Source organism: Variovorax sp. 54 (genome assembly GCF_002754375.1).
Classification (GTDB): Bacteria; Pseudomonadota; Gammaproteobacteria; order Burkholderiales; family Burkholderiaceae_C; genus Variovorax.
In genome coordinates, this window is record NZ_PEFF01000001.1 from 3,061,870 (window position 1) to 3,422,500 (window position 360,631).

Genomic DNA, 360,631 nt, shown 5'->3' on the forward strand with positions numbered 1-360,631 from the left:
GCGCTGCCCATGCCGTAGCCCTTCTTGGTGTGGGCGAGGATCACGGTAGGCTGGCCCTTGTGCGCAGCCGCGGCGGCGTACGCGGCGTGAATCTTCACGAGGTCGTGGCCGCCGCGCTTCAGGCGGTCGATCTGCTCGTCGGTCATGCCTTCGGCCAGGCGCGCGAGCTCGGGGTTCTGGCCGAAGAAGTTGTCGCGGTTGAAGCGGCCGTCCTTGGCGGCGAAGGTCTGCATCTGGCCGTCGACGGTGTTCGCGAACACACGGGCCAGGGCGCCGCTCACGTCCTGCGCGAAGAGGCCGTCCCAGTCGCTGCCCCACACGAGCTTGACGACGTTCCATCCGGCGCCGGCGAAGAGCTTTTCGAGCTCGTCGATGATGCGGCCGTTGCCGCGCACCGGGCCATCGAGGCGCTGCAGGTTGCAGTTGACGACCCACACGAGGTTGTCGAGTTTTTCGCGCGCGGCGAGCGTCAACGCGCTCATCGATTCGGGCTCGTCCATCTCGCCGTCGCCGAACACGCCCCAGACCTTGCGGCCTTCGCAATTCAGCAGGTTGCGGTGCGTGAGGTAGCGCATGAAGCGCGCGTGATAGATCGAGCTGATCGGGCCGATGCCCATCGAGCCGGTGGGGAACTGCCAGAAGTCCGGCATCAGGTACGGGTGCGGGTAGCTGCACAGCCCGCGCGCGCCGCTGCCGTTCACGAACGCCGGCGCAGTGAGTTCCTGGCGGTAGTGGTTCAGGTCTTCTGCGCTCAGGCGCCCTTCGAGATACGCCCGCGCATACACGCCGGGCGCGCTGTGCGGCTGGAAGAACACCAAATCGCCGCGGTGCGCCGGGCTGCGCGCGTGAAAGAAGTGGTTGAAGCCGGTTTCGAACAGGTCGGCCGCGCTCGCATAGCTGGCGATGTGGCCGCCGAGTTCGCCGTACGCCTGGTTGGCCTTGGCCACCATCGCGAGCGCGTTCCAGCGCATGAGCGAGGCGAGCTTTTCCTCGACCGCAAGGTCACCCGGGAACGGCGGCTGGTCGGCCGCGGCGATGGTGTTGACGTACGGCGTGGCCAGCTCGGGCTGCCAGCCGATGCGCTGCTGCCGCGCCAGGCGTGCCAGCTCGGCCAGCATCTGGCGCGCGCGCTGCGGACCTTGCGTCTGCGCCAGCGCCAGGAAGGCGTCGCGCCACTCGGCGGTCTCTTCGGGGTCGGGGTCGTGCGACGGCGGCGTGTCGAGCAACAGGGCGCGCATCTGGTCGGCGGAGATCGGGGCGTTCATGCCAGCACTTTAAGCCGCCTTGCGGAAAATTAGCTACCGGCACCTTCGATTTCATGGCTATTCGCAAGCATAAAATGCCGCGATTCAAGAGCTTCACGGAATTTCATGGAACTCGATGCCATCGACCTGCGCATTCTCGACGAGCTGCAACGCGACGGCGCCCTGTCGAACGTCGAACTCGCGCGCCGCGTGCACCTGTCGCCGTCGCCCTGCCTGGCGCGCGTGAAGGTGCTGGAGACCAGCGGCGTGATCGATCGCTATGTGGCGCTGGCGAACGCCAAGGCGCTGGGCCTGGGGCTCAACGTGTTCATCTCGATCAGCCTGACGACGCAGAGCAAGCAGTCGCTGGCCGACTTCGAGCAGCGCATCGCCGAGCACGACGAGGTGATGGAGTGCTACCTGATGACCGGCGACAGCGACTACCTGATCCGCATCGCCGTGGCCGACATGGCGGCGCTGGAGCGCTTCATCATGGAACAGCTGACGCCGATTCCGGGGATCGAGAAGATCCGCTCGAGCTTTGCGCTCAAGCAGGTCAGATACAAAACGGCGCTGCCGTTGCCGACAGCGCCGTCTTGAGGGCCAAGCCTCGAAGGCTTACTTCGCCAGCTTGATCTGGATCGGGTCGGCCGTGAGGTAGCCGACGGCGGCGGCGTAGCGGTCCTTGTAGTTGGCACGCACCAGCGGGTCGAGCGTGGTGTAGACCTTGCCATGCAGGCCATCGGCAGGCGTCTTCGAAGGGCCCGTGCCCCAGTCACCCGCGTGCTGGAAGTTGCTCATGATGTAGGTCCAGCCGTTGATCTCGTCCACGGCATGCAGGCCGGTCGATTCGCCACCCGCGGGAATCGACATGAGGCGCGAGAGCTTCTTGGTGTCGATGTTGTAGGCCCACAGGAAGTTGTTGACGTGGCTGCTGCTGTCCTCGCCGATGAACAGCGTGCGCAGCTTTTCCGAGAACTTGAGGTTGTCGGGATTGCCGATCTTGTCGGGGCTGGAGGTGTTGCCCAGTGCGTCGGGCGTGGTGAGGTCTTCGCCGACGATCAGTGCGCGGGTCTGCGTGGGCACCCAGTCGCTGTTGATGGACTTGCCGTCGGCGTCCTTCTGGCCGCCCACAAGGTTGTGCGCCATCACGCCACCGGCGCTGAGCTTCTTGGGCAGCGCGATGTTGTTGGCCGCCGACCAGCCCTTGCCTTTTTCGACCATCGAGTCCTGGATGTTCTGCAGCGCGGAGTAGGCCACCTTGTCCTTGATGTTGACGGTGGTGCCTTCCATCTTGGTGAAGGCCATGCTGGCGCCCTTCACGTTGGCGTAGCGGTGGGTTTCCAGGAAAGCCGCGGCCTTTTCCATGCCGGGCTTCACGCGGCCCCAGCTGGCCTTGCCGTCCAGGTACATGGCGGTGTACGTGGGGTCGACCGGATCGGTGGTGGTCACATCCATGATGTCCGTGGCCTTGAGCGTATTGGCCAGTGCCTCGATCTCGGCGCTGGTGGCATGGCCCAGGTTGATCCACGTCATCTTGGTGGCGGCTGCTGCGGGGTCAATCGAGTAGCCGGCTTCGTAGCGGGCCACGTAGAGCGTGCCGGCCGACAGGTCTTTTTCCTTGTCGGCAACGAACATGAAGAAGCCGCCGTTGGTGTAGTCGTCGCCCATGATGGCGGTGCGGTTGTCGGGCATGACCTGGATCAGCTCGTGCGAGATGCGGCCCATGCAGTAGTGCTTCTTCACGCTGCCGGTGCCGTCGGGGTTCACGGTGACCTCGGGCAGGTGGCCGTAGTGGTACGGGTTGGCCTTGGTCTCGTCGCCGAACACGTTCTTGCTGTAGGCCTTGAACATGTCAGTGCCGGCGGCGGTGGTCGCGTCAGGCTCGTACTCTTCGCTGGACAGGTGGGTGTTCCACGGCGACAGGCTGGCGCCGCAGGTGATCCACAGGCCGTGGGCGCTCGACATGTCGACGTTGTGGTACTTGACCAGGCTCAGCTTGCCGGTGGTCTGGTCCTGGTCGAGCGTGAGCACCGCGATGGGCGACGGCAGCGTGCCGTAGGTGCCTTCGCCCTTCAGGTTGCGCGTGGTGTATTCGAACTGGACCACGGCGAACACGGCCTTGCCCTTGATGCCGGGCACGTTGGCGTTGGGCAGCGCGATCAGCGAGGTGCCGTCCGGGCTGTCCGAGAAGAACTGGCGTTCCTTGCCCACCACCGACGCATCGATGATCGGCTGGTTCTTGATGTCGACATAGCCGCCCGCGAGGATCTTGCCGCCCTTGCCGTCCGGCACCATGTCGCCGGTCAGGAAGAAGGGCTGGTAGGCCAGGCGGTACTCGGTGGAGCTGCCGTTGTCGAACGACACCTTGAGCGTGGAGTTCACGGTGTTCGTGGCCATGGCGGCGGGAACGTCCAGCGTGGGCGCGGCCATGCCGTTGAATTCGGCCGACACGAACTGGGCTGCCGGTGCGGGCGCAGGCGCAGGCGCCGGCGGCGGCACCACGAAGGGCGGGAAGGCCTGGCCACCGCCGCCACCACCACCGCAGGCGGTGAGGAAGGCGACACCGCCCAGCGGGAGCATCGGGGCGGCGCCCAGCAGTTTCAGGGCGTGACGGCGGGAGGCGGCGGGCGCCTTGACGTGATCAGTCATTTTGTTTTCCAGGGATCGTGGGGTGGGTCGGCATGAGGCCTAAAGTCGGCCTCTGTCAGGCCGCAGACCTTAAAAGGCGCCCATGACGAAGGCGTGCATCGCGCATGACAGAACGATGACGGTCGCCCCGACAACACCCCGACAACGCCCCGGTCGGCGGCATGCAAAACGGCGCGGGATCACCGCGCCGTTGTGTCGTTCAAGCCGCCGAGGGCTTCAAGGCGCCGGCAACTGCCTCGGCCACAGCGCCCACAGCCGCAGCGGCTGGTTCACGCTCGCGGCGAGCCGGCCGGCCTCGGCACCGGTGCCGGCGAAGTAGTCGGCGCGCACGGCGCCCAGGATGGCGCTGCCCGTGTCCTGCGCCACCACCAGCTTCTGCAACTGCGCGGTCGGGCCGCTCGATGCGAGCCAGACCGGCGTGCCGTAGGGAATGCTCTCGCGGTCGACCGCGATGGAGCGCCCGGCCGTGAGCGGCACGCCCTGCGCACCGCGCGGGCCGAAGGCGGCGTCGAGCTCGCTCAGGGTCTCTTCGCGGAAGAACACGTAGCGCGGGTTGCTCCACAGCAGCTGCGACACGCGCTGCGGGTTCTGCGCAACCCAGGCCTTGGTGTCGTCGGGCCACTTGCCGACCTTGGCGACGCCCTGGCTCATGAGCCATTGCTGCACGCTGCGGTACGGCTGCTCGTTGGTGGCCGCGTAGGCCACGCGCACGGTGTGCTGGTAGCCGTTGGCCTCGGTGATGCGCAACCGGCCCGAGCCCTGGATGTGCAGCATGAGCGCATCGATGGGGTCGGCCATCCAGGCGATCTCGCGACCGCGCAGCGCGGCCTGGGCCTCGGGCAGGGTCTCGATTTCCTGGCGCGTGAACCAGGGGCGCTTGGGCACGAGGCCGTCGGGCGCCTGGTACAGCGGCACGCTGAAGCCGGCCGAGGGCACGCGCGAGGCTTCGTACACGGGCTCGTAGTAGCTCGTGAGCTTGCCTTCGCTCTGGCCCGCGAGCGACTCGACGCGGTAGGGCTGCAGCCGGTCGGTCATCCAGCGGCGCTGCTCTTCGGGCGTGGCGATGGCGAGCTGGCGCACCTCGCGGCACAGCGGCGCGAAGGCGGCGTTGGGGCGTGCGCAGTTGGCCAGCAGCGCGATCCACGCTTCATGCAAAGGGTCTTCGCTGAAGCCCGGCAGTTCGGACCAGCCCACGGGCACCCAGCGGCTTTTCGGATGCGCGAGCGATCCGGTCAGCGGACCGAGGTCGCGCGGCGGGGTGACGGTGGGTCGGGTGGGGGTGTCGGGGGCGCGGGGGCCGAGGGAACAGCCGGCGAGCGTTGCTACGATCGCAAGCCCCACCAGCCACTGGAGTCCATTTCTCATGGGTTTGATTCTGCTTGAAGCCCTCGCCGCGGGACTCGTCCTGATCTTGATCATCTGGTGGACCATGTTTTCCGGGCGCAACAAGGGTGAACTGCATGACGAGCCCGACGCTGATGCCGAGAGCTCGGATCGCGATCCCCCGCCCAAAGTGTGAATTGCTCGTGTAGCCGCACGGCGCGCCCCGCTGTCGGACAAGCACCCTATTGCTACAACTTTAGTAGCAATCATCGCAGCATTCACGGGCGATGGCGAAAGTTTTCTTATTTTCCGTAGGGCTTTGAGCACGTACCATCGCATACCCGTCGAGGGCTAAGCTGTGGCCCGTTTGATTCAACCTGGAAAGGCATCGCCATGAAAAAGTTCGTTCTTGCAACCACCGCAGCTGCCCTCGTCCTGTCCGGCTGCGCCGGCGGAATGACCGACACCCAGCGCAACACCGGCATCGGTGCCGGCATCGGTGCCCTCGGCGGCGCCGCCATCGGCTCGGCCACCGGCGGCAACCGCGGTGCCATCGGCACGGGCGCCGTGGTCGGCGCGGCAGCCGGCGCGCTCGGCGGCTACCTGTGGTCGCAGCGCATGGAAAACCAGAAGCGCCAGATGGAAGCCGCCACGCAGGGCACCGGCGTGGCCGTGACGCAGACGGCCAACAACGAGCTGAAGCTCGCCATTCCGAGCGACGTGTCGTTCGACGTGGGCCGCTCCAACATCAAGTCGAACTTCGCGCCCGTGCTCGACCAGTTCGCCAACGGCCTGCGCAACAACCCGAACGCCGAGGTGCGCATCATTGGCCACACCGACAGCACCGGCTCCGACGCCATCAACAACCCGCTGTCGGTGGACCGCGCCGCCAGCACGCGCGACTACCTGGTGGCACGCGGCGTGAGCGCTGCGGCCTTCCGTATCGAAGGCCGCGGCTCGCATGAGCCGGTGGCCGACAACAACAGCGACGCCGGCCGGGCACAGAACCGCCGCGTCGAGATCTACGTGGGCGAGCGCGCACAGCGCGGCTGATCGCAGCCCCAACGGGAAACCGGCCGCGTCATCGAACGGCCGGTTCCCGCTTCAGTTTTCATTGGTTCAATCAGAGGGAAAATTCATGAGGAAGTTTGTTGTGTCGAGCGCGGCCATGGCCGCTGTGTTGTTCATCGCGGGTTGCGCATCGTCGACCCCGCCGGCCGAAGCACCGGCCGCACAGCAGGCCGCACCGGCCAACAGCTGGACCGCCCGCCTGGACGCGCTGAAGGCCGAGCTCGAAAGCTCCACCAAGGGCACGGGCACGGTGATCGAGCAGACCGCCGACAACCAGCTTCACGTCGTGATTCCGAATGAACTCTCGTTCGACACGGGCCGCGCCAACGTCAAGCGCAATCTGGCGCAGGTGCTCGACAAGGTCGCCGAAGGCCTGAAGAGCGCCACCACCGCCAGCCTGCGCGTGGTCGGCCACACCGACAGCACGGGCAGCGAAGAAGGCAACGAGCGCCTCTCGGTGAGCCGCGCCGACAGCGTGCGCAACCACCTCGTGGGCCGCGGCGTGTCGACCACCGTGATCACCACCGACGGCCGCGGCTCGCGCGAGCCGCTGGCGGACAACGGCACGGCCGCCGGCCGCGCGCAGAACCGCCGCGTCGAAATCTTCGTCGCCGAGAAAATCTGACCTTCTAAAGGTCCCGGAGGCGGTTCGCCAGCTCGACCGCCGACTTCACTTCCATCTTCTCGAACACGCGCGCCCGGTGGACCTCCACCGTGCGCACGCTGATCGCGAGCTGGTCGGCGATGAGCTTGTTCGGCAGGCCCTCGACCACGAGCCGCATCACGTCGCGCTCGCGGTCGGTCAGCTCGGCGATGCGGCCGGCCAGGCCGCGGCGCACGCGCTGCACTTCGAGGGCGCGCTGCGACATGCCCAGCGCCTGTTCGATGCGGTCGACCAGTGCGTTGTCCGAGAACGGCTTCTCGCAGAAATCGAAAGCCCCGCGCTTGACCGCCTCGACGGCGGTCGGCACGTCGGCATGGCCGGTCAGGAAGATCACCGGCATCTCGGCCAGCAGGCCACGTTCGGCCAGCCGGTCGAACAGCACCAACCCACTCATCCCAGGCATGCGCACGTCCAGCAGCAGGCAGCGCGGCTGGTCGGGCAGCGGCGCCTCGGTGAGGTATTGCTCGAAGGCCTCGGCGCTGCCGAAGTGTTCGCTGGCCAGGCGGCGCGAACGCAGCAGCCAGGCCAGCGCCTCGCGCACGCTGGCGTCGTCGTCCACGATAAAGATCAAGCCATCGATCAGCGGTTGCATGCCATGAGGTCCAGCGGAACAGAAAACGAAGAAGAAGAAGAAAAAAGCGGCTATCCCGCAGCCGGTAGCGTAAACCTGAAGACGGTGCCGCGCGGGCGGTTGGGTTCGAACATCAGCGCGCCGCCATGTTGCTCCACCACGGTGCGGCACAGGCTCAGGCCCAGGCCCATGCCGTCGGCGCGGGTGGTGAAGAAGGGCGTGAACAGGCGCGCCGCCACCTCGTCGCTGATGCCGCAGCCCAGGTCGGCCACGGAGAACTCGAGCCAGCGGCGGCCGTCGGCCGGCACGGTGGCGCCCACGGGCAGGGCGCGCGCCACGCGCAGCCTCAACAGGCGGTTGCCGGTGTTGTCGGGACTGTCCATCGCCTGCATGGCATTGCGCGCAAGGTTCAGCAGCACCTGCTCGACCAGCGTGCGGTCGCACACCACGGCGGGCAGGCGCTCTTCGCACACGATCTCGATCGCCACGTCGAGCTTGCGGGCCTGCAGCCGCACCAGCGGCAGCACGGCGTCGATGAGTGCCTGCGGCGCCACGGCCTCGCGCATGCGGTCGCGCCGGCGCACGAAGTCGTGCACGCTGCGGATCACCTGGCCCGCGCGGTCGGCCTGCTCGGCGATGCGCTTCACGGCCATGGCCACCTCGGCCTGCTCGCCCTTCACTTCAGGCCCCAGCAGGTTGAGCGAGCCGGTGGCGTAGCTGGCAATCGCGGCCAGCGGCTGGGTGAGTTCGTGGCTCAGCAGCGAGGCCATCTCGCCCACGGTGGCCAGGCGCGCGCTGGCCTGCAGGCGCTCCTGGCTGGCGCGCGAGAGTTCTTCGACGCGGCGCTGCTCGCTCACGTCGATGAAGGCGCTCATCCAGCCGGTCTGCACCTTGTGCGCGTTGATGAGAGGCGCCTCGAAGATCAGCACCGGAAAGCGCGTGCCGTCCTTGCGCATGAAGACCGACTCGAAGCCCTCGCGCGGCGGCAGGCCGCCCGCGAAACGGCGCGTCTGGCGCAGGTGGTATTCGTGCGCCAGCTCGGTGGGCCAGTAGGGCGCCTCGACGCTGTCGGCCATGAGCTCTTCGGGCGTGAAGCCGACCATCTCGCAGAAGGCCGGGTTGACGTAGGTGATGCGGCCCTGCAGGTCGCGCGCGCGCAGGCCGGTGACGACCGAGTCTTCCATCGCCTTGCGAAAGGCCAGTGCGTCGGCCAGGTCGCGCTCGGCGCGCAGGCGGCGGCGGGTGTCGCGCGCCAGCAGGATGAGCACCGACACGAGTGCGATCGAGATCGCCGTGACCAGCGCCGTGAGCATGTTCGGGAACAGGTCGGGCGCGGCGCGCCAGCCGTCCACGCGCAGCATGAGCGAGGCGCCCGGCAGGTCGATGCGCTGCTGCGAGGTGAACACGCGCGTGCCGATGCGCCGCGAGGTGCCCAGCGCCACCAGCCGCGTGCCGTCGGCCTCGGTGAAGGCGACCTCCTGACCGCGCGTGAGCGTGGGGCCGACCAGTTCGACCAGCGTGTCGCGCAGCGAGTAGCTCGCCACCAGGTAGTCGCCGCTGTCCATCGGCAGGCACAGCTCCATCACCTCGACACCGCCGCCGCCGGCCACGGGCACGTAGTGGCTGGGCGAGTAGGCGGGTGCGCCGGCCTTGCGCGCGGTGGTGCAGGCCAGCGTGACGTCGGACTGCGCGGGGCCGCGGTTGCTCTCCTCGAGGATGCGCATGCGGTAGGGCGTGTTCACGGCCTCGATGGGGCGCAGCTCGGCGTCGCGCCATTCGAGCCGCAGCCATTCGCGGTGCTCGCGCAGCTGCGCCGCCGCGCGGTCGGCCCAGTGCGTGCGCTCCATGCCGGGCGCGAGCGTGGCGCGCAGACTCTGGGCGTTGCGCTGCAGGCCGCTGCGCAGGTCGACGACGGCATCGGCGGTGTCGCGCTCGAGCGCCGCCTGCACCTGCTCGACCTCGTGCCGACCGGCCAGCCACACCACAGTGACCAGCAGCGCCAGCACCAGCACCGCCAGCAGCAGCCAGAGGAACCAGCGCTGCCACAGCGAGCGCAGGCGCGCGAAGGCGATCCACACCCGGCGCTGCCGCGATGGCTCGGGCGGCGGCGGCGGCGGTGCGGGAAGGTCCAGCGCCTCGTCGGCCATCGTCAGGCGAGCACGCGGTGCGACAGCGCGGGCAGCTGGGCGCGCGTGCGCTCGACCTGGCGGGCGTCGAGGTCGAACAGCACCACGCCCTCTTCGGCGGCCTGCTGCGCCACCACGGTGCCCCAGGGGTCGATGACCAGCGACTGGCCCCAGGTCTGGCGGCCGTTCTCATGCGTGCCGCCCTGCGCGGGCGCGACCACCCAGGCCAGGTTCTCGATGGCGCGGGCGCGCAGCAGCACCTCCCAGTGGGCGGCGCCTGTGGTGCGCGTGAAGGCGCTGGGCACCAGCAGCAGATCAGCGCCCTGCCCCGCCAGTGCGCGGTACAGCTCGGGAAAGCGCAGGTCGTAGCACACGCTCATGCCCACGCGCCAGGCGTGGCCGTCGCGCGACGGCAGGTCGAACACCACGGGCTGCGCGCCGGGTGCGATGACGCGGCGCTCGTCGTAGTGCTCGGTGCCGTTGTCGAAGAAGAACAGATGGATCTTGTCGTAGCGCGCCACGCACTTTCCTTCGGGCGAGAAGGCCAGCGAGCTGTTGAACACGTGGTCGGCGTCGTCGCTCTCGATGGGCAGCGTGCCGCCCACGATCCACAGGCCGAACTCGCGCGCGGCATCGGCCAGGAAGCCCTGCACGGTGCCGGCACCGGCGGTTTCGCGCAGGCCGAGCTTGTCGGTGTCGCGCGCGCCCATCATGCAGAAATACTCGGGCAGCACCGCGAGCTCGGCGCCGTCGCGCGCCGCCTGCCCGAGCAGGGCGTGGGCCCGCACGAGGTTGGCTTCGCGGGTGATGGCGGACACCATCTGGATGGCTGCGACTTTCATTGCGTGGTCTCCGATTTCTTGCCTTCACCCGCAGTCGATGCACCCGGCAGGCCGGGCAGCTGCAGCGAGCGCGGCACCTTGGTGATCTTGGGGTCGGCCCAGGTGCCTTCGACGTGGAACTCCTGCGTGGCGGCTGCCGCGAGCGGCTTGCTCAGCACCCACTGCGCGAGGAAGGTGCCCAGGCCGATGGCCGGGTTGATGGCCGTGGCCACCAGCGCGGCGGTGCCGGCGTTGATTTCGGGCACCACCACCACGCGCAGGTTCTGCGTCTCGCGCACGATGTCGGCCGAACCGTCCATGAGTGCGGCGGCGTTGACGCCCTTCATCTGCAGGTTGTTGGTGCTGGCGATGCCCTTGTTGATCTTGGCGTCGCCGCGGATGAAGTCGAAGGCGAAGCCCTGGCTGAACACGTCGCGGAAATCGAGCGTGAGCCGGCGCGGCAGCGCCTGCAGGCTCAGCACGCCCAGCAGCTTGGCCAGGCCGGGGTCGGCCTTGAGGAACTGCCCCTGCTCCACGTCGACCTGCAGCTGGCCGCCCAGGCTCGGGTAGTCGAGCGAGAACGGCGAGCCGCGCCAGTTCACCTCGCCTTCGAGCCGGCCCTTGCCGCGCCGCAGCACGCCCGGCATGCCGAAGCGCGTGAGCAGGTCGCCGGCGTCGGCGATGTCGAGCTTGAAGTTCATGGCCGTGCGCCGCTGGCCGGCACTGGCGCCCGCCGGTGCGGCCCAGGTGCCCTTGGCAGTGAAGGTGGCTTCAGGCACGCTGAACGCGAGCTTGTTGAGCAGCCATTCGCGCCCGCCGCGGTTGACGGCGTCGATCTCGGCGCGGCCCAGGTGCTTGCCGAGCAGCTCGAAGTCGTCGACCACGATGTCCAGCGCCGGCAGGGTGCCCGGTTGCTCGTCGAGCAGGGCTTCGACCTGGGTGGCCTCGGCCGGCGCGATCTTCAGCCGCGCGAGCCGCGCATAGAGCCGGCCGGCCTGGCTGTGGCTGTACTCGGCGTAGCCGCTCAATTCGGTGGCGTCGACGTTGGCACGCCACAGCGTGCCGTCGCGCGTGCCGCCGAGCACCACGTTGTGCAGGGTGCGGCCCGCAATGCCCAGTTGCTGCGCGCGCACCGCGATGCGCGTGGGCAGGTAGGCCAGGTCGGGATCGTCGACCCGCTCGCTGCCGGCGACCACCGCCGCGGTGCCCACCAGCGTCTGCCAGGCGCCCATGTCGAGCTTGGCGATGTTGACGTTGGCGAACACGCCGCGGTCGGACGGCAGCGCCGTCTCGCCCGGCGCCAGCCCGACGCCGATGCCGCCGCGCAGCACGCGCGCCTCGCCCGTGGCCGACAGCTCGCGCACGTACTGCATCGAGCCGATGCGGCCGAGTTCGAGCGTCAGCTGGTCCTGCGTGGCGGTGCCGTGGCGGGCGTCGCGCGCCAGCACCTTCTTTTCGATGCGCAGCGGCATCTGTTCTTCGGCGGTCTTCACGAGCGGCGTCGGCAGTTGCAGCGCCAGCCCCTGCAGGCTGCTGGTGAGGGAGAACTCGGGCGTGTTGTCGCGCATCGAGAAGGTGGCGGCGTACGGCGTGCTGCCGGTGGCCTGCTTGGCCAGGCGCGCCAACCAGTCGACCTCGCGCGCGCCGCGCAGGCCTTCGGCGCTGGCCGTTCCCTGCGCCTTCAGTGCCAGTTCGCGCTGGGGTCCGCTGAAGCGGCCCTTGCCTTCGACGCGCACGTCACCGCCCAGCAGGCGGGCCTGCACGCCGGCCAGCGAGAAGCCGGTGTCGGTGAAGCTGAGCGTGCCGCGCGCCTGCGTGAACGGCGGGGCCTCGGGCACCACCTGCAGCTCGTTGTCGGCCAGCGTCACGGTGGCCTGCACCTTGGTGTTGTTGACGTTCTCCAGCGGCAGGTCGAGGCGCAGCTTGTAGTCGGCCGAGCCGGTGGCGCGCGCGCGCTGCAGGAAGGGCCCGGCCTCGCCGGCCAGCGGTGCGCCGGCGCGCAGCACCTCGCCCAGCGGCCCCCTGGCCTGCGCATCGACGCGCAGCAGCGCGGCATGGTGCGACATGTCGGCGATCTGCGCCTCGGCCTTCGTGATCTCGACGCCGGGCGCGCCCACGATGCGCCCGCGCGCATTGCGCACCAGCATGCCCGCGCGCTCGAACACCAGCTCACCCGACACGCCGGTGAGTGCCGGCCACACGGGCGGCGGCGCGGCGGGCGGGCCGGTGCGCGACGCCGGGGCAGTGGTGGCGGCTGCAAGCGACGGCGGCACGTAGGCGTAGTGCACGTCCGACACCTTGGCCGCGATGCGGAACTCGCCCTGCTTCGGGTCCATGAAGGGCATGTCGTGCAGGTCGCCGCGCACGCGGAAATCGACCGTGCTGGCCGTGCCCTTGACGACCGACTCGCGCACGTAGTCGCGCGTGTGCTGCGGAATGTCGAGCGGCAGGTAGCGGAAGACGCGGGTGCCGTCGGCGCGCGTGAGCTTGCCCTGCAGGTCGAGCACGCCGGGGTGCTGCGCACGGCTGCTCGAGGTGGCCGGATCGCTGGTGCGCCAGTGGGCCTCGGCCTCGCCCTCGGCGTCGGCGTTGGCAAAGCGCAGCTTCGACATCTGCACCTGCATGGCGCCGTTGTCGAGCTTCCATTGCAGCTGGGTCGAGAGCCGGTCGATGGGGATCACCGGGTCTTCGAACACGCCGGGGAATTCGAGCGTGCCCTTGGCCATGGCCAGCGTGGCGGTGCCGCCGGTGTGGCTGGCGTCGAAGTCGAGCGTGGCGCCGCTGAGGCCGGGGGTGCCCGGATGAATGCGGGGCGGTGCGGCGGGAGCGCCCGCGAGCGTCGGCGTGCTCGGTGCGGCCGGCGCCGGCTGCGACGCCACGCGCAACCCGCTGACCCGGCCCTTGGCCTGGTAGCGCGCGATCGCGTCGGGTGCGCCCTGCCAGTTCATGTCGATGCGCTCGACCAGCCCGCGCGGCGCATAGGCGCCCAGCACGCGGTGCGTGGCCTCGCCCAGCGGCAGCCGGTCGGCGATGAGGGCCAGCGCCGCGAGGTCGAGCCGGTCGGCCTTCAGCGCGCCGTGCTCGGGCGTGCGGCCCTTGGCCGGCGTGTGCTGCAGCCACAGGTTGCCGCCGGGCCAGCGCAGGCCGTCGACGGTGTCGAACTGCAGCGCGGTGGTCGAGAACTCGAAGGTGTCTTCGTTCATCTGCCCCGCCAGCCGGCCGGTGACGGCGCGCAGCACCAGCGGCTGCAGCCCCTTGCCGAGCGAGGCGTCGACGCGGTTCAGCCCCAGGTCGGCAGCGCCGCCGACGATGCGCCCGTCGTCCACGTCGGCCCACACGCGCAGCGCGCCGTTGCCTTCGCGGATGCGCGCGTCGAGCGAGACGTACTGGCCCAGCCGGGTGACGTCGATGTAGGGCAGGTCGGCATAAAGCTGGCCGTCCCAGGTCTGCCAGTGGCCGCTGCGCAGCGACAGCAGCGGCTGGCGGAACTGGCCGCGCAGCGTGAAGCGCTCGCCCCAGCCGGCCGGCGGCGTGGCGTCCAGCCGCAGGCCGTGGCGGCGCGCGCCGTTGCGGGACACGAAGCGCACGTCGGTCAGCAGCAGCGGTTCGGCGCCGCGCTGCTCGTCGGTCCAGCGCACGGTGCCGCCTTCGATGACGAACTCGCGCTGCGCGAAAAACCAGTCGGCGGCGCGGGTTTCTCCGGTCGTGTCGGTCTCCATGTGCAATCCAGCCACATGGAGTTTTCCCTGAGTGTCGCGGCGCACGTCGAGCTGCGGACCCTCGATGTAGAGCTGCTCGAAATTGAGGCGCCACAGCGAGCGCGGCGACACGCTCGCCACCACCCGCACGAGGCGCAGGGCCTCGCGTTTGTCTGCGTCCTGCAGCACCACGTCGCGCAATTCGAAGGCCGGAAATAGCCCTTCGGAGCGGGCGGTGATGGCGCCGATGCGCACCGGGACACCGATGGCCTTGCTAGCCTGCGCCTCGAGTGCACCGCGAAAATCGCCGATTCGCGGCACAATCCACGCGTGCAGGACCACGACTGACAGCGCCAGCAGAAGCCACGCAGCGAAGAGCAGACCCAATAGCCAGCGCGCTGTCACAGCGGTGATTTGGAGCAGACGTGAAGGGGAAGACGCCGTGTCGTTCATTGAGGGTCGCGCTGTGTCGGGAATTATGACCGCCAGCCTAGAGCCGGGTTCCGCGCCAACCCACATCAGTGTGAATCAGTTGCCATCCAATCCGACGCCTTTCGCGTTTTCTTCCAGTTCCCGATTCGTCCAGCGGCTGCGTCGCCGCTATGCGGCCGAGCTCGACCTGCTGCCGCCCGGCGAGCCCCGGCGCGAATCGATGACCGTCGCCTACGACGCGCTGCGCGCACGCGGCGTGGCCGTGGGCGATGCGTTGCGCATCGTGCGCCAGCTCACGATGGAACGTCTGGTCACACTCGATTGCGACCAGCAGGCCCCGCTCGCGGTGGTGACCACGGCCGTGACCGAGCTGGCCGAACTGGCGCTGGACATCGCCTGCCAGGACGCCTGCCACGAACTCGACGCCCAGCACGGCGCGCCGCTTGGCCCCGAAGGCCAGCGCTCGCAGCTGTGGGTGATCGGCATGGGCAAGCTCGGCGCGCGCGAGCTCAACGTGTCGAGCGACATCGATCTCATCTACCTGTACGACGTCGACGGCGACACGGCCGGCGATGCCGACGGGCGCGGCAAGCTGTCGAACCAGGAATACTTTGCGCGCGCCGTGAAGCGCATCTATGCGCTGGTGGGCGACGTGACCGAGCACGGCTTCGTGTTCCGCGTCGACCTGGCGCTGCGGCCCAACGGCAACTCGGGGCCGAGCGTGGTCTCGCTCGATGCGCTCGAAGAATATTTTCAGGTGCAGGGCCGCGAATGGGAGCGCTTTGCCTGGATGAAGAGCCGCGTGGTCGCGCCGCGCGAGGTGGTGCTCGGCGGCCAGGCCCAGGCGCTGCGCACCGTGGTGCTGCCCTTCGTGTTCCGCCGTTATCTCGACTACAGCGTGTTCGACTCGCTGCGCATCCTGCACCGCCAGATCCGCGAGCAGTCGGCGCGCCGCAGCGCCGGACGCCCCGAGCGCGCCAACGACGTGAAGCTCTCGCGCGGCGGCATCCGCGAAATCGAATTCACCGTGCAGCTGCTGCAGGTGGTGCGCGGCGGCCAGTTTCCCGAGCTGCGCACGCGCCCCACGCTCGACGCGCTGCAACGGCTGGCGCGCGCCAACCTCATGCCGCAGGACACGGCCGACACGCTGGCCGCGGCCTACGAGTTCCTGCGCCGCGTGGAGCACCGCATCCAGTACCTGGACGACCAGCAGACCCACGTGCTGCCGGTCAATGACGACGACCTGCGCTGGATCGCGCAGTCGATGGGCTATGCCGACTGCTGCCCCTTCCTCGAACAGCTCGACACGCACCGCGAGTTCGTGGCCCAGGAATTCGACAAGCTGCTGGGCGGCGAGAAGCCCTGCAACGGCAAGTGCAACGGCAAGAAATCGGCCGCGCCCGCCGACCTGGCCGATCTGCTCGACGACCTGCCGCCCGTGTTTGCCGAGCGCATCCGCGACTGGTGCGAAACGCCGCGCGTGCTCGCCCTGCGCGAAGAAACCCGGGGCCGCCTGCGCCAGCTGGTGCAACGCACCGGCCAGTGGCTGAAAGAACCCGACGGCGACGGCGCGGGACAGACGCCGCGCCACGTCGAGGCCGCCATGCGCTGGGCCGACTGGATCGAGCCGCTGATGCGCCGCGAGAGCTACCTGGCGCTGCTGGTCGAACGCCCCGCCGTGCAGGAACGCCTGCTGCGCCTGCTGGGCGCCGCGAAATGGCCGGCGCGCTATTTGATGCAGCACCCGGGCGTGATCGACGAGCTCGCGAGCGACGAGATGCTCTCGGGCCGCTTCATCACCGACGAATTCGAGCGCGAACTCGAAGCGCGCCACACCTCGCTCACCCGCACCGGCGAAGCCGACGAAGAGCGCCTGCTGAACCTGCTGCGCCACGCCCACCACGCCGAGGTGTTCCGCACGCTGGCGCGCGACGTGGACGGCCGCATCACCGTCGAACAGGTGGCCGACGACCTGAGCGCGCTGGCCGACACCACGCTGCGCGTGACCGCGCGCTGGTGCTGGCCGCATGTGCGCAACCGGCACCGCGAGGTGCCGCAGTTCGCGATCATCGGCTACGGAAAATTGGGCGGCAAAGAGCTGGGCTACGGCAGCGACCTGGACATCGTGTTCGTCTACGACGACGACGACGAGCGCGCCGGCGAGGTCTATGCGGCCTACGTGCGCAAGCTCATCAACTGGCTCACGGTGAAGACGCGCGAGGGCGATCTGTTCGAGATCGACACCGCGCTGCGCCCCAACGGCAACTCGGGCCTGCTCACCACCAGCTTCGAGGCCTACGAAAAGTACCAGCTCGGGCGCGGCAGCAACACCGCATGGACCTGGGAGCACCAGGCCATGACGCGCGCGCGCTTCGTGCTCGGCAGCGCCGACCACGGCGCCGAACTGGGCGCGCGCTTCGACCAGGTGCGCGAGGCCGTGCTGGTGGCGCCGCGCGACCGCGAATCGCTGAAGGCCGAGATCATCGGCATGCGCAACAAGCTGCGCGGCGCCCGCCCCGTGAAGGCCGACCGCTTCGACGTGAAGCACAGCCCCGGCGGCATGGTCGATGCCGAGTTCGCGGTGCAATTCCTGGTGCTGTCGGCCTCGGGCGCGCACCCGGAGCTGATTCCCAACCTGGGCAACATCGCGCTGCTGCTGCGCGCCGAACAGGCCGGACTGCTGCCCGAAGGCGTGGGCCGCGACGCCGCCACCGCCTACCGCGAGCTGCGCCGCGTGCAGCACACCGCGCGCCTGAACGAAGAGCCGACGCAGGTCACGCCGCCCGCCCTGAGCGCCGAGCGCGACGCCATGCTGGCACTGTGGAAGGCGGTCTTTGGCTGACGGCGCCCTCGCTTCCCGTGGGCTGACGGCCTGCGCCCTGGCCGCCGCGCTCGTGCTGGCCGGCTGCGCCAGCGGGCCCCGCAGCGGCAGTGGTGGTGGTGTGGCCAGTGGCCGCGACGGCCCCGGCACCAACATTCCGTCGGACCTCGACCGCGTGCCCGACGCCGAGCCCCGCATCGAGCCCATCCGCAGCAGCGGCGGCACCAGCAAGCCCTACACGGTGCTGGGCCGCGGCTACCAACCGATCACCGACGACCGGCCGTTCCGCGAATCGGGCGTTGCCTCGTGGTACGGCCGCAAGTTCCATGCGGCCTCGACTGCGAGCGGCGAGCCCTACGACATGTACGCCATGACGGCCGCGCACAAGACGCTGCCGCTGCCCAGCTATGTGCGTGTGCGCAACCCGGCCAATGGGCGCGAAGTGATCGTGCGCGTGAACGACCGTGGCCCCTTCGTGGACGGCCGCGTGATCGACCTGAGCTACACGGCGGCGCTGAAGCTCGATTTGCTGCGCGGCGTGGCGCCGGTGGAGATCGAGCGCATCACCAATGAAGACATCCGCACCGGCGCCTGGCGCCGCGATGCGGGCACGGCCTATGCCGCGGCGCCTGCGCCGGCACCCGTTCGGGTGGCAGCGGCGCCGGTGGCCGTGCCGTCGGCCTGGGTCGCACCGGTTGCGATGACGGCCGCTGCCGCACCTGCAGCGACGATGCCCGTGGCACCGCAGACGCCGGTGATGGCCGCTGCGCCGTCGGAGCCCGAGGCACCGGCCGGCCCGCGTGAAGCGATGGTGGTGACGGACCTCGCGCCGCTGGCCCCGCTCGCTGCGCCCGCCGCACCTTCGGCGCCGTCGTCCGCAGCGTCCGGCTTCTGGGTTCAACTCGGCGCGTTCCGCGAACGCGACGGCGCCGAGAGCTTGAGAAACCAGGCCGCGCGCGGCCTGCCCACGCTGGCGCCGCAGCTGCGCGTGTTCAGCGAAGCCGGCACGCACCGTCTGCAGGCCGGCCCGTTCCCGTCGCGCAACGCGGCGGGCGACGCCGTCACGCAGCTGCGCGACAGCCTGCGCATCGCGCCGATGGTGGTCGAAAGACGCTGAAGCTCAGGGCATCGCCTTGGCCACGACCTGCGAACGCAGGCCCACGCCGAGGCGGTTCCAGGCGTTGATCTGCGCCACGGCGAGCGAGAGCTCGACGATTTCCTGGTCGCTGAACACGGCCTTCAGGGCTTCGAACTCGGCATCGCGATCGGCGTGGTGATCGGCCAGGCGCGTGAGGGTTTCGGCCCAGTCGAGCGCCGCACGCTCGCGTTCGTTGAAGAGGCTCACCTCGCGCCAGGTGGCGAGGCTGTTGATGCGCTGCCACTCTTCGCCCTGCACGCGCAGGTCGCGCACGTGCATGTCGAGGCAGTAGGCGCAGCCGTTGATCTGCGAGACGCGGGCAAAGACGAGATCGATCAGCACCTTGCCGAGCGTGCTCGACTCGAAGCTGCCGTTGACGGCGATCATGGCCTGGAAGGACTTGGGGGCGAACTTGGTCCAGGCGAGACGGAGGGCGGGGGCTTGGCTCATGGTGTGTACTCCAGGGTGGTGGGTGAGAGAAAGCGAAACGAAATCTGCTTGCTACACACTGAAGACGCGCCAGCCATCGGCCCTGTGACAGGCCGGGCGCATTATTTTTTCAGTCGCCCCGCTTCCCGGCGAACAACTGGGCGATGCGCGCCAGCTTGTCGGGGTTGCGCTGGGCGCGGATGCGCACGATGCGCTCGCCCTCGATCTCGAAGGTCTGGGCCGATTCGAGTTCGCCGTCCAGAAAGCGCAGCATCCCGGGCTCGCCGTTGAGCTCGACCAGCGCCATGTGCACGCCGGCGCCCATGCGGCGCCACAGCGAGAAGTACAGCTGCGCCAGCCGCTGGCTGCCGCGCAGGATCTTGCTGAAGGTCTGCACCTTGCCGCCGCCGTCGCCGATGAGCTCCACGTCCTCGGCCATCAGCGCCTTCAGGTCCTGCATGCTGCCGCGCGCGGCGGCGTCGGCAAAGGCGCGCAGCAGGCGCTGGTGGGTGTCGCGCGACACCTGGAAGCGCGGGCGCGCCTCCTGCACCTGGACCTTGGCGCGGTGCACGAGCTGGCGACACGCGGCCTCGCTCTTGCCGAGGGTCTGGGCGATCTCGTCGTAGTCGGCGTCGAACACCTCGCGCATGAGAAAAGCGGCGCGCGCCTCGGGCGCCAGGCGCTCGAGCACGGCCAGGAAGGCGACGGAGATGTTGTCGGCACGCTCGAGCACTTCTTCGGGCGTGTCGGGCGACCCGGTGAGCGTGGGCTCGGGCATCCACGGGCCGATGTAGTGCTCGCGCTGGACCTTGGCACTGCGCAGCCGGTCGATCGACAGGCGCGTGACGACGGTCACGAGCCAGGCTTCGGCGCTGTCGAAACTGGCCTTGTCGGCCTCGTGCCAGCGCAGCCAGGCGTCCTGCACCACCTCTTCGGCCTCGGCCACGGAGCCGAGCATGCGGTAGGCGATGCCTTGAAGGCGGCGGCGGTGGCTGTCGAAGGAGAGGGTCGGGTCGTCCATGCCCGATTAGACGTTTGACGTCGCCGCGTTGTGACAGCCCGCGGGAAAAAAAATCGCCCCGGGATGCGGGGCGATTTTTCGGATCGTGTGGTGCGGCTCAGGCGCCCTGGTATTCGGGCTTGGGGCCCAGCGTGGCCGAGACTTCCTTGCGGTAGCGGTTCAGCTCCTGCACGGTCTTGAAGCTGCGGTTCATCAAGAGGCTCAGGTTGTGCAGGATGCGCTCGCCGACCTTGGTTTCCCAGACGGCGTCGAACTTGATCTGCTTGTCCAGCCAGTGCTCGAGCCAGTCGGGATCGGGCATGCGGCTCTGGATGGTGTCGTTCGGGAACAGCGCCTTGTTCACGTGCAGGTTGGTCGGGTGCAGCGCCTGGGCGGTGCGGCGCGCGCTGGCCATGAGCACGCCGACCTTGGTGAAAGCGGCACGGGCCTCGTCACCGAACTTTTCCATGGCGCGCTTCATGTAACGCAGGTAGGCGCCGCCGTGGCGGGCTTCGTCCTGGCTCAGCGTGGTGTAGATGTGCTTGATGACCGGCTCGGTGTGCCACTGGGCGGCGCGGCGGTACCAGTGGTTGAGGCGGATCTCGCCGCAGAAGTGCAGCATGAGGGTTTCGAGCGGGGGCGCGGGGTCGAAGTCGAAGCGCACCTCGTGCAGCTCCTGCTCGGTGGGCGCGTGCTGCGGGCTGAAGCGCTTCAGGTACTCCATGAGCACCAGCGAGTGCTTCTGCTCTTCGAAGAACCAGATCGACATGAACGCCGAAAAATCGCTATCGTGCCGGTTGTCGCGCAGGAACATCTCGGTGGCCGGCAACGCCGACCACTCGGTGATGGCATTCATCTTGATGGTCTGCGCCTGCTCTTCAGTCAGCAAGGAAGCGTCGAACGACTGCCAGGGAATGTCCTTGTCCATGTCCCAGCGGACGGATTCGAGTTGTCTGAAGAGTTCCGGGTAGAGCATCAAAGTCTTTCAATGGCCGCCGATTTTAATCGGCCCGTTTGGCGCGCCCATGACAGACGCGCGATGATGTGTCCACGCGCGCCCTCGCGCCACGGATGCACACCCCCCTTTTCGATCCAGGAGCCCGTCATGCGAACCCCCGCCCGATTGTCGACGCTGCGACATTGCGCCACGGCCTTTTCCCTCGTGGCGGGCCTCGCGGCAGCCCTCCCGGCGGGTGCCCAGACCGCCCCCGCCGCGCCCGCGGCAGCAGGCGCCGCCGGGTGCCCGGCCATCCTGCAACACAGCTTCCCCCGGCTGCAAGATGAAAAGCCCCAGGACCTTTGCCAGTACTCCGGCAAGGTGGTCCTGGTGGTCAACACGGCCAGCTTCTGCGGCTTCACGCCGCAGTACAAGGGGCTGGAGGCGCTGGACATGAAGTACCGCGCGCGCGGCCTCGTGGTGCTGGGCTTCCCGTCGAACGATTTCTCCCAGGAATCGGGCTCGAACAAGGAAATCGCCGACTTCTGCGAAAGCACCTTCGGCGTGAAATTCCCGATGTTCGCCAAGTCGGCCGTGCGCGGCACCGACGCCAACCCGCTGTTCAAGCAGCTCGCGCAGGCCTCGGGCACGACGCCGAAGTGGAACTTCTACAAGTACCTGATCGGGCGCGACGGCAAGGTGGTGCAGGCCTGGTCGAGCATGACGGCACCGGACGAAACCGGCTTCGTGACCGTCATCGAGAAACAGCTCGGGCCAAATTAAGACTGATCAGTTCACAAAAAACGTATCGGTAATATTATTTGCCGATGCGCACACTGCACCGTGAACTGCACGTCACAAACGTTTACCACTCGACGGGGAACCGTGCGTCAAAACCCGCGCTCATACTTGGCGTGGGCGGCCAAGGCCCACAGGTTTTCATGTTGCGAGGTCTTCCGGGCGCCTGCCGTCCGGTTGAAATCCCGAGGCGATTCTTCTCCTCCTCCCTCCCTCCCTCCTTCGTGTCGGGGCGCCTCGCAGCATTTTTGTCTTCCCGCCGGAACCGGGGCTTGCGATGACGCAGCGCCCCCCAGGCTCCTCCGGCCCTCCCCGCATCGCCGTGATCGGTGCCGGCATCTCCGGCCTCGCAGCCGCCCACGCGCTGCGCGATACGGCCCACGTCTCCCTCTTCGAAGCCAGTGACTACTTCGGCGGCCATGCGCACACGGCCACGATCGAGCTGCCGCGCTCGGCGCACGACGCCACCCGCGTCGCGCACGGCGTGGACACCGGCTTCCTGGTCTACAACGAGCGCACCTACCCGCAGCTGATCCGCCTCTTCGCCGAGCTGGGTGTGGAAACGGCCGCCTCGGACATGTCGTTCTCGGTACAGGCGGTGCGCGACAACGGCCGGCCGCTCGAATGGAGCGGCAGCCACCTGGGCACCGTGTTCGCCCAGCGGCGCAACCTGCTCGACGCCCGCTTCCTCGGCATGCTGCGCGACCTGCTGCGCTTCAACCGCCTGACCACGCGCATCGCCGAGGCGGGCACCGAGAGCGAACTGACCCAGCCGTTGGGCGCCTTCCTCGACACCCACCGCTTCGGCACCGCGTTTCGCGACTGGTACTTCCTGCCGATGATGGGCTGCATCTGGAGCTGCTCGACCACGCAGATGCTGGCGTTCCCGGTCGCGACCATGATCCGCTTCTGCCACAACCACGGGCTGATCCAGATCGCGAACCGCCCGGCCTGGCGCACGGTGCGCGGCGGCTCGCGGCATTACGTGGAGAAGATCGTCGCCGGCCTGCCCGATGCGCGCCTGCGCACGCCGGTGCGGCGTATCGTGCGCGACGACGACGGCGTGCGGGTGTCGACCGACGCAGGCACCGAGGTGTTCGACCAGGCGATCCTGGCCACGCACACCGACCAGTCGCTGGCCCTGCTCGGCGACCCCGATCCGGCCGAGCTGGCGGTGCTCGACACGATTCGCTACCAGCGCAACCACGCCGTGCTGCACACCGACGCGTCGGTGCTGCCGCACCGACCCTCGGCCTGGGCCGCCTGGAACTACCAGCGCGCCGCCACGGGCGACGACGAGGCGGGCCGCGTCTGCCTGCACTACCTGCTGAACAAGCTGCAGCCGCTGCCCTGGGAACAGCCGGTGATCGTGTCACTGAATCCGGTCGGCGAGATCGCGCGTAGTCGCGTCATGGCCGAATACGACTACGACCACCCCGTGCTGGACCTGGGCGCGATCCGCGCGCAGTCCGAGGTGCCCGCGCTGCAGGGCCGGCGCCGCACCTGGTTCGCGGGCGCCTGGATGGGCTACGGCTTCCACGAAGACGGCCTGAAGGCCGGGCTGGCTGCCGCCGAGGGCGTGCGGGCACGGTTGGCCGGCGGCGAGGCGGCCCCGGCAAGGCGCGCGGCATGACCTCTCCGGCGCTGGCCGTGCCGCACCTGGGCTTCGGCGAAGTCCGGCACACGCGCCTGCGCCCCGCGCACCACGCCTTCGTCTACCCGACCTTCTTCCTGATGCTGCCGATGCGCACCCTGCGCGCGCACGGCAGCGCGCAGTTGGCGCTGAACCGCCCGGCCGCACTGTCGTTCCACGACACCGACCACGGCGACGGCCGCAGCCCCGCACAGGGCGGCGCGCTGGCCTGGCTGGACGCGCTGCTGGCCGAGCACGGCATCGACGACGCCGACGGCGAAGCCTGGTTGCACTGCTACCCGCGCGTGTTCGGCTACACCTTCAAGCCCGTGAGCTTCTGGTACTGCCACGCGGCGCAGGGCGCGCTGCGCGCCATCGTGGTCGAGGTGAACAACACCTTCGGCGAACGCCACTGCTACCTGCTCGACCAGCCCGACTACGGCGTGGAACTGCGCGCCGCGAAGGCCTTCCACGTGTCGCCGTTCTGCCGGGTCACGGGCGACTACCGCTTCCGTTTCTTCATCGATACCGCGCGCACGCGCACGGTGGTGCGCATCGACCACGACGATGCCGACGGCCCCTTGCTGCAGACCAGCGTGAGCGGCGAGCTCGCGCCGCTGAGCCCGGCCCTCGTGCGGCGCGCGCTGTGGCGCTACCCCGCCATGACCGTCGGGCTGATCGCGCGCATCCACTGGCAGGCCGCGAAGCTGTGGCTCAAGCGCGTGCCCTTCATCGCCAAGCCGGCACCGCCGCTTTCCCTCGTGTCGCGCGACACCCCTTCCTCCCCGCAGCAGCACCCATGACACCGACCACCACCACCGCCCCGGGCTTCCCCCTCGCGCTGCCGCAGGACGCACCGCGCGCCGCGCGCACCGTGCTCGGCCTGCTGCAGCGCCTCACGCACGGCTCGCTCACCGTGCGGCTGCCCGACGACTCCGTGCGCCACTTCGGCGCCGCGCCCGGCAGCAGCACGCTCACGACCTCGCTCACGCTGCGCAACTGGGAGCCCTGCCGGGCCGCGCTGCGCTCGGGCGACATCGGCTTCGCCGAAAGCTACATCGCGGGCGACTGGGGCACGCCGAACCTGGTCGAACTGATGCAGGTGGTCATCGCCAACCGGCGCGCGCTCGAGGACGTGGTCTACGGCCACTGGCTCGGCCGCCTCGCGTACCGGCTGCGGCACCGGCTGAACCGCAACAGCCGCACGGGCAGTGCGCGCAACATCCACGCGCACTACGACCTGGGCAACGCCTTCTACGCGGCCTGGCTCGACGAGACGATGAACTATTCGGCCGCCTGGTTCGAGGGCGACCTGGCGCGCCCGCTGCCCGAGGCGCAGCGCGCCAAGGTGGCGCGGGCGCTCGACCGGGCCGGCGTGAAGGCGGGCGACCGCGTGCTCGAGATCGGCTGCGGCTGGGGCGCGCTGGCCGAGATGGCGGCGCGCGAATTCGGCGCCTCGGTGACCGGCGTGACGCTGTCCACCGAGCAGCTGGCCTATGCGCGCGAGCGCACCGCGGGCCTGCCGGTCGACCTGCGCCTGCAGGACTACCGCGACATCAGTGACGCGCCCTTCGACGCCATCTGCTCCATCGAGATGGTCGAGGCCGTGGGCCGCGACTACTGGCCGGCCTACTTCCAGGCCGTGCACCGCCTGCTCAAGCCGGGCGGGCGCGCCTGCGTGCAGACCATCGTGATCGACGACCGGCTGTTCGAGCGCTACATCGGCGCGACCGACTTCATCCAGCAGTACATCTTCCCGGGCGGCTGCCTGCCCTGCCCGCGCGAGTTCCGGCGCGCCGCCGAGGCCGCCGGGCTGGAGGTGGTGAACGAATTCGCCTTCGGCGCCGACTACGCCGAAACGCTGCGGCGCTGGCGCGAGCGCTTCCTTGCGCAGCGGGCCACGGTCCTGCAGCAGGGCTTCGACGAACGCTTTTCGCGCATCTGGGAGTTCTACCTGGCCTACTGCGAGGCCGCGTTCCTGCAGCAGAGCACCGACGTGGTGCAGTACACGCTGCGCAAGCGGCCCACACCGCCGGCCGGCTGACAACGCCCATGAAAAAAGCGCCCTCGGGCGCTTTGTCGTTTCAGGGCTGGGTGTCGATGAAGCTCGGCCGCAGCATGAGCTTGTCATACAGCTTGGCCAGATTGGCGTGCTCGCCGCGCCAGTCGATTTCGGGAAAACGCAGCCCCAGCCAGCCCAGCGCGCAGCCGACCGCGATGTCCGACAGGCTCAGGTGGATGCCGCTGCAGAAGGGCTTGTCGCCCAGGCCCTTGGCCATGGCGGCCACGCCGGCCTCGACCTTGACGCGCTGGCGCTCGATCCAGGCGGCGCTGCGCTCGCCGTCGGCGCGGCCGGTCCAGGTGGCTTCGAGGCGCCAGAGCACGCCGGCGTCCATGACGCCGTCGGCCAGCGCTTCCCAGGTCTTGACCTCGGCGCGTTCGCGGCTTTGCTGCGGAATGAGCTTGCCCACGGGCGACAGGGTGTCGATGTACTCGACGATGACGCGCGAGTCGAACATCGCCTCGCCGCCTTCCATGATCAGGCACGGCACCTTGCCCAGCGGATTCGAGTGGGCGATCGTGGTGTCGGCGGACCAGACGTCTTCGATCACGAACTGGTAGTCGAGCCGCTTTTCGGCCAGCACCACGCGCACCTTGCGCACATAAGGACTGGCGGCGGATCCGATCAGTTTCATGAAGGCTCTCTCCCCATCGTCTGTTAACGTTTGTTCGCAGGCATTTTAGGTGAACGGAAAAAGACGCCGCCCGAATCTCCCCGCGGCACGACCCGCCGGCGGCCGCCTAAAATTCGGGCATGAGCTTTTCCACCGTTTCCGCCCTCTCCCCCCTTGACGGCCGCTATGCGGCCAAACTCGCGGCCTTGCGCCCGCTGATGAGCGAACAGGGCTACATGCACCGTCGCGTGCAGGTGGAGGTGGCCTGGTTCATTGCGCTGTCCGACTGCGGCTTTGCCGAGTTCAAGCCCCTCACGGGCGGCGCCCGCAAGTACCTGATGGGGCTGGTGTCGCATTTCTCCGAGGCCGACGCGCTGGCCATCAAGGACATCGAGAAGACCACCAACCACGACGTGAAAGCCGTCGAATACTGGATCAAGTCGAAGTTCGAAGCCCGGCCGGAGCTGCTGGCCGCCGCCGAGTTCGTGCACTTCGCCTGCACCAGCGAAGACATCAACAACACCAGCCACGCCCTGCAGATCCAGGCCGCGCGCGACACCGTGGTGCTGCCGGCCATCGACGGCCTGATCGCCAAGCTGCGCGAAATGGCGCACCAGTTCGCCGACGTGTCGATGCTCTCGCGCACGCACGGCCAGACCGCCAGCCCGACCACCGTCGGCAAGGAAATCGCCAACGTGGCGGTGCGCCTGACCAAGGCCCGCGCGCAAATCGCCGCCGTGCAGCTGCTCGGCAAGATGAACGGCGCCGTGGGCAACTACAACGCCCACCTGGCCGCCTGGCCCGAGTTCGACTGGGAAGCCTTCAGCCGCAAGGTCGTCGAGACGCCCGCGCCGCTGGGCCTGGGCCTGAACTTCCAGCCGTACAGCATCCAGATCGAGCCGCACGACTACATGGCCGAGCTGTTCGACGCCGTGGCGCGCGTCAACACGATCCTGGTCGACTTCTCGCGCGACATCTGGGGCTATGTGAGCCTGGGCTACTTCAAGCAACGCCTGAAGAAGGGCGAGATCGGCTCGTCGACCATGCCGCACAAGGTCAACCCGATCGACTTCGAGAACGCCGAAGGCAACCTGGGCCTGGCCAACGCGGTGCTGCGCCACCTGAGCGAGAAGCTGCCCATCAGCCGCTGGCAACGCGACCTGACCGACAGCACGGTGCTGCGCAACATCGGCGTGGCCTTCGGCTACGCCACGCTGGCCTATGCGAGCCTGGCCACGGGCCTGGGCAAGCTGGAGCTCAACGAAGAAGCGCTGGCCGACGACCTCGATGCGTCGTGGGAAGTGCTGGCCGAACCGATCCAGACCGTGATGCGCCGCTACGGCGTGCAGGGCGCCTACGAACAGCTCAAGGAAGTGACGCGCGGCAAGACCGTGACGGCCGAGGCGCTGCACGGGCTGATCCGCTCGCTGGAGATTCCCGAAGAGGAAAAGGCCCGCCTTCTGGCCATGACGCCGGCCAGCTACACCGGCAAGGCCGCCGAACTCGCTCGTAGAATTTAGGCTTCCCCCGCGACGATCCGCCGGCCCGTGCTGCCCACGGCCGGTGCGCTTCGTTCGCTGCTCGATCCCCCCAGCCAACGTGCCCCGTGTAGGGCATGCCAGCCGACAACCCTGACGGGACGCTTCCACGTCCCCGTTGTTCATGCTGCGCGCCCCGCTGAGACGCCACTGGCTCACGCTCCACCGCTGGATCGGCCTCACGCTCGGTCCGCTGCTCGCCCTCACGGCGCTCCTGGGCGCCGTGCTGGTCGTGGCGCTGCCGCTCGACCGCGCCGGCCATCCTGAGTTCTTCTCCGCGCGCAGCCACGGCACGGCCGTGGCGCCGCTGGAACCGCTGCGCCAACGCCTGCTGGCCGAATTCGGCCCCGACGCCAACCTCACGCTGCGCCCGCCGCGCCAGCCCGGCGACACGCTCTGGGTGATGGTGCGCGGCCCGTGGGAAGGCACGCTTTACCTCGACCCGGCCACGGGCGCCGAACAGGGCCGCCGCGGCACACACGAAGGCGCCTACAACCTGCTGTTCGAACTGCACAGCAGCCTGCTGCTGGAAGACACGGGCAAGGGCATCCTCGCCATCGCCGCGCTGACGTACCTGTGCCTGCTGGTCACCGGCGTGGTGCTCTGGTGGCCGACGCGCTGGCCGCCCTCGCTGCGCATCGTGCTGAACCGCGGCCTGCTGCGCGGGCTGTTCGACCTGCACCGCACCGGCGGCGCCGTGCTCGGGCTGCTGATTGCGGTGTCGGTCTTCACCGGCGCCTACATGGCCTGGCGGCCGCTGGGCGGTTTCATCTCGAGCGCGCTCGGGCAGGCGCCTGCCAAGGCGCCGGTGGTGCCCAAGGGCACGTCCACGGGCCCGCGCCTGCCGCTCGACGAACTCGTCGCCCGTGCGCAGGCGGTGTTTCCGGGCCAGCCGATCGGCTACCTGCAAGTGCCCGGCCGCACGGACCGGCCGCTGCGCGTGCGCTTCCGCCTTGCCGACGACCCGCACCCGAACGGCATCGGCTCGGTGTGGCTGCATCCGGTCACGGGCGAGGTGCTCGGCGTGCGCCGCTGGCAGGACATGGATGTCGGCAACGGCGCGGTGGTGCTCATCTATCCGCTGCACACCGGCGTGCTGGGCGGCGTGGTGCACGAAGCGATCACCGCGCTGCTGGGCCTGGCGCTGGCCGGCCTCGGCCTGAGCGGCGTGTGGCTCTGGTGGCGCCGGCGCGCCGTGGCTGCGGCCGCGCGCAGCCACGCGCTGTCCCGCGGTACGGCGCCCTGAGCACCCCTGGCACACACATTCAGGCAAACAAACAGACAACAACGCTTTCGACAACCAGAGGAGGAAAAAACCATGTTCAAGAAAACAAAAACCGCCGCCATCGTGATGGCGCTCTTTCCCATCAGCTTCCAGAGCTTCGCAGCCGACGCCGAGCCCGGGGCCGATCCTTCGAAGTCGCTCGAGGCCATCACGGTCACCGGCGACTGGCTCGGCTCGCCCAGCGAGACCAAGGTGCTCGAGCACGCCGGTGCGCGCAGCATCGTCGAGCGCAAGCAGATCCAGGAGAGCGGCGCCGCCAGCGTGCGCGACGTGCTGCGCCAGGTGCCCGGTGTGCAGGTGCAGGAAAGCAGCGGCACGGGCGGCAGCGACATCTCGCTCAACGTCGGCGTGCGCGGCCTGACCTCGCGGCTGTCGTTCCGCTCCACCGTGCTGATCGACGGCGTGCCCGTGGCCTACGCGCCCTACGGCCAACCGCAGCTGTCGCTGGCACCGGTGTCGCTGGGCAGCCTCGAGGCGGTCGACGTGGTGCGCGGCGCGGGCTCGGTGCGCTACGGCCCCCAGAACGTGGGCGGCATCATCAACTTCGTGACGCGCTCGATCCCGAAGCAGTTCGCGGGCGAAGTGGGCGTGGGCGTCGAGAGCGCCAGCCACGGCGGCGGCACCAAGACCACGCCCACCCTGTTCATCGGCGGCACCAACGAGAACGGCCTGGGCCTGGCGCTGCTGTATTCGGGCACGCACGGCAACGGCTTGCGCCAGAGCAACGACAAGACCCGCATCGACGACCTGATGCTCAAGGGCGCCTACCGAATCTCGAAGACCGACGACATCGCCGTGACGCTGCATCGCTTCGAAGGCAGCGCCAGCATGCCGGGCGGGCTGACCACCGCGCAGTTCGCGGCCAACCCGTTCCAGTCGGACCGCCCTTTCGACGAATTCAGCGGCAACCGCACCGACGGCTCGGTCAAGTACACGCACAACGACGGCGTGAACAAGTTCGAGATGCTGACCTACTACACGGACTCGTTCCGCGGCAGCCACCTCGAGCAGGAAGGCTCGGGCAACAGCGCCGGCCAGCGCCGCCTCACGGCCGCCCCGCGCCACTACAAGACCTACGCCTTCGAGCCGCGCTACTCGCGCCTGATCGACTCCGGCAGCGTGGTGCAAGAGATCAGCGTCGGCGCGCGCTACCTCAAGGAAGAAGCCTCCGAGGTGGCCACGCGCAGCAGCTACTACCGGCCGCGCCCGGGCTTCGATGCCTACTCGCTGGCCCAGCCCACGTACCAGTTCAGCAAGGGCGGCACGACGGCGCATGCGTTCTACATCGACGACCGCATCGACTTCGGCAACTGGACGGTCACGCCCGGCGTGCGCTACGAATCGATCCGCTCGCACAACGACGTCTTCAACATGGCGAGCGGCCGGATCACCAGCGCGATCTATCCGAAGATCGACTCCAACGAGGTGCTGCCCACGCTGTCGGTGCTCTACCGCATGAGCGAGCGCTGGTCGGTGTTCGCCAATGCCGGCGTGTCGTTCGGGCCGCAGCAGTACGCGCAGCTCGCGCAGTCGACCAGCGGCCTGCATCCCGAGAAGGCCAAGACCTACGAGGTCGGCACGCACTACAAGGGCGAGGCCTGGAGCGGCGAACTCACGCTGTTCAACATCAACTTCGACAAGGAGCTGCAGCTGGCGCGCTCGATCACCGGCGAGGTCAGCCAGTGGACCGACCTGGGCGCCACGCGCCACCGCGGGCTGGAGTCGGCGCTGCGCTACGACCTGGGCAGCCTGAGCGACGCGCTCAAGGGGCTGTCGGTGTCGGGCACCTACACGTACACGCAGGCGACCTCGAAGGCCGGCGCCTTCGCCGGCCGCGACCTGCCGTTCTACTCGCGCCAGGTGGCCACGCTGGGCGCGCGCTACGAGCGCGGGCCGTGGACGGTCAACGCCGACGTGTACGCGCAGTCGAAGCAGCGCTCGCCGGGCGCGCCCGACGACGGTGCGAGGTACATCACGCTGGAAGATTCGACCGGCCGGCTCGGCGACATCCCCGGCTACGCCACCATGAACCTGCGCGCCGCCTACGACTTCGGCCCGTCGCTGAGCCACCTGAAGCTGGCCGTGGGCGTGAAGAACCTGTTCGACCGCCGCTACTACAACCGCTCGGTCGACAACAACGGCGGCAAGTACGTGGGCCAGCCGCGCACGCTGTACATGCAGGCGTCGCTGGCGTTCTGAGGCGCGGGGGTGCGCGGGAGGGCGTCGGGCCTACACTCGCGCACCCATGGCTCTCAAATCCACCATCTTCAAGGCCACCCTCGCGGTGGCCGACATCGACCACGGCTACTACGCCGACCATGCGCTGACCCTGGCGCGCCACCCCAGCGAGACCGACGAGCGGATGATGATCCGGCTGGTCGCGCTCGCGCTCAACGCGCACCAGCTGCAGGACATCTGCAACGGCGACGGCACGCTGGCCTTCGGCGCCGGCCTGTCGAATGTCGAGGAACCCGACGTGTGGCTGCGCGACTTCACGGGCCAGACCAAGATCTGGATCGAGGTCGGCCAGCCCGAAGACAAGCCCATCATCAAGGCCTGCGGCAAGGCGGACGAGGTGATCGTCTATTGCTTCAACCACGCCGCCGAAATCTGGTGGCGCGGCATCGAGAACAAGCTCACGCGGCCGCAGAACCTGAAGGTCTACCGCGTGCCGACCGAGGCTTCGCAGGCGCTCGCCAAGCTGGCGCAGCGCAGCATGCAGCTGCAGGCGACGATCCAGGAAAGCACGCTGACGCTGGGCGACGGCGTCAACAGCATCGACGTCGAACTGCTCAAGTGGAAGTGAAGGGTCCGCGCGGCTAGGCCACCGGCATCATCTCGCCGCACTCCCAGCACTGCTCGAAGCCGCCTTCGACCTGCTCGCCGCACACGCACAGCCAGCTGCGCTGCGGGCGGTTCTGCAGTTCGTGCAGCAGGCGCTGCGCGAGCTCGTACTGCGATGCGTCGTCGACCCAGATCTCGGGCAGGCACTGGTCGGGCGGCAACTGGCCCATGACCGCGCCGAGGAATTCGCGCTGCACTGTCGCGGCCACGCCCTCCTCGCGCAAGGCATGCGCCCACACGGTCGCGATCGCGAGGTTGGGGGCTTGCGCGAGGCGGCGCATGGTCAGGGCGCCCAGTGCTTGTCGTCGTCCGGGTCGAACTCGGGCTCCGCGGCGGTGGGTTCGGCTTCGCGCGCACGCTCGGCGTAGCGGTTGAAGCGCCAGGCCGAGTCTTCCATGGTGATGCGGCGCCAGGTGACGCGCTTCTCGACCGGCGTCATGGCCGGCCAGTACTGCACCTCGTCGAAGCTGCGGCCGCAGCCCTTGCATTCGTCGTCGCCCTGGCTGGTCGAGCAGATCGCGATGCAGGGCGTGTCGGGCGTGCTGTGGTACCAGTCGAGCCAGGCAGCCCAGGCCTTGGCGGGAAAGCCGACCTCGTCGACCTCGTCTTCGTGGTGGAAGACCATGAGCGCGTAGACCTCGGCCAGCGCGCGCAGTTCGGGTGCCAGCGTGATGCCGTCGGGCGAGGGAGACTTCTCGCGCCAGTGGTTGATGGCGGCCTCGATGTCGGTGATGTGGATGGCGGCCATGGAGAGTGAAAAAACAGCGAGCGGCGATCATAGTCCCGCAATGTCCCACCCCTTCTTAGGGCCATAGGCGCTACGAAAAATAGAGCGTGCATCGCCCAGTGCATGCGGCCTGCAGAAGGATCGACCTTGAATGCAAAGAAAACTTTTGGTTGCCTCGGCGCGGTCTTCAATGCTCTAATCCCGCCCACGAAGGGGAGTAGCTCCCGATCGCTGCCCCCGGGCAGCGTGAATCGTCAGGTCGTCAATACGAAGCACAACACTTCCGGCCTGGCGGGCGACACACGCGCCGACACTTGTCGGCGCGCCTGCTGTTGTCGAGCGAGACCTTCGATTTGAACCTGCGCAGGTTTGGTCGAAGCGTTCGCAAGTCCCCGGTGTCACCCGGCCTTCGCACCCCCGCTTTCGACCGCGCCCGCGCAGGGTGAATCGAAACGCATCGGCATGCCGCTGCCCGTCGTGGTCCCCATCAGGGAGCTGCGGGCATGGCGCCAAGACAAAGAGGAATCTATGGAACAGTTCATGGCCCCGGAATTCTGGGTCGCAGTCGGTCAGATCATCATGATCGACATTCTTTTGGGCGGCGACAACGCCGTCGTCATCGCGCTGGCATGCCGCAAGCTGCCGCCCGCGCAGCGCACCCAGGGCATCCTGTGGGGCACCGCCGGCGCCATCATCCTGCGCGTGATCCTGATCTTCTTCGCGCTCACACTGCTCGCGATTCCGTTCCTGAAGCTGGTGGGCGCGATCCTGCTGCTGTGGATCGGCGTGAAACTGCTGGCCCCCGACCATGACGACGCGCACGGCAACATCACCGGCAGCGACAAGCTCTGGGGTGCCGTCAAGACCGTGATCATTGCCGACCTGGTGATGAGCGTGGACAACGTGATCGCCATCGCCGGTGCCGCACAAGGCGCGGGCGAAGGCCACCAGATGCCGCTCGTGATCTTCGGTCTGCTCGTGAGCATCCCGATCATCGTCTGGGGCAGCCAGCTGGTCATCAAGCTGATGGACCGCTTCCCGATGATCATCACGCTGGGCGGCATGCTGCTGGGCTGGATCGCCGGCACGATGGCTGTGTCCGACCCGGCACTGGCGAACCCCGCCAACTGGACCTGGGTGCCGAAGGTGCCGCAGACCGACACCATCAAGTACGCCGCCGGCATCTTCGGTGCGCTGCTGGTGCTGGCGATCGGCAAGTGGGCCGCTTCGCGCAAGCCGGCTCCCGCCACCCCGGCTCACTGAGCGTTCATCGGTCGATAAACGCCCCGCACTGAAACTTCTTGCATCAATCCGGTCTCTGTCACTCTAACTATCAAAGGAGAGCACTCATGGAAAAGATCATTCTTTACGTCGACGACGCCGTCTATGCCAGCGAGCAGTTCGCCGAACTGGCGCCGGACGCAAACAACGTCGTCGCGCGCCATTGGGTGCTCGTGGCCTGCGCGCCGCGCATGACACACCGGATCAGCAAGTGGGTGAGCCACAGCGCGCGCGAGAACTGGCGCGCCAAGTGGTTCAGCAAGGTGCAGGCGCAGATGCTGCCGCTGCTCGAACGCAACGGCGGCCAGGTGACGGCGGTGCTGGCCAAGGGCCCGCTGACCGACCTGACGCAGCAACTCAAGCGCGAGCACGCGGCCTCCCATGTGGTCGATGCGCGCCGCCCGAAGATCGGCGTCGACCTGGAACCGGTCACGCCCGAGCAGACCCCGCCCAAGCAATCGGGCTGGGCCTTTCCCGGCGCCGTGATGGGCATGGGCGCACTGCTGGTGCTGGCGAACGAGCTGGCCGAGTAGGCCTCGTCAGGGTCACACGCCCCACCGAACCGACACAAGCCCCGCTGCGGCAACGCAGCGGGGCTTGTTCTTTTGTGGGGGCCCGTGTGGGGTATCCTGCGACGCATGCGCATCCTCCTCAAATGGCTGCTCAGCGCCGTCGCGCTGCTCGCGGTCGCCTACCTCTACAGCGGCGTCCAGGTTCAGAGTTTCGGTTCGGCGCTGCTCGCGGCGGCCGTGATCGGCCTGCTCAACATGATCGTGCGGCCGGTGCTGGTGATCCTCACATTGCCGGTCACCATCGTCACGCTCGGGCTGTTCCTGTTCGTGATCAACGCGCTGCTGTTCTGGGCCGCCTCGGGCATGCTCGGCGGCTTCCACGTCAGCGGCTTCTTCGCCGCGCTGCTGGGCTCGCTGATCTACTCGCTGCTCGGGCTGCTCATCGAGAGCGCGCTGGGCGGGCTGCTGTCGCCACGGCGCTGAGCGCCGGCGGCAACGCCCCTTCCCCTTCTTCATCACTTCAGCGGCGGCTCCTCGGCCTGCTGCTTGACCAGCACGTCGACGGCGCGCGCGCGCGTGTCGACGATCGATGCCTCGTAATGGTCGATGGGCGCGCCCGACTTGCGGATCAGCTCCTGCGCCGCCTTGAAGCGGTCGCGCGCCGCCGGGTAGTCGAGGATCGCCACGTTGGCCTCGGCATCGGCGCGGATCGCGCGCAGCGTGTCGTTCTGCGCACCGTACAGATTGGCCAGCGTGCGCCAGGCCGTGGCATCGCGCGGATGAACAGCCACCCAGTCGCGCAGCGCGGGCACCATCGGCGCGGGCTGACGCTGGGCGATGGCGGCTTCGGCCGCGAGGATCATCTCGGGCCGCTCCTTCGATTTGGCATCGAGCAGCGCCGCCGCACGCGGGGCCGCGCCGCCCGCGAGTTCGATCTCGGCCTGCAGCCAGCGCGCCTGCTTGGACGCGGCCGCGTCGTCGGCCGTGCGCACCACGAGCCGCTCGGCCAGCGCACGCGCCGCCTTGAAGTCGCGCAGCTCCTTGGCCGCCATCGCCGCCGCGTAGAGCGTGCCCGCCTGCTGGGCCGGTGAACTGCCCGCGAACTCGCCGCTCGACGCCGCGTTGACCCACAACCGCAGCACGTCGACGCCCGGGCGCGTCAGCACGCGGGCGCGCGCGGCGACCATGGCGTGGTCCATCACCAGCGGCACCACCGGCGGTGCGGCGTCGGCGCGGAACTGGAAACGGCCCTGCATGTCCGAGATGCGCTCGGTCGTCAGCGGATGGCTGCGCAGGTAGGGGTACGAGCCGTTGTCGTTCAGGCGCGAGGCGTACTGCAGCTTCTCGAACATCGCCGCAGCGCCCTGCGGCGCAAAGCCCGCCTGCGTCATCACGCCGAAGCCGATGCGGTCGGCCTCGCGCTCCATGTCGCGCGAGAAGCTCAGCTGGTTCTGCATGAACAGCGCCTGGCTGCCCATGATCACCGCCTGGCCGGCGTCGGCATTGCGGCTCTTGCTCGCCGCGATCATCCCGAGGATCAGGCCGGCGATCATCAAGGGCATCTGCTTGCCCTGCTTGTTCATGATGCGCGAGATGTGGCGCTGCGTGACGTGCGACAGCTCGTGCCCGAGCACCGTCGCCAGTTCGTCACGGCTGCCGACCGCGGCCACCAGGCCCAGGTTCAGCCCGAGGTAGCCGCCCGGCAGCGCAAAGGCGTTGATGTTGCGGTCACGCCCCAGCAGGATGGTCCAGGCAAAGCGCTCGTCGAGCTCGGGCGTGAGCTCGCCGCGCGCGCGTGCGGCGGCCAGCAGGCGCTGCCAGATGTCCTGCACGTAGGCGGCGATCACCGGGTCGTCGATGTAGTCCGTGTCGCGGTACAGCTCGCGCACGATCTGGTCGCCCAACTGGCGCTCGGCACTCGCCGTCATCTCGCCGCCGTCACCGAGGCCCGGCAGGATCTGCTGCACCTGTGCCAGCGCGGGGACCGGCAGCAGCACCTGGGAAGCTATCAAAAAGGTAGCACACACCGCATGCCGGAGGGGCGTCGGGCGTGTTTTCTTGGGGAAAGAGGGAGTCAAGCGCGGCATTCCTCGTCTGTGGCTCGGGCTCGTATGATGCATCTTCAAAACGAACGTTCACCGATGAGCACCCTCACCCACTTCGACGCCCAAGGCCAGGCCCACATGGTCGACGTGGCGGCCAAGCCCGCCACCCATCGCGTGGCCGTGGCCACCGGCCGCATCGAGATGCAGCCCGCGACGCTGGCGCTGATCGAATCGGGCACCGCCAAGAAGGGCGACGTGCTGGGCATCGCGCGCATCGCCGGCATCCAGGCGGCCAAGAAGACCAGCGACCTCATCCCGCTGTGCCACCCGCTCGCGCTGACCCGCGTGGCCGTGGCCTTCGCACTCGCCGAGGGCGGCCAGGCGCCACAGGTGGCCTGCACCGCGACCGTCGAGACCGTCGGCCCGACCGGCGTCGAGATGGAAGCCCTGACCGCCGTGCAGGTCGCGCTGCTCACGATTTACGACATGTGCAAGGCCGTGGACCGCGGCATGCGCATCACCGACGTGCATGTGCTGGAGAAGCACGGCGGGAAGTCGGGCAGCTACGTCGCGACGGCGGACTGAATCCAGCGGCTACAGCTCGGGCGCGTCGTCCGGGCGGTTGTCCAGCCAGCGGGCGAAGTCGGACGGAAACGCCACCCGGAAGCGTTCGGCCAGCGCATGCGCTTCGGCATCGCGCCCAAGCAGCTCGGCGCTTTCGATCAACTTCACGATGACCCGCGGCTCGGGCGAAAAGTGCAGCACGCGCCCGGCCAGTTCGTACATGTGCGCCGCATTCGCCGGCGTGACGGCGGTGAGCGTCACTTCGGCGAAATCCACCTGGCGTGAGAACAGCCACGAGCCCTGGAGCTTGGCGAGCGTGTCGTCGCGGTAGGCCGGCAGGCGCGCGTCGCGCGGCAGATAGATCTGGCTGATGCGGGTGTAGTCCCAGGCGGCGTAGCCGATGAGGGCGAGCCAGGCTGCGGCGGCGAAGGCGGCGAGTTTTCTGCCGTTCGTCTTCGGGCGCTTGGGCGATGCTGGCCACAGGATGCCGAGGCACAGGCCGAACACCAGCTGGAACGGGCCGTACCAGAGCGGGTACTCGAGCAGGCTGTGTAGCAGGATGACGCCGAGCAGGCCCCACGCCATCAGCCGCAACGGATCGCGCTCGCGCCACGGCTTGGCCGCCCCCACCATCCAGAGAAATCCGCCACAGATCAACAACGCCGCCGGAATGCCCAGCTCGACCGCGAGGTGCAGCGGCAGGTTGTGGGCGTTGTCGAGGATCACCGGGAAACGCGGGCCGTTGTACAGCGTGGCGAAGTGCGCAAAGCTGAGTTCGCCCCAGCCCCAGCCGGTGAGGGGGCGCTGGGTGATGAGGGTCAGGACGTTCTGCCAGAGGACGACGCGGCTGTCAGTGGTGACGACGGCGGGTTGGAGGCGTGACGTCAAAGCCGCGGCGGCGACCCAACCATCACTACCCGCAGCCAGATAAGGCAACACCGCAGCGAAGGCGAAGTAAAGCGGAATCCCTGCCAGCAGAACAAATGGCGGCGGGAGGCGAAAGGATCTCGAAATCGCCTTTCCGCGGCGCTCTCGCCAAGCCGCGACGCTCGCAACCGCCATGACCAAGACGAACTGAAGCAATCCGGTGCGCGACAAGGAGGCCGCTGCGGCGGCGATCAACACAACGGCCGCAGCCATCAGTCCCCATCGCGCTTGGCGCGAATCCCGTGTGCCATAGAGCCACAACATGGCAACGAGGGCCAGACTGAGCAGCGTGGCGAACTGGTTGCGCTGGCGCAGCGTGCCCCACGCGCGCCCTGTGGGTGGCGAAGTGAACCAGGATGCGAGGTCGCCCGCAAGGCCGTAGTACTGAAACAAACCCAGGACGGCATTGAGCAGTCCTGCACCGAAGAGTCCCCAAGCCATTGCCGTGGGTACCGAGGTATCGCTGTTTGATGAGCTGGCACCCAAGCCTGCTGCCAGCGCAGTGGCGGCAAGAACAGCCAGAGGGAGTGCGATGGGCCACCCGGCGGCATCCCAGACGCCCGCGAGCGCCAACACCACTGCGCTTGCACCCAGCCAACGAGTCAGCACAGAAGCAGGCCAAGCCAAAGCTTGGGCACAGAGAAGCCAGCCTGCGAGACAGCTCCAAGACACCAACTGCTGCCACACAGTGACCGACGGCCCCGCCACCAGCGGGGAGAGAAATGCGGATGCCAGCAGCGCTGCACGCACGCCGCAGAGGGCTCGCCCCGATGAAAGGAACGGGTCAGGACGGGCGAAGAAAAGCTGCACAAGCCCATTGTGCCGCCCGCTCGATCCGACGAGTGGTCACGGCTGCCGGGCGAGTGGCTTTGGAAAGATCGGCAAATCGACACATTATTTAACAACATTTCGCAATTGTTTCCAGGCCCGATCCGCGGGCTTGAATCCGGCTTGAAAGGCAGTCTTGATGAACCACCGAGTTGCATTGCCCCCCCGATCAAGGATGGGCACACCAGAACCACGACGGGCGCTGAAGGGGTTCACCTTGATCGAACTCATGGTCACCATCGCCATCGTGGCGATCCTTGCGGCCATTGGTTACCCGAACTACTCGGACTACGTGCGACGCGGCAACGTCCAGGAGGCGCCTGGCAACCTGTCGAACTATCGCGCCCAATTGGAGCAGCGCTACCAGGACCACCGCACTTACGACAAGGGCGACAGCACCTGCGGCATTGATCCTCCAGTCACAACAAAGAATTTCCAGTACTCCTGCACCCTTGCCGACTCAGGCCAAAGCTACTCGCTCGCCGCAACCGGCCGAACCGGCACCACGGTTGCGGGCCTCGCCTACAAGCTGAATCAACGCAACGCGCAAAGCACCACGTGCACCAGTTGTGCCTGGAGCTTCAGCGGGGAGCCAACCTATTGGGTCATGCGCAAACCATGAAGCCGAAGGCTCATCACTCGACAGAGGGCTTCACCCTGATTGAATTGATGGTCGGGATCGCTCTTCTCGGGATCCTGCTCATGCTTGCGTACCCGAGCTATACGAGCTTCATCCGCAACGCACAGGTCCGCGGCGCCGCAGAGTCGGTGCTCAACGGCTTGCAGTTGGCTCGGGCTGAAGCGATCCGGCGCAATGGCAATGTCCAGTTCACGCTGACGAACACGTCGAAGGGCGCGGCGCTGGCAGGAAGCACGGACTGGAACATCTACGCCGCGCTCCCCGCAACTCCCACGGTTTTCGACGACCTGGTGCAGGAGCGCCTGGGGGGTGATGCCTCGTCCAACGCCCGCGCCCAGGTTTCCACCACAGTGGGCACAAAGACCGCCGATCCCGGTGCCGGCATGCCGGCGACCATCACCTTCACCGGCCTCGGTCGCCTCGCTGCGGCGACGACCGCGCGCCAGATCGACTTCACCGGCGCAACCACCGACGTGCGCCGGCTGGCGATCGTCCTGGCTCCGGGCGGTGACGTGCGTCTGTGTGATCCCGGCCACTCCCTCGCAACCAATCCGCAAGGTTGTTCATGAGCACGCAGAAAAGAACATCCCGTACCGTCCGCCGGCAACCGGGCGCCCAGCGCGGCGTCATGCTGGTCGAAGCGCTCGTGGCGATCGCCATTTTTTCGTTCGCAGTCCTCGGGATCGTCGGCTTGCAGGCCACCGCCATACGCACCGTTCGCGATGCCGACTACCGCGCCAAGGCCAGCTTCTTCGCAAACCAGATCGTCGGGCGCATGTGGGTGGACCGCTTCAACGTCCCGACCTACGCCTTGAATGCCGCGGCCACCGCCTGCGACGACGGCGACAACACCGCAGCCAACCCGCTCGTGACCAGCTGGATTTCAGGATTGAGCGATGCAACCAACCAAGGCGCGCTGCCCGGTGCGGCCGGGTTGCAGCAACAGATCATCGTCGGGCCGAACAACGTCGTCACCGTGACGCTCTGCTGGAAGAGCCCGCAAGACGACGCGGCGCACAACTTCACGCTCACGACGCAGATTCAAGGCTGAGACTCCATGCCCCTACTTCATCAGCGCAAGCGCCAACAAGGCTTCGGCCTCGTCGAAACACTGGTCGGCATGGTGGTCGGACTTGTCGCGACGATCATCATCTACCAGGTCATCTCGACCTACGAAGGCATCAAGCGCTCGACCACCTCCGGCGCCGATACACAGCAAAACGGCATCTTCAGCCTCGCGACGATGGAGCGCGACCTGCGCGCCGCCGGCTGGGGCATACCGACCGCAGCGATCATGCCGTGCACCGCGTACTTCACGTACTACAGCAACGGCACGGCCAGTGGCCCCGTGCCCAACTTTCCGGGCACGCCCGTGCGCATCGCCGACGGCGGCGTTGCGGCCGGCGCCTCCGACAGCATCACGATGCTCTGGGGAACGTCCATCCGCAGCAATGTGCGCAACATGCTGCTGCAAAACGCGACCATCAACCCGCCCGGCACGTCGGCCGCCAACCTGCAGCCCACCAGCAAGGTTGCGCTCTCGGGCGTCGGCGGCTTCGTGTGGCTGACCGATGACGACGGCCGATGCACGCTCACCCGCATTACCGCAAGCGATGTCAATCCCGCCAATGCGGACAGCGTCATCCTTTCACACGCCGCAGCGACGGGCACCGCCACGCAACCGACCTACAACCCATCGGGGAACGTGATGACCGACCTGGGTTGGCCCACGAGCTTTACCAAGAACCCGCGGATCTACGACCTTGGCACCTTCACCCAACGAACCTATTCGGTGGCAGGCGGCTCGCTTGTGTCGCAAGACTTCTTCAGTTCGATGACGCAGGTGCAACTCGCCAACAACGTGGTGAGCCTCAAGGCGATGTACGGCATCAGCGATGCCAACAGCCAGGTCGTCACCAACTGGGTCCGGGCCACCGGGGCGTGGGCGACCCCGACCCTCGCAGATGCCCGGCGCATCAAGGCCGTACGCATCGCCGTGGTGGTGCGCAGCCCGCTGAAAGAGAGGCTGGAGGGCGGTGCACAAGCCTGCGCGATTACCACCACGGCGCCGGAAAGCTGGCCCGGTGGGCCCGCAATCGACCTGAGCAACGACGCCGATTGGCGCTGCTATCGCTATCGCGCCTTCGAAACCATCGTGCCGCTTCGCAACGTTCTCTGGGCCAATCTGTCATGAGCCACCCCTGCGCCTTCTTGTCCTCTGCGCCTCCTGCCTTCTCCCGTCGACCGCCTCGCGGTGGCACGCGGCAAAGAGGCGTGGTGGTTTTCATCGCACTGATCGCGGTGCTGGTTCTCTCGTTGGCGGCGGCGGCGCTGCTGCGCTCCACCGACACGGCAGGCGTAATTTCGGGCAACGTGGCATTCAAGCAGGCGGCCACCAGCATCGCCGATACCGGCGCGGAACGCGCCTTCAATGCACTGCCGGCACTCGCCAACGCCGATGCCGACGTGGCGAACAAGTACTACCGTCTGATGCAGGCCGTGGATGCCACCGGGGTCCCCAGCACGATCAATTGGGGTTCGGTCCCCTGCTATGACCATAAAGACGGCGTGGCGGCTATTTCGTGCACGGACGAATCTCTTTACCGGGTGCAGTACGTGATCGACCGGCTCTGCACCACCGCCCCGGCGAAAACCGATCCCCTGACCCTGCTGACAAGCAAATGCGTGGCGGGCCAGCCTTTTTCGGCGGGAGGCGCCGACGAAGAAGACAACAACAGCCATGCACAGACCACCAACATCTTCGGGAGCCTGACGCCGCCCCCCCCGACACGACCGACGATTCACTACCGGGTGACGGTGCGTGTTCTGGGACCGCGCAATACCAGCAGCATTGTTCAGACGACCATCGAATTGCCATTTGGTTGAGCCACCGCAACACCCGCAACCCCATCATGCAAAAGTCACATTTTTCGCGCGCCGTTGCCAATTCGGTGATCGCCTCTCTGCTCCTTCAATCGGTTGCTTCCCTGGCGGCAACGGACCTGACGGATGTGCCGCTTATTGTTCAGAGTCGAGTCAAGCCAAACATTTTGTTTACGCTAGACAACTCGGGAAGTATGTTGTGGGAAACAATTACTGGAAGCGATGCCACTGCCGCCTACAACAGTGGAAAAACAAATCGCGCCTTTTATTCACCCACCTACAACAAAATCTATTACAACCCGGCAATTACCTATTTGCCAACCGTTAAATACGACAGTGTCGCAGCAACTTATACATCGTCCATGGGCAACAGTCCTGCTGCGGCGGCCAGGGTCAATCCCTTTTTTGCAAACAACACTACCACCGTCGATCTCAGACAAGAATGCTGGGGAAAAACCGAGGTCACGCTCCCTCTGTACGGCGCGACCTCGTTTGCAACAAATGACAATTGCCGCGACAGCAGCACGAATACTTACAATAAAAAATACGCCCGCTACGCATTTTACTACGCTTGGAAGTCGACCAATACATCGACCGAAAATCCTGATGCGGACTCCGGCCAAAACAGCGACAGTAGCTATACACGGGTTGACATCGTTCCCGGCACTACCACCTATCCACGCGCCGCATCACGGACAGACTGCGGTATAGGTGCCACCTGCACGTATGCCCAGGAAATACAAAATTTCGCCAATTGGTTCACGTACTACCGGTCACGAATCGCTACAGCAAAATCTTCTCTCGGGCTTGCGTTTTCTGTACTCGACGGGAAATCAAGAGTCGGCTTCTCGACCATCAACGACAACGACGACGACGACAATACAACCGGTGCGAATTTCGTTCCGCTCGCCGAATTCAATTCAGCGCAAAAGCTCACTTGGTATTCCCGAGTCTATGGAATTGCCCCCGGCGGGGGGACGCCCCTGGTCACAGCACTGGATCGCGCAGGCCAGTATTACAAGTCCGGCAAGATGCCCGGCGGGCCATCAGCGACACGCGCCACCACCGTTCCTCTGGCCTGCACACCGAACTACACGATCCTTTCCACCGACGGCTATTGGAATGGCGGGGCCCCCACTGGAGTTGGCGATCTGGACAAGACGGTTCCCACCCTGCCAGCCAACGTCTACTACGACAGCGAGGCCAAGGTGGCGATCAAGGACCCCATTGCAGGCGTTCCGTTGGTCGCAGGGGAGAGTTTCCCCGCACCCTTCTACGATGGCAACAGCAGGTCCAACACCCTGGCCGACGTCGCCATGAAATACTGGATCTCCGACCTCACTGCGCCTACATCGTCAGCCGGCAAGGTGGCGGCCAACCCGTCCGATCCGGCAACGTGGCAGCACATGGTGACGTTCACCATCGGCCTGGGCGCAAGCGGCACCCTTTCCGCGCCGCCGACCGGTTCGAACTCATGGCCCACGCCGGTGGCCAATTCAGCAACCGCCATCGACGACCTCTGGCACGCCGCCCTTAACGGCCATGGTCAGTACTTCAGCGCCAATGACCCGTCGAAGCTGCAGACAGCGCTCTCGTCAATCCTGAGCAACATCGTGAACCGCACCGGCGCGGCAGCCTCCGTGGCCGTGAGTAATCCGAACGTCCGCTCTGGCGACAACACCGCCTTCACCTCCAATTTCAATTCAGGAACCTGGTATGGCGACCTCGAAGCGTTCGAGATCAACGTCGACACGGGCCTGCTGGGCAGCACCGCCCTGTGGTCCGCGCAGTCGCTGCTGGACAAGAAAGCATTTGGCACCCGCAAGATCGCCAGCTTCAACGGTTCTGCAGGCGTGGCCTTCACCACTGACGGCCTGAGCGCCACACAGGTATCGCGCCTGAACTCGCCTGCGACACCGCCGGGCCCAAGCGACAGTGCCGCCGTGATCTCGTACCTGCGGGGCGATCGCACCAAGGAAGGTACCGACAGCGCCAGCGCACGTCCCTACCGCACGCGCACCCACGTGCTTGGAGATATCGTGAACGCGGAGCCCACCTATGTTTCGGCGCCCCGCTCCAGCTACACCGATGCGGGCTACGCCGCCTACAAAGCCGGCGCCGCAGCCAACCGGGCCAAAGTCGTCTACCAAGGTGCCAACGACGGAATGCTTCACGCGTTCGATGCCGCCAACGGCAACGAACTCTGGGCCTATGTGCCTGGCAGCTTGCTGGGCATGAATCTTTCCACCACGGTCACGTCGACCAGTGCCCTGGCCGGCCTCACCCAACAGTCCCCTTCATTCCAGCACCGCTTCTATGTCGATGGCACCGCCGTGGCCACGGACGTGGACCTCGGCAACACCTACGCCAACCAACCGACGCCATCGACGCGCAACTGGGCCACCGTGCTCGTCGGCAGTCTCGGCAAGGGAGGGCGAGGCTATTACGCACTGAACGTGACCGACCCGTCGGCCGCCTCGGATGCCGATGTCGCGAGCAAGGTGATGTGGGAGTTTCCCAATGCCGGCACCACCAGCGAGGTCAAGAACAGCATCGGCTATTCCTACGGCAGCCCGCTGAACGTCAAGACCAAAGCCGCCGGATGGGTCACGCTGGTGACCTCGGGCTACAACAACGGCGACGACACGGGCGGCGATGGAACGGGGCACCTCTATGTCCTGAACACGGCGACGGGCGAAGTGATCAAGGACATCAGCACCGGAGTGGGCACCAGCGCCGACCCCAGCGGGCTGGCTAAAGTCAGTGCGTTCCTGGTCAAGCCCGGCACGGATGACACGGTCGACTACGCGTACGGCGGTGATCTTTACGGCAACGTCTGGCGATTCGATCTGTCGTCCAACTCTACGGCAGACTGGAACGTCAGGCGGCTCGCCACCTTGGTCGACGGTACTGGCAAGGTGCAACCTATCACCAACTCGGTCGAATTGGGCGTCGTCAAACGCAAGCGCATGGTGTTTGTCGGCACCGGCAAGTACCTCGGCGCATCCGACATTCCCGGTGGAACTGGCGCCAATACCAACGCCAGCCAGCCGCAGTCCTTTTACGGGCTGATGGATGACAAGTCCGACTCGCCGACCATCACGCCATTGCGTCTCAACCTCGTCAGGCAGACGGCGACCAAATCAGGCGACAACATCAATGTGACCAGCAACCCCCTGGACCTGACGACCAAGAAGGGCTGGGTGCTCGACTTCGCAACCACGCCAGCGGGCGAGCGCTCGTACACGAGCCCGGTGCTGTTCCAGGGCGTGATGGCCTTCACGACCAACATTCCGTCCAGCGACGAGTGCACCCCGGGGGGAAGCTCCAACCTTTACTTCCTCAACTACGCGAACGGTGGCGCGATCCCGAACCTGAGCAGCCGGTTCGTCGGCAGCGTGCTCGCAAGTCGCGTACAGCCGGAAGGACTCCCGAACGGATCGATCAAGATCCTCGTGCGCACGTCCGACGGCAAGAACAAGGTCTATGACGTGAGCGTGCCTTCGGCCACGACGCCTACGCGGATCATGTGGCGGGAAGTCGTCGCGAACTGAAGAAACCCAACGCTGATCGGCGCTTTCAAAAGAACGGGTCGAACCCGTAAGCAGGTTCGCGCAGCAACTGCCGCTGCTGCTTGGACTAACGTCTGGTCGCTGCCGCGTCGACCAGCATGCGCAGCTCGCGCTGCTGCTGGCTCAGTTCCGCGCGCAGCTGCCGACTGTGCTGCTCGAGCCGTGGGCCCAGCTTGCGCGGGTCGATGGCGGCGCGCCCGGGCTCGACCCCGTGGGGTCGTAGCAGAACCGCATCTCGACGCCCTCGATCTCCGCTTTCAGTTCCGCCGGTTGCTCGCCCAGCACCTTGTTGTAGTGCTTCAAGCGCTCGGCGCTCGCGCTCGCGATGTGCGCTGGCATCGATCTGCAGTTGCAGTTGCAGTTCCAGCAACGCGAGCAGATCGTTGGCCGCATAGGCCTGGTTCGCCTTCTGCATCAGCGCCGTCTTGACTTTGCGCTGCTGCGCATCGGTTTCGCGGTCGGGGTGCGGGGCGCTGGCGAGCTTGCGGAAGATGTCGCGCACAGACTGCGTGGCTTTCTGCGCGGCGCTGCTGGCCTTCTAGCGGCGGGGCGCGTATCGGCCTGGGTGTCGGCGTGTCCGGCCTCCCGGGCCTCCTAGACTGCTGCCTTCTCCTGCAGCCCCTGCTGCATGCGCGCGAGCAGGTCGTCCTGCGTGTCGATGCCCTCGTCGTCGCCCAGATCGAGGCCGGTCATGGCTTCGGCCACGTCCTTCATGGCCCGCACTATCTACTGCTGCTCGGTGTCGAGGTCGATCTCGGCGTGCCGGGCGAACAGCGCGCAGCCAGCAGCTCGTCTTCCATCGGCAGCAGCACCTGCGCGTGGGCCTGGCGGTAAGTGCCGATGCCCTCGTGCCACGCCGCCAGCGTCTGATGGGCCTTCTCGATCTGGCGGATCAGGATGTTGAAGCGCTTCTGCGGCGGCGCCAGTGCGGGGCCGGCTTCGCGGGAGCGAGATTTGCAGGGCTTGGGGGCGCATCGAGCGGATTCGGAATCGACGACGGAAGATCGGATTGTCGATGAGCGTCTGTGCGTCAACGTGACGAAACGCGCCGCACCTTTGCATCGGCAAATGACGCTTCTAGGAATTAGATTCTGACCCCAATTTCCTGGGTGCAGAAATCCGACCCCGATTTTTCACAAATCGGTAGTGCCAGCATTTTCAAATCGCCTATGGACAATCTCCTTGGCCTGACTTAAGTCCGCGCACTGCATCGCAGATTGACCCTGTATTGACCCATCTCATCTGGGCGGCATTGGCGACTTGGGTGCCTGTCAGCACGATGGTCAAAGGAGTGCCATCAGCAGCGGTCGCCCCACTTATGGCCGAGATTTCACCTCCAGTAATGCTGGTTAGTTCGGTTACGTTGCGCGTCACTTGGAACAAGGCTGCTGTCGGTATTTCGCCGGTGCCACCATTACACGCAGAGATTGCTCCAAACGAGGCGCACATGGCAACACCCCTTTTCAGTGAAGTCAGTTCCAGCATAGCTCCAGCCGCCCGCGTTCTCGAAACATAGCTGCTGTATTGCGGAATTGCAATAGCAGCGAGGATACCAATGACCGCAACAACGATCATGAGTTCGACCAACGTAAAACCAGCTTCGATTGGTTTTTTGAAGCCTTTTGTCATGAAGCTTCTCCGCTAGATTAAAAAAAACCGCCCGAAGGCGGCTTGTAGCGAGCGTCGTTGTTTACTGGCAGTCGCCCTGGCCAACCTTCAGGCCACGAACTGGATCGCAAATCGTGCCAGCACCAGCAGTCATGGTCCAGGTCATATTAGCCGCACCAGCCGCAATCGTGGGTGTGTTGACAATCGACAGAGCCACTGGCGGGGTCGCATTGGTGGTTGCACCAGAGGTGGCGGTGATGACGCCGTCAGTGACGCTAACAGCCAGAATGTTCTTTGTCGGGCCCGTAGCAGCACCAGCAACAACTGCATTCGGGATGCCATTTGTACCCGAATTGCAACCAGCGAGCGCCAAAGTGTCGTTGTAGCAGACGGAAATGGCCGACTTGATCGAATTCAGCTCTGCGACTGCGCCAGCAGCACGAGTGCGCGACGTGTAGTTCGAATACTGGGGAATTGCAATAGCAGCCAAGATACCAATGATCGCCACAACGATCATCAATTCGATGAGGGTGAAGCCGGCTTGTGCGCGGCGAGCGAGAGTGCGACGGTTCATTCGATTAACTCCAGGTTGGTTTGTAAAGCCCGGGAACCAGCCCGGAGCGGGGTAACTTCCGCAGCATCCGTGCCACCCGGCTCCACCACCCTGCAGCCCCCGTTCGGGCCGTCTTTGGTCACAAGATGGTTACATGATGTGACACAACTCGCACTCAGATGCCAATTGTGTCGACAAATTTGTCATGCCCGAGCGGGCCCGGTCAGAAGGTCAGCACCCCGTTCGCCTTGAGCCAGCGGATGTCCCGCTGCGCCAAGCCCGCCACCTCGCGCCCCGCCAGCATCTCGATCTGGCTCATGATTTCTTCGGTCTCTGCCGGCTTGGTGTGGGTGATGTAGATCGGGTATTGCTTGCCCGGGTCGATCTGCGCCAGCTCGTGCGCCAGCGCCACCGGCGACAGGTGCAGGCTGCGTTCGGCCAGGGCCTCCTCACGGGAGCTGAAGGCGGTCTCGATGACCAGCATCGCCACGTCGATCGCGTTGATGCGCTCCCAGAAGGGCGGGTTGCGCTCGGTGTCGCCGCTGAAGACCCAGTGGGCACCACCTTCGGCCCGGCGGATGGCGAAGCCGCAGGCCGGCACGGTGTGGACCGCCGGCAGCACCTCGATGAGCTTGGGGGCGTCCCGGCCCAGTTCGAGGCGCTGCCCGACCGTGATCTCGTGGAAGCTCACGAAGGGCGATTCGGGGCTGGGAATGCGCTCGAAATTCGGCCAGATGACGTTGTTGAACACATGCGCGCGCAGCGCATCGATGGTGGCGGCCAGGGCATGCACGCGCAGCGGCCGGGGGCGGCGGCTGCCGACGGCGTCGAGCATCAGGGGCAGGGCGGCGATGTGGTCGAGGTGCGAATGGGTGAGCACCACGTCGTCGATGGCGGCCATTTCGTCGAGGGTGAGATCACCGACGCCCGTGCCGGCGTCCACGAGCAGGTCCGCATCGACCAGGAACGAGGTGGTGCGGCAGTCCTTGGCGATGGCGCCCGAGCAACCCAGCACGCGTACCTGCATTGTGGAAGACCCCTTGGTTGCGTCTGTCGTCATTTGGTGTCGAACCGGGTGGCGCCGTCCCAGTCCGGGTCTTGCGGGCGTAGCGCCATCGAGGCTAAACGCTGGGCATAGAGCTGGTAAAGGACTTTTTTGGCATCCGCGGCGAGCAGGGGAGCCAGCAAGTTTCGGCCCAGCGCCCAATCCTGGCGGCGGTAGGCGGCGAGCACCTGGCTCCAGCGGTCGAGTTGCAGCCGTGTGGTGTCCTGCGCTTCGGCGCCGACCTGCGCCGAAAGCGGGGTGTAGATGGCGACGGCCTGGGCCTTGCCCTTGACGCGCACGCTGTCGAGTTCCTGCCAGACGAAGCCGGGGGCCGCTTCGCGGGTCGCGCCGCTGGCCACGACCTCGACGCCGTAGTGTCCGCTCAAGCCCTCCAGCCGGGAGGCGAGATTGACCGCATCGCCGACCACGGTATAGCTGCGGCGCGCGGTCGAGCCCATGTCGCCGACGCTCATGAGGCCGCTGTTGAGGCCGATGCCGGCGCTGATCTCGGGGCGGCCGCTCGCGCGGTGCTGGCGGTTGATGTCGTGCACGGCGGCGGCCATGTCGAGCGCGGCCTGCACGGCAAGCGCGGCGTGGTCGGGCGTGTCGATCGGCGCGCCCCAGAAGGCCATGACGCAGTCGCCCATGTACTTGTCGACGGTGCCGCGGTGCGCGCTGATCACCTCGGTGAGTCGGCTGAAAACGGTGTTCAGAAAGGCCTGCAGTTCGGCCGGCGCCATCTGCTCGGACAACCGGGTGAAGTCGCGCATGTCGCAGAACATCACGGTCATTTCCTTGCTCTCTGCGCGCATGCTGTAGCGGCCGGGGCGCACGAGCATTTCGTCGACCAGCTGCGGCGGCACGTAGGTGCCGAAGAGCCGCACCAGCCCGCGCCGCGCGCGCGATTCGACGAAGTAGCCCCAGCTCATGTTGAGGGCGAAGGCCAGCGCCACCATGAAGAGCGCCGACGCCAACGGGAGCACGAGGCTGTGGCCGATGTAGAGCCAGGTGTTGAGGCCAATCAGCGCGGCGACCACGCCCGCGCCGAGCAGCACGGCGCGCGATGCAGACAGCAGCGACAGCCCGAACGCGAGCAGCAGTCCCGCGGCCAGCACGGTCAGCACTTCGTAGCCCGGCGCGTAGTCGGGCACGGCCAGCAGGCGCCGGTCGAGCAAGCCCGAGACGATGTTGGCGTGCACCTCAACGCCCGGGAACGCGGCGCCGACGGGGGTGGCGCGCAGGTCCTGCAGGCCGGGCGCGGTGGCGCCGAGCAGGACAATCTTGTCCTTCAATTCGCCCGGTGCCAGCCGGCCCTCGAGCACGTCGGCAGCGGCCACGTAGCGGAACGATCCTGCGCGCGGGCCACCAGGCCCACGGAACGGCACCTGCAGGCTGGCGCTCTGGTCGACCGGGATGCGCAACGACCCGAGCACCAGCGCCTGCAGGCGCGGAAAGTTGCCATCGCCCGCCACGAGCGCCGGCCGCACCGGCGGCGAGCCGTTTGCGATGCGATACACCGCCAGCGCCAGCGATTCGTAATGCCCGGGCGCCGCGTGCTCGCCTTCGTAGCGGGCGATGAGCGGCACGCTGCGGATCACACCATCGTCGTCGCCGTCACCAACCAGGGTGTTCAGGAACCCCGCGACCGGCGCCGCGCGCGCCAGCACCGGCAGGCTGGCGCCGAACCCGTTCCAGAGCGTGACAAAGGAAGCATTCGGCGGAAAAGCCTCGGGCGGCAGCACCGGCGTCGCCGGCAGCAGCCCCTTGGCGCTGGGCTGTTCGGTGCGCGTGAAGTAGTAGCCGAGCGCCACGGGCTGACCGCGCAGGGCCTGGGCCAGGGTCGCGTCGTGGTCGAGGGTCGGCGCGAGCTGGTCGATTTCGGCGGAAAGGCCCGGCACATCACGCAACGGGCCGGCAGCGATTTCCTTCAGCCGCCCAAGGCCGGAGCTGCGGTCGGGCTCGAGAAACATCACGTCGAAGCCCAGCACGGCCGCGTGCTGGCGGGCCAGCAGTTCCGTCGTGAGGCTGGCGATCTTGTCGCGCGGCCAGGGCCATTGGCCCTCGCGCGCCAGGCTGGCGTCGTCGACATCGACGATCACGACCCGCGTATCGGGCGTGCCCGGCATGGTGGCGCGCAGGCGGGCGTCGTAGATCAGGTGGTCCAGGTGCTCGATCACGCCCAGCCGCCAGACACCGGTGGCATGGAGCAGCGCCAGCAGCACCGGCAGCAGCGTGATGGCGATGCGCGGCCAGTGCCGCCGCAATGCGCTCATGACCGATCAGCCTTGGACAACGGGTGCCTGGCGGCAAGAAAACGGAGGCCGGAGAAGGGCGCCCGCGCCGACTCAGATCCGGACGAACTGCATGCGCGTGGCGCCGCCGAGTTCGAGAACGTCGCCTTCCTGCAGCGCGACGGCTTCGGCGCCCAGTTGCACGCCGTTGAGGGTGACGCTGCCCACGACGGTGGCAGCCACGTAGCCCTGACGGCGGCGGGTGACGACGGCCACGGCGACGCCAGGCTTGCCGATGGTGGTGACCACCTTCTGCAGCGGGACGTCCTGGCCTTCGTTGGCGCCCGAGAGCACGCGCAGCATGGGCACGCCCAGTTCGACCAGCGCGCCCGACTCGGTGGGCGCCGACGAGAGCGGCATCGGGGCGGAATACTCGGAGAGCGAGGCCCGCACGGAGCCGGGGCCGACCATGAGGTTGCTGTGCGAGCGGAAATGAATGCGGCAGCCGCCGACCTCGATGACGTCGTTGTCCTGAAGCGCCTGCTTCTGGATGGCCAGCGCATTGACGTAGGTGCCGTTGGTGCTGTTGAGATCTTCAATTTCGACTTCGCCGCCGCTCATGTGCAGCACGGCATGCTCGCCGCTGACGGCGAGATTGTCGATCACGATGTCGTTGTAGGCGCGCCGGCCCAACGTCGTGCGATTCTTGGCGAGCGCCACTTGGCCGATGACGACGCCATCGACCGAAATGATCATCTTCGGCATGGCCGATTACTCCCCGTTTGCAAAGATCCAGCACCCTCAGGCGGCGCAAACGGTCCACCGCCCGGGTTGGCTGCTACATGGCCCCGCGGGTCGCTTCGCTGACGCCCGCCTTGGCCAGAACAACTGAAATGTTATCCCGTCCGCCATTGTCGTTTGAAATTGCAACCAAAAGTGAAGCCATCTCTTTGAGGCCGAGATCGCGAGTCAAAAGCGTGAAAAGCTGCGCATCCGGCACCATCTCGCTGAGCCCGTCGGAGCACAGCATGTAGAGATCGCCCGGCCTGGCGCTGTGCTCATGCATCTCCAGCAAGACCTGGGCTTCCACGCCCATGGCCCGCGTCACGAGGTTGCGGGTGGGGGAGTTCAGGGCCTCTTCCGGGGTGATGGCCCCGGCATCGAGCTGCTGCTGGCGCAGCGAATGGTCGCGCGTGAGCTGCTCCAGCTTGTTGTTGCGCAGGCGGTAGCAGCGCGAATCGCCGATGTGGCCGACCACCACGCGCTGCGGCCGGAACGCCGCCAGCACCAGGGTCGTGCCCATGCCGCGCAGTTCTTCGTGGGTGACGCCGGCCTGGAGGATGGCGCCGTTGGCCTCGTCGGTGGCCGCCTGCAGCGCACGCCGGACCACGCGGGCGGGTGCCTGCATGCCAGCCTGGGCAAACCAGCGGCCGAAGCTCGCGTGCATGAGCGAAATGGCCATGGCACTGGCCACCTCGCCACCCTTGTAGCCGCCCATGCCGTCGGCCAGCAGCGCCAGGCCGAGGGCCGGGTCGACATGCACCGCGTCTTCGTTGTGGGCGCGCAGGCGCCCGACATCGGTCAGCGCCGCAAACTCCCAGCTCAGGGCCGGTCGACTGGAGAAAAGGGAAACGCCAACACCTGCCATCGTTTGTCAGCGCTCGCTTTTTTAAAGGATCAGTGCGCAGCAGCGCGTGCGCGCCGTTGCAGGAGGCGGCCCAGACCCACGACGATCACCACGCCGGCGATGGCGCCCGCGTAGTGCATCCAGGGGTTGGCTGCCAGCATGTCGTGCAGCGACACATCGCTCACGATGGTTTCGCCGCCGACCCAGCCGATCAGCGCGGCGCCCAGCATGACGATGATCGGGAAACGTTCCATGAGCTTGATCATGAGCGTGCTGCCGAAAATCACCAAGGGGATGCTGATGGCCAGACCCAACACCAGCAGCACCATGCTGCCTTGCGCGGCGGCCGCCACGGCGATCACGTTGTCCAGGCTCATCACCAGGTCGGCCAAGAGGATGGTCCGCACGGCCACGAACATGCTGCCGTATTCCTTGGACTCGCCTTCGCCGTCGTCGTCCTCGCTCAGGAGCTGCAGGCCGATCCACAGCAGCAGGGCGCCGCCGATGATCTGCAGGTAAGGCAGCGCGAGCAGCTTGGCCGCCACCACCGTCAGCACGATGCGCAGCACCACGGCCGCGCCCGAGCCGAACAGCACGGCTTTTTTCTGTTGCGCGGGCGGCAGCGATCGCGCCGCCATGGCGATCACGACGGCGTTGTCGCCCGACAGGATGATGTTGATCCAGACGATCTTGATCAGACCGATCCAGAAGTCTGTGCTTTGAAGAAGTTCCATGTCTCTGATCCCACTGTGTTGTATTGAAAAAAGCGCCCGCAACTCAATGCGGGCGCTTTCTTATTTCTGCGTGGTATTGCGAGCGGCGGAAACGCCGCCAGCGGTACTGGTGCTTTTTACAGCTTGCCCTTGAGCAGCTTGGCGAGCTCCGAGAAGTTGCGCGTCACGGTGAAGCCGCACTCTTCCATGATGGCGAGCTTGGCTTCGGCCGTGTCGGCACCGCCCGAGATCAGCGCGCCGGCGTGGCCCATGCGCTTGCCGGGAGGGGCGGTGACACCCGCGATGAAACCGACGACCGGCTTCTTCATGTGGTCCTTGCACCAGCGGGCTGCGTCGGCTTCGTCCGGGCCGCCGATTTCACCGATCATGATGACGGCGTCGGTTTCGGGATCGTCGTTGAAGGCTTGCATCACGTCGATGTGCTTCAGGCCGTTGATCGGGTCGCCGCCGATGCCGACTGCCGACGATTGGCCCAGGCCGATTTCCGTCAGTTGAGCCACGGCTTCGTACGTCAGCGTGCCCGAGCGCGAGACCACGCCGATGCGGCCCTTGCGGTGGATGTGGCCGGGCATGATGCCGATCTTGATTTCGTCGGGCGTGATCAGGCCGGGGCAGTTCGGGCCCAGCAGCAAGGTCTTCTTGCCGCCGGCCGCTTCCTTGGCCTTCATGCGGTTGCGCACTTCGAGCATGTCCCGAACCGGGATGCCTTCGGTGATGCAGATCGCCATGTCCAGGTCGGCCTCAACGGCTTCCCAGATGGCGGCCGCGGCGCCTGCCGGCGGCACGTAGATCACCGACACGGTGGCGCCGGTCTGCGTGGCGGCTTCCTTCACCGAACCGAAGATCGGGATGTTGAAGATCGACTCGCCGGCCTTCTTCGGGTTCACGCCGGCCACGAAGGCGTTCTTGCCGTTCGCGTATTCCTGGCACTTCTCGGTGTGGAACTGACCGGTCTTGCCGGTGATGCCTTGCGTGATGACTTTGGTGTCTTTGTTGATGTAGATCGACATGACTTGTTCCTTAGGCCTTCTTGACTGCTGCCACGACCTTCTGGGCCGCGTCCGCCATGGTGTCGGCGCTGATGATCGGCAGGCCCGACTCGGCCAGCAGCTTCTTGCCTTCGACTTCGTTGGTGCCCTTCATGCGCACGACCAGCGGCACTTGCAGGTTCACGGCCTTGCAGGCTGCGATCACGCCGGTGGCGATGGTGTCGCACTTCATGATGCCGCCGAAGATGTTCACGAGGATGGCTTCCACGTTCTTGTTCTTCAGCATGATCTTGAAGGCTTCCGTGACCTTCTCGGGGGTGGCACCGCCGCCCACGTCCAGGAAGTTGGCCGGCTCGCCGCCGAACAGCTTGATGGTGTCCATGGTGGCCATGGCCAGGCCGGCGCCGTTCACCAGGCAGCCGATGTTGCCGTCCAGCGAGATGTAGGCGAGGTCGAACTTCGAGGCTTCGACTTCGGCCGCGTCTTCTTCGTCGAGGTCGCGCAGGGCCACGATTTCGGGGTGGCGGAACAGCGCGTTGCTGTCGAAGTTGAACTTGGCGTCCAGCGCCATGACGTTGCCCTTGCTGTCACGGTTGAGCGGGTTGATCTCGACCAGCGAGGCGTCCGTCTCCATGTAGCAGGCGTAGAGCTTCTTCAGGATGTCGACCGTCTGGGCGGTCGAATCGGCCGGCATGCCGATGCCGTCGGCGATTTCCTTGGCTTGCGCGTCGGTCAGGCCGTCCTTCGGGTCGGCGTAGACCGTGATGATCTTCTCGGGGGTGGAATGGGCCACTTCCTCGATGTCCATGCCGCCTTCGCTCGAAGCGATGAACGCGATCTTCTGCGTCGCGCGGTCGGTCACGGCCGAAATGTAGTATTCCTTGTTGATGTCGGCGCCGTCTTCGATGTAGAGGCGACGCACCTTCTGGCCTTCAGGGCCGGTCTGGTGGGTCTTGAGCTGCATGCCGAGGATCTCGCCAGCCAGCTTCTTGACGTCTTCGATCGACTTGGCGACCTTGACGCCGCCGCCCTTGCCGCGGCCACCCGCGTGAATCTGGGCCTTGACGACCCAAACCGGGCCTCCAAGCTTCTGGGCGGCCTCGACCGCCTCCTGAACCGTGTAGGCCGGAATGCCGCGCGGCACCGGCACGCCGAACTTGGCAAGGATTTCCTTGCCTTGGTACTCGTGAATCTTCATGAGGGATGTCTCTCGGAAGGAGGAGGTTGAGAACGGGAGATCGGGAGTGAGACTGTTGTTTCTGCTCTGTTGTTCGCGGGCGACGGCAGCCTGACGGCTGGGGGCGGCGAACAACCGCGGACTGTATCATGGTGCGCCGCACCAATACTTGATGTGCGGTTGCGGTCAATACGTACTTTCTTCTAGCCACCCTACGCATACTCCGATATGGCCAAGGTTTTCATCGACGGCGAAGCCGGCACCACCGGCCTGCAAATTCGCGAGCGGCTGCAAACGATGCCGCAAATCGAGCTCGTGAGCATCGCGCCCGAGCTGCGCAAGGACGTGGCCGCCAAGCGCGAGCTGATGGCCGGCGTCGACCTCGTGGTGCTGTGCCTGCACGACGACGCGGCGCGCGAGTCGGTCGCGCTGATCGATCAGCTCCCGGGCAAAAAGCCCAAGATCATCGACGCCTCGACCGCCCACCGCATCGCGCCGGGCTGGGTCTTCGGCTTCCCCGAACTGGTCGAAGGCCACTGGCAGGCCGTGGCCCAGGCCGACCGCGTCGGCAACCCCGGCTGCTACGCCACCGGCGCGATCGCCATGGTGCGTCCGCTGGTCGATGCGGGCCTGCTGCCGGCCGATTTCCCGGTGTCGCTGCCTTCGGTGAGCGGCTATTCGGGCGGCGGTCGCACGATGATCGAGGACTACGAGGCCGGCAAGGCGCCGCTGTTCGAGACCTACGCGCTGGGCCTGAGGCACAAGCACATCCCCGAAATCATGACCTACACCGGCCTCACGCGCCGGCCGGTCTTCATTCCGTCGGTGGGCAATTTCAAGCAAGGCATGCTGGTGCAACTGCCGCTGCACCTCGACCTGCTGCCCGGCAAGCCGAAGGCCGGCGACCTGCAAGAAGCCCTGGCCGCGCACTATGCCAAGAGCAACACGCCTGAGCAGTTCGTGAAGGTGCTGCCGCCGACCGACGACGGCAAGCTCGACGCGCTGGCGCTCAACGACACCAACCAGCTCGAGATCCGCGTGTTCCCGAACGAGGACCACCGCCACGCCGTGGTGATCGCGCGCCTGGACAACCTGGGCAAGGGCGCCAGCGGCGCCGCGGTGCAGAACCTCAAGCTGATGCTGGCGCTCTGAGCCACTTCAAGCGCTGATAAAGGAAAGGCCGGCCCGCAAGGACCGGCCTTTTTGCTTTCAGTCGGGCCGCATCGTGCCCGTGTCGCGGTAGCGCACGTGCCACGAAAAAGCCTCTTCGAGCCGGTGCGGCGTGTGGCCGCCGCAGGTCGCCACGGCGCGCGCGTAGTAGTCCTGCAGCATCGCGCGGTACGGCTCGGCCGCGCAGTTCGCGATGATCGACGCCGCCCGTTCGCGCGGCGCCAGCCCGCGCAGGTCGGCCAGCCCCACCTCGGTGACCAGAATGTCGACGTCCTGCGGCGCATGGTCCACGTGCGACACCATCGGCACGATGCTCGACACCGCCCCCTGCTTGGCGACCGACTTGGTCGCGAAGATCGACAGGTAGGCGTTGCGCGCAAAGTCGCCCGAGCCGCCGATGCCGTTCATCATGTGCGTGCCCAGCACGTGGGTCGAGTTGACGTTGCCGTAGATGTCGGCCTCCAGCGCCGTGTTCAGCGCGATGATGCCCAGGCGCCGGATGATCTCCGGGTGGTTGCTGACCTCCTGCGGCCGCAGCACCAGCCGGTCCTTGTAGCGGTCGAGGTCGCCAAACACCTGCCGCGCCTTCGCGGGCGACAGCGTGATCGACGAGCCCGAGGCGAAGTCGAGCTTGCCGGCGTCGAACAGGTCGAAGGTCGAGTCCTGCAGCACCTCCGAGTACATCGTGAGGTGCTCGAACGGCCCGGCGCCCAGCCCCGACATCACCGCGTTGGCGACCGTGCCGATGCCCGCCTGCAGCGGCAGCAGCCGCTCGGTGAGCCGGCCCTGCGCCACCTCGCGCTCGAAGAAGGCCACCAAGTGCGCCGCGATGGCCGCGGTTTCGGCGTCGGCCGGCAGCACGGTGGACGTGCTGTCGGCCTTGTCGGTGATGACGATGCCCAGGATCTTCTCGGGCGGGATCTCGATCGCGCTGACGCCGATGCGGTCGTGCGGCGCCACCAGCGGCATCGGCTCGCGCTGCGGGCGGTGCTTGGGAATGAAGATGTCGTGCAGCCCTTCGAGCGCGGTCGACTGCGAGGTGTTGATCTCGACGATCACCTTGTCGGCCAGAATCGCGAAGCTCGCGCTGTTGCCGATCGAGGTGCTCGGCACGAGCGCGCCGGTCTCGGTGATGGCAACGGCCTCGATGATCGCGATGTCGATCGGTGGAATCTGCCGCGTGCGCAGCATCTCGACCGTTTCCGACAGATGGTGGTCGATGAACATCACCTCGCCGCGGTTGATCGCCTGGCGCAGCACGGTGTCGACCTGGAACGGCATGCGCCGGCTGATGGCGCCGGCCTCGGTGAGCTGGCGGTCCACGTCGCCGCCGAGCGAGGCGCCGGTCATGAGCGTGATCTTCATCGGCTCGCGGCGCGCGCGGGCCGCGAGCGCCAGCGGCACGGCCTTGGCGTCGCCGGCGCGCGTGAACCCGCTCATGCCGACCACCATGCCGTCGCGAATCCATTCGGCGGCGGCCTCGGCGGTGGTGATCCTGCTGCGCAGGGCGGGCAGGCGGATGCGGTCTTCGTGCGACATGGAGGGAAAGCGTCTTTCTTTCGGGAAGGGGGAGGTCAGGCCGTCATCACCGCACGCGCGGCGGGTGTCAGCGCAGGAAGTAGTCGACCGGCACCATCGGCGCCGGCGCCGGGGCGCCCACCGACTGGCACAGGTCGATCTCGAGCGTGCGGCACAGCGCCTCGAGCGGCAGGTCGTTCGACTCGGTGCCGAAGGGCTCCTCGATCTCGTCGCCGAGCGCGTCGAGGCCGAAGAAGGTGTAGGCCACGATCAGCACCACCACCGGCGTCATGAACCCGACCGAGTCCACCAGCCCGAAGGGCAGCAGGTAGCAGTACAGGTACGCCGTGCGGTGCAGCAGCAGCGTGTACGAAAAGGGAATGGGCGTGCTGAGGATGCGCTCGCACGACGCGGCCGCCGCGCTCAGCGCCGACAGCGTGCCGTCGACACCCGCCGCCAGCGCCGGATCGATGCGCCGCGCGCGCAGCGCTTCACGCAGGTCGGCGCCCATGTGCATCAGCAGCGCGTGCGGCCGGTTCGCGACCTGCGTCAGGCCCTGCCACTCCGCCTCGCGCAGGAAGGGCTGGGTGTCGGCGGCGGCATCGGTGCCGCGCAGCTGGTGGCGCAGCGCATGGGCAAAAGCCGCGGCGCGCAAGGTCATGCGCACGCGCAGGTCGTCCAGGCGGCGGACGGCGTCGGCGCCGGCGTTCACCGGCGCATCGCCGTCGATGAGGCTCTGGCACTGGCGCGCCAGGTTGCGCGAACGCAGGATCACCTCGCCCCAGAGCTTGCGCGCTTCCCAGAAACGGTCGTAGGCCGCGGTGTTGCGAAAGCCCAGGAAGATCGCCAGCGGCAGGCCGAGCAGCGCGAAGGGCACGGTGCCCAGCGGAATCTTGATCGAGCCGAAGCGCCCATGCAGCACCGTGACGACGATGGCCACGATCACATTGAGCGTGAGCGCCGCGGCGATGCGCGGCAGCACGGAGCCCCGCCAGGACAGAAACAGCTTGAGCCCGGACGGGCGTTTCCGGACGATCATGAAAGCGGGAAGTGGGGCAGACAGGGAGGCATGGATGCCGCGCACACCGCAAGGCCCGCGCGGGCGCTGATTGTCGCCGGGGCGTCAGCGCGAGGGCGGCTGGGCGCCGCAAGACCAACGAAGACGGTCGGGCTCAGAAGGTGTGAATGAATCCGCCGTGGCCGAGCAGCCCGCCCAGGCGCGCCCCCTCAAGGCGCAAAGCGCAGCCATAGCTCGGGCTATGGCGAGCATTTGCAACGCCGAGGGGGCGTGTCTGGGCGGGATGAGCGGGCATGGCGGGTTCGTTCGCACCTTCTCAACGTACGAGCCACAGCCCGATGGCCAAGAGGACCGCCTGCACAGCCAGCGCGATGAAGAAGGGCTTGCGCGAGGGCGTCGACATGTCCTGCAGCACTTCATGAATGCGGCGCGTGAGCAGGGCGCGCAGCGCCGGATCTTGCGCGGCGCCTTCGCCCATCGCCGGTGCGGCGGCTCCCTGCGCCGCACGCTCCTGCTGCCACTCGGCCAGCATGTCGCTCAGCGGCAGGCGGGCCAGCACGAAGCCGACCACGGTGCGCACGGCGCGGCCTTCGCCGAGCACCGGCGCGAGCTGCTGGCACAGCGCATCGGGCGACAGCCAGTCGGCCACGCGCTGCAGCCCGCCGTGCGTGCGCGGCATGGCTTCGATGCGACCCGCGATGGCGTCGCCGAGCCGCTGCGACACGGCCTCGCCGCGCGCCGCGACCAGGTGCTGCATCGCGCGGGCGCGGCCCTGCTGCACGCCGAGCAAAAAGTACACGCCGACGAACAGCGCCAGCAGCACAGCCACCAGCAACGGCGGCGACGTGATCAAGGCCACGATGGCGCCGAAACCACCGGCCCGCGCGGCCGGATTGCCCGGCCCTTGCAGCTGGCTCAGGTAATAGAAGAACACGCCGCCGCCAAGGAACAGGCCAATCAGCGCGCCCTTGATGGCCGAGCCGGCGAAGGCGAAGCCGGCCTTGGCGCCGGTGCGAACGAGAGACTGAGGGCGAGCGGGTGGTGACGACATGAACGGTTCCTCCGGTTTTTTTGGAAAGCCGCCTCCTGGGAGGCCGGTCGCTGGCGATCATGCCACCGCCTTCCCGCACCATAATCGCGCCACACAACAACGAGGAGGATCGCCATGGGAACCGTCAGATTTCAGAAACCGACCGCTGCATTCGTCGCCGCCTCCTGGGCCGCGCTGATCATCGGTGCCATCGTCTACCTGCTCGGGCTGTGGAATGCCGCCATGCAGCTCAACGAGAAGGGCTACTACTTCACCATCCTCATGTACGGCCTGTTCTCCGCCGTGTCGCTGCAAAAGACAGTGCGCGACCGGCTCGAGGGCATCTCGGTCACGGGCATCTACTTCGGCCTGTGCTGGGTCTCGCTGCTGCTGTCGGTCGGCCTGCTGGCCGTGGGCCTGTTCAACGCCTCGCTGGCCGCGAGCGAAAAGGGCTTCTACGCCATGGCCTTCCTGCTGAGCCTGTTCGGCGCGGTGGCAGTGCAGAAGAACGTGCGCGATATCGCGGCATACAAGGCCGAGAACCCGCTGGCCGACGACGTCGCTGCCGCGGAGTAAGCCAGACCCGGCTCAGCCCGCCTCGAGCAGGCGGCGCAGGGCCTGCAGGTCGCGCGCGATCCATTCGGCATCGCGCGCAAAGGCCACATCGTCCATGTGCGGCTGGCGCAGCAGCGTGAACTGCAGCTCGCACACGCCCGGCGCCACGCCGATCACACGAAACGGCAAATAGACCTCGGGCACGCCTTCGGGCGCCACCCAGTGGTCGAGCACGCCGAACTCATTGGGCGGCGCAAAGCGCATGCGGGCCTCGCCGCTTTCGGGCGTGCGCACGATCCAGTGGTCGCCGTGCGGCACCAGCGCGCTTTTCGCAAGGCCGCTGGCCCAGTCGGGCAGCCGCTTCGGGTCGGACGCGAGCGCATAGGCGTCGCGCCATTCGCAGTGCACGCGCTGCGTGACGACGCGGGAGAGCGCGCCGCCTTCATTCGTCGGGGTTGTCGTCGCTTGTGTCATCGAAGTCACTTCTGAGCACCTTGGACACGACAGCGCCCGAGAAACCGCGCGCCATCAGGAATCGCATCTGCTTTGCACGCTCCTTGGCATCGGCCGGCGGCGCATCGAAGCGGCGGCGCCACAGGGCCGTGGCGCGCGCGACTTCCGTCTCCTGCAAACCGGCTACCGCCTCGGCGATGGCTTCGGGCGCGATGCCCTTGGCCTGCAGTTCCTGCTTCACGCGCAAGGCGCCCGAACGGGCGGCGCGCTGGTTCAGCACCGAGGCCACGACGCGCGGCTCGCTGATGAAATCCTTGGCGGCCAGTTCATCGAGCGCCTTCGCCAGCGTGCCGGGCTCTTCCTCGTGCTTCGCCAGCTTGCGCTCCAGCTCCGCGCGCGAATGCTCGCGCTGGCTCAGGAGGCGCAGGGCACGGCCTTTGAGGGAGGGGGCGCTGAAAGCCATGCGGGGGTGGGTCGCTCACGCGGCCCACGCACTGCGCGAAGGCCGCCTTGTCGAACTTACTCCGCTGCTGCCTTGTCGGCCTTCGATGCCTTGGCGGGCTTCTCGGCCTTCTCGGGTTCGCTGCCGGCATCGGCTGCGAGCAGCGGAATGCCCAGCGACTCGCGCACCTTGTTCTCGATCTCGCGCGACAGGTCGGGGTTCTCGCGCAGGAACTCGCGGGCGTTGTCGCGGCCCTGGCCGATCTTCTCGCCGTTGTAGGCGTACCAGGCGCCCGACTTGTCGATGATCTTGGCCGTGACGCCCATGTCGATGATCTCTCCTTCGCGGCTGATGCCTTCACCGAACAGGATGTCGAACTCGGCCGTCTTGAACGGCGGGCTCACCTTGTTCTTCACCACCTTCACCTTGGTTTCGTTGCCGATGGCTTCGTCGCCCTTCTTGATGGTGCCGATGCGGCGGATGTCCAGGCGCACCGAGGCGTAGAACTTCAGCGCATTGCCGCCGGTGGTGGTTTCGGGCGAGCCGAACATCACGCCGATCTTCATGCGGATCTGGTTGATGAAGATGACCATGCAGTTGGTCTTCTTGATCGTGGCCGTGAGCTTGCGCAGCGCCTGGCTCATCAGGCGGGCCTGCAGGCCGGGCAGCGAGTCGCCCATTTCGCCTTCGATTTCGGCCTTGGGCGTGAGCGCAGCCACCGAGTCGATGACGATCAGGTCGACAGCGCCCGAGCGCACCAGCGAATCGACGATTTCGAGCGCCTGCTCGCCGGTGTCGGGCTGGCTGATCAGCAGGTCGGACAGGTTCACGCCGAGCTTCTGGGCGTATTGCACGTCGAGCGCGTGCTCGGCATCGACGAAGGCGCAGGTGCCGGCCTGCTTCTGCATGGAGGCGATCACCTGCAGCGTGAGCGTGGTCTTGCCCGAGGATTCCGGGCCGTAGATTTCGATGACGCGGCCGCGCGGCAGGCCGCCGACGCCCAGGGCGATGTCCAGGCCCAGCGAGCCGGTGGAAACCACCTGGATGTCTTCGAGCGCCTCGCCTTCGCCGAGCCGCATGATCGTGCCCTTGCCGAACTGCTTTTCGATCTGGGCCAGTGCGGCCTGCAGGGCCTTGGCCTTTTCACTGTTGGCGACCGAGATGCTTGTGCCCTTGACGACTGCGTCCATGTGGAAATCTCCTTGAATATCAACGGTTTGTGTCGGGTGTCATCCATCTGCTTTTAACCACAGGCTGGATGCTTGAACAGTAGTGTAGGGGCTCATTGCGTTTCGCAAACCCACTTTAAAGTCAGTTTGCCTTACCATTTGTCGCCATGTCCGATCCCGCCTTTCCCACCGATCCCGATGCCTGGCGACAGACCCACCTGGGCCGCCTGCTGGGCCATGCGATGCGCCGCTTCGACGAACGCGTGCTGGCGCTGATGGCGCACGACATCGAGGTGCCGCTGGCGCTGTCGAACCTCGCGGCGCGCGCCCAGGTGAGCGCCGCGCACATCCACATCACGCGCCATCTGGCGCGCGAGGGTTCGCGCCTGACCGAGCTGGCCGAGCGCGCCGGCATGACCAAGCAGGCCATGGGCGCGCTGGTCGACCAGTGCGAGGCCTGGGGGCTGGTCACGCGCGGACCCGACCCGCTCGATGCGCGCGCGCGGCGCGTGCTGTTCACGCCCGACGGGCTGGCTTGGCTCGACGCCTTCCGCCGCGCCGTCACGCAGGCCGAACGCGAGTTCCGCGCCAGCGTGGGCGACGAGATTGCCACCGTGGTAACCATCGGACTCGAAGCCTATACGGCGGGCTAGACTTCGCTTCATGGGACAACGAGCGCCGAGGGGCGCCGACACTGACTGAGCCGGAGGTGGCGCACATGCGGATACTGATTGCCGAAGACGACCAGGTGCTGGCCGATGCCTTGCTGCGCAGCCTGCGCACCTCGGGCGCGGCGGTCGATCATGTGGCCAACGGCTCGCAGGCCGACACCGCGCTCATGACCCACAGCGAGTTCGACCTGCTGATCCTCGACCTCGGGCTGCCCAGCCTGCACGGCATCGAGATCCTCAAGCGCCTGCGCGCGCGCGGCTCGCAACTGCCCGTGCTGGTGCTCACGGCGGCCGACAGCGTCGAAGAACGCGTGAAGGGCCTGGACCACGGCGCCGACGACTACATGGCCAAGCCCTTCAGCCTGCAGGAGCTCGAAGCGCGCGTGCGCGCCCTCACGCGGCGCGGCATGGGCGCCACCAGCAACGCGATTCGCCACGGCCCGCTGGTCTACGACCAGGCCGGCCGCGTGGCGACCATCGACGGCAAGATGATCGAGCTGTCGGCGCGCGAACTGGGCCTACTCGAAGTGCTGCTGCAGCGCGCCGGCCGCCTGGTCAGCAAGGACCAGCTGGTGGACCGGCTGTGCGAATGGGGCGAAGAGGTGAGCATCAACGCCATCGAGGTCTACATCCACCGCCTGCGCAAGAAGATCGAAAAAGGACCGGTGCGTATCGCGACGGTGCGCGGGCTGGGCTACTGCCTCGAGAAGATTCCTTCCTGATGCGCCAGACCCTGCGGGCCGCCGGCACGCTGCGCCGCGCCGTGCACCCAAAGGCCTGGAGGCCGGCTTGAAGCTCTTCCAGCGCGCGCAGCGCTCCCTGTTCGGCGAAATCCTCGACTGGATGCTCACGCCGCTGCTGCTGCTCGTGCCGGTGAGCATCGGCGTGACGTGGCTGGTGGCGCAGGGCATCGCCAACGCGCCCTACGACCGCGCGCTGGAGCACAACGTGAAGGTGCTGGCCGAGCTGGTCACGGTGAAGCAGGGGCAGACGCACTTCGTGCTGTCGCAATCGGCGCGCGAGATCCTGCGCGCCGACGACGCGGGCCATATCTACTACCAGCTGCTCGACGGCCACGGCACGCTGCTGCACGGCGAGCGCGACCTGCCGCAGCCCAACGTGGACGACCCGCCCGGCACCAACGTGGTCCTGCTGCACAACAGCACGGTGCACGGCCAGCCGGTGCGCGTGGCCTCGCTGTGGATTCCCAGCGGCAGCGAGGACGTGCCGCCGTCGCTGCTGCAGCTGGCCGAGACGCGCGAGAAGCAGGCGGTGCTCGCCACCGAGATCATCAAGGGCGTGCTGCTGCCGCAGTTCGCGATCCTGCCGCTGGCGGTGCTGCTGATCTGGCTGGCGCTGGTGCGCGGCATCAAGCCGCTGTCGGTGGTCGAGGCGCGCATCCGCGAGCGCCGTCCCGGCGACCTGAGCCCGCTCGACGAGTCCTCGGTGCCGCTCGAGGTGGTGCCGCTGGTGTCGTCGGTGAACGAACTGCTCGACAAGCTCAACGACTCCATCTTCACGCAGAAGCGCTTCCTGGCCGACGCCGCCCACCAGCTGAAGACGCCGCTCGCGGGCCTGCGCATGCAGGCCGACCTGGCGCAGCGCGAAGGCGCCAATGCCGACGAGCTCAAGCAGTCGCTCAAGCAGATCGGCCGCGCCAGCGTGCGCGCCACGCACACCGTGAACCAGCTGCTGTCGCTGGCGCGCGCCGAAGGCACCAGCGCCATGACGCACTGCCAGCCCTGCGACCTCGCGCGGCTGACCATCGAGGTGGTGCGCGAGGCCGTGCCGCGCGCCATCGAAAAGCGCATCGACCTCGGCTACGACGGCGCCCAGGCCGGCGCGCCCGGCGTGATGGTCGACGGCAACCCGACGCTGCTGAAAGAGCTGGTGCGCAACCTGGTCGACAACGCCCTCAACTACACGCCCTCGACACCCGAACGCCCCGGCGTGATCACCGCGCGCGTGCTGGCCGACCCCTTCGGCCACGTGCAGCTGGTGCAGGTGGAAGACAACGGGCCCGGCATCGCCGAGGCCGACCGCGAGCTGGTGTTCGAGCCCTTCTACCGCGTGCTCGGCAACGAAGCCGACGGCTCCGGGCTGGGCCTGCCGATCGTGCGCGAGATTGCCAACCAACACCGCGCGCAGGTGAAACTGGAGGACGCGCACCCCGGCAAGCATCCGCCGGGCGCGCTCTTCACCGTGCGCTTCGAGGAGGCCCCTTCCGAATGAGTTCGCCCCCCACGCTCGACGCGCTGCGCCAGCGCTTCGCAGCCATCCGTACCGACACCGACGTGTCGGACATGTTCGACTTCGGCGCCGACCTGCTCGAGCTGCAATCGCCCGAGGCGCTCGCCTTCCACTACGCGCTGCTGCACGACACCGGCATGGACAGCGAGCTCTACGACTGGCTCTGCCGCAAGTTCGGCGAGCGCGGCGACGAAGCCGAAGACCACCTGCTCGCGCAGTTCGAGCAAGAGCCCGACCCGGCCATGCAAGCCACGGTGCTGCAGATGCTCGGCGCGTTCAAGTACCGCAAGGGCCGCCGGCTGAAAGAGACCGCGGCCCTGGCGCGCGCCGCGCTCGCATCGCCGCACGACGACCTGCGCTGCAAGGGCCTGTGGGTGATCGGCTGGCTCGGCGGCACGACCGACATCGCCAAGGTCGTGCCGCTGCTCACGCACGATGCCGTCGCCACGAACCGGCAATGGGCCGCGAGCGCGTTGATGCAGATCGTGTTGAGCCGCCGCAGCGCCGCGCCCAAGGCGCTTGAGCCCTTGCGCCTGGCGCTCGACACCGAGACCGATCCGGTCGTGCTCGGCAGCATCCTGGTCGCGGTGCAGGAAATCGCGGGCAAGAAGTTCGGCCTGAGTGCCAGCTCGCACGAGCCGCCCTCCGAAGAAAAACTGCAGACCGCGCTGGCCAAGGCGCGGCGCATGTTCGCGCGCGCTGCGGCCGCCTGATCCGCTCAGGGCGCGGGCGTGCCCGACGACGGCTTGGCTTCCTTGCGGATCTGCAACCACTCGGGGTGGATCTGCCGCGCCATGCGCTGCGGCTCGCGCTCGTCGAGCGCCGCCGGGGCGAGCCCGAAGCCGGCCAGGTCGCCGCGCGTCCACAGCCAGTAGCCCGCGTTGGCGGCGAGCAGGGCGATGAGGACCAGGCGCAGCTTCATGCCCTCGCTCAGAAAGACATGCCGCGCGGGCGCACGCTCACTTCGTCGCTCGAGATCAGTTGCAGGCCGGCGTCGGTGCGCACCTGCAGCTCGCCGCCCCAGGCCACGCCTTCGCACAGGCCGGCGGTGCCGTCGCTGAGCGTCACCTCGCGCCCGCGCAGCACGTCGCGCGCCGCGAAGCGTTCGGCAAAAGGCGCGAAGCCGTTCGCCTCGAAGGCGAGCACGCTGCGCACCAGCGGCTCGGCCAGCGACAGCAGCACCTCGGGCGCAGACGCGTCGGGCTGCCACTGGCGCAGCCAGGCCGGCGGCGTGCGCATGCCGTCGCCCTCGCGCGGGCCGATGTTGATGCCGATGCCGACCACGAGGTAGCGCGCCGCGTCGGGGCGCGCCGTCTGCGGCATGGCGGTTTCGATGAGGATGCCGACCAGCTTGCGGTCGTTCACCCAGATGTCGTTGGGCCACTTCAGGCCGACCTGGTGCGCGCCCGTGGGGTCGAGGCTTTCGGCCACGCTCACGCCCACGGCCAGCGACAGGCCCGACCAGTCGGCCGGTGCCAGCGGCATGCCGAGCGAAAAGGTGAGGGAGGCGGGCGCCTCGGGTTGCTGCGCGCTCTGCCAGGGCCGGCCGAGACGACCGCGCCCGGCCGTCTGGCGCTCGGCCACGAGCAGCACGGGGTCGGTGCGGCCGGCGCGCGCGCGGCGCATCAGCTCGGTGTTGGTGGAATCGATTTCGGCGACGGCCTCGACCGCGAAGCCGGGCAGCAGCGGCGCGACCGCCGCGGCGATCCGGTCTTCGAACCAGGCGGAGGCCGGCGTGCCCATCGTCAGTCTCCGGCGGGGGCCGGGGTGTCGTCCTTGCTGGACTTCTCGGGTTTCTTCTTGCCGTCGGCCTTTTTCTTGTCGGCCTTCTTGTCCGCTTTTTTCTTCTCGGCTTTCTTTTCAGCCTTCTTCGCTTCCTTGGCCTCGGCCTTCTTTTTCTCGTCCTTTTTTTCGGCCTTCTTTTTGGCCTTCTTCTTTTTCTTCTTGTCTTTTTCTTCGTCCTCGTCCTTCGGCGTCAGCAGCGTGCCGCGGCACTGCTCGGAACCGCACCAGCACGGGAACTCGGACAGCAGCTTCTCGGTGTACGGCTCGTCGATGATCAGGCCGTAGTCGTAATTGAGTTCCTCGCCGGCGGCGATGTTTCTCAGGGCCTTGATATAAACGCGCCCATCGACTTCGTCGGCCTCGCAGTTCGGCTCGCACGAGTGATTGATCCAGCGCGCGGCGTTGCCTTCGACATTGCCGTCGATCACACGACCGTCATCGATGTGGAAGTAGAAGGTGTGATTCGGCTGGGCCGGATCGTGGGGGTGGCGACGCAGCGCCTCCTTCCAGCTGATGACCTGGCCCTTGTATTCGATCAGCGTTTCGCCTTCCGCCAGGTCCTGCACGGCGAACACGCCGTTGCCGTGGACATCGGAGCGGCGCGTCTGAATGCGGCGGCCGCTGGGCCGCCCCGAGGCAAGCCGCGCCTCCCCCTCGGGGGGTCGGGGGGCTTCGCTATCGCGGCCGCCGGAAAGTGGGGATTTGGAAGGCATCGCCGAAGTCTGTTAGGTTGAATATGCACACATGCGTGTGCGCGCGTGTGCACGCGGGAAGCCGCAGAGTATAGAGAGCCCTCAGATGACAAAAACTTTGGTAATCGCAGAAAAGCCGTCGGTGGCCCAGGACATCGTCCGGGCCCTCACGCCGGTGGCCGGCAAGTTCGACAAACATGACGAGCATTTCGAGAACGACACCTACGTCGTGACCAGTGCCGTGGGTCACCTGGTCGAAATCCAGGCGCCGGAAGAATTCGACGTGAAGCGCGGCAAGTGGAGCTTCGCCAACCTGCCGGTGATTCCGCCGCACTTCGACCTCAAGCCGGTCGACAAGACGAAGACGCGCCTGAACGCCGTGGTCAAGCAGGCCAAGCGCAAGGACGTGACGCAGCTCATCAACGCCTGCGACGCGGGCCGCGAGGGCGAATTGATCTTCCGCCTCATCGAGCAGTACGCCGGCGGCAAGAGCCCGCTGGGCAAGCCGGTGAAGCGGCTGTGGCTGCAGTCGATGACGCCGCAAGCCATTCGCGACGGCTTCGACCAGCTGCGCACCGAGAAGCAGATGCAGGGCCTGGCCGACGCCGCGCGCTCGCGCTCCGAAGCCGACTGGCTGGTGGGCATCAACGGCACGCGCGCCATGACGGCGTTCAATTCGCGCGATGGCGGCTTCTTCCTCACGACCGTGGGCCGCGTGCAGACGCCGACGCTGTCGGTGGTGGTGGAGCGCGAAGAACAGATCCGCAAGTTCGTCTCGCGCAACTACTGGGAAGTGCACGGCAGCTTCGCGGCCGAGGCCGGCCAGTACCCGGGCAAGTGGTTCAACCCCGACTGGAAGAAGGCCAATGCGCCGCTGCTGGCCAACGGCGAGCCCGATGCCGAGCAGCGCGCCGACCGTGTGTGGAGTGAGCAGGAAGCCCGTGCCATCGCCGACGCCTCGCGCGGCAAGCCCGCCACGGTCACCGAAGAGAGCAAGCCCACCACGCAGGCCTCGCCCGCGCTGTTCGACCTGACCTCGCTGCAGCGCGAGGCCAACGGCCGCTTCGGCTTCAGCGCCAAGACCACGCTCGCACTGGCCCAGAGCCTGTACGAACGCCACAAGGCGCTGACCTACCCGCGTACCGATTCGCGCGCGCTGCCGGAAGACTACCTGCCGGTCGTCAAGCAGACCATGGAGATGCTCGCCGACAGCGGCATGAAGCACCTGGCGCCGTTCGCCAAGCAGGCGGTCGACGGCAACTACGTCAAGCCGAACAAGCGCATCTTCGACAACGCCAAGGTGTCGGATCACTTCGCCATCATCCCGACGCTGCAGGCCCCGAGCGGCCTGAGCGAAGCCGAGCAGAAGCTGTATGACTTCGTGGTGCGCCGCTTCCTGTCGGTGTTCTTCCCGAGCGCCGAGCACCAGGTGACCACGCGCATCAGCACGGTCGAGCAGGGCGGCAGGAAGTACCCCTTCCGCACCGACGGCAAGGTGCTGGTGAAGCCGGGCTGGCTCGCCATCTACGGCAAGGAAGCGCAAGACGACGAGAAGGAAGACGACAAGGACGGCAAGCGCCTCGTGCCGGTGAAGCCGGGCGAGATCGTGAACACCGAGTCGGCCGACCTCAAGGGCCTGAAGACGCGCCCGCCCGCACGCTATTCGGAAGCCACGCTGCTGGGCGCCATGGAAGGCGCCGGCAAGACCATCGACGACGACGAGCTGCGCGAGGCCATGCAGGAGAAGGGCCTGGGCACGCCAGCCACGCGCGCGGCCACCATCGAAGGGCTGATCGCCGAGAAGTACATGCTGCGCGAAGGCCGCGAACTCATTCCGACCGCCAAGGCCTTCCAGCTCATGACGCTGCTGCGCGGCCTGGGCGTGGAAGAACTCTCCAAGGCCGAGCTCACGGGCGAGTGGGAGTACAAGCTCGCGCAGATGGAGAAGGGCGCGCTCAGCCGCGACGCCTTCATGCGCGAGATCGCCGAGATGACGGAGCACATCGTCAAGAAGGCCAAGGAGTACGACCGCGACACCGTGCCCGGCGACTACGCCACGCTCGCCACGCCCTGCCCGAACTGCGGCGGCGTGGTGAAGGAAAACTACCGCCGCTACGGCTGCACCGGCAAGAGCGGCACGGGCGAAGACGCCTGCGGCTTCTCGTTCGGCAAGTCGCCGGCCGGGCGCACCTTCGAGGTGGTCGAGGCCGAGGCGTTGGTGCGCGACAAGCACATCGGCCCGCTCGACGGCTTCCGCTCCAAGGCGGGCTGGCCCTTCACGGCCGAGATCATCCTCAAGTACGACGAGGAAGAAGCGAAGAACTGGAAGCTCGAATTCGACTTCGGCGACGACAAGAACGCCGAGAGCGGCGAGATCGTCGACTTCAGCGCTCAGGACACCGTGGGCCCCTGCCCGGTGTGCGGCGCGCCGGTGTTCGATCACGGCAGCAACTACGTCTGCGAGAAGTCGGTGCCCACGAACGAGCAGCCGACGCCGAGCTGCACCTTCAAGACCGGCAAGATCATCCTGCAGCAGCCGGTGGAGCGCGACCAGATGGAAAAGCTGCTCGCCACCGGCAAGACCGACCTGCTCGACAAGTTCGTGTCGATGCGCACGCGCCGCGCCTTCAAGGCCTTCCTGACCTGGAACAAGGACGAGGGCAAGGTGACCTTCGAATTCGCACCGCGCGAAGGCGGCAGCAAGTTCCCGCCGCGCAAGACCTTCGGCAAGCCGGCCGCGAAAACCGCGGCGGCCAAGAAGGTTGCGGCGAAGAAGACGCCCGCCGCCAAGAAGGCACCGGCCGAGAAGAAGGCGGCCAAGCCGCGCAAGCCGGGTGCGGGCCTCAAGCCCAGCGACTCGCTGGCCGCGGTGATCGGCGCCGAACCGGTGGCGCGCACCGAGGTCATCAAGAAGCTGTGGGACTACATCAAGGCCAACGGCCTGCAGGACGCGACCAACAAGCGCGCGATCAACGCCGACGCCAAGCTGAAGCCGGTGTTCGGCAAGGACCAGGTGACGATGTTCGAACTCGCGGGCATCGTGGGCAAGCACCTCTCGGCGCCCGACGCGGCCTGACGACGCATGCAGCGCAGACACCTCGCCACCGCGCTGGCCGCAGCAGCCATGCTGCTGGGCGGCGCGGGCCTGGCCCAGGCCGCCGCGTGGCCTGACAAGCCCGTCAAGCTGGTCGTGCCTTTCCCACCGGGACAGGCCACCGACATCTTTGCCCGCGCGCTCGCCGAACAGCTCGGCAAGCGGCTGGGCCAGCCCGTGATCGTCGACAACAAGGCGGGCGCGGGCAGCAACATTGGCACCGAGTTCGTGGTGCGCGCGCCGCCCGACGGCTACACGCTCGTGGTGGCCGGCAGCGCGATGGCGGTGAACCAGACGCTCTACGCCAAGCCGGGCTTCGACCCGCGCAAGGACCTCGTCGGCATCTCCCTGATCGCGAAGGTGCCGCTGGTGTTCCTGGCGACGCCCGAGAGCGGCATCCGCACGCTGGCCGACCTCACGGCGCGCGCCAAGGCCGAGCCCGGCAAGCTGAGCTACGCGAGCGCCGGCATCGGCGGCACGCAGCACCTGTCGGGCGAGATGGTCAAGTCGGCGGCGCATGTGTTCATCACGCACATTCCGTACCGCGGCAGCGGGCCGGCGCAGGCGGATTTCCTGGGCAACCAGGTGCCGCTGATGGTCGACTCGGTGACGGCCGCGCTGCCGCACATCAAGTCGGGCAAGGCGGTTCCGCTGGCGGTGACGTCGGCCACGCGCTCGTCGCAACTGCCCGAGGTGCCCGCCGTGCGCGAGACCGGCGTGGCCGGCACGAAGAACTTCGAGGCCGTGGGCTGGCTCGGCCTGATGGCCCCGCGCGGCACGCCGCCCGAGATCGTGGCGCGGCTGAACCACGAAGTGACCGACATCCTGAAGAGCGAGCAGATGGCGCGCTTCATCCGCGACCGGGGCTCCGAGCCGGCGCCGACGACCGGCGCCGAGTTCGACCGCTTCGTGGCGAGCGAGATCGGGCTCTGGGGTGCGGCGGTGAAGGCTTCGGGCGCCAAGCCCGAGTAACCGTCAACGAGCCCGCGGCCCGGTGCGCGCCGCTCAGGCCAACGCGGCCGGCGGCAGCGCCGTCGCTTCCCCGCTGCGGTCGACTTCGGCCAGCAGCCAGTTGCGGAAATGATCGAGCGTGGCCAGCTGGCCGCGCCCCTCGGGGTAGCAGAACCAGTAGCCCTCGCTGCCCCGGTAGCCGCCGTGGGGCAGCGGCTCTTCCACCAACCCCGACGTGATCTCGTCCTGCACCAGGCAGCGCGGCACCAGCGCCACGCCCATGCCGGCCATGACGGCGCGGATCATGGTCTGGAACTGGTCGAACTGCAGGCCGGCCAGCGGGTCGAGCCCGCGCACGCCGTGCGCCTCGCTCCAGTGCAGCCACGACTGGGGCACGCTCACGTGGCGCAGCAGGGTGCAGCGCGCCACGTCCTGCGGCGTGCGGATGGCGGCCTCGGCCTGCGCGGCGCGCGGAGCGATGAGCGCCACGTCCTGCCCCGCGAGGTAGTGCGAGCGCGCGCCGGGCCAGTGGCCGTCGCCGAACAGGATGGCGCAGTCGAGCTCGGGCCGCTCGAAGTCGTAGCCGTGCACGAAGGGCACGAAATGCAGCGTGATCTGCGGGTGCCGTTGCTGGAAATCGGGCAGGCGTGGAATCAGCCACTTGGCGCCGAAGGTGGGCAGCGTCGACAGGTGCAGCGCACCGCCACCGTCGCCGCTGGTGATGAGCTCCAGCGTGGCCGCCTCCAGCTGCGCCAGCAGGGCGCGCACCGCCTTCTCGTAGCGCTCGCCGGCCGGTGTGAGCGCCAGGCGCTTGCGGCTGCGCTCGAACAGCGGCGCGCCGATCCAGCGCTCGAGCTCCTGCACCTGCTTGCTCACCGCGCCCTGCGTGAGGTGCAGCGCCTCGGCCGCGCGCGACACACCCCCGAAGCGCACCACGGTGGAGAAGGCGCGCAGCAGGTTCAGGGGCGGGTTGAGGCGTCGCAGCGGCATGGGGGAGCCCATCAAGTCATTCCAGATTGGAATGATATCGGGTATATCCTTTGCTTCAGGTGAGCTGCATATCTGCACATTCACTCATCGTTCCATTGGAAGAACCCTCATGCAACGTCGTCATCTCCTCTCCCTCCTGGCCGCCGCTTCTTTCGCCCCAGGAATATCCTTTGCCCAAGGCAAGCCGATCCGCCTGGTCGTGCCTTTCCCGCCCGGTGGCGCCACCGACATCACGGCCCGCGTGCTGTCCGAGCCCCTGGCCAAGATCCTCCAGCAGCCCGTGGTGATCGACAACCGCGCCGGCGCGGGCGGCTCGATCGGCATGGCCGAGCTGGCACGCGCCGCACCCGACGGCCTGACCTTCGGCGTGGCCACGCTGTCCACGCACGGCGTGAACCCGGCCGTGTACCAGAAGCTGCCCTACGACCCGATCAAGGGCTTCACGGCCGTGACCGAGCTGGTGAAGGCACCGGGCGTGATCGTCATCAACCCGGCCGTGCTGCCGGTCGGCAGCTTCGCGGAACTCGTGAAGTACCTGAAGGCCAACCCCGGCAAGGTGTCGTACGCCTCGCCGGGCAACGGCACCATCGGCCACATGTGGGGCGAGCTGTTCAAGAGCAGCACCGGAACCTCGATGGTGCACATCCCCTACCGCGGTGCGGGCCCGGCCATCAACGACGTGCTCGCGGGCCAGGTGCCGGTGTACTTCGACCAGGTGGCCTCGTCGCTGCCGCACGTGAAGGCCGGCAAGCTGAAGGCGCTGGCCGTGTCCTGGAGCGGCCGCCTCGACGTGCTGCCCGAGGTGCCGACCTACGGCGAACTGGGCTACGCGGCCAGCAACGACCCGTCGTGGTTCGGCATGATCGCGCCCGCCGGCACGCCGCCCGAGCTGGTGCTGCGCATGCAGCAGGCCGTGGCCACCGCGCTGAAGGACCCCGCGGTGCGCGAGCGCCTGGCGCTGCAGGGGCTGTACGCCTCGGGCACCACGCCGGCCGAGTTCACGAAGCAGATCGCGAGCGAGATCGAGAAGATGAAGAAGGTGGCCGCCTTCGCGCGCATCCGACTGGACTGACCGACCCTGCCTATGCATCCAGTTCTGAAACTGATTCAAACCCGCGCCCAGGTGACCAGCGTCGCCGGGCACACCCCGCTGGTGCTGGACTCGCCGCACAGCGGCACCGTCTACCCGGAAGACTTCCGGCCCGTGTGCGACCTCGCCACGCTGCGCCGGGCCGAGGACACTCACGTCGAGAAGCTCTACGCCTTCGCGAGCGACACGGGCGCCGCCTGGGTCGAGGCGCACTTTCCGCGCAGCTATCTCGACGCCAACCGCGACATGACCGAGGTCGACACCACCATGCTCGACGGCCCGTGGACCGAGCCGGTGTCGACCGACCCGCGCGTGCTGTCCAAAGTGCGCCTGGGCAAGGGCCTGATCTGGAAGCTCACCGACGAAGGCCTGCCGATCTACGACCGGCCGCTCACGGTGGCCGAGGTGCGCCAGCGCATCGACCAGTGCTGGCGCCCGTACCACGCGGCGGTGGCGCAGGCCATCGACGACGCGCATGCGCGGCACGGCTACAGCATCCACATCAACTGCCACTCGATGCCGGCCATTGCGGGCAGCCACGCCACCGACTTCCCGGGGCTGGCGCACGCCGACTTCGTGATCGGCGACCGCGACGGCAGCACGGCCGACCCGGCGCTGTCGCAGCAGCTGTGCGCGCACCTGCGCGCACGCGGCTACAGCGTGGACTACAACCACCCGTACAAAGGCGTAGAGCTGGTACGCCGGCACGGCAACCCGGCGGCGAACCGGCACAGCATCCAGGTCGAGATCAACCGCAAGCTCTACATGGACGAGGCCACGCTGGCGCTCGACGAAGGCGGTGCGGCGCGGCTGCAGGTCGACCTGCGATCGATGGTCGAGATGCTGCTGGCGACCGACCCGCGCATCGCAAGCTGAACGACGCCGCCCCTGCGGCGGCTGGTGTCTTTGTTACAGGGCGGCCGGGGGCCGCGGCCTATAGTGGGACGTTCTTTGTTCTCTGGAGTCCTGCCGTGAAGTCGATCCTTGCCGCCCTCGCCGTCCTTGCGACCGGTCTGCTGGTCTCGGGCTGTGCCGGCACCGCGCCGTCGCCGTCTTCTTCCTCCACGTCTTCATCGGGCAGCGGCGTGACGGTGTTCGGCACCATCGACGCCGGCGTCAGCGGCACGACGAACAAGTCGTCGCGCTGAGCGACCCCGCCTCAGGCGACCGTCGCCAGGTAGCCCCGCAGCGCATCACGCAGCTGGCGTGACAGCGCCTGCAGGTCGGGCCGCCCGCCCGTGCCGAGGTGGGTGTGCGCGACCAGCCCGTAGATGATGGTCTGGCACACGCGCGCCGCTTCCTTCTTCTTCGGGCCATCGGCCCGCACGTCGCCCGCCGCGTCCAGCACGCCCACCCATTCGGCCACGAAGCGGTCGTACATCTTGCGGTAGGCCTCGGGGCTGGAGAGGTGGCGCTCCAGCAGATAGTGCGCACCCCAGGCCACGGGCTGCGCGCGGTGCGCGTCGAGCTGCGCATCGATCACCCCATCGACGATCTCGCGCCACGGCCGGCCTTCGTTCGCGGCCACGACGGCGCGCATGTCCAGCAGCAAGGCCTTGGAGCGCAGGTGCAGGCACACGCGCGCCAGGTCTTCCTTGTTCTCGAAGTATTCGTAGAAGCTGCCCAGGCCCGTGCCCGCCACGGCCGCGATCTCGCGGATCGTGATGGCGGCGTAGCCCTTCTCGACCAAAAGCCGAACAAAGGCTTCCTGCAAGGCCTGCGAGGTGTGGCGCGCGCGGGACTGGCGCGGCTTCCTCCTCGGGGCGGCGGCGGGCGAGCGGGCGCCGGTCATGGCCGCCGAACCCGAACACCTCGCGGGCGGGTTGTTCCTAGAATTTTTGATCCCATCGAAAGGCATTCTGCAATGACCTCGCACGACCGTGCCCCCGAGACAACGCCCCCCGCCGTCTACACCGGCGAGGGCGACGCGTGGCAGCCCGACGCTCTCTCGCGCGGCCCGTGGGACCCACGCGCGCAACACGGCGGCGCACCCGCCGCACTGCTCGCGCACATCGCCGAACGCGCCGCGCCCGGCCCCGGCTGGCAGCTGGCGCGGCTCACGCTCGAGCTGGTGAGGCCGGTGCCGGTGGCGCCGCTGGTCACGCGCACGCAGTCGCAAGCCTCGCGCGCCACGGTGCGCGTGGGCATCGACCTGCTCGCGGGCGACACGGTGGTGGCCCGCGCGCATGCGCTGCTGCTGAAGACGTCGCCGCTGACACTGCCGGCGAACCTGCCCACGGGCGATGCCCCACGCGAACTGCTGCCGCGGCCCGAAGACTGCACCGAGCGGCTGCGCATTCCCGGCCTGCCCGACGGGATCTCGTTCCACCAGACCGCCGTCGAATCGCGCCTGGCCCAGGGCGACATCGCGCAGCCCGGCGCGGGCGCCGCGTGGTTCCGGCTCGCGGTGCCGCTGGTGCGCGGCGTGGCCACCTCGCCCGCGATGCGCGCGGCGGCGGCGGCCGACTTCGGCAACGGCCTGAGCTGGGTGCTGCCGCCCACCGACTTCCTGTTCTCGAACGCCGACCTCAGCCTGAACCTGTTCCGCGTGCCCGAGGGCGAGTGGATCGGCCTGCGCGCCAGCACCGAGATGCACGCTGGCGGCGCAGGCCTCACCGTGTCCCACCTGTACGACACGCGTGGCCTGATCGGCCTCGCGACCCAGACGCTGGTGGTGCGCGAACGCGCCGCCACCGCCTGAACACGCCCTCTCTTTCACCGCTTCACGGAGACCACGCCATGACCACCACCGGCATCCACCCCGACAACCAGGTCCCCGAACTCAAGGACTACAACGTCTACACCAGCGACCCCGCGCTGCGCGGCGCGGTGGCGCGCGGCGGCGCGGCCTGGCGCGACGACGAGCTGGTGCGCCAGGGCGCCGAGTACGGCGCCGAAGCCACGCTGCGTGCCGCTGAGGACGCCAACCGCCACGAGCCCGAGCTGCACACGCACTCGCGCACCGGCACGCGCATCGACAGCGTGCAGTTCCACCCCGCATGGCACACCATGATGTCGATCGCGCGGCGCAACGGCATCGCCAACCTGCCGTTCTTCGACGAGCGGCCCTCGGCCTGGGTGGGCTACGGCGCCTCGCTGTACATGCACAGCCAGATCGAGTCGGGCTCGACCTGCCCGACCACCATGACCAAGGCCTGCATCCCCGTGATGCGCCGCAACGCCGCGCTGTACGCCGACCTGAGCACCAAGCTCGCGTCAAATGAACACGATGCGCGCGACATCCCGCTCGAGGGCAAGACCTCGATGACCGTCGGCATGGGCATGACCGAGAAGCAGGGCGGCAGCGACGTGCGCAGCAACACCACGCGCGCCGTGCCGGCCGGCCAGGGCCCGTGGGGCAGCGAGTTCCTCATCACCGGTCACAAGTGGTTCTTCTCGGCGCCGATGTGCGACGGCCACCTGGTGCTGGCCAAGACCGACGAGCACGGCTCGTCGTGCTTCTTCGTGCCGCGTTGGCGGCCCGACGGCAGCAAGAACGCGATCCACATCCAGCGCCTGAAGGACAAGGTCGGCAACCGCTCCAACTCCAGCAGCGAGGTCGAGTTCAAGGAGGCCTGGGGCGTCCTCGTGGGCGACGAGGGCCGCGGCATCCCGACCATCATCGAGATGGCGACCGTGACGCGCCTGGACTGCGCGCTCGCCAGCGCCGGCTTCATGCGCCAGGGCTTCGCGCAGGCGCTGCACTACACGCGCAACCGCTTCGCGTTCGGCAAGGCGCTGGTCGACCAGCCGGTGATGACCGAGCTGCTGGCCGACATGGCGCTCGAAACCGAGAGCGCCACGCTGCTGGCGATGGAACTGGCCTCGCGCTTCGGCTCGCCCGCACCGCTGGACACCGCCTGGCGCCGGCTGCTCACGCCCGCCGCCAAGTTCTGGAACTGCAAGCGCGCGGTGGCGCTCACGGGCGAGGCGATGGAAGTGTTCGGCGGCAACGGTTATGTGGAAGACGGCCCGATGGGCCGCCTGTTCCGCGAGGCGCCCGTCAACTCGATCTGGGAAGGCTCGGGCAACGTGATGTGCCTGGACGTGCTGCGTGCCGTGTCGCGCAACCCGGACGACGCGCACCTCGTGCTCGACCACCTGCAGGAAGTGACCGCCGGCGAAACGCGCCTGCAGACCGAGGTGCAGGCCCTGCGCCAGATGGTGCAGCTCGCGCCGCAAGACCTGGAACGCCAGGCGCGCCGCTTCACGCAGCGGCTGGTGCGCGCGGCGCAGGCCGGCCTGATGCTGCAGCACGCGAGCCCGCTCGCCTCGGCCGCGTTCGTGTCGAGCCGCTTCGATCCCGACTGGGGCCCGGTGACCGGCATCAGCGCCGGCACCAGCGACCCCGGTGCGCTGGTGCGCGCGGCCTGGCATTGAGCGCGGAGACGACACGGATGGATTTCGTTTCCCTGCTCGACCAGCACGCCCGCACCCAGCCCACCCACGCATGCCTGCGCGCCGCAGGCCGCGCCTGGACCTACGCCGAGTTCGCCGACCTCTCGCGCCGCGCCGCCACCGTGCTGCGCGACCAGGGCGTGGGCCCTGGCGACAAGGTCGCGCTGCTGTGCTTCAACACGGTCGGTTTCGTCGCCGCGATGTTCGGCGCCTGGCGCCTCGGCGCGGCCGTGGTGCCGGTCAACCACAAGCTACAGGCGCCGGAGATCGACCACGTGCTGGCCCACGCGGGCGTGCGCCTGTGCGTGGCCGACGGCACGCTCGCCACGCAGGTCGCCGCGCGCATCACGCACCGCTGCGACTGGCTCGCGACCGACAGCGCCGCCGACGGCCTGCCGATGTTCGACGACCTGATGGCGCAGGCCGCGCCGCTCGGCGATGAGGCCCCGGCGCCCGGCACCGACACGCTGGCCCAGGTGCTCTACACCTCGGGCACCACGGGCAAGCCCAAGGGCTGCCTGCACAGCCACCGCAACGTGTTCATGGCGGCGGTGTGCACGGCGGCGGGCATGTCGCTCACGCGCAATGAGCGCACGCTGGTCGCGATGCCCGTGTGGCATTCGTCGCCGCTCAACAACTGGCTGCTGGGCACGCTGCTCATGGGCGGCACCGTCGTGCTGCTGCGCGAGTACGCGCCCAAGGCCTTTCTCGACACACTGGCCGAAGAACGCATCACCTTCACCTTCGGCGCGCCCATCGCCTTCCTGGCGCCGCTGTCGGTGGTGCCCGATGTGGCGCGCTACGACTTCAGCGCGATGCGCCTGTGGGCCTACGGCGGCGGCCCGCTCGGTGCCGACATGGCGCGCAAGCTGGCCGACAGCTACCGCAGCGACCGCTTCGTGCAGGTCTACGGCATGACGGAGTCGGGCCCGCTGGGCACCGTGCTCTACCCGGAAGACGCGATCGCGAAGGCCGGCTCGATCGGCCGTGCGGGCGTGCCCGGCGTGGCGATCGAGGTGCGCCACGCCGACGGCCGGCGCTGCGGCGCGGGCGAGGTCGGCGAAATCCACCTGCGCTCGCCGGCCGCAATGCAGGGCTACCTCGACAACCCGCAGGCGAGCGCCGAGGCCTTCGATGCGCAGGGCTGGTACCGCACGGGCGACCTCGCGCGGGTGGACGAAGACGGCTTCCTGTTCATCGTCGACCGGCTGCGCGACATGATCATCACCGGCGGCGAGAACGTCTACTCGAAGGAAGTGGAAGACGCGCTGGGCGCCCACCCTGACGTGCAGGATGTGGCCATCATCGGCCGCCCGCACCCCGCGTGGGGCGAGACCGTGACGGCGGTGCTGGTGGCGCGTGGCGGCCGAGCACTCGAAGCGCGCGAGCTGGTGCGTTTTCTCGAGGCCCGGCTGGCGCGCTACAAGATTCCGCGCATCTTCGAAGTGCGCGAGAGCCTGCCGCGCACGGCGACGGGCAAGCTGCTGAAGCACCTGCTGCGCGACGCGGCCTGAGCACGGGCCCCGAAACAATCAGCGCCGCAGCAACGCCTGCCGCAGCAACCGCGACGCCCGGTTCCGAATCCGCCCCTGCATCTCGCGCATGCTCGTGCGCGGCGCCACACGGGCGGTGGCGCAGGCCCACAGGAAGTCGTGCAGGATGGGCGTGTCGTCCACCGTCTCGGTGCTGCCGTACTTGTGGAACTCCGGGTGCCACTGGGTCGCCGCAATATAGCCGCGGCCTTTCTCGGGCCGGCGGCGGATGGCTTCGGGCACGCGGTCGGGCAGGCTCCAGGCCTCCACCTCGAAACCCGGCGCGAGCCCCTTGATGCCCTGGTGGTGGATGCTGTTGACGCGCGCCGTGCGCACCTCGGGAAACAGCTTCGACAGGCGCGTGCCCTGCACGATCTCGATCTGGTGGAAGTTCTGGTCGTAGGTCACCGGGTCGCGGTGGCGCACCGTCTCGGGGTGGCCGTGCTGCGCCTCGATGTCCTGGTACAGCGAGCCGCCGAAGGCCACGTTGATCAGCTGCAGCCCGCGGCACACGCCGAAGATCGGCTTGCCGGCCTGCTCGAAGGCTTCGACCAGCGCCAGGTCGTACAGGTCGCGGATCTGGTCGCCGATCCATGCGTCTTTGAGGGGCTCTTCGCCGTAGCTGCCGGGCCAGACATCGGCGCCGCCATGCATCACCACGCCGTCGAGCCATTCGGCGTAGTGCGACAGCTTGGTGTCGCCGCGCGCCGTTTCGCCCGTGGGGCAGGGCACCATCACCACCATCGCACCGGCCGACATGAGCCAGTGCGCAATCGACTGTTCGACGTACTGCAGCGTCTTGTTCGTGAAGAGCGAGCGGGCCGGGTCGGCGTGCGAGAAGCAGGCGGACAAGCCGATCTTGAGTCGGGCGGCGACAGGCTGAGACATCTCGATGGGTTCCCTGTGGACAAAGTTCATTGTGCGCCCATCGAACTTCGGTCGTGTGTCAGCCGAACCCCCGAAGTATGCTGTGCGGCGCATCAGGAGACACGCATGAAGACGATCAAGGGGCCGGGCATTTTCCTGGCCCAGTTCGCGGGCGACACGGCCCCGTTCCACTCGCTCGACGCCATCGCCGGATGGGCCGCGGGCCTCGGCTACAAGGGCGTGCAGATTCCCAGCTGGGACACGCGCCTCATCGACCTGAAGCGCGCCGCCGAGAGCAAGACCTACTGCGACGAGATCAAGGGCACGCTTGCGGGCCACGGCCTGGAGATCACCGAGCTCTCGACCCACCTGCAGGGCCAGCTGGTCGCGGTGCACCCGGCCTACGACGCGGGCTTCGACGGCTTTGCGGCGCCCGAGGTGCGCGGCAACCCCGTGGCGCGCCAGCAGTGGGCGGTGCAGCAGCTGCACCATGCGGCCACCGCCTCGGCCAACCTCGGGCTCACGGCGCACGCGACCTTCTCGGGCGCGCTGGCCTGGCCGTATCTTTATTCGTGGCCGCCGCGCCCGCCGGGCCTCATCGAGGAAGCCTTCGACGAACTGGCGCGCCGCTGGCGCCCGATCCTCGATGCCTTCGATGCGGTGGGCGTCGACGTGGGCTACGAAATCCATCCGGGCGAAGACCTGCACGACGGCGTGAGCTACGAGATGTTCCTGGAGCGCGTAGGCAACCATCCGCGTGCCTGCCTGCTCTACGACCCGAGCCACTTCGTGCTGCAGCAGCTCGACTACCTGGCCTACATCGACCACTACCACGAGCGCATCAAGCTCTTCCACGTGAAGGACGCCGAGTTCAACCCGACCGGCAAGCAGGGCGTGTACGGCGGCTTCCAGAGCTGGATCAACCGCGCCGGGCGCTTCCGCTCGCTGGGCGACGGGCAGGTCGACTTCAAGGCCATCTTCTCGAAGATGGCGCAGTACGACTTTCCGGGATGGGCGGTGCTCGAATGGGAGTGCTGCATCAAGCACCCGGAAGACGGCGCGCGCGAAGGCGCGAGCTTCATTCGCGATCACATCATCCGCGTGGCCGACCGTGCCTTCGACGACTTCGCGGCGGGCGGCGCGGACGTGGCGGCGAACCGGCGGATGCTGGGGATCTAGCTCGTCGCGCGGATCGCGTCGTCCAGGATCTCGAGGCCGCGGTCGATCTCCGCGTCCGTCACATTCAGCGGCGGCGCGATGCGCCACACGGCCGCCATGCCACCGACGGCCACGATGTTCATGCTCAGGCCGCGCGCCATGCAGGCGTCGGTGATGGCCCGGCCGCGCTCGGCGTCGGGCGCGCGGGTCTCGCGGTCTTTCACCAGTTCCACGCCCTGCAGCAGGCCGTGGCCGCGCACGTCGCCGATCACCTCGTGCCGCGCCTTCAGCGTGGCCAGGCCCCGGCTCAGGCGCTCGCCCATGGCGGCGGCGCGCTGGTTGAGCCCTTCTTCTTCAAGCACGTCGAGCACCGCCAGCCCGACCTCGGCCGGCAGTGGGTCGGACACGTGCGAGGTGACGTGCACGAAGCCCTTCTCGTGGCAATCCTGTTCGATGGCGTCGCTCGTGACCACGGCGCCGATCGCCAGGCCGCCGCCCAGCGTCTTCGAGACGGTGAGAAAGTCGGGCACCACGCCAACTTGCTCGAACGCGAAGTTGCTGCCCAGGCGCCCGAAAGCGGTCTGCGCTTCGTCGAGGATCAGCAGCATGCCGCGCTCGCGGCACTTGGCCTGCAGCTTCGGAAAGTAGCCGGCGGGCGGCACGATCACGCCGGCCGAACTCATCACCGGCTCGGCGATGAAGGCCGCGAGCGAGCCGCTGGACTGCGCATCGACCATGTCGAAGCCGACGTCGAGGCAGGTGGTGTCGCAGGCATCGCGGCAATGGCGGATGGGGCAGCGGTAGCAGTGCGGCGCGGGAATCGACATGGTGCCGGGCTTGCGCGGCCCGTAGTCCACGTGGTGCCGGCCCGCGAAGGTGAGCGCGGCCATGCCGCCGTTCACGCCGTGCCAGCCGCCGTTCAGGCCCACGATCTCGTAGCGGCCGGTGGTCACGCGGGCCATGCGCGCGGCGGCCTCGTTGGCCTCGCCGCCGGTCGACAAAAACAGCGATTTCGACAGCGACGGCGGCAGCATCGCCGCCAGCCGCCCGGCCAGCGCCGGCACGGCCGGCCCGACGAAGCCGCTGTACAGGTGCAGCGCGCCCTCGCAGGCCTTCTCGATCGCCGCGACGATGCGTGGGTGGTTGTGGCCGATGGTGGCGCACATCTGGCCCGAGGTGAAGTCGAGGATCTCGCGCCCGTGCTGGTCCCACAGCGTGGCGCCGCGCGCCTTGACGATGACATGCGGGCTCAGCCCCATGCCGTAGCGCACGAGGTGCTTGCTGACCACGGGGTCGTAGGTTGCGCCTTCGGCCATCGGATGCTCCTTGTTCGTCGGGGGAGCCCCAGCGTAGCCATCGGCCGCGAAATCGGCTGTCGTTGTGAGGGCCTCAAACCGAAGCCGATTGCCGCCGCGTTGCGCCACACTGGCGGCACCATGAAAACCGGCACCCTCGATCGCATCGACCAGTGCATCCTGGCCGAACTGCAAGCCGATGCGGGCCTGCAGAACCAGACGCTGGCCGAGCGCGTGAACCTCTCGCCCTCGGCCTGCCTGAAGCGCGTGCAGCGGCTGCGGCGCGCGGGCGTGATCCGCGAAGAGGTCGCCATCCTCGACGCTGCGCGCGTGGGCTTTCCGGTGCTGGTGATCTCGCGCGTGTCGCTGCGCAGCACCACGCGCGAGGCGATCCAGGCCTTCGAGCGCAAGGTGCATGCGCTGCCGCAGGTGCTGCAGTGCCACTGCGTGGCCGGCGAGACCGACTTCGTGCTCGTGATCTGCGCGCGTTCGCTGCCCGCCTACCAGGCCTTCGCGCAGGAACAGCTGGGCGACGCGCTGGAGCTGGAGAACTACTCGAGCGACATCGTGCTGTCGACCACCAAGTTCACGACCCGGCTGCCGCTGGACAGCGCCTGAGCCTGCGCCCTACAGCAGGCGCACCAGCCGCCGGATGGCGCCGTCGATCTGCGACTCGGCGATCAGGCCGTAGCCGAAGGCCAGGCCGTTGGGCGCGTCGGGCGCCTGCGGATCGAGCGCGAAGCGCGACAGCGGCGGCAAGGTGATGCCGGCCGCCGCGGCACGTTCGACCACCACATGGTCGCGCGCGCCGCCGTGCAGCCAGGCCGACAGGTGCAGGCCGGCATCGGACGGGATCGCCTCGAGCCGGCCCACGCCGTGGCGCGCCAGCGCGTCGAGCAGGGCGCTGCGTCGCGCACCGTACAGCTTGCGCATCCGGCGGATGTGGCGCGCCAGGTGCCCTTCGGCGATGAAGGCCGCGAGCGCTTCCTGCCCGAGCACCGGGCCGTGCCAGTCGGCCAGCTCGCGCGCCCGCACCAGCGCCGCGCGGGCCCAGGGCGGCGCCACCACGAAGCCCAGGCGCAGCGCGGGAAACAGGCTCTTGGAAAAGGTGCCGACGTAGAACACCGAGCCGGCGCGGTCGAGCGTCTGCAGCGCGTCGAGCGGGCGGCCGGCAAAACGGAACTCGCTGTCGTAGTCGTCCTCGATGAGCACGGCGTTGCGCGCCCGCGCAAAGGCGAGCAGGGCGGCACGCCGCGGCGGCGACATCGCCACGCCGGTGGGGAACTGGTGCGAGGGCGTGACGCAGACCACGCGCGCCTCGGGCGGGATGCGGTCCACGCACAGGCCTTCGTCGTCGGTCGGCACCGTGACCACCTTCGCGCCGGCCGCCAGCATGGCCTCGCGCAGCGAGGGATAGAACAACTGCTCGACCGCCACCACCGTGCGCCCCGGCACGACGAGGATGCGCGCGAGCAGCCCGAAGGCCTGCTGCGCGCCGGCCGTGACCACGATGTCGTCGGCGGTGCAGCCGACCGCGCGCGTGAACGACACGTGCGCCGCAATCGCCTCGCGCAAGGCGCCCTGGCCCTGCGGGTCGGCGTAGTCGGCGGTCTGGCGCGCCACGCGGCGCAGCGCGCGGTCGGACAGGCGGCGCCAGATGTCGAACGGAAAGGCGCCGACGTCGGGCAGGCCGACGCGGAAGTCGTCGCGCGCGGCCCGCGGCTGCAGCGTGGGGGCGAGGTCGGCGCCGGGCACGTTCAGCGGCACCAGCCGCGGATCGCGCCGGGGCGCGGTGCCTGCCTCTTTCGGCGCGGCCCGGCCGCGTCGCAATGCGGGCAGCGTGTCGGCCACGTAGGTGCCGGACCCCGGACGCGCCAGCAGGTAGCCCTCGCTCAGCAGCAGGTCGTAGGCCGCCAGCATGGTGTTGCGCGACACGCCCAGCCGCTGCGCCAGTGCGCGCGTGGCGGGCAGGCGCGCGCCGGGCTGCAGCCGGCCGTCCAGGATGGCGTCGCGCAACTGGCGGTGCAGCGCGCGCAGCAGGTCGCGCGAACCGGCGGCCGGCAGGCGCAGGGCAAGCTCGAAAAGTGGCTCCATGATCTTTGCCGATTGTGGTTCTTTTGAAGAGCCGCCTGCAAACCTATTCTGAAGGCCTTGGAACACCTACCCCTGGAGTCCTTCACCATGCACACCGCTCCTGAAACCTCACAGCAGCAGCAACCGCCGGCCGAACGCCTGCCGCTGGGCCTGGCCTGGCTCGCGCTGGGCGCCTTCGCCATCGGCACCGAAAGCTTCATGGTCGCCGGCCTGCTGCCGGTGCTGGCGGCCGACCTGCAGGTCAGCGCCGCGCGGGCCGGCCAGCTGGTGCTGCTGTTCGCGCTGAGCTATGCGATCGGCTCGCCGCTGATGGCCGCGCTGCTCGCGCGCTTCGGGCGCCGCCCGCTGCTGATCGCCAGCCTCGCGACGTTCGCGGGCCTGACGGCGGCGGCCTCGATGGCGCACGGCTTCGCGCAGCTGGCCCTGGCGCGCGTCGCGCTCGGGCTGGTGGCGGGCGTGTTCCTGCCGACGGCCAGCGCGGTGGCAGCGGCGATGGTGTCGCCCGCGCTGCGCGGCCGGGCGCTGGCCATCGTGACCGGCGGCGGCACCGTGGCGGTGGCACTCGGCGTGCCGCTGGGCGCGTGGATCGCGGGCTGGGGCGGCTGGCGCACGGCCTACCTGCTGATCGCCGCGGTGGCGGCGTTGGCCGCCTGGGGTCTGTTCGTGGGGCTGCCGCGCACGCTGGTGCAGGCACCCGCTGACGCGGCCCCGCGCACCTCGGCCTTCGCCGTGGCGCGCGAACCCGGCGTGCTTGCGGCGCTGCTGGCCACGCTGCTGTGGGCCACGGGCGGCTTCAGCTTCTACACCTACATCGCGCTGTTCCTCGGGCACACGCTGGGCTTCGGGGCCGACGGCGCGAGCGCGGTGTTCTTCGCGATCGGCGTGGCCGCAGCGCTGGGCACAGCGACCGGCGGCTGGGCCACCGACCGCTTCGGCGCCGACCGCATGGCGCGGGGCTTCGCGCTGGCCCTGGTGGTGATCATGGGCGGGCTCTCGTTCACCGCGCAGATGCTGCCGCGCGGGCTGGCGCTGCCGCTGATCGTGGGCCTCTCGGCGCTGTGGGGCTTCGCCGGCTGGGGCTTCGGGCCGGCGCAGGCGGTGCGGCTGATCCGGCTGGCGCCCGATCGTGCGCCGATGACGCTGTCGCTCAACGCCTCGGCGGTCTACCTGGGCATCGCGGCAGGCTCGGGGCTGGGCGGCGCGACGATCGCGTGGGTCGGCGTGAGCGCGGTGGGTTGGGTGGGTGCCGCCGCCCAGCTGGCGGGGCTGGTGCTGCTGTGGCGCGCCGCGCGGCGGGCCCGGTCGGCGGCGCTGCCGGCCTCGGCGGCATCGGCCTGTGCCTGACCTTGCGATGCGTTGCTATATTTTTAATAGCTACCATCCCAAGATGGACGGCCCTTCGGGGCCTTTTTCATGCAGACGTTGTTTTTAAGACAAGCAACTGTCATGCCCTGCAAGCTATAATGTCGGGTTCGTTTCGATACCACGACGAAGAATTTCGTCACTCCCGCCGGCTGACCTGCACTGTCCTTGGATTCTTCAGGCCTCTCATTTTCAAGCCGGCTTCACAGTGTGTTGGAGCGCCAGACCGGGCGCCCATGATTGCCACCACTGCCTTCGTTCCTGTTGAAGCGAATTGCGCATCCCCCGCGCCGTTGCGGCCGGTCCGCGTCCGTTTTCAATTATTTTTCAGGCTCTTCGCGCGCTGTCTCTGCGCGTGGCGCCAAGGCTTCATGGACATCATTCAACACAGTATCGCGGTGGGCAAGTACCTTGTTTCCCCGCTCATTCGACACCAGGACGACGGCGGCTATGCCGCCTCCGTCTCGATCCGCTCCGGCCACGGCAGCGGCATGCACGACCGCGTGATGCGCTTCACGCCGCGCTTTGCCAGCCACGCCGCGGCGCTCGGCTACGCCATCGAACAAGGCCTGGGCTGGGTGCGCGAACGCGCACCGGTGGCCCCTCTCGCACTTCCGTGCGCGGCCTGAAACAATCACGCCCCATTCCATCTCCAACACACATCGAACGATTCAGAGGTAATCACTTATGCCCAAGGAAGAACTGATCGAAATGAACGGCGCAGTGACCGAAGTCCTGCCCGACTCGCGCTACCGCGTCACGCTCGACAACGGTCACCAGCTGATCGCCTACAGCGGCGGCAAGATGCGCAAGCACCACATCCGCATCCTGGCCGGCGACAAGGTGTCGCTCGAGCTCTCGCCCTACGACCTGACGAAGGGCCGCATCACGTTCCGTCACCTGGAACGCCGCGGCCCCCCGCCGACCAACTCGGGCAACAACTCGCCCCGCCGCTGAGCGACGCCCGGCCGGCCTTGCAGAGCGCCCTCCCGGAGGGGGCCCTGCAAGGCCTTTGTCTTTTCCGGGCCGTCACTTTTTTGCTCCTCCGTCTTCCTGTCTGTATGTCTCCGGCTGCCGAACGATGAACACCACCACCTCCCCAGCCGGCGGCCTCCCCGCCGAACCCCACGGCTTTGCCACGCTGGCGCTTTCGCCCCAGATGCTGGCCAACCTCACCCAGCTCGGCTACACGCAGATGACGGCCATCCAGGCCGCCGCACTGCCGCTGGCCTTGCTCGGCAAGGACCTGATCGCACAGGCCAAGACCGGCAGCGGCAAGACCGCCGCCTTTGCGCTGGCGCTGCTGTCCAACCTGAACCCGCGCCGCTTCGCCATCCAGGCGATGGTGCTGTGCCCGACGCGCGAGCTGGCCGACCAGGTCACGACCGAAATCCGCCGCCTGGCGCGCGCCGAAGAAAACATCAAGGTGGTCACGCTCTGCGGCGGCGTCGCGCTGCGCGGGCAGATCGCCAGCCTGGAGCACGGCGCGCACATCGTCGTGGGCACGCCGGGCCGCATCATGGACCACCTGGAGCGCGGCAACCTCGACCTGTCGGCGATGAACACGCTGGTGCTCGACGAGGCCGACCGCATGCTCGACATGGGTTTCTTCGACGACATCGTGACGGTGGCGCGCCAGTGCCCCAAGGAACGCCAGACGCTGCTGTTCTCGGCCACCTACCCCGAAGGCATCGCCAAGCTCGCGCAGCAGTTCATGAAGAACCCCGAGCAGATCACGGTGCAGGCCCAGCATGAAGGCAGCAAGATCCGCCAGCGCTGGTACCAGGTGAAGGACAGCGAGCGGCTGCACACCGTGAGCCTGCTGCTCGACCATTTCCGCCCCGTGAGCACGCTGGCCTTCTGCAACACCAAGCAGCAGTGCCGCGACCTCGTCGAGGTGCTGCAGGCGCAGGGCTTCAGCGCGATGGCGCTGTTCGGCGAGCTGGAGCAGCGCGAGCGCGACCAGGTGCTGGTGCAGTTCGCCAACCGCAGCTGCTCGGTGCTCGTGGCCACCGACGTGGCGGCGCGCGGGCTGGACATTTCGCACCTCGAAGCCGTGATCAACGTCGACGTGACGCCCGACTCCGAAATCCACATCCACCGCGTGGGCCGCACCGGCCGCGTGGGCCAGCAGGGCGGCTCGGAAGGCCTGGCGCTGAACCTGGCCAGCATGAACGAGATGGGCTTCGTCGGAAAGATCGAGCAGCTGCAGGGCCGCGAATCCGAATGGCACAACCTGGCCGAGCTCACGCCCGCCCCCGGCGCGCCGCTCACGCCGCCGATGGCCACGCTGCAGATCGTCGGCGGGCGCAAGGAAAAGATCCGCGCCGGCGACGTGCTGGGCGCACTGACGGGCGACTGCGGCTATGCCAAGGAGCAGGTCGGCAAGATCAACGTCAACGAGTACTCGACCTATGTTGCGGTGGACCGCAGCATTGCCGAAGAAGCCGCACGCAAGCTCGACAACGGGCGTGTGAAAGGCAAGAGCGTCAGGGTCCGCCTGCTGACACCGCAGTCGACCTGACATCCGTCCCCTGGCCCGCCGTTTCGCCTCTTGGCATGTGAAATCTGCCGATGTGGCCTAATTGAGGGTCGAACATCTTTTTTATCCGAGCTTTCCATGCCCAAGAAAATCCGTACCGAAGCCGACCGTCTTGCCAGCCCGAAGCCGACCCCCATGCCCGGCTACACCGCGCCTCGCACCGGTGGCGGCCAGAAGGTCAGCCTGGAACGCGGCACCGCCACGCGCAGCAAGAAGAACCCGGGCAAGCGCCCCACCAAGGGCGGCTGATCCAGCCCCCACGGCTCTTTCTTCGGAGCCACGACGAACGCGCCCCCGGGCGCGTTTTGTCATTGGGCCCGCTCAAAACAAGGCCGCCATGTCGGACGACAACCAGATCTACATTCCGCCCTCGTTCTTCGCGGTCTACAGCGACGCGCGCCAGCGCCTGCGCGAGCCGATCGACGTGGTGCGTGCGCGCTACGAGATCTGCGAAGACCTCGCCGGCCACCTCGTGGGCCACGCGCAGATCCAGCACCACACCGAGGTGCCGGTCGAAAGCGAGATCCTGCGGCGCATCCACGCCGGGCTCGCCACGCCGGAATCCGGCGTGTCGCCCGCCGAGGCCGAATGGATCGTGCAGCGGCTGGCCGAGTTGCTGGGCTGGCCCGGGCCCGAGCCCGTCGCAGCCGACGAGTAAGCAAACAGGGGCGCACGGTGCTGCTCAAGGTCGGCGAACTCGCGAAACACACCGGCCTCACGGTGCGCACGCTGCACCACTACGACGCCATCGGCCTGCTCACCCCCTCGGCGCGCTCGGACGCCGGCTACCGGCTCTACAACGCCGCCGACATCGGCCGGCTGCACGCCATCCAGGCGCTGCGGCTGCTGGGGCTGCCGCTGGCGGACATCGGCGGCCTGCTCGGCGCTGAAAGCGGCGCGCTGCCCACGGTCATCCGGCGCCAGATCGCCTCGCTCGACCAGCAGATCGCCCAGGCCACGGCGCTGCGCGAACGGCTGGGCCTGCTCGAGCAGCGGCTCGCCGAAGGCGCCCAGCCCGACATGAAGGACTGGCTCGCCACGCTGGAGCAGATGACCGCCTACGGCCGCTACTTCAGCCCCGCCGAGATCCAGTCGCTGATGGCCAACTGGCGCGCCGTGGCCGACCAGTGGCCGCCGCTCATCGCCGAGGTGGCCGCGCGGATGGCGCGCGGCGTGCCCGCCGATGCGCTCGAGCTGCAGCCGCTCGCCGCCCGCTGGATGACCTTGATGGGCCAGTGGATGGACGGCAACTTCGACCTCATCGTGCGCTGGGGCGAGATGTACCGGCGCGAGCCCGTGGCGCGGCGCGACGACGGACCGCCGGCCGAACTGATCGACTACATCGGCCAGGCCATCGCGGTGCGCATGGCCGCGCTGCTGCGCCACCTGGACACCGAAGACCTCGCACGCCTGGGCAAGCCGCCCGAAGACGAATGGCGCCGCCTGGGCGCGGAACTGGCCGCGCTGCAGGCCGGCGGCGTGCGCCCCGAAGACCCGGCCGTGCAGGCCGTCGCGCAGACATGGCTGCGGCTCTTCGAGGCGTTCACCGACCATGACCCGGTGCTCGCCGCCCGCCTGTCGGCGGCGATCGCTGCGGAGCCGGTGCTGCAAGCCGCCGCCGTGGTCGGCCCCGCGGTGCGCAGCTACCTGCTGCAGGCCATCGCCGTGCGGCAGCAAAAAAGGCCGGCACCCGGCTCGAAACCCGCTTGACCCTGACGTTGCGTGAGGCTCAACAGTCGGCCTCATGAACAACGCACACATCCCCCAACGGCTCCACGCGCTCGACAACCTCCGCGCCCTCATGATGTGGCTCGGCATCGTGCTGCACGTGGCGATCAACCACCTCACCGTCGCCTCGCCGCTGCCCTGGCGCGACCCGAAGACCTCGCCGGTCGCCGACCTGCTGCTGCTCTTCATCCACAGCTTTCGCATGCCGGTGTTCTTCGTGCTGGCGGGCTTCTTCGTCGCGCTGCTGGTCGAGCGGCGCGGGGCCGACGGCATGCTGAAGAACCGCAGCCTGCGGCTCGCGCTGCCCTTCGCGATCTTCTGGCCGCTGCTGTTCGTGGGGACCACGGTGCTGGCGATGGTCTACATCCACCTGAGCGTGCGCGGCGAGCCGGGCATCGACACCACGCTGACACCGGCGCGCCAACCCGGCGGTTCGCCCTTCAACACCATGCACCTGTGGTTCCTCTACCAGCTGTTTGGGTTCAGCGTGCTGGCCTGGGCCGGCGTACGGCTGCAGCGCTTCGTGCCAGTGCGACTGCGCGATGCCGTCGCGCGTGGCTTCGCGGTGCTCGCGGAACGCCGCTGGGGCTTCGTGGTGCTGGCGCTGCCGCCGGCGGTGACGGGCGCCTTCCATCCGTCCGGCTTCGTGATGGAGAGCGGCGCGTTCCTGCCTTCTTTCTCCGAGTGGGTGCAGAGCGGCCTGTTCTTCGTGTTCGGCTGGTATGTGCACCGCGACCAGGAGCGCCTGCTCGCGTGCTTCGCTGCGCGCTGCACCGGCCATGCGCTGGCCGGGTTGGTCTTCTTCGTTGCGACGCTCGCGCTGCTGGGCGCCATGCGCGGGCCCGGTGCGCACCGCCTGCCGCACCCCGAGTTCTGGATCGCCTTCGCCTACAACGCGACCTCGTGGCTCTGGAGCCTGGCACTGATCGGCGGCTTCGTGCGCTACCTGCCGCGTCAGAACGCGGTGCTGGCGTACCTCTCGGAAAGCTCGTACTGGGTGTATCTCGTGCACATGCTCGGCACCATCGGCTTCGGCATCCTGCTGTTCCACGCGCCCCTGGGTGCGCTCGCGAAGATGGGGCTCAACATCGCGGCCACCTCGCTCGTGGCGCTGGCGAGCTACCAGCTGCTGGTGCGCCACACCGTCATCGGCCGGCTGCTGAACGGTCAGCGCGCCGCAAACCGCTCCAGCAAAAAGTCGACAAAGGCGCGCGTCTTCGCCGCCAGGTGACGCGACGGGTACACGGCGTACACCGGCGTGCGGTCGGCCTCCCAGTCGTCGAGCGCGGCTTCGAGCCGGCCCGCGGCCAGCTCGTGCTCGACATAGATGCGCGGGATCAGGCTCAGGCCGAAGCCCGCGAGCACCGCGTCGCGCACCGCGATGCTGGAGCTGACCTTGTAGCGTCCGTCGATCGGCACGGCCACGCTGCGCCCGGCGCGGTTGAAGGTCCATTTGTTCGCGTGGCCCGACAGGGTGAACTGCACGCAGTTGTGGGCCTTCAGGTCTTCGGGCGCGGCGGGCCGGCCGGCGGTGGCGAAGTAGCCGGGCGCGCCGCACAGCACGTGCGTCATGGTCATGAGCTCGCGCGCAACGAGGCTCGAATCTTCCAGCCGGTCGCTGCCGCGGATCGCGAGGTCGTAGCCCTCGCCGATCAGGTCGGTGCGCGTGTCCTGCAGGTTCAGCTCGAGCCGCAGGTTCGGGTGGCGGTCCATGAAGGCGGGGATGTGCGGCGAGATGCAGGTCAGCGCAAAGGTCAGCGGTGCGCTCACGCGCAGCACGCCGCCCGGGCTCGCGCCCACGGGCGCCAGCGCAGCGTCGGCCTCGTCCAGGTCGTCGAGGATGCGCGCGAGCCGCTCCACGTAGGCCGCGCCGGCCTCGGTGAGGCTCATGCTGCGCGTGGTGCGGTTGATGAGCCGCACCTTCAGATGCGCCTCCAGCTCGGCGATGTTCTTGCTGACGGCCGCGGCCGACAGCCCCAGCTGCCGCGCGGCGCCGGCAAAGCTGCCCGCCGCGGCGGTGGTGCGGAAGACCTTGAGGGCGGTGAGATGGTCCATGGGTCGGCGCCCGATTGACGACTGGCAGTAAAGAATCAATTCATTATTCGGACATTCACAACCGTGGGTCAATTGAATAGATTCAGGCCATGACCTCCCGCACCACCGACGTCCTGCTCACCGCCATTGCGCCCGCGATCTGGGGCAGCACCTACATCGTGACCACCGAGCTGCTGCCGGCGAACTACCCGCTGACGGTGGCGCTGCTGCGCGCACTGCCGGCGGGCCTGCTGCTGATGCTCTTCGTGCGCCAGCTGCCGCCCCGGGCGTGGTGGGGGCGCATCTTCCTGCTGGGCGCGCTGAACTTCTCGGTGCTGTGGGCGATGCTGTTCCTGGCGGCCTACCGGCTGCCGGGCGGCGTGGCGGCCACCATCACCTCGGTGCAGCCGCTGTTCGTGGTGTTCCTGGCCGGCCTGCTGCTGGGCGCGCCGGTGCGTGCGCTGTCGGTGGCGGCGGCCGTCATCGGCATGGGCGGGGTGGCGCTGCTGGTGCTCACGCCGAACGCCGCGCTCGACGCGCTGGGCATCGCTGCGGCGCTCACGGCCGCCGTGTCGATGGCCTTCGGCACGGTGCTGAGCCGGCGCTGGCAGCCGCCGGTGTCGGCGCTGACCTTCACGGCCTGGCAGCTGACGGCGGGCGGCCTGCTGTTGCTGCCGGTGGCGCTGTGGCTGGAACCGCCGCTGCCCGCGCTCACGGCGATGAACTGGGTCGGCTTCGCCTGGCTCGGCCTGATCGGCGCCGCGCTCACCTACATCGTGTGGTTCCGCGGCGTGGCCCGGCTGGAGCCCTCGGCGATCGCACCGCTGGCCTTCCTGAGCCCGGTGACGGCGGTGATCCTGGGCTGGGCCTTGCTGGGCCAGAGCCTGTCGGGCTGGCAGATGGCGGGCATCGGCATCGTGATCGCGAGCATCTGGCTGAGCCAGCAGGCGCAGCGCGGTGCGCAGCCGGTGCCGGCGGTGCAGCCCGCACCCAGCCGCTGAAGGCTTACGCCACTGGCGCTGCCTGGCGCAGCAGCTGCAGGTAGCCGGGCTGCACTTCCATGCGCGCGGTCGCGCCCTGGCGCTGCAGCAGGCGGTGCGCCTTCGGCAGCGCCCAGCAGGGCAGGTTGGTGAACATGTGGTGCTCGCAGTGGTAGTTGACCCAGTAGGGCGCCACGAAGATGCGTTCGAGCCAGCCGGCGTGCGTGGTGCGCGCCTGACGCAGCGGATCGGCCTCGTTCTGCGCCACCAGCGCATGCTCGGCGATGTTGCGCACGCGGCTCACGAGCGGCAGCCAGGTCGCCATCGGCAGCAGCCACATCAGCACCCAGGCCCACCAGACCCCGGCCAGCGTGAAGGCCAGCAGGCCCAGGCCGTTGCCGATGAGGAAGCGCTTGTCTTTTGCCAGCGCACGCCCGAACACGCGCAGCGCCGATTCGCCCGGCGCGCGCTGGCGCAGGGCATCGGCGATGTGGCCGAAGCGCTGCTTGTAGAAGGTCTGCCCGCTCAGGTCGCGCACGACCTTGCGCCACATGGAGTCGCGCGAGATCGGAAAGGGCGCCGACAGCACGAGGTCCGGGTCTTCGGTCTGCTGCACGAAGCGGTGGTGCTGCAGGTGATACGGCCGGTAGTCGCGCAGCGTGGGCGAGCACAGCCAGTAGCCCACCCAGTCGTTGACCTTGCGGTTGCGGTGCAGCCCCGCGTGCGCGGCGTCGTGCATGAGGATGAACAGGCCCAGCTGGCGCGTGCCGACGATCGGCACCATGAGCGGAATCGTCCACGGCCACACGATGCCCACCGCCATCGCGGCGCCGATCACGCCCCAGCAGTGCGCCACGAGCCACAGGCCCCGCCACGACGAACGCGTGGTGAGCGATTGCCACTCGTCGGGGGTGAAGAAGTCGTCGGGTTGAGCGCGGGGTGCAGCGGCCATCGGGCCAGTATGCGGCGAAGGCGCCGGCAGATCACGCGTAGTTCCCCGATGGGAACGCTCGGGAGCGAGGCCCTTCGGCCTACTTGTCGATGATTTTTCGCGCGAAGACTTCGAGGTAGTCCATGAGCCGCTCGGCGCCCGCGATGGCCGCGGCCTCGTCGCCGGTGGCGATGCCTTGGGCCAGTTCGAGGTGCGCGTTGGCGCCCTCGACGATCTCGCCCTCGTGCTGGTAGGCGTACCAGAAGCGTCGGCACTGCACGATGAGCGGCACCACCGCCTTCACGGCCGAGTCGTTGTGGCTCGCGTGATGCGTGACGAGGTCGAGCGCGCGGTCGGCGTGCATGTAGTCGGTCAGGTCGCCGCGGCCCGCCGCCTCGACCATGGCCTCGGCGCAGCGCACGATGGCCTGGCGCTGCGGCGCGGTGGCGCGGCGCGCGGCGCAGGCGGCAATCAGCTGCTCGAGCACGCGGCGGGTCTGGATCACGTCCAGGTGGTCGGCCAGGTCGATGGTCGACACCAGCAGGCCGCGGCGCGGCTGCTGCACGATGAGGCCGATCGACACCATGCGCATCAGCGCCTCGCGCACCGGCGTGCGGCCCAGGCCCGTGCGCTCGGCCAGCTCGGCCTCGACGATCTGGCTGCCGGGCTCCAGCTGCATGGTGGACAGCAGCGCCTCGATGGCGTCGTAGGCCAGGTCGGCCGCGCGGCGCTTGGGCGGGGGTCGGGGAGCGGTCTTCGGGGCGGCCATGGTGGGGATGTGGATGTGCTCGTGCGTGTACAGATGCGGGGCCGTCATTGTCGGGCGTCGCCGGGCGCTGCGAGCCCGGCCAGTGTCTCGATGCGGACCGGCACCAGCGGCGGGCGCGGCGCGGGCGGCGTCCAGCCGAACAGGAACTGCGCCGCATCGCCGCAGACGCGCCCCTGGCAGGCGCCCATGCCGCAGCGGCGGTGCAGCTTGGCGTCGGTCCAGCCGGCGCAGGCCGAGAGCGCGGCAAAGGGCACGTCCTCGCAGCGGCACACGAGCGTGTCGGGGCGGGGCAGGGCCTTGAGGTCGTCGGCCAGTGCGAAGCGGTGATGCAGTTGCGCGGCGAAGGCGTTCCAGCGCGCGCGCTCGCGGTCGTGGCTGCGGGCCTTGGCGGCCTCGCCGACGGCGGCATGGCCAGCGATGGTGCCCTGCACCAGCGCGCGCTCGCTGCCGCCGAAGCCGGTGCATTCGCCGGCCGCGTAGATGCCCGCGACGCTCGTGGCCTGCAGCGCATCGACGGTGAGGGCTTGGCCCGCGAGCGTGCAGCCGAGCAACTGGCCCAGCTGCGTGTTCGGCGTGAGCCCGAAGCCGCAAGCGATGCGATCGCAGGCCATCTCGACCTCGCGATCACCTTGCCGCAGCCGCACCGATTCGACCTGCGTCGTGCCCTGCGCCGAGAGCACGCGCGTCGCGGTGCGGTAGCGCCCATCGGCCAGCGTGAGCGCCTGCACGGCCTTGCCGGGCCAGCGCACGAGGCTGGCGCCGAAGGCCGCGACCGAAGCGAACGACGCCTGCTCGGCGATGCGCAGCACCTGCGCGCCCGCCGCTTTGGCCGTGGCTGCAGCGGCCAGCAGCAAGGGCCCGCTGCCTGCGATGACGATGCGTTCGCCCGCGACCGGCAGGCCGGCTTTGATCAGCGCCTGCAGGCCGCCCGCGCCCGTCACGCCGGGCAGCGTCCAGCCGGGGAAGGGCAGCAGCAGTTCGCGCGCGCCGGTGCACAGGATGAGCTTTTTCCACTGCATGCGCGTCGCGCCCTCGGCATCTTCAAGCAGCAACTCATGCGAAGCAGGCGCAGCAACGACGCGCGCGCCGCTGCGCACGCGGATGTTCGCGTGGCGTGCGAGCGCTTCGCGCCACTGGCGTGCCGCCAGCGGCAGCGACGCGCCGGGGCCGTCGCGCCAGATCTGTCCGCCGGGCGCGGGGTTGTCGTCGATCACCACGACCGACGCGCCGCTGGGCGCCGCCGCCACGGCCGCAGCCATGCCCGCGGGGCCCGCGCCGATGACCAGCACATCGCAGGTTTCGAGCGTGACGCCGTTCATGCCGTCGTCTCCACGCGCATGCCCTCGGCGCACACGGTCTGGCATGCGAGGCGTCGTCGCCCGTCGATCTGCACGCGGCATTCCTGGCACACGCCCATGCCGCAGAACGGCGCACGCGGCTGGCCCGTGACCGAGGTGCGCGCCGCGCCCATGCCGCCGGCGATGCGCAAGGCGGCAGCGACCGAGCTGCCCGCTTTCACGCGCACCAGCTGGCCATCGATGTGCAGTTGCGTCTGATCGCTCATGCCACCTCCCGCAAGCCGCGCGGCGCATACGGCGCGGCGTCGAAATCGGGCGTCGCGCCGGTCATCAGCGCCGCGAGCACATGCGCGCTGCCCGGCGCCGTGGTCACGCCCAGCCCTTCGTGCCCGACCGCAAGCCAGAGCTTCTCGCGCCACGGGTGCTTGCCCAGCAGCGGCAGGCCGTCGGGCGAGGCGGCGCGCAGGCCGGTCCACGCGCGCACGGCGTTCAGGTCGGCGAGCCCCGGCAGGTAGTCGAGCGTGCGCTGCAGCATGCGCGCGAGCATCGGCGCCTCGACGGCCAGGTCGGTCGTGTCGAACTGGCGCGACGAGCCGACGAGCAGCTGCCCCGTGGGCCGCGGCTGCACATTGAAGGCGACCGAGTCGCCGTCGCTGTGGTGCGCGCTGGTCACGTAACCCAGTTCGACGAGCTGGTGGTGCACCGTGCCCGGGTAGCGGTCGGTGATGAGCAGGTGGCCCTTCTTCGGGCGGATCGGCAGTTCGGGGCACAGCGTCGTCGCCTCGATGCCGTTGGCGAGCACGACCTGCGGCGCGCGGCGACGGCTGCCGTCGGCCAGGCGCAGCGTACCGTCGTCCTCGAGGGCCTCGACCTTCGCGTGTTCGACGTGCACCGACGCCGCATGCTGCGCGAGCAGCCAGCGCGCCGCGTTCGGCGCATAGAGGATGCCGTCGCCCGGCACTTCGAGCGCGCCCGACAGGCCTGCGCGCAGGGCGGGCTCGGCGCGCGCGAGTTCGGCCGCACCCAACAGCCGGCTTTCGATGCCGAGCGCGCCCAGCCGCTGCTGCTTGCGTTCGGCCTCGGCCATTTCTTCGTCGTTCGCCGCGATCCAGAGCGTGCCGCAGGGGCTGTAGGCGCAGTCGGCACCGAGGCGCGGCGCAAGGGCGCGCCATTGCGCGACCGAATGGCGGCTGAGTTCGAGTTCGGCCGCGTTGTCGTCCATCACCACGAGGTGGCCCATACCCGCGCCGGTGGCGCCGCCCAGGCGCGCATCGAGCACGCACACGCGGCGCCCGGCCTGCGCCAGCGCATGGGCACACGCCGCGCCGACGATGCCGGCGCCGATGACGATGACGTCCGCGTCCATGCGCGCCGGCGTCAGAGCCGGATGCCCCAGCCGAAGGGATCGTTGTCTTCGATGAGCAGCGTGGCCTCGGCGCTGATGTGCGCACGGCCGCGCAGCGTGGGAATGACCTGTTCGCCGTCCATCGCGTAGCTCGCCTCGAAGACGCTGCCGATCACGCTGGCCTGCGTCCATACCGCGCCGGGCGCGAGCTTGCCGTCCGCCGCGAGGCAGGCGATCTTGGCGCTGGTGCCGGTGCCACAGGGCGAGCGGTCGTAGGCGTTGCCGGGGCACAGCACGAAGTTGCGGCTGTCGGCGCCGGCATCGTCGTCAGCAAAGAGTTCGATGTGGTCGATCTCCGCGCCGTTCGCGCCCGTGATGCCCTGCGCCGCCAGCGCCTTGCGCAAGGCGGCCGCGTAGTCGGTCAGCGCCGCGAGGTTGTCGCTCGCCACGCGCTGGCCGTGCTCGCTCACGAGGAAGAACCAGTTGCCGCCCCACGCCACGTCGCCATGCACGGTGCCGTGGCCGGGCAGATCGACCGCCACCTGGTGCAGGTGCCGGTACGCCGGCACGTTGCGCACGCTCACCGAGCCGTCTTCATGCAGCGTGGTCGTCACCGTGCCGACAGGCGTCTCGATGCGGTGCTCGCCCACGCCGATGCGCCCCATGTGCGCCAGGCTCGCGACCAGCCCGATGGTGCCGTGGCCGCACATGCCCAGATACCCGGCGTTGTTGAAGAAGACCACGCCGGCCGCCGCATCGGGCGATACCGGCTCGCACAGCAGCGCGCCGACCACGACATCGCTGCCGCGCGGCTCGAGCACGGCGGCTGCGCGCCACTTGTCATGTTGATCGGCCAGCAGCGTGCGGCGCTCGGCCATGGAGCCTTTCCCCAGATCGGGGAAGCCGCCGATCACAAGGCGCGTGGGCTCGCCGCCCGTGTGGGAGTCGATGACCTGGATGCGTTGCATACGTGGGGGGGCTCAGTAGCTTGCAATCGGCACCGGGGCCGCGTTCTTGAACGTGAAGACCGTGATGGGCGCCTGCTTCATGTTGCCCTTGTCGTCGTAGGCGTAGGTGGCGGCCACGCCCTTGTAGGTGGTCTTGTAGAGCTCGGCGCCGACCTTGTCGGGGTCGATGGTGTTGGCCTTCTTCATCGACTCGCCGATGAACAGCACCTGGTCGTAGTACGAAGCGGCGTACGCGTCGGGATCGATGTTGAAGCGCTTCTTGAACTTCTCCTTGAAGGCCGGGCCGCTCTGCGCCTTCTCGAGCATGGAGCCGCCTTGCGCGCAGAACACCAGGTCGTTCACCGCGTCGCCGCCGATCTTGCCGGTGGCCGGGCTGCACACGGTGTCGCCGCCCAGCAGCTTGCCTGGCACGGCCAGCTGCTTCATCTGGCGCGCCATGGGTGCGGCCTGCGGTGCATAGCCGCCGAAGAAGATCGCCTCGGGCGCCTTGCCCTTCATGTTGGTCAGGATGGCGGTGAAATCGACGGCCTTGTCGGTGGTGAACTCCTGGCCCACGATCGTGAGGCCCTGCTTCTTCGCCTCTTTGGTGAACTCTTCGGCGAGGCCCTGGCCGAAGGCCGTGCGGTCGTCGATCACGCCGACCTTCTTCACCTTCAGCTCCTTGGCCGCGTACACGGCCATGGCGCCGCCGATCTGGTTGTCGCTGGCAATGATGCGGTACAGGTTCTTGTAGCCGCCCTGCGTGACCTTCGGGTTGGTGCCCACGGTGGAGACCAGCGTGCCGCCGTCGCTGTAGATGCGCGAGGCCGGAATGGCCACGCCCGAACAGTACGGGCCCATGACGAACTTGACGCCGTCGTCCACGAACTTCTGCGCCACGCTCACGCCGGTCTTGGCGTCGCACTGGTCGTCTTCGGAGATCAGCTCGAACTTCAGCGTCTTGCCGCCGACGCTGAGCTTCTTCGCATTGAGCTCCTCGATGGCTAGGCGGATGCCGTTTTCATTGTCCTTGCCCGCGAAGGCGTTCGGACCCGACAGCGGACCGCTGTGGCCGATCTTGACCACCTGCTCCTGCGCTTGCGCGGGGCTTGCCACGGCCAGGGCAACCAGGCCCGCGAGACTGAGTGAGGAAACCATGCCTGCTTGTGACTTCATGCTTCGTCCTAGGGTTAAGAACAATGAAAAACGACAGGGGCCAACTACATGGGGTGCCTGTCGCAGTTTAAATATATTACGTACATATCTTGTAGATATCTGTGGGGCAAGCGCTCTTTCGGGCTGAGGGCTTCTGTGATATCTGTGAACAAACGGGTCGTTCGGGGCGCGATCACGCCGACGGGGCACCTTGCTCCGCGAATGTCCTCCGGCCTGCGGCCTCCCCCTTGATTTCGCTGCGCAAGGCACCCCGCCAGCGTGATCGTTGTCAGCAGCGGTAGTTGATCGGCCGCAAACGCAGAGCGTGCCCAGGTGCACAGGGCACTGGGTGCTCCCCGCAGCGAAATCAAGGAGGAGCGAAGCGGGGGACATTCGCGGAGGGGAGTACCCGGTGTCCTGTGCACGCGCCCCGAACAAGAGCGCCAAAAAAAGGTCAGTCGACCTTCGCCCCCGAAGCCTTCACCACCACCCCCATCGCATCCCAGTCCGCACGCAGCAGCTTCTGGAAAGCCTCGACGTTCTGGCTGCGCGGCTCCACGCCCAGGCGCTTGAAGCGTTCCTGGATCGCCGGATCGGCCAGCACCTTGTTGGCCGCCGCGTTGATGCGCTCGACCTCGGCCTTCGGCGTAGCGGCCGGCGCCAGCAGACCGATCCACGAATCGAAGGCGTAGCCCGGCAGGCCGCTCTCGCCCACCGTCGGCAGCTTCGGCAGGAAGGGGCTGCGCGATTGGCCCGTGGAGGCCAGTAGCTTCATGCGCGCGTCGTCCTGGAAGCCCATCACGCCGATGCTCGACGAGATCACCGCCTGCACGCGGCCCGCGAGCACCTCGTTCACGGCCTCGCCGGTCGACTTGGTCGGGATGTGCGTCATCTGCAGCCCCGCCTTCGCGAGGAACGACGCCATCGCCAGGTGCGTGGCGCTGCCGTTGCCGGCCGAGGCGTAGTTGTACTTGCCGGGGTTGGCCTTGACCTCCTTGATGAAGTCGGCCGTGGTCGCCACGTTCATGCCGCTGGCCACCGCCAGCACATAGCCCGCGTTGCCCACGTTGGCCACGCCGACAAAATCCTTCAGCGGGTCGTAGGGCAGCTTGCTGTACAGGAAGCCCGCGATGTTGTGGCTGGCCGCCGCCAGCACCAGCGTGTTGCCGTCGGCCGGCGCCTTGGCCGCCATCGCCGCACCCACCGTGCCGCCCGCGCCCGCGCGGTTCTCGACGATGGCGCTGCCGCCGAGCGCAGCGCCCAGCTCGTTGTTGAAGGCACGCGCCACCGTGTCCTGCACGGCGCCCGTGCCGAAGGGCACGATGATGTGGATCACGCGTTGCTGGGCGTGGGCCAGGCCGAAGCTACCGAGGGCCAGGGCGGCTGCCGCGGCAGCCAGCGAACGTCGGGTCAGCAGAGAAAAAGTCATGGGCGGGGCCGCTTTCATCATCGTCAACAAAAAAATGGGTCAGGCGCCCGACGGCAGCCAGCGCTGCACCAGCTTCACGAAGTAGCTGGCACCGATCGGGATGATCTCGTCGTTGAAGTCGAACGAGGTGTTGTGGATGATGCAAGGGCCGGGCCCGTGGCCGTCCAGCCGGTGGTCGCCGTCGCCGTTGCCCAGGAAGGCGTAGCAGCCGGGCCGCGCCAGCAGCATGTGCGCGAAGTCTTCGGCGCCCATCACGGCGGGGAAGTCGTCGGTGACCATGTCGTCGCCCACCACCTCGCGCATCACGCCGGCCGCAAAGCGCGCTTCGGCCGCGTGGTTCACCACCGGCGGCGACGAGCGCTTGAAGAAGATGTCGGCCGTGCAGCCATGCGCCATGGCCACGCCCTCGGCCACCTCGCGCAGGCGCGCCTCGATCTTGTCGATGGCGTCGACGGAAAAGGTGCGGACCGTGCCGCCCACCGAGGCCTCGTCGGGAATCACGTTGGGCGCGTCGGAGCCCTGCAGCTGCGTGACCGCGAGCAGGGCGCGCTCGGTGCTCGGAATGGTGCGCGGCACGATGGTCTGCAGCTGCTGCGCCAGCGTGACCACGGCGGCCACCGGGTCGATGCCGGTGTGCGGCATCGAGGCGTGCGTGCCGCGCCCGCGCAGCGTGACCTTGTAGGTGTTGCTCGACGCCATCAGCGCGCCTTCGTTGAGCGCAAAGCGGCCCACGTCGCCGACCGGGAAGTTGTGCAGCGCAAACACCGCATCGCACGGGAAGCGCTCGAACAGGCCCTCGTCGATCATCTTCTTGGCGCCGGCCTTGCCCATCTCTTCGGCGGGCTGGAAGATGAAATGCACCGTGCCGTCGAAGTCGGTGGGGCCTTGCTGCGACAGGTGCCAGGCGGCGGCCAGCAACATCGTCGTGTGGCCGTCGTGCCCGCAGGCGTGCATGCGGCCCGCGTGCGTGGACTTGTGGGCGAAGTCGTTGGCCTCGTTCAGCGGCAGCGCGTCCATGTCGGCGCGCAGGCCGATGGTGCGGCTGCCCGTGCCCTTGCGCAGCACGCCGACCAGGCCCGTGCCCGCGATGCTGCGGTGCACCTCGATGCCCCATTCGGTGAGCAGGTTCGCCACCTTCTCGGCGGTGCGGTGCTCTTCGAAACCGAGTTCGGGGTGCGCGTGGATGTCGCGCCGGATGTCGATGAAATGGGTGGCGTGGGCGGCGAAGGCGTCGACGAGATTCATGGCGTGGGGCAGCTGCGGGATCGTTCGAGAGAGAAAACAGAAGCGAACGATTCTGGCGCAGCCGCCCGCGCGGCGCATGCTGGCTTACGCGTGGTTCATTCAGGCCAGCCGGCCTTCCTCGCGCAGCTTCGCGCCGATGCGGCGGATCTCGGCCTCGCCCCGGTCGAGCGTCGCGCGGCTCGTGTGGACCGAGTAGTGGCCCATCACCAGGTCGTGCGGATGCGGCACGGCCGAGCCGAGCACGAAAGCCGTGTCGCCCTGCGCCACGACCTCGAGCGCCGCGTCGGATTCCTCGAACACCGCGAGCTCGCCCGTGCCGATGGGACCGCCGGTGCCGTCGCCCGCGTCGAGCCGGCCCGCATTCACCGCCACCCAGCCCACCGTGTGGCCAGCAGGCGGCGTGTAGCGCCAGCGCTCGCCGTCCTTCAGTTGCACGGCCAGGTAGTTCATCGGCGAGGGCGCCGGAATGGGGCTTTGCGCCGCACCGTAGCGCCCGAGCAGCACGCGCGCCGGGCCTTCCTGCGGCACCTGCGAGGGCGCGAGGTAGATGCTCTGCGCGGGCGCGTTTTCCTCGGCGGCCGGCAACGCCACCCAGAGCTGGAAGCCCTGCACGCGCGTCACACCCGGCGCCGGTGCGCCCGTGTGCCACACGCCGTTGCCCGCGCGCATCCACTCGACACCACCGCCGCGCAGCACGCCCTGTTCGCCGGTCGTGTCTTCGTACAAGGTGTCGCCTTCGATGAGCCAGGTCAGCGTGGCGATGCCCGAGTGCGGGTGCATGCCGAAGCCCTTGTGGCCGCCCGTGGTGTCGAAGCCGAAGAGGTCGAGGAACACGAAGGGCTTGAGGTATTCGCCCAGGTCGCCCGGGCTCATGAGCCGCGTGATCGGTCCGTGCTGGGCGCCACGCGTGCGGTAGACGATGGCGCGGGTGTCGGTTGCAACAGCGGTGGTCATACAGCCTCCCTGGCGGTCTTCAGTGCGCGGGTCCACCACGCCATGTCGTCGAGCAGGCCCGTGGCCGACTGCGCCAGGTGCGGGAAGTCGTCGAAGGATTTGCCCTGCTGCCAGATGCCGAGGAACTCGACCATGCCGATGTGCACCGCGTGGCGCACCGGCGCCATCTGCATCTCGACCGCGACCAGCCGCAGCTGCTCCACGGCCCGCGCCGCGCCCACGCCGCCGTAGCCCACGAAGCCGATCGGCTTGCGGATGAACTCCTTGTAGGCCCAGTCGATCGCGTTCTTCAGCACCGCGCTCGGGCCGTGGTTGTACTCGGGCGTGACGATGATGAGCCCGTCGAAGGTGGCCAGCTTGGCCTGCCAGCGCTGCGCGGCCTCGTTCTTCACCGGGCCCCAGGCGGGCGCGCCGGCTTCGTTGAAAAAGGGCAGCGGGTGGTCGCGCAGGTCGACCAGCTCGAAGGCCAGGTCGGTGCGCTGCTTCGCGATCTCGTGGATCCAGTGCGCGGGCTTCTCGCCGAACCGGCCTTCGCGGGTCGAGCCGAGGATGATGCCGACGAGAGGTTTTTGCGGGGTCATGGGGTGCTCCTGAATGGGGGTGGGCTGGAGGCTGGAAAAGCCATGACCTGAAGATTAGGGTCGCGCCCATTGATCGACTAGACGGTAGAGTCGGATTGCACTCGTCCATCCATCGAAGGAATCAACCCCATGCTCGACCTCAACGACATCGCCATGTTCGTGCAGGTGGTGCGCCACGGCAGCTTTGCCGAAGCCGCCCGGCGCCTGGGCCTGCCGCCCAACACCGTGAGCCGGCGCATCCAGCAGCTCGAGGCGCAGTTGGGCACCCGGCTGATGCAGCGCTCGACCCGCAAGCTCACGCTCACGAGCGCGGGGCAGGCGTTCCACGAGCGCTGCGCAGGAGCGGTTGATGGGCTGGTCGAGGCTGGGCAGGCACTGATCACCGGCAGCCAGGAACCCAGCGGGCTGGTGCGCGTGGCGGCGACGGCGGATTTCTTCGACTTCTTCCCGATGGAGTGGGTGGCGGACTTTCTGGCGACGAATCCGCTGGTGCGCGTCGACTTCGTGCTGAGCGACGCGAAGGCCGACCTGATCGCCGACCAGATCGACGTGGCGTTTCGCGGCGGGGCGCTGCCCGATTCAGGCTTTGTCGGCCGCAAGCTCCTGGGGCCGCGCACGGACGGGATGGTCGCGAGCCCCGCGTACATCGCCGCGCGCGGTGCGCCTGCGACGCTGCAGGAATTGGCCGATCACGACTGCGTGACGGCGGCGCATCCCAGCGGGCGGGCGACGTGGCGGGTGACCGGGCCGGATGGGGTGAATGAAGAAGTGCAGGTGACCGGGCGCTTCAGCGGGAATACCGCGCAGGCGTTGCGCAAGGCTGCGTTGGCGGGTCTCGGGATCGCGCTGCTGCCGCCGTCGATGGGGCGGCTCGATGTGGAAGCGGGGCGGCTGGTGCCGGTGCTGCCGCAGTACCAGCGCACGGGGCATGGGCTGAGCGTGCTGTATCCGAGCCGCAAGCAGTTGCCACAGGCGGTGTCAGCGTTCATCGGGATGGTGATGGAGAAGCTGAGCACGGTGGAGGCGTTGCCAGAAGTGCTTCGGTCGGGGAAGGCCTGAGGCGGAATGTCCCATCTTGTCGAGCTGAAAGCCTCAGCCTTGCGAGGAGGCCGTTGACTTGACGATGACCCGCTGTCGAAACCATGCATTTGACGTTGGCAGGAACCAGAGCACCAACGCTGCGAACTGAACGGCAGTTTGAGCCAGCAGAATGACCAGAGATGGCACGCCCTCTTGCAACAGCGACTCGCGAACGAAGTAGAGGCTTGGCAAGCCCAGCAAGAACAGAACAAGGAATGCGATCCTCGCCCAATTGAACCCCTTGGCGACGGCGAAAACGAGGGCGGCCAAAATGGCCAGGACTGTCATGGCAATCCACAACGGTCCGGGGACTGGCAAGAGCACGCCTTTTATCGCCCCGAGAACAAGCGAGAACACGGCCAACCCTATCCCGAGTCTTGCTTCCTTCGGTGTGCCTGCATTGCTTTCCGACATGTCAGGTTCCTTCGCTTCTGTGTGGATCGGTATGGAAGGGGTTTTAGCTCACCTGCATCGAGCCACCACCGCTACCGCTTGTCGCTTTCTTTCAGCCGCTGCACCCCAAGCGACTCGTCTCATGCGGTCAGTGATTTCCAAGGAAAATGCCCGCCATGAAAATCGAAAAAGACACCGTCGTCACCCTCAAGTACAAAGTCGCCGATGCCCAGGGCAAGCTCATCGAAGCCAGCCCCGAGCCGATGGCCTACCTGCATGGCGGTTACGAGAACACCCTGCCCAAGATCGAGCAGGCGCTCGACGGCCAGGAAAAGGGCTACCAGACCACGCTGAACCTCGCCGCCGAAGACGCCTTCGGCCTGCGCGACGAGGCGCTGGTGCGCAGCATTCCCAAGACCGAGTTCCCGCCCGGCGTGAAGGTCGGCGGCCAGCTGCAGGGCCGGCTCGACGATGGCACCGAGCACGTCTTCACCGTGACCAAGATCAAGGGCCCGGTCGTGCTGCTCGACGGCAACCACCCCTGGGCCGGCAAGGCGCTGAAGTTCAGCCTACAGGTGACGGACGTGCGCGCGGCGCTGCCGGTGGAGATCGAGCACCGGCATGTGCATGGGGCGCACGGGCACCATCACTGAGCCTTGTTGAGCGATGGATTTCGCCACGGCCTCTGAGATCTCCGGCTTCTTCAGCGTCGCTGCTCCGATCCTGATCGGCGCAGCGTTCGTCTGGGTCATTTGGCGCACGGAGTCCCGCCATGTACTGATTCGCCGGCTTTGGCAGTTGGTGCACGGCAAACAGGAAATCACAGATCCAGAAGTCCGTGCGTTCGTCGATGAGCAGACAAGCCTGGTTTCTTTCCGCCTCTTCGCTGGCATTCCCGTGGCCAGCCTGACGGAAGCCCATCAGCTCATTCAGTGGGCGAAGCACAACGACGTGCAGATGAGGACACTTCGGCATTGCGGCGAACTCTTTGACGCTGAACTTCGGCAGGTCAAGGAACACAAGCTGCCAGGACGCGCAAGCCAAGCCGCCCGGCTGGCAGGCTTCGTTGCTGCGGTTGCGGTGTTTGCCTTGAGCGTAGCGAGCCTGCCCACGGATCGCGCGCTTCTTTCTCTCAAGGCAACTGGGCGGCTGTTTCTGGCGACTGCGACGGAGATCACGGCGGCATGGCCACTGCAAACAGCCTCGCTAAGCGCTTCGGACTGCACCAACATTGCAAGTGACATCGAGGCCCGCACCTCGTTTTCCGAGGACGAGGTGAAAGCGCTGTGTAGCGTCTTCAAGGACGCGGGCTTTCCAGCGTTCGTAAAGAGTACGGTGAAGGAGCAGCGGTGGTCGGCAGTGCTTTTGTGCCTGTTTGCAACTTGGCTCGCATGGCTCGCCCTCTTTGCCTGGGGAGCCGGTGTAGCCGCCAAGAAGCTGGCAGATCGGCGAATCGATCCGGCCTTGCCAGGCTCGCAACAGCTGACGCTTGCCCTTGACGACTGAGCACAACCGCTAGGATTTCTTCCAGAACCTCGGCGCCTCGCCGATCGTCTCCAGCGCCTTGCGGCACGCCTTCGCCCCCGCCGCGCGGCGCGCGCTGAACCAGCCGACCGCAAACCACGCGCGCGGATCGCGCGATGCGACCTCGCGGTACAGCGCGAGCGCCACGGCCTCGTCGTTGAACTCGCCCAGCGCGTCCTGCGCGGGACGCAGGGCTTTCAGGTAGCGCTCGGCCGCGTCCTTTTTCTTCTTGCCGCCTTCCGCCTCGGCAAACAACGGCGCCGCGAACTCCGCCAGGTAGCGCAGGCGCTTGAGCCGTTTGCGCGCGCGGTGCTGGTGCTCGGTGGCGAGCGATTCGAAACGCTCGCCGTCGCGCACGGCCTGCTTGTGCAAGCGCTGGAGCTGTTCGCGCAGCTGCTGGCGGGCCTCGTCTGCTGCGAGCGGCGCGGACCCCGTCGACGGCGGCGCAGCGGCAGTGAAGCCGATCAGCGACACCAGCACGTCCTGGAACGCCGCGGCGCGCACGATGTCGCCGGGTGTCGAAGCCGGCGTTGCAACGTCGCCCGCCAGCGGATCAACCTCCGGCGCCCCCGCCTCGCGCAGTTGCGGCTGCGCAAGCTTCACGACCTGTTCGCGGTCGCGCAGCTCGCCGAGCGCGCGGAAGGCGTCGACCAGGGGCGGCTCCCAGGTGGCGGCGTCGAAGCGACTCGTGTCGGCATCAAGCCCCGCGAGTTCGCGCAGCGCGGTGCGCAGGCGGCGGATGCCGATGCGCAGTTGGTGGATCTGTTCTTCGTCGGTGCTGCCCGCGGCGATCTCGCTGGCGTTGGGCAGCATCTGATTGAGGCACGACGCGACCACGGCCTGCTGGAGGGCGCGGCCGTCGAGGTCGTAGGCCGGGAAGCGCGGCGCCTCGGCCTTGACGGCGGGCACGGTCTCTTGCTCGGCCAGCAGGCGCATGCCGCGCTCGGCCTTCGAGACGGTGCTGAACCACAGGCCATGCTGCTGCGACCAGCGCCGCGCGAGCGCCACGAGCCCCTGCACGTCGCCGCTCTTGAGTTCGAGCTCCAGCTCGCACACGGGCGAGGTGCGCTGCGCGGGCGTGCCCGCGTGCACGACGACCTTGCCGACGTCGAGCGCCATCTCGACGACGGCGCCGCCCGGGCCGCTCACGCGCAGGTCGCGCGTGAGCCGCACGATGTCGGTCGACTGGCGCTCGACCAGCGGCACGGGGCCGCCATCGGCCGGTTGCAGCAGGCGGGCCAGCCGCTCACCGACGGGTGTGCCGGCGTGGCGCGCGGGATCGATGGCGGGCGCGGCGGCGCCGGTGCCCAGGTCGACGTTGTGCTCGAGCCGGTGCAGCGCGTTGTCGCCGGCGGCCTTGACGGTCTGCACCCAGCGCCGGCCCTCCTTGCGCAGGCGCAGCACCATGCCGTCGGCGACGAGGCGCTGGTCGGCGGTGTCGAAATAGCGGGCCTGGAGGCGCGTGCGCACGACGGCGCCGCGCCGCAACGCGGCTTCGACGGCCTTCAGGCGGTCGGGGGGAATGCAGAACTTGAACTCGATTTCCATGGTGTTCATGATGCCCGCTCTTTTTCTCCCAAAGCGACGTGGTGCCGGCCGATTCCGGTGGCTCGAAAAATCATGTGGACACCGTCCATTTTCTTTGATATCTTTTGTGGACGGCGTACACAAGACGTCGGCAAACACCCGATCCATCCTTCATCGACACAGGAAAGACACCATGGCCACCAAGCAGATCTTCGTGAACCTCCCCGTCAAGAACCTCGACAAGAGCAAGGCCTTCTTCGGCGCGCTGGGCTACACCTTCAACGCACAGTTCACCGACGCCAACGCCGCCTGCATGGTCATCCACGAGGGCAGCATCCACGCGATGCTGCTGATGGAGGACTACTTCAAGACCTTCACGAACCAGGGCATCCCCGACACCCGCAAGGAGAACGAGGTGCTGGTGTGCCTGTCGTGCGAGAGCCGCGCCGAAGTCGACGAACTGGTCGCCAAGGCGGTGGCCGCCGGCGGCACGACGCCGCGCGAACCGAAGGACTACGGCTTCATGTACGGCCACGGCTTCCTGGACCTGGACGGCCACATCTGGGAACTGGTCTACATGGACCCGAACGCCGCCATGCCCGGGCAGTAAAACCGAGCCGGACGATGCCCGTCGTTCCATATGCGCTCTTGATCGTTGCGCGGAAGGCACCTACCGAAAGGCGCCGGCGCCCCGATATTCCTGGTTCAGGCACGGCCCGCATGGCGGCCGTGCCCACCCCACCCAGGAGTACCGACATGTCCGACAGCAACGACAACAGCCAGAGCAGCAACAGCCCGTCTCCCATCGTCCAGGTCCAGCCACTCGGCTTCCCGTGGCAGACGCTCGACCCGTTCCTGTTCTGCGTCTACCACGACGACGCGTACCCGAAGGCCAACGGCCGCATGGGCCCCGAGGCCTCGCTGGCCGGCCGCCAGATCGGCCAGGACTTCAGCCGCAAGGACGGCTGGAGCATGTACCACGGCGAGACGGTGCCGGGCTTTCCCTCGCACCCGCACCGCGGCTTCGAGACGGTGACCATCGTGCGCAAGGGCCTGATCGACCATTCCGACTCGCTGGGCGCCACCGCGCGCTTCGGCGGCGGCGACGTGCAGTGGCTCACGGCCGGCAAGGGCATCGTGCATTCGGAGATGTTCCCGCTGCTCGACGCCAGCGCGCCGAACCCGCTGGAGCTGTTCCAGATCTGGCTCAACCTGCCGGCGAAGAACAAGATGGCCGAGCCGCACTTCACGATGTTCTGGTCGGAGGCGATTCCGCGCTTCGCCTCGGACGACGCGCAGGGTGGCCGCACCGAAGTGGCGGTGATCGCCGGGCGATTCGGCGCCGATGACGCACAAGCCCAGGCCGCCATCGACCCGCTCGCGCCGCCGCCCGATTCATGGGCCGCACAGGCCGGTGCCGACCTGGCGATCTGGACGCTGCGCATGACGCCCGGCGCGCGCTGGACGCTGCCTCCCGCCACGGGCGAGGGCACGCGACGCATGCTGTACTTCTTCAAGGGTGCGACCGCGCAGGTGGCGGGCCGGCGCGTGGACGGACCGGCGGCCATCGAGCTGCGCGCCGACGCGGCCGTGGAGCTGTGCAACGGCCCCGAGGGCGACGGCGAGTTTTTGCTGCTGCAGGGCCGCCCGATCGCCGAGCCGGTGGCGCAGTACGGCCCCTTCGTGATGAACACGCAGGCCGAGATCGCCCAGACGATGGCCGACTACCGCCGCACCCAGTTCGGCGGCTGGCCCTGGACCGACCCGGCGCCGGTGCACGGCGCCGAGGCCGCGCGCTTTGCGCGGCACCCGGACGGGCGCGAGGAAGTGCCGGGGGCCTGATCGATCAGGCTTCCGAGGCTACGCAGTTCTCTTCAGTAGCCGCGCAGCACCTCGACGCTCAGCGCGGTCATGCTGGGAATGAATTCGATGACGTCGGTGCGCGCGACGCCGCCTTGCACGAAGGGGTCGCGCGCCAGCACCGCCTCGAGCCCCTCGCGGTCGCCCGAGCGCGCGAGGATCACGCCGCCCTTGCGCGGCACCTGACGCCCCGAGGCCACGAACAGGCCGCTGGCGTAGTGCTTCTTGAGCCAGGTGACATGCGCATCCATCAGAGCGTCGAGTTCCTCGAGCGGGCGGATGTAGGTCAGGGTGACGATGAACATGGGCAAAGGCAGGTCGATGCGGAAGAAGACTTGATCCTATGACCTCGGCGCGACAGTGGCGGGGCGAGTGTGTGTCTCGCCGGTAACTCTCGCATGCGGCGTGTGCATGCGCCGGCCGACCGGCGGCCTTGTCGCCCACCGGACCTGCGCGGCGGCGCGCGATCTCGTAGATTCGGTCGTTCCCTTCACCGCATCACCCCACTTCAACGGAGACCCTGTTCCATGATCCAAGTCGTTGCCGTCATCACCGCCAAGCCCGGCCAGCGCGCCCGTTTGCTCGAAGCCTTCATCGCCAACCGCGCCGCCGTGCTCGCCGAAGAGGGCTGCATCGAGTACGGCGCCACGATCGACGCACAGGGCATTCCGCCGTCGAAGGCCAGCTTCGGGCCTGACACTTTCGTGGTCATCGAGAAGTGGGCCTCGCTGCCTGCGCTGCAGGCCCACGGGGTCGCGCCGCACATGGCGGCCTTCAGCGCTCAGACCCGGGAGTTCACCGAGAGCAAGCTTATCCACGTGCTCGAGCCGATCTGAGTCGGCCGCGTCGCGCCGCCGCTGTCTTCGCGCGCGGCGCGATGCCTGCTACCCTCGCGCCGGGGAGAAGAAGACATCTCGGACGAGGGAGTTCAAGACATGGCGATCGTCTCCAGACCGCAGGGTCTGCGCATGCGCACAGGCGCGCTCCTGCTGGCCGCACTGGCCACGGGCTGCGCGCAACTCGGCGCACCGCCCTATGCCGCCGACTACGAGGCGCTCGACCGGCTCGAGGCCCACAACCCCGGCAAGGTCGCGGTGGGGAAGGTGCAGCCGACCGACCCCAATGACGCCCTCAACATCCTGCGCCTGCGCCGCGCCAGATTGGTGTCGCCCAGCGGCACCTTCGCCCAGTACCTTGAAGACGCGCTGATGCGCGACCTGGGCGAGATTTCGGTCTACGACCCCAAGGCCCCGACCCGCATCGCGGCGCGCATCCTCGTCAACGAACTCGATCTGGGCGTGGTCAACGGCTCCGGCCGCATGGACGTCGAAGTCACCGTCACGCGCAACGCCGCGCAGACGCTGCGCAAGACCTACCGCGGCGAGATCGCCTTCGACTCGAGCTACGCCAACATCGTGGCCGTGCCCGCCGGACAGGCGGCGTACCCGCGGCTGGTGCGGGCGCTGCTGCGGCAGGTGTATGCCGATCCGCAATTCGTTGCGGCCATCGCGCCGTCTGCTGCGCAGTAAGGCCGGAGAAGCACCATGTCGTTTCTTACTTCTTCTTCGACACCTCGCCTGGCTGCGCTGGCGGTGGCGGCCTTGCTGGCAGCCTGCTCCCACCCGATCACGATGATCACCGAGACCGCACCACCCCGGTCGACCGCGCATCTCATCCCCAAGAAGGTGGCCTACGTGATGACCGACGCGCAGCGCGACCTGCAGGTGATCACCGCCGGCGGCAGCGGCGACCGCGTGAGCTACTACCCGTACCGCGACCTGGAAAAGTCGATCCGCGATGCGCTGCGCGGGGTCTACCGCAACGTGGTCGTCCTGCGCACCGCCGGCGATGCGAAGGCCAACGAGGCGGCGGGCGTGTCGCTGGTGTTCACGCCGCAGATCAAGACCGATTCGAGTTCGTCCTCATGGATCACCTGGCCGCCCACCGCGTTCACGGCCGAGGTGGCCTGCGTGGTGACGGACACCGCGGGCGCCGAAGTCACGCGCGTGCGCGCGGTCGGCAACGGCACGGCGGAGTTCGGCGAGTTCAACGGCGACTACGGGCTGGCCGCACGGCGCGCCGCCACGCGGATGACGGCGCAGCTCAGCAGCGAGATACGGCGCAACGAGAAGCTGCGCTGAGCCGCCCGCACACGAGGTCAGTCCAGACGCTGGTTGATCACGCGCGCCACGAAGTTTTCCATGGAGACCCGGATCGCCTTTTCCGTGGATTTCCCAAGGGCTTCTGCGCCTACAGGGCATTGGCCATCGACCGACTCCTGACCAAAACCGCGCACCGTGGTCGTTGCGAGCTCCCGGCCTTCGGCGGAGACTGCTGTGGTCTTGATGGAGATTTCGACGCTCGCATCCGCGGTGGGCACGAAGAAGCCCGGCTGGAACCGCAAGCGCGGGTTGAAGTCATCGAGGGCAAAGGTGTAGAGCACGCCGTCGTTGCCCGCTTCCGAGGCTGTGGAAACGGCCACCACTGACGAATGCGCCGCCGAGACGGTGCGCACGATGGACGTCTTGATGGCCGCACCCAATGCCACCGGGAAGTTGTGCGCGCCACAGATGTGGCCCGGCTTGACGGTTTTCTCGAGCGTCGCCAGGTCATTCGACACGGCGACATACGCCTTGCTCGACTGGACCCGATCACGGCGGACCTCGTAGGCTGCCGACGTACTCCCGACTTCCGCCCGGTGAGCGCAGCCCACGATCAACAGGGCACCCGCGCAGATACCAGCCAGTCTTGCAATCACGTGCTTCTCCTCGTAATGAATTGTTATTTGATTCTAGGAGGCGCAGGAGCGCACCTCGCGCAGCCAATAAAAAACGCGCCCTCGGGCGCGTTTCTTTTGGCGTCTGTCGTCTTACTTCGACACGACCTTCACCATCTCAAGGCACTTGTTCGAGTAGCCCCATTCGTTGTCGTACCAGCTCACGAGCTTCACGAAGGTGCTGTCCAGGGCAATGCCGGCTTCGGCGTCGAAGATCGAGGTGCGCGGGTCGCCGCGGAAGTCGGTGGCGACCACCTTGTCTTCGGTGTAGCCCAGCACGCCCTTCAGCGCGCCTTCGCTCTGTGCCTTCATTTCGGCGCAGATCTCGGCGTAGGTGGCTTCCTTCTCGAGCTCGACCACGAGGTCGACCACCGACACGTCGGAGGTCGGCACACGGAAGCTCATGCCCGTGAGCTTCTTGTTGAGCTCGGGAATCACCACGCCCACGGCCTTGGCAGCGCCAGTGCTCGAAGGAATGATGTTTTCCAGGATGCCGCGGCCGCCGCGCCAGTCCTTGTTGCTCGGGCCGTCGACGGTCTTCTGCGTGGCGGTGGCCGCGTGCACGGTGGTCATCAGGCCGCGCTTGATGCCCCACTTGTCGTTCAGCACCTTGGCCAGCGGGGCCAGGCAGTTGGTGGTGCAGCTGGCGTTGCTGATGATGGCTTCACCGGCGTACTTCTTGTCGTTCACGCCGTAGACGAACATGGGGGTGTCGTCCTTCGAGGGGGCCGACAGAATGACCTTCTTGGCGCCTGCGTCGATGTGCTTCTGCGCGGTTTCCTTCGTGAGGAAGAGGCCGGTCGACTCGAGCACGATGTCGGCGCCGACTTCGTTCCACTTGAGTTGCGACGGGTCGCGCTCTTGCGTCAGGCGGATCTTCTTGCCGTTCACGATCAGCGTGTTGCCTTCGACCGTCACTTCACCCTTGAAGCGGCCATGCACCGAGTCGTACTGGAGCATGTAGGCCAGATATTCCGGCTCGAGCAAGTCGTTGATGGCAACGATTTCGATGTCGTTCTTGAAGTTCTGCACGGCTGCGCGCAGCACGTTGCGACCGATGCGGCCGAAGCCGTTGATACCGAGTTTGATAGCCATCTGACTTGCTCCTAAGGTTGAAAAACTTTTTGATCGGACGGGAAGCGGACGAACCGCGCGACGCTCAGTCGCGCAGGGCCGCTTCCACGGTGGCGGCCACGTTCTCCGCCGTGAAACCGAAGTGCTTGAACAGCAGGGGCGCGGGGGCCGACTCGCCGTAGCTGTCGATGCCGACCACGGCCGCGCAGCCGTACTTCCACCAGCCGTCGGTGCAACCCATTTCGACCGCGACGCGCGGGATCTTCTTGGGCAGCACGGCCTTCTTGTAGGCCAGGTCCTGGCGGTCGAAGGTGGTGGTCGAGGGCATCGACACCACGCGCACGGCGATCTTCTTGTCGGCCAGCAGCTTCTGGGCGGCCAGCGCGAGCTGCACTTCGGAGCCGGTGGCGATGATGACGGCTGCCGTCTTCTTGTTCTTGAGGCCGACGGCTTCAGGCTCGGACAGCACGTAGGCGCCGCGGCTGATGTCACCCAGGTCGCTCTTGGCGGCGTAGGCGATGTTCTGGCGGCTCAGCAGCATCGCGGTCGGGCGCGTGGCGTTCTGCAGTGCGACAGCCCAGGCCACGGCGGTTTCGGCCGTGTCGCCCGGACGCCAGACGTCCAGGTTGGGAATGAGGCGCAGCGAGGCGGCGTGCTCGATCGACTGGTGCGTCGGGCCGTCTTCACCCAGGCCGATGGAGTCGTGCGTGAACACGTGGATCACGCGGCGCTTCATGAGCGCGGCCATGCGGATGGCGTTGCGGCTGTAGTCGCTGAAGGTGAGGAAGGTGCCGCCGTAGGGGATGTAGCCGCCGTGCAGCGCCACGCCGTTCATGATGGCGGCCATGCCGAATTCGCGCACGCCGTAGTTGATGTGGCGGCCGATGTCGCCGTGCGGCGGCTCGACGGCATCGCCTTGTGCGGCTTCGTCTTCACCGCCCTGGGGCACCACCGGTGCGGGGGGCGCGTTCAGCACGACGGCGCCGGTCTTGGCGTCGAAGCGCAGCGCGGCGGTGCTCTTGGTGTTGGTGAGGTTGGAGCCCGTGAGGTCGGCGCTGCCGCCGAGCATTTCGGGCAGCGCGGCCGTGAAGGCTTCCAGCGCGAGCTGGCTGGCCTTGCGGCTGGCGACGGTCTCGCCCTTGGTGTGGGCGGCGACCACGGTGTCGAACGCGACCTGGTGGAAGTTCTTGGGCAGCTCGCCCTTCATGCGGCGCGTGAACTCGGCGGCGAGTTCGGGATGCGCGGCCGTGTAGGCGGCGAAGGTGTCGTTCCAGACGGCTTCGGTCTTGGCGCCTTCGGCCTTGTGGTCCCAGTCGGCGTACACGTCGGCGGGGATTTCGAAGGCGGGGTAGGGCCAGCCGATGGCTTCGCGCGTGAGCTTGATTTCTTCGGCGCCCAGCGCCTCACCGTGCGCCTTGGCGGTGCCGGCGCGGTTCGGGCTGCCCTTGCCGATGGTGGTCTTGCAGACGATCAGCGTGGGTTGGGTGGCTTCCTTCTTGGCCTTGGCGATGGCCTTGGCCACTTCTTTCGCGTCGTTGCCGTCGATCGGGCCGATGACGTTCCAGCCGTAGGCCTTGAAGCGCTCTTCGGTGTTGTCGATGAACCAGGGCTTGACCTGGCCGTCGATGCTGATGCCGTTGTCGTCGTACAGGGCGATCAGCTTGTTCAGGTGCCAGGCGCCGGCCAGTGCGCAGGCTTCGTGGCTGATGCCTTCCATCATGCAACCGTCGCCCAGGAAGGCGTAGGTGTGGTGGTCGACGATGGCCAGGTCCTTGCGGTTGAACTCGGCGGCGAGCAGCTTCTCGGCCAGCGCGAAGCCCACGGCGTTGGTGATGCCCTGGCCCAGCGGGCCGGTGGTGGTTTCGACGCCGGGGGTGACGTCGACCTCCGGGTGGCCGGCGGTCTTGCTGTGCAGCTGGCGGAAGTTCTTGATCTCGGCCAGGGGCAGGTCGTAGCCCGTGAGGTGCAGCACCGCGTAGACCAGCATCGAGGCGTGGCCGTTGGACAGCACGAAGCGGTCGCGGTCGAACCAATGCGGGTTGGCGGGGTTGTAGCGCAGGTGCTCGCCCCACAGGGCGACGGCCATGTCGGCCATGCCCATCGGTGCGCCCGGATGTCCGGAATTTGCTTGTTGAACGGCATCCATTGCCAGCGCGCGGATCGCGTTGGCCATCAGGGCTTGGTTTGCCATGGGCAGTGGGCTTTCGGGGGAAAAGGGTGGGTGGGGGGTACGGGAGAACCCGAGATTTTACCGGGCGAGCCGCGCCCGGCCTCGATACAGGGCCAACACCCCACTGATGCTCTCTTGTGTCGCAGGCACGCTGCTAGAGTTGCCCCCCATGCAAGGGCTGCACCTCACCGCCGATCTCCACGACTGCCAATGCGGCCTCCAATGGCTCACCGACGGGCGCGCGCTCGGCGAGGTCTGCACCAAGGCCGTGACGGCGGCCGGGCTGCAGGCCGTGGGCAAGCTGGTCCACGGTTTTCCGGCCACGCCGCAAGGCCCGGGCGGCGTGACCGCCACGCTGCTGCTGGCCGAATCGCACCTGTGCATCCACACCTGGCCCGAGCAGCGCGGCGTGACGCTCGACGTGTATGTGTGCAACTTCGGCGCCGACCATTCGGCCAAGGCGCATGCGCTGATGGCCTGCCTGGTGGCGTTGTTCGAGCCCCGCCACAGCGAGCGCAACGAGCTGCAACGTGGGCGTGTAGGCGGGTCGGTGCGGTGATGACGGTGCGCGCGATGATCCTGGCCGCCGGCCGCGGCGAACGCATGCGGCCGCTGACCGACACCTGCCCCAAGCCCCTGCTCGAGGTGCGCGGCAAGCCGCTGATGCAGTGGCCGATGGAAGCGCTGGCCGAAGGCGGCTTCACCGAGCTGGTGGTCAACACCGACTGGCTCGGCGCGCAGGTCGCCGCCCGGTTCGGCGCGAACCCTGTGCTGGACGGGCACGGCGCGCTGTCCATTTCGTATTCCGACGAGGGCCGCGACTTCGGCGGTGCGCTCGAAACCGCCGGCGGCATCGTGCGCGCGCTGCCGCTGCTGGGCGAGGTCTTCTGGGTCGCGGCCGGCGACGTGTTCGCGCCCGACTTCCGCTTCACCCAGGCTGCGGTCGACCGCTTCCTGGCCAGCGGCAAGCTCGCCCACCTGTGGCTGGTGCCGAACCCGGCGCACAACCTCAAGGGCGACTTCGGCCTCTCGGCCGACGGGCTCGCGCTGAACCAGGCGGCCGAGAAATACACCTTCTCGACCATCGGCCTGTACCGCGCCGCGCTGTTCGCACCGCCGTACAGCAGCATTCCGGCCGGCAACCCGGACGGCGTCAAGGTGCCGCTGGCGCCGATCCTGCGCGCCGCGATGAACAACCAGCAGGTGAGCGCCGAGCTCTACACCGGCGACTGGACCGACGTGGGCACGCCGCAGCGCCTGCAGCAACTCAACGCCGGGGTCGCGCCGGCACCGGGCGCATGACGACGCTCGCGCCGCTGCCCGACGCCCTGCGCCTGCTGCCGCAGCGCCTGCACGAGCTGGCCCTGGCCACCGCCGCCGAACGCAACGACGGCGCGCCCGAAGACCCGCTGACCGTGCCGCTCTACGAGAGCGACTTCACGCGCCTGAGCCTCTCGCCCATGCGCCAGGGCTGGCATGTCGAGTATTTCGGCGAGACCTGGGGCGACGCCTTCGACGAAACGCTCGCCTGCCTGAGCCGGCAAGAGGTGGCCGACTGCCTCACCTCGCTGTCGTTCAGCGGCCCCGACAGCGGGGCCAACGGCTCGCGCGAATGGATGTTCACGCCGCTGCTCGACAGCCCGGTGACCTTTCCCCGCCTGCGCTCGCTGTTCATCAAGCCGACGCAGCCCGAGGACCACAACCAGTCGCTCGTCTGCACCAGCGACGGCATCCTCGAAGAAGGCGGCGACATCACGCGCTGGGTGCGCAAGACGCCGCGCCTGAGCGAGCTGACGGTGCCGAACCCACCGAACGCCGACTTCTTCGCCGTGCCGCTGCCGCAACTGACCAGCCTGTGCGTCGGCGCCCATTTCGACACGCAGAACTTCATTCGCCACCTCGCCGCGGCGACAACGCAGCTGCCGGGCCTCAGGCTGCTGGATTTTTCCGAATCCACCGAGCAGCAGATGGTGTGGCCGGCCGACCGGGCACCCGGCGGCATCACGGCCTTCGAAGACTACGAAGCCTTGCTGCACAGCCCCGTGGGCGCGCAGCTGCGCGTGCTGAGGCTGCGCAATACCTGCCTCGACCTGGCCCAGCTGCAGCAGCTGCAGGGCGTGCGGCAGGGGCTGCAATTCATGGTCATCCAGTCAACGATCGGCGGCTACGTCAGCCACTTTGCGCAGGATGTGTTCCCATGGCGGCACCTGGTACCCGCGGACCCCGGACTTGCACCGTATCGAAAGTGAAATCCCATGCTCAATGACACCACGATCTACGCCGAGCGCCGCGCGCGCCTCGCTTCGCAACTGGGCAAGGACGGCATCGCCATCGTCCCGACCGCACTCGAGCGCCAGCGCAACCGCGACAGCGACTTCCTGTTCCGCCACGACAGCTACTTCTACTACCTGACCGGTTTCACCGAGCCGAACGCGTGGCTGGTGCTGGCGGGCGACGGCCGCGCCACGCTGTTCTGCGCGCCGAAAGACCTCGAACGCGAGATCTGGGACGGCTACCGCCTCGGCCCCGACGCCGCCCCCGCCGCGCTGGGCGTGGACGAGGCCTTCTCGGTGAACGACCTCGACGCCAAGCTGCCGAAGCTGCTCGAAAACCGCTCCACCGTGTGGTTCCCCTTCGCCACCCACAAGGGCCTCGAAACCCGCATCGACGGCTGGCTGCAGTCGGTGCGCGCGCGCGTGCGCTACGGCGCGCTGTGCCCCGAGGAGCAGCGCGACCTGTGCGGCCCGCTCGACGAGATGCGCCTGGTCAAGGACGCGCATGAACAAGACATCATGCGTCGCGCCGCGCAGATCAGCGCCCGCGCCCACATCCGCGCGATGCAGCTGTCGGCGCGCATGTTGCGCGAGGGCAAGGACGTGCGCGAGTACCACCTCGACGCCGAGCTGCTGCACGAGTTCCGCCTGGGCGGCTCGCAGTACCCGGCCTACGGCTCCATCGTCGCGGCCGGCGCCAACGCCTGCGTGCTGCACTACCGCGCCGACGCCGCGCCCGTGCGCCAGGGCGAACTGGTGCTGATCGACGCCGGCTGCGAGCTCGACGGCTACGCCAGCGACATCACCCGCACCTTCCCCGCCGACGGCAAGTTCAGCGGCCCGCAGCGCGCGCTGTACGACCTGGTGCTCGCCAGCCAGGACGCCTCGGCCGCCGCCACCAAGGCCGGCAACCGCTTCAACGACCCGCACGACGCGGCCGTGAAAGTGCTCGCGCAGGGCATGCTCGACCTGGGCCTGCTCGACGGCAACAAGGTCGGCAGCGTCGACGACGTGATCGATTCGCGCGCCTACTTCCAGTTCTACATGCACCGCACCGGCCACTGGCTGGGCATGGACGTGCACGACTGCGGCAGCTATGTCGAACCCACGCAGGTCGGCGAAGTGAGCGAACGAAAAGATCCGCTGTCGAACGAACTCATCAAGAACCGCCCGAGCCGCATCCTGCACCCGGGCATGGTGCTGACGCTGGAACCCGGCATCTACGTGCGGCCCGGCGAGGGCGTGCCCGAGAAATTCCACAACATCGGCATCCGCATCGAGGACGACGCGATCGTCACGGCCACGGGCTGCGAACTGATTTCGCGGGGGGTGCCGGTGAAGGCGGATGAGATCGAGGCGTTGATGCGAGGGTGAGTCAGGCGGGCAGCGCGCAGAACAGCGCCTGCCCGATCGCCAGCACCGCCGCGCCCGCGGCGATGCGCGGAAAACGGCGCGGCAAGCCGCTCAGCAGCCCGACCGTCGCCAGCGCCGCCGCAGTCAGCGCCCCGAGCCACAGCACCCATCCCACCGACCCGCCAGCCGCCTCCAGGCTGGCCCACAGCGACAGGCACAGCAATGCAGTGCCCCCGAGCTGCAGCCATCGGCGCCAGGCGCCCGGCGTGCTGCCGCGGCCGAAGACGTCTTCGCTGTGGCGGTCCATGGCGAGGCTCAGCGCGCAGAAGCCGGCCAGCGAGGCCGCGAACACCAATCCGAGCAGCGGCATCACGATCCCTGACCCGATGCAGCAAGTTCCGTCGGCGGTGGCGGCTTGACGGCCTTCTTGGGCGTCGCCAGAGCCTTGCGGCGCTTGCGCTCCACCAGCCAGGTGGTCCCCGCGAGCCCCAGGCCGAGTGCAATCACCACGAGATCGAAGCCCGCCACCGAACTCGGCCCCGTGCGCAGGCTGACCGTGAGCGGCGCAGGGCCGGTGAAGGCATTGAGTACCGGCAGCAGCGCGAACAGCAGCGCGCCGAGCGCGAGCTGCGCCTGCCACATGCGCAGGGTCGGGCGCAGCAGGCCCAGCACGACGGTAGCGCCCCAGACGATGAAGAACCAGCGGATCTCGGCCTCGTTGCGGCCGGCCACGTCGACCGGCAGCAGGCGGTTGGCCCAGAAGAACGCCGCCATGGCCACGGGCAGGCCCGCGATCGCGCCGAGGTTCAGCCCGTCGACGAGCCGCAGGCCGAAGCCGATGCGTCCGCCCTGCTTGAGGGTCTTGGCGTATTTCTGGCGCTCCTTCACGGCCCACAGCAGCAGACCGGTCGCCACCATCAGGCAGCCCGCCAGGCCCGACACGAAGAACAGCGCGCGCAGCAGCGGATCGGCAAAGCGGCCGATGTGCAGGCCGTAGAGCACGCCGCGCGTCTCGGCCGCGGCCTTGGGCACGTCGCCGAAGGTGCCGATGAGCGCGCCGGTCGTGCCGTTGAACTGCATCGTCGGTTGCTCGTACGACAGGTGCCAGCCCTCGGCCCGCGCGAGCGATACCACGGCGTTGGCGTCGTTCGGCTGGTGCACCACGATGCGGCCGACGGGCGCGCCGTCCCAGTGGGCCGTGGCCTGCGCGACCATGGGCGCGAGGGGCGCCAGCGCAGCCTTCGCGCCCGAGGGCTTGATCTGCGTGCGCACGCCGCCCGGGAAGGCCTCGGCGAAGAAGGTGTCGTTGCCACCGTGCGCCTTGTAGGCCACCTGCGGCCCCCACGGCATGTACATGAACATCAGCGTGACCAGCCCGGTGTAGGTGATCATGGCGTGGTACGGCAGCGCGAGCACGGCGGTGACGTTGTGCGCGTCGAGCCACGAGCGCTGGCCCTTCTTCGGACGGAAGGTGAAGAAGTCCTTGAAGATGCGCTTGTGCGTGACGATGCCGCTGACGATGGCCACCAGCATGAACATCGCGCAGAAGCCGACGATCCAGCGTGCCCAGATCGCGGGCATGTAGTGCAGGTCGAAATGCAGGCGGTAGAAGAACTCGCCGCCGCGCGTCTCGCGTGGCGCGGTGATCGCCTGGCCCGTGGCCGGATCGAGCGCAGCACGGTCGAAGCTGCGGCGCCGCTCCACCGGCGGCGAACCGGGCGGCGGCGGGGGCTTGAGCCACAGCAGGCTGACCGAGGGCTCGCGCGCGGTCGGCAGCGTGATGAACCAGCGCGCCGCATTGCCCGCGTTGCGCTCCAGGTAGGCCACCGCGTTCTCGGCGGCGACCGGCTGGGCCACGCTGCCGGGCGTCACCGCGTGCAGCTCCGGCTTCATCCAGAAGGTGATCTCGTCCTTGAAGTACGACGCCGTGCCGGCCGCGAACACCATGAAGAGCACCCAGCCGACCAAGAGGCCCGACCAGGTGTGCAGCCAGGCCATCGACTGGCGGAAACCGTCCTTCATGCGGCACCTCCGCCGCCCTGGGTCCACAGCAGCAACAGCAGGCCCTGCAGCGCCGCCGCGAGGGCGAGGCCGGTCCAGGCGCGCCACGCCGAGCGGGCCGCAAAGACCCACATCACGGCCACGGCGTAGACGAGGAAAGAGGCCAGCGTGCCGGTCAGCGCGGCTTCGCTGCGCGCCATGTCGAAGAGGGCGGGCAGGCCCAGCGCGAGCACGGCGGCCGACAGCGCGGCGACGCCGTAGCCGCCCGCGATGGCAGCGACGGCCCGCGACGCCACGCTCATCCGGTAACGGACGCCGGCGCTCACGACGAGCGCCGGACGACGTGCAAGGTCGTTCGGAAATTCATGGGACAGAGGGAGAGGGAAAACCTGGAGAATGAGAATCATACTCATCTTCTGGGTTTTTCTCGCCCCCCGCCCATCCCGCGAGCGGGGCCTTGAACGGCGGGCGCCGCCGTGCGCCTTACTTCGCCTGCAGCAGCGCGCCGGCTTCGAGCAGCACCAGCTCGTTGTCGTCGGCCTTGTTCGGCTCGCGGCTGCTCGAGAAGGGCAGGTTGTTGTCGTTGCCGACCACGATGTGCGTGGCGTCGACCACGTCGACGTTCTCGATGGTGAAGAACGGGAACTTGAGCACGCCGTCGTTCAGCGGCTTGCGCGCGAGCTTGTTCGGGTCGGCGATGTTCAGCAGGTCGATATAGCCGATCTTGCGCACCGCGCCGCCCACGTTCGCATCGTTCAGCTCGACCTTGTAGACGCGCTTGAACTTGGCGATGTCGTGGAAGCAGTCGGCGCGCTTCTGGCCTTCGGGGCAGGCCTTGTCAGACGTGCCTTCGCCGTTGTCGCGCTCGATGATGAGGCCCGTGGTGCCGTCGATCATGTTGAAGTCGCCGATGGCATGGCCGTTGGCTTCGAGCACGTATTTCCAATGACGCCCCGTCCATTTTTCGGTGGCCACGTCGAACTCCAGCACGCGCAGCGCTTCCTTGCCGTCGAGCTTTTCGTAGTCCTTCGTCTCGGCGTTCCACACCGGGCCTTCGAGCAGCGCGTAGAGCTTGCTGCCGTCCTTCGACGAGGCCATGCCTTCGAAGCCCTTCGAGCGCTTGATCTGGAAATCGACCGCGCCACCCGGTGCGCCCGGCGTGGTCACGGCCGGATGGTCGGGCGAGCGCACGGCCTTGCCGTCCACCTGCGTGTCGAACACGGCGAGCACCTTGCCCTTGAGGTCGGCCTTGATGAGGAAGGGACCGAACTCCTCGCCGATCCACAGCGCGCCGCCGGCGAACTGGAAGCTCTCGGGGTCGAAGTCGGAGCCCGTCAGGTAGCGCTGCTTCGTGCCTTCATGGACGATGCGAAACGGCACCTTCTTGTCGGGGTCGTGCAGGAAGATCGTGTTCAGGCGGTTGAACTTGCCGCTCTTGAAGTCCACCTTGTAGTGGTTCAGGTAGAGCATGAAGTCGGGCGAGTTGGCCTTCGCGCCGGCGCCGTTGTCGGTGAGCACCCAGAACGAGCCGTCGTCCATCTTCTTGATGCCCGAGTGGCCCTGCAGCGGCTGGCCCTTGAACGGAACCGACACGCCGGTGCCGCGGCCGGCCGAGAGGCCTTCGACCGTGCCCAGCGCCTCGACGCGCTTGCCCGAGGTGAACTTGCCGCTGACCTGCAGGTCGGCCGGCGCGTCCTTCGGTGCGGCGACGAAGCTTTGCGCGGGCAGCACGGCATGGCCGGCGAGCGTGGCGGGGAAGGCGGTCTGGGCGGCGGCGCCCCCGCAGGCGAAGGCAGCGGCCAGGGCGATCAAAGAGAGGGAAGCGAAGCGCGTCATGAGCGAAAAAGCTTTCAGTCGAAAACGCGAGACCTTGCCGGGCAGGCGTGACGCCGCCGTGACATCCGCTCAGAAGAGCGACAGCTGCGGCTTGTTCACCATCAACCAGAACACGATGGCCATCGCCACGAAGGCCGGATAGCCCAGCAGCTCCCAGTAGCGCTGATAGCGCAGATACAGCGACGGCAGCGGCATCGCGTCACGGTGTGCCTGCGCCGCGAGGGCCGCCATGCGAATCTGCAGCCACACCACCGGCAACCAGCACAGCCCCGCGAACACGAAGAGCCCCAGCGACAGCGCAAGCCACGGCGTCGCCAGCGGCCAGCCCGCCATGTGCGCCAGCGCGAAGCCGGTGACCGGCTGCAGGATGACGGTCGGCGTGGTGAACCACCAGTCGGCCCGCACCACCAGCCGGCTCACCACCGCCTGCGCCGGCACGCTGCCGCTGCGGTTGGCAAAGAACATGTAGAAGGCCGACCCCAGCCCCGTGCCGACCATCAGCACGCTGGAGACGATGTGCAGCCACTTGAGGACGAGGTAGGTGTTCATGGCGTGGCGCGTCGGTACAGGTGCCAGAGCAGCGCGGCAATGGGCAGGTTCTTGAGCAACGGGCCGAGCGGATGCAGCCACAGGCTTGGCTGCAGCACCGTTGCCACGAGCGTCATGGCGAGCATCAGCGCGAAGGCGGCGAGGTAGACGGTGCGACCGGGTCGCAGCCACAGCGCCAGGCCGATCGCGAGATCGGCAGCCGCGCCGCCGACGATCAACGACTGCACCAGCCACGGCGGCGAGGCGATGCCTGCGTCGGTGAGTACGCGGCGGCTCTGGCCGTCGAGCTCGAGGATGCTGGCGACGGCGGTGAAGAGCCAGACGGCGACGAGGCTCAGGCGCAGCAGGCGATCGTCGTTGGCAGCAGGGCGTGTCATGGCGTGGACGCCGCTTCGTCGATCACATCCGTCACCATGCCCCAGCGCGCGAACTCGGGGTCGAACTCGGGCAGCGTGAGCAGCCCGGCACAGGCATGCGCGCCCGCCGGCAACGCCTCGCCGCGCGCGAGCCGGCGCGCCAGCAGGATGGCGGCCATGCAGGGAATCTCGGGGCCGTGGTTGTCGTCGGCGGCGATGTGCCACGCACGCCGTGCGACGGCACCCTGCGCATCGATGCCTTCGATGCGCACCACCATGCCGCCCAGCGCGGTGCCGAACGCGTCGAACACGCCGCCCGTCGCGTGCAGCAACGGCGCCAGCTTCTGCGGTGCACGCAGCAATCCCACGCGGCGCAAGAAGGCCAGGAAGGCGAAGGCGTGCTGGGTCAGGCCGACTTCGAGCGCTGCGCGGAACATGACCGACTGCACGCCGGCGTAGCACGCGGGGAAGAGTTCGAGATCGGGGATGTCGCACAGGGCGCCGCGGCGCGGCTTCATGCGGGCGAACTGCACCTTCGCGGGATGGGCCCAGCCGGGCTGCTCGGTCCATCGGCCGCCCTGCCAGACGCGGATCGGCGCGCCGCAGTAGGCGAGCACGCCCGCGAGCGTGGCTTCGCCGCGCGGTGCGCCTTGTGCCGGCGCGATGCAGATGTCGATGCTGCGCAGGCTTTGCCAGCCGGCAGCGAGGTGATCGACCACCGCCGACGACAGCGCGGGCACGGTGCTGGCGCCGGCCACGGCGGTGCGGCCTGCGCTGCGGAAAGCGGCGTCCATCGCGGCGGGAAAGTCGCAGACGAAGCGCCGGCCGTCGGCCAGGTCGATGTAGTGCGCGCCGGCGGCCGCCACGGCCTGCGGCACGCGGTAGTCCTGGCCCTGGAACGGGCCGGCGGTGTGAATGACCAAGTCCACGCCCAGGAAGCCCAGCCCCTGCGCGAGATCGGGCGACTGCGCATCGACGCGGACACCGCGCGCATTGCCGCGCAGCGTTTGCGCAAACGCCGTGGCCCGTTCGAGGTCGCGCCCGCCGACGTACAGCGCGATGTCCGCGTCCTGCGCCAGCGCGCGGCTGATGCGCGCGCCGAAGTTGCCGTAGCCGCCGAGCACCAGCGTCTTCATGCGAGATTCGCTCCGGCGATGTGGCCGCGTGTGAACGCTTCCTCGAAGATCGAATAGCCCGACCAGTCCGCGTGCGCAAACGACAGCCGGCCCGCGGCCACGCGGTCGCCGTGCGCGCCGATCTGCGCGAGCAGCCCGGGGCGCGGGATCGACATGGCGTGGCCGTAGCGCGTGACCTCGACGCGCGTGGCGAGCGCGGGCAGGTCAGGGTGCGGCACGGACAGCTCGGCCAGCAGCTCGTCACGCCATGCGGTCCACGGGCGCTCGAGCAGCAGCTGCCGGCCGTCGCCGGTGTCGTAGCTGCTCGGGCCCAGCGGGCGGTACCAGCTGAGCACCGTGCCGCGCGGCGCGGGGTCGAGCGTCTGGTGGCGCGCATCGACATACCCGAGGCCGCGCGTGCCGTAGATCACGTTGTCCCAGCTCGGCGCGGCGCCGACGCGGTCGGCCAGCGGCCCGCGCAGGTGCACGTTGGCGACCAGCCACGGCGCGTAGCGCACATGCGCGGCGGCGCTGGTCAACAGCGCCGGCGGGTTCTCGACCACGCGCGCGGCGATGAAGACGGGCAGCGCGACGATGCAGCGCTCGGCCTGCCAGCGCACCATCGATTTCGAGGCGGCATCCCACGCATCGACCTCGACGCCGCCGCGCCCTTCGGCGATGCGCGTGACGACCTGGCCGGTGTGCAGGCGCTCGCCCAGCGGTGCGGCCAGCTGCTTCGTGAGCCAGCCGTTGCCTTCGGGCCAGGTGAGCACGCCATCGCGATCGGGGTTGCTGTCGTTGACGCTGCCGCTCGCGTCGCCGGGCGCATGAAAGCCGTGCCGGCTTGCAAAGTAGTGGATGCCGGCCCAAGCCGACACCTGTGCGATGCCGGCGCCGTAGTCGTCGCGGCAGCAGTAGTCGAGGTACCAGCGCAGGTGGGCGTCGTCGAAGCCTTCACGGTCGAGCCAGCCCGCGAAGGGCACGGCGTCGAGCGCGAGCAGTTCGGGCGTGACGGCGAAGCGCAGCGTGGGAATGGCGAAGTGCGCGGCGTGCTGCAGCGCGTCGATGCGCTGTGCGAAGCGGCGGTATTGCGCGTGCGTGGCATCGCCGACGTCGTGCACGGGCAGCAGCCCGTCCTGCCACTCGCCGCGAAAGAACAGGCGCTCCTGCGGGCTGTGGCAGAGGTGGCGTTCGTCGTAGGTCCAGCGGCCCGCCACGCGGCGGCGCAGGCCGAGTTCTTCGAGCAGGTCCTGCACCTCGTGCGCATCGTCGCCGGGCGTGGGCAAATAGTGCGCGCCGAGCGGGCAGGCAATGCCGCCGACCGAGCCGCCGCGCGCGTTGCCGCCGGCGGTGTCTTCGAGTTCGAGCAGTGCGAAGTCGTCGATGCCCGCGAGGCGCAGCGCGCGTGCGGCCGCGAGGCCGGCGACGCCACCGCCTGCGATGACGACGCGGGTGCGCTTGACGATGGCCGGGGCCTGCGACCTGAGTGCACCGTCGCGCATCGCATGGCCGCGTGCGACATCGACACCGGTGAAGCCGCCTTCGATGGGTGGCGGCGGAGCTTCGCAGCCAGCCAGCGCCAGGGCGCCCGCCGCACCCGCCACGCCGAGGAAGTCGCGCCGTTGCATGGCGCGGCTAGTGCGCCATGACCTTGCCCCACTCCTGTTCGTAAGTGGTGACGAGGGTCTGGTTCGACAGGCGGTTCACTTCGGTCGGCACGCGCGCCATGTCGAGCGGAAAGTCGAACATCAGGGGCAGCGTCGCCGGCGTGAGGAAGCGCATGCCGCCCGGCAGCGCATCGGGCAGCCGGTAGGGCCGGTGGCTCGCGATGATGTAGCCCCATTCGCCGAAGCTCGGCACGTGCGCGTGGTACGGCGTGGCCTTCAGGCCGACCGACTCGATGGTGGTCGCCACGGTCCAGTAGCTCTTGCGCGCCACCAGCGGCGAGGTGGTCTGGATCACCGCGTAGCCGCTGGCCGACAGACGTCGGTCGAGCAGCGCATAGAAGCTGTTGGTGTAGAGCTTGCCGATGGCGAAGTTGGTCGGGTCCGGAAAGTCGACCACGATGACGTCGAAGGTGTCGCCCTCCTGCTGCAGCCACTGGAACGCGTCGGTGTTGACGATCTTCACCTTCGGCGACGAGAGCGCGTGCCCGTTGAGCGCGGCCAGCGTCTCGTGCGTGGTGAAGAGCTGCGTCATGTTCGGGTCGAGCTCGACCAGCGTGACCGACTCGACCGAGGGGTACTTGAGAACTTCACGCACCGCCATGCCGTCGCCGCCGCCGAGCACGGCGACTTTCTTCGGCGCGCCGTGCGCGGCCATCGCGGGGTGCACCAGCGCCTCGTGGTAGCGGTACTCGTCGCGCTCGGCGAACTGCAGGTTGCCGTTGAGGAACAGCCGGTGGCCCAGCGCGCCGCGCGTGACCACGATGCGCTGGTAGGGCGAGCTGGCGCTGAAGACGATGTGGTCCTGGTAGAACTTGTCTTCCGCCAGCGTGGTGATGTGGTCGGCGCCCCAGAAGGCGCCGATGAGCGCGGCCAGCGTCAAAAAGCAGGCCACCGCATGCGCGCCGGCGCGGCGCAGTTCATGGCGGAACAGCCACAGCGCCCACACGGCCACCGCGGCGTTCATCACGCCGAACAGCAGGCCGGTGCGGATCATGCCGAGCTGCGGCACAAGGATCAGCGGGAACGCGACCGACACGGCGAGCGCACCCAGGTAGTCGAAGGTCAGCACCTGCGACACGAGGTCCTTGAGCACGATGTTGCGCTTGAGGATGCGCATCACCAGCGGAATCTCCAGCCCCACCAGCGTGCCCACCACCACCACGAGACCGTACAGCAGCAGCCGGAACGCGCCCGGCACATAGGCATTGGCCAGGAACAGGATCGCCGGCAGCGCGCCACCGATCAGCGCCACGAGCAGTTCGATGCGAAGGAAGTGCGCCGGCAGCTGCCGGTCGAAGTAGCGCGAGAGCCATGAGCCCACGCCCATGGCGAACAGGTAGGTGCCGATGATGGTGCTGAACTGCAGCACCGAGTCGCCGAGCAGGTAAGAGCTCAGCGCGGCTGCGCTCAGTTCATAGACCAGGCCGCACGCGGCGACCACGAACACGCTGGCGAGCAGCGCGATCTCGACGGGTTGCGGCCCCCGCGCCTCCGGGGGGCGCGCGGGCAGGGCCGCGTCGCTCAATGGATTGCTGCAGCGACGATGACGCTGATGCCGAGGCTCATGGCGGCCACGACCAGGGCCAGCGCCATGTTCTGCTTCTCGACGATCTCGCCCCACAGGTCATAGGGAGTGATCTTGTCGATGATCAAGAAGCAGATCCAGAAGACCACCACGCCGATCAGCGCATACACGAGCGATCCGAGGACCACGCCCGGTTTCAGCCATTCAATTCCCATGGGGACCTCCAGTCGTAGCAATAAAGAGAGAAACAAGAGCGCAACGCCTGCGCGCGATCTTCGTCATTTGTGGCCGCCGCCGCTCGAATAGCCGCCATACGAACCGCCCGAGCTGCGGTAGCCGCTCGAGGAGCCGCCGCTGCAGGTGCTCATCAGGATCAGCACGAAGATGATGACCACGATGACGAGGATGATCGTGCCGCAGCCCATGCCGGACGCGGCGCTCACGGGCAGCGCGTCGCCGCGCGAGAACAGGTCTTTCTTGGCGTCGAGCTTGAAGGCCGTGGCCACGGCGCCGCTGTCGATCTTGCTGCCCGAGGACCAGGTCAGCTCGTTGGCCGAGCGCTCCATCGAGAGCAGCGCACCGCCACTGGCGAAATCGCGGTTGAAGGTTTTCTGCCCGCGCTCGACCTGCCAGTAGAACTCGCCGGCCACGTAGGTGGTCTCGGCGTTGTAGGCGTACTGCTGCTGGTAGCGCTTGTTGAGGTAGGTGGCGGTGGTGCCGTTCTCGGCCATCACGGGCGCGCCGGTGGTCGGCTTGACCATGCTCCAGCCGTCTTCAGCATCGACCAGGAAGCTGAAGCCGCGCTTCTTGTTGTAGAGCAGGTACTCGTCCCAGCCGAACTGCTCGTCGTCGCCGGGCTCCTGGCCCATGCGGTGCTGGAAGCCCACCACCTGCCACTGCGCGCCCTGCAGCTGGCCCACGCTGCCCAACGCGATGAGCGGGCGCACCGGCTCGTTCTGCGCGGCGTGCTTCAGCTCGCCGCCGATGCCTTGCGACAGGTCGATGATGCTGTGGCAGTTGCCGCAGGTGATGCTCTTGCTGTCGGCCAGGTTGACCGAGACGGGCGAGCCGCAGTTGGGGCAGTTGAAGCTGCGGCCTTTTTCGTCCTTCGCGGATTCGTCGCGCAGGCCGGTGAGCTGCAGATCGTCGAGTTGTACCGAGCGGCCGAGAGAGGCCTGCGGCGGCTGCGTGCCGTAGTCGATGCTGAGCACCAGCCCCTTGTCGTTGCGCAGCTCGACCATCGCGAACGGCTTGCCGAGCTCGGGCAGGTGCGGCAACTCGCCCTGCGCGGAGGTCAGCGCCACCTGCTCGTTGGAAGCGACGGTGTAGCTCTGGCCGGCGAAGGCGGTGGTGGCGCCCACGCGCAGGTCGCCCGGCGGCGGCGCGGCGCGCTGCAGGTCGAAGGGCAGCGCAAAAACGTAGGCGCCGTTGTCCTCGCTGAGCACACCGGTGCGGTCGCCGTCGAGTGCAGCGATCCACTCGGTCCAGCGGCCACCGGGATAGGTGTACTGCAGGCGGCCGATCAGCGTGAAGGGCTTGTCCTGGATGCGGCCGGCGGCGAACAACTGCAGCGGGCTGAAGTCGTCGAACAGCTCGGCCATCTTGCCGGTGCGCGCGAGCGTGTCGCCCTGGCGCACGACGGTGCTCTGGCAGTACGGGCAGACCGCGTGCGTCGATTGCGCCGAGCGGAATTCGACCGGCGCGCCGCAGCCGGGGCAGGGCGCGCGGTAGTAGCGTTGGGAGCCGGTTTCCTCAGCCATGGCACACAGCAGAAGACACGACAGCAACAACGAACGAGGCGGGAGACACCACCGCGGCACCGGCTACGCCGGCCCGCAGGCATCGCCCCCTGCAAGGAGCGGGGAAGAGCGACACGAAGCGCGCGAAGCCTGGGGTCAGACCAGCTTCTTGAGCAGTTCGGCCTTCTTGGCGTCGAACTCTTCCTGCGTGAGGATGCCCTTGGTCTTGAGTTCGCCGAGCTTCTCGAGCGTGGTCATCACGTCGGCGGCGCTCACCACGGCCACGGCCGGCTGCTGCGTCGTGGCCGCAGCCTGTGCCGCTGCGTTCGGGCTCAGGCCCTGTGCGAGGTTCTGCGCCAGCACCTGGCCGAGCGCCACGCCGGCACCCAGGCCCATTGCGTCGCCCGCGATGCCGCCGCCACCGGCTGCGCCTTCGGCGAACTTGGGAATGGCCTGCGCCGTCTGGTACTGCATGAACTTGCCCATGTCGTTGCCGACCATGCCCATGCCGATCTTCTGGTCGAGAATTTTCTGCAGCTCTTCGGGCAGCGAGACGTTCTGGACCGTGATGTTCTCGAGCTTGATGCCGATCTTCTCGAACTCGGGCACCAGCTGCGCAGCGAGCGCGGTCGCGAACTGGATCTGGTTGGCCGCAAGGTCGAGGAAGGGCAGGCCGCTGGAGGCGATGGCGTTGCTGATGTTCTGCAGCACCAGCCCGCGCAGCTGGCCGTCGAGGTCGGCCACGGAGTAGATGTCGCGCGTGCCGGAGATTTCGGTGTGAAACAGCTTCGGATCGCCGATGCGGAAGCTGTAGTTGCCGAAGGCGCGCAGGCGCACGGCGCCGAAGTCCTTGTCGCGGATCGTGATCGGTTGGGGCGTGCCCCACTTCTGGTCAACCTGCTGGCGCGTGCTGAAGAAATAGACGTCGCTCTTGAAGGGGGATTCGAAGAGCTTGTCCCAGTTCTTCAGGTACGTGAGCACGGGCAGCGTCTGCGTCGTGAGCTTGTACATGCCGGGGCCGAACACGTCGGCCACCTGGCCTTCGTTGACGAACACCGCCATCTGCGACTCGCGCACGGTGAGCGAGGCGCCGTTCTGGATTTCCATCTCGGCCATCGGGAAACGCCAGGCCAGCGTGCCATCGCCGGACTCGGTCCACTGGATGATGTCGATGAACTGTTTCTTGATGAAATCCATCAGGGCCATGGTCGTTCCTCTCGAGATGTTGTCGGGTTTTGTCCCAGCCGCACATATTGCCACAGGGCTTTGACGGCGCCCCGTGCTTTTGGTCATGCCTGCCACCGGCCATGTGGCGTAGGGCGGTATGGACCGAGGTCTACAATCGGCGCCCCCAGAAGAAGCGCCACAGGAGCAACGGCACATGTCCGATTCGACCGCATCGTCCCCTTCGACCCCTACCCCGGAAGACAAGCGCGCCCTGTTGCGCCGTGCCGCCCTCGAGTACCACGAGTTTCCCGTTCCCGGCAAGATCGCCATTGCGGCGACCAAGCAGATGGTCAACCAGCGCGACCTGTCGCTGGCCTACTCGCCCGGCGTGGCCGCGCCCTGCGAGGAAATCGTCAAGGACCCGGCCAACGCCTTCAAGTACACCTCGCGCGGCAACCTCGTCGGCGTCATCAGCAACGGCACCGCCGTGCTGGGCCTGGGCGACATCGGCCCGCTGGCCTCCAAGCCGGTGATGGAAGGCAAGGGCGTTCTCTTCAAGAAATTCGCCGGCGTCGACGTGTTCGACATCGAAATCGACGAGAAGGACCCGGTCAAGCTGGTCGAGATCATCGCCTCGCTGGAGCCCACCTTCGGCGCCATCAACCTCGAAGACATCAAGGCCCCGGACTGCTTCTACGTCGAGCGCGAGCTGCGCAAGCGCATGAAGATTCCGGTGTTCCACGACGACCAGCACGGCACGGCCATCACCGTGGCAGCCGCCATGCTGAACGGCCTGAAGGTGGCCGGCAAGGACATCGGCGAAGTGAAGCTGGTCACCTCGGGCGCGGGCGCTGCGGCGCTGGCCTGCCTGAACCTGCTGCTCAAGGTGGGCCTGAAGCGCGAGAACGTGTTCGTCACCGACCTGGCCGGCGTGGTCTACGAAGGCCGCGAAGAGCTGATGGACGACGACAAGCGCCAATACATGCAAAAGACCGACATGCGCAAGCTGTCGGAAGTGATCGCCGGTGCCGACGTGTTCCTCGGCCTGTCGGCCGGCGGCGTGCTGAAGCCTGAAATGGTCGCGAAGATGGCGCCCAAGCCGGTGATCTTCGCGCTGGCCAACCCGAACCCCGAGATCGCCCCCGAAGACGCCCATGCGGTGCGCAACGACGTGATCATGGCCACGGGCCGCACCGATTACCCGAACCAGGTCAACAACGTCCTGTGCTTCCCGTACATCTTCCGCGGCGCGCTCGACTCGGGCGCCACCACCATCACCGACGAAATGGAAATCGCTGCGGTGCGTGCCATTGCCGAACTGGCTCAGGCCGAGCAGAGCGAGCGCGTGGCGGCTGCCTACGTCGGTGAAAAGCTGAGCTTCGGCCCCGAGTACCTGATTCCGAAGCCCTTCGATCCGCGCCTGATGATGAAGATCGCGCCGGCCGTGGCCAAGGCGGCGGAAGAGAGCGGCGTGGCGATGCGCCCGATCAAGGACATGGACGCCTACCGCGACAAGCTGCAGAGCTTTGTCTACGCCTCGGGCACCACCATGAAGCCGATCTTCGACGCCGCCAAGCGCGCACCGAAGAAGCGCGTGGCGTACTGCGAAGGCGAAGAAGAACGCGTGCTGCGCGCCGCGCAGATCGTGGTGGACGAAGGCCTGGCGCGCCCGACGCTCATCGGCCGCCCGGCCATCATTGCCCAGCGCATCGAAAAGTTCGGCCTGCGCCTGAAGGAAGAGCTCGACTACGACGTGGTCAACGTCGAGCAGGACCACCGCTACCGCGACTTCTGGCAGACCTACCACCGCATGACCGAGCGCAAGGGCCAGACGGTGCAGACCGCCAAGATCGAAATGCGCCGCCGCCTCACGCTGATCGGCGCCATGCTGCTGCACAAGGGCGAGGTCGACGGCATGATCTGCGGCACCTGGGGCACCACGCTGATCCACCTGCACTACATCGACCAGGTGATCGGCAAGCGCCCCGGCGGTTGCGCCAGCACCCCGCAGGACGTGCCCGTGTACGCCTGCATGAACGGCCTGCTGCTGCCCGACCGCCAGGTGTTCCTGGTCGACACGCACGTCAACTACGACCCGACGCCCGAAGAACTGGCCGAGATCACGACCATGGCGGCCGAGGAAATGATGCGCTTCGGCCTCAAGCCGAAGGCCGCGCTGCTGTCGCACTCCAACTTCGGCACCAGCAACGAGCCCAGCGCCATCAAGATGCGCCGCACGCTCGACCTGCTGCGCGTGCAGGCGCCCTGGCTCGAAGTGGACGGTGAAATGCACGGCGACGTGGCGCTGGACAGCAAGCAGCGCGCGGTCGTCATGCCGCACAGCGCGCTCGCGGGCGACGCCAACCTGCTGGTGTTCCCCAACATCGACGCCGCCAACATTTCTTACAACCTGCTCAAGACCGCGGCCGGCGGCAACATCGCCATCGGCCCGGTTCTGCTCGGCGCGGCCAAACCTGTGCACATTCTCACGGCGAGCGCGACTGTTCGCCGCATTGTGAACATGACAGCCTTGACAGTGGCCGACGCAAACGCCGAGAGATAGGCCATTTGGCGAGAGTGGACGCCAACTTAAGGCGTCGCTTTCCGTCCCCGCGACTGCTCAAACTTTGGGCAGTCGCTTGCTATTTTCGCCAGCGTGGTGCACACTCGCGGGCTTGAATTTGCGGGTTAACCCCGAGGTTGAGCGCAGTTCAAACCCCCCGCTCTTTTCTTGTGGTGCCCCATGGCGGCTTACGCCTCGATCACGTCTTCTGTCACTAAGTTTGCGCTCACCAGCTTGATGCTGGTGGCTCTGACGACGGGGGCCGAGGCCCGCGGATGGTTCGGCGCCGAAAAAACGTCCTCCGAGGCATCGATTGCCCTGACCGATCTACCGGTCCAGGGCCAGCGAACCTACCAGGCCATTCTTGACGGTGGCCCCTTCCGGTACGACAAAGACGGCACGGTATTCGGCAATCGCGAACGCATTTTGCCCGCGGCACGCCGCGGGCATTACCGCGAATACACGGTGCCAACGCCCGGCGCGCGCAACCGCGGTGCCCGGCGGATCGTTTGCGGTGGCGAGCAGCGCACGGCACCCGAGGCCTGCTGGTACACGGCGGACCACTATGCGAGTTTCAGACGGATTGCGCCATGAGCGATGACAACGACCTGAGCGGCGCCCCGAAGCGCCCCGACGAGATGATGATGACTATGGAAAGACCAGCGGATATGACCTTATCCCTTCGAGCCGTACGCCCGAACATCGTGCAATCGATCCGCGCGTTCCGCGTGAACGACCTGCAGGATGCCGCCAACGCGGCCGGCCAGCACTTCCTGTACGCCAACCTGGGCAACGCCCAGACCAAGCAGGACGTGCTCGACCTGATTGCCCAGCAGTTCACCTTCCCGGCGCACTTCGGCAAGAACTTCGACGCGCTGTACGACTGCATGACCGACCCGTTGCATAAATCGGGCCCGCAGCCTGGTTTCGTCATCGTGCTCGAACAGATCCCGGCCAACGCCAAGTTCGACAAGGAAGCACGCGAGCAACTGCTCGACATCTTCCGCGACGCTTCGGACTACTGGGGCGATCGCAAGGTCCCGTTCCGCTGCTTCTATTCTTTTCTGTAGCCCGTTCTGCATCTACCAGCCAAGCAGAACGGGCGAACGAGGCTCAGCCCACCGCTGAAACCCTCGATGGCATCGAAGTCAACACCACCGCCACGGCAGCCGCCGCGGCCACTCCCGCCGCCAGCACCGAGCCGGCCGGCGAGAAAATGCCGACCGACAAGCTCGTCGACGTGTCGCCCCTGGCGCTGCGCATGAGCAGCCCCTTCAACGCGGGCTACTGGCTGGCCGCGGCGTAAGCAGGCTCGCCCCCAGGCTGCGCGCACTTCGTGTCGCTGCGCCACCCCCTTCCGGGGGCGGCGCCTATCGACCGGCAAAGCCGGATCGGTGGCACCCTGGAAAAGAAAAATGCCCGTCATCGACGGGCATTTTTCATGGGGGAACGGCCTGGGCCAGTGCGACGTATTCGGCCACCGGAACCTCCTCGGCGCGGCGCTGCGGATCGAACGCCCCTTCGAAGCCGTGCGTCTCCAGCCACTTGCCCAGCGTGTGCCGCAGGATCTTGCGGCGCTGGCTGAAGGCCACCTGCACGATCTCGCCGAGCCGCGCCGCGTCGACCGCCGGCGGCTGCGCGAGCGGCACCATGCGCACCACGGCGCTGTCGACACGCGGCGGCGGATCGAAGCTCTCGGGCGGCACAAACAGCACGTTTTCCATGGCGTAGCGCCACTGCAGCATCACGCTCAGGCGGCTGTAGTCCGACGTGGCAGGCTTGGCCACCATGCGGTCGATCACTTCCTTTTGCAGCATGAAGTGCTGGTCGGCGATCAGGTGGGCGTAGCCCAGCAGGTGGAACAGGATCGGCGTGGAGATGTTGTAGGGCAGGTTGCCGACCACGCGCAGCGGCTTCGGCGCGGCCTTGGCCGCGAGTTCGGCGAAGTCCACCTTGAGCACGTCGGACTCGATGACCTCGAGCTGCGGATGCTCGCGCAGCCGCTTGGCCAGGTCGCGGTCGAGCTCGATGACCGTGAGGCGGCCGAGCCGCTCGACCAGCGGCTGCGTGAGCGCCGCCAGCCCCGGCCCGATCTCGACCATCGCATCGCCGGGCTGCGGCGCGATCGCCTGCACGATCTCGTCGATGATCCCGCCGTCGGACAGAAAGTGCTGTCCGAACCGCTTTCTTGCAATGTGTTGTGCCATCGCGGCCTAGAACGCTGCCGCTGCCATCAGGACTGCGGCGGCTCGCGGAATTCGACATAGGCGCGCGCGCGCACTTCCTGCACCCAGGTGGTGAAAGCTTCTTCGACGCGCTGTTCGCGCAGCGCGGCACGCGCGGCTTCGCGCTGCTCCGATTGGCTCAGCTTGGCTTCGCGGCGGCCGACCACCTGGATCAGGTGGACGCCGAAGCGCGACACCACGGGGTCGCTGATCTGGCCCGGCGTGAGCCGGTCCATGGCTTCCTCGAACTCGGGCACGAACTGGCCAGGGCGCGACCAGCCGAGATCGCCGCCTTCCTTGGCGCTCGCGTCCTGCGAGTTGTCGCGCGCCAGGCCGGCGAAGTCGGCGGTGCCGGCCTGCACGCGGCGCTTGAATTCCTGCAGCTGCGCCACCGCCTGCGCGGTCGTGCGCTTGGGGTCGTTCATCAGCAGGATGTGACGCACCTGGGTCTGGGTGATGGACGCATCCGACGAGCCCACCTGGGCCTTGGTCAGCACCTTGAGCACGTGGAAGCCGGCGCCCGAACGAACGGGCCCGGCGATGCCGTTCACCGCGGTCGATTGCGTGGCGTCGACGAACGCCGGCGGGTAGCGGTCGGCGCTGCGCAGGCCGAGCGCGCCGCCGTTGGCGCGGTCGGGCGAGTCGGAGTTCTCGCGCACCAGCTTGGCGAAGTCTTCGCCGCTGCGCGCGCGCTGTGCGAGGTCGGTGGCCTTTTTCTGTGCGGTCGCGACCTGCGCGTCGGTGGCGCTCTCGGGCACGGCCACCAGCAACTGGGCGATGTTGAGGTTGAGCAGCGCGTTGTTCTTGACGGCGTTTTCGCGCTGGTCGCGCAGGTACTCGTCGGCCTCGGTGTCGCTGATCTTGACCTTCGACTCGACCTCGCGGTCGCGCAGGCGCGTGAGCAGCAACTGGTCGCGCAGGTCGTTGCGGAACTCGCGCGGCGAGATGCCTTCGGCCGCGACGCGGCTGCGCAGCTCGGTGAGGCTGATCTCGTTCTGGCGCGCCACGGTCTGCTCGGCCTGGTCGATCGCCACGTCATCGACCTTGATGCCGTTTTCCTTCGCGAGCTGCAGCTGCGCGCGCTCGGTGATCAGGCGCTCCAGCACGAGGCGCGTGAGTTCGGCGCGCGGCACGCGCTCGGCGTCCGGGTTCTCGCGGATCAGGCGCGTGACACGCGACTGCACCTCGGTGTTGGTGATGGGCTCGGAGTTGACCAGCGCCACGATGTACTCGGCCGAGCGCTGCACCGGCGCCGCCGCGGGGCCGGCGGCAGGGCGGGCTGCCGGCGGAATGATCCGGGGACCGGAACGCATGATGTCCGTGATGCCGCTGCCGGAACGAAAGCCCTGTGCGCCGGCCGTTGCGGCGATGGCCGCAAGGCAACCCAGGGTGATGAGGGAACGGATGTGTTTCATGGCGTGAACGGTCGTCGTTTCAGTCGTAATTGGTGAAGCGGCTCGGGGCTTCGGTCGGTTGACGCAGCGGCTGGTAGCGTTGGATGTTCTGCCGCAAGGCCTGCATCGGGCTCGATCCGATGCTGGAGAAACCGACGAATTCGAGCTGGAACATGATGCGGGTGTTGGCCGTCACCTGGCCGGTGGTGATGCGCTGCAACACCACGCGGCTGATCCAGCAGCAACCGTCGTACTCGACCCCGAGCACGCCGTCCGTGAGCTTCTTGTCCTGCAGGCTGTAGTTCAGGCGACCCACGGCGTACCAGCGTCCACCGCCTTCGCCCTTGCCCGGACCGAGGTCCTTGTTGCCCTTGTCGCCCCACAGGTCGTTGAGCGGCCATTGCCAGCCGAAGTCGATCGACTTGTTGCCGTCGGTGGCCGTGGGCGTGCTCGGTGCCTGGTAGCGGAAGGCGGCGCTGAGGTTGCGGTACGGCCCCGGGTTGTAGCGCGCGCTGATCGCACTGCGCGTGGACCGGCGCGAATCGGGGTTGTACTGCAGCAGCGTGTCCAGGCTCCACTTGGGCGTCCAGTTGATCTGGGCGCCCAGCAGCAGGTCGCTGGTGCGGTCGGTGACCGGCGCGACGCCCGGCAGCGTGACCTTCTGGTCGGCAAAACGGAAGCGCTGCGCGATGCCGAAGCGCACGGCTTCCACGCCGGTGCCCGGGTCGATCAGGCGGGACGTGACGCCCAGCGTGAGCGCGTTGGTGTCCGAGATGCGGTCAGCACCCGAGAACGCGTTCTCGGTGTAGATGGTCGCAAAGCTGAAGTCGTTGGCCGCCGAATCGTAGTTCGGCAGCATGCTCTGGTTGCGGTACGGCGTGTACACGTAGTACGCGCGCGGCTCCAGCGTCTGGCGGAAGGCACGGCCGAAGTAGTTGGCGTCGCGCTCGAAGACCAGGCCGCTGTCGAGGCTGAAGGTCGGCACGACGCGGTTCGACGAGGTCTGGAAGAAGTACAACTGGCTCGGGTTGTACGGCATCCCGTTCACGTAGTCGACGCCATTGACCGACACCTTCGGAATGGACGACTGCGGCAGGTAGTAGTTGTACGAGGTCGCGTGCAACTGCAGCTTGGGAATGACGAACGAACTCGGCGTGAGGAACGGCCGGCTGATCGCCGCCTGCGCGAACACACGGTCGCCATCGGGCTGCGACTGCTGATTGAGGTCGAAGCCGGGCTGGCCGGCCAGGATGCTGTTGACGCGAAAGCGCGAGTAGTCGGTGTTCAGCGAGACGTCGAAACCGTGCCAGTCGTACTTGGCGTAGTTGGCCGTGATCTGCGGCACGCGGTCATACGACGGCACGACCGGCGACAGGTTGTACTGCAGCGTCTGATAGCGCAGGGCGCGCACGGCGCCGCTCCAGTCGCCCTTGGTCCAGTTCAGCGAACCCTCGCTCGGCAGCTGACGCTGCGCCAGCGTCGGCGTGCGCGTGAAGTCGCGCCAGTAGTCGTTGTCGCTGACGCGGTTGATGTTGACGTTGGCGGACATCGAATCCAGCCCCAGCGCCTTGGCGTCGAAGTCGTGGTGATGGTTGAGCCACAGGCCCCAGCGCTTGCTGCTGTCGGGCGGCTTGCCGAAGTTCAGGTCCTTGAGCGCGATCTCGCCGTTGTTCAGCTTCTGCAGCTGCTCGGCGCGCGCCTCGTTGTAACGCTGGCCCACGAGACGGTCGCTGCCCATCAGGTCCAGGCGGATGCTGCCGCTGTAGTCCTTCTCGAGGTAGCGGAATTCATTGGCCAGGTTGAGCCCGCGCTTGCTCATCAGCGTGGGCGTGAAGGTGGCATCGCGGTTGGGCGCGATGTTCCAGTAGTAGGGCTGCGCGACCTCGAAACCGTTGGTGTTGTCCAGCCCGATGGTGGGCGGCAGCAGGCCGCTCTTGCGCTCGTTCGACAGCGGGAAGGTCACGCGCGGAATCGGCGGCGTCGTGATGCCCATGAAGCTCATGCGCGCATCGATGGCGACACCTTCGTTTTCCTCGGTGTCGGTGGTCAGCGTGGCGGCGGTCAGCAGCCAGGCCGGCATCCAGCCGGGGAAGTCTTCGCGGCGGCAGGTGGTGTAGCTGGCGCGCCGCGCGATGGACACGTTGGAGTCGACGAAGTCGATGCGCTCGGCCTCGCCGTGGCCGCCGGTCGCGAGGAAGCGGTAGCGCACGTTGTTGAAGAAGCCCTCGAAGGTCTCGAGCTTGAGTTCGAGCTCGGGGCCTTCGTACACGTTGCCGGCCTGGTTGACCCGCACATTGCCGGTGGCCTTGGCGCGGTCGTCGGGCTGGTAGTACTCGAGCCGGTCGGCCGTGATGGCGAGCGGGCCGCGGCGCAGCGTGGCGTTGCCCTCGATGACGGTCTCCAGGTCGGGGCGGCCGGAAATGCGGTCGCCGGTGACCAGGCTGGGCAGCTGGCTGCGTTGAACGGGCGAGAGCGTCTCGGTGAGCAGCGGCGTGCGCTTGAGCGTGAGCGGTCCGTCGAGGACGCCGGCCTGCTGGGCGAAGGCGCCATGCGCGTGCAGCAACGCCAGCGACAGCACGGCCAGTGGCAGCGGCGGGCTCGAACGTCGCAAGGCAGCGCGTGGGGTCGTAGGCATCGATTCGGAACGAAAGATCGTCGGGACGGCGCGGCAAGCCGGCGGGTTGCGGGGTCCGGCAGCCACCCCGCCCGGCCGGATCGGCCTTGGGAAGGGATGCCGCGCCAGGCGGATTTGTAGAATTGATTATCCATGACAGCACCTTCGACCCCAGCGTCCACGACCCCACACCCCGACCAGGCCATTCTCTGGACAGATCCGCAGCGGGCCGAAGCGTTCCAGGGCTGGCTGGCCGGCATCGCCGACACCCGGCAGCTGCGCCCGGACACCGTGCGGCTGGCCTCGGCCGACGCCAGCTTCCGCCGCTACTTCCGCCTGGACACCACCGACGGCGGCACGCGCATCGTGATGGACGCCCCGCCCGACAAGGAAAACAGCGCCCCCTTCGTGCAGGTGGCACAGCTGATGACCGAGGCCGGCGTGACCGCGCCGCAGGTGCTCGAATGGGACCGCGACCACGGTTTTTTGCTCCTCGACGACCTGGGCCGCCAGACCATGCTCGACGTGATCGACCCGGCCCATCCCGACGCCAACCGGCCGCTCTACGACCAGGCCATCGATGCGCTGATCCGCTGGCAGCTGGCCTCCAAACCCGGCGTGCTGCCGCCTTACGACCGGGCGCTGCTCGAGCGCGAACTGGCGCTCTTTCCCGAGTGGTACATCGGCAAACACCGCGGCGTGGCCGTCGAAGGCCAGCTGAAGGAGCGGCTGGACCGCGCCTTCGCGCTGATCGTCGAGAACAACCTCGCGTCGCCGAGCGTGTACGTGCACCGCGATTTCATGCCGCGCAACCTCATGGTGGGCAGCGATGCCGGCCAGCCGCTGGGCGTGCTCGACTTCCAGGACGCGGTCTACGGCCCGATCACCTACGACATCGCCAGCCTCATGCGCGACGCCTTCCTCAGCTGGGACGAGGAGTTCGTGCTCGACATCACCATCCGCTACTGGAACGCCGCGCGCAAGGCCGGTCTGCCGGTCGACGAAGACTTCGGCGCCTTCTACCGCGCGGTCGAATGGATGGGCCTGCAGCGCCACCTCAAGGTCGCCGGCATCTTCGCGCGCCTCACGCTGCGCGACGGCAAGCCGCGCTACCTGGCCGATACGCCGCGCTTCATTGCCTACATCCGCGCCACGGCCAGCCGCTACATCGAGCTGAAGCCGTTGCTGCGCGTGATCGACGAAGTCGAGGGCACCACGGCCGTCACCGGCTTCGCCTACGGCCGAGTCTGAAGAGAAACTGAAAAAGTCGTAAAAAGAAAATCGCTGTAGCGCCCGCACCACGGGCGCCGTCGGCTCCTGATTTCATAGCATGCCCCGTTTTCACTGCTCCGTGCCGCTGACCGCCGGCGCCAGCCTGGCGCTGCCGCCGGGCGCCGCGCGCCATGTGCAGGTGCTGCGCATGCAGCCCGGCGACACCCTCACCCTGTTCGACGGCGCGGGCGGCGAGTACGCCGCGACGGTCGAGCGCATGGGCCGCAGCGAGGTCGCCGTGGCGGTCGGCGCCCACACGGCGGTGGAGCGCGAAGCGGCCCGCGCCGTGCACCTCGCGGTCGGCATGCCGGCCAACGAGCGCATGGACTGGCTGGTCGAAAAGGCCACCGAACTTGGTGTGACCAGCATCCAGCCGCTGGCCACGGCGCACGGCGTGCTGCGCCTGGCGGGCGAACGCGCCGAGAAAAAACGGGCGCACTGGGAAGCCATTGCCGTCGCGGCCTGTGAGCAATGCGGACGCAACCGCGTGCCGGTGATTCATCCGGTGCAGTCTTTTGCGGGCTGGCTCGGCGGCGCTGCCGCCTCCGGCGCCGCGACGACGCGCCTCGTCCTGAGCCTGGCCGACGGCACGCGCGCTGTTGCCGCCGTGGCCGCAGAGACACCCACCACGCAACCGGCGCTCGTACTCAGCGGCCCCGAAGGCGGCCTCAGCGCCACCGAGGAACAAGACGCCATCGCGCGCGGCTTCGCACCGGCCACGCTCGGCGCGCGGGTGCTGCGCGCCGAAACCGCAGCGCTCGCCGCGCTGGTGTCGCTCATCGGCGCCTGAGCCGTCCCGGGGGGTTTTCCGCGAGGCGCGAACCAGGCGCCTGCGGAACAATGGCCGCTTCCATTTCCTTGTTCAATCCGCCTCCCGGAAGGACCGCTCCCTCATGCCTCGTTCATCCCGCGCGTTTCGTCTCGCCCCTCTCGTTCTGGCCGCGCTGTGCGCAATGCCCGTCGTCCACGCCCAGAGCCAGGCCGTTGCGCCCACGCCGGCGCAGGTCAGCCCCGCGGTCGACCAGGCCTACACCCAGCTCATGGCTTCGCCCGCGATCCGCAAGCTGCTCGAATCGGTCAAGGCCGACCACGAGCGCACGGTCGAAGAACTGAAGACGCTGACCGAGATCGAGGCGCCGCCCTTCAAGGAACAGAAGCGCGCCGAAGCCTTCCTGGCGCGCATGAGGGCGCTCGGCCTGTCCGACGCAAAGATCGACGCCGAAGGCAACGTGGTCGGCCTGCGCAAGGGCACGGGCAACGGCCCCAAGCTGCTGATCTCGGCGCACCTCGATACGGTCTTTCCGGCCGGCACCGACGTGAAGGTGAAGGAGCGCGACGGCAAGCTCTTCGCACCCGGCATCGGCGACGACACGCGCGGCCTGTCGGTGCTGCTGTCGTGGCTCAAGGTGCTCAACGACAACAAGATCCAGACCGTGGGCGACCTGATGATCGTCGCCAACGTCGGCGAGGAAGAGCTGGGCAACCTGCGCGGCATGAAGGCCATCTTCCGCGACCACCTCGACATCGACGGCATGGTCGGCCTCGAGCCCTCGCCCGACGGCCACGTGCTCGTGCTCGGCACCGCAAGCCACCGCTACGAGGTCACCTTCAAGGGCCCGGGCGGCCACAGCTTCGGCGCCTTCGGCCAGGTGCCCAGCGCGATCCACGGCATGGGCCGCGCCATCGCCAAGATCGCCGAGGTGCGCACGCCCAGCTTCCCCAAGACCACGTTCACCGTCGGCACCGTGGGCGGCGGCACGTCGGTGAACACCATCGCGCCCGATGCGCGCATGGCCATCGACATCCGCTCGGACGACATGGCCTCGCTGCTCGAGACCGAGAAAAAAATCCTCGCCACGCTCGACGAGGCCGTGGCGGAAGAGAACAAGCGCTGGAACGTGAGCAGCCTGAGCGTGAGCACCAAGCTCATCGGCGACCGCCCGGGTGGCCGCACGGCGCCCGACTCGGTGATCGTCGAGGCCGCCACGCGCGCCAACAGTGCTTTTGGCCACAAGACGCTGTTGCGTGGCGGCAGCACGGATGCGAACGTTCCCATTTCGCTGGGCATCCCGGCCATCATCATCGGCGGCGGCGGCAAGTCGGGCGGATTCCACTCGCTGGCCGAGTCGATCGACGTGACAGATGCATGGAAAGGCGCGCAGAATTCGCTCGTCACCGTGCTCGGTCTGGTCGGTGTGCAGGGTGTGAGCCCCGCGCTCCTGCCGAAACGCGCAGCACGCAGCAAGTAATTTGTCACGTTGCCCGTTCGAAAGTGGCCGCGCCACTTTCGGCGAGCGGGTCGCCACATTGGAAAATGTGAGCGTTTCTGTCACACACCAAGGAATGGTCATGGGTTTGCTCGATTCGGTACTCGGTCAGGTGCTTGGAGGCGCTGGACAACAGCAGCAACCGCAAGGCGGTGGCCTCGGGGGATTGGGAGATCTCGGAGGCCTCGCCGGCGCACTGGGCGGCCTGCTTGCCAACAACGGCGGGCAGGGCGGCCTCGGCGGCATGGTCTCGAAATTCGAGCAGGCGGGCATGGGCGACGTGATCGGCTCGTGGATCGGCAACGGCGAAAACAAGCAGGTCTCGGGCGATCAGCTGCAGAACGCGTTGGGCGGCGACACGATCGCCGCCATCGCTTCCAAACTCGGCATCAACGCACAAATGTTGCTGCCGATGCTGGCGACCATGCTGCCGGCCCTCATCAACCAGCTCACGCCGCAGGGCAAGGTGCCCGAGCAAGGCCTCGGCAACCATGACGACCTGCTGGGCTCGCTCAGCGGTCTGCTGCAAGGCAACAAGCCGACCTGACCTGCCACCCGGCAAATTTCCATTCTCAGAATTCCGGCGCCCGCGAGGGCGCTTTTTTTTGGCCGGTGCCTTGCCTTCGTCGCCCAATCGCGTAGAACCGCGCCCCATGAATCGCAATCTGTGGCTCCTGGCCATCTGCCAGGGCCTGCTCCTGACCAACAACGTCACCTTCATCGCCATCAACGGTCTCGTGGGCCTGGGCATCGCGCCGCAGGGCTGGATGGCCACGCTGCCCGTGATGGGCTACGTGGTGGGCGGCGCGCTGAGCACGGGGCTGGTGGCGCGCACGCAGCAGCGCTTCGGGCGCCGCGGTTCGTTCCAGATCGGGCTGGCGGTGGCGGTCGGCTCGGCGCTGCTGTGCGCCTACGCGGCATCCTCCAAGAACTTCTGGCTGCTGTGCTTCGCGACCCTGGTCGCGGGCTACTACAACGCCAACGCCGGCCTCTACCGTTTTGCGGCGGCCGAACTGGCACTGCCGGCCTGGCGCGAGAAGGCCGTGTCGATGGTGATGGCCGGCGGCCTGATCGGCGCGGTGGCGGGGCCGAACCTGGCGACCTTCACGCGCGGCATCCTCGCCGTGCCGTTCGCCGGCGCCTACATCGCGCTGGCGGCGGTGGCGCTGCTCTCGATGGCGGTGATGCGCTTCATCGAATTCCCGCCGTCGCCGACCCGCAAGGAAGCCGCCGGCGGCCGGTCGCTGGGCGAGATCATGCGGCAGCCCGTGTTCATCGTGTCGGCCGCCGCGGGCGCACTGAGCTACGGCGTGATGAACCTGCTGATGGCCGCCACGCCCATCGCGATGCAGATCTGCAGCCTGCCGTTTTCCGACGCGGCGCTGGTGCTCGAATGGCACGTGATCGGCATGTTCGCGCCGGGCTTTTTCACCGGCCACCTGATCCGCCGCTTCGGCGTGCTGCCGGTGATGGGGGTGGGGCTGGCGCTCAACCTCGGCTGCATCGTGGTGGCGCTGTCGGGCGTGGAGCTGCACCACTTCCTGGTGGCGCTGTTCCTGCTGGGCGTGGGCTGGAATTTCCTGTTCACCGGCAGCACGACGCTCTCGCTCACGGCCTACACCGCCGAAGAGCGCGACCGCGCCCAGGGCGCGCTCAACTTCTGCGTGTTCGCGACGCTGGCGCTGACCTCGTTCGCTTCGGGCGTGCTGGTGACCACGCAGGGCTGGCAGCTGCTGAACTACGGTTCGCTGGTGCCGGTGGTGCTGACCGGCGCAGCGCTGCTCTGGCTCGCGCAGACTCAGCGCAAGCAGGCGCTGGCGGCCAAGGCCTGAGCGACCTCAGGCGGCGAGCGTGGACTCGGCCGCGACCGGGAACCGCCGGTCGAGCCAACGCTGCAGCGTGTCGAACACGGGCTCCGCGTCCAGCTCGTTGAAGAGCTCGTGGTACAGCGTGTCGAAGCACTTCGCCTCGACCTTGCCGCTGGGCGCCGCGGCCGCCGCGAAGGCGCGGCTCGCAGCCGGCCGCACGAGCCGGTCGTCGCCCGCGTAGATCAACAGCGTGGGCACCGGCCAGTGCGCCGCATGCTGCTGCACCGTGGCGCCTTCGTACGCAAGAAAGCGCGCCAGCCGGCTGCCGATGCGGTCGTGCGTGAGCGGATCGTCGCGGTAGGCCTGCACCACCACCGGGTCGTGCGAAAGGTAGTTGTCGTCGAGCCCGTTGCCCACGCGCAGGTTGGGCGCGATGCGCGGCAGCACGGCCAGCAGCATCTTCTGGACGCCGTTCAGCCCCGGGTCGAGCCCTGGCGACGACAGCACCAGCGCATCGACCGGCCGCACCCCGCGCGCCACCAGGCTCGCGGCGACCAAACCGCCCAGGCTGTGGCCCAGCAACACCAGCGGCACGCCGGGGTTCTCGCGGCGCGCATCGTCGATCACCAGGGCCAGGTCGTCGACCAGCCGCAGTTCGCTGGGCAGGCCGCCGCGCGCACCGGTGGACTCGCCGTGCCCGTGGTGGTCGTGCGCCCAGACCGCGAAGCCCCAGGCATGCAGTTGCTTGGCCAAGCCGTGATAACGCCCCGCGTGCTCGCCCAGCCCGTGCACCACGACCACGACGGCGCGGGGTGTGCCGGCCACGGGCAGCCGCCGCAGCGCCAGCGTCTCGCCGTCCGGCGTGGACAGAGACACACGGTGCGGCAGGGGCAGCGCGTCGCTCATGGGTGCACCCTTGGCGCTGCGCGCCTTCCCGCCGAGCGGGAGCGCGCTTGCTTGGGGCGGCCCGGCGCGGCGCTCAAGCCGCCACCGGCTCCGCAGCCGCAGCGCGATGCGCGACCGGCAGGGCGGCGATGACCTCGGCCACGGCGGCCGTCAGCTTCTTGGCGTAGGGCACGTGCAGGAACTCGTTGGGGCCGTGCGCGTTGCTCTTCGGGCCGAGCACGCCGCAGACCATCATCTGCGCCGTCGGGAAGCCGGCGCTCAGCATGTTCATCAGCGGGATCGTGCCGCCCTGACCGATGTAGCCGCACGAGGCGCCGAAGTGCGCGCGCGAGGCCTTGTTGAGCGCGTCCTCGAACCACGGCGTGATGGTCGGTGCGTTCCAGCCGGTGGCGCCGCTGCCTTCGAAGGTGACGCGGGCCTGGTAGGGCGCGTTGTCTTCGAGCAGGGCCTTGAGCTTCTGCACCGTCTCGGCCGCATCGACCAGCGGCGGCAGGCGCAGCGACAGCTTGAAGGCGGTGTAGGGGCGCAGCACGTTGCCCGCGTCCTTCAGGGCCGGGAAGCCTTCGGCGCCGGTCACCGACAGCGTGGGTTTCCAGGTGCGGTTGAGCAGCGCTTCGAGCGGGTCGGTGGTGGTCGGCAGCGCGAACATGGTCGAGCCGCCACAGTCGTAGTGCGCCCACGGGAAGCGCTTGTAGACCTCGTCGCCGAGGATGGCGGCCGTGGCCTTGGCCTGCGCCAGCCGGTCGGCCGGTACTTCGCAGTGGAAGCTGGCGGGCAGCAGTCGGCCGGTGGCGCTGTCTTCGAGGCGGTCGAGCACCTGCCGCATGATGCGGAAGCTCGAGGGCACGAGGCCCGAGGCGTCGCCCGAGTGGATGCCTTCGGTCAGCACCTCGACCTTGAGCGTGCCGCTGGCCATGCCGCGCAGCGAGGTGGTGAGCCACAGCTGGTCGTAGTTGCCGGCGCCCGAGTCGAGGCAGATCACCAGTTCGACCTGGCCCAGGCGCGGACGCAGCGCGTCGACGTACGGCAGCAGGTCGTAGGAGCCGCTTTCCTCGCAGGTCTCGATGAGGCCGACGATGCGCGGGTGCGCCACGCCCTGCGCCTTGAGGGCCTGCAGCGCGGCCACGCTGGCGTACACGGCGTAGCCGTCGTCGGCGCCGCCGCGGCCGTAGAGCAGGCCGTTCTCGTACTTGGGCGTCCACGGGCCGAGGTCGTTGCGCCAGCCGGTGAATTCGGGTTGCTTGTCGAGGTGGCCGTACATGAGCACGGTCTCGGTCATGTTGGTGCCGGTGGCCGGCACTTCGAAGAACAGCACCGGCGTGCGGCCTTCGAGGCGCACGATTTCGAGCTTCAGACCTTCGACCTTCTGCGCCTCGACCCAGGCCGCGGCGTTGCGCAGCACGGTCTCCAGGTAGCCGTTGGCCGACCAGTCCTTGTCGAAGCCAGGCGACTTGGCGGGAATGGCGATGTAGTCGGTGAGTTGCTTGACGATGTCGCCGTCCCATTGGGCGGTGACATCAGAGAGGGCGCGCGTCGCGTCGAGCGTGCCGGCGGGCATTTCACGGTGCAGGGGGGCGTTCATCGGGGGGTTCTCCGCGGGGACGAAAAAACGCATTTTGCGCCTCGCGGCGAGCGCGCGTAGAGTGCGGGCGATCTCAACCCGGAGGGCAGCGTGAGCAAGGCAACATCGACCCGGATCAAGGCAGGCATCGGCGGCTGGACCTACGAGCCCTGGCGCGACAACTTCTACCCCAAGGGCCTGGCCCACGCGAAGGAGTTGAACTACGCCAGCCGGCAGGTCAGCGCCATCGAGGTCAACGGCACCTACTACAGCACCTTCAAGCCCGAGACCTTCCGCAAGTGGCACGACGACACGCCGGACGGCTTCATGTTCTCGATGAAGGCCTCGCGCTTCACGACCAACCGCAAGGTGCTGGCGAGCGCGGGCGAGTCGGTCCAGCGCTTCATCGACAGCGGCGTGAGCGAGCTGGGCGACAAGCTCGGGCCGATCGTCTGGCAGTTCATGCCGACCAAGCAGTTCGATGCGGAAGACTTCGAGGCGTTCCTGGAACTGCTGCCCAAGAAGGAGGGCAGCCGCGTGCTGCGCCACGTGATGGACGTGCGCCACGAGAGCTTCATCACGCCCGCCTACAAGGCGCTCGCGAAGAAGCACAAGGTGTCGACCGTGTTCACCGACGCCGACAAGTTTCCGTCGTTCGAGGAGCCCGAAGGCGACGTCGCCTATGCGCGGCTCATGATGGCCGACGCGAAGCTCAAGACGGGCTACGGGCCGAAGGCGCTCGACACCTGGGCCGAGCGCGCACAGGGCTGGGCCGCTGCACCGAAGGCGCGCGACGTGTTCGTGTACTTCATCAACGGCGCCAAAGAAAAGGCACCGGCCGCGGCCGGTGCCTTGCTGGAGCGCCTGGGATGGGAGCCGCCGGCCGCCTGAGGGCGGCCTGCACGGGCTGTCTTACGACGCCTTGGCGCCGAAGCTGATTTCGCCCGACAGCTGGCCGCCTTCTTCGATCACGATCTTGCCGTAGCGGATCTTGCCGGTGACCTTGCCGGTCGAGTGGATGACGAGCTTTTCGCGCACGGTGAGGTTGCCGTCGAACACGCCGCGGATTTCGGCGATGTCGATTTCGGCCGAGCCCTTGAACTCGCCCTGTTCGGCGATCTGCATCAGGCGCGAATCCATGGTCGCTTCGACCAGGCCTTCGACCACGAGCGTGTCGCAATCGGTGATCTCGACGCCCTTGAGCTTGATGTTCGGGCCGACGGTGAGCTTGCTGCCGCCTTCCTTGACGGCGGGAGCGGCTGCCACCGGGGCCAGGCCGGCTTGCGCAGTCAACGAGGAGGGATTGACGGGAGTGCCCGAGAGATTGGTGCCCGAACCGACCAGCGGTGCGGGACGGGACGTCAGCGAGTCGGTGTCACGATCGCGCTTGCCGAAAAAGGGGGACTGTGTGGCCAATGGGGAGCTCCTCAAGAAAGGGGACTATCGTAAGAAGGCGCTCGCTGCATGCGGCACTTCATTGCGCAAGAAGCGTAACTGAATAAGTCGCCCGGCCCCATGACAATGCCCTCATGACCCGCCTGATCCGTCCGAACATCGAAGCCCTGTCCACGCCCTCCGACACCGACTCGCGGTTCGACAAACCTGCACGCGGCTGGCGGCGCACGCTGTTCACCGTGATCTTCGAGGCCGACACGCCCGCCGGCCTGTGGTTCGACCTGGCGCTGATCGCGGTGATCGTCACCAGCGTGCTGGTCGTCATCCTGGACAGCGTGCAGTCGATCCGCGACCAGTGGCGGCCACTGTTCAATGCCCTCGAATGGGTGTTCACGATTCTCTTCACGCTGGAGTACATCGCACGGCTGTGCTGCGTGAACAAGCCGCTGCGCTACGCGCTGAGCTTCTACGGCGTGATCGACCTGCTCGCGCTGCTGCCGACCTTTCTCGTGGCCTTCGCGCCCGAGCTGGCCTACCTGATCGACGTGCGCATCCTGCGGTTGCTGCGCGTGTTCCGCATCTTCAAGCTCTCGCGCTATTCGGTGGAGTACCGGGCGCTGGTGCAGGCCGTGGCGTCCAGCCGTCGCAAGATCACGGTGTTCGTGGGCTTCGTGATGCTCGTGGTGCTGGTGATGGGCACGCTGATGTACGTGGTCGAAGGCCCGACGCACGGCTTCACCAGCATTCCGGTGGCGATCTACTGGGCCATCTCCACCATGGCGACGGTCGGCTTCGGCGACCTCGTGCCCAAGACCGACCTGGGCCGCGCGATCGCCTCGGTGATGATGCTGCTGGGCTGGGGCGTGCTGGCCGTGCCCACCGGCATCGTGACCGCCGAGATGACACGGCGCAGTGTCGACGACGACCTGGCGGAGCCCATCGCGCTCGCATCGCGCGGCGTGCTCGCCCTCACGGCGGAGCCGGCTTCGGGCAAGGCGCCGGCGAAGCGGCTCACGCCGTCGGCCAGACGACGCGCCCTTGCGCAGCATCGTCGAGGCGCGCGATGAAGGCATCGGCCTCGGGCGCGGGCAGCGCGAAGGCAAAGCGCACGTCGTCGCCGTGCTGCACGTCTTCGAGCACCGCGCCGATGGCGGCCAGCTCGCGCCGCACCAGCCCCTCGAGCGCATAGGGCACGGCGCACTGCAGCTGGCGCTGACGCACGAGCGGCACCAGCGTGGCGCCGAGCAGGGCCTGTGCCACGGCATCGGTGTAGGCCCGCACGAGGCCGCCGGCACCGAGTTTCACGCCGCCGAAGTAGCGCACCACGGTGGCGAGCGCGCCTTCCACCTGCTGGTGGCGCAGCACTTCCAACATCGGGCGCCCGGCCGTGCCGCCGGGCTCGCCGTCGTCGTTCGCGGCCGACTGGCCGCCGGCCATCAGGGCCCAGCACACGTGCGCGGCGCCGGGGTGTTCGGCGCGCAACGAGGCGACCACCGCCAGCGCCGCCGCGCGGTCGGGCACCGGTTGCACGCAACCGATGAAGCGGCTTTTCTTGATGAGCAGTTCGCTGTGAACCGGCTGCGCGAGCGTGAAGCTCATTCCGACCCGATGTCCGTGCGGTGCAAGGGCGGCGTGCTCAGCCGCCCCGCTCGAACTTGAAGACCGCCGTGCTGGCGCGCGCGTTGGGCAGCCAGCGCACGTCGCGGCCGTTCTGCAGGCCGAAGGCGTCGAGCACGCGCAGGTTGTTCTTGCCGGCCAGCACCTCGAAGTCCTTGTAGGTGCCGACGCGGATGTTGGGCGTGTCGTACCACTGGTAGGGCAGGCGGCGCGTCACGGGCATGCGCCCGCGCGCCACGCTCAGGCGGTTGGGCCAGTGCGCAAAATTGGGAAAGGCGACGATGCCGAAGCGGCCCACGCGCGCGGTCTCGCGCAGCATGACCTCGGCATTGCGCAGGTGCTGCAGCGTGTCGATCTGCAGCACGACGTCGAAGGTGGCGTCGTCGAACATCGCCAGGCCTTCGTCAAGGTTGAGCTGGATCACGTCGACGCCGCGGCGGATGCACTGCAGCACGTTGCCGTCGGCAATCTCCACGCCGTAGCCGGTGCAGCCGCGCTCGCGCTGCAGCAGGTCGAGCAGGGCGCCGTCGCCGCAGCCGAGGTCGAGCACGCGCGATCCCTGGGGCACGAGTTCGGCAATCAGTCGTTGATGTTCGATGTCGCTCATGCAACAGCCCCCCCCAGGCTTGCCACTTCGTGTGCTGCGCCACCCCCCTGGGGGCCCGCGCCTTGGGGCGGCCCGGCGTCGCTCAATTCCTTGGCGACGCGTTCGAAGTACGAGCGCACCACGCCCATGTAGCGCACGTCGTCGAGCAGAAAGGCGTCGTGGCCGTGCGGCGCGTCGATCTCGGCGTAGCTCACGTTGCGGCGGTTGTCGAGCAGCGCCTTCACGATCTCGCGGCTGCGCGCGGGCGAGAAGCGCCAGTCGGTCTTGAAGCTCACGAGCAGGAACTTGGCCGTGGCCTGCGCCAGTGCGGTGCTGAGCTGGCCGCCGTGGTGGCGCGCGGGGTCGAAGTAGTCGAGCGCGCGGGTGATCAGCAGGTAGGTGTTGGCGTCGAAGTACTCGCTGAACTTGTCGCCCTGGTAGCGCAGGTAGCTTTCGATCTGGAACTCGACGTCCTGCGTGGAATAGCGGTAGTCGAGCCCCGCCGCTTCACCCTCGACAGCGCTGCGCAGAATGCGCCCGAACTTGGCGTTCATCACGTCGTCGCTCAGGTAGGTGATGTGGCCGATCATTCGCGCGATGCGCAGGCCGCGCTTGGGGATCACGCCGTATTCGTAGAAGTGGCCGCCGTGGAAGTCGGGGTCGGTCACGATGGCGCGGCGCGCCACCTCGTTGAAGGCGATGTTCTCGGCCGTGAGGTTGGGCGCGCTGGCCACCACCACGGCATGCCGCACGCGATCGGGGTACTGCAGCGTCCACGACAGCGCCTGCATGCCGCCGAGGCTGCCGCCCATCACGGCCGCGAGCGTCTGGATGCCCAGTGCGTCGAGCAGCACGGCCTGGGCGTCGACCCAGTCTTCGACCGTGACCACCGGGAAGTCGGCGCCGTAAACACGGCCGTTGGCGGGGTTCACGTGCATCGGGCCGGTCGAGCCGAAGCAGGAGCCGAGGTTGTTGACGCCGATCACGAAGAAGCGGTCGGTGTCCAGCGGCTTGCCCGGGCCCACCATGTTGTCCCACCAGCCCTCGGAGCGGGCCTGGCCCTCGTACACGCCCGCAACGTGGTGCGAGGCGTTGAGCGCATGGCACACCAGCACCGCATTGCTGCGCTCGGCGTTGAGGGTGCCGTAGGTTTCGTAGGCGAGCGTGTAGCCGCTGATCGAGGCGCCGCTGCGCAGGGCCAGCGGGCCTGCGAACTGCATCGACTGCGGGGTGACGACCAAAGGTGATGGCGACGACATGAATGAAAAAACCCGGCCTCGCCAAAAACGAGCCGGGTTCGGCAGCCGTCTTTAGCAGAATTTATAAAGCGCCCGCAAGCTGAAGCAAATCGGCGCATATCTAGTATATCCCCCAGGCTCCGCGCACTGCGTGTCGCTTCTCCAACCCCCTTTCCGGGGGCAACACCAGCGGCCCGGCAAAGCCGGTTCCGCGGTGTTCCTGGAAGGAACCCGCCCTTCTTACCAGCCGACGATCATGATGACGCCCAGCACCAGGAAGATCGCCGCCGAGATGCCGTGCACGAGTTTGATCGGCACGCGCCGCACGATCTTGTCGCCCAGCCACACGACCGGCGCATTGGCCAGCATCATGCCCAGCGTGGTGCCGACAACGACCCAGGCGTAGTCCTGCGTGAAGCGGGCGGCCAGCATGACGGTGGCGATCTGGGTCTTGTCGCCCATCTCGGCCAGGAAGAAGGCGATCACGGTGGTGCCGAAGACGCCGAACTTCGAGACGCCGGGGGCGTCGTCTTCATCGAGCTTGTCAGGAATCAGCATCCAGGCGGCCATCGCGATGAACGAGCCGCCCAAAATCCAGCGCAGCACCTCGGGGCCGAGCCAGCGCGTGATGTAGTTGCCGACCGCGCCGGCCAGCGCGTGGTTGACGACCGTGGCGACGAAGATGCCGAGCACGATCGGCCAGGGTTTCCTGAAACGCGCGGCCAGCAAGAGGGCCAGGAGTTGGGTCTTGTCGCCCATTTCGGCGAGCGCAACCACGCCCGTTGCAACGAGAAAAGCTTCCATGATGGATGTGGGGTTCCTTGGGCCGAAGGACGCAATTGACCGCACAACACCTTCGGCCATATTCCCGAAGTTGTGCGGTCAAAGGTCTCGCCAGGTGTGTTCACTGCACGCGCCATGTCCTCGTGGGGCAAGGACAAGTCTGTTGACGCGGGCCCTTCTCGTATACGGAAGGCGGCTACTCCCCAATGACCCGCAAATTGTAGCCGCATCGTCAATTCCCCCGGCTCAAACAGGTAGGCGTGCGCTAACTTCAAATGCTTTCAACAAGTGCTACCTCAAGACGCAAATTCCCGCTTGCTTTTTTGATATTTCACCCATAATGCACGAGCCTCCCTCTTGATTTTGGGAGGGAGCAATTCGGTGATCGGTCAGTTTCGCGCGGCTCGGCGGCTCTCGTTTGAGTGATGCTTTCGGGACTCCATCGCTTTTCTTGATGTGTTTATAGGAGTCCCTTGATGGGCAACAAACTCTACGTCGGCAACCTGCCTTACTCGGTGCGCGACGGTGATCTCGAACAGGCCTTTGGCCAGTTCGGCGCAGTGACCAGCGCCAAGGTCATGATGGAGCGCGACACGGGTCGCTCGAAGGGCTTCGGCTTTGTCGAGATGGGCAGTGACGCGGAAGCACAGGCCGCCATCAACGGCATGAACGGCCAGCCCCTGGGCGGCCGCAGCGTGGTCGTCAACGAGGCACGTCCCATGGAAGCACGTCCTCCCCGCAGCGGTGGTGGCGGCTACGGCGGCGGCGGCGGTGGTGGTGGTTATGGCGGCGGTGGTGGCGGTGGCTACGGCGGCGGCGGTGGTGGCGGCTACGGTGGTGGCGGCGGTGGCCGTTCCGGCGGTGGCGGCGGCTACGGCGGTGGCGGTGGTGGTCGCTCGGGCGGCGGCGGTGGTGGCGATGGCGGTTTCCGCAGCCCCTATGGCGCAGGTCCCCGTGGCGGCGGCGGCGGTGGTCGCAGCGGCGGCGGTGGTGGCGGCTACGGCGGCGGCGGCAACGGTGGGTACTGACCCCCGTTCACTCCTTCGCATGCCTCACGGCACACAAACACAAAAGGCTCCCTCGGGAGCCTTTTTTTTGGCTGCGCGCCGCTGATCAGCGACGCAGCAGCTCAGGCTTCGCCGCTGCGCTTCTTGCGCGCCCGGCCCTGCACCGCGCGGTCGAGCACGGCGTTGGGCAGCAGGCGCATGACCTTGGCGACCACGCCCATCTGCCACGGAATCACGCGGTAGCTCGTGCCGGCCTCAATGGCGCGCAGCGCCTGGGCCGCAAAGTCTTCGGGCTGCATGAGAAAGGGCATGCCGTAGCGGTTGCCCTGCGTCAGCGGCGTGTCGATGTAGCCCGGGCAGAGCGTGACGACCTTCACCCCGCTGGTGCGCAGCTCCCCGCGCAGGCTCTCGCAGTACGCCACGACGCCGGCCTTGCTCGCGCAGTAGGCGCCGTGCCCCGGCAGCCCGCGAATGGCGGCGACGCTGCCGATGCCCACAAGCCGCCCGCTGCCACGCTGCACCATGGCCTGCACGAAGGGATGAAAGGTGGCGGCCAGCCCCACGTTGTTGACGGCGAAGGTGCGCGCCAGCACGTCGAGGTCCGCGCGGTCGGCCGTGTCGATGCCGATGCTGATGCCGGCGTTGGCGATCACCACGTCGGGCACGCCCTGGCGCGCGATGCAGTCGGTGCCGGCGGCCACGATGCTGTCGGTGTCCGCCACGTCGGCACCGTAGACCTGGTAGCGGCCCGCGTCCAGCTGGCGACCCGTGGCCCAGGCGTCGATCTCCGCCGTGCGCCGCGCGACCAGCGCCAGCCGGTAGCCCGCGTCGTAGAAAGACGCGGCCAGGGCCTGGCCGATGCCGCTGGAAGCGCCGGTGATGAAGACGAGCGGTGCGGCGGTGGTCATGTATCGGTCGTCTCCCGGGAGCTTGTTTTTGTATGGCAGCCGCTCAGCGCGGCTTGCCCGCCGCGGCCGACGGCACCAGCACGCCGCGCACGCGGCCTGTGAGGTTGGCCACGCCGCTCAGGTTGTCGTAGTCGAGCGTGTCGCCGGTGAACTGGTCGCTGCCGCGGATGAGCGTGACCGGCTTGTTCGACTGCACCTTCTCGGTGTCGAGAAACGCGTGCAGGAACTCGCCACGGAACTCCAGCCGCGGCGTGGCCTTGCCGCTTGCGCTGACCGTCGGTTCGCGGATCACGATCGCGTTGCCGAACAGCTGGATCTCGCTGCCATCGGAGTTCGACAAGCCCCGGTTCGCCGACGAACGCGTGACGAGCCCCTCGGGCGACACCGAGCGCATGCGCACCTGGTCGACCTCGATGGTGTCGGTGTCCGGGTAGTGCCGTCCCTCGGTGCCGTGCAGCTCGCTGCGCAGGTCGCCGTTGGGCAGGAAATTCTTGATGACGAAGTCCCGCATGAAGTAGTCGGGCTCGTGCGTGGGCGCCGCCTTGGCGGTGGGCTCCAGCAGCTTGGGCGCATTGCGCACCAGCCAGTAGGTGCCCAGCGCCACGCCCGCCATCAGGATGATCGGCAGGTAGATGGTGGTGCGGTCGAGCACATCGCGCGTCAGGTTCCAGGCGCGTCGCAGCTGCGGGCTCATGGTCGGGGGCCCAGGGCAGCGTCGAGCAGCGGGCGGTACTGGCCGCAGGCCGTCAACAGCAGGTCGCAGAATTCGCGCGCCGCGCCTTCGCCGCCGCGTGCGGTGGTCACATAGCGCGCCACGGCACGCACTTCGGCGTGCGCGTTGGCCGGCGCTGCTGCGAAGCCGACGCGGGTCAGCACCGGCAGGTCGGGCCAGTCGTCGCCGATGGCGGCGGCCTGCGCCCAGGTGAAGCCGAGCTGCTTCAGCATGGCTTCGGCGGCGGGCAGCTTGTCTTCGGTGCCGTAGCGCACGTGCTCGATGCCCAGCGCCTCGAGCCGCACGCGCAGCGGCTTGGAGTCGCGCCCGGTGATCACGGCCGGCGTGATGCCGGCCTTGCGCAGCAGCTTGAGGCCGTAGCCGTCGAGGATGCTGAAGCGCTTGAGCGTTTCGCCGTGCTCGGTGAAGTACACGCCGCCGTCGGTCAGCACGCCGTCGATGTCGAAGAAGACGATGCGCACATCTTGCGCGGCCAGCAGGGTCTCGGCCTGGAAATCAAGCGGCATCAGATGACCTTCGCGCGCATCAGGTCGTTGGTGTTCACCGCGCCGACGATCACCCCCGCGCTGTCGATCACGAACAGGCGGGTGATGCCGCATTGCTCCATGAGTTCGGCCGCCTCCACCGCCAGCGCGTCGACGCGGATGGTGCGCGGGTCGCGGTGCATGATGTCGGCCGCCTTGGGCGTGCGCAGGTCGGCGCCGGCTTCGATCAGGCGGCGCAGGTCGCCGTCGGTGAAGATGCCCAGCGCCCGGCCATCGGACTCGACCACGGCAGCGGCGCCGAAGCCCTTGATGCTCATCGCGCGCATCAGCTCGCTGACGGTGGCCGTCGGCGGCACGCACGGCACCTCGTCGCCCGAGCGCATGACGTCGCTCAGGTGGGTGAGCAGCTTGCGGCCCAGCGCGCCGCCCGGGTGCGAGCGCGCGAAGTCTTCGGAGCCGAAACCGCGCGCGTCGAGCAGGGCCACGGCCAGGGCGTCGCCCATGGCGATCTGCGCGGTGGTGCTCGCGGTGGGTGCGAGGTTCAGCGGGCAGGCTTCCTTGGCGACGCCGGCATCGATCACGATGTCGGCATGGCGCGCCAGGGTGGAATCGGCACGGCCGGTGATGGCGATCAAGGGCACGCCCTGGCGCTTGACCACCGGCAGCAGCACGGTGAGTTCGTCGACCTCGCCGCTGTTGGAGATGGCCAGCACGAGGTCGACCGACTTGATCATGCCGAGGTCGCCGTGGCTGGCCTCGGCCGGGTGCACGAACATCGCGGGCGTGCCGGTGGAGGCGAGGGTGGCGGCGATCTTGCGGCCGACGTGGCCGCTCTTGCCCATGCCCATCACGACCACGCGGCCGCGCACCTCAAGAATCTTGCGCACGGCCTCGACAAAACTCGGACCGACGCGGGCCTTCAGGCCGAGGACGGCTTCGGCTTCGATGTCGAATGTGACGCGTGCCCGGGCCAGGATGGCTTCGGGGTCGACCATGGGGGTCGGGGCGGGGCGGGAGCTCATCGCCGGATTTTACGAGGCGGGCGCGGTCGGCGATCACATGGCCCGGGGAAGCCCGGGGCACGGACATTGCTCTAGCATCGGCGCCTATGTCTTCGTTCGATCTCACGCTGTTGTATCTGTTGGCCGCGGTGATCGGCGTGGTGGCCTGCCGGTCACTGAAGCTGCCGCCGATGCTCGGCTACCTGACGGCCGGCGTGCTCATCGGCCCGCATGCGCTGGCGCTGGCGCAGAACTCCGAAGGCATCCGCCACCTGGGCGAATTCGGCGTGGTGTTCCTGATGTTCGTGATCGGGCTCGAGTTCAGCCTGCCCAAGCTGCGCGCCATGCGCAAGCACGTGTTCGGGCTGGGCCTGCTGCAGGTGCTGCTGACCATGGCGCTGGCCACCGTCGGCGCGCTGCTCATCGCCACGCAGCTGCCACCGGCCTGGCAGCTCGGGTGGCAGACCACGCTGGCGCTGTCGAGCGCGCTCACCATGAGCAGCACGGCCATCGTGGTCAAGCTGATGGCCGAGCGGCTCGAGCTGGAGAGCGAACACGGCAAGCGCGTGATGGGCGTGCTGCTGTTTCAAGACCTGGCCGTGGTGCCGCTGCTGGTGCTGATTCCCGCCCTGGGCGCACCGCCCGAGGCGCTGGCCAAGGCGCTGGGCTTCGCGCTGGTGAAGGCGACCTTCCTCATCGGCGTGCTGCTCTACGGCGGGCCGCGCATCATGCGCTGGTGGCTCACGCTAGTGGCGCGGCGGCGCAGCGAAGAGCTGTTCATCCTGAACGTGCTGCTGATCACGCTGGGCCTGGCCTGGCTCACCGAGCGGGCCGGCCTGAGCCTGGCGCTGGGCGCCTTCATCGCCGGCATGCTGGTGTCGGAAACGGAATACAAGCACCAGGTCGAAACCGACATCCGCCCCTTTCACGACGTGCTGCTGGGGCTGTTCTTCATCACCGTCGGCATGTCGCTCGACTGGCACATCGTGGTCGAGCGCTGGCTGCTGGTGGCCGTGCTGCTGGTGGTGCCGCTGCTGTTCAAGCTGGTGTTGGTGACCGTGCTGGCGCGGGTGCTGGGCGCGACTTCGGGCGTGTCGCTGCGCACCGGCCTGTACCTGGCGCAGGCCGGCGAGTTCGGCTTCGTGCTGCTCACGCTCGCGCAAGAGCGCAGCCTGCTGCCGCCGTGGCTGGCCAACCCGGTGCTGGCGTCGATGGTGCTGTCGATGCTGGCCACGCCCTTCATCGTGATGTACAGCAACGCCATCGTGCGCAAGCTGGTGGCCAGCGACTGGCTGCAGCAGTCGCTGCAGATGACCAGCATCGCGCGCAAGACCATCAACACCGCGCAGCACGTGATCATCTGCGGCTACGGGCGCTGCGGCCAGAACCTGGCGCGCATCCTCGAGCGCGAAGGCATTCCCTACATGGCGCTCGACCTCGACCCCGACCGCGTGCGCCAGGCCGCCGCGGCCGGCGATTCGGTGGTGTTCGGCGACGCGGCGCGGCTGCAGGCGCTGATGGCCGCGGGCCTAGCGCGCGCCAGCGCGGTGGTCGTCACCTACCTGGACGTGGGGGGCGCGATGAAGGTGCTGGCCAACACCCGCGCCCACGCGGCGCACGTGCCGGTGATTGTGCGCACGCAGGACGACCACGACCTCGAAAAACTGCAGGCCGCCGGCGCGACCGAGGTGGTGCCCGAGGCCATCGAGGGTTCGCTGATGCTCGCCAGCCATGCGCTGGCGCTGGTCGGCGTGCCGATGCGGCGCGTGATCCGTGTCGTGCAGGACCAGCGCGACGCGCGCTACAACCTGCTGCGCGGCTACTTCCACGGCGCCGACGACGACAACGCCGACGAGATCGACCACGAGCGCCTGAACAGCTTCACGCTCACGTCGGGCGCACGCGCCATCGGCCAGACGCTGGGACGGCTGGCGCTGCCGACGCTGGGCGTGCGCGTGGCCAACCTGCGCCGGCAGGACGGTCAGGCGCGCGTGCCGGACGACGACACGCTGCTGTCGGACGGTGACACGCTGGTTCTGTCGGGCAAGCCCGCCGCGCTGGCGATTGCCATCGAGCGGCTGCAGAAGGGCTGAGGCCGCCGGCGCGGGCTCAGTTCAAGAGCGACGGGTTGCGCTTTTCTTCGTCGATGCGCTGCTGACGGCGCACCGCTTCGCACTGCGCGTGCGACTTGTACTCGGGCTTCGCGCACTGGGCCGCCATGCATTGCGCCTTGGCGATGAAGTTGCGGTCGCCGCATTGGGCCTGCGGATCGGCCGGCGGAGCCGGTGTCGCAGGCGCGGGTGCTGGAGCAACCGCCACGGGCGCCGCAGCGGGCGGTGCCTGCGGCGCTGGCGCGGCAGGCGTCGCCGGCTTGCGCGGCTTCGCGACGGGCGTCGGCTTGGGTGCAGCTTCGGCTGGCTCGACGACCGCTTCTGCAGGTGGCGGTTCGGCCACGGGCGGCGCGGGCTCGGTCGGAACGGGCGATGGCTCGACCGCTGGCGGCGCCACCACGGGAGCCGGCGCGATCGCTGGGGCCGGCGCCCCGGCCGGTTCGGGCGCCTTGCTGCCAGTCCCGTAGCCCAGCCAGCCCGCGACCACCAGCAGCAGCGCGACCGCGAGCAGCCCCAGCCACAACCCGATGCCACGCGGGCGCAGCACCGGCTCGGGCGGCTTGATGCGCTTGACCTTGATCCGCGTCTTTGGCCGGTCGGCCCGCGGGGACGGAGGCAAGGACGACCCCGCGCCCCCACGTCCCGGCGCCACGATCACGGTTCGTTCATCCGCCGGCGGTGGTGGGGGCGGCTCGGGCATCCAGCCGTTGGACGCAGGCGACGACGCGCGCTTCGACTCCGCGGGATCGAACAACGGCGCGGGAATGGTCGGCGCGCGCAGTTGGGCCGGTGCGGTGGTCGCCCATTCGCGGTCGGCAGCGGCGGGCCCCGGCGGCGGGGGAATGCGGTCGGCGGCCGACAGCCGGCCACCGCAGCTTCTGCAGAAGTTGGCACCGTCGCGGTTGTCCGCGTCACAGACCGGGCAGATCAAGGCCATGGCTCACCAGCAATTCTCAGGATCGAAAACGAAGACTTGTTCTTGTTGTTGTGCAGCGGCTGGCAGCGCGCGGCGAGCGGGAAGCTCAGCTCAGGTGACGGCCACCCGCTTGGAACGGTGCGCCATGCGCTTGGCGATCACGGCGCCGAGCGCCATCGCGATGTCCAGCGCCATGTTGGGCTGGCGGTTCGACATCTCGGAAAACCGCACGGCGGTGAGGCGCCACGCGCGCCCCGCACCCGTCACCACCACGTTGGCCGCATGCGGCTCACGCGAGAAGAACGAGCCTTCGCCCACCACCGAGCCCGGCGACAGCACGGCCAGGCGCATCTGCTCCTTGCTGCTGACACGGTGCACGCTGATGGCGCCGCTTTCGATGAAGAACACCGAGCGGTCGTGCGTGCCCTGGGAGATCAGCACGTCGCCGATGGCGGTTTCGATCGGCTGCAGATAACCCGCGAGCGTGTCCCACTGCGCGACGCTCAAGGTCAGCGCGAACGCATCGGCGCTCAGGTTCTCCGCGATGGCGCGGCTCAGGTTCTGGATGGACATGTTTTTCTCGACCCCCGCAAGTGATCCGAAGTATCCGCGAAGGCCCCGAGGTTCGGCTACAACTGTTTACGCTTTCCCCGGCGAAGCGCACGCATGTGTCGCTATTTCCCGATACAGAAGCGCGAAAAGATGACACCCAGCAGATCGTCCGCGCCGAACTCGCCGGTGATCTCGTTGAGCGCGTTCTGGGCCAGCCGCAGCTCCTCGGCCAGCAGGTCGAGCAGCTGCGCCTGCGCCGCCAGGTGGGCCGCCGCCAGCGCGAGGTGCGTCTCGACGCGGGCCAGCGCCTGCACATGGCGCGCGCGCGCCAGGTAAACGCCTTCGGGCACGGCCTGCCAGCCGGCCATGGCGAGCAGTTGGTCGCGCAGCGCCTCGATGCCCGCGCCGGTCTTGGCTGACAGCGCGATGCCTTCGGACGGTGGCGCGGCCGACGATGCAGCGTCCTGCTTGTTCCACACATCGAGCACCGGCACGCTCGCCGGCAGCTTGCGCCGCAGGCCCGCCAGGATCTCGGCGTCGGCGGCGGCGTAGTCGGGCTGGTCGGCGCGCGTGAGGTCGTGCAGGAACAGCACGGCGTCGGCGCTTTCGATCTGCCCCCAGGCGCGCGCCACGCCGATCTGTTCGACCTCGTCGGTGCTGTCGCGCAGGCCGGCGGTGTCGGCCACGTGCAGCGGCACGCCGTGGATCTGGATGGTCTGCGAGACCACGTCGCGCGTGGTGCCCGCGATGGCGCTCACGATGGCCAGCTCGGCGCCGGCCAGCGCGTTGAGCAGCGAACTCTTGCCGGCGTTGGGTTGGCCCGCGATCACCACCTTGATGCCTTCGCGCAGCAATGCCCCTTGCTTGGCGCGCAGCTGCACGGCGGCCAACTGCGCCTGCAGCCGTTGCAGCTGGCCCGTGGCGTCGGCTTTCTGGAGGAAGTCGATTTCTTCCTCGGGAAAGTCGAGCGTGGCCTCGACCAGCATGCGCAGGTGGATGAGCGCGTCGCGCAGCGTGTGGATCTCACGCGAGAACGCGCCCGACAGCGAGCGCCCGGCACTGCGCGCGGCGGCCTCGGTGCTCGCGTCGATCAGGTCGGCGATGGCCTCGGCCTGGGCCAGGTCGATCTTGCCGTTGAGAAAGGCGCGCTGGCTGAACTCGCCCGGCTCGGCCACGCGCAGGCCGGGCAGGCGTGGACGATGGGTGGCCGGATCGATTTCGGCTGCGGCCTCGAGGCAGCGCGACAACAAGAGCTGCAGCACGACCGGGCCGCCGTGCGCCTGCAGCTCGAGCACGTCTTCGCCGGTGTAGGAATGCGGCGTCGGGAAATGGATCGCCAGGCCGTGGTCGACCGGCTCGCCCTGCGCATCGCGAAAGGGCAGGTAGGTGGCCTCGCGCGGCTTGAGCGCACGGGCGCACAGCGCCTCGACCAGCGGCGCCAGCCGGGCGCCCGACACGCGAACGATGCCGACCGCCCCGCGCCCCGGGGCGGTGGCGATGGCGACGATGGGATCGGAGGTGCGGGCAAGCGTCATGACAGCGCGATTCTTTCAGCAAAAAGCAAAGGGCCGCGGATGCGGCCCTTTGCGGGTGGCGGAGGCCGTGCGGCTTATTTGCCCAGCACGCCCAGTCGCTTGTTGATGAACCACTGTTGCGCGATCGACAGCACGTTGTTCGTGATCCAGTACAGCACCAGGCCGGCCGGGAAGAAGATGAACATCACGCTGAACGCGAGCGGCATGATCCACATCAGCTTGGCCTGCATCGGATCGGGCGGCGTCGGGTTGAGCCAGGTCTGGAACAGCGAGGTGGCCGTCATCACGATCGGCAGGATGTACCAGGGGTCCGGTGCCGACAGGTCGGTGATCCAGAGAATCCACGGCGCATGGCGCATTTCAACCGACGACAGCAGCACCCAGTACAGCGCAATGAACACCGGGATCTGGATCACGATGGGGAAGCAGCCGCCCATCGGATTGACCTTTTCGGTCTTGTAGATCCGCATCATTTCCTGCTGCATTTCTTGCGGCTTGTCCTTCAGCCGCTCGCGCATTTCCATGATCTTCGGGTTGATGGCCTTCATCTTGGCCATGCTGGCGTAGGCCTTGGCGTTGAGCCAGTAGAAGGCCGCCTTCAGCAGCACCACGAGCGCGACGATCGACCAGCCCCAGTTGCCCAGGATGCCGTGCAGCTGCGTGAGCAGCCAGTACAGCGGCTTGGAGATGATCGCGAAGATGCCGTAGTCCTTCACCAGGTCCAGGCCGGGGGCGATGGCTTCGAGCTTCTTTTCTTCTTCGGGGCCGGCGAACAGCGCGCTGTTCACGACCTGCGTGGCGCCCGGAGCGATCTTCGGCAGCGTCGCCACCATGGCGACGGTGAAGAGGTTGTCGCCCAGGTCCTTCACGCGGAATTCGCGGCGCAGCTGTTCGCTGGCCGGGTCGCCCTTGAGCAGCCAGGCCGACGCGAAGTAATGCTGCACCATCGCGATCCAGCCGTCGTTGGCCGGCGGCGGCGGTTCGATCTTGCCCTTGGCGATGTCCTTGAAGTCGAGCTTGTGGAACTTCTTCTCGTTGGTGTACGCGGCCGGACCCGTGAAGGTGTTGGTGCCGAACATGGTGCCGGCGGCCACGGTGCCGTGGCGCAGCAGCTGCATGTACAGCTGTGCGTCGCGCGGCTGGTCGCTCACGTTGACCACTTCGTGGCGCACGCCGATGACGTAGTCGTCACGCTTGAACACGTAGGTCTTGATGTACTTCAGCCCGCCGACCGGGGCGCTTTCGAAGCTCACTTCGAGCATGTTCTGGCCGTCGGCCATCGCGCGCGGACCGGCCTTCGGCGTCATGGCCGTCAGGTGGTTGGGGAAGGCATCGCCAGCGACGGGGTTCAGCAGGCCGGTCTGCGCGACGTAACGCGTGGCGGGCGAGCCGTTCTCGAACAGCACGACGCGCTTGGTGCGGTCGGCTTCGTCGTACTTGAGCAGTTCGAGGTGGTTGACCGTGGCGCCTTCGCTGTCGATCGTCGCCTTGAACAGGTCGGTGGTCACCACGACCTGCTCGCGCGGCGCGGCCGGGGCCGCCTGCGTGGGTACGGCACCTGCGGTGCCGCCGGCTGCGGCAGCCGCGGTCGGCACGCCGTTGTTCGTGGCCGTACCGGCAGCCGGTGCCGTGACGGCGGGCTTGGTCGACGGCAGGAAGGTCGGCTTGTTGCCGTTGAAGACCTGCCATTGGTCCCACAGCAGCACGAGCGAGAAACCAAAAATCACCCACAGGATCGTGCGGCGGATATCGTTCATGACGAAGACTTCTTGTCGGAGGAGAGAAGAGACGAAAACAGCGAGCCTGACCGCTCAGTGCGACGCTGTGATTTCGGTGGAACCGGATCGTGGCCGCCCTGGCACCAGGGCTGGCAGCGCGCGATGCGGTGCAAAGTCAGGTAACTGCCCTTGAGCGCGCCGTGCACTTCCAACGCCTCGATCGAATACACGGAGCAGGTCGGCGTGAAGCGGCACGACTGCCCGAGCCAGGGGCTCAGCAGCAGGCGGTAGGCCTTCACGAGGCCGATCAGCAGGCGTTTCATGCGGAGGCGCGTGCAGAGGAGGCGGGAGCTGGTGCCGCCGGGCGCCCGGCGCGCGCCAGCAGTTGCTGGAGCTCGGCGCGCACGGCGGCCTTGAGCGCGTCCGAAGAGGCGCTCACGAATACCTTGCGATCGAAACCGGCGCGCAGACGCACCACGTGCGCGGCACGCGGCAAAGCAACGCCAGGCGCGGCGCTCACGGTGTAGATCTGGCGCTTGATGGCGTTGCGCGTCACCGCGCGGCGTGCCCAGCGCTTGGGCACCATGGCGCCCAGCCAGACCTCATCGGACGGAAACAGCGAAGCGGCGCCCGATGCGGAAGCATCGAGCGCACAGCGGTGCAATGCGAAATGGGCAGTGCGCGCCACGGTGGCACCTGCGAGGACGGCCTGGAATTGCGCGCGGGTCTTGAGCCGCTGCAAAGAAGCCGGGCCGCGGACGTCGCTGCTGGCGGGGCCAGGCGCAGAGGCTGCAGGAGCCTGCGCGGACGTATCGGCGGCTGACAACGGCAGGTGGGGTGCCGTCAGACGGCCAGGCGCTTGCGGCCCTTGGCGCGGCGTGCGTTGATCACGGCGCGGCCGCCACGGGTCTTCATGCGGACCAGAAAGCCGTGGGTACGGGCGCGGCGGACTTTGGATGCTTGGTAAGTGCGTTTCATGATGGTTTCCTGATTCCCTGTTTGCGCCGGTTTCCGCATGAAGGCATGCACAAACCCGACGAGCGCTGGGGGAGCGAGTTTCGGATGGCCCCCGAAAGACGCTGTGAAGGCTTTTCAGGGAAACCCGCAATTATCGCAAACATTGGCCGCGGGAACAATCTTCGACTGGATTTGCGGGCCTTTCCATGTGCAGCGCAGCATGTGGATAAGGTTTTGACAAGTTAGAATGCCCGGCGCCTTCCAGCAGAGAATATCCACAATACCTATACAAGAAATGCCCGAAGGTTCCCTCACTTTTTCAAGCACCCATGTCGACTGACGGCATCGGCGAAAGCCTGTGGCAAGCCTGCGTCGACCAGCTCGCGCAGGAGCTGTCCGAGCAGCAGTTCAATACCTGGATCAAACCCCTCAACGCGCAGGTCGCCGACGACCTTTCGCGCATGACGGTGTTCGTCGCCAACCGCTTCAAGCTCGACTGGATCCGTGCCCAGTACGCCGGCAAGATCGCGGCCATGGCCGAGAAGATGTACGGCCAGCCGGTCACCATCGAGTTAGCGCTCGCTCCGCGCGAAGCCCCCGTCCGTGTTGCGCCCATGGCCATCATGGCCGAAACGGATGTGCCGCGCGACGTGGCCGGCCCGGGCGAGGAACCGGCCGCCGCCGGTTTCAAGAACCGCCTCAATTCGGGGCTCACTTTCGACACCCTGGTCGAGGGCACGGCCAACCGCATGGCACGCGCCGCGGCGATGCACGTGGCCGGCATGCCGGGCCACCTGTACAACCCGCTTTTCATCTACGGCGGCGTCGGCCTGGGCAAGACCCACCTGATGCACGCGGTGGGCAATCGGCTGCTGGCTGACCGGCCGGATTCGAAAGTTCTCTACATCCACGCCGAACAGTTCGTGTCGGATGTGGTCAAGGCCTATCAGCGCAAGACTTTCGATGAGTTCAAGGAGCGCTACCACTCGCTCGATCTGCTGCTGATCGACGACGTGCAGTTCTTCGCCAACAAGGACCGCACGCAGGAAGAGTTCTTCAACGCGTTCGAGGCCTTGCTCGCCAAGAAGTCGCACATCGTGATGACCAGCGACACCTATCCCAAGGGTCTTGCCGACATCCACGAGCGGCTGGTGTCGCGCTTCGATTCGGGCCTCACGGTGGCGATCGAGCCGCCCGAGCTCGAGATGCGCGTGGCAATTCTGATCAACAAGGCCCGCGTTGAAGGCACCGAAATGCCCGAGGAAGTCGCCTTCTTCGTGGCCAAGAACGTGCGCTCCAACGTGCGCGAGCTCGAAGGCGCCCTGCGCAAGATCCTGGCCTACTCGCGCTTCAACCAGAAGGAGATCTCGATCGCCCTGGCGCGCGAGGCGCTGCGCGACCTGCTGTCGATCCAGAATCGGCAGATCTCGGTCGAAAATATCCAGAAGACGGTGGCCGACTACTACAAGATCAAGGTCGCCGACATGTACAGCAAGAAACGCCCGGCCAGCATTGCGCGGCCTCGGCAGATCGCGATGTACCTGGCCAAGGAGCTCACGCAGAAGAGCCTGCCGGAAATCGGCGAGCTGTTCGGCGGTCGCGACCACACGACGGTGCTCCACGCGGTGCGCAAGATTTCGGGCGAGCGCCAGCAGCTCACCGAACTCAACCAGCAGCTCCACGTCCTCGAACAGACCCTCAAAGGCTGAAGCCGAATGTCATCAAGAACGCCCCTCGCGACAGCGGAGAATGGCGTCCTGAAAGCTGATTCAAAGAGATAAGAGAAGAGGAAGAAGACATGATCGTTTTGAAGGCAACCCAAGACAAAGTTCTTGCCGCCCTGCAGTCGGTGGCTGGCATCGTGGAACGGCGTCATACCCTGCCGATCCTGGCCAATGTGCTGATCCGCAAGACCGGCGGCCAGCTGCAGCTGACCACCAGCGACCTCGAGATCCAGATCCGCACCACCGCCGAGCTCGGTGGCGACGAGGGCAATTTCACGACCACCATCGGCGCGCGCAAGCTGATCGACATCCTGCGCACCATGCCGGCCGACCAGACGGTGAGCCTCGAATCGAGCGCCAGCAAGCTCGTGCTCAAGGGTGGCAAGAGCCGCTTCACGCTGCAGTCGCTGCCCGCCGAAGACTTCCCGCTGGTGCAGGAAGCCGCCAATTTCGGCCCCGTGTTCAGCGTGCCGCAAAAGACGCTCAAAGACCTGCTCTCGCAGGTTTCGTTCGCGATGGCCGTGCACGACATCCGCTACTACCTGAACGGCATCCTGTTCGTGGCCGAAGGCAAGCAGCTGAGCCTGGTGGCCACCGACGGTCACCGCCTGGCGTTCTCGTCGGCCCTGCTCGACGTCGAAGTGCCGCGCCAGGAAGTGATCCTGCCGCGCAAGACCGTGCTCGAAATGCAGCGCCTGCTGTCCGACGCCGAAGGCGCCATCGAGATGCAGTTCGCGAACAACCAGGCCAAGTTCAGCTTCGGCGGCATGGAGTTCGTCACCAAGCTGGTCGAGGGCAAGTTCCCCGACTACAACCGCGTGATTCCCAAGAACCACAAGAACACCGTCACGCTCGGCCGTGCACCGCTCCTGGCCAGCCTGCAGCGCACCGCCATCCTGACCAGCGAGAAGTTCAAGGGCGTGCGCCTGAACATCGAGCCGGGCACGCTGCGCATCGCGTCGAACAACGCCGAGCAGGAAGAAGCCCAGGACGAACTCGACATCGACTACGGCGGCGACAGCATCGAGATCGGCTTCAACGTGACCTACCTGATCGACGCGCTGTCGAACATGGACCAGGACATGGTCAAGCTGGACTTGGCCGACTCCAACAGCTCGGCCTTGTTAACCATCCCCGAGAACGCATCTTTCAAGTACGTCGTGATGCCGATGCGCATCTAGACCCCCCAAGACACAGCGCCTTGCGCACACAACCCGCGGCCCCCCGCGGGTTTGCGCTTTCAAGAGGCGGCGAATTGAGCTTTTGAGAGCCCGAAAAATCACGGGAAACCCGTGAGAGACAGAGGAATATCCGAATGAGTGCAGAAGAGAACAAGCCCGAAGTGCCGCACACCGAGCCGGTCTATACCCCCGAAATCCAGATCGTGGCGCCCGAAGGCGTCCCCGCCGACACCAGCTACGGCGAAGGCTCGATCACGATCCTCGAAGGTCTGGAAGCCGTGCGCAAGCGCCCGGGCATGTACATCGGCGACACCTCCGACGGCACGGGCCTGCACCACCTCGTGTTCGAAGTGGTCGACAACTCCATCGACGAAGCGCTGGCGGGCCATTGCGACGACATCGTCGTGACCATCCACTCCGACAACTCGATCTCCGTCACCGACAACGGCCGCGGCATCCCGACCGGCGTGAAGATGGACGACAAGCACGAGCCCAAGCGCTCGGCCGCTGAGATTGCGCTCACCGAACTGCACGCTGGCGGCAAGTTCAACCAGAACAGCTACAAGGTGTCGGGCGGCCTGCACGGCGTGGGCGTCTCGTGCGTGAACGCGCTGAGCGTGAAGCTGCGCCTTATCGTGCGCCGCGAAGGCAAGATCCACGAACTCGAATTCAGCCGCGGCTTCGTGCAGAACCGCCTGCTCGAGACCGTGAACGGCGTCGAGGTCTCGCCCATGAAGATCATCGGTGACACCGACAAGCGCGGCACCGAAGTCCACTTCCTGCCCGACACGGAAATCTTCAAGGAAAACAGCGATTTCCACTACGAAATCCTGAGCAAGCGCCTGCGCGAGCTGAGCTTCCTGAACAACGGCGTGCGCATCCGCCTGCTCGACGAACGCACCGGCAAGGAAGACGACTTCTCCGGCGCCGGCGGCGTGCGCGGCTTCGTGGAGTTCATCAACAAGGGCAAGACCGTCCTGCACCCGAACTCGTTCTACGCAGCGGGCGAAAAGCCGGCCGACACCTACGGCGGCATCCCCGGCACGCACATCGGCGTCGAAGTGGCGATGCAGTGGAACAGCGGCTACAACGAGCAGGTGCTGTGTTTCACCAACAACATCCCGCAGCGTGACGGCGGCACCCACCTGACCGGCCTGCGCGCCGCGATGACCCGCGTCATCAACAAGTACATCGAAGAGAACGAGTTCGCGAAAAAGGCGAAGGTCGAGGTCACCGGCGACGACATGCGCGAAGGCCTGTGCTGCGTGCTGAGCGTGAAGGTGCCCGAGCCCAAGTTCTCCAGCCAGACCAAGGACAAGCTGGTGTCCAGCGAGGTGCGCGCGCCGGTGGAAGACATCGTCGGCCGCCTGCTGACCGACTACCTGCAGGAACGCCCGAACGACGCCAAGATCATCTGCGGCAAGATCGTCGAGGCCGCCCGCGCCCGCGAAGCCGCGCGCAAGGCCCGCGAAATGACGCGCCGCAAGGGCGTGCTCGACGGCATGGGCCTGCCCGGCAAGCTGGCCGACTGCCAGGAAAAGGACCCCGCCCTGTGCGAGGTCTACCTGGTGGAGGGTGACTCCGCCGGCGGCTCCGCCAAGCAGGGCCGCGACCGGAAGTTCCAGGCCATCCTGCCGCTGCGCGGCAAGATCCTGAACGTCGAGAAGGCGCGCTACGAGAAGCTGCTCACCAGCAACGAAATTCTCACGATGATCACCGCGCTCGGTACCGGCATCGGCCGCGCCGGCGCAACCACGGCCGGCGGCGGCGCGGACGACTTCAACGTCGCCAAGCTGCGCTACCACCGCATCATCATCATGACCGACGCCGACGTGGACGGCGCCCACATCCGCACGCTGCTGCTCACGTTCTTCTACCGCCAGATGCCCGAGCTGGTCGAACGCGGCCACATCTACATCGCGCAGCCGCCGCTGTACAAGGTGAAGGTCGGCAAGGAAGAGCAGTACCTGAAGGACGGTCCCGCGCTCGACGCCTTCCTGCTCAAGGTGGCACTGAAAGACGCGAGCATCGAGACCGGCGGCGCCGCCTCGACCACGCTGTCGGGCGACACCCTGGCCGAACTGGCGCGCAAGCACCAGGTGGCCGAGGCCGTCATCGCCCGCCTGCGCAACTTCATGGACGCCGAAGCACTGCGCGCCATCGCCGACGGCGTGGCGCTCGACCTGGACACGCCGGCCGCCGCCGAGGCTTCGGCCGTGGCGCTGCAGGCCAAGCTGCGCGAACTCAACACGACCGGCGTGCCGGCCGAGGTGAGCAGCGAGTTCGACGCCCGCACCGACAAGCCGCTGCTGCGCATCAGCCGCCGCCACCACGGCAACATCAAGTCCAGCGTGATCTCGCAGGACTTCGTGCACGGCGCCGACTACGACGCGCTCGCGCAGGCTGCCAACACCTTCCGCGGCCTGCTGAGCACCGAAGGCGCGCTGGTCAAGCGCGGCGAGGGCGAACGCGGCAAGGAAGAAAAGGTCGACGACTTCCGCCAGGCCATGAAGTGGCTGATCGGCGAAGCCGAACGCGCCACCTCGCGCCAGCGCTACAAGGGTCTGGGCGAGATGAACCCCGAGCAGCTGTGGGAAACCACCATGGACCCGACCGTGCGCCGCCTGCTGCGCGTGCAGATCGACGACGCGATCGAAGCCGACCGCGTGTTCACCATGCTGATGGGCGACGAGGTGGAACCGCGCCGCGAGTTCATCGAGCAGAACGCGCTGCGCGCGTCGAACATCGACGTCTGATCGATTCCGCACCACAGCGCGACACCCGCCGTGTCGCGCTGTGCGCTGCGAAGGCGTCCTGCGGACGCCTCACTTCTTCACGTTCACTGCTTGCGCTGCACGAACAGGTTGCGCTTCGCATCCTCCGGGTACGCGAAGGTGATCTGCCCGTTGCGCACCACGCCCATCACCAGCATGTTGGGCGAAATCGCGTCCTTGTCGTTCTCCGAGAACGACTTGTCATAGGTCGTGACCACGCCGTAGTACGGCCGCTTGGGCTGCTCGAGCGAGGCCTTGATGAACGGGCCTTCGAGCTTGCCGTTCGGCACATTGAACATCGCGTGGGCCAACAGGTACGTGGCGTCGTACGCCTGCGCGGCGGCCATCGGCACCGGGATGCGCTTTGTGTTGAATTTGCGCACGTAGTTGGACAGAAACGACGAGCGGCGCTCGTTGCTGGGCTCGGCGATGAAGCTCTGCGCCATCAACGCACCCTCGGCGGCCTCCCGGGCGCCGTCGATGAAGGAAGGGAAGGACAGCGGCCACGCCCCGACTTGCGGCACCTTCCAGTTCAGGGCCTGCCGGCCCCGTGCGATGACGGCATTTTCGGGGCCCACGGTGTAGCTGAAGATGACGTCCGCGCCGGCCGCCTTGGCCTCCGACAGTTCCTTCGTCAGGTCTTTCACACCGAGTTGGAAGCGGCCCACGTACACGGGCTTGAGGTTCCTGGCGGCCAGCGCCTTCTCCACATCCTTCACGCCCGCCTCGCCGTACCCGGTGGTGTCGTGCAGCACAGCGACCCGTTTCCAACCCCGCGCCAGCAGGTCGTCGACCACAAAGGGCGCCTGGATGCTGTCTTTGGGCGAGGTGCGAAAGACATAGCTCGTGGCCGGCGGATAGGTCGAGGTCAGCGCCGAACCGGTGGCACAGGGCACGATCAGCGGCAATTTCGCGTCATTGAAAACGGCCAATGATTTCATCGCCACGCCGGTATTGCAGAAGCCGATGGCGGCGACCACTTTGTCATGGACGAGGGCCTGGGATTGCGAGCGGCCGATGTCCGGATTGGCCTGATCGTCCTTGATCACCAGTTCGAGCGAGCGCCCGAGATACCCGCCCACGGCATTGACTTCGTCGACGGCCATCTTCACGCCGTTGAGCATGGGCAGGCCGAAATCGGCCGATGGCCCCGTGAAAGGGCCGATGACGCCGATGCGGATCGGTGCAGCGGCGGGCGCGGGCTGCTGGGCGGTGGCTTGGGCAGCCAGCCCCAAACCCATCAGCAAGTACATGAATCGGCGAGTTGGATGAGGCATTTGGCTTTAGCGCTTTGGAAGAAAGGTCGAGCCTAATTTCTTTGTTCGCCGTTCCATAGCTAGGGTATGCCCAGTCAATTGCACTCAACTTCCGTCTTTTGTTGCCGATTCAGCAGATTGAACACTGCACCGAATCCGTGAGTACCCGTTGCCACCAAATGCGCACAAGCCCCGTCTCAGGGTTTCCGATGAAAGACACCCGAAAAGTGTGAGTGGCGCCCGTCACACGGGCGTCACCAGCTATGAAAACAATAGCATTCACCTGCGCAACGCAGAAGCTTCCTCGTAAACGCTATATCTAGCCCGACTCTTGCTAAGCAAAATTCCTGACGGATTTCCTGTCACGCAAGATCGAGGACACACAGAGCAATGAACCCCAAGCGTTTCCAACAGCCCGTGGCGGCACTGGTTCTGGGCGCCGCATCGGTCGCCGCGGCCTTCCTCGGGGCCGTGTCGCCGGCCCACGCGTTCTCGAACCCGCCGATCCAGATCGCGCAGGGCATCGAATACATGTGCGGCGGTGCCGCCAAGGGCGAAGCCGCCTTCCTGGAAATGGTCGCGCCGCGCTGGGCCGCGACCATCGACTTCCGCGTGAACGACGGCAAGGGCGCGCAGCAGGCCGGCTTCCCGGCCAAGGCAGCGATCCAGATCCGCCAGAAGTACACGGGCCAGACGGTGATGGAAGTGCAGACCCAGGCGCCCACCATGCTCGCGCGGCTCGAACCGGGCGCCTACGACGTCGACGTGACGCTGGGTGGGCTCACGCTCACGCAGCAGCTGGTCGTGATCGCCGGCATTCCGGCGCGCGCCTCGTTCGTCTGGCCGTCGAACTTCGACATGGCCTCGGTCGCGCCGCCGCTGCCCCAGGCGCTGGCGCAGACCGCCGCACGCTGACCCGACGCGGGCCACCGCGGCCCGCGCGCAGTCAGTTAAGTTTTCCTTAAGTCGTGCCCGGCACAGTGCCCTCCTGCGTGGCCTGTCGCCACCATCGCCCGGAAAGGAAGGCTTCGATGTCTCTCACCACCACCAATCCCCTGTTTCTGTTCTCGCACGCGCGGCCCATCGCCGCCGCAACTGTCGCAACGGGCGCCGCCTTGCTCGTGCTGCTCGGCGGTGCGCTCTCGGCGCAGCCGGCCCAGGCCGCGATGAACCCGCCGATCCTCATGGCGCACGGCGTCGAGTACATGAGCGGCGGCATCGGCCAGGACGAGGCCCAGCTAATGGAAACCGTGTCGCCGCGCTGGCCCGCGAGCTTCGAATTCGCGATCAAGGACGGCCGCCGCGCCGACTTCGCGGCCGGCGTGCACGTCACCGTGCGCGACAGCCACGGCACGGCGCTGCTCGACAACGTGGTCTCGGGCGGCCCGTTCATGGTGGCGCGGCTCGAGCCGGGCCGCTATGAAGTGGAGGCTCGCATTGGCGGCCAGACGCTGAAGCAGACGCTGCAGGTGTCACTGGGCGCGCCGGCCAAGGCGGTCTTCGAGTGGCCGGCGGGCACCGACATGGCTTCCGCCGGCACGCGCACGGTGCGGTAGGCGCAACGGCATCGCGCTGCGGCCGACACCGAACCGTCACGCCCGCGGCGCCACAACGCCCGCTATCCGGTTGCCTTGCGCTATAGAAAAAATAGCGACCCAGGCAGCTTTCGGCGCCTTGAATGCGCGGCATGCGCCTTGCAGATGACGTGTCCCGGGCCATGCCCGCGTCCCCCCCGTCCCGATGCCGATCCGTCCCCTGAGCGTCCTGACCGCGCTCCTGCACGTCTACATTGCGCTGCGCCTGCTGCCCGCGCTGGCGTCGTTCACGCCTGCGTGGCCGCTCGCGCTCGTGCTGCTGGCGGTGTCGGCGGTCACGATGCCGCTGCCGTTCGTGTCGCGCAGCCGGAAGGCCGACCGCAAGGCGAAGCCGGCGGGCGAGACGCTGCACTGGATCGGCCTGATCAGCATGGGCTGGTTCTCCTCGCTGTTCATCTTGACGCTGGTGCGCGACCTCGGCCTGCTGCTGGCCTGGGTCGCCAGCACGATCGGTGGCCTGCAAGTGCCCCGGGACACGGTCGCGCCCTGGAGCGCGTTGGCGGTGCTGGCACTGGCCACGGGCGTGTCGCTGGTCGGCTTCGTCAACGCGCGCCGCACGGCCGGCGTGAAGCGGGTCGACGTGCCGATCCGCGGCCTGCCCGCGGCGCTGGCCGGCTTCACGATCGCCCAGCTCAGCGACATCCACGTGGGCCCGACGATCCGCAGCGGCTACATCCGGCGCATCGTCGATGCAGTGAACGGGCTCGGCGCCGACGCCATCGCGATCACCGGCGACCTGGTGGACGGCAGCGTGCCCGAGCTGCGCGAGCACATCGCACCGCTGGCGGGCCTGCGCGCGCGCCACGGTACCTTCGTGGTCACGGGCAACCACGAGTACTACGCGGGCGCGCATGCCTGGATCGACGAGCTGCGCCGCCTCGGCCTGAAAGTGCTGCTGAACGAGCACGTGGTGCTGCAGACGCGCAACGTGCGCGGCGCGCAGACCGACGAAGAGCTGTTCGAGAGCGCGCTGGTGCTGGCCGGCGTGACCGACTTCACCGCCGGCCATTTCGACGCCGCGCATGCGAGCGATCCGCACCTGGCACTGTACGACGCGCCGCCGCTGGTCCACACCCGCGTGCTGCTGGCGCACCAGCCGCGCAGCGCGCCGGTGGCAGCCGCGGCCGGCTACCAGCTGCAGCTGTCGGGCCACACGCACGGCGGCCAGTTCTTTCCGTGGAACCTGTTCGTGCCGATGCAGCAGCCGTTCACGGCCGGCCTGCACCGGCTGCACGACATGTGGATCTACGTGAGCCGGGGCACCGGCTACTGGGGGCCGCCGAAGCGTTTCGGCGCGCCGTCAGAAATCACGCTGGTGACGCTGGTCCCGGCGCCATCCTGAAACACAGCGGCGTCAGGCCTGCAGTTCGGCCAGCAGCCGCCGCGCGTTCGACGTGGCGGCGGTGTGGATCGGCTTCAGGCCTTCGCGCGCAATGCGCGCCGCGACGCCCGTGAACTGACCCATCGTGCTGGCGCCGCGCGCCGTGGCCTGCACCAGCGCATCGCCGTGCGTGGCCGCCTGGGCCGGCGTGAAGCTGCCGGCCAGTGAGAACAACGCGGTGGTGCCCTGCAGCCATTGCTGCCACGCACGCTGGGCCAGCGAGGCCTGGCTGCTGTGCCATTGCTTGGCCATCGCCAGGCCCGATTCGCTGGCTGCGGCGAGCTTTTCGTGACCCATCAGCTGGAACTCCGCGAGGTCGGCGGCGCTGGGCGTGAGCCCGGCCTTGGCGATGCGCTCGGTGCGCATGCGAATCACCGTGCCGGACGACAGCAAGGTTTCGTGGGCCTTGAGGGCCAGGTCGCCCCATTGCATCAGCGGACTGGCCAGGCGGGCGGTGGTACTGAAGGACGACATGGGAGGGTGAGGGCGTAGGGGAACAGAAGGTCACTATAGGCCTGGGCCATGAAATTTGTTGCAGTGCAACAATTCCTGACCGTCATTTCGTCAACTCGGTCCGCTCTGGAGAATAAATTCAAGGTTTGTTGCCGCTGCCGTCCGTTCGCAGGCGCCGCGCGCGCATCTCGGTGACGAGGTAGGCGACGAGCGCCACGGCCAGCGGCAGCAGGTAATAGAGCGCGCGGTAGGCCAGCAGCGCCCCCAGCAGCCGGGTGTTCGGCACCTCGTGCGCCAGCAGCGCGACAAACACCGCCTCCAGCACGCCGAGCCCCGCCGGCACGTGCGTGACGACGCCGGCCACGGCCGCGACCAGCAGCACCGCGAGCACCTGCGGATACCCGACCTCGCCCTGCAGCAGCACCCAGATCACGCCGCCGATGAGCGACCAGTTGACGCACGACATCGCGAGTTGCAGCAAGGCCATCGGCAAGGTCGGCGTGCGCAGCGCGTGGCCGCGCACGCGCCAGACGCGGCCATCGGAGAACGCGCACAGCGCCAGGTACGCCAGCGACACCATCAGCAGCACCGCGCCGAGCATGCGCAGGCCGCCGCCATCGATCTTCCAGTCGGGCGGCAGCGCCATCGGCCAGAAGCAGAAGGCGGCGCCGGCCACCACGAGGTAGCCGAGCCAATTGGTCAGCATGCTGAAGCCCAACACGCGCGTGATGGTGTCGTTGTCGAGCCCCAGGCGCGAATACAGCCGGTAGCGGAACGCCACGCCGCCCACCAGCGAGCCGAAGTTGAGGTTGAAGGCGTAGCTGATGAAGGTCACGCCAATCACCGTGCCGGCGCCGAGCCGGTGCTTCGTGAGGTGGCGCCCCAGCAGGTCGTAGGTGCTGTAAAGCGCAAAGCTGGCGGCGGCCAGCGCGCCGGCCGCGAGCAGCGTGAGCACCGGCAATGCGCGCAGCGCGGCGAACACCTCGGCCCAGTCGATGGTGCGCGCCTGCTTCAGCAGCAGCCAGGCGATGCCGCCGAAGAAGGCCCAGATCGCCACGCGCCGCACCCATGGCCACCAGGGCCGGTGCGTGAGGGCGAGCGAGGCGCTCATGCGGTCTCCGTGCGCGCCGTGCCTTCGTCGCCGCGCTTCTTCTGTTGCTGCGCCATGAGGTCGGTCGCCTCCGCCGGCGTCAGGCGCGGTGCATGGCGCGGCAGGCGGTTGAGCCACGACGGGTACCAGCGCAAGAAGTGGAAGACGAAGAAGCTGCGCACCAGCCGCCAGCCGCTCCATTCGCTGGCCAGGTCGTCCGCGCCGATCTGCTTGCAGCTGTGCTGCATGAGATGGTCCATGCGCTCCCACAGCACGTTGTTGAACGCGGCGTCGCGCACCACGATGTTGGCCTCGAGGTTGAGCGACAGGCTCAGCGGGTCGAGGTTGCTCGATCCCACGGTGCTCCAGCGGTCGTCCATCAGCGCGACCTTGCCGTGCAGCGGGCGGTCGCAGTACTCGTAGATGCGCACGCCCGCGTGCAGCAGGTGGTGGTAGAGCATGCCGGCCGCCGTCTTCACGATCGGCATGTCGGGCTCGCCCTGCAGGATGAGGCGCACATCGACGCCGCGGCGTGCCGCGCGCCGCAGTTCCTTGATGAGCCGGTAGCCTGGAAAGAAATACGCGTTGGCGATCACGATGCGCTCGCGCGCGGCGCGGATCGCCGCGCGGTAGTGGCGCTCGATGTCGTTGGTGTGGCGGCGGTTGTCGCGCGTGACGAAGATCGCGTCGGCCTCGCCCGCCGCGGCCTGCAGCTGCGACGCAGGCGGTGCCTGCTTCAGCCGGCGCCGGAACCAGCCCACGCCCTTGCCGCCGACTGCAATCGCGCGCAGCACGAACTGGTGGATCTCGGCCACGATCGGCCCGGCCAGCTCGACTGCGTAGTCCTGCTTGGCCTTGGGGCCGAAGTCGAGCAGGTGGTCCTCGGAGTAGTTGATGCCGCCCACGAAGGCGCGCTCGCCGTCGACCACGACGATCTTGCGGTGCATGCGACGGAACACGTTGAGCCGCTGGCCCAGGAAGCGCTGGCCCGGGTCGAACACGCGCACCTTCACGCCGGCCGTGGCCAGGCTTTCAAGGTACTCGCGCGAGAGGTCGGGCGAGCCGAAGCCGTCGATCATCAGGTCGACCTTCACGCCGCGCAGCGCCGCCTCGCGCATGGCCGCGTGCAGCGCCAGGCCCACCTTGTCCTCGAACAGGATGAAGGTTTCGATGATCACTTCGCGCTGTGCCGCGCCAATGGCCTCGAACACGCGCGGAAAGAACTCCTCGCCGTTCTCCAGCAGGTCGATGCGGTTGCCGCCGGTCCAGTGGCCGGCACGCTCGGGGGTGTCACGCATGGGGGCCTCGGCGTTCACAGGTCGATGTCCACCACCAGCGGGGCATGGTCCGACAGGTGCGACCAGGGCCGGCGCGGCAGCACCACGGGCGCATGCACGCCCGCATTGCGCACGTAGATGCGGTCCAGCGGCAGCAGCGGCAGGCGCGCCGGAAAGGTGCGCGCGGCGCGGCCGTGGGCATGCACGAACACCTCGCGCAGCGAGGCACCTTCGGCCAGCACGTCGTGCGCGCGGCTGCGCCAGTCGTTGAAGTCGCCCGCGACGATCAGCGGCGCGTCGGCCGGCACCTCGTCACGCACGATGTGGCACAGCAGTTCCAGCTGCTGCTGGCGGTGCGCCTCGGCCAGCCCCAGGTGCGCGCAGATCACATGCACATCGACCGTGCGGCCCGGCAGGCGCAGCACGCAGTGCAGCAGGCCACGCTTCTCGGGGCCGCTCACCGACACGTCGTGGTTGCGGTAATGCACGATCGGAAACTTCGACAACACGGCGTTGCCGTGATGCCCCTTCGGATACACCGCGTTGCGCCCGTAGGCGAACTGCGGCCACATCGTGTCAGCCAGGAATTCATAGTGCGGCGCCTCGGGCCAGTTGTTCACGGTGCGCGAATGGCGCGCGTGCGTGCCCATCACCTCCTGCAGAAACACCACGTCGGCGCCCACCGTGCGCACCGCGTCGCGCAGCTCCGGAAGGATGAAGCGGCGGTTGAGCGCCGTGAAGCCCTTGTGGGTATTCACGGTCATGACCTTGAGCGAGGTCGGCGCGGCGGCGACAGCGGCCTCGGGCAGCGGAGAAGTAGGGGAAGAAGACATCGGTTCACTCGTTGTACGTGGCCGCGCCCGCGCCGACTGTAGGAACGCGCCACCTTCTTCGCGTGCCTTTCACGCAAGGGCGGCGGGCTCCTACAGGCAGGCCTGCCGCACCCCGACACAGCGCCCGGAACGGGGCTCCTACGGTGGTTTCAAAGCCGATGCCATCGCGCTCGGTTTTGTGCCCTTTTTCATTTGCAAAGGAGCTTTCCATGATGACCCCCCTGCAACGCCTGACGATCCCCGCCGCGCTGCTCGCCGCCCTGCTGGGCGCCGGCACCGCCCAGGCCCAGATGCCGACACCCGTCCAGCAACCCATGGCGGGCGACAGCTCGGTGCCCGCCTCGCGCGAAGCCGTGAAGGCCGAGGCCCGCGCGCAGAACCGCAACAACGCCAACAGCGTGGTGCCCAAGGGCGAGGCCAGCACCACCGTGAACCACCAGCCCAACGCGATGCCGTCGCCGACCGGCGAGCGCTCGCGTGCGGAAGTGCGCGCCGAGACGCAGCACGTGAAGCCGCGCTTCGGCCAGCCGGGTGAACGCCCGGCGGTGCCGACCAACCCGACCGAGAAGACGGGCACGCCGCAGTAACGCTGTAGCGCTATGCGCGCCCACGAAAAAGCCCGCGATGCGCGAAGCATCGCGGGCTTTTTCTTGCCCTTCAGGTTCAGCCCTTGGCAGGCGCTGCGCCGTGGTGCCCGTCATGACCACCGCGATGGAAGCGATGGCCGTGGCCCGCGAACTTCGCGGTTTCGGCGTCGAAGGTCTTCTGTTGCTCAGGCGTCAGCGCGGCATAGAAGGTCTTCGTGGCTTCGGCGCGCTTGGCGAACCGGGCGCTGCGCTCGGCCTGGCGGGCCTGCATGTGCTCCAGGCGCTGGGGCGTGGTCAGCTTGGCGAACTCGGCGCGGTCCATGCGCTGCGGGCGGGCGGCACCAGCGGGCGGCTGGCTGGCTTCGGTGAAGCTGCTCCACGCGCCTTCCTGGGCACCGGTGAGCTTGAGCTTGTCCTTCAGCGCGGCCAGGCGCTTGGCACGGTGTTCCTTCATGCGTTCCATGCGCTGGGCCGGGTCCATGCGCTTGTGCTGCGCCTTGGGTGCGGCGGTGGCGTCGGCGGGTGCCGTGGCGGCCGTGGGCGCTGCGGTCGACGGCGTGGTGGCGGCCGGCGCTTGAGCGAAGGCGCCCGAAGAGGCGAGGGCGGCCGAACCCAGCAGGCTGGCCCAGACGATGCGTTGGCGAAGAGAGATCATGAGAGTCGCTTCCTTTCGAAGAAGTCCGCCACCAAAGGGCAGCGGGTGAGACGAAGTGTGGAACGCCTCTGTAACGCGTCCGTGAGCCGGAAGTGAGCGTGCGTAAAGAAGCATGAACCGCAGTGCCGGTTTGCCGCCTGCAGCGTGACCTGTTTGGGCCTCGGCGGCTTCAGCCTGCGTTCGGGCACCTGCTGCTTGCCGGCGCGCCCCGCATTCGACACCGTCTTTCGGTAGGCGGGCAACAAGCTCAGCCCAGCTTGCCGTTCTGGAAGTCGTGCACCGCCTGCTTGATCTGCTCGGGCGTGTTCATCACGAAGGGCCCGTACTGCGCGATGGGCTCGTTCAGCGGCTTGCCGGCGATCAGCAGCGCGCGCGCCGGGCTGTGGTTGGTGGCGCCGGCGCGCAGCACCGTGCCGTCGCTGCCGGGGTCGTTCGCGAGGATGGCCATGCGCCGCGTCGGCACCTCGCTGCCCGCGATCCACAGCGATTCGCGGAACACGTAGACCAGCGCGTTGTGACCATGAGGCAGCGGCTGCGCGAACTCGGCGCCGGGCGGCAGCGTGATGTCCAGATACAGAGGCTCGGTGTGTGCGCGCTGCTCCGCGCCAGCGACGCCGTGGCTGGTGCCGGCGATCACGCGCACATGCGCGCCGCTGGCGGTGGTGAACTCGGGGATCTCGTGGCTCTGGATGTCGCGGTACCAGGGCTCGCGCATCTTGTCCTTCGCGGGCAGGTTGAGCCACAGCTGAAAGCCTTCCATGAGGCCTTCTTCCTGCTCGGGCAGCTCGCTGTGCACGAGGCCGCGGCCGGCCGTCATCCATTGCACGCCGCCGTTTTCGAGCAGGCCTTCGTGGCCCGCGCTGTCGCGGTGACGCATGCGCCCGGCGATCATGTAAGTGACCGTTTCGAAGCCCCGGTGCGGGTGGTTCGGAAAGCCGCCGATGTAGTCGCCCGGGTTGTCGCTGCCGAAGGCATCGAGCATCAGGTAGGGGTCGAGCCGCTTCTGCAGCGGCTGCTGCAGCACGCGGGTGAGTTTGACGCCGTCGCCGTCACTGGTGGAAACACCGGCCACGATGTGGTCGATGCCGCGCGGGGTGGCGACGGGATCGGTGGGGTGGTGGTGGGCATGAACGTTCGTCATGCCGCCCATGGTGGCACCAAAGCCCCGACCGCGCCACCGGTGGGGGTGCCCACTGCCGGTGGGGTTCAGCTCAGCGCGGCCACTGCTGGCGCTGCCAATAACAGTACTGCCAGCGCGTCTCGAAACCCGCGCGGCGGTACAGCGCCAGCGCCGGCTGGTTCTGCGCATCGACCTGCAGGAACACGCGCTCGACACCGCGCGACAGTGCCGCCTGCGCCAGACCGGCGAGCACGCGCCCGGCCAGGCCACGCCCGCGCTGCGACTGTTCGGTGCGCATGCCGTGCACGCTGGCCCAGCCGTGGCCGAAGGCCATGGCGCCGGCCGCCACGGTCGCGCCGTTCTCGCGCACGCTGGCAAAGAGCGAGCCTGTGGCGCGCGACAGCGAACGCACGCGGTGCACGCCATCGACCGGGTCGAAGCCTTCACCGAGGAACAGCGCGGCCCAGTCCGGATCGGGCGTCGCGTCGACATCGGCCAGCCGGACGTCCGCCCCGACGAGGTCGCGCATGCGCCGCGCCGAGCCGGTCTGCACGCAGGTCGGGTTGTCGGCCATGTAGTGCCGGCGCGCGAGTTCGGCGCGCAGCGTGTCGAAACATGCGGCGTCGGCCAGTCGCAGCGCGGGCGCGACCTGGCGGCTGTCGCAGCGGTCTTCGATGCGGTCGAGCGTGGCGGGCTCGACCGGGTCGCGGTGCAGCGGCACGGCCGAGCGGGCGCGCTTGACGGTGCCGCGGTCGAAAGGCAGCAGCCAGCCGTCGAGTTCTTCGCAAGCTTCGGGCGCCACCGCCGCGACGGTGGCGCGTTCGATGGCTTCGATGTCGTGCGGGGCCATGCTCATTGCACGGCTTCCGGCGGTGCGTATTTGGCGGCGGCCACGCTCTTGAGCAGCGCCTCGCGCTGGTTGCGGCTGATGCCGCGCACGCTCTCGGCCACCCACTTGGTGCGGTCGGGATCGATCGCGCCATCGCGGCGCCATTGTTCGAGCACGGCCTGCGGCTTGTGCAGCATGGCCGCAAGCCAGACGGCCTGCGCCGGTTCGAGCGTGCGCGCGCTGCGCTTGAAGTAACGCCGCGCCGCGGCCTCGCCGCCGCAGAGGTTGCCGCCCCACGGGGCGTTGTCGAGGTACAGCTGCAGGATGCGGGCCTTGCCCAGCGTCTGCTCCATCTCGACCGCGTAGAGCAGCTCGCGCAGCTTGCGCTCGGCCGTGCGGTCGCTGCCGGTGACCAGCAGCTTGGCCAGCTGCTGCGTGAGTGTGCTGCCGCCGCGCCGGGTCTGGCCGGGCTTCTGGTTGTGGTCGATCGAGGCGAGGATTTCGGTCAGGTCGTAGCCGGCGTGGCTGAAGAAGCGCTGGTCTTCCGCCGCGATGACGGCGCGCGCCAGCCAGCTGTCGTTGGCCAGCTTGCCCGACGGGCCGCAGCTGGTGCGCGCGCCCAGCATGGCCTCGGTGCCCAGCCCCTCGACGGTGAACTGGCTGATGGCCGGCTGCACCGCGAAGGTGGCGTCGGGCAGCAGCAGCTGCGCCTGCAGCGCCAGCGTGCCGCCGATGCGGGCGCGCTGCAGCTCGGGCAGCGCCGGCACGAGCACGGCGTACCAGCGGGCGATGGGCGCGTCTTGCACGCGGACGTCGAGCTGCAGGTTCTTCGGCGCGAGGCGGCCGGTCCAGGTGCCCTGCAGCAGCGCGTTGCCGTTGGCCGCCTCGGGCGTGGCCTCGAAGGTGCCGGCCAGCGTGTTGCCGTCGCGCCGCACGGTGGCCACCAGCCGCTCGACCTTGATCGGCTGCGTGCCGAGCGCGGGCACGTCGGCGCTGCACGGCGCGCAGCGCATCTGCTGCTGGCCGGTTGTCTCGTCCCAGGTGAAATGCACGGTACCGAAGCGGGTGTCGAGCGCATGGCCGTTCAGTCGCGGCGCGAACCACGACGAGGTGGCCAGGCGCACCGCGGTCGGCACGCCGACCTCGAAGTCGAGCGGGCCGGCCTTGACCGTGGTGCGCCACTCGCCCGCCGCCGGCGCGAGGGCGATTTTTACTATCAGAAAGATAGCTGCTGCCGCAGACAGCACCAGGGCCAGCAGCCCGTAAATCACGAATCTCAGGGTCTTCTTCACAAACACGTTCTCATCACATCGGTCTTGCCACGGTGACAGCTTGCCATGGACCGTGCGACTGGCCGCTGGCCGCCGCCCAGTACCAAGCCGAAGTGTCGGTGAAAGCCGTGCCTTGGGCATCGACGATGCGCTCACAGACGTGGAAATTTGCCGTACCGTGCCGTTGCGCCACAAAACAGCGCCACATCCGCTCCTGCGCGTCGCGTTCCAGCCGCGCCTGCTCGATGCGGTAGCCCAGCGCGCGGTAGCAGTCGGCGGCCGGATGCAGCATGCGCGTGGGCCGGTTCACGGCGCGCATCACCAGCGTCTGGTGGCCGTCGGTCATGCGACCGATGGCGCCCGGGAAGCGATCGGCAAAGCGCTGCTCGACCTCGCTCAGCGCCAGCGGGCGCAGCGGCACGCCGTCCCACTGGCTGGGCCATTCGTGGAAACCCACGGCATCGGCTTCGGCCGTCGGCGCGCGCAGCGCCGCGGCGGCCGACCAGAGCACGCACAGCAGCATCGCCAGCGCGAAGGCGCTCTTGTGGCCCACGCGGTTGATGAAATGGTTGGCGAACCAGCGCTCAACGAACGGTATCGACACGGCGGCCTCCTTCGGCGGTGATCAGGCCCGGCGTCGGGCGTTCGAGGTCGATGTGCGGCGCAGCGCGCGCCGGCACCATGAGGCGCGCGATGGCGCCGCACACCGCGGCCAGCAGCACCAGCCCCAGCGCGTTGTGCGCCCACGGCGCGAGCGGGTGGCCGGCGCCTTCGAAGGCGATCAGCACGCTGTTGCGCACGATGTTGCCGGCCAGCACCAGCAGCCCGACGGCCGGCAGGCGGCGCAGGAACGCGCGGTCGCCGCGCCGCGCCCACAGCGCGACGGCGCAGGCCGTGAAGTAGCCCAGCCACACCATCTGCACGCCCGAGCAGGGCGCGTCGACGATCACCAGGCGGCCGTCGACCATCAGCGTCGCGCCTTCGCGCGCCACCTCGAAACCCGGCGCGAGCAGCCAGCGGCTGGCCTCGGCCGTCACCACGCGCAGCGGGTAGCCCGCATAGAACTGCAGCGACGACAGCAGCGGCAGCGCCAGCACCGACAGCCCGGCCACCGGCAGCGCCGCCACGCCGCGCGGCAGGAAGGCCAGCAGCCCGGCCGCGAGCGAGAGCACCGCCACCAGGCCCGAGGCCAGCGGCGGCAGCGCGGGCAGGCCGCCCAGCCCCGTGCGCAGCAGCGTGGCGAGCACAGTGCCGACGCCGGCCAGCGCGAGCCAGCCCAGGCGCGGCGAGGCCCGCAGCTCGCGCCGGCACTGCCAGGCGAGCGCGGCCAGGGCGACCAGCGCCACGAGCCCCAGCGGATCGTCGGAACCGTCCTGCAGGCGGCGGGCCATCCAGACCCCGATGGGCGCGAGCGCGGCGCACTGCAGCGCGAGCCAGCCGAAGGCCGGCGTGCGGTCGATGCGGATGGCCCAGTCCACGACGCGCGGATGGTGGTGGGCCAGGGTTGCCAGAGACATGGTCGTGCGTCCTGTGTTCAAGCCGTGAAGCGGCGCGGATCGTTGCGGCGCGCACGGCGGCGCAGCATGGCCAGCATCGACAACACGACGGCGATCGCGCCCAGCGTTTCCGGTTCCGGCGTGCTCGGCACCTCCGCGCCCAGTGCCAGGTCGCTCACGCCCTGCGGCATCGGCAGCGGCTGGTTCACGTCCACGCTGTTCTGCGGCGCCACGTTGCGCACCACCTTGTCCACCGCGATGAAGCTGGTGTACTGCGTGAGCAGGCTGTACTTCAGGCCCAGCTCGGTGATGCGGTCCTTGAAGGCCGCGCTGCCTTCGAGCGCTTCCTGATCGCTCAGGCTCTGGATGCGGTGGCGTGCCCACAGCGTGCGCAGCGCGGCGGTGTCCTGGCGCGTTTGCGGCGTGATGCGCACTTCCTCGCGGTACGGGCCGGTGGCGCTCTGGCCTTCGATGATCACGCGGCCCTTGGGCTCACCACGCCACTTGCCGAACACGATCACCGGGCGCTCGCCCAGCACGTCGGGCAGCGCCTGCGGCTCCACGTCGTACACGTCCAGGCCGCCGAAGGTGGCCTTCACGTTCGTGAGCACGGGCGACTCCACCATGCGGCGGAAGCGCGCGGCCTGCTCGGGCGCCTGCACCGGGTCGGTGATGATGAAAGGCTCGCCCATGCCGGCACGTGCAATGCCTTCCATGAGGCTGCGGTTCACCGACGAGCCGATGCCGAAGGCGAACACGTTGGCCTTGGAGAGGTTGTTGCGCACCAGCTCGAAGGCTTCGCGCTCGACCGTCACGTAGCCGTCGGTCACCACCACCACGCTGCGCGACACGTTCGGTGCCTTGGGTTCGGCGTACACGCGCTTGAGCGCCGGAATCAGCTCGGTGCTGCCGCTGCCGCTGTAGTTCTTGATGGTGGCGAGCGCCTGCTCGATGTTGGCGCGCGTGGCCGGCACCGACTGCGGCGACAGCATCTTGTTGCTGCCCGAGAACAGCAGCACGTTGAAGGTGTCGCTGGGGCGCAGGCCGCCGATCAGGCGTTCGAGCACGGTCTTGGCGGTGTCGAGCGGAAAGCCGTGCATCGAGCCCGAGATGTCGACCACGAAGATGTAGTCGCGCGGCGAGATGGCGCTGGCGGCCACGGCCTTGGGCGGCTCGACCATGGCGAGGAAGAAGTTCTCGGCGTTCTCTCCCTGGCCCTTGTAGAGCATGAGGCCCGACTCGATCTTTTCACCCGCCAGGCGGTAGTCGAGCACGAAGTCGCGGTTGTCGGCGGGGCGGCCGTCGGCACTGAGCGTGATGTCCGCGTGCTGGTCTTCGTCGCGCTTCTTCACGTCGATCGTGTGCGTGGCCGAGCGGATTTCCTTCAGGCCCATCGGCGTGTCGATGCTCGCCGTGAGCTTGAAGCTGGTGCTCGGTGCCACGCCGGCGCGCAACGTGGGCTGCGCCGGCCATTGGGCTTGCGCGTTCTCCGACCGCGGGCTGTTGTAGCGCGGCCCGACCACGGTCGGGAACACGAACTGGTAGTTGCCCGACTGCGGCACCAGCAGCTCGGTGTAGCGCAGCTCGACCTTCACGTCGTCGCCCGGCAGGATGTTGGCGACGTTCATCTGGAACACATTGGGCAGGTGCTGCTCGAGCAGCGCGGCGGTCTTGCCTTCCTTCTTGGCGGTGTCGTATTCGATCTTGGCCTGCTGCTTCTCGCGGATCTGCGCCGTGATCAGGCGGTCGGCCAGGCGCACGTTGAGGCCGCTCACGGCCGCCTTGGTGGAACCCGGGAACACGTACTTCGCCTCGATGGCGCGCTGGCCTTCGTTGCGGTAGGTCTGGGTGACCGTGACGTCGGCGATCACGCCCGAAATCTTGACCGCCACCTCGGTGCCCTTGAGCGGCAGGCGGTCGACCGAGGGGTCGTCGCTCTTGACGAAGAAATACGGGCTCTCGGTCTTCAGGCGCGGACCGGCGGGCGCTTCCTGCGCGTGGGCCGGGCGGGCGCCCATGGCGATGAAACCCACGGTCGCCAGGCTCACGGTGGCGAGCCAGAGCCAACGGCCGGGGCGTGGGGTGGTGGGGGTGTCCATGGCGGGTGTCCTTCTGCGTGCGAACTTGCACAGCCCTCACTGTCGTGAGCGTGCGAGAAGGCAGTTGGAAGGCGCGTTGAAGTCGCCACAACCGAATGCGCCGCTGTGTGAAGTCTGTGTGAAGTGCGCCGCGCGGCGGCTTCATACGGCCTTCGGGTCGGGCGGAGAGCATCGGCGCCTCATCACGAAAAAACCCGAAAAAGAGGGGAGAAACCCATGCTTCAACTGTTGAAGGCCCTGCAGGCCTCGGTGCTGGTCAAGGTGGCCGGCCTGTTCTTCCTGCTGTTGGTGCTGTGCATTCCGCTGGCGCGGATCGACGACCTCAACCGCGCCCGCGGCGAGAGCCAGCGGGAGGCCGCGCAGGAACTTGCCGAGTCTTACGCCGGGCCGCAAACCATGGTCGGCCCCGTGCTGCTGGTGCCGTATGTGGAGCGCTGGATCGAGCCGCTGCGCGACGCGCAGGGCAAGGTGATCGGCCAGGCCCCGCAGAGCAAGGAGATGACGCATGCCGTGTTCCCCGACAAGCTGCGCATCGAGGGCGACATGGCCACGCAGGAGCGCTACCGCGGCATCTTCCGCATTCCGTTCTACACGCTCACGGCCGCGCTCGGCGGCGGCTTCGCGGGTTTTGATCCGCGGTCCGTGCCGCACAGCGAAAGCGACTCGTCGATCGAGTTCCGCCCGCCACTGATCGCCTTTCACGTGAGCGACCTGCGCGGCCTCGACGGCTCGCCCGCGCTCACGATCGAAGGCGAAGCGCTGCGCTTTCGCCAGCGCGTGCCCGGCCTGCCCGACAACGCCACGTACGCCGACGGCATCCACGCGCCGCTCTCGGGCGCCGCGCTCGCCGCATGGCAGGCCGGCAAGCCGCTGACTTTCGACATGAAGCTCTCGCTGGTGGGCCAGGACACGCTCTCGATGGTGCCGATCGCCGAGGAAACCACCGCGCACCTGAAATCGCCGTGGGCGCACCCCAGCTTCGGCGGGCGCTTCCTCGCCACGCAGCGCAAGGTCACGCCGCAGGGCTTCGACGCGCACTGGCGCGTGTCCTCGCTCGTGACCACGGCGCGCGAACAGGTGCGCGCCGGCCTGTCGGGCGGTGAAGGCGATGCCGCGCAGAACGCCGCGGCGGCCGTCGTTCGCACGGCGTCCACGCCGCGCCATGCCTCGGGCCCGCTGCAGACCTTCGACGTGTCGCTCGCACAGCCCGTCAACGTGTATTCGATGAGCACGCGCGCCGGCAAGTACGGCGCGCTCTTCATCGGCCTGGTGCTGATGGCGGCCTTCATGTTCGAGCTGTTCCGCAAGCTGCGCCTGCACCCGGTGCAGTACGGGCTGGTGGGCCTGTCGATTGCGCTGTTCTTCCTGCTACTGCTGGCGCTGTCGGAAAAATTCGCCTTCCACTTCGCCTACGCAGGAGCGGCCGGTGCGAGCGTGGCATTGCTGGCCGTGTACTTCAGCGCGGTGCTCGGCGGCTGGCAACGCGGCCTGTCGTTCGCGGCCTTCGTGGCGCTCTTGTACGGCGCGCTCTACGGCCTGCTGGCCTCGGAAAGCAATGCGCTGCTGCTGGGCGCGCTGCTGATCTTCGGCATGCTGGCCACGCTGATGCTCGTGACGCGCAAGGTCGACTGGTATGCGCTGTCGCGCCGCAACGAAGCCGCCCCTGCGGCAGTGGACGCATGAAACTGCTGCGCGCCATGCCCGGTGTGCTCGGCTGGCTGGTGCTGGCCGTGCTGTGCGCCTGGGCCTGGCACCTGAAGGACCCGCACCTGCGCTTCCTGCGCGAGGAAGAACTGCCGCTGCTGCTCGCCGCGCTGTGCGCCAGCGGCGCGATCGCCTGGCGCAGCGCGCGCGGCGCACGCCGTGTCGTGGCGCTGGCCCTGACGGCGGGCGCGATGCTGACGGCGCTGGGCCACGAGCTGGCGTCGCGCCAGCACCGGATGGAAGTGAACGCGGCTTCGGGCCCGGTGGCGCAGGCGCTCGGCGCGCGTTTCATCGTCGGGTATGACGACGCGAACGACCTGCGCGAACTGGCCCGCCGGGGCCTGATCGGCGGCGTCTTCGTCACCGGCCGCAATGTGAAGGGCCGCAGCGCCGACACCCTGCGCGCGGAAATCGCCGGCCTGCAGGCGCTGCGACAGGCGGCCGGCCTGCCACCGCTGGTGGTGGCGACCGACCAGGAGGGCGGCGGCGTCTCGCGCCTGTCGCCGATGGTGCCGCACCAGCCGGCGCTCGCCAGCCTGCTGGACGCCGACGTGCCCGCACACGAACTGTTGCAACGTGCCCGCGCCTACGGCGCGCAGCAGGGCGGGGCGCTCGCCGCGCTGGGCATCACCCTGAACTTCAGCCCCGTGGTCGACCTGCGCCCCGGCCGCGCTCCGGGCCGCTGGGACCTGCACACCCGCATCGAGGAACGCGCCATTTCCAGCGACCCCGACATCACCGCGCAGGTGGCGCTCGCTTACGAGCAAGGCCTTGAATCGGCTGGCGTGCGCGGCACACTCAAGCACTTTCCCGGCCTCGCCGGCGTGACCGAAGACACGCACCACGTAGGTGCCGAACTGCGCACGCCCGTGGCCCGCTTGGCCACACACGACTGGAAGCCGTTTCAAGACGTGTCGAAACATTCGGATGCCGCGATCATGCTGGGCCATGTCATCCTTGGGGAACTCGACGCGGACGCGCCGGTCTCTTTCTCACGCAAAATCGTGCAGCAGGTGATTCGAGGCGAATGGGGCTTTCTGGGCCTGCTCGTCACCGACGACCTCACGATGGGCGGGGCCTACAACCGAGGTCTTTGCAATGCCACGCTGGGCGCACTCGACGCCGGGGTGGACCTGCTGCTCATCGCCTACGACCACGACAAGTATTTCGATGCCATGCACTGCGCGCTGGAAGGCGTGCGGCGCGGCGCGCTCGATCCCCGGGTGACGGAACGCCCGCGCGCGCCACGGCTCCAACCTCTTCGCTAGCCCCCTGGCCCCATCCCAATGTCCCAAGAACCTCGTTCGTCCCAACCCGCCGGTGCGCTGCGCCAGCTCCCCTGGAAACGCATCGCCGGCTGGAGCGCCATCGCGGCCGGTGCCGGCGCCGTCGCGCTGTTGGGCGCCGCCATCGTGGGGGTGGTCGCCATCTACCCGAAGCTGCCCGACATCTCGGAGCTGGCCGACTACCGGCCCAAGCTGCCACTGCGCGTGTACACCGCCGAAGGCTCGCTGATCGGCGAGTTCGGCGAAGAGCGCCGCAACCTCACGCCCTTCGCGAACATTCCGCAGGTCATGAAAGATGCCGTGCAGGCCGTGGAAGACGCGCGCTTCTACGACCACGGCGGCGTGGACTACAAGGGCTTCGCGCGCGCGGCCGTGGCCAGCTTCAAGGGCGGGCGCAAGCAGGGCGCCTCGACCATCACGATGCAGGTGGCGCGCAACGTCTACCTGAGCTCGGAGCGCACGCTGAGCCGCAAGGCGTCGGAGATCGTGCTGGCCTTTCGGCTCGAGCAGCAGCTCAGCAAGGACCAGATCCTCGAGATCTACCTGAACCAGATCTACCTGGGCAACCGCGCCTACGGTTTTGCCGCTGCCTCCGAGGCCTACTTCGGCAAGCCGCTGCAGCAGGTGACCATTGCCGAAGCAGCCATGCTCGCCGGCCTGCCGAAGGCGCCGGGCGCCAACAACCCCGTGGCCAACCCGCGCCGTGCGCGGGCGCGCCAGCTCTACGTGATCGACCGCATGCACGAAACCGGCTTCATCACCGCCGAACAGGCGGCCGAGGCCAAGAAGGAAGAACTGCACCTGCGCGACGCCGCCGATCCGAACCGGCTGCACGCCGAGTACGTCGCCGAAACCGTGCGCCAGATGATGTACGCGCAGTACGGCGACAGCATCTACACCAGCGGCATGAAGGTCTACACCTCGCTGGTGGCGGCCGACCAGGCGGCGGCGTACAAGTCGCTGCGCAAGGGCATCATGGATTACGAGCGCCGTCAGGTGTACCGCGGCCCCGAGAAGTTCGTCGACCTGCCGGCCAGCGGCCAGAAGGAAATTGACGAGGCCGTCGACGAAGCGCTGGCCGAACATCCCGACAACGGCGACGTGATCTCGGCCGTGGTGCTGGAAGCCAGCGCCAAGGAAGTGACCGTGGTGCGCGCCAACGGCGAAGCCTTCGAGATCTCGGGCGAGGGCCTGAAGCCCGCGCAGTCCGGCCTGGCCGCGAAGGCGCCGCCCAACATCAAGATCCGCCGCGGCGCCGTGATCCGCGTCGCGAAGACGCCGAAGAACACCTGGGAAATCACGCAGCTGCCCGAAGTGGAAGGCGCCTTCATCGCCATGGATCCGCGCAGCGGCGCCATCACCGCGCTGGTCGGCGGTTTCGACTTCGGCAAGAACAAGTTCAACCACGTGTCGCAGGCCTGGCGCCAGCCGGGCTCCAGCTTCAAGCCCTTCATCTATTCGGCCGCGCTCGAAAAAGGCTTCACGCCCGCCACCGTGGTGAACGACGCGCCGCTGGTCTTCGATGCCGCCGCCAACGGCGGCCAGCCCTGGGACCCGAAGAACTTCGACGGCACCTTCGAAGGCCCGATGCCGCTGCGCAATGCGCTCATGAAGTCGAAGAACCTGGTCACGCTGCGCGTGCTGCAGTCGATCGGCGCACCCTACGCGCAAGACTGGGTCACCAAGTTCGGCTTCGACAAGGACAAGCACCCGGCCAACCTGCCGATGGGCCTGGGCGCCGGCTCGGTCACGCCGATGCAGATGGCGGTGGGCTATTCGGTGTTCGCCAACGGCGGCTACCGCGTGAACCCCTACCTCGTGACCCGTGTCACCGACCTCAAGGACAAGGTGCTGATGGAAACCGAGCCTCCGGCGCTCGACGAAAGCCGCCGCGCCATTCCCGCGCGCAATGCGTTCATCATGGAATCGCTGCTGCAAAGCGTGGTCAAGGGCGGCTCCGGCTTCAAGGCCTACCAGGCGCTCAAGCGCGACGACCTGTACGGCAAGACCGGCACGACCAACGATTCTTTCGACACATGGTTCGCGGGCTTCCAGCCGACGCGCGTGGGCATCGCCTGGGTCGGCTACGACACGCCGCGCCAGCTCGGCGTGCGCGGCGAAACCGGCGGCAGCCTGAGCCTGCCGATCTGGACCGGCTACATGCAGTCGGCGCTGCGTGGCGTGCCCGTGATGTTGCCGGCCGAACCGCCCGGCGTGGTGAGCATCGACGGCGAGTGGTACTTCGACGACTTCACGCCGGGCCACAACGTGGCGAGCCTGGGCCTGGAAAGTGCCGAGCAGCCGATACAGCCGGTCGAAGTGCTGACCGGTGCGCCGGTGGGCGCACCGCCGCCACCTGAAGAACGCAACCGCATCCTCGATTTCTTCCGCTAGCCAGCGGCGAAATCACCCAAAGACGCGGGGGACGCGCGGTGCCTACACTCGGTGCCGCGGCCCCCGCGATTTTTTTTGTCTTTTCTCTTCTCTCCCCTTTTCTCGCATCCATGGAAATCCTCACCCTGGTGGCACTCATTGCCGCCGGCTTCTACCTCCTGAAGTCCAAGGAACAGCGTCAGCGCATCGGGCTGCTCGGTCGCCATCTGGGCCGCTACCAGATCGAAAAGCTGATGGAGAGCCTGACCCAGGGCTACCTGCGCTGCCTCGGCGAAGACGACGCCGAGCGTCGCCTGCAGATCTGGCACCTGCTCGACGCCACCGAGGAAAAGCTCGCCGCCCAGTTCGAAACCTTCGCCGCCGAGCTGGCACGCGAACCCGAAGCCGACACGCGCGTGAGCCGCCTGCCGGTGGCCTTGCCGTTCGCCACCACGCTGTTCCCGTCTGCGAGTTTCGACCTGCGCGAAGCGCTGCGGATTCACGCGCGCGGCATCGCGGGCGTGGCGAAGAACGCCGCAGGCCGTTCGCCGAAATCGAAGGCCTTCACGATGTCGGCCGAGCTGTTCCTGATGCAGCACACCTGCCACTGGTTCTGCAAATCAAAGGCCGTGGCCTCGGCGCGCATGCTGGCGCGGCACCAGACCTCGTACGAGCAATTGCTCGAAGCCGTGAGCCCGGAGACGCGCGAGGCGTATCGCGCGCTGGTCGGTCAGTGATGCGTTGACAACAACGGCAGCGTGAGCGTCGCCACGGCGCCGCCGCGCGTGGCGTTGCCCAGGTCGATGCGGCCCCGGTGCAGCGTCGCGATCTCCTTCACGAACGCCAGCCCCAGCCCCGTGCTTTTCTTCTGACTGTGCGGCCGGGCGAGCGAATAGAACTTCTGGAAGACCTTGTCCTGCGCGTAGTCCGGAATGCCCGGGCCGTGGTCGCGCACATTGATGCGCGCGAGGCGCGAAGTGGTTTCCAGCGTCAGCAGCACCTCGCTGTCGGGCGGTGAAAAGTCGAGCGCGTTGTCGAGCAGATTGCTGATCGCGCGGCGCAGCAGAAACGGATCGCCTTCGACGCCCGCGGGCTCGCGGATGTTCACGATCAGCTGGATGCCGCGCCGGCCCGCAGCGGGTTGCGCGCTGGCGGCAATGTCTTCGATGAGTGGACCCAGCGCCACCGGTTCGGTGCGGTCGAGGGTGCGCCGCGTTTCGAGCGCGGTGAGCTCCATCATGCGGTCGACGATTTCCTGGATGCGCTGGGTTTCGCGTTCGATGTTTTTCAGGAAACGCTCGCGCTGGTCGTGCGGCATCTGCGGTTCCTGCAGCAGCTCGGCCGCGCCGCGAATGGCCGACAGCGGGCTCTTCACTTCGTGCGTGAAGGTCTGCACGTAGTCGGCCACGTAGTTGCGCCCGGTGAGCGCATCGCGCATTTCGCCGAAGCCGGTGCGCACCGCATCGACCGCGCGCCGCGCCATGCGCGACAGGCTCAGGCTGCGCTGCGCGCGCACCCAGGTCCAGTAGTCGCGGATCAGGCCGAAGGGCCGCACGAGCCACACCGAGACGATCACGGTGAGCAGCAGCAGCGCCAGCGCCGAACCGACGCCGACCCAGATGGTGCGCACGCGTGCGTCTTCGACGAACTGGCCGAAGCTCTGCACCGGCTTGCCGACGCTGACGACGCCGACGATCTCGTCGTTCCAGCGGATCGGTGCGCCGACGTACATCACGGAGGTGCGCGGGTCGCCGTCGACGTCGCGCGAGGTGCGCGCGCCGTACAGGCCGCCGAGCGTGCGCTTCACGTCGCTCCACTGCGAATAGTCGTTGCCCAGGTGGCGGCCGAGCGAATCGAACATCACGCGGCCGGTGCGGTCGGTGACGTACACGCGCAGCTCGACCCGGCTCTTGTGCAGGTTGTAGATCTGGGCCGAGAACTCGCGCGTGTAGACGCTGCGAAACAGCGGCTCCAGCCGCGCCGTGTTGATCGCGCCGGCAATCACGTCCTGCTCGACGAGGCTGGCCATGAGCTGCGAGGTTTCGACCAGTGATTCTTCGGCCGACTCGCGGTAGCGCGGGTCGATGTCGGAGACGACGCGGTACAGCAGGAAGGCGATGCCCGCCGTGTAGATCAGCAGGATGCCGATGAAGATCCGCGTGCGCCGCGTCATGCCCTGCTGGCAGGCAGATCTTCGTGCAGCGCGTAGCCGGTGCCGCGCAGGGTGCGGATCGGCTCGACCTCGGGCGCGATGGTCTTGAGCTTGGCGCGCAGCGTCTTGATGTGCGCGTCGACCGTGCGGTCGAAGCTGTCGCTGGCGTCGTCCCAGACGAGCTGGAGCAGTTCGTCGCGCGTGAACACGCGCCCCGGGCGCTGGACCATGAGTTTCAGCAGGCCGTATTCGTAGCGCGAGAGTTCCAGCAGCCGTCCGTAGTAGCGGATTTGCATGCGCTCGCTGTCGAGCGAAAAGGGCGTTGCGGGGGTCTGTGGCGCCGCTGGAAGCGGCGCCGGCGCGTTTTGATGGGGTACCCCATGAATCGGCGCTGCGGCGGCTGGCGGGCTTCCTGCGCCGTTTCTGGCACTGCGCCGCAGGATGGTTCGGACCCGGGCGACCAGCTCCCGCGGGGAGAACGGCTTGGCAATGTAGTCGTCTGCACCGAGTTCGAGGCCCACCACGCGGTCTATTTCGTCGCTGCGGGCCGTCAAAAACACCATCGGTACCTCCGGGCCACCCATCGACTGATTCAGCGCCTGGAGGCGTTTGAAGAGCTCGAAGCCGTTCAGGTCGGGCAATCCGATGTCGAGGATGGCGAGCGCAGGGCGTTCCTGCGCGAACTGCGCGATGGCTTCTTCGGCCGTGGCGCACCAGACCGGCTGGAAGCCGTCGCTGCTCAAAACGTACTGGAGCGTGTCGGCGATGCCCGATTCGTCTTCGGCAATCAGGATCCGGGGTTTGAAGCTCATCCAGCGATGTTAGCGAGGCCCAAGGACGACCCGTGCCCGGTTTTTCGCCCGAGGCGCCGGAGACCGGCGCGGCCTTTCGCGGCTTTTTTTTTCGGGCGCGGCTTTTCCTCTTCCTGTCTTCTTATTCTTCTTATTCAAATTAGTAGTAGTAGATAAGGGTCGCACCCTTCTGTGGAAAGGTCACTTTTTCCTTGACGTGACAACGACTTGTCATGCCCGCGTCACTGTGCGCACCCGCGCTTCCGTGGTGTACCCGGAACTTGGACAACATGGGGTAACCCGCCGGCCCTGTGGATAACCGATGGCTTGTGCCAGAACTCTCCCCAGAGTTGTCCTTTGACAGCCTTCCGCAATTCTGCGAAAGGCGGTTTTCGGGTCGAGAAATTAAGTGCCTGTTAATTGAGCAGGTTGTAGATTTCCTTTGCAAATCAATAACTTGCAACGCCCCTACAGAGCAGTGCCGGGGTTATCCACAGAGTTGCCCCAGTTTTGTGGGGAGAACGCGTGGAGGAACCTTCGGGCGCGGCCCGGACCCAATCGGCTCCTTCACATGACGAAAAATCTCGAACATGACACCTTCTGAAACAAAAGCGATCGTCACTTTGAGCCTGCTGGCGGCCTTCGTCGACGGCGAAAAGCACGAACGCGAGCGCGCCGAGATCAAGCGCATTGCCGAGGGCCTGTCGCAGGCCGACGGCGTGAACCTGCCGACGATCTACCAGGACGTGCTCATGAAGCGGGTGTCGCTGGCATCGGTGGCCGGCGAGCTGAAAAGCGCCGAGTCGCGGCAGCTGGCGTACGAGATGGCGGTGTGCATGTGCGACGCCGACGGCGTGCAGTCGGAGCCCGAGCGGCTCTTCCTGATGGACGTGCGCAGCTCGCTCGGCCTGGACGCCTCGGCGGCGCAGTTCTCGCAGCGGGCGGAAGACATTGCCGCCGCGGTGCCGGCGGCTGTGGCGGTAACGGCTGCAACGGCAGCAACGACCGCAGCCCCTGCGCCGCCGCAGGCGCCCGACAGCACCGAGCTGGACCGCGCGATCCTCAACGCCGCCATCCTCAACGGCGCGCTCGAGCTGCTGCCCGAGACGCTGTCGACCATGGCGATCATTCCGCTGCAGATGAAGCTGGTCTACCGCATCGGGCAGGCGCACGGCTACCAGCTGGACACCGGCCACATCAAGGATTTCCTGGCCACCGTGGGCGTGGGCCTGACCTCGCAGTACCTGGAGCAGGCCGGGCGCAAGCTGCTCGGCGGCTTGCTGGGCAAGGTCGGCGGCGGTCTGCTGGGCGGTCTCGGCAAGCAGGCCGTGAGCTCGGGCATGAGCTTCGCGTCGACCTATGCGCTCGGCCATGTGGCCAAGCGCTACTACGCGGGCGGGCGCACGCTGTCCACGCAGATGCTGAAGGACGCGTTCTCCAACGTGGTGAAGGAAGGACAGGGCCTGCAGACGCAGTACCTGCCGGCGATCCAGGAACGGGCGCGTACTTTGGACACGAGCCAGGTGCTGTCGCTCGTTAAAAACGCCTGACTTTTTCCAGGGATACCGTGGAACCGGCTTTGCCGGGCCACCGGCATCGCCCCCGGCGAGGGGGTTGGCGCAGCGACACGAAGTGCGCGAAGCCTGGGGGAGTGCCTAGCGCTAGACCTGGCTCAGGTCGTCCAGGATCGGGCAGTCGGGCCGCGCATCGCCATGGCAGCAATGCACGAGGTGTGCGAGCGTGCTGCGCATCGACTGCATGTCGGCGATGCGCTGTTCGAGTTCACCGAGGTGCTTTTCGGCGATGCGCTTCACGCTCGAACTGGCGCGGCGGCGGTTGTGCCACAGGCCGACCAGTTCGGCGATTTCCTCCATCGAAAAACCCAGATCGCGCGAGCGCTTGATGAAGCGCAGCGTGTGGATGTCGGCGTCGTTGTACTGCCGGTAGCCGCTCTCGGTGCGCGCCACCGCGGGCAGCAGGCCCAGACCTTCGTAGTGGCGCACCATGCGCGCAGACACGCCCGACAGCCGCGCGGCCTCGCCGATGGCCACCTGGCGGCCAGGGGCCGTGGTCGCCGCCATCATTGAACGGCGTAGCCGGCGTTCTCGATCGCGGCCACGATGTCCTGGCGCGGCTGCTGGCTCAACACGTCCACATGACCGGTTTCGAGATCGACCGTGACCTGTGCATGCGGATCGACCGTCTGTACCGCATCTTGGACCGCGTTCACGCAATGGCCGCAGCTCATGCCGGAGACCTGGAATTTCTGGCTCATCGTCGTTGCTCCTTGTGGGGAATGGATGATTGAATGAAGGGTGGAAGGATTGAACCCCCGAATCGGGGACGACGCCAGTTTCAACCCTCTCACGATGTCAATGTCCAGCCAAGGGCTTTCACAGACCCGCGCTTGACCTTGCCATGGTGTCAGGCTTTAGCCTCGGGACCATGGAACACATTCAGCCCCAACCCTCCTCGGCCGCCGCCACGCTGGACCTCTCGGTCGGCGGCATGACCTGTGCCTCGTGCGTGATGCGTGTGGAGCGCGCACTCAAGAACGTGCCCGGCGTGCAGGACGTGAGCGTCAACCTCGCGACCGAGTCGGCCCGCATCGTGGCCACCGGCGGCGAGGACATGGCCCTGCTGCTGCGCCGTGCCGTGCGTGCCGCCGGCTACGAGCCGCGCGCCGAAAGCACCGCACAAGACGAGGCCGCGGCGATGTCGCCCTGGCACGGCTTCATGCCGGTGGCCGTCGGCCTGGCGCTGTCGATCCCGCTGATGGCGCCGATGCTCGGCGACCTCGTCGGCCAGAGCTGGATGCTGCCACCCTGGGTGCAGCTGCTGCTCGCGACGCCGGTGCAGTTCTGGCTCGGCGCGCGTTTCTACCGCGCGGGCTGGCATGCGGCCAAGGCCCGCACCGGCAACATGGACCTGCTGGTGGCGCTGGGCACCAGCGCAGCCTTCGGCCTGTCGCTGTGGTTGTGGTGGCGCGCTGCCACCGGCGAGCATGCGGGGCACGGCATGGTGCCGCACCTGTATTTCGAAGCCTCGGCGGTGGTGATCACGCTGGTCCTGCTGGGCAAGTGGCTCGAGGCGCGCGCCAAGCGCCAGGCCACCTCGGCGATCCGCGCGCTGCAGCAACTGCGGCCCGAAGTGGCGCACCTGATCAATGCACGCGGCAAGGAAAGCGACGTGCCGCTGGCCGACGTGATGGTCGGCGACCGGCTCGCCGTGCGCCCCGGCGAACGCGTGCCGGCCGATGCGCGCGTGCTCGAAGGGCAGTCCGAGGTCGATGAATCGATGCTCACGGGCGAACCGCTGCCCGTGGCCAAGAACCCCGGCGACGCATTGACCGGCGGCGCGGTGAACGGCGACGGCCGCATGGTCATCGAGGTGCGCGCGGTCGGCGCCGAGAGCGTGCTGGCGCGCATCATCCGGCTGGTCGAAGACGCGCAGGCCGCCAAGGCGCCGATCCAGCGCATGGTCGACCAGGTGGCGGCGGTGTTCGTGCCGGTGGTGCTGGTGATCGCACTCGTCACGTTCGCGGGCTGGATGGTCGCGGGTGCCGGCGTCGAAACGGCGCTGATCCATGCGGTGGCGGTGCTGGTGATCGCCTGTCCGTGTGCGCTGGGTCTTGCGACGCCGGTGGCGGTGATGGCGGGCACCGGCGTGGCTGCGAAGCACGGCATCCTCATCAAGGACGCACGCGCTTTGGAAATTGCACATCGCGTCGACACCGTGGCCTTCGATAAGACCGGCACGCTGACCGTGGGCCGCCCCGTGCTCACGGCGCTGCTGCCCGCGGCCGGTGCGCTGGCCAACGAGAACGACCTGCTCGCCACGGCCGCCAGCTTGCAAGGCGGCAGCGAGCATCCGCTCGCACGCGCTGTGTTGACGGCTGCTGCCGAACGCGGCCTGCAGGCGCCGCCGCTCGGTGCGATGCAGGCGATGCCGGGACGCGGCGTGCGCGGCGAAGTGAACGGCGCGACCTGGGCCATCGCGAGCCTGCGCTGGTGCCGCGAACTCGATGCGATGCCGGCTGAAGCCGACATCGAACGCTTGCAGTCGCAAGGCGCGACGGTCTCCGCACTGCTGCGCTTCGACGACGCCGGTTCCGCGCATGTGCAGGCATTGCTCGCCTTCGCCGACGAGCCGAAGCCGCAAGCTGCCGAAGCGATCCGCACGCTGCGTGCGCGCGGCCTTCGCGTGGTGATGATCTCGGGCGACAACCTGCGCGCAGCGCAGGCGATGGCGGCGCGGCTCGGCATTCCGGACGAAGATGTGCGCGCCGACGTGCTGCCGGCCGACAAGGCCGAGCAGGTGAGCGCGCTGCGCAAGAACGGCCACGTGGTGGCGATGGTCGGTGACGGTGCCAACGATGCGCCCGCACTGGCCGCGGCCGACGTGGGCATCGCGATGGCACCTTCAGGCGGCGGCACCGACGTGGCGATGGAAGCGGCCGGCATCACGCTGATGCGCGGCGACCTCGCCCTCGTGGCCGAAGCGCTCGAGCTCTCGGGCCGCACGGTGGCGAAGATCCGGCAGAACCTGTTCTGGGCCTTTGCCTACAACGTGGCCGGCATTCCGCTCGCGGCCTTCGGCTTGCTGAGCCCGGTGGTGGCCGGTGCGGCGATGGCGCTGTCGAGCGTGAGCGTGATGGCCAATGCGCTGTTGCTGCGGCGCTGGAAGCCGAAGCACCAGCAGCAACAACAGCACTGACCGCGACAGCGGATCAGTCGAACAGCAGCGCCATCAGGTGCTCGTCGATGAAGTCCGCGTCATTGGCCCGGCGGTAGAACTGGCGCAGCGTGCCTTCCTGCACGAAGCCCAGCCGGGCATAGAAACGAAGGGCCGTGGCGTTGTCGCTCTCGGCCATCAGCTCGACGCGGCGAACGCCTTCGGCCTTCAGCCGCGCGAGCACGTCGGTCACCATGGTCCGCGCGATGCCGCGGCCATGCAGAGTCGGATCGACCGCGAGCGTGCCCAGGCTCGCCACATGCTGTGCGCGGCCCGGGTAGCGTGTGACGCGGTAGAAGCCGGCGACCTGGCCATCGACCTCGAAGATGAAGAAGCCGCGGCTGTCGAGCAGCTCCTGGAAGATCGCGCGAAAGTCGTCGCGCGGCATCGGGTCGTAGCCCAGGTAGGGCACGACTTTCTCATGCATGTAGAGATCGAAGACGGTGTCGAAATCTGAAGCAGCGGCGGGGCGGTGCATGGTGCGTGGGTCTCCTGTCTTCCCTTTTGTTCTTCTCTGTGATCTGGCGGGGTGAATGCGCGGGAGCATAGCAAGGCGTGGCTATAGTCGTCGGCGCTCTGTCGCCTTCTTCTTCTCTCTCTCTCTCTCTCTCTCTCTTCTCCCGGACGTTTTTGCCATGCCGCGCATCTGCCTCAACATGATCGTCAAGAACGAAGCGCCTGTGATTGCGCGCTGCCTGGCTTCGGTGAAGCCATGGATCGACCACTGGGTGATCGTCGACACCGGCTCGACCGATGGCACGCAAGACCTGGTCCGCGAGTTCATGAGCGACCTGCCCGGCGAGTTGCACGAACGGCCTTGGGTCGACTTCGCGTCCAACCGCAACGAGGCGCTCGAGCTGGCGCGCGCGCACGGCGATCTGCTGCTGTTCATCGATGCCGACGAAACACTGGTGGTGCCCGAAGGCTTCGCCTGGCCGCCGATGGAGGGCGATGGCTACCAGCTGCAGTGCGACAGCGATGGCTTGCATTTTTTCCGCAACACGCTGGTCGCGACGCATCTGCCGTGGCGTTGGGAAGGCGTGCTGCATGAGCACCTGAGCTGCGACGCACCGCACACGTGGGCGCACCTGATGGCGCCTTCGATCGAGGTCTCGCGCGACGGCGCGCGTGCGCGCAGCGTCGACACCTGCCTGCGCGACATCGAGGTGCTGGAACGTGCGTTGCACGACGAACCCGATCACACGCGCTACCGCTTCTACTTGGCGCAGAGCTGCCGCGATGCGGGCCTGCTTGCTGAAGGCCGCGCGCACTACACGACGCGCGCAACCATGGGTGGATGGGACGAAGAGGTGTGGTTCTCGCTGTTCCAGGTGGCAGCGCTCGACGAGCGGCTCGGCGCCGATGCTGCGCAGGTGCGCGAGGGTTATCTCAAGGCGTACCAGATGCGACCGACGCGCGCGGAGCCGTTGTGCGCGCTGGCACGTTTCCATCGGCTGCGCGACGAGTTGGCGCTCGCGCATCTCTACGCGCAACAAGCGGCGGCCATCGCCTGTCCGTCGGATGCGCTGTATGTCGATGCGGCCGTGTACGCGTGGCGTGCGCTCGACGAACTCGTGGTGAGCGCCTATTACGCGAACGCTCCCGACCAAGGTCGGGAAGCGCTGCGGCGCCTGCTCGCGGAACAGAAGTTTCCCGATTCGGAGCAGGCGCGCATCGAAGGCAACCGAACGTCGTACGGGCTCTGACGAGAGTCAACGATCGGCCAGGCGCCGGCTCGCCACGATCACCGCGTTGGTGCCGCCGAAGGCGAAGGAATTCGACAGCACATGGCGCAGCCCCCGCGCCTCACGTGCGGTGCCGCGCACGAAATCCACGTTGTTGAACGCGGCATCCGGCGTCTGCAGATGGGCGATGGGCGGCAGAGCCTCGCGGGCCAATGCGCGCAACGCCGCCACGAGTTCGATGGCGCCACCGCCGCCGAGCACATGGCCGTGGATCGCCTTGGTCGCGCTGACCGGTGCGGCGTCGCCGAACAGTTCACCGATCGACGCAGCTTCGGCGGCGTCGCCCGCTGTGGTCGCCGTGCCGTGGGCGTTGATGTGGCCGATGTCTGACGGCGTGAGCCCGGCATCGCGCAGCGCCGCACGCATGGCGCGGACTTGGCCGGCCGGATCGGGATTCGTGATGTGCGTGCCGTCGCAATTGCTCGCGTAGCCACTGAGCACGAAGGGCTGCGCGCCGGCGCCGCGCGCCCGCGCATGGGCTTCCGACTCGAGCACCAGCGCCGCGGCACCTTCGCCGATGGCGAAGCCCGCGCGGTCGGCCGAGAACGGACGGCACGCGGACGCAGGCGCATCCACCGGCGGCGGCGCCATCACGCGCATCGCGTACCAGCTGGCCATCACACCGGGCGTGAGCATGGCGTCGTGGCCGCCGACGATGGCGATGTCGATCCAGCCGCCGCGGATGGCGCGCATGGCTTCGCCGATGGCCACCGCGGACGAGGCACAGGCGCAGGCATAGGCCAACGCCGCACCGCGTGCGCCGAAGTGCAGCGCCAGTTCGGCGACGGCCGCGTTGGGCATCACGGTGAGCACGGTGGTGGGGCGCATGCGGCGCTGTTCGCCGTAGAGCGCGCGCGTGGTGGCGTCGAAGGTGCCGGCGCCGGCCAGGCCGCTGCCCCAGAAGACGCCGAGGCGGTCGCGGTCGATGGTGTCGAGGTCGAGCCCGGCATCGGCCGCGGCATCCTGTGCGGCGGCCAATGCCATCGCGGTGCCGCGGTCCAGCGGCAAGCGCGAGGCGCTGCGCACGCCGCTGGCGTCGAAGTCGCAGGTGGCGGCGGCGATCGCCATCGGGTCCATGCCCGGGATCTCGAGCGTCTGTGCGCGCACCGCGGAACGGCCGGCGAACAGCGCATCGTCGAGGGCTTCGATGCTGCGTCCGAGCGGCGTGACGAAGCCGATGCCGCTCACGTGCACGGGGGCGGCGGCGGTGTGCGCGGTCGAAGCCGCCGCGAGCACGGCGTGGGCGGCGCCGCTGCTCATGCCGCTGCTGCCAGGGGTTCGGTGTGTGCAGCGACTGCTTCACCTTCGGCATCGATCACTTCGCACAGCCGTTGCAGCGTGATGCCCGCTTCGCGCGGGTCGAGCCGGTCTTCGGGAATGCGCAGGTGGAAGGCGTCTTCCACCGCGAAGACGAACTCCATGAGCGCGAGCGAATCGAGACCGAGGTCCGACAGCGCAGTGGTGGGCGAGATGTTCGCGCGTTCCACACGGAAGTCGGTCTCGAGGATGGTGGCGATGCTGTTGAAGGTGGGAGAGGAAGACATGAGGAGGTTCCTTTCTTTCAGGCGTGAAGAGCAGAAAGTCCGCGGACGCGGAACACGGGTTCGGGCACCGGGCCGTGGGCCACGGTCTCGGCGAAGGCGAGGGTTTCGCGCACCACCTGCTGGCGGTCGTTGTCGATGCTGATCATGTGGTAGCTGTTGTTCAACACCACGGTGCGCAGCGAGGCGCAGCGCAGCCCGCGCACGAGCAGGTCGAGGTTCGACAGGCTGGCCACCTCGTCCTCGCGTGCATGCAGCGCCAGCACCTGGTCGCACTGCACGTCGTTCAGGCGCTGCCGCACGTGGCGGATCAGCCGGTCGTGCTCGCGCAGGTGGCCCACGCCGATCACCGCGCTGCCAGCGCGCGAGACCTGGCGATGGCGCAGTTCACGCTCGATCCAGGTGCGCACGCGCTCGTTCTTCACGCCGTAGGGCGGGCGCTCGCGGTACTGCCAGAAGCGGCCCAGCGGCGTGTAGAAAGCCAGCGGCAGCAGAAAGCGCGTGCGTGGCACGGCCCAGCCGTCGAAGCGCAGCGTGGTCGACATGAGTACCAATGCATCCACCTCGCGCCCGCAACGGATCGCGCCGCCCAGCGCCAGCGAGGCGCCGGCCGAGATGCCGACCAGCATCACGCGGTCGTGCGTGCGCCGCAGCGTTTTCACGTGCGCTTCGAGGGTGTCGAGCCAGCGTTCGAAAGGCACGGCCTGCTGCAGCGGCGCAGCGGCGTCGAACGAGTAGCCCGCGATGCACAGCGGCTGCACCGCATACCCGTGGCGCTGCAAGGTCGATTGCACGGTCAGCAACTCGTCAGGCGTGCTGCATAAACCATGGAGCAGAACCACCGCGGTGCGCTGCACGGCGGGGGACACCAGGCTCAAGGGATCGGAGGGATCGCGTGCACTCATCGGGAGGTGTGTCGTATGCTCATGTCGCGTTTATCGCGGTGAGCGACTGACCGGCCGCTGACGCGTCCATTGCCAGGGCAGACCCACAAATCCACCCACCATTCATTCACTCACCATGCGAATCCTGCTTGTGGAAGATGACACCGTGCTGCGCGACGTGATGCTGCGCAGCCTCGCCGACGCCGGTCACCGGGTCGACGTGTCGACCAACGTTGAAGACGCCGACCACCTGTGGCGCGTGCAGCCCTTCGATGCCGTGCTGCTCGACCTCAACCTGCCCGCCACCGCCAGCCCCACCAGCGGTCTCGCGAGCGGCCTCACTGCGCTGCGACAGGCGCGTGCGCGCGGCGATCGCACGCCGGTGCTGGTGCTCACGGCACGAGGGCGCACCGAAGAGCGCATCGCCGGTCTCGACGCGGGCGCCGACGACTACCTGGGCAAGCCCTTCGATCTCGCCGAGGTGGAAGCGCGGCTGCGCGCGCTGGTGCGGCGCGCCAAGGGCACGGAAGACATCGTGGTGCTCGGCCAGCTCAAGCTCGACCGCAAGGCGCGGCGCTTCGCTGTTGCCAACGCACCGCTCGATCTGCCGGCGCGCGAATTCGAGGTGCTGTGGGAACTCATGAGCCCGCCGGGCCGCACGGTGAGCAAGCGGGCGCTGTCGGACAAGCTCTCGGGCTTCGACGAATCGCTGGGTGACAACGCGCTCGAGGCGTTCATTTCGCGCCTGCGCAAGAAGCTGCTCGGTTCGGGTGCAAGCATCCGCACGTTGCGCGGCATCGGCTACCTGCTTGAGGCCGAGGAGTGAGAAGCCACCCGTGAGCGAGGAAGTTCTACCCGTCACGCGTGTGGCACCTTCGCTCACGCGGCGCGTTCTGCGCAACGTGCTGGTGCCACTGGCGCTCACCTGGATGGCGGGCGCGGTGATCGCGCTGGTCATCGCCAACTACTTTTCGGAACAGGCCTTCGACCGCGGCATGCTCGACGATGCTTATGCGCTGTCGGCCAACGTGCAGGCCGGCGAGCGCGGCATCGAGCTGATGCTGACGCCGCGCGAGGTGGCGACCGTGCTGTTCGACCAGACCGACAAGGTCTACTTCTCGGTGCAGCGGCTTGACGGCACGCCGATCTCGGGCAATTCCGACCTGAAGGCGCCACTGCCGGGCGAAGGCTCGCGTTATCGTTTTTCCGACATCGACTACGACGGCCAGGTGCTGCGCGCCGTGGTGCTCGACCACGACGCCGAGCCCGGCCTGCACGTGCCCTACCGCGTGATCGTGGCGCAGACCACGCTGAGCCGCGCGGCGCTCGTGCAGCGGCTGCTCTTCTATGCCATGGCACCGCAGGTGCTGCTGCTCGCGCTGTTGGCCGTGTGGCTCTGGCATGGCATCCGGCGCGACCTGCGGCCGCTCGGCGAATTGCAGCGCGCACTCGACATCCGCGATGTGCGCGACCTCTCGCCCGTGACCGTGGCGCAGACCTCGAAAGAACTGCAGCGCCTGGGCGATGCCGTCAACGCGCTGTTCGACCGGCTGCGCTACAGCGTGCGCGCGCAGCGCGAGTTCGTCGGCAACGTGGCCCATGAACTGCGCACACCGCTGGCCGGCATCCGTGCACTGGCCGAGTACGGGCTCGCGCAGCACGACACCGGCGTGTGGCGCGAACAGCTGGCGCGCGTGTCGGAACGGCAGGCGCGCGCGAGCCATCTGATCGACCAGCTGCTCGCCCTGGCGCTGGCCGACGAGGCACGCTCCGACCTGCAACGCACGCCCGTGCAACTCGACATGCTGGCCGAGCAGACCGTGCTGCGGCACCTTGCGCGCGCCGATGCACGCGGCGTCGACCTGGGCGCGCGCGGCCTCGACGAGGGCGGCGTGACGGTGCTTGCGAACGAAGCGCTGGTGGAGGGCATCCTCGACAACCTGATCGACAACGCGCTGCGCTACGGCGGGCGCACGATCACCGTCGAGCTCGCAGGTCGCACGCTGAGCGTGATCGACGACGGGCCCGGCATTCCGATCGAGGCGCAGCGCGACCTGATGCAACGCTGGGCCCAAGGGCCCGCGGGCCAGAAGCTGGGGCAGGGCGCGGGCCTGGGGCTGTCGATCGTGGCACGCTATGCCGAGCTGCTGGGGGCCGAGCTGCGACTCGAAGCCGCCGAGCCGACCGGCCTGCGCGTGAGCGTGACCTTCGGCGACGACGCCTGAGAGTTCACGCGGCCGTCAGTGGCTTGCGCAGATAGACCCGCGTGCGGCCGTCGAGCGATTCGCGCCGGTACGCGACGTAGCCGATGCGCTGGTAGAGCGCGAGGTTCTCGGTCATCTTCTCGTTGGTGAACAGGTAGATCGACGCGTGGCCCTGGCGCAATGCTTCGCGCTCGGCCAGTTCGAGCAATGCGCGGCCCGCGCCGCTGCCCTGGTGATCGGGGTGCACCGCGATCACGTCGATGAGAAAGCCTTCGTCGGTGACATCGAGCAGCAATGCCGCGCCGATCTGTTGCTCCGGCCGCTCGGCCACCCAGACCTGCAGGTGCGCGATGGCCTCGACGTAGTCGCGCGTCATTGGCCGCGGCGTGAGTCCCAGGCGTGGGATGTAGGTGCGGAAGGCCTCGACGGCGCACGCGGTGACGGCTGTCACGTCGTCGGCGGTCGCGCGGCGCAGGGTCCAGGGCGCTGCGTCGGTGCTCACGCGTCGAACTCGACTTCGCCCTCGATCTCCACCGGGATGCCGAAGGGCAACTCGGCCATGCCCACGGCGCTGCGCGCATGGGCGCCGACTTCGGGGCCGAAGAGTTCGAGGATCAGGTCAGAAAACCCATTGATGACCGTTGGCTGCTGCTGAAAGCCAGGCGCCGAAGCGACCATGCCGAACACGCGCGTCCATGCGGTGATGCGGTCCAGGTCTCCGAGCGCGCGCTGCAGGCTGCCGAGCATCGCAAGCCCGGTAAGGCGCGCGGCGGTGTAGCCCTGCTCGACGGTCAGCTCGGCCCCGAGCTTGCCGAGCGGTTTGGCGATGCTGCCATCGGCATTCAACGGGCCATGGCCCGAAATGATGGCGCGCCGGCCGATAAGGCGGACGAACTGGAAGGGGAGGAGGACGCCGGGAGGTGGTGTGACGGGGGGAGGAAGGACGAGGCTCAGGGCGTGGAGGCGTTCGGCAATGCGCGTCATGGTCAGGATGCGTGCGGTAAATAACCAAGGGTACGTGCCGCGTGCTGCGAAGGCAATTCGTTCGGCGTACGGCTCGCAGTGGGGAACAGGCTGCCGCTGGTGCGGCCACAGCGCACCGGCTATCGGGTGCCCATCCAATTGCTGCCGAACGACAGGTTGCTGCTAAAAATCACCGTGTTGAACCAGAGAAGAAAAGGTGCACCGAGCAGGCAGATGAGGAAGATCAAAACCCCCATGAACCTCGAGAGTCCTGCTCCGTCTCGTGCCATCTTGAACCCGAGCACGATGCCACCGACGAGCAATCCCAGAAGAAGCCAGGGAATGCTGCACAGCAGGAAGAAATGTGGGTCTGAAAAGCAGCCTGTCATCTCAGCTCGATGTGGTAGCTGTCGAACGCGGATCTGTCGATTTTTTCATGTGCGGATGCTTCATTGCGGCAGCTTGATGTTGGATCCGTCGAGCTTGAGACCGCCCAGTTTCTTCAAGTTGGTTCCACCGGTTTTCTTGAATTCATGGACTTGGGTGTTGGACAGGTCCAGGGTCAAGGAAAAGACGGCCGAGCTCAGTTCCAGCTTGCCGATGCGGGCATCGTTCAAACGCACGGAGTTCGCCTCGAAGTTCTCCAGGAGCAGATGCTTCGCATGGGCGTACTGCAGGTCAAGCCGGGTGAACTTGCTCTTTCGGAAAACAAGGGACTCGGTGTGTGGGCCGCCGCCAATGTCCACGAGGATGTTGTCGCCAAGGACCGAGGTGTTCTCGATCAACACTTCCTGGGCATCGTTGCTTGCGAGATTGAAAACGAACTTTCCGCCGGATGTGGGAGGAGTGAACTGGCTGTCTCGCACGGTGAGGCGCTGGGCGCCTTTGACGATCGCCTCGACGCTGCCGCCGCGCACGCGTTCCATCAGGAGTTCTTCCTTGATGGTGGCGCCGGTCAAGCCGAGTGTGTCGATGACGGTGTCACGGATGATGAGCGATTGGATTGAACTCGCAACCATATTGAAACTGCCGCGCAACTTGCTGCGTTCGATCAAGACGGGCGCATGCACATTGGCCACCTCTCTGGGGTCGTGCTTGCTCGAAACGGTTTCGAACTCACAGTCTCGAATCGTCAACTTGGTGAGTCCGCTCAAGTCAAACCATTTGCCTTTGCATCTCACGAACTCTGCTTCTCCATAGCCACCCACTGCACCCCAGTGATTGCGGTTGCTGTCCGTTCCGACGAAGTTGCATTCGTCGAACACCAGGCGCTTGCTGTCCGAGTAGCCCATCACATAGGTTTCTCCACCAAAGGCACAGCGATGAAGCGTCACGTCCACCATGTCGCCAAAACCGTGGATGCCGACAAACTTGCAGTGCTCGAAAGTGCTCTTCTCGAGTCGATCGAGCTTGATTTCATAGGCGCCCGCAAAGTCGCAGTTGACGAATTTCACATGGCGCCAGACCAGTCCTTGAAGATTGAGTCCACTGAACTCCGCGCCCTCGATTGTCAGCAGCGCATCGCCCGTTTCACGGGTACGTAAAGCCGGATCCTGCAGATAGCGGTAGATCCTGCTGAAACTCTTGATGTTGGGTTTGCTGCTCATGGAGCATCCAGTCAAAGGGAAGAAAAGGGAGGCTGCTGCCAAGCCGAAGGTAGAAAGGAAGTCGCGTCGCTGCACGCACTGCCTATCGCACGGGGTTTTTGTTGACCCAGATGGCGGACTTCTTGTCGACATATCCTTTGCTTGCGAAGTTGTCGGACAAGAAATCCCAATCGGGCACTTCCCCACGCTCTCCCATTGGTCGGCCAAAGTGCCACACAGCGCTCCTCGGACGCGCAGGGTCCGACTTGTCCAGGCTGAACCCGCCCATGTTCACGTTGCCGTCGATGAGTGCGATGTCCATCGGAAACACCCACGGGTCTGCATGGAGCACGTCTTTGCCCCAGTTTTCGCCCGCGTCGGTGAGGCTGGGTTCTTTCAGCGTCACTTCACAGAAGGCCTGAACCAGTCGCTGGCGGAGCATCACGTATTCGGTGTTGGGATAGTTCTCGACCACCGATCGGGGACTCCACGCCATCGCCAAGGCGCTGTTGGAACTCGCAGTTGTGGCGTCCATCATCGACAGCAGCATCGCCCTGTCTTCGTCTTTGAAACTCAATGTGGTGCCGTTCAAGCGGGGCACGATGGGATGCCAGGTCTTGGTTTCCTCGCGAGATCCATCGGGACGCTTTTGGCTGTTTTTCTCGAACACCCACAACGTCACGCTCACCACACACCCCAGCTTGCGCACCTGCTCGCTCAAGACCAGCTCCAACTGACCGCTCTTGGCGAAGTACCCAGGCTTGAAGCGCAATGGCACGCGGATATTGCCTTTCTTGGGCAAGCCGCTCATCGCGTGCAGGTAGTCGAGTGCCACCGCCAGCCGAGGCTTCTCGTTGAAGCCCTTGCCCTTGAATTCGCCCTCGACATGACACCGATCGGTTTTCACCTGCCGGATATCACCCGTCGCGGGATCGAGCGCGGTCCCCGCGGGCGGGCGGCCGGTCCAGGCGCTGAGTTCGCCGTCCAGGTTTTGGTAGCCGATGGGCCCGCCGCAACTGGAGACGATCAGCGCCGTCACGGTGTTCGGTTTGACTGTTTGCGTGTTGTGGATGCCTGGGTCCTTGGCTTCTCGCACCTCGACACGCCAGCCATCCGACGCGTAGATGCCACGGGGGTCCCAACCGAGCTTGTAGACGCCCGAGCGATGGCTGTGCCCCGACAGATGCCAATCCACCTTGGGGTTGGGGCCGGTCTTCGCCTGATCCATCGGCTGAACGTATTGGGCCAGGTAGGTGGCCTGGTTTTTTTCGCAAGTGCCGACGTTGACGTGATTCAGCGCCGCCTTCATGCCCCAGACACCGGTGGCGCCGTCGCGGGGGTGGAAGAAGACCCGGTCCTTCTTCTTGGTCACGTTGCTGTAGGGCTCGGGTTCGTCGAAGCTCACGATGGTGAAATGCGTGGCGACGGTGAGCGTGCCTTCGCTCGCGGCCTTGTAGCTCCGGGCCTGCTTCAACAGCTTCAACTGGTTTTGGCTGAAGGATTCGGTGGCGCGTGGGAGTATTCCCGACCCTTGGCGGTCTACTCCCGCCTCGGCAACGCCCAGCAGGTTCTTGAAGTTTTCGTCGATGCCCCAGCCGAGCGCTGCAATCACCTGTCCGGCCTTGGTACCCAGCTTGTCGGTGCTCTCCGCGCCGTAGGCATACACCACGTCAGCAAGTGGTGTGAACAGCGCATAGAACCAGTCGAACTGGCCGCCGTCGAAGTTGTAGCCCGTCAATGCGTGACCGTAGGTGGGGCCATAGGCGAGACAGGCCTCGTAGATGGTCATGTTGTGGTCGCGGCTCATGCCTTCATTGGCCTTGCCGCGCGTCCAGGCGCTGGCCGCTTCGAACTGGGCGCGGTGGCGCTCCACGGCATCGGGCTGCGCAAGGGCTCGTTGTGTCCGTCGGGCCTCTGCCGGAACGTTGCCGTCGGGCCAGGACGTGCGGGCGTTCTCTTCCATGCGCTTGCGCGCGTCGCGGCGGTTGGGCGTCGTGGTCTCGAGCACCCCGAGCATGAACGCCCAGTTGTGCCGGTCCCCTGCCTCCACGCGTGCACTGATGCCGTAGGGCACCTGGTAGGCCTCGTGGTTGCCGCTGGTCATGATGATGGGCAATTGATACGCTGGATTGCGGTACATCTCACGCACCAGGCTGAAGACCATCATGTCGTCCAGGCCCCTCGGATAGAGGCGGCGGCCTTTGTCCTTGTCGAAAACGTTGCCCAGCAGGTTGAAGGCTTTCCACTGCTCGCCGATCCTGCCTGGGCCACCGGGTTCCGCCATGGGATTGAAGTTGCGGTTGTAGTCGATCAGGTCTCCCGTGAGCAGCACGACATCGACTTGGTTGCTGCCCGTGGCCATCGTCTCGAACAGCTTCTTGAGGGCCTCGAAGCTGTTGCAGACCTTGCTGCCGACCGGCCGGTTCCAAGCCGTGTCGGCCTCCTCGAGCACTTTGGCATCGCTGCGGCTCATGGCGTTCTGGCGCACGTTGATATGAACGTCGGAGAGATGCCCTAGCTTGAGCCGCGGCTTGGTCATGCGCTTGACGGGGTGCCAGCTCTTGAGGAGGGTGTCCAGTGCGGGCCTTTGTCCCGGCTTGCTCCAGCTGAACGGGACATCGGGTGGCGGCATGGCGAATTCGTGGAGCTTGTCGAAGTGCCAGGGGTCGCGCGCGGCCTGCTGTTGCAGGAAGCGTGCGATGGCAAGGTCCTGGGCTTCGGCGTACTTGACGCCTTTGAAGGCCTCGAGCTTCCGGTCTTCGGTGCCCAACCGGATCATCCAGGCGAGGCTTTTCATGGTGCCGGGCTTCTGCAGATCGGCGAAGGGCGGTGCCGACAAGTCGAGCTCGATTTCGTAGATGTCCTGCACCTTGGTGTAGATCTGGGCCGCTGCAGGGGCGATGGTGGCGAAGGGGCGGCCGTGCCGATCGTTGACGAGCGCCCCAGGTCCGAAAGAGCCGACAAGCCAGGCCTTGATGCAAGGTTTGGCGGCAGCACATGCCGTGCCATCGCCGAAAAGGGTGCCGGTTTTTGTCGAGCCCTCGGCCTGCTCAGACTCCTGTTTACTTGAAAGGTCGACCACACGCAGATGCTGGTCGACCAGCCTGTACATATCGACGGCCTCACCGGTCGGGATCGCTGCCTTGGCCTTGCCACGCATGCTCGAAGGCGCGGCGATGAAGATGCTGGCCTTGACCTGGTCAGGGGCCAGCAACAACGGCGAGCCCAGGCAGGGGAACAGGATGATGGCTTCTTCTTCGAGCAGCGGTGTTTCCGAGCAGTCGCAGACGCCGGGCTTGGGTTGGTAGGGCATGACGGATCGATCTGGGGTGAGGCGAATGAGTGAGATGTCGGCGTCAGGCGGCGGGCAGCGCGACCGAAAACAGCGTGGAAAAAGCATGAGCGGCATCGGGTGTGCCGCGTCGCGCCTGCAATGGCGCGAGAAAGCGAGACGCTTTCTGAGCCCACATGCGAGGCGCGGCATTCTGTTGTTGTTGCCACCACTCGGCCGGCTGCGCTTCGAAGACGTGGGCGAGCGTGCGCCCTGCGCCTCGCGCGTCGACAAGGCTTTCTGCAAGGCCCGGCAGGCGCGACAGTTCGGGATGCAGGCTCAGCGACTGCTGCAGCAAAGTGATCCAGTCCTCGAAATCGCTCAGGCCAAGTTGCTGCACGGCTTGCAGCTGATCGAGGGCGACCCACCGCTGCAAGGCAGGGGCGATGGGCTGGAACGCTTGTGATCCGAAACGCTCGTGCACATGGGCCAGGAGCGCGTCGGCCCGGTTGAGCGGAGCCATGGCGAGCAGCAGGTCCTTGTCCAGTCGCATGGGCGCGGTGCGTGCGGCGCTTTGGGGCGTGTATGGCTTGCTGCATCGAAGACCATGCGGATGGAATTCAGCGTCCCATCCTGTCCAGGTGAAAGCGCTCAAGAAGCCTTGCCGAACGTCATCGGGCCAGCGAATCACCATGTCGAAACCAATGCGCGGATCGAACCAGCGGAGCACGGCACCGACGGCCTCGTCGTCCTCGAGTGCAGGGTCCGGGAGGATCACGGCGTCGAGCCAGCTGCGAAGATGCGCGGCCAGCGTGACCGGCCGCAATGGCGAAGCCACGAGACTGAGGGCATGCACGGCACCTGCTCCGCGCGCGAGGTCGTGCAGCCATGGCGATGCATCCGTGGCTTCGGGCATGGATGGCAGTTCGACCAGCCAAGGTCCGACGCCGGCCGCAGCGGCTTCCGGCGTGTGAAGGAACAAAGGTGTCGCATCGAGTTGGTATCGCGCCACCAGACGCGCCACCCATCCGTCTTCCTGCCTGTTCTCATCGACCACCCCACATTGGCCGGCATTCACCAGTGCGTAGCAACGTTGACCGCTCTGGCGCGAGAGGCGGGCGAAAGTGCCAATGTCCTGCGCGATGGTCTGCGAAATCTCGTCCTCGAACGCCTCGCGTTCGTACGCTGGAATTTCCATCGGTGTCGGTCGTGTCAAACGCGGGGCGCCACGGGCGAGGCCTGACGTGCAGCGCGTGCCAGACACTCCCAGCACACGGTCTGTGCCGTGGGACCAGGCTTCTTGTCCGGCCCCGGTGTCCCATGCATCGCGGCATGCTCGATCCACGTGCCCAGCGTACCGTGCCGGATGCCGCCTTCGCTCCATTCGCTGAAGCTGGTGCCGCCGTTGATCGTGACCTTCTTCTTGGCGGTGATGTAGACCGTGTCTTCGGTGCTCACGATGTCGATGTCTTTCAAGGCAGTGGCCTCGATGGCGTCGCTTTGGGCTTCGATGCGGATGTCACCTTGCGAGGCAAAGGCCTTGATGCCGCTCTTGAGCGTGAAGATGCGCATGCCTTCCGCCACGCTGGCGAGGATGCGCTGGGCGGCGCTCAGGGAGGTGTGGCCGCCGCTGGTGAGCTGGATGTGTGTGCCGGTGTGCGCATGCAGGTGAGTGGTCGCCGTGGCTGCGATGTCTGCGGGACTGGCCAGCACGAGATGCGGTGCGGCCAGCTCGGGGAAGCGGCCTTCGGTCGATGGGCTGCCGTGACCCCGGAGGTCTTCGTTCTGCTGCTTGATGGCTTGCGCGACGGTGGACTGGTCGTCGTTGCTGTCTTGAGCTTCGGCTGTGCGGGCCGCTTCGGCCAGGCCTTCGATCTGGTCGCGTGCGCTCGTCAGGCGTTGGATGGTTTCGCCCATGTCTTTGGCGTGGCGGGCCGCATCGGGGCGGCCTTCGGTCGTGATGAGCATGCCGTCCTGCGCCCGAAGCACCCCATGGGCATCCGTCCTCAGCTCGAACCCCTCTCCCCTCGGGTCTTTCCTGCCTGCGTTGTCCTCGATGCGCGTGATCGCTCCCAGGCTCAGGCTTGAGCTCTGGTGATCACTCTTGAGTTGCACCTGGATTTTTTCGGCCGTGTCGTCCAGGATCAGGTGATTCGATCTGCCCGCTGCACTGTTCCCTCCACCTTCCGTCAGCTCCCGGCTCCTGAACCCGCTCAATGCACTCTGGCCAGGGAGTTGCCACGGCGGCAGGTTCACCTGGTTGTGCACTCTTCCCATGCAGATCGGCAGGTCCGCATCTCCTGCGATGAAGCTGACGATGACCTCCTGGCCAATGCGCGGAATCTGGATGCCCCCGAGCTGGTTGCCTGCCCAAGGTGAACTCACCCTTACCCAGCAGCTACTGTGCTGGTTCTTCTCTCCCAGCCGATCCCAGGGGAACTGCACCTTGATGCGCCCCAGCTCGTCGGTCCACAGGTTCTGCCCCTCGGGGCCCACCACCAGCGCCACCTGGGGGCCGACCATCGCGGGCCTGGGCTGTGTCGGTTCGGGGCGCAATGGTTCGGTCACCGGGTGCGCGGTGAAGTCGACCTGCACGCGCCACTGCTGCTTGCGGTCAGGATTGGCTTCTCGGTTCTGGCTGTCTTCAGCGACGTCTTCGATGAGGAAGCGGGTGTCCAGGATCAGGTACTCGGCATTGGCCGATTCCCTGGGGTGCTTCCTCAACTGGAAGGTGCACCCAGGCACCATGCCTCGAAGGTTGCCGCTGGCCTGGGCTCTGGCGCCGTGGGTGCGCAGTGCCTGCATGCGCAGCAGGGACAGCAGGCGACCTTCGCCGTGAGGGTCAGTGCTTGTATCTGTACCTGCATTGGGCTGGGCGTAGTGACTGCCTCCCGCTGCGGATGCATGCCACTGGTAGACCTCGCCCTCGGCCTGCCCCGTGGGGCGCGGGTCAGTTCGAGAAATACCCAGATCCGCCCTGGGGCGCGTGTAGTCGTAGTCCCGGGTGGCGTACTTCCCACTGGTGAGTTGATGCGCAGGCACAAAGCTGTGGATGTACTCGGCATCGATCTTCCAGCCTGGGGCGTGGTATTCCACCTGCTCGTACAGCGGATCGCCGGCTGCATAGGCCCCCATGGCATCCGAGAGCACCAGGCGGTGTTTGCCGTCCGAGTGCTCAAAGTGATAGCTGATGCCCCATTCCTGGCACAGGCGACAGAAGAAGGCGAAGTCGCTCTCGTTGAACTGGGTCTGGTAGTCGCGCACCGGGTAGTGCTCGATCAGGCGCTTGTCCACGGGGAAGGCATAGCCGGCGAGCAGCGCGTCCAGGATCTGCACGACGCTGAGGTTCTGGAAGATCCTGCAGTCGGTGCGCAGGGTGGCCATGTGCAGCCAGGGGCGAAGGGTGAGCTTGTACTGGACGTGGCGGCCTTCTTCGCCCCACAGGGCCGCGTCGGTGATCAGAGCGTTGATCTGGCGAGGAGGAGAGCCATCGAGTTCGATCTCGCAGCTGATCTCCCGGCCGATGAAGGCATCGAGGTCGAAGTCCGCGGCGATAGAGACGCCGGACAGACCCAGCACATCCGGGGTCTTGAGGAACAGCTCGTAGGCAAACAGGCCATTGAGCCCCTCATGCCCTGACAGCCGCACGGGCTCCAGTGCAGCCCGACCAAGAACAACAGGGATCGCAGCAGAAGAAACAGACAGCGTGCGCGGCATCGACAACGTCCTGGAGAGGAAAAGAGGTCGGCGCAGTCTGCAGGGACTGCGCAGCGCACACTGCGAACAATCGTCACCTCACGTGCTGCCCGTCAAAAAGGGCGGGGCAAGCGCGAAGAAGTTGACGCTGAAGGGCCGGCTCAGCCCAGCGCCGGATAGTCCGTATACCCCTTCACCCCACCCCCATACATCGTCGCCTTGTCCAGCTCATTCAACGGCGCGTTCTCGCGCAGTCGACGCACCAGGTCGGGGTTCGAGATGAAGGGCTTGCCGAAGGCCACGAGGTCGTCGCCTTCCTTCAGCGCTTCTTCGGCCAGCGGGCGGTCGTAGCCGTTGTTGACCATCCAGGCGGCCTTGCCACCGGCGGCGCGGTAGGCGGCCTTGAGGGCTTCGTAGTCGAAGGGGCGGTCGGCGATTTCGCGGGGGCCGCCGGTGGCGCCTTCGATGATGTGGATGTACGCCAGGTTCAGCGGAGCAAGCTGCTTCACGACGTAGGTGAACAGTGGCTGCGGGTCGCTGTCGTGCGCGTCGTTGGCGGGCGTGACGGGCGACAGGCGGATGCCGGTCTTGCCGCCGCCGACGGCGTCGACCACGGCGCGCGTGGACTCGAGCAGCAGGCGCGCGCGGTTCTCGATGGAACCGCCGTAGTCGTCGGTGCGCTTGTTGCTGCCGTCTTTCAGGAACTGGTCGAGCAGGTAGCCGTTGGCGCCGTGCAGTTCGACGCCGTCGAAGCCCGCGGTCTCGACGGCGCTGCGTGCAGCTACCGCAAAGGCGTGGACGATGCCGGGCAGCTCGGCTGCGTCGAGTGCGCGCGGCTCCGAGGTTTCGACAAAAGTGGGCACGCCGTCCTTGATGAGCACGGTCTTGGTCTTGGCGGTGATGGCCGAGGGCGCGACGGGCTTGCCGCCACCGGGTTGCAGTTCGGTGTGCGAGACGCGACCCACGTGCCACAGCTGCACGACGATCTTGCCGCCCTGGGCGTGCACGGCGTGGGTCACACGCTTCCAGGCGTCGAGCTGTTCGGTGCCGTAGAGGCCGGGCACGTCGGCGTAGCCCTGGCCCTGGTGGCTGATGGCGGTGGCTTCGGTGATGAGCAGGCCGGCACTGGCGCGCTGGGCGTAGTAGGTGGCGGCGATGTCGGGCGGGATCGCATTGGGCGAGCGGTTGCGCGTGAGCGGCGCCATCACGATGCGGTTGGCGAGCTGCAGGTCGCCGGCCTGGACGGGGTCGAAGAGGGTGGACATCGTGAAACGGAGGGCAAAGTTGAAACAGGCCCGAGGCTAAGCCGCCCGTCTCAACCCTGCTGTCGCACGGTTGTCCCGATTGGTGCTAAGGAAGCGGCCGCGCCAGCAACGCCGGGTTCACGCGCACGGGCAGCGCCAGCAGGATCTGTCCCATGCCCTTGCCGAGCGGATCGTTGCGCAGCGAGGCCATGCCGCCGCCACCGAGCGCCTGTTCGCAGACGAAGTTGAAGGCATGGATGCCGGGGACCTCGTGGCGCGTGACGGGGCCCTGCACGAGGTGCGCGAGCCATGCGGCCACGCGCGCCTCGGTGAGTTGCGCGCGCAAGAGCGGCAGCAAGTCGGGATGGCGCGCGATGACGCCGATGTTCGAGGTGTCGCCCTTGTCGCCGCTGCGGGCCCACGCGAGGCGGATCAGCGGGACTTCGATAGCGTCGTCGCCGGGCGTGGCGAGGGGCAGGGCGTCGGTGCTGCGCGCAGCCGGCGAGGTGTCGGGGAATGCCACGGTGGGCGGCACATCGATGGCTTGCCCATCGACGCGCACCTGCGGGCTCACACGCGCCTTGTCGAGCAGGAACGCGTACTGCCGGATCGACGGCGACACCGAGGCGCGTCCGCCGCCCGCACCGGTGGTGCCGGGTGACCACGAGGTGCCGGCGGGTGCGACCTCGCGCGCGAAGAGCTCCAGCGCGTCCTTGCGCGGATGCGTCACCGCGAGCCGCAGCACGGCCTCGCGGATCTGCTGCGCCTGTGGCTGCGCATGCGGACCGTAGCAGGACTCTGCACCGAGCACTTCGAGCTGCGTGCCGCTGTAGGGCCCGATGCCCTGTTGTGCGAAGAGGGCGCCGGTGCGCGCAAGGATCGCCTCGCCCGTGCGCCGCGCCTTGGCCACCGCCTCGAAGCCGACGATCGTGAGTTGCGCCGCGGTCTTGAAGCCGTCGACATACGTGGCGCAGACCTTGTAGCTGCCGGTGGGGGCGCGGCCACGCGTGCCGTGCACGCGCACGCGGTGCTCACCAGCCTGTTCGATGCGCACCTGCGTGAAGTCGGCCACCACGTCGGGCAGCAGGTAGGCCGCGGGGTCACCGATTTCGTAGAGCATCTGCTCGCCAACGACAGCGGGCGTGAGCTTGCCGCCGGTGCCCGCGGGCTTGGTGACGACGAAACTGCCGTCGGCGCTGCATTCGACAATCGGGTAGCCGATGTTCGGCCAGTCGGGCACGGTGTCCCAGTCGGTGTGCAGGCCGCCGGTGGCCTGGCAGCCGCACTCGATGATGTGGCCCGCGAGGCTGCCCGCAGCCAGGCGGTCGAAGTCGCCGGGCTGCCATTGGAATTCGTGCATCAACACACCGAGCGTGACGGCCGAATCGACGCAGCGGCCGGTGATGACGACCTGTGCGCCCGCGTCGAGCGCGGCCTGGATCGGGCGCGCGCCCAGGTAGGCGTTGGCGCTGAGCACGCGCTCGGGCAGCGGCGCGCCGCTTTGCAGTTCGCGCACGGGCGGTTGCGACAGGCGCAGTTCGGGCAGCAGCGGCGACACGTCGTCGCCGCTGACCACGGCGATCTTCAGCGTGACGCCTTGCTCGGCGGCCAGTGCGGCGAGCGCATCGGCGCAGCCTTGCGGATTGACGCCGCCCGCATTGCTCACGACGCGGATGCCTTGTTCCACAACGTCTTTCAGCACAGCCGTCATGGCGACCGCAACGAAGTCGGTCGCGTAGCCCAGCTCGGGCTTCTTGAGCCGCGCACCCGCGAGGATCGACATGGTGAGTTCGGCGAGGTAGTCGAACACGAGGTAGTCGATCTGCCCGCTGGCCACGAGCTGCGGCGCGCCGACGCTGCTGTCGCCCCAGAAGCCGGAGGCGCCGCCGATGCGCACGACGCGTGGGTTGGTGGTGTTGCTGCTGCTGTTCATCGTCCACTCCATTGCGGCTTGCGCTTCTCGCGGAAGGCGAGTTGTCCTTCGGCCGCATCTTCGGTGAGCGCGAACAGGCCGATCTGGCTTTCGGTGAAGGCCATCGATTCTTCGAAGGCCATGGCCTCGATCTTCTTCATGGTGTACAGGCCGCGGCGGATGGCGGCGGGCGACTTGTCGAGCAGGCGGCCGAGCAGCCAGTCGACGCTGTCGTCGACGTCGTCGCTCACGCGGTTGACGAGCTTCAGTTCGAGCGCCTGCGCGGCGTCGATCGGTTCGCCGGTGATGCACATCTCGGCCAGCACGCGGCGCGGCAAGAGGCCGCCGAGCACGCTGAGCACCTGCGCGGGAAACACACCGACCTTGACCTCGGGCAGGCCGAACACGGCCTGGCGGCTGGCCACCGCCATGTCGCACATCGCCATGAGGCCCATGCCGCCCGCCATGCACGCGCCGTTGATGCGCGCAATCAACGGCACGGTCGACTGCCGGGCCTGGCGAAAGAGGTTGGCCATGCCCTGGTAGGGCGCGGCGTAGTCGAACTTGAACGAGGTGCCGCTCTGCAGATCGGCGCCCGCGCAGAAGGCGCGCGTGCCGGCGCCGGTGAGGACCACGGCGCGCACGGCGGTGTCGCGGTCGGCGCGGGCCAGCGCATCCGACAGGCCATCGAGCACGGCCGCGTTGATGGCGTTGCGGCGCTCCTGGCGGTCGATGGTGAGCCACATGACGGGCCCGCGCATCTCCTCGCGCAGTTCGACGGGAGAGGGCGAAGAAGAAGGGGGAGGTGATTCGGACATGGCGCGGCTTCCTGGTGACGGATGCTCGAGCGTCGCCCGAAAAAAAAGCCGCGGCATGCGGCTTGTGGCTGCGGTGACCCGGGTTTTCCCTTGAGTGGCCCGGATCGCCGCTGGCGTCGCCTTCTGCGCGCTTTGGCTTACTTCAGCAGGCCTTCGGCCTTCATTGCTTCCTGAACGGCGGGGCGGGCGCCAACGCGCGCGTGCCAGGCCAGGACGTTGGTGAAGCTGGCGATGTTGAGGCCGGTGAGCTTGGCCCAGTTGGTGACGGTGAACAGGTAGCCGTCGGCCACGCTGAAATGCTCGCCCATCAGGTACTGCTTGTTGGCGAGTTCGGTGTCGAGCCACTGGAAGCGGGAGGTGAGCCGGTCCTTGGCGATGGTCTTGGCTTCTTCGGGCATGGCCGGGTTGAACAGCGGGCTGAAGCCCTTGTGCATCTCGGTGCCGATGAAGGTCAGCCATTCCTGCAGGCGGTAGCGCGGCATCGTGCCGTTGGCGGGCGCGAGGTTCTTGGTGGGGGCCAGGTCGGCAATGTACTGAACGATGGCCGGGCCTTCGCGCAGGCGGGTGCCGTCGTCGAGTTCGAGCATCGGCACGTAGCCCAGCGGGTTGATGCCGTAGTAGTCGGTGCCGTCCTGCAGCTTGTGGCTCTTGGTGCTGGCCAGCACGGGCTCGAAGGCAATGCCGGCTTCGTGCAGCGCGATGTGGGGGGAGAGCGAGCAGGCGCCGGGCGAGTAGTACAGCTTCATTCGAAAAAACTCCAATGGATAGAAGGGAAAGATCTGTGTGACCGCAGGGAATGCTAGCGGGTTTGGCTGCGTCGCGTTTTTGTCCTACGGCGGCTTGCGCGCGCCGACTATCGGGCGCCTGGCCGGGCCTTCCTACAGTCCGAACACGGCGGCGCATGCCCGCCGCAACGAAGCAAAGGAGTGGTTCACCATGCTCAAGTACGCGATCATTTTTGCGGTCATCTCGCTCGTGGCAGGCCTGCTGGGCTTCGGCGGCGTGGCGGCCGGCGCGGCGGGCATCGCCAAGCTGCTGTTCGGCCTGTTCCTCGTGCTGGCAGTGCTGTTCGTGGTGCTGGCCGCACTCGGGGTCGGCGCGGTGAAGAAGGCGCTCGATTGACCGCCTTGCCGCATGCCATGCACCTGTCGCACATCGACCTGCGCCTGGACTACGAGGTCGACGCGCCGGCGCACCTGCGGCTGAACATCGAGGCCGCGCGCACGGGTGCGCAGGCGGTGCTGGCCGAGACGCTGACCATCGAGCCGCCCGCGCGGCTGCGGGTGGGCTGCGAGGCCGACAGCGGCAATCGCTTCGTGCGCTTCGATGCCCAACCTGGGCCGCTGACCATCGCCTACCGCGCGACGGTGCGGCGCCCGGTGGTCCATGTGCCGGCCACTTTGCCCGAGGTGCCGGTGAGCCAGCTGCCCGATGCCGTGCTGGGCGACCTGCTGCCTACGCGCTATTGCGAGTCGGACCTGCTGGCACGCTGTGCGCAGCAGCTCTTCGGCGACCTGCCGCCGGGCATCGGCCGGGTGCAGGCGATTGCCGACTGGATCCACGACAGCATCGTCTACGTGCCGGGCAGCAGCGACTCGACCACCACCGCGCGCGAGGTGTTCGTGCAGCGCGCCGGCGTGTGCCGCGACTTCGCGCACCTGGGCATCACCTTCTGCCGCACGCTCAACATCCCGGCGCGGCTGGTGGTGGGCTATGTGTGGTTCGACGAGCCGCCGCAGGATTTCCACGCCGTGTTCGAGGCCTGGCTCGGCGGGCAGTGGGTGCTGTTCGATCCGACGCGCATGGCACCCGTCGACCGGCTGGTGCGCGTGGGCACGGGGCGCGACGCGAAGGACGTGGCCTTCTCCACGATCTTCGGCGCCGTGCGCATGACGGACAAGAAGCTCACGGTGCAGGAGCTGCAGGACGAACGCGCGGTGCCGCCGCGCACGCCGGCCCCCAGCGGCGAGTTGCGGGGCATCGAGAAGCCCGATCCGGTGTCGGAGCCTGCGCAAGTGCCCGCCTGACGCGGGTTGTTTGCTATTAAAAATATAGCAACCCACGCAATCCCGACGCGGGCTCTGGTCATTTTTGGCATGGCCCCCTAGCTTGTCCACACAGGGGGCACGACAGGGCATCGCCGCTTAAAATTAGTGCCCTTTTTTGCGCCGCGCACGCGTCCAGTGGTGCGCTCCTTTTTCCAATGCTGTACCCCGAAGAATTCGATGTGATCGTCGTCGGCGGTGGCCATGCCGGCACCGAAGCCGCGCTCGCTTCCGCACGCATGGGCGCCAAGACGCTGCTGCTCTCCCACAACATCGAGACGCTGGGGCAGATGAGCTGCAACCCGTCGATCGGCGGCATCGGCAAGGGCCACCTCGTGAAAGAGGTCGACGCACTTGGCGGCGCCATGGCCATTGCCACGGACGAGGCGGGCATCCAGTTCCGCATCCTCAATTCGAGCAAGGGCCCGGCCGTGCGCGCCACGCGTGCGCAGGCCGACCGCGTGCTGTACAAGGCCGCGATCCGCCACCGCCTGGAAAACCAGCCGAACCTCAGCCTGTTCCAGCAAGCTGTGGACGACCTGATGATCGAAGGCGATCGCGTCGTTGGCGCCGTCACGCAGGTGGGCATTTCTTTCCGCGCGCGCACCGTGGTGCTGACCGCGGGCACTTTTCTCGACGGCCGCATCCACGTCGGCCTCGACAATTACCAGGCCGGCCGCGCGGGCGATCCGCCGGCGATCAGCCTGTCGGCGCGCCTCAAGGAACTGAAGCTGCCGCAGGGCCGCCTCAAGACCGGCACGCCGCCGCGGCTCGACGGCCGCAGCATCGACTTCTCGAAGTGCACCGAACAACCCGGCGACGGCATGCCCGGCGGAGCAGGGCCGATGCCCGTGTTCAGCTTCATGGGCAAGGCCGAGATGCACCCGCAGCAGATGCCGTGCTGGGTGACGCACACCAACCAGCGCACGCACGACATCATCCGTTCGGGCTTCGACCGCAGCCCGATGTTCACCGGCAAGATCGACGGCGTCGGTCCGCGCTACTGCCCCAGCGTCGAAGACAAGATCAACCGCTTCGCCGACAAGGACAGCCACCAGATCTTTCTCGAGCCCGAAGGCCTGACGACCAACGAGTACTACCCGAACGGCATTTCGACCAGCCTGCCGTTCGACATCCAGTACCAACTGGTGCGCTCGATGGCCGGCCTGGAAAACGCCCACATCCTGCGCCCGGGCTACGCCATCGAGTACGACTACTTCGACCCGCGCGAACTCAAGAGCAGCTTCGAGACGCGTGCGATCCGCGGCCTGTTCTTTGCCGGACAGATCAACGGCACCACCGGCTACGAAGAGGCCGCAGCCCAAGGCCTGTTCGCCGGCATCAACGCCGCGCTGCAGTGCCGGGGCGAAGACGCCTGGCTGCCGCGCCGCGACGAGGCCTACCTGGGTGTGCTGGTCGACGACCTGATCACCAAGGGCGTGACCGAGCCGTACCGCATGTTCACCAGCCGCGCCGAGTTCCGGCTGCAGCTGCGCGAGGACAACGCCGACATGCGCCTGACCGAAGCAGGGCGCAAGTTGGGCCTCGTGGACGACGCGCGCTGGGACGCTTTCAGCCGAAAGCGCGACGTTGTTTCACGTGAAACAGAGCGGCTCAAGTCGATCTGGGTGAACCCGCGCAACCTGCCGGCGGCCGAGTCGGCGCGGGTGCTGGGCAAGGCCATCGAGCACGAATACAACCTGGCCGATCTGCTGCGCCGGCCTGATGTGAACTACGCAACCCTGATGTCGCTGGACGGCGGCAAGTACGCCGCGAGCACGGCCTTGGGCGAAACGGAGATCGAGCAGATCGAGATCTCGGCCAAGTACTCCGGCTACATCGAACGCCAGCACGACGAAGTGGAGCGCGCCGCCCATTTCGAGAACCTGAAGCTGCCGGACGACTTCGACTACGGCCAAGTCAAGGCCCTGAGCTTCGAGGTGCGCCAGAAGCTGGACAAGCACCGGCCCGAAACGCTGGGGCTGGCGTCGCGCATCTCGGGCGTCACGCCCGCCGCGATCTCGCTGCTGATGATTCATCTGCGCAAGGGCGGGCACAAGGCCTTCGCCCGTGATGCCGCCGCCGATGCCGCCACCGAAGCTGCTGCCGCCGAGCCGCACACCGCACCATGAGCGCGACGCCTCTAGCCACGCTGCGCGCAGGCGCAGCCGCCCTGGGCGTGGCCCTGTCCGACACGCAGGGCGAACAGCTGCTGGCCTACGGTACGCTGATGCTCAAGTGGAACAAGGTCTACAACCTCACGGCCGTGCGCGATCCGGCCGGTGTCATGACGCACCACCTGCTCGACAGCCTCGCCGCCATCGCACCGCTGCAGCGCGAATGGGCAGGGAAGGGCAAGCTGCTCGACGTCGGTTCGGGTGGCGGTCTGCCGGGCGTGGTGATCGCCATCATGCGGCCCGACGTCGAGGTCAGCTGCCTTGATGCCGTCGCCAAGAAGGCGGCCTTCGTCCAACAAGTCGCGGCCGAACTGGAGCTGCCGAACCTGCGTGGCCTGCACGCGCGGGTCGAATCGCTGGCCGGCAGCTACGAGGTGATCAGCTCGCGCGCCTTCGCGTCGCTGCCCGATTTCTTCAACGGCTCGGTGCATCTGCTGGCGCCGGGCGGTGTCTGGCTCGCCATGAAGGGCAAGCTGCCGACCGACGAACTCGCCGCTTTGCCCGCCGGCGTCGCAGTGTTTCACGTGGAACAACTGACGGTGCCGGGCCTGGACGCCGAGCGCTGCATCGTCTGGGCACGCAAAGAGGCCGCCTGATTTCGTAAAAGATGCGACGGCGCCGGCAAAAGCCGGTGTCGGAGCAATCTTCCCAGCGCCGGCCTGCCTTAGACTCGAAGCCTCCCCCCTGGCTCTCTTTTTCGAGGCAAATCCCATGTTCGGCATCGCTGACTACGGCGCATTCGTCGCCGCCATCGTCCTGTTCCTTCTGATTCCCGGTCCGGGCAATCTGGCGCTGATCACTTCGACCAGCAAAGGCGGCATTCGCGGCGGTCTGGCAGCGACCTTCGGCGTGATCCTGGGAGACCAAGTTTTGATGTGGGCGGCGGTGGCGGGCGTGTCCGCCGTGCTGGCTGCCTACCCGGCCGCCTTCAAGGCCGTGCAGTGGCTGGGCGCCGCCTACCTGGCGTGGCTCGGCCTCAAGATGCTGCTGGCCAAGCCCGGTGCAGCACCGATCCTGAACATCCGCCCGAGCCATTTCCTGCGCCAGGCGCTGACGATCACCTTGCTGAACCCCAAGGCGATCGTGTTCTACATGGCCTTCTTCCCGCTGTTCGTCGACCCGGCGCGCCACCAGGGCCTCATCACTTTCGGCGCCATGGCTGTGACCATCGCCGCGCTGACCTTCCTGTACGGCCTGACCTCGACGCTGCTCACGCACTTCCTGGCCGAGCGCATCCGCGCCAATCCCCGCATCTCGGCCACGCTCGAAAAGCTGGCTGGCACCTTCTTGATCGCCTTCGGCATCAAGCTCGCGATCTCGCGCTGAACGACCCCGACGACCCGCACTGACGACACATGGCCAAGATTTTCTGCATCGCCAACCAGAAGGGCGGCGTCGGCAAGACCACCACCACTGTCAATCTCGCCGCCGGCCTGGCCAAAGTAGGCCAGCGCGTGCTGATGATCGACCTCGATCCCCAAGGCAACGCGACCATGGGCTCGGGCATCGACAAGCGCCAGCTGGAGCTCACGGTGTACGACGTGCTGCTCGAATCGGCCTCGGTGGCCGAGGCGCGGGTGAAGTCCGACAAGCTCGTCGAGGCCGAAGCCAGCTACGACGTGCTGGGCGCCAACCGTGAGCTGGCCGGTGCCGAAGTCGAAATGGTGGCGCTCGACCGGCGCGAAAAACGCCTGCGCACCGCGCTGGCCGCGGTCGGTGCCGAGTACGACTTCGTGCTGATCGACTGCCCGCCGAGCCTGAGCCTGCTGACACTCAACGGCCTGTGCGCGGCCCACGGCGTGATCGTGCCGATGCAGTGCGAGTACTTTGCGCTCGAAGGCCTGACCGACCTGGTCAACACCATCAAGCAGGTGCACGCCAACCTCAACAAGAACCTGCAGATCATCGGCCTGCTGCGCGTGATGTTCGATCCGCGTATCACGCTGCAGCAGCAGGTGAGCGAGCAGCTCAAGTCCCACTTCGGCGACAAGGTGTTCGACACCGTGATCCCGCGCAATGTGCGGCTCGCCGAAGCACCGAGCTACGGCCTGCCGGGCGTGGTGTTCGACCCGTCCGCCCGCGGCAGCCAGGCCTTCATCGCCTTCGCCGAAGAGCTGGTCGCCAAGATGCCGCCCGCGAGCGCCTTCGCCTCGGGTGCGGTCGCACCGCCGGTCACCCCCGCACCGCGCGTGGTGCCCGACCTGCCGATTCCCGACGACGTGCTGGCCGCTGCGCCTTCTGCTTCCTCCGTCGCCGATACCGACCAAAACCCCGTCTGATGCCCGCCCCGACGGGCGGCAGGCGCTATCAAGTTCGTAGCAACCAGCCATGAGTGAACCCCGCATCCTGCTGCTGCCCGGATGGCAGAACAGCGGCCCCGGCCATTGGCAGACCCGCTGGGAGTCGGTCTACGGCGACCGCCGTGTCGACCAGCACGAATGGATGCGACCGCTGCGCGGCGACTGGTCGATCCGCCTCGAAGAAGAAGTGCTGGCTGCGCCGGGCCCCGTGGTGCTGGCCGCGCACAGCCTCGGCTGCATCCTCACCGCCGCCTGGGCGGCCCATTCGCGCAACACGCACAAGGTGCGCGGCGCGCTGCTGGTGGCGCCCGGCGACCTGGAGCGCGACGACCTGCGCCAATTGATTCCCGGCTGGGCACCCATCGTGCGCCAGCCGCTGCCGTTTCCGGCCGTGCTGATCGCCGCCAACGACGACCCGTACTGCGAAGCCTCGCGCTCGAAGCAGCTGGCCGCCGACTGGGGCGCACGCTTCGTCGATGCCGGCAAGGGCGGCCACCTGAACGCCGAATCCGGCCTGGGCGACTGGCCCGAAGGCCGGCAACTCCTGAACGACCTCTCGAAAGACACGCACTGATGGCGACCAAGAAACCCAAGGGCCTGGGCCGCGGCCTCGAAGCGCTGCTCGGCCCGACGGCCGCACCCTCCGCCGATCCGGGCGGCCCGCTCGGCGGCACCTCGGCAGAAGAGGGCGGTGCACCGCAGAACCCCAACACCCTGAAGCTCGACCAGATGGTCGCCGGCGTCTACCAGCCGCGCACCCGCATGGACGAGGGCGCGCTGTACGAGCTGGCCGAGAGCATCAAGGTGCAGGGCATCATGCAGCCGATCCTGGTGCGCCGGCTCGATGCCGAATCGGCCGCGGCCAAGAACGCCGAGTACGAAATCATCGCGGGCGAGCGGCGCTTCCGTGCCGCCCGGCTCGCGGGCCTGGACACCGTGCCGGTGCTGGTGCGCGACGTGCCCAACGAGGCTGCGGCGGCCATGTCGCTCATCGAGAACATCCAGCGCGAAGACCTCAACCCGCTGGAAGAAGCTCAAGGCCTGCAACGCCTCGTCACAGAGTTTGGGCTCACTCACGAGATGGCGGCCCAGGCCGTCGGCCGTTCGCGCAGTGCCGCCAGCAACCTGCTGCGCCTGCTGAACCTCGCCGAGCCCGCGCAACTGATGCTGATGGCCGGTGACATCGACATGGGCCACGCGCGCGCGCTGCTGTCGCTCGACCGCGGCACGCAGATCACCGCCGCCAACCAGATCGCCGCCAAGAAGATGTCGGTGCGCGAGGCCGAGGCGCTGGTGAAGAAGCTCGCGGCCGAGTTCACGCTCACGCCGTCGCGGCGCGGCAATGCCGGCGAGAAATCGCGCGACCTGCAGCGCGTGGAAGAAGAGCTGGCCGACCTGCTGACGGCCGAGGTCGAGGTGCGCATCAAGAAACGCACAAAGCGCGGCGAAAGCGGCGAGCTGGCGATCCACTTCGGCTCCATCGAAGCGCTGAACGGACTCATCGAGCGCATCCGCCGAACGGCCTAGTTGTGAACGCGGGCCCCTGCGTTCGTTTGGTTGATTGATTCCTGCAATCCTTTCCGCGTATCCTCGATCGCGGTTTTTCTTCCAGTTTTGCAAGACCATCACCATCGAACCGAGGGAGTCCACCATGCCGTTCTTCGTCACCAAGTTTCCGTTCGCCGCGGTCGCCGTCGGCGCGCTGCTGCTCACGGGCTGCGCCACCACCGACATGCAGATGGGCAGCCAATCGGCCAAGACCACGGCCACGGGCAGCGCCGCCGGCGGTGCCACGGCGGGCGCGAGCAGCCAGCTCGAGCGCTGCGAATCGCCACTGGGCACCGTGTCGCTGGTCGAGAACGTCAACGCCGGCTGGTACACCATCCTCACGGGCGAATACCGCCTGCCGCCTACTGCAAACCTGTTGCGTTTGCTGGTGCAGCAATCGAACTGTTTCGTGGTGGTCGAGCGCGGCGCGGCCGGCATGAACGCCATGACGCGTGAACGCGCGCTGCAGCAGTCGGGCGAGATGCGCGGCGGCAGCAACTTCGGCCGCGGACAGATGGTGGCGTCCGACTACGGCCTGTCGCCCGAAATCGTGTTCAGCAACAGCGATGCCGGCGGCATCGGCGGCGCGCTCGGCGGCCTCGTGGGCGGCGGCCGTGGCCGCGCCATCGCGGCGGTCGGCGGCAGCATGCAGACCAAGGAAGCCAGCGCGCTGCTGACGCTCATCGACAACCGCTCGGGCGTGCAGGTCGCGGCAGCCGAGGGCAGCGCTTCCAAGACCGACTTCGGCGCCTTTGGTGGCCTGGCCGGTCGCAGCGGCGCCGGCGGCCTCGGCGGCTACACCAACACCGCGCAGGGCAAGGTGATCGCCGCGGCCTTCATGGACGCCTTCAACCAGATGGTCCGCTCGCTGCGCAACTACAAGGCGCAGACCGTGCGCGGCCAGGGCTTGGGCGGCGGAGGCCGTTTGGGCGTGGACGGCGGTGTCGCTCCGTCGCAGACCTACGTGCCGCCCGAGCCCGCACCGGCGCGTCGCCGCAGGTAAGAAGAAACCGCGGGCCTTCAGGCCCACGAAAAAGCCCGGCGCTCTTGCGAGCCGCCGGGCTTTTTTACGCGTGAGCGAGAACGTTCAGAGGCTGAAGATCTTGCCCGGGTTCATGATGTTCTTCGGATCGAGCGCGCGCTTGATCGTGCGCATCATGTCGATCGCGCCCACGCCGGCCTCGGTCACCAGGAAGTCCATCTTGTGCAGGCCCACGCCGTGCTCGCCCGTGCAGGTGCCTTCGAGCGCCAGCGCGCGAGTCACCAACTTGTGATTGAGCTCCTCGGCCTTCACGCGCTCTTCGGGGATGTTCGGGTCCAGCAGGTAGCCGAAGTGGAAGTTGCCGTCGCCGACGTGGCCGACGAGGAAGTAGGGGATGCCGCTGGCGTCGGCTTCGGCCACCGAATCGAGCAGGCAGTCGGCCAGGCGCGAGATCGGCACGCAGGTGTCGGTGGAGATCACGCGGCAGCCCGGGCGCGACTGCACGGCCGCGAAATAGCTGTTGTGCCGCGCGGTCCACAGGCGCGTGCGTTCTTCCGGCGTGCTGGCCCATTCGAAGGCGTTGCCGCCGTGGCCGCTGGCCAGTTCCTGCACCGTCTCGGCCTGCTCCTTCACGCCGGCCGGCGAGCCGTGGAATTCCATCAGCAGCATCGGCTCTTCGCGCAGATTCAACTTGGCGTAGGCATTGACCATGCGCACGGTGTTCACGTCGATCAGTTCCACGCGCGCGATCGGCACGCCGAGCTGGATGGTCTCGATGGTGGTGCGCACCGCAGCCTCGATGCTCGGGAACGAGCAGATCGCGGCCGACACCGCCTCGGGCAGCGGGTAGATGCGCAGCGTGACCTCGGTCACCACGCCCAGCGTGCCTTCGCTGCCCACCATGAGGCGCGTGAGGTCATAACCGGCCGACGACTTCTTCGCACGCGTGCCGGTGCGGATCACTTCACCCGCAGCCGTCACCACTTCGAGCGCCAGCACGTTCTCGCGCATCGTGCCGTAGCGCACCGCGTTCGTGCCGCTGGCGCGCGTGGCCGTCATGCCGCCGAGGGAGGCGTCGGCGCCCGGGTCGATGGGGAAGAACAGGCCCGTGCTCTTGATCTCTTCGTTGAGCTGCTTGCGCGTGACGCCCGGCTGCACCGTCACCGTGAGGTCGTCGGCGTTGATCGACAGCACCTGGTTCATGCGCGACACGTCGATGCTGATGCCGCCTTGCACGGCGAGCAGGTGGCCTTCGAGGGACGACCCGACGCCGAACGGAATGACCGGCACGCTGTGCTCGCTCGCGAGCTTCACGGCATCGGCAACATCCTGCGTGCTTTCGGCGAACACCACGGCCGAGGGCGGCGGTGCGTCGAACGACGACTCGTCGCGCCCGTGCTGCGTCCGCACTGCCATCGCCGTGGAACAGTTGTCGCCGAAGCGCGCCTTCAGCCCGTCGATCAGGGCTGCGGGCACATCGCGCAGATGGAGCGCCGGCATCAGGTGCGAGGTGGAAGTCGGGGCGTTCATCGGGCGTCTCCTGGAGGGGCTGAGGGGGATCGGTCATTTTACGGAGCGCGCACCATAATGCGCTTCAGTAGAAGACATGAACCCCACGACCCTTGCAGCCCTTGCGGCCTTTCCATCGCAGCTCGAAGCCCACTACGCGGCCATTCCCCAGGCCTTCCGGCACTGGGCGCCGCCTTCGTGGGAGGGCGTGCCCAGCGAGGCCTTTACGGCCATCGAGCAGCTGTGCCATGTGCGCGACATCGAGATCGAGGGCTACCACGTGCGCTTTCGTCGCACGCTGGCCGAGAGCCATCCGACGCTCGCATCGATCGACAGCGAGCCGCTGGCCATCGAACGCCATTACGGCGCGGCCGATGCGGCGACCGTGCTCGCCGAGTTCCGCCTCGCGCGCGTGCAGACGATGGAAATCGTCTCGCAGCTGAGCGACGCGCAGCTTGCGCGCACGGCCGTGTTCGAGGGCTACGGCCCGCTCACGATGCGCAGCCTCATCCACTACCTGTGCAGCCACGACCAGCAGCATCTGGCCGGACTGCAATGGCTGGCCGGCAAGATCGACGCCGCCGGCCTCACGACCTGAACCGAGAGGAACGCCCATGGGCAACCGACTTTCCCAGATCGCCACCCGCACCGGCGACGACGGCACCACCGGCCTGGGCGACAACACCCGCGTGCCCAAGGACCACCTGCGCGTGCACGCGATGGGCGACGTGGACGAACTCAACTCGCACATCGGCGTGTTGCTGTGCGAGCCGCTGCCAGAGCCCGTGCGCGAGCTGCTGGTCGATGTGCAGCACCAGCTCTTCAACCTCGGCGGCGAACTCTCGATGCCCGGTTTCACGCTGCTCAAGCCCGAGGCGCTGCTGCAGATCGACAACGCCCTGGCCGACCACAACGCCGCCTTGCCGCGCCTGGCCGAATTCATCCTGCCCGCCGGCACGCGCGCCGCATCGCTCGCGCACGTGTGCCGCACCGTGGCGCGGCGTGCCGAGCGCGCGGTGGTGTCGCTGGGCGCCACCACCGAACTCAACGAGGCGCCGCGCCAGTACCTCAACCGGCTCAGCGACCTGCTCTTCGTGCTCGCACGCGTGCTCAACCGCATGAACGGCGGCGACGACGTGTACTGGAAGAGCGAGCGCATGGCCCGCGCGGCCGCCGCCGAATCCGAAGACCACTCCCAGGGGACGACGCCATGAAGAACTTTCACATCACCGCATCGCTCGCCGCCATCGCCGCCGCGCTCTGGCTGCCCGTCACCGCGCAGGCGCAGAGCGCCGACAACCCGCCCCAGGCGGAACGCGCCCACACCATCAAGTCGCCGTCACGCAGCGGCAAGGTGGTGGGCAGCGTGCAGCGCGGCACCAACGCCGCCGGCCGCGGCGTCAACCGCGCCGATGCCGCCACGCGGCGCGGCGTGAGCAACGTGTCGGAAAAAGCCAGCCGGCCTGTGCGCAACGTGGGCGAGTCCTTCGGACGCAAGCTGGCGCCGGGCTCGAGCGGGCGCGCGGCGCCGCCGCCGGTGGGGCCGCAGGGCAACGCGCCCTGAGTCTTTGCTGCTGTTGATCGGCGAGCACCTGCAGCGCGTCCCGTGCGCAGGGCACTGGGTACGCGCCCCGAATCCAGCCCCAAGAAAACGAGAAAACATGGCAAGAAACATAGAGATCAAAGCCCGCATCGACAGCGTGGACCGCATCGCAGAAATCGCCATGACGCTCGCCGACCAGGGCCCCCTCGAGATCGCCCAGGACGACACCTTCTTCCGCTGCGAGCACAGCGCTGACCGCCTCAAGCTGCGCACCTTCGCCCCCGACCGCGGCGAGCTCATCTTCTATCGCCGCGCCGACAGCAGCGGCCCGAAGGAATCGTTCTACCTGATCACGCCCACCGCCACGCCCGACGCGCTGCGCGAATCGCTCACGCTGGCCTGGGGCCAGGCCGGCCGCGTGCGCAAGCAGCGCCGCCTGTTCCTCGTGGGCCGCACGCGCGTGCACCTCGACCGCGTCGAAGGGCTCGGTGAATTCCTCGAACTCGAAGTGGTGCTGCAAGAGGGCGAGCCCGCCGAGGCCGGCGTGGCCGAAGCCCATGCGCTCATGGCCCGGCTCGGCGTGGCCGAGCGCCAGCTGGTGCAGGGCGCTTACGTCGACCTGTTGCGGCAGTTGCTGCAGCAGCAGCCAACCACCTGATCAGCGCCAGCCCGCAGCCTTGAGCTGCTCGGCCAGCTGCTCCGCCACCTTGGCGTAGCCCTTCGCGTTCGCATGGATGCGGTCCGAGCGCAGGGCCGCATCCGACAGCACGCCCGAATACACACCCGCGACCAGCAGCGCCTGTCCCGACTTCGCGACCTCTTCGTAAAACGGCGCATCGCTGAGCGAGCCGACCACCGCGCGCATCGCATCGGGCGCCGGCGTGGCCAGCACCGCCACATGCGGCGTGTGCGCACGCGCTTGCTCGATCAATGCCGCGAGGTTCTCGCGCGTGCTGGCGGGCGACACGCCGCGCAGCATGTCGTTGCCGCCGATGCCGATCAGGATCGCGTCGTAGCTGCCGGCAGACAGCAGCGCGGGCAGGCGCTCCAGCGCACCCGCTGACGTGTCGCCGTTGACGCCCGCGTTCTCGACCTGCCAGCCCGTGAGCTCGCCGAGCTTCGCGGGCCATGCCGTCTCGGGCGATGCGCCGTAGCCGAAGGTCAGGCTGTCGCCCAGCGCCAGCACGCGGGCATCGGGCTTCAACGCATTGGCTGAGGCCTTTCGTTTGCCGCACGCTGAGAGCAGCAGGGCGGTGGCCGGCACGCCGGCGAGCATGTGGAGGAGGTGGCGTCGCTTCATGTGGCGCGCAGCTTAAACGAGGCTGCGCGACGCTTGGCGCTTGCCCCTTCACTTGCTCGGAAAGTGCATAAGCCTCTCCGTTTTTTTTCGTTCCCGGCACGGGGACAGCGGCGAAGAATCGCGGCCCTGCACATCCCTTCTTCACCGCCACCGAGGTCCGACCCCATGCCGCCGCTGTTCACCCGCCATCGTTTCCTGCGCCATGCGGTCGCACTGTCCGCCGCCTTGCTGGCCACGCCGCTCGCGGCCTGGGCCGCACCCGCCAGCGGCGAGCCCGTGTGGTTCGGCGTGAGCGGCCCGCTCACCGGACAGAACGCGCAGTACGGCGCGCAGTGGAAGGCCGGCTTCGACCTCGCGATCGATCACATCAACGCGCAAGGCGGCATCCACGGCCGGCCGCTGGCCTACAACTTCGAGGACAGCCAGAGCGACCCGCGCCAGTCGGTCGCCATTGCGCAGAAGCTCGTGAACGACAAGCGCGTGCTCATCGAGCTGGGCGACTTCTCCAGCCCCGCCTCGATGGCCGCTTCGCCCATCTACCAGCGCGCGGGCCTCGTGCAGCTGGGCTTCACCAACTCGCACCCCGACTTCACCAAGGGCGGCGACTACATCTGGAGCCCGTCGATCAGCCAGGCCGACGCGCAGCCGTTGCTCGCCGACCTGGCCGTGAAGACGCTGGGCTTCAAGCGCATCGCCGTGCTCTTCCTGAACACCGACTGGGGCCGCACCAGCAAGGACGTGCTCGTGAAGGCCGCGCAGGAGCGCGGCGCGCAGCTCGCCATTGCCGAGGGCTACCAGCCCGACGAGAAAGACTTCCGCTCGACCCTGGTGCGCGTGCGCGACGCCAACCCCGACGGGCTGGTGCTCATCTCGTACTACCCCGACGGCGCGCTCATCGCGGGCCAGGTGCGCAGCGTGGGCCTGAAGCAGCCGATCGCCGCCGTGGGCTCGGTCTACTCGCCCAAGTTCATCGAGCTCGGCGGCGCGGCCGTGAACGGCATCCACACCAACACCGCCTTCTATCCCGACGAGCCGCGCGCCGAGGTGCAGGAGTTCGTGAAGAGCTTCCGCGCGAAGTACAGCAAGGAGCCCGACGCCTTCAACGCCTATGCCTACGACGCCGTGGTGTACGCCGCCGCCGCACTGCGCCAGGCCGGCCCCAAGGCCGACCGCAAGGCCGTGCGCGATGCGTTCTACAAGATCAAGGACGTGCCCAGCGTCATCTTCGGCAAGGCCACCTTCGATGCGCAGACGCGCCGCGTGATCGGCGTGAAGAGCGTGAACCTGGTGGTGAAGGACGGCAAGTGGGCGCAGATCGACGAGAAGGCGGCTGTGGCGTCGTCGAAATGAACGGGTCTTTGAATTGTTCCCTCTCCCGCTTGCGGGAGAGGGCTAGGGTGAGGGCAGGGGCCTTCGACAAGCAACAGGCCTTCGCAACGGCCGCCGCACCCTCACCCCAACCCTCTCCCGCAAGCGGGAGAGGGAGCAAAGCCGCAGGCGTCGCATGAGCTTCACCTCCTTCTTCGACCACACGGTCAACGGCCTGATCATCGGCAACATCTATGCGTTGCTGGCGGTCGGGCTCGCGCTGATCTTCGGCGTCTCGCACCTCATCAACTTCGCGCACGGCTCGGTGTACACCGTGGGCGCGTACATCGGTTGGGCCAGCATCACCTACCTGCACACGCCGCTGCCGATCACCATCGCGCTGGTGGTGCTCGGCAGTGGCGCGCTCGGCATGCTCATCGAGCGCGTGGGGCTGCGGCCATTGCAAGGCGCTGCGCGCATCGCACCGCTGCTGGCCACCATCGGCATCAGCTTCGTGCTCGACATCCTCGTGCAGCTGGTGTTCAGCCCCGACCCGCGCGCGCTGCCCACGCAGCTGCCCGACTGGCGCCTGCAGATCGGCACCGGCACCATCGGCGCGCTCGACCTGCTGATCGCGGGCATCGGCATCACCAGCGCGGCCGTGCTGTTCGGCTTCCTGCGTTTCACGAAGCTCGGCTGGGCCGTGCGCGCCACCGCGCAAGACCGCGACGCCGCGCAGCAGATGGGCGTGGACGTGAACCGCGTGAACCAGACCGTGTTCGCCATCGCCGCCGCGCTGGGTGGGCTCTCGGGCCTGCTGGTGGGCATGTACTACAACAACATCAGCCCGGCGATGAGCTTCCAGGCCACGCTCAAGGGCGTGGTGGCCACGGTGGTCGGCGGCGTGGGCAACGTGCCCGGCGCCATCGTCGGCAGCCTGCTGCTGGGGCTCATCGAAAGCTATGGCGTGGCGATTCTCGGCACGCCGTACCGCAACCTGTTTGCGTTTGCGCTTCTGCTGGTCATTCTGGTGTGGAAGCCGAACGGCCTCTTCGGCCGCAAGCGTGTGCTGCCGCCCGAACCGCTCACCGGCACCTTCATCGCACCGACCAAGCCATGGCGCGTGCCGCCGCGCGTGTTGCTCGCGCTGTTCGCCGCGGCCGTGCTGCTGCCGCTGTTCGATCCGTCGCCCTACGTGCTGCAGACGCTCACCAACGCCTGGCTCTACGGTGCGCTCGCCCTGAGCCTCACGCTGGTGGCCGGCACCATCGGCCAGATCTCTCTGGGCCATGCGGGGCTGCTGGCCATCGGCGCGTACGCCTCGTCGCTGCTGGTGCTCGACCTGCACCTGCCCGTGGGCACGGGCATCGTCGTCGCGGGCGTGCTCACCTCGCTGATCGGCACGGCGCTCATCTTCCCGGCCTTCCGTCTGCGCGGGCACTACGTGTCGATCGCCACGCTGGGCATCGGCGAGATCGTGGCGCTCACCATCCTCAACTGGGAAAGCCTCACGCGCGGGCCGATCGGTGTGTCGGGCATTCCGCCGCTGTCGCTGTTCGGGCGCGATGCGTCGTCGAACGAGGCGATCTACTGGGCCTCGTTCGGCGCACTGGTGCTGCTGGCCCTGCTGCAGTGGCGCCTGTTGCGCTCGCACCTGGGCCGCACCTTCCGCGCGGTGCGCGAAGACGAGGTGGCCGCGCGTGCCTACGGCGTGAGCCCCGACCGCTACAAGGCGCTGGCCTTCGGCTTCGGCGGCTTCGCGGCCGGCGTGAGCGGCGCCTTCACCGCGCACATGTACTCGTACATCAACCACGAGACCTTCGGCTCGCAGATCTCGATCCTCGCGCTCACGATGGTGATCCTCGGCGGGCTCGGGAACATCAGCGGCGCGCTGCTGGGTGCGGTCGCGCTCGTGAGCCTGCCCGAGCTGTTCCGCGTGACGGCCGAGTACCGCATGTTGATCTACGGCGTCGCGCTGCTTCTGTTGATCCGCTTCCGTCCCCAAGGCCTGCTCGGCACCGTCTGAAAGAACCCCCTCCCATGAGCCACCTCAACGACTACCTCGCCGAAAAACGCGCCGCCGTGCTGGCACGCAACGCCGCCGTCGCGGCCGGCACCGCGCAGCCCTCGCAGCTCAAGGCCAGCGTGCGCGCCGAAGGCCGCAGCGGCGTGCGCCGCCTGCGCATCCGCGAGCACCAGGTCATCAGCGACAGCCCACCCGATTTCGCGGGCTACAACCTCGGCCCGAGTTCGCCCGAACTGCAGCTGGGCGTGCTCGGCACCTGCGTGACGCACATCTTCCTGATCCAGGCGGCCGAACGGCAGGTGCCGCTCGAAAGCCTCGAGGTCGAGGTGACCGGCGTCATCGACCCGCGCGGCGGCAAGCCGGGCCACGAGCAGACGCCGATCTGGCCGCATGAGATCGGCTACACGGTGCACATCGATTCGCCCGCGAGCCGCGAAGAGATCGACGCGCTGTTCGAAGCGGTGGAGCGCAACTGCCCCATCCTCAACCTGCTGCGCAATCCGCAGGCCATCCGCGCCGAGGTGAAGCTCGTGAACTCGAAGGCGAAGGTCGCCGATGCCATCGCTGCTTGAGATCCACGGCCTCGTGCGCCGCTTCGGCGGGCTCACGGCCGTCAACGCCGTCGACCTGCAGGTGGGCGAGGGCGAACTGTTGAGCGTGATCGGTCCGAACGGCGCAGGCAAGACCACGCTGTTCAACCTCGTCACCGGCCTCGACAAGCCCGACGCCGGCCAGGTGCGCTTCGACGGGCACGACATCACCGGCCTGCCCGCGCAGCAGCTCGCACAGCGCGGCCTCGCGCGCACCTTCCAGCATGGGCGCGTGTTCGCGAACCTCTCGGTGCTCGACAACGTGCTGGTCGGCGCGCACACGCGGCTGCGCGCCGTGAAACCACGCGTGGGTAGTGTGCCGGGCCTCGGTGCACTGGCCGAGCTGGCGCTTGCGCTGGTGCAGCCAAGCGCCGTGCGACGCGAGGAAGAAGCGCTGCGCGACGAGGCGCGCGAGATCATCGCGCTCTTCGGCGAACGGCTCACGCCGCGCACCGACCATCCGGCCTACAGCCTCTCGTACGCCAACCGCCGCCGCGTGGAGATTGCACGCGCGCTCGCACTGCGACCGCGCCTGCTGCTGCTCGACGAGCCCACCGCTGGCATGAACGAGAGCGAGACGGCCGAGATGCTGGAGATCATTCGCGGCCTCAAGGCGCGCGGCCAGACCATCCTGCTGATCGAGCACAAGCTCGACCTCGTGATGCAGCTGTCCGACCGCGTGGCCGTGCTCGACGACGGCCGCAAGATCGCCGAAGGCCTGCCGGACGCGGTGCGCAACGACCCCGCGGTGATCGAGGCCTACCTCGGCCATCGCCATGTGGGCGAAGCACAGAAAGAGGCGGTGCCCGCATGATCGCCACCGTTGCCCGCACCGGCCTGTCTCCTTCTTTCCTCTGGGGAGAGGGGAGAAACGACGACCTGCCTGAACGCGCCATCACGCAAGCTTCGGTGGGCACCGTCCCGCCACTGCTGCAGCTCCAGAAGATCAACAGCTTCTACGGCCCGGTGCAAGCCCACTTTGACCTCGACATCGAAGTGCGCAAAGGCCAGATCGTCAGCCTGCTCGGTGGCAATGCCAGCGGCAAGTCGACCACGATGAAGATCGTGCTCGGCCTGCTCAAGCCGCGCTTGGGCGAGGTCCGCTTCAACGGCGAATCGACGCTCGGCCTGAGCACGCCGCAGATCATCCGCAAGGGCATCGGCTCGGTGCCCGAGGCGCGCCGCCTGTTCCCCGCGATGACCGTGCGCGAGAACCTGCTCATGGGCGCCTATGCGCGCCGCGATCGCGCGGGCGTGGCCGAAGACCTGGCGCGCATGCTCGAACTGTTCCCGCGCGTGGCGGAGCGCCTGGGCTTTTTGGCCGGCACGCTCTCGGGCGGCGAGCAGCAGATGGTCGCCATGGCGCGCGCGCTCATGGGCCGGCCGCAGCTGCTGTGCATGGACGAACCCACGATGGGCCTGTCGCCGCTGTACGTCGACAAGGTGCTCGAGCTCATCGCGCGCATCAACGCGCAGGGCGTCTCGGTCTTCATGGTCGAACAGAACGCCAGCCTCGCGCTGCAGATCGCGCACCACGGCTACGTGCTGCAAACAGGCCGCATCGTGCTCTCGGGCCCGGCGCGCGCACTGCTGGCCGACGCACGCATCCGCGATGCCTACCTGGGCGGCGAGGGCGCCGCCCGCACCGCCTCCTGATGACGACACCTCTGCTGGAAGGAAGACCTTCACCATGCCCTTGACCCTCGACCACGTCGTGATCGCCGTGCACGACCTCGAACGCGCCATCGCCGACTACGTCGCGCTCGGCTTCCATGTGCTGCGCGGCGGCGACCATCCGGGTCGCAGCACGCACAACGCACTCGTCGTGTTCAGCGACGGCAGCTACTTCGAACTCATCGCGTGGCGCGAACCCGCACCCGCCGAGCGCTGGTGGCAGCTGCTGCAGCGGCACGGCGAAGGCATCGTCGACTTCGCCCTGCTGCCGCGCGACACGGCCGTCACCGTGGCCGACGCGAAAGCGCGCGGCCTCGTGCTCGAAGGCCCGCTCGACGGCGGGCGCGTGCGCCCCGACGGCGAACACCTGCGCTGGCAGACCGCGCGCGCCCCGTCGGCCGACCTGCCGTTCCTGTGCGGCGACCTCACGCGGCGCGCCCTGCGCGTGCCCGAGGGCGCCGCGCGCGTGCATCCCAACGGTGTGCTCGGCGTGGCCAGCCTGGCCATTGCCGTGCGCGACCTCGACGCCACGCTGACGCGCTACCGCGCCTTGCTGGGCACCGTGCCCGACGACACGGCCACGCACATCGGCGAGCCCGTGGCCGTGCCCGCCAGCCAGGTGCGCGTGGCGGTGATCGCATTGGGCAGCAGCGTGCTCGTGCTGTCGTCACCGCGCGACCGCGCTTCGACGGCGGAGCTGGGCGGCGACGCGCTCGCACAGCGCATCGCCGTGCGCGGCGAAGGCCCGTATGCGCTGGTGCTGCACACCGACCGGCCGCAATCGACCGGCACCTTCGACCTTGCACGCGCGCACGGCGCATGGATCGAACTCGACCTGCCGCCGCTGGACGGGCTGGCAGTGCAGGGCAGCGCGCGCAACGATGCGGCGAGCAGCACGGTCGGCGGGTAGGGCGCGCTCAGTCCGCGCGTTCGCGCAGCTGGAACACATTGCCCTCGGGGTCGTGCCCGTCGCAATGGCGGTGGCCGTTGAATTCCCATTCGGCGGCCACCGGCTTCAACGCACCGCCGGACTCGGCGGCCAGGCGCCGTGCCTGTGCGAGGCTGGCCACCGGGAAGATGAATTTGAGCGCGGTGTCTTCGCGCGGCACCGGTGGCTGCGCGATCTGCACCCTGGCGGCGATGTCCGGATTCATCGCGACAATGAAGAGCTGCAGCGCGGGCGATGCGAGGCTCGCATAGCCGGGCTCCGGTGGCGAGAGTGTCAGCCCCGCGACCTTGGCGTAGAACGCGCCCACGCGGGCCACGTCCTTGGCATAGATGACGGCGGCTGCGACGGCGTGGTCTGGCATACGTACTTCCTCGATGGTTTCTTCTTCACTGTCCGGCTACCTCGTTTCGATTCTGCCTGCGGGCGTGCTCGCGCTGGTCCTGCTGCTGCTGATTCCGCGCACGCGGGTCGGCGTGCGGCTGGCCGTGCACATCCTGTTCTTTGTCGTGGCGCGCGACGCCATGAGCCCCGCCGGATTCTGGGCGTTGAATGCGGGGTCGATGCGCCTGAACGGGTCGACGCCGGTGCTGCTCGCGCTGGCGGGCATGTCGGCCGCGCTGGTGGTCGGCGTCGCCTGGCTCGAGCGCGCCGCGCGCGAGGGCATGGCGTGGTGGCGCCAAGGGGCGGTCGTGTCGTCGGTGCTCTGGGGCGTGCTGGGCGCCGTGGTCATCAGCGCCATCGCCGCTGCATTGAAGACGGCGTTGGCATTGCCCTCGTTGCCGGTGCCTGGGCCCGCCCTGTATGTGCCGATCCTGATCTTCGCGCTGCTCGGCAATGCCTATGAAGAACTGCTGTTCCGCGGCCTGCTGCAGCAGCGCCTGGCGCGGCACATGCCGGCGAGCCGCGCGCTGGTCGTCGCGGCCCTGCTGTTCAGCCTGTGCCATGCCTGGCTGGCGTGGATCGTCACGCGCGTGGGCCTGCCGGTGCTGGTGTTCACGCTGATCGAAGGGCTGGTGGCGGGCTTCGTGTACCGGCGCGCAGGGTTGCTGGGCGCCACCTTGGCGCATGGCTTGGCCATCTTCGCGCTCGCGGCCGGCCTGTACTGAACCGGGCGGCTCAGGTCGAGCGGCCGCCCAGGTGCGCCTTGCGCAGCGCGGCCCGCATCTTCTTCTGCAGCGCCGGCCCACCCTTTTCCAGCGCGGCTGCGGGAGCGCCGCTCTCGGCCGTCACCGGCCGGTGCTTGCGCCCCCAGATGCCGAGCTGCGTGATCACCGGCAACAGGTCGATGCCCACCGGCGTGAGGCTGTAGAGCGCCTTTTGCTTGTGCGTGGGGTCGTCGGTCTTGCTGAGCACGCCGTGTTCGACCAGCGTGTTCAGCCGTTCCGTGAGGATGTTCGACGAGATGCCTTCCTCGGACTGCAGGAACTCTCGAAAGTGCCGCTTGTCGGCAAACATCAGGTCGCGAACGATCAGCAGGCTCCAGCGGTCGCCGATGACTTCGAGCGCGAGGTTGATCGGGCACAAGGACTTCTGCTGGATGGCCATCGGGATTCCGTCGGTTCAAGAAACTGCTTGCATTTTCGCATCGGTTTGAGAATACTGAAACCGCTTGCATTTCGAGATCGGTTTGCGCAGGCGACCTTCAGGAGACTTCGATGCGAAAGCTCATCGTGCAAATGCAGATGTCGGTCGACGGGTTTGTGTCGCCGGCCAATGGCGACCTCGACTGGCAGCTCTGGGGCTGGGGCGACCGGTGGCGCTGGGACGCGGCGCTCAAGCGCGACTTCAACGCCGTGTTCGCGGGCGTCGACACCATCCTGCTGAGCCGCAAGATCATCGAAGAGGGCTACCTCGATCACTGGGGCCGCGCCGCGACGCGCTTTCCCGCGAACCCCGACTACGCCTTTGCCCAGCGGATCGTCAAGGCGCGCAAGGTGGTGCTCACGAACAAGCTGCAGGCGTCGCGCTGGGAACGCACCGACATCGCGCGCGGTGGCATGACCGACGAAGTGAACGCGCTCAAGCGCCAGCCGGGCCAGGACATCCTCACCATCGGCGGCGTTGGCTTTGCGTCGTCGCTCACGTCCGCGGGGCTGGTCGACGAGTTCCAGTTCTTCGTGAACCCCACGGCCGTCGGCGCGGGTCGCTCGGTGTTTCACGACACGCGCCACGGCCATGCGCTGCGCCTGCTCGGATCGACCGCCTACGACTGCGGCATGGTGGTGAACCGCTACGCGCCGGCGTGATGTGCGTCACGGACGTGCAGGACAACACGCCGCGCAGATACCTGCGCTTACCGTATTTCATCTGACGGCGACCTGATGCATCGCAAGCAGACACATGGGCTGCACACAATGGAGGCGTCATCACAGACAAACAAAAGGAGTTCCAGATGATCTTCCGTACCAAGCGCCTCACCACTGCCGCCGTTGCGGCGCTCGCATTGTCCCTGGCAGCAGGCAGCGCGCTGGCGCAAGATCGCCGGGGCGACGATCAACGCCCGGGCGGCGGCCGCTATGAGCAGCGCGACGACCACCGTGGGGACCATCGCGGTGCAGGCCGCTACGAACAGCGCAACGACCATCGCGGCCACCGTGGCCCTCACGCCGGCTACCGCGGCGACCAGGACTTCCGCGACGGCCGCCAGTTCGACCGCCGGGGCTTCCCGCAGCCGCACAGCGAGTGGCGCCGTGGTGGCCGCGTGCCGACCGAATACCGGGGCCGCAACTACGTGGTGAACGACTGGCGCGCCTACCGCCTGCAGCAGCCGCCGCGCGGCTACCAGTGGGTGGGTGTGGGCGGCGACTATGTGCTCGCGGCCATTGCCACCGGCCTCATCGCGCAGATCATCGCGGGCCAGTAAGCCTTCGCACTCCGCGTACCCCGCACATGCAAAAACCGCCACAGGAGACTGTGGCGGTTTTTCTTTGGGGAACTGGGGGAGGGCTGGTTTGTCAGGCCACCGCGGTGGCGGCCGACTGGGCGCACACATTGCGCCCGGTGATGGTGAGGCGCAAGCCGCCGCCATGCCATTCGAGCCAGTTGAGATCGACGTACGCGTCGATGTCGCGATCGTCGATGCGATCGGCCTGGCGGCTTTGCAGCAGCTCGACCGTGGCGGGCAGGGCACGTTTCAGGCGTTCGCGCTTCTCCGCTGCATCGGCCGCCTTTTGGGCGGCCCGGGTGGCCTGTGTTTGCTGCTGCTGCTGCGAAGTCGATGCCATTGCTGATCCGTTCCGGGAGCCAAGGAATTAACCCGAATGTACGCCGCTTGTGTGAAGCTGCGCGCATTCTTTTCAACCCTGGAGCCGGAAGTGTCGATTCCGTTGCGCTTGAGCTAAATCTCGTAGTGAGAAACCTTGACCTCGTCGCCCAACGCCTTCTCGACAATGGCGCGCGTCAACGTCGGCGCGAACGACTCGATGAACGCGTAGACATATTTGCGCAGGTAGGTGCCACGCCGCACCGCGAGCTTGGTGAGGTTGATGCCGAACAGCCGCCCCGCATCGAGCGCGCGCAGCTGCGTGTCGCGCTCGGCCTCGTAGGCCACGCCGGCGACGATGCCCACGCCCAGGCCCAACTGCACATAGGTCTTGATGACGTCGGCGTCCATCGCGGCCAGCACGATGTTGGGCTGCAGGCCGCGCTGCTCGAACGCCTCGTCGATGCGCGAGCGGCCCGTGAAGCCGGTGTCGTAGGTGATCAGCGGATGCTGCGTGAGCGCCTCCAGCGTGAGCGGCGCGTCGAGCAGCGGATGCCCGGGCGGCACGATCACCGAGTGCGTCCAGCGGTAGCAGGGCAGGGCGACCAGTTGCGGGTAGTCGCCCAGCGCCTCGGTGGCGATGCCCACGTCGGCCTCGCCGTCGAGCAGCATCTGCGCGATCTGCTTGGGCGAGCCCTGGTGCAGGTGCAGTTTCACGTTCGGAAACTGCGCGCGAAATTCCTGCACCGCCACCGGCATCGCATAGCGCGCCTGCGAGTGCGTGGCCGCCACCGAGAGCAGGCCGCTTTGCTGCGCCACGAACTCCTGGCCCGCGTGCTTGAGGTTGCTGCTTTCCATCAGCATGCGCTCGATGATCGGCAGCACGTGGCCGCCGGGCTCTGTGAGGCCCGTGAGCCGCTTGCCGGCGCGCACGAAGAGCTCGATGCCGAGCTCTTCCTCGAGCTCGCGGATCTGCCGGCTCACGCCGGGCTGCGAGGTGTGAAGGGTGTGGGCGACCTCGGTCAGGTTGAAGCCGCAACGAACGGCCTCGCGTACCGAGCGCAGTTGTTGAAAGTTCATCTGGCGCGCAGGAGGTGAAAGGTCCGGACCCCGGACGGGGCCGACCGGCGATTCTCGGCAGAAGTGCTTATGCGGGGAACGATGCGTTTGTTGGTTTCACATGAGCAAAACATCTATGAGGCCCTTCTGCGTGGGGAATTTGATATTTCGCACGGCTGTGCTAAAGTCCGCCACATGGACGCCAAGACCCAGAAAAGCGAACTCACCCGCGCCGCCATCGTCGGCGCGGCGATGCACCTCGCGCTGGCCGAGGGGCTGGAAGCCATTTCGCTGCAGGCCGTGGCGAGCCGCCTGGGGCTGTCCAAGAGCGGCGTGTTCTCGCGCGTGGGCTCGCGCGAGGCGCTGCAGAAGGCCGTCATCGAGGAGTACGGCCGCGGCTTCCTGGCCGAGGTGTTCGTGCCCGCCATGCAGAAGCCCAAGGGCCTGCCCCGCCTGAACGACATCGTCGCGCGCTGGATCGCCCGCACGCGCGACGTCGAAGCGCAGAACGGTTGCCTCTACGTGGCCGGCGCCTTCGAGTTCGACGACCGCGAAGGCGAACTGCGCGACCTGCTCTTCGACGAGATCACGCGCTGGCGTGCCGCGCTGCGCCGCACGGTGCTGCAGGCGGTCGAGATGGGCGAGCTCCAGGCCGACACCGACCCGGCCCAGCTCGTGAGCGAGATCAACGGAATCATGATGAACCAGCTGCACGACGCGCGCTTCCTGCGCGACGGGCATGCGGCCGAGCGCGCGGGCCAGACCTGGCAGCGCCTTCTTTCCAGCTACCGCGCCTGAGGCGCACCCGCAGACGACGACCTTTGCCTCTTCGTCTGCCTTAATTTCGCACAACCGTGCGATAAAAAGGAGAAGCACCATGCTGATCATTGCCCTCTTTCTTGCCGCCTACGCGGCCCTTCTCGGTGTGCGCGGCGTTCGGGACACGCTGCGCAGCCTGCCGCGCAGCAACCAGGACTGGGTCTGGTACTGAGCCTCTGAAAGAAAGCCTTCCTCATGACGACCACCACCAGCACCACCGCCCCCGTGGGCTACTACAGCGCCAGCCCGCTGATGCGCGCGATGCGCTTCGGCCTCGGCGCCTCGCAGCGCCTGTGGCCCGCGCTCGGCGTGCGCGCGGCGTACCGCGTGTTCGGCACGCCGCTGCCGCCCAAATGGCTGTACCGCGGCCAGCACCCCGGCACCGACTGGCGCCGCGAGGCCTGGTCGTTCGAGGACGCGAACCTCGGCATCTACCACCTCGCCGCACAGGACTCGGGCGCTGAGTCGGCGCCGGTCGTGCTGCTGGTGCACGGCTGGGGCGGCCATGCGGGCCAGATGCTGCCGCTGGCGCAGGCCATCGCTGCGGAAGGCCTGCGGCCCGTGCTGCTCGAGATGCCGGCCCATGGCCGCAGCGCGGGCACGGCCAGCAACCTGCCGCAGTTCGCGCGCGCCATCGACTACGTGGCGGCGCGGCTCGGTGCCGACGGGCATGTGCTGCGCGCGGCCGTTGCGCATTCGCTGGGGGCCAATGCGCTGGCCTACGCGGCAGGGCGCGGGCTGCCGGCGCAGCGGCTGGTGCTGCTCGCACCGCCAGCGTCGCCGCGCGAGTACACGCGCTACTTCGCGCAGGTGTTCGGCCTCAGCGAGCGCACGCGCGCGGGCATGCAGCGCCTGATCGAAGCGCGCGAGGGCATCCTGATGCAGCAGCTCGAGCCCGCCGCCGTGGGCCCGCGCATCGCGCAGCCGACGCTCATCGTGCATGACCGTGACGACCGCGTGAACCGCTTCGCCGACGCCGAGGCCTTTCGCGATGCGATTGCCGGCGCGCGGCTCTTTCCCACGCAGGGCTGGGGCCATCGGCGCATCCTGAAAGAGCAGGCCGTGCTCGCGCAGGTCACGCAGTTTCTGATGTCGCCTGCGGCGGTCACGTGCGCGTGAAACGGCGCCTCTAAACTGGGCGCCTCCCATGGCCTTCGCCATGGACGACACACGCACCGACCACACATGGGCAATCGTTCCTGGCTCTATCTCGAACACTCTCTTTCCGGCGCCGACGAAGGCGCTGACACCGAAGAAACTTCGGCCGATGAAATCGCCGAAGCCAACAACAACTTCCCCGTGCTCTGGCAGCTCCTGCTGGCCGATGGCGCGGCCGGCGACGCCATCGACCACCAGCGCGTCTTCGGCGACGCGGGCACCGACAACCTCGCCAGCGACGCGCACGCCGCGCTCGCACGCATCCGGCAGCTGCACGCCTTTGTCGAACGGCACCCGATGCTGCACACGCTGCCGCAGATCGCGTTGCAGTTCGAAGCCGTGGCACTGCACCTGGCGGAACTGATCGACGACACGCCGGACGACAGCGCGCCGCGCTTCTCCGCCAACCTCGACGAACTGTCCTGGCTGGACGGAGACACGGAAGGCGAGGGCTTCATCGAACGCAACCGCCGCGAGTGCAATGAACTGTGGGCCGAGGTGCGCCGCTGCATCGACAGCGGCAACCACCCGGGCGTGGATGCGGCGCTGGGCATCAAGCGTTTCGCAGACTGGGAGGCCTGGGCCTGGCAGTTCGGCTTCGGCAGCCTGTCGCATCCGTACTTCGACGGCTACGAAGAGCCGCGCGACGAGCGCTTTGCCGACTTCGAGCCCGAAGAAGACGAGGACGACGACGAACGCCCCGACTACGACAACCACCTGGGCGGCGACCTCTGGCGCTTCGAGGTCGACGGCCGCTGGGGCGTGATGCGCCTGGTGCACGACGACGAGGGCGCCAGCCATCGCACCCCCGTGGTCGAGCCCGCGTGGGACGACATCCGCTACGCCGGCGCCGACGATCCGCGCCTGCTCTGGATCTCGCAGGGCGAGCAATCAGGCCTGCTGCTCGCCGACGCCGAAGCGCCGCGCGTGCTGCTCGAACCGCAGCTCGACGAGGTCTGGGCATTCGAGGACGACATCGCCACGGCCCTGGTCGGCGACCACGTCGGCCTGCTGCGCACCGACGGCAGCTGGCTGCTCCCGCCCTCGGTCGACGAGGTCTGGAGCTTTGTCGAAGGCCGCGTGCGCGCCCGCGTGGGCGAGCGCATCGGGTACGTCGACCTGCAGGGCCAATGGGTCATCGCGCCCCGGTTCGAAGAAGCCGAAGACTTCACGCCTTTCGGCCTCGCCCCCGCGCGCGCCGACGAGGGCGGCTGGGGGCTGGTGCGCGCGGACGGCGACTGGGCCGTGCCACCGGATTTCGAAAACATCCAGTGGCGCCACGACTGGGAGGGCTTCGAAGCCACGCGCGACGGCAAGAGCGGGCTGCTCGATGCGCAAGGCCGTGTCGTGATCGAGCCGGTCTACGAACAGGTCGACCTGCTCGAGGAATACCCGATCGAAAGCCTGACGAGCGAAGACAACGATCCGTCGAACGAGCGCGGCGCTCCGGCCCGGCCGAAGCGCTTCGCCGTGGAACGCGCCGACGGCCTGTGCGGCCTGATCGACGGGCAGGGCCGCGTGCTCGTGCCCTTCGACTACGGCCGCTTCGAGACCCTGGAGCCACTGACCGGCGAGGAGCGCGCGCACGCCATGGTCCGGCGCGACCTGGTGCGCGTGGCGTCCAAGGGCGGGCGCACGGCGAAGAACGCGCCGTGGCTGCGCGGCATCTACGACGTGGCCGCCGGCCGAGAGCTGGTGCCGTGCCGGCACCGCACGCTCCAGCCGCTGGCCTGGGGCACGCAGGACATCGGCTGGCTGGTCGCCGATCCGGTGCCGCGCAGCGCGAAGGTCGAGAAGGGGCAACTCGCCGTGGGCGTGCTGCGCGCCGATGGCGCCGTGCTGCACCCGCAGGCCTATCCGTGGATCAGCGCCGCGGTGTCCGTCGCTGACGGCTGGATGTCCACGGTGGTCCGCTCGGACCTGTGCAAGCGCTGGAGCGCGGGCGAGCCGGTGAAGGCCGTGCGCAACGACACCGGCCTGTACGTCTGGCTGCACGCCGACGGCCGCGAGCAGGCGCACACCGAGCACATGGCCGCGCGCCATGCCGCCGGCGACCTGCGGGCCGCCTACGAGCTGGCCTGCCACCTGCGCGACGGCGAAGGTGTCGAGGCCGACCCGCGCGAGGCCCTGCGCTGGATGGCGCGCGCCGCCGGTGTGCGCGAACCCGGCGACGCCCCCGCAACCGCGTCACCCGAGGGCCTGCCCGTGGCCATGCGCGAGCTCTCGGTGATGCTGCGCTGGGACAAGGCGGGCCTCGGCGCCGACGCCCCCCTGGGGCGTGCGTGGCTGCTGCACGCCATCGCCCATGGCGGCGAGGACGACGCCGCCACGCAGGCCCAGCTCGGCTACATGCTGTGCGAAGGCGAGGGGGGCGAGCGCGACCTGGAAGGCGGCGTGCGGCATTACGAGCGGGCCGCCGAGAAGAACAACACGATGGCGCTCTACAACCTGGGGCTGGCCCGCAAGCTCGGCGAACCCGGGGAGCCCGGCCTGGCGCGCGCAATCGGCTACTTCCGCCGCGGCCATGAAGCCGGCGACACCAGCGCCACGATGCAGCTCGGCCGCACGCTGTGCCGGCACGCAGGGGCGCTGGCCGAACAGGACCACGCAGAAGCGGAAGTGAACGTCATGTATGCCGAGGCCCTCTACGCGATGCAGAAGGTGGCGGAAGACAGCACCCAGCGCCAGCAGGGCTGGGCCTGCTACGAGCTGGGCTGGATGCGCTTTCAGGGCCAGGGCGCGCCGGAAGACGCGGCAGCCGCCGAGCGCTGGCTGCTCACCGGCGCCGCGCTCGATGACTGCGAAGAGAACCTGGAGAGCCAGCGTGCCTGCACGGAGGTTCTGGCGCAGACGTTCTACGGTGACCCCGACAGCCCGCTCTTCGACGAGGACAAGGCCCGTGAGTGGACGCAGCGGCTGGAGGCGCTGCCCGCTGCGGCCCCGGATCAACCGGAGTGAGCAAGCAGGTCCGCCCTGGGCTCCCAGGGCGGTTGCGAGTTCTGGCGCTCAGCGCGCCGGAATCGGATCGGGCAGTTCGATCTTGATGTCCAGCACTTCAAGGTTGTCCTGGGTTTCCAGGTGCACCTTGATGTCGTCGGCGTTGATCGACACGTACTTGGAAATCACCGCCACCAGCTCGCGCTGGAGCTCGGGCAGGTAATCGGGGCGCTTCTTGCCGCTGAGGCTGGAGCGCTCGTGAGCGAGGATGATCTGCAGGCGCTCCTTGGCGACGCTCGCAGTCTTCTTCTTCTCACCAAGCAGGAACGAAAGAAACGACATGCCTACTTGCTCCCGAAGATCCGTTTGAAGAAGCCGGGCTTCTCGGCGTCGACAAAGCGCATCGGCTTGTCTTCGCCAAGGAAGCGCGCGACCACGTCGCTGTACGCCTGGGCCACGTCGGTGTCCTTGTCGTGGATGGCAGGCACGCCCTGGTTGGAGGCGTGCAGCACGCTTTCCGACTCCGGGATCACGCCGATCAGCTTGATGCGCAGGATGTCCTGGATGTCTTCCAGCGAGAGCATCTGGCCGCCGGCCACCCGGTTCGGGTTGTAGCGCGTGATCAGCAGGTGTTCCTTGATGGGCTCGCCGCCGTCCTTGGCGCGCTTGGTCTTGCTGCTGAGCATGCCCAGGATGCGGTCCGAGTCGCGCACCGAAGAGACTTCGGGGTTGGTGACGATCAGCGCCTCGTCGGCGAAGTGCATCGCCATCATGGCGCCGGTCTCGATGCCCGCGGGCGAGTCGCAGATGATGTAGTCGAACTCCATGGCCGACAGGTCGTTCAGGATTTTCTCGACGCCTTCCTGCGACAGGGCTTCCTTGTCGCGCGTTTGCGAGGCGGCCAGCACGAACAGGTTGTCGCACTGCTTGTCCTTGATGAGCGCCTGGCTCAGGTTGGCCTCGCCCTGGATCACGTTGATCAGGTCGTACACCACACGGCGTTCGCAGCCCATGATCAGGTCGAGGTTGCGCAGGCCCACGTCGAAGTCGATCACGGCCGTCTTCTTGCCGGCGAGCGCAAGGCCCGACGCGAAGCTGGCGCTCGTGGTCGTCTTGCCGACGCCGCCCTTGCCCGAGGTCACCACCACAATTTTGGCCATCGCCATTCCTTCTTGTTTCGATTCAGTTGTCGATTGATGCTCAGCGCTGCCGCGTTCCTGGTTTTTCATCAGGGAATCGCGTCGATCGCTATTTTTTTGCCGTCCAGGCGCACCTGGGCGGGCTTGCCCAGCACGGGCTCGGGCAGCGGCACTTCGTTCGTGCGATAGATGCCGGCAATGGCCACCAGCTGCGCTTCCATGCAGGTCGAGAAGATCCGCGCCTCGGTGTTCCCGCGCGCGCCCGCAATGGCCTTGCCGCGCAGCGGCGCGTACACATGCACGTTGCCGTCGGCGATGACTTCGGCGCCGAAGCTCACGATGGCCGTCACCACCACGTCGCCGCCACGCGCATAGATCTGCTGGCCCGAGCGCAGCGGCTTGTCGATCAGCAGCGTGCCGTTGGCCGGCACCGGCAGCTCGCGCACGATCTGCGGGGCCTCCGAAGCCGCAGGCGCCTCGGCGGGCGGGGCCGGCGGGCGGGGCGCGGGCGCCGAGGGCATGGCGGCCACCGACAGGCCGGCTTCACGCGCCGCGGCATGCTGCTCGGGGCTGCCGCCGCGCACGGCGATCGGCTGGGTCTGGTGGCGCGCCAGCAGGCTGCGCAGGGCGGCAAAGTCGATCTCGGGGGCAGGAGTGTCGGCCTCGGCCGCCAGTTCCTGCAGCATCGAGAGGTCGATCACCACCGGCTCCTGCTCGAAGAAGTCGGGCGAATCCGCCAACTGGGCGTCGAGCGCCTCGGCCAGCACGTCGAGGTCGGCTGTCTTGAGGATCACTGCGATCAGCGGCAGTGTGGCGCTCTTGAATTCGAAAACCGCCTTGGTACGAGCGGCGGAAACATCGGCCATTGGAAAACGTGTGTGAACGTCGGTGCGAAAAGCGTTGGAGTCTAACGGGCGCCGGCCAAAGCCCGATGGCTGGTGTCGTGTTCACTGACCCTGCACAACACTTATTGCACGAGGTTTCATCTTGCTGCACTTCCAGGGATACCGCGGAACCGGCTTTGCCGGGCCGCTGGTATCGCCCCCTGCAAGGGGGTTGGAGGCCACACGAAGTGGGCAAGCCTGGGGGTTAGTTCTTTGTTTTGCCCAGCAGGGCGTAGAGGATGATGGCGCCGAAAGTGGCGGTTCCGATGCCGCCGAGGGCGAAGTCGCCGAACTTCAGCGTGAAGTCGCCGGTGCCGATGATCAGCGTGATCGCGGCCACGATCAGGTTCTTGTTCTGCGAGAAGTCGACCTTGTTGTCGACCCAGATCTTGGCGCCGGCAATGGCGATCAGGCCGAACACCACGATGCTCACGCCGCCCATCACCGGCAGCGGAATCGCCTGGATCAGCGCGCCGAACTTGGGGCTGAAGCCCAGCACCAGCGCAATCAGCGCCGCCACCACGAACACCGCCGTCGAGTAGATGCGCGTGGCCGCCATCACGCCGATGTTCTCGGCGTAGGTGGTCACGCCCGTGCCGCCCGCGGAACCGCTGATGACCGTGGCAATGCCGTCGCCGATGAAGGCGCGGCCCATGTACGGGTCGAGGTTGCGGCCCGTCATGGCCGTCACCGCCTTCAGGTGGCCGAGGTTTTCCGCCACCAGGATGATCGCCACAGGCGCAATCAGCAGCATCGCGTTGGCCGTGAACACCGGCGCCGTGAAGGTCGGCAGGCCGACCCAGGCCGCATTGGCGATGCCGCTCAGGTCGACCGGTTTGCCCAGGCCCATGCCGTTGGTGAGCGCCGCGTAGACCAGCGTCGCCAGGATCAGGCCGATGAGGATCAACAGGCGCTGCACCATGCCGCGCGTGAACACCGCCACCAGGCCCACGCACAGGAAGGTCACGGCCTGCATCCACGAATCGAAGTTGGTGGGCGCCATGTCCTTGATGGGAATGCGGGCCAGGTTCAGCCCGATGACCGCCACCACGGCGCCCGTGACCACGGGCGGCATGAAGCGCTCGATCCAGCCCGTGCCCACGGCCTGCACGATGGCCCCGATCAGGATGTACACCACCCCGCAGGCCACGATGCCGCCCAGCGCCACCGCGATGTTGGCGTTGGGCCCCTTGCCCGCATAGCCGCTGGCCGCGATCACCACGCCGATGAAGGCGAAGCTCGAGCCCAGGTAGCTGGGAACCTTGCCGCCGGTCACGAAGTAGAAGATGAGCGTGCCGATGCCGCTCATCAGGATCGCGATGTTGGGGTTGAAGCCCATCAGGATCGGCGCCAGCACCGTGGCGCCGAACATGGCGATCACGTGCTGGATGCCCATCGCGCCGGTCTGCAGCCAGGGCAGCCGCTCGTCGGGCGCGATGACCGCGCCATTGGCCAGTGTGGACACCGGCTTTTCAGTCCAGTTGAACATGTGTTTTCTTCTCCTCGGTTGGTGTGTGTGGGGGGTCGACGCGCTCCCTGGGGCGAGATTGTGGTCGATCCACCCCGTGCTGAACACGGGTTCCACCCGCAAGAGGCGTACCAGCGGGAGAAAGAAAACGAGGAGAAGAAAAGCGCCCGAAGGGGGCGCCCGCGCTCAGCGCGGCTGCAGCACCGCCATGGTGATGCGCGAGACGCAGGTCAGCTCGCCCGCCTCGTTCGTCAGGTCGATCTGCCAGACCTGCGTGGTGCGCCCGCGGTGCACCGGGCGCGCCGTGCCGATGACCCAGCCGCTGGTGGCCGAGCGGATGTGGTTGGCGTTGATGTCCAGGCCCACGGCGCGGTCGCCCTCGGGGGCCGAGTAGTGCGCGCCGCAGGAGCCCAGCGTCTCGGCCAGCACCACCGACACGCCGCCGTGCAGGATGCCGTAGGGCTGGCGGGTGCGCTCGTCCACCGGCACGCGGGCGCGGATGAAGTCGTCGCCCACCTCCAGGAATTCGATGCCCAGGGCGGCCACGGCCGTGCCCACGTGGTTGGCGGTCAGCGATTCGACCGAGATGTCTTTCTTCCAGATACGCATGCGGGAGTCTCCGAGATACAGGGGTGCGAGGGCACTATAGCGACGACGGCTGACAACCGCAGTCGCCTTTGCGTGCTACCTTGGCCCGATGACCTTTTCTCCGGTGCGGCGGTGGCTCCTGGGCTCGGCGGCGGTGCTGCTGCTGGGCATCGGCGCGCTGGTGGCGTTCGTGAGCTCGCGGCTGCCGAGCGACGACGAGGTGGCGGCCCGGATCTCCGAGGCCTTCGCGCAGCGCTTCGGCGTCGGCCTGAAGGTCGGCGGCGCCCACTGGGCCTTGCTGCCCACCCCCGTGCTCGTGCTCTCGGACATCGCCACCGACCAGCCGCGCCCCGTCACCCTGCGCCGCGTCACGGTGCAGCTGCAGCTCTCGCAGCTGCTGCACCGCGTGATTGCCGTGGACGCACTCGAGATCGAAAGCCTCGTGCTGCCGCGCGAATCGGTGCGCGCCTTCCGCGGCAAGGGCCCCAAGCCGCAGGAGGGCGGCGACCTCGTCGCGCTGCCCGCGCCCTGGACGCTGGCGCCCGTCCCGCTGGAACGGCTGCGCTGGCGCGACGTGGTCTGGATCGACCGGCGCGACATCGCGCTCGCCTACGACGGCGAGATCGCCTTCGACGCACAGTGGCGTCCGCGCCAGGCCCGCGTGGAGCGCGCGGGCGTGACGCCACTCGCCCGCCTGCGCCTGGACCGCGAGGCCGGCCAGGACCGCTGGCGCACCCGCATCGACGTGGGGGGCGGCACGTGGAACGGTGTCTCGCGTTTCGAGACGCTGCCCGGCGGCGCGCTGCGCCTGTCGGCCGAACTCGACCCGCACCAGATCGACATCGAGGGGCTGGTGCAGGCCTTCGGCCGGCGCACCTCGGTGGCCGGCAAGGTCAGCGGGCATTCCACGCTCATGGCCGAAGCCGGCAAGGCGCAGGACCTGGGCGCGCTGATGCGCAGCCTGCACACCCGCACCACCTTTTCGGTGCAACCCGCCACGCTCACCAAGCTGGACATCGCCAAGGCCGTGACCACCGCCGGCATCAGCCGCGGCGGCACCACGCCGCTGGACGAACTCACGGGCACGCTGGACACGCAGGGCACCGAAGACGGCATCGTGATGCGCTACACGAACCTCAAGGCGCGCTCGGGCGTGCTCACGGCCAGCGGCAACCTGCGGCTGCTCAACCGCCAGATGTCGGGCGAGATCGCGGTGGACCTCGTCGATGGCGTCGTCGGCGTGCCGCTCAAGATCGGCGGCAGCGTGGCCGAGCCCGAGGTGTCGATGACCGGCGGCGCGCTCGCGGGCGCGGCAGTCGGCAGCGCGGTGCTGCCGGGCGTGGGCACGGCCATCGGGGCGCGTGTGGGGCAGCAGGTCGAGAAGCTGTTCGGCGGGGACAAGAAGAAGCCGGTGCCCGCCAAGTCCGCGCCGAAGTCCAAGCCCTAGGCAAACGCCTTGATCACCGCCGGCACCGTCAACACCGCCGTGTAGTACCCCATGAACTGCACGCCCGTGTTGAACCCGATCGCACGCGACAGCAGCCCGCCCAACAGGCCCATCGTCAGGATCACCAGCAGCCCGAGCAGCTGTCCTTCCCACACGCTGATCACCACGATCAACCCGACGAAGGTCGCGATGATGGCTTCGTGGCTCACCTTGCGCGACACGAACAGCGCCGCGCGGCGCGCGAAGTTCATCGTGAACGGGTAGGCCACCAACGCAGCGAGCACCACCGCCAGCATGCCGTAGCCGAGGAACTCCCAGTGGTTCAGCAGGTTGTGCAGGTTGTGGGTCTGCCCGGTTGCCGAATCGATGGTGAAGACCGGCGGTGCATTGAAGAGCGGCGCGGCCGGGCCCGCAGCCACGGGGCTCAGCGGCAGCCCAATGGCGATCAGTGGAATCAATGCTTCGGCGATGTAGGTGGCCTCGGTCACGCCGTTGCGCGCGGCCAGCGTGGTCGTGAGCCGGTGGTACGCGTGCTTGATGCGCGAGCCGACCAGCTCGCCCAGCACCACCGTCATCGCGACCGGGCTGAACACGAAGGTGGCGCTGGAGATCGCGGCGGTGGCAACGGTCCACTTCACCTGCGCGCGGTCGAGCACCTTGAACGGGTTCGGGAAGTAGCCCGTCCAGCCCTTCACGTCCGGCGCGAGCGAGAAGGTGCGGACCTTGTCGCGCTTCATGCGCGCACGCGCGGCGGGCGAGATCACCGAGAACAAGTCGGCCACCAGCGGCCCGATCGCAATGCCCAGGAAGTAGCTGATGCTGAGCTTCACGCCGTACTTGCCCGTGAGCGCCTGCAGCGCCACGATCACCATCACGAAGGGCACCAGCGTGGCGACCGAGGCCCAGCGCCCGCTCGAGAAGTAGGCAATGGCCACGGCCGCCACCACGAAGATCCACGGCGCCGCCTTGGTGATGGCCGCGCCGTAGGGCGCGAGCAGCACCGCGAAAAGCACGGCCAGCGGCACCGCGAGAAAGGCCGCGATGATCGCGCCCGACACCATCTTGCGCAGCGCGATGTGCGGCACGCCCAGGTTGCGCAGCACGTTGGCGTCCTGCAGCAGCGGCGTGGCCATGGTGTCGCCCGGAATGCCGAGCAGCGCGGTCGGCACCGCATGCGTCATGTGCTTGGCCACGGCCGCGGCCAGGAAGAAGGTGAACACGCCTTCGGGCGGCACGCCGAGCAGCACCACCAGCAGCGTGAGCGGCGCGAGCGTGGTGGTTTCGTCGGTGCCCGACACGAGGCCGATGGCCGCGAACACGATGGCGCCCACGAGGCCCATGCCGGTGGCGACGAGGATCTGGTTGAACAGGGCGGCGTCGATCACGAGGCGGCTCCTTCGACAGTGCGAGCGCGGGGCTTGTACGAGGCGAACAGGTCGTAGATTTCCAGCTCCTTCATCTCGCGCACCACCGACGGCGGCAGGTCGTCCACCGAGCCCAGGTCGCCGTGCTCGCCGGCCAGTTCGGCCAGCACTTCTTCGCGCCAGCGCGGATCGGGGTCGGTGCCCTCGACCACCTCGCGCTTCGGCGCGAAGAGCTTGGCGCAGATCAGCCCCGAGACGACGCAGCCGCCGAGGCCTGCGAGCATCGCGTAGGCGCGCGCCAGTTCAGGCGTACTCACGACGCTCGCGAGCACGCGGCTCGCGACGAGGTAGCCCGTGAGGCTCACCGCGACGCCGATCACGATCGACCACGCGAGGTGACCCAGGTCGGCCGTGTCGCCCCATATCTCCACCAGCCGCCAGCGGGCGGGCGTTGCACTGTCTGCGTTCATTCGAGTTGTCTCCGTCTGAGGTTGTGTGACAGCCGCGTGCGCAGCCGCCGCGGTGTCGGCCGCGGACCGTGGTGCGGGATGTTCCCGCGTTGCTTACTTTTTGCGCAGTGCGTCGAGCAGGGCCACGGCGCGGTCGGTGCGCACGTCGTGCTCCGCCGCCATCTGCTTGGCGATGTGATCGATCTCGTCGCCGGTCGCCCCTGCGACGAGCGCGATGTTGCGGGCGTGCAGCGCCATATGGCCGCGCTGGATGCCTTCGGTGGCAAGTGCGCGCAAGGCGCCGAGGTTCTGCGCGAGGCCCACGGCCACGGCGACCTCGCCGAGTTCCTGTGCCGACTTCACGTCGAGGATCTTCAGTGCGAGCCGCGCGAGCGGGTGCGTCTTCGTGGCGCCGCCGACGAGGCCCACGGGCATCGGCATCTCGATGGTGCCGACCAGCGCGCCCGTCGTGTCTTTCTCCCACGTGGTGAGCGATGTGTAGCGCCCGCTGCGGCAGGCATACGCATGCGCGCCGGCTTCGACCGCGCGCCAGTCGTTGCCGGTCGCGACGATCACCGGGTCGATGCCGTTCATGATCCCCTTGTTGTGCGTCGCCGCGCGGTAGGGGTCGATGGCCGCGAAGGTGTAGGCGTCGATCACGCCCTCGACCACTTCTTCGCCGCTGCGCTCGCGCGTGGCCAGCACAGAGGGTGCGAGCCGCACGCGCGCACGCGCCAGCCGCAGGTCCGCCAGGTTCGACAGGATGCGAAGGCGCACCGTGCCGCCTGTGAGCTTCTCGACCAGCGGCGACACCGCCTCGGCCATGGTGTTGACGGTGTTCGCGCCCATCGCGTCGCGCACGTCGACGATGAGGTGCATCACCACCATCGCGCCGCGCGGCGTGTCGCCGAACACATGCACTTCGATGTCGCGGCAGCCGCCGCCCAGGCCGATCAGCACCTTGTCGCGGCTGTTCGCCACGGCCAGGATTTCGTCGCGCGCACGCAGCAACGCGAGCCGCGCGCCGTACGGGTCGGTGATGCCGATCACCTGCACCTGGGCACGCATCAGCGGCCCGGTGCTCGAGGCCTCGAAGCCGCCGCCTTCGCGCGCCAGCTTGGCCATGAACGAGGCGGCGGCGACCACCGAGGGCTCTTCGACCGCCATCGGCACGAGGTAGTCGCGTCCGTTCACGGTGAAGTTGCCGGCCACGCCCAGCGGCAGCTCGAAGGTGCCGATCACGTTCTCGACCATGCCGTTGGCGCGCTCCACGCTCAGCGCGCCGGGCTGCGCGAGCAGCGCCACCTCGTCGTCGGTGAGCGAGGCGGCCTGTGCGATGTGGGCCAGGCGTTGGGCGGGCGTGAGTGCGCGGAAATTGGGAATGCGGGAATCGGCGGCCATCGGTGCGTGTCTCTTCGGAAGGTGAATTCGGGAGCAGGCAATTTAGGCCGGCTGTACCGCCCGCGGAAGGCACAGTTTGGCGGGACAGTGCGGACAGTGGTGCGCCAGCGCGGCCCGCTGTGTCACAGTCGAAGCCCATGACCACGATCGCCGATTCGCTCGCCGACACCCTCGCGCGCCAGATCGCGAGCGGCGCCTACAAGGCCGGCGACAAGCTGCCGTCGTTGCGCGAACTCGCGCAACTTCACGGCTATGCCAAGAACACCGTCGTGGCCGCCTTCGAGCTGCTGGTGTCGCGCGGCCTCGTCGAGCCGCGACGCGGTTCGGGCTACTACGTGCTTGCGCAGGCCACGGCCACGCCCAAGCCGGCGGAGGAAGACGCCGGCAGTCTCGGCCGCGCGATGGACATCGTGTGGCTCATGCGCGAGCAGCTCAAGACCCAGCCCGATGCGGTCGCGGTGGGCGACGGCTTTCCGCCCGTCGAATGGCTGGCCGACGTGCGCCTGGACAAGTACCACCCGAAGGTCGTGCGCACGGGGCTCGGTGCGCTGTTCCGCTACGGCAGCCGCTTCGGCTATGCGCCATTGCGCGATCACCTCGTGCGCAAGCTGGCCGACTTCGGCATCGGCGCCGAGCCGCGCCAGATCGTGCTCACGCACGGCGCCAACGAGGCGATGGACATCGTCATCCGCTACTTCGTGCCGCCCGGCGGCAAGGTGCTGGTCGATGACCCGGGCTACTACCCGCTGTTCGGCAAGCTCAAGCTCGCGGGCGCGCAGATGCTGGCGGTGCCGCGCCTGGCCGACGGGCCCGACCTCGAGGTGCTCGAGCAGTTGCTCATCGCCGAGCGGCCGCGCCTGTTCTTCACGCAATCGCTCGCGCACAACCCCACGGGCTCCGACATCTCGCCGGCCAAGGCGTTCCGCGTGTTGCAGCTGGCGCAGAAGTACGACCTGCTGATCGTCGAGAACGATCCGCTGGCCGACTTCAAGCCGACCGCACTGCCACGGCTCTCGGCGCTCGATCAGCTCGAGCGCACGATCTACATCGGCAGTTTCTCCAAGTCGTTCTCGGCTGCGCTGCGCGTGGGCTTCATCGCCTGCGGTGCCGACCTGGCGAGCGACCTCGCCGACCTGAAGGCGCTGATCCACGTGAGCAGCTCGGAGTACAGCGAGCGCACCGTCGACGTCATCCTGAGCGAGGGCCACTACCAGCGGCACCTCAAGCGGCTGCAGCAGCGGCTGGGCGAGGCCACGCGCGACGCGCTGAAACTGTTCGACACGGTGGACGCCGAGGTCTTCGCGCGCAGCCCGCAGTCGCTCTACATCTGGGCCGCGCTGCCCGGCGTGGACGACTCGCTGGCCTTCGCGAAGGAGCTGCTGCCGCGCAAGATCGTGATGGCGCCGGGGCGCATCTTCAGCGTCGACTCGACGCAGGTCTCGCGCTGGTCGCGCTTCAATGTCGGCGCCATGGCCGATCCGCGCTTTGCGAAGGCGCTGCGCACCGCGTTGCGGCGGCGATCCAGTCCTTGAACTAGCCCTTGAAGGTGCCGTGCCGGCCCGCGCCGCTGGCAAAGCGAGCGGCCCCGGCCTCGCCTTCGGCCGCAACGATCGGCACGCCCTGCGCGCCTTCGCGGCGCAGTGCGTCGGCCAGCGGCAGGTCCCACTGTTCGAAGGCGGAGCGGCGGTCGGCCAGCATGCATTGCTGCGGGAAGGCGGCGATCTGCCGCGCCAACTCTTGCGCTGCGGCGAGCGCATCGCCCGGCGGTGTGGTGCGATTCACGAGGCCCATCGCCAGCGCCTCGGCCGCGCCGACGGGGCGGCCCGTGAGGATCAGGTCGAGCGCGCGCCCCATGCCGATGAGGCGCGGCAGCCGCACGGTGCCGCCGTCGATCAGCGGCACGCCCCAGCGGCGGCAGAACACGCCGAACACCGCGTCGTCGTCGGCCACGCGCAGGTCGGCCAGCAACGCCAGCTCGAGTCCGCCCGCGACCGCGTAGCCGTTCACCGCTGCAATCAGCGGCTTGGACAGCGCCATGCGCGTCGGGCCCATCGGGCCGGCGCCGCCGCCCTCGGGGTCGAGCTCGTTGCGGCGCGCGGGATCGCCGACCGCGCCCAGGTCGGCACCCGCGCAGAAATGGCCGCCCGCGCCCGTCAGCACGGCCACGCGCAGCGCGTCGTCGGCCTCGAAGTGCTCGAAGGCTGCGCGCAATGCCGCAGCGACCACACCGTCCACGGCGTTGCGTTTGTCGGGCCGGTTCAGCGTGAGCGTGCAGACGGGGCCGTCCACGTCGAAGGTCACGCAGGGCGGGGTGGTCATGAGCTGGGTTCTCCGGGAAGCTGAGGTGGCGGGGCGATCCGGCCATCGTAGAAAACATTCCCGGGTTCTCCAACCCCACCGCGCTCAGATGGCGCGGATCACGTCCGTGTCGCCTTCGTCCGATGCATGCAACCGCGCCACTTCGGTGGCACGCCGCGTGAGCACGGCGCGCTGGTTGATGTAGCCCTTGTCGGTGATCTCGCCCGCATCGAGGCTCGGCGGCTCGGCCAGCACCAGCGCGCAGGCCGGGCATTGCGACGAGCCCGCGCCTTCGTCGCGCAGGGCGCGCAGCACTTCGGCGATGCGCGTGGCCAGTGCGTCGGGCGCGAGCGCCGCGCCTTGCGGACTCGCGAACACCAGCATGCCGATCGCGTCGCGGTCGTGGCCCGTGAGCACGATGTCCTGCACATGCGGCGCCAGCAGCGACACCAGCTTCACGCGCAGCGTGCCCACCGACACCCAGGTGCCCGTCGAGAGCTTGAAGTCTTCTGCCACGCGGCCGTTGAAGATCACGCCCTGCGCGGGGTCGCCGGGGTTCGCAAGAAAGCCGGCGTCGCCGATGCGGTAATAGCCCTCGGCGTCGAAGGCCTCGGCGGTTTCACGCGGCGCATCGCGGTAGCCGGGGAACACCGAGACGCCCTTGACGCGCATCTCCAGCTTCTCTCCGTTGGGCACGAACTTCAGTTCCAGCCCCGGCAGCGGCGCGCCGATGCAGCCGGCGCCGTCGAGCTGCCAGTGCGCCGAGGTGATCGCGGGCGAGGTCTCGGTCGCACCCCACGAGGTCGTGAGCCACAGCGGGCGCGTGGGGCGCACGCGACGGGCCACCGCTTCGAGCCGTTGCCAGGTCGAAGGCGCGAGCGCTGCGGCCGCGTAGAACGCCAGGCGCAACCGCGCGAACACTTCGGTCGCGAGCGCGTCGTCGGCTTCGAGGAACGGCAGCAGCATGTCGAAGCCGCGCGGCACGTTGAACAGCAGCGTGGGTTTCACCTCGCGCAGGTTGCGCACGGTCTTCTCGATGAGACCCGGCGCAGGCCGGCCTTCGTCGATGTAGAGCGCGCCGCCATGGCACAGCACCATGTGCAGGTTGTGGTTCGCGCCGAAGGTGTGGCTCCACGGCAGCCAGTCGACCAGCACCGGCTTCTCCTGCGTGAGGAAGCGCCAGGTCTGCGCCATCATCTGCTGGTTGGCGCACAGCATGCGGTGCGTGTTGATCACCACCTTGGGCTTGCCGGTGGAGCCGGAGGTCAGCAGGTACTTGGCGTGCGTGTCGGGGCCCACGGCGGCGAAGGCCTGCATGACGACGGGCGTTTCCTTCGCGTCGAGCAACTGGTCGAAAGTCAGCGCGCCCGGATGCGTGTCGGCGTTGCGGCTGAACACCGTCACGGCCTCGATGCCGCAGCCGGCGAGCGATGCGCCGTACACCTTCGCGTCGGACGCATAGACCAGCGCCGGTTGCAGCGCCTGCAGCATGCCGTGCAGCCTTGACGGATCTTTCGCCATGCGCGAGTAGGCGCTGGACAGCGAACAGGCCGTGCGGCCGATGTGCATCGCCGCGAGCATCAGCACGGCGTGGTCGATGGCGTTGTCCGAGAGGATCACGACCGGCCGGCCCGGCGGCAGGTTCAGGTCGAGCAGGCCCTGCGCCACCGCGCCGACGGCGGCGCGCAGCGCGCGGTAGTCGAGCTTGCGCCAGCCTTCGCCGCTGTCATCGCGCTCGGCAAACGCCAGCGCATCGGGCGTCTCGCGCGCCCAGCGTTCGATCCATTCGCCGATGCAGCGCGCATACGGCTGCAACGTCGTCGGCGAGCGCAGCACGAACGAGCCGTCGTCGAAGTCGATGCGCACCGTGCGGGGCGGGGCGATCAGCGTGTCGTCGAGAAGAAAGTCGGTCATGTCAATCCAGCGACTCCGTCTCGGTCTTGGCGCGAATCAGGTTCAACAGCAGGGTGTCGCGTGCGGCTTCGAGGTCGGCGGTGTGGCGTGTGCCGAGTTCGTCGGCCACGCCTTGCACCACCTGCTGCTTCAATGCGTCCGTCATCGACGGCGCGCCCAGGTCCTTCCACCAGTCTTCGATGGGCCCGCCCAGGTGCGCGAGCAGGTGCGCGATGCCGCCCGCGCCGCCCGAGAGGTGCAGGTTCATGAACGGCCCCATCACGGCCCAGCGCAGGCCGGGGCCGTGCGCGATGGCGGTGTCGATGTCGGCCACGCTCGCCACGCCTTCGTTGACGAGGTGGAACGCCTCGCGCCACAGGGCAGCCTGCAGCCGGTTCGCGATGTGGCCTTTCACCTCGCGCTTCACGTGGATCGGCCGTTTGCCGATGGCGGCATAGAACGCCATCGTGCGTGCGATGGCGTCGGCCGAGGTCTGTTCGCCGCCGATCACTTCGACCAGCGGAATCAGGTGCGGCGGGTTGAACGGATGCCCCAGCACCACGCGCTGCGGGTGCACGCAGCCCGACTGCACGCCGCTGATCGCCAGGCCCGACGAGCTCGACGCGAGGATGGTCTCGGGTGGCGCCGCCGCGTCCATGCGACGGAACAGGTCGATCTTGAAATCCATGCGCTCGGGGCCGTTCTCCTGCACGAAGTCGGCCACCGACACTGCATCTTCCAGGCTGTCGTGAAAGCGCAAGCGGTCTACCGAGGCGCCCTCGGCAAGGCCGAAGCGCTCGAGCGTCGGCCAGTGCTGCGCCACCGCATCGCGCAGCCGCTCCTCGGCGCCCGGCGACGGATCGGTTGCATTCACATCGAGCCCGTGCGCTAGGAAATACGCGGCCCAGCTCGCACCGATCACACCGGTGCCGACGACCGCGACGCGCTTCACATCCAGGAGGCTCATGATTTCCACCGCGCGCAGCGGCTCTCCGTCTTGGTGGTCCAGGCGGCTTCGCCGGGGATGTTCTCGATCACCTTGTAATAGTCCCACGGCTCCTTCGACTCGGCCGGCGTCTTCACCTGCATGAGGTGCATGTCGTGCACCATGAGGCCGTCGTCGCGCAGCCAGCCGCCCTTGACGAACATGTCGTTGAATTTGGTCTTGCGCAACTGCGCCATCACCTTGTCGGCGTCGTCGCTGCCGGCCGCCTTCACGGCCTGCAGGTACTGCAGCGTGGCCGAGTAGTCGCCGGCGTGGAAAGAGGAGGGCATGCGCTTGTGCTTGTCGAAGAAGCGGCGCGCCCAGGCGCGCGACTCGGGGCTCTGGTTCCAGTACCAGCTGTCGGTGAGGTACATGCCCTGCGAGGCCTTCAGGCCCAGCGCGTGCACGTCGTTGATGGTGATGATCATGCCGGCGAGTTTCATGTGCTTGCTGATGCCGAACTCCGCCGCCGACTTGATGGCGTTCACCGTGTCGCCGCCCGCATTGGCCAGGGCCAGCACCTGCGCCTTCGAGCTTTGCGCCTGCAGCATGAACGACGAGAAGTCGCTCGCGCCCAGTGGGTGCTTGACCGAGCCCGCCACCGTGCCGCCGCTGGCCTGCACGGTCTTGGTGGCATCGCTTTGCAGCGCGGCGCCGAAGGCGTAGTCGGCCGCCACGAAGTACCAGCTCTTGCCGCCGGCCTTGACCACCGCGCTCGCGGTGCCGCGCGCCATGGCCACGGTGTCGTAGGCGTAGTGCACGGTGTAGGGCGAGCAGTACTCGTTGGTGAGGCTCGACGCGCCCGAGCCCACCACGAAGTACGGCTTCTTCTTGTCGGCCGCCACGCCCGCCATGGCAATGGCGGCACCCGAGTTCACGCCGCCGATCAGCATGTCGACCTTGGTCACGTCGAACCATTCGCGCGCCTTGGCGGCGGCGATGTCGGGCTTGTTCTGGTGGTCGGCCGTGACCAGCTCGATCTTCTTGCCGTCGATGGCGCCGCCCATGTCGGCAATGGCCATGCGGATCGCCTCGGCGCCGGCCGGGCCGTCGTAGTCGCGGTAGATGCCCGACATGTCGCTGATGAAGCCGATGCGGATGGTGTCGTCGGACACCTGGGCGAAGGCGCTCGATGCAAAGAGGGCGCCGAGTGCGAGGGCCAGGGCGGAGCGGGAAGTGTTCATGTGCGTTGTCTCTGTCGTTGTTGTCGTTGTCTGTCTTCAGCCCAGCGCGAACTCGGGCCGCGGTCCACCCACGCGCGGCAGGCCCATGATCTGCCGCGCCTCGGCCGGCGTGGCCACTTCCATGTCCAGCTCGCGGATCACGCGCACGATGCGCTCGGTGAGCTGCACGTTGGTGGCCAGCTCGCCCTGGCGGAAGTAGAGGTTGTCTTCCAGCCCCACGCGCGCATGGCCGCCCAGTAGCAGCGCCGCCACGTTGGCTTCGAGCTGCGACATGCCGATGCCGCTCACGCCGAAGATGGCGCCCTGGGGCAGCGTGTCGACCATCATCTGCAGGTTGCGCGGCGAGTACGGCATCGCGTTCTGGAAGTTGCGGTGCACGTTCATCACCAGGTTGATGAAATAGGGCGCGTCGTCATGGCCTTCCTCGATCAGCGTGGTCGTGTCCTGCAGGATGTGCGTGGGGCTGAACACCTCCCACTCGGGCTTGATGCCGCGCGCCTTCATGCCGGCGGCAAGTTCGCGCCCGCGCGTGATCGGCGTGTCCATCAGGATCTGCTTGCCTTCGAAGCTCAGGTTGAGCGTGGTGGCGTCGAGCGTGCACATCTCGGCGCCGGCGTCCATGCCCTTGATGCGTTCTTCCCACGCAATTTCCCAGCGGTCGCCCGCCAGCGGCTTCACCATGTCGCCGTGCACGCCGCCGCCGGTGGAGTTGTTGAGCACGATGTCGCAGCCGGCCGCGCGGATGCGGCTGTTGATGTCGCGGTACACCTCGGCGTTGCAGGTGGCGCCGTCGTCGGGCCGGCGCGCGTGGATGGCCACCACGCTGGCGCCGGCGTTCCAGCAGCGCAGCACGTCGGCGGCGATCTCGGCGGGCTGGGTGGGGAGGTGGGGGTTCTGCGACTTGTGCGCCATGCCGCCGGTGGGGGCGATGGTCACGATCACTTTGCGCTTCGACATGCTCGGGAACTCCTGGTGTCTTTCGTGGGGGCGCGTCATTATTTTTTGCGGGGCGTTTGCACTCAGTCATCGCGACGACATTTGGGGGCAGGGTTTACGCGGCGCAGGCGCTAAAGTTGCCGCTTGCGCCGTCCCGCGCATCAAGGATCACGCCATGAAACTACTGCCCCTCGTGCTGGCCGCCGCAGCCGCGTTCACCACCCTCGGTGCCGCCGCGCAACCCGCTGGCCCCGCCACCTGCGACGCCAAGCGCGAGGCCATCGGCCGCGACATCGAGATGGCCCAATCCAAGGGCCAGAAGCAGCGGGTTCGCGGGCTCGAAACCGCGTTGGCGGAAGTGAACCGCCACTGCACCGACGCCAAGCTGGCGGCCGAGCATCAGCGGCGCATCCGCAGTCAGGAGCGCAAGGTGGCCGAGCGCGAGCGCGACCTGCGTGAGGCCCAGCAGAAGGGCCGCGCCAGCAAGATCGCCGACCGCGAGAAAAAACTGCACGAGGCTCAGGCCGAGCTGCAACAGCTCAAGGGTGCGCAGTAAATAAAAAAGCCCTTATGCCCACGACCAAGCCGGCGATTCCCGCAGCCTCCCTGACCATTGCCCAGCTGCTGCAAGGCTCGGCTTGGTTCCCGCTACTCGACGTGGGCGCGGGCGAGCGCGTGCTCGACGAGATGCGCGAGGTCGAGGTGGCGGCCGGCGCCGCGCTGTGCCGGCGCGGCGACACGCCGCTGCACTGGTACGGCACGCTCGAAGGGCTGCTCAAGTGGTCGATCACCTCCAGCGACGGCCGCTCGGTCACGCTGGGCGGGCTGTCGGTGGGCAGCTGGTTCGGCGAAGGCACGCTGCTGCGCGCCGTGCCGCGCTCGGCCGACATCATTGCGCTGCGACCCAGCCGCGTGGCGCAGCTGCCGCTGGAGACCTTCGAGTGGCTGCACCGCACGCAGCGCGGCTTCGATCACTTCCTGCTGCAGCAGATCAACGAGCGGCTGCACTGGTTCATGGGCAGCTACGCCGCGCACCGCCTGCTCGACGCCGACAGCCAGGTGGCGCGCGCGCTGGCCGGCCTGTTCCACCCGTGGCTGCATCCGGGGAGCGAGCCGCACCTGCAGACTTCGCAGGAAGAGATCGCGAATTTGTCGGGCGTGTCGCGGCAGCGGTGCAATGCGGCGCTCAACCGGCTGAAGGAGGCAGGCTTCCTGCACATCGAGTACGGCGGCATCACCGTGACCGACCTCGAAGGGCTGCGGCGCTTCATCCAGGAATGAACCAGAAACGAACGACGGCGGAACCTTCTTCATGACCTTGCCCTGGCCCCTGTTCCTCGCATTGCTGAAGCTCCTGGGCCGTCGCCGCCGTTTCGAAAGCGCCGAAGGGTTGCGCGCGGCCGTGGCGCACGACCGCAAGACCGCGCGCGCCGAGCCGCCTGCCTCCGTGCGCAAGCGCTGCACGGTCAGCCAGCGCCAGGTGAATGGCCACGCGTGCTACACGCTGGCGCCGTTGTCCGGCGCGGGCACGACGCAGCTGCTGTACCTGCATGGCGGCGCGCACGTGGCCGAGATTTCGCCGTTCCATTGGCGGCTGGTGGCAGAGCTGGTCGAAACGACGGGCTGCGTCGCGCATGTGCCGATCTTTCCACTCGCGCCCGAGCACACGTACCGCCCGGCCTGTGCGATGGTGAACGAGGTCTACCGCACCCTGGCCGCTGCGCACGACCCGCGGCACTTGGTACTGATGGGCGATTCAGCGGGCGGTGGCCTTGCGCTCGCACTCGCGCAGGGCTTTGCCGCGCTGGGGCTGCCGCAACCGCGCGACATCGTGCTCGTCTCGCCCTGGCTCGACCTCACGGTGACGAACGCGGCGATCCCCGCGCTCGAAGCCGTCGATCCGTGGCTGGCCCGTCCGGGGCTGGCGGCCGCAGGGCGCTGGTGGGCCGGCGACGAAGACCCGGGCCTGCCGCACCTGAGCCCGCTGCACGGTTCGCTGCAGGGGCTGGGCCGGCTCACGGTCTTCATCGGCACGCGCGACCTGCTGCTGGCGGATTGCCGGGCGCTGCACGTGCGGGCCGCGGCGCAGGGCGTGCCGGTCGAGATGCACGAGGCCGAGGGCATGGTCCACGTCTGGCCGTTGCTGCCGGTGAAGCAGGCGATGGCGGCGCGCGCCACCATCGCGGGGATCGTGCGCGGCGGCGACTGACCGCGCACCGGCCCGTGCGTCAGGCGCTCAGCGCTTGTGGTGCGACGCCGCCAGTTCGTACACCGGCGTGTCGATCCCTTCCATGCGCGCCTTCAGCTGCAGCGCCAAAAACTGCGAGTAGTGGCGCGACTGGTGCAGGTTGCCGCCGTGGAACCACAGGTTCTCGACCTGCGTCGGCTTCCACATGTTGCGCAGCTCGCCCTCCCACGGACCCGGATCTTTCGGCGTGTCGGAGCCCAGGCCCCAGCACTTGCCGACCTTGTCGGCGATCTCGGGCGAGATCAGGTCGGCGAGCCAGCCGTTCATCGAGCCGTAGCCCGTCGCGTACACCAGCAGGTCGGCCGGCAGCTCGGTGCCGTCGGTGAGCGTGACCGAGCGCGCGTTCACGCGCTCGATGTTCACGCCGCTCTTCAGGTGGATGCTGCCGTTGGCCACCAGCTCCGAGGCGCCCACGTCGATGTAGTAGCCCGAGCCGCGCCGCAGGTACTTCATGAACAGGCCCGAGCCGTCCACGCCGAAGTCGAGCAGGAAGCCGGCCTTTTCCAGCCGCGCGTACAGGTCGGCGTCGCGCTTCTTCATCTCCTCGTACACCGGGATGTGGAAGGTGTGCATGATCTTGTAGGGCACCGACGCGAAGATCAGGTCGCCTTTGTGGTGGTCGATGCCGCTCTTCACCGCCTGCTCGGAGTACAGGCCGCCCAGCGCCAGCTCCATGAGCGACTGCGAGGGCGCGATGTGCGTGGACGAACGCTGCACCATCGTCACGTCGGCGCCGTGCTCCCACAGCGCCGCGCAGATGTCGTGCGCCGAGTTGTTCGAGCCCAGCACCACGCACTTCTTGCCCGCATAGGCCTCGGGCCCGGGGTGCTGGCTGGAGTGGTGCTGGTCGCCCAGGAAGTTCTCGGCGCCCGCCACCTTCGGCACGTTCGGGTAGCCCGACACGCCGAGCGCGAACACCAGCTGCTTCGGGCGCAGCGTCACGGGCTTGCCCTCGCGCTCCACCTGCACTTCCCAGCGCTGCGTGGCCTCGTCGAAGCGCGCCTTGGTGGCGTTCGTGGAACTCCAGTAGTTGAGCTCCATGATCTTCGTGTACATCTCGAGCCAGTCGCCGATCTTGTCCTTGGGCGCGAACACCGGCCAGTCGTCGGGGAAGGGCATGTAGGGCAGGTGGTCGTACCAGACCGGGTCGTGCAGGCACAGCGACTTGTAGCGCTTGCGCCAGGAGTCGCCGGCCTTGGCGTTGCGCTCCACGATGATGGTGGGCACGCCCAGCCGCCGCAGCCGCGCCCCCAGCGCGATGCCGCCCTGGCCGCCGCCGATGATCACCACCTCGGGTTGCTCGGTGTAGCCCAGCGCGGCCTCTTCGTCGCGGCGCTTCTCGAGCCAGTTCTTGCGGCCCTTGTGCACGCCGTGCTCCGCGCCCTTGATGCGGTGGTCTCCCGTCTTTTCCTCGAGGCCCTTCAGCTCGGTCATGGTGGTGAGCAGCGTCCAGGCCTTGCCGTTGCGCAAGCGAAGGTGGCCGCGCCCGCGTGCCACGCGCGTCTCGAAGGTGAACCATGCATCGACCACGCCCTCGGCCTCGGTCGCTTCGCCTTCGAGCGCAAAGGCCGTGGGCTGCGTGTCGGCCAGGCGCGCCTGCAGCATCGCGCGGATGGCGCCGGGGCCCTCCTGCGTGCGCAGGTTCCAGGTGAAGGCGACGAGGTCGCGCCAGTAGCTGTCGGCCTCGAACCGCGAGACGGCTGCGTCGATGTCGCCGCGTGCGAGCGCGGCGGCGAAGTCGGCCAGCCATTGGGCGGCGGCCCGGGTGGGGCCGGTGGTCGGGTCTGTCATTGCATGTCTCCGTTGTGTCGTTGAACGAATCGAATCGCGGCGCGGCAAGGCGCACGCAGGGTTCGTGGCGCAGCTTTCGTGCCGTGCGGGGGGCGACGAAGAATCAAGGGGTTGGCGGGGGTTTTGTCGCAGGCGCTTGTTGCTGTCTCACCGAGACTGAGACGGCGCATGAGAATTTGAACGTCGTATAAGATTGGACGACGTTCAAATTCAAGGGCCACGAACCGTGATCGAACCAGAACCCCCCGGCCGCCGCGAGCGCCGCCGCACCCAGACGCTCGACCACGTCGCGTCCACCGCCATGCGCCTGTTCGAAGCCCAGGGCTACGACGCGACCACCATGGAGCAGATCGCGCAGCAGTCCGACGTGGCCAAGGGCACGCTCTACAACCACTTCCCGACCAAGGAAGCGATCCTGGCGCACTGGGTGCATCTGGAACTCGTGGTCGATGCGCAGCGCCTGCATGCGTCGATCGACCCGAAGGCGGGTTTCACGGTGCAGCTCACCGGCCTGCTCGATGCGTCGGCCGACTGGTCCGAGCGCTACCGGGCCTACCTGCTCGACTACTTCCGCTTTCGCTTTCTCAACATCGAGAGCGAACTCGGCGGCGGTGACCGCGGCACGCCGCGCGACCTCTCGGGGTTGTTCGAGGTGCTCATCGCCGCCGCCCAGCAGGCCGGCACGCTGCGCACCGACGTGTCGGCCGCGCACCTCGCGAGCCTGCTGCACCACCTGTACTTCGGCGCGCTGATGCGCTGGCTCACGCTGCCCGGTCTCGTGCTGCGCGACGAGTTCGCGGTGGTCGTCGACCTTTTCGTCGGCGGCGCGCGCGCGGCCCCGAAACCCGTCGCAAGGAGGCGCTCCTCATGAAGATCGCCGTGCTCACCTACGGCACCGAGGGCGACGCGCGCCCGCTCGCCGCGCTGTGCCGCGCGCTGGACGACGCGGGCCATGCGTCGGTGCTGCTGGCGGACGCGACCACGCTCGGTGCAGCCGAACGGCTCGGCGTGCGTTCGCAGGCATTGGCCGGCGACATCCGGCAGGCGCTCGGTGGTGTCATCGCGCAGGGCGACAAGCCGGCCGCGGCCGCCAAGGCGCTCGCGGACATCGCCAATGCCAACGCCACGCCCTGGCTGCGCCAGACCGTCGAGACCGCGCAGGGCTGCGACGCCATCGTCTGCGCGGGACTCGCGGCCTTCGTGGGCCTGTCGGCGGCCGAGGCGCTGGGCGTGCCCGCCATCGGCGCGGGCATGTTCCCGCTCACGCCGACGGCCGCGTTCGCCTCGCCCTTCCTGCCGCCCGCCCGCGTGCCGCGCTTTTTGAATCGCGCGAGCCATCACCTCGTCAACGGGCTGCTCTGGCGCGCCTTCCGGCCGGCCGTGAATGCCGCGCGCGCCGAGGTCTGCGGCCTGCCGCCGCGCCGCCGCCTGTGGACCACGCACCCCGCGCTCTACGGCTATTCGCCGAGCCTGCTGCCGCGACCGGCCGACTGGCCCGCCAACGCCGCCGTGTGCGGCCAGTGGCTCGCGCCCGCGCCCGACTGGCAGCCGCCGGCGGCGCTGCGCGACTTTCTCGCGGCCGGCGAGGCACCTGTCTACATCGGCTTCGGCAGCATGACGGGTTTCGACAAGGCGCGGCTGCTCGCAGCCCTCGTCGATGGCATGGCCGGCCGGCGCGCGGTGCTGCATCCCGGATGGAGCGGCCTCGATGGGGAGCAGCTGCCGCCGAATTTCCACGCCATCGGCGACACCCCGCACGACTGGCTGTTTCCGCAGATGGCGCTGGCGGTGCACCACGGCGGCTCGGGCACCAGCCACTCGGCCGCGCGCGCGGGCGTGCCCTCGGTGGTCGTGCCGTTCGCGGGCGACCAGGCGTTCTGGGCCCACCACCTCGCGCAGGCGGGTGTGGCACCGCCCGCGGTGGCGGGTGCCCGGTTCGGCGCTGACGACCTGGCGCGCGGCATCGCGTTCGCGCACGACCCGCAGGTGCGCGCGCGGGCCCGTGCGCTGGGCGAACGCATGCGCGCGGAAGACGGCCTGGGCATGGCCGTGCGCGCCATCGAGCAGATCCTGAGGCGTTAGCCGCGCTGCGGCGCCACGATGCCGAAGCGCTTCATGTGGCGGTACGCGGTGGCGCGGCTGATGCCGAGCGCCTGCGCGGCCCGCGCCACATGCCAACGGTGGCGCTGCAGCGCGTCGAGCAGGCGCGTGGCCTCGGCGGCGCTGTCGTCGTCGTTGTCGATCGCAGGGGGCGTGGCGTCGCGGTGGTCGAGCGATGGCCGATACGGCGCCAGGCGCAGCTCCTCGGGCGTGATGCTCGCGCCTGTGCAGAGCGCGAGCGCCAGCCGCAGCACATTGCGCAACTCGCGCAGATTGCCCGGCCAGTCATGCGCCATCAGCCGCAGCATCGCGGTCTCCGACAGCCGCGCGGTCGAGCCCATCGCCGCCGCTTCTTCGTGGAACATCGCTTCGATCAGATACCGCCGGTCGCGTCGCGCGCGCAGCGGCGGCAGCTTCAGCACCGCGCCGCACAGGCGGTAGTACAGGTCCTCGCGAAAGCGCCCGGCCGCGACCAGCGCCGACAGGTCGCGGTGCGTGGCCGCCACCACCGCAAGGTCCACGCGCTGCGGCGACTCGGCGCCCAGCGGCAGCACCTCGCCTTCGGACAGCACGCGCAGCAGCCGCGTCTGCAGCGCCATCGGCATGTCGCCGATCTCGTCGAGAAACAGCGTGCCGCGGTCGGCCTGCGCGATCAGTCCCTTCATGCCCTTGGCGCGGCCGCCGGTGAAACTGCCCGGCGTGTAGCCGAAGAGCTCGCTCTCGATCAGCGAATCGGGAATGGCCGCGCAGTTCACCGCCACAAAGGGCAGCGCCGCGCGCCGGCTCGCGCCATGCAGCGCGCGCGCAAGCACCTCCTTGCCGCTGCCGGTCTCACCCTCGACCAGCACATGGATGCCGCGGTCCACCAGCCGGCGCGCCTGCGCGATCAGCTGCTGCATCGCAGGATCGTCCTCGCCCGCGATGCGTTCGAGCGGCGGCAGGCGGTCCGAAGGTTGGGGCGCCGGTGATGCGGGCGCCGTGGCCGGCGAGCGCCGCAGGCGCGGCGCGATCAGCGAGGCGTGGTACTCGCCGCCACCGGGCAGCAGCACCGTGTGCGCGAAGGGCAGGGCGGATGCGCCGCCGTTGCCCAGGCGCCAGATCGCATCCATCGGCATATGCAGCAGCTCCGACACCGCGCCGCCCCGCAGGGGTTGCTGCAGCCCCGAGAAGACCTCGCGCGCGCCACCGTTGGCGCCCACCACCGTACCGCCATCGTCGAAGGCCAGCATCACCTCGCCCGCCACGTCGACCAGTCCGAAGGCGCTGCCCAGCCGCAAGATCCAGTGGCCGCGAAAGTGCCGCAGAAAGTCGGCGTCCTCGATCATCCGCGCGTACATCGACACCAGGTGCCGCACCAGGTGCTGGCTCTCGCGCGCCTCGGGCGAGCGCAGCGCCGACACGTCGAGGATGGCCGTGAGCTTGCCGCTGTGGTCGAACAGCGGCGCCGTCGTGCAGGTGAGCGCGATGTGCGTGGCGTCGAAGTGCTCGGTCTGGTGGCAGGTCATCGGCTGGCGCTCGATCAGGCAGGTGCCCACGCCGCAGGTGCCGGCGTGCGCCTCGTTCCAGTCGGCGCCCAGGTACAGGCCGGCGCGGCGCAGCTGGTCGTCCCAGGCCGGGTTGCCGATGTAGTCGACCGTGATGCCCTCGGCATCGGTCAGCAGCACCATGTAGCCCAGCTCGGCCACGCGGCGGTAGATGTCTTCCATGCCCGCACGCGCCGCGCGCAGAAAGTGCTCGAGCTGCTGCTGGTGCACGCGCACCTCCTGCGCCGGCAGGATGCGCGCCGGCGTCGGCCGCGACGGATCAAGCCCGTGGTCGCGCACGCAGCGTGCCCACGACTTGTGCACCAGGCTCGCCGCCGGATCGGCCAGCAGCGCCGTGCCGGTGGCGATCGAATAGACGTTGTCGATGTGGCGCGATTGCAGGGACGTCATGCGCAGCCTCGTGCGTGGGTGGGCGCGGCACGGGGAGAGGCTGCGCAGCCGGACATGATTCGGCTGTCGCACTGTCGCAGGAGAGAGGTGAAACCCGGTGGAACGGACGTGTTACTCCTGCACACAGCGAGAGCGGACGCGCGGCCCGCGCGTCGCTCACACGCCCAGCAGTTCCTCCAGCACCTTCGGCTCCGCCAGCAGTTCGGCCGACGCCCCATGCCGCACGATCTGCCCCTTCTCCATCACCACCGCCAGGTCCGTGTGCGCGAGCACCTTGCGGTAGTCGCGGTCGACGATCAGCGTGGCGATACCCGTCGCGCGGATCTCGCTGATCACGCGCCAGATCTCGGCCACGATCAGCGGCGCGAGGCCTTCGGTGGCTTCGTCGAGGATCAAGAGGCGCGGATTGGTCATGAGCGCGCGGCCGATGGACAGCATCTGCTGCTCGCCGCCCGACAGCTGCTGGCCGCCGTGCGAGAGCCGCTCCGACAGGCGCGGGAAGGTGGCCATCACGCGGTCGAAAGTCCAGGCGCGCTGGCCGTCGGCGCCGGCGCGTTCGCTCATCACGAGGTTCTCGCGCACCGACAGGTTCGGAAAGATGCCGCGGCCCTCGGGCACGTAGCCGATGCCCAGGCGCGCCATCTTCTCGGGCGGCAGGCCGGTGACGGTGCGGCCGTCGACCTGCACCTCGCCTGAAGCCGGACGCACGTAGCCCATGACCGTGCGGATGAGCGTGGTCTTGCCCATGCCGTTGCGCCCGAGCAGGCCGACCGAGGTCGCCGCGGGAATGCCGGCGTGCACGCCGCGCAGGATGTGGCTGTTGCCGTAGTAGGTGTTGAGGTCGCGAACGATCAGCATTTTCAGTGTTGCTCCTCGCCGAGGTAGGCCGTGCGCACTTCGGGGTTCTCGCGGATCGACTTCGGGTCGCCCGTGGCGATGACGGTGCCGTTCACCATCACCGTGATGCGGTCGGCGATGCGGAACACGGCGTCCATGTCGTGCTCCACCAGCAGGATGGCGTGCGTGGCCTTCAGCCGCGCAAGCAAAGTGAGCATGCGGTCGGTTTCTTCGGCGCCCATGCCGGCGAGCGGCTCGTCGAGCAGCAGCACGCGCGGGTGGGTGGCCAGGCACATCGCCACTTCGAGCTGGCGTTGCGCGCCGTGGCTCAGCGTGCCGGCGATGCGTCGGGCTTCGGCCGTGAGGCCGGCGGCGTCGAGCGCGGCGTCGGCCGACGCGTTGCTGGTGGCGCAGCGCTGCGACGACTGCCAGATCGCCCACGGTTTGGCCGTGGCGGCCTGCGCGGCGAGGCGGCAGTTCTCGTGCACGCTGAACTCCGGGAAGATGGTGGTGCGCTGGTAGCTGCGGCCCACGCCGTCGCGGGCGCGGCGCGACTGCGCACGCGCGGTGATGTCCACGCCGTCGAGCGCGATGCGGCCTTCGGAGGCCTCGATCTCGCCCGAGAGCATGTTGATGAGCGTCGACTTGCCGGCGCCGTTGGTGCCGATCACCGCATGCACTTCGCCGATGTGCAGGTCGAGCGTGACGGCGTTGACGGCGGTGAGGCCGCCGAAGCGGCGGGTGAGGCCGGCGACGGAAAGAAGGGCCGAGGTGTTCATTGTCTTGCTCCCTCTCCCCTCGGGGAGAGGGTTGGGGTGAGGGCATGGGGCGGTAAAAATCGCGGGTCGGTGGACAGGCCGACAGCCCTCACCCTAATCCTCTCCCGCAAGCGGGAGAGGGGACGAATACCGAACGCGGGAGCGGTCATGGGGCCTCCTTCGGCGACAGCCGTTTCACCAAACCGATCAGCCCCTTCGGCAGCAACGCCACGAACACGATGATCGCAATGCCCAGCGTGAGTTGCCAGTGATCCGCCAGCGGCCCCATCACCGCATGCGTCGAGAAGACTTCCTTCAGCAGCGTGAAGGCCACGGCGCCGATCACCGCGCCGCGCAGGTGGCCGAGGCCGCCCAGGATCACCATCAGCAGCACCTCGCCGGAGTTGTGCCAGGCCATCAGTTCGGGGTTGACCACGCCGTCGCGCGAGGCCAGCAGGAAGCCTGCGAGCCCGGCCAGCGCGCCCGCGAGCACGAAGGCCGCGAGCTTGTAGCCGTACACCGGAAAGCCGGCGGCACGCATGCGCTGCTCGTTCACGCGGATGCCCGCGAGCGCCGCGCCGAAGCGCGAGCGGCGCACCAGCGCGAGCAGGCCGTAGGTGAACACCAGCGCGGCCAGCACCACATAGAACAGCACGCTGCGGTTCTCCATGTCGAGCGCGCCGAGGGCCGGGCGCACGTACAGGTAGATGCCGTCGCTGCCGCCGCCGACCTTGGTGTCGTGGAACACGAAGAAGGCCATCTGCGCGAAGGCCAGCGTGACCATGATGAAGTACACGCCGCGCGTGCGCAGGCTCAGCGCGCCGACGAACAGCGCATAGAGCGCCGCCGCGCCCATCGACAGCACCAGCAGCACCGCGAAGTTGCCGCCCTCGCTGCCCGAGGCCAGCACGGTGACGTACGCACCGATGCCGTAGAAGGCCGCATGGCCCAGGCTCACGAGCCCGGTCATGCCCACCAGCAGCTCCAGGCTGAGTGCGAAGATCGACAAAATCATCACCTTGACGATGAAGTCCGACGCGTAGTTGCCCAGCAGCGGACCGGCCACGGCGAGGGCGATGGCGCACAGCACGGGCACGACGAAGGCGCCGCGCCGCGGCGACGAAGACACAGACGCAACCACGGGGCTCATGGCCGCCTCCCCATCAAGCCTTCGGGCTTCCAGATCAGCACGATGGCCATCAGCAGGTAGATGCCGATGCCGCTGAGGTCGGCGAAGAACACCTTGCCGAAGGTGTCGACAAAGCCCACCAGCAGCGAGGCCACGAGCGCCCCGGTGATCGAGCCGATGCCGCCGATCACCACGAGCACGAAGCAGATGATGAGCACGCTCGCGCCCATGTTCGGGTACACCGAGGACATCGGCGCGGCGATCATGCCGGCGAGCGCCGCGAGCGCCACGCCGGCCGCGAACACGATGCGGTACAGCCGCTTCACATCGATGCCCAGGCCGCGCACCATGTCGCGGTTGCTGGCGCCGGCGCGGATCATCATGCCCAGGCGCGTGCGGTTCACCACGTAGTACAGGCCCACGGCCAGCACGATGCAGGCGGCCGAGGCGAACAGGCGATACCAGGGGTAGCTCATGACGTTGCCCAGTGCGAAGCTGCCGTCGAGCCACGCGGGCACCTTCACGCCGTGCACGTCGTTGCCCACGAAGATGGAGCGCAGCTCCTCGAACACCAGGATGAGACCGTAGGTCATGAGCACCTGCTGCAGGTGGTCGCGCTGGTAGAGGTAGCTGAAGAAGGCCCACTCCAGCACGTAGCCGAAGATCGCGGCCAGCACCACGCCGGCCACCAGCATCAGCAGAAACTGGTCGCCGAACAGCGGCGCCAGCGAGAACGCCAGGTAGGCGCCGATCATGTAGAAGCTCCCGTGCGCGAGGTTGATGACGCCCATGATCCCGAAGATCAGCGTCAGCCCCGAGGCCACGAGAAAGAGCAGCAGGCCGTACTGAACGGAGTTCAGGCACTGCACGAGAAAGGTTCCGAAATCCACCGTGAGATCCCAGTTGGTTGTGGTTGCCGCAAGGCGGCTCGCAGCCCTGAACTCGGTCAGGGCCGCGAGGGAACGAGAGAGAACCGAAGGCCCGTGGCCTTACTTACATCCGGCAGCCGCGAGCGGGGTCAGACAGGCCCTTGATGGCCGTGCTCACCAGCTTGTTTTCCTTGCCCTCGACCTTGCGCAGGTAGATGTCCTGCACCGGGTTGTGCGACTTGCTCACCGTGAAGGTGCCGCGCGGGCTGTCGATCTTCGCCTTCTCGATCGCGCCCGTGAACTCGGCCTTCTTCGAGATGTCGCCCTTGGTGGCGTTCAAGCCCACGCCCAGCATCTGCGCGGCGTCGTAGCCCTGCACCGCGTACACGTCGGGCTGCAGCTTGAACGACTTGGCATAGGCCACGCGGAAGGCGTTGTCGCGCGGGGTGTTCAGGCCGTCGGCGTAGTGCAGCGTGGTGAGCATGCCTTGCGCCGATTCGCCCTGCGCGTCGAGCGTGCCGTCGGTCAGGAAGCCGGGGCCGTACAGCGGGATGGTCTTGTTCAGGCCGGCGGCCTGGTAGTCCTTGACGAACTTCACCGCACCGCCGCCCGCGAAGAAGGCGTACACCGCATCGGGCTTGGCCGCGGCGATCTCGGTCAGCAGCGCCTGGAACTCCACGTTGGGGAAGGGCAGGGTGAGCTGCTTGTCGACCTTGCCGCCGTTCTTCTCGAAGCCTTCCTTGAAGCCGTTGACCGACTCTTCGCCGGCCGCGTACTTCCAGGTGATGGTCATCACCTTCTTCTTGCCCTGCTGCTTGGCCGCCACTTCGCCCATGGCGAAAGCCGGCTGCCAGTTGCTGAACGAGCTGCGGAAGATGTTGGGCGCGCACATGGGGCCCGTCACCGCGTCGGCGCCGGCGTTCGGCACGATGAGCACGGTGCCGCTTTCCTTGGCGGCCTTGGCCATGGCCATCGCCACGCCCGAGTGCACGGTGCCGACGATCACGTCGACGTTGTCGCGCTTGATGAGCTTGTTGACGTTGTCGGTGGCCTTGGCGGGGTCGGACTCGTCGTCGACCTTGAAGTATTCGATCTCGCGGCCCGCGAGCTTGCCGCCCTGCTGTTCCACGTAGAGCTTGAAGCCGTTTTCAATGGCCACGCCCAGGGCGGTGTAGGTGCCGCTGTAGGGCAGCATCAGGCCGACCTTGAGCTTGCCCGTGCCCTGTGCGCCGGCGGCGGTGGCCAGTGCGGCGAAGGCGATGGCCGTGAGCGCCAGGCGCGCGGTGCGAAGGTTCGTCATGGTGTCTGTCTCCTGTTGTTGGTGATGAAAGAAGCGGTCGCGACGATGACACGATCCGGCTGATCGCGATGCGGGGAATGCCCGCATTCAGGGATTTCGAGCAGCTCGCATTTCCCTGCCACGCGCGGTGCGATGTCGCGGATCTGCGCGAGCGTGCCGTACTCGTCGTCGATGCCCTGCACCGCAAGCACGGGGCAGCGGATGGTGGCTAGCTCGGCCTCGATGTTCCAGTCGCGGAAGGGCGGGTGCAGCCAGATGCGGTTCCAGCCCCAGAAGGCCGAGTCCGTGCTGTCGTGGTAGCGGCCGAGCCTGGCGGGCAGGTCGGTCGTGCGGTACGCGGTGCGCGCGATCTCGATGTTCGCGACGGTCTTGTCTTCCACGAAGAGGTGCGGCGCGAGCACCACGAGGCCTGCGACCTTGTCGGGGAAGCGTGCGGCATACAGCAGAGAGATCGAACCGCCGTCGCTGTGGCCGAAGAGCCAGGGCTTTTCGTCGCCGAGCTTCAGTGCGGCGAACAGCGCGGGCAGCACCTCGTGCGCCTGGCGGTGCATGAAGTCGACGTCCCAGATCTCGTCTTCGGCGCGCGGCGTGGAGCGGCCGTAGCCGGGGCGCGAGAACACGAGGCCGCGTGCACCGGCGGCTTCGCAGACTTGCGCGGGGAAGTCCTTCCACATGGCGAGGGAGCCGAGGCCTTCGTGCAGGAACACGATGAGCGGGGTATCGGCGCCGCGTTCGGGGGCGATCCATTGGCACTCGATGCGGATGGGGCGGCCGCGCCAGTCGATGGTGGCGAAGGTGGTGCTCATTGCATGGCCTCTGGCTGTTGCTCCCTCGCCCTCTGGGAGAGAGTGGGGGTGAGGGCCAGCGGCGCTCGCGAAGGCTGTGCGTGTGCGAAGGCCGATGCCCTCACCCTGACCCTCTCCCAGAGGGAGAGGGGACAACGCGGGAACCTCGTGCGCATGTTCACGCCTGCTTCTCGCGTTCGCGCAGCCGGAACCGCTGAATCTTTCCCGTCGCCGTCTTCGGCAACTCGCTCACGAACTCCAGAAACCGCGGGTACTTGTAAGGCGCCAACCGCTCCTTCACGAACGCCTTGAGTTCGTCCTCAGTCACCGCAGCGCCGTCCTTCAGCACCACAAATGCCTTGGTCTTCGTGAGCCCGTCGGCGTCGTCCTTCCCGATCACCGCAGCCTCGAGCACGGCCGGATGCTGCATCAGCGTGGCCTCGACCTCGAACGGCGACACGTAGATGCCGCTGACCTTGAGCATGTCGTCGCTGCGGCCCGCGTACGTGAAGTAGCCGTCGGCGTCGCGCGTGTACTTATCGCCGCTCTTGGTCCAGCCGCCCTGGAAGGTGTCGCGCGACTTCTCGCGGTTGCACCAGTACATGAGCGCCGAGCTCGGGCCGCAGATGTACAGGTCGCCCACCTCGCCGTCGGGCACGGGGCGGCCGTCCTCGCCGCGCAGCTCGACCTCGTAGCCGTCCACCGGCTTGCCCGTGGTGCCGTAGCGCACGTCGCCGGGGCGGTTCGAGATGAAGATGTGCAGCATCTCCGTGGAGCCGATGCCGTCGATGATTTCGCAGCCGAAGTGCGCCTTGAAGCGCTGCGCGATCTCACCCGGCAGTGCCTCGCCGGCCGACGAACACATGCGCAGCGCGACCGCATCGCGTGCGGGCAGCTTGGGTGAGGCGAGCATGCCCGCGAAGCCTGTAGGTGCGCCGAAGAACACGGTCGGCTGGTGTTCGGTCCAACGACGGAAGGTGGCATCGGGCGTGGGGCGTTCGGCCATCAGCACGACGGTGGCGCCGACCGACAACGGGAAGGTCAGCGCATTGCCCAGGCCGTACGCGAAGTACATCTTGGCGGCCGAGAAGCACACGTCGTCTTCGGTGAGGCCGAGCACGGGCTTGCCGTAGAGCTCGGCGGTCCACCACAGGTTGGCGTGCGTGTGCACCGTGCCCTTGGGCTTGCCGGTGGAGCCGGAGGAGTAGAGCCAGAAGCCCGGGTCGTCCGAAGCGGTGGGTGCCGGTGCGGGCAGGGGCTCGACGGCGGCGAGTGCGGCTTCGAACTCTTGCGCGCCCTCGGGCAATGCGCCCGTCGGTTGCGACACGAACAGCGTCTGCACTTCATGGCCGCCGCGCGCCATCGCATCCTGCAAGGTCGGCAGCAGCGCGCCCGACACCAGCACCGCCTGCGCGCGGCTGTGGTCGAGCATGTAGGCGTAGTCGTCGGGCGTGAGCAGCGTGTTCACGGCCACGGGCACGATGCCCGCGCAGAGGCAGCCCAGAAAGCTCACGGGCCAGTCGTTGCCGTCGAGCATGAGCAGCAGCACGCGCTCTTCGCGGCGGATGCCCGCGGCTTTCAGCGCGGCGGCCAGGCGGCGCGCGCGGTCTTCGAGCTGGCCGTAGCCCAGCGTGCCGCGGTCGTCGATGTAGGCGGTGCGTTCGGCGCGGCTGCGGTTGAGGGCGAACAGGTGTTCGGCAAAGTTGAATCGTGCGGGCAGGCTGCTCATCGTGTGTCTCCTTGGGGCCTGTGCGGGGGCTAGAGGCCGAGGGCGGCGAGCACGCCGGGGCTCGCCTGCACCGCGCTCTTGCGGTGATAGAAATCGAGCGCGCGCAGGCCGCCCAGTTCGGCGCCACCGCCTGCGCGGCCGGGGCCGCCGTGCATCGACATCGGCATCACGTTGCCGTGGCCGGTGTGGGCTTGCGCCACCTCGGGCGTGATGACATGCACGCGGCCGTGGCTCGGCGCGACCGACAGCGCGGCCTGTGCCAGCGCGGCATCGTCGCTGCCGTACAGCGAGGTGACGAGCGAGCCCTGGCCACGGTGCGCGAGCGCGATGCCGTGCGCGAGGTCGTTGTAGGGCAGCAGCGTGGCGACCGGGCCGAACACTTCCACGTCGTGCACGCGCTGCGCCGCATCGGCGTCGCGCGCGCCCAGCAGCACGGGGCCGATGCAGGCGGCCACGGCGGGGTCGGCGTCGATGAGGGGCTTGTTGCTGCTGTCGTGCAGCACGGTGGTTTGCGTGGCCAGTGCGTCGAGGCCGTCGCGCACCGCGTTCAGTTGTGCGCGGCTCACGAGCGAACCCATGCGCACGTTCTCGTTGCGCGGGTTGCCGACGGTCACGCCCGCGAGCTTGGCGCCGATGGCTTCGGCAGCGGCGTCGTACACCTCGGCCGGCACCAGGATGCGGCGGATGGCGGTGCATTTCTGGCCCGACTTGACCGTCATCTCGCGCACCACTTCGCGCACGAGCAGGTGGAAGGCCTCGCTGCCGGGCGCGGCGCCGGGCAGCAGCAGGGCGCTGTTGAGGCTGTCGGCCTCGATGTTCACGCGCACCGAACGCTCGGCCACGGCCGGGTGCGAACGGATGAGGGCGGCCGTCTCGGCCGAGCCGGTGAACGAGACCACGTCGAAGGGCTGCAACTGGTCCATCAGGCCGGCCGAGCTGCCGCAGATGACCGACAGCGCGCCGGCCGGGAGCACGCCCGCATCGACGACGTCCTTCACCATGCGCTGCGTGAGCCAGGCGGTGGCCGTGGCGGGCTTCACGATCACGGGCACGCCCGACAGCAGCGCGGGCGCGGCCTTTTCCCACAGGCCCCACGAGGGGAAGTTGAAGGCGTTGATGAACAGCGCCACGCCGTGCGTCGGCACCTGCAGGTGCTGCGACTGGAACACGGGCTCCTTGCCGAGCTTCACGGCGTCGCCGTCGCGCAGCGCGCGCACGTCGCCGAGCGCATCGCCCCACTTGGCGTACTGGCCGAGCGTGAAGATCGCGCCGTCGATGTCGACGGCCGAGTCGTTCTTCACCGTGCCGCAGTTCGCGGTGGCGATCTCGTAGTACGCGTCGCGGTTCGCCTGCAGCACCTTCACGATGGCGGCGAGCAGGCCGGCGCGTTGGCGGTAGGTGAGGGCGCGCAGCGCGCGGCCGCCCTGTGCGCGGGCGAAGCTGAAAGCTTCGGGCAGGTCGAGGCCGGTGGCGTCGACGCGTGCGAGTTCGGTGCCGAGCACCGGGTCGAACAGGGGCGTGCCGGCGCCCGTGCCGCTTTGCCAGCGGCCGGCGACGTGGTTGGCGAGAAGGTCGGTCATGGGGTGAACTTGATCTGCCCTTCGGGCAGGAGATAGAGAACCAGCGCGCGGCCTTGGGCCACGGTCGGGCGGTGTGCGGTGCCGGGCCCGTAGACGCACCAGCCCGCGGGCCGTCCGTCGAAGGTGGCGGCGGGGGTGTCGTCGAGCGGCATGATCAGGTCGATCTCGCCGTTCGGGTGCGTGTGGTGCGGGCCGGCGAGGTCCTGCATGTCGACCACGTCGACCGAGAAGCGATGCAGCGCGTCTTCGGCCTTGAAGACGCGGCCGTATTTGATGCCGCCACCTTCGCGGTCGCACAGCCAGCCTTCGGCGACGCCGCCGATGCAGGCCTGGCGCAGTTGCGCAAAGCGGTCGCTGCCGGCGCCGTGGGTGGTGTTGAGCCACTGGTCGAGCGTGTCGTCGAGCGGCTGGCCGGCGATCTCGGCGGTCAGGCCGGCGATCAGCTGGTGAAATGCCGCCTTGCCGGTGGCGGGCGTGGAGGTGTCGGACATCGTGGGCCTCGAACGGATGAACTATCGACTTCTTGCAGGAAGGCTGCGCGTGCAGTATCTTGCGTGTGATCGAACAATAAGCAGCGAGACAACAGGTGTCAAGCAATATAGTGCATCTATGGTGTTTACCCTGAGCGCGCACAATCCCGGCGAAGAACGAGGAATGGCATGAACGAGCATGTAGACGCGGTGCTGGCCACCGCGCCCGAGGGCGGCACCGGCAACCACGGCGCCGCCGTGGCCGGGGAGGCCAAGAACCCACTGCTGGCGGCACTGGGCGACCGCGTGCGCAATCTGCGCGCGCAGCGCGGCCTCACGCGCAAGGCGGTGGCTTTGTCGGCCGACGTCTCGGAGCGCCACCTGGCGAACCTGGAATACGGCATCGGCAACGCATCGATCCTGGTGCTGCAACAGGTGGCCGGGGCGCTGCACTGCTCGCTGGCCGAGCTGGTGGGCGACGTGACGACCAGCTCGCCCGAGTGGCTGCTGATTCGCGAACTGCTCGAGCACCGCAGCGAGGCCGACCTGCGCCGCGTGCGCGTGGCACTCGGCGAGATGCTGGGCACGGCCTCGGTCGATCCGGCGCGGCACCGGCGCATCGCGCTGGTGGGGCTGCGCGGCGCGGGCAAGTCGACGCTGGGCCAGATGCTGGCCGAAGACCTCGAGATTCCGTTCATCGAACTGAGCCGCGAGATCGAGAAGCTCGCCGGCTGCAGCGTGCGCGAAATCCACGACCTGTACGGCACCAACGCCTACCGCCGCTACGAGCGCCGCGCGCTCGAAGAAGCGGTGCAGATCTACAGCGAGGTGGTCATTGCCACGCCCGGCGGCATCGTGTCCGACCCGGCCACCTTCAACGAGCTGCTCGCCCACTGCACCACCGTGTGGCTGCAGGCCGCGCCCGAGGAGCACATGGGCCGCGTGGCCGCGCAGGGCGACACCCGCCCGATGGCCGCCAGCAAGGAAGCCATGGAAGACCTGCGGCGCATCCTGAACGGGCGCGCCGCGTTCTATTCGAAGGCGGACCTGTCGGTGGACACGAGTGGTAAGACGCTCCAGCAGAGCTTCCAGGCGCTGCGCACGGTCGCCCGCCAATCCATAGGCCTGGTCTAGGCCTCCGCAATCTGAAAAAAAGCACAACAGGCATTGACTTGCCTGTTTGCATGCAGCATGATGCATGTCATCGGAACAAGGAAGTGCATTATTATTCCTGTTCACGGTTTTCTGAACACAGCCCCACAGGAGACTTCCGCATGACCGACACCACGCTCCAGGCGCCCCAGCGCGTCGACTACCGCATCGAACCTGCTCAGTACCGCCACTGGTCGCTGAGCTTCGACGGCGCCATTGCGCGCCTCACGCTCGACATCGCGGAAGACGGCGGCATTCGCCCCGGCTACAAGCTCAAGCTCAACAGCTACGACCTGGGCGTGGACATCGAGCTGAACGACGCGCTCAACCGCATCCGCTTCGAGCATCCTGAAGTGCGCAGCGTGATCGTCACCAGCGGCAAGGACCGCATCTTCTGCTCGGGCGCCAACATCTTCATGCTGGGCGTTTCGAGCCACGCCTGGAAGGTGAACTTCTGCAAGTTCACCAACGAGACGCGCAACGGCATGGAAGACACCTCGAAGTATTCGGGCCTGAAGTTCCTCGCGGCCGTGAACGGCGCCTGCGCCGGCGGCGGCTACGAACTGGCACTGGCCTGCGACGAAATTTTGCTGGTGGACGACCGCTCCTCGTCGGTCTCGCTGCCCGAAGTGCCCCTGCTCGGCGTGCTGCCCGGCACCGGCGGCCTGACCCGCGTGACCGACAAGCGCCACGTGCGCCACGACCTCGCCGACATCTTCTGCACCAGCGTCGAAGGCGTGCGCGGCCAGCGCGCGGTCGACTGGCGCCTCGTCGATGCCGTGGCCAAGCCCGCGCAGTTTCCCGCCGCCGTGCAGGAACGCGCCGCACAACTCGCCGCCGGCAGCGACCGCCCCGCCGGCGGCAAGGGCGTGGCCCTGAGCCGCGTTGAGCGCACCGACAGCGCCGACGGCATCGCGTATGCCCACGTCAACGTGCAGATCGACCGCAGCAAGCGCACCGCGACGATCACCGTGAAGGCGCCCACCGGCGCGCAGCCGGCCGACGTCGCCGCCATTGAAGCCGCGGGCGCCGCCTGGTGGCCGCTGGCCGTGTGCCGTGAGCTCGACGACGCCATCCTCAACCTGCGCACCAACGAACTCGACATCGGCACCTGGCTGCTCAAGACCGAAGGCGACGCCGCCGCCGTGCTCGCATCGGATGCCGTGATGTTCGCCAACAAGGACCACTGGCTGGTGCGCGAAACCATCGGCGGCCTGCGCCGCACGCTGGCGCGCCTCGATGTGTCGTCGCGCAGCCTGTTCGCGCTGGTCGAGGCCGGCTCGTGCTTTGCCGGCACGCTGGCCGAGCTGGCCTTCGCGGCCGATCGCACCTACATGCTCGCGCTGCCCGACGACGCCGCGCGCGCACCGAAGCTCACGCTCAACGAATTCAACTTCGGCTTCTTCCCGATGGTGAACGACCAGAGCCGCCTGCAGCGCCGCTTCTATGAAGAGGCCGCACCGCTCGAAGCTGCGCGCGCTGCCGCCGGCCAGGCGCTCGACGCCGACGAGGCCATGAAGCTCGGCCTCGTGACCGCCGCGCCCGACGACATCGACTGGGACGACGAGATCCGCATCGCCATCGAAGAGCGCGCCGCCATGTCGCCTGACGCACTCACCGGCCTCGAAGCCAACCTGCGCTTCGCGAGCAAGGAGAACATGGCCACCCGCATCTTCGGCCGCCTCACGGCCTGGCAGAACTGGATTTTCAACCGCCCCAACGCCGTCGGCGAAAAGGGCGCGCTGAAGGTCTACGGCACCGGCCAGAAGGCCGGCTTCGATCTGAACCGCGTTTGAGCACCCAGCAGTCCGCACAACCCAAGGAACAACGATGAGCACGATCAACTACAGCGAGAAGATCCCCAACAACGTCAACCTCGGCGAAGACCGCACGCTGCAGCGCGCGCTCGAAGGCTGGCAACCCAACTTCATCAACTGGTGGGACGACGTGGGCCCCGAAGGCTCGACCAACCACGACGTGTACCTGCGCACGGCCGTGAGCGTCGACCCGCAAGGCTGGGCGCAGTTCGGCCACGTGAAGATGCGCGACTACCGCTGGGGCATCTTCCTGAACCCGGGCGACGCCAACCGCGAAGTGCACTTCGGCGACCACAAGGGCGAGAAGGTCTGGCAGGACGTGCCCGGCGAACACCGCGCCAACCTGCGCCGCATCATCGTCACGCAGGGCGACACCGAGCCCGCGTCGGTCGAGCAGCAGCGCCACCTGGGCCTGACGGCGCCGTCGATGTACGACCTGCGCAACCTGTTCCAGATCAACGTCGAAGAAGGCCGCCACCTGTGGGCCATGGTCTACCTGCTGCAGAAGCACTTCGGCCGCGACGGCCGCGAAGAAGCCGATGCACTGCTGCAGCGCACCTCGGGCGACGCGAACAACCCGCGCATCCTGGGCGCCTTCAACGAGAAGACGCCCGACTGGCTCGCGTTCTTCATGTTCACGTACTTCACCGACCGCGACGGCAAGTTCCAGCTGGCCGCGCTGGCCGAGAGCGCGTTCGATCCGCTGGCGCGCACCACGAAGTTCATGCTGACCGAAGAAGCGCACCACATGTTCGTGGGCGAGAGCGGCGTGTCGCGCGTCATTGCGCGCACCGCGCAGGTGATGAACGAGCTGAAGACCGACGACGCGCAGAAGATCCGCGCCGCCGGCTGCATCGACCTGGGCACCATCCAGCGCTACCTGAACTTCCACTACTCGGTGACCATCGACCTGTTCGGCGCCGACCAGTCGAGCAACGCCGCCATCTTCTACAGCTCGGGCCTGAAGGGCCGCTACGAAGAAGGCAAGCGCGACGACGACCACGTGCTCAAGGGCCAGACCTACAAGGTGCTCGAAGTGAAGGAGGGCCAGCTCGTCGAGAAGGACGTGCCGATGCTCAACGCGCTGAACGAAGTGCTGCGCGACGACTTCATCAAGGATTCGGTGTCCGGCGTCGGCCGCTGGAACAAGGTGCTCGAGAAGGCCGGCATCCCGACGCGACTGTCGGTGCCGCACAAGGCCTTCAACCGCCAGATCGGCGCACTCGCCGGCATCAAGATGTCGCCCGAAGGCCGCGTGGTGAGCGAGGTCGAATGGGCCGCCAAGCGCGACGAATGGCTGCCGAGTTCCGAAGACTTCGCTTTCGTGGCATCGTTGATGGGCCGCGTCATCGAGCCGGGCAAGTTCGCCGGCTGGATCGCACCGCCGGTGATGGGCATCAACCGCCAGCCGGTGGATTTCGAGTACGTGCGTTTCGGTTGATTTGGGGTTTACTCCCTCTCCCCTTGGGGAGAGGGCAGGGGTGAGGGTAGGCGGCGTCCCCACGATAAGCAGCCGCCCCCTCACCCTGACCCTCTCCCCAAGGGGCGAGGGAAAGGAGAAAAAACATGGACATGGTCGTTGAAGCCGGGGTCATCAAGCAGCACCTGATCGACCCCGAGATCTGCATCCGCTGCAACACCTGCGAGGCGACCTGCCCCGTGAACGCGATCACGCACGACGACAACAACTACGTTGTTCGTGCGGACGTCTGCAATGGCTGCATGGCCTGCATCTCGCCGTGCCCCACGGGCTCGATCGACAACTGGCGCACCATGCCTTTGGTGCGTGCGTACACCATCGAAGAGCAGCTCACGTGGGAAGAGCTCCCCGCAGAACTCTCGCCCGAAGAACTCGAAGCCGCCGGCGTGTCCGGTGCTTCCGCCGAGGCTGCAGAAGCGCCCGCGCAGACGCAGGCCCAGGCTGCGGCCGAAGCCACCGAGCCGGTCTTCAACTCCGCGCAGTACGGTGCCAGCGTGCCGCCCTGGTCGGCCGCGCACGCGTACACCAACCTGTTCCCGCCGAAGACGCCGACCACCGCCACCGTGGTGGGCAACTTCAACTGCACCGAAGCCGGCTTCGACAGCGAGACGCACCACGTCGTGCTCGACTTCGGCGTGGTGCCGTTCCCGGTGCTCGAAGGCCAGTCGATCGGCATCGTGCCGCCCGGCGTCGATGCCATCGGCAAGCGCCACCATGCGCGCCAGTACTCGGTGGCCAGCCCGCGCAACGGCGAGCGGCCCGGCTACAACAACGTTTCGCTCACCGTGAAGCGCGTCACCGAAGACCACGAAGGCGACCCGGTGCGCGGCGTGTGCTCCAACTATGTGTGCGACCTCAAGGTGGGCGACACGGTGCAGGTGGTGGGCCCCTTCGGTTCGTCGTTCCTGATGCCGAACCACCCCAAGTCGCACATCGTGATGATCTGCACCGGCACCGGCAGCGCGCCCATGCGCGCCATGACCGAATGGCGCCGGCGCCTGCGCAAGAGCGGCAAGTTCGAAGGCGGCAAGCTCATGCTGTTCTTCGGCGCGCGCACGCAGCAGGAGCTGCCGTACTTCGGCCCGCTGCAGTCGCTGCCCAAGGACTTCATCGACATCAACTTCGCGTTCTCGCGCACGGCGGGGCAACCCAAGCGCTACGTGCAGGACCTGATGCGCGAACGCGCCGCCGACCTGGCCGCGCTGCTGAAAGACGGCGCAAGCCACTTCTATGTGTGCGGCCTGAAGAGCATGGAAGAGGGCGTGGTGCTCGCACTGCGCGACGTGGCGAAAGAAGCGGGGCTCGACTGGGACACCGTCGGTGCTGGCTTGAAGCGCGAAGGCCGACTCCACCTCGAAACGTACTAAGCTGCGGCGAATGCTGTTCGCCGACTTCCATGCAGGCCAGGTCATCGAGGCCGGGCCTTATGTGCTCACCGAAGCCGAGCTGCTGCAGTTCGCGCGGGCCTACGACCCGCAGTGGTTCCACACCGATCCCGAAGCCGCGGCCGAAAGCCCTTTCGGCGGCCTGATCGCCAGTGGCTGGCACACCTGCTCGATCGCGATGCGGCTGGTGGTCGAGGCCGCGCTGGCCGACTCCGAATCGTTCGCGTCGCCCGGACTCGAGCACGTGCGCTGGCCGAACCCGGTGCGACCCGGCGATGCGCTGCGGCTCGTGGCCGACGTGATCGAGGTGCGCCGCTCCGAGAAGCGCCCCACGCTCGGCATCCTGCGCTGGCGCTGGCGGCTGTTCAACCAGCGCGCGCTGGTGGTGCTCGACACCGAAGTCACCAGCCTTTTCAAGCTGCCCGCACCCGGGCTCTGAACGACACAAGCCCGCAACGCACAGAGCGTTGCGGGCTTGATTTCTTTCGGAGCGATGCGCTGCAGCCGCCGCGTCCGGCCGCTGCAGCCTGGACCTGCTTACTTCTTGTGCAGGTCGACCGCGCCCGAGCCCTGGGCCTTGCCGCTCGCCTTGGCGCCGGCCGTGGCGGGTTTCACCGCGCCGCCGACCGCGCCCGCGGCACCGGTCGCGCTGTTCACGGTGCTGCCCACGGTGTTGGTCACCCCGCCGACGGCCTGCGTTGCGCCGCCGACAGCGCCGGTGGCACCGCCGACCGCACCCGTGGCCGTGCCGAGCACGCCACCGACGGCATTGCCCACGCCGCCGGTCGCACCGGAGGTGGAGGTGTCCGCGTTGGCATCGGCCGATGCGCCGGTCTGCGAGCGTGCGCCGGCTGCGCCGCCTTGCGTCGCGCCGGTGCTGCCCGAAGCCTTCACATCGGCGTTGACCCCCACGCCGACCCCGACGCCTTGCGCCTGGGCCGTCCCGCCGAGGGCCAGGAGGCCCGCCAGCATGGCGCCGATGAAGATGCGGTTGGTTGCATGTGTAGTCATGAGTGACAGTTCCTTTCGTTGCTGAGTCACGGTTTGCAGAACCGACCGGGGTTCGATCGATTCGGGGGCAACCATGACGGGCCGGCAGGTTGTCGCCATGTGCGGCGCGTTCGCTCGACGCTGTGGGAATCGGCCGTCGGCGAAATGAGGGGCTCGTGCGTTAGGGCGGCGTTCGCAAATCCCCGCCCGATCCGGGGTTTCTGGGCGCGGTACGCCGTGGCATCGAAGACATGCAACTCATAATGTTGCATGAAACGAGACAGCAAGCTTTCCGGCGTGCTCCACGTGCTGCTGCACATGGCCGAGCTGGACGCACCCATTACTTCCGAGGCGCTCGCCGCGGCGATGCAGACCAACCCCGTGGTCGTGCGCCGGCTCATGGCGGGCTTGCGGCAGGCCGGCTTCGTCAGTTCGGCGAAGGGGCATGGCGGCGGCTGGGTGCTGTCGTGCTCATTGGGTTCGGTGACGCTGGGCGACATCCACAACGCCGTCGGCGCGCCCGCGCTGCTGGCCATGGGCAACCGCACCGAGAGCCCGGGCTGCATCGTCGAGCAGGCGGTGAACGCGGCGCTCGACGGCGCCTGCCAGGAAGCCGAGGCGCTGCTGCTGCGGCGGCTCAACGGCATCACGCTGGCCGATCTTTCCAAGGACTTTCATCGCCGCATGACGGGCGGCGGCTTCACCCTGAAGGACATCGCACATGCGCCATGACGCACTCATCGTGGGCGGCAGCTTTGCCGGCCTTTCCGCCGCCATGCAATTGGCGCGCGCACGCAGGAAGGTCTGCGTGGTCGACGCGGGCGCGCCGCGGAATCGCTTCGCCGCCGCCTCGCACGGCTTCTTCGGGCAGGACGGCATGCCGCCGCTGCAGATGATTGCCGATGCGCGCGACAAGCTGCTCGCCTATCCGTCCGTCACTTTCGTCGAAGGCACGGTGACTGCGGCAACGGCCGATGGCGACGAGGGCTTCATCGTCTCGTTGAACAACGGGGAACGCCTCTCGACGCACAAGCTGTTGCTGGCCTTCGGCGTGCAGGACGGCCTGCCCGACATTCCGGGCCTCGGCGAGCGCTGGGGCAAGAGCGTGCTGCACTGTCCTTATTGTCACGGCTACGAGTTCGGCGATCGCTCGCTGGGCGTGCTCTTTCACAGCGCGCACCCGCCGGACCACGCGCTGCTGATCGCCGAGTGGGGCCCGACCACGCTCTTCCTGAATGGCGCTGAAGGGCCGGATGCCGAGGCGCGTGCCCGGCTGCAATCGCGCGGCGTGACGCTCGAGCCCGGGCGCATCGCCGGCCTCGAAGGGCAGGGGACGGACCTGGCGGCCGTGCGCCTGGACGACGGGCGGCGCGTGCCGATCGAGGCGCTGTTCGTGGCGCCGCACACGCGGCCGACCAGTCCGCTGGCCGAACAGCTGGGCTGCGCGTTCGACGACGGCCCCACGGGCCCGGTGCTGCGCGTCGATGCGATGAAGACGACCACGGTGCCCGGCGTGTACGCGGCGGGCGATGTGGCGATGGCTTTTTCCAACGCCACGCTGGCCTCGGCCGACGGGCTGTTCGCCGGGGTGTCGATGCACCGCGCGCTGGTGTTCGGGGCCTGATTTCAAATTTTTTCTGGGGAAGGTGGCAAACCACCTCAAACCACCCTATAATCTGAGGCTCACGCGGGAATAGCTCAGTTGGTAGAGCGCAACCTTGCCAAGGTTGAGGTCGAGAGTTCGAGACTCTTTTCCCGCTCCAAATCGCATGAAAAAGGCCACCTCACCAGGTGGCCTTTTTCATTGGCGCGCCGCCTTTATCCCCGGGCCGGCAGCACGGTCCCCCGGCTTTCGCCGAAACCGATGCGCGCATGGCCGGGCTTCTCGCACCAGCCGCGCAGCAACACCGCATCCCCGTCTTCCAGGAATCCGCGCGTTTCGCCGTTGGCCAGCGCCACCGGGGTTTGGGCCGCGCGGGTCAGTTCGATGATCGCGCCGGCCTCGCCTTCGCCGGGGCCCGAGATGGTGCCGCTGCCGAACAGGTCGCCGGGGTTCAGGCTGCAGCCGCCCACCGTGTGGTGCGCCACCATCTGCGCAATGCTCCAGTACTGGTGCCGGAAGCTCGTGCCCGACAGGCGCGACGGCCCGGTCTTCTGCTCGCGCGCCTGCTCGCTTTCGAGCCACACCTCGAGCCGGATGTCGAGCGCGCCGCCTTCGCGGTTCGCGCTGGCTTCCAGGTACGCCAGCGGTTGCGGGTCGTTCTCGGGCCGAGTCCACGCCTGGCGGTAGGGCGCGAGCGCTTCCATCGTCACGATCCACGGCGAGATCGTGGTGGCGAAGTTCTTCGCAAGGAAGGGCCCGAGCGGCGCCATTTCCCAGAACTGGATATCGCGCGCCGACCAGTCGTTGAGCAGGCAGAGGCCGAAGATGTGTTCCTCCGCGCGTTCGAGCGGAATCGCCTCGCCCTGCGCATTGCCCTGGCCGATCCACACGCCCAGTTCCAGCTCGTAGTCGAGCCGCGCGCAGGCCTGGTAGGTCGGGGCCTTCGCGCCGGGCGCCATGGCCTGGCCCATCGGCCGGTGAAAGCGCTGGCCGCTCACGCCGATGGTCGACACGCGCCCGTGGTACGCCGTCGGCACCCAGCGGAAGTTGGGCGTGACGTCGCCGTCGGGGTTCATCAGGCGGCTGATGTTCAGCGCGTGGTCGATCGAGGTGTAGAAGTCGGTGTAGTCGCCGATGCGCGCGGGTACGGTGTATTCGACCTCGGTCTGCGGCACGAGGAAGCCGCGCAGATCGTCCACGGTCGCAGGCGGTGCGTCGCTGCGCAACAACGCGAAGACCGCATGGCGCAGCGCCTGCCAGGCGGAGGGGCCGAGCGCGAAGAAATCGTTGAGCGCGGGCAGGGCGGCGGCGCGCGCCGCATCGAGCGCGAGGCCGTCGACATGCGATCCGGCGGCCAGCGCTGCGAGGTCGAGCACCTGGTCGCCGATGGCCACGCCACCGCGAAACGGCTCGGGGCGGCCCGTGCGACGGAACATCGCATACGGCAGGTTCTGGATCGGAAAGTCGCTGCCCGCGACGTTGGCCGATGCGACCCAGCTGCGGGCGCCGACGTCGTGCGTGTGGTTGAGTTCGATCATGTTCATCACACCGACGCCATCAGCGCGTCGTCGAAGATCGCGACCGCGCGCGTCCAGCCCGCCGAGGCGCCGCGGATCTTGTGCGGGAAGCAGCTGATGAAGAAGCCCGTGGGCGGCAGCACCTCGAGGTTGTGCAGCTTTTCGATGTGGCAATAGCCGATGTCGCGCCCGGCCTTGTGGCCTTCCCAGATCAGCGAGGCGTCCTGCGTCTCGCCGTACTTCTTCGCGGTGTGCACGAACGGCGCGTCCCAGCTCCACGCATCGGTGCCCGTGAGGCGCACGCCGCGCTCCAGCAGGTACATCGTCGCTTCGTAGCCCATGCCCGCGCCGGCCGACACGTAGTCGGGGTTGCCGTAGCGCGAGCCGGCGCGCGTGTTGACCACCACGATCTCCAGCGGGCTCAGCGTGTGGCCGATGCGCTTGAGCTCGGCCTCGACGTCGGCGGCCGTGACCACGTAGCCGTCGGCGAAGTGGCGAAAGTCGAGCTTCACGCCGGGCTGGAAGCACCATTCGAGCGGCACGTCATGGATGGCGATGGCGGGCTTCTTCTCGCCCAGCGCCTTGTCCATCGTCGAGTGGAAGTGGTACGGCGCATCGAGGTGCGTGCCGTTGTGCGTGGACAGCTGCACCAGCTCCACGGCCCAGCCTTCGCCGTCGGGCAGGTCTTCTTTCTTCAGGCCGGGAAAGAAGGGCTCGATCTGTTCGAAGGTGTTGTCGTGCGTGAAGTACTGGATCTTCGGCGCGAAGGCCGGCGGATCGGACAGCACGTCGTTTTCGAGAAAGATCGACAGGTCGACAAACTTGCGTGGCATGGCGAGGCTCCTTGTGGGGTGTTGGATTTGATGGAATTGATCAGGGCTGCTGCCAACGCAACAGCCGCTTCTCGGCAAAGGCCAGCAGCGCATTGCTCACGAAGCCGATGAGCCCGAGCAGCACGATGCCGGCGAACAAATCACTGGCGCGGAAGGCGCGTGCCGCCAGCAGAATGGCCTGGCCCAGGCCGCTTTGCGAGGCGATCATTTCGCCCACCACCGCGACGATCAGCGCGATGGTCAGCGCCAGCCGCATGCCGGCCAGGATGTCGGGCATGGCGTTGGGCAGGCCCATCTTCCAGATGTACGCGGCGCGCGACATCTGCAGGCAGCGCGCCACTTCCGACAGGCGCGGCTCCACGGCCGCGAAGCCGTGCACCGTGGCCAGCAGCACCGGCCACATCGCGCCGAAGGCGACCACGAACAGCACCATGCCGGGGTTCAGCCCGAAGATCGAAATGGCCAGCGGCAGCAGCGCCGAGGCGGGCAGCGGGCGGATAAACTCCAGCGTCGGCTGCACCCACGCGCGCACTGCGGGCGACACGCCGATGGCCGCGCCCAGCAGCACGCCGAAGAGCGAGGCGAGCAGCCAGCCTTCGACCATGCGGCCCACCGTGGCCTGCGTGAAGGCGAGCAGTTCGCCGTTGCCATCGTTGCCCGCAGAGAGGTTGAGCCCTTCGAGCAGGCTCGCGAAGGTGGCCTGCGGCGTCGGCAAAAACACGCGGCTGACCCAGCCTGCGTTGCTCGCCACCCACCACAGCGCAATCAGTGCGAGCAGCACGCTCACCGAGCCCAGCCACCCCAGACCGAATCGGTCGTTGCGGTTGTTCATGGCTGCACCCCCATGCGGCGCGCGACGAAGGATTGCAGCCGCACCATGCCCGCGTTGACCGCGAAGCCCACCACGCCGATCCAGCCGAGCCACGCGAGCATCAGCGCAGGGTCGAAGCTCTGCTGCGCGATCATCATCGCGTAGCCCATGCCGTGCGGATTCGCGGCGATCTCGACCGTCACGGCCACCACCAGCGCCACCGCCACACCGAGGCGCAGCGCGACGAACAGGCGCGGCACGATGGCCGGCAGCACGATCTTGAAGGCACGCTCGCGCGCCGACAGGCCGAGCACGCGGCTGACCTCGAGCAGCCGGGGCTCGATCTGCTGCACCGCCGACTGCACCAGCACCAGCAACGGCCAGAAGGTGGCGAAGGCGACGATGGCCACCTCCATGCGCACGCCGAAACCGAAGCCCAGCATCGCGAGCGGGATCAGCGCGACCGAAGGCACGGGGCGCAGCACCTCGATGGAGACGGAGCCCAGTTGCGCCGCTCGGCGCGAAAGCCCGAGCACCAGCCCGAGCGCAATGCCGAGCACCGCACCCAGCAGCAGGCCGAGCGCGGCCGTGCCGAGCGTGAAGCCCGTGGCCTGCCAGAGCGAGCCGTCCATCGCCGCGCCGACGAAGGCCTTGGCCGCCGCGGTCGGTGGCGCAAGGGCATCGCTGCCCAGCGCTGCGGCGCGTCGCGCGTACCACTCGAAGGCACCGACCAGCAGCGCGGGAAACACCCACGGCCGCAGCCAGCGGAAGAGGCGGCCTTCAGTCATGGCCCTGCTCGATGAAAGCGAACAGCTCACGCCGCAACTGCAGGTAGTCCGGATGCTCCTTGGTCGTCAGCTGGTCGCGCGGGCGCGGGATCTTCACGTCGATCATCCGCGCCAGGCTCGGGCGTCCCGGTCCGGGGTTGGCCTGCAGTGCGATCACGCGGTCGCCGAGGTAGATGGCTTCTTCGAGGTCGTGCGTGACGAACAGCACCGTGAGCCCGTCGTCGCGCACCAGCCGCGCGAGCTCGTCCTGCAGGCTCTGGCGCGTGAGCGCGTCGAGCGCGCCGAAGGGCTCGTCCATCATCATCAGCTCGGGCTTCTGCGCGAGGCAGCGCGCAATCTGCGCGCGCTGCTGCATGCCGCCCGACAGCTGCACCGGAAACTTGTGCGCGTGCTTCGCAAGCCCGACCTTGCCGAGCACGTCGGCGATGCGCGATGCGCGCTCGGCCGTGGGCACGCCGGCCGCTTCGAGCGCGAGGCTCACGTTGCCTTCGACCGTGCGCCACGGCAGCAGCGCGCGGCCGTAGTCCTGGAACACGAAGGCCACTTCGCGCGAGGGCGCCGTCATCGGCACGCCCTTGCGCCGCACCTCGCCGGCACTGGCGGTGACGAGGCCGCTGGCCGCGCGCAGCAGCGTGGTCTTGCCGCAGCCGCTCGGGCCGACGATGCAGACGAACTCGCCGCGCGCCACGTCGAACGACGTGGGCGACAGGATCTCGCGCCCGCCCAAGCGGATGGTGACGCCATCGAAGCGCAGGAAGGGCGTGGCTTGCATCGTGGAGCTCGTCGGCGAACGCGCAACGCTCGCAGAAAGCGCGGCGCGTGTGGTGATCGGGGCAGGTGCGGAAATCACTTGGCGATCAGCTTCGCAACGTCGATGCTCGTCTTGAGCATGTCCTGCTCTTTCATGAGCCCGGTCCAGTAGCCCAGCTGCTTGTCGGTGACGACCGGGCCGGGTGGCGAGACCTGCACCTTGGCCAGCACTTCGGCCGGCAGCTTGATGTACTTGCCGATGGCCGCGCGCACCTTGGCGTCGTTCTTCGGCTGCTGCATGAAGGCCGCGGATTCGACCAGCGCCTCGCGGAACGCGCGCGCCGTGGCGGGGTTCTTCGCCACCCACTCGCGCTTGGCTGCGTGCACGATGGTCTGGTTGTTCTCGGGCAGGAAGGTCGAGTAGTACGAGGCCACGTAGCCCGCGCCGCTCTCGGTGATGCGGCTCATGAACGGGTCGGCCGACACCACCGCATCGACCGAGCCGCCGCGCAGCAAGTCGGCATGCTGCGGGAATGCGGCCTCGATGAAGTTCACCTTGCGGTAGTCGACGCCGCTGTCCTTCAGCCACGCGCGGAAAGTTACGTGCAGGAAGGCACCGAGCCCCGGCACGCCGATCTTCTTGCCCACGCAGTCCTGCGGGCTCTTGATGCCCGAGCCCGCGCGCGCCACGAGGCCGAAGCCCGTGATCGTCTTCGAGGTGAGGCCGCCGCCGGCCACCAGCACCAGGTCGAGCCCGCCGTCCACCGCCTGCAGGAACACCGAGGGCGTGGGGCCGCCGATCTGCAGCGAGTCGGACTGCAGCGCGGCCGGGATGGTGGAGTTCAGCGGAATGAACTTCAGCTCCACCTCGAGGCTGCGCTTCTTGAAGTAGCCCTCTTCGGCTGCCACGAAGACCGAGGCGAAGTCGGTCACCGCCGTGTAGCCGAACACGATCTTCGGGTGCGCCTGCTGTGCGCGCGAAGGCAACGAGGCGGTGGCCGATGCGGCCGCGAGCGCCGACAGCAGGGTGCGTCTTTTCATCATGGCTGGGGTCTCCTGGGGATGGTCTTTTTCGTGCGTGAGGACTTGGCGGCGGGGAGCTTCGACGTCGCCTTCGGCTTCGGCAGCGCAGCGCGCAGGCCGCCGGCGATGAAGTTCACGAGCATCGGCGCCACGGCCGGGTCGGCGCGTGTGTTCTCGCCGCGCGAGAGCCGTTCGATGCGGCTGTCGGTCAGGTGGTGCAGCAGCGCGCCGAGCGCGAACTGGTAGCCCCACGCGACCTGGCTGCGCGTGGCGTGCGGCAGCGCCACATGCAACGCGTCGATGTAGGCCTCGGCCAGCGGGTCGAAGTAGCCGCGCAGCACGCGGTCGGCTTCTTCAGTCGCGTGGTACAGCTCGCGCGCCACCAGCAGTGCGTAGTACTCGCCCTCGGTGCTCGCGCGCAGCGCCAGCACGGGCGCGGTGAAGGCTTCGATGATGCGCGGCAGCGTGCGCGCGTCGTCGGGGTCGATGGTCACGGCCGCCAGGCGCGCGAGCCGCTCCTCGATGCTGTGGCTCCAGTGTTCGAAGATCGCGTGGAACAGCTCGTGCTTCGGGCCGAAGTAGTAGCCCACCAGCGCGAGCGGCACACCGGCTTCTTCGGCGATCTGGCGGATCGTCACCGCGTGGTAGCCGTGCTGCGCAAAGAGCTTTTCGGCCGCCAGCAGGATCGCCTGTCGGCGGTCGGGTCGCGCGGCCTCGGGCGCGGCGCTGGAGGCGGCTGAGGCGCGTGAGGTGCTGCGTTTGCGGGCCGTCGGTGTGCGAGCGTTCATGGGGCGTATTGAACGGCTGTACAAAAATGTTGAACACACGTACAAACCCTGAGGTCAACCCTCATTGAGCACGACCGTTCGCGGCGCTACGCTCGTGGCATGCCCGCTCCCAATATTCCCCAGATCCGTCTTTATCAGAACTGGCTGCGCGACACGCGCGGCCTGGCCTTCGACAGCTACGACGCGCTGTGGCGCTGGTCCGTCACCGACCTCGATGCCTTCTGGCAGAGCATCTGGGACTACGCCGGCCTGCACTCGCCCACGCCGCACACCGCGGTGCTCGCCGAACGGCGCATGCCCGGTGCGCGCTGGTTCCCCGGTGCGCAGGTCAACTACACGCGCGAGGTGCTGCGCCACGCCGATGCGGCCCATGCGGCCGGCCTGCCCGCCATCGTCAGCGACAACGAACGCGGCGAGGTGCGCGAGCTGTCGTGGCCCGAGTTGCGCCGGCAGGTGGCCGCGGTGGCGCTCACGCTGAAGTCGCTCGGCGTGCGCCGCGGCGACCGCGTGGCCGCCTACATGCCGAACGTGCCCGAGACCATGGTGGCGTTTCTTGCGTGCTCCAGCATCGGCGCGGTGTGGAGCGTGTGCGCGCCCGATATGGGCACGGCCGCCGTGGCCGACCGCTTCCGCCAGATCGAACCCACGCTGCTGATCGCGGTCGACGGCGTGCACTACGGCGGCAAGCCGCTCGACCGCAGCACCGTGCTGCAGGAGCTGCGCGGCCAGCTGCCGAGCGTGCAGAAACTGCTGCTCGTGCAGACGCCTTTTGCTGCGAACGCGGTGGCGCACGACGTCGAATGGCAGCAGGCCATTGCGCGCGATGACGCCGAGGTCGCGGCCTTCGAGCCCGAGTGGCTGCCCTTCGATCACCCGATCTGGATCGTCTATTCGAGCGGCACCACCGGCCTGCCCAAGCCCATCGTGCACGGGCAGGGCGGCATCCTGCTCACCATGCACGCCTGCGGCCTGCACAACGACGTGGGCGCGAGCTACGGCGCCAACAACCTCGGCGAGCGCTACCACTGGTACAGCTCCACGGGCTGGGTGATGTGGAACTCGCAGCTCTCGGGCCTGGCCTTCGGCGCCACCATCTGCATCTACGACGGCAACCCGGCAGGCAGCAAGGAGAAGCCCGACTGGGGCGTGCTGTGGCGCTTCGTGGCCAAGCACCGCGTCACCTTCTTCGGCGCGGGCGCGGCCTACTTCACCAACTGCATGAAGGCGGGGCTCGTCGCGAAAGACTGCGGTGATCTGTCGCGCGTACGCGCACTCGGCAGCACCGGCTCGCCGCTGCCCGACGAGGTGCAGCGCTGGGGCTCGCAGCAGATCCTCGATGCGGGCTCGACCGGCGTGTGGTGGTGCAACATCTCCGGCGGTACCGACTTCTGCGGCGCCTTCGTCGGCGGCAACCGCGAGCTGCCCGAAGTGCCGGGCCAGATGCAATGCCGCGAACTCGGCCACGCGGTCGAGGCCTGGAACGAGCAGGGCCAGCCGGTGATCGGCGAGGTCGGCGAGCTGGTGTGCACGCAGCCCATTCCGTCGATGCCGCTGTACTTCTGGGGCGACGAAGGCAACGCACGTTATGTGTCGAGCTACTTCGACACCTACCCCGGCGTGTGGCGCCACGGCGACTGGATCAAGATCGGCAACGACGGCGGCTGCATCATCTACGGCCGCAGCGACGCCACCATCAACCGCCAGGGCCTGCGCATGGGCACGAGCGAAATCTACAGCGCGGTCGAGGGCCTGCCCGAGGTGCTCGACTCGATGGTGGTCGACCTCGAATACCTGGGCCGCGACAGCTACATGCCGCTGTTCGTGGTGCTGCGCCCCGGCGTGGCGCTCGACGAGGCCATGCGCACGCGCATCAACAACGCGATCAAGACCTCGCTGTCGCCGCGCTTCGTGCCCAACGACATCTTCCAGGTGGCCGAGATTCCGCGCACGCTGTCGGGCAAGAAGCAGGAGCTGCCGATCAAGAAGCTGCTGCTGGGGCAGCCGATCGAGAAGGTGGTCAACCGCGAGGCGATGGCAAACCCCGGCAGTCTGGATTGGTATGTGGCTTTCGCCGCAGAGCGTGCCTCCGCATAATGGGGCGATGAAAAGACGCACCAGCCTCCTCATGCTCTCCGCGATTGCCGGAGCCTCCGTCCTGAGCGCCTGCGCTTCCTCGGATACGCCGGCCACGCCCAAACCGGGCGCTGCACCGCTGCGCGTCACGGGCACCGTGGCCTACCGCGAACGCATCGCACTCGACCCCGCGGCCGAAGTGCGCGTGCAACTGCTCGACGTGTCGCGCATGGACGCGCCCTCGGTCGTGCTCGCCGAGCAGCGCATTCCCGCCAACGGCAAGCAGCCGCCTTTCGCTTTTGAACTCAGCGTCGACGCCGCACGCATCGACCCGCGCATGCGCTATGCCGTGGCGGCGCGCATCACGCGTGGCGAGCAGTTGCTGTTCATCAACGACACGCAGTACTCGGTGCTCACGCAGGGCAACGGCACCACGGCCAACCTGATGCTGGTGCGCGTGACCCCGTCGCCGCCGCCGCCCCCGGCGCCACGTCCCTCGCGCTGATCGACGCCAACCCGCGCGACATCACACGCGCGCGGGTCAGGTCTGGCAGATCAGGTCAGCAGTTCGTGCAGCACCATGCGCGTCTGCCGGCCGCGCAGCTCCACCAGCTCTTCGATGCGCCGCGTGGCCAGCCGCCCCTTCAGGGCCGCGTAGGTGACTTCTGAAATCAGCATGCGCGTGCCCAGCTGGCGGTTCGCGCCTTCGATGCGGCTCGCCACGTTCACCACGTCGCCGAACGCCGTGTACGACAGCCGGTTGTTCGACCCCAGCACCCCCGCCACCACCACGCCGGTGTGAATGCCGATGTGCGTGCGGAACTCGGGCAGGCCCTGTTCGGTCCACTGCCGGTTGAGCGCGTGCATTTCGGCATGCAGCTCGAGCGCGGCGCGGCAGGCCTTGTACTCGGCGTCTTCCAGGTCGGCCGGCGCACCCCACAGCACCATGATGCCGTCGCCGATGAACTTGTCGATCACGCCGCCATGGCGCGCGAACACATCGGCCGCGAGGTTGAAGTACTCGGTCAGCTGGCGCACCAGCACGTCGGCCGCGATCGATTCGGAAATCGACGTGAAGCCTTCCACGTCGGTGAACATCACCGTCACCTGGCGCGGTGAGCCGTTGGGCGCGAGTGCATGGCCCTGTTCGACCAATTGGTTGATCACGTCCACCGGCACGAACTTGCTGAAGGCCTTGAGGCTGCGCGCCGAGTCGTCGAGCGCCTGGTCCAGGTGCTGGATCTCGAGCACACGGCTGGGCTCGCGCGGCAGGTCATCGAGTTCGAGCCGGCCGATGCGGTGCGCGATGCGCGAGAGGTTCTCGACGGGCGCCGTCACCAGCTTCGACAGCTTCAGCGACATGTACAGCGCCAGCCCCAGGAACACCAGCGCCAGCAGAAGCGACCACGCCACCGCACGACGCAGGCCACCCAGCAGCACGTCTTCGGGCACCCAACTGACCAACTGCCAGCCGGTGGCGGGGATGCGCGAGGCCTGCACCAGGTAGCGTCGTCCCTCGTGGCTGAAGGCGAAGGCCTTGTCGCTGCCGCTGCCGGCGATGCCGTCGGCCGTCATCTGTGCATCCAGCGCGCCGAGTGCGCCGGTGGGCGCCTCCAGCGTGTGCAGCACGCCCGGCATGTCGCTGCGCGCGAGCACCTTGTGGTCGGCGCTGAGCAGCGCGCTGTTGCCGTTGCCGTTGCGGCTGAACAGGCGCACGAACTCCGACAGCCGGCCCAGCGACACATCGCCCGCCACCACCATCGCCTGCGGGCTGCCCTCGGCCTGGCGGCGCTGGCTCGGCAGGGCGTAGGTCACGCCCAGCTCCTGCGCGGCAGCGAACACATAGGGGCTGGTCCAGACCGGCGCCTGCGTCTTGCGCGCCTGCACGAACCAGCTGCGCTGCGTCGGGTTGTAGTTGCTGCGGTAGGCCTCGACGCGCTGCGTGGCAAAGCGCTGCTGCACGTCGGCCTCGGAACCCAGTGGCAGCTTGTACTGCCAGGTCTCGGTGGTGAAGTCGGCGCTGCGCGCGATGTGGCGGATCGCGGGCACCGGGTAGCGCAGCGCCATCAGCATCTTGCCTTCGACGTTCGCCACGTAGACGCTGTCGAGTTCGGGCGACTGCTGCAGCAGCGTCCACAAGAGTTCGGCCGTGCGCTCGACGTTCTCGCCCGCGGGCGTGAGGCTCGGCGAGCTGCCGATCGCGCCGACCGCCGACTCGGCCTTGGCCAGGAAGGCCAGCACCTTGTCTTCGATGCGGTCGTGGTTCGACTTGTGCGCGGAGGTGCCGATCGTCGTCACCAGCTGCTGCGAACCCCAGTAGCCCAGCGTGACCAGCAGCAGCGACTGCGCGAGCGCAACGGCACTGACGATGGACCCGACATCGACCCGGAAGCGGCGAGAGCGCCGGGGCGGTGGGATTTCAGCGGAAGAGGGTGACGGAGACGGTGGCAACGGCGTGGTGACGTGCGCGAAAGACGGGCGACCCGCCGCATCCGGAGGCCCGGACGATTCCTTGTACATACAGCTCCCTGACGACAACTCGGAACGGACCCCGGCTCCTCCTCACGAGGTCGTGGTCCGGCGTCCGGAGGGAGTTGCGGGGCCGATCGTGTGCGTCGGCCATCCTGGCAATCCCCCCAGATGCGCGCGGGATTTTCGCCTGTAATTGGTACATATGTGCAACTTTGCACGCTCGGTGCCAAGTTGCTGCGCCCGAGGGCTTGCTTGCGAACGGACGTTCGTTTTATTTAGCGGGCGTCGTGAAAGATCAGGCCCAGCGTGTGGCGCCGTCCGCTGCGCACGCGGCTCACGCCGTGGCGCATCGTCACGCGGTAGCTGCCGCGCGTGCCCGCCACGGGCCGCTGGTTCACCGCGAAGATCACCGCCTCGCCTTGCGCGAGCGGCACCACTTCGGCACGCGACTGCATGCGCGGTCGCTGCTCGGTCAGCACGAACTCGCCGCCCGTGAAGTCCTCATTGGGCCGGCTCAGCAGCACCGTGAGCTGCAGCGGAAATTGCAGATCACCGTACAGGTCCTGGTGCAGGCAGTTGTAGTCGCCTTCGTCATAGCGCAGCAGCAGCGGGGTGGGGCGCAACTGGCCCGCCGCATGGCAACGCGCGAGGTAGGCCGCGTGGTCCGGCGGATAGTCGGCCGGCTGGCCCATCGCAGTGGCCCAGGCATTGGCCAGCGGCGCGAGACGTTCGTACAGCGCGCTGCGAAACGCCACGAGCTTGGGCGGCAGCGGATTCGCGAAGTACTGGTACTCGCCCTGGCCGAAGCCATGGCGCTGCATGACCACGCGGCTGCGGAAATGCGGGGGCTGTTCGTACATCGCGGCGAGCGCGGCGCATTCCTTCGGTGTGAAGAGCACGCCCGTGGCAGCGCAGCCGCGGGTGGCGAGGTCGGCGTCGATGCGGGGCCAGTCGAGGGCGTCGACGCGGGAGGTGGCGGGGGAGGTCATGCGGGCAGTGTCGCGTTGCTGCGGAATGCGGGCTCGCCGTTTTCGGACGCGGGTTTCGGTGAGGCGGTGTAGGTGTCTTCTTCGATCCGCGCAGGGACCGCATGGGCTTTGCAACGGGCGATGAGGCTGGACCCGTTTTGAGCGATCATCCCGCCATGGCAACAGAAAAAAGCACCGTGCGCAAACGAGTGGCAAGTCCGCTGGTCGAAGGTCGACCGGTTGCCACGTTGGGGCGCGGCATGACCCTGGTCAAGGTCGGCAAGGCGCCGCGGCCTGTCGTGCGGCTCGAAGACAGCACGACGGTGCTCGTGAAAAAGGTGGCCCGCGCACTCAACCGGCCCGGCATCGCCCGGTCGGACGTCTTCCGCGGACCCGATGCGGCCAAGGTGTTCGCCTACTCGGTCTATCCGCAAGACCCGACCCAGGTCATTCGCGAAGCCGCCGACGGCACCAAGGTCATCGGTCGCCTGGTCGACGGCAGGTTCCGCGCGAGCAGGCGGTGAGTCGTCGCCCCCCGACGCTCGAGAAGCTGCTCGAGCAGACACGCGGCCCACGGCCCGTGGCCTTTGTCCTGGCGGGGCACAACGGGTCCGGAAAATCGACCCTCTGGTATTCGCGCCTGGCCGCATCGCTGCAGATGCCGCTCATCAATGCCGACCGGATGATGATGTCCATCCTGCCGGACGCCGATCCGCAGACAGGGCGCATCCCCCTTTGGGCGCAGCAGCTGCGCGACGACGACGAGAAATGGCAGGTTCTGTCGCAGGAAGGCGTGCGCGCTTTCAAGAGCCTGGTGATGGACCAGCGCATGCCGTTCGCGTTCGAAACCGTCTTCTCCCACTGGAAGCCGCTGCCCGGCGGCGGCCACGAGTCGAAAGTGGACGACATCCGCGCGATGCAGGCGGCGGGCTACTTTGTCGTCCTGCTGTTCGTCGGCCTCGTGTCGGTGGACCTGTCCGTTTTTCGCGTGAGCACGCGCAAGCAACAGGGCGGCCATGACGTGGAGCACCAGAAGCTCATCGAGCGCTTTCCGCGGACGCAAGCCGCCGTCGGGCATGCGGCGCAGATCGCGAACATGACGCTCATGTTCGACAACAGCCGCTCCGAAGAAAACGCGTTCGCGCTGGCGCGGGTGCAGGCCAAGAAGTCGATCCTGTTCGATGCACGCGACCCGCAGTTCAAGGCCGACCCGGAGCTGCGGGCCGTGTGCGAACCCTGGCTCGAGAAGGTCGCCGGTCCCTTCAAGCCGCAGCGCGCTGTGCGTAAGAAGAAGACTGCAACCTCTTCGGCGCGGATCCCGAAGACCACGCCAGAAAGCACCCCATGAACACCCAGTGCAACGACCCTCAGACACCGCCAGCGACTGGCAACTCCCCTGGGCCGGCGGCTGCCGCTGCGGCCAGGTGCGCCTGCGCGTCACCGCGCCGCCGCTGCTGGCCATGGCCTGCCATTGCACCGGCTGCCAGACCATGAGCGCGAGTGCGTTCTCGCTGTCGTTGGCGATCCCGACGCCGGGCTTCGAGGTGGTGTCGGGTGAGCCCGTCATCGGCGGCCTGCACGGCGACGATTCGCACCACTTCTTCTGTCCGCACTGCAAGAGCTGGATGTTCACGCGCACCGAGGGCATGGACTATTTCGTCAACCTCCGGCCGTCGATGCTCGACCACCACGAATGGGTCGTACCCTTCGCGGAAACCTGGACCGACGAGAAGCTGCCGTGGGCCACGACGCCCGCGAAGCACAGCTTCGGCACCTTGCCTGCGATGGACGCCTTTCCTGCACTGATCGAAGCCTATGCCCGGGAAGGTGCCCGGCCCACGAAGGAGTGATGCACATGACACCCGAAGCCGTTCTCGACCACTATGACCAGGGGCGCCTGTGGCCCGCCGATCGCGCGCTCCCGATCGCCGCGGATGTCGACGCCGCCTACCAGCAGGCGCTGGCCTTGCGCGCGCTTCGCATCGACCGCGGCGAGCGGCCCGTGGGCTACAAGATCGGTTTCACCAACCGCACGATCTGGCCTCGCTACGAGGTCTACGCGCCCATCTGGGGCACTGTGTGGCACACGACGCTCACGCGCAGCAGCGATGATGCCGGCGGCACCGACGCGTTGAGCCTGGACAAGCTCTGCCAACCGCGCCTGGAGCCCGAGATCGTGTTCGGCATGGCCGCGACACCGCCGCGCGATGCCACGCTGGAAGAGCTCTTCGGCTGCGTCGCGTGGCTCGCCCCGGGCTTCGAGATCGTGCAGTCGCACCTGCCTGGCTGGAAGTTCAGCGCCGCCGACACCGTGGTCGACGGCGGGCTGCATGCGCGCCTGCTGGTCGGGCGCGAGACACCGATCGGCCGCTTCGCCACCAGCGCCCAGGCACTGGACGACCTGCTCGGCCGCACGCGCGTGCGGCTCTACCGGGGCGATGCGCTGATCGACGAAGGCACGGGCGTCAACGTGCTTGACGGCCCGTTGCACGCCTTGCACCACTTCAACCAGGAACTGCAGCGCTGCCCCGGTGCGCCGGCGCTGATGCCCGGCGACGTGGTCACGACCGGCACGTGGACCGATGCCTGGCCGCTGGAACCCGGCCAGTCGTGGCGTGCCGAGTTCGATGCACCGTTCGATCCGCTGGGGATCACGCTGCGCTAGCCCGTTGGCGGCCCGCGCTCTTTCAGAGCGGCGCGATCGGAATGCAGATGTCGCATTCGAACGCGCCGGTCTTCTCGTCGAAGGCCATGCCGGGCCCGTAGTACTCGAATGCGGGTCGGCTGTCGAACTGGAAGCCGCTGGCGGGCAGCCAGTCGCGCATCAGGCGTGTCCACGCATCGTTGATCTCCGCGGGCAGCCCCTGGAATCTCAGCGAGGCATAGCGCCCGCCCGGCAGCACCGTTTTCTGGAAACCACCGTCGGGCACGAAGTCCTCGGGCACTTCCACGCAGGCGTCGTAGCGCGAGTGCTCGGGCGCGGTGATGCTCGGGTCGTCATGGCTGATGCCGTAGCGGGCATGCGACCACAGGTTGTGCGCGCCGATCCAGGGCGCGACCTTCGTGGCCCAGAACTCGCCCACCGGCGCGCCGAACGGGCCGGTGTAGCGCAGGCAGGCGATGGTGACGGGAGAGCGGGTGATCAGCTGGACATTCACAGGTGGCTCCTCGTGCGCGGGATTGCGCGTTGGAGATCCATTCTTTGTGAAGCCGTGCAGGGCGATCTGATCAGGATTGCTATTGCGTGAGGGAGCGTCGCAGGGCAAAGACCAGTCGTGCGATGCACGCCACGCGCTGGGCGCGCTGCCGAAATGCGCGCGGAACGCGCGGGTGAACGCCTCGCCCGAACCGAAGCCCACCGACACCGCCGCCTCGAGCACCGACAGGCGCGGTTGCGTCGCGAGCCGCAGTGCTGCCACCTCCACGCGGCGGCGCCGGATGTAGTCGCCCAGCGTCTCGCCGGCCCAGGCCGCGAAGAGGCGATGGAAGTGGTACGCCGAGAAATGCGCCACGTCGGCCAGCACCGCGAGATCGAGCGCCTCGTCCAGGTGGTCGTCGATGTGCGCCAGCACCTTGTGCATGCGCCATTCGTACTCGGAGCGGCTGTCGCGCGGCATGGCGCGCATTCTCAACCTTGGCGGGCCTGCCCCAACAACCAATCACTGAACAACTTCAACAACGGCCGCTGATCCGCCCGCTCCGGCGTCACCAGGTAATAGCTGCGCTCCGCCGACAGCGCCCGAGGACAGGCCACCACCAGTTCGCCGCGCGCCAGCTCGTCCGCCACCAGCATGGTCGGCATCAGCGCGACCCCGAGCCCGTGTGAGGCCGCCGCCGCAAGGATCGAGAACAACTCATAGCGCGGGCCGCCACGCGCGTTGGGCGCGTCGATCTGTTGCGCGTCGAACCACTGGCGCCAGCCGTCGGGGCGTGTGCTCTGCTGCAGCAGCGGCATCTGCGCGATGGCATCGGGCGACACGGCCTGGCCGTCGGGCAGCAGCGAAGGGCTGCACACGGGCACCACGTCTTCATGCATCAGCAACACAGCGCGCGTGCCCGCCCAGTTCTCGACCTGCGCGGGCGTGCCCGCGTACAGCGCGGCGTCGAACTCGGCGTCGGCGAACAGGAAGGGGCGGGTGCGCGTCTCGATGTGCACCACCACGTCGGGCTGCAGCGCCGCAAAACCGCGCAGGCGCGGCACCAGCCAGCGCGTGGCGAAGGTGGGCACTGCCGCCAGCGACAGCGATCCGCCTTCGCCCTGGTGCGCCATGGCGTCGAGCGTGTCGCGCTCCATGGCCTCCAGGCGGCGCGCGATCTGGCGCGCGTAGGCGGCGCCGCTGGCCGTGAGCGCCACGCCGTGCCGCGTGCGGCGGAACAGCGCCACGCCCAGGAAGGCCTCGAGCGACCCGACCTGGCGCGACACCGCGCTCTGCGTGAGCGCCAGTTCCTGCGCGGCGCGGGTGTAGCTCTCGTGGCGCGCGGCGGCGTCGAAGCACACGAGGGTTTGCAGGGGTGGGATCTTGCGGCGCATGTATGCCGGGAGTGTATGACTGGCGAGATGATTTCACCTGTAAATCAACAAGATGTATCTCTTCAGATGTGCGCAATGCGCATATCTGGGTGAGGATTCATCGTTTGCGCCAGGCCCCCTGCGTGGCTACGATCGACCGCATTCCCCCTTCTTTTGTTTCTTCTTCCTTTTCCGGAGACATCCACATGGCCGCCAAAGCGCAATTCCACTGGGACGACCCCTTTCTTCTCGACCAGCAGCTGACCGACGAAGAACGCATGATCCGCGACGCGGCCAACGCCTACTGCCAGGAGCGCCTGGCGCCCCGCGTCGTCGAAGGCTTCCGCTCCGGCGAAACCGACCCCGCGATCTTTCGTGAAATGGGCGCGCTCGGCCTGCTCGGCCCGACGATCCCCGAGCAGTACGGCGGCCCCGGCCTGAACTACGTGGCCTACGGCCTGATCGCCCGCGAAGTCGAGCGCGTCGATTCGGGCTACCGCTCGATGGCCAGCGTGCAGAGCTCGCTGGTGATGGTGCCGATCTTCGAATTCGGCACCGAAGGCCAGAAGCAGAAGTACCTGCCCAAGCTCGCCACCGGCGAATGGATCGGCTGCTTCGGCCTGACCGAACCCGACCACGGCTCCGACCCCGGCAGCATGGCCACGCGCGCCAAGAAGGTGCCGGGCGGCTACTCGCTCAGCGGCTCGAAGATGTGGATCAGCAACTCGCCCATCGCCGACGTGTTCGTCGTGTGGGCCAAGGAAGTCAGCGAAAGCGGCACCGTCGGCCCGATCCGCGGCTTCGTGCTCGAGAAGGGCATGAAGGGCCTCTCGGCCCCCGCCATCCACGGCAAGGTCGGCCTGCGCGCCAGCATCACCGGCGAAATCGTCATGGACGGCGTGTTCTGCCCCGAAGAAAACGCGTTCCCCGAAGTACAAGGCCTCAAGGGCCCGTTCACCTGCCTGAACAGCGCCCGCTACGGCATCTCGTGGGGCGCCATCGGTGCCGCCGAAGACTGCTGGCACCGCGCCCGCCAGTACACGCTGGACCGCAAGCAGTTCGGCCGCCCGCTCGCCGCCAACCAGCTGATCCAGAAGAAGCTGGCCGACATGCAGACCGAGATTACGCTGGGCCTGCAAGGCAGCCTGCGCCTGGGCCGCATGAAGGACGAAGGCATCGCCGCGGTGGAAATCACCTCGATCATGAAGCGCAACAACTGCGGCAAGTCGCTGGACATCGCCCGCATGGCGCGCGACATGATGGGCGGCAACGGCATCAGCGACGAGTTCGGCGTGGCCCGCCACCTGGTGAACCTCGAAGTGGTCAATACCTACGAAGGCACGCACGACATCCACGCGCTCATCCTCGGTCGCGCCATCACCGGCATCGCCGCTTTCGCGAACTGATCCGACGCATGAGCACCAAGCCCGCAGCACTCGACGGCATCAAGGTCCTCGATCTGTCCCGCGTGCTCGCGGGCCCGTGGTGCACGCAGATCCTCGCGGACCTGGGCGCCGACGTCGTCAAGATCGAACGCCCCGGCGTCGGCGACGACACGCGCACCTGGGGCCCGCCGTTCGTGAAGGACGCGAACGGCCACGACACCGACCAGGCCAGCTACTTCACGTCCTGCAACCGCAACAAGCGCTCGGTCACCATCGACATGGCCACGCCCGAGGGGCAGGCGCTGCTGCAGCAGATGGCGGCGCAGGCCGACATCGTGGTCGAGAACTTCAAGACCGGCGGCCTCAAGCAGTACGGCCTCGACCAGGACAGCCTGCGCGCGGCCAACCCGCGCCTCATCTACTGCAGCGTGACCGGCTTCGGCCACGACGGCCCGTACGCCGAGCGCGCCGGCTACGACCTGATGATCCAGGCCATGACCGGCATGATGAGCATCACCGGCCGCCCCGACGGCGAACCCGGCGGTGGCCCGTTGCGCGTGGGCGTGGCGCTCACCGACCTCTTCACGGGCGTGTACGCCAGCACCGCCATCCTCGCGGCGCTTCAGGTGCGCGACCGCACCGGCGAAGGCCAGCACATCGACATGGCGCTGCTCGACGTGGGCATGGCCATCCTTGCCAACCAGGCGAGCGCTTTTCTCAACACCGGCAAGGCGCCGGGCCGCCAGGGCAACACGCACCCGAGCCTCGCGCCTTATCAAGACTTTCCGACGCAAGACGGTTCGATGCTGCTGGCCATCGGCAACAACGGCCAGTTCGCGCGTTTCTGCGAAGCCGCCGGCCACGCCGAATGGGCCGCCGACGAACGCTTTGCGACCAACACGCTGCGCGTGAAACACCGCGGCGTGCTGATCCCGATGCTCGAAGACCTCACGCGAACCCGCACCACCGCCGACTGGGTCGCGCTGCTTGAAGACAAGGCCGTGCCCTGCGGCCCGATCAACGACATCGCGCAGGCCTTCGACGACGCGCAGGTCAAGGCGCGCGGCCTGGCCGTCACGCTGCCGCGCGATGCGGGCGACGGCATCGCCAGCATCACCGGCGTGGCGAGTCCGTTGCGCCTCACGGCCACGCCGCCGGTGCTGCGCCGCGCACCGCCCGCGCTCGGGCAGCACACGCAAGAGGTGCTGGCCGAGATGGGCGTCGACGCCACGCGCTTCGAGGCATTGCGCGCCGCCGGGGTGGTCTGACACACTGGCGGGCATGACGCGCCCGCCTGCTCCGTCTCCTGTGGTTTCCGCTGCCGATGCAGCGCCGTTCGCGGTGCTGCGCATCGACCACGTCGTGCTGCGCGTGCGCGATGCCGCGCGCGCCATGGCCTTCTACTGCGACGTGCTCGGCTGCACGCTCGAGAAACGCCGCGACGATCTCGGTCTCGTGCACCTGCGCGCCGGCAGCAGCCTCATCGACCTCGTCACGCACGACGGCAAGCTGGGTAGCCAGGGCGGCGCGCTGGCTGGGCGCGAAGGCCGCAACGTCGATCACCTGTGCCTGCGCATCGAGCCCTTCGACGAAGCGGCGATCCGCGCGCGCATGGCGCGGCACGGCGTGCCGGTGCACGGCGAGGTGCAGAACAACTTCGGGGCCGAGGGCAGTGGTCCTTCGATCTACCTCGAAGATCCCGATGGCAATGGCGTTGAGTTGAAGGGCCCTGCGGCCTAGACTCTGCGGCGCCTTGTGCACGCCGCTGCGGGCGCAGAATCGGCGCGCGCCACCCGGCGCAGAACAATCATTCAGGGGGATTCCACATGACCGAACATTCGTTCGCCGCGCGCGTTGTCGCGCGGCTTCTTGCGCTCGCGGGCGCCGCCTCGCTGCTGGCCGCCTGCGGCACGCGCCAGCCTGCTGCCCCCGAACCCCCGCCGCCCGAAGCCACGGCGCGCAACAGCGTGCTCATGGCGCCCGTGGCCTACGGCACCACCACCAAGGGCGTCGCGCTGTCGAAGGCGGACGACTCCTGCGACGTGCCCGCCTCGCTGCGCCAGGCCGTGCAGGACCAGCTGCTCGAACCCTACGAGTTCCTGCTCGCACCGCCGCTGCCCGCCAACGCGCAGGGCGCGCCCGTGCTGAAGCTGGAGATCACCGACCTGCTCGCGAACGCGGGCGGCCTGTACGGCGGCCCCAAGATCGTCCAGCTGCGCGGCACGCTGGAGCGCGACGGCGCGGCGCCCGCCAAGTTCACGGCGCAGCGCCAGATGTTCATCTACTTCGGCATGCCGCGCAGCACCTGCAGCATGGTCGGTGTCGTCACCTACAAGCTGGGCGAGGACATCGCGCAGTGGCTGCAGAAGCCGGTGGACGGCGCGGTGCTGGGCGAACGCTGAAGACGCGTCGGGTGCGTGGCGCTCAGCCGCCGCGCCCCATCACCGCCACCCCGAACACCACCACGCCCAGCGCGAGGTTCAGCGTCACCAGCTGGCGCACGGTGTTCAGCCGCGCGGCCGCCACGGGCCAGGCGCTGTCGTCCACCGCACGGCGCAGCGCGCGGAACACCGAGGCGCGGATGTAGACATAAATCGCCGCCATCACGAGCGCAATGCCCATCATGGCTTCGACGCGCCAGTGCACGGCGCGAAAGCCGCCGGTGGCGTGGATCAAACCGATGCCGGTCACGAACAGCAGCGTGACGGACGCGTCCACCCCGATAAAGAAACGCCGCAGCGTCGCGGCCATCATGCGCAGGCGCAGCGGCGGCTCCAGCGTGGCGACAGCGGCAGGGCGCACCGCGAAGTGCATGACGGCCATGCCGCCGACCCAGAAGGCGGCGCACAGCAGGTGAATGAAGAGGGGAGCGAGGTAGGACATGGGGTCCGATCAGAACACCGAACCGTGCGCGCACGCAACGCAAGCCCCCATGCCCTTCAACCCGTCGCGCCGCGCCCGCGCGTGCTCGCGCGGGGCTTGCTGGTGCCCGTGCCTGCGATCGAATCGGCATAGCGCTTCATGTCCGCCACCACCTGCCGCAGCAGCGTCGCCGCGGCCGGCGGCAGCAGGCGCCCGTGGCGCGACACGATGTGCGAGCGCCCTTGCGACAGCAGCGGGTTCTTCATCGGCAGCTCGACCAGCGCCGGGTGGTCGGCGTTGGGCGTGAGCGAGATGCGCGTGCCCAGCGTGTAGCCCAGGCCCGCCGACACGAAGTGGCCCAGCGCGCTGAACGAGGTGGTGGTCAGCAGCGCGGGCAGCCGCACACCTTCGCTGATCTCGGCCGCCTCGATGTGCTGGCGCACGCCGAAGTTGCGGTGCAGCGTGGCGCCGGGGTAGGGCAGCAGGTCGGCCAGCTTCAGCGGGCGGCCGAGCTGCGCGAGCGGGTGCGAGCCCAGCACCATGGCCTGGATCGGCTGCGCGTGCGACTGATGCGAGGTGAGCCGCTCGTCCTTCGGCGGCTGGAACAGCATGCCGATGTGGGCACGTTCCTCGATCACGCGGCGCACGATCTCGTCGGTGCTGGCGACGTCGAGGTTCACCGTGATCTTCGGGTGGCTGGCCATGAAGATGCGCAGGCTGTGCCGCATGAGCCAGTCCACATAGCCTTCGCCGGCCACGATGTCGATGTGACCGCTCTCGATCTTGCGGATGCTGTCCATCTGCGCCAGCAGGTGCTGCTTCTGCCCTTGCTGCCGGCGTACGTAGCCGGCCAGCAGCTGGCCCGCGTCGGTGGGCACCACGCCGCGTCCGTGGCGCTCCAGCAGCGGCAGGCCGCACTCCGTTTCGAGGATGCCGATGGCGCGGCTCACAGCCGACGGGTCCATGTCGAGCACGTCGGCCGCGCCGCGCACCGAGCCGCTGTCGAGCACCTGCATGAAGTAGCGCACCCGGCGGGTGTCGAGCTTGTCGTCCATGGCGGTCGTCTCCGAGTGTTGCATTCAATGCAACGAATATCCTTATTTGCGGTCATTGATGCAAGAGGCTCGCAGCCCGAAACTCGCCGGCACCCCTCGAAAACGCCCACCCATGACCTCCGCCGCCTCCACGATTGCAGCCGTAGCGCCTTCCAGCGCCACCGGCAAACTCAAGCTCCTCGTCGTCACCCTGGTCCTTGTGGCCGTGGCTGAACTCATCGGCCCGACGCAGTTCAGCGTCGGCCCCGGCAAGGTGGTGCTGCTGCCGATGCTGTGGGCGCTGCTCATGGCCGCCGCCTGGGGCATCGCGCACCGGCGCGTGCCGGGCGTGGTGCGCGTGGCCACGGCGCAGCAGTCGCTGGCCGGCGGCCTGCTCAACGCGGGCCTGCTGCTGTTCGTGGTGAAGCTGGGCCTCACGGTCGGCGCCGCGCTGCCGCAGGTGAAGCAGGCCGGCTGGGCGCTGCTGTTCCAGGAGTTCGGCCATGCGCTGGGCACCCTGGCGCTGGGCCTGCCGCTGGCGCTGCTGCTGGGCATCAAGCGCGAGGCCGTGGGCGCCACCTTCTCGGTGGGCCGCGAGGGCAACCTCGTGATCATCGGAGAGAAGTACGGCATGGCCTCGCCTGAAGGCCGCGGCGTGCTGGCCGAGTACATCACCGGCACCGTGCTGGGCGCGCTGTTCATCGCGGTGCTGGCGGGCTTCATCGCCAGCCTGCACATCTTCGACCCGCGTTCGCTGGCCATGGGCGCCGGCGTGGGCTCGGGCAGCCTGATGGCGGCGGCGCTGGGCGCCATCGCCGCGCAGAGCCCGCCCGAGATGCTGCCGCAGCTCACGGCAATTGCCGCCGCGTCGAACCTGCTGACCACCGTGGCCGGCTTCTACTTCACGCTGTTCCTCTCGCTGCCGCTGTGCTCGTGGCTCTACGGCAAGCTGGAGCCGGTGCTGGGCCGCTTCTCGAAGCACGGCGCACAACAGGGCGCCGCCGTGGACGCGGGCGCGAACGTCTTGAGCGCCGACGTGGCCCACGCCGCCCCGACCTCGCTGCGCGACACGCTGCTGGCCTGGCTGGTGGTGGGCGGCGGCGTGCTCATCGGCAATGCCCTGACCTACAAGGTGCCGGTGCTGGTGTCGCTCGAAGGCGTGCTCGCCGTGGTGGCGATTGCCGGCGCCGTCGAAGCCATCAAGCGCTTCGTCCCCCGCCTGCCGATGGTGCTGGTGCTCTCGGTGGTGGCCACCGTGGTCGGCATCCCGGGCCTGTTCCCGTTCTCCGACGCGCTCATCGCGCTCACCGCCAAGCTCAACTTTTTGGCCTTCACCACGCCGGTGCTGGCGCTGGCCGGCTTCTCGGTCGCCAAAGACCTGCCCGTGTTCCGCCGCCTCGGCTGGCGCATCGTGGTGGTGTCGCTCACCGCGACGGCCGGCACTTTCCTCGGCGCGACCTTCATCGCCGAGTTCTTCCACTGATTTCATCCCACGAGAGATTCACGCCATGTACCGCGACCCCGAGATTGCCGAAGACACCCGCGCCCGCATGCTCAGCTGGCGCCGCGACATCCACGCCAACCCCGAGACCGCCTTCGAGGAACACCGCACCGCCAACGTGGTGGCCAATGCGCTGATGCTCATGGGCCTGCCCGTGCACCGCGGCCTGGCCGGCACCGGCGTGGTCGGCACGCTGAAGAACGGCGACGGCCCCAGCATCGCGCTGCGCGCCGACCTCGATGCGCTCAACATGCAGGAGCTGGGCACGCAGGCGCATGCCTCGAAGTGCGTCGGCAAGATGCACGCCTGCGGCCACGACGGCCACACCGCGATGCTGCTGGGCGCGGCGGAGCACCTGTCGCGCCACAAGCCCTTCAAAGGCACGGTGCACTTCGTGTTCCAGCCCGCCGAAGAAAACGAAGGCGGCGGCCGCGTGATGGTGGAAGAGGGCCTGTTCGACCAGTTCCCGGCCGACGCCGTCTACGGCATGCACAACTTTCCGAGCCTGCCGCGCGGGCGCTTCGCGATCCGCAAGGGCACCATGACGGCCTTTCTCGACACCTTCGAGATCGTCATCACCGGCAAGGGCAGCCACGGCGCCATGCCCGAGACCGGCATCGACTCGGTGGTGATCTCGGCCCAGCTCATCAACGCGCTGCAGACCATCGTGAGCCGCCGCACCGGTGCCACCGACGCGGCCGTGGTCAGCGTCACGCAGATCCACGGCGGCGACACCTGGAACGTCATTCCCGAGACCGTGGTGCTGCGCGGCACCGTGCGCACGCTCGACGCCGGCATCCAGGACAAGACCCAGGCGGCGATGCAGCAGATCTGCGACGGCGTGGCCGCCACGCACGGCGCCAAGGTCGCGCTGGAATACCGCCGCGGCTACCCCGGCGTGGTCAACACGCCGGCCGAGACCGACGCGGCCATCGCGGCGGCGGCCAGCCTGGTCGACCTTGAACAGGTGCACACCGACATCCCGCCCGCCATGGGCTCGGAAGACTTCGCCTTCATGCTGCAGAAGCGCCCCGGCGCCTACATCGGCATCGGGGCAGGCGAGGGCCCGAACGACCCGAACGTGCACAACCCGTACTACGACTTCAACGACAACATCCTGCCGCTGGGTGCGGCCTACTGGGTGGCGCTGGTCAAACAGCAGCTTCCGGTCGCATGATGCGCTGATGCTCTCCGCCTTCGACATCTTCAAGATCGGCATCGGCCCGTCCAGCTCGCACACCGTCGGGCCGATGCGCGCCGCGCTGCTGTTCGCGCAATCGCTCGAACGGCGCGGCCTGCTCGCGCAGGTCGCACGGCTGCACGTCGACCTGTTCGGCTCGCTCGGCGCCACCGGCCACGGCCACGCGACCGACCAGGGCGTGATCCTCGGGCTCTTCGGCGACGCGCCCGACACCGTGCGGCCCGAGACCGTGCAACCGCGCCTGGACGCGCTGCGCCGCAGCGGCCAGCTGAGCCTGCTGGGCACCACGCCCATCGCCTTCGACCGCGTGCGCGACATCGCCTTTCGCGGCGAAGAGTCGCTGCCCGAGCACCCGAACGCCATGCGCTTCACGGCCTTCGCGGCCGACGGTGCCGTGCTCGCCGAAGGCACCTACTTCTCGGTCGGCGGCGGCTTCGTCGTCGAGGGCGGGCAGGCCGTGGCGCAAACGGCAGCCGCTGCAGCCGCCGTGCCGCATCCCTTCACGACCGGCGACGAACTCATGGCGCAGTGCCACGCGCACGACATCTCCGTGGCCACCCTCGTGATGCGCAACGAATGCGTGTGGCGGCCCGAGGCCGAGGTGCGCGCGGGCCTGCTGCGCATCTGGGGCGTGATGCAGCAGTGCGTGCAGCGCGGCTTCGGCATCGACAACCCGCTGGCCGCGCACGCGCTGCCCGGCCCGCTGCGCATGCGCCGCCGCGCGCCCGAGCTGCACCGCGAGCTGCTGGCGCAAGCCGGCGCCGCCGATCCGCTCGCGGCCATGGACTGGGTCAACGCCTTCGCGATGGCGGTGAACGAGGAGAACGCGGCCGGCGGCCGTGTCGTCACCGCGCCCACCAACGGCGCGGCCGGCGTGGTGCCCGCCGTGATGCACTACTACCAGCGCTTCGTGCCGCAGGCCAGTGACGAAGGCATCGTCGACTTCCTGCTCACCGCGGCAGCCATCGGCATGCTCTACAAGACCAACGCCTCCATCTCGGGCGCCGAGGTCGGCTGCCAGGGCGAGGTCGGCGTGGCCTGCTCGATGGCGGCCGGCGCGCTCGCCGCCGTGCTCGGCGCCACGCCCGCGCAGGTCGAGAACGCCGCCGAGATCGGCATGGAGCACAACCTGGGCCTCACCTGCGACCCGGTCGGCGGCATGGTGCAGATTCCCTGCGTGGAGCGCAACGCGATGGGCGCCGTGAAGGCCATCAACGCGTCGCGCCTGGCGCTGCGCGGCAACGGCAGCCACTACGTGTCGCTCGACGCGGTGATCCGCACGATGAAGCAGACCGGCGAGGACATGAAGTCCACGTACAAGGAGACCTCGCTGGGGGGGCTTGCGGTGAACGTGGTGGAGTGCTGACAGACGCTGCGTCAGAATGACCGGCTCACTGTCTTGAACACAGAAAGCCGAGGCCCCATGACCCGCACCGTCGCCGAAAAGCGCGCCGCCTTCCGTGCCCTCCACGCACAAGGCTGCTTCGTCATTCCGAACCCTTGGGACACGGGCAGCGCGCGCTACCTCGAAGGCCTGGGCTACCAGGCGCTGGCCACCACCAGCTCGGGCTTCGCGTGGTCGCGCGGCCATGCCGACGGCGCCATGTCGCGCGACCAGATCTTCGCGCACCTGCGTGAACTCGTGGTCGCCACCGACCTGCCGGTGAACGCCGACTTCGAGAACGGCTTTGCCGCCGACGCACAGGGCGTGGCCGAGAGCGTGCGCCTCGCGGTCGAGACCGGCGTGGCGGGGCTGTCGATCGAGGATTCGACCGGCAACCCCGACGATCCGCTGTTCCCCATCGACGTCGCGGTCGAGCGCCTGCGCGCCGCGCGCCGGGCCATCGACGCGGCGGGTGGCGACACGCTGCTCGTGGGCCGCGCCGAGAACTTCTTTGCCAACCGCCCCGACCTCGACGACACCATCGCGCGGCTGCGTGCGTACGCCGAGGCCGGCGCCGACTGCCTCTACGCGCCCGGCATCAAGACGCGCGAGCAGATCGCGGCCGTGGTGGCTGCCGTCGCGCCCAAGCCGGTCAACCTGCTGGTCGGCGCGACCAGCGAGCTGACGATGGCGGACATCGCCGCGCTCGGCGTGCGCCGCGTGAGCGTGGGCGGCGGCATGGCGCGCGCGGCCTGGGGCGGCTTCATCCGCGCTGCACGCACGCTGGCCGAGCAAGGCCGCTTCGACGGCTTTGCCGATGCCACGCCGGGCACCGAGCTCAACGCCTTCTTCCGTCCGTTCACCGACTAGCCTCATCGTCGTGGATGCGCTGCTTGCCGAGATCCGCGCCTGCCGTGCGTGCGAGGCCCATTTGCCGCTCGGGCCGCGCCCGATCGTGCAGGCGAGTGCGAGCGCGCGGCTGCTCATCGTCGGCCAGGCGCCCAGCCTCACGGTGCACCAGACCGGCGTGCCGTGGAACGACAAGAGCGGCGACCAGCTGCGCCGCTGGCTCGGCATCGACCGTGAGGTGTTCTACGACGCGGCGCGCATCGCGATCGTGCCGATGGGCTACTGCTACCCGGGCCGCGGCACCAGCGGCGACCTGCCGCCGCGCAAGGAGTGCGCACCGCTGTGGCACGACCGCCTGTTGGCGCAGATGCCGCACATCGCATTGACGCTGCTCATCGGCCAGTACGCGCAGCGCCACTTCCTCGGCAAGACCACGCACAAGGGCGTGACCGAAACCGTCGAAGCCTTTGCCGACTACGCACCGCGTTTCGTCCCGCTGCCGCATCCGTCGCCACGCAACACCGCGTGGTTCCAGCACCATCCATGGTTCGAGCGCGATGTGCTGCCGGTGCTGCGCGAGCGCGTGCAGCAGGCGCTCAGCGTGCCTTCTTCCGAGGGGCCGACGGCCGCCTCGGCGGCTTCGCCTCCAGCACCAGCTCCGCAGGCAGCGCGTCGTTCCACGACTCGGTGAAGTAGGCGCGGTCGCTCGGCACCAGCTGCGGCAGCACCTCGCGCAGCAGGCCCAGCGAGTGCTCGGCCGCCTTCAGGTCGCCCGCATGCGCCGCGTACCACGCGTGCTCGAACAGCAGGCTGCCCTGCTGCAGCCCCGGATAGCGGCGTCGCCCAGCCTGGTGGTCGGCCAGCCGCGCCTGCGCCACGTCGACCCAGCGCGCGGGCCAGTTGGCGGCGTCGAAGGCGTCGGCGAGCGGGCCCGCGAGCTTCGAGACGGCGGCGGGGTCGAGCGGCTTCTGTGCGCGGAACTGCGCGAGCGTGGGCTGCGTCTCCGGCTTGCAATGGCCGCGTGCGATGCGCATCAGGTAGATCGCGTTCCATGCCGAGCGGCCCTGGCCGTCGGTGTGGCCGCACAGCCATTCGCTGAAGGCGATCCATTGCACCGCGCGGCGCGTGGTGTCGGCCCGGTGGCCGTCGTGCGCGAGCGCCGGCAGGTCGCCCAGGCCCACGCGGTCGAACAGCCACGCGGCCATGCCCATGTTGGCCGCGACGTGCTGCGCGGCGTCGAAGGAGTGCGACTCGAAGGCCGCCGCCAGCGCTTCGCCGAAGCGCTGCAGCGACTCTTCGGCGAGCGCGGCTGCTGCCGGGCGGTCGTCGGCGGCCAGCGCGAGGGCGCGCGAGCGGCAGGCCAGCGCCCACAGGTTGCACCACTCGAAGCGCACGTCGGGGTGGTGGCGCAGCACCAGCGCGCGCGCCGGGTCTTCGGCCATGCCGCCCAGCAGCGACTGCGCCAGCGGCAGGTCGCGCGCGGTGTAGGCGCACCAGGCCGAGACGATGCACTCCATCGCGCCGAGGTAGTCGTTGCCCGCCACGTGGTGTGCGAGCCGTTGTTTCTTGAGCGCCTGCAGCCGCCGGCGTGCCTGTTCGTTGTCGCCGAGCCGGCGCCACAGCATCGCCTCGTTGAGCGTGACGAGCGCGCGCTGGAAATCGCTGGCGGCCAGCGTGCCGGCCAGGCGGATCGCTTCGAGCGCGCTGCCGTTGCCGTTTCCGCCTGCCACCGGCGACATCAGCCGGCCTTGTCGCGCGGCCTGCTGCGAGGCGACCAGCTGTTTCCAGAAGGCGGCGTCCTGCAGGTGCACGGCGTCGGGCGGCGTCACCGTGCCGGCGGCCTGTGCCTTGCGTGAGCGCAGGCCGAGGAACGACGCCACCTCGGCGGCGGTGGCCGGTCGGTTGTCCACGAGCAGGCGCAGGCGCTTGGCTTGCGCGGCCGGCAGCCAGAACGGGCCCTGGCTGCGCCGCTCAGCATTGAGAAAGCGCGGCTCGCGCTGCAGGTCTTCGCCCCAGCCGACCTCGAGGCCCCAGGCCTTGAAGTCGCGGAACGCGCGGCTCACGACCATGCGCAGCGTGCTGGCGTCGGACACCTCGCCGCGCAGGTCGGCCAGCCGCACGACGCCGCTGCCGCCGCCGTGGGCATGGGCGTGTTGCATGCGCACCAGCAGCCACAGCGACTGGAAGGCCGCGCGCCGTCCGTTGACGGACTGCGGCGAAGTGAGTTCGATGGAAAGAAGGGCAGGGGTGGCGATGGAAGGCACGCCCTGGATTGAACCTCAAATCGCATGCGGTCTCTGAAGAAACCGCACGCGCGTTTCGGTGAATCAGTAGCGGTTGCGGTCGAGCAGCTCGGGCACTTCGCTGCGGCCGATGCCGAGGTCGCGCAGGTCGTGGTCGCTCATGCCCGCCAGCAGTTGCACGTCGTCGCGGGCGCGGCGGCGTGTCACGGCGCGGCGGCGCCAGTCGTGCAGGGCGTGCAGCAGGCGTTGATGAAAAGACGGTGGCTTCGGCGCGGTCACGGTGGGCTCCTGGTAGGGGAGCGCTCATCTTCCGGCGGCGCGTGCTATTGTGGAAGTTGAGATTTCTGACACCTTCAATCAGCATTCCTGATGCGACAGCTCAACCTCGACCAACTGCGCACGCTCATCGCCATTGCCGACCTGGGCACCTTCTCGGCCGCGGCCAAGGCGCTGCACCTCGCGCAGCCGACGGTGAGCCTGCACATCAGCGAACTCGAATCGCGCCTGGGTGCACCGCTGGTGGTGCGCGGCAGCCGACGCGTTCTGCCCACGCCGGCCGGTGCAGCCTTGGTGGAGCGCGGGCGCAAGCTGCTGCGCGACACCGACGACGCGGTGGAGGCCGTCAAGCGCCAGGCCGAAGGCCGCACGGGCCGCGTGCGGCTGGGCACTTCGACCGGCGTGCTGGTCGACCTGCTGCCGCAGGTGCTCGAGGCGCTGGGGGCGGAGCACGCGGGCATCGACGTCGAGGTGAGCATTCGGGGCTCGTACGAGGCCATGGAGCGGCTCGCGGCGGGCACGCTCGACATCGGCCTCGTCGCCATTCCACAGCCGCCGGTGCGCGGCATCGTGGTCACGCCCTGGTGCGAGCAGCCCATGATGGCCTTCGTGCCGCAGCGCTGGAAGGCGCCCAAGCGCGTCACGCCGGCGTGGCTCGCGGCGCAGCCGTTGATCTTCAACGAGGCGACCACGCACATGTACCGCCTCACGATGGAGTGGTTTGCCGCCGCCGGCTTTGCGCCGCGTGCGCGCATCGAGCTCAACTACGACGCGGCCATCCGCAGCCTCGTGGCGGCGGGCTATGGCGCCGCGCTGTTGCCGCTGCAGAAGTCCACCGACATGGCGCGCAACGACCGCATGCAGATCGTGCCGGTGACGCCCAAACTCACGCGGCGCGTGGGCATTGCGCACCGCCAGCATGCCGTGCTCGACGGTGCCACGCAGAGCGTGCTGAAGGTGCTGACGGGCTTTCGCCAGCTCTGAGGGGGTTCAGCCCGCGCCGGGCTTGTTGCCGCGCGCGCCGAGCGAAAGAATCTCGTTGGCGTTGACGATGGCCGCGGCAATGTCTTCCATGGTGGTGCGCTTGCTCATGGCCTGTTCGCGGATCAGGTCGTGCGCCTGGCCTTCCGACACGTCGTGTGTCTTCATGAGGATGGTCTTGGCCTCGGCCAGCTGCCGCACGCCGAGCAGCTTGGCCTCGGTCTTGCGCAGGCGCCGCGCGAGCGAGCGGCTTTCCTTGTGCGCCTCGCGTGCGACCACCAGTGCCGAGAGCAAGCCGAACGAGCGCACCGGCGACGGCAGCACGGCCTTGGCGCCGATCTCGAGCACGGCCTCGACGATGGTCGGGTTCTCGTACGTCACCACCGCGATGACGGCGGGCGCATCCTCGCTCTGGGTCCACTCGAAACGCAGGTTGATGAAGTCGGGCAGCACGGCCATGAAGGCCACGTCGATGCCCTCGGGCAGGTGCTGCACGGGCGGCCAGAAGGCCTGCACCTGGCAGCCGATGCGCTGCAGTTGCTGGGTGAGCTGCCGGCCGTCTGCGTCGTCGGGGTGGATCACCGCGATCTTCAGCAGCCGCAGCTCCTTGAGCTGCGGTGGCGTCACCCGCAGGGTATGTCGCTTGGGGGCTGTGCTGTCCACGGTCAGGTCTTCCTGGGGACTTTTCTTGCGGTCGCTTTCGGGGCGCGTGCACAGGACACCGGGTACTCCCCTCCGCGAATGTCCCCCGCCTTCGGCTCCTCCTTGATTTCGCTGCGGGGAGCACCCAGTGCCCTGCGCCCCTGGGCACGCTGCGGGTGCTCGCCGATCAACGACCGCTGCTGACAACGATCATGACGATGCGGTGCTCTGCGCAGCGAAATCAAGGAGGAGGCCGCAGGCCGGGGGACATTCGCGGAGCAGAGTACCGCGTCGGCGTGGTCGTGCCTCGGTGCACGCACGCGCGTTGCGACAACCGACCCGATGAAGAGGCAAGCCGTCATCCTAGAGCTCCAGCGTATCGAGCCGCGCCGTCCAGTCGCCCAGCGAGTGGGTGACGAGGTAAGGGTCCGGGTACACCGCACGCGTCGCCTGCCGGACGATGGTGAACTGGCCGTGGGCATCGACGCGGCCGATGCGCGGGTACAGGCAGGTGTGGTGGTTCGTCGGGTCGATCTTCACGCGGCCCTGCGGCGCATCGAACTCGCTGCCCAGGATGTGCGGCAGGATCTCCGCGATGCCGTCCGTGCCCGCTTGCCGGAAGGCGTTGGCGAAGATGTGCATCTGGAAGTACGACGCCTCCCAGCACAGGTTGGGCACGCAGCCGTCGCCGAAGCGCGCGCGCAGCCGCGCCAGGCAGCGCTGGTTGGCGGGCGAGTCGATCGACTGGAAATACGGTGCCGCCGTGAAGTGGCCCGTGGCCACGCCCGGGCCCATCTGCGAGATCTCGGCCTCCGAGGTCGTGAGGCTCGAGATGGGCATCGTCTTCGGGTCGAAGCCGGCTTCGGCATACGCGCGGTAGAGGCTGGCGGTGGAGTCGCCCACCACCGTCGAGAAGATGAAGTCGGGCCGCTTGTCGCGGATGTCGTCCATGATCGCGCGGTAGTCCTTCTCGGTGGCGTCGAGTGCCACGTAGCGCTCGCCGAGTTTTTCGCTGCCGGGGCGCTGCATCACCAGCTCGCCCATGATGCGGTTCGACTCGTAGGGGTAGATGTAGTCGGAGCCGATCAGGTACACGCGCGAACCGAAGTTCGTGGTCATGAACTCGGCCAGCTGCACGCTGTTCTGGTTGGGCGCCGCGCCGGTGTAGATCACGTTGCCCGAGTACTCGAAGCCTTCGTACAGCGTGGGGTAGAACAGCAGCTTGTTCCACTTCTCGATCACCGGGATCACGGCCTTGCGGCTGCTCGACATGTAGCAGCCGAAGATCACGTTCACGCGGTCCTGCACGATGAGCTTTTCGGCCAGCTGGGCGTAGCGCACGGGGTTCGATTGCGGGTCGTAGCGCACGCCCACGAGTTCGCGGCCGTCGACGCCGCCGGCCGCGTTGATTTCCTCGATGGCCAGCAGCGCGCCCTGCAGCTGCGACAGGCCGATGGTCGAGGTGACGCCGGTCTCGGAATACAGAATGCCGACGCGAAGAGGGTCCCTGTCAGCCACTGGGGTGTCTCCTGGAGGTGTGGACCCTCATTGTGTGCTCCTCCGTGTCTTTCTTCACGCGTTCCATCAATGGGCGGCGGCCAGCCGCGTGCTCATGCGGGCCAGCCGTGCGGGCAGGCTGCGCGCATCGTCGGCGATGCAATAGTTGCGCCAGCCGAAGATGCGCCGCACATACGCGTCGGCCGCGCCGTCCACCGCGATGCACGCGCTGCGCACACCGGCATCGCGCGCTTCGGCCACGGCCTGGCGGGCGTCTTCGATGAGGTATTTCGGGTCGTGCACGTCGATGTCCGACGGCGCACCGTCAGTCACCAGCAGGATCGCGCGCGGCCCGGCCGGCTCGGCCTGCAGGTGCGACGCCGCATGGCGCAGCGCGGCGCCCATGCGCGTCGAGTAGCGCCCGCGCACCGCACCGATCATGGCGCGCGAGGGCGCAGCCAGCGGCTGGCCGAATTCGAGCAGGCGGTAGTAGTACACCTCGGCGCGCGTGTTCGACGAGAAGCCGTGAATGGCCAGCCGGTCGATGCCGCGCGCGTTCGAGGCGGCGAGCAGCAGCGCGGCCTGCTTCTCCAGGTCGAGCAGTGAAACCGCACCATCGCCGTGGCCCGCGTCGTTGGCCGATTCCGACAGGTCGAGCAGCACCAGCACGCTCGACGGGCGCGGGCCCTTGCCGGGTCGCATGAACAGCCGCGCGTCGGGCCGCAGGCGCAGGCGGCGATCGACCAGCACCTCGATGGCCGCATTGAGGTCGATGTCGTCGCCTTCCCACTGGCGGCGCAGGCGGTGCGTGCGGTCGAGGTGGCGCGCGCGGGGCAGGGCGAGAGGCACGATGCGCTCATGGCCCGCCGCCGTTGACGTGCCCATCGCGCCCAGGCCCTGCCACGCGGGCAGCTTCTCGATCACCGTGCACCAGTCGGGTCGCAGGCGCTCCTGCGTGCGGTCCCATTCGGGGTAGGTGTAGCGGCCGAGTTCCATGTCGGCGATGCCTTCGGGTGGCGCTTCGTTGCCTTCGCTCGGTGCATCCGAAGGGGGCGGTGGTCGCGCGCCCGTCTGCTGCAGCGCGATGGCTTCGTCGGGCGGCGTCTCGGCCTCGCCGAAATCCCACAGGTAGCTGTTGTCGTCGCGCCAGGGTGCGGGCACGGCGTAGTCCTGCGGCTCGAAGCGCACGCGCATCTGGCCGAGGTCGTTGGCGAGGATCGAGGCGACGGCGCGGAAGGCGTCGTAGTCCTCCAGCCCCGCGCGGGCCACGGTCTCGTCGAACAGGCGGCGCGCCTTGTTCACCCAGTGGTTGTCGTCCTGCGCATTGGCTAGCAGCAGCACGCGGTCCATGCGTGCGACCAGCGCGGCAAAGCGCAGGTCCAGCGGATCGGGTGCGGGCGGCAGCGCAGCGGTGAACCAGCCATGCAGGCCAGGAAAGTCGCGGCACAGCAGCCGTTCGACGCGCGCGTCTTCAAGGGCCGAGACGATGGCGATGCCCATCGGCTTGAGCGTGCGCGCCGGCCGCGCGGGCGTCGAGTGGCGCAGGTGTGCGACCGCGTGCGCCACCATCGCGCGGTGCAGCCGCATGGCCTCGTCGCCTTCGGGCAGCAGCAGCCGGCGGCCCGTGAGCACGGCGCGTGCGCCGGCCAGTGGCTGCACGTCGACGTCGATGCCGACCAGCCCGCGGGCCAGCAGCGAGAGGGCGCCGTGCCCGTCGTTCATCCGAACTGCGCCTCGACAAAGCCCTGCAGCGCGCTCGCCATTTCGGGGTCGTCGGTGAGGGCGCGCGTCATCGTCATGTCGCAGCTGTCGCGCGGCGACACGCCGTCGCGGATGAGCACGCCCGCGTAGATCAGCATGCGCGTCGACACGCCCTCGTCGAGCCCGCGGTGCTTGAGTTCGCGCGAGCAGTGCGCAATGGCCACGAGCTTCGCGGCGAGGGTGGGTTCGACGCCGGCCTCGTGCGCGACGATCTCCGCTTCGAGCGCGCCGTCGGGGTAGTCGAACTCCAGCGCTGCGAAGCGCTGGCGCGTCGAGGGTTTCATGTCCTTCGCGCTGCTCTGGTAGCCGGGGTTGTACGACACCACGAGCTGGAAGTCGGGGTGCGCGTGCACCAGCTCGCCCTTCTTGTCGAGCGGCAGGATGCGGCGCGCGTCGGTCAGCGGGTGGATCACCACGGTGGTGTCCTGCCGCGCCTCGACCACCTCGTCGAGGTAGCAGATGCCGCCGTGGCGCACTGCGAGCGTCAGCGGCCCGTCGTGCCAGGCCGTGCCGTTCGCATCGAGCAGGTAGCGCCCCACGAGGTCCGACGCCGTCATGTCCTCGTTGCACGCCAGCGTGACCAGCGGCCGTCCGAGTGACCACGCCATGTGCTCCACGAAGCGCGTCTTGCCGCAACCGGTCGGCCCCTTGAGGATCAGCGGCATGCGGTGCCGGTAGGCGTGCCGGTACAGCGCCACCTCATTGCCTGCGGGCCGGTAGAAGGGCTCGGTCTCGATGCGGTAGCTGGCGAGCGGGTCGTGGACGGGGGCGTTCATGGCGTGGCGAGCAGTTCCTTGAGGGCGTCGTCGATGAAGCGCGTGTCGACCGGGCTGCTGCCGCCGCCCGCAAAGTGGCCCCACACGCCGGGGATCGGGCGGCACTCGGCGTTCGGCATGTGCGACACCTCCCATTCGTTGTCGGCCACGGGAAAGTACAGGTCGCGCTCGGCCGGCATGATGATCGCGCGCGCCTGGATGGCGCCCAGCGCTTTCTGGATGTCGCCCTTGAACACCGGGTTGTCGCTGATGTCGCCGTGCTGCCACGACCACAGCATCGCGAGCAGATTGTTCGCGTCCTTCTGCAGGAAGAAGCCTTCCCAGTAGCCGACCAGGAAGTCTTCGAGCGAACTGAAGCCCAGCTCGCGCCACAGCTCCTGCATGTAGAAGGGCTGCGACAGGCCCCAGCCCGCATACACGCGGCCGACTGCGCGCAGGCCCTTGCTTGGCGGCGCGCTGTACCAGCCGCCGTTCCATGCCACGTCGGCCGTGAGTGCGGCCTTCACGCCTTCGAGGAACACGATGTTGTGCGGCGCCGTCTTCGCCGAGCCGCAGAAGGGCGCGATGCGTTTCACCATGTCGGGGTAGAGGCAGCCCCACTGGTTGGTCTGCTGCGCGCCCATCGACCAGCCGACCACCAGTGCGATGCGTTCGATGCCGAATTTCTCCGTCACCAGCCGGTGCTGCAGCGTCACGTTGTCGTAGAGCGTGATGTCCGGAAAGCGCGACAGGTTGTACGGCTCGGGCGTGTTGCTGGGCGAGGACGACAGCCCGTTGCCCAGCATGTTCGGCACGATGATGAAGTACTTCTCGGGGTCCAGCGCCATGCCCGGACCGATCAGCCATTCGTTGTCGTAATGCTGGCCCGAGTACCAGGTCGGGTAGACGATCACGTTGCTTTTGTCGGCGTTGAGCTTGCCGTAGGTCTTGTAGGCGAGCTTCGCATTGCGCAGCGTCGCGCCCCGCTGCAGGGGCACGTCGCCGAGGTCGAAGATGTCGTAGTCCATGGTGTGGTCGCTTTCGCTTTCGAAGGAGGGGTTCAGTTCTTGATGGAAGGGGAAGGCGTGGCCGCCGCCACCGGTGCGGCGCTGCCGATGTGGAGCACGAAGTAGCAGACGCCTGCCGCGATGAAGGCCGCCACCGCCGTCGACAGCTGCGGCGCCATCGTCTCGGTGGCGTAGGCCACCAGCGAGCCCACGCCCCAGGCGATGAAGGCGCGCGGGCGCCAGTCGGCACCGATGGCGGCGCCGGGCCGCACGAAGTACAGGTCGGCGATCAGGACGGCACCGATGGGCGGCACCAGGATGCCCAGCAGCGACAGCCACGGAATGAACAGCGCCCACACGTTGGCTGCGGCAATCGCGATGCCAACCGCGGCGAGCGCCACGGCGAACACGCGCATGCGCCCGTTGCCGATGCGCGACCAGCCCACGGCCGAGTTGTAGAGGCAGTGCGCGCACACCGAGCCCAGGTTGCACAGCAGGAACACGAAGGCCACCACGGCCAGCCATGGCGCGTTCTGCGCGAGCAGGTAGCCGAACATGTTGTCCAGGCCGAAGGGCTGCGGTTGCGGCAGCGCCAGTGCGGCCGTCATGACGCCGCCGACCAGCATCGCGACCAGGTTGGCCACCGGAAAGGCGCAGGCCGTGGCAATCAGCGAACTCTTGCGGTCGGCGGCCCAGCGGTTGAAGTCGGCCGTGACCGTGCCCGCGTCGATGAACAGCGCCACCACGATGGTCAGTCCGATGCCGAAGGACATCGGCAACGCGGGTTGCGTGCCGGCGTACGAGAGCACCTTGTCCCACCCCGCCGCGCCGGCCGAATGCAGCGCGACCCAGCCGCCCAGCACCACGAACAGCGGCACCGACACCATGCCGATCCAGTGCAGCCCGCGAATGCCGACGAAGGTGATCCCCAGGTACAGCACGCCTGCCGCAATCGTCATCGTCAGGTAGTCGAACTTGAAGGCCGTGTGCATCAGGTTGCCCGTGATGCCGGTCTGCACCGCGTACCAGCCCAGCAGCAGGGTCGACAGCAGGCCCGACGCGAACACGTAGCCTTTCTTGCCGAAGCTGGCACTGGCCAGCAGCGCGAAGTTGTGGCCGCGCGCCGTGCCCAGCGCGCCGAGCGCCCCGACATACGCGAACATCAGCAGGTTGCCCACGACCATCGCGAGCAGCGCGGACCGGAAGCCCATGCCCGCCACCAGGATGGAGCCGGTCATGGCCCCCGTGATGATCATCGGGAACCCGAGCCACACCATCGAGACCGAGAAGGTGCTGCGCCGCTTCGAGAGCGGCACCGGGTCGTGCTCGTACTCGTCGCCGAGTACCGTGTCGTCGACATGCGTCTGACTCATGGCATACCTCTTTTTCTTGCTTTTGACGTTGAAGGGGAAGGGCGGAAGAGCGGGGTGCGGCGGTGGCTCAGCGGTGCTTCGCCGGCTCGTTCGGAATGCCCTCGATCGGGCACTCGGGCGTGCCGACCGTGGTGCGCGTGAACGACTCCACCATCTCGCGCGTGCCCTCGGGGTCGTTGATCCACTGCGTGTAGAAGTTGTAGGGGCAGGCCGCCACGCCCTTGTCGCCGTCGCCCGAGTTGATGGTGCCGGTGTAGCCGCGGTGCACGAGCTTGAACAGGTGGTTCTGCGACTGGCCGTTCTTGCGCGCGTCGCGGATCAGGCTCATCGAGAGCTCGGCGTAGTTGATGCCCATCTCTTCCTCGCCGCATTCACCGAGCGTGCGGCCGTCGAAGCCGATGAGTGCGGAGTGGCCGAAGTACGAGTACACGCCGTCGAAGCCGGCCGCGTTGGCCACGGCCACGTAGGTGTTGTTCATGAAGGCCATGGCCTTCGACACCAGGATCTGCTGCTCCTTGGCCGGGTACATGTAGCCCTGGCAGCGGATGATGAGTTCGGCGCCGCGCATCGCGCAGTCGCGCCAGATCTCGGGGTAGTTGCCGTCGTCGCAGATGATGAGGCTCATCTTCATGCCCTTGGGGCCGTCGCTCACATACGTGCAGTCGCCCGGGTACCAGCCCTCGATGGGCACCCACGGCATGATCTTGCGGTACTTCTGGACAATCTCGCCCTGGTTGTTCATGAGGATCAGCGTGTTGTAGGGCGCCTTGTTCGGGTGCTCCTCGTGGCGCTCGCCGGTGAGCGAGAACACGCCCCACACGTTGGCGCGGCGGCAGGCGTCCGCGAAGATCGCGGTCTCCTCGCCGGGGATGGCCGATGCGGTGTCGTACATCTCCTTGGCGTCGTACATGATCCCGTGCGTGGAGTACTCGGGAAAGATCACCAGGTCCATGCCCGGCAGGCCTTTCTTCATGCCGACCAGCATCTCGCCGATCTTGCGTGCGTTGTCGAGCACCTCGGCCTTGGTGTGCAGGCGGGGCATCTTGTAGTTGACGACCGCGACGCCGACGCAATCGTTGCTGCTCGAAATATCACCATGTCTCATGACGCTGCTCCTGAAGGGTGGTTGAAGGAAAAGAGGGAAGGGCCTACACGGTCAGAAAGGATCGGACCTTGTCCTGGTCGAGCGTGGCGCGCGCTTCGTCGTGCACGATGCGGCCGCGGTCGATGACGAGAAAGCGGTCGGCCAGGTCGAGCGCGAAGCTCAGCACCTGCTCCGACACCACGACGGCGAAGCCGCGCTCGGCGCGCAGCACGTTCAGCGTCTGCGCGATCTCCTTGATGATCGAAGGCTGGATGCCCTCGGTGGGCTCGTCGAGGATCAGCACCTTCGGCTCCGAGATGAGCGCGCGCGCAATCGCCAGCATCTGCTGCTGGCCGCCCGAGAGGTTGCCGGCCTTGCGCTGCTTCATGTCCTTGAGCACGGGGAAGAAGGTGTAGAGGTAGTCGGGCACCGTGCGGTGGCCCGACCTTGCAGCGCCCGCGAGGATGTTCTGCTCCACCGTGAGGAACGGAAACACCATGCGCCCCTGCGGCACGAAGGCCAGGCCCTGCGCCACGCGCTGGTAGCTGGGCAGCTTCGTGAGCTCGGCGCCGCCCAGGCGGATGTGGCCACCGCGCGCGGGCAAGAGGCCGATGAGCGACTTCAGCAAGGTGGTCTTGCCCATGCCGTTGCGGCCCATGATGGCGACCGCTTCGTCGGGTGCGACGCGCAGCGACACATCGCGGATGACGTGCGATTCACCGTACGCCACGTTGAGTTCGGAGACTTCGAGCATCTGGATATCTCCTCTTCTCAATGACCGAGGTACACGTCGATCACGCGCGGGTCGGCCTGCACCTCGGCGGCGGTGCCTTCGCTCAGCAACTTGCCTTGGTGCAGCACCGTGACGCGGTGCGCGATGCGCTTGACGAAGTCCATGTCGTGCTCGATGACGACCACCGACTTGCCCGCCGAGATGCGGCGCAGCAGGTCGCCCGTCTGCTCGCGCTCGCGCGGGCTCATGCCGGCCACGGGCTCGTCGAGCAGCAGCAGCTCGGGCTCCTGCATGAGCAGCATCCCGATCTCGAGCCACTGCTTCTGCCCGTGGCTCAGTTGCCCGGCGCGATGACCGAGGCGCTCGCTCAGAAAGACCTGCTCGGCCATCGCGTCGATGCGTTCGCGCACGGCGGGCGTGCGTCGAAAGGTCAGCGACTGCAGCAGGCCGTGCATGCGCGGCAGCGAGATCTCGAAGTTCTCGAGCACCGTGAGGTCTTCGTAGACCGAAGGCGTCTGGAACTTGCGGCCCACGCCGGCGCGCACGATCTCGTACTCGTTCAACCGCCCGAGGTCCTGGCCGTTGAACAGCACGCGGCCCGCGCTGGGCTTGGTCTTGCCGCACACCATGTCGAGCAGCGTGGTCTTGCCCGCGCCGTTCGGGCCGATGATCACGCGCAGCTCGTTGCGCTCGACCGAGAGGCTCAGTCCGTCCACGGCCTTGAAGCCGTCGAAGGACACGGTGAGGTCTTCGATGCGCAGGATCTGCTCGTTCGAGTGCGAGAACGCCGCCGCCGCTTGCGGCATGCCGCCGTTGGGCATCGTCATCGTGGCGTTCATGGCGCCACCTCCGCAGCGCCGCGTCGGCGCATGAGCTTCTCGCCCAGGCCCGCAAGCCCGTTCGGCATCGCCCACACCACGAGGATGAACACGGCCCCGAGGAAGTACAGCCAGCCTTCGGGAAAGGTCTCCGACAGGTACGACTTGAGAAAGCCGATGAGCAGGGCGCCGATCACTGCGCCTGGAATCGACAGTCGCCCGCCGACCGCGGCGTAGATCACCATCTCGACCGAGGCCACGACGCCGATCACGCCCGGCGCGATCAGCCCCACCTGCAGGCTGTAGAACGCCCCGCCGATGGCCGACAGCACGGCTGCCACCGCGAACACGAAGGCCTTCATGTGCGCCGTGTTGTAGCCGCTGAAGCGCACGCGGTCTTCCTTGTCGCGGATGGCGATCAGCAGCTTGCCGAAGCGGCTACGCACGATGGCGAGCGACACCACCATCACCAGCGCGATGGCCGCCACCTCGACGAAGTACATCGTGCGCTTGGCCTCGTCGGTGGCGATGTCCCAGCCCAGCAGCGTGCGGAAATCGGTGATGCCGTTGGCACCGCCGGTGTCGCCCTGCTGACCGACCACCACCACGGTGAGCGTGAGCGCCAGCGACAGCGTGACGATCGCGAAGTACACGCCGCTCACGCGCCGCTTGAAGATCGCGTACGAGAACACATAGGCCAGCACCGCGGGAATCACGAGGATGCCCACGACCGTCCAGCCCAGCGAGTGGAAGGGCTGCCACCACGCGGGCAGCTGCTCGACGCTGCTCCACACCATGAAGTCCGGCAGCTCGGGCGCGGAGGCTTCGAGCTTGAGGAACATCGCCATCATGTAGCCGCCCAGGCCGAAGAACATGCCCTGGCCCAGGCTCAGCACGCCGCCGTAGCCCCAGGTGAGCACCACGCCCACGGCGACGAACGCGAAGGCCAGGTACTTGCTGATGAGGTTCAGGCGGAACGGATCGAGCGTGAGCGGCAGCACCACGGCCAGCAGTGCCAGCACGGCCACCATCGCGCCGAGGTCGCGCTTGCGTTGAGGAGAAAGACCGTGCATGCGTCAGCTCCTCGCGCGCGTGGCGAACAGGCCGTTGGGCCGGAAGTACAGCACCGCGATCACCAGCAGCAGGATCGTGGCCTTGGCCATCGAGCCGCTCATGAGGTACTCGAGCCAGGTCTGCGACTGCGCGATGGCAAAGCCCGAGAGCGCGGTGCCGATGAGGCTCTGCACGCCGCCGAACACCACCACGATGAACGAGTCGACGATGTACAGCTGGCCCGTGCCGGGGTTGGTCGAGCCGATCATCGTGAACACCGCACCCGCGATGCCCGCCAGCCCCGAGCCCAGCGCGAAGGTCATCGCGTCGACGCGGTGCGTGTCGATGCCCACCGCGCCGGCGATGGCGCGGTTCTGCGTCACCGCACGCACCTTCAGCCCCCACGGCGTGCGGTACAGCAGCAGGTACACGCCGACCGCGACCAGGGCCGTGAGCCCGACGATGAAGATGCGGTTCAGCGGCAGCTGGATGCCCGCCGTGGGCTCCCACGCCCCCGCCAGCCACGAGGCCAGCGGCACGCTCACTTCCTGCGCGCCGAAGATGGAGCGGTAGGCCTGCTGCAGCATGAGGCTCAGGCCCCAGGTGGCCAGCAGGGTGTCGAGCGGGCGGTCGTAGAAGAAGCGGATGAAGCCCCGCTCCAGCACATAGCCGAACGCGAAGGTCACAGCAAACGCGAACGGAATCGCGGCGAACAGGTACAGGTCCATGAAGCCCGGCGCGTAGTGTTCGAAGAAGCGCGCCGCCAGGTAGGTCATGTAGGCGCCCAGCGCCATCAGCTCGCCGTGCGCCATGTTGATGACGCCCATCAGGCCGAACACGATGGCCAGCCCGAGCGCCATGAGCAGCAGGATGGTGAACAGGCTCACGCCGTTGAACACCTGCATCACCGCGATGTCGAAGTTCATCGCGTTCAGACCTTCGGGAAGGGGTTGGGCTCGACCAGCTGCGGCGATTCCCACACGATGTCGAACTGCCCGTCGGGCCGCGCGCGGCCCACGCGCACCTTCTTCCACACGTGGTGGTTGGTGGCGTGCACGCGCACCGTGCCTTCGGGCGCCTCGATCTCCACGCCTGCGGCGGCGGCCGTGACCTTGTCGACCTCGAAGGACTTGGCCTTTTCCACCGCCAGCTTCCACAGGTACACGCTGTTGTAGGCCACCTCCATCGGGTCGCCGATCACGCGGTCCTGCCCGTACTTGGCCTTGAAGGCCTTCACGAACTTCTCGTTGGCCGGCGACTTGATGCTCTGGAAGTAGCCCATGCAGGCGTAGTAGCCCGCGGCGTTGTCCTTGCCGATGCCGTCGATCTCGTTCTCGGACACCACGGTCGACAGCAGCACCTGCTTGGTGCCGTCGAGCCCGGCCGCGCGCAGCTGCTTGTAGAAGGCCACGTTGGAGCCGCCCACCACCGTGCTGTAGATGCAGTCGGGCTTGGCGGCCTTGATCTTGTTGATGATCGACGAGAACTCGGTGTGGCCCAGCGGTGCGTACTCTTCGCCGAGCACCTTGCCGCCGGCCTTGGCGATGGCGGGCTTGGCGATCTTGTTGCAGGTGCGCGGATAGATGTAGTCGGAGCCGACGAGGAAGAAGTTCTTTCCCTTCTCGCGCGCCATCCATTCCACGGCCGCGATCACCGACTGCGTGGCTTCCTGCGAGGGATAGAACACGCGCTTGTCCTGCTCCTGGCCTTCGTAGTAGGTGGGGTAGAACAGCAGGCCCTTGGCCTGGTTGAGCACTGGCAGCAGCGCCTTGCGCGAGGCCGAGGTGTAGCAGCCGATGATGGCCGCGACCTTGTCGCGCTCCAGCAGCTTGCGCGCCTTCTCGGCGAACACCGAGTTCTCGCTGGCGCCGTCTTCGACCACGGCCTCGATCTTCTTGCCCAGCACGCCGCCGGCGGCGTTGATCTCTTCGATGGCCAGTTTTTCGGCATCGACCAGCGAGGCCTCGGCGATGGCGATGGTGCCCGAGAGCGAGTGCAGCAGGCCGAGCTTCACGGTGGCGCCGTCCTGCGCGCGGGCCAGGCCGGCCACGCCGCCGGCGGCGCCCAGCACGATCATCGAGCCGCCCGTCTTCACGATCTGGCGGCGGTTGAAAGCGTTCGTCATGTCAAATTCCTTTGCTTTGGTTTTGTGCGAGTCATCAGGAACATCCGACCTTCGGAACCGCGTGGTGGGTGTCTCCTCCCGCCGCGCGGCCCCTGCAAACGAGCGCTGTGCTGCCAGTGCGTTTTCTTCGGGCAAAGCTGCGCCACCGGATGACGCGCATCCGTTTTGAAAAGGCGTTGTTGCGACCGAAAAAACAAAAAAGCCCGAACCGGTGGTGAAACCGGTTCGGGCTTTATTGCCCGACACCTCGCTGGCAGCACTGGCAGCGGGCGTCGTATGACTGGGAACGATTGCTCGTTGGGGCGGATTCTTCTCGTCTCACCCCGGCGTGAACATACGCTTTTTCGCTAATTGGCGAAAGGGCGGCGCGTGTGCTATTCGCGCGCAGCGCCTGCGTGAATCAGAGGCGGTCAGCTGCGCGGGCGCGCGTAGTCCGACTCGATCCACGCGGTGGCGCTCGACGTCGTGAGCCGGAACGCGGGCGACACGTTCACGCTCGCCAGTTCCGAATCGTCGGCATCGTCGTACGCGGTGAGCGTGGCCGAGGGGTTGTCTTCGTCGGGCACGATCGAGAGCGCCACGCGAATGCGCTGGTCGTTGCGTGCGCTGACCGTCACGCTCTTGTTGAGCGTGGCGTGCAACTGCTGCTCGTGGCGGCGGATCACCTCGGCGGCGGTCTTCACGAGCGTGTGGAAGGCGGGGGTGTCCAGCGGCTTGGGGTTCTTCTTGTCGCGGCCCATGGTCCAGGGGCCGACGAGCGCGGGCTCGGGGTCGCCGTGGCGGGTCATCTCGACGGCCCAGCCGTCGTCTTCCTCGTTCTTGATGATGCGGGCGGTCCAGAGGTCGTCGCGCCAGAGGCGGGGTTCCTGCAGGGGGAGGTGGTCGGGGGAATCGGTCGTCGTCATTCAGGGAGAAGCTTTGGGTCTTGCGCGGGGCATTGTCGCCCGGGGCGCGGGGGCCGCCGCCGTGCCAACGTACTGTTGCAAGCCCTCGACCAGCGCATCGAAGGCCACGCGGCAGCGCGGGCTGTGGCGCAGGTCTTCGTGCATCGTGACCCAGGTGTCGAGCTTGAGCGAGAGCGCGCGCGGCAGCAGGCGCATCAGCGCGGTGTCGCGTCGTGCCAGGCCGACCTGGCAGATGCCGATGCCCGCGCCGGCGCGGATGAGCGCCAGCTGCGTCAGGTCGCTGTCGGTGCGCAGCGAAAAGGTGTCGCGGCCGATGCCCTTCAAGGCCTTGCCGGCGTTGCGCACGAAGGCCGAGGGCTGGTCGTAGCCGATGACCGCGTGGCTTGCCAGTTCGTCGAGTTTGCGGGGCGTGCCGTGGCGCGCGAGGTAGTCGCTGCGCGCATGAAAGCCCAGTTCGATCTGCCCGATGTGGCGTGCCACCAGCTGCTCCTGCCTGGGGCGCACCATGCGCACGGCGATGTCGGCCTCGCGGCGCAGCAGGTCTTGCACGCGGTTGGTTGCGACCAGCTCGACCTTCAGCGCCGGATGCGCCTCGCGCAGCCGCGCGACGATGGGCGGCAGCACCTCGACGCCGATCACCTCGCTGGCCGATACGCGCACCACGCCGCGAACGCCTTCGCCCTGGCTGCTGGCGGCGCGCTCCAGCGAGGCGGCGGTGCTCTCCATGGCCTCGGCATGGGTTCGCAGGGCCTGCGCCACTTCGGTCGGCATGAGTCCGACCTGCGAGCGCGTGAACAGCACCACGCCCAGTGCTTTTTCGAGCGCCGCGACGTGGCGCCCGGCCGTTGGCTGGGTGATGCCCAGCGTGCGTGCCGCGCCCGACAGCGAGCCTTCGCGCAGCACGCCGAGGAATGAACGGTAGAGCTCCCAGCCGATGTTCGAGGTCATGCATAAATGTATAGCTGCTGTCTCATGTTGGGCAATTCCAATTGAACAGGCTTCTGCCCAGAATTCACGCATCGATCACTGTTCTGGAGAGTTTTCATGACACGCAAAGACACGGTCCTGGTTCTGGGTGCCTCCGGCGGCATTGGCGGCGAAGTGGCGCGGCAGCTGCGCGATGCGGGCTGGCAGGTGCGGGCGCTGAAGCGTGGCGCGGCGCAGGCAGAAACGCGCAAGGACGGCATCACCTGGCTGGCCGGCGACGCCATGGACCGCCAGGCGGTGACGCGTGCCGCCAAAGGCTGCGCGGTCATCGTGCATGCGGTCAACCCGCCCGGCTATCGCGGATGGGCGCAGCTGGTGCTGCCGATGCTCGACAACACCATTGCCGCCGCGCGGGCCGAAGGCGCGACCATCGTGCTGCCGGGCACGGTCTACAACTTCGGCCCCGATGCGTTTCCGCTGCTGAAGGAAGATTCGCCGCAGCACCCGGTGACGCGCAAGGGCGCGATCCGCGTCGAGATGGAGCGACGCCTCGAGGCCGCCAGCCGCGACGGCGGTGCGCGCGTGCTGATCGTGCGGGCCGGCGATTTCTTCGGCCCGAAGCCGGGCAACAACTGGTTCTCGCAGGGGCTGGTGAAGGCGGGGCAGCCGGTCCAGGCCGTGAGCTACCCCGGTCGGCCCGGCATGGGCCACCAGTGGTCGTACCTGCCGGACGTGGCCCGCACCATGGTCGAGCTGCTGGCGCGCCGCGACCGGCTGGAGCCCTTCGCGCGCTTTCACATGGCCGGCCATTGGGATGCCGACGGCACGCGCATGAGCGGTGCAATCCGCAAGGTGGTGGCCCGCCGCACGGGCGCCGATGCACCGCGCGTGTCGGCCTTTCCGTGGTGGCTGCTGACGCTGGCCTCGCCCTTCGTCACCACCTTTCGCGAAATGCGCGAGATGCGCTACCTGTGGCAGACGCCGGTGGCAATGGACAACACGAAGCTGGTGGCGTTTCTGGGTCGCGAACCGCACACGCCGCTCGAAGAGGCCGTGGAAGCCGCGCTCGAAGGCATGGGCAGCCTCGCCGCCGCGCCGGTGGCCGTGCCCGCCTGAAGGCTCAGAACACCGACAGGCCCGTGCGCGCGACGAACAGTTCGAGCGCCTTCATGCCCAGCAGCGAGTTGCCGGTCGCATCGAGCGCCGGTGACCACACGCACAGCGTGAGCTTGTCGGGCACCACCGCGACGATGCCACCGCCCACGCCGCTCTTGCAGGGCAGGCCGATCGAAAAGGCCACGTCGCCGGCCGCGTCGTAGGTGCCGCAGGTGAGCATCAGCGAGTTGATGCGACGCGTCTGCCGTTCGCCCGTGACCTCGGGCTCGCCGGCGATCGGGTGCGCGCCGTCGCGGCACAGGAAGGCGGCGGCGCGCGCGAGCTGGCGGCAGCTCATGCGCAGCGCGCACTGGTGGAAATAGGTGTCGAGCACCTCGGCCACGTCGTTGTCGATCTTGCCGAAGCTCTTCATGAAGTTGGCCAGCGCGACGTTGCGAAAGCCCGTGTCGGCCTCCGACTGCGCCACCTCGCCGTCGAAGCCGATGCGCTCGCCGCACAGGCTGGTCATGAGCGCGAGGATGTCGGTCTTGGCGCTGCCGCCCTTGGCTTTGGCCTGGCTCACGAGCCGGTCGGCCACCGCGATGGCGCCGGCATTGATGAAGGGGTTGCGCGGCTTGCCTTGTTCGTTCTCCAGCTGCACCAGCGAGTTGAACGGATTGCCCGAGGGCTCGCGTCCGATGCGCTCCCACAGCGCATCGCCCATGCGCTGCATGGCGAGCGTGAGCGTGAAGAGCTTGGACACGCTCTGGATCGAGAAGGGCGTTTCGAAGTCGCCCGCGCCGGCTTCCTCGCCGTCGCAGGTGCGCAGCGCGATGCCGAACTGCCGCGCATCGATGCGCGCCAGCGCCGGGATGTAGCTGGCCACGGTGCCGCCCTGGCCGAGCTGCAGGCGCAGGGTGGCGACGATCTCGTCGAGGACGGGCTGGAATCGGGTCGGGGTCTTCGTGCTCATGCCGAGCGTTGTACCGCAGGCCGCCGGTTCACCAGGACGATGCCCAGCGCCACGCCGATCAGCGCCACCACCAGCTGCAGCGTGAGCGGCTCCTTCAGCAGCGCCACGCCGAAGATCAGCGCGAACAGCGGCGTGAGGAAGGTGAAGGACGACATCTGCGTGGCCGGGTAGTGCCGCAGCAGCCACATCCACGTGAGGTAGCTCGCGAAGGCGCCGACCACCGTCTGCAGGCCGATGGAGGTCCAGGCCCAGGCGGAGTACGAGAAGCCCCAGGTCTCGCCCAGCGCGAGCGACAGTAGGGGGCACACGGCGGCCGTCACGGCCACTTGGTAGAACAGTGTTTTTTCGGCGCTGGCCGTGGCCAGGCGCGTGGTGCGCAGCGTGAGCGTGGTCAGGCCCCAGAGCATGCCGGCCGCCAGGGCCATGCCGTCGCCGATGAGCTGCGACGAACTCATGTGGCCGAAGCCTTCGCTGAAGGCCAGCACCACGCCCGCGAAGGCGATGAACAGGCCCAGCCACTGGAAGCCGCGCAGCCGCTCGGCCGGCACCCAGCGCGGCAGCAGCAGCGAGACCCAGAAGGGCGCGGTGTACAGGAACACCGTGAGCCGCGAGGCGCTGGTGTGCTGCAGGCCCAGGTAGATGCCGGCGAACTCGCCCGCGAACAGCAGGCCGGCCAGCAGCCCGGGCCACAGCGTGCTGTCGCGCTCGAACAGCGGCACGCGCCGCACCGCGCACCACAGCCACAGGAGCGCCACCGCGCCGACCATGCGCACCGTGGCCTGCCACAACGGCGGCACCTCGGTCACGGTGGTCTTGATCAGGATCTGCTGCAGGCCCCAGAACGCGCAGCAGACGATGAGCAGGCCGATGGCCAGGGAGTCGAGGTGGGTCTTGCGCTGGATCATTCGCGGTCAATCGGTGGCGGCAGGGGCGGCGGAAGGGCCGCCGAATTCATCCGATGATCGTAGCGCGCCAGCGCAAAATCCGTGCGCCGTCGCTCAGTGCCCGGCCAGCGGGTAGGGCGGCTTGCCACGCGTGCCCACCATCAGGTCGGGCACCACGGTCTCGACGTCGGGCACGGTGCGCGCCGCGCGTTCGAGCTTCCGGGCCAGGGCCGCATCGGGCACGCAGCCCTGCAGGTAGACCCAGCGGCGCTGCACCGTGACCCACACGCTGCTGCGGCGCACGCCCGGCACGGCCAGCAGCGCGGCGCGCACCTTGGGCGCGAGCGGCTTGTCGTAGCGGTAGGCGTTGCTGTCGGTGCACTTGCCGGCGAGCCAGCAGCTGGTGCCGCGCTCCAGCCGCGAGTGGGTCTGCGCGCGGCGTTCCTCGGCGGTGTAGTAGGGGCCCTGCGGCATGGGACAGGCCGGCAGGCCCGCGGCGACCAGGAAGAAGGGGTCGTCGAACCAGTTCTGCCGCAGCGGTTGCGACGATGGCGATGGCGGCTCAGGCGTGCCCTGCGCCGCAGCCATCCGCGCGGCGAGCAGCAGGACGGCCAGCAGCGCGGGGCGGTTCACAACGGGTGCTCGGTGTAGAAGTGCCCGCCGTGGAACAGCAGCGGCGAGGCGTCGGGGTCGTGCATGCAGCGCTCCACCTCGCCCACGAAGATCACGTGGTCGCCTTCGTCGTAGCGGCTGCGGTTGAAGCACTCGAAGCTCGCGGCCGCGCCCTGCAGCACGGGGGCGCCGCCCAGGCCTTCGGTGTAGGCCACGTCGGCCCAGCGGTCGATGTTCTTGGTGGCGAAGCGCTCCGCCAGTGTCTTCTGGTTGGCGGCCAGGATGTTGACCGCGTAGTGCGAGCCGGCGCGCAGCGCCGACATCGACGCGGCCGCGCGTGCCAGGCTCCACAGCACCAGCGGCGGCGCGAGCGACACCGAGTTGAACGAGTTGGCCGTGAGGCCGACCAGGCTGCCGTCGGCCGCGCGTGCGGTGACGATGGTCACGCCGGTGGCGAACATGCCGAGTGCCTTGCGGAATTCGCCGGGCGAGAAGGTGGGGGGCTGGGCCCGGCGGGAAGTGGTCACGGGAGAACGGACGGCAAGGCGGTGAGCGGCAAAGGAGGGGCCATTTTGGCGCAGAAGGCGTGAATGAGTCCGGCGTGGCCGAGCAGCCCGCCCAGGCGCGCGCCATCAAGGCGCAAAGCGCAGCCATAGCTCGGGCTATGGCGAGCATTTGCAACGCAGAGGGAGCGTGTCTGGGTGGGAGGAGCGGACATGGCGGGCTCGTTCGCGCCTTCTCAAGCTTTGGCGGGCTGCTTGGCGGGGCCGAGCAACTCGGTCACCAGCCGGGTATAGACGGTGGCGGCCGCCGTGGGTGTGCGGCCCGCCAGCGTCACCAGGCTGTAGTGGGTGCGCATGCGCGACAGGCCCGTCACCGCCAGCGGCGCGAGGGCGGCGGTCTCGGGCGTGAGGCCGGGCGCGTGGGGCGCGAGGATCACCGCGTGGGCGGTCAGCGCCAGGTGCCGCAGCGTGTCGGCGTCGTCGCAGATCACGTTGAACACGCCGCGGTCGGTGCGGCGGATCTGCCGGTCGAAATACGCGGCCACCTCGCTGGGCAGGTGCGGGCCGGCCACGGGGTAGTCCATGAGCTGTTCGAGCGTGAGCGGCGCCGGCTGTTTCAGCAGCGGGTGCCCGGGCCGCACGAAGAAGGACACCGGCACGTTGGGCAGCCGCACGAGCTTCAGGCCCGAGGGTTTCTTCAGGTCGCGGGTGTCGGCGATGAACAGGTCGATCTGGCGCTTGTGCAGCCGCTCGCACAGCGTGACGGTGTCGGCCACTTCCATGCGCATCAGCAGCTGCGGGTGGCGCTGCGTCATGAGCGACAGCGCCGCGCGCCCCAGCAGGCCGGCCGCGAACGGGCCCAGGCCGACGTCGAGGCTGCCGAGCGTGAGGCCTTCGAGCTGCTGCACCTCGCGCTGGATCTGCCGCGCGTCGGCGACCAGCTCGCGGGCCCGCGCCAGCACCAGCTCGCCGGCCTGCGTGAAGCGCACGGTGCCGTAGGCGCGATCGATGAGGCGGGCCTTCAGCGCCTGTTCGAGTGCGTCGATGCTGCGCGACAGCGCGGGTTGCGACAGGTGCACGGCCTGCGCGGCACGCCCGAAGCTGCCTTGCTCGGCGAGGGCGATCAGGTGCTGGAGGTGGCGCAGCTGCATTTTGCGTTCTGGTTCAAAAGCAAGATCACATTTTGCATTGGCCAAGGGGTTGCTTGCTTCCGAGAATTGGCCGTTGCTCCCTTTCCGTGCCCCGTCTTTCGACAGACAACAACCCCGAGACATCGATGACCCGCATTGCTTCTGCTTCCTCGTCTTCCACGCCTTCCGCCCGCTTCTCCCTGGCCCTCGTCGCCTGGGCCTGTGCCTTCACCGCCACGGCGCAGCCGGTGGTGGTGACGCCCAAGGCGGCCGAGCCCGTCACGCTGAAGGCCAACGCCGACATGGCGAAGGCGCTGCCGTTCGCCAACAAGCAGGATTTCGAGGACGCGATGCGCGGCTTCATTGGCACCGTGCCCGACGCGCTGGTGACGGGCAGCGGTCCGCGCCCGGTCTGGAACATGAAGCCCTACGACTTCCTGAAGGCGAACGAGGCGGCCGACACGGTCAACCCGAGCCTGTGGCGTCAGGCGCAGCTCAATGCGATTCACGGCCTGTTCAAGGTGACCGACCGGGTCTACCAAGTGCGCGGCTTCGACCTGGCGAACATCACCATCGTCGAAGGCGACACCTCGCTGATCGTGATCGACCCGTTGCTGGCTGCCGAGACGGCGCGCGCCGCGCTCGCGCTGTACTACCAGCATCGCCCGAAGAAGCCGGTCGGCACGGTGATCTACACGCACGGCCATGCCGACCATTTCGGCGGCGTGAAGGGCGTGGTCAGCGAGGCCGACGTGGCCGCGGGCAAGGTGCAGGTGATCGCGCCCTCGGGCTTCATGGAGTCGGCGGTGGCCGAGAACATCCTCGCGGGCAACGCGATGAACCGGCGCTCGCAGTACCAGTTCGGCACGCTGCTGCCGCCGGGCGCGCGCGGGCAGGTCGACACGGGCCTGGGCAAGGCGCTGGCGCGCGGCAGCGTGACGCTGATCGCGCCCACCTCGACCATCGAGAAGACCACCGAGGAGCGCACCATCGACGGCGTGCAGATCGTGTTCCAGCTGGTGCCGGGCTCGGAGGCGCCGTCCGAAATGCTCATGTACATGCCGCAGTTCCGCGTGCTCAACATGGCCGAGGACGTGACGCACAACATGCACAACCTGTACACGATCCGCGGCGCCGAGGTGCGCGACGGCAACCTGTGGGCCAAGTACATCGACGAGGCCCGCGTGGCCTTCGGCGACAAGACCGACGTGCTCATCGCGCAGCACCACTGGCCCACCACGGGACGCGCGCGCATCGTCGACCTGCTGAAGAAGCAGCGTGACATGTACAAGTTCATCAACGACCAGTCGCTGCGCCTGCTGAACCACGGCTACACGGCACCCGAGATCGCCGAGACGCTGCGCATGCCCGCGAGCCTGGAGCAGGAGTGGTCCACGCGCGGCTACTACGGCACGCTGCGCCACAACGCGAAGGCGGTCTACCAGAAGTACCTGGGCTGGTACGACGCGAACCCGGCCAACCTGAACCCGCTGCCGCCGGTGGCGCAAGCGAAGAAGACGGTCGAGTACATGGGCGGCGCCGACGCAGTGGTGGCGCGCGCCCGCGACGATTTCAAGAAGGGCGAGTACCGCTGGGTGGCGAGCGCGATGAGCCAGGTGGTGTACGCCGACCCGGCGAACCGCGCGGCACGCGAACTCGGCGCCGACGCGCTCGAACAGCTCGGCTACCAGTCGGAGGCGGGCACCTGGCGCAGCGCCTACCTGGTGGGCGCGATGGAACTGCGCAACGGCGTGCCGAAAATCCCGGGCGGCAGCAGCGCGAACGGCGACACGCTGAAGGCGGTGAGCAACGAGCTGTTCTTCGACTACCTCGGCGTGCGGCTCGACGCAGCCAAGGCCGAAGGCAAGACGATGGTGGTCAACTGGAACTTCACCGATTCGAACCAGAAGTTCGTGCTGACCTTGGAGAACTCGGCGCTCACGCATGTGAAGAACCAGCAGGCGAGCGGGGCGGACGCTACCGTCACGCTGAGCCGGGCGACGCTCGATGCGATCACGTTGAAGCAGACGACGTTTCCTGAGGCCGTGCAGTCGGGGCAGGTGAAGATCGATGGGAACCGCGCGAAGCTGGGGGAGCTGTTCGGGATGCTCGACAACTTCGATCTGATGTTTCCTGTGGTGGAGCCGCGCAAGTAGTTTGTTCGGGGCGCGTGCAAAGGACACCGGGTACTCCCCTCCGCGAATGTCCCCCGGCGGCGTGATCGTGCCCTGAATGACGATGAACTAGCCGAAGAACCAGTAGCAGACCGCAATGGCGGCCACCACCCCCGCCAGTTCAGCCAGCAGCGCGCACGCCACCGCATGCCGCGCGCGCTGGATGCCCACCGCGCCGAAGTACACCGCCAGCACGTAGAACGTGGTCTCGGTGCTGCCCTGGATGGTGGCGGCCACCAGCGCGGGGAAGCTGTCGACGCCCTGGGTCTTCATGGTCTCGATGAGCATGGCGCGGGCCGCGCTGCCCGAGAAGGGTTTGACGAGCGCCGTCGGCATGGCGTCGACAAAGCGTGCGTCCCAGCCGCCAGCCTGCACCAGCCAGCGCAGGCCGTCGAGCGCGAAGTCGAGGGCGCCCGAGGCGCGCAGCACGCCCACGGCGCACAGCATCGCGACGAGGTAGGGCAGCAGGTTCTTCGCGATGTCGAAGCCTTCCTTCGCGCCTTCGACAAAGGCCTCGTAAACCTTGATGCGCCGGATCGCGCCGGCCGCCAGGAACACGATGATCACGCTGAACAGCGTGAGGTTGCCCAGCAGCGACGACAGCGAGGCGATGGCCGCCGCCGACAGCGTGCCCAGCAGCGCCATGAAGCCGCCCAGCAGCAGCGCGCCCGGCACGAGGTAGGCCAGCACCACCGGGTCCCACAGCCGCAGGCGCTGCGCGACCGCCACCGTGAGCAGGCCCACCAGCGTCGAGGCGCTGGTGGCCAGCAGGATCGGCAGGAACACCAGCGTCGGGTCGCTCGCGCCCTGTTGCGCCCGGTACATGAAGATGGTGACGGGCAGCAAGGTCAGTGACGAGGCGTTGAGCACCAGGAACAGGATCTGCGCGTTGGTGGCCGTCACGGGGTCGGGGTTCAGGCGCTGCAGCTCGCGCATGGCCTTCAGGCCGATGGGGGTGGCGGCGTTGTCCAGCCCCAGCGCATTGGCCGCGAAGTTCATCGTGATGAGCCCGAGCGCCGGGTGCCCGGCTGGCACGCCCGGCATCAGGCGCCGGAACAGCGGCCCGAGCAGGCGCGCGAGCCAGCCGACGAGGCCGGCGGCTTCGGCGATGCGCAGGAAGCCCAGCCACAGCGTGAGCGTGCCGAACAGCAGCACCATCACCTCGACGGCCAGCCGCGCCATCGTGAACAGGCTTTCGACCAGCGCCGCGAACACGGTCGGGTCGCCGCCGACGAGCCAGCGTCCCAGCGCTGCCAGCGCCGCCATCCCGAAGAACCCCAGCCACAACCCATTGAGCACGCGTTTTTTCCTTCTTTTCGTTGGCTGCCGTGTGTGCCGTTGATCATAGGGCGGCATGCCGCCCCGACCGGGCTCTGCGGCGCTACAGTGCGACCCATGGCCGCCGTCCTGTCCCGCCTCCGTCGCTTCGTCGTCCTGGTGTCGAGTGGGCTGGCCATCGCCTGGCTTGCGGGCTGCGCCAGCCTGCCGCCGCCGCAACCGCACCCGGTGCTCACGAATGCGATCACCGACGTGGCCGACACCGAGCTGGGCCGGCTGGCCGCCAAGGACGCGCCGCAGGGCAGCGCGGTGCCGCTGTCGGGCTTCCGGCTGCTGCCCGAGGCGGCGTTCGCGTTCGACGCGCGCATTTCGCTGGCACGGCATGCCGAGAAGTCGCTTGACGTGCAGTACTACCTCATCAGCAACGACGACGTCGGCCTGCTGTTCCTCAAGGAGCTGCGCGAGGCCGCCGCGCGCGGGGTGCGCGTGCGGCTGCTGGTGGACGACCTCTACACGGGCGGCGAGGACGAGGTGTTCAGCACGCTCTCGGCCTTTCCGAACATCGAGGTGCGGCTGTTCAACCCGCTGCCTTCGCGTGCCAGCTCGATGCCCGCGCGGCTGCTGTTCTCGCTGGGCGACTTCGGCCGCATCAACCATCGCATGCACAACAAGCTGCTGGTGGCCGACAACAGCTTTGCGGTTTCGGGCGGGCGCAACATCGCCAACGAGTACTTCATGCGCAGCACGGCGGCGAACTTCATCGACATGGACGTGCTGTCCAGCGGGCCGATCGTGCGCCGCATGTCCGAGGGCTTCGACCGCTACTGGAACAGCGACCACGCCTGGCCCATCGAGCGCATCGTGCCGCAGCGCCTGCCGCTCGAAGAAGCCCAGCGGCGCTTCGACGCCCTGGCGCGCGCGGCCGTGCCCGACGTGCCCATGCGCCAGCGCGACATCCTGGACAAGTCGCCGGTGGGCGAGCAGCTCACCACGGGCCGCATCGACCGCTACTGGGCGCCGGCCACGCTGTTCGTGGACGACCCCGACAAGATCACGCGCAAGCCCGAGGCGGCCTACGGCGGCAGCGTGACCGAGGGCGCGCTCGGCGTGATCCAGGCGGCCAAGCACGAGGTGAAGATCGGCTCGCCGTACTTCATTCCGGGCTCGCGGGGCATGGCGATGATGAAGACGGCCATCGAGCGCGGCGGGCGCATCACGGTCGTCACCAACTCGCTGGGCGCCACCGACGAGCCGCTGGCCTACGCGGGCTACGAGCGCTACCGCGCCGACATGCTGAAGATCGGCGTCACCATCTACGAGATCGCGCCCACGCTCTCCGGGCGGTCGGGGCGCTTCGGCGATTTCGGCAAGTCGATCAGCCGGCTGCACGCCAAGCTCGCGGTGATCGACGACGAGCGCTTCTTCGTCGGCTCGATGAACCTCGACCACCGCTCGGCCGCCGTCAACACCGAGATGGGCCTGCTCATCGACAGCCCGCGGCTGGTGCAGGACTACGACAAGCTCATGAACGGCGAGCGCCTCAACCTGGGCTACCGGCTGCGGCTCGCGCCGGGCGGGCGGCGCGTGCAGTGGCTGGAATACGACGATGCCGGCGGCGACATCGTGCACGAGGACGAACCGGGCGAGTTCCTCTGGCTGCGCTTCAAGAACTGGCTGCTGCTGCCCCTCGTGGGCGAGGAGCTGCTTTAGGGTTTGTCATGACCGATCCAGTGAGGTGCGTTACATTTCTGTTTGAAATGTGAACTTTTGTCACCGACTATTGGAGGCTTTGATCATGACCGTCCCCGTGCCGCGCGAGTCGACCGCGCCGCTTTCCACCAGCCGCCGCCGCGCCCTTTCCGGGCTGGCCGCCACGACGGCCGCCGCGGCCGGCGTCGGGCTGGGATTTCCGGCGTTCGCGCAGAACCGTGCGATCCGCATCGGGACGACCTTCGACAACAGCAGCGTGGAAAAAGCCAATGGCCAGGGGCTGTACCAGGGCTCCAGCGCGTTCTTCACCGCGCTGAACAAGGCCGGCGGCCTGCACGGCAGCAAGGTCGAGCTCGTGATGGCCGACGACACCTTCAAGCCCGACGTGGCCAAGGCCAACGCGCTGGCTTTCGAAAAAGACAGCTCGGTGCTCGCGCTGGTGCACCCGCTGGGCACGCGCCAGACCGCCGAGGTGATGGACGCGGTGCCCGGCATGGCCGTGGTCGGCCCGATCACCGGCACCATCGCGCTGCGCAAGAAGACCTCGCCCAACACCTTCTGGGTGCGCGCCAACTACGACCAGGAGGTCGACAAGCTGGTGAGCACGGCCGCCGTGCTGGGCCAGACGCGCATCGGCCTCGTGCATTCGAACGACCCGCTGGGCCAGTCGGTGCTGGCGGCGTTCAAGAACGCGCTGGCCAAGGCCAAGCTGGAGCCGGCGGTGATCGCCACCACGCCCAACACCACGAGCATGGAAGTGGGCCCGGCCGCCGAGGCCATCGCCAAGGCCAAGCCGCAGGTGGTGGTGGTCGGCCTGGCCGGCACGGCGCCGGTGTTCCTGAAGGCGCTGCGCGGCGCGGGCAACAGCAGCTCGGCCTACGGCCTGTCGATCACGGCCAGCGCGCTGTCGGCCATGGGCGACCTGGCACGCGGCCTGGGCTTCGTGATCGTGGTGCCGTCGCCGTACTCGACCAAGTTCGAGATCGTGCGCCGCTACCAGGCCGACATGCTGGCCAGTGGCAACAAGGACTTCTCGCTGACCAGCCTGGAGGGCTACATGAACGCCGCCGTGCTGGCCGAAGGCCTGCGCCGCGCCGGTCCTTCGCCGACGCGCGCCGCCGTGCTCGGTGGCATGGCGAGCATCGAGAACTTCGACCTCGGCGGCGTGAAGATCAACTACGGCCGCTCGAACCGCGAAGGCGGCCAGTTCGTGGACGTGGCCGTGATCGGCAGCCGCGGGCAGATGCTGAGCTGATGCCGGTGAGGCGTACCGTGCGCTGCGGCGTGCGGTAGCGCCTGCCGGTACGCCGGCACCCGCTCGGCACCTTTCTCGGTGAGCGTGCTTACAGTGCGGCCATGACCCTCGAACTCATCCTGGGCCTCGGCCTGCTGGCCCTGGTGCTGCTGGACCTGGCCTTGTTCTTCCTCGTGCGCTGGGCGGTGCTGCGCGAGCACCTCGGCCCGTTGGCGGCCAGCCTGGTCTACGGCCTGTGCCTGGCCGCGCTGCCGTACTTCGTGTGGTGGGGCCTGGGCACCCACGTGCTGTTCGGGCAGGACACGACCTTCCTCGCGCCCGTGGTGGACGTCGGCCTGGCCTTCATCCTCTACACCTGCCTGTGGCTGTCGTGGGGCGTGAGCCTGATCGCCGGGGGGCTGGCGTCGTGGCGTTTCTTTGCCGGTGCCCGGCGGATCGGCTTGCTGGCCTGACGGCTTAGGCGGCCGGCGCCTCGGCGATGCCGACGCCCAGCAAGCCTTCGAGCAGCTCCTTGTCGGCCGCCAGCGCCGCGCTCGGGCCGGCATGCACGACGGTGCCGCGCTCCAGCACGATCGCCTGGTGCGTCATGTCCAGGGCCAGCACCGGGTGCTGCTCCACCACGATCGAGGCCAGGCCTTCCGATTCGCACAGGCGCCGAATGGCTGCCGCCAGCTCTTCCACGATGATCGGCGCGAGGCCTTCCATCGGCTCGTCGAGCAGCAGCAGCTTCGGGTTGGTCATGAGCGCGCGGCCGATGGCCAGCATCTGCTGCTCGCCGCCCGAGAGCTGGTTGCCGTAGTTGCCGCGCCGCTCGCGCAGGCGCGGAAAGAATTCATAAACCCGTTGCAAGGTCCAGCTGCCGGGGCGGGCGATCACCGTGAGGTTTTCTTCCACCGTGAGCGACGGGAACACCTCGCGCTCCTGCGGCACCCAGCCCAGCCCGGCGCGCACGCGCTGGTGCGCGGGCCAGCGCGTGATGTCGGCGCCCTGCCAGCGGATCGCGCCCTGCATCACGCGGGTGTTGCCCATCAGCGTTTCGAGCAGCGTGGTCTTGCCCACGCCGTTGCGCCCCAGGATGGCCAGGCTTTCGCCGGGCCGCAGCGAGAAATCGAGGCGGTCGAGGACCACGGCGTTGCCGTAGCCGGCGGTGACGCGGTCGAAGGCGAGTGCGGCGGTGTCGGTGTCAGCCATGGTGGTGCGAGCTTCCCAGGTAGACCTCGCGCACGCGCGGGTCGGCGCCGATCTCGGCGGGCGTGCCTTCGGTGAGGATGCGTCCGCCCACCAGCACCGAGATGCGGCGCGCAAAGCGGAACACGAGCTTCATGTCGTGCTCGATGAAGAGCACGCTGATGTCGGCCGGCAGCGCCGCAATGGCTTCGAAGAGTTCACCGCTCTCGTCCTCCGGCACGCCGGCGGCGGGCTCGTCGAGCAGCAGGATGCGGGGCTTGGCGGCGAGCGCCAGCGCAATCTCGAGCAGCCGCTGCTTGCCGTAGGCCAGCTCGGCCACGGGCACGTCGGCCAGGGCGTCGAGCTTCAGCGTGGCGAGCAGCGCATGCGCCTCGTCGAACACGGCGGTGCAGCCCTTGAGCGGCCGCCACCAGGTGGCGCCCAGCCCTTCGCGCTCGCTGATGGCCAGCACCACCGACAGCAGCGGCGTGAGGCTGGGGAACAGCGTGTTGATCTGGAAGGTGCGCGCCAGCCCCATGCGGGCGCGCTTGTCGCCGGGCAGGCGCGTGATGTCGCGCTCGCCCAGGCGGATCGATCCGCTGGTGGGCTTGAACACGCCCGTGAGCAGGTTGATGAGCGTGGTCTTGCCGGCGCCGTTGGGTCCGATCAGCGCCTGCCGCGCACCGGGTTCGAGCGACAGGTTGACCTCGCTCACGGCCTGGAAGGCGCCGAAGCGGATGCCCAGGTTCTGCGTGCGCAGGGCGTGCGTGGTGGAGGTGCTCATCGCGCCTTCCCCGTGCGGACCACGCGCGAGAGCGCACCCATGATCCCGCCGCGTCCCAGCATGACGGCCACGATCAGGAAGATGCCGAGCCAGAACATCCAGTACTGCGGGTTCATGTCGGCGAACCAGTCGTGCACCAGCATGTAGACGATGGCCCCGATGAGGCCGCCGTACAGCCGCCCGGTGCCGCCGAGCACGAGGATGATGAGCACTTCGGCCGAGCGGTTGAAGCTGATCGATTCGATGCCGACGAACTGCGTGGTCTGCGCCAGCAGCGCGCCCGCCACGCCGGCCACCGCGGCCGACATCGCGTAGGCCATGCGCAGGCGCGCTTCCACCGGCGAGCCGATGGCGGTCATGCGCTTGCGGCTGTCGTGGATGCCGCGCAGCGCCAGGCCGAAGGGCGAGCGCAGCACCAGCCGCACGAGCAGGAACATCGCGAGCACCACGCCGAAGGCATAGCCGAACGCGGTCTTGCCGTAGAGGTCGAAGTCGAACAGGCCGAGCACGGGCGCAATCACCACGCCCTGCAGGCCGTCGGTGCCGCCGGTGATGCCCGAGAGCCGGTTGGCCAGCTCGAACAGCAGCACGCACACGCCGATGGTGATCATCAGCCGCGTGAGGTCAGCGCCGCGCACCACGAGGTAGCTCAGCACGTAGCCCAGCAGGGCGCACACGGCGAGCGCGAACACCAGGCCGCTGAAGGGTTCGCTCCAGCCGTACTTGGCGAGCAGGCCGGCCGCGTAGGCGCCCGCGCCGAAGAAGGCGGCGTGGCCCACGGTGAGGATGCCCGCGTAGCCCAGCGCCATGTCGAGCGACACGGCAAAGAGCCCGAAGATCATGATCTGGCTCATCAGCGTGAGCTTGTCGGGCAGCAGGAAGAAGCTCGACGCGAGCGCGAGCCAGAAGGCGATTTCGGCCGCGCGCAATTGCGCGGGGGAGAGGCTCAGCGGCTTCATGCGAGCCCCTTCTTGGCGACGATGCCGTTCGGGCGCACCAGCAGCATGACGATCATGAACACGTAGATGAGAAAGGCGCCGGTTTCAGGCAGGTAGTACTTGCCCGCCACGTCGACGATGCCGACCAGCAGCGCCGCAATGAAGGGCCCGGTGACGGTGCCCGCACCGCCCACGCACACCACCATCAAGAAGTAGACGAGGTACTTGAGCGGGAACGACGGCTCCAGCCCCAGCATGCCCAGGCTCAGCGCGCCGCCCAGGCCCGCCAGGCCGCAGCCCAGCGAGAAGGTCAGGAAGAACAGGCGCTGCACATGGATGCCCGTGCCGCCCGCCACGCGCTGGTTGTCGACGGCAGCGCGCACCATCGCGCCATAGCGCGTCTTGCCCAGGCCCAGCAGCAGCGCGACCAGCACGGCCACGCCGCAGCCGATCAGGAACAGGCGGTAGCGGCCCACTTCGAGGCCGAGCACCGACACCTGGCCTTCGAGCGCCTTCGGCAGCGTGAAGGGCTGCATCGTCGGGCCGAAGAAGTAGGTGAACGCGGCGATCGAGACGAACACCACGCCGATCGACAGCAGCACCTGGTCGAGCGGGTGCGCGCGGTACAGCCGCCGGTAGAACACGAACTCCAGCACCGCGCCCACCAGCGCCGCGGCCACGAAGGCCGCCGCCAGCGAGAGACCGAAGCCCAGGCCCCACTGGTTCATGAGCACGCTGGCCGCGTAGCCGCCCACCATCGCGAAACTGCCGTGCGCGAGGTTGACGAAATTCATGAGTCCCATCGTGATGGACAGGCCCACGCCGATGAGAAACAGGAGCATGCCGTAGGCCACTCCATCGAAGATCACGATACCCATGAATTTCCTGCTTGCTGCTGCTGCGTGCTGGCTGGCGTTGGCTTACTTGGCGGCCGCGGCTTCCTTGGCCGGGTCCTTGACGCGCTCGAACTTGTCGAACTCCACGTTCACCAGCTGGCCGTTGGCGCGCTCGGTCTTGCGGATGTAGACGGTCTGCACGATGTCGCGCGTGGCCGCGTCGATCTCGATCGGGCCGCGCGGGCTCTCGAAGCTCAGGCCCTTGAGCGCGTCCATGAACTTGTCGCCGCCGGTGTCGCCCTTGGTCTTGGCCAGTGCGAGGTCGATGGCGGCCATGGTGTCGTAGGCGGTCACGGCGAAGTAGCTGGGGCGCAGCTTGGTGCCGTTGTCGGCGGCGAAGTCCTTCACGAACTTCTGGTTCTTCGGCGAGTTGTGCGCGAACGAGTAGTGGTGGCTGGTGACGAGGCCCAGCGCCACGTCGCCGGTGGCGTCCAGGTAGCTGTCGTCGGTGGCTTCGCCGGTGGCGAAGAGCTTGATGCCGGCCTGCTCCATGCCGCGCTCCTTCCACACCTTGAGGAAGGCCGGCGGCATCACGCCCGAGGGGAAGAAGAAGAACACGGCCTGGGGCTTGGCGTCCTTGATGCGCTGCACGTAGGCCGAGAAGTCGGGGTTGTTCATCGGCGTGCGCACTTCGCCCGAGACCTTGCCGCCGCCGGCGGTGAAGGCCTTCTTGAACGCGGTCTCGGCATCGACGCCCGAGGCGTAGTCGGCGACCACGGTGTAGGCGTCCTTCACGCCCTGCTTGAGCATGTAGCGCGCCATCGGGTCGGTGACCTGCTGCACGGTGAACGACAGGCGCGCCACGTAGGGCGAGCTGGTGGTGATGGCCGAAGAGGCGGCGTTCATCACCAGCGTGGGGATCTTGGCCTGCGTGGCGATGGCGCCCACGGCGTAGGCGTTGGGGCTGAAATCCAGGCCGGTGAGGATGCTCACCTTGTCGCGCACGATGAGTTCCTGCGCGATGCGCTTGGCGGCGTCGGGCGCGGGGCCGGCAGTGTCTTTCTTGATGATCTCGACGGTGCGCCCGCCCACCTTGCCGCCGTGCTCCTTGAGGTACAGCGCGATGCCGGCGTCGAACTGGCGGCCGTAGTCGGCGTAGGGGCCGGAGTAGGTCGCGATGAGGCCGATGCGCAGCGGCTCGGTGGTCTGGGCTTGCGCAGCACCCGCCATGCCGAGGCCGGCGAGCAGCAGGGTCGAGAGGAGGGTTCGCTTGGTCATCGTCGTCATGAAAAAACGCCTTTCTGTGGGAGTGGAATGCGCCGCGCGGGCGCCGCTGGCTTGTAACCGGATGTTTGGCAGCGGGCGATGATGCCCGACGCGCTGGTCAGACCTGTGTATCGGGCACACGCACCGTGAGGCCATCGAGGGCGGCGCTCACGCTGAGCTGGCAACTCAGGCGCGAACCGGGCCGGCGCTCGGACGCGACGGCATCGAGCAGCGCGCTTTCCATGTCGTCGGGCGGCGGCAGCAGTTCGAGGAACGCGTCGTCGACGTAGACGTGGCAGGTCGCGCACGAGCAGCAGCCGCCGCACTCGGCGTCGATGCCGCGCACGTTGCCGCGGATGGCGGTCTCCATCACGCTGGCGCCGACCTTGGCGTCGACCTCGCGCGTGGTGCCGTCCTTGAGGATGTAGTGGATCGTGGGCATTGAAGGGCTTAGAACATGTCGAAGTACTCGCGGTGTTCCCACTCGCTGACTTCGAGGTTGAAGCGGGCGATTTCCGCTTCCTTGATGTGGCAGAGGTAGTCGACGAAGACCTTGCCCATCTGCGCGTTGAGCATTTCGTCCTTGCGCAGGCAGGCGAGGGCGTCGCTCAACGATCGCGGCAGTTGTTCGGCTGGCGTTTCGTAGGGTGCATCGGCCGAGGGACCCGCGTCGGTCTGGTGGCGGATGCCGTCCAGCCCCGAGAACAGCTGCGACGCGAGGTACAGGTACGGGTTGGCCGTGGGCTCGCCCACGCGGTTCTCGATGCGCGAGGCGTTCTGGCCCGGGCCGCCGAGCACGCGCAGCATCGCGCCGCGGTTGTCGCGTGCCCAGATCGCGCGGTCGGGCGCCAGCGAGAAGGGGCGGTAGCGGCGGTAGCCGTTGATCGTCGGGCTGGCCAGTGCAGCCGCGCCGCAGGCGTGCGCCTTCAGGCCGCCGAGGTAGTGCATGCCGATCTCGCTGAGGTCGCGCCCGCCCGGCTCGGGCATGAAGGCGTTGACGCCGTCGCTCTTGCGGCGCAGCGACTGGTGCAGGTGCCAGCCGCTGGACATCACGTTCGGGATCTTCGGGCGGCACATGAAGGTGGCGTGCAGGCCGGCGCGCTGGCAGATCTGCTTGATCGCGCTGCGCAGCAGCACCATGGTGTCGGCGGGTGTGACGCCGGCCGTGGGGCCGAAGGTGAGCTCGAACTGGCTCGGGCCGAACTCGATCTCGAGCGAGCGCAGCGGCAGGCCGAGCGCCACGAGCTGCGAGCGCAGCAGCTCCATGAGACCGTCGACGCGGTCGTAGCGCAGCTCGGTCAGGTACTGGTGGCCGTGCGACAGCAGCGACACGCGCGGCGGTTCGCCGGGCTGGCCCGAGTCGGCCAGGCCCATGCGCGCGTCTTCGAGCTTGAAGACGTGGAACTCGACCTCGAGGCCGGCGATGAAGTCCAGCCCCAACTCGTCGAGCTGCGCCACCGCGCGCTGCAGGATCTGCCGCGTCGCGAAGGGACAGGGCCGGCCGTCGGCCATGTAGGCGTCGCACAGAATCCAGCCGGTGCGCGGCGCCCAGGGCAGCACCTTGAAGGTGGCGGGGTCGGCCACGATGGTGAAGTCGGCGCCGCCTTGCAAACCTTCGATGGCAAAGCCGCCGCCCTGCGAGAACACGGGGAACACGGTCTTGTGCGAGGTGTCCTTGGCCAGCAAGGTGGAGGTGAGGTTCACGCCCTCCCACAGGGCCGAGCGCGCCTCGCCCGCGACCAGGGTCTTGCCGCGCAGCAGGCCGTGCTGGTCGGGCCAGGCGAAGCGGACGGTGTCCACCTCGCCGCTGTCGATGCGGCGCACGAGTTCGCGCGCCTGCGCATGCTGGTCGGCAGACCAGAGACCGAAGCGGTCGACGAAGGTGTGGGTGTTGCTCATGGCGCGTGCTCAGGCAGCGAGCCGTGCGGAGGCCCAGTCGGACTTCAGGCGGCGCGCGCGGTCGGCGTCCTGCCAGTAGGCCTCGGTGGCGGCTTCATCGACGACCTTGCCGATGCCGTCGATGGACGGGGGCCCGGTCATGGCACTGGCCTGCGCGGCGTCGATGAGCATCGGCGCGCTCTCGCCGGCGAGCGTGGCCTCGATGGCCTTCACCAGCACGCGGCGGTAGGCAATGATCCCCTTGTCGGTGCTGCCCAGGTGCTCGCGCGTGCGGTCCTGGATGGCGCCCTGCGACTCCACCGCCCACTGGTCGTGCACGTTGATGTCGTCGCCCATGCCGGTGTAGGTTTCGGTCAGCTGCTCTTCGATGCTGAAGCCGTAGTTGTTGCGCTTGTTCTTGCGCGAGGTGTAGTCGGGCAGCTCGTACAGCTTCAGGCGCTGGTCGCGCATCTGCTGCTTGTCGACCGGGCCGGTGAAGCTGGTGAACACGGCGTACCAGTAGCAGTGCGTGTCGTCCACGGGCACGTGCCATTGCGAGATGGTCATCTCGGCGCTCATCGGAATCACGAAGGCCTGCGGGAACACCACGTTGGTCACGCGCACGTGGGTGGTGTCTTCCGAGAGCTTGCGCAGCGCCTTGAGGCGGAAGCCGTAGTCGGTGGGCTCCACGCTGATGTCGGGGCGGTCGTACTCGCGCAGCACCTGGGTGATGGGCATGTCGGAGTCGGCCGAGGCGCCGCGGAACTGCTTGCCGTAGCTTTCCGACGTGTCTTCGTCCTCGAAGAAGCGGTGCAGGTACGAGGCGTGCGCGGGGTCGATGCCCACTTCGAGCGCCTGCAGCCAGTTGCATTCGAAGAGGCCCTTGAACGCGAAGGTGTGGGTGTCGGGCGCGACGAAGCAGTCGAAGTCGGGAAAAGCCGGGGGCTCGCCCTCGCCGATGTACGCGAAGACCACGCCGGCCTTCTCGACCACCGGGTAGGCCGACTGCTTGATGCGGCTGCACAGCTTGCTGGTGGCGGGCTCGGCCGGGGTTTCCAGGCAGTTGCCCTTGGCGTCGAACAGCCAGCCGTGGAAGGCGCAGCGGATGCCGCCGTTTTCGAGCCGCCCGAAGGCGAGGTCGGCGCCGCGGTGCGGGCAGTCGCGGTCGAGCATGCCGAGCTGGCCGCTCTCGTCGCGGAACAGCACGAAGTCCTGGCCCATGAGCTTCACGGGCTTGACCGGGCGCGGACCCGCCAGTTCGTCGGCCAGCGCCACCGGCTGCCAGTAGCGGCGCAGCAGCTTGCCGGCGGGCGCGCCGGGTCCGACGCGGGTGATGAAATCGTTTTGCTCGGCGCTGATCATCGTGCGGGCTCCATCGAGAGGTCTTTGTCAGAAGGCCTGCAGGCATTGCATGCAGTTGTATGCATTGTCTTGGTGATTTTTGACAAAGGTCAAACTTTCATCGGCTCGTTTGCCCTGTTTTGGGGCTGTACATAGGGTTAACTCTGGGGTGCTTGTGTGTTTTTGACACATTTCAAATCAGAGTGCATGCAACAACTGCGCCCGTTTGGCTATGCTGCGTGCAGTGGCGGGCGGTTCTCCTAGAATCCGCCCATTCCTCCCTCTCCCTGTTGCCCTGGCGCCTCCCGATGGACTCCCAACAATCCCGCGTGCTCGTGCAACTGCGCGACCTGATCCTCAAGGGCGAATTCGTGCCCGGAGAGCGGCTGGCCGAGATCCCGCTGGCAGAGAAGCTGGGGGCCTCGCGCACGCCGGTGCGCCTGGCGCTGGCCAGCCTCGAGCACGAAGGCCTGATCGAGCAGTCGCCCAGCGGCGGCTACCAGATGCGCCGCTTCACCTCGCAGGAAGTGGCCGACGCGATCCGCGTGCGCGGCGTGATCGAGGGCTTTGCCGCCCGTTTGCTGGCCGAAGACGGCGTGTCGCGCCAGTTGCTGCGCGATCTGAAAGACTGCCTGGAAGACGGCGACCGCGCCGTCAACAAGCCCAGCATGGAGATCGACGACTACGCTGCGTACGTCGAGATGAACGACCGCTTCCACAAGCTGATCCTCGAAGGCTGCGGCAACCTGGCGCTCAAGCGCGTGATGGACATGCTCGGCGGCCAGCCCTTTGCCGCGCCCAGCGCGATGCTGCCCATGCAGTCGTCGATGGAAGAGGGCCAGCAATGGATGCGGCAGGCGCACCGCACGCACCACGCGATGGTGCAGGCCATCGAGCGCGGCCAGGGCTCGCGGGCGCAGGCGCTCGGCGAGGAGCACGTCGAGATCGCGCGCATGAACCTGGACTACGCGCTGGAGCGGCCTGAGCTCGCCGCCGAACTCATGCCTGGCATCCGCCTCGTGGCCAAGGGACGCACCGCCTGAGTGGTAAAACTGCCCGGTCTGCAACAGACTGGCTGGTATTTCGGCATCCACGGCGTCTGGCCGGCGACGGTCATGACTAGAATTTCCGCATGAATGCCGCCGCCGTTCCCGCCAAGCCCTCGTTCAAGGAGCAGATGCTGCTGGCCCGCGAGGAAGCCATCGTGCAGACCGCGAGCCGCCTGCTGGCCGAGAAGGGCTTCGAGTCGATGACCGTGGACGAGGTGGCCGCGTCGGTCGGCATCGCCAAGGCCAGCCTCTACAAGCACTTTCCCAGCAAGGAAGACCTGGCCGCCGCCGCGATGGTGCGCATCATGCAGCGCACGCAGGATTTCCTGGCGTCCGTGCCGGCCGACCAGCTGCCCGTCGACAAGCTGCGCGCGGTGGTGCGCTGGGCCATGCAGATGCAGCTGGCCGGCGAGATGCCGTCGCTGCCGCACCAGAACTCGGTGTTGCGCGCCGCGCTGATGAAGCACCGCGGTTACCTCGACCGGCTGGTCGCGATCAGCGAAGTGCTCGGCGGCTGGATCCAGTCGGCGCAGGCCAGCGGCGCGCTCAACCCGAAGCTGCCGGCGATCGCCGTGCTCTACACGCTGTTCGCGCGCGCCTGCGATCCGGTGCTGGGGTTCTTGAAGGCGGGTGGCCTGCAGAGCGACGCCGAGATCGTCGAACTGGTGCTCGGCACCTGCTTCGAGGGGCTGGCGGCGCGCTGAAGATCGGTCGATCGCTCAGTTGATTTCGATCAGCAGTTGGGGTTGGTAGCCCTCCTGCTCGCCGTTGCTGCGGTAGCCCAGCGGGTTGGCAACCACGCGACAGCCGTCCTTCACATAGTCGAACGGGCAGTGCAGGTGGCCGTGCAGCCAGAGCTGCGCGTGCGGCAGCAGCTCGTCGAGTGAATTGCAGAAACCCGCGGTGCCGGGCGTGAGCCCGTAGCGGGGATCGGCGCTCGCCAGGCTGGGCGCAAAATGGGTGATGGCCACCGTCGTGCCGTCGTAGGGCTGGGCCAGCGCGTCACGCAGCCAGGCCTGGCAGGTGAGTGCTTGCTCTCTCATTTCGGCAGCCATGAAGGGCAATCCATTTCGCGTGCCGGCCATTTTCTCGAGGTAGAAGTCGGCCGCGCGCATCGCCTTGCCGCGCTTCTTGAGTGCCTCGGCGAGGCCGTCGCGGGGCTCGACCAGCGCGTCGAAATCGGCCCACAACGTGGTGCCGATGAAGCGGATGCCCTCGATGACCAGGGTCTCACGCTCGAGCCAGAGGATGCCGAGCTCCTCGCACAGCGCACGCAGACGCGCGTGCGTGGCGTCGAAATCGAGGTTGTCGTACTCGTGGTTGCCCGGCACGTAGACCACCGGCGTCGGCCAGCCCTTGCGCGGCGAGTAGCGGCCCAGCCCGAAGTCGGTGTCCGTCAGGCGAGAGCCTTCTTGGTAGGAGCCGATATCGCCTCCGAGCACCAGCAGGTCGGCGCCCGGGATGGGGTCGGCGTGGAAGCGTGGGTGGGATTCCAGGTGCAGGTCGGAGAGCAGTTGCAACTTCATCGTCGGATCAGTCTAGGTGAATCGCACCATGCATGAGATGCATAACCTGGGGCTTGTTTTACTAGGGATTACCCTTAATCTACATCCATCGCCAATCAACCCCGTCGCAGCCACAAGCCGCGCACCGTCATGTTCAGTCTTCTTGCCCAAGTGGCCCGTTTCTTCCGTTCGTCGCCGACCCAGACTCCCGCCAGCCATGCCGCTGCGCTGATGGAAAGCGCCGACAGCCGTGCCGGCCGTGGCGCGCACCACGCACAAGAACTGCGTGCTGCGGCTTCCGCCTGGCTCAGCGTCGTCAGGTAACTGACGCGCGCCGCCGCCTCAGGCGGCGCACCTTGAATCAAAGGGCGGGTCCCA

The 360,631-nt window shown here is 68.0% G+C and carries 350 protein-coding genes, 1 tRNA gene and 1 riboswitch (2 of these 352 running past the window's edge); of the genes, 153 read left to right on the forward strand and 198 right to left on the reverse strand.

Annotated features, from left to right (window positions below; all coding sequences use genetic code 11):
- Positions 1–1,265: the beginning of an alpha-ketoglutarate dehydrogenase gene (gene mdeB, locus CLU95_RS14190; protein WP_099794061.1), read on the reverse strand. Its footprint begins 1,399 nt before the window's first position; the window shows 1,265 of its 2,664 coding nt (coding positions 1–1,265); its start codon is at positions 1,263–1,265; its stop codon lies off the left edge, out of view.
- A 105-nt stretch (positions 1,266–1,370) separates the two neighbouring features.
- On the opposite strand from mdeB, the gene CLU95_RS14195 reads away from it, so the two are divergent.
- Positions 1,371–1,844, forward strand: coding sequence for an Lrp/AsnC family transcriptional regulator (locus CLU95_RS14195; RefSeq protein WP_099794063.1), 474 nt, complete (start codon positions 1,371–1,373; stop codon positions 1,842–1,844).
- 18 nt (positions 1,845–1,862) lie between these two features.
- Here the strand turns inward: CLU95_RS14195 and CLU95_RS14200 are convergent, their stop codons facing one another.
- Both CLU95_RS14200 and mltA read right to left on the reverse strand, forming a co-directional pair.
- Complete coding sequence (locus CLU95_RS14200; protein ID WP_099794065.1) at positions 1,863–3,896, reverse strand: PhoX family protein; 2,034 nt, start codon at positions 3,894–3,896, stop codon at positions 1,863–1,865.
- 216 nt (positions 3,897–4,112) lie between these two features.
- Positions 4,113–5,261 carry a murein transglycosylase A gene (mltA, locus tag CLU95_RS14205; RefSeq protein WP_099794067.1) on the reverse strand — a complete coding sequence of 383 codons (1,149 nt, stop codon included), beginning with the start codon at positions 5,259–5,261 and terminating at the stop codon, positions 4,113–4,115.
- Here mltA and CLU95_RS30890 point away from each other — a divergent pair.
- The 3 genes from CLU95_RS30890 (at position 5,260) to CLU95_RS14215 (ending at position 6,915) form a co-directional block, all read left to right on the forward strand.
- Positions 5,260–5,415: a hypothetical protein gene (locus CLU95_RS30890; protein ID WP_180288602.1), complete on the forward strand. Its 156-nt coding sequence runs from the start codon at positions 5,260–5,262 to the stop codon at positions 5,413–5,415. The two genes, mltA and CLU95_RS30890, sit on opposite strands and share 2 nt — an antisense overlap.
- Positions 5,416–5,612: 197 nt before the next feature.
- Complete coding sequence (locus tag CLU95_RS14210) at positions 5,613–6,272, forward strand: OmpA family protein (protein ID WP_062480790.1); 660 nt, start codon at positions 5,613–5,615, stop codon at positions 6,270–6,272.
- Between the two features lie 85 nt (positions 6,273–6,357).
- Positions 6,358–6,915 (forward strand): OmpA family protein, encoded by a 558-nt coding sequence (locus CLU95_RS14215; protein WP_099794069.1) that lies wholly within the window; start codon positions 6,358–6,360, stop codon positions 6,913–6,915.
- A gap of 4 nt (positions 6,916–6,919) precedes the next feature.
- Here CLU95_RS14215 and CLU95_RS14220 read toward each other — a convergent pair whose 3' ends face one another.
- From CLU95_RS14220 to CLU95_RS14235, 4 genes are read right to left on the reverse strand one after another with little or no spacing between them, the layout of a single operon-like run.
- The gene (locus CLU95_RS14220; RefSeq protein ID WP_099794071.1) at positions 6,920–7,546 is read right to left on the reverse strand and encodes a response regulator transcription factor; all 627 of its coding nucleotides are present in this window, start codon (positions 7,544–7,546) and stop codon (positions 6,920–6,922) included.
- A 50-nt stretch (positions 7,547–7,596) separates the two neighbouring features.
- Positions 7,597–9,672: an ATP-binding protein gene (locus CLU95_RS14225; RefSeq protein WP_099794072.1), complete on the reverse strand. Its 2,076-nt coding sequence runs from the start codon at positions 9,670–9,672 to the stop codon at positions 7,597–7,599.
- 2 nt (positions 9,673–9,674) lie between these two features.
- Entirely contained in the window at positions 9,675–10,493 is an 819-nt protein-coding gene (locus CLU95_RS14230; protein ID WP_099794074.1) for a carbon-nitrogen hydrolase family protein, read from the reverse strand.
- The gene (locus CLU95_RS14235; protein ID WP_099794076.1) at positions 10,490–14,623 is read right to left on the reverse strand and encodes a YhdP family protein; all 4,134 of its coding nucleotides are present in this window, start codon (positions 14,621–14,623) and stop codon (positions 10,490–10,492) included. The genes CLU95_RS14230 and CLU95_RS14235 overlap by 4 nt, the downstream gene beginning before the upstream one ends.
- Positions 14,624–14,648: 25 nt before the next feature.
- Here CLU95_RS14235 and glnE point away from each other — a divergent pair, with 25 nt between their 5' ends.
- Together glnE and CLU95_RS14245 are read left to right on the forward strand one after the other, a co-directional pair.
- Positions 14,649–17,444 (forward strand): bifunctional [glutamate--ammonia ligase]-adenylyl-L-tyrosine phosphorylase/[glutamate--ammonia-ligase] adenylyltransferase, encoded by a 2,796-nt coding sequence (gene glnE / locus CLU95_RS14240; RefSeq protein ID WP_099794078.1) that lies wholly within the window; start codon positions 14,649–14,651, stop codon positions 17,442–17,444.
- Positions 17,437–18,540: a septal ring lytic transglycosylase RlpA family protein gene (locus CLU95_RS14245; protein ID WP_099794080.1), complete on the forward strand. Its 1,104-nt coding sequence runs from the start codon at positions 17,437–17,439 to the stop codon at positions 18,538–18,540. Before glnE ends, CLU95_RS14245 begins: the two co-directional genes overlap by 8 nt.
- Positions 18,541–18,543: 3 nt before the next feature.
- On the opposite strand, the gene CLU95_RS14250 is transcribed toward CLU95_RS14245, so the two are convergent.
- The 3 genes from CLU95_RS14250 to CLU95_RS14260 form a co-directional block, all read right to left on the reverse strand.
- Positions 18,544–19,011, reverse strand: a complete 468-nt coding sequence (locus CLU95_RS14250) for a carboxymuconolactone decarboxylase family protein (RefSeq protein WP_099794081.1) — start codon at positions 19,009–19,011, stop codon at positions 18,544–18,546.
- Positions 19,012–19,120: 109 nt separating this feature from the next.
- Positions 19,121–20,011 carry an RNA polymerase sigma-70 factor gene (locus CLU95_RS14255; RefSeq protein ID WP_099794083.1) on the reverse strand — a complete coding sequence of 297 codons (891 nt, stop codon included), beginning with the start codon at positions 20,009–20,011 and terminating at the stop codon, positions 19,121–19,123.
- Positions 20,012–20,108: 97 nt separating this feature from the next.
- A complete protein-coding gene (locus CLU95_RS14260) occupies positions 20,109–20,966 on the reverse strand; it encodes a ferritin (RefSeq protein ID WP_095747294.1) in 858 nt (285 codons plus the stop codon).
- A gap of 129 nt (positions 20,967–21,095) precedes the next feature.
- On the opposite strand from CLU95_RS14260, the gene CLU95_RS14265 reads away from it, so the two are divergent.
- The 4 genes from CLU95_RS14265 (at position 21,096) to CLU95_RS14280 (ending at position 25,402) form a co-directional block, all read left to right on the forward strand.
- Positions 21,096–21,710, forward strand: a complete 615-nt coding sequence (locus CLU95_RS14265; RefSeq protein WP_099794085.1) for a glutathione peroxidase — start codon at positions 21,096–21,098, stop codon at positions 21,708–21,710.
- A 292-nt stretch (positions 21,711–22,002) separates the two neighbouring features.
- Positions 22,003–23,358 (forward strand): NAD(P)/FAD-dependent oxidoreductase, encoded by a 1,356-nt coding sequence (locus tag CLU95_RS14270; protein ID WP_099794087.1) that lies wholly within the window; start codon positions 22,003–22,005, stop codon positions 23,356–23,358.
- Entirely contained in the window at positions 23,355–24,161 is an 807-nt protein-coding gene (locus CLU95_RS14275; RefSeq protein WP_099794089.1) for a DUF1365 domain-containing protein, read from the forward strand. Before CLU95_RS14270 ends, CLU95_RS14275 begins: the two co-directional genes overlap by 4 nt.
- A complete protein-coding gene (locus CLU95_RS14280; RefSeq protein ID WP_099794091.1) occupies positions 24,158–25,402 on the forward strand; it encodes an SAM-dependent methyltransferase in 1,245 nt (414 codons plus the stop codon). The genes CLU95_RS14275 and CLU95_RS14280 overlap by 4 nt, the downstream gene beginning before the upstream one ends.
- A gap of 40 nt (positions 25,403–25,442) precedes the next feature.
- On the opposite strand, the gene CLU95_RS14285 is transcribed toward CLU95_RS14280, so the two are convergent.
- Positions 25,443–26,054, reverse strand: coding sequence for a glutathione S-transferase N-terminal domain-containing protein (locus CLU95_RS14285; protein ID WP_099794093.1), 612 nt, complete (start codon positions 26,052–26,054; stop codon positions 25,443–25,445).
- Positions 26,055–26,173: 119 nt separating this feature from the next.
- Between CLU95_RS14285 and purB the strand changes: the two genes are divergently transcribed.
- The 4 genes from purB to CLU95_RS14305 all read left to right on the forward strand — a co-directional run bounded on the left by purB (position 26,174) and on the right by CLU95_RS14305 (position 31,662).
- On the forward strand, positions 26,174–27,553 hold the full coding sequence (purB, locus tag CLU95_RS14290) for an adenylosuccinate lyase (RefSeq protein ID WP_099794095.1): 1,380 nt from the start codon (positions 26,174–26,176) through the stop codon (positions 27,551–27,553).
- 142 nt (positions 27,554–27,695) lie between these two features.
- Positions 27,696–28,817, forward strand: coding sequence for a PepSY-associated TM helix domain-containing protein (locus CLU95_RS14295; RefSeq protein WP_099797298.1), 1,122 nt, complete (start codon positions 27,696–27,698; stop codon positions 28,815–28,817).
- Between the two features lie 72 nt (positions 28,818–28,889).
- Entirely contained in the window at positions 28,890–31,055 is a 2,166-nt protein-coding gene (locus CLU95_RS14300; RefSeq protein ID WP_099794097.1) for a TonB-dependent receptor family protein, read from the forward strand.
- Between the two features lie 46 nt (positions 31,056–31,101).
- Entirely contained in the window at positions 31,102–31,662 is a 561-nt protein-coding gene (locus tag CLU95_RS14305; RefSeq protein WP_099794099.1) for a YaeQ family protein, read from the forward strand.
- A 13-nt stretch (positions 31,663–31,675) separates the two neighbouring features.
- On the opposite strand, the gene CLU95_RS14310 is transcribed toward CLU95_RS14305, so the two are convergent.
- Both CLU95_RS14310 and CLU95_RS14315 read right to left on the reverse strand, forming a co-directional pair.
- Positions 31,676–31,981, reverse strand: a complete 306-nt coding sequence (locus CLU95_RS14310; protein WP_099794101.1) for a putative signal transducing protein — start codon at positions 31,979–31,981, stop codon at positions 31,676–31,678.
- Between the two features lie 2 nt (positions 31,982–31,983).
- Positions 31,984–32,448, reverse strand: a complete 465-nt coding sequence (locus CLU95_RS14315; protein WP_099794103.1) for a DUF3717 domain-containing protein — start codon at positions 32,446–32,448, stop codon at positions 31,984–31,986.
- A gap of 507 nt (positions 32,449–32,955) precedes the next feature.
- Between CLU95_RS14315 and CLU95_RS14320 the strand changes: the two genes are divergently transcribed.
- From CLU95_RS14320 to CLU95_RS14330, 3 genes are all read left to right on the forward strand, one after another.
- Positions 32,956–33,690 carry a TerC family protein gene (locus CLU95_RS14320; protein ID WP_099794105.1) on the forward strand — a complete coding sequence of 245 codons (735 nt, stop codon included), beginning with the start codon at positions 32,956–32,958 and terminating at the stop codon, positions 33,688–33,690.
- Positions 33,691–33,776: 86 nt separating this feature from the next.
- The gene (locus tag CLU95_RS14325) at positions 33,777–34,241 is read left to right on the forward strand and encodes a hypothetical protein (protein WP_099794107.1); all 465 of its coding nucleotides are present in this window, start codon (positions 33,777–33,779) and stop codon (positions 34,239–34,241) included.
- Between the two features lie 105 nt (positions 34,242–34,346).
- Positions 34,347–34,703, forward strand: coding sequence for a phage holin family protein (locus CLU95_RS14330; RefSeq protein WP_099794109.1), 357 nt, complete (start codon positions 34,347–34,349; stop codon positions 34,701–34,703).
- A 32-nt stretch (positions 34,704–34,735) separates the two neighbouring features.
- Here the strand turns inward: CLU95_RS14330 and CLU95_RS14335 are convergent, their stop codons facing one another.
- Complete coding sequence (locus CLU95_RS14335) at positions 34,736–36,307, reverse strand: M48 family metalloprotease (protein WP_099794111.1); 1,572 nt, start codon at positions 36,305–36,307, stop codon at positions 34,736–34,738.
- Positions 36,308–36,361: 54 nt separating this feature from the next.
- On the opposite strand from CLU95_RS14335, the gene moaC reads away from it, so the two are divergent.
- On the forward strand, positions 36,362–36,850 hold the full coding sequence (gene moaC / locus CLU95_RS14340; RefSeq protein WP_099794113.1) for a cyclic pyranopterin monophosphate synthase MoaC: 489 nt from the start codon (positions 36,362–36,364) through the stop codon (positions 36,848–36,850).
- Between the two features lie 9 nt (positions 36,851–36,859).
- Here moaC and CLU95_RS14345 read toward each other — a convergent pair whose 3' ends face one another.
- The gene (locus tag CLU95_RS14345; RefSeq protein WP_257214630.1) at positions 36,860–38,566 is read right to left on the reverse strand and encodes a PglL family O-oligosaccharyltransferase; all 1,707 of its coding nucleotides are present in this window, start codon (positions 38,564–38,566) and stop codon (positions 36,860–36,862) included.
- A gap of 235 nt (positions 38,567–38,801) precedes the next feature.
- Between CLU95_RS14345 and CLU95_RS14350 the strand changes: the two genes are divergently transcribed.
- The 6 genes from CLU95_RS14350 (at position 38,802) to CLU95_RS14370 (ending at position 45,661) form a co-directional block, all read left to right on the forward strand.
- Positions 38,802–39,206 carry a type IV pilin protein gene (locus CLU95_RS14350; RefSeq protein ID WP_373668928.1) on the forward strand — a complete coding sequence of 135 codons (405 nt, stop codon included), beginning with the start codon at positions 38,802–38,804 and terminating at the stop codon, positions 39,204–39,206.
- Positions 39,203–39,793: a GspH/FimT family pseudopilin gene (locus CLU95_RS14355; RefSeq protein WP_099797301.1), complete on the forward strand. Its 591-nt coding sequence runs from the start codon at positions 39,203–39,205 to the stop codon at positions 39,791–39,793. The genes CLU95_RS14350 and CLU95_RS14355 overlap by 4 nt, the downstream gene beginning before the upstream one ends.
- A complete protein-coding gene (locus CLU95_RS14360; protein WP_143605998.1) occupies positions 39,790–40,275 on the forward strand; it encodes a type IV pilus modification PilV family protein in 486 nt (161 codons plus the stop codon). The genes CLU95_RS14355 and CLU95_RS14360 overlap by 4 nt, the downstream gene beginning before the upstream one ends.
- Before the next feature lie 6 nt (positions 40,276–40,281).
- The gene (locus CLU95_RS14365) at positions 40,282–41,418 is read left to right on the forward strand and encodes a PilW family protein (protein WP_099794119.1); all 1,137 of its coding nucleotides are present in this window, start codon (positions 40,282–40,284) and stop codon (positions 41,416–41,418) included.
- Between the two features lie 83 nt (positions 41,419–41,501).
- Positions 41,502–42,110 (forward strand): hypothetical protein, encoded by a 609-nt coding sequence (locus CLU95_RS30895; protein ID WP_180288604.1) that lies wholly within the window; start codon positions 41,502–41,504, stop codon positions 42,108–42,110.
- 26 nt (positions 42,111–42,136) lie between these two features.
- Positions 42,137–45,661, forward strand: coding sequence for a pilus assembly protein (locus tag CLU95_RS14370; protein ID WP_180288605.1), 3,525 nt, complete (start codon positions 42,137–42,139; stop codon positions 45,659–45,661).
- 85 nt (positions 45,662–45,746) lie between these two features.
- Here the strand turns inward: CLU95_RS14370 and CLU95_RS30645 are convergent, their stop codons facing one another.
- The 11 genes from CLU95_RS30645 to sucC form a co-directional block, all read right to left on the reverse strand.
- Entirely contained in the window at positions 45,747–46,181 is a 435-nt protein-coding gene (locus CLU95_RS30645) for a hypothetical protein (protein WP_143605999.1), read from the reverse strand.
- Between the two features lie 220 nt (positions 46,182–46,401).
- Complete coding sequence (locus tag CLU95_RS30650) at positions 46,402–46,713, reverse strand: hypothetical protein (RefSeq protein WP_143606000.1); 312 nt, start codon at positions 46,711–46,713, stop codon at positions 46,402–46,404.
- A gap of 133 nt (positions 46,714–46,846) precedes the next feature.
- Positions 46,847–47,308 (reverse strand): pilin, encoded by a 462-nt coding sequence (locus CLU95_RS31290; RefSeq protein WP_099794126.1) that lies wholly within the window; start codon positions 47,306–47,308, stop codon positions 46,847–46,849.
- A 61-nt stretch (positions 47,309–47,369) separates the two neighbouring features.
- On the reverse strand, positions 47,370–47,861 hold the full coding sequence (locus tag CLU95_RS31295; RefSeq protein ID WP_099794128.1) for a pilin: 492 nt from the start codon (positions 47,859–47,861) through the stop codon (positions 47,370–47,372).
- A gap of 202 nt (positions 47,862–48,063) precedes the next feature.
- On the reverse strand, positions 48,064–48,867 hold the full coding sequence (locus CLU95_RS14395; protein ID WP_099794130.1) for a 3',5'-cyclic-nucleotide phosphodiesterase: 804 nt from the start codon (positions 48,865–48,867) through the stop codon (positions 48,064–48,066).
- A gap of 29 nt (positions 48,868–48,896) precedes the next feature.
- The gene (locus tag CLU95_RS14400) at positions 48,897–51,158 is read right to left on the reverse strand and encodes a CHASE2 domain-containing protein (RefSeq protein ID WP_099794131.1); all 2,262 of its coding nucleotides are present in this window, start codon (positions 51,156–51,158) and stop codon (positions 48,897–48,899) included.
- Positions 51,159–51,230: 72 nt separating this feature from the next.
- Complete coding sequence (locus CLU95_RS14405) at positions 51,231–51,881, reverse strand: FHA domain-containing protein (RefSeq protein WP_099794133.1); 651 nt, start codon at positions 51,879–51,881, stop codon at positions 51,231–51,233.
- A gap of 73 nt (positions 51,882–51,954) precedes the next feature.
- Positions 51,955–52,764, reverse strand: coding sequence for a Stp1/IreP family PP2C-type Ser/Thr phosphatase (locus tag CLU95_RS14410; protein ID WP_099794135.1), 810 nt, complete (start codon positions 52,762–52,764; stop codon positions 51,955–51,957).
- A gap of 29 nt (positions 52,765–52,793) precedes the next feature.
- Positions 52,794–53,477 (reverse strand): TerC family protein, encoded by a 684-nt coding sequence (locus CLU95_RS14415; protein WP_099794137.1) that lies wholly within the window; start codon positions 53,475–53,477, stop codon positions 52,794–52,796.
- Between the two features lie 116 nt (positions 53,478–53,593).
- Positions 53,594–54,487, reverse strand: a complete 894-nt coding sequence (sucD, locus tag CLU95_RS14420) for a succinate--CoA ligase subunit alpha (protein WP_099794138.1) — start codon at positions 54,485–54,487, stop codon at positions 53,594–53,596.
- A 10-nt stretch (positions 54,488–54,497) separates the two neighbouring features.
- A complete protein-coding gene (sucC, locus tag CLU95_RS14425; RefSeq protein WP_099794140.1) occupies positions 54,498–55,664 on the reverse strand; it encodes an ADP-forming succinate--CoA ligase subunit beta in 1,167 nt (388 codons plus the stop codon).
- Between the two features lie 207 nt (positions 55,665–55,871).
- On the opposite strand from sucC, the gene argC reads away from it, so the two are divergent.
- Complete coding sequence (gene argC, locus CLU95_RS14430; protein ID WP_099794141.1) at positions 55,872–56,795, forward strand: N-acetyl-gamma-glutamyl-phosphate reductase; 924 nt, start codon at positions 55,872–55,874, stop codon at positions 56,793–56,795.
- A gap of 57 nt (positions 56,796–56,852) precedes the next feature.
- Here argC and CLU95_RS14435 read toward each other — a convergent pair whose 3' ends face one another.
- The 3 genes from CLU95_RS14435 to CLU95_RS14445 form a co-directional block, all read right to left on the reverse strand.
- Entirely contained in the window at positions 56,853–58,352 is a 1,500-nt protein-coding gene (locus CLU95_RS14435) for a succinate CoA transferase (RefSeq protein WP_099794143.1), read from the reverse strand.
- Positions 58,353–58,419: 67 nt separating this feature from the next.
- The gene (locus tag CLU95_RS14440; protein ID WP_099794145.1) at positions 58,420–59,370 is read right to left on the reverse strand and encodes a bestrophin family protein; all 951 of its coding nucleotides are present in this window, start codon (positions 59,368–59,370) and stop codon (positions 58,420–58,422) included.
- Positions 59,371–59,665: 295 nt separating this feature from the next.
- On the reverse strand, positions 59,666–60,400 hold the full coding sequence (locus CLU95_RS14445) for a hypothetical protein (protein WP_099794147.1): 735 nt from the start codon (positions 60,398–60,400) through the stop codon (positions 59,666–59,668).
- A gap of 114 nt (positions 60,401–60,514) precedes the next feature.
- On the opposite strand from CLU95_RS14445, the gene yiaA reads away from it, so the two are divergent.
- Complete coding sequence (gene yiaA / locus CLU95_RS14450; RefSeq protein ID WP_099794149.1) at positions 60,515–60,955, forward strand: inner membrane protein YiaA; 441 nt, start codon at positions 60,515–60,517, stop codon at positions 60,953–60,955.
- 12 nt (positions 60,956–60,967) lie between these two features.
- On the opposite strand, the gene CLU95_RS14455 is transcribed toward yiaA, so the two are convergent.
- Genes CLU95_RS14455 through recA form a run of 3 tightly spaced genes read right to left on the reverse strand, consistent with a single transcriptional unit; the run spans position 60,968 to position 63,019 of the window.
- The gene (locus tag CLU95_RS14455) at positions 60,968–61,408 is read right to left on the reverse strand and encodes a polyketide cyclase (RefSeq protein WP_099794150.1); all 441 of its coding nucleotides are present in this window, start codon (positions 61,406–61,408) and stop codon (positions 60,968–60,970) included.
- Positions 61,377–61,850 (reverse strand): recombination regulator RecX, encoded by a 474-nt coding sequence (gene recX, locus CLU95_RS14460; protein WP_099794152.1) that lies wholly within the window; start codon positions 61,848–61,850, stop codon positions 61,377–61,379. Before recX ends, CLU95_RS14455 begins: the two co-directional genes overlap by 32 nt.
- Before the next feature lie 56 nt (positions 61,851–61,906).
- Positions 61,907–63,019, reverse strand: a complete 1,113-nt coding sequence (gene recA, locus CLU95_RS14465) for a recombinase RecA (protein WP_099794154.1) — start codon at positions 63,017–63,019, stop codon at positions 61,907–61,909.
- 146 nt (positions 63,020–63,165) lie between these two features.
- Between recA and CLU95_RS14470 the strand changes: the two genes are divergently transcribed.
- The 4 genes from CLU95_RS14470 to CLU95_RS14485 all read left to right on the forward strand — a co-directional run bounded on the left by CLU95_RS14470 (position 63,166) and on the right by CLU95_RS14485 (position 66,632).
- Positions 63,166–63,651 carry a MarR family winged helix-turn-helix transcriptional regulator gene (locus CLU95_RS14470; protein ID WP_099794155.1) on the forward strand — a complete coding sequence of 162 codons (486 nt, stop codon included), beginning with the start codon at positions 63,166–63,168 and terminating at the stop codon, positions 63,649–63,651.
- A 65-nt stretch (positions 63,652–63,716) separates the two neighbouring features.
- On the forward strand, positions 63,717–64,391 hold the full coding sequence (locus CLU95_RS14475; RefSeq protein ID WP_099794156.1) for a response regulator transcription factor: 675 nt from the start codon (positions 63,717–63,719) through the stop codon (positions 64,389–64,391).
- Between the two features lie 67 nt (positions 64,392–64,458).
- Entirely contained in the window at positions 64,459–65,901 is a 1,443-nt protein-coding gene (locus tag CLU95_RS14480; protein WP_099794157.1) for a sensor histidine kinase, read from the forward strand.
- On the forward strand, positions 65,898–66,632 hold the full coding sequence (locus tag CLU95_RS14485) for a HEAT repeat domain-containing protein (protein ID WP_099794158.1): 735 nt from the start codon (positions 65,898–65,900) through the stop codon (positions 66,630–66,632). Before CLU95_RS14480 ends, CLU95_RS14485 begins: the two co-directional genes overlap by 4 nt.
- Before the next feature lie 5 nt (positions 66,633–66,637).
- On the opposite strand, the gene CLU95_RS14490 is transcribed toward CLU95_RS14485, so the two are convergent.
- From CLU95_RS14490 to CLU95_RS14500, 3 genes are read right to left on the reverse strand one after another with little or no spacing between them, the layout of a single operon-like run.
- Positions 66,638–66,841, reverse strand: a complete 204-nt coding sequence (locus CLU95_RS14490) for a sporulation protein (RefSeq protein ID WP_099794159.1) — start codon at positions 66,839–66,841, stop codon at positions 66,638–66,640.
- Positions 66,842–66,849: 8 nt separating this feature from the next.
- On the reverse strand, positions 66,850–67,662 hold the full coding sequence (locus tag CLU95_RS14495; RefSeq protein WP_099794160.1) for a biotin--[acetyl-CoA-carboxylase] ligase: 813 nt from the start codon (positions 67,660–67,662) through the stop codon (positions 66,850–66,852).
- A 2-nt stretch (positions 67,663–67,664) separates the two neighbouring features.
- Entirely contained in the window at positions 67,665–68,417 is a 753-nt protein-coding gene (locus tag CLU95_RS14500) for an SET domain-containing protein (RefSeq protein ID WP_257214631.1), read from the reverse strand.
- Between the two features lie 85 nt (positions 68,418–68,502).
- Between CLU95_RS14500 and CLU95_RS14505 the strand changes: the two genes are divergently transcribed.
- The gene (locus tag CLU95_RS14505) at positions 68,503–71,472 is read left to right on the forward strand and encodes a DNA topoisomerase III (RefSeq protein WP_099794161.1); all 2,970 of its coding nucleotides are present in this window, start codon (positions 68,503–68,505) and stop codon (positions 71,470–71,472) included.
- 6 nt (positions 71,473–71,478) lie between these two features.
- Positions 71,479–72,462, forward strand: coding sequence for a tripartite tricarboxylate transporter substrate binding protein (locus tag CLU95_RS14510; protein WP_373668942.1), 984 nt, complete (start codon positions 71,479–71,481; stop codon positions 72,460–72,462).
- Positions 72,463–72,495: 33 nt separating this feature from the next.
- Here CLU95_RS14510 and CLU95_RS14515 read toward each other — a convergent pair whose 3' ends face one another.
- Positions 72,496–73,431 carry a LysR substrate-binding domain-containing protein gene (locus CLU95_RS14515; protein WP_099797305.1) on the reverse strand — a complete coding sequence of 312 codons (936 nt, stop codon included), beginning with the start codon at positions 73,429–73,431 and terminating at the stop codon, positions 72,496–72,498.
- Positions 73,432–73,540: 109 nt separating this feature from the next.
- Between CLU95_RS14515 and CLU95_RS14520 the strand changes: the two genes are divergently transcribed.
- The 3 genes from CLU95_RS14520 (at position 73,541) to CLU95_RS30900 (ending at position 75,669) form a co-directional block, all read left to right on the forward strand.
- Positions 73,541–74,503: a tripartite tricarboxylate transporter substrate binding protein BugE gene (locus tag CLU95_RS14520; protein ID WP_099794162.1), complete on the forward strand. Its 963-nt coding sequence runs from the start codon at positions 73,541–73,543 to the stop codon at positions 74,501–74,503.
- Positions 74,504–74,515: 12 nt separating this feature from the next.
- Positions 74,516–75,397 (forward strand): N-formylglutamate amidohydrolase, encoded by an 882-nt coding sequence (locus tag CLU95_RS14525; RefSeq protein ID WP_099794163.1) that lies wholly within the window; start codon positions 74,516–74,518, stop codon positions 75,395–75,397.
- A gap of 95 nt (positions 75,398–75,492) precedes the next feature.
- The gene (locus CLU95_RS30900; protein WP_167481182.1) at positions 75,493–75,669 is read left to right on the forward strand and encodes a hypothetical protein; all 177 of its coding nucleotides are present in this window, start codon (positions 75,493–75,495) and stop codon (positions 75,667–75,669) included.
- Positions 75,670–75,680: 11 nt separating this feature from the next.
- On the opposite strand, the gene CLU95_RS14530 is transcribed toward CLU95_RS30900, so the two are convergent.
- On the reverse strand, positions 75,681–76,313 hold the full coding sequence (locus tag CLU95_RS14530) for a TetR/AcrR family transcriptional regulator (protein WP_099794164.1): 633 nt from the start codon (positions 76,311–76,313) through the stop codon (positions 75,681–75,683).
- A gap of 72 nt (positions 76,314–76,385) precedes the next feature.
- Between CLU95_RS14530 and CLU95_RS14535 the strand changes: the two genes are divergently transcribed.
- From CLU95_RS14535 to CLU95_RS14545, 3 genes are read left to right on the forward strand one after another with little or no spacing between them, the layout of a single operon-like run.
- Positions 76,386–77,222 carry a thioesterase family protein gene (locus CLU95_RS14535; protein ID WP_099794165.1) on the forward strand — a complete coding sequence of 279 codons (837 nt, stop codon included), beginning with the start codon at positions 76,386–76,388 and terminating at the stop codon, positions 77,220–77,222.
- 38 nt (positions 77,223–77,260) lie between these two features.
- Positions 77,261–78,901 carry an acyl-CoA dehydrogenase family protein gene (locus CLU95_RS14540; protein ID WP_099794166.1) on the forward strand — a complete coding sequence of 547 codons (1,641 nt, stop codon included), beginning with the start codon at positions 77,261–77,263 and terminating at the stop codon, positions 78,899–78,901.
- 17 nt (positions 78,902–78,918) lie between these two features.
- The gene (locus tag CLU95_RS14545) at positions 78,919–80,433 is read left to right on the forward strand and encodes a class I adenylate-forming enzyme family protein (protein ID WP_099794167.1); all 1,515 of its coding nucleotides are present in this window, start codon (positions 78,919–78,921) and stop codon (positions 80,431–80,433) included.
- An 18-nt stretch (positions 80,434–80,451) separates the two neighbouring features.
- Here the strand turns inward: CLU95_RS14545 and CLU95_RS14550 are convergent, their stop codons facing one another.
- A complete protein-coding gene (locus CLU95_RS14550) occupies positions 80,452–81,339 on the reverse strand; it encodes a gamma-glutamyl-gamma-aminobutyrate hydrolase family protein (RefSeq protein ID WP_099794168.1) in 888 nt (295 codons plus the stop codon).
- Between the two features lie 105 nt (positions 81,340–81,444).
- Between CLU95_RS14550 and CLU95_RS14555 the strand changes: the two genes are divergently transcribed.
- A complete protein-coding gene (locus CLU95_RS14555; protein WP_099794169.1) occupies positions 81,445–82,497 on the forward strand; it encodes a sugar phosphate isomerase/epimerase family protein in 1,053 nt (350 codons plus the stop codon).
- Here the strand turns inward: CLU95_RS14555 and CLU95_RS14560 are convergent.
- A complete protein-coding gene (locus tag CLU95_RS14560; RefSeq protein ID WP_099794170.1) occupies positions 82,494–83,792 on the reverse strand; it encodes an aspartate aminotransferase family protein in 1,299 nt (432 codons plus the stop codon). The genes CLU95_RS14555 and CLU95_RS14560 overlap by 4 nt on opposite strands.
- A gap of 120 nt (positions 83,793–83,912) precedes the next feature.
- Between CLU95_RS14560 and CLU95_RS14565 the strand changes: the two genes are divergently transcribed.
- Positions 83,913–84,389, forward strand: a complete 477-nt coding sequence (locus tag CLU95_RS14565) for an Lrp/AsnC family transcriptional regulator (RefSeq protein WP_180288606.1) — start codon at positions 83,913–83,915, stop codon at positions 84,387–84,389.
- Positions 84,390–84,398: 9 nt separating this feature from the next.
- Here the strand turns inward: CLU95_RS14565 and pdxR are convergent, their stop codons facing one another.
- A complete protein-coding gene (pdxR, locus tag CLU95_RS14570; RefSeq protein ID WP_099794172.1) occupies positions 84,399–85,865 on the reverse strand; it encodes a MocR-like pyridoxine biosynthesis transcription factor PdxR in 1,467 nt (488 codons plus the stop codon).
- An 87-nt stretch (positions 85,866–85,952) separates the two neighbouring features.
- On the opposite strand from pdxR, the gene CLU95_RS14575 reads away from it, so the two are divergent.
- From CLU95_RS14575 to CLU95_RS14605, 8 genes are all read left to right on the forward strand, one after another.
- Positions 85,953–87,209 (forward strand): MFS transporter, encoded by a 1,257-nt coding sequence (locus CLU95_RS14575; protein WP_099794173.1) that lies wholly within the window; start codon positions 85,953–85,955, stop codon positions 87,207–87,209.
- A gap of 389 nt (positions 87,210–87,598) precedes the next feature.
- Entirely contained in the window at positions 87,599–87,856 is a 258-nt protein-coding gene (locus CLU95_RS14580; protein ID WP_099794174.1) for a hypothetical protein, read from the forward strand.
- A 58-nt stretch (positions 87,857–87,914) separates the two neighbouring features.
- Positions 87,915–88,184, forward strand: a complete 270-nt coding sequence (infA, locus tag CLU95_RS14585) for a translation initiation factor IF-1 (RefSeq protein WP_099794175.1) — start codon at positions 87,915–87,917, stop codon at positions 88,182–88,184.
- 124 nt (positions 88,185–88,308) lie between these two features.
- The gene (dbpA, locus tag CLU95_RS14590; RefSeq protein WP_099794176.1) at positions 88,309–89,751 is read left to right on the forward strand and encodes an ATP-dependent RNA helicase DbpA; all 1,443 of its coding nucleotides are present in this window, start codon (positions 88,309–88,311) and stop codon (positions 89,749–89,751) included.
- Positions 89,752–89,847: 96 nt separating this feature from the next.
- Positions 89,848–90,018, forward strand: coding sequence for a hypothetical protein (locus CLU95_RS30905; protein WP_180288607.1), 171 nt, complete (start codon positions 89,848–89,850; stop codon positions 90,016–90,018).
- A gap of 88 nt (positions 90,019–90,106) precedes the next feature.
- Complete coding sequence (locus tag CLU95_RS14595; RefSeq protein WP_099794177.1) at positions 90,107–90,427, forward strand: hypothetical protein; 321 nt, start codon at positions 90,107–90,109, stop codon at positions 90,425–90,427.
- A gap of 17 nt (positions 90,428–90,444) precedes the next feature.
- Positions 90,445–91,479, forward strand: a complete 1,035-nt coding sequence (locus CLU95_RS14600; RefSeq protein ID WP_099794178.1) for a MerR family transcriptional regulator — start codon at positions 90,445–90,447, stop codon at positions 91,477–91,479.
- Between the two features lie 34 nt (positions 91,480–91,513).
- On the forward strand, positions 91,514–92,728 hold the full coding sequence (locus tag CLU95_RS14605) for an acyltransferase family protein (protein ID WP_099794179.1): 1,215 nt from the start codon (positions 91,514–91,516) through the stop codon (positions 92,726–92,728).
- On the opposite strand, the gene CLU95_RS14610 is transcribed toward CLU95_RS14605, so the two are convergent.
- Positions 92,665–93,552 carry a LysR family transcriptional regulator gene (locus CLU95_RS14610; protein WP_099794180.1) on the reverse strand — a complete coding sequence of 296 codons (888 nt, stop codon included), beginning with the start codon at positions 93,550–93,552 and terminating at the stop codon, positions 92,665–92,667. The genes CLU95_RS14605 and CLU95_RS14610 overlap by 64 nt on opposite strands.
- Positions 93,553–93,641: 89 nt before the next feature.
- On the opposite strand from CLU95_RS14610, the gene CLU95_RS14615 reads away from it, so the two are divergent.
- Positions 93,642–94,532 (forward strand): EamA family transporter, encoded by an 891-nt coding sequence (locus CLU95_RS14615; protein WP_099794181.1) that lies wholly within the window; start codon positions 93,642–93,644, stop codon positions 94,530–94,532.
- Positions 94,533–94,536: 4 nt separating this feature from the next.
- Here the strand turns inward: CLU95_RS14615 and CLU95_RS14620 are convergent, their stop codons facing one another.
- The 11 genes from CLU95_RS14620 to CLU95_RS14670 form a co-directional block, all read right to left on the reverse strand.
- On the reverse strand, positions 94,537–95,463 hold the full coding sequence (locus CLU95_RS14620; protein WP_099794182.1) for a fatty acid desaturase family protein: 927 nt from the start codon (positions 95,461–95,463) through the stop codon (positions 94,537–94,539).
- 79 nt (positions 95,464–95,542) lie between these two features.
- On the reverse strand, positions 95,543–96,259 hold the full coding sequence (locus tag CLU95_RS14625; protein WP_373668952.1) for a GntR family transcriptional regulator: 717 nt from the start codon (positions 96,257–96,259) through the stop codon (positions 95,543–95,545).
- Positions 96,256–97,530, reverse strand: coding sequence for an NAD(P)/FAD-dependent oxidoreductase (locus CLU95_RS14630; protein ID WP_099794183.1), 1,275 nt, complete (start codon positions 97,528–97,530; stop codon positions 96,256–96,258). The genes CLU95_RS14625 and CLU95_RS14630 overlap by 4 nt, the downstream gene beginning before the upstream one ends.
- A complete protein-coding gene (locus CLU95_RS14635; protein WP_099794184.1) occupies positions 97,527–97,775 on the reverse strand; it encodes a (2Fe-2S)-binding protein in 249 nt (82 codons plus the stop codon). Before CLU95_RS14635 ends, CLU95_RS14630 begins: the two co-directional genes overlap by 4 nt.
- On the reverse strand, positions 97,772–98,875 hold the full coding sequence (locus CLU95_RS14640; protein WP_099794185.1) for an NAD(P)/FAD-dependent oxidoreductase: 1,104 nt from the start codon (positions 98,873–98,875) through the stop codon (positions 97,772–97,774). Before CLU95_RS14640 ends, CLU95_RS14635 begins: the two co-directional genes overlap by 4 nt.
- An 11-nt stretch (positions 98,876–98,886) precedes the next feature.
- Positions 98,887–99,822, reverse strand: coding sequence for a 4-hydroxyproline epimerase (locus tag CLU95_RS14645; protein ID WP_099794186.1), 936 nt, complete (start codon positions 99,820–99,822; stop codon positions 98,887–98,889).
- A gap of 12 nt (positions 99,823–99,834) precedes the next feature.
- Positions 99,835–100,977 carry a branched-chain amino acid ABC transporter substrate-binding protein gene (locus tag CLU95_RS14650; protein WP_099794187.1) on the reverse strand — a complete coding sequence of 381 codons (1,143 nt, stop codon included), beginning with the start codon at positions 100,975–100,977 and terminating at the stop codon, positions 99,835–99,837.
- 433 nt (positions 100,978–101,410) lie between these two features.
- Entirely contained in the window at positions 101,411–102,403 is a 993-nt protein-coding gene (locus CLU95_RS14655) for a tripartite tricarboxylate transporter substrate-binding protein (protein ID WP_099794188.1), read from the reverse strand.
- 21 nt (positions 102,404–102,424) lie between these two features.
- On the reverse strand, positions 102,425–103,630 hold the full coding sequence (locus tag CLU95_RS14660) for a M20 aminoacylase family protein (protein ID WP_099794189.1): 1,206 nt from the start codon (positions 103,628–103,630) through the stop codon (positions 102,425–102,427).
- 99 nt (positions 103,631–103,729) lie between these two features.
- The gene (locus CLU95_RS14665) at positions 103,730–104,584 is read right to left on the reverse strand and encodes a pirin family protein (RefSeq protein ID WP_099794190.1); all 855 of its coding nucleotides are present in this window, start codon (positions 104,582–104,584) and stop codon (positions 103,730–103,732) included.
- A complete protein-coding gene (locus tag CLU95_RS14670; protein ID WP_099794191.1) occupies positions 104,581–105,165 on the reverse strand; it encodes an NADPH-dependent FMN reductase in 585 nt (194 codons plus the stop codon). Before CLU95_RS14670 ends, CLU95_RS14665 begins: the two co-directional genes overlap by 4 nt.
- 129 nt (positions 105,166–105,294) lie before the next feature.
- Between CLU95_RS14670 and CLU95_RS14675 the strand changes: the two genes are divergently transcribed.
- Positions 105,295–106,224: a LysR family transcriptional regulator gene (locus CLU95_RS14675; protein ID WP_099794192.1), complete on the forward strand. Its 930-nt coding sequence runs from the start codon at positions 105,295–105,297 to the stop codon at positions 106,222–106,224.
- Between the two features lie 33 nt (positions 106,225–106,257).
- Here the strand turns inward: CLU95_RS14675 and CLU95_RS14680 are convergent, their stop codons facing one another.
- Complete coding sequence (locus tag CLU95_RS14680; RefSeq protein ID WP_143606002.1) at positions 106,258–106,659, reverse strand: hypothetical protein; 402 nt, start codon at positions 106,657–106,659, stop codon at positions 106,258–106,260.
- Positions 106,660–106,814: 155 nt separating this feature from the next.
- Here CLU95_RS14680 and CLU95_RS14685 point away from each other — a divergent pair, with 155 nt between their 5' ends.
- Both CLU95_RS14685 and CLU95_RS14690 read left to right on the forward strand, forming a co-directional pair.
- Complete coding sequence (locus tag CLU95_RS14685) at positions 106,815–107,291, forward strand: FKBP-type peptidyl-prolyl cis-trans isomerase (protein WP_099794194.1); 477 nt, start codon at positions 106,815–106,817, stop codon at positions 107,289–107,291.
- 13 nt (positions 107,292–107,304) lie between these two features.
- Positions 107,305–108,144, forward strand: a complete 840-nt coding sequence (locus CLU95_RS14690; RefSeq protein WP_099794195.1) for a DUF6216 family protein — start codon at positions 107,305–107,307, stop codon at positions 108,142–108,144.
- 9 nt (positions 108,145–108,153) lie between these two features.
- Here CLU95_RS14690 and CLU95_RS14695 read toward each other — a convergent pair whose 3' ends face one another.
- Positions 108,154–109,719 carry a CYTH and CHAD domain-containing protein gene (locus CLU95_RS14695; RefSeq protein ID WP_099794196.1) on the reverse strand — a complete coding sequence of 522 codons (1,566 nt, stop codon included), beginning with the start codon at positions 109,717–109,719 and terminating at the stop codon, positions 108,154–108,156.
- A 163-nt stretch (positions 109,720–109,882) separates the two neighbouring features.
- On the opposite strand from CLU95_RS14695, the gene CLU95_RS14700 reads away from it, so the two are divergent.
- Both CLU95_RS14700 and CLU95_RS14705 read left to right on the forward strand, forming a co-directional pair.
- Positions 109,883–110,299: a VOC family protein gene (locus CLU95_RS14700; protein WP_099794197.1), complete on the forward strand. Its 417-nt coding sequence runs from the start codon at positions 109,883–109,885 to the stop codon at positions 110,297–110,299.
- Positions 110,300–110,445: 146 nt separating this feature from the next.
- A complete protein-coding gene (locus CLU95_RS14705) occupies positions 110,446–111,531 on the forward strand; it encodes a pirin family protein (protein WP_180288608.1) in 1,086 nt (361 codons plus the stop codon).
- Positions 111,532–111,563: 32 nt separating this feature from the next.
- On the opposite strand, the gene CLU95_RS14710 is transcribed toward CLU95_RS14705, so the two are convergent.
- The gene (locus tag CLU95_RS14710) at positions 111,564–111,854 is read right to left on the reverse strand and encodes a YciI family protein (RefSeq protein ID WP_062473524.1); all 291 of its coding nucleotides are present in this window, start codon (positions 111,852–111,854) and stop codon (positions 111,564–111,566) included.
- A 222-nt stretch (positions 111,855–112,076) separates the two neighbouring features.
- Between CLU95_RS14710 and CLU95_RS14715 the strand changes: the two genes are divergently transcribed.
- The 3 genes from CLU95_RS14715 (at position 112,077) to CLU95_RS14725 (ending at position 113,690) form a co-directional block, all read left to right on the forward strand.
- Positions 112,077–112,385 carry a putative quinol monooxygenase gene (locus tag CLU95_RS14715; RefSeq protein ID WP_099794199.1) on the forward strand — a complete coding sequence of 103 codons (309 nt, stop codon included), beginning with the start codon at positions 112,077–112,079 and terminating at the stop codon, positions 112,383–112,385.
- Between the two features lie 99 nt (positions 112,386–112,484).
- Positions 112,485–113,078, forward strand: coding sequence for a hypothetical protein (locus CLU95_RS14720; protein ID WP_099794200.1), 594 nt, complete (start codon positions 112,485–112,487; stop codon positions 113,076–113,078).
- Between the two features lie 15 nt (positions 113,079–113,093).
- The gene (locus tag CLU95_RS14725) at positions 113,094–113,690 is read left to right on the forward strand and encodes a hypothetical protein (RefSeq protein WP_099794201.1); all 597 of its coding nucleotides are present in this window, start codon (positions 113,094–113,096) and stop codon (positions 113,688–113,690) included.
- Positions 113,691–113,707: 17 nt separating this feature from the next.
- Here the strand turns inward: CLU95_RS14725 and CLU95_RS14730 are convergent, their stop codons facing one another.
- From CLU95_RS14730 to CLU95_RS14740, 3 genes are all read right to left on the reverse strand, one after another.
- Complete coding sequence (locus tag CLU95_RS14730; RefSeq protein ID WP_099794202.1) at positions 113,708–114,307, reverse strand: hypothetical protein; 600 nt, start codon at positions 114,305–114,307, stop codon at positions 113,708–113,710.
- Positions 114,308–114,418: 111 nt separating this feature from the next.
- A complete protein-coding gene (gene gap / locus CLU95_RS14735; protein WP_099794203.1) occupies positions 114,419–115,420 on the reverse strand; it encodes a type I glyceraldehyde-3-phosphate dehydrogenase in 1,002 nt (333 codons plus the stop codon).
- 64 nt (positions 115,421–115,484) lie between these two features.
- A complete protein-coding gene (locus CLU95_RS14740; protein ID WP_099794204.1) occupies positions 115,485–117,590 on the reverse strand; it encodes a transketolase family protein in 2,106 nt (701 codons plus the stop codon).
- A 148-nt stretch (positions 117,591–117,738) separates the two neighbouring features.
- Here CLU95_RS14740 and CLU95_RS14745 point away from each other — a divergent pair, with 148 nt between their 5' ends.
- Genes CLU95_RS14745 through CLU95_RS14760 form a run of 4 tightly spaced genes read left to right on the forward strand, consistent with a single transcriptional unit; the run spans position 117,739 to position 121,216 of the window.
- The gene (locus CLU95_RS14745) at positions 117,739–118,128 is read left to right on the forward strand and encodes an S-adenosylmethionine decarboxylase family protein (protein ID WP_099794205.1); all 390 of its coding nucleotides are present in this window, start codon (positions 117,739–117,741) and stop codon (positions 118,126–118,128) included.
- A gap of 14 nt (positions 118,129–118,142) precedes the next feature.
- A complete protein-coding gene (locus CLU95_RS14750) occupies positions 118,143–118,871 on the forward strand; it encodes a nucleotidyltransferase family protein (RefSeq protein WP_099797308.1) in 729 nt (242 codons plus the stop codon).
- Positions 118,868–119,818 (forward strand): hypothetical protein, encoded by a 951-nt coding sequence (locus tag CLU95_RS14755; protein WP_099794206.1) that lies wholly within the window; start codon positions 118,868–118,870, stop codon positions 119,816–119,818. Before CLU95_RS14750 ends, CLU95_RS14755 begins: the two co-directional genes overlap by 4 nt.
- Before the next feature lie 6 nt (positions 119,819–119,824).
- The gene (locus CLU95_RS14760) at positions 119,825–121,216 is read left to right on the forward strand and encodes an aminopeptidase P N-terminal domain-containing protein (RefSeq protein WP_099794207.1); all 1,392 of its coding nucleotides are present in this window, start codon (positions 119,825–119,827) and stop codon (positions 121,214–121,216) included.
- A 1-nt stretch (position 121,217) separates the two neighbouring features.
- Here CLU95_RS14760 and CLU95_RS14765 read toward each other — a convergent pair whose 3' ends face one another.
- From CLU95_RS14765 to CLU95_RS14820, 12 genes are all read right to left on the reverse strand, one after another.
- Positions 121,218–121,565 carry a DUF3325 domain-containing protein gene (locus CLU95_RS14765; protein ID WP_099794208.1) on the reverse strand — a complete coding sequence of 116 codons (348 nt, stop codon included), beginning with the start codon at positions 121,563–121,565 and terminating at the stop codon, positions 121,218–121,220.
- Positions 121,565–123,217: a PepSY-associated TM helix domain-containing protein gene (locus CLU95_RS14770; RefSeq protein WP_099794209.1), complete on the reverse strand. Its 1,653-nt coding sequence runs from the start codon at positions 123,215–123,217 to the stop codon at positions 121,565–121,567. The genes CLU95_RS14765 and CLU95_RS14770 overlap by 1 nt, the downstream gene beginning before the upstream one ends.
- Positions 123,214–123,522 carry a DUF3649 domain-containing protein gene (locus CLU95_RS14775; RefSeq protein ID WP_373668965.1) on the reverse strand — a complete coding sequence of 103 codons (309 nt, stop codon included), beginning with the start codon at positions 123,520–123,522 and terminating at the stop codon, positions 123,214–123,216. The genes CLU95_RS14770 and CLU95_RS14775 overlap by 4 nt, the downstream gene beginning before the upstream one ends.
- A gap of 157 nt (positions 123,523–123,679) precedes the next feature.
- Positions 123,680–125,032, reverse strand: a complete 1,353-nt coding sequence (locus tag CLU95_RS14780) for an esterase-like activity of phytase family protein (protein WP_099794211.1) — start codon at positions 125,030–125,032, stop codon at positions 123,680–123,682.
- A gap of 69 nt (positions 125,033–125,101) precedes the next feature.
- Positions 125,102–125,581, reverse strand: a complete 480-nt coding sequence (locus tag CLU95_RS14785) for a DUF2269 family protein (RefSeq protein ID WP_099794212.1) — start codon at positions 125,579–125,581, stop codon at positions 125,102–125,104.
- Entirely contained in the window at positions 125,578–125,958 is a 381-nt protein-coding gene (locus tag CLU95_RS14790) for a DoxX-like family protein (RefSeq protein WP_099794213.1), read from the reverse strand. The genes CLU95_RS14785 and CLU95_RS14790 overlap by 4 nt, the downstream gene beginning before the upstream one ends.
- On the reverse strand, positions 125,955–127,073 hold the full coding sequence (locus tag CLU95_RS14795; RefSeq protein ID WP_099794214.1) for a saccharopine dehydrogenase family protein: 1,119 nt from the start codon (positions 127,071–127,073) through the stop codon (positions 125,955–125,957). Before CLU95_RS14795 ends, CLU95_RS14790 begins: the two co-directional genes overlap by 4 nt.
- Complete coding sequence (locus CLU95_RS14800; protein ID WP_099794215.1) at positions 127,070–128,680, reverse strand: FAD-dependent oxidoreductase; 1,611 nt, start codon at positions 128,678–128,680, stop codon at positions 127,070–127,072. Before CLU95_RS14800 ends, CLU95_RS14795 begins: the two co-directional genes overlap by 4 nt.
- Before the next feature lie 7 nt (positions 128,681–128,687).
- Entirely contained in the window at positions 128,688–130,244 is a 1,557-nt protein-coding gene (locus CLU95_RS14805; protein ID WP_180288609.1) for a polyamine aminopropyltransferase, read from the reverse strand.
- The gene (locus CLU95_RS14810; protein ID WP_056574995.1) at positions 130,241–130,459 is read right to left on the reverse strand and encodes a DUF350 domain-containing protein; all 219 of its coding nucleotides are present in this window, start codon (positions 130,457–130,459) and stop codon (positions 130,241–130,243) included. Before CLU95_RS14810 ends, CLU95_RS14805 begins: the two co-directional genes overlap by 4 nt.
- Before the next feature lie 63 nt (positions 130,460–130,522).
- Complete coding sequence (locus tag CLU95_RS14815; RefSeq protein ID WP_099794216.1) at positions 130,523–132,004, reverse strand: DUF4178 domain-containing protein; 1,482 nt, start codon at positions 132,002–132,004, stop codon at positions 130,523–130,525.
- Between the two features lie 135 nt (positions 132,005–132,139).
- Complete coding sequence (locus CLU95_RS14820; RefSeq protein WP_099794217.1) at positions 132,140–133,189, reverse strand: SPFH domain-containing protein; 1,050 nt, start codon at positions 133,187–133,189, stop codon at positions 132,140–132,142.
- A 175-nt stretch (positions 133,190–133,364) separates the two neighbouring features.
- Here CLU95_RS14820 and CLU95_RS14825 point away from each other — a divergent pair, with 175 nt between their 5' ends.
- The 3 genes from CLU95_RS14825 to CLU95_RS14835 all read left to right on the forward strand — a co-directional run bounded on the left by CLU95_RS14825 (position 133,365) and on the right by CLU95_RS14835 (position 136,783).
- Positions 133,365–135,713 (forward strand): NADP-dependent malic enzyme, encoded by a 2,349-nt coding sequence (locus CLU95_RS14825; RefSeq protein WP_099794218.1) that lies wholly within the window; start codon positions 133,365–133,367, stop codon positions 135,711–135,713.
- A 180-nt stretch (positions 135,714–135,893) separates the two neighbouring features.
- Complete coding sequence (locus CLU95_RS14830; protein ID WP_099794219.1) at positions 135,894–136,307, forward strand: ribonuclease domain-containing protein; 414 nt, start codon at positions 135,894–135,896, stop codon at positions 136,305–136,307.
- Positions 136,308–136,357: 50 nt separating this feature from the next.
- On the forward strand, positions 136,358–136,783 hold the full coding sequence (locus tag CLU95_RS14835; protein WP_095747788.1) for a barstar family protein: 426 nt from the start codon (positions 136,358–136,360) through the stop codon (positions 136,781–136,783).
- A 369-nt stretch (positions 136,784–137,152) separates the two neighbouring features.
- Here the strand turns inward: CLU95_RS14835 and rsmA are convergent, their stop codons facing one another.
- The 3 genes from rsmA to CLU95_RS14850 are packed head-to-tail and all read right to left on the reverse strand — an operon-like array spanning position 137,153 to position 141,967.
- Positions 137,153–137,920: a 16S rRNA (adenine(1518)-N(6)/adenine(1519)-N(6))-dimethyltransferase RsmA gene (gene rsmA, locus CLU95_RS14840; protein ID WP_099794220.1), complete on the reverse strand. Its 768-nt coding sequence runs from the start codon at positions 137,918–137,920 to the stop codon at positions 137,153–137,155.
- Positions 137,921–137,946: 26 nt separating this feature from the next.
- Positions 137,947–139,353 carry a peptidylprolyl isomerase gene (locus CLU95_RS14845; RefSeq protein ID WP_099794221.1) on the reverse strand — a complete coding sequence of 469 codons (1,407 nt, stop codon included), beginning with the start codon at positions 139,351–139,353 and terminating at the stop codon, positions 137,947–137,949.
- Between the two features lie 19 nt (positions 139,354–139,372).
- Positions 139,373–141,967 carry an LPS-assembly protein LptD gene (locus tag CLU95_RS14850; protein ID WP_099794222.1) on the reverse strand — a complete coding sequence of 865 codons (2,595 nt, stop codon included), beginning with the start codon at positions 141,965–141,967 and terminating at the stop codon, positions 139,373–139,375.
- A gap of 132 nt (positions 141,968–142,099) precedes the next feature.
- Between CLU95_RS14850 and CLU95_RS14855 the strand changes: the two genes are divergently transcribed.
- From CLU95_RS14855 to CLU95_RS14875, 5 genes are all read left to right on the forward strand, one after another.
- Positions 142,100–143,197 (forward strand): aminoglycoside phosphotransferase family protein, encoded by a 1,098-nt coding sequence (locus CLU95_RS14855; RefSeq protein WP_099794223.1) that lies wholly within the window; start codon positions 142,100–142,102, stop codon positions 143,195–143,197.
- Positions 143,198–143,276: 79 nt separating this feature from the next.
- Positions 143,277–144,008 carry a 16S rRNA (uracil(1498)-N(3))-methyltransferase gene (locus CLU95_RS14860; protein ID WP_099794224.1) on the forward strand — a complete coding sequence of 244 codons (732 nt, stop codon included), beginning with the start codon at positions 143,277–143,279 and terminating at the stop codon, positions 144,006–144,008.
- Between the two features lie 103 nt (positions 144,009–144,111).
- On the forward strand, positions 144,112–145,467 hold the full coding sequence (locus tag CLU95_RS14865; RefSeq protein ID WP_099794225.1) for a M20/M25/M40 family metallo-hydrolase: 1,356 nt from the start codon (positions 144,112–144,114) through the stop codon (positions 145,465–145,467).
- A gap of 100 nt (positions 145,468–145,567) precedes the next feature.
- The gene (locus tag CLU95_RS14870) at positions 145,568–146,032 is read left to right on the forward strand and encodes a YidB family protein (RefSeq protein WP_099797310.1); all 465 of its coding nucleotides are present in this window, start codon (positions 145,568–145,570) and stop codon (positions 146,030–146,032) included.
- 106 nt (positions 146,033–146,138) lie between these two features.
- Positions 146,139–147,317, forward strand: coding sequence for an MFS transporter (locus tag CLU95_RS14875; protein ID WP_099794226.1), 1,179 nt, complete (start codon positions 146,139–146,141; stop codon positions 147,315–147,317).
- Positions 147,318–147,323: 6 nt separating this feature from the next.
- Here the strand turns inward: CLU95_RS14875 and CLU95_RS14880 are convergent, their stop codons facing one another.
- Together CLU95_RS14880 and CLU95_RS14885 are read right to left on the reverse strand one after the other, a co-directional pair.
- Positions 147,324–148,199: an alpha/beta hydrolase gene (locus tag CLU95_RS14880; RefSeq protein WP_099794227.1), complete on the reverse strand. Its 876-nt coding sequence runs from the start codon at positions 148,197–148,199 to the stop codon at positions 147,324–147,326.
- A 73-nt stretch (positions 148,200–148,272) separates the two neighbouring features.
- Complete coding sequence (locus CLU95_RS14885; protein ID WP_099794228.1) at positions 148,273–149,781, reverse strand: M20 family metallopeptidase; 1,509 nt, start codon at positions 149,779–149,781, stop codon at positions 148,273–148,275.
- A 90-nt stretch (positions 149,782–149,871) separates the two neighbouring features.
- Between CLU95_RS14885 and CLU95_RS14890 the strand changes: the two genes are divergently transcribed.
- Positions 149,872–150,651 (forward strand): DUF72 domain-containing protein, encoded by a 780-nt coding sequence (locus CLU95_RS14890; protein ID WP_099794229.1) that lies wholly within the window; start codon positions 149,872–149,874, stop codon positions 150,649–150,651.
- Between the two features lie 21 nt (positions 150,652–150,672).
- On the opposite strand, the gene CLU95_RS14895 is transcribed toward CLU95_RS14890, so the two are convergent.
- A complete protein-coding gene (locus tag CLU95_RS14895; RefSeq protein ID WP_099794230.1) occupies positions 150,673–151,176 on the reverse strand; it encodes a bactofilin family protein in 504 nt (167 codons plus the stop codon).
- Between the two features lie 113 nt (positions 151,177–151,289).
- Between CLU95_RS14895 and CLU95_RS14900 the strand changes: the two genes are divergently transcribed.
- A complete protein-coding gene (locus CLU95_RS14900; RefSeq protein WP_099794231.1) occupies positions 151,290–152,222 on the forward strand; it encodes an ion transporter in 933 nt (310 codons plus the stop codon).
- On the opposite strand, the gene CLU95_RS14905 is transcribed toward CLU95_RS14900, so the two are convergent.
- From CLU95_RS14905 to CLU95_RS14920, 4 genes are all read right to left on the reverse strand, one after another.
- A complete protein-coding gene (locus CLU95_RS14905; protein ID WP_099794232.1) occupies positions 152,167–152,754 on the reverse strand; it encodes an IMPACT family protein in 588 nt (195 codons plus the stop codon). The genes CLU95_RS14900 and CLU95_RS14905 overlap by 56 nt on opposite strands.
- A 37-nt stretch (positions 152,755–152,791) precedes the next feature.
- The gene (metW, locus tag CLU95_RS14910) at positions 152,792–153,379 is read right to left on the reverse strand and encodes a methionine biosynthesis protein MetW (RefSeq protein ID WP_099794233.1); all 588 of its coding nucleotides are present in this window, start codon (positions 153,377–153,379) and stop codon (positions 152,792–152,794) included.
- Positions 153,376–154,617, reverse strand: a complete 1,242-nt coding sequence (metX, locus tag CLU95_RS14915; protein ID WP_257214633.1) for a homoserine O-succinyltransferase MetX — start codon at positions 154,615–154,617, stop codon at positions 153,376–153,378. Before metX ends, metW begins: the two co-directional genes overlap by 4 nt.
- 219 nt (positions 154,618–154,836) lie before the next feature.
- On the reverse strand, positions 154,837–155,400 hold the full coding sequence (locus tag CLU95_RS14920) for a TMEM165/GDT1 family protein (RefSeq protein WP_099794234.1): 564 nt from the start codon (positions 155,398–155,400) through the stop codon (positions 154,837–154,839).
- Between the two features lie 9 nt (positions 155,401–155,409).
- A riboswitch (yybP-ykoY riboswitch) is annotated at positions 155,410–155,596 on the reverse strand.
- 259 nt (positions 155,597–155,855) lie between these two features.
- Between CLU95_RS14920 and CLU95_RS14925 the strand changes: the two genes are divergently transcribed.
- On the forward strand, positions 155,856–156,407 hold the full coding sequence (locus tag CLU95_RS14925) for an RNA recognition motif domain-containing protein (protein ID WP_099794235.1): 552 nt from the start codon (positions 155,856–155,858) through the stop codon (positions 156,405–156,407).
- 101 nt (positions 156,408–156,508) lie between these two features.
- Here the strand turns inward: CLU95_RS14925 and CLU95_RS14930 are convergent, their stop codons facing one another.
- From CLU95_RS14930 to CLU95_RS14945, 4 genes are read right to left on the reverse strand one after another with little or no spacing between them, the layout of a single operon-like run.
- Positions 156,509–157,294 carry an SDR family oxidoreductase gene (locus CLU95_RS14930; protein ID WP_099794236.1) on the reverse strand — a complete coding sequence of 262 codons (786 nt, stop codon included), beginning with the start codon at positions 157,292–157,294 and terminating at the stop codon, positions 156,509–156,511.
- Between the two features lie 43 nt (positions 157,295–157,337).
- Positions 157,338–157,988: an LPS export ABC transporter periplasmic protein LptC gene (gene lptC, locus CLU95_RS14935; RefSeq protein WP_180288610.1), complete on the reverse strand. Its 651-nt coding sequence runs from the start codon at positions 157,986–157,988 to the stop codon at positions 157,338–157,340.
- Complete coding sequence (locus CLU95_RS14940; protein ID WP_062473615.1) at positions 157,985–158,533, reverse strand: KdsC family phosphatase; 549 nt, start codon at positions 158,531–158,533, stop codon at positions 157,985–157,987. Before CLU95_RS14940 ends, lptC begins: the two co-directional genes overlap by 4 nt.
- Positions 158,533–159,534 (reverse strand): KpsF/GutQ family sugar-phosphate isomerase, encoded by a 1,002-nt coding sequence (locus tag CLU95_RS14945; RefSeq protein WP_099794237.1) that lies wholly within the window; start codon positions 159,532–159,534, stop codon positions 158,533–158,535. Before CLU95_RS14945 ends, CLU95_RS14940 begins: the two co-directional genes overlap by 1 nt.
- A gap of 86 nt (positions 159,535–159,620) precedes the next feature.
- Between CLU95_RS14945 and CLU95_RS14950 the strand changes: the two genes are divergently transcribed.
- The gene (locus CLU95_RS14950; RefSeq protein ID WP_099794238.1) at positions 159,621–161,606 is read left to right on the forward strand and encodes a monovalent cation:proton antiporter family protein; all 1,986 of its coding nucleotides are present in this window, start codon (positions 159,621–159,623) and stop codon (positions 161,604–161,606) included.
- A gap of 16 nt (positions 161,607–161,622) precedes the next feature.
- On the opposite strand, the gene CLU95_RS14955 is transcribed toward CLU95_RS14950, so the two are convergent.
- The 7 genes from CLU95_RS14955 to rpmH all read right to left on the reverse strand — a co-directional run bounded on the left by CLU95_RS14955 (position 161,623) and on the right by rpmH (position 167,323).
- Positions 161,623–162,561, reverse strand: coding sequence for a zinc ribbon domain-containing protein (locus CLU95_RS14955; RefSeq protein WP_099794239.1), 939 nt, complete (start codon positions 162,559–162,561; stop codon positions 161,623–161,625).
- Between the two features lie 90 nt (positions 162,562–162,651).
- Positions 162,652–163,113 (reverse strand): Crp/Fnr family transcriptional regulator, encoded by a 462-nt coding sequence (locus tag CLU95_RS14960; protein ID WP_099794240.1) that lies wholly within the window; start codon positions 163,111–163,113, stop codon positions 162,652–162,654.
- Positions 163,114–163,214: 101 nt separating this feature from the next.
- The gene (gene mnmE, locus CLU95_RS14965; RefSeq protein ID WP_099794241.1) at positions 163,215–164,627 is read right to left on the reverse strand and encodes a tRNA uridine-5-carboxymethylaminomethyl(34) synthesis GTPase MnmE; all 1,413 of its coding nucleotides are present in this window, start codon (positions 164,625–164,627) and stop codon (positions 163,215–163,217) included.
- 74 nt (positions 164,628–164,701) lie between these two features.
- Entirely contained in the window at positions 164,702–166,384 is a 1,683-nt protein-coding gene (gene yidC, locus CLU95_RS14970; RefSeq protein WP_099794242.1) for a membrane protein insertase YidC, read from the reverse strand.
- Positions 166,381–166,668 carry a membrane protein insertion efficiency factor YidD gene (yidD, locus tag CLU95_RS14975; RefSeq protein ID WP_099794243.1) on the reverse strand — a complete coding sequence of 96 codons (288 nt, stop codon included), beginning with the start codon at positions 166,666–166,668 and terminating at the stop codon, positions 166,381–166,383. Before yidD ends, yidC begins: the two co-directional genes overlap by 4 nt.
- The gene (locus CLU95_RS14980) at positions 166,665–167,087 is read right to left on the reverse strand and encodes a ribonuclease P protein component (RefSeq protein ID WP_099794244.1); all 423 of its coding nucleotides are present in this window, start codon (positions 167,085–167,087) and stop codon (positions 166,665–166,667) included. The genes yidD and CLU95_RS14980 overlap by 4 nt, the downstream gene beginning before the upstream one ends.
- A 101-nt stretch (positions 167,088–167,188) precedes the next feature.
- The gene (rpmH, locus tag CLU95_RS14985; RefSeq protein ID WP_007834827.1) at positions 167,189–167,323 is read right to left on the reverse strand and encodes a 50S ribosomal protein L34; all 135 of its coding nucleotides are present in this window, start codon (positions 167,321–167,323) and stop codon (positions 167,189–167,191) included.
- Between the two features lie 308 nt (positions 167,324–167,631).
- Here rpmH and dnaA point away from each other — a divergent pair, with 308 nt between their 5' ends.
- From dnaA to gyrB, 3 genes are all read left to right on the forward strand, one after another.
- Positions 167,632–169,011, forward strand: a complete 1,380-nt coding sequence (gene dnaA / locus CLU95_RS14990; RefSeq protein WP_099794245.1) for a chromosomal replication initiator protein DnaA — start codon at positions 167,632–167,634, stop codon at positions 169,009–169,011.
- A gap of 89 nt (positions 169,012–169,100) precedes the next feature.
- Positions 169,101–170,207: a DNA polymerase III subunit beta gene (dnaN, locus tag CLU95_RS14995; RefSeq protein WP_099794246.1), complete on the forward strand. Its 1,107-nt coding sequence runs from the start codon at positions 169,101–169,103 to the stop codon at positions 170,205–170,207.
- Between the two features lie 134 nt (positions 170,208–170,341).
- Positions 170,342–172,963 (forward strand): DNA topoisomerase (ATP-hydrolyzing) subunit B, encoded by a 2,622-nt coding sequence (gyrB, locus tag CLU95_RS15000; RefSeq protein WP_099794247.1) that lies wholly within the window; start codon positions 170,342–170,344, stop codon positions 172,961–172,963.
- Positions 172,964–173,046: 83 nt separating this feature from the next.
- On the opposite strand, the gene CLU95_RS15005 is transcribed toward gyrB, so the two are convergent.
- Positions 173,047–174,222 carry an ABC transporter substrate-binding protein gene (locus tag CLU95_RS15005; RefSeq protein ID WP_257214808.1) on the reverse strand — a complete coding sequence of 392 codons (1,176 nt, stop codon included), beginning with the start codon at positions 174,220–174,222 and terminating at the stop codon, positions 173,047–173,049.
- Between the two features lie 405 nt (positions 174,223–174,627).
- Here CLU95_RS15005 and CLU95_RS15010 point away from each other — a divergent pair, with 405 nt between their 5' ends.
- The 3 genes from CLU95_RS15010 (at position 174,628) to CLU95_RS15020 (ending at position 177,174) form a co-directional block, all read left to right on the forward strand.
- Positions 174,628–175,152: a hypothetical protein gene (locus CLU95_RS15010; protein ID WP_099794249.1), complete on the forward strand. Its 525-nt coding sequence runs from the start codon at positions 174,628–174,630 to the stop codon at positions 175,150–175,152.
- A 116-nt stretch (positions 175,153–175,268) separates the two neighbouring features.
- On the forward strand, positions 175,269–175,793 hold the full coding sequence (locus CLU95_RS15015; protein ID WP_099794250.1) for a hypothetical protein: 525 nt from the start codon (positions 175,269–175,271) through the stop codon (positions 175,791–175,793).
- A gap of 184 nt (positions 175,794–175,977) precedes the next feature.
- Complete coding sequence (locus tag CLU95_RS15020) at positions 175,978–177,174, forward strand: metallophosphoesterase (RefSeq protein WP_180288611.1); 1,197 nt, start codon at positions 175,978–175,980, stop codon at positions 177,172–177,174.
- Between the two features lie 12 nt (positions 177,175–177,186).
- Here CLU95_RS15020 and CLU95_RS15025 read toward each other — a convergent pair whose 3' ends face one another.
- The 4 genes from CLU95_RS15025 to CLU95_RS15040 all read right to left on the reverse strand — a co-directional run bounded on the left by CLU95_RS15025 (position 177,187) and on the right by CLU95_RS15040 (position 180,866).
- On the reverse strand, positions 177,187–177,687 hold the full coding sequence (locus CLU95_RS15025; protein ID WP_099794251.1) for a polyhydroxyalkanoate granule-associated phasin: 501 nt from the start codon (positions 177,685–177,687) through the stop codon (positions 177,187–177,189).
- 118 nt (positions 177,688–177,805) lie between these two features.
- On the reverse strand, positions 177,806–178,777 hold the full coding sequence (locus tag CLU95_RS15030) for a lysylphosphatidylglycerol synthase domain-containing protein (RefSeq protein WP_099794252.1): 972 nt from the start codon (positions 178,775–178,777) through the stop codon (positions 177,806–177,808).
- Entirely contained in the window at positions 178,774–180,054 is a 1,281-nt protein-coding gene (clsB, locus tag CLU95_RS15035) for a cardiolipin synthase ClsB (protein ID WP_099797314.1), read from the reverse strand. The genes CLU95_RS15030 and clsB overlap by 4 nt, the downstream gene beginning before the upstream one ends.
- A 14-nt stretch (positions 180,055–180,068) precedes the next feature.
- Entirely contained in the window at positions 180,069–180,866 is a 798-nt protein-coding gene (locus CLU95_RS15040) for an endonuclease/exonuclease/phosphatase family protein (RefSeq protein WP_099794253.1), read from the reverse strand.
- Positions 180,867–181,075: 209 nt separating this feature from the next.
- Here CLU95_RS15040 and CLU95_RS15045 point away from each other — a divergent pair, with 209 nt between their 5' ends.
- On the forward strand, positions 181,076–181,453 hold the full coding sequence (locus CLU95_RS15045) for a serine/threonine protein kinase (protein ID WP_257214634.1): 378 nt from the start codon (positions 181,076–181,078) through the stop codon (positions 181,451–181,453).
- 76 nt (positions 181,454–181,529) lie between these two features.
- Here CLU95_RS15045 and CLU95_RS15050 read toward each other — a convergent pair whose 3' ends face one another.
- The 7 genes from CLU95_RS15050 to CLU95_RS15080 form a co-directional block, all read right to left on the reverse strand.
- Positions 181,530–182,108, reverse strand: coding sequence for a Spy/CpxP family protein refolding chaperone (locus tag CLU95_RS15050; protein ID WP_099794254.1), 579 nt, complete (start codon positions 182,106–182,108; stop codon positions 181,530–181,532).
- Between the two features lie 247 nt (positions 182,109–182,355).
- Positions 182,356–183,249, reverse strand: coding sequence for a pirin family protein (locus CLU95_RS15055; protein WP_099797316.1), 894 nt, complete (start codon positions 183,247–183,249; stop codon positions 182,356–182,358).
- 70 nt (positions 183,250–183,319) lie between these two features.
- Entirely contained in the window at positions 183,320–184,078 is a 759-nt protein-coding gene (locus CLU95_RS15060) for a GNAT family N-acetyltransferase (protein WP_099797317.1), read from the reverse strand.
- Between the two features lie 2 nt (positions 184,079–184,080).
- Positions 184,081–185,328 (reverse strand): biosynthetic peptidoglycan transglycosylase, encoded by a 1,248-nt coding sequence (locus CLU95_RS15065; RefSeq protein ID WP_257214635.1) that lies wholly within the window; start codon positions 185,326–185,328, stop codon positions 184,081–184,083.
- A gap of 34 nt (positions 185,329–185,362) precedes the next feature.
- Positions 185,363–185,932, reverse strand: a complete 570-nt coding sequence (locus CLU95_RS15070) for a hypothetical protein (RefSeq protein ID WP_099794256.1) — start codon at positions 185,930–185,932, stop codon at positions 185,363–185,365.
- Entirely contained in the window at positions 185,913–186,845 is a 933-nt protein-coding gene (gene xrtQ / locus CLU95_RS15075) for an exosortase Q (protein WP_099794257.1), read from the reverse strand. Before xrtQ ends, CLU95_RS15070 begins: the two co-directional genes overlap by 20 nt.
- 17 nt (positions 186,846–186,862) lie before the next feature.
- Entirely contained in the window at positions 186,863–188,923 is a 2,061-nt protein-coding gene (locus tag CLU95_RS15080) for a VIT and vWA domain-containing protein (RefSeq protein ID WP_099794258.1), read from the reverse strand.
- Positions 188,924–189,139: 216 nt separating this feature from the next.
- Here CLU95_RS15080 and creD point away from each other — a divergent pair, with 216 nt between their 5' ends.
- The 4 genes from creD (at position 189,140) to CLU95_RS15100 (ending at position 195,023) form a co-directional block, all read left to right on the forward strand.
- Positions 189,140–190,606, forward strand: a complete 1,467-nt coding sequence (gene creD, locus CLU95_RS15085; RefSeq protein WP_099794259.1) for a cell envelope integrity protein CreD — start codon at positions 189,140–189,142, stop codon at positions 190,604–190,606.
- On the forward strand, positions 190,603–191,895 hold the full coding sequence (locus CLU95_RS15090) for a glycoside hydrolase family 3 N-terminal domain-containing protein (RefSeq protein ID WP_099794260.1): 1,293 nt from the start codon (positions 190,603–190,605) through the stop codon (positions 191,893–191,895). Before creD ends, CLU95_RS15090 begins: the two co-directional genes overlap by 4 nt.
- Positions 191,896–191,913: 18 nt before the next feature.
- The gene (locus CLU95_RS15095) at positions 191,914–194,307 is read left to right on the forward strand and encodes a penicillin-binding protein 1A (RefSeq protein WP_099794261.1); all 2,394 of its coding nucleotides are present in this window, start codon (positions 191,914–191,916) and stop codon (positions 194,305–194,307) included.
- Positions 194,308–194,417: 110 nt separating this feature from the next.
- Complete coding sequence (locus CLU95_RS15100) at positions 194,418–195,023, forward strand: hypothetical protein (protein ID WP_099794262.1); 606 nt, start codon at positions 194,418–194,420, stop codon at positions 195,021–195,023.
- On the opposite strand, the gene creC is transcribed toward CLU95_RS15100, so the two are convergent.
- Both creC and creB read right to left on the reverse strand, forming a co-directional pair.
- Positions 195,017–196,459 (reverse strand): two-component system sensor histidine kinase CreC, encoded by a 1,443-nt coding sequence (gene creC / locus CLU95_RS15105; RefSeq protein WP_099794263.1) that lies wholly within the window; start codon positions 196,457–196,459, stop codon positions 195,017–195,019. The two genes, CLU95_RS15100 and creC, sit on opposite strands and share 7 nt — an antisense overlap.
- Positions 196,456–197,250 (reverse strand): two-component system response regulator CreB, encoded by a 795-nt coding sequence (gene creB / locus CLU95_RS15110; protein ID WP_099794264.1) that lies wholly within the window; start codon positions 197,248–197,250, stop codon positions 196,456–196,458. The genes creC and creB overlap by 4 nt, the downstream gene beginning before the upstream one ends.
- A gap of 569 nt (positions 197,251–197,819) precedes the next feature.
- Here creB and CLU95_RS15115 point away from each other — a divergent pair.
- Positions 197,820–198,779: a YcjF family protein gene (locus CLU95_RS15115; RefSeq protein ID WP_099794265.1), complete on the forward strand. Its 960-nt coding sequence runs from the start codon at positions 197,820–197,822 to the stop codon at positions 198,777–198,779.
- Positions 198,780–198,890: 111 nt separating this feature from the next.
- On the opposite strand, the gene cueR is transcribed toward CLU95_RS15115, so the two are convergent.
- Entirely contained in the window at positions 198,891–199,310 is a 420-nt protein-coding gene (cueR, locus tag CLU95_RS15125; protein ID WP_099797319.1) for a Cu(I)-responsive transcriptional regulator, read from the reverse strand.
- Positions 199,310–199,504 carry a heavy-metal-associated domain-containing protein gene (locus CLU95_RS15130; protein ID WP_099794267.1) on the reverse strand — a complete coding sequence of 65 codons (195 nt, stop codon included), beginning with the start codon at positions 199,502–199,504 and terminating at the stop codon, positions 199,310–199,312. The genes cueR and CLU95_RS15130 overlap by 1 nt, the downstream gene beginning before the upstream one ends.
- Positions 199,505–199,674: 170 nt before the next feature.
- On the opposite strand from CLU95_RS15130, the gene CLU95_RS15135 reads away from it, so the two are divergent.
- Complete coding sequence (locus CLU95_RS15135) at positions 199,675–201,945, forward strand: heavy metal translocating P-type ATPase (RefSeq protein ID WP_099794268.1); 2,271 nt, start codon at positions 199,675–199,677, stop codon at positions 201,943–201,945.
- Positions 201,946–201,958: 13 nt separating this feature from the next.
- Here CLU95_RS15135 and CLU95_RS15140 read toward each other — a convergent pair whose 3' ends face one another.
- Complete coding sequence (locus tag CLU95_RS15140; protein WP_099794269.1) at positions 201,959–202,510, reverse strand: GNAT family N-acetyltransferase; 552 nt, start codon at positions 202,508–202,510, stop codon at positions 201,959–201,961.
- A gap of 88 nt (positions 202,511–202,598) precedes the next feature.
- Here CLU95_RS15140 and CLU95_RS15145 point away from each other — a divergent pair, with 88 nt between their 5' ends.
- A complete protein-coding gene (locus CLU95_RS15145) occupies positions 202,599–203,669 on the forward strand; it encodes a tetratricopeptide repeat-containing glycosyltransferase (protein ID WP_099794270.1) in 1,071 nt (356 codons plus the stop codon).
- A 6-nt stretch (positions 203,670–203,675) separates the two neighbouring features.
- Here the strand turns inward: CLU95_RS15145 and CLU95_RS15150 are convergent, their stop codons facing one another.
- The 3 genes from CLU95_RS15150 to CLU95_RS15160 are packed head-to-tail and all read right to left on the reverse strand — an operon-like array spanning position 203,676 to position 206,154.
- Positions 203,676–204,968, reverse strand: a complete 1,293-nt coding sequence (locus CLU95_RS15150) for a beta-ketoacyl-[acyl-carrier-protein] synthase family protein (RefSeq protein WP_099794271.1) — start codon at positions 204,966–204,968, stop codon at positions 203,676–203,678.
- Positions 204,965–205,252 (reverse strand): phosphopantetheine-binding protein, encoded by a 288-nt coding sequence (locus CLU95_RS15155; protein WP_099794272.1) that lies wholly within the window; start codon positions 205,250–205,252, stop codon positions 204,965–204,967. The genes CLU95_RS15150 and CLU95_RS15155 overlap by 4 nt, the downstream gene beginning before the upstream one ends.
- Before the next feature lie 17 nt (positions 205,253–205,269).
- Positions 205,270–206,154, reverse strand: a complete 885-nt coding sequence (locus CLU95_RS15160) for an alpha/beta hydrolase (RefSeq protein ID WP_099794273.1) — start codon at positions 206,152–206,154, stop codon at positions 205,270–205,272.
- A gap of 115 nt (positions 206,155–206,269) precedes the next feature.
- Here CLU95_RS15160 and CLU95_RS15165 point away from each other — a divergent pair, with 115 nt between their 5' ends.
- Entirely contained in the window at positions 206,270–206,959 is a 690-nt protein-coding gene (locus tag CLU95_RS15165; protein ID WP_099794274.1) for a response regulator transcription factor, read from the forward strand.
- 10 nt (positions 206,960–206,969) lie between these two features.
- Complete coding sequence (locus tag CLU95_RS15170; RefSeq protein ID WP_099794275.1) at positions 206,970–208,358, forward strand: sensor histidine kinase; 1,389 nt, start codon at positions 206,970–206,972, stop codon at positions 208,356–208,358.
- A gap of 4 nt (positions 208,359–208,362) precedes the next feature.
- Here CLU95_RS15170 and CLU95_RS15175 read toward each other — a convergent pair whose 3' ends face one another.
- From CLU95_RS15175 to gstA, 11 genes are all read right to left on the reverse strand, one after another.
- On the reverse strand, positions 208,363–208,839 hold the full coding sequence (locus tag CLU95_RS15175) for a GNAT family N-acetyltransferase (RefSeq protein WP_099794276.1): 477 nt from the start codon (positions 208,837–208,839) through the stop codon (positions 208,363–208,365).
- Positions 208,836–209,321, reverse strand: a complete 486-nt coding sequence (locus CLU95_RS15180; RefSeq protein WP_099794277.1) for a RidA family protein — start codon at positions 209,319–209,321, stop codon at positions 208,836–208,838. Before CLU95_RS15180 ends, CLU95_RS15175 begins: the two co-directional genes overlap by 4 nt.
- Positions 209,322–209,440: 119 nt before the next feature.
- On the reverse strand, positions 209,441–209,689 hold the full coding sequence (locus CLU95_RS15185) for a hypothetical protein (protein WP_099794278.1): 249 nt from the start codon (positions 209,687–209,689) through the stop codon (positions 209,441–209,443).
- A 60-nt stretch (positions 209,690–209,749) separates the two neighbouring features.
- Positions 209,750–210,907, reverse strand: a complete 1,158-nt coding sequence (locus CLU95_RS15190; RefSeq protein ID WP_143606003.1) for a hypothetical protein — start codon at positions 210,905–210,907, stop codon at positions 209,750–209,752.
- Positions 210,908–210,989: 82 nt separating this feature from the next.
- Positions 210,990–214,199 (reverse strand): metallophosphoesterase, encoded by a 3,210-nt coding sequence (locus CLU95_RS15195; protein ID WP_180288612.1) that lies wholly within the window; start codon positions 214,197–214,199, stop codon positions 210,990–210,992.
- 43 nt (positions 214,200–214,242) lie between these two features.
- Positions 214,243–215,355 (reverse strand): DUF4123 domain-containing protein, encoded by a 1,113-nt coding sequence (locus CLU95_RS15200; protein ID WP_180288613.1) that lies wholly within the window; start codon positions 215,353–215,355, stop codon positions 214,243–214,245.
- 14 nt (positions 215,356–215,369) lie between these two features.
- The gene (locus tag CLU95_RS15205) at positions 215,370–217,874 is read right to left on the reverse strand and encodes a type VI secretion system Vgr family protein (RefSeq protein WP_099794282.1); all 2,505 of its coding nucleotides are present in this window, start codon (positions 217,872–217,874) and stop codon (positions 215,370–215,372) included.
- A 140-nt stretch (positions 217,875–218,014) separates the two neighbouring features.
- Entirely contained in the window at positions 218,015–219,118 is a 1,104-nt protein-coding gene (locus CLU95_RS15210; protein WP_099794283.1) for an alkene reductase, read from the reverse strand.
- An 85-nt stretch (positions 219,119–219,203) separates the two neighbouring features.
- On the reverse strand, positions 219,204–221,030 hold the full coding sequence (locus tag CLU95_RS15215) for an acyclic terpene utilization AtuA family protein (RefSeq protein WP_099794284.1): 1,827 nt from the start codon (positions 221,028–221,030) through the stop codon (positions 219,204–219,206).
- Positions 221,027–221,827 carry an enoyl-CoA hydratase/isomerase family protein gene (locus CLU95_RS15220; protein WP_099794285.1) on the reverse strand — a complete coding sequence of 267 codons (801 nt, stop codon included), beginning with the start codon at positions 221,825–221,827 and terminating at the stop codon, positions 221,027–221,029. The genes CLU95_RS15215 and CLU95_RS15220 overlap by 4 nt, the downstream gene beginning before the upstream one ends.
- 137 nt (positions 221,828–221,964) lie before the next feature.
- Positions 221,965–222,573 carry a glutathione transferase GstA gene (gene gstA / locus CLU95_RS15225; RefSeq protein ID WP_099794286.1) on the reverse strand — a complete coding sequence of 203 codons (609 nt, stop codon included), beginning with the start codon at positions 222,571–222,573 and terminating at the stop codon, positions 221,965–221,967.
- 190 nt (positions 222,574–222,763) lie between these two features.
- On the opposite strand from gstA, the gene CLU95_RS15230 reads away from it, so the two are divergent.
- The 9 genes from CLU95_RS15230 to CLU95_RS15270 all read left to right on the forward strand — a co-directional run bounded on the left by CLU95_RS15230 (position 222,764) and on the right by CLU95_RS15270 (position 230,900).
- Positions 222,764–222,949 carry a DUF1328 family protein gene (locus tag CLU95_RS15230; RefSeq protein WP_013538518.1) on the forward strand — a complete coding sequence of 62 codons (186 nt, stop codon included), beginning with the start codon at positions 222,764–222,766 and terminating at the stop codon, positions 222,947–222,949.
- Positions 222,946–223,854 carry a transglutaminase-like domain-containing protein gene (locus tag CLU95_RS15235; protein ID WP_373668998.1) on the forward strand — a complete coding sequence of 303 codons (909 nt, stop codon included), beginning with the start codon at positions 222,946–222,948 and terminating at the stop codon, positions 223,852–223,854. The genes CLU95_RS15230 and CLU95_RS15235 overlap by 4 nt, the downstream gene beginning before the upstream one ends.
- A 176-nt stretch (positions 223,855–224,030) precedes the next feature.
- Positions 224,031–226,004, forward strand: a complete 1,974-nt coding sequence (gene mnmG / locus CLU95_RS15240; RefSeq protein ID WP_099794287.1) for a tRNA uridine-5-carboxymethylaminomethyl(34) synthesis enzyme MnmG — start codon at positions 224,031–224,033, stop codon at positions 226,002–226,004.
- Positions 226,001–226,645: a 16S rRNA (guanine(527)-N(7))-methyltransferase RsmG gene (rsmG, locus tag CLU95_RS15245; RefSeq protein ID WP_099794288.1), complete on the forward strand. Its 645-nt coding sequence runs from the start codon at positions 226,001–226,003 to the stop codon at positions 226,643–226,645. The genes mnmG and rsmG overlap by 4 nt, the downstream gene beginning before the upstream one ends.
- Before the next feature lie 115 nt (positions 226,646–226,760).
- Positions 226,761–227,375: a LysE family transporter gene (locus CLU95_RS15250; protein ID WP_099794289.1), complete on the forward strand. Its 615-nt coding sequence runs from the start codon at positions 226,761–226,763 to the stop codon at positions 227,373–227,375.
- 29 nt (positions 227,376–227,404) lie between these two features.
- Positions 227,405–228,328, forward strand: coding sequence for a ParA family protein (locus CLU95_RS15255; RefSeq protein WP_099794290.1), 924 nt, complete (start codon positions 227,405–227,407; stop codon positions 228,326–228,328).
- A 49-nt stretch (positions 228,329–228,377) separates the two neighbouring features.
- Positions 228,378–228,923 carry an RBBP9/YdeN family alpha/beta hydrolase gene (locus CLU95_RS15260; RefSeq protein ID WP_099794292.1) on the forward strand — a complete coding sequence of 182 codons (546 nt, stop codon included), beginning with the start codon at positions 228,378–228,380 and terminating at the stop codon, positions 228,921–228,923.
- On the forward strand, positions 228,923–229,876 hold the full coding sequence (locus CLU95_RS15265; RefSeq protein ID WP_099794294.1) for a ParB/RepB/Spo0J family partition protein: 954 nt from the start codon (positions 228,923–228,925) through the stop codon (positions 229,874–229,876). Before CLU95_RS15260 ends, CLU95_RS15265 begins: the two co-directional genes overlap by 1 nt.
- Before the next feature lie 124 nt (positions 229,877–230,000).
- Complete coding sequence (locus CLU95_RS15270) at positions 230,001–230,900, forward strand: CsgG/HfaB family protein (protein WP_099794295.1); 900 nt, start codon at positions 230,001–230,003, stop codon at positions 230,898–230,900.
- 84 nt (positions 230,901–230,984) lie between these two features.
- On the opposite strand, the gene CLU95_RS15275 is transcribed toward CLU95_RS15270, so the two are convergent.
- Positions 230,985–232,409: an FAD-binding oxidoreductase gene (locus CLU95_RS15275; protein ID WP_099794297.1), complete on the reverse strand. Its 1,425-nt coding sequence runs from the start codon at positions 232,407–232,409 to the stop codon at positions 230,985–230,987.
- 76 nt (positions 232,410–232,485) lie between these two features.
- Between CLU95_RS15275 and CLU95_RS15280 the strand changes: the two genes are divergently transcribed.
- From CLU95_RS15280 to CLU95_RS15295, 4 genes are all read left to right on the forward strand, one after another.
- Positions 232,486–232,986 carry a DinB family protein gene (locus tag CLU95_RS15280; RefSeq protein ID WP_099794299.1) on the forward strand — a complete coding sequence of 167 codons (501 nt, stop codon included), beginning with the start codon at positions 232,486–232,488 and terminating at the stop codon, positions 232,984–232,986.
- 16 nt (positions 232,987–233,002) lie between these two features.
- Positions 233,003–233,602 carry a cob(I)yrinic acid a,c-diamide adenosyltransferase gene (locus tag CLU95_RS15285; protein ID WP_099794301.1) on the forward strand — a complete coding sequence of 200 codons (600 nt, stop codon included), beginning with the start codon at positions 233,003–233,005 and terminating at the stop codon, positions 233,600–233,602.
- Positions 233,599–233,952, forward strand: coding sequence for a hypothetical protein (locus tag CLU95_RS15290; protein WP_099794302.1), 354 nt, complete (start codon positions 233,599–233,601; stop codon positions 233,950–233,952). The genes CLU95_RS15285 and CLU95_RS15290 overlap by 4 nt, the downstream gene beginning before the upstream one ends.
- Before the next feature lie 97 nt (positions 233,953–234,049).
- Positions 234,050–234,589, forward strand: a complete 540-nt coding sequence (locus CLU95_RS15295; RefSeq protein WP_099794304.1) for a class IV adenylate cyclase — start codon at positions 234,050–234,052, stop codon at positions 234,587–234,589.
- Here the strand turns inward: CLU95_RS15295 and CLU95_RS15300 are convergent, their stop codons facing one another.
- Positions 234,590–235,231, reverse strand: a complete 642-nt coding sequence (locus CLU95_RS15300; protein ID WP_099794306.1) for a GDSL-type esterase/lipase family protein — start codon at positions 235,229–235,231, stop codon at positions 234,590–234,592.
- Between the two features lie 165 nt (positions 235,232–235,396).
- Here CLU95_RS15300 and CLU95_RS15305 point away from each other — a divergent pair, with 165 nt between their 5' ends.
- The 6 genes from CLU95_RS15305 (at position 235,397) to CLU95_RS15330 (ending at position 241,739) form a co-directional block, all read left to right on the forward strand.
- On the forward strand, positions 235,397–236,581 hold the full coding sequence (locus CLU95_RS15305) for an ABC transporter substrate-binding protein (protein WP_099794308.1): 1,185 nt from the start codon (positions 235,397–235,399) through the stop codon (positions 236,579–236,581).
- Between the two features lie 154 nt (positions 236,582–236,735).
- A complete protein-coding gene (locus CLU95_RS15310) occupies positions 236,736–238,565 on the forward strand; it encodes an ABC transporter permease (protein WP_099794310.1) in 1,830 nt (609 codons plus the stop codon).
- 14 nt (positions 238,566–238,579) lie between these two features.
- Positions 238,580–239,137, forward strand: a complete 558-nt coding sequence (locus tag CLU95_RS15315; RefSeq protein WP_099794312.1) for an OsmC family protein — start codon at positions 238,580–238,582, stop codon at positions 239,135–239,137.
- On the forward strand, positions 239,121–239,969 hold the full coding sequence (locus tag CLU95_RS15320; RefSeq protein WP_099794314.1) for an ABC transporter ATP-binding protein: 849 nt from the start codon (positions 239,121–239,123) through the stop codon (positions 239,967–239,969). The genes CLU95_RS15315 and CLU95_RS15320 overlap by 17 nt, the downstream gene beginning before the upstream one ends.
- Positions 239,966–240,811, forward strand: a complete 846-nt coding sequence (locus tag CLU95_RS15325; protein ID WP_099794316.1) for an ABC transporter ATP-binding protein — start codon at positions 239,966–239,968, stop codon at positions 240,809–240,811. The genes CLU95_RS15320 and CLU95_RS15325 overlap by 4 nt, the downstream gene beginning before the upstream one ends.
- A gap of 34 nt (positions 240,812–240,845) precedes the next feature.
- A complete protein-coding gene (locus CLU95_RS15330; RefSeq protein WP_099794317.1) occupies positions 240,846–241,739 on the forward strand; it encodes a VOC family protein in 894 nt (297 codons plus the stop codon).
- 7 nt (positions 241,740–241,746) lie between these two features.
- On the opposite strand, the gene CLU95_RS15335 is transcribed toward CLU95_RS15330, so the two are convergent.
- Positions 241,747–242,139: a VOC family protein gene (locus CLU95_RS15335; protein ID WP_099794319.1), complete on the reverse strand. Its 393-nt coding sequence runs from the start codon at positions 242,137–242,139 to the stop codon at positions 241,747–241,749.
- Between the two features lie 13 nt (positions 242,140–242,152).
- Here CLU95_RS15335 and CLU95_RS31170 point away from each other — a divergent pair, with 13 nt between their 5' ends.
- Positions 242,153–242,884, forward strand: a complete 732-nt coding sequence (locus tag CLU95_RS31170) for a CPBP family intramembrane glutamic endopeptidase (protein ID WP_099794320.1) — start codon at positions 242,153–242,155, stop codon at positions 242,882–242,884.
- Between the two features lie 10 nt (positions 242,885–242,894).
- Here CLU95_RS31170 and CLU95_RS15345 read toward each other — a convergent pair whose 3' ends face one another.
- Entirely contained in the window at positions 242,895–243,323 is a 429-nt protein-coding gene (locus CLU95_RS15345) for a winged helix-turn-helix transcriptional regulator (protein WP_099794322.1), read from the reverse strand.
- A 110-nt stretch (positions 243,324–243,433) separates the two neighbouring features.
- Here CLU95_RS15345 and CLU95_RS15350 point away from each other — a divergent pair, with 110 nt between their 5' ends.
- Together CLU95_RS15350 and CLU95_RS15355 are read left to right on the forward strand one after the other, a co-directional pair.
- Positions 243,434–244,024 carry a dihydrofolate reductase family protein gene (locus CLU95_RS15350; RefSeq protein ID WP_099794324.1) on the forward strand — a complete coding sequence of 197 codons (591 nt, stop codon included), beginning with the start codon at positions 243,434–243,436 and terminating at the stop codon, positions 244,022–244,024.
- Positions 244,025–244,170: 146 nt separating this feature from the next.
- Positions 244,171–244,641 carry an RcnB family protein gene (locus CLU95_RS15355; protein WP_099794326.1) on the forward strand — a complete coding sequence of 157 codons (471 nt, stop codon included), beginning with the start codon at positions 244,171–244,173 and terminating at the stop codon, positions 244,639–244,641.
- A gap of 91 nt (positions 244,642–244,732) precedes the next feature.
- On the opposite strand, the gene CLU95_RS15360 is transcribed toward CLU95_RS15355, so the two are convergent.
- Both CLU95_RS15360 and CLU95_RS15365 read right to left on the reverse strand, forming a co-directional pair.
- Positions 244,733–245,002, reverse strand: a complete 270-nt coding sequence (locus CLU95_RS15360; RefSeq protein ID WP_099794328.1) for a hypothetical protein — start codon at positions 245,000–245,002, stop codon at positions 244,733–244,735.
- Positions 245,003–245,115: 113 nt separating this feature from the next.
- Positions 245,116–246,060, reverse strand: a complete 945-nt coding sequence (locus CLU95_RS15365; RefSeq protein WP_062473726.1) for a CysB family HTH-type transcriptional regulator — start codon at positions 246,058–246,060, stop codon at positions 245,116–245,118.
- A gap of 174 nt (positions 246,061–246,234) precedes the next feature.
- Between CLU95_RS15365 and CLU95_RS15370 the strand changes: the two genes are divergently transcribed.
- The 3 genes from CLU95_RS15370 (at position 246,235) to CLU95_RS15380 (ending at position 250,974) form a co-directional block, all read left to right on the forward strand.
- The gene (locus tag CLU95_RS15370) at positions 246,235–246,837 is read left to right on the forward strand and encodes a TetR/AcrR family transcriptional regulator (RefSeq protein ID WP_099794329.1); all 603 of its coding nucleotides are present in this window, start codon (positions 246,235–246,237) and stop codon (positions 246,835–246,837) included.
- Positions 246,838–247,053: 216 nt separating this feature from the next.
- Positions 247,054–247,977 carry an alpha/beta fold hydrolase gene (locus tag CLU95_RS15375; RefSeq protein ID WP_099794331.1) on the forward strand — a complete coding sequence of 308 codons (924 nt, stop codon included), beginning with the start codon at positions 247,054–247,056 and terminating at the stop codon, positions 247,975–247,977.
- A 66-nt stretch (positions 247,978–248,043) separates the two neighbouring features.
- Positions 248,044–250,974 carry an SEL1-like repeat protein gene (locus CLU95_RS15380; RefSeq protein WP_099794333.1) on the forward strand — a complete coding sequence of 977 codons (2,931 nt, stop codon included), beginning with the start codon at positions 248,044–248,046 and terminating at the stop codon, positions 250,972–250,974.
- Positions 250,975–251,022: 48 nt separating this feature from the next.
- Here the strand turns inward: CLU95_RS15380 and minE are convergent, their stop codons facing one another.
- From minE to CLU95_RS15405, 5 genes are all read right to left on the reverse strand, one after another.
- Complete coding sequence (gene minE / locus CLU95_RS15385; protein WP_099794335.1) at positions 251,023–251,295, reverse strand: cell division topological specificity factor MinE; 273 nt, start codon at positions 251,293–251,295, stop codon at positions 251,023–251,025.
- Positions 251,296–251,297: 2 nt separating this feature from the next.
- The gene (minD, locus tag CLU95_RS15390; RefSeq protein ID WP_095747381.1) at positions 251,298–252,113 is read right to left on the reverse strand and encodes a septum site-determining protein MinD; all 816 of its coding nucleotides are present in this window, start codon (positions 252,111–252,113) and stop codon (positions 251,298–251,300) included.
- Between the two features lie 68 nt (positions 252,114–252,181).
- On the reverse strand, positions 252,182–252,958 hold the full coding sequence (gene minC, locus CLU95_RS15395) for a septum site-determining protein MinC (RefSeq protein WP_099794337.1): 777 nt from the start codon (positions 252,956–252,958) through the stop codon (positions 252,182–252,184).
- 223 nt (positions 252,959–253,181) lie between these two features.
- The gene (locus CLU95_RS15400) at positions 253,182–254,465 is read right to left on the reverse strand and encodes a solute carrier family 23 protein (protein ID WP_099794339.1); all 1,284 of its coding nucleotides are present in this window, start codon (positions 254,463–254,465) and stop codon (positions 253,182–253,184) included.
- A gap of 165 nt (positions 254,466–254,630) precedes the next feature.
- A complete protein-coding gene (locus CLU95_RS15405) occupies positions 254,631–255,053 on the reverse strand; it encodes a hotdog fold thioesterase (RefSeq protein WP_056574715.1) in 423 nt (140 codons plus the stop codon).
- Positions 255,054–255,141: 88 nt separating this feature from the next.
- On the opposite strand from CLU95_RS15405, the gene CLU95_RS15410 reads away from it, so the two are divergent.
- Positions 255,142–256,479 carry a hypothetical protein gene (locus CLU95_RS15410; protein WP_099794341.1) on the forward strand — a complete coding sequence of 446 codons (1,338 nt, stop codon included), beginning with the start codon at positions 255,142–255,144 and terminating at the stop codon, positions 256,477–256,479.
- Here the strand turns inward: CLU95_RS15410 and CLU95_RS15415 are convergent.
- From CLU95_RS15415 to CLU95_RS15425, 3 genes are all read right to left on the reverse strand, one after another.
- Entirely contained in the window at positions 256,476–257,819 is a 1,344-nt protein-coding gene (locus CLU95_RS15415) for a tripartite tricarboxylate transporter permease (protein WP_099797322.1), read from the reverse strand. The genes CLU95_RS15410 and CLU95_RS15415 overlap by 4 nt on opposite strands.
- Positions 257,820–257,860: 41 nt before the next feature.
- On the reverse strand, positions 257,861–258,313 hold the full coding sequence (locus CLU95_RS15420; protein WP_099794342.1) for a hypothetical protein: 453 nt from the start codon (positions 258,311–258,313) through the stop codon (positions 257,861–257,863).
- Between the two features lie 93 nt (positions 258,314–258,406).
- A complete protein-coding gene (locus CLU95_RS15425; RefSeq protein WP_099794344.1) occupies positions 258,407–259,693 on the reverse strand; it encodes a hydroxymethylglutaryl-CoA reductase, degradative in 1,287 nt (428 codons plus the stop codon).
- A gap of 137 nt (positions 259,694–259,830) precedes the next feature.
- On the opposite strand from CLU95_RS15425, the gene CLU95_RS15430 reads away from it, so the two are divergent.
- The gene (locus CLU95_RS15430) at positions 259,831–261,225 is read left to right on the forward strand and encodes an aminotransferase-like domain-containing protein (RefSeq protein ID WP_099794346.1); all 1,395 of its coding nucleotides are present in this window, start codon (positions 259,831–259,833) and stop codon (positions 261,223–261,225) included.
- A 1-nt stretch (position 261,226) separates the two neighbouring features.
- Here CLU95_RS15430 and CLU95_RS15435 read toward each other — a convergent pair whose 3' ends face one another.
- The 5 genes from CLU95_RS15435 to CLU95_RS15455 form a co-directional block, all read right to left on the reverse strand.
- On the reverse strand, positions 261,227–262,012 hold the full coding sequence (locus CLU95_RS15435; RefSeq protein ID WP_099794348.1) for a crotonase/enoyl-CoA hydratase family protein: 786 nt from the start codon (positions 262,010–262,012) through the stop codon (positions 261,227–261,229).
- Between the two features lie 84 nt (positions 262,013–262,096).
- Positions 262,097–263,905, reverse strand: coding sequence for a feruloyl-CoA synthase (locus tag CLU95_RS15440; RefSeq protein ID WP_099794349.1), 1,809 nt, complete (start codon positions 263,903–263,905; stop codon positions 262,097–262,099).
- Between the two features lies 1 nt (position 263,906).
- Positions 263,907–264,851: a 3-hydroxyacyl-CoA dehydrogenase NAD-binding domain-containing protein gene (locus CLU95_RS15445; protein WP_099794351.1), complete on the reverse strand. Its 945-nt coding sequence runs from the start codon at positions 264,849–264,851 to the stop codon at positions 263,907–263,909.
- On the reverse strand, positions 264,848–266,053 hold the full coding sequence (locus CLU95_RS15450) for an ABC transporter substrate-binding protein (RefSeq protein ID WP_099794353.1): 1,206 nt from the start codon (positions 266,051–266,053) through the stop codon (positions 264,848–264,850). Before CLU95_RS15450 ends, CLU95_RS15445 begins: the two co-directional genes overlap by 4 nt.
- Positions 266,054–266,089: 36 nt before the next feature.
- Entirely contained in the window at positions 266,090–267,010 is a 921-nt protein-coding gene (locus CLU95_RS15455) for a 3-keto-5-aminohexanoate cleavage protein (RefSeq protein ID WP_099794355.1), read from the reverse strand.
- A gap of 154 nt (positions 267,011–267,164) precedes the next feature.
- On the opposite strand from CLU95_RS15455, the gene CLU95_RS15460 reads away from it, so the two are divergent.
- From CLU95_RS15460 to CLU95_RS15470, 3 genes are read left to right on the forward strand one after another with little or no spacing between them, the layout of a single operon-like run.
- Positions 267,165–267,545 carry a DUF1090 domain-containing protein gene (locus CLU95_RS15460; protein WP_099794356.1) on the forward strand — a complete coding sequence of 127 codons (381 nt, stop codon included), beginning with the start codon at positions 267,165–267,167 and terminating at the stop codon, positions 267,543–267,545.
- Positions 267,546–267,559: 14 nt separating this feature from the next.
- Positions 267,560–268,270, forward strand: coding sequence for a Crp/Fnr family transcriptional regulator (locus tag CLU95_RS15465; RefSeq protein WP_099794358.1), 711 nt, complete (start codon positions 267,560–267,562; stop codon positions 268,268–268,270).
- A 31-nt stretch (positions 268,271–268,301) separates the two neighbouring features.
- The gene (locus CLU95_RS15470) at positions 268,302–269,198 is read left to right on the forward strand and encodes an alpha/beta hydrolase fold domain-containing protein (protein ID WP_099794360.1); all 897 of its coding nucleotides are present in this window, start codon (positions 268,302–268,304) and stop codon (positions 269,196–269,198) included.
- 27 nt (positions 269,199–269,225) lie between these two features.
- On the opposite strand, the gene CLU95_RS15475 is transcribed toward CLU95_RS15470, so the two are convergent.
- Positions 269,226–271,028 carry an NAD(P)/FAD-dependent oxidoreductase gene (locus tag CLU95_RS15475; protein ID WP_099794362.1) on the reverse strand — a complete coding sequence of 601 codons (1,803 nt, stop codon included), beginning with the start codon at positions 271,026–271,028 and terminating at the stop codon, positions 269,226–269,228.
- A gap of 226 nt (positions 271,029–271,254) precedes the next feature.
- Here CLU95_RS15475 and CLU95_RS15480 point away from each other — a divergent pair, with 226 nt between their 5' ends.
- Positions 271,255–271,899 (forward strand): TetR/AcrR family transcriptional regulator, encoded by a 645-nt coding sequence (locus CLU95_RS15480; protein WP_306512702.1) that lies wholly within the window; start codon positions 271,255–271,257, stop codon positions 271,897–271,899.
- Positions 271,896–273,110, forward strand: a complete 1,215-nt coding sequence (locus tag CLU95_RS15485) for a glycosyltransferase (protein WP_099794364.1) — start codon at positions 271,896–271,898, stop codon at positions 273,108–273,110. The genes CLU95_RS15480 and CLU95_RS15485 overlap by 4 nt, the downstream gene beginning before the upstream one ends.
- Here the strand turns inward: CLU95_RS15485 and CLU95_RS15490 are convergent.
- From CLU95_RS15490 to CLU95_RS15535, 10 genes are all read right to left on the reverse strand, one after another.
- Positions 273,107–275,062 (reverse strand): sigma-54-dependent Fis family transcriptional regulator, encoded by a 1,956-nt coding sequence (locus CLU95_RS15490; RefSeq protein ID WP_099794366.1) that lies wholly within the window; start codon positions 275,060–275,062, stop codon positions 273,107–273,109. The genes CLU95_RS15485 and CLU95_RS15490 overlap by 4 nt on opposite strands.
- Positions 275,063–275,218: 156 nt before the next feature.
- The gene (locus CLU95_RS15495) at positions 275,219–275,920 is read right to left on the reverse strand and encodes an ABC transporter ATP-binding protein (RefSeq protein ID WP_099794368.1); all 702 of its coding nucleotides are present in this window, start codon (positions 275,918–275,920) and stop codon (positions 275,219–275,221) included.
- Positions 275,921–275,922: 2 nt separating this feature from the next.
- Positions 275,923–276,678, reverse strand: a complete 756-nt coding sequence (locus CLU95_RS15500) for an ABC transporter ATP-binding protein (protein WP_099794369.1) — start codon at positions 276,676–276,678, stop codon at positions 275,923–275,925.
- A 145-nt stretch (positions 276,679–276,823) separates the two neighbouring features.
- Positions 276,824–277,807, reverse strand: a complete 984-nt coding sequence (locus CLU95_RS15505) for a branched-chain amino acid ABC transporter permease (RefSeq protein ID WP_099794371.1) — start codon at positions 277,805–277,807, stop codon at positions 276,824–276,826.
- A complete protein-coding gene (locus tag CLU95_RS15510; protein WP_099794373.1) occupies positions 277,804–278,676 on the reverse strand; it encodes a branched-chain amino acid ABC transporter permease in 873 nt (290 codons plus the stop codon). The genes CLU95_RS15505 and CLU95_RS15510 overlap by 4 nt, the downstream gene beginning before the upstream one ends.
- Before the next feature lie 103 nt (positions 278,677–278,779).
- Complete coding sequence (locus CLU95_RS15515; RefSeq protein WP_099794375.1) at positions 278,780–279,955, reverse strand: ABC transporter substrate-binding protein; 1,176 nt, start codon at positions 279,953–279,955, stop codon at positions 278,780–278,782.
- The gene (locus CLU95_RS15520) at positions 279,952–280,761 is read right to left on the reverse strand and encodes an alpha/beta fold hydrolase (protein WP_099794376.1); all 810 of its coding nucleotides are present in this window, start codon (positions 280,759–280,761) and stop codon (positions 279,952–279,954) included. Before CLU95_RS15520 ends, CLU95_RS15515 begins: the two co-directional genes overlap by 4 nt.
- A gap of 157 nt (positions 280,762–280,918) precedes the next feature.
- Positions 280,919–282,469 carry a benzoate-CoA ligase family protein gene (locus tag CLU95_RS15525; RefSeq protein ID WP_099794378.1) on the reverse strand — a complete coding sequence of 517 codons (1,551 nt, stop codon included), beginning with the start codon at positions 282,467–282,469 and terminating at the stop codon, positions 280,919–280,921.
- A 29-nt stretch (positions 282,470–282,498) separates the two neighbouring features.
- Positions 282,499–284,049, reverse strand: a complete 1,551-nt coding sequence (locus CLU95_RS15530; RefSeq protein WP_099794380.1) for a 3,4-dehydroadipyl-CoA semialdehyde dehydrogenase — start codon at positions 284,047–284,049, stop codon at positions 282,499–282,501.
- On the reverse strand, positions 284,046–284,540 hold the full coding sequence (locus CLU95_RS15535; protein WP_099794382.1) for a 4-hydroxylaminobenzoate lyase: 495 nt from the start codon (positions 284,538–284,540) through the stop codon (positions 284,046–284,048). Before CLU95_RS15535 ends, CLU95_RS15530 begins: the two co-directional genes overlap by 4 nt.
- Positions 284,541–284,708: 168 nt before the next feature.
- On the opposite strand from CLU95_RS15535, the gene CLU95_RS15540 reads away from it, so the two are divergent.
- From CLU95_RS15540 to CLU95_RS15560, 5 genes are all read left to right on the forward strand, one after another.
- Positions 284,709–285,653, forward strand: a complete 945-nt coding sequence (locus CLU95_RS15540) for a helix-turn-helix transcriptional regulator (RefSeq protein WP_099794384.1) — start codon at positions 284,709–284,711, stop codon at positions 285,651–285,653.
- Positions 285,654–285,793: 140 nt separating this feature from the next.
- Positions 285,794–287,467, forward strand: a complete 1,674-nt coding sequence (boxC, locus tag CLU95_RS15545; RefSeq protein ID WP_099794386.1) for a 2,3-epoxybenzoyl-CoA dihydrolase — start codon at positions 285,794–285,796, stop codon at positions 287,465–287,467.
- 34 nt (positions 287,468–287,501) lie between these two features.
- Positions 287,502–288,929, forward strand: coding sequence for a benzoyl-CoA 2,3-epoxidase subunit BoxB (gene boxB, locus CLU95_RS15550; protein ID WP_099794387.1), 1,428 nt, complete (start codon positions 287,502–287,504; stop codon positions 288,927–288,929).
- Positions 288,930–289,054: 125 nt separating this feature from the next.
- Entirely contained in the window at positions 289,055–290,335 is a 1,281-nt protein-coding gene (boxA, locus tag CLU95_RS15555) for a benzoyl-CoA 2,3-epoxidase subunit BoxA (RefSeq protein ID WP_099794388.1), read from the forward strand.
- 10 nt (positions 290,336–290,345) lie between these two features.
- Positions 290,346–290,792 carry a MaoC family dehydratase gene (locus CLU95_RS15560; RefSeq protein ID WP_099794390.1) on the forward strand — a complete coding sequence of 149 codons (447 nt, stop codon included), beginning with the start codon at positions 290,346–290,348 and terminating at the stop codon, positions 290,790–290,792.
- Between the two features lie 98 nt (positions 290,793–290,890).
- Here the strand turns inward: CLU95_RS15560 and CLU95_RS15565 are convergent, their stop codons facing one another.
- Positions 290,891–291,364: an adhesin gene (locus CLU95_RS15565; RefSeq protein WP_099794392.1), complete on the reverse strand. Its 474-nt coding sequence runs from the start codon at positions 291,362–291,364 to the stop codon at positions 290,891–290,893.
- Between the two features lie 249 nt (positions 291,365–291,613).
- On the opposite strand from CLU95_RS15565, the gene CLU95_RS15570 reads away from it, so the two are divergent.
- The 3 genes from CLU95_RS15570 (at position 291,614) to CLU95_RS15580 (ending at position 293,106) form a co-directional block, all read left to right on the forward strand.
- Entirely contained in the window at positions 291,614–292,075 is a 462-nt protein-coding gene (locus tag CLU95_RS15570; protein WP_099794393.1) for an Rrf2 family transcriptional regulator, read from the forward strand.
- Positions 292,065–292,967: an NAD(P)/FAD-dependent oxidoreductase gene (locus tag CLU95_RS15575; RefSeq protein WP_099794394.1), complete on the forward strand. Its 903-nt coding sequence runs from the start codon at positions 292,065–292,067 to the stop codon at positions 292,965–292,967. The genes CLU95_RS15570 and CLU95_RS15575 overlap by 11 nt, the downstream gene beginning before the upstream one ends.
- 63 nt (positions 292,968–293,030) lie before the next feature.
- Positions 293,031–293,106 (forward strand) — tRNA-Gly (locus CLU95_RS15580).
- A gap of 55 nt (positions 293,107–293,161) precedes the next feature.
- Here CLU95_RS15580 and fahA read toward each other — a convergent pair.
- The 7 genes from fahA to CLU95_RS15615 are packed head-to-tail and all read right to left on the reverse strand — an operon-like array spanning position 293,162 to position 299,456.
- The gene (gene fahA, locus CLU95_RS15585; protein ID WP_099797324.1) at positions 293,162–294,484 is read right to left on the reverse strand and encodes a fumarylacetoacetase; all 1,323 of its coding nucleotides are present in this window, start codon (positions 294,482–294,484) and stop codon (positions 293,162–293,164) included.
- A gap of 5 nt (positions 294,485–294,489) precedes the next feature.
- Complete coding sequence (locus CLU95_RS15590) at positions 294,490–295,296, reverse strand: cyclase family protein (protein WP_099794396.1); 807 nt, start codon at positions 295,294–295,296, stop codon at positions 294,490–294,492.
- 40 nt (positions 295,297–295,336) lie between these two features.
- A complete protein-coding gene (locus tag CLU95_RS15595) occupies positions 295,337–296,128 on the reverse strand; it encodes an ABC transporter permease (RefSeq protein WP_099794397.1) in 792 nt (263 codons plus the stop codon).
- Positions 296,125–296,895, reverse strand: a complete 771-nt coding sequence (locus CLU95_RS15600) for an ABC transporter permease (protein ID WP_099794399.1) — start codon at positions 296,893–296,895, stop codon at positions 296,125–296,127. Before CLU95_RS15600 ends, CLU95_RS15595 begins: the two co-directional genes overlap by 4 nt.
- Positions 296,888–297,745: an ABC transporter ATP-binding protein gene (locus CLU95_RS15605; RefSeq protein ID WP_099794400.1), complete on the reverse strand. Its 858-nt coding sequence runs from the start codon at positions 297,743–297,745 to the stop codon at positions 296,888–296,890. The genes CLU95_RS15600 and CLU95_RS15605 overlap by 8 nt, the downstream gene beginning before the upstream one ends.
- Complete coding sequence (locus CLU95_RS15610; protein ID WP_099794402.1) at positions 297,742–298,689, reverse strand: ABC transporter substrate-binding protein; 948 nt, start codon at positions 298,687–298,689, stop codon at positions 297,742–297,744. The genes CLU95_RS15605 and CLU95_RS15610 overlap by 4 nt, the downstream gene beginning before the upstream one ends.
- The gene (locus CLU95_RS15615; protein WP_099794404.1) at positions 298,686–299,456 is read right to left on the reverse strand and encodes a TetR/AcrR family transcriptional regulator; all 771 of its coding nucleotides are present in this window, start codon (positions 299,454–299,456) and stop codon (positions 298,686–298,688) included. Before CLU95_RS15615 ends, CLU95_RS15610 begins: the two co-directional genes overlap by 4 nt.
- 99 nt (positions 299,457–299,555) lie before the next feature.
- On the opposite strand from CLU95_RS15615, the gene CLU95_RS15620 reads away from it, so the two are divergent.
- On the forward strand, positions 299,556–301,550 hold the full coding sequence (locus CLU95_RS15620) for an acetoacetate--CoA ligase (protein WP_099794406.1): 1,995 nt from the start codon (positions 299,556–299,558) through the stop codon (positions 301,548–301,550).
- Between the two features lie 31 nt (positions 301,551–301,581).
- Positions 301,582–302,034, forward strand: a complete 453-nt coding sequence (locus tag CLU95_RS15625; protein ID WP_099794408.1) for a YbaY family lipoprotein — start codon at positions 301,582–301,584, stop codon at positions 302,032–302,034.
- Positions 302,035–302,084: 50 nt separating this feature from the next.
- Here the strand turns inward: CLU95_RS15625 and CLU95_RS15630 are convergent, their stop codons facing one another.
- Both CLU95_RS15630 and CLU95_RS15635 read right to left on the reverse strand, forming a co-directional pair.
- On the reverse strand, positions 302,085–304,049 hold the full coding sequence (locus CLU95_RS15630; RefSeq protein ID WP_099794410.1) for an adenylate/guanylate cyclase domain-containing protein: 1,965 nt from the start codon (positions 304,047–304,049) through the stop codon (positions 302,085–302,087).
- A 227-nt stretch (positions 304,050–304,276) separates the two neighbouring features.
- Positions 304,277–304,990: a 2OG-Fe(II) oxygenase gene (locus tag CLU95_RS15635; protein WP_099794412.1), complete on the reverse strand. Its 714-nt coding sequence runs from the start codon at positions 304,988–304,990 to the stop codon at positions 304,277–304,279.
- Positions 304,991–305,127: 137 nt separating this feature from the next.
- Here CLU95_RS15635 and CLU95_RS15640 point away from each other — a divergent pair, with 137 nt between their 5' ends.
- Genes CLU95_RS15640 through CLU95_RS15655 form a run of 4 tightly spaced genes read left to right on the forward strand, consistent with a single transcriptional unit; the run spans position 305,128 to position 307,634 of the window.
- Positions 305,128–305,493 (forward strand): hypothetical protein, encoded by a 366-nt coding sequence (locus CLU95_RS15640; RefSeq protein ID WP_257214637.1) that lies wholly within the window; start codon positions 305,128–305,130, stop codon positions 305,491–305,493.
- Positions 305,490–306,317, forward strand: coding sequence for a zeta toxin family protein (locus CLU95_RS15645; protein ID WP_099794414.1), 828 nt, complete (start codon positions 305,490–305,492; stop codon positions 306,315–306,317). The genes CLU95_RS15640 and CLU95_RS15645 overlap by 4 nt, the downstream gene beginning before the upstream one ends.
- 7 nt (positions 306,318–306,324) lie before the next feature.
- The gene (locus CLU95_RS15650; RefSeq protein WP_099794416.1) at positions 306,325–306,819 is read left to right on the forward strand and encodes a GFA family protein; all 495 of its coding nucleotides are present in this window, start codon (positions 306,325–306,327) and stop codon (positions 306,817–306,819) included.
- Between the two features lie 5 nt (positions 306,820–306,824).
- Positions 306,825–307,634 carry a 2-keto-4-pentenoate hydratase gene (locus CLU95_RS15655; protein ID WP_099797326.1) on the forward strand — a complete coding sequence of 270 codons (810 nt, stop codon included), beginning with the start codon at positions 306,825–306,827 and terminating at the stop codon, positions 307,632–307,634.
- 22 nt (positions 307,635–307,656) lie between these two features.
- On the opposite strand, the gene CLU95_RS15660 is transcribed toward CLU95_RS15655, so the two are convergent.
- Together CLU95_RS15660 and CLU95_RS15665 are read right to left on the reverse strand one after the other, a co-directional pair.
- Positions 307,657–308,586, reverse strand: coding sequence for an AraC family transcriptional regulator (locus tag CLU95_RS15660; RefSeq protein ID WP_099797327.1), 930 nt, complete (start codon positions 308,584–308,586; stop codon positions 307,657–307,659).
- Between the two features lie 11 nt (positions 308,587–308,597).
- Complete coding sequence (locus tag CLU95_RS15665; RefSeq protein WP_099794418.1) at positions 308,598–309,500, reverse strand: LysR substrate-binding domain-containing protein; 903 nt, start codon at positions 309,498–309,500, stop codon at positions 308,598–308,600.
- A 185-nt stretch (positions 309,501–309,685) separates the two neighbouring features.
- Between CLU95_RS15665 and CLU95_RS15670 the strand changes: the two genes are divergently transcribed.
- From CLU95_RS15670 to CLU95_RS15685, 4 genes are all read left to right on the forward strand, one after another.
- Positions 309,686–310,885, forward strand: a complete 1,200-nt coding sequence (locus CLU95_RS15670) for an acyl-CoA dehydrogenase (RefSeq protein WP_099794420.1) — start codon at positions 309,686–309,688, stop codon at positions 310,883–310,885.
- 8 nt (positions 310,886–310,893) lie between these two features.
- Entirely contained in the window at positions 310,894–312,132 is a 1,239-nt protein-coding gene (locus CLU95_RS15675) for a CaiB/BaiF CoA transferase family protein (RefSeq protein ID WP_099794422.1), read from the forward strand.
- Positions 312,133–312,145: 13 nt separating this feature from the next.
- Positions 312,146–312,604: a VOC family protein gene (locus CLU95_RS15680; RefSeq protein ID WP_099794424.1), complete on the forward strand. Its 459-nt coding sequence runs from the start codon at positions 312,146–312,148 to the stop codon at positions 312,602–312,604.
- An 86-nt stretch (positions 312,605–312,690) separates the two neighbouring features.
- Complete coding sequence (locus CLU95_RS15685) at positions 312,691–313,266, forward strand: hypothetical protein (RefSeq protein ID WP_099794425.1); 576 nt, start codon at positions 312,691–312,693, stop codon at positions 313,264–313,266.
- Between the two features lie 22 nt (positions 313,267–313,288).
- Here the strand turns inward: CLU95_RS15685 and CLU95_RS15690 are convergent, their stop codons facing one another.
- Positions 313,289–313,747 (reverse strand): CopD family protein, encoded by a 459-nt coding sequence (locus CLU95_RS15690; protein WP_099794427.1) that lies wholly within the window; start codon positions 313,745–313,747, stop codon positions 313,289–313,291.
- 56 nt (positions 313,748–313,803) lie between these two features.
- Positions 313,804–314,781 (reverse strand): LysR family transcriptional regulator, encoded by a 978-nt coding sequence (locus tag CLU95_RS15695; RefSeq protein WP_099794429.1) that lies wholly within the window; start codon positions 314,779–314,781, stop codon positions 313,804–313,806.
- A 112-nt stretch (positions 314,782–314,893) separates the two neighbouring features.
- Between CLU95_RS15695 and CLU95_RS15700 the strand changes: the two genes are divergently transcribed.
- From CLU95_RS15700 to CLU95_RS15720, 5 genes are read left to right on the forward strand one after another with little or no spacing between them, the layout of a single operon-like run.
- Positions 314,894–316,243, forward strand: coding sequence for a DUF3100 domain-containing protein (locus CLU95_RS15700; RefSeq protein WP_099794431.1), 1,350 nt, complete (start codon positions 314,894–314,896; stop codon positions 316,241–316,243).
- Between the two features lie 25 nt (positions 316,244–316,268).
- Positions 316,269–317,438 carry a M20 aminoacylase family protein gene (locus tag CLU95_RS15705; RefSeq protein ID WP_099794433.1) on the forward strand — a complete coding sequence of 390 codons (1,170 nt, stop codon included), beginning with the start codon at positions 316,269–316,271 and terminating at the stop codon, positions 317,436–317,438.
- A 4-nt stretch (positions 317,439–317,442) separates the two neighbouring features.
- A complete protein-coding gene (locus CLU95_RS15710; RefSeq protein WP_180288737.1) occupies positions 317,443–318,828 on the forward strand; it encodes an L-serine ammonia-lyase in 1,386 nt (461 codons plus the stop codon).
- A gap of 57 nt (positions 318,829–318,885) precedes the next feature.
- Complete coding sequence (locus tag CLU95_RS15715; protein WP_099794437.1) at positions 318,886–319,716, forward strand: isocitrate lyase/PEP mutase family protein; 831 nt, start codon at positions 318,886–318,888, stop codon at positions 319,714–319,716.
- A gap of 10 nt (positions 319,717–319,726) precedes the next feature.
- Complete coding sequence (locus CLU95_RS15720) at positions 319,727–320,386, forward strand: uracil-DNA glycosylase family protein (RefSeq protein WP_099794440.1); 660 nt, start codon at positions 319,727–319,729, stop codon at positions 320,384–320,386.
- Here the strand turns inward: CLU95_RS15720 and CLU95_RS15725 are convergent.
- Positions 320,292–321,959, reverse strand: coding sequence for a hypothetical protein (locus CLU95_RS15725; RefSeq protein WP_099794441.1), 1,668 nt, complete (start codon positions 321,957–321,959; stop codon positions 320,292–320,294). The genes CLU95_RS15720 and CLU95_RS15725 overlap by 95 nt on opposite strands.
- 63 nt (positions 321,960–322,022) lie before the next feature.
- On the reverse strand, positions 322,023–322,217 hold the full coding sequence (locus CLU95_RS15730) for a DUF1127 domain-containing protein (RefSeq protein WP_099794443.1): 195 nt from the start codon (positions 322,215–322,217) through the stop codon (positions 322,023–322,025).
- A 90-nt stretch (positions 322,218–322,307) separates the two neighbouring features.
- Here CLU95_RS15730 and CLU95_RS15735 point away from each other — a divergent pair, with 90 nt between their 5' ends.
- Positions 322,308–323,198 (forward strand): LysR family transcriptional regulator, encoded by an 891-nt coding sequence (locus CLU95_RS15735; RefSeq protein ID WP_099794445.1) that lies wholly within the window; start codon positions 322,308–322,310, stop codon positions 323,196–323,198.
- Between the two features lie 6 nt (positions 323,199–323,204).
- Here CLU95_RS15735 and CLU95_RS15740 read toward each other — a convergent pair whose 3' ends face one another.
- The 14 genes from CLU95_RS15740 to CLU95_RS15805 form a co-directional block, all read right to left on the reverse strand.
- The gene (locus CLU95_RS15740) at positions 323,205–323,858 is read right to left on the reverse strand and encodes an ANTAR domain-containing response regulator (RefSeq protein WP_099794447.1); all 654 of its coding nucleotides are present in this window, start codon (positions 323,856–323,858) and stop codon (positions 323,205–323,207) included.
- A 342-nt stretch (positions 323,859–324,200) separates the two neighbouring features.
- A complete protein-coding gene (locus CLU95_RS15745) occupies positions 324,201–325,355 on the reverse strand; it encodes a transporter substrate-binding domain-containing protein (RefSeq protein WP_099794449.1) in 1,155 nt (384 codons plus the stop codon).
- Between the two features lie 66 nt (positions 325,356–325,421).
- A complete protein-coding gene (locus CLU95_RS15750; RefSeq protein WP_099794450.1) occupies positions 325,422–327,056 on the reverse strand; it encodes a nitric oxide reductase activation protein NorD in 1,635 nt (544 codons plus the stop codon).
- Positions 327,053–327,871: a CbbQ/NirQ/NorQ/GpvN family protein gene (locus tag CLU95_RS15755; RefSeq protein ID WP_099794451.1), complete on the reverse strand. Its 819-nt coding sequence runs from the start codon at positions 327,869–327,871 to the stop codon at positions 327,053–327,055. The genes CLU95_RS15750 and CLU95_RS15755 overlap by 4 nt, the downstream gene beginning before the upstream one ends.
- On the reverse strand, positions 327,868–328,878 hold the full coding sequence (locus CLU95_RS15760; RefSeq protein WP_099794452.1) for an alpha/beta fold hydrolase: 1,011 nt from the start codon (positions 328,876–328,878) through the stop codon (positions 327,868–327,870). The genes CLU95_RS15755 and CLU95_RS15760 overlap by 4 nt, the downstream gene beginning before the upstream one ends.
- Positions 328,879–328,910: 32 nt before the next feature.
- Complete coding sequence (locus tag CLU95_RS15765; RefSeq protein ID WP_099794453.1) at positions 328,911–330,230, reverse strand: purine-cytosine permease family protein; 1,320 nt, start codon at positions 330,228–330,230, stop codon at positions 328,911–328,913.
- A 67-nt stretch (positions 330,231–330,297) separates the two neighbouring features.
- On the reverse strand, positions 330,298–331,335 hold the full coding sequence (locus CLU95_RS15770) for an aliphatic amidase (RefSeq protein ID WP_099794454.1): 1,038 nt from the start codon (positions 331,333–331,335) through the stop codon (positions 330,298–330,300).
- Between the two features lie 43 nt (positions 331,336–331,378).
- Positions 331,379–332,068 carry an urea ABC transporter ATP-binding subunit UrtE gene (gene urtE, locus CLU95_RS15775; protein ID WP_099794456.1) on the reverse strand — a complete coding sequence of 230 codons (690 nt, stop codon included), beginning with the start codon at positions 332,066–332,068 and terminating at the stop codon, positions 331,379–331,381.
- A 17-nt stretch (positions 332,069–332,085) separates the two neighbouring features.
- Positions 332,086–332,853, reverse strand: coding sequence for an urea ABC transporter ATP-binding protein UrtD (gene urtD, locus CLU95_RS15780; protein ID WP_099797328.1), 768 nt, complete (start codon positions 332,851–332,853; stop codon positions 332,086–332,088).
- A gap of 29 nt (positions 332,854–332,882) precedes the next feature.
- Positions 332,883–333,938 (reverse strand): urea ABC transporter permease subunit UrtC, encoded by a 1,056-nt coding sequence (urtC, locus tag CLU95_RS15785; protein WP_099794458.1) that lies wholly within the window; start codon positions 333,936–333,938, stop codon positions 332,883–332,885.
- Positions 333,939–333,941: 3 nt separating this feature from the next.
- Entirely contained in the window at positions 333,942–334,844 is a 903-nt protein-coding gene (urtB, locus tag CLU95_RS15790; protein ID WP_099794460.1) for an urea ABC transporter permease subunit UrtB, read from the reverse strand.
- A 5-nt stretch (positions 334,845–334,849) separates the two neighbouring features.
- A complete protein-coding gene (gene urtA, locus CLU95_RS15795) occupies positions 334,850–336,043 on the reverse strand; it encodes an urea ABC transporter substrate-binding protein (RefSeq protein ID WP_099794462.1) in 1,194 nt (397 codons plus the stop codon).
- Positions 336,044–336,453: 410 nt separating this feature from the next.
- Entirely contained in the window at positions 336,454–336,948 is a 495-nt protein-coding gene (locus CLU95_RS15800; RefSeq protein WP_099794463.1) for a hypothetical protein, read from the reverse strand.
- Positions 336,949–337,896, reverse strand: coding sequence for a LysR family transcriptional regulator (locus CLU95_RS15805; protein ID WP_099794465.1), 948 nt, complete (start codon positions 337,894–337,896; stop codon positions 336,949–336,951). It abuts the gene before it with no gap.
- A gap of 96 nt (positions 337,897–337,992) precedes the next feature.
- Here CLU95_RS15805 and CLU95_RS15810 point away from each other — a divergent pair, with 96 nt between their 5' ends.
- The gene (locus CLU95_RS15810; RefSeq protein WP_099794467.1) at positions 337,993–338,991 is read left to right on the forward strand and encodes an SDR family oxidoreductase; all 999 of its coding nucleotides are present in this window, start codon (positions 337,993–337,995) and stop codon (positions 338,989–338,991) included.
- Positions 338,992–338,995: 4 nt separating this feature from the next.
- Here the strand turns inward: CLU95_RS15810 and CLU95_RS15815 are convergent, their stop codons facing one another.
- The 5 genes from CLU95_RS15815 to CLU95_RS15835 all read right to left on the reverse strand — a co-directional run bounded on the left by CLU95_RS15815 (position 338,996) and on the right by CLU95_RS15835 (position 343,093).
- Positions 338,996–339,943, reverse strand: coding sequence for a glutaminase (locus CLU95_RS15815; RefSeq protein ID WP_099794469.1), 948 nt, complete (start codon positions 339,941–339,943; stop codon positions 338,996–338,998).
- Positions 339,940–340,848, reverse strand: a complete 909-nt coding sequence (locus tag CLU95_RS15820) for a DMT family transporter (protein WP_099794471.1) — start codon at positions 340,846–340,848, stop codon at positions 339,940–339,942. The genes CLU95_RS15815 and CLU95_RS15820 overlap by 4 nt, the downstream gene beginning before the upstream one ends.
- Positions 340,849–340,941: 93 nt before the next feature.
- Positions 340,942–341,460 (reverse strand): BON domain-containing protein, encoded by a 519-nt coding sequence (locus tag CLU95_RS15825; protein WP_257214638.1) that lies wholly within the window; start codon positions 341,458–341,460, stop codon positions 340,942–340,944.
- Positions 341,457–341,966, reverse strand: a complete 510-nt coding sequence (locus CLU95_RS15830) for a flavin reductase family protein (protein ID WP_099794473.1) — start codon at positions 341,964–341,966, stop codon at positions 341,457–341,459. Before CLU95_RS15830 ends, CLU95_RS15825 begins: the two co-directional genes overlap by 4 nt.
- Positions 341,967–342,178: 212 nt before the next feature.
- Positions 342,179–343,093 carry a LysR family transcriptional regulator gene (locus CLU95_RS15835; RefSeq protein ID WP_099794474.1) on the reverse strand — a complete coding sequence of 305 codons (915 nt, stop codon included), beginning with the start codon at positions 343,091–343,093 and terminating at the stop codon, positions 342,179–342,181.
- Between the two features lie 125 nt (positions 343,094–343,218).
- Here CLU95_RS15835 and CLU95_RS15840 point away from each other — a divergent pair, with 125 nt between their 5' ends.
- Positions 343,219–345,228: an alkyl/aryl-sulfatase gene (locus tag CLU95_RS15840; protein ID WP_099794476.1), complete on the forward strand. Its 2,010-nt coding sequence runs from the start codon at positions 343,219–343,221 to the stop codon at positions 345,226–345,228.
- Between the two features lie 87 nt (positions 345,229–345,315).
- Here the strand turns inward: CLU95_RS15840 and CLU95_RS15845 are convergent, their stop codons facing one another.
- Complete coding sequence (locus CLU95_RS15845) at positions 345,316–346,545, reverse strand: nucleoside recognition domain-containing protein (protein WP_099794478.1); 1,230 nt, start codon at positions 346,543–346,545, stop codon at positions 345,316–345,318.
- Between the two features lie 96 nt (positions 346,546–346,641).
- Here CLU95_RS15845 and CLU95_RS15850 point away from each other — a divergent pair, with 96 nt between their 5' ends.
- The 3 genes from CLU95_RS15850 to CLU95_RS15860 all read left to right on the forward strand — a co-directional run bounded on the left by CLU95_RS15850 (position 346,642) and on the right by CLU95_RS15860 (position 349,941).
- Entirely contained in the window at positions 346,642–348,234 is a 1,593-nt protein-coding gene (locus CLU95_RS15850) for a phospholipase D family protein (protein ID WP_099794480.1), read from the forward strand.
- Positions 348,235–348,319: 85 nt separating this feature from the next.
- A complete protein-coding gene (locus tag CLU95_RS15855) occupies positions 348,320–349,489 on the forward strand; it encodes an ABC transporter substrate-binding protein (RefSeq protein WP_099797330.1) in 1,170 nt (389 codons plus the stop codon).
- 101 nt (positions 349,490–349,590) lie between these two features.
- Positions 349,591–349,941 carry a hypothetical protein gene (locus CLU95_RS15860; protein ID WP_099794482.1) on the forward strand — a complete coding sequence of 117 codons (351 nt, stop codon included), beginning with the start codon at positions 349,591–349,593 and terminating at the stop codon, positions 349,939–349,941.
- Positions 349,942–349,945: 4 nt separating this feature from the next.
- On the opposite strand, the gene CLU95_RS15865 is transcribed toward CLU95_RS15860, so the two are convergent.
- The 8 genes from CLU95_RS15865 to CLU95_RS15900 all read right to left on the reverse strand — a co-directional run bounded on the left by CLU95_RS15865 (position 349,946) and on the right by CLU95_RS15900 (position 357,720).
- Complete coding sequence (locus CLU95_RS15865) at positions 349,946–350,680, reverse strand: ABC transporter ATP-binding protein (protein ID WP_099794484.1); 735 nt, start codon at positions 350,678–350,680, stop codon at positions 349,946–349,948.
- Positions 350,673–351,440, reverse strand: a complete 768-nt coding sequence (locus CLU95_RS15870) for an ABC transporter ATP-binding protein (protein ID WP_099794486.1) — start codon at positions 351,438–351,440, stop codon at positions 350,673–350,675. Before CLU95_RS15870 ends, CLU95_RS15865 begins: the two co-directional genes overlap by 8 nt.
- Positions 351,437–352,399, reverse strand: a complete 963-nt coding sequence (locus CLU95_RS15875) for a branched-chain amino acid ABC transporter permease (RefSeq protein ID WP_099794488.1) — start codon at positions 352,397–352,399, stop codon at positions 351,437–351,439. The genes CLU95_RS15870 and CLU95_RS15875 overlap by 4 nt, the downstream gene beginning before the upstream one ends.
- Entirely contained in the window at positions 352,396–353,256 is an 861-nt protein-coding gene (locus CLU95_RS15880) for a branched-chain amino acid ABC transporter permease (RefSeq protein WP_099794490.1), read from the reverse strand. The genes CLU95_RS15875 and CLU95_RS15880 overlap by 4 nt, the downstream gene beginning before the upstream one ends.
- A gap of 42 nt (positions 353,257–353,298) precedes the next feature.
- The gene (locus CLU95_RS15885; protein WP_180288617.1) at positions 353,299–354,501 is read right to left on the reverse strand and encodes an ABC transporter substrate-binding protein; all 1,203 of its coding nucleotides are present in this window, start codon (positions 354,499–354,501) and stop codon (positions 353,299–353,301) included.
- 97 nt (positions 354,502–354,598) lie between these two features.
- Entirely contained in the window at positions 354,599–354,922 is a 324-nt protein-coding gene (locus CLU95_RS15890) for a 2Fe-2S iron-sulfur cluster-binding protein (protein WP_062470484.1), read from the reverse strand.
- A gap of 8 nt (positions 354,923–354,930) precedes the next feature.
- Complete coding sequence (locus CLU95_RS15895) at positions 354,931–356,379, reverse strand: glutamine synthetase family protein (protein ID WP_099794492.1); 1,449 nt, start codon at positions 356,377–356,379, stop codon at positions 354,931–354,933.
- A gap of 9 nt (positions 356,380–356,388) precedes the next feature.
- On the reverse strand, positions 356,389–357,720 hold the full coding sequence (locus CLU95_RS15900) for an aromatic ring-hydroxylating dioxygenase subunit alpha (RefSeq protein WP_099794494.1): 1,332 nt from the start codon (positions 357,718–357,720) through the stop codon (positions 356,389–356,391).
- Positions 357,721–358,007: 287 nt separating this feature from the next.
- Here CLU95_RS15900 and CLU95_RS15905 point away from each other — a divergent pair, with 287 nt between their 5' ends.
- Both CLU95_RS15905 and CLU95_RS15910 read left to right on the forward strand, forming a co-directional pair.
- Entirely contained in the window at positions 358,008–358,742 is a 735-nt protein-coding gene (locus tag CLU95_RS15905) for a GntR family transcriptional regulator (RefSeq protein WP_070061340.1), read from the forward strand.
- Positions 358,743–358,831: 89 nt separating this feature from the next.
- Positions 358,832–359,452 (forward strand): TetR/AcrR family transcriptional regulator, encoded by a 621-nt coding sequence (locus tag CLU95_RS15910; RefSeq protein WP_257214639.1) that lies wholly within the window; start codon positions 358,832–358,834, stop codon positions 359,450–359,452.
- A 15-nt stretch (positions 359,453–359,467) separates the two neighbouring features.
- On the opposite strand, the gene CLU95_RS15915 is transcribed toward CLU95_RS15910, so the two are convergent.
- A complete protein-coding gene (locus CLU95_RS15915; RefSeq protein WP_099794496.1) occupies positions 359,468–360,274 on the reverse strand; it encodes a metallophosphoesterase in 807 nt (268 codons plus the stop codon).
- Between the two features lie 129 nt (positions 360,275–360,403).
- On the opposite strand from CLU95_RS15915, the gene CLU95_RS30910 reads away from it, so the two are divergent.
- Positions 360,404–360,577, forward strand: coding sequence for a hypothetical protein (locus CLU95_RS30910; RefSeq protein WP_180288618.1), 174 nt, complete (start codon positions 360,404–360,406; stop codon positions 360,575–360,577).
- Positions 360,578–360,614: 37 nt separating this feature from the next.
- Here CLU95_RS30910 and CLU95_RS15920 read toward each other — a convergent pair whose 3' ends face one another.
- On the reverse strand, positions 360,615–360,631 hold the final stretch of the coding sequence (locus CLU95_RS15920) for a LysR family transcriptional regulator (protein WP_099794497.1). The gene runs 967 nt beyond the window's last position; the window shows 17 of its 984 coding nt (coding positions 968–984); its start codon lies off the right edge, out of view; it ends in the stop codon at positions 360,615–360,617.

Bases quoted from the DNA above. Each gene is read 5' to 3' on its own strand.
- CLU95_RS14195 (WP_099794063.1), top strand. From the start codon at position 1,371: ATGGAACTCGATGCCATCGACCTGCGCATTCTCGACGAGCTGCAACGC.
- CLU95_RS14200 (WP_099794065.1), bottom strand. From the start codon at position 3,896: ATGACTGATCACGTCAAGGCGCCCGCCGCCTCCCGCCGTCACGCCCTG.
- CLU95_RS30890 (WP_180288602.1), top strand. From the start codon at position 5,260: ATGGGTTTGATTCTGCTTGAAGCCCTCGCCGCGGGACTCGTCCTGATC.
- mltA (WP_099794067.1), bottom strand. From the start codon at position 5,261: ATGAGAAATGGACTCCAGTGGCTGGTGGGGCTTGCGATCGTAGCAACG.
- CLU95_RS14210 (WP_062480790.1), top strand. From the start codon at position 5,613: ATGAAAAAGTTCGTTCTTGCAACCACCGCAGCTGCCCTCGTCCTGTCC.
- CLU95_RS14215 (WP_099794069.1), top strand. From the start codon at position 6,358: ATGAGGAAGTTTGTTGTGTCGAGCGCGGCCATGGCCGCTGTGTTGTTC.
- CLU95_RS14220 (WP_099794071.1), bottom strand. From the start codon at position 7,546: ATGCAACCGCTGATCGATGGCTTGATCTTTATCGTGGACGACGACGCC.
- CLU95_RS14225 (WP_099794072.1), bottom strand. From the start codon at position 9,672: ATGGCCGACGAGGCGCTGGACCTTCCCGCACCGCCGCCGCCGCCGCCC.
- CLU95_RS14230 (WP_099794074.1), bottom strand. From the start codon at position 10,493: ATGAAAGTCGCAGCCATCCAGATGGTGTCCGCCATCACCCGCGAAGCC.
- CLU95_RS14235 (WP_099794076.1), bottom strand. From the start codon at position 14,623: ATGAACGACACGGCGTCTTCCCCTTCACGTCTGCTCCAAATCACCGCT.
- glnE (WP_099794078.1), top strand. From the start codon at position 14,649: ATGACCGCCAGCCTAGAGCCGGGTTCCGCGCCAACCCACATCAGTGTG.
- CLU95_RS14250 (WP_099794081.1), bottom strand. From the start codon at position 19,011: ATGAGCCAAGCCCCCGCCCTCCGTCTCGCCTGGACCAAGTTCGCCCCC.
- CLU95_RS14255 (WP_099794083.1), bottom strand. From the start codon at position 20,011: ATGGACGACCCGACCCTCTCCTTCGACAGCCACCGCCGCCGCCTTCAA.
- CLU95_RS14260 (WP_095747294.1), bottom strand. From the start codon at position 20,966: ATGCTCTACCCGGAACTCTTCAGACAACTCGAATCCGTCCGCTGGGAC.
- CLU95_RS14265 (WP_099794085.1), top strand. From the start codon at position 21,096: ATGCGAACCCCCGCCCGATTGTCGACGCTGCGACATTGCGCCACGGCC.
- CLU95_RS14270 (WP_099794087.1), top strand. From the start codon at position 22,003: ATGACGCAGCGCCCCCCAGGCTCCTCCGGCCCTCCCCGCATCGCCGTG.
- CLU95_RS14275 (WP_099794089.1), top strand. From the start codon at position 23,355: ATGACCTCTCCGGCGCTGGCCGTGCCGCACCTGGGCTTCGGCGAAGTC.
- CLU95_RS14280 (WP_099794091.1), top strand. From the start codon at position 24,158: ATGACACCGACCACCACCACCGCCCCGGGCTTCCCCCTCGCGCTGCCG.
- CLU95_RS14285 (WP_099794093.1), bottom strand. From the start codon at position 26,054: ATGAAACTGATCGGATCCGCCGCCAGTCCTTATGTGCGCAAGGTGCGC.
- purB (WP_099794095.1), top strand. From the start codon at position 26,174: ATGAGCTTTTCCACCGTTTCCGCCCTCTCCCCCCTTGACGGCCGCTAT.
- CLU95_RS14295 (WP_099797298.1), top strand. From the start codon at position 27,696: ATGCTGCGCGCCCCGCTGAGACGCCACTGGCTCACGCTCCACCGCTGG.
- CLU95_RS14300 (WP_099794097.1), top strand. From the start codon at position 28,890: ATGTTCAAGAAAACAAAAACCGCCGCCATCGTGATGGCGCTCTTTCCC.
- CLU95_RS14305 (WP_099794099.1), top strand. From the start codon at position 31,102: ATGGCTCTCAAATCCACCATCTTCAAGGCCACCCTCGCGGTGGCCGAC.
- CLU95_RS14310 (WP_099794101.1), bottom strand. From the start codon at position 31,981: ATGCGCCGCCTCGCGCAAGCCCCCAACCTCGCGATCGCGACCGTGTGG.
- CLU95_RS14315 (WP_099794103.1), bottom strand. From the start codon at position 32,448: ATGGCCGCCATCCACATCACCGACATCGAGGCCGCCATCAACCACTGG.
- CLU95_RS14320 (WP_099794105.1), top strand. From the start codon at position 32,956: ATGGAACAGTTCATGGCCCCGGAATTCTGGGTCGCAGTCGGTCAGATC.
- CLU95_RS14325 (WP_099794107.1), top strand. From the start codon at position 33,777: ATGGAAAAGATCATTCTTTACGTCGACGACGCCGTCTATGCCAGCGAG.
- CLU95_RS14330 (WP_099794109.1), top strand. From the start codon at position 34,347: ATGCGCATCCTCCTCAAATGGCTGCTCAGCGCCGTCGCGCTGCTCGCG.
- CLU95_RS14335 (WP_099794111.1), bottom strand. From the start codon at position 36,307: ATGCCGCGCTTGACTCCCTCTTTCCCCAAGAAAACACGCCCGACGCCC.
- moaC (WP_099794113.1), top strand. From the start codon at position 36,362: ATGAGCACCCTCACCCACTTCGACGCCCAAGGCCAGGCCCACATGGTC.
- CLU95_RS14355 (WP_099797301.1), top strand. From the start codon at position 39,203: ATGAAGCCGAAGGCTCATCACTCGACAGAGGGCTTCACCCTGATTGAA.
- CLU95_RS14360 (WP_143605998.1), top strand. From the start codon at position 39,790: ATGAGCACGCAGAAAAGAACATCCCGTACCGTCCGCCGGCAACCGGGC.
- CLU95_RS14365 (WP_099794119.1), top strand. From the start codon at position 40,282: ATGCCCCTACTTCATCAGCGCAAGCGCCAACAAGGCTTCGGCCTCGTC.
- CLU95_RS14370 (WP_180288605.1), top strand. From the start codon at position 42,137: ATGCAAAAGTCACATTTTTCGCGCGCCGTTGCCAATTCGGTGATCGCC.
- CLU95_RS31290 (WP_099794126.1), bottom strand. From the start codon at position 47,308: ATGACAAAAGGCTTCAAAAAACCAATCGAAGCTGGTTTTACGTTGGTC.
- CLU95_RS31295 (WP_099794128.1), bottom strand. From the start codon at position 47,861: ATGAACCGTCGCACTCTCGCTCGCCGCGCACAAGCCGGCTTCACCCTC.
- CLU95_RS14395 (WP_099794130.1), bottom strand. From the start codon at position 48,867: ATGCAGGTACGCGTGCTGGGTTGCTCGGGCGCCATCGCCAAGGACTGC.
- CLU95_RS14400 (WP_099794131.1), bottom strand. From the start codon at position 51,158: ATGAGCGCATTGCGGCGGCACTGGCCGCGCATCGCCATCACGCTGCTG.
- CLU95_RS14405 (WP_099794133.1), bottom strand. From the start codon at position 51,881: ATGCCGAAGATGATCATTTCGGTCGATGGCGTCGTCATCGGCCAAGTG.
- CLU95_RS14410 (WP_099794135.1), bottom strand. From the start codon at position 52,764: ATGGCAGGTGTTGGCGTTTCCCTTTTCTCCAGTCGACCGGCCCTGAGC.
- CLU95_RS14415 (WP_099794137.1), bottom strand. From the start codon at position 53,477: ATGGAACTTCTTCAAAGCACAGACTTCTGGATCGGTCTGATCAAGATC.
- sucD (WP_099794138.1), bottom strand. From the start codon at position 54,487: ATGTCGATCTACATCAACAAAGACACCAAAGTCATCACGCAAGGCATC.
- sucC (WP_099794140.1), bottom strand. From the start codon at position 55,664: ATGAAGATTCACGAGTACCAAGGCAAGGAAATCCTTGCCAAGTTCGGC.
- argC (WP_099794141.1), top strand. From the start codon at position 55,872: ATGGCCAAGGTTTTCATCGACGGCGAAGCCGGCACCACCGGCCTGCAA.
- CLU95_RS14435 (WP_099794143.1), bottom strand. From the start codon at position 58,352: ATGTCGCACGAAGACCGCATCCGCCTGCCCGCCCTGCGCAGCAGGATC.
- CLU95_RS14440 (WP_099794145.1), bottom strand. From the start codon at position 59,370: ATGATCGTCCGGAAACGCCCGTCCGGGCTCAAGCTGTTTCTGTCCTGG.
- CLU95_RS14445 (WP_099794147.1), bottom strand. From the start codon at position 60,400: ATGTCGTCACCACCCGCTCGCCCTCAGTCTCTCGTTCGCACCGGCGCC.
- yiaA (WP_099794149.1), top strand. From the start codon at position 60,515: ATGGGAACCGTCAGATTTCAGAAACCGACCGCTGCATTCGTCGCCGCC.
- CLU95_RS14455 (WP_099794150.1), bottom strand. From the start codon at position 61,408: ATGACACAAGCGACGACAACCCCGACGAATGAAGGCGGCGCGCTCTCC.
- recX (WP_099794152.1), bottom strand. From the start codon at position 61,850: ATGGCTTTCAGCGCCCCCTCCCTCAAAGGCCGTGCCCTGCGCCTCCTG.
- recA (WP_099794154.1), bottom strand. From the start codon at position 63,019: ATGGACGCAGTCGTCAAGGGCACAAGCATCTCGGTCGCCAACAGTGAA.
- CLU95_RS14470 (WP_099794155.1), top strand. From the start codon at position 63,166: ATGTCCGATCCCGCCTTTCCCACCGATCCCGATGCCTGGCGACAGACC.
- CLU95_RS14475 (WP_099794156.1), top strand. From the start codon at position 63,717: ATGCGGATACTGATTGCCGAAGACGACCAGGTGCTGGCCGATGCCTTG.
- CLU95_RS14485 (WP_099794158.1), top strand. From the start codon at position 65,898: ATGAGTTCGCCCCCCACGCTCGACGCGCTGCGCCAGCGCTTCGCAGCC.
- CLU95_RS14490 (WP_099794159.1), bottom strand. From the start codon at position 66,841: ATGAAGCTGCGCCTGGTCCTCATCGCCCTGCTCGCCGCCAACGCGGGC.
- CLU95_RS14495 (WP_099794160.1), bottom strand. From the start codon at position 67,662: ATGGGCACGCCGGCCTCCGCCTGGTTCGAAGACCGGATCGCCGCGGCG.
- CLU95_RS14500 (WP_257214631.1), bottom strand. From the start codon at position 68,417: ATGCCTTCCAAATCCCCACTTTCCGGCGGCCGCGATAGCGAAGCCCCC.
- CLU95_RS14505 (WP_099794161.1), top strand. From the start codon at position 68,503: ATGACAAAAACTTTGGTAATCGCAGAAAAGCCGTCGGTGGCCCAGGAC.
- CLU95_RS14510 (WP_373668942.1), top strand. From the start codon at position 71,479: ATGCAGCGCAGACACCTCGCCACCGCGCTGGCCGCAGCAGCCATGCTG.
- CLU95_RS14515 (WP_099797305.1), bottom strand. From the start codon at position 73,431: ATGCCGCTGCGACGCCTCAACCCGCCCCTGAACCTGCTGCGCGCCTTC.
- CLU95_RS14520 (WP_099794162.1), top strand. From the start codon at position 73,541: ATGCAACGTCGTCATCTCCTCTCCCTCCTGGCCGCCGCTTCTTTCGCC.
- CLU95_RS14525 (WP_099794163.1), top strand. From the start codon at position 74,516: ATGCATCCAGTTCTGAAACTGATTCAAACCCGCGCCCAGGTGACCAGC.
- CLU95_RS14530 (WP_099794164.1), bottom strand. From the start codon at position 76,313: ATGACCGGCGCCCGCTCGCCCGCCGCCGCCCCGAGGAGGAAGCCGCGC.
- CLU95_RS14535 (WP_099794165.1), top strand. From the start codon at position 76,386: ATGACCTCGCACGACCGTGCCCCCGAGACAACGCCCCCCGCCGTCTAC.
- CLU95_RS14540 (WP_099794166.1), top strand. From the start codon at position 77,261: ATGACCACCACCGGCATCCACCCCGACAACCAGGTCCCCGAACTCAAG.
- CLU95_RS14545 (WP_099794167.1), top strand. From the start codon at position 78,919: ATGGATTTCGTTTCCCTGCTCGACCAGCACGCCCGCACCCAGCCCACC.
- CLU95_RS14550 (WP_099794168.1), bottom strand. From the start codon at position 81,339: ATGTCTCAGCCTGTCGCCGCCCGACTCAAGATCGGCTTGTCCGCCTGC.
- CLU95_RS14555 (WP_099794169.1), top strand. From the start codon at position 81,445: ATGAAGACGATCAAGGGGCCGGGCATTTTCCTGGCCCAGTTCGCGGGC.
- CLU95_RS14560 (WP_099794170.1), bottom strand. From the start codon at position 83,792: ATGGCCGAAGGCGCAACCTACGACCCCGTGGTCAGCAAGCACCTCGTG.
- CLU95_RS14565 (WP_180288606.1), top strand. From the start codon at position 83,913: ATGAAAACCGGCACCCTCGATCGCATCGACCAGTGCATCCTGGCCGAA.
- pdxR (WP_099794172.1), bottom strand. From the start codon at position 85,865: ATGGAGCCACTTTTCGAGCTTGCCCTGCGCCTGCCGGCCGCCGGTTCG.
- CLU95_RS14575 (WP_099794173.1), top strand. From the start codon at position 85,953: ATGCACACCGCTCCTGAAACCTCACAGCAGCAGCAACCGCCGGCCGAA.
- CLU95_RS14580 (WP_099794174.1), top strand. From the start codon at position 87,599: ATGGACATCATTCAACACAGTATCGCGGTGGGCAAGTACCTTGTTTCC.
- infA (WP_099794175.1), top strand. From the start codon at position 87,915: ATGCCCAAGGAAGAACTGATCGAAATGAACGGCGCAGTGACCGAAGTC.
- dbpA (WP_099794176.1), top strand. From the start codon at position 88,309: ATGAACACCACCACCTCCCCAGCCGGCGGCCTCCCCGCCGAACCCCAC.
- CLU95_RS30905 (WP_180288607.1), top strand. From the start codon at position 89,848: ATGCCCAAGAAAATCCGTACCGAAGCCGACCGTCTTGCCAGCCCGAAG.
- CLU95_RS14595 (WP_099794177.1), top strand. From the start codon at position 90,107: ATGTCGGACGACAACCAGATCTACATTCCGCCCTCGTTCTTCGCGGTC.
- CLU95_RS14605 (WP_099794179.1), top strand. From the start codon at position 91,514: ATGAACAACGCACACATCCCCCAACGGCTCCACGCGCTCGACAACCTC.
- CLU95_RS14610 (WP_099794180.1), bottom strand. From the start codon at position 93,552: ATGGACCATCTCACCGCCCTCAAGGTCTTCCGCACCACCGCCGCGGCG.
- CLU95_RS14615 (WP_099794181.1), top strand. From the start codon at position 93,642: ATGACCTCCCGCACCACCGACGTCCTGCTCACCGCCATTGCGCCCGCG.
- CLU95_RS14620 (WP_099794182.1), bottom strand. From the start codon at position 95,463: ATGGCCGCTGCACCCCGCGCTCAACCCGACGACTTCTTCACCCCCGAC.
- CLU95_RS14625 (WP_373668952.1), bottom strand. From the start codon at position 96,259: ATGACGGCCCCGCATCTGTACACGCACGAGCACATCCACATCCCCACC.
- CLU95_RS14630 (WP_099794183.1), bottom strand. From the start codon at position 97,530: ATGAACGGCGTCACGCTCGAAACCTGCGATGTGCTGGTCATCGGCGCG.
- CLU95_RS14635 (WP_099794184.1), bottom strand. From the start codon at position 97,775: ATGAGCGATCAGACGCAACTGCACATCGATGGCCAGCTGGTGCGCGTG.
- CLU95_RS14640 (WP_099794185.1), bottom strand. From the start codon at position 98,875: ATGGACGCGGACGTCATCGTCATCGGCGCCGGCATCGTCGGCGCGGCG.
- CLU95_RS14645 (WP_099794186.1), bottom strand. From the start codon at position 99,822: ATGCAACGCATCCAGGTCATCGACTCCCACACGGGCGGCGAGCCCACG.
- CLU95_RS14650 (WP_099794187.1), bottom strand. From the start codon at position 100,977: ATGAAGTCACAAGCAGGCATGGTTTCCTCACTCAGTCTCGCGGGCCTG.
- CLU95_RS14655 (WP_099794188.1), bottom strand. From the start codon at position 102,403: ATGAAAGCGGCCCCGCCCATGACTTTTTCTCTGCTGACCCGACGTTCG.
- CLU95_RS14660 (WP_099794189.1), bottom strand. From the start codon at position 103,630: ATGAATCTCGTCGACGCCTTCGCCGCCCACGCCACCCATTTCATCGAC.
- CLU95_RS14665 (WP_099794190.1), bottom strand. From the start codon at position 104,584: ATGACCACCGCTGTTGCAACCGACACCCGCGCCATCGTCTACCGCACG.
- CLU95_RS14670 (WP_099794191.1), bottom strand. From the start codon at position 105,165: ATGACCCCGCAAAAACCTCTCGTCGGCATCATCCTCGGCTCGACCCGC.
- CLU95_RS14675 (WP_099794192.1), top strand. From the start codon at position 105,295: ATGCTCGACCTCAACGACATCGCCATGTTCGTGCAGGTGGTGCGCCAC.
- CLU95_RS14680 (WP_143606002.1), bottom strand. From the start codon at position 106,659: ATGTCGGAAAGCAATGCAGGCACACCGAAGGAAGCAAGACTCGGGATA.
- CLU95_RS14685 (WP_099794194.1), top strand. From the start codon at position 106,815: ATGAAAATCGAAAAAGACACCGTCGTCACCCTCAAGTACAAAGTCGCC.
- CLU95_RS14690 (WP_099794195.1), top strand. From the start codon at position 107,305: ATGGATTTCGCCACGGCCTCTGAGATCTCCGGCTTCTTCAGCGTCGCT.
- CLU95_RS14695 (WP_099794196.1), bottom strand. From the start codon at position 109,719: ATGAACACCATGGAAATCGAGTTCAAGTTCTGCATTCCCCCCGACCGC.
- CLU95_RS14700 (WP_099794197.1), top strand. From the start codon at position 109,883: ATGGCCACCAAGCAGATCTTCGTGAACCTCCCCGTCAAGAACCTCGAC.
- CLU95_RS14705 (WP_180288608.1), top strand. From the start codon at position 110,446: ATGTCCGACAGCAACGACAACAGCCAGAGCAGCAACAGCCCGTCTCCC.
- CLU95_RS14710 (WP_062473524.1), bottom strand. From the start codon at position 111,854: ATGTTCATCGTCACCCTGACCTACATCCGCCCGCTCGAGGAACTCGAC.
- CLU95_RS14715 (WP_099794199.1), top strand. From the start codon at position 112,077: ATGATCCAAGTCGTTGCCGTCATCACCGCCAAGCCCGGCCAGCGCGCC.
- CLU95_RS14720 (WP_099794200.1), top strand. From the start codon at position 112,485: ATGGCGATCGTCTCCAGACCGCAGGGTCTGCGCATGCGCACAGGCGCG.
- CLU95_RS14725 (WP_099794201.1), top strand. From the start codon at position 113,094: ATGTCGTTTCTTACTTCTTCTTCGACACCTCGCCTGGCTGCGCTGGCG.
- gap (WP_099794203.1), bottom strand. From the start codon at position 115,420: ATGGCTATCAAACTCGGTATCAACGGCTTCGGCCGCATCGGTCGCAAC.
- CLU95_RS14740 (WP_099794204.1), bottom strand. From the start codon at position 117,590: ATGGCAAACCAAGCCCTGATGGCCAACGCGATCCGCGCGCTGGCAATG.
- CLU95_RS14745 (WP_099794205.1), top strand. From the start codon at position 117,739: ATGCAAGGGCTGCACCTCACCGCCGATCTCCACGACTGCCAATGCGGC.
- CLU95_RS14750 (WP_099797308.1), top strand. From the start codon at position 118,143: ATGATCCTGGCCGCCGGCCGCGGCGAACGCATGCGGCCGCTGACCGAC.
- CLU95_RS14755 (WP_099794206.1), top strand. From the start codon at position 118,868: ATGACGACGCTCGCGCCGCTGCCCGACGCCCTGCGCCTGCTGCCGCAG.
- CLU95_RS14760 (WP_099794207.1), top strand. From the start codon at position 119,825: ATGCTCAATGACACCACGATCTACGCCGAGCGCCGCGCGCGCCTCGCT.
- CLU95_RS14765 (WP_099794208.1), bottom strand. From the start codon at position 121,565: ATGCCGCTGCTCGGATTGGTGTTCGCGGCCTCGCTGGCCGGCTTCTGC.
- CLU95_RS14770 (WP_099794209.1), bottom strand. From the start codon at position 123,217: ATGAAGGACGGTTTCCGCCAGTCGATGGCCTGGCTGCACACCTGGTCG.
- CLU95_RS14780 (WP_099794211.1), bottom strand. From the start codon at position 125,032: ATGACGCGCTTCGCTTCCCTCTCTTTGATCGCCCTGGCCGCTGCCTTC.
- CLU95_RS14785 (WP_099794212.1), bottom strand. From the start codon at position 125,581: ATGAACACCTACCTCGTCCTCAAGTGGCTGCACATCGTCTCCAGCGTG.
- CLU95_RS14790 (WP_099794213.1), bottom strand. From the start codon at position 125,958: ATGACACGCCCTGCTGCCAACGACGATCGCCTGCTGCGCCTGAGCCTC.
- CLU95_RS14795 (WP_099794214.1), bottom strand. From the start codon at position 127,073: ATGAAGACGCTGGTGCTCGGCGGCTACGGCAACTTCGGCGCGCGCATC.
- CLU95_RS14800 (WP_099794215.1), bottom strand. From the start codon at position 128,680: ATGCAACGGCGCGACTTCCTCGGCGTGGCGGGTGCGGCGGGCGCCCTG.
- CLU95_RS14810 (WP_056574995.1), bottom strand. From the start codon at position 130,459: ATGGGAATTGAATGGCTGAAACCGGGCGTGGTCCTCGGATCGCTCGTG.
- CLU95_RS14815 (WP_099794216.1), bottom strand. From the start codon at position 132,004: ATGGCTGAGGAAACCGGCTCCCAACGCTACTACCGCGCGCCCTGCCCC.
- CLU95_RS14820 (WP_099794217.1), bottom strand. From the start codon at position 133,189: ATGGCCCTGATGGATTTCATCAAGAAACAGTTCATCGACATCATCCAG.
- CLU95_RS14825 (WP_099794218.1), top strand. From the start codon at position 133,365: ATGTCCGATTCGACCGCATCGTCCCCTTCGACCCCTACCCCGGAAGAC.
- CLU95_RS14830 (WP_099794219.1), top strand. From the start codon at position 135,894: ATGGCGGCTTACGCCTCGATCACGTCTTCTGTCACTAAGTTTGCGCTC.
- CLU95_RS14835 (WP_095747788.1), top strand. From the start codon at position 136,358: ATGACTATGGAAAGACCAGCGGATATGACCTTATCCCTTCGAGCCGTA.
- rsmA (WP_099794220.1), bottom strand. From the start codon at position 137,920: ATGGCACAACACATTGCAAGAAAGCGGTTCGGACAGCACTTTCTGTCC.
- CLU95_RS14845 (WP_099794221.1), bottom strand. From the start codon at position 139,353: ATGAAACACATCCGTTCCCTCATCACCCTGGGTTGCCTTGCGGCCATC.
- CLU95_RS14850 (WP_099794222.1), bottom strand. From the start codon at position 141,967: ATGCCTACGACCCCACGCGCTGCCTTGCGACGTTCGAGCCCGCCGCTG.
- CLU95_RS14855 (WP_099794223.1), top strand. From the start codon at position 142,100: ATGACAGCACCTTCGACCCCAGCGTCCACGACCCCACACCCCGACCAG.
- CLU95_RS14860 (WP_099794224.1), top strand. From the start codon at position 143,277: ATGCCCCGTTTTCACTGCTCCGTGCCGCTGACCGCCGGCGCCAGCCTG.
- CLU95_RS14865 (WP_099794225.1), top strand. From the start codon at position 144,112: ATGCCTCGTTCATCCCGCGCGTTTCGTCTCGCCCCTCTCGTTCTGGCC.
- CLU95_RS14870 (WP_099797310.1), top strand. From the start codon at position 145,568: ATGGGTTTGCTCGATTCGGTACTCGGTCAGGTGCTTGGAGGCGCTGGA.
- CLU95_RS14875 (WP_099794226.1), top strand. From the start codon at position 146,139: ATGAATCGCAATCTGTGGCTCCTGGCCATCTGCCAGGGCCTGCTCCTG.
- CLU95_RS14880 (WP_099794227.1), bottom strand. From the start codon at position 148,199: ATGAGCGACGCGCTGCCCCTGCCGCACCGTGTGTCTCTGTCCACGCCG.
- CLU95_RS14885 (WP_099794228.1), bottom strand. From the start codon at position 149,781: ATGAACGCCCCCCTGCACCGTGAAATGCCCGCCGGCACGCTCGACGCG.
- CLU95_RS14900 (WP_099794231.1), top strand. From the start codon at position 151,290: ATGACCCGCCTGATCCGTCCGAACATCGAAGCCCTGTCCACGCCCTCC.
- CLU95_RS14905 (WP_099794232.1), bottom strand. From the start codon at position 152,754: ATGAGCTTCACGCTCGCGCAGCCGGTTCACAGCGAACTGCTCATCAAG.
- metW (WP_099794233.1), bottom strand. From the start codon at position 153,379: ATGAGCGACATCGAACATCAACGACTGATTGCCGAACTCGTGCCCCAG.
- metX (WP_257214633.1), bottom strand. From the start codon at position 154,617: ATGTCGTCGCCATCACCTTTGGTCGTCACCCCGCAGTCGATGCAGTTC.
- CLU95_RS14920 (WP_099794234.1), bottom strand. From the start codon at position 155,400: ATGGAAGCTTTTCTCGTTGCAACGGGCGTGGTTGCGCTCGCCGAAATG.
- CLU95_RS14925 (WP_099794235.1), top strand. From the start codon at position 155,856: ATGGGCAACAAACTCTACGTCGGCAACCTGCCTTACTCGGTGCGCGAC.
- CLU95_RS14930 (WP_099794236.1), bottom strand. From the start codon at position 157,294: ATGACCACCGCCGCACCGCTCGTCTTCATCACCGGCGCTTCCAGCGGC.
- lptC (WP_180288610.1), bottom strand. From the start codon at position 157,988: ATGAGCCCGCAGCTGCGACGCGCCTGGAACCTGACGCGCGATGTGCTC.
- CLU95_RS14940 (WP_062473615.1), bottom strand. From the start codon at position 158,533: ATGCCGCTTGATTTCCAGGCCGAGACCCTGCTGGCCGCGCAAGATGTG.
- CLU95_RS14945 (WP_099794237.1), bottom strand. From the start codon at position 159,534: ATGAGCTCCCGCCCCGCCCCGACCCCCATGGTCGACCCCGAAGCCATC.
- CLU95_RS14950 (WP_099794238.1), top strand. From the start codon at position 159,621: ATGTCTTCGTTCGATCTCACGCTGTTGTATCTGTTGGCCGCGGTGATC.
- CLU95_RS14955 (WP_099794239.1), bottom strand. From the start codon at position 162,561: ATGGCCTTGATCTGCCCGGTCTGTGACGCGGACAACCGCGACGGTGCC.
- CLU95_RS14960 (WP_099794240.1), bottom strand. From the start codon at position 163,113: ATGTCCATCCAGAACCTGAGCCGCGCCATCGCGGAGAACCTGAGCGCC.
- mnmE (WP_099794241.1), bottom strand. From the start codon at position 164,627: ATGACGCTTGCCCGCACCTCCGATCCCATCGTCGCCATCGCCACCGCC.
- yidC (WP_099794242.1), bottom strand. From the start codon at position 166,384: ATGAACGATATCCGCCGCACGATCCTGTGGGTGATTTTTGGTTTCTCG.
- yidD (WP_099794243.1), bottom strand. From the start codon at position 166,668: ATGAAACGCCTGCTGATCGGCCTCGTGAAGGCCTACCGCCTGCTGCTG.
- rpmH (WP_007834827.1), bottom strand. From the start codon at position 167,323: ATGAAACGCACTTACCAAGCATCCAAAGTCCGCCGCGCCCGTACCCAC.
- dnaA (WP_099794245.1), top strand. From the start codon at position 167,632: ATGTCGACTGACGGCATCGGCGAAAGCCTGTGGCAAGCCTGCGTCGAC.
- dnaN (WP_099794246.1), top strand. From the start codon at position 169,101: ATGATCGTTTTGAAGGCAACCCAAGACAAAGTTCTTGCCGCCCTGCAG.
- gyrB (WP_099794247.1), top strand. From the start codon at position 170,342: ATGAGTGCAGAAGAGAACAAGCCCGAAGTGCCGCACACCGAGCCGGTC.
- CLU95_RS15005 (WP_257214808.1), bottom strand. From the start codon at position 174,222: ATGGGTTTGGGGCTGGCTGCCCAAGCCACCGCCCAGCAGCCCGCGCCC.
- CLU95_RS15010 (WP_099794249.1), top strand. From the start codon at position 174,628: ATGAACCCCAAGCGTTTCCAACAGCCCGTGGCGGCACTGGTTCTGGGC.
- CLU95_RS15015 (WP_099794250.1), top strand. From the start codon at position 175,269: ATGTCTCTCACCACCACCAATCCCCTGTTTCTGTTCTCGCACGCGCGG.
- CLU95_RS15020 (WP_180288611.1), top strand. From the start codon at position 175,978: ATGCCGATCCGTCCCCTGAGCGTCCTGACCGCGCTCCTGCACGTCTAC.
- CLU95_RS15025 (WP_099794251.1), bottom strand. From the start codon at position 177,687: ATGTCGTCCTTCAGTACCACCGCCCGCCTGGCCAGTCCGCTGATGCAA.
- CLU95_RS15030 (WP_099794252.1), bottom strand. From the start codon at position 178,777: ATGAGCGCCTCGCTCGCCCTCACGCACCGGCCCTGGTGGCCATGGGTG.
- clsB (WP_099797314.1), bottom strand. From the start codon at position 180,054: ATGCGTGACACCCCCGAGCGTGCCGGCCACTGGACCGGCGGCAACCGC.
- CLU95_RS15040 (WP_099794253.1), bottom strand. From the start codon at position 180,866: ATGTCTTCTTCCCCTACTTCTCCGCTGCCCGAGGCCGCTGTCGCCGCC.
- CLU95_RS15045 (WP_257214634.1), top strand. From the start codon at position 181,076: ATGATGACCCCCCTGCAACGCCTGACGATCCCCGCCGCGCTGCTCGCC.
- CLU95_RS15050 (WP_099794254.1), bottom strand. From the start codon at position 182,108: ATGATCTCTCTTCGCCAACGCATCGTCTGGGCCAGCCTGCTGGGTTCG.
- CLU95_RS15055 (WP_099797316.1), bottom strand. From the start codon at position 183,249: ATGACGAACGTTCATGCCCACCACCACCCCACCGATCCCGTCGCCACC.
- CLU95_RS15060 (WP_099797317.1), bottom strand. From the start codon at position 184,078: ATGGCCCCGCACGACATCGAAGCCATCGAACGCGCCACCGTCGCGGCG.
- xrtQ (WP_099794257.1), bottom strand. From the start codon at position 186,845: ATGTCTCTGGCAACCCTGGCCCACCACCATCCGCGCGTCGTGGACTGG.
- CLU95_RS15080 (WP_099794258.1), bottom strand. From the start codon at position 188,923: ATGGACACCCCCACCACCCCACGCCCCGGCCGTTGGCTCTGGCTCGCC.
- creD (WP_099794259.1), top strand. From the start codon at position 189,140: ATGCTTCAACTGTTGAAGGCCCTGCAGGCCTCGGTGCTGGTCAAGGTG.
- CLU95_RS15090 (WP_099794260.1), top strand. From the start codon at position 190,603: ATGAAACTGCTGCGCGCCATGCCCGGTGTGCTCGGCTGGCTGGTGCTG.
- CLU95_RS15095 (WP_099794261.1), top strand. From the start codon at position 191,914: ATGTCCCAAGAACCTCGTTCGTCCCAACCCGCCGGTGCGCTGCGCCAG.
- CLU95_RS15100 (WP_099794262.1), top strand. From the start codon at position 194,418: ATGGAAATCCTCACCCTGGTGGCACTCATTGCCGCCGGCTTCTACCTC.
- creC (WP_099794263.1), bottom strand. From the start codon at position 196,459: ATGACGCGGCGCACGCGGATCTTCATCGGCATCCTGCTGATCTACACG.
- creB (WP_099794264.1), bottom strand. From the start codon at position 197,250: ATGAGCTTCAAACCCCGGATCCTGATTGCCGAAGACGAATCGGGCATC.
- CLU95_RS15115 (WP_099794265.1), top strand. From the start codon at position 197,820: ATGACACCTTCTGAAACAAAAGCGATCGTCACTTTGAGCCTGCTGGCG.
- cueR (WP_099797319.1), bottom strand. From the start codon at position 199,310: ATGGCGGCGACCACGGCCCCTGGCCGCCAGGTGGCCATCGGCGAGGCC.
- CLU95_RS15130 (WP_099794267.1), bottom strand. From the start codon at position 199,504: ATGAGCCAGAAATTCCAGGTCTCCGGCATGAGCTGCGGCCATTGCGTG.
- CLU95_RS15135 (WP_099794268.1), top strand. From the start codon at position 199,675: ATGGAACACATTCAGCCCCAACCCTCCTCGGCCGCCGCCACGCTGGAC.
- CLU95_RS15140 (WP_099794269.1), bottom strand. From the start codon at position 202,510: ATGCTCCCGCGCATTCACCCCGCCAGATCACAGAGAAGAACAAAAGGG.
- CLU95_RS15145 (WP_099794270.1), top strand. From the start codon at position 202,599: ATGCCGCGCATCTGCCTCAACATGATCGTCAAGAACGAAGCGCCTGTG.
- CLU95_RS15150 (WP_099794271.1), bottom strand. From the start codon at position 204,968: ATGAGCAGCGGCGCCGCCCACGCCGTGCTCGCGGCGGCTTCGACCGCG.
- CLU95_RS15155 (WP_099794272.1), bottom strand. From the start codon at position 205,252: ATGTCTTCCTCTCCCACCTTCAACAGCATCGCCACCATCCTCGAGACC.
- CLU95_RS15160 (WP_099794273.1), bottom strand. From the start codon at position 206,154: ATGAGTGCACGCGATCCCTCCGATCCCTTGAGCCTGGTGTCCCCCGCC.
- CLU95_RS15165 (WP_099794274.1), top strand. From the start codon at position 206,270: ATGCGAATCCTGCTTGTGGAAGATGACACCGTGCTGCGCGACGTGATG.
- CLU95_RS15180 (WP_099794277.1), bottom strand. From the start codon at position 209,321: ATGACGCGCATTGCCGAACGCCTCCACGCCCTGAGCCTCGTCCTTCCT.
- CLU95_RS15185 (WP_099794278.1), bottom strand. From the start codon at position 209,689: ATGACAGGCTGCTTTTCAGACCCACATTTCTTCCTGCTGTGCAGCATT.
- CLU95_RS15190 (WP_143606003.1), bottom strand. From the start codon at position 210,907: ATGAGCAGCAAACCCAACATCAAGAGTTTCAGCAGGATCTACCGCTAT.
- CLU95_RS15195 (WP_180288612.1), bottom strand. From the start codon at position 214,199: ATGCCCTACCAACCCAAGCCCGGCGTCTGCGACTGCTCGGAAACACCG.
- CLU95_RS15200 (WP_180288613.1), bottom strand. From the start codon at position 215,355: ATGGAAATTCCAGCGTACGAACGCGAGGCGTTCGAGGACGAGATTTCG.
- CLU95_RS15205 (WP_099794282.1), bottom strand. From the start codon at position 217,874: ATGCCGCGCACGCTGTCTGTTTCTTCTGCTGCGATCCCTGTTGTTCTT.
- CLU95_RS15210 (WP_099794283.1), bottom strand. From the start codon at position 219,118: ATGTCCACCCTCTTCGACCCCGTCCAGGCCGGCGACCTGCAGCTCGCC.
- CLU95_RS15215 (WP_099794284.1), bottom strand. From the start codon at position 221,030: ATGAACAGCAGCAGCAACACCACCAACCCACGCGTCGTGCGCATCGGC.
- CLU95_RS15220 (WP_099794285.1), bottom strand. From the start codon at position 221,827: ATGTCCGAATCACCTCCCCCTTCTTCTTCGCCCTCTCCCGTCGAACTG.
- gstA (WP_099794286.1), bottom strand. From the start codon at position 222,573: ATGAAGCTGTACTACTCGCCCGGCGCCTGCTCGCTCTCCCCCCACATC.
- CLU95_RS15230 (WP_013538518.1), top strand. From the start codon at position 222,764: ATGCTCAAGTACGCGATCATTTTTGCGGTCATCTCGCTCGTGGCAGGC.
- mnmG (WP_099794287.1), top strand. From the start codon at position 224,031: ATGCTGTACCCCGAAGAATTCGATGTGATCGTCGTCGGCGGTGGCCAT.
- rsmG (WP_099794288.1), top strand. From the start codon at position 226,001: ATGAGCGCGACGCCTCTAGCCACGCTGCGCGCAGGCGCAGCCGCCCTG.
- CLU95_RS15250 (WP_099794289.1), top strand. From the start codon at position 226,761: ATGTTCGGCATCGCTGACTACGGCGCATTCGTCGCCGCCATCGTCCTG.
- CLU95_RS15255 (WP_099794290.1), top strand. From the start codon at position 227,405: ATGGCCAAGATTTTCTGCATCGCCAACCAGAAGGGCGGCGTCGGCAAG.
- CLU95_RS15260 (WP_099794292.1), top strand. From the start codon at position 228,378: ATGAGTGAACCCCGCATCCTGCTGCTGCCCGGATGGCAGAACAGCGGC.
- CLU95_RS15265 (WP_099794294.1), top strand. From the start codon at position 228,923: ATGGCGACCAAGAAACCCAAGGGCCTGGGCCGCGGCCTCGAAGCGCTG.
- CLU95_RS15270 (WP_099794295.1), top strand. From the start codon at position 230,001: ATGCCGTTCTTCGTCACCAAGTTTCCGTTCGCCGCGGTCGCCGTCGGC.
- CLU95_RS15275 (WP_099794297.1), bottom strand. From the start codon at position 232,409: ATGAACGCCCCGACTTCCACCTCGCACCTGATGCCGGCGCTCCATCTG.
- CLU95_RS15280 (WP_099794299.1), top strand. From the start codon at position 232,486: ATGAACCCCACGACCCTTGCAGCCCTTGCGGCCTTTCCATCGCAGCTC.
- CLU95_RS15285 (WP_099794301.1), top strand. From the start codon at position 233,003: ATGGGCAACCGACTTTCCCAGATCGCCACCCGCACCGGCGACGACGGC.
- CLU95_RS15290 (WP_099794302.1), top strand. From the start codon at position 233,599: ATGAAGAACTTTCACATCACCGCATCGCTCGCCGCCATCGCCGCCGCG.
- CLU95_RS15295 (WP_099794304.1), top strand. From the start codon at position 234,050: ATGGCAAGAAACATAGAGATCAAAGCCCGCATCGACAGCGTGGACCGC.
- CLU95_RS15300 (WP_099794306.1), bottom strand. From the start codon at position 235,231: ATGAAGCGACGCCACCTCCTCCACATGCTCGCCGGCGTGCCGGCCACC.
- CLU95_RS15305 (WP_099794308.1), top strand. From the start codon at position 235,397: ATGCCGCCGCTGTTCACCCGCCATCGTTTCCTGCGCCATGCGGTCGCA.
- CLU95_RS15310 (WP_099794310.1), top strand. From the start codon at position 236,736: ATGAGCTTCACCTCCTTCTTCGACCACACGGTCAACGGCCTGATCATC.
- CLU95_RS15315 (WP_099794312.1), top strand. From the start codon at position 238,580: ATGAGCCACCTCAACGACTACCTCGCCGAAAAACGCGCCGCCGTGCTG.
- CLU95_RS15320 (WP_099794314.1), top strand. From the start codon at position 239,121: ATGCCATCGCTGCTTGAGATCCACGGCCTCGTGCGCCGCTTCGGCGGG.
- CLU95_RS15325 (WP_099794316.1), top strand. From the start codon at position 239,966: ATGATCGCCACCGTTGCCCGCACCGGCCTGTCTCCTTCTTTCCTCTGG.
- CLU95_RS15330 (WP_099794317.1), top strand. From the start codon at position 240,846: ATGCCCTTGACCCTCGACCACGTCGTGATCGCCGTGCACGACCTCGAA.
- CLU95_RS15335 (WP_099794319.1), bottom strand. From the start codon at position 242,139: ATGCCAGACCACGCCGTCGCAGCCGCCGTCATCTATGCCAAGGACGTG.
- CLU95_RS31170 (WP_099794320.1), top strand. From the start codon at position 242,153: ATGGTTTCTTCTTCACTGTCCGGCTACCTCGTTTCGATTCTGCCTGCG.
- CLU95_RS15345 (WP_099794322.1), bottom strand. From the start codon at position 243,323: ATGGCCATCCAGCAGAAGTCCTTGTGCCCGATCAACCTCGCGCTCGAA.
- CLU95_RS15350 (WP_099794324.1), top strand. From the start codon at position 243,434: ATGCGAAAGCTCATCGTGCAAATGCAGATGTCGGTCGACGGGTTTGTG.
- CLU95_RS15355 (WP_099794326.1), top strand. From the start codon at position 244,171: ATGATCTTCCGTACCAAGCGCCTCACCACTGCCGCCGTTGCGGCGCTC.
- CLU95_RS15360 (WP_099794328.1), bottom strand. From the start codon at position 245,002: ATGGCATCGACTTCGCAGCAGCAGCAGCAAACACAGGCCACCCGGGCC.
- CLU95_RS15365 (WP_062473726.1), bottom strand. From the start codon at position 246,060: ATGAACTTTCAACAACTGCGCTCGGTACGCGAGGCCGTTCGTTGCGGC.
- CLU95_RS15370 (WP_099794329.1), top strand. From the start codon at position 246,235: ATGGACGCCAAGACCCAGAAAAGCGAACTCACCCGCGCCGCCATCGTC.
- CLU95_RS15375 (WP_099794331.1), top strand. From the start codon at position 247,054: ATGACGACCACCACCAGCACCACCGCCCCCGTGGGCTACTACAGCGCC.
- CLU95_RS15380 (WP_099794333.1), top strand. From the start codon at position 248,044: ATGGGCAATCGTTCCTGGCTCTATCTCGAACACTCTCTTTCCGGCGCC.
- minE (WP_099794335.1), bottom strand. From the start codon at position 251,295: ATGTCGTTTCTTTCGTTCCTGCTTGGTGAGAAGAAGAAGACTGCGAGC.
- minD (WP_095747381.1), bottom strand. From the start codon at position 252,113: ATGGCCAAAATTGTGGTGGTGACCTCGGGCAAGGGCGGCGTCGGCAAG.
- minC (WP_099794337.1), bottom strand. From the start codon at position 252,958: ATGGCCGATGTTTCCGCCGCTCGTACCAAGGCGGTTTTCGAATTCAAG.
- CLU95_RS15400 (WP_099794339.1), bottom strand. From the start codon at position 254,465: ATGTTCAACTGGACTGAAAAGCCGGTGTCCACACTGGCCAATGGCGCG.
- CLU95_RS15405 (WP_056574715.1), bottom strand. From the start codon at position 255,053: ATGCGTATCTGGAAGAAAGACATCTCGGTCGAATCGCTGACCGCCAAC.
- CLU95_RS15410 (WP_099794341.1), top strand. From the start codon at position 255,142: ATGACCTTTTCTCCGGTGCGGCGGTGGCTCCTGGGCTCGGCGGCGGTG.
- CLU95_RS15415 (WP_099797322.1), bottom strand. From the start codon at position 257,819: ATGGGCCTCGTGGGCGCCATCGTGTTCGCGGCCATCGGCCTCGTGTCG.
- CLU95_RS15420 (WP_099794342.1), bottom strand. From the start codon at position 258,313: ATGAACGCAGACAGTGCAACGCCCGCCCGCTGGCGGCTGGTGGAGATA.
- CLU95_RS15425 (WP_099794344.1), bottom strand. From the start codon at position 259,693: ATGGCCGCCGATTCCCGCATTCCCAATTTCCGCGCACTCACGCCCGCC.
- CLU95_RS15430 (WP_099794346.1), top strand. From the start codon at position 259,831: ATGACCACGATCGCCGATTCGCTCGCCGACACCCTCGCGCGCCAGATC.
- CLU95_RS15435 (WP_099794348.1), bottom strand. From the start codon at position 262,012: ATGACCACCCCGCCCTGCGTGACCTTCGACGTGGACGGCCCCGTCTGC.
- CLU95_RS15440 (WP_099794349.1), bottom strand. From the start codon at position 263,905: ATGACCGACTTTCTTCTCGACGACACGCTGATCGCCCCGCCCCGCACG.
- CLU95_RS15445 (WP_099794351.1), bottom strand. From the start codon at position 264,851: ATGAGCCTCCTGGATGTGAAGCGCGTCGCGGTCGTCGGCACCGGTGTG.
- CLU95_RS15450 (WP_099794353.1), bottom strand. From the start codon at position 266,053: ATGAACACTTCCCGCTCCGCCCTGGCCCTCGCACTCGGCGCCCTCTTT.
- CLU95_RS15455 (WP_099794355.1), bottom strand. From the start codon at position 267,010: ATGTCGAAGCGCAAAGTGATCGTGACCATCGCCCCCACCGGCGGCATG.
- CLU95_RS15460 (WP_099794356.1), top strand. From the start codon at position 267,165: ATGAAACTACTGCCCCTCGTGCTGGCCGCCGCAGCCGCGTTCACCACC.
- CLU95_RS15465 (WP_099794358.1), top strand. From the start codon at position 267,560: ATGCCCACGACCAAGCCGGCGATTCCCGCAGCCTCCCTGACCATTGCC.
- CLU95_RS15470 (WP_099794360.1), top strand. From the start codon at position 268,302: ATGACCTTGCCCTGGCCCCTGTTCCTCGCATTGCTGAAGCTCCTGGGC.
- CLU95_RS15475 (WP_099794362.1), bottom strand. From the start codon at position 271,028: ATGACAGACCCGACCACCGGCCCCACCCGGGCCGCCGCCCAATGGCTG.
- CLU95_RS15485 (WP_099794364.1), top strand. From the start codon at position 271,896: ATGAAGATCGCCGTGCTCACCTACGGCACCGAGGGCGACGCGCGCCCG.
- CLU95_RS15490 (WP_099794366.1), bottom strand. From the start codon at position 275,062: ATGACGTCCCTGCAATCGCGCCACATCGACAACGTCTATTCGATCGCC.
- CLU95_RS15495 (WP_099794368.1), bottom strand. From the start codon at position 275,920: ATGCTGATCGTTCGCGACCTCAACACCTACTACGGCAACAGCCACATC.
- CLU95_RS15500 (WP_099794369.1), bottom strand. From the start codon at position 276,678: ATGAACACCTCGGCCCTTCTTTCCGTCGCCGGCCTCACCCGCCGCTTC.
- CLU95_RS15505 (WP_099794371.1), bottom strand. From the start codon at position 277,807: ATGAGCCCCGTGGTTGCGTCTGTGTCTTCGTCGCCGCGGCGCGGCGCC.
- CLU95_RS15515 (WP_099794375.1), bottom strand. From the start codon at position 279,955: ATGACGAACCTTCGCACCGCGCGCCTGGCGCTCACGGCCATCGCCTTC.
- CLU95_RS15520 (WP_099794376.1), bottom strand. From the start codon at position 280,761: ATGAGCACCACCTTCGCCACCATCGACTGGCGCGGCCGCCCCATCCGC.
- CLU95_RS15525 (WP_099794378.1), bottom strand. From the start codon at position 282,469: ATGAGCAGCCTGCCCGCACGATTCAACTTTGCCGAACACCTGTTCGCC.
- CLU95_RS15530 (WP_099794380.1), bottom strand. From the start codon at position 284,049: ATGACCGACCTTCTCGCCAACCACGTCGCCGGCCGCTGGCAAAGCGGC.
- CLU95_RS15535 (WP_099794382.1), bottom strand. From the start codon at position 284,540: ATGTCCGACACCTCCACGCCCGCCACCGGCAAGGCGGCATTTCACCAG.
- CLU95_RS15540 (WP_099794384.1), top strand. From the start codon at position 284,709: ATGAACGAGCATGTAGACGCGGTGCTGGCCACCGCGCCCGAGGGCGGC.
- boxC (WP_099794386.1), top strand. From the start codon at position 285,794: ATGACCGACACCACGCTCCAGGCGCCCCAGCGCGTCGACTACCGCATC.
- boxB (WP_099794387.1), top strand. From the start codon at position 287,502: ATGAGCACGATCAACTACAGCGAGAAGATCCCCAACAACGTCAACCTC.
- boxA (WP_099794388.1), top strand. From the start codon at position 289,055: ATGGACATGGTCGTTGAAGCCGGGGTCATCAAGCAGCACCTGATCGAC.
- CLU95_RS15560 (WP_099794390.1), top strand. From the start codon at position 290,346: ATGCTGTTCGCCGACTTCCATGCAGGCCAGGTCATCGAGGCCGGGCCT.
- CLU95_RS15565 (WP_099794392.1), bottom strand. From the start codon at position 291,364: ATGACTACACATGCAACCAACCGCATCTTCATCGGCGCCATGCTGGCG.
- CLU95_RS15570 (WP_099794393.1), top strand. From the start codon at position 291,614: ATGAAACGAGACAGCAAGCTTTCCGGCGTGCTCCACGTGCTGCTGCAC.
- CLU95_RS15575 (WP_099794394.1), top strand. From the start codon at position 292,065: ATGCGCCATGACGCACTCATCGTGGGCGGCAGCTTTGCCGGCCTTTCC.
- fahA (WP_099797324.1), bottom strand. From the start codon at position 294,484: ATGATCGAACTCAACCACACGCACGACGTCGGCGCCCGCAGCTGGGTC.
- CLU95_RS15590 (WP_099794396.1), bottom strand. From the start codon at position 295,296: ATGCCACGCAAGTTTGTCGACCTGTCGATCTTTCTCGAAAACGACGTG.
- CLU95_RS15595 (WP_099794397.1), bottom strand. From the start codon at position 296,128: ATGAACAACCGCAACGACCGATTCGGTCTGGGGTGGCTGGGCTCGGTG.
- CLU95_RS15600 (WP_099794399.1), bottom strand. From the start codon at position 296,895: ATGACTGAAGGCCGCCTCTTCCGCTGGCTGCGGCCGTGGGTGTTTCCC.
- CLU95_RS15610 (WP_099794402.1), bottom strand. From the start codon at position 298,689: ATGATGAAAAGACGCACCCTGCTGTCGGCGCTCGCGGCCGCATCGGCC.
- CLU95_RS15615 (WP_099794404.1), bottom strand. From the start codon at position 299,456: ATGAACGCTCGCACACCGACGGCCCGCAAACGCAGCACCTCACGCGCC.
- CLU95_RS15620 (WP_099794406.1), top strand. From the start codon at position 299,556: ATGCCCGCTCCCAATATTCCCCAGATCCGTCTTTATCAGAACTGGCTG.
- CLU95_RS15625 (WP_099794408.1), top strand. From the start codon at position 301,582: ATGCTCTCCGCGATTGCCGGAGCCTCCGTCCTGAGCGCCTGCGCTTCC.
- CLU95_RS15630 (WP_099794410.1), bottom strand. From the start codon at position 304,049: ATGTACAAGGAATCGTCCGGGCCTCCGGATGCGGCGGGTCGCCCGTCT.
- CLU95_RS15635 (WP_099794412.1), bottom strand. From the start codon at position 304,990: ATGACCTCCCCCGCCACCTCCCGCGTCGACGCCCTCGACTGGCCCCGC.
- CLU95_RS15655 (WP_099797326.1), top strand. From the start codon at position 306,825: ATGACACCCGAAGCCGTTCTCGACCACTATGACCAGGGGCGCCTGTGG.
- CLU95_RS15660 (WP_099797327.1), bottom strand. From the start codon at position 308,586: ATGCCGCGCGACAGCCGCTCCGAGTACGAATGGCGCATGCACAAGGTG.
- CLU95_RS15665 (WP_099794418.1), bottom strand. From the start codon at position 309,500: ATGCGCCGCAAGATCCCACCCCTGCAAACCCTCGTGTGCTTCGACGCC.
- CLU95_RS15670 (WP_099794420.1), top strand. From the start codon at position 309,686: ATGGCCGCCAAAGCGCAATTCCACTGGGACGACCCCTTTCTTCTCGAC.
- CLU95_RS15675 (WP_099794422.1), top strand. From the start codon at position 310,894: ATGAGCACCAAGCCCGCAGCACTCGACGGCATCAAGGTCCTCGATCTG.
- CLU95_RS15680 (WP_099794424.1), top strand. From the start codon at position 312,146: ATGACGCGCCCGCCTGCTCCGTCTCCTGTGGTTTCCGCTGCCGATGCA.
- CLU95_RS15685 (WP_099794425.1), top strand. From the start codon at position 312,691: ATGACCGAACATTCGTTCGCCGCGCGCGTTGTCGCGCGGCTTCTTGCG.
- CLU95_RS15690 (WP_099794427.1), bottom strand. From the start codon at position 313,747: ATGTCCTACCTCGCTCCCCTCTTCATTCACCTGCTGTGCGCCGCCTTC.
- CLU95_RS15695 (WP_099794429.1), bottom strand. From the start codon at position 314,781: ATGGACGACAAGCTCGACACCCGCCGGGTGCGCTACTTCATGCAGGTG.
- CLU95_RS15700 (WP_099794431.1), top strand. From the start codon at position 314,894: ATGACCTCCGCCGCCTCCACGATTGCAGCCGTAGCGCCTTCCAGCGCC.
- CLU95_RS15705 (WP_099794433.1), top strand. From the start codon at position 316,269: ATGTACCGCGACCCCGAGATTGCCGAAGACACCCGCGCCCGCATGCTC.
- CLU95_RS15715 (WP_099794437.1), top strand. From the start codon at position 318,886: ATGACCCGCACCGTCGCCGAAAAGCGCGCCGCCTTCCGTGCCCTCCAC.
- CLU95_RS15735 (WP_099794445.1), top strand. From the start codon at position 322,308: ATGCGACAGCTCAACCTCGACCAACTGCGCACGCTCATCGCCATTGCC.
- CLU95_RS15750 (WP_099794450.1), bottom strand. From the start codon at position 327,056: ATGAACGACGGGCACGGCGCCCTCTCGCTGCTGGCCCGCGGGCTGGTC.
- CLU95_RS15755 (WP_099794451.1), bottom strand. From the start codon at position 327,871: ATGAACGCCCCCGTCCACGACCCGCTCGCCAGCTACCGCATCGAGACC.
- CLU95_RS15760 (WP_099794452.1), bottom strand. From the start codon at position 328,878: ATGGACTACGACATCTTCGACCTCGGCGACGTGCCCCTGCAGCGGGGC.
- CLU95_RS15765 (WP_099794453.1), bottom strand. From the start codon at position 330,230: ATGAGTCAGACGCATGTCGACGACACGGTACTCGGCGACGAGTACGAG.
- CLU95_RS15770 (WP_099794454.1), bottom strand. From the start codon at position 331,335: ATGAGACATGGTGATATTTCGAGCAGCAACGATTGCGTCGGCGTCGCG.
- urtE (WP_099794456.1), bottom strand. From the start codon at position 332,068: ATGCTCGAAGTCTCCGAACTCAACGTGGCGTACGGTGAATCGCACGTC.
- urtD (WP_099797328.1), bottom strand. From the start codon at position 332,853: ATGCCGCAAGCGGCGGCGGCGTTCTCGCACTCGAACGAGCAGATCCTG.
- urtC (WP_099794458.1), bottom strand. From the start codon at position 333,938: ATGCACGGTCTTTCTCCTCAACGCAAGCGCGACCTCGGCGCGATGGTG.
- urtB (WP_099794460.1), bottom strand. From the start codon at position 334,844: ATGAACTTCGACATCGCGGTGATGCAGGTGTTCAACGGCGTGAGCCTG.
- urtA (WP_099794462.1), bottom strand. From the start codon at position 336,043: ATGACGAACGCTTTCAACCGCCGCCAGATCGTGAAGACGGGCGGCTCG.
- CLU95_RS15800 (WP_099794463.1), bottom strand. From the start codon at position 336,948: ATGACGACGACCGATTCCCCCGACCACCTCCCCCTGCAGGAACCCCGC.
- CLU95_RS15805 (WP_099794465.1), bottom strand. From the start codon at position 337,896: ATGACCTCGAACATCGGCTGGGAGCTCTACCGTTCATTCCTCGGCGTG.
- CLU95_RS15810 (WP_099794467.1), top strand. From the start codon at position 337,993: ATGACACGCAAAGACACGGTCCTGGTTCTGGGTGCCTCCGGCGGCATT.
- CLU95_RS15815 (WP_099794469.1), bottom strand. From the start codon at position 339,943: ATGAGCACGAAGACCCCGACCCGATTCCAGCCCGTCCTCGACGAGATC.
- CLU95_RS15820 (WP_099794471.1), bottom strand. From the start codon at position 340,848: ATGATCCAGCGCAAGACCCACCTCGACTCCCTGGCCATCGGCCTGCTC.
- CLU95_RS15835 (WP_099794474.1), bottom strand. From the start codon at position 343,093: ATGCAGCTGCGCCACCTCCAGCACCTGATCGCCCTCGCCGAGCAAGGC.
- CLU95_RS15840 (WP_099794476.1), top strand. From the start codon at position 343,219: ATGACCCGCATTGCTTCTGCTTCCTCGTCTTCCACGCCTTCCGCCCGC.
- CLU95_RS15850 (WP_099794480.1), top strand. From the start codon at position 346,642: ATGGCCGCCGTCCTGTCCCGCCTCCGTCGCTTCGTCGTCCTGGTGTCG.
- CLU95_RS15855 (WP_099797330.1), top strand. From the start codon at position 348,320: ATGACCGTCCCCGTGCCGCGCGAGTCGACCGCGCCGCTTTCCACCAGC.
- CLU95_RS15860 (WP_099794482.1), top strand. From the start codon at position 349,591: ATGACCCTCGAACTCATCCTGGGCCTCGGCCTGCTGGCCCTGGTGCTG.
- CLU95_RS15865 (WP_099794484.1), bottom strand. From the start codon at position 350,680: ATGGCTGACACCGACACCGCCGCACTCGCCTTCGACCGCGTCACCGCC.
- CLU95_RS15870 (WP_099794486.1), bottom strand. From the start codon at position 351,440: ATGAGCACCTCCACCACGCACGCCCTGCGCACGCAGAACCTGGGCATC.
- CLU95_RS15875 (WP_099794488.1), bottom strand. From the start codon at position 352,399: ATGAAGCCGCTGAGCCTCTCCCCCGCGCAATTGCGCGCGGCCGAAATC.
- CLU95_RS15880 (WP_099794490.1), bottom strand. From the start codon at position 353,256: ATGGGTATCGTGATCTTCGATGGAGTGGCCTACGGCATGCTCCTGTTT.
- CLU95_RS15885 (WP_180288617.1), bottom strand. From the start codon at position 354,501: ATGACGACGATGACCAAGCGAACCCTCCTCTCGACCCTGCTGCTCGCC.
- CLU95_RS15890 (WP_062470484.1), bottom strand. From the start codon at position 354,922: ATGCCCACGATCCACTACATCCTCAAGGACGGCACCACGCGCGAGGTC.
- CLU95_RS15895 (WP_099794492.1), bottom strand. From the start codon at position 356,379: ATGAGCAACACCCACACCTTCGTCGACCGCTTCGGTCTCTGGTCTGCC.
- CLU95_RS15900 (WP_099794494.1), bottom strand. From the start codon at position 357,720: ATGATCAGCGCCGAGCAAAACGATTTCATCACCCGCGTCGGACCCGGC.
- CLU95_RS15905 (WP_070061340.1), top strand. From the start codon at position 358,008: ATGGACTCCCAACAATCCCGCGTGCTCGTGCAACTGCGCGACCTGATC.
- CLU95_RS15910 (WP_257214639.1), top strand. From the start codon at position 358,832: ATGAATGCCGCCGCCGTTCCCGCCAAGCCCTCGTTCAAGGAGCAGATG.
- CLU95_RS15915 (WP_099794496.1), bottom strand. From the start codon at position 360,274: ATGAAGTTGCAACTGCTCTCCGACCTGCACCTGGAATCCCACCCACGC.
- CLU95_RS30910 (WP_180288618.1), top strand. From the start codon at position 360,404: ATGTTCAGTCTTCTTGCCCAAGTGGCCCGTTTCTTCCGTTCGTCGCCG.